We start from the raw sequence: 449,926 nt of genomic DNA on the forward strand, positions 1-449,926 counted from the left end.
TTAAGGCGAGGAGGTCGCGTCGACCTTAATCAAGACGCTTCGGTGCGAGTGGATCCACGGCTTCATCGCCGACTTCTTCAACACTTTCGGTCTGTCTTTTTCGTTTGACGCAATTCCGGACGGAAAACCGTTCACACGTTTTCCTGGAATTGCTTGTCTTGTGACTCTAGGCGGCCAGGTCGCTCGGAAGCTTGCCGCCGTTCTCGGCCAGCTTTTTCATCAGTGCGTCGTGCAGCCACAGATTCATCGTTACAGTGTCGTTCATATCGCCGGTGTAGTTCAGCTCGTGGGCAAGCTCCTTGCGGGCGCCGAGGCTGCTGTCGATATTCAGAGCCTTCATCAGGTCGACGATCGAATTCTTCCAGTTGAGTTTCTGCCCCCTCGCGGCCACCGCCTTGTCGAGAATGGCAGCGATGTCCGGGGCAGAGGACGGCGCGGCCGGCGCGGCCGGAGCCCGGGTTGCAGCCGGGGCGGATCGGGTAGGCGCCGTCGGCTGGGTGGCCGTGCTCGAAGCAGGCGCGGGAGACGGTTGCGCCGGCGGCGCTTCGCCCGCAACCGCGTTTCCGAAAATCGCACCTTTGATACTGTCGAAAATGCCCATTGCTATCTCCTGTATTGGCTCGACGGTGTGTTGCCCTGACGGTCGGTGAGGCGACCGTTGCCGAATGCCGCATTGAGCGCTCTGGTTGTACCGGACCACGAACGCAACGCAGGGGCAACTCAAAACTGACTAAAAGGTAAAGGCTTGGTTTGCATTGGGGTATCGGCTCAGTGATCCGGCCCGAGAGTAGAATAGGTCGGATCGCGGCCCGACAAATCGTCACGCGCAATGCACGAAGGGAACGGTCAGCAGCCAGTTTTGCTGACGCAGACCAGAAAAATCATCTAGATTCCTGTTCGCAATTCGCTGAGAGGAACGAAGCCATGACAGCAGTCGTCGCATCCGACAGGCTCGAACGTTCGCTGGTTTGGGCAGAGGACGATCCGTCGGTCAAATGGTCCGGCGCTTTCGCGGTTTACGGCGGGCACGGCACCACCCAGTCCTCGGTCATTGTCTACGAGATCGAGCCCGGCAAGCGGCTCGGCTGGCACAGCGACGCCACCGAAGAGACGCAATACATCATCGCCGGCACCGGCGAGCTACACATTGAGGGCGGCACCACCCACCCGGTCGGGCCGGGCAGCGTCCTGGTACTTCCGACGCCGGTCAGGCACGACCTCGTCAACACCGGCACCGAAACCCTGCGCGCCGTCGCTTTCTTTGCGGCGGCGATGTTCACGCAGACATTCGACAACGTCATGCTGCCGCCGAAATCCCATGTCCTCGGAACGCCCAATCGTGCGGGCTGAATGCGTGCCGGCGAGAATCACCAGGCCTGCGGATTGCGAACTCGGAGCTGAGGTGAGCGCGCGCGCGGCCGGCAAGCGGTTTGGCGTCGTTACGCGCTCGCGTCATGGGCGGACCGGCTGATGGCGCCCGTCAAGGTCGACCCCGCCAAGGTGCGCGAGTTCAGGGATGCCGAAAGCTTCCATGCCTGGCTTGGCGAGCATCACGACAGCGAGGACGAAGTCTGGATCAAGATCCATAAGCTCGATTCGGGACTGCCGTCGATCACGCCGAAGCAAGCCATCGACGCGGCGTTGTGCTGGGGCTGGATCGATGCAGTGCGCAAGGCCTTGGACGGCAAAAGCTACCTGCAGCGCTACACCCCGCGCGGCAGGAAGAGCACCTGGAGCCAGATCAATGTCGACAATGTCGCCCGGCTGATCGAGGAGGGCCGGATGACCGAGCACGGGCTGAGGCAGGTCGATGCGGCCAAGGCCGACGGCCGCTGGGCGCGCGCCTACAAGAGCGGCAAGGAGATGAAGATCCCCGACGACCTCCAGGCGGCAATAGACGCCGAGCCCACGGCGAAAGAGATGCTGGCAAAGCTCAGCGGGCAAAACCGCTTCGCACTCGCCTTCCGCATCCACAACATGAAAACCGAAGCCGGACGCAAGAAGAAGATCGCGGCGTTCGTGGAGATGCTGAAGCGCGGCGAGACGATCTATCCGCAGGGCAGAAAGTAACATTTGACGAGGCGTGCCGGCGCGCTGCGTCTTGTGCTTGTCCCTGTCGGCGAGCCCCGAATGCGGCCGGATCGCTGCTCAGGCCCACCTTCGATCCAGGCGATGTCGCCGACGATTTGTTTTCGACGAGCGTCGCCCGGCACTTCGACACCAGCTCTCATTCGTTTAGTTGATGCAGGAAAAAGTCTCGTTCTCACAGTCGGCATGGTATATTAGCAGGCGCTGTTATGAGGTTTTTGCCCGTTCAGGAGCCGACTGGCACGTGGGCCGTGTTTGATGCGACCGTGGATGTGCCTGCGGATTTTGCTGGCAGTTGCCTTATCGGCTTGCCGCGGGAGCGGGCGGAGTGGCTCGCAGCAAGAGCCAATCAAGATGCTGCAAAAGGCACTTCGATTTGCCGGTTGTCAGCTGCCGGATCGGCACAAGCCGCGGTTCTTAGACTTAGACCGATAGGAGAGATTTCGATGATGCAAGAAAGGGTAATGGCGGCTGCGTTGGCAGCCAGGAATCAGGAAGCGGATATTCGTGGTGTCTTCGATATCACCAACAAAACCGATGCGCCAATTGGCCCCCGCCGATTGGGCGAGGCTATCCACTTTGTCGCCAATGCACCTATCGTTGGCTATGATGTTCACGCCGCCGTCATCAGATATGGCCCAGTCGGAACCCCCAGCCTCAGAGCAACAGATTGCGCACAGCTGTGGGAGAAGTTCGGCGAGGCCTTGCTGCAACACTGACGGGCAGATCTTTGGCGCGTATGGCACCACCATCGTGCAGGACACTTCCCTGGCGAGAACGACATGCAAGCCTGGCCGGTAATGTTGCAATTAAATTAGCGTGAGTGCATATTTTTTGCTGGCTGGACTCGCAACCGGCCAGGCCCGGCGGCCGGCCGCCAACGGGCTGTCAGGCCGGCGACAAATGGCTCCGCAGGCCCGACGGTCCCTTGGCAAGATCGCCGGAACCACAGCATGATGCGGCGGCAAAACGGGTTTGGGAGAATGATATGCCTAAGGTTTCGGAACTCTTTTTCAAGACAGCCATCATCTTTCTTATTCTGGGAATTGCAGCTGGCCTGCAGATGGCAATTTCAGGCGATCACGGCGCGTTTCCGGCTCACGCGCACATCAACCTGCTGGGGTGGGTCACCAGTGCAATATTCGGCGGCTATTATGCGCTGAACCCGGCGAAGGCTGCCCGCAGGAGCGCGATGATCCACTATGGCGTCTACAATCTCGGCCTGGTCGTGATGCTGCCGGCGCTTTACCTGATGCTGCAGGGAAATCCGGCGCTCGAGCCGATCGTCGCCACCGGCTCAATGATTGTCGCTGCCGCCGTGCTGATCTTTGCCTTCGTGGTTTTTTCCGCCGAAACAGAGCGCTCGGTCTCGGGAATACAAGCGGTCCCGCGCTAGACGGGGCGGCGACGGTGCCGAGTCGACCAAGCCCGTGCTTCTGGTGAAGCGCGGGCCGATCGGTTGTAGGCTGATCTGAGGTAAGAGTGCGGCGAAGATGAAAGCCGCTCGCGCCCCCCTCTGCCTGCCTCAAGATACTGCATCGCAGCGGCAGTCGCCGTCCAGTGTCCCTTCAGACTCGGCGAGCCGGTGAGATTTAACTGGCGGAGAGAGCGGGATTCGAACCCGCGTTACGGTTTCCCGTAAACACACTTTCCAGGCGTGCGCCTTCAACCACTCGGCCACCTCTCCATCCTTTAGCATTTTCGCCGCGGCCGGTTTTGCCGCGCGGGTTGGGGAGATGCCTCTCCCTTGGGGATTCCGGCCGGAATTCCGGCCGTGGGCGCCGTCAACCAGCGGATACCCTTTCCCCGCACCTGAGCCGTCAAAGCAACAGGCGCGGGGCTCATCTAGTCGATCCGGTGCCGAATGCCAAGACATAACGGCAGTCTATTCGCTTTGCCGGATACGGATGCTCAGCCCATGCCGCTGGGGCACCCGTTGGGAGCCTATCGAAAGGAGCGGCGGAGGTGTGCTTGCCGTCCCCGGCGCGCCACCGGTCCCGGCGAACCCGGCTGCCGCAGGTTCAACTTCGCGTGTCGCGATTGCGGATAAAGCACGCAGATCCTATTTAACAGTCCACACGACATTCTGATAAACTCCTGGGGAGGAAGGGTCCGGGTGTTCCGATTTATCTTCCGTCTTGCCGCAATGATCGCGCTTTCGGTTTCGGTCATCATGGCCGTGCTCGATGCGACCCGCTCGGTGGCGGCTTCGGCGCTGGTGATGACTCCGCTCAACACCAGCTGGCTCGCGGTTTCGCCGGATACGCGCAGCGCCTTCGAAAGCTTCGTCCGCGACAAGGTCAACCCGCTGCTGTGGGACGGTGCCATCGCCTGGGTGCTCAGCCAGCCCGGCTTTGCCGTGTTCGCGGTGCTGGCGTTCATTCTTTATGCCATCGGTTACAGGCGGCAGCGCCCCAGCGGGCGGTTCGCCGCAACCTGACATTTCCAGCCTGACCCGGTGATCCCGTACCAGGAAGGCTCAACCAAGAAGAAAAGGAAGCCACACATGTTTCTCAGCGACATGCTGAACAAGAAGCTCAACCTGCCGAAACCCTCCGAGGCGTTGCCCGGCCGCGACCGGCCGATCCCGACGGCATCGAAGCACTTTGTCTCGAACAGGCCGCTCAAGGGTCCTTATCCCGAAGGGATGGAAACGGCGATGTTCGGGCTGGGCTGCTTCTGGGGCGCCGAGCGCCTGTTCTGGCAAGTCGAGGGCGTATGGGTCACGGCGGCCGGCTATGCCGGCGGCGTCACGCCCAACCCGACCTATCAGGAAACCTGCACGGGCCTGACAGGCCATGCCGAAGTCGTGCTCGTCGTCTACGATCCCAAGATCGTGTCCTATGCCGAGCTCTTGAAGCTGTTCTGGGAAAGCCACGACCCGACGCAAGGCATGCGCCAGGGCAATGATGTCGGCACCACCTACCGTTCGGCGATCTATACGTTCAACGACGCGCAGTACCAGGCGGCGCTCGCCTCGCGCGATGCCTACGAGGCTTCGCTGCGCGGTGCCGGACGCGGCAAGATCACCACCGAGATCGCGCCGGCGCCGGAATTCTACTTCGCCGAGGAAGACCACCAGCAATATCTGGCGAAGAACCCTTACGGCTATTGCGGCCTGCAGGGAACCGGCGTCACCTGCGCCATTCCGGCCGCCGTCTCCGCCTGATTTTATGCCCCTGACGCAAGGAATATGCTGTGGCGCCGCGATGCGGCGCCATGCTTTTCCAAAGGGTCAAAATTCCACGTGAATTTTGTTTCGGGCCGTGCCAGATTGACCCGAAGCGGGAGGAAGACACTCCTGCCCGACACCGTATGCCTGCCGGAGAACCGGGCCGGCATGCGGTGCATAATGGACAAATAACCGACAGGGGTGTGGATCACATGAAACGTATCGTTCTCGGCCTCATGGCCGCAGCTGCAATGGTTCTTCCGGCCTTCGCCGCGGACATTCAACCCGCGATCCTCTATGATCTCGGCGGCAAGTTTGACAAGTCGTTCAACGAGGCATCCTTCCACGGCGCTGAAAAGTTCAAGACCGAGACCGGCATCCCCTATGTGGAATTCGAGGTCAGCAACGCCACCCAGCGCGAGCAGGCGCTGCGCCGTTTCGCCGAGGACGGCCGCAACCCGATCGTCATGGCGGGCTTCTCGTGGGCTGACGCGCTTGACAAGATCGCCACCGAGTTCCCCGACACCAAATTCGCCATCATCGACATGGTCGTCGACAAGCCCAATGTCCGCTCCCTGGTCTATAAGGAGCAGGAAGGCTCGTATCTCGTCGGCGTGATGGCGGCGATGGCTTCCAAGACCAAGAAGGTCGGCTTCGTCGGCGGCATGGATATTCCGCTGATCCGCAGGTTCGGCTGCGGCTATGTCGGCGGCGCCAAGGCGGCCGGGGCCACCGACGTCATCCAGAACATGACCGGCGATACGCCGGCAGCCTGGAACGATCCGGCCAAGGGCGGCGAAATCGCCAAGACGCAGATCGACCAGGGCGCCGACGTAATCTACGCAGCGGCAGGCGGCACCGGTGTCGGTGTGCTGCAGGCAGCGGCCGACGCCGGCAAGCTCGGCATCGGCGTCGATTCCAACCAGAACGGCCTGCAGCCCGGCAAGGTGCTGACCTCGATGGTCAAGCGCGTCGACGTTGCCGTCTACAACACTTTCATGGATGCCAAGAACGACAAGTTCACGGCAGGCGTCAATGACCTCGGCCTCAAGGAAGGCGGCGTCGACTACGCCATGGACGACAACAACAAGGCGCTTGTCGACGATGCGATGAAAGCGGCGGTCGAAAAAGCCAAGGCCGACATCATCGCCGGCACCATCAAGGTGCACGACTACATGTCGGACAATGCCTGCCCGTATTGATCGATTGCTGTTATTGATCGACTGGCACTGCTGAACTGACGAGTCGCCGGGTGAAAGCGCGGCGGTTTTGTCTTGTCGGCCTGCTCACCAGTGCGGCGGCTTGGTCACCGGCACGTCGGGCGCGGCCTGTTCCTCCAGCGCCAGGAAGCGCTCGGCCAGCGCGTCCAGCTTGCGCTGCATGCGCTCGATCACCTTCCACTGCTCGGCGATCTGGCCGGACAGTTCCTCGATGATCTTCTCCTGCTCGGCGGCGCGGATTTCCAGCGTCGTCAGCCGGTCCTCGGGCATGGTCATTTGAAATCCTCGATCAGGCGATTGTGCAGGCTGCGGCCACGTTGGAAATTGACAAGCATGGCGGGATTTGTCGAGAGTGAACCCTGCTCCGGCCAATTGGTAGGGACCCAATTGGCACAGACTGGGCGTCATGCTAGGCGTTTGACCAAGCGGTAAAAAAATAACAGTGGGAACAGGCTGCATGGCGCAAGCCGCAATCGAGCTGATCGGCATCGACAAGAGCTTTGGCGCCGTGCGCGCCAACCGCGACATCAATCTGGAGATTATGCGCGGCACCATCCATGGCATCGTCGGCGAAAACGGCGCCGGCAAGTCGACGCTGATGTCGATCCTCTATGGTTTCTACCAAGCCGATTCCGGCGAGATCCGTGTCGGCGGCCTGCCGGCATCGATCAAGACACCGAATGATGCGATCGCGCTCGGCATCGGCATGGTGCATCAGCATTTCATGCTGGTCGACAATTTCTCGGTGCTGGAAAACGTCATTCTCGGCGCCGAAAGCGATGCGCTGCTGAAGAAGAGCATTGCCAAGGCGCGTTCCGAGCTGGAGCGGCTCGAGCGCGAATACGGGCTCGAAGTCGATCCCGACGCCATCATCGAGGAGTTGCCGGTCGGCCTGCAGCAACGCGTCGAAATCCTCAAGGCGCTCTATCGCGGCGCCGAGATCCTGATCCTCGATGAGCCGACAGGCGTGCTGACGCCGGCCGAGGCCGACCACCTGTTCCGCATCCTCAGGCAGCTGAAGGAGCAGGGCAAGACGATCGTGCTGATCACCCACAAGCTGCGCGAGATCATGGCGATCACCGACACGGTGTCGGTGATGCGCCAGGGCACGATGGTGGCGACACGCGAAACCAGGAAGACCACGGTCGAGGAGCTGGCCGAGCTGATGGTCGGCCGGCGCGTGCTGCTGCGCGTCGAAAAGGGCGAGGCGAAGGCCGGCGGCGTCAAGCTTGCGGTCAAGAACCTGACGGTCAAGGATTCCCGCGGCGTCACCATGGTCGACGACGTCTCCTTCGACGTCCATGCCGGCGAGATCGTCGGCATTGCCGGCGTCGCCGGCAACGGGCAGTCCGAATTGCTCGAGGCGATTTCCGGCATCAGGCATGCCGTTTCGGGCTCGGTCATGCTCGACGGCAAGCCGATCGACCTCACCGGCGCCGCCGACCCTGGCGAGTTGCGCGAGCGCGGCCTTGCCCATGTGCCGGAGGACCGCCATCATGTCGGGCTCGTGCTGGCCTTCGAGGAGAACGAGAATTCGATCCTCGGTTATCAGGACGACGCGCGCTATCTGAAGGGGCCGTTCCTCGACATCGATGCCATCCGTAACGATGCCAGGGACAAGATCGTCAAATATGACATCCGCCCGGCGGACTGCCGCCTCAAGACCGCCAATTTCTCCGGCGGCAACCAGCAGAAGATCGTGCTGGCGCGGGAAATGGAACAAGATCCCGGCGTGTTGATCGTCGGCCAGCCGACACGCGGCGTCGATGTCGGCGCCATCGAATTCATCCACAAGCGCCTCATCGCCATGCGCGACCAAGGCAAGGCGGTGCTGGTGGTTTCGGTCGAGCTCGACGAGATCCGCTCGCTGTCCGACCGCATCCTGGTGATGTTTGCCGGCCGCATCGTCGGCGAACGCGGCCCCGACGCGACCGAGGGCGAGCTCGGCCTGCTGATGGCCGGCGTCGAGCAGCGCGAGGCGGCGGAATGAGCACTCCCTATGCCAAGCTGCCGGCCTGGGCCGACTACGTGCTGATCCCGCTGATCAACCTGTTCGTCGCCTTCGTCGTTGCCGGCTTCGTCGTCATATTGGTTGGCGAGAACCCACTGCGCGCAGCCGTCGTCCTGGTCGAGGGTGCCTTCGGCCGCGGCCAAGGCATCGCGTTCACGCTTTTCTATGCCACCACCTTCATCTTCAGCGGGCTTTCGGTGGCGGTTGCGGCGCATTGCGGCCTGTTCAACATCGGTGGCGAGGGCCAGGGCTATATCGCCGGTCTCGGCATCGGCATTGTTTGTCTGGCCTTCGACAGCTTCCTGCCTTGGTGGCTGACCTTCCCGATCGCCATTATCGCCGCCGCGGCGATGGGCGCGCTGTGGGCGCTGATCCCGGCCTATCTGCAGGCCAAGCGCGGCTCGCATATCGTCATCACCACCATCATGTTCAACTTCATCGCTGCCAGCGTCATGGTCTATGCGCTGGTGGGGATGCTGAAGCCGCCCGGCTCGATGGCGCCGCAGACGCGCACCTTCCTCGAAGGCGCGCAATTGCCGAAGCTCAACTGGGTCATCGAATTGTTCGGCGCCAAAATCCGTTCGGCGCCATTCAACGTCAGTTCCCTGCTGGCGCTAGCCATGGCCTTTCTGGTGTGGGTGCTGATCTGGCGCACGAAGCTCGGCTACGAGATGCGCACCTATGGCCACAGCCCGAAAGCGGCGCGTTATGCCGGCATTTCGGAGATCCGCATCATCATCATTGCGATGATGATCTCGGGCGCGCTGGCCGGCATGATGGCGCTCAACCCGACGATGGGCGACCAGCACAATGTCGCGCTCGAATTCGTTTCGGGCGCCGGTTTCGTCGGCATCGCGGTGGCACTGATGGGACGCCTGCACCCGGTCGGCATCGTGCTGGCGGCGATCCTGTTCGGCATGCTCTACCAGGGCGGCGCCGAGCTCGCCTTCGAGATGCCGGTGATCAGCCGCGACATGATCGTCATCATCCAGGGCCTCGTGATCCTGTTCGCCGGCGCGCTCGAGCATATGTTCCGGCCCTACGTCCAGGCGTTGTTCGCCTCGCTCAGCCCGAAATCGGTCGGCATGGAAGCGGTCAAGGGGAAGGGCGCCTGAGATGGATTTCTTCAACGCCATCGTACAGGTCCTGGACTCGACCATCCGCCTGTCTGTGCCCTTGCTGCTCGCCTGCCTCGCCGGCCTCTATTCGGAGCGGGCCGGCGTCTTCGACATCGGGCTCGAGGGCAAGATGCTTGTCGGCGCGTTCGCCGGTGCGGCCGCCGCCTCGGTCTTCCACTCGGCCTATCTCGGCCTCGGCATGGCCATCCTCATCTCGGTCGCCTTCGCGCTGATCCACGGCTTTGCCTCGATCACCCATCGCGGCAACCAGATCGTCTCCGGCGTCGCGATCAATTTCATTGCCGCCGGATCGACGATCATGCTCGGCCAGGCCTGGTTCCAGCAAGGCGGGCGCACGCCGGCGCTGGCTGCCGGCGAGCGCTTCGAGGCAATCATCTGGCCGGGCGCGGAGGCGCTCAGGAGCGTTCCGATTCTCGGGCCGATCTATTCGGAACTCATCTCCGGCCATTCCGTGCTGGTCTATCTCGCCTTCCTGGCCGTGCCGTTCACCTGGTGGGTGCTGTTTCGCACCCGCTTCGGCTTGCGCCTGCGCGCCGTCGGCGAGAACCCGGCCGCGGTCGACACCGCCGGGATATCAGTCGCCTGGCTGCGCTATCGGGCGCTGATCTGCACCGGCGTGCTCACCGGCATTGCCGGAGCCTATCTGTCGATGGTGCAGAATGGCGGCTTCGTGAAGGACATGACCGCCGGCAAGGGCTATATCGCGCTGGCCGCGCTGATCTTCGCCAAATGGAAACCGGTCAACGCCATGTTCGCCTGCCTGCTGTTCGGCTTCCTCGACGCCGCGTCGATCCGCCTGCAAGGCACGCCGCTGCCGCTGATCGGCAAGGTGCCGGTGCAATTCATGCAGGCGCTGCCCTATGTGCTGACCGTCATCCTGCTCGCCGGCTTCATCGGCAAGGCAATCCCGCCGCGCGCCGGCGGCGTGCCTTATGTCAAGGAACGCTGATCTGTTATGGCTCATGATCTGTTCGAAGCGGCGAAAGCCGCCATGGCCAAGGCCTATGCGCCCTATTCGAAATTTCCGGTCGGCGCGGCGTTGCGCACCGAGGACGGCCGTGTCTTTGCCGGCGCCAATGTCGAGATCGCGTCCTATCCGGAGGGCTGGTGCGCCGAAACCACCGCACTTGCCAACTACATCATGGGCGGCGGCGGCAAGATCACGGAAGTCGCCGTGATCGCCGAACGCGTGGCAAAATGCTCGCCCTGCGGCGGCTGCCGGCAGCGGCTGGCGGAATTCTGCCGGCCGGAGACGAAGTTCTATCTCTGCGATGATAGCGGCGTGGTCGAGACCGTGACCATGGGCGAGTTGCTGCCATACGGGTTTGAAGGCGATGTGCTGAAATGAAGGAAGCGCTCGATCACCTCGTCGAAAGGCTGGACGGGCTGGCGCCGACTACCGCCTTGGTGCTGGGGTCAGGGCTTGGCGGGCTTGTCGACCAGGTCGAGGATGCGGTGCGAATCTCCTACGCCGACTTGCCGGGGTTTCCCCGAAGCGGAGTCAGCGGCCATGCCGGCGAGGTGGTGGCGGGGCTCTTTGCCGGCACGCCGGTGCTGATGCTGTCCGGCCGGGCGCATTATTACGAGCACGGCAACGCGGCGGCGATGCGGCCGGCACTCGAGGTGCTCGCCGGCCTCGGCATCTCCAGGCTGATCCTCACCAACGCCGCCGGTTCGGTCGATCCCGGGATGGGCCCGGGCTCGGTGATGCTGATCACCGATCACATCAATTTCTCGGGCTCCAACCCGCTGATCGGCGAACCGAGCGACCGCCGTTTCGTCGGCCTGACCGAAGCCTATGACGCCGGTCTCCGCTCCGCCATCGAGCAGGCGGCGAAGGCCACCGGTACCAAGCTGCACAAGGGCGTCTATATGTGGTTCTCCGGCCCATGCTTCGAGACGCCCGCCGAGATCCGCATGGCGCGCGTCATGGGCGCCAACGCGGTCGGAATGTCGACGGTGCCGGAGGTCATTCTCGCCCGCTTCCTTGGGCTGCGCGTCGCCGCCTGTTCGGTCGTGACCAACCTTGCTGCCGGCCTGACCGGAGCCGAGCTGTCGCACCAGGAGACCAAGGACATGGCGCCGGTTGGCGGTGCGCGGCTGGCGACCATTCTGCAGCGTGTTTTTCAGGACGGGCTTCCGGAGCACAGGGTCGACGCCTGATGCTTCCCCAGGAAATCATCCGCCGCAAGCGCGACGGCCAGAAGCTCTCGGCTGAGGAGACAGCGTTCTTTATCGAGGGTCTGACCGCCGGCACAGTCACCGACGCGCAGGTCGGCGCCTTTGCCATGGCGGTGTTCTTCAACGGCATGAGCCGCGACGAGGCGGTGGCGCTGACTATGGCGATGCGCGATTCCGGCGATGTGCTCGACTGGTCGGATCTGCCCGGCCCGGTCACCGACAAGCATTCGACCGGCGGCGTCGGCGACAATGTCTCCTTGATGCTGGCGCCGATCGTCGCTGCCTGCGGCGCCTATGTGCCGATGATTTCCGGCAGGGGTCTGGGCCATACCGGCGGCACGCTGGACAAGATGGATGCCATCCCCGGCTATATCAGCCAGCCGGATGTTGCGCGCTTCCGCAAGACGGTGCTCGAAACCGGCTGCGCCATCATCGGCCAGACCGCCGATCTCGCACCCGCCGACGCCAGGCTCTACGCCATCCGCGATGTGACGGGAACGGTCGAATCGGTGCCGCTGATCACTGCTTCGATCCTGTCGAAGAAGCTGGCCGCCGGCCTCAATTCGCTGGTGCTTGACGTCAAGGTCGGCAACGGGGCCTTCATGGAGAAATCGCGCGACGCAACCGCACTGGCCAACAGCCTGGTCGACGTCGCCAATGGCGCCGGCCTTAAGGCCTCGGCGCTGGTCACCGGCATGAACGAGCCCCTGGCGTCCGCCGCCGGCAATGCGGTCGAGGTGCGCAACGCCGTCGATTTTCTCACCGGCCGCTTTCGCGACCGGCGGCTGGAGGACGTGACGCTGGCGCTGGCCGCCGAGATGCTGCAATCGGCAGGCCTGGTGTCGTCCAACCAGGACGGCCTGCGCCGCGCCGCCGAGACGCTGGCCGGCGGCCGCGCCGCTTCCATCTTCGCGCGCATGGTGGCGGCACTGGGCGGTCCCGTCGACTTTGTCGACAATCCGGAAAAATATCTGCCGAAAGCGGCAACGGAATTCGCGGTCAAGGCGAGCGCGAACGGCTTTGTCACCGGCATCGCGACCCGCGAGATCGGGCTTGCCGTGGTCGGGCTTGGCGGCGGGCGGACGCGGCCCGACGACAGGATCGATCACGCCGTTGGCATCACCAGGCTGTTGCCGGTCGGCGCTGAAGTGCGGGCCGGCGAAGCGCTGGCGCTGGTCCATGCCCGCAATACCGGGGATGCCGAAGCGGCCGCGGCCGCCGTGCTTTCGGCGTATACCATCGGCACTTCCAAACCGGCCACGGAGAAAACCGTCATCCGGCGGATCCTGCCCCGCGGGTAGAGCCATTCCGACGGTATCGGATGGGTTCTATCTTTCTTTGGACCACGATCTTGTCCGAAGACTGGTCCCCAACTTTTCGCAGGCGCGGACCTGCGGTTCGGGATCACGTTCTACTGAACCAGCAGCAGCTTGCCGCCTTCGACCTGGTATTTTTCGAGCCGCTGCAGAAAGCTCATGCCGATCAGGTTGGTGTGCAGCGCCCTGTCGTCGAGCACGACGGCCTCGACGCCCTCGACGGTGATCTTGCCGATCTGCAGGCGATCAATCGTCACCACGGCGGCCTTGATCGCACCATTGGCGGTGTTGACCTGATGGCTGAAGTCCGTCGAATTGAGCGAGATGCCGATCCTGCGCGCGGTCGAGGTGTTGATGGCGACGAGCGTCGCACCGGTGTCGATCATGCCGTCGACCTGGCGACCGTTCAACTTGAAGAGCGACATGAAATGCCCGCGCGCGTCCGCGGTGACGACGACCTTGCGGCCGAGCGGCTGCGGCGTTGCCGGCCTGTCCGGGACGGCGGCGAGATTCAGGTCGGTTTGTGTGTCGGCCGGCCTGGCTCCGATGGCGGATTTCAACAGCCGCTCGATTACCTGTGAATTGGACTGATACACGATCGGCAGCGATGCCGACGTTCCGGCAAACACGCCAAGGATGAGAAGCTTGCGCAGCATGGACCGGCCTTTGTGGTTGCCGATCCTTAGTCCGACATGGTGTCTGCCGCTTTAACGAATGCGGAAACCAGCCGTTTGCGTAAACAATCGGTAAACGGATCTATTTGGTGCCGTACATGCGGTCGCCGGCATCGCCGAGACCCGGCATGATGTAGCCCTTTTCGTTGAGTTGGCGGTCGATGGAAGCGGTGAAGACCGGAACATCGGGATGCGCCTGGGTAAACCGCTCGAGGCCCTCTGGTGCCGCCAGCAGGCAGAGGAAGCGGATGTTGGTGGCACCGCGGCCTTTCAGCTTGTCGATCGCCGCGATCGCCGAATTGGCGGTCGCCAGCATCGGATCGACGACGATCACCAGCCGGTCGGCGAGGTCGCCCGGCGCCTTGAAGAAATACTCGACCGCTTCCAGCGTCTCATGGTCGCGATAGAGGCCGATATGGGCGACACGCGCCGCAGGCACCAGATCGAGCAGGCCTTCGAGCAAGCCGTTGCCGGCGCGCAGCACCGAGGCGAAGACCAGTTTTTTGCCCTCCAGCGTCGGCGCCTCCATCGTCTCGATCGGCGTCTCGATCGTCGTCGTCGTCAGTTCCAGGTTGCGGGTGACCTCGTAGCCGAGCAGCAGCGAGATCTCGCGCAGCAGCCGCCGGAAGCCGGCCGTCGAGGTTTCCTTCTTGCGCATGATGGTCAGCTTGTGCTGGACAAGCGGATGGTCGACGACGGTGACGCCCTTCATGGTGTTCTCCAACTGCGCAAGTGAATGGTGAATGGTGAATAGTGAATAGTGAACTGGTTTGCGAGTCCTTGGTTGCGCGGACAAACTCGCGGCTGACGGACCGAAGCGCCGGGTGAACCATTCACCATTCACCTGCCCTTGGCGCCGAGCCTGCCCAGCAGCGCCGCCCTGGTCTTCCTGTCGACGAAGGCTGCCTCGATGGCCGTCCTGGTGACGGCGGTGAGCGCCTTGTCGTCCATCGCAAAATGCTCGGCAGCGATGTCGTATTCGCGTTTCAGCGAGGTCCAGAAATAGGGCGGGTCATCGGAGTTGAGCGTCACCTTGCAGCCCGCTGCCCGCAAGGCGGGGAAGGGATGGTCGGCGAAGCTGTCGAAGATTTTCAGGGCGATGTTGGAGCCAGGGCAGCATTCGAGCACGACGCCTTCGTCGGCGATGCGCCGCACAAGCTCGGGGTTCTCGATGGCGCGCACGCCATGGCCGATGCGAGACGGGCGGATGTGGTCGAGTGCCGCCTCGACGCTCTCCCAGCCCATCAATTCGCCGGCATGGACGGTGATGCCGAGGCCGGCCTCGCGGGCGATCTCGAAGGCCCTGACATAATCTTCCAGGTCGCCTATCCGCTCGTCGCCGGCGACGCCGAAACCGGTCACCAGCGGATGCCCGCAGCGCGCGGCGAAACGCGCCGCCCGCTCGATCGATTCGACACCGAAATTGCGCACGCCGGTGACGATCATGCGGCCTTCGATGCCGGTCTTCGCCTTGGCGCGGGCCATGCCTTCGCCGAGCGCGTCGGTATAGGCCTTTGGCGACAGCCCGGCCTTGTTGGCATGGTCGGGCGAGGTGAAAACCTCGGAATAGATGGCGCCGTCGCGGGCGAGGCTGGTCAGGTAATGGTCGGCCAGCCGCGCATAGTCTTCTTCGGTGCGGAACAGGTCCGACGAGAAGTCGTAGGCGGCGAGGAAAGAGGTGAAGTCGTGCCAGACGAAGGAGCCGTCCTGGATGTAGGGCGAGGCATCCTTGCCGTATTTCTCAGCCTGGCGGAGGACGAGTTCAGGCGCCGCTGCCCCTTCGATGTGGCAGTGCAGTTCTGCTTTCAAAGGCATTCAATTATCCCGTCAGGCTTTTTCTTATGACGCAAGTTCCTGTCGGAAAACCGTGTGACACTTTTCCGGAACCTGCTTCGAAGCGCGGCCGAACACCGCGCCTTAAACAATAGCGCCCGCACCATCGATCGGCTATGGTCCCGCCGATTTTATGGCGGATCAAAACGATGTCGGTTGAAAGAACCACTGCTGCGGGCGGCATGGAAACCTCCTATGGTTTCAAGCGGGTAGGGCCAGGCGACAAGCAGTCCCTGGTCAATGATGTTTTCCACAAGGTGGCGAACCGCTACGACCTGATGAACGACCTGATGTCGGCCGGCTTGCATCGGTTGTGGAAGGACGCCATGGTCGCCTGGCTCAATCCACCGAAGCGGCCGGGCTGGAGCGTTCTCGACGTTGCCGGCGGCACCGGCGACGTCGCCTTCCGCATCGTCGAGGCGAGCGGCAGGCACGCTCATGCAACGGTTCTCGATATCAACGGCTCGATGCTCGCCGTCGGCCGCGACCGGGCCGAGAAAAAAGGCCTGTCGGCAAATACCGATTTCGTCGAAGCCAATGCCGAGGAACTGCCTTTTGCCGACGCTACTTTCGACGCCTACACCATCGCTTTCGGCATCCGCAACGTGCCGCGCATCGATGTGGCGCTTGCCGAAGCCTATCGCGTGCTGAAGCCTGGCGGGCGCTTTCTCTGCCTTGAATTCTCCGAGGTCGAGATGCCGCTGCTCGACAAGGTCTATGAAGCATGGTCGTTCAACGCCATTCCGCGGATCGGCAAGGTGGTGACCGGCGATGACGAGCCCTATTCCTATCTGGTCGAATCGATCCGCAAGTTTCCCAATCAGCAGAATTTCGCGGCGATGATTTCGCGCGCAGGCTTCGAGCGCGCCTCGTTCCGCAATTATTCCGGCGGCATCGCCGCGCTTCATTCGGGCTGGAAGCTTTGAGGCTGGCCCGCATTTTCCGACGTGCCTTGCGCCAGTTCAGGAAACCGGCAGGGCAAAGCCAGCCATGAGCAGCATCGGCGCTGGTTTCAGGCTCGTGCGGGCCGGCTGGGTGCTTGTGCGCGAGGGCGTCATCGCGGCTTTGCCCGGTGACGAGCTCTTCGGCTTGCCGAAATTCGGCTGGCGCATGGCCCGGCTATTCACCCGCCGTCGGGCGCTTGCCTATGAGCGCGGCGACAGGCTGGCCAAGGCGGTCGTGCGGCTCGGCCCATCCTACGTCAAGCTCGGCCAGTTCCTGGCGACACGGCCGGATGTCGTCGGCAACGATATCGCGCTTGATCTTGCCATGCTGCAGGACAAGATGCAGACCTTTCCCAAGGCCGAGGCCATAGCGGCGATAGAAGCATCGCTCGGACGCAAGGTCGGTGAGCTCTATGCCAGTTTTGGCGAGGCCGTCGCCGCCGCCTCGATCGCCCAGGTCCATACCGCTGAAACCCTGCAGGACGGCGTCGTTAGGCGAGTGGCGGTGAAGGTCATCCGGCCGGGCGTGCGCCGCCGCTTCTTTCGCGATCTCGAAAGCTATTTCCTCGCCGCCCGGCTGCAGGAAAAGTACATCCCGTCGTCGCGCCGGCTACGGCCGGTCGAGGTGACGGAGACGCTGGCCCAGACTACCAAGATCGAAATGGATTTGAGGCTGGAGGCAGCGGCTTTTTCGGAGCTCGGCGAGAATACCAAGGACGATCCGGGCTTCCGTGTGCCGTCGGTCGACTGGGAGCGCACCGGTCGTGACGTGCTGACCATGGAATGGGTCGACGGCATCAAGATGAACGATATTGCCGGCCTGACCGCCGCCGGCCACGACCTGAAAGCGATTGCCGCCAACCTCGTTCAGTCGTTTCTGCGCCATACGCTGCGTGACGGTTTCTTCCACGCCGACATGCACCCGGGCAACCTGTTTATAGAAGCCGACGGCACCATCGTCGCCGTCGATCTCGGCATTGCCGGCCGGCTCGGCAAAAAGGAGCGCCGCTTCCTCGCCGAAATCCTCTATGGCTTCATCACGCGCGATTACCAGCGCGTCGCCGAGGTGCATTTCGAGGCCGGCTACGTGCCGCGCCAGCACAATGTCGCCGCCTTCGCCCAGGCGATCCGGGCGATCGGCGAACCGATCCACGGCCAGCCTGCCGAGACCATCTCGATGGCCAAGCTGCTGACGCTGCTGTTCGAAGTGACCGACCTCTTCGACATGGCGACGCGGTCCGAGCTGGTGCTGCTGCAGAAGACCATGGTCGTCGTCGAAGGCGTCGCCCGCACCCTCGACCCGGCCTTCAACATGTGGAAGACGTCGGAGCCGGTGGTGAGCGGCTGGATTGCCCGCAACCTCGGCCCGCGCGCCCTGCTGGCCGATGCGCGCGACGGTGCCAACGCGCTGCTGGCGCTGGCCCGCCAGGCACCGGACCTCGCCGCCCGCACCGAGCGGCTGTCGCGTGAGATCGACCTGATGGCCGAACACGGCCTGCGCTTCGACGAAAGGACCGCACGCGCGATCGGCAAGGCCGAGGCGCGCTACACCCGCTCCGGCCGGCTGGCGCTGTGGGTGATCGCATTGACGCTCGTGTATATCGCCTGGCGTATTTTCTAGCGCTTGTTGCAAAGTGATTGCATTGCTATCATTGCACTCGGCAATTCCGGGCAAGGTGCAATCAGATGGCCAGCATCACGATCCGCAACCTTGATGACGAGGTCAAGGACCTGCTGCGCCGACTGGCGGCGGAGAATGGCCGGTCGATGGAAGACCAGGCGCGGGTGATGATCCGCGCAGCGGTCGAAGGTCAGTTCGGTTCGGCCGGTCGCATCGACCAGATCGAGAAAACACTGCGCGAACTGACGAGTTCGCAGAGTCCAGCAGCGCCGGTGGTCGCCGTCTCCAGCCCGCGAGGCATCCTCTCCGGCAAGCGCATCCTGCTGATCATCGGCGGCGGCATCGCCGCCTACAAGGCGCTCGACCTGATCCGCCGGCTGCGCGAGCGCGGCGCGGCAGTGCGGGTGGTGATGACCGCGGCGGCGCAGGAGTTCGTCACTACGCTGTCGGCCGGGGCGCTGTCGGCCGACCATGTTTTCACCGAATTGTTCGACCGGCAGGACGAGCACGACATCGGCCATATCAGGCTGTCGCGCGAGGCCGACCTTTTGGTCGTGGCGCCGGCCACCGCCGACCTGATGGCAAAGCTCGCCAATGGCCATGCCAACGACCTTGCCTCGACCTTGCTCATCGCCACCGACAAGCGAGTTTTGATGGCGCCGGCGATGAACCCGAAAATGTGGGCGCATCCGGCGGCCCGCCGCAACCGCGCGACGCTGAGCAAGGACGGCGTCGCATTCGTCGGCCCGGCGAAGGGCGAGATGGCCGAGAGCAACGAGGTGGGCGAGGGCCGCATGGCCGAGCCGCTGGAGATCGTCGCCGCGATCGAGGCGCTGCTCGACAGCCGGCCAAAGCCGCTGGCGGGCAGGAAGATCATTGTCACCTCCGGGCCGACGCATGAACCGATCGACCCGGTCCGCTACATCGCCAACCGGTCGTCGGGCAAGCAGGGCCACGCCATTGCGGCGGCGCTGGCCAGGCTCGGTGCCGACGTGCGTCTCGTCTCCGGCCCGGTCGGCATTGCCGATCCGGCCGGCGTCGCCACGCTGCACGTCGAAACGGCCGTCGAGATGAAGGACGCCGTCGAGCAACTGCTGCCGGCCGACGCGGCAGTGTTCGTCGCGGCTGTCGCCGACTGGCGCACTCAAAGTTCGGCCGGGGAAAAGATCAAGAAGGTGGCGGGCGAGGGGCCACCGGCGCTGCAGATGGTGGAAAATCCCGATATTCTCGCCGGTGTCGGGCATCACAAAAAGCGGCCGATGCTGGTGGTCGGTTTCGCCGCCGAGACGCAGGACCTGGTCAGGAATGCCCAGGCCAAGCTTGCAAAAAAGGGCGCCGATCTTATCGTTGCCAATGATGTCTCCCATGAAGATGGTTCCCCGGGCGTGATGGGCGGCGACCGCAACAAGGTGCGGATCGTCTCGAAGGCCGGCGTCGAGGAATGGCCGGAGATGAGCAAGGACGAGGTGGCGACGCGGCTCGCGGCGCTGATCGCCGACCGGATGAAGACGGTCGTTGTCTAGTCAATCTCCCCCACGGAGATTGACAGCTTCGCCGGCTTCGTGTCGGTCGCCCCCGAAATCCGCAAGGCGGAAAGGCATCCCAGGATTCCGAGCGGGATAAACGCCAGGAACAGCCAGGCGGCGACACTTGCCGCGGCCTCACGGTTCAGGCCTTCGGAAAAGCCGCTGGCGTTGGCGACGATGCCGGTCAGTGCCGCACCCACGGCATAACCGATGCGCTGCATGGTCGGCACAGCGGCCGAGGCGATCGTCTGCTCGCCTTCCTTGGCCGATGCCACGATGACACGCGTGACGAACGGCCAGGCGATGCCGAAACCGCCGCCTTGCAGCAAGGCACAAAGCAGGATCAACGGGATAGAGCCGGCCGGCACCGTATAGGCGAAACCGGCGACGCCCGTGGCGATCATCAGCGCCCCGCCGACGATGATCAGCCGCTCGCGTTCCGGCGGCGCATTGGCGACGAGGATCGACAGGATCGACCAGGCGATCGATTCGGCGGCGATGATGTAGCCGGTGGTCAGGATCGGAATGCCGTGCAGGCTGGTCAGAAGCAGCGGACCGTAGACGGTAAAGGAGCAGGTCGCCACCGAGAACGCGGCGACCATGGTCATGCCCGCGCCAACCGGCGAGCGCCATGAGAACAGCCGCGACGGGAACAGGCGCGAGCGCGGCTTCAGTGCGTCGATGTAGATAAACAGCGCCAGGCCGACCAGGCCGAGGGTGAGCAGCAGCGACGAGCGCAGCAGGGCGATGTCGACGCCGGCGGTGGCAATCAGCACGACGCTGACGGCGAGGCAGCCAAGTGCCGCAAAGGGAAAGGGCGGCGCCGAGCCGCCCGTCGCCTGCGGCCTTGTTGCTTCCGGTGTGTCGAGCACGATGAAGCTTGCCAGCGCCATCGCCGTGCCGCCGAGGGTGAAGACGCCGAAGGCCCAGCGCCAGGACAGCAATTCGGTCATGACCGCGCCGAGCACGGGGCCGCTGAAGGCGGCGACGCCCCAGATCGCCGACATGACGCCGAAAAGCTGCGGCCAGATCGCGCGGGCAAACAGCCGCTCGACCGAGACGAAGGCCAGCGACACCAGCGCGCCGCCACCGAGCCCCTCGATCAGGCGGCCGCAGAGGAACAGCGGCATCGAAGGCGCGGTGGCGCAGACCAGCGCGCCGGCGGCATAGAGCATTGCGGCGACCATCATGTTTGTACGCAGCGCGACATAGCTCACCAGCCGTCCGGCGGCCGCACCGGCAACGATGGCGCCAAGCTCGTAGATCGCCAGCGACCAGCCGACCAGTTGCACGCCGGCGAGTTCGCCGACCATGGCCGGCATGACCGTTGCCACCATGGTTTCGTTGGTGGCGTGCAGCAGGATGCCGAGGCTGATGAAGCAGAAGCGCGCCAGGTCGCCGCTCGCCCACAGCGCGCGCCAGTCGACCCTGTTTGTGCTTGTCTTGGTCATCCGGTCCCCCAGGCTTTGCTGGTCTGAAGTATTGGAGCGTTCTTCACGTCCAAATGAGTACATGCCGCAGTATGGGAGGACTTCTAGAACCTCAACCGTAGTTGAGATCAAGCGGTCTTGATCGCCGTTGACGTGGCGGATTTCAAAATTGTGCGATGGGGGACGATCACGAGGCGTTGAGATTCTGGTCAGACCGAAGACAAGCAATATTGGATCGCCGCAATCTTCGGTCACGGTAACGGCATGAACACAGTTGCCATGCCGTGATCTTCGAGCGCCGCAACTTTGAACATCAGGGCGGCCCGTCCTCTGCGGAGTGGGCCTGCCGGAATCTATGAGCCTTCGGCAGCCATTCGCAGGCCGACACCTACGCTCCCCGCCGCTCGGGAGCCATGCTGCGCCGTTATTTGAACGAGTGGATCAGGTCGAGCGAGGTGACGGCGACCGCCAGGTTGACGCCGGTCTGTGCCTGGACACTGAGCGGCTGCAGCGAAAAGGCGCTGTCGAGGCCGCCGACCAGGAGATTGGCGCCGCCACCGGTGACCACGCTGGCCTCGGCGTTCACGCCATAGTAGCTGCCGGCAAGGTCGCCTTCATCGTGGTTGCGGGTCGCCGCCAGAACCGCCCATACCAGCTGGCCCTGATGCGTCCGGCCGACATCGACGCCGAGCTTGGAAATCACACCGGTATAGACTTCAGAGGGGCCGCCACGATGCGGACGAAAGACACAGGAAACACCCTTGTTGGAAGTGACGAGATAGGCCGTGCCGCCGTCGATGGTGCAGTCGAGCACGCCGAGCTGGAGTTTGCTGGCGCTGGCGGGAGCGGCAACGACGGTCGTGGCGAGAACAGCGGCACAAGCGAGTTTCTTGATCATGGCAGGGTCCTTTCGAAATTGCCTTGTACAAACGGCTGAGCACGCCGAGCGTTCCGCCGAAAACTTGGCGCCAGCAAGGCGAAGCTAAACGCAGGGTTGTCGGAGTGCGGAAACGGAGGCCCGATTAACCGGCCGCTCAGCCGGCACTGGTGCGGGCCAGGCCGTCCTTGGCCGGCTGGTAGGTCGGATTGAGGTGCACGGCCTCGCGGTAGGATTTCGCGGCCCTGACCTTGTCGCCGCGCCGCTCGTAGATCAACGCCTGGTTGGACCAGGCCTCAGCATTCTTGCCGTCGAGCTTGATCGCCATGTTGAAGTCGGCGAAGGCATTGTCCTCGTCGTTCATGGCAAGGTAGGAGAGGCCGCGCCCGTTGTAAGGCTCGGAGGCGTCGGGCGCCAACGAAATGGCGGTCGAGAAATCCTCGATGGCAAAGGCGTGCTGGCCCTGACTCTGGTAGATCAGGCCGCGATTGTGATAGGCGCGCGCATCGGTCGTGTCGAGCTGGATGGCTTTCTGGAAATCGTTGAAGGCTTCCTGGACCCGGCCCGCCCTGCGGTAGAGATTGCCGCGGCCGATATAGGCGGCGTCATAGTTGGAATTGATCTGGATCGAGCGATTGTAGTCGGCGAGCGCGCTCGCCTGATCGCCGAGGAAGCGCTGGATGAGCGCACGGTTCGAATAGGCCTGGTAAAAATTCGGATTGAGCTGGATGGCGGTGTTGAAGTCCTTCAGCGCCGCCTGGTACTGGCCGCCGCGGCCATAGGCCGAGCCGCGCACATTGTAGGCTTCCGGATCCTGGGGGTTGCGCTGGATCACCGCCGACAGCGAGGAGATGTTCTCGCTCGAGCCTTGCGCCTTGTCGATGTTGTTGAACTCGCCGGTCGGAACACTCTGGCAGCTGGCAAGCGCCATCCCGGAAAGCAGGGCTGCCGTCAGGGCGAGGCCGCGCCACGCGGTTCTGCGCTCTACGGTGATTGCGTCCATGTCTGCCCTGTCCTTACTGCGCCGTCTGGTCCGTTCCCCCTCCGAACCGGCATCTCCCCCAACCGGTCCTCTCGGACCGGGTCGAACTCACAACAAAAAGGTGGCGGCGATTCCGCATCGCGCCACCTTGGATATCCTTGGAAAAGGACGAAAAATTGACGTCAGAACCGCGGCGGACGCGGAGCACCGGCACCGGCAGCACCGGCCGCGACCGGACGCGGCGTCATCGGCAGCAGGCCTTCGCGCTGGGCGCGCTTGCGGGCCAGCTTGCGGGCACGGCGCACGGCTTCCGCCTTTTCACGGGCGCGCTTCTCGGAGGGCTTTTCGTAATGTCCGCGCATCTTCATTTCGCGGAAGATGCCTTCGCGCTGCATCTTTTTCTTGAGCGCGCGAAGCGCCTGATCAACATTGTTGTCGCGGACGAGTACCTGCACGTGCAATCCTGTCTTTCGGGTTTGAAATCAACAGGCAAGCGGCCATAGCCGCAAGCCTCCGCGGCGCGTTACACCACGAATTGGGGCGGCTGATAGCAGAATCAAGGGGCTCTGTCCACAGCCGATTGAGAGGCGGTGCCGTCCGGGCGGGCACGACAGTCCCACATGGCGGCTTGATTTTTTCAATCTGTGAACTATAGTTCACGAGTGACCATCGTTGAGCAAACCGCCGAGTTCCGGGACTGGCTCAAGGGTCTAAACGATATGCGGGCGGCCGAGCGGATTGCGATCCGCGTGGCACGTATCCAGTCCGGACTGATGGGAGACGTGAAGTTCTTCGATGGCATCGGCGAGCTTCGGATAGACTACGGTCCCGGTTACCGACTGTACTTCGTCAAGCGCGGCAGCGCGCTCGTTATCCTGCTCTGCGGCGGCGACAAGTCCTCGCAGAAGCGCGATATCAGGAAGGCCATTGAAATGGCCAAGGAGATCTGAAATGCCCCACGAGACCTTGCCTTTTGATCCTGCCGAACATCTCGGCCGCGCGGAGGCCCAGGCCGAACTTCTTGCCGACGCCTTTGCCACGGGCGATACCGGCTATATCGCGAATGCTCTCGGCATAGTTGCCCGCGCGCGTGGCATGTCCAAGGTGGCGAAAGATGCCGGCGTCACCCGGGAGGCCCTGTACAAGGCACTGAGCCCCGATGGCGACCCGCGCCTCTCGACATTGCTTGGCGTGGTGAAGGCCTTAGGGGTGAAACTCACCGCCGAAAAGACCGAAGCCTGAGGCCGCCGAATCCCGAAACGAAAAAACCCGCCTCGGCGGCGGGTCGCTGGTGTGAATCAGCACCGTAGGGAAATTAATAGCATAGCTGCCGGCACAAAGCAAGAACAAAATTCGCCTTGGGCCAGATAGGCGCCGCTACGCCGTGGCCAGGTGGAGCTGCTCGAAACCCTCGAAGAACTCGCCGTAGTCGCAGGTTATTTCCTCGCCGGCGGCGATGTCGCGGGTCGCGGTGGCCCCGCCATATTGCGAAAAGTCGGTGTTCGGCTTGTCGGCGTGGTTCATGAAGCGGCCATTGTCGACCTCATACACCATGAAGCCCGGCCGGTCCGGACTGGGATAGGCATATCTGTCGAGCAATTCCTTGAGGTGCGGCGGCGCCGTCTCGTATCTTTCCATCGGGATCAGCCGGTCGAAGTCCGGATCGAGCCGCCAGATCTGCGCCCCTTTCCGGATCGGCTCGGCGGCGAACACGCCGACGCCTTCGATTGCGCTTGCAGCGATATAGGTCCTGATCAGCAGCATGTTTCCAACCCGTTTTCGAGGAGAAGACGGAATCGTCAAATCGCCGGGAAAAGCAAGACCGGTTTTTCCGGCATTGCGGCTGGCGGCCGACATTGCGGCTGGCGGGCCGACGCCAACCGCGAAACGCTTCACGTGCGGGTGATCGAGACACCGCCGTCGGCGAACAGTGCCGTGCCGGTGGTGAAGCTCGATGCATCGGAAGCCAGGTAAAGCGCCGAGCGGGCGATCTCCTCTGGCTCGGCGACGCGCTTCAAGGCATGCAGGTTTTCGACGAACGCCCGCGATTCAGGTGTGTTGAATGTCGCCGAAGGCGTGTCGGTGCCGCCCGGCAGCAGCGCGTTGACCCGGACGCCCTTGGCGCCAAATTCGGCGGCCAGCACCTGCGTCAATCCGATCAGTCCGGCCTTGCTCGCGGCATAGCTGGTCATGCCGGGCATGCCGACCGTGTAGCCGACGAAGGTTGAGGTGAAGATCAGCGAGCCGCCGCCGCGTTCGACCATCGCCGGCACCTGGTATTTCGCGCCGAGAAAGGCGCTGGTCAGATTGGTATCGAGTGTCTCGCGCCAGCCCTCCAGCGACAGCTCAGAAACCGGCCCCATCCTGCCGACGGAGCCGGCATTGTTGAAGGCGATGTCGAGCCCGCCGAATTTCTCGACCGCCAGGTCGACCAGGACTTTCGCGTAGGCCTCGTCACGGACATCGCCGGCAAGAGCGATAGCCGTGCCGTCGGCGTCTTCGATTTCGGCAACCAGCGCATCGAGTTCCGCCTGGCGGCGGGCGGCGACGACGAGCCTGGCGCCTTCCTCGGCAAAGAGCTTTGCCGTGGCGCGGCCGATGCCGGAACTGGCGCCGGTGACGATGGCGACCTTGTTGGTGAGTGTGAACATTTTCTGCATCCTTTTTTCGCGCCGGTTCTGGCCGGCAATTGGATGCTTGGTCGCAAATCGGGGCGGTGCGGACCACCCGATACCTGCGAGGTGGTGTCGGCCTGGACTATTGCCTAAGCAGCCAGCCGAGCCGATCGAGCGAAAATGCGTAGCTGACGGCGATCAGAAGGGCGACGGCAATGCCGGCTGTCGTGTAACCGGCCAGGTGGAATCCGGCAGCGCCGCCGAACAGGACGGCGAGTTCGAGCACCAGCCGCAAACCGCCCGGCACCGGAACCGGCGCCCGCCCCGACCGGCTCGGATCGTTCGGCACCGCGAACGTACCCCAGAGCGCGGCGGCAACGAACGGCAATGCCGCGGCAAGGGTCCAGCGCCACATGCCCGCTGAGAGGCTCCAGCCCGCCATGCCGAGGCCGAGCAAAGCGGCGAGTTCCAGCATGAAGCGCAATGTCAGATTCCACCAGACGTTAGCCACCGCCATAATCCTCCGATCGCCAGGCGACGGATAGTGATGGATGGCAATTGCATCAACCAGCCCGCATGCGGCTTTTTCACCACGGCGCAAAACGGCAAGCGCCGTCGCAAACAGTGCAAGGCTGGCAGCGCCGTTTCGCTAGTGATACAGCTCGCGCGCCGGGGTCGACCGATCCGCCCGGCCGCCATTTGCGAGGCCTGCGACGTTGAAGAAATACTCGGTATTCGCCATCGCCCGCGAGGCCATGCGCGGTCACAAGGGCTGGGAGGAGCAATGGTCCTCGCCGGAGCCGAAGAAGGAGTACGACGTCATCATCGTCGGCGCCGGCGGCCACGGCCTGGCCACCGCCTATTATCTCGCCACCGTGCACGGCATCACCAACGTCGCGGTATTGGAAAAAGGCTGGCTGGGCGGCGGCAATACCGGGCGCAACACCACCATCATCCGCTCGAACTATCTCTACGACGAGAGCGCCGGCATCTACGACCATGCGCTGAAGCTGTGGGACGGGCTCAGCCAGGAGCTCAACTACAACGTCATGTATTCGCCGCGCGGCGTCATGATGCTCGCCCATAACATCCATGACATCCAGGTCCTGAAGCGGCACGTCCATGCCAACCGGCTGAACGGCATCGACAATGAATGGCTGACGCCGGAGCAGGCCAAGGAATTCTGCCCGCCGCTCAACATTTCGCGCAATGCGCGCTATCCGGTGATGGGCGCCTCCCTGCAGCGCCGCGGCGGCACGGCGCGGCACGATGCCGTCGCCTGGGGCTATGCGCGCGGCGCCTCGGCGCGCGGCGTCCACATCATCCAGAATTGCGAGGTCACCGGCGTCAAACGGGCGCCGAACGGCGCGGTCACCGGTGTCGAGACGACGCGCGGCTTCATCGGTGCCAGGAAGGTCGGCGTGGTTGCCGCCGGGCACTCATCGGTGATCATGAACATGGCTGGCGTGCGCATGCCGCTGGAAAGCTATCCGCTGCAGGCGCTGGTGTCGGAGCCGGTCAAGCCGGTGGTGCCTTGCGTGGTGATGTCGAACACCGTGCATGCCTATATCTCGCAGTCCGACAAGGGCGAACTGGTCATCGGCGCCGGCACCGACCAATATGTCTCCTATTCGCAGACCGGCGGGCTGCACATTTTGCAGCATACGCTGGACGCCATCTGCGAGATGTTCCCGATCTTCACGCGCATGAAGATGCTGCGCTCATGGGGCGGCATCGTCGATGTAACGCCGGACCGTTCGCCGATCCTGGCCAAGACGCCGGTGCCCGGCCTCTATGTCAATTGCGGCTGGGGCACAGGCGGCTTCAAGGCGACGCCGGGTTCGGGCCATGTCTTTGCCCATACGATCGCCAGAGACGATCCGCACCCGATCAACGCGCCCTTCACCATCGAGCGCTTCCGCACCGGCCGCCTCATCGACGAGGCGGCGGCGGCAGCGGTGGCGCACTGAAGCCGAAATGACGCGCAAGACTCACACCATGCTTTTCGGCTTGGCCCTCGTGGGCGTCACGGTGCTCTTCATGCTGTTGGTGGTCAGGGAGATTTTGGTTCGAATAGTCGGGTATGAGGCTAACGGGGTCGATCCCGTCATGTTGGCCATGTTTGTAGTTGTGGGCGTACTTACTTTTTTCTGCGTGTGGGCGTTTGCCATACCGAAAATACTCAAAAACGCGTTTCTGAATATCGGTTCCCCAAGAACCTTCTCTGGACCACGAACGCAAGCTGATGTCGATCGAGCCAAAGTGAATTTGCGCGCGGTAGGATTGCTCGTCGAAGACCGCCCTGCCGAAGAAAATGTTGTGACCAATCGTGGCAGACATGACGGCTCTGCACATGATGGGTCGACCAAATCCAAGAAAGTCGATTGATGCTTCTCATCCGCTGCCCCTATTGCGAGGAAGAGCGTCCGGAGCTCGAATTCCGCAACGCCGGCGAGGCGCATATCGCGCGTTCCCCAAACATCGCCAGCGAGAGCGACGACGATTTTGAAAAGTTCTTTTTCATCCGTTCCAATCCCAAGGGGATCATCTATGAGCGCTGGCGGCACATGCATGGCTGCGCGCGGTTCTTCAACGCCGTGCGCGACACCGTCAGCGACAGGTTCCTGATGACCTACAAGGCCGGCGAGCCGAAGCCCGTAAAGCTGCCGGGAGCCGCCAAATGAGCGCCACGTTCCGCATTGCCGGCGCCGGGCGGCTCAAACAGGCAAAGATAGCTGGCTTCAGCTTCGACGGCCGCCCCTATACCGGCATCGAGGGCGATACGTTGGCCTCGGCGCTGCTTGCAAACGGCGTCCATCTCGTCGGCCGCTCGTTCAAGTACCACCGGCCGCGCGGCTTGCTGTCGGCCGGCGCCGAAGAGCCGAACGCGCTGGTCGAGATCAAGCGCGACGCGGCACGCAAGACGCCGAACGTGCGTGCCACGGTGCAGGAGCTCTATGACGGATTGACCGCACAGTCGCAGAACCGCTGGCCGTCGCTCGCTTTCGACGTCGGTGCCGTCAGCAGTATTGCCTCGCCGATGCTTTCGGCCGGCTTCTACTACAAGACCTTCATGTGGCCGAAGGCTGCGTGGAAAAACCTCTACGAACCCAAGATCCGCGCCGCCGCCGGTCTTGGCGTCGCTCCTGACCAGCCGGATCCCGACCACTATTCGGCGCGCTTCGCCCATTGCGAGGTGCTGGTGCTTGGCGGCGGTGCCGCGGGCATCGCCGCGGCATTGGCCGCGGCCGAGACCGGCGCGCGCGTCATCCTTGCCGACGAGCAGGCGGAATTCGGCGGCAGCCTGCGCTTCGAGAGCGGCGCGAAGATCGAAGGCCAAGACGGTTTTTCCTGGGCGCAATCGGCTCTCGCCAAGTTGAGCGCGATGGACAATGTCCGCGTGCTGCCGCGTACCACGGCCTTCGGCTATTACGCGCAGAATTTCGTCGGGCTGGTCGAGCGCGTCAGCGACCATCTGCAGAACCCCGGCCGCGACCTGCCGCGCGAGCGGCTGTGGCAGGTTCGCGCTAAACGCGTGGTACTGGCGACCGGCGCCATCGAGCGCCACATGGTGTTTGCCGACAACGACCGGCCGGGCATCATGCTGGCGTCGGCGGCGCGCACCTATCTCAACCATTACGGCGTCGCCGTCGGCAGGAATATCGGCGTCTATACGGCGAACGATTCCGCCTATGCGGCGGCGATCGACCTGAAAAAGGCCGGCATCAACGTGGCGGCGATCGTCGACCTGCGCGACAACCCGACCGGGCCGGCGATCGACGAGGCGAGGGCGCTCGGCATCGAGGTCAATTTCGGCCGCGCGGTGATCCGCGCCGGCGGCAAATTGCGGGTGTCGTCGATGACCGTGCAGCCGAAGAATGGCGGCGGCGAGCGCACCATCCCGGTTGACGCGATTCTGATGTCGGCCGGCTGGACGCCATCGGTGCATCTGTTCTCGCAATCGCGCGGCAAGGTCGCCTTCAATGACGAGACCAAGCGCTTCGTGCCCGGAATTTATGCGCAGGACTGCGTCTCGGTCGGCGCCTGCAACGGTACCGACGGGCTGTCGGCGACGATCGACGAGGCCTATGCAGCGGGCGCCAAGGCGGCCAAGGACGCCGGCAGCAGGCCGGCCAAGGGCTCCAAGCCGAAGGTCGACGCCGGCGAGAGCTGGTCGCGCGGCATGCTGGGTGCAGCACCCGGTGCCGGATCGGATACGACGGTCAAGGCCTTTGTCGACTTCCAGAACGACGTCACCGCCAAGGACATCCGCCAGGCAGTGCATGAGGGCATGCGCTCGATCGAGCACGTCAAGCGCTTCACCACCAATGGCATGGCGACCGACCAGGGCAAGACCTCCAACATGCACGGCCTGGCGATTGCCGCCGAGACGTTGGGCAAGCCGATCCCGCAGGTCGGGCTGACGACGTTCCGCGCGCCCTATACGCCGGTGACATTCGGCTCGATCGTCGGCCACGCGCGGGGTCCCCTGTTCGACCCGACCCGCAAGACGGCGATCCATCCCTGGGCCGAGCGCCAGGGCGCTGTATTCGAGGATGTCGGCCAGTGGAAGCGCGCCTGGTATTTCCCGAAGCCGGGCGAGGACATACATGCCGCCGTCGACCGCGAATGCGTGACGGTGCGCAAGACGGCCGGCCTGTTTGACGCCTCGACGCTGGGCAAGATCGAGGTGGTCGGGCCGGATGCGGCCAAATTCATGGAACTGCTCTACACCAATCCATGGGAGAAGCTCGAGCCCGGCCGCTGCCGGTACGGCATCATGCTGCGCGAGGACGGCTTCATCTATGACGACGGTGTCGTCGGCAGGCTTGCACCCGACCGTTTCCATGTGACGACGACGACGGGCGGCGCGCCGCGGGTCATGAACCATATGGAAGACTATCTCCAGACCGAGTTCCCGCATCTCAACGTCTGGCTGACCTCGATCACCGAGCAGTGGGCGGTGATTGCCGTGCAGGGACCGAAGTCTCGCGACATCATTGCGCCGCTGGTCGAGGGCATCGACATGTCGGATGAGGCGCTGCCGCATATGTCGGTGCGCGAAGGCAGGATCTGCGGCGTGCCGACAAGGCTGTTTCGCATGTCGTTCAGCGGTGAGCGCGGCTTCGAGGTCAACGTGCCGGCCGATTATGGCGAGGCGGTCTGGGAAGCGCTATGGGCCGAGGGCCAGAAGCACGGAGCCTGTGCCTACGGCACCGAGTCGATGCATGTGCTGCGCGCCGAAAAGGGCTACATCATCGTCGGCCAGGATACCGACGGGACGGTGACGCCGAACGATGCCGGGCTCGACTGGGCCGTCGGCAAGAAGAAGACCGATTTCGTCGGCATTCGCGGCATGGCGCGGCCGGACCTGGTCGCCAAGGGCCGCAAGCAGCTTGTCGGCCTGAAGACCAGGGATCCCAAGGTGGTGCTGGAGGAGGGCGCGCAGATCGTCGCGGACCCGAAGCAGGCAATCCCGATGAAGATGATTGGCCATGTCACCTCGAGCTATTGGTCGCAAAATTGCGGCCGCTCGATCGCGCTGGGGCTGGTCGCCGGCGGCCGCGATCGCACGGGCGAGACGCTCTATGTGCCGATGCCGGACGGGATGATCGAGGTGGAGGTCACCGGCATGGTGTTCTTCGACGAGAAGGGGGAGCGCCTCAATGGCTAAAGCCGCTTTGAAAACCGACGCCGCCGGACCCTCAGTCGAACGCCGTCCAGCTCTCGCCGGCCAGTCGCTTTCCGCCGCCGGCGTTACACTTGCCGTGCTGCCGCCGGCCGAGCGCATATCGCTGCGCGCGCCGGAAGCCTCGATTGCGGCACTTTCGAAAGCGCTCGGCGTCGTCCTGCCGCAAAGGCCGAAAACCTCGGCGGCAAAGGCCGGACGCACGGCCTTGTGGCTCGGGCCGGACGAATGGCTGGTCATCGACGAGAGCGGAAAAGATCCGCTCGCCGACTGCGCCAGCATTTCCGTACTGCATTCGGCGGTCGGCATCTCGCACCGCAACGTCGCCATATCGGTTACCGGTCCGGCTGCCGCGGCGACGATCAATGCCGGCTGCCCGCAGGATCTGTCGCTCGACGTCTTTCCGGTCGGGGCGGCGTCGCGTACCATTCTCGGCAAGGTCGAAATCGTGCTGTTGCGCACGGCGGCCGACGCGTTCCGCGTCGAATGCTGGCGTTCCTTTTGCGATTATGTCTTTACTTTTCTGTCGGAGGCGGCGCGCGACGCGGCAGCATAGGCATGTTCGCCGCGCCCGCCCGTTCTGCGACAGCGAGCCGAGGGAGAACGCAAATGCCGCCGAACTCCGCGCCGAAGTCGCCGGTCAAGACGCCGGCCGTGCGCTCTTTCGAAGACGAGCAGCGCACTGGGACGGATATCGAAGAGGAACTCGAGGAAGGCCTCGAGGATACATTCCCGGCCAGCGATCCGGTATCGATCACCGGAACGGCCATTCCCGGCGCACCGGCAAGACCCGGCAAGCCCAAAAGCGTGGTGGGACAGAAGCGCAAGAAGTGATCTGCGCGGGGTGACAAAAAGCAGGGCTGAGGCAGCACGATGGGCGGCCGGTAATTGCTGCCGCCCTTTCGGTTCATCACCGCGTGTTGTCGCCCGTCGGCTCAGAAGCTGCTTGGCACGATCCACGGGTCGATGCCGATGCCGAGCCTCGGGCCCTTGCTGCCGGCCTTGTGGGCCGCGGCGTCCGCCTTTTCAAGCGATCCGGTCGGCGCGCAATCGAGCTTCACATCAGCCTTGGTGTCGATGCAGGCCGCTTCTTGCTTGCCTGTCTGACTGCTGCCGGCAAATGCGGCGCTAGAGAGCGCCAGCAGGGCGGCGAGCGTGAGGATTGCCTTCTTCATCGTCGGTCTCCGGTTCAGCTATTGAATTCTCGTACTTGTACGGTATTGCGTACAGATACGCCCTGGACTCCCGATGTTCAAGCAGAATCGTACGCGTACGGAGAATTGCCGAACGCTCGGCGCTGTGGCGCGGATCGTTCGGAGAAGATCCTGCAGATCGGGAGGAGCGCCGCTCTTCAGCAGTTGACGGGCGGCGTGAGCGGCGCAATCTCGTGCGCGGCGATGGCTTCGAGCATGATGTCGCCGATCCGTGTGATGAACGTCGTCTGGTCGCCGAACGGGTAGAACGGGAAGGTGATCAGCAGCGAGATGGCGCCGTGGCCGACCGCCCACAGCATGGTGGCGATGGCGCGTGGATCGCCTTTGAGCCTGCCGGCGGCAACGCAGGCTTCGACCCTCTCGATCAGCACTTTCATCGCCGGGTTGCCGCCTTCCATCTCGGCAAAGGTCTTGCCGGTCGGCGGCTTGACTTTTTCGGTCATGAACACGGTGCGGTACTCGTTGGGATTTTCCAGCCCGAAGGCGGCGTATTCGACAAGCACCGCCTTGAGCGCCTCGATCGGGTCGTCGGCCGTATGATTTGCGATGCGCCTGGCCAGGGTCTCGAAGGCATCCTCGGCCAGCGCGAACAGGATGTCCTGCTTGTCGGCGAAATAGGAATAGACCGACATCGGCGCATAGCCGACGCGCTTGGCGAGCTTGCGGATGGTGAGGCCGTCATAGCCTTCTTCCTGGACAAGCTTGTGCGCGGCGTCGACAAGTTCGGAACGCAGTTCGGCCTTTTGTTTTTCGCGGCGCTCCTGGACGCTTAGCTGCAACTTTCTACTGCCTTATGACTGATGCTGGATGCAGCATATATACGCTGTACGGCGTCGGGCAAGGGCGGTGTGAAGCAGAGGCTTGACCTCACAAAACGATGTAACCAGGCAATAAAGCCGGCAACATCGGACTGTTACAGACAAAGACTAATTCGCGGCTCTGCAAAAATTTCGTTTCGGGAGGCCGTTATGACCGGAACTGAGCTTTCGTCCGGCGTGCCGGACGTGGACCCGCTTTCTCATCGCGCCAGGATGGCGCTCAGGCGCGTCGTCATGGTCGCATGGCTGGCGATCGCGCTCGGCTTCGCCATGGAAGCTCTCATTCTGACCGTCAGATTTGCGGCAGGTGCCTACCCGGCGACGACGCAGGTTCTGATCGAACTGGCGCAAGGCGTGACCTGGTCGTTCTTCGTCTGCGCGGGCGTCAGCCTCGGCACGGCGCTCACCAAGGTGCGAGCCTCGCTCGGTGGCCTGATCGGTGCGATTTCGGCGCCACTGGCGATGGGCATCGCCAAAGGGACGCAAAAGGTTATGGTCAGCGCGCTGGACGCGGCGGCAAAGCCGGCCATCCTGTCGCTCACGACGCTCGGTGTGCTGCGGGCTATCGAATACGGGCTGCTCGGCTGGGCACTGGCGTCGCTGGCATCGAAGGAAGAACCGCGTCCGCTCCATTTCGCGCTGGCAGGCGCCCTGATAGGCGCGGTATTCGGCGGCGGCATCACGGTGCTGACCATCGAGACGGCCGCGGCGAACGACGCTGCTCTCGCAATGCCACAGGCGATCGCAACCGGCCTCAACGAGATCGTGTTCCCAATCGGTTGTTCACTGGTCGTCTACATTGCGCTGCAGGTCAGCCGTCACATGAAGTACGTCGCGGCCGAAGCCAAATAGATTTGGCACAGATAGATTTGGGCTTCTCCGCCCGACGAGAGTCAGACCGCTTCCGGCTGGCGTTCGATCAGCGTCAGCGTCAGCCAGCGCGCGGTCAGCGCCGGTTTTTTCGAGCCCTCGATCTCGATCGTCACGTCGTGCGCCGTCTGCACCCACCCCGACGGCCTGACCTTGACGTCGGCCAGCACGAAACGGGTGCGGATGCGCGAGCCGGTCTTCACCGGCGCCAGGAAGCGCAGCGAATCGAAGCCATGATTGACGCCCATCTTGCTGTTTTCCAGCGGCGGCATGGTTTCGAAGGTCATCGCCGACAACAGCGAAAGCGACAGGAAGCCATGCGCGATGGTGCCGCCGAACGGCGTTTCGCGGCTGGCGCGTTCCGGATCGCAATGGATGAACTGATGGTCGTCGGTGGCATCGGCGAACTGGTCGATCATGCGCTGGGTGACGACCCGCCATGGCGACACGCCGACTTCCTTGCCGACGTTGGCCAGAAGCACATCGAGACTGATCGGTTCCACGCTGATGTCCTCCATCTTCACCCCCGGCATTTCACTCGCCGGATGGCGTGCGTCTCATTCCTTGAACAATGTCAGCCCGTGTTGCACCGACTGCCCGCCATCGATCGGCAGGATGGCGCCGGTGACATAGCTGCCGGCCCGGCTGCACAAATAGAGCGTTGCGCCAGCAATGTCATCCGGTGCGCCGATGCGGCCGATCGGAACGTGGTTGCCGATATGTCTTGCCTGGTCTTCGGTGCCGGTGGCGAAGGCCGTCATCCGGCTCTGGAAAGGGCCAGGCGCAAAGGCGTTGACGGTGATGCGGCGGGCGGCGAACTCGATCGCCAGGATGCGCGTCAGGTGGTGAACCGCGGCCTTCGAGGCCGAGTAGGAGTAGGCATCTTCGGCCAACGGCTGCGTGCCCATCACCGATCCGAGGTTGATCACCCGGGCCGGGTCGGCATCGCTGGCGGCGGCGTCGAGCAGAGGCAGCAATTCGCGCGTCAGGTGGAAAACCGCGGTGACGTTGACGCCGAACACCTTGGCCCAGGCATGGTAGGGAAAGCTTTCCAGCGGCGCGCCCCAGGAGATGCCGGCATTGTTGACCAGGATATGCAGCCGCTCGGTCCGCGCCCTGACCTCGGCCACAAGCGCCGCAATGCCGGCCTCGCTGGAGACGTCGCCGGCAAAACCTTCCGCCCGGCCGGATGCGCCAAGTCCGTTCAACTCGCCGGCAACCATGGCGCAGTCCTCGCCCTTGCGCGAGGCAATCATCACCGAGGCGCCGGCCATGACCAGAGCGGTCGCCGCCATGCGGCCGATGCCGGTCGCGGCGCCGGTGACCAGCGCTGTCTTGCCGGCGACTGAGAACAGCTCGTCCAGATAGCTCATCGTACCCTCCGCGCAGTTCACCGCGCTTTGGTTCAAGGAAGCGGCTTCACGTCGACAAGGCTAGCCGAACTTCGATCATGCTTGCCATGGGTAAAGTAGCTGGGGTGGGGCACGTTTAGCGGCTGGATGGTTAAGCCCGAAATGCAAGGTGGTCATTCGGACGTGACATGGGTCGGATGAATGATGCGGCCGTGCCCGTTAGCGAGCACCTTGGTAAGCGGTTCATTTCGCGCGTGAACCAGTCGTCATTACTCCTCCGCCCAAGCCGCAGGCGGGTCTTGAGGAGTTGGGAGGTGGCCGAGCAGTGGGGCGGGACTGACATTCGTATTCGTGGACAGGGACTATGCTTTCGGCGGGAAAGCCATGGGTAAGAAACAACGCACCGTCCTGCTGGCAGCGGTTGTTGCGACTGTCTTTGGCGTCCTTTTGCTGATCCTGATCCTGCAGATGATCAGTTTTTTAGTGGACTAGAGCGAAGCGAAAGGCGTGCCCTTCCGGAGGAGCTCTACCGCAGGCTTTCCAGTTCGCGGATGCGTTTGGCGCCGTCGGCTTCGAGTTGCCTTGTGACCGCGCCGATCAGGGCTTCGGCAACGACGAAAAGCGCGGCGGATGAGTCCCAGGCCGAAGGCACGGCGGTGCGCCCGGCGATGACATGGCGGGCGAAGCGGGCGATCGGCGACAGCCACTGGTCGGTAAACAGCACGATCTGCACGCCACGCTGGTTGGCCGTCTCGGCGAAACGGACCAGGCTGTCCTGGTAGCGCCTGATGTCGAAGATCACCAGCACGTCGCGCTTGCCCATGTCGATCAGTCGGTCGCGCCAGACGCTTTCCTGCCCGCCGAGGTGAAAAACGTTGGGCTGGATGATGGCGAGGTGGGCGGCCATGTAGCGCGCCAGCGGGTCGGTGAAGCGGCCGCCGATCAGGAATGTCTTGCCGCGCCGGTCGGCTAGCTTGGCGACGATGTCGGCAAGCTGCTTGTCCGAGAGGTGCCGGAATGTCTCGCGCATGTTGTCGAGGGTCGCCTCCAGCATCGGCGACACGGCGCTGCTGCCCTGGGAGGGGGGATTGAGCGTGCGCGAAGCCGGCGACTGCAATTGCGCCGCCAGTTCGTCTTGCAGCGCCGACTGGAATTCCGGATAGTTCTGGAAGCCGAGCCGGGCGACGAAACGCAGGATCGTGGGCGATGATACGCCGGCCGTAGCCGAGAATTCGGCGACCGTCTTCAGCCCGATCAGCGGATAGCTGGCGATCAGCGCTTGCGCTGCGCGCCGCTCGCCGGCCGGCATGGTGCCGATGCGGTCGGAGATCAGTTCGGCAATGCTCGAAACCATGCTTTTTCCCCACCCTGGCCGTGCCGTTAGCGCATTATCGAAATCGCGTTTGACAAAGCCGGCCAAACTGTATGAAATCATCCGCAGGGACGCAATGAGGCAAAATACGTAACATACGATACAGCGCTCCCCGGGGACAGCAGACAATGGAGACAGCACGGCCCGCCAGCCTTGCATCGCCTGAAACCGTAAGGGTGACGAACCCCGGCGGATCAAGCCCTTTCGTGCTGACCTGCGACCACGCCTCCAATTTCCTGCCACCGGAATTCGGAACGCTCGGCCTTGCCGCCGAGGAACTTTCCCGCCACATCGCCTGGGATCCCGGCGCCTTGCCGGTGGCGCGCCGGATGGCCGAGGTGCTTGATGCGACGCTGGTCGAGACCTGCGTCTCGCGGCTCGTCATCGACTGCAACCGGCCGATCGACGCGCCGGACCTGATAGTGACGGTCAGCGCCAGCGAAAAAACCGTGATCCCGGCCAACCAGGGGCTTTCCGCCGACCAGCGGCAGGCGCGCATCGCTCTGGCGTGGCGGCCGTTTCACGAGAGGATCGCTGCAATCATCGACGAACGCCAGGCGGCCGGGCGAGAAACCAGACTGGTCTCGATCCATTCCTTCACGCCGGTATACAAGGGCAAGAGCCGGCCCTGGCACATAGGCATCATCCATGACGAGGATGGTCGGTTGGCGGCGCCGCTGATCGCGGCGCTGAAGCGGCTCGCCGGCGTCACGGTCGGCGTCAATGAACCCTATTCGCCGGCCGACCGCGTCTATTTCACACTGGAACGCCATGCCCGCTCGCGCGGGCTGGCCTGCGCAATGATTGAAATCCGCAACGACGAGATCGCCGGCGCAGCCGGGCAGCGGAAATGGGCGGATCTGCTCGCAGGTATTTTTCTCAATCTGGAGCCCGAAGCGGCCAAGGCCTCCAGACCAAGCGCAGTCGGAAAGTCAGTTCAATCGGCCAGCTAAGAAACCAAAAGGGGACTTTAAAATGGTAGCACCGGGTTACAGCGAAGTTGACAAGAAGGAGGACCTGAAAGTTCTCCACGGAATGGGCTATGCTCAGGAACTGTCGCGAAGCATGAGCCGCTTCTCGAATTTCGCGATCTCGTTCTCGATCATCTGCATCCTCTCAGGCGGCATCAATTCCTTCGCGCAGGCGACGTCGTCCATCGGTGGCGCCGGCGCTGGCATCGGCTGGATCGTCGGGTGCATGGTTTCGGGATTTTTCGCGCTCGCCATGGCCCAGATCGCCTCTGCATTTCCGACCGCCGGCGGCCTCTATCACTGGGCATCCATCCTAGGGAACCGTTTCACTGGCTGGCTCACCGCATGGCTCAATCTGCTCGGCCTGATCACCGTGCTCGGCGCCATCAACATCGGTACTGCTTTCTTCTTCGTTGGAACGTTCGGGAGCTGGTTCGGCATTACCGGTACTCCGGGCGAGATTGTCGGATTTGTCGCCGTCATCACCGCGATCCAGGCGCTCTGTAATCACTTCGGCATCAAGCTGACCGCCATGCTGACTGACGCTTCCGGCTTCCTGATCCTTGGCGCAACAGCTGTGCTGATCATTGCCTGCCTAGTGTTTGCGCCCGCAATCGACATCACGCGGCTGTGGACCTTCACCAACTATTCGGGTGATGCCGGCGGCGGTGTCTTCCCACAGTCGGATTCCATGAGCTACCTGTTCCTGCTCTGCCTGCTGCTGCCGGTCTACACCATCACCGGATATGATGCGTCGGCGCATACTTCGGAAGAAACGCTGAAGGCAGCGCATTCCGTTCCGCGGGCGATCATTTCGTCCGTGCTCTGGTCGTCGCTGATCGGCTGGGCGATGGTCTGCGCGATCGTTCTGGCAATTCCGGACCTGGCGGAAGGCGCCAAGCAGGGTTGGAGCGTATTCTTCTCGACAATGGATGCAATCCTACCGGGCTGGCTGAAAGAACTGCTCTATCTGGCAATCCTGATCTCGCAGTTCCTCTGCGGCCTCGCCACGGTGACCTCGGCCTCGCGCATGCTGTTTGCGTTCTCTCGCGACGGCGGCATGCCGGTCGGTTCGGCCGGGCTCGCCAAAGTCAGCCCAACCTGGCGCACGCCGGTCAATGCCATCTGGACCGCTGCGATCCTCGAGATCATCTATGTCTTTCTTGCCCAGTTCATTTCGATCGGCGGCACCAACATCTACACCATCGTTGTCAATTCGACGCTGGTGTTCCTGTTCCTGTCCTTCACCATTCCGATCGCGCTCGGCATGACGGCTTTCGGAACGGCGAAATGGCCGAATCCCGGCCCATGGAATCTCGGCGCCGGCCTGTTCAAGCTGTTTTGCATCCTGTCGATCATCGGCATGGCGATCATCTTCTACATCGCCATCCAGCCGCCGAACGACAAGGTGCTCTATATCACCCTGGGCTTCATCGTGCTGACCGCGGTGCTTTGGTTCGGTTTCGAGAACCGCCGCTTCCAGGGTCCGCCCATCGGCGACCAGATCGCAAAGCGTCAGGCGGCGATCAAGGCAGCCGAGCTAGCCATAGGCGAAGCCGGCGCCTGACCCCCTCTCATGACCATGGCCGGCATTCGCGCCGGCCGTGGTTTTCGTTTCCTTTTCAAAGTGACAAGCCCGAAACGACAAGCGCTGGAGTGCCAAAGGAATGGCCGGAAATTTCTCGTTCGATCAGTTGAAGCAAGCGGTCTCCAGCGGCGAGGTCGACACGGTGCTGGCCTGCATCGTCGATATGCAGGGGCGGCTCGCGGGAAAGCGTTTCCTGGCCCGTTATTTCGTCGATTCCGCGCATGACGAGACGCATGGCTGTAACTATCTCTTGGCGGCAGACATCGATATGGAACCGGTGCCCGGCTACAAGGCGGCGAGCTGGTCGAAGGGTTATGGCGATTTCGTCATGAAGCCGGACCTTGCGACGCTGCGGCTCGTTCCGTGGCTGGAGAAGACGGCGCTGGTGATCTGCGACGTGCTCGACCACCATACCCATGACGACCTGGCGCATTCGCCGCGCGCCATGCTGAAGAAGCAGGTCAAGCGGCTGCAGGATCGCGGCTATATCGGCTATTTCGCTTCCGAGCTCGAATTCTATCTGTTCAGCGAAACCTACGATTCCGCCCGCAAGAAGCACTGGCAGGGCCTCGAGACGGCATCGCCCTACATCGGCGACTACCAGATCGGCATCACCACCAAGGAAGAAGGCGTCATGCGCCGGCTGCGCAACGAGATGGAGGCGGCCGGCATCCCGATCGAGAATTCGAAGGGCGAGTGGGGGCCAGGCCAGGAAGAGATCAATGTCCGCTACGCCGAGGCGCTCGACATGGCCGACCGCCACGTCATCCTGAAGAACGGCGCCAAGGAAATCGCCGAGTCCGAAGGCAAGGCGATCTCGTTCATGGCCAAGTACAATTACGGGCTCGCCGGCAATTCCAGCCACATCCATAATTCGCTGTGGAGCGCCGACGGCAAGACGCCGTTGTTCTACGACAAAAATGCCGAGTGGACGCTGTCGACACTCGGCCAGCAATGGGCGGCCGGCCAGCTCAAATATGCCAAGGAATTCACCTGGTTCCTGGCGCCCTACATCAATTCCTACAAGCGCTTCCAGGCCGGCACGTTTGCGCCGACCAAGATCATGTGGAGCGAGGACAACCGCACCGCCGGCTTCCGTCTTTGCGGCGAGGGCACCAAAGGCATCCGCATGGAATGCCGCATCGGCGGCGCCGATTTGAACCCCTATCTGGCTTTCGCCGCGCTGATCGCGGCCGGGCTTGCCGGCATCGATGAAAAGCTTGAGCTGCAGAAGCCCTTCGTCGGTGATGCCTACCAGGCCTCGCAGCTGCCTGAAATTCCAAAGACATTGCGCGACGCCACCGCGACGCTGGCGGAATCGAAAATGCTGAGGCAGGCGCTCGGCGACGATGTGCTGGAACATTACGTCCACACGGCACACTGGGAACAGTTCGAGTACGACCGCCGGATTACGGACTGGGAACTGCACAGGGGGTTCGAGCGGTATTGAATAATCTGGCAACGTTGGCGCCGCTCCTCACCCTCAGCCTCTCCCGTGAAGAACGGGGGAGAAGGGGCCCGGCGCTGAGCTTGTCCCTTCTCCCCGTCAGTATACGGGAAAAGGTGCCGGCAGGCGGATGAGGGGCGGCGCTAACCAACGACATTATTGTAGAATGCGAGGACCCAAGGCATGACCGAAACGGTCAAGATAAAATCCCCCGTCGACGGTTCGATCTATGCCGAACGGCCTCTTGCCACCGACCAGGCGATCGGTGCCGCGGTCGAACGTGCCAAGGCGGCGCAGGAGAAGTGGGCTGAGACGCCGGTCATCGAGCGCGGCAAATACATGCTTGCCATGCTGGAAGCGCTGGTCGCCATGACCGACGAGATCGTGCCGGAGATCGCCTGGCAGATGGGCCGGCCGGTGCGCTATGGCGGCGAGTTCGGCGGCGTCAGGGAACGCGTCAGCTACATGGTCGAGATCGCCGAGGCGGCCCTGAAGCCGGTCATGGCCTCCAATCCGAAGGACGGCTTTCGCCGCTATGTGAAGAAGGTGCCACTCGGCGTGGTCATGGTGATCGCGCCGTGGAACTATCCCTATCTCACCGCCGTCAACACCATCGTGCCGGCGCTGATGGCGGGCAGCGCTGTCATCCTCAAGCATGCGGCACAGACATTGTTGGTCGGCGAGCGGTTTCAGCAGGCGTTTGATAAGGCCGGCCTGCCCAAGGGCCTGTTCCAGAACCTCGTCCTGAACCACGCGCAGACTGAAAGGCTGCTCGGCTCCGGCAAGATCGACCATGTCAACTTCACCGGCTCGGTCGCCGGCGGCCGCGCCATCGAGAAGGCGGCGGCGGGCACCTTCATGACGCTCGGCCTCGAACTCGGCGGCAAGGATCCGGCCTATGTGCTGCCGGACGCAAAGATGGACCATGCCGTTGCCAATCTGGTCGACGGCGCCTTCTACAATTCCGGCCAGTGCTGCTGCGGCATCGAGCGCGTGTATGTCCACGAGAAGGTCTACGACGAATTCGTCGAGGGCTTCATTGCCGAGACCAGGAACTACGTCGTCGGCAATCCGCTCGACCAGGCGACCACCATGGGGCCGATGGCGCAGGCGCGCTTCGCCGACCTGATCCGCGAGCAGAAGGCCGAGGCGTTGCGCAAGGGCGCCAGGGCGCACATCGATATGAAGGTGGCCAACGACAGGCAAGGTTCCCCCTATCTGACGCCGGAAGTGCTGACCCAGGTCGACCACCAGATGAGCGTCATGCGCGAGGAAAGCTTTGGCCCGATCGTCGGCATCATGAAGGTGCGCAACGACGAGGAGGCGATCGCGCTGATGAACGACAGCCCCTATGGGCTGACGGCCTCGATCTGGACGCACGACATTGAGCATGCGGCGGCGATCGGCGATCGTGTCGAGACCGGCACCGTGTTCATGAACCGCTGCGACTATCTCGACCCGGCGCTGGTCTGGACCGGCGTCAAGGACACCGGCAAGGGCGCGGCACTGTCGGCCATCGGCTACGACAATCTGACCAGGCCGAAATCATACCATCTGCGCGAGGTGATCTAAGGTGGCGATCGACAGGCATGCGATCGCTGTTGAGGGGGAGTAATGGCGGATACACAACAATCGGCGCTGCCAGATCGTGAGGGTCCCGAGGGTATCGGCGGGTGGCTTGTCCTGCCGATGCTCGGGTTGATGCTCACGCCGATACTGGGGTTGGTACAACTGCACAATACCGACTATCTCGGCTTCGACTGGCAGGCCTTCAGTTTTTCTCAAGGTGCGCTGCTCGTTGCCGAACTGGTGACAGCAGGCGTTCTAAGCCTTACAGCCCCGGTCCTGTTATTGTTCTTCATGTTCAAGCGCTGGGAGATATTCCCGGGCTGGTACATGATTTGGGCAGTCGCGATGCCGGTATATGTCATCCTCGACCCATGGGCTGCGCATCTGGTTTTTCGCGAGAGCTTTCCAACCTTGGCTGATGCGTTCGACAGCGAAACGATGCGCGGAATTTACCGTTCCGTCTGGGCCGCAGCCATCTGGATTCCGTACATGATGCGGTCAGACCGTGTGGCCAATACCTTTGTGAATTGACGACATCCGAGAGCACGAAAGCAGTCAAGAAGGTCGAAATGACAAAACTCGTTTCCAAATGGAATTACCCGACGACCGTCCGCTTCGGCGCCGGACGCATCAAGGAGCTGCCGGAGGTGCTGGCGGCGACCGGCATCAAGCGGCCGCTGTTCGTCACCGATCCGGGACTGGCCAGGCTGCCGGTGGTGGCCTCGACCCTGAAGATCCTCGACGACGCCAAGGTGCCCTATGGCGTATTTTCCGAGGTCAAGCCGAACCCGGTGGATTCCAACCTGACCGCCGGCATTGCCGTGTTCAAGAAGGGCAAGCATGACGGCGTCATTGCCTTTGGCGGCGGCTCGGCGCTCGACCTCGGCAAGCTGATCGCCTTCCAGGCCGGGCAGACCCGGCCGGTCTGGGATTTCGAGGATGTCGGCGACTGGTGGACACGCGCCGATGCCGATGCGATCGCGCCGATCATCGCCGTGCCGACCACCGCCGGCACCGGCTCGGAAGTCGGCCGCGCCGGCGTCATCACCAATGAAGCGACCCATACCAAGAAGGTCATCTTCCATCCAAAGCTCTTGCCGGCGATCGTCATTGCCGATCCGGAGCTGTCGGTCGGGATGCCGGGCTTCATCACCGCCGGCACCGGCATGGATGCGCTCGCTCACTGTCTCGAAGCCTATTGCGCGCCGGGCTATCACCCGATGGCCGACGGCATCGCCGTGGAAGGCATAAGGCTGGTCTTCGAAAACCTGCCGAAAGCCTATGCCAACGGCAAGGATCTGGTCGCCCGCGCCAACATGATGAGCGCCGCTGCCATGGGAGCGGCCGCCTTCCAGAAAGGGCTTGGAGCGATTCATTCGCTGTCGCATCCGATCGGCGCGCTCTACGATAGCCACCACGGCATGACCAACGCCGTGTTCATGCCCTACGTGCTGGCCTTCAATCGCGAGGCGATCGAGCCGCGCATCGCCCGGCTTGCCGCCTATTGCGGCATCAAGGGCGGCTTCGACGGTTTTGCCAAGGCGATCATCAAGCTGCGCAAGGAGCTCAAGGTGCCGCATGCGCTGCCCGGCCTGATCAAGGGGCTCGACATGGACAAGAAGCGCAAGGGCCTGATTGCCGACATGGCGGTGGTCGATCCGACCGCCGGCGGCAACCCGGTCAAGCTGACCAAGAAGGCGGCGCTGACGCTGCTCGAAAACGCCATCGCCGGCACCGTCTGAGACAATTTTCGCATCGGAAATCGACTTGGGAAAGAGGCAAAGGAAAGGGGGAAAGATGAAAGGCAAGATCGAAACTAGTTAGCCGGAAAAAGAATCGCGAAGCGATTGCTACAGCCGGTTAAAAAGAGTTTACTTTTTCATACTGCGGGGCATCGCTTTCACAAAGCTTTCATCTGGCTGTCACACGAAAACGATACCGCATCGCAGGCGTCCAACGGCGTCAGTTCAACGGAGAGAACACATGTTCAAATTCACGGGAAAACTGCTTTCCCTTTCGGCCGTCGCCCTGATGGCGACCTCTGCCATCTCGTCGGCCCAGTCCATGGATGAACTGGTCGCCGCAGCCAAGGCTGAAGGCCAGCTCACCACCATCGCGCTGCCGCATGACTGGTGCGGCTACGGCGCGGTCATCGACGGCTTCAAGGCAAAATATCCGGGGATCACCGTCAACGAGCTCAACCCCGATGCCGGCTCCGGCGACGAGGTCGAGGCGATCAAGGCCAACAAGGACAACAAGGGCCCGCAAGCGCCCGACGTCATCGACGTCGGCCTGAGCTTCGGCCCGACCGCCAAGAAGGATGGCCTGATCCAGGCTTATAAAGTATCAACCTGGGACTCGATCCCGGACAGCGCCAAGGATGCCGAAGGCTTTTGGACCGGCGACTATTACGGCGTGCTTTCGTTTCTGGTGAACAAGGACCTGGTCAAGGAAGCGCCGGCCGACTGGGCCGACTTGCTGAAGCCGGAATTCGCCAATACCGTGGCGCTCGCCGGCGACCCGCGTGCTTCGAACCAGGCCATCCAGGCAGTCTATGCCGCCGGCCTTTCCGGCGGTGCGGCTGCCGGCGAAGCCGCCGGCACGGCTGGTCTCGACTTCTTCAAGAAGCTCAACGCCGCCGGCAATTTCGTGCCGGTCATCGGCAAGCCCGCGACGCTTGCTCAAGGCCAGACGCCAATCCTGGTGACCTGGGATTATAACGCGCTTGCCGGCCGTGATACGCTGAAGGGCAATCCGCCGGTCGACGTCGTCGTGCCGAAGACCGGTGTCGTCGCCGGCGTCTATGTTCAGGCGATCAGCGCCTATGCGCCGCACCCGAATGCTGCCAAGCTGTGGCTGGAATATCTCTATTCCGACGAAGGCCAGATCGGCTGGCTGAAGGGCTATTGTCACCCGATCCGCTTCAACGACCTCGCCAAGAATGGCAAGCTCCCGGCTGACGTGATGGCCAAGCTGCCGCCGGCCGAGTCCTATGCAGCCGCGGTGTTCCCGACGCTCGACGAGCAGGGCAAGGCCAAGGAAGCCATCACCAAGAACTGGGATGCCGTCGTCGGCGCCAACGTCAAGTAAGACTTGAGATCAGCCGGGCGGCTTAGATCGCCGCCCGGCATACCTCCAGGACGGTAGCCGCGCATGACCGATATCTCGTTGTCCGATCACGCTGTTGCCGGGAAGACCGCGCCTCCTGCCGACGCCCGCAGCATGAGACTGCCGACGCAATGGCTTGGCGTTGCGCCTTTCTTCATCTTCGCCATCATGTTCCTGATCCTGCCGACGCTCTATCTGATGCTGGGCGCATTCCGGAACGATGCCGGCGAATTCACTTTCGAAAACATAGCGGCCTTGGCGCAGCCGTCGATCGTTGCCGCCTACTGGATCTCAATCAAGGTCAGCCTCGCCTCGTCGCTGATCGGTGCTTTCGCGGGACTTGCCATTGCCATCGCCATCGTGCGCGGCGGGCTGCCGGAGTGGATACGCTCGGCGACACTGACCTTTTCCGGCGTGGCCTCCAATTTTGCCGGCGTGCCGCTGGCCTTCGCCTTTCTCGCGACGCTCGGCCGGCTCGGGCTCGCCACGGTGCTGCTCAACGTCTTGGTCGGCTTCAACATTTATGCCCATGGTTTCAACATCCTGTCGTTCTGGGGCCTGACGCTGACCTATGTCTATTTCCAGATCCCGCTGATGGTGGTGATCATCGTGCCGGCGATCGATGGGCTGAAGAAGGAATGGGGCGAAGCGGCGGCAACGCTTGGCGCGACCCAGGCGCAGTTCTGGCGCATGGTCGTCATTCCGGTGATCTGGCCAAGTTTCCTCGGCACCGTCATCCTCTTGTTCGCCAACGCCTTCGGTGCCATCGCCACCGCTTACGCACTGACCGGCTCCTCGCTTAACATCGTCCCTATCCTGCTCTACGCGCAGATCCGCGGTGACGTGCTGCACAATGCCCATCTCGGCTACGCCATCGCCTTCGGCATGATCGTCATCACTGGGCTGGCCAATGTCTTCTACATCTGGTTCCGGACGCGCTCTGAGAGGTGGCTCAAATGAAGTCCGGCAGATTCTGGGCCTGGATCGTCTTCGCGCTGGGCGCGGCCTATTTCTTCATTCCGCTGATCGCGACCGTGGAATTCTCCATGCGCATGCGGCGCGGCGCGTATTCCTTCGATGCCTATCAGGTCGTGCTCGGCGATCCCCGCTTCCAGGCGACCTTCATCTATTCGGTGGTCGCAGCCATCTTCACCATCGTCCTTGGCGTGCTGGTGGTGGTGCCGGCGGCGTACTGGATTCGTCTGCGGCTGCCGCAGATCAGGCCCGTCGTCGAGTTCATCACGCTGCTGCCGCTGGTCATTCCGGCCATCGTTATCGTCTTCGGCTACATCAGAATGTACGGGTCGAACTCACCGCTGCCGTTCCTGGCCAGCGAGACAGGAGCCAATGCCTTGCTGGTCATCGGTTATGCGACACTGGCGCTGCCCTATATGTATCGTGCCGTCGACACCGGGCTTCGCACAATCGACGTACGGACACTGACCGAGGCGGCGCAGATCCTCGGCGCCGGCTGGGGCACGATCATCACTCGGGTCATCCTACCCAACGTGCTGATCGCGGTGCTGTCGGGCGCCTTCCTGACCTTCGCCATCGTCATCGGCGAATTCACCATGGCCAGCCTGCTCAACCGGCCTGCTTTCGGACCCTATCTGCAGAACGTCGGCGCCAATCGCGCCTATGAGCCGGCGGCGCTTGCCATCATCGCCTTTGCCATTACCTGGGGCTGCATGTCGCTGATCCAGATCCTGTCGCGCTTCGCGCCGCGATCGGCGAACCGTCCGAACTGACCCGAAGGAAAAGCCATGGCCGAGCCATTCCTCTCAATCCAGCATGTGCAGAAATCCTTCGGCGCCGCCATTGTGGTGCAGGATTTCAACCTCGACGTCGAGCCGGGCGAATTCGTCTCCTTTCTCGGACCGTCGGGCTGCGGCAAGACGACGGTGCTGCGCATGGTCGCCGGTTTCGAAGAGCCATCCGCCGGCAAGATCGTCGTGGCCGGCAAGGACGTCACCCGGCTCAAGCCCAACCAGCGCAATATCGGCATGGTGTTCCAGGCCTATGCGCTGTTTCCGAACCTCACCGTGGCGCAGAATATCGGCTTCGGGCTGAAGGTCGCCGGTATGCCGAAGGCCGATGCCGACAGGCGCGTTGCCGAGATGCTCGACATCATCAAGCTGCCGCAGATGGGCGACCGCTATCCCTACCAACTGTCCGGCGGCCAGCAGCAGCGCATCGCGCTGGCGCGGGCGATTGCGCCCAAGCCGAAACTGCTGCTGCTCGACGAGCCGCTGTCGGCGCTCGATGCCAAGGTGCGCGTGTCGCTGCGCGAGGAAATCCGCTCGATCCAGAAGAAGCTCGGCATCACCACCATCTTCGTCACCCACGACCAGGAAGAGGCGCTGTCGATCTCCGACCGCATCGCCGTCATGTATGGCGGCAAGGCCGAGCAGGTCGGCACGCCGTTCGAGATCTACAACCGGCCGGCAACCAAATTCGTCGCCAATTTCGTCGGCACGCTGAACGTGCTCGAAGGCACGGTCACCGACGCCGCTTCGGGCAAGGTGCGCGTCAACTCGCAAGAGGTCTCGCTCAAGGGCAAGCTCAACGGCTCGAAATCCGGCGACACGCTGTCGCTGGCGTTGCGGCCCGAGGCGATCTCGCTCGGCCGACACCCCGGTCGCGATTCCAGCCTTTGGGGCGAAATTGCCGAGGTGCATTTCCTCGGCTCGGTCATCCGGGTTCGCGTCGGCATCGGCGGCAGCACGGTCTCGCTCGACACGTTCAACAGTCCGGCCACACCGCCGCCGGCCGTCGGCGAAAAGGCCGAGATTTCGTTCTCGTCGGGCGACATGCTGGTGCTGCATTAGGAGAAGAGTGAATGGTGAATAGTGAATAGTCAGAATGCGCTTTACGCGCCGAAATTCCTCTGCACGCAGCCATTCACCATTCACGAGCAGCCAAAGCCGTCGCCGTTTTTGCAGTGCCAATCGCCCGGCTTCACCGCTACGATACGGCATGGCGCTTTTTGAACTCACCCTTGTCCTGCTTCTCATCGCGGTCGCCCTGACCGCGCTGTCGCGGCGTCTGCAGATTCCCTATCCGTCATTGCTGGCGCTGGCCGGCGCCGGCATCGCCTTCCTGCCGTTTGCCCCGACCATCGAGATCGACCCGGAGCTGGCGCTCGCTCTGTTCATCGCGCCGGTTCTGCTCGACGCGGCCTATGACACGTCGCTGCGCGATCTCAACCGCTACAAGGTTTCGCTCATCCTGCTGGCGCTTGGCGCCGTCATCTTCACCACCGTGACGGTCGCGCTGGTCGGCTGGACGATGGCAGGCCTGCCCATTGCCGCGGCCATAGCGCTCGGCGCGATCGTAGCGCCGCCCGATGCGGTGGCGGCGGCGGCCGTGCTCGGACAGTTCAAGGTGCCGCACCGCATCACCGCCATCCTGGAAGGCGAGAGCCTGCTCAACGACGCCACGGCGCTGCTGATCTACAGGATGTCGGTTTCCGCAGCCGCCGGCACCATCCTGTTGAGCAGTGCCGTACCAATGATCCTGCTGTCGACGGTCGGCAGCCTTGCCGCAGGCTATGTGCTCGGCCGGTTGTCTCTCGCCATACTCGGCCGCATCGACGACCCGGCGAGCGGCACCGTGGTGCAATTCGCCTCAACCTTCGGCGTCTGGATCCTGGCCGACAGGATAGGGCTTTCCGCCATCATCACGATCGTCGTCTATGCCATGACGATCGCACGTACATCGCCGCGCCGCATGCCGGCAAGGAATCGTGTCAGCTCCTACTCGGTCTGGGAGACGGCGGTGTTCGTGCTCAACGTGCTGGCCTTCGTTCTGATGGGCCTGCAAGCGCGGTCCATCGTCGGCCGACTTGCCGAGCAAGGACAAAGCGAGGCGTTCGTCTTTGCCCTAGCTGTGCTGGCCGTCGTCATCGTATCGCGGCTCGTCTGGGTTCTGGGCTGCGGCGCGATCCTCAGAGCGCTGGCACGTCTGGGCGACGAAGACAGGCGGAAGGATGCACCGACATTCCGCGGCGGCGTGCTCATCGGCTGGTGCGGCATGCGCGGCCTGGTGACGCTTGCGGCAGCCTTCGCCTTGCCGGCCGACTTTCCGGGCCGTGATCCGATCGTGCTCGCCGCTTTCACGGTCGTGCTCGGCACATTGGTACTGCAAGGCGTCAGCCTGAAACCGTTGCTGCTTCTGCTCAATCTCGACCTCGACCGGACGGTCGACCGGGAGGTGGCGCAGGCGCGCGTCGCCATCATGCAGGCGGCGCTGGACGTGCTCAGCGGCAAGACATCGAGCGCGGCCGGGGCGGTGCGAGAGCAATATGCCGCCCAGCGCGCCATCGCCGAAAACCCGGAGGATGCCCAGGCGGCGACCGAGTATGACAGATTGCGTCTCTACGCCATCAAGAGCCAGCGCGATGCGCTGGAGCGTTTGCGCATCGACGGAACGATCGGCGACGAAGCCTACCACCGCCTTGAGGAAGAAATCGACTGGTCGGAACTGGCAGCATCCCCGCCCGGTCGGTTCCAGCCGCTGACCACTTAGCATCTGGCCCAAGCTCCCTCCGCCCGGCTGCACATTGCAAGGCTGTCAGCGAACGGCTACTGCCAGCAGGAAACTGAGCCGGATAAGCAATGAAGCTGGTCAGCTATAACATCCAGTACGGCTTCGGCAGCGATGGCCGCTACGACCTGGCGCGTTGCGCCAAGGTCGTGGCCGGCGCCGACATCATCGCCTTGCAGGAGGTGGAACGGCACTGGTTGCGCAGCAACGAGGACGACCAGCCGGAACTTCTTTCGCAATTGCTGCCCGACTACCATTGGGTCTACGGGCCGGCCTTCGACATGGATGCCAGCCACCGGCGTGTAGGCCGCATCGTCAACCGGCGGCGGCAATTCGGCACCATGGTTCTGTCGAAGCTTCCGATCGTCTGGTCGCGGCTGCATACGCTGCCGCTCAGGCGCACGCTGCGGCCGCTCAACACCCGCAATGCCGCACTCGAATGCATGATCCGCACCCCTGCCGGTCCGGTGCGGGTGCTGTCGTTGCATCTGGCGCATATCGCGGCCGAGGAGCGGCTGGAGCAGATCGACTATTTGCTCGCCGAGCATCGCCGCGCGCCGTCCGAGGGCGGCCCATGGAGCGGCGCCGACGACGAGCCGGCGCGCAACTGGAGCAATGGCGAACAGGAGCCAGAAAACCCCGTAGCGGCGATCTGGTTGGGCGACTTCAACATGGAGCCGGATAGCGCCGAGTACCGGCGCATTGTCGGCAGCGCGCCCTATCATCGCGGTGCCGCCTATCTCGACGGTTTTGTCGATGCCGCCGCCGTCGCAATGGAACCGACAGCGGATTTCCACACCCATGTGAAGACTATCGATGGCAGGCTGGCAAAGCGCCGGCTCGACCATTGCTTCGTCGGCGGCATGTTTGCCGGGCGCGTGCGCTCGGTCAGCGCCGATATCGGCCAAATCGCTTCCGACCATTTTCCGCTCTGGGTCGATATCGACCTGGAGACGCCGATCGTCATCGGGACGGGCGGCGGATGAACCGCCGATGAGCCTGTTTGTCTTTTTCGCGGTGCTCGCCGCCGCTTCCATGCATGCGATCTGGAACGCGCTGGTCAAGGTCCATCTCGACCGTTTCCTGTCGATCACACTGATGACGCTCGGCATGGGTGCCGCTGCGCTGGTGACGTTGCCTTTCGTCGAGGTGCCGAAGCCGGAAGTGTGGCCATACATCCTCGCCTCGGTTGTCTTCCACATGGGCTACAGGACGTTCCTGATCGGCGCCTACAAGGCCGGCGATTTCGCCCAGACCTATCCGCTGGCGCGCGGCACCGCGCCATTGCTGGCCGCTTTGGGGGGCGTTGTGGTGGTTGCCGAGATGCCGGCGCCGCTCGCCATTCTCGGCATCCTCTTGTTGTCGGCGGGCACGCTGGTGCTGTCGTTTCGCGGCGGCGCGCATCTGGAGAAATTAAACCTGCGCGCCGTCGGCTTCGCGCTGGGCACATCGATCTTCATCGCCAGCTACACGCTGTCGGACGGCAGCGGCGCGCGGCTGGCCGCCACCGCGTCGAGTTATGCCGCCTGGCTGTTCGTCTGCGATGCGCTGTGGGCGCTGGTGCTATGCGTCGTCTTTCGCGGACCACAGGCGCTGCCGGTGCTGGCGCGCGACTGGAAGGCCGGAATCTATACCGGCGTGCTCAGCGGCGGCGCCTACTGGATCGTGATGTGGGCGATGACCAAGGCGCCGATCGCCTCGGTGGCGTCGCTGCGCGAAACATCGATCCTGTTCGCCATGATGATCTCGGTGTTCGCGCTCGGCGAGAAGATGACGGCATGGCGAGGTGCCGCGGTGCTTAGCATCGTTGCCGGCGTCGTTGCGCTGAGAATGGGATAGTCACGCGATCTGCAGATCAAACACCATCAGCCCATCGGTGCCGCCTTCGAGCGCCGCGACCAGTTTTGCGCCGGCTCGCTGATGCGCTTCATGCTCCAGATAGGCATCGCGTGCCGCAGCATCGCGAAGTCGATGGTGAAGCCGTGCGTGAAGCCGCGGGCGAAGGGTTCCGGGCTGGTATTGGCGCTGAATTCGACCTTGCCCATGCCGTCGATCACCGCCCGCAACGCTTCGAGATCGGCATGGATTGCTGCGCGCTCGGCGTCGGCGGCATCGTTGCGAAATCTGACGAAGACACAGTGCCTGATCATTCTTTGTCCCTCATGCCGCTCGGTTGGTGGAAAACACCGCCGGCGGCAGCGGCTCGCGGCCAAGGATCAGATCGGCGCCTTTTTCGCCAACCATGATCGTGGGGGCATTGGTGTTGGAGGAGGGGATGCGCGGCATCACCGAGGCGTCGCAGACGCGCAGGCCCTCGATACCGCGCAGCCTGAGATCTGGCGTTACCACGCTCATCGCATCGTGGCCCATGCGGCAGGTGCCGACCGGGTGGTGGTCGGTCTTGGAACTGCGGCAGGCGTAGTCGAACAGCTCGTCGCCGCTCTGCAGGTCGGGTCCCGGCAGTACCTCGCGCAGTACATAGGGCTGCAGCGCTTTCTGCCGCATGATCTCGCGCGCCAGCCTCAGCCCCTTGATCGACATGTCGCGGTCATAGGGATCGGACCAATAGTTCGGATCGATCAGCGGGCGGTCGGCCGGGTCGGCACTGTTCAGCCGCACGGTGCCGCGCGAGCGCGGGCGCAGGAAGGCCGAGTTCAGTGTCACGCCCGGATTGTTCAGCTTCTCGACGCCGGCCTCGATGCCGGAGCCGAGGCCGAGATGCAACTGGATATCGGGAGAGGCGGCGGTCGGATCGGCGTACCAGAAGCCGCCGGTCTCGAACAGGCTGGAGGCTACCGGGCCTTTCTTCAGGAGCAGATACTGCAGCCCGGCCCACGCCGTCCAGTGCAGCTTGGCGTAGTTGTCGTAGGTGTGATCGCCGGTGCATTCGGCGATGACGAACAGGTCGAGATGATCCTGCAGGTTGGAGCCGACGCCGGGCAGATCGTGCACCGGTGTCACGCCGACCGCCTTCAGATGGTCGGCCGGGCCGATGCCCGACTGCAGCAAAAGCTTCGGCGAGCCGATGGCGCCGGACGAGACGATCACCTCGCGCTCGGCGCGCAGGATCGTTGGCTGGCCGCCCGGCCTGTCGACGATCTCGACGCCGACGGCGCGGCCCTTGTCGACGACGATGCGCGTCACCAGAACGCCGGTCCTGACGGTGAGATTCTTTCGCTCGCGGATCGGCCGGAGATAGGCGACAGAGGCGGAGGAGCGCTTCGCGTCCTTCTGCGTCAGCTGATAATAACCGACGCCCTCCTGGGCTACCCCGTTGAAGTCGGGATTGAAGGGGATGCCCATCTCCTGTCCGGCACGGAAATAGGCCTCGCAGATCGGCAGCGGCGCGATCGGGTTCGATACGCCGAGCGGGCCTTGGTCGCCGTGGAAATCGTTGGCATAACGCTGGTTGTTCTCCGCGCGCTTGAAATAGGGCAGCACGTCGCGATAGCCCCAGCCGGCAAGGCCTTCTTCCTTCTCCCAGGCGTCGTAGTCGCGGGCGTTACCGCGCGTGTAGATCTGGGCGTTGATCGAAGAGCCGCCACCGATCACCTTGGCCTGCGTGTATCGGAAGACACGGTCCTGCATGTGCTTTTGCGGCACCGTCGACCAGCCCCAGGCGGCGATGCCCTTGGTCATCTTGGCGAAACCGGCCGGCATGTGGATCAACGGATGCCAGTCCTTGCCGCCGGCTTCGAGCAGCAGCACCTGATGCGACGGATCTTCGCTCAGCCGGTTGGCGAGTACGCACCCGGCCGGGCCGGCGCCGACGATTATGTAGTCGGTCATGGCGTCACCTGTTCATAGCCTCGGCACCGACAGCGCGCCGTCGATATTGATGACCGAGCCGGTCGAAAAGCCGAACTTGCCGCCGGCGAGCGCCGCCACGGCGGCACCGATATCTTCGCTCTCGCCCCAGCGCATCGCCGGCACCAGCCCGCCGTCGATCAGCCCGTCATATTTGGCGGTCACACCGGCGGTCATGTCGGTGCGGATGATGCCCGGGCGCACCTCGAACACGGCGATATTTTCGGCGGCGAGCCGCAGTGCCAGGTTCTTCACCCACATCGAAAGCCCAGCCTTGGAGATGCAGTAATCGGAACGTTCCGGCGAGGCCATGGCGGCGCTGACCGAAGTGATGGTGATGATCGATCTCGCACCATCGCTTGGCAGGCCGAGCATCGCTTTGGCGACGGCCTGGCTGAGGAATACGGTGCCGCGCAGATTGATGCCGAGCACCCGGTCGAAATTTTCCGGCTTGAGCTCGAGCAGATCGCCGCGCAGGACAGTGCCGATGCCGGCATTGTTGACCAGGCAGTCGATGCGGCCGAAGGCGCTTGTCGCGGCATCAATCAGCGCTGCGTGGCCGTCGAGGTCGGCGATGTCGCAGCTGACATAGGCGAATTTCGCGCCGCGCCCGGTGATGTCGGCGGCGAGCCCGTCTGCGGCTTCGTCAGCAAGGTCGGCGACCAGAATATCGAAGCCGGCGCTGGCCAGCGCCTCGGCACAGGCAAGGCCGATGCCGCGCGCGCCGCCGGTGACGATCGCTGCCGGGCGGCTCATGTTGCAAGCTCCGTCTTGCGGATATGATCGGCGACGCGCAGCGCCTGTGCGGCGATCGACAGCGCCGGATTGACGGCGGCCGAATTCGGCAGGAAGCCGGCATCGACGACGAATAAATTGCTGTGGTCGAAGGAGCGGCAGAACGGATCGAGCGGCGAGGTCGCTGGATCGTTGCCCATCTTCACAGTGCCGCATTGGTGCGAGGGCGTGCGCTTGTCAAACGGACGCGACAGGACGATCGGATAGCCGCAGGCGCGGAAATTCTCGCGCATCACCTTGGTCAGTCCGTCGAGCGACTGCATGTTGGAGCGCCGCCACTGCATGACGATGTCCTTGCCGTCGATCATGATGCGGCTCTCGGGATCGGGCAGGTCCTCGCACATCAGATACCAGTCGACGGCGCGGCCGGCCATGAAATCGAGCGCGAATTTGGGCGCGCGCCTGACATTGGCCTTGAGGATGTTGCCGTCGATCTTGCCGAGGAGCTGGACATTGCCGAGCGGCTTGCCGCCCTTGCCGTCGGACAGATAATAATCGTTCAGCATCAGCGTCTTCTGGTAGACGGATTTGTTCCGGCGGCGTGGATCGATCGCCAGCATGGCGCTCGAATTGTGGTTCATGAAGTTGCGGCCGACCTGGTCGGAGCGGTTGGCCAGGCCTTTGCCGCCGCCTCTGCCCTGAGGGGTGGGCGAGCGCAGCAGGATGGCGGCGGAATTGACTGCGCCGGCCGATAGGATGACCAGCTTCGGCGCGACTTTCTTCAGCGCACCGTTCTGGCCGTAATGGACGGTCTCGATCGTCCTGGCGTCCGGCGATGCCTCGAGATATTCGACATGGGCGCCGGTCTCAAGCCGGATATTCTGATCGGCAAGGGCTGCTGCCAACGGCCCGGATTGCGCGTCGATCTTGCCGGTCCCGGTGTTGGGAAACGCGTCCCACGGCGTGCTGCCATCTTTCAGCCAGGCTTCGATGTCGACGCCGAGCGGCAGCGATGCCGGATGCAGGCCTAGGCTCTTCAACTCGGCGCGCGCACGCGCGATCGGCGGCTCGTCTGGTACCGGCCCGAAAGGGTAGGGCGTAGAGTGGAACGGCTCGGTCGGGTCTTCGCCGAGTGCACCGCGCACGCGAAAAAGCTGCTCGGCCCTGGAATACCAGGGTTCGAATTCCTCATAGGAAAACGGCCAGGCCGGCGAGATGCCGCCATAGTGCTCCATCTCCGAAAAGTCTTCCCTGCGGTAGCGGATCAGCACAGCGCCGTAGAATTTCGAATTGCCGCCGACATAGTAGTAATTGCCCGGGTTGAAAGGCGCTCCGCCGGCCTCGAGCCACATCTCCTTCGGCCGATAATGACCATCGACGAAGATCGCGCGGGTGTCGCGTGTGTGCGGCGTTGCCGGCAGGGCTTCGCCGCGCTCCAGCATCAGGATCGAGGCGCCACTGCCGGCAAGGCCGGAGGCGATCGTGGCGCCGCCTATGCCGGAGCCGATGATGACGATGTCGGGATTTGTCATGGCCGTTAGACGATGCGTTTCTCGGTCGCCGGATCGAAGAACACCGCCTTGGTCAGGTTGAAGGCGAGCGGCGTGACCGTGCCGGGCTGGATTTTGGCATCGGCGCGCAGCCGCGCCACCACCGCCTTGCCGCCGAGATTGGTGACCGCGAACGTATCCGAGCCGGCCGGCTCGATGACCTCGATGTGACAGTCGGCGCGGGCGATGTTCGAGGCGTTGCGTTCGGCACCCTCGGGATCGGTCAGTGCTTCCGGGCGGACGCCGAAGATGATCGGTTTTCCCTGGAATGCCGACAGGCCGGCCGGCGCATTGCCCAGCGGCAGCGAGATCGGCTGGCGCGCCTCGCGCTCCATGACGACGGAGAAGCCGCTGCCGTTGCTGCCGATCGTCGCCGGGATCAGGTTCATCGCCGGCGAGCCCATGAAGTCGGCAACAAACAGGTTGACCGGATTGTTATAGATTTCGGCTGGCGTGCCGAACTGCTGCACCTCGCCGTCGCGCATCACCGCGATCTTGGTGGCCAGCGTCATCGCCTCGATCTGGTCGTGGGTGACGTAGACGATGGTGGTGCCGGTGGTGGCATGCAGGCGCTTGATCTCGATGCGCATGTCGACACGCAGCTTGGCATCGAGATTGGACAAAGGCTCGTCGAACAGGAACAGCTTTGGATCACGCACCAGCGCCCGGCCCATGGCAACGCGCTGGCGCTGGCCGCCGGAGAGCTGGCTTGGCTTGCGCTTCAGCAGATGGCCGATCTGCAGGACCTTCGCCACCTTGTCGATTGCCTTCTGGCGCTCGCCGGCCGGCACGCCGCGCATCTCCATGCCGAAGGCGATATTGCCGGCAACCGTCATGTTCGGATAGAGCGCGTAGCTCTGGAAGACCATGGCGATGTCGCGCTTGGAGGGGTGGAGATCGTTGATCGTGCGTCCGTCGACGCGGATTTCCCCTTCGGTGATGGTTTCCAGGCCGGCAATAGTGTTGAGCAGCGTGGACTTGCCGCAACCGGAAGGCCCGACCAGCACGAGGAAGCCGCCCTTTTCCAGGTCGAGGTCGATGCCTTTCAGGATCTCGACCGCTCCGAAACGCTTCTTCAGCCCGTCAATTTCCAGAAAAGCCATGCGATTATCCTTTGACGGCGCCGGCCATCAGGCCGCGCACGAAATAGCGGCCGGCGAGCACGTAGACGAGGAGCGTCGGCAGCGCGGCGATCATCGCCGCCGCCATGTTGACGTTGTATTCGACGACGCCGGTCGAGGTGTTGACGACATTGTTCAGCGCCACCGTCATCGGCATCACGTCGCCTGAGCCGGCATAGGCGGAAGCGAAGAGGAAGTCGTTCCAGATGTTGGTGAACTGGTAGATCACCGTCACCACGATGATCGGCAGCGAGTTGGGCAGCATTATGCGCCGGAAGATCTGGAAGAAGCTGGCGCCGTCGATCTGCGCCGCCTTCACCAGCTCGTTCGGAAACGCTTCGTAATAATTGCGGAAGAACAGGGTGGTGAAGCCGATGCCGTAGACGACGTGAACGAACACCAGGTTCACGGTCGGATTGCCGAAGCCGAAGGTGAGGCCGGTCGCGTTCTGCAGCTTGACGCCGAACCGGCCGAGGCTGCCGAGGATCGTTGCCATCGGCAAGAGGACGGACTGGAACGGAATGAAGCAGGCAAACAGCATCAGCCCGAACACCAGCGTCGCCCCGCGAAAGCGCCACTTCGTCAGCACATAGCCGTTGAGCGCGCCGAGCAGGGTCGAGATGATGACGGCCGGAACCACCATCTTGATCGAGTTCCAGAAATAACCCTTCATGCCGACGCAGGTGAGACCCGAGCAAACCTCGCTCCACGCCCTTATCCAAGGTGCGAAGGTCGGCTCCTGCGGCAGCGCCAGCATGTTGCCGTTCTGGATTTCGTCCATGGTCTTGAACGAGGTCACAAGCATGACGAACAGCGGCATCAGATAGAACAGCGCGAACAGCGCCAGCAGCCCGTAGATGACAATGCGGTTGACCGTCCTGGCGCTGATACCGCCAGTGCTCTGGCGAGTAGGAGTGGCCACGGCGCTCATCGCGGCTTCTCCCGAAGCTCGGAATAGAGATAGGGAACGATGATCGCGGTGATGGTCATCAGCATGATCACGGCGCTGGCCGAGCCGACGGCCATCTCGTTGCGCTTGAAGGTGTACTCATACATGAAGTTGGACGGCAGCCAGGCCGAACCGCCCGGCCCGCCGCTGGTCAGCGCGACCACCAGATCGTAGGATTTGATGGCGAGATGCGCGAGGACGATCAAGGCGGACAGGAAGATCGGCCGCAGCAGCGGGATGACGATGCGACGGTAGAGCTGGAAGGTGGTGGCGCCGTCGATCTGCGCCGCCTTCAGGATCTCGCCGTCGATGCCGCGCAGGCCGGCCAGGAACATCGCCATGATGAAGCCCGACGCCTGCCAGACGCCGGCGATGACCACCGTGTAGATGACGAAATCCTTGTTCTTGATCCAGTCGAAATGGAAGCTCGTCCAGCCCCATTGGTGCAGTGTCTGCTCGAGGCCGAGGCCGGGGTCCAGAAACCATTTCCAGGCAACGCCGGTGACGATGAACGACAGTGCCATCGGGTAGAGGTAGATCGGCCGCAGCACACCTTCGCCGCGGATCTTCTGGTCGAGCAGGATCGCCAGGAACAGGCCGAGCGCCAGGCAGATGGAAATGTAGAGGAAGCCGAAAATCCCCATATTGGTGATCGACGTGTACCAGGAGGACGGCGGATCGCTTTCGAAAGTCCAGCGCCATAGCCGCTGATAGGCGCGTGGCCCGGTGATCGCATAGGAGGGAAAGGTCTTGGAATTGGTGAAGGACAGATAGATCGTCCACAGGATGAAGCCGTAGACGAAGACGATTGTGGCGGCGAAGCTCGGCGCCAGCACGAGCTTCGGCAGCGCATTCTGAAGGCGCGAGCGCACCGTGGCGCCCGGACGGGCATCGTGCTCCGGCGTCAGCGTGATACTGGTTTCAGCAACTGTGCTCATCTGTCCATTCCGTATGGCGGGTCCGGAATTCTGCTGTCTCGGGCTCTGCGGCACGAAAGCGTGCCGGTCGGCGCAACCGCAAAACCTCGCCGCAGGGGATCTCCCCGGCTTGCGCCGGGGAGATCATTCACATGGGCGGGTGCCTTACTTGGCGTCTTCGATCGCGCTGACCAGTTGGGTCACGGCCTCGTCCGAGGTCTTGATCTGGCCGTGCACGAATTTCGAGACGACATCCTTGTAGGCGTTGGCAACCGCGGGAGGCGCGCCATAGCCCTGCGCCAGCGAACCGAACAGCGTGCCGCCTTCATTGGCGGCCTTCAGGTCGGCCATGCCCTTCTTGCCGCAAGCGTCGAAGTCGGTGTCCGGCACGTCGGTGCGGGCCGGGACAGAGCCCTTGACGACGTTGAAGGCCGACTGGAAGCTCTTCGACAGCGTGGCGGTGGCCAGGGCGATCTGGGCGGCCTTGCGGTCCTCCGGAACGTTGAACATGCCGAACATGTCGGAGTTGTAGACGACGCTGCCGTCGGTGCCCGGGAAGCGGTAGCACAGGAAGTCGGTGCCCGGGACCTTCTTGGCGGCGTTGAATTCGCCCTTGGCCCAGTCACCCATCACCTGCACCAGCGCATCGCCCTTGATGACCATGGCGGTGGCGAGGTTCCAGTCCCGGCCCGAGAAGTTCGGGTCGACATAGGTGACGAGCTTGGCGAGATTGTCGAACGACTTCTTCATCGTGTCGGACTTCAGCGACTCCTCGTCGAGGTCGTTGAAGGCCTTCTTGTAGAACTCAGGCCCGCCGGTCGACAGCACGACTGAGTCGAACATTGTCGCTTCCTGCCAGTTCTGGCCGCCCAGCGCGAGCGGGATGACGCCCGCCGCCTTGGCTTTGTCCAGCAACGCAATGAAGTCGTCGAAGGTCTTGGGCTCGGTGCCGCCGATCTTGTCCATCACCGCCTTGTTGATCCATAGCCAGTTGACCGAGTGGACATTGACCGGAGCCGCGACCCACTTGCCGTCATAGACGGAGAATTTCTGCAGGGCCGCGGGAACGGACTTGTCCCAGCCTTCCTTTATCGCCGTCTCGGTCAGGTCGCCCATAACGCCGGCTGCGGCGTAATCGAGCACGGTATAGCCAAGCATCTGCGAGGCGGTCGGGTAGTTGCCCGCTGCCACCATCGCCTTCAGCGCGGTCATGGCAGCGTCGCCGCCGCCGCCGGCCACCGGCACGTCCTTCCAGGCAAAGCCTTCCTTGGCCAGATCCTGCTTGAGCACGTTCAGAGCGGCAGCTTCGCCGCCCGACGTCCACCAATGCAGCATCTGGACTTCCTTGACGTCCTCGGCATGGGCCGCGAACGCAACGCCCGATGCGAGAGCCGTCCCGATAAGCAGTTTGCGCAACATGTACTTCCTCCCTTGTTGAACTTACACGACCGGCGGATGCCCGCCGGGTTCTTCCCAACTCAGCCGACCCACCATCCGGTGCGCTGGCCGCGATGAAACTGGATTGTCTTTTCCTCGGTATAATCCTCGACGGCGCGCTTGCCGAGTTCGCGTCCGAGACCGGACTGCTTGTAGCCGCCGAAAGGCAGCTCGGGGTAACCCTCCATGAACGTGTTCACCCAAACGGTTCCCGAACGCACATTCCGCGCCACCGACATGCAGGTATCGATGCTGGCGCTCCACACGCCCGCCGACAGACCATAGGGCGTGTTGTTGGCGATGTGCAACGCCCTTTCAATCGATTCAAAAGTCAGCACCGAGAGCACCGGACCGAACACTTCCTCGCGTGCAATGGCCATGTCTTCGGTGACATCGCGAACGATGGTCGGATCAAGATACTGGCCGGCGCTCGAAGCAAGCTGATTGCCGCCGCTACAGATCCGGCCGCCGCCGTTTTCCGCTGCCGTCACGTAGCCGGTGACCTTGGCCATATGGTCGGCGGAGATCATCGCGCCAACCTTGGTGCGGTCGTCGAGCGGGTCGCCGACAACCACCTTGGCGGTGAGGGCATTGACGGCGCCGAGGAACTCGTCGGCGATCGCCTCATGGACGATCAGCCGGCTGCCGGCATTGCAGCATTCGCCGGCATTGAAAAAGCCGCCGAACACCGCTGCGTCGGCGGCGGCCTCGAGGTCGGCATCGGGAAAGACGATCTGGCCGTTCTTGCCGCCGAGCTCCATCGCGACTTTCTTCAGCGAGTTGGCGGCAGACGCCATGGTCATCTTGCCGACGCGGGTGGAGCCGGTGAACGACACCATCTCGACCAGCGGATGGCTGACCATCGGTGCGCCGACATCGGCGCCCAACCCGGCAAGGATGTTGACGACGCCATCCGGCAGGCCGGCCTGCATCAGGATCTCGCCGAGCACAAAGGTCGAGGCCGAGGTCATCTCGCTCGGCTTGACCACCGCCGTGCAGCCGGCGGCGAGCGCGAAGGGCAGCTTCTGGCTGACGATAAGGAACGGGAAATTCCACGGCGTGATGATGGAGACGACGCCGATCGGTTCGCGCAACACGACGCCGAGCATGGCATCGCCGAGATTGGCGTAGCTTTCGCCGTGAAGCGTGCGGGCAAGTGCCGCGGCATAACGCCAGATATCGACGGCGCCGCCGATCTCGCCGCGCGCCTGCGCAATCGGCTTGCCGGATTCCAGTGCGTCGAGCCGGGCAATCTCGTCCAGCCGCGCCTCGATCAGGTCAGCAGCCTTGAGCAGGATCGCGGCGCGCTCGGCGGCCTTCATGCGCGGCCACGGGCCGGTCTCGAAGGCCCTGTGCGCGGCCTGTACCGCAGCCTCCACGTCCGCCGGGCCGGCTTGTGCATAGCGCGAGACGGTGAAGCCGTGGCCAGGGCTGCTGCGCTCCAGCGTGCGGCCGTCCTGGGCGTCGACGAACCTGCCGCCGATCAGCAGCCGGTAGCTTTTCGGCGCTGCGGCTGCCTCGGCGGGCATGGCGATGTTGAGAGGTGCGTTCATGTGCGTTTCAGGTCCTAAGATCTTGAGAACGCCGGTTTCTGCTTGGCGTTGAAAGCATCGACGCCGGTCCTGAGATCGCTTGTCAGCGCGATGAAGCCGCTGGCCAGCGCTTCGGTCGCGGCAGCACTCTCTTCGCCCTCCGCGATGGCAATCATCAGCTTGGCGGCTTCGGTCGCGAGCGGGCCGCGCTCGGCGATCTTGCCGGCCCAGGCCTTGGCTTCAGCGAACGCCTTACCGGTCTCGACCACCCGGTCGACAATCCCCAGAGCAAGAGCCTCGGTAGCCAGAAACACTTCGCCGCCGAGCGCCATCCGCCGCACTGCCTGCGCGCCGAAGCGGCGCACGGCGCGCTGGGTGCCGGACCAGCCGGGAACGACGCCGATCGAGGTTTCGGGGAACCCCAGCTTCACCTGTGTTTCCGCCACGCGGAAGTCTGCAGCGGCCGCCAGTTCCAGCCCGCCGCCCAGCGCATGGCCGGCAAGCACGGCGATGGTCGGCTGCCGCAGCCGCGCCAGTCGGTCGAAGACGCGATGGCCGTAGCGCACCCATTGCACCTGGAAATCGGCGGCGCTCATTTCCGCCCAAGCCTCGACATCGCCGCCGGCGCAAAAGCCCTTGCCTTCGCCGCAGATCAGCACGACGCGGACGCCGGTTGCTGTCTCGGCCTCGTCGAGTGCCGCTTCCAGCGCCCGCAGCATCGGAATATCGAGCGCGTTGAATTTCTCCGGCCGGCGCAGTGTGACAATGCCGATGGGGCCGTCGGTTTCAAAGATTACCAGACGCTCAGCCATGTGCGCCTCCAAGCGATGCGCCGCCATTGAGCGACAGGCCGATCGGCCGGTCCCGGTAGAGCGCATCCGGTGTAATTTTCAGCTCGTTGGCGACGGCGAGCGGGATCTCGGCCTGCGCCAGCACATCGCGCTCAAGGTCGATGCCCGGCGCCAGCTCGGTCACCATCAGCCCTGCCGGTGTCAGCTTCATCACGCAGCGCTCGGTGACATAGGTGATATCCTGTCCCTGCGCGACGGCACGCTTGCCCGAGAAGGAGATATGCTCGACCTCGCCGACGACTTTCTTGACCTTGCCCTCCTGGTCGATGCGGATGCCGCCACCGGCAAGCGACAACTTGGCGCCGGCATTGAAGAAACCGGAAAAGACGATCTTCTTCGCTCGCGCGGTGATGTCGACGAAGCCGCCGGCGCCGGCGGTGACATGCGGCCGCGCCGAAAGCTTCGAGACATTGACCGAGCCGTGCCGGTCGATCTGCAGGAAGGACAGCAGCGAGGCGTCGAAGCCGCCGGCCTGGAAATAGATGAACTGGTGCGGCGAGGGCATGAAGGCGTCGGCATTCGACGAGCAGCCGAACTTGAAGTCGAGCAGCGGCACGCCGCCGACCGCGCCCTGTTCTATGACCCAGGTGACCTTGCCGTGCTGGCCTTCCTCGATAAGGATGCGCGGCACGTTGGCCGAGATGCCAAAGCCGATATTGACCGCCATGCCGTCGGCAAGCTCCATGGCGACGCGGCGCGCAATGACCTTCTGGACGTTCATCTCGGCGTTGCGAAAGCTCGACAGCGGCCGGAAGATCTCGCCGGAGATGGCCGGATCGTAGGGCGTCAGCGTCGTCTGCAACTGGTCGGGCGCCACCACGATATGATCGACCAGCACGCCGGGCACGCGCACATCGTGCGGCTTCAGCGTGCCGTTCTCGACGACGCGCTTGACCTGCGCGATGACGATGCCGCCATTGTTGCGGGCGGCCAGCGCCTGTTCGAGGCCGCCGAGATAGGCACCCTCATGCTCATAGGTAAGGTTGCCGCGCTCGTCCGCCGTGGTGGCGCGGATGATCGCGACCTGCGGTACGATCGAGCGGAAATAGAGCCATTCCTCGCCGTCGAACTGCTGCACCGAAACGATCGGCTCGCTGGCGGCAGCATTCATGGCGCAACCCTGATGGCGCGGGTCGGCAAAGGTATCGAGCCCGACCTTGGTCAGCACGCCGGGGCGCTTGGCGGCGGCCTCGCGATGCATGTCGAACAGGATGCCGGACGGCACGTTATAGGCGGCGACCGTATTGTCGCCGATCATCTTCCAGATCTGCGGCGGTTCCGACGATGACGGCCCGGACGGATAGGAGCCGCACAAAGTGCGCTTCAACAGGCCGGGCTTGGCTAGATGGTCGATGCCCTTGATGCCGTACATGTCACCGGCGGCGATCGGGTGCAGCGTCGTGATGTCCCTGGGATGGCCTTCGGCGTCGAAGCGCTCGCCGATCGCGGCAAGCACCGCATCCGGGCAGCCGAGGCCGCTCGACGACGACACGGAAACGACCACGCCATCCCTGATCAGGCCGGCAGCCTCAGCAGCTGAAACGAGCTTGCTCACGCGGCGCTCCCGAGCTTCGGGTCGATGGCAACGGCGTTTCCGGACCTGGCCGATTGCAATGCCGCTTCGGCTGATGTCAGCGACCAGACGCCGTCCTCGCCGGTGGCGGACGGCTGGCCCTCGCCGCGGATCGCCGCGTGGAATTGGCGCAGCGAACGGGCATAGAGGTCTTCGCGGTCGAAGCTCAATTCCTCCTCACCCTGTGCCGTGCGAAGCAACACAGAGCCGAGCGGCTTCTGCGTCATCACGTCCTTGGCGATCAGCGAGCCTTCGCTGCCATGCACCTCGAAGCCGCTGCCGGCGAATTTGGTGGTAAAGCCCTCGTGCGACTGGGCGATGACGCCCGATGCGAAGCGCCAGAGGCACATGGCGCCGTCTTCCAGCCCGCCGGCGGCCATGCCGGCCGATTGCGTGAATGCCGAGATCTCGACCGGATCGTCGCCGAGCACGAAGCGCAGCGTGTCGGCATCGTGGACGGTGATGTCGAGCACCACGCCGCCGCCGGCGTCCGGCCTGGTGATGCGCCAGCCCTGCAGGTTTTCCGGCAGATAGACGGAGTGGAAGACGCGCGCGGCGATCGGCCTGCCGATGCGGCCGCCAGCGATCGCTTCGCGCATCGCCCGATGCGAGCCGGCATTGCGCAGATGGTGATTGGTGCCGAGCACGACGCCGGCGGCCCTGGCCGCCGCGACCATCTTGCGCGCGTCGGCGCTGGTCAGCGCCAGTGGTTTTTCGCAAAGCACATGCTTTCCCGCCTCGATGGCGGCGAGTGCCTGTTCGAGATGCAATTCGTTGGTGGTCGAGATGTAGACGGCGTCGATGTCGGAGCCGAGCAATTCATCAATCGTCGCGACCGCCGCCGGAATGCGGTTTTCCAGAGCATAGGCGGTAGCCCGCTCCGGGCTGGAGCTCATCACTGCGGCGATCTCGCCGTCCGGCTGCGCGCGGATGGCGCCGATCATGAACTGTCTTGCGATCGTGCTGGCGCCGATCAGCCCCCAACTGACGGTCATGCCGCGTCTCCCATTCCTGCGCAGCCATGCTCCTTGCGATCGGGGCCGCAGCTTTCCCTGACCACGAGGTTGACGGCGCCGATATGATCCTCGGCGCGCGTGGTGCGCGATTGGATCATCTTCAGCACGACATGGGCGGCGCGCTCGCCGAGGCCGGCGGTGTTCACCGCGACGCTGGTCAGCGCCGGCATATAGTGCTCGGCCTCGGCGACGTCGTCGAAGCCGACGACGGCAAAGTCCGCGCCGGGTTCCAGGCCGCGCTTGCGCAGCGCCAGCAAGACGCCGAAGGCGACCGCATCGTTGAAGCAAAGGGCCGCGGTCGGCGGCGCGGCCATGGCAAGTGCGGTTTCCAGGCAGGCAATACCGCCCTTGCGGCTGGTTTCGCCCTCGAAGACCAGCCTGTCGGCCGGATCGATGCCGAGCGCTTCACAGGCCTCGCGAAAGCCCCCCAGGCGTTCGTGATAGACGACAAGGTCGGACGAGCCGCCGAAGAAGGCCAGCCGGCTGTGGCCCTTGCCGATCAGATGGGCGGTGGCAAGATAAGCGCCGCGATGATTGTCGGGCGTGATCACCGGGATACGGCTTTCGGGGAGGCGGCGCATGACGAAGACGACCGGAACGCCTGCGGTCTCAAGGCGGCGGAACGCGCCAGGCGTGGTGCCGCGCGCCGGCGACACGACGAGCCCGGCGACACCCTGCTCCATCAGCGATTTCAGAACCTCTTCCTGGCGCACCGGGTTTTCGGCCGTATTGGCGATGAAAGGCACGACGCCGGCCGACTGGAAGACGCGCTCCATGCCGACCGCGAGCTCGGCGAAAAACGGATTGGTGAGATCGTTGATGACCATGCCGATGACGTTGGAATGGGCCTTGCGCAGATTGGCGGCGCCGCGGTTGTAGACATAGCCGACGTCCTCGATCGCCTTGCGCACCTTGAGCGCGGTTTCGGGCCGGATCAGCCCGCTGCCTTGCAGCACCAGCGATACCGTCGATTTGGACACGCCCGCCTCACGGGCGATGTCGAGTATCGTTGCCTTGGCCCGGCTGGCCATCCAGATCTGTCCTCCCGGTGGTTTCTCGTGCGATTTTATTGGAACGATCTAATCCATGCGGCGCATTTAAGTCAATCGCGTTTTTGCGAAGCCGGGAAAAATGCGGCTCCGCGGCGCAATCCTCCGGCAAGCAGGGCTTTCGGCTACTGCGATGCAGCAATTTTCGCTGCACGAGGCAGGGGGCAAAATATCTTGATTTGTTGGAACGTTCCATTTAATAGGCATTGGTAAGGGAGAGAGCCATGGACATCACCTTGCCCGGGGAAGGCGCCGGCCGTGTCCGCTACCGGCTTGTCGGCCAGCCGGTGCAGCCTGTGGCCAGTGCTCGCTTCTCGCGCATCGCCTACGCCGCCGCCCATGTCGTTGCCGATCCCCTCGCCATGACCGATCCGTGGTCGAGGCCCGCGGTCGACTGGGACAAGACGATGGCGTTTCGCCATCACCTCTGGCGGCTTGGCTTCCGTGTCGCCGAAGCGATGGACACCTCTCAGCGCGGCATGGGTTTCGACTGGGCGAATGCCAAGGAATTGATCCGCCGCTCGATCAACGAGGCGCGCAGCGTCGAAGGCGCCGATCTTGCGTCGGGCGCCGGCACCGACCATCTGGCGCCGGGGGGCGCCAGCAGGCTAGACGATGTCATCGCGGCCTATGAAGAACAGCTCGGCTTCATCGAAGGGCTTGGCGGCAAGGCGATCATGATGGCCAGCCGGGCGCTGGCGGCGGTCGCCAAAGGCCCCGACGACTATATCGGCGTCTACGACCGCATCCTGTCCCAGGCCTCCGGCAAGGTCATCCTGCACTGGCTGGGCGACATGTTCGACCCGGCGCTGAAAGGCTACTGGGGCAGCAGCGACCTCGAAACTGCGCTGGAGACGGTGGTCGCGATCATCGAATGCCATGCCGGCAAGGTCGAAGGCATAAAGATATCGCTGCTCGATGCCGGCAAGGAGATTGCGCTCAGGGATCGGCTGCCCGAGGGCGTGCTGATGTTCACCGGCGACGATTTCAATTACCCCGAGCTGATCGCCGGCGACGGCAACAGACATTCGCACGCGCTGCTCGGCATTTTCGATGCCATCGCGCCGGTCGCCAATGCGGCGCTGGCAAAGCTGGCCGACGGCGACCGCGCGGGCTACGACGCGCTGATGGCCCCGACAGTGCCGCTGTCGCGCAAGATCTTCGAGGCGCCGACCGAATACTACAAGGCCGGCATCGTCTTCATGGCATGGCTGAACGGCCATCAGGAGCATTTTTCGATGGTCGGCGGCATGCAATCGGCGCGCGGCGTCCGTCACTATGCCGATGTCTTTCGCCTTGCCGACCAGGCAGGGTTGCTGGCCGACCCCGGGCTTGCCATTGCCAGAATGACAAGCCTGTGCGCGGTAGCGGGCGTCTGATCGCGAGCGCTACAGCGTCCGATCCAAAGGTTGCTTCGGGTGGCTTTGCGATTTGCCTTGTCTGGGCAAATCTGTATGCGGTATGCGTCCGGCAACAGAGAAGCCGATCCGGCGCTCCGCCGGCCAACTGGCATAGCTGCCGTTCTGCATTGGGGTAAGCTGATGACCTTCGACCTTCAGGGTAAGCGCGTTTTCGTGGCCGGACATCGCGGCATGGTCGGCTCGGCCATCCTGCGCAGATTGGCCGACGAGGATTGCGAGGTCCTGACCGCCTCGCGCGCCGAGCTCGATCTTCTCGACCAGGCCGGCGTGCGGCGTTGGATGTCAGACCGCAAGCCGGATGCAGTGGTGATGGCGGCGGCCAAGGTTGGCGGTATCCTGGCCAACAACAGGCTTCCGGTCGATTTTCTGCAGGACAATCTCGTCATGCAGAACAATGTCATCGACAGCGCCTTCCGCAACGAGGTGCAGAAGCTGCTGTTTCTCGGTTCATCCTGCATCTATCCCAAATTCGCGGCGCAGCCGATCTCCGAGGACGCGTTGCTGACAGGGCCGCTCGAACCCACCAACGAATGGTATGCGATCGCCAAGATCGCCGGGCTGAAACTGTGCCAGGCCTATCGGCGCCAGTACGGCGTCGACTACATCTCGGCGATGCCGACCAATCTCTACGGCCCGGGCGACAATTTCGACCTCAATTCCAGCCATGTCGTGCCCGCTCTGATGCGCAAGGCGCACGAGGCCAGGCGCGCCGGCCGCAAGAGCCTGGAGGTGTGGGGATCAGGCACGCCGATGCGCGAATTCCTGCATGTCGACGACGCCGCCGACGCGCTGGTCTGGTTGCTGAAGAATTATTCGGGCGAGAGCCACATCAATGTCGGCTCGGGGGAAGACATCACCATTGCCGATCTTGCCCGCACCATCGTGTCGGTCGCCGGCGCCGATGCCGCAATAACATTCGATGCGACGAAGCCGGACGGCACGCCGCGCAAGCTGATGGACGTGTCGCGTCTGTTCGCCACCGGCTGGCGCCCGCGTTACTCGCTGCGCAGCGGGTTGGAACAGACCTATGCCTGGTTTCTGGAGCACGTCGAGACCGGCGATCTGCGCCTCGGTGCGGCCTGAGGCCGGTATTGGCCGGGAACATCAGTCGACGAAAAATACCGACGGCCAATTGAGGGATTATTTGGATGGTGGGCGTGACAGGGATTGAACCTGTGACCCCTGCAATGTCAATGCAGTGCTCTCCCGCTGAGCTACACGCCCATCCGAAGCCGCGCATACACCATTTTTGGTTCGGCACGTCAATAGCGGGAAAAGGGAAAGAACGCCTGGCTTGCGGCGTCGGTCAAGACGCGACAAAAAGCGCGTCAGGCGGCCTGCAGCATCTTTTCGACCTCGTTGACGAGGTCGCGCAGGTGGAACGGCTTCGATAGCACCTTGGCGTCTTTCGGCGCCTTGGAATCAGGGTTCAGCGCGACGGCGGCGAAGCCGGTGATGAACATCACCTTGAGGTCGGGATCGATCTCCGTGGCGCGACGGGCGAGCTCGATGCCATCCATCTCGGGCATGACGATGTCGGTCAAAAGCAGCGAAAAAGGTTCCTCGCGCAGCCGCTCATAGGCGCTGGCGCCATTGTCGAAATCGCTGACCTGATAACCGGCGCGCTCCAGCGCCTTGACGAGGAACCGGCGCATGTCGTCGTCGTCTTCCGCCAGCAGAATGCGTGCCATGTTGTCCCGTCCGAATCACCCAACCGACAATGCCGTGCGGCAAGCCCGTTAACCATGCTGTATATGAGGAGGTGACGGTAAACATCAAGTGAACGTTGGCCGCACAATCCTGATTTGGCTGGCGCTTCGGCGGCTGGACATGCGGGCGGCGAGGTGGCACTTTCCCATCATGATGCATTGGTATTCCCGGGTTCGTTCAAATTGAAAACGGCAGCCGAGGATTTTTCGGTCGTTCCACCCTTCGAAATCCGATCGGGCGCCGAACAGCGCGTTCCCTTCCTCTTCAACTCGCCGCATAGCGGCCGCTACTATCCGGACCGGTTCATGGCTATGGCCAAGCTGGACCGCAACGCCATCCGCCGCTCCGAGGACTGCTATGTCGAGGAATTGTTCGGCGGTGCCGTCGCGCTCGGAGCGCCGATGCTGGCGGCAAACTTCCCGCGCGCCTATCTCGACGTCAATCGGGAGCCGTGGGAACTCGACCCGCGCATGTTCGCCGAACCGGTGCCGTCATTCTGCAACATCCGCTCGGCGCGGGTGGCCGGCGGGCTCGGCACCGTGCCCAAGCTGGTCGGCGAGGGGCTCGACATCTATTCCGGCCGCTTGCCGCTGGCGGAAGCCGTGGCGCGCATCGAAGCGGTCTACAAGCCCTATCACGAGACGCTGAAACGGCTTTTGACCAGAACCCATGCGCGCTTCGGCTACGCCGTGCTGATTGACTGCCACTCGATGCCGGCAAGCATAAGGGTCGGCGACAGCGGATTGCGGCCGGATTTCATCGTCGGCGACCGTTTCGGCATCTCGGCCGCGGCGGCGTTGACCGAGACGGCGATCGGCCTGCTCACCGGCATGGGCTACAGCGTCGCCCACAACAAGCCCTATGCCGGAGGCTTCATTACCGAGCACTATGGCCGCCCCGTGCGCCATCTGCATGCGCTGCAGATCGAGGTCAATCGCGGGCTCTACATGAATGAGCGGACGTTCCAGAGATCGGCTGGTTTCGACGCACTGGCCGACGATCTGGCGCGGTTTTCGGCCGAACTGATGGCGATGCCCGATCACAATTTCATGGATCTGCCGCTGGCCGCCGAATAGCCGCGGAATCGCGGTACTCGCCGCTCATGCGGCAGCGTAAAAAAAGACCGCATCGTTTGCACGACACGGTCGAAGTCTAGGGAGGAAACGCCCAAGGAGGGCATGGACAGGAACCCCTGTCCGAGAACAAACGTATTGTGCGCTGCACAAATGTCAAGGCGCGTTCCGGCTTTTTTAATTCACTGTGAAGTGGAAACTGCATTTCCATGACGACGGCGTTGCATTCGAGCAACAGTTGGCACCATGCGAAAGGCTCCGAACGCCCTTGTTTCGGCATAAATCCGTAGGCAAACGGGTATCTCCAAACATGCTGGAGCGGGAGAATCAGTTGGACATCAGCATCGAGTTCATGCGGCGCATTGCGCGTGCCGCCGCAGCGGAGACCTTGCCGCGCTTCCGCAGCCAGGGCGCGGTCACCAACAAGGAGCGCGGCAGCTTCGACCCGGTCACCGAGGCCGACCGCGAGGCCGAGCGCGCCATCCGGGCGCTGATATCAGCGCAATACCCCGATCACGGCATTCTCGGCGAGGAACATGGCAGCGAAAACATCTCCAGCCGGCATGTCTGGGTGATCGATCCGATCGATGGAACGCGCGCCTTCATTTCCGGCCTGCCGGTATGGGGCACGCTGGTCGGGCTGACGGTCGACGGCGATGCCGTCGCCGGCATGATGTCGCAGCCCTTCACCGGCGAGTTGTTCTACGCCAATGCCTCCGGCTCGCATTATGAAGGTCCCGGTGGCCCCCGAAAACTCGCTACGCGCAAGACGACGAATCTCGCCGAGGCGACGCTGTTCACCACCACGCCGGCGCTGTTCAAGGGAGACGCGCGCCTGCGCTACGACCTGTTCGAGCAACAGGTCCAGCTCGCCCGTTACGGCACCGACTGCTATGCCTTCGCGATGGTGGCGGCGGGCAGCGTCGATATCGTTGCCGATCCCGGATTGAAACCGTACGACATCGTCGCGCTGATCCCGATCATCGAGAAGGCAGGCGGCGTTGTCACCACCTTCGAAGGCGGGCCGGCGGAAAACGGCGGCGACATCCTGGCGGCGGCGACACCGGAGCTGCACGCAGCCGCGATGGCGGCGCTGTGCGGCTGAGCATCCGGTGCACCCACGCGTCTGTTTTGCGCAAATCCGACGGAAACCGCGGTACGGTCCTAAAGCAAAGCGCGCCGCGTTTGAGTGAACTCATGTGACGCGCTTGTTTTATGCATGTTATCGCAAAACCGCTGCGCGACATGCATTAGCTGTCGGCAGGCCAAGCGTCCGAGAGACGCAGGCCCCACAAAATGAGCACGAAAGAGATGAGGCCGGTCGGCGCGGACGAATACGCCACACCTTTGATCACAGCTTCCTGAAAGGCACTTCCGTGGAAGGCTCCGGCCGCCAACGGCATAGTCTCGTTGCCGGCCGCCCAGGCGCTGGCGATCACGTAAGCGGCCAGGATCGCCAAAGCCGAATAGATCAGCAGCCAGAAAGCAATCCGCGACGTCGCCGCGCCGAGATTGAGCCTAGACCATGTGAGGCCTAGAGCCAGCAAGAGAACGCCCTCCAGGGCGCTGAGCGTGTGCGCGGACAGTCCGAGCCGCGGTGCGGCGAGATACGGTATTGCAAACCCTTCGAATGACGAAAACAGCAGCAGCGCGACGCCAATCTGCAGTAGCCGATGCCCCTGACGTGACAGCGTGTTCGATGCGTTCATGGTCCTTTTTCTCCCGGCGAATGGCCTCCATTCTCTTTGGCAGCAACCTAGCGCTCGATGCCTTAACGGGAATAAGGGGGCACGCTGCGTCGGACAAGCGACCCGTGCGGGCTTTGTTGGCGGGCGCCGGCGAAGCGGTCAAACAGCGTCGCCGGTTCCGGGGATGAAGGCATCGAATGCCGCAAGCAACTGCTCGCGATAGAGGTCGGCTTCCTGGAGGATCTCATGGCGGGCGCCGTCGATCATCACTAGCGAGCCGACGCGCAGACGTCTCGCATAGGCTTCGACTGCCCTGGTCGAGACGACCTGGTCGGCGCCGGCGGCGATCATCAGCAAGGGCACCTGGATCTTGGCCATGAAATCCGGGTCGCTGACGATCAAGGATGCCTCGGTGGCCGCCTTCAGCCAGCGGATCGTCGGTCCGCCGAGCGCCAGCTGCGGATAGGTTTCGTAGATCAGCGTGTTGCGCCGATAGCGTTCCGGGTCGCTGGTCAGCTTGTTTATGGCGAAGGGCACCGATTCCTTGGGCCGCGGCCCCCACGCGGCATAGAGCCGGCCAAGGCCGAGAAGGCAGAACAGCGAACAGAGGCGGCGGACGGTTTTTACCGAAACCGGCAGGTCCGGCACGGTGAAGAACGGTGCGATCAGCACCATGCGGCGCACGCGGTTCGCCATCGAGGGCGCGGCGAGCAGCGCAATCACCGCGCCGGCCGAGTGGGCCAGTATGTAGTAGGGCCCTCGGCAATCGGGCAGCACGATCTCCTCGAAGAACTGCTCCAGATCGCCGGTGTAGTCGAAGAAGCTCCGGACGAAGCCGCGCTGTCGGTCGCCGATCAGCCGGTCGGAAGCGCCCTGTCCGCGCCAGTCGAGGGTTGCCACGCCAAAGCCCCGGTCGGCAAGGTTGCGAATGGTCTCGAAATACTTCTCGATGCACTCGTTGCGGCCGGTCAGAACGACGACGGTGCCCTTCATCGGGCGGGCAACCGCGGCAAACAGCCCATAGCGGATCTTCTTGCCGTCGCGCGTGGTGAAGAAGCCGCCGGCCGCGTTTTCCGGCAGCGGATTGCCCGGAGTTTCCTGGAAGAGAGGGGGCTGGTGGAGAAGATCGGTCATGCGGTTTTTGGTTGGTGTCGGTGCCGGCGTGGGCGCAAGTCAGGCATAAACGCCCATGCGCCAAAAGCAAAGGAATTTGGGACGCCGGGGAGCTCGACCGCCAGGCAGCGAACAAGTAAGGCCGGAAGCAGCCTTGGCGTGCTTCCGGCCTCTGTCGACCGGGAGGAAGGGACGTTACACCCGGTTCGGCCTCGTCGTGTCGCCTTTTTCGCGACCTGTTCGTTATCTCGAGAACAGTTTTAATGCCGCCTGGCTGAACGCTCGCCGAAGCCACGGTTCATCTGCCGTTCATCGGCATCGGGACGTGGGCCGGGGACCGGTCCCGTTCGGACGCGGGAAAATCTTGAAATGCCGTCGCCGGCTTCCCAAATTTGTCATGCGGTCGCCAATGTCGGGGCCGCTGGCCCATCCGGAACGCCGTCACGGGTTTCGCACCGGCCATACGCAACCTTGTTGCTCAACAGGAGAACACACCATGCGTCACGTTGATTTTTCCCCGCTCTACCGTTCGACCGTCGGTTTTGACCGGTTGTTCACCATGCTCGATTCGCTTGCGCAGCCGGAAGGCCAGACGTATCCGCCTTACAACATCGAGCGCACGGGCGAGGATGCCTATCGCATCTCGATGGCTGTGGCCGGCTTCTCGGAAGATGAGATTTCGATCGAAGCTCACCGCAATGTGCTGACCGTCAAGGGTGAGCGCAAGGAGGAAGGCAATGGCGAAGGCTCCGAACTGCTCTATCGCGGTATCGCCAGCCGAGCCTTCGAGCGCCGCTTCCAGCTTGCCGATCACGTCGAGGTTGTCGGCGCCGCGCTGAAGAACGGCCTGCTCTTCGTCGACCTCAAGCGCAACATCCCCGAAGAGCTGAAGCCGCGCAAGATCGCGATCACCTCGGCTCCGGCCAAGGCCAAGCAGATCGAGGCCAAGACTGCCGCCTAAGCCAGGCAGCTAAACTCCGGGACGCCAACTCCCCGGGAAGAAAGGGCGGTGCAGCAATGCGCCGCTCTTTTTGCTGGTGGGCAAGGCTTGCTATCCGGCGAGCAGGTAGCCGAAACGGTCGACCTCGTCGGGCGTGGTCGCGAAGCTGGTGACAAAGCGATAGAGCGCTTCGTCTTCGCCGATGTAGCCGTCGTAGCCGAGCGGCCTGTGCCAGTCGTGGAAGGCCGCCCCTGCCGCTTGCATTCTTTCGGCCTCGGCCTTTTTCATGACCGCGAAGACCTCGTTCGCCTGCGGCAGCCAGGCCAGCCGGGCGGAAGGGGAATCTTCTATCGCCGCGGCAAGCCGTGCCGCCATCGCATTGGCGTGCCGTGCTGTGTCGAGCCACAGCCCACCCCTGAAATAAGCATCGAATTGCGCGGCGATGAAGCGCGATTTCGAGAACAGCTGGGCCGCGCGCTTACGCAAAAAGGCCAATTCCTTGGCTCGCTCGAGGTCGAACAGCACGATCGCCTCGGCGCACCAACAGCCATTCTTGGTGCCGCCGAAGGAGAGGATGTCAACGCCATGCTTCCAGGTCATTTCGGCCGGCGTCGTTTCCAGCGCGACGAGCGCATTGGCAAAGCGGGCCCCATCCATGTGCAGCGGCAGTCCATGCTGCTTTGCGATCGCCGAAATCCTGGCGATTTCGTTCAGTGTGTAGACGGTGCCGACTTCGGTCGACTGGGTGATCGAAACGGCAACCGGCCGCCCGGAATGGACGTTTTCGGGTGCGAAACGGTCCACCGCCCGTTCCAGATTGCCGGCATCGATCCTGCCGAGTGCGCCTTCGACTGTACAAAGCCGCGAACCGCCGGTGAAATATTCCGGTGCACCGCATTCGTCCTCGATGATGTGCGATTCGCGATGGCAGAAGGAAATGCCGCCTGGCTTGTTATAGGTAGTCAGCGACAGCGAATTGGCAGCGGTGCCGGTGGCGACGAAAAACACCGCGACTTCGCATTCGAAGATCTCATTGAAGCGCTGGTAAACGGTCTTGTCGAGGGCACCGTCGCCATAGGCGGTGGAGAAGCCGTCGGCATGGGCCGACAGGCCGGCAGCGATACGGGGATGGGCGCCTGCCCAATTGTCGGAAGCGAAAATCATGCGTCTGCCTATGCTGGGGAAATCGGTGCGAGCTTGGCCGCTTTCGCATGCCGGTCGCAAGGGGCAGATACCGAAAATCCGCTAAAGCCAGTGAAACGCATGAGCGTAGATGCAGCGACGGAAGGTTACGCTGACACGGCGTTCCGCGCAATTTTCTGTCGCGAAAGCTTCAAGAAATTTGTGAATCGGTCTTGTGTGCATCCAAAATTTCTGTCATAAAAATTTAGGACAGTAGTGCTGTCTTATTTTGTCGCACAAAACTGGCCGCATTGGCATATGATTGCGCCTCTGCGGCCATTGCCGCGAGCGACAGCTAGACAGTCTGGCTCCGGCCTGTACGAATACCATATGCGAACCATGCGGAAAGCCGCACGGTCGGCAAGAATTTCGCAAGACGTGCCGCAGATTGAAAGGGGAGCCACGCGCTTCCCGACGGAAACCAGCGCCCGAAGGGGACGGAACGGAGGACAGGACGATGACGGACATGACGCCATCTGCGACGAAGGCCGCGCAGACGACAGCGGCAGCCGTCAAAAATCCGTCCCTGACCAATATTCGGCGAACCAGCACCGGCTATGCTGCGCACGGCCTCTATGATCCGCGCAACGAGCATGATGCCTGCGGCGTCGGCTTCATCGTCAACATGAAGGGCGTGAAGTCGCACCAGATCGTCGAGGACGGCCTTGCCGTGCTCGAAAACCTGACGCATCGCGGCGCGGTCGGCGCCGATCCGCTGATGGGTGACGGCGCCGGCGTGCTGGTGCAGCTGCCGGACCGCTTCTTCCGCGAGGAGATGGCCAAGCAAGGGGTCGAACTGCCGAAGCCCGGCCACTACGCCGTCGGCCACGTGTTCATGCCGCGCGACCCGGAGCTGCAGGCGCATATCGAAGGCATCATCGCCGAGGTGGCGCAGCTCGAGGGCCAGCCGCTGCTCGGCTTTCGCGACGTGCCGGTCGACAATTCGTCGCTGTCGAAGGCGCCCGACATAGCCGCTTCCGAGCCGGTGCACCGGCAGGTGTTCCTGGGCCGCGGCGCCGAGATCGAGAACGACGACGATTACGAGCGGCGGCTCTACATCCTGCGCAAGGTCATTTCCGGCCGTATCCACGAAGAGACCAAAGGCGTCGACAACGGCTTCTATGTCGTCTCGATGTCGTCGCGGACCATCGTCTACAAGGGCATGTTCCTGGCCTATCAGGTCGGCGCCTACTACAAGGACCTCACCGACCCGCGTTTCGAGACGGCGCTGATCCTTGTCCACCAGCGCTTCTCGACCAACACGTTCCCGTCGTGGAAGCTGGCGCATCCCTACCGCATGGTCGCCCACAATGGCGAGATCAACACGCTGCGCGGCAACGTCAACTGGATGGCGGCGCGGCAGGCTTCGGTCGATTCCGAACTGTTCGGCAACGACATCTCGAAGCTGTGGCCGATCTCCTACGAAGGGCAGTCGGACACCGCCTGCTTCGACAATGCGCTCGAATTCCTGACGCAGGGCGGCTATTCGCTCGCCCACGCCATGATGATGCTGATCCCGGAAGCCTGGGCCGGCAACAAGCTGATGGGTCAGGACCGCAAGGCCTTCTACGAGTATCACGCAGCGCTGATGGAGCCGTGGGACGGGCCAGCGGCGGTTGCCTTCACCGACGGCCGCCAGATCGGTGCTACGCTCGACCGCAACGGGCTGCGGCCGGCGCGCTACATCGTCACCGATGACGACCGCGTCATCATGGCCTCGGAAGCCGGCGTGCTGCCGGTGCCGGAGGAAAGGATCGTCAAGAAGTGGCGGCTGCAGCCCGGCCGCATGCTGCTGATCGACCTGGACAAGGGCCGCATCGTTTCCGACGAGGAGATCAAGTCGGAGATCGCGACCAGGCATCCCTACAAGAGCTGGCTCGCCAACACACAGCTCATCCTCGAGGATCTGAACCCGGTCGAGCCGCGCGCCCTGCGCAGGGATGTCTCACTGCTCGACCGCCAGCAGGCGTTTGGCTACACCCAGGAGGACACCAAGCTGTTGATGTCGCCGATGGCGACCACCGGCCAGGAAGCCGTCGGCTCGATGGGTACCGACACGCCGATTTCGGCAATGTCGGACAGATCGAAGCTGCTCTACACCTATTTCAAGCAGAATTTCGCACAGGTCACCAATCCGCCGATCGACCCGATCCGCGAGGAGTTGGTGATGAGCCTGGTGTCCTTCATCGGGCCGCGGCCCAACATCTTCGATCTTGTCGGCAATTCGCGCCGCAAGCGGCTCGAAGTGCGCCAACCGATCCTGACGAACGGCGATCTGGAGAAGCTGCGCTCCGTCGGCCACACCGAAGACCGTTTCGACACCAAGACGATCGACATCACTTACGGTTCGAATGAAGGCGCGGCCGGCATGCAGGGCGCCATCGACCGGCTATGCGAGCGCGCCGAGGCGGCGGTCGCCGGCGGCTACAACATCATCATCCTTTCGGACCGTCAGCTCGGCCCGGACCGCATCGCCATTCCGGCACTGCTGGCAACGGCGGCCGTGCACCATCATTTGATCCGCAAGGGATTGCGCACCTCGGTTGGGCTCGTCGTGGAATCCGGCGAGCCGCGCGAGGTGCATCATTTCTGCTGTCTCGCCGGCTACGGCGCCGAGGCGATCAATCCCTATCTCGCTTTCGACACGCTGCTCGACATGCACAAGCGTGGCGAATTGCCAGCGGAGGTCGATGCCTACGAGGTCGTCTCCCGCTACATCAAGTCGATCGGCAAGGGCATCCTCAAGGTGATGTCCAAGATGGGCATCTCGACCTACCAGTCCTATTGCGGCGCGCAGATCTTCGACGCCATCGGGCTCAAGTCGGATTTCGTGCAGAAGTACTTCACCGGCACGGCGACGCTGATCGAAGGCGTCGGGCTGGACGAGATCGCCGCCGAAACCGTCAGCCGCCACACCGACGGCTTCGGCAACGACCCGGTGCTGCGCAACAGCCTCGAGGTCGGCGGCGAATACATGTTCCGCATGCGCGGCGAGGCCCATATCTGGTCGCCCGACGCAGTGGCGACCTTGCAGCACGCCGTGCGCCAAGGCTCGTGGGAGACGTTCAAGGACTATTCCGCCCAGATCGACAGCGAGACGGCGCAGGCGCAGACCATTCGCGGCCTGTTCAAGATCAAGCTTGCGCAAGAGACCGGGCGCAAGAAGGTCAAGCTCGACGAGGTGATGCCGGCGGCCGATATCGTCAAGCGCTTCTCGACCGGGGCGATGTCCTTCGGCTCGATCTCAAGGGAAGCGCACACGACGCTGGCGCGCGCCATGAACGCCATCGGCGGCAAGTCGAACACCGGCGAGGGCGGCGAAGAGGCCGATCGCTATCTGCCACTGCCGGGCGGCGGCAAGAACCCCGAACGCTCGGCGATCAAGCAGGTCGCCTCGGGACGCTTTGGCGTCACGGCGGAGTATCTTGTCAATTCCGACATGATGCAGATCAAGGTCGCGCAAGGGGCGAAGCCAGGCGAGGGCGGCCAGCTGCCGGGTCACAAGGTCGATGCGACCATAGCAAAGGTCAGGCACTCGACGCCGGGCGTCGGCCTGATCTCGCCGCCGCCGCATCACGACATCTATTCGATCGAGGATCTGGCGCAGCTCATCTACGACCTGAAGAACGTCAATCCGGCGGCCGACGTATCGGTCAAGCTGGTCTCGGAAGTCGGCGTCGGCACGGTTGCGGCCGGCGTCGCCAAGGCGCGTGCCGACCACATCACCATATCAGGCTATGACGGCGGCACCGGTGCCTCGCCGCTGACCTCGCTCAAGCATGCCGGCAGCCCGTGGGAGATGGGCCTTGCCGAGACGCACCAGACGCTCGTGCTCAACGGCCTCAGGTCGCGCGTCGCGCTGCAGGTCGATGGCGGCCTGCGCACCGGGCGTGACGTCATTATCGGCGCACTGCTCGGCGCCGACGAGTTCGGCTTTTCGACTGCGCCGTTGATCGCGGCCGGCTGCATCATGATGCGCAAGTGCCATCTCAACACCTGCCCCGTCGGCGTCGCGACACAGGACCCGGTGCTGCGCAAGCGCTTCAAGGGCACGCCCGAGCACGTCATCAACTTCTTCTTCTATGTGGCGGAAGAGGTGCGGGCGCTGCTTGCCGAGATGGGCTACACCCATCTCGACCAGATCATCGGCGACACCGACCTTCTGGAAAAGCGCGAGCTGATCCAGCACTGGAAGGCACGCGGGCTCGACTTCAGCAAGATGTTCTACAAGCCCGATGCGCCGCACGAGGCGGTGCACTGGACCGAGCGGCAGAAGCATCCGATCGACGACGTGCTCGACCGCAAGCTGATCGAACTCGCAAAGCCGGCGCTCGAAGCCAGGCAGCCGGTCAGTATCGAACTGCCGATCCGCAACGTCGACCGTTCGACCGGCGCCATGCTGTCGGGCGAGGTGGCAAAGCGCTTCAAGCACAAGGGCCTGCGCGAGGACACGATCTCGGTCAAGCTCACCGGCACGGCCGGCCAGTCCTTTGGCGCCTTCCTGGCGCGCGGTGTCTCGTTCGAACTGGTGGGCGCCGCCAACGACTATGTCGGCAAGGGCCTGTCGGGTGGCCGCATTGTCATCCGCCCGCCGGAGAACACGAAAATCGTTGCTGCCGAATCCATTATTGTCGGCAATACCGTGCTCTACGGCGCAACCGAGGGCGAGGCCTATTTCTGCGGCGTTGCCGGCGAGCGTTTTGCCGTGCGCAATTCGGGTGTCGCCGCCGTCGTTGAAGGCGTCGGCGACCATGGTTGCGAATACATGACTGGCGGTATCGTCGTCGTCATCGGCCAGACCGGCCGCAACTTCGCCGCCGGCATGTCGGGCGGCGTCGCCTATGTGCTCGACGAGGCGGGTGATTTCGCCGAACGCTGCAACATGGCGATGGTCGAGCTGGAGCCGGTTCCGGAAGAGGACGACCTGATGGAAAAGCTGCTCCACCATGGCGGCGATCTCGACCATAAGGGCCGTGTCGACGTATCCGGCGATATGACCAGCCATGACGAGGAGCGGCTCTACCAGCTGATCTCCAACCACGTCCACTACACCGGCTCGGTACGAGGTCGCGAAATCCTCGACGACTGGGCGACTTTCCGGCCGAAATTCCGGAAGATCATGCCGGTCGAATACCGCCGCGCGCTGATCGAGATGGAGCGGATGCGCATGAACGTGGCGGCGGAATAGATTTGGAAATTGCCGGGAGGCCATGCGTCCCGACAACCATCTTCATCAACAATCCTGACCTCGGACTGAAGGTTGCCACAGCTGCCTTATGAGGTTAACGGGTGCGTCGCTAGGCGTGCCTTCCGGACAGCAGGGACTGGACTATGGGCAAGGTAACAGGGTTTCTCGAGATCGACCGGCAGGTGCACAAGTACCAGCCGGCTTCCGACCGCATCCGGCATTTCCGCGAGTTCACGCTGCCGATGTCGGACAAGGAGGTCGAGAAACAGGCCGCGCGGTGCATGGATTGCGGCATTCCTTATTGCCATGGACCGACCGGCTGCCCGATCCACAACCAGATCCCGGACTGGAACGACCTCGTCTACAATGGCGACTGGGAAAACGCGATCCGCAACCTGCATTCGACCAACAATTTTCCGGAATTTACCGGCCGCATCTGCCCCGCACCTTGCGAGGAAGCCTGCACGCTGAACCTCGAGGATATTCCGGTCGCCATCAAGACCATCGAGCAGGCCATTGCCGACAAAGCCTATGAAACCGGCCATATCCGGCCCTATCCGCCGGAACGGAAGACCGGCAAGCGCGTCGCGATCATCGGCTCGGGGCCGGCAGGCATGGCGGCTGCCCAGCAACTCGGCCGCGCCGGCCATGACGTTCACGTCTATGAGCGCGAGAGCCGGCCGGGCGGGCTGATGCGCTACGGCATCCCCGATTTCAAGATCGAGAAGCATTATATCGACCGGCGCATCGAGCAGATGCAGGGCGAAGGTGTCAGCTTCCATTGCGGCGTCAATGTCGGCGTCGACAAGCCGGTCGCCGAACTGCTCGCCGAATATGACGCCGTGCTCTATTGCGGCGGCTCCGAAACGCCGCGCCCGGCCAACATCCCGGGCGACGATCTCGACGGCGTGCACGACGCCATGCCGTATCTGGTGCAGCAGAACAAGCGTATCGGCGGCGAGCCGATCCAGTCGGTGGCATGGCCGTCGCGCCCGATCGTCGCCGGCGGCCAGCACGTCGTCGTCGTCGGCGGCGGCGACACTGCCTCAGACTGCGTCGGCACCGCCTTCCGCCAGGGCGCGGTGCGCGTCACCCAGCTCGACATCCGGCCGCAGCCGCCGGAAAAGGAGGACAAGCTGTCGGTCTGGCCCTACTGGGCGACCAAGATGCGCACGTCATCGTCGCAGGCCGAAGGCGCCGAGCGCGAATTCCAGGTGGCGACGCTTGAATTCATCGGCGAAGACGGCCAGCTGACCGGGGTCAAATGCTGCGAGGTCGACGAAAAGCGCAAGCCGATCGCGGGCACGGAATTCGTCATCCGCGCCGATCTCGCGTTCATCGCCATCGGCTTTGCCGGGCCAGCCGCTCGCGGGCCGATCTCGGAACTCGACGGGCAGATGAAGATCGTCACCGACAGCCGCCGTTCGAAGAATGTCGAGGCCAATGACCGGGACTACAGGACCAGCGTCGAAAGGCTCTATGCGGCGGGCGACGTGCGGCGCGGCCAGTCGCTGGTCGTCTGGGCGATCCGCGAGGGCCGCCAGGCGGCGCGCGCCATCGACGAGGCGCTGATGGGATCGAGCGTGCTGCCGCGCTGAGCCCGTTCCGAAGAGGTTCTGTTTACTGGCGGATCGCCGTCGTCGTATCGGATGCGGCCGCCGTCGCAGGCTGTGTCTTGGGCGGCCAGGAGAAATCGTCGGCGCGGCCCGGTGAGGCGTCGGGCGCCTTGCCCTCGACGATCAGCCTTTCGCCCGGCAAATTCTTGTCAGCTTTTGCCGGCGGGGCGGCGCCGAGAAGTTCCGAGCCGCCGTCCAGCGCCGGATCGCTGAGCAGCATCGGCACGGTGCGATCGACAGCTATCGGTGCCGCGGCAGGTGCCGGCGCCTCGACGGGAGCGCCGGCCGGGGCAGAAGCCGTCACCACGCTTCCCGGCGCGGCCAGCCCCAGGATTTTCATCAGCGGCTTTTCGGTATAGAAGGCGAGCTTGCGCTTGCCGGCCTTCGACATGTTGATGCCGTCGTCGGAGCGCAGGCGCACCGATTGGCCGTTGATGTCCGGTCCGCTGGTGATGAAGGCGCCGTTCTCGTCGACGAACCCGTCCCAGACGTCGACGAATTCGCCGCCGTGGCTTTCGGCGGACGAGCGGAAGATGTCGTTGAAGGCCAGCATGTCGGAGGTCATTTTCGAGACCCGGAAGGCCGGCATGCCGACCCACAGATACGGCACCTTGGTTGCGGCGATGGCCTTGCCGAACGCATCGGTCCGGCGCTCGTATTCCTTGGTCCAGTTTTCGGATCGCGGCTGCTCGCGTACATCGCCGACGCGCATCTGCTGCCGGTCGTTGGATCCGAGCATGACGACGACGGCTGCCGGTTTTTCGGCAGCGATCAGCGACTTGACCTGTTCTGGCCAGTTGTAGACATCGTCACGCACGAAGCCGGACGATCCGTTGGCACGGACGACGATCCTGACGCCAGTGTTTTCGGCAAAGGCGGCGTCGAGCCCCTCAGCCAGCCCAGACGCCATGAAATCGCCGACCACCAGAACGACGCGTGCATCCGGCGCCTTCTCGACTACTGGGGTTGTCGGCTCGGCCGGCGGCGGCCGGCTAACTGACCGGGGCTTTCTCAGCTTGGGCCTGGGCTTTGTTCTCTGGAATTCTCTCTGGAATTCGGGCGGCGGCTGCTCAAACCGCTCGCTTCTGCGCGGAAACAACAGGTCGCGCAGCGACCAGCCACGACTTTCCGGCTCCTGCGCCATGGCCGCGGTATGAAAGGCACTGGCGCCGCCGACCGCCAGAACGGCGATCGCCAGAACGAGGATCGGCACGCGACGAACGATTAACCGGATGCGCGCAGCCGAAACCAATCACCCTCTCCATCCCGCAACCGGCTCTAGTTCTGCCTGAGCCATTTGAGCACTTCCTTGCTCGGATACCCGTCCTGGGTCAAGCCAACCTTTGCTTGGAAGGCCATGATGGCGGTTTTCGATCCGTCACCGATCTTGCCGTCGAACTTGCCGTCGTAATAGCCGTGCTCGGAAAGTCGCTTCTGAAGCTCCTGCCTTTCCTCGAAGGAGAGCTTGGTAAACGGTCGCTTCCAGTCCTGCACAAGCCCGCCATAGCCGGCAATTTCGTCGGCAAGAAGGCCCACGGCGAGCGCATATTTGTCGGCATTGTTGTAACGCTTGATGACCGAGAAATTCTTGATCATCAGGAAAGCCGGCCCGCCGCTGCCGCCGGGCAGCTTCAACGTCGCTTTGTCCGCACCGTTCTTGAACGGCTTGCCGTTGGCACGGCTGACCCCCAGCGCCTGCCATTGCGACAGCGACTTCGAGCCTCCGGGCAGCTTCTTGCCGTCCGGAAGGCTGACCTCATAACCCCAGGTCTTGCCTGCCTGCCAGCCGTTCTTCCTCAGCAAATTGGCGGCTGTCGCCAGTGCGTCGGGAATCGAATTCCAGATGTCGCGCTTGCCGTTGCCGTCCATATCGACCGCATAGGACTGGTAGCTGGTGGGGATGAACTGGGTATGGCCCATCGCGCCGGCCCATGAGCCGCTGAGATGGCTTTCGTCGATGTCGCCGGTCTGCAGGATCTTCAGCGCCGCGATCAGCTGGGTGCGGGCAAATTTCGCTCGCTTCGGATCGGCATAACCAAGCGTCGCCAGCGAGCGCACGACATTGCGCATGATATCATCGCGCTTGAGAGTTTCGCCGTAGTTCGATTCCATAGACCAGATGGCCAGCAGGATGTAGCGGTCGACGCCGTATCTTGCCTCGATCCTGTCCAGCCAAGGCTTCCATTTCCTTGCCATCTGCTGGCCGACGGCGACCGACTGGTCATGGACGCGGTTGTCGAAATAATCCCAGGCGGGTGCGGTGAATTCGGGTTGAGTACGGGCCTTTTCCAGTACCACCGGGTCAGCATCGTTGATGCCCTTGAATGCCTGGTCGTAGACGGAGCCGGAAACGCCGCTCGCCACGGCGGTAGCACGGAAGCTGGCGACCCATTGGCGGAAGCCGGCATCGGCAAAAGCCGGCCCGCTGGGCATGAGCAAAGCAAGCGAGAGGCTGGCGGCCGTCAGGACGCTGGTGAAGCGCCTTGCGGCGTTGCGAACGGACATCTTTTCCTCCTTCTTCATCTCAGGAAGACTATTCATCGCCGAACCCGGTTAGCATTTGGTTTACCATAGGTGCCGTGCGGGATAAAAAGATGCGTCAATGCTTTACCAGCTGAGATTTATGACCCGCCGTTCAGTAATCCTCGATTTCGGCATGAAAATGTCTCGAATCGGGATTGCCGAACAGGCATGCAAATGGATAATTGGCACATGAAGAGAGTTCGCAAGGCAGTGTTCCCGGTTGCCGGTCTCGGCACGCGCTTTCTCCCTGCTACCAAGGCCATTCCCAAGGAAATGCTGACGGTCGTCGACAGGCCGGTCATCCAGTATGTGGTCGATGAGGCGCGCGATGCCGGGATCGAGCATTTCATCTTCGTGACCGGCCGCAACAAGGCGGTCATCGAGGATCACTTCGATGTCCAGTTCGAGCTCTACGACACGCTTGCGCAGCGCGGCAAGGACGACCAGCTCGCCCGCCTGCAGCGGCTGCAACCGGCGCCGGGGCAGACCAGCTTCACCCGCCAGCAGGTACCGCTCGGCCTTGGCCACGCCGTCTGGTGCGCGCGCGAGCTCGTCGGCGACGAGCCCTTTGCGCTGCTATTGCCCGACATGATCATGCAGTCGGAAAAAAGCTGCATGAAGGACATGGTCGAGCTTTACGCCGAGACCGGCAACAACATCGTCGCCGTGCAGGAATGCGATCCGGCCGAGGCGCACAAATACGGCATTGTCGGCCGCGGCGAGGACGCGCATCACGGTTTCCGCATCACCGGCATGGTGGAAAAGCCGAAGACCGGCACGGAGCCGTCGAACCTCTACATCAACGGGCGCTATATCCTGCAGCCGGAGATATTCAAGATACTCGAAGGTCAGGAAAAAGGCGCCGGCAACGAGATCCAGCTCACCGATGCAATGCTGAAGCTGCAGAAGCAACAGCCCTTCTACGGCTACCACTACCGCGGGCGGACGTTCGACTGCGGCTCGCCCGAAGGCTTCGTCGAGGCCAACGTTGCCTTCGCACTGTGGCGCAGAGACATGAATGCGAGCATGGCCGGTGTCATTCGCACGCTTCTCGACGAACTCGCGCCGTCAGAACGCCGCGGCATAGCCTTGTAGTTTCAACACCGGTTGCCGCGCTGATCGGCTAAAGCGCGCCGCGTTCGACCGGCCTCATGCGACGCGCTTAGGTTCTTGTTTTAGGCAAGTCGTTATCGCAAAACCGCTGCACACTTTTGCGCGACATGCATTTAGCGCTGCAACTTCAAGCCGACGAAGATACTGTTGGCCGTGTAGTCGCGCCCAATCAGGTTGCTGGTCAGTTTTTCAGTCCTGGCGCGGGTGGTGAGCCCGGTGTAGCGGTTCAGCCACCACGTCAGCCCAGCCTCGGCGCTCAGCGTCAAATCATGATCGTCGGAGCCGGTATAGTCGCGCCATTCGAGGCCGAGAGCGGCATTTCCGGTCAGGTTGGCGCGGATCTGCCGCTCGCCGGTGAGGCTGCCGGAATAGAGCATATCGCCGCTTTCGCCCGCATTCGTCGTGTTCTCGGCGGTCGTCTGTGCGGTGAGCCCGATCGTGGTGCCGCGTTCCGGCGACCATTTGAGATCGGCATTGACCGTCGCGCCCGAAATAGCCGGCAGGGCATCGTCGTCGATAGCTTCGCGCAGCCAGCCGACCGAGAACTCGCCGGTAAGCTTCTCGCGGAGATCGAGCTCGACGCCGGCCCGTGCGCCAAGCCTGGTCGAGGAGCGCTGGAAGCCGTTTGGATCGACGCGCAAATCATAAGCGCGCCGGCCGATCTCGATTTCGGTGAACGGGGTGATGGCAGGCGAGATCTCGTAACCGGTACGCAAAATGGCCGTGTAGAGCGTCGAGTCGCGGCCCTTCTGCGACAGCGATCCGCCCGACGAAAGCTTGGCGTCGCCAAAGATGTCGTGCTCGACCGCGCCGGTCAGCGCGAAGCGCATCTTGCCGGCATCCTTCTCGACGGCGAGACTGCCGTTCACGGTCTGGCGCACCGGCTGGCCAACCGCGCCGACGACCGCGTCCGGCGCCGAGGCCGATTCGGGCACGGCCTCATAGCCCAGCTTGGCGATGGCGCGCAGATCATTGTCGAGATCGATGTTGAGTGTGCCGTTGACGCGGCCTTGCGCCTCGTGAATGTCATAGCCGGACAAGGTTTCGCGGAAGATGCCATAGCCCTCAACCGTCGCCGAATTCTCCCGCCAGTCGGAGACGGCGTTGAAGCGCAGAGTCGTTTCCGACAGCAAGGCCGGCTTGCCGAGGCTGCTCGAATCGGCGTTTGTCGAAGACGTCAGGCCTTGCTCGAGCGTCGGCCGGATTACGAAAGAGCCGAGCTTGATGCCGGTGGCGGCGAACGGGTCGTCCTCGTTCTTTTTGTTCTGGCCTTCGATGGCTTCGGTGCGCTCGGCGCCGGGGTCGAGCCTGAGCCTCTCGGCGGAATCGATGGTGACGGCACGGCGGTTGACCGTATCCTGCTCGTCTATAGCGGCGGTATCGGTGTCATCGGTCGCCGCCGCGGCTGCAGTCGCGGCTCTCTTGCGCTTCTGGCTGTCAGCGGTCTCGTCTTCGGCGTTGGCCGCATTGGCGGCGCGTGGCGTCGCGCTTGGCCGCCGTCGGGGTGGCGGAGCAGGGTTGTCGGGAAATGGGTCGCCGCTGGCCACTGGTTGATCGAAAGTGCCGCCGGTTGTGGCCGCCTCGCCCGTGCCGTCGTCAGGCAACGCCCCTTGGCTGGCCGGGCGATAGGTAGGCAGCGGCGTATTGTCGTTGGCGGTTGCAGCAGCCTGCGCGGCTTGGGTTCCGGCTATGCTCGATTGCCTGATCTTGTACTGCTGTTCGTCCAGGATTGTCGATTCCGAAACCTCGCCGCGCAGCTCGGTTTCCTGGGCGCAAAGCAGTGCCGGCCGCGACAACGCAAAGACACTGGTTGCCAGCAGCAAAGCGCAGACCGCCTTGCCCTTTCGTCCCATTTTGTTTTGAGGCTGAAACCCGGACATCGGCACCACTGCTTGCGCGGCGCACGCGCGCCATACTTACGAAACCGTAAATGGGGATGGTTAACGGAGCGTTGAGGCATGGCCCGTCAGGAGGTTCGGCACGGCAATTCCGTTGGACAGGCGCGCGCCGAAGCGCTAATCGCATCGTCCATGGACGTGAAATCCCCAGACAAGAAGCGGCATGACGGGCAGGCCGCGATTGCCTCGGCGCTGAGAACCGTGGCGACGGAGCAGGCCGGCGTCGCGGCACTGGCAGACGCTCTCGAAAACGGGCTGGCCGAGCCGTTCGCACGAGCCGTCGGCATGGTGTCGCAGATCGATGGCCGCGTCATCGTCACCGGGGTTGGCAAAAGCGGCCATATCGGCTCGAAGATCGCCGCAACGCTCGCCTCGACCGGCACGCCGGCCTTTTTCGTCCACCCTGCCGAAGCCAATCACGGCGACCTTGGCATGATCGCCAGAAACGACGCCATAATCGCGCTTTCGTGGTCGGGCGAAAGCCTTGAGCTCAAGGGCATCATCGCCTATTCGAGGCGCTTCTCGATCCCGCTGGTCGCGGTCACCGCGGGTGAAAAATCGGCTCTGGCGCGCGCGGCCGACGTTGTGCTTCTGCTGCCGCGAGCACCGGAAGCCTGCCCGCACGGGCTTGCGCCGACGACCTCGACACTATTGCAAATGGTAATGGGCGATGCGCTGGCCATCGCGCTGCTCGAGGCACGCGGCTTCACCCCGGACCATTTCCGCACGTTCCATCCCGGCGGCCAGCTCGGAGCCAACCTGACGCAGATCCGCGAGATCATGCATGTCGGCGACAGGCTGCCGCTGGTGTCGTCAGGTACCGGCATGCGCGAGGCAATCCTCGAATTGTCGCGCAAGGGGTTTGGCTGCGTGGCCGTGACTGCCGCGGACGGCAAGCTGATCGGCATCATCACCGATGGCGACATCAGGCGCCATATCGGCAGCGATCTCCTTGCAATGAGCGTCGATCAGGTGATGACCAGAGAGCCGAAAATGGCTTCGCCCGACACCCTTGTTGCGACGGCGCTGCAGACAATCAACGACTCGGCCATCACCAGCCTGATGGTGGTCGAAGGCAGGCGGCCGATCGGGCTCGTCCATCTGCACGACCTGCTGCGCATCGGTGCTGCCTAGCGGGCTTCTAGACCGCCTCGACCGTCAGTTCCAGGTCGGTATCAGCGGCGCCCGTCACGCGCACTTGCGTGCCGGCCGGCATGTCAGGACCGGAGACGCGCCACAACGTGTCGCCCAGCTTTATGCGGCCGCGCCCGTCCTTGATCGGCTCGGCAAGGGTCGCCGTCCGGCCGACCATCTGTGCGCCGCGACGGTTGAGCAGGGGCTGGTCGGTTTCATCATGGCGTCCGCCCACCAGCCGCTTGCCGACATAGGCCGAGACCAGCGACAGCGCGAGGAAGGCGAGGACCTGGACTTGCCAGGTCCAGAAACCGGCATCCCAGATGAGCAGTGAGACGACGCCTATCAACAGCGCGGCAATGCCGATCCACAGCATGAAAATGCCCGGCGCGATGACCTCCATTACCAGCAGGACGAAGCCGAGGACCATCCAGCTCCACGGGCCGAGTTCGGAAACAATGCGGCCGAGCATGGCTGTGGCCTCAGCTTTCGCTCGGGCGAACGACCGGCGGGCGGGCGGCCTGTCGTGCGGCACCGGCGGTGCCTTCGCTTCGGAAAACTTCCTTGGCGATTTCGCCAATACCGCCGAGCGTGCCGATCAGCGATGAGGCCTCCATCGGCATCAGCACGAGCTTGCTGTTTGCCGCTGAGCCGATCCTGGTCAGCGCTTCGGTGTATTTCAGCGCGACGAAGTAGTTGAGCGCCTGCACGTCGCCTTTGGAAATCGCCTCCGACACCACCTGCGTGGCGCGTGCTTCAGCCTCGGCCGAGCGCTCGCGCGCCTCGGCATCGCGGAAGGCGGCTTCCTTGCGGCCTTCGGCCTCCAGGATCTGCGATTGCTTGAGGCCTTCGGCGGCGAGGATCTGCGCGCGCTTATTGCGCTCGGCCATCATCTGTCGGCCCATCGATTCGACGAGATTGGCCGGCGGGTTGATGTCCTTGATCTCGACACGAGTGATCTTGATGCCCCAGGGATGCGCCGCCTCGTCAACGACGCGCAGCAGGCGCTCGTTGATGGCGTCGCGGTTCGACAAAAGTTCGTCAAGGTCCATCGAGCCCATCACGGTGCGGATGTTGGTCATCGTGAGATTGAGAATCGCATTCTGCAGGCCGGAGACCTGGTAGGCGGCCTGCGCCGCGTTGAGCACCTGATAGAAGGCGATGCCATCGACGGCAACGGTGGCATTGTCGCGGGTGATGATCTCCTGCGTCGGAACGTCGAGCACTTGCTCCATCATGTTCATCTTGGCGCCGACACGGTCGACGAAAGGCACGATCAGGTTGAGGCCTGGGTTCAATGTCTTGGTGTAACGGCCAAAACGTTCGACGGTATAATTATAGCCTTGCGGAATTGTTCGGATGCCCTTGATAAGCACCAGCACGACAAGGGCGACAAGAACAAGAAGCGCGATATCAAAACCACTGAAACCCATTTGGCTCTCCCCTCAAAGGCCGGCCATGTTGGATATTCCACGCGACCGATTCCACCAAACACTTAAGTGTGTTTCAGCAATGTTACAATCAGGTGATCACGGATTGCGGGTGCATAGACGGGTGATCTGTTCAGGCCCAGCCGGACAGCTCGCGCCGCACCATCGCCTCGATCACCGCCATGCCCTCGGCACTGTCGTTGAGGCAAGGGATGTGTGCGAACTTTTCGCCGCCGGCATGATGGAAGGTCTCGGACGCTTCCCTGCCGATCTCGTCCAGCGTCTCGATGCAGTCGACGGAAAATCCTGGATTGACGACGGCGACCGATTTCACGCGTTCGCGCCCTAGTCTTTCGACCGTCTTGTCGGTGTAGGGTTGCAGCCACTCCTGCGCGCCGAAGCGCGACTGGAAGGTGGTAATCAGCTTGTTTTCATCCCAGCCGAGCTTTTCGCGCAGCAGTCGGGTCGTCTCGAGGCAATGGGCCTGGTAGGGGTCGCCCTTGTCGGAATAGGGTTTCGGAATGCCGTGATAGGAAGCAATGACAATTTCCGGTTCGAATCCGAGGCTCGCCAGATGCTTTTCGATCGAACGGGCGAGCGCCTCGATATAGGCCGGCTCGTTGTAATAGGGTGGCACGCTGCGAATGGCCGGGGCGCGGCGCATCTTCATCAGCGCGCGAAACAGCTGGTCGTTGGCAGTCGCAGTCGTCGTCGCCGAATATTGCGGATAGAGCGGGAAAGACAGGATGCGGTCGCAGCCTTGCTCGACCAGTCTCTCGGCCACGCTCTCGGTCGAAGGGTTGCCGTAGCGCATCGCCCAGTCGACGACGACATTGGGTAGCTCGCCGAGCGCGAGCCCGAGCTTCTCGGCCTGGGCGCGGGTGTAGGTTCGCAACGGCGACTCGTTGCGCTCCCGGTTCCATATCCTGGCATAGTTGGCCCCTGATTTCTTCGGCCGGGTGGTGAGAACCACGCCGTAGAGGATCGGATACCAGATCGCCTTGTTGAGCTCGATGACGCGCGGATCGGACAGGAACTCCCGGAGGTAGCGCCACATCGGCTTGAAGCCGGTGCCGTCCGGGGTGCCGAGATTGATCAGCATGACGCCGACCTTGCCGGTCCTGACCAGAGGGCGCCCTGCCGACGGCGAGGCGGCAGTCTTCTCGGCTTTGATTTCAGCAGGGTTGGCAAGCGTCATGAGGTTCTCCAACACCGCGAACCAACGGTGCCGCGGCGAAAGTAGCGATGCCGCGCCGGTTTTCAAATGCTGCGTCTGGCCGCACCTTATCCCAGAAATGCAACACCCGCCCGGTCTGCCGGGCGGGTGCATTGCGTTCCTGCGGCCGGATTACTTCGAGGCCGCCGGGATCGTCAAGGTTGCGCCGACCGGAAGGCGGCGTGGCTCGTAGGCTTTGTTGGCATCGGAGATTATTTTCCATTTGGTGCCGTCGCGATAAGCCTTCACCGCGAGATCCCAATAGGTATCGCCGGCGACGATTACATGGCTGCTTTCGGCCGGTGCCGGCTCGGCCGGAGCAGGGGTCGCCGGAGCCGGTGTGGCCGGAGCCGCAGGTGCCGCCGGCTGGGCCGGCTCGGCGGGTGCGGGTGCCGGCGCTGTTTCAGCCGGGACGGCCGGCGGCGTCTTGGAAATGTCGCCGGAGCCGGCCGGCATTTCGGGCATTGCCGGCTCAACGGGCTTTGCCGGCGCAGCCTCAGCAGGTTTTGGCGGTTCGGCAGGGTTGGCAGGTTCTGCGGCCGGGGCCACGGTCGCGGCGATCTCGGTGATGCGGCCGTCGAGCTTCGGCGTATAGGGCCGGTGCGCGCCTAGGTAGTCGGCGACGACCTGTTCCAGCCCCGGGCCGTAATCATAGGCGTTCTTGGCCTTCTCGGCGAACACCTTGTAGCCGTCGCCGCCCTGGCGGACATAGTTGTTGGTGGCGACCAGGTAATCCTTGTCCGGCTTAATTGGCGTCCAGGCGCCGCCTTCCATGACCTCGACCGATTTGACGCGTCCGTTAGGCGGCGCCGATTTGTCGAACGCATATTTCAGGCCGGCAACCTGCGGGAAGCGCCCGGCGCCGTCCTCGACCTGGCTGAGGCCGCTTTCGAGGCCGGCAAGCAAATCCTTGCCGGAGATCTGGAAGGTCGCCAGCGTGTTCTGAAACGGCAGGACGGTGAGAACCTCGCCCATGGTGACGGTGCCCTGGTCGATGGAGGCGCGCAAGCCGCCGCCATTCGAGATGACGATCTCGACACCTTGGCCCTTGACCCGGTCGAGGACGGCGTCGGAGACCAGATTGCCCATCTCGCATTCGCGGGCGCGGCAGTTTTCGCGACTGCCGTCGATCGCCTTGGTGGTCTCGGCGACTTCCTTGTTCTTCAAGGCCTCGATCGGCGCGCCGAGTTCCTTGATGCGGGCAAGCACGGCGGGGTCGGGCGTGATCGATTTGTCGAGATGGATGGGATCGCCGCTGGCCTCCTTGACGACGCCGTTGTCGTCGAACACGACCTTGAACTCGCCGAGATATTTCGAATAGGACGCCGCCTGGACGACCGGCACTTTGTAGCCGTCCGGATTGTCGACCATCGTCGGATAAGGGCCTTCCGCCTTGGGGTCGGTGTTGGACAGCAGCGAATGGCTGTGGCCGCCGACCACCACGTCGACGCCCGGGATCTTGGCGATCACGTCGCGCTCGCGCTTGTAGCCGATATGGGTCACCGCGATGATCTTGTTGACGCCCTCTCGCTTCAGTTTCTCGACCTCAGCGGTGATCGACTTGACGTCGTCTTCGATGGCAATATTCGGGCCAGGGGTGGCAAGCTCCGGCGTGTCGTTGGTGACCGCGCCGACGATCCCGATCTTCTGGCCGCCGACCTCGACCACGATCGACGGCTTGACGCGGTCGCCGAGCTTGGATTGCGCATTGGCCTTCACATTGGCGCCGAGCACCGGAAACTGGATCATGTCGAGAAACGGCGCCAGCGCCGACTCGCCATCGTCGAACTCATGGTTGCCGAGAGCCTCGGCATCGAATTTCATCTGGTTGAGGAATTCGCCTTCGGTCTTGCCTTTGTAGGTCGTGTAGAAGAGCGAGCCCTGGAAATTGTCGCCGGCGCTGAGCAGCAGCACGTTCTGGCCTTCCAGCTTCTTGCGCTCCTGCGCGATCGCGGTGACCAGGCGGGCGGCGCCGCCGACGCATTCGCCCTTGGTCTCCTCCTCGGCCGAGCAGGTCGATTCGTACTTGTTGTTGCTCTCGATGCGGCTATGCCAGTCGTTGATGTGCAGGATGTTGAGCGTATAGTCGGCAAAGGATACCCCTGCCGACAGGCCAAGCGCCGATGCCGACAGCGCGGCGATGGCAGCAATCTTCTTCATTCTCGTCTCCCGGATAACTTGAGTACAGCGCCGCGCGTCATTTGGGACGCGCAAAGGACGCTGTACCAATTTTTATTTTGCGCATGATCCTTTCCGAAAATCGACTCCGATTTTCGGGGTCATGCGCAGAGGCGTTTAACGCTCTTGTTTGACTGGGATGTAACAGCCCTCTTGGGCTATGTTCACATCGCGTTTCAGTCGATGCAAGCGGAAATCGGCATCAGCTTTGCCGGCGCAAGAAGACGGCGGCTTGAAGCCGCCATCTTTTGCAAAGTCAATTCGGAATCGGATTTCAGGTGCGCCTGGTCAGCACAAAATTCTGCCCGCTCGCGCTGGTGCAATTGAGCTGGCTGGTGGAGACCATCAGGCAGTTGAAGCTGATTGGCGTCTGGCGGATCAGCGAAGTGCCATGGATCTCGACCGAGGTGCCGCCGGTCATGGTGTAGCTGCCATCGGCAAGCTTCTGGCCGGTGTCGGTTGCGACGGTCGCGAAGCTGCCGCCCTTGAAGGTGGACAAGCCCGTGCCCTGCGCGTCGATCCAGGAGCCTTCAACCCCCTTGGCCGTGATCACCGGCGGCTCGCCTGGGCCGGTTGTCGTGCAGGCCGCCAACGCGACCGTAGCGGCCGCGGCAATGCCAGCCGAAAGCAGTCTTTGCGCAATCGTCATCTTCAAGATCCTCTCCTCTCGCATCGGCCCGAAAATCGATCCGATTTTCGGAAAGCACGATGCGCACATTCAAAGTGCTAGAGCGTACTTTGTGCGTCCAAATGGACGCACGTGGCTCTAGGCCGCCCCTCTTCAATCGCCCGATTTCCGGGCGATTGCAAGCTGGCCGAGTGTCGAGGCAACGCTGCTATCGAACGAGGATGTTGCGGAATTGCCACGGGTCTTTGGTATCGAGATCCTCGGGAAACAGACCAGGCCGATTGTCGAGCGGTGTCCAGTCGGTATAATAGCTCCTGACCGGCCCGAGATAGGGGCCCTGCACGTCGAGGCAGCGCTTGTAATCCATCTCGTCGGCCTCGACGATGCCGGCCTCGGGATTTTCCAGCGCCCAGACCATGCCGGCCAGCACCGCCGACGTGACCTGCATGCCGGTGGCGTTCTGATAGGGCGCCAGCTTGCGCGCCTCGGCCAGCGACAGCTGCGAGCCGTACCAGTAGGCGTTCTTGGCGTGGCCGTAGAGCAGCACGCCGAGTTCGTCGACGCCATCGACCAGTTCATTTTCGTCGAGCACGTGATGCACGGGCTGAGCCTTGCCGGCGACACCGAACATCTCGTGCAGCGACAGCACTGCGTCGTTGCAGGGATGATAGGCGTAATGGCAGGTCGGCCGGTATTGCACCTTGCCCTTCTTGCCGCGCAGCGTGAAAAAATCGGCAATCGAGATCGCTTCGTTGTGTGTCACCAGGAAACCGTATTGCGGGCCGGGCGTCGGACACCACGTGCGCACGCGTGTATTGGCGCCGGGCTGCTCCAGATAGATCGCGGCCTTCGAACCGTTCTTGTGGCTTTTGGCGTTCTTCGGCATCCACGCCTCATGCGTGCCCCAGCCGAGCTCGGCCGGCTGCAGCCCTTCCGAAATGAAGCCTTCGACCGACCAGGTGTTCCAGAACACGTTCATCGGCTTGGGCTTCTTGGTGCGCTGGGTGTCGCGCTCGGCGATATGGATGCCCTTGACGCCGGCCTTCTTCATCAGCCTGGCCCAGCCTTCGCGATCGTGCTGCGCGGGTTCCGAGAAGTCGAGGCCAAGATCTGTGGCGAGATTGACCAGTGCCTGCTTGACGAACCACGAGACCATGCCCGGATTGGCGCCGCAGCACGAGATCGCCGTGGTGCCGCCCGGGTTCTTCGCGATTTCAGTACGTACGGTCTCGCGCAGCGCATAGTTGGTGCGTGAGGCGTTGTCGGCCTTCTCGTCGAAATAAAAGCCGAGCCAGGGTTCGACCACCGTGTCGATATAGAGGACGCCAAGCTTGCGGCAGAGCTTCATCAGCTCAAGCGAGGAAGTGTCGACCGACAGGTTGACGCAAAAGCCCTGGCCGCCGCCATTGGTCAAAAGTGGTGTCAGCAGCTTCTTGTAGTTCTTTTTGGTCACCGCATCCTGCATGAAAGTGATGCCGCGCTCGTCGAGCAATTTACGGTCGGTGTCGCGCGGGTCGATGACCGTCATGCGCGACTTGTCGAATTTGAAATGGCGCTCGATCAGCGGCAGCGTTCCCCGTCCGATCGAGCCGAAGCCGATCATCACTACAGGGCCGGTGATCTCACCGTAAACGGGCCAGTTTTCATTCGCCATTTATCGATTACTCCCTCAAAAAACGCTTCGGAACAGCGGCTTGGCCGCGGCGCGACAAACCATAGATCATTGTCACAATAAAGCGAAAAGCGGACGGCCGGCCTCACGCCGCGCCATCCCGGCTACGGCTCGACTAGTCTTGCGAATGCAGGCTTGAAGAGGTCACGTGCCTCGGAGACCGGCAGTTCCAGCAGATCGTCGGCGCAGGCCTGGATGGCATGCGGCAGGGTCTGGAGCCCGAAAACCAGAACCTGCTTGTCGCCCTCACGCCAGAGGCTGACCGCTAGATATTCGCCGATGAGATCGTCAATGCCGCATTCGGCTTCGTGATCGATATCGGTCTGATCGATCGGTTTCTTGCGCCGCTGCTTGACGAAGGAGGCCAGGGAAGGACCGGGCTTGCCATCCACCGTATCCGAGAAAATGTCCTGAAGGCCAAGCAGGACGCCGCGCCGCACATCCATGATGTAGGCGTCCGAATAGTTGGTCGGATGCGCTCCGCCGCAGAAGATGCTGCCGGACTCCCGCCAGCTCATCAGCCGCGGAGTCAGCGACGTCACTTCGAATGTGCTGTCCTCATAGCCGCCGAGCGTGCCGCCGTTCATACCGTCAATTGGCCCGCCTTCGTTGAAACCGGCATATTGCGCCGCCACGCAGCCCAGTGCGCCGATGTTTGCGCGCCAGTGCCTCTCTTGCAGCAGAGCATTCGCGGCCTCGATCGGAACGTCGCCGGACAGTTCGACAATGCGCGGCGTGGCAAACCTGGTGCGGGGGTCGACGACATAGCGGTAGGTTGCGTCCGGCCAACCAGTCGTCTTGCCGTTATCGAGCTGAGTGTCCATCCGCAGATAGTCATAAGGGGACGTTTCCATAGTGAGCGGCGTGTCATTGGCGAAGAACTTCATGAAGCTGAAATCGTAGAGATCGAGCGGGGTGCTGGGCTCGTTCCCGGTCACTTGCCGACTTGCGACCCGTTCCAATCTGAGCGGCAGCGCCTTCTTTCCGTTCCAGCTGCCTTCAAGGGTCTTGCCGTTACTGGATGAGGCCAGGCGCCACACGGCGGCAATCGGCGCGGCCTTTCCGTCATCGCAATTGTCGGTGCCGCATGCCTCCTCCTCGGCCAGTTCGAACTTGCTGCCCCTTTGAGACCGGGCCTGCAGCGGGATGTCAACGCCCTTCGAGCGGTAGAAATAGCGGCCGGCCAGCGGGCCGCCGGGCGCCGCGGGGTCGCCGGTGAATTCGACGACGATATCGGCCTTTCCAAGCTTGCCGGCATAAGTCACCGGCTCCGCCTCGGCTGCTGTCGACAGTACCAGGATCGCGGCCATGAACGTGACCGGCCTGCTAAGATGCTGGATCATTGTTCCCCCCAGCGATCATTTTCAGTGTTCCCACCAGCCGGTCACGGTCGGCGGTCATCCCCTTGTAGTCGAGTTGTGCCTCGTCCAGCGCCAGAAGTTGTTCGGCCAAGGACGCCGCGAGCGCCGCGCGGTCGGGGTGGCGTTCCAGCACGGCGAGCGGGTCGAGATGGATGCGGATGGTGAAGAGTACGTCGCCCGAAACGGGGAGCTTTCTCAGCGTCTGCCGCTCGACGCGGATAAAGGCATGGGCGTCGATGTCGCCATCCGGGAATCTCGACGGGCGACTGCTGGCGCGGTCGATGCGTTCGAGGTTGGAGAGCGGATGGTAGAGCGCGTCGCCCGCCTGGATCGACCAGTTGTAGCGCTCGACGGCTTGGCCCTGGAGGCCGTCGAACATGCGGTTGATGAGATCGGCCGGGCGTGTGCCCGGGCCGAAACCCGGTACCGGCGCGTGGATCTGCTGCAGCGGCTTGCCGAATTTTTCGATCAGCGACCATGACGACGGGAAGCAGAGCGAGCCGGCCGCCAGACGCCAGCCGCTCTCGTCGCGACGCATCAGGATCAAATCCTCCTGGACGAGCAACGAGGCCGCGACAAGCGGCGCATCGCTGAAAGAAGCTGAGGTGCCTGAGCCCTCGAGATTGTCGATGCCGCCGATCACCTCGATCGCATTGTCGGTACGCCTGTGGGTCTCAGGAAAGTTCGCCGCCAGATGCGCACCGAGCAGATCGAGCACTTCGCGCTGAGCGTCGCGCGTTGTTTGCTCCTCGACAAAAACCTTGCCGGGAATTTCCGCATAAAGCCGGCGTTTCTCGGCAAGATAGGGCAGCAGATATTCGTCGACCTCGATCCAGCTATCGAGATTGAGCGGCTTCAGCCCGATGGTGAACAGTTTCGACGAGCCGTCATAGGGTGTGTGGGTCGGCGGGCGGAAGCTCATGCCTCTTTGTAGGCTTCCAGTGCGGCGGCGGCCATTCTCGCCGTGAATTCGGTGATTTCGTAATCGGCGGCACCTGCCTTGGCGAAGGGATCGTCCGCCAGTCTGGCTTCGAGCACTTCGCGTGGACCACGCGCGATGATGATGCCGCCGGTCCTTGGCCGCTTTGGCCCGGAGGCGACAAAGATACCTTGCGCATAGCAGGCCTTCAGCCACTCGACATGCGCTTGCTGCAGGCGGTCGATCTCGGTCAGCGGCACCTTGTAGTTCAGCGAAACCACGAACATTGTTGTCTCCAGATGCTTCAGCCCAGCCGCGCCGGGATCAATCCGCGCAGCGAGTTGCCGACGAACAGCGCCTTGGCCGATTTCAGTTCGTTCCACGTGTAGACCGCTTCACCGGCGCGGCCTTGATCCAGCAGTTCGCCGCGCAGGACGCCAGGCAGCAGGCCGCAATCGAGCCGCGGCGTGGCCAGCACGCCGTCGCCGAAATCGGCAAAGACATTGGTGATCGTGCCCTCGCAGATTTCGCCGCGCTCATTGGCGAGCAGCACCTCGTCGGCGCGCCCGGCGAGATATTCGGCGCGCGCGCGCGTATAGGTTTGTCGGCGGCTGGTCTTGTGGCGCAGCAGCATATCGCTCGAATCAAGCCGCACGCGCGCCAGCTGCAGGGTCCAGACCTTGTCTGCGGCGAGCGGCTCGTAGGGCTGCACCGACACCGCCATTTCGCCCTTGCGCGACAGGACGAGGCGGGTGCGCAACGCGATCTGTTGGTGGCCGACCGCATTCATCAGCGCTTCGCCGACCCTTGTCGGATCGCAGGCGAAACCGAGTTCGCTTGCCGAGCCGTAAAGCCGCGCGAGATGGCGGTCGAAACGGAGGAAACCCGAGCCGGGTTCCCAGCGCATTGTTTCGATCAGTTCGAAATCGGCAGTGTTCCCGTCGCGAAACGGGCTTTCAGCAGACACTCCTGGTACTCCTCTTCGGCTGTCGAATCGAAGACGACGCCACCGCCGACATTGTAGACCGCCTCGCCATTGGCAAAGAGCGAGATGGTGCGGATCGCCACCGAAAAGCGCATCCGGCCGCCGGGCGCGATCCAGCCTATGGCGCCGCAATAGACATCGCGCGGGCCACTTTCCAGCTCGCGCAGGATCTCCATGGCGCGGATCTTCGGTGCGCCGGTAATCGAGCCGCAGGGGAACAGCGCGGCGAAAATCTGATGGATGGCGAGGCCGGGCAAGAGTTTCGCCCGCACGCGGCTCACCATCTGGTGGACGGTCGGGTAGCTCTCGATGCGGAAAAGCTCCGGCACATCGAGCGTGCCAACCTCGCTGATCAGTGAGATGTCGTTGCGCAGGAGATCGACGATCATCCGGTTCTCGGCCTGGTTCTTCTCGTCGTTGCGCAAGAACGCTTTCAGGCGATCGTCCTCGGCTTTTGTTGCGCCGCGCGGCGCGGTGCCCTTCATCGGATGCGTCTCGATCATGCCTTCCGCGTCCACCTCGAAGAACAGTTCGGGCGAACGCGACAAGACGATCGGATCGCCGAGCGCGACCAGCGCCCCATACTTCACCGGCTGGCGTTCGGTCAGCGCGTTGAAGGCGACCAGCGGGTCGCCCGACCACTGCGCATGGACCGGAAAGGTCAGATTGCCCTGGTAGCAGTCGCCCTTGCGGATGTGGTCATGCAGCCTGGCAAAGCGTTTGGCGTAGTCGTCCGAAGACCAGGCTGCCTTGGCGTCGAAGATTGGGCCGTTGCTGGCCGGCGGATCGCCTGGCGCGACCGTCTGCTCGACCGGCGCATCGAACACGCCGAGGCAAAAAAGCGGGGCGCGGCGGCCGGCCGGCAGCAGCGGAACGAGCTTGGGTTCGAGCAGGTAACCGGCCTCGTAGGAGAAATAACCGGCCAGCCATTTGCCGCCGTCATGTGCAGCCTGCGCGGCTTCCAGCGCCGGCAAAAAATCCGCCTCGCCATGCGCTGCGATTAACTCGGCCGGCCGGTCGAAAACGAGCTGCCGCGCGGTCTCGTCGTTCCTGAAAATTGCAAAGGGCAGGGGCAGGGACATAAGGCTCGGATGCTGCGGTCACCAGCGATCGATCTATATGGGGGCTCGACCGTGCGCAATCGAGGGAACGGCGTCTCAAGACGCAAAGGCGCGGCGGGCAAAAACAAAAGCGGCGCCCGAGAGCGCCGCCTTGTTCCCGATGCCGCCTTGCGATGGATCAGGTGTTGCTGGCTTCTCCCGCGGTCGGGAAGCGGCGCGCAAATTCCTTTTCGTCGCCGGCGGCAAGCAGTTTCGCCTGCTCGATCCAGCGTTCACGTTCGATGCGGCCGTCGAAATTCAACGTCGCCTCGATCCGCTTGACATCGTCGGGTGTCCAGGCGGCGATCTGGGCATAGGTCGTGACCCCAAGCCCCTTGAGCAGCCGCTCGTTAGTCGGGCCGATGCCGATCAGGCGACGCAGATCGTTGGCTTTGCCTGGGGCAGTGGCTGTTGCCTTGCCGGTCGCGGCTTTCTTTGCCGCCGGCGCAGCCTTGGTTGCCGCCGGCGCGGTCGTCGGCGCGGCGCTCGCTTTCGATGCAGGCGGTTTCGGCGTTGCCGTTTTCGCGGCACTTGCGCGTGGCGCGGTCGCGGCCTTCGCCGTTGCAGATTTCTTCGGCGCCGGTTTGGCCGGTGCGGATGTCGACATCAGGGTTGACGGCGCCTGCATCGCCGCCTTGGTCGCACCGGCCTTGGCGGCTGGCGCCTTAGCTGTTGCCGCCTTCGCGGTTGGCGCCTGGGTGGTTTTCGCCTCGCCCAGCCGGCGTTCGAGATCGGCGCGGGCGCGGCCGCATGCATCCAACTCACCGGTCAGACGGTCGCTATCGGCCCGCAATCTGTCGCGTTCGCTGCGCGTGCGGTCTAGATCGCCGCGCAAACTGTCGAGTTCGCCACGCAGGCGTCCCCAAATGAACCAGCCAACCAACACACCTACCAGGAACGCCAGGAGCATGTAGAAAAAAGTGCCCATTGTCTTTCTCTCTCCAGTCCGATCCGTCCGCCCTGGCCTGTAGAGCCATGACCTCGGCGAAGGACCATTCGATGGTGGTTCCGCAATTTGCAGAACAGCCGGCTTCGATCGAGCTGTCGGCGACCGGTTTGCCCCTGGCCAACAACCGTTGTCGCATCCGCCGACACGCCATGGCCGGTCGGGATTTTCCGACCGGATCCATTCGTGCCCGGCTGAGCTTGAGGGCGGACGCTATCATACAGCTTACGGGAATCTAACGGAAAACTTCCATGGAAAGTTATTTAAGAACAAATAACCAAGACAAGAATAGACCATCGCCAATATGCGTTGCTGCTAAACTGTTCTGGAAAACCCGGTCATCCGGTGTTGCGCATCGCCCAGTGTTGCGCATCACTTGTCCAGTGTTTCCAGCTCGTCGATCAGTCCGTTGATCACGCCAAGCCCGATCTGCCAGAAGGCAGGGTCGGCCGCGTCGAGGCCGAACGGCGCTAGAAGCTCGGAATGATGCTTGGTGCCGCCGGCGCGCAGCATGGCAAAATATTTCTCCTGAAAGCCGCGCTCGGCGTTCTGGTAGACCGCGTAGAGCGAGTTCACCAGGCAATCGCCGAATGCGTAGGCATAGACGTAGAAAGGCGAGTGGATGAAGTGCGGGATATAGGTCCAGAAAACCTCGTACCCTTCGCGCAGCTTGATCGCCGGCCCGAGGCTTTCCGCCTGCACTTCCAACCAGAACTGGCCGAGCTTGTCGGAGGTCAGTTCGCCGCTCCTGCGCTCGGCATGCACCTTACGCTCGAACTCGTAGAAGGCGATCTGGCGCACGACCGTGTTGATCATGTCCTCGACCTTCTGGGCGAGCATGGCCTTGCGTTCGCGCTTGTCGGTGGTCTGCTCGAGCAGCGAGCGGAAGGTCAGCATTTCGCCAAACACCGATGCGGTTTCGGCCAGCGTCAGCGGCGTCGATGCCATCAGGGCGCCCTGGCCGCCGGCCAGCACCTGGTGCACGCCGTGGCCGAGCTCGTGCGCCAGCGTCATCACGTCGCGCGGCTTGCCCATGTAGTTGAGCAGCACATAGGGATGCGCCGAAGGCACGGTCGGATGGGCGAAGGCGCCAGGCGACTTGCCGGGTCTCACCGGTGCATCGATCCAGTTGCGGTCGAAGAAAGTTCTGGCGATCTCCGCCATGTCGGGCGAAAAGCGCTGGTAGGCGGAAAGCACGGTGTTCTTGGCCTCGTCCCAGCCGATGACCGCCTGTGGGGTCTCGGGCAATGGCGCATTGCGGTCCCAGTGGTTCATCACCTCCATGCCGAGCCAGCGCGCCTTCATCGCGTAATAGCGATGCGACAGGCGTGGATAGGCGTCGCGAACCGCGGCGGCGAGCGCATCCACCACGCTGCGTTCGACGCGATTGGCGAGATGGCGGGAATCGGCAATGTCCTCGAAGCCGCGCCAGCGGTCGGAGATCTCCTTGTCCTTGGCCAGCGTGTTGGTGACCAGCGTAAAGACGCGCAAATTCTTGCGGAAGGTCGTGGCCAGCGCCTCGGACGCCCGGCGGCGCACCTCGCTGTCTGCGTCCTGGAGGCGATTGAGCGCCGGCTCCAGCGTCAGCTCCTCGCCGTCGACGTCGAAGCGCAAATCGGTCATCGTCTCGTCGAACAGGCGGTTCCAGGCCCCGCGCCCGGTGATCGATTTTTCATGGAAGAGCTGCTCTATGCGGTCTTCGAGCTGATAGGGCTTATCCTTGCGCAGATCGAGCACCCAGGGCCGGTAATGGGCGAAGGCCGGATCGGCGGCGAGTGCGGTTTCGATCGCACCATCGTCAATGAGATTCAGCTCGAGCGCGAAAAACAGCAGGTGCGCGCTGGCATCGGTCATCTTTTCCTGGATGTCGCCATAGAGCTTGGCGCGCTGCGGATCCGACGTGTTGCCGGCATAGACAAGCCCGGCATAGGAGACGATGCGGCCGATCAGCTCCTCCAGCACTTCATAGACCTGAAGCGCCTCGCCAAGCCTGCCGGCGCCGCCACGCCCGGCCTCGGCGGCGAGCGTGCCTTTCCAACGGCTCTCGAAGGCGATGGCATCGGCGGCGGCCTTGGCGATGTCGCGCTTCAACTCGGGCGCCTCCATGCCCGAATAGAGATCGGCTAGATTCCATTCCGGCAGGTCGCCAAGCTCCGCCACGCCCTGACCGGGCGCCGCCGCCAGCTTTCGAGCAAAAACCATGCGCATTGCCGATCCTTCCAGACACAAAAATTCGAGGAAACGAGAAGCCGGTCAAATCCTAAGGAATTCATTCACCGGGTTTTTTGAAAGCTTATTTAGAACCCTGTGCCAAGATGATCCATAGGGCGCATTCTCGGGCGGGCACGGTCGGATCAGTCATGGCAGCTTCCATACTCATAGTCGATGACGATCCCGTGCAGCGCAGGCTGCTCGAGGCGGCGGTGACGAAATTCGGCCACACCGCGATCGTCGCCGATGGCGGCGAGGCCGGTCTCGATCTCGTCGACGGACCCAATGCGCGCGACGTGTCGGTGATCATCCTCGACCTGATGATGCCGGGCCTCGATGGCATCGGCGTGCTGAAGGCGATGCGCGAGCGTGGCATCCACATTCCCGTCATCGTGCAGACCGCACAGGGCGGCATCGAAACCGTCGTTTCGGCAATGCGTCACGGCGCCTTCGACTTCGTCGTCAAGCCGGCCTCTCCCGACAGGCTGCAGGCGTCGATCGGCAACGCCCTCAAGGTCGAAGCGCTCGAAGGCGAAGTGAAGCGCTCGTCACGGCAGCGCGGCGGCCATCTGACGTTCAAGGACATGATCACCCACAGTCCGGCGATGGATCGGGTGATCCGGCTCGGCAGCAAGGCGGCGGCGTCCAACATTCCGATCCTGATCGAAGGTGAATCCGGCGTCGGCAAGGAACTGGTGGCGCGCGCCATCCAGGGCAGCGGCGACCGCCGCTCGAAACCCTTCGTCACCGTCAATTGCGGCGCCATCCCCGACAATCTGGTCGAATCGATCCTGTTCGGGCACGAGAAGGGCTCGTTCACCGGCGCCACCGAAAAACATACCGGCAAGTTCGTCGAAGCGCACACCGGCACGCTGTTCCTTGACGAGATCGGCGACCTGCCGCTCGACGTGCAGGTCAAGCTGTTGCGCGCCGTACAGGACGGCGAGGTCGATCCGGTTGGCGGCCGCTCGACCGTCAGGGTCGACATCAGGCTGATCTCGGCAACCCATCGCAACCTGCTGCAGCAGGTCAAGGACGGCAAGTTCCGCGAGGACCTGTTCTACCGGCTGAACGTCTATCCGATCTTCGTGCCGCCATTACGCGACCGTCGCGGCGACATCCCCTATCTGGTCGAGCACTTCATGGAGAAGGTGGCGCCCGCCGATCCGCGCCACCGCCTGCGGGGCATCTCGGCTGCGGCGCTTGCCATGCTGCAGGCCTATGACTGGCCGGGCAACATAAGGCAGCTCGAAAATGCCGTCTTCCGGGCTTCGGTGCTTGCCGACGGCGACATGCTGACCGAAGAAGAGTTCCCGCAGATCCGGGCGCAAGTCGAGGGCACGGTCAATCTCGATTCGGGTATCGCCTTGCCAGCTCCAGGGTGGCCAGCTTCAGGGGGGCCAACTCCAGGGTGGCCAGCTTCCGGAGTGGCTTCGGGCAGCCAGCCGCGCGACAACATATCGGCCGCTGGCGGCATCGCAGCCGCCGACGCCGATGCACCAGCCAAGCCTCGTTTCGGCACGCTGCGGGCGCTCGACGAGCGCGGCAATGTGCGTGCGCTGGCCGACGTCGAACTCGAAATGATCAAGCTCGCCATCGATCACTATAACGGCCAGATGAGCGAAGTCGCCCGCCGCCTCGGCATCGGCCGGTCGACGCTCTACCGCAAGCTCAAGGAATACGGCATCGACCCGGAAACCGGCCGCGTCGAACGGCTCGCTTCCTGAGTCACAGGGCCAAGCCGGTTCTCATCCGGACATCATTCCACGCAACTGCGCCTCGAAATGATGTGTTCGCCACAGTGTTCACGTATTAAGGCGGACGGTAACAGATCGTGTTTCGAGCTGGCGCCAAAACATGATCTAAACCAGCGGTTTACCAAGATATCCTGCGCAATATTTTTGGCGGGATATCGCCACCGTGTTACCGCATTTCGGCTTCAATAAGCGATGATTAACCATTAGGATCGATATTCGGATGCACACACCACGCATCCGTTTGGTCAAATCCGGGGACAAAACGGCAGCCTGCAAGGCCTTTTGATTTGAACAGAATCGAACGACACGAAAACGGGCGGCATTATCACATGAGCGTCTGGCCGAGATGGCTGGCAGCGGTGATTGTTGCCGTCGGGTTCCTTGCAGCGGCGGCAACCGGCGCCAGCGCCGAGACACGTTCGCTGAAGCTCTATCATCTCCACACGCATGAAAAGGCGGAGATCGTCTACAAGCGCAACGGCCGCTACGACCAGGCGGGCTTGCGAAAGATCAACATCATCCTGCGCGACTGGCGTCGCAACGAGCCGACCAAGATGGATCCGCGCCTGCTGGACCTGGTCTGGGAGGCCTATCGGGAGAGCGGCGCCACCGACTACATACAGGTCGTCTGCGGCTATCGTTCGCCGGCCACGAATTCGATGCTGCGCAGCCGCAGCAGGGGCGTCGCCGAAAAAAGCCAGCACATGCTCGGCAGGGCGATGGATTTCTATATTCCCGGCGTGCCGCTGAAGAAGCTGCGCGACGTCGGCCTCAGGATGCAGGGCGGCGGCGTCGGCTACTATCCCAGCTCCGGCTCGCCCTTCGTGCATATGGATGTCGGCAATGTACGCCACTGGCCCGGCATCAGCCGCCAGGAACTGGCGCGCGTGTTCCCCAACGGCAAGACGCTGCATGTGCCGAGCGACGGCAAGCCGCTGCCTGGCTATCAACAGGCGCTCGCCTCCTACAAAGCCCGCAAGGGGGCCGGCGCGCCGGCCATCGAACTCGCCAGCGCAAGCGGCGGTGCCAAAAAATCCCGTGGGTTCTTGGCAGCCCTCTTCGGCGGTGGCGACGACGAGGCGGACGACAGCGCCGACGTGGCGATGGCCGAGCCGGCGCCAAAGCCCCGTAACGTGAAGCCGGCGCCGTCCGCCAAGAGCAGCAACCTGCCTGGCATTGCCATCGTCGCGCCTCAGGATGCCAAGCGCGCTCAGATTCCGGAAGTCGCTGATGCTCCGGCGCCTGCGCCTGAACCGGAGGATGACACGCCGGAGACGATCATCGCGGCATTGCCGGCGCGCAGCATTCCGCTGCCGGATTTTGCTCCGCGCCCGAAGACGGACGTCGGCGCCCAGCCGCCTGAGAACGTTCCGTTCGGCGTGGCGGATGCGGCTGGATCGACTGAACAGGCGGTGGCGACCGCGCAAGCGCCGGCAAGCGCGGCGCCGGCAAATGTTCCGTTCGGCATAGCAGACCCGTCTGCTGCGGCCGGCCCGGTGCAGGTCGCGGCAAACAACGTTCCCGTGCCGAGCTGGCGGCCCGATCATTCGCTGCCGGCCGATCTTTCGCCTGCTAGTCTTGCGCCGCAGGACAAGCAAGTGTTGCTGGCGCTGGCGAGTGCGGCCGAGCGGAGCAACACCGCCACCGACGCATTCTCGGTGTTGCCGTCGGCGCGGCCCGACAGTTCCCAGCCCGACGAGGTCAAGGCCGTTCTGGAAAGGGTCAGCGCGACCGACGAATACAAGGTCGCGTCGCTTTCCGAGCAAGCATCGGTGTTCGAGGAACCGGCGAGCGACGACGGGGCATCGAGCGACGGGGCATCGCCGCGCGAGGCCATCGTTGCCCGCCCGGCCGGCTCCGATCCGGCCGCCGTCATCGGTGCAGGCGTGAAGACCACACGCAAGGAACCCAGGGCCACCGCCCGCGACCTGAAGCCCGGCCCCAAGCCGGTGGTGGTCGCCGCCGCGCCGCAGGCCGCCCGGTGGGCGCTGCACAGCGGTGAGTATGTCGCAACCGTTTCAGATGCGACAACGGCGCCGCGCTACGCCTACGACTTCGTCCGTACGGCACCGAGCGAGGTCTATACGATAGGCTTCCAGCCGGGCAACGAGATGGCCGACGCAAACCGGTTCACCGGCAAAGCCGTCAAGTTCATGTCGGTGGCCCGCTTCAAGACCGAGTAGGCCGCGCTGGGCAAATATCGTAAAGGCTGCGCTGGCACCCCGCGCGGCCTCCACCGCCGGCACTGGCTTCCTTCATCCAGGGATGCTAACCAGCGGTCGGCATTCTCCCGCTTCGTCTAATGGTAGGACAGCGCCCTTTGAAGGCGTGAATCGTGGTTCGAGCCCATGAGCGGGAACCAGCCCGGCGAACCAGATCGGCGGCGGCTTTTGATGCAGAAGATGCTAGCGCCCGAGCTTGCTTGCCGCGCGCGCCAAGGCTTCGATCTCGTCCCATTTGCCGGCCTTGACCAGATCGTCCGGCGCCACCCAGGAACCGCCGACGCAGATGACGTTGGGCAGGCTGAGGTAGTCGGCGGCATTCTTGCCGGTGATACCGCCGGTCGGGCAGAATTTCACGTCGGCAAGCGGCGAGGCGAAAGCCTTGAGCGAAGCGATGCCGCCCGACTGTTCGGCCGGGAAGAATTTCAGAAAGCGCAGGCCGGCTTCGCGGGCGGCCATGACCTCTCCCGGCGTGATGGCGCCGGGCAGCAACGGCACGTCGCTGTCCTTGGCTGCCGCGAGAAGCTCGCGGGTGATGCCGGGGCTGACGATGAACTTCGAACCGGCGGCCGCCGCCTCGCCGAACTGCCGGGCGTCCAGGATGGTGCCGGCGCCGACGACGGCGTCTTCAACCTCGCCCGCCACCCGGCGGATCGCCTCCAGCGCGTCGGCGGTGCGCAGCGTGATCTCGATCGCCGGCAGGCCGCCGCGGGCCAGCGCCCGGGCCAGCGGCACCGCGTCGGCGGGATTGGCGATCTTCAGCACCGGTATGACCGGCTGGCCGTTGAGGAGCGACAGGAGCTTTTCGGTCGTGCTGGGCATTCGTCGTCTCTCCTCTGTTGATCAAGTCGACCGGTTAGCAGAAGGCGGTTTTTCTGTCCACGAAACGCGGCGTGTCGCGATGTCACGCGTGGTGTTCGAAACCTCCGCGATCAGACCGCACCCGGCTCTGCCTTGATCCGGCTGCCGTGAGCGTTTAGTGGCTTGGTGATGACACTGCCCAGCCAAGCCTTCCGCGTTGCCGCGCTTTACCGCTTCGCCCGGCTCGACACCTTCGAGGCGCTGCGCGCGCCGCTCGCCGCCTTCTGCTGCGCACGCGGCATCAAAGGCACGCTGCTGTTGGCGCATGAGGGCATCAACGGCACGGTCGCCGGCAGTGAAGCGGCAATCGCCGCGCTCATCGATCATCTCGAATCCATCGACGGTCTCGCCGGCCTCGAGATCAAATACAGCAGCGCCGCAACGATGCCGTTCCACCGCATGAAGGTGCGGTTGAAGCGCGAGATCGTCACCATGGGCGTGGACAATATCGATCCGGCGGCAGGTGCAGGCACCTATGTCGCGCCGGCCGACTGGAATGCACTGATCTCGGATACGGGTACCATCGTCATCGACACGCGCAACGCCTACGAGGTGTCGCTCGGCACCTTCAAGGGCGCTGTCGATCCCGCCACCAACAGCTTCCGCGAATTCCCGGCCTGGGTCGAGCAGCATCGGCACGAGCTAGACGGGCGCAAGGTCGCCATGTTCTGCACCGGCGGCATACGCTGCGAGAAGGCGACGGCCTATGTGAAGTCGCTCGGTTTGGAGGATGTGTTCCACCTCAAAGGCGGCATTCTGAAATATCTCGAGGATGTGCCCGCCGAACAGAGCCTCTGGCAAGGCGAATGCTTCGTCTTCGACGAGCGCGTTTCGGTATCGCACGGGCTGGTCGAAGGCGAGGCCGAACTCTGCCGCGCCTGCCGGCATCCGCTAGCCGCGGAAGACCGGCTGTCGCCGCAATATGCCACCGGCGTTTCATGCCCGCATTGCTTCGATGCCCGCTCGGACGAAGATCGCGCCCGCTACGCCGAGCGCCAGCACCAGGTCGAGCTGGCGCAAGCACGCGGCGACCGCCACATCGGAAGTTAGCTTCACGTTAAGCAACTTCACGTCAAGCAATAGAGAAACGATCGATGACCCACAGCCATGTCCCGTCGCTCTGCCGGCGCGCGACCTCGGTGGTGATGGTGCCGTCGGGAAGCCGGGTCGAGGTCAGCGCCAGGTCGCCATTGACGACAGCCGGGCGCTGATCTCCGGACTGAAATTTTCGGCCGGTTGCGGTGATCTCCGCGAACAGCGCCCGGATGGCTTCGCGGCCGAACGTCAGGTGTCCGCCACCGCTGTCGATGACTGCATGTGGCTCGAAAAGCGCGGCCATGCCGTCAATGTCTCCGACCCATTGCCGCGAAATCAGCAGGCGCTCCAGCTCCTGGGGATCGCGTGCCGGCTGGCGGTCTGTCTCATCGGTCATGCCAGGCTCCTCTCAAGCGACATGCCGCGACATTACCGAAGTCGAAGCTGGTTTCGACACGTCCGATGTCCACAGCGCCGCGCGTTTTTTGACGCGGAAGGAGGCTGCAGCACTGTAATTTCCGCGTGAGATCCAAGCAGATGTCGGTGCGAGGTCATGCGTGGCAGCGGGCAAAAGGACGCGCCGCGTCATTGTAATGTCAAACTGCGGGACCTAGGTCTTCGACGTGCAAACCCTGCCCGCGCACCTTCGGCCGGGCCAATTCTGGAGGCATAGATGTTCGATCCCAAAAAGCTCCTCGACGATCTGCTCGGCTCGCAAATTCCTGGCACCGGATCGACCGTCCGCGACAAGGCGGGGCAGGCGGTGCAGATGGCCAAGGACAATCCGCTTGCCGCCGGCGCGCTGGCCGCGGTGCTGCTCGGAACCGGCCCCGGCCGTCAGGTCACCGGTGCGGCGGTGAAGCTTGGTGGGTTGGCTGCGATCGGCGGCCTCGCCTACAAGGCCTACCAGAACTACAAGAACGGCAACGCGCCGGCCGAGACGCAAGCTGCAGGCGAACCGGAATTGCTGCCGCCGCCGGCCGATACCGCCTTCCATCCGTCGCAAGCGCCGCAGGGCGAAGACGAATTCACGCTGACGCTGGTCAGGGCGATGATCTCGGCGGCGAAGGCCGACGGTCACGTCGATGACGAAGAGCGGCAGAAGATCGCCGGCAAGCTCAGCCTCGCCGGCGTCGGCGCCGAAGCGGAGAAATTCCTGATGTCGGAACTGGAGGCGCCGCTCGATCTGGATGTGCTGATCGCCGGGGCCAAGACCGATGCGCAAAAGCTGGAACTCTACACCGCCTCGCGTCTTGCCATCGATCCGGACACGCGGGCCGAACGCGGCTATCTCGACCTGCTTGCCGGCCGTCTCGGCCTGCCGGATGCGCTGGTCGACCATGTCGAGGCGACGGTGACGGCGGCGAAGGTGCCGGCAGCGGGCAGCACGGCCAAGCCGGTCGCAGGCTCGCGCTGGTAGCTCGAAGAGGAAGCCTCGGAGCTCGGCGCCGTTGGCGTTAGCTTCTCGTTAATCCGGTGAGCGCATGATTTCAGTCAGTCGGATCGGTTTTCCTCCTCCCATGCCCGGTTCGGATCAGGGGCGGTCGCCAACGGCCGCCCTTTTTGTGAGCACAGGCTTTGGGCCGGCTTGCCATGGTTCCCGTCATTTGCGATGCCTCATCCCTTTCAGGGAGTACAGCCATGACCGACTATAAAACCGCCATCGTCACCGGCGCCGGCACGGGCATCGGCAAAAGCGTCGCCACGGCGCTGCTCAAGGCCGGCTGGAATACGGTCTTCTGCGGTCGCCGCAAGCCGGTGCTGGAGGATGCGATCGCCGCGGCCGGGCCGACGCAGGCCAAGGCATTGGCCTTCGCCTGCGACATCAGCAAGGCCGATCAGGTCGACGATCTGTTCGAGACGGTGGCTGCGGCTTTCGGGCGCGTCGACCTGCTCTTCAACAATGCCGGCACGAGCTACAAATCGACATTGATCGACGACATCCCGGTCGACGTGTGGAACGACATCGTCGGGGTCAATCTCACCGGCTCGTTCCTGTGTGCTCGCGCCGCGTTCGGCGCCATGCGCAGGCAGCAGCCGATGGGCGGCCGCATCATCAACAACGGCTCGGTATCGGCCTATGCGCCACGGCCGGGCTCGGTGCCCTATACGGCGACCAAGCACGCCATCACCGGGCTGACCAGGACGCTGGCGCTGGACGGCAGGCCCTTCGACATTGCTTGCGGCCAGATCGACATCGGCAACGCGCTGACCGACATGGCGCAGGCGATGACGGTCGGCGTGCCGCAAGCCAACGGCACCATTGCCGCCGAAGCGGTGATGGATGTCGAGCGCGTCGCCGATGCCGTCCTCCATATGGCCAGCCTGCCGCTCGACGCGAACGTGCTGTTCATGACCGTGATGGCGACGAAGATGCCGTTTGTCGGGCGAGGGTAGGCAACCGGTCCAGGTTGTATACATGTCGTTGTCCCAAAACCGCTGCGCACTTTGGGCGACATGCACTAGACTAGGCCGTAAACTCATAAATGCGGAATGACCGGGATAGGTGGAAAGCGGGCTTGGGATTTGTGGAAAGCGGTCATGGCACATGTCATGCTTGAATTGCAGTCATAGAGAATGGTTCATGCATGAATTGGGAACAGATAGCATCGGATTTCGCTTGGGACGGCTCCTGGCGAGACATCTACGTTCTGAACACGTCTGAGGCAGATTGGCAGGTCGTCTGGGACATCCTCCTCGAATGGACCCCGCCTGCTAGTTTCAGTGTCTCCGGCAAGATCGAGTCGATGCCATTGGGCGTCGAAGCGGCCCTGGAAAGCGAAACAGGCAGCTTACTGTCTTTTTACGTCGGGCCAATCCAGCTTGCATGTCACTTCTTCAGCCCTGTCGAAATTGAGTTCGACTTCGATCCAAGGCAAGTCAGCGGAAAAACCGAGGTTGAGAAGCTTGACCGCTTTATGCGATTGCTCGGTGACGCTACTGGGAAGCAGATAATTCTCACGCAGGAAAATGATCAAGAGGCTATCATCGCCCGCTACTCTCCCGATCTTGAGAGTGTGGTCTGGACGTCACTTTCATAGCCAAATGTCTGCCTCCGCAGCGGACTTGATCAAAGATTTGCCTGAAGGTGCGATGCTGCTCGCCGACAAGGGCTACGATGCCAACGCATTGCGCACTGCCATCACCGACCAGAACACTTGGGCCAATATCCCCCAAAGCCTATCGCAAGGCCCCGATCTGCTTCAGCCCTTCCTATACAAAGCCCGTAACCTGATCGAGCGCTTCTTCAACAAAGCCAAACAGTTCCGTCGCATCGCGACGCGTTACGACAAGCTGGCTGAGAACTTTCTTGCCGCCCTAAAACTCGTCGCAATCCGCATCTGGCCACGTTGAGTCTACGTCCTAGGGCCGGGTGACCGGAAGCGGCACGCCGGGTAAATATAGCGAAATCGGGCGGATTTCGTAGACGGCGGTCGGATTGACGCGGCGAAGGTCGCGCGCAATGTCGATGGCGGCGTCACGGTTGGCGCAGTCGACGACATAGAGCCCCAGCAATTGTTCCTTGGTCTCGGCGAAGGGGCCGTCGATAACCATTCCGGTGCCTGGCCCGCGCAAGGTGCAGGCGTCTTGTGTCGCGCCGAGCCGGGCCGCCGGCCCAAGGGTGCCTTGCCGGTAGAGCCGATCGTTGATCTGGAGAAGATCGGTCATCAGCGCCGCATCCTGCTCAGGCGTCAGTGCCGTGATCGCTTCTTCCTCGTGATAGGCAAGAATGGCATAGAACATCTGGCGTCTCCTTTCGTCGTCCTCACTTCGCCAGGAACGCCTCGATCCGCTCCAGCGCGCGCAGGATGTTCTCTTCGGAATTCGCGTAGGACAGCCTGACATAGCCTTCGCCGAGAATGCCGAAATCGGGGCCGCCGATCAGCGCCACGCCGGCATCCTCGAGCAGCGCCGAGGCGAGCTTCTTGGCCTTCCAGCCGGTCTTGGAAACATTGGGGAAGGCATAGAAGGCGCCTTTCGGCGTAATGCAGGAAACGCCGGGCAAGGCATTCAACCCCTCGACCACGACCTTCCTGCGGCGGTCGAAGGCGCGCATCATCTTGTCGACGTCGTCCTGCGGGCCGTCGATGGCGGCTATGCCGGCATACTGGCTCGGCGCGTTGACGCAGGACCAGCAATTGACCGCCAGCTTGCGCACCTTGTCGTAGAGATGCGCGCCCTTGTCGCCATTCGGCCAGATCGACCAGCCCATGCGCCAACCGGTCATCGCCCAGGTCTTCGACCAGCCGTTGAGCACGATCAGCCGGTCGCGGATTTCGGGGAAGGCGAGCAGCGAGCAGTGCGTCTCGCCGTCATAGGTCATCACGTCGTAGATCTCGTCGGAGAGGATGGCGACGTCCGGGTGCGCTTGCAGCCCCCTGACCAGCTTTTCGATCTCGGCGCGCGGCGTGACGCCGCCGGTCGGATTGGCCGGCGAGTTGAGGATCAGCAGCCTGGTCTTCGGCGTGATCAGCGCCAAGGTCTCCGCAGCCGAAAAGGCAAAGCCGTTCTCCTCGCGCATCGGCACCGCGATGGGGGCAGCACCGGTGAACTCGATCATCGAGCGGTAGATCGGAAAGCCGGGATCGGGATAGAGGATTTCGGCGCCCGGCTCGCCGAACATCAGGATCGCCGCGAACATGGTCGGCTTGCCGCCGGGCAGGATCATCACCGCTTCCGGCGAGACTTCGACGCCGGTAGTGGCCAGCGTGCGGCGGACCACCGCTTCGCGCGTCGCCAGCAGGCCGTTGGCCGGCGTATAGCCGTGATGGCCGTCGCGCAGCGCCTTGATCGCGGCCTCGACGATGTGCTGCGGCGTCTTGAAGTCGGGCTGGCCGATGCCGAGATTGACAATGTCGCGGCCCTGATGGGCAAGTGCCGTGGCTCGCGCCAGCACTGCGAACGCATTTTCCTCGCCGAGGCGGTCGAAGGCCGAAATCGTGTGGAGCATTTTTCCTGTCCGTGTGGTTCTTTCAGCGAGCGTGCGTTTTTGTGAGCGTCCGCCCGCAAAAGTCAAACGGATTGGAGTTTTCTGTGTCGGAAAATCTCAAGAATTGGCAACCGCGCCCGCGGCCCGAACGCAAGGTGCTGGAGGGGCGAACTGTCAGGCTGGAGCCGCTTAACGCCGAAAAACACGGTGACGGTTTGTTCGAGGCCTCGTCGGTGGCCGATGCCGGCGATCGCTTCGCCTGGCTGCCAGACTACCCGCCGGAGAGCCGTGCCGCCTTCCAGCCGTGGCTGGACAAGGCAGAAGCCAGCGAGGACCCGCTGTTCTTCACGGTCATCGACAAGGCCAGCGGCAAGGTTGCCGGGCGCCAGACGCTGATGCGCATCGACGCCGCCTACGGCGTCATCGAGATCGGCAACATATATTGGGGTCCGCTGATCTCGCGAAAGCCGGCGGCGACGGAAGCGCAGTTCCTGTTCATGAAGTACGTCTTCGACGAGCTTGGCTACCGCCGCTACGAATGGAAATGCAACAACCGCAACGAGCCGTCGAAGCGCGCGGCGGAACGTTTCGGCTTCAAGTTCGAGGGCATTTTCCGTCAGCATCTTGTGGTCAAGGGCGAAAACCGCGATACCGCGTGGTATTCGATCATCGACAGGGAATGGCCAGATCTGCGCAGAGCCTATGAGGCGTGGCTCGATCCGGCTAATTTCGACAGCGATGGCCAGCAAAGGCGGCGGCTCGAGGATTTTCGCGCTGAGTTCGGCGCCTGACCATGATCCCGAAAAGTGGACGCCGGTTTTCGGATAAGATCATGGTCAAACAAGAAGACAGAGCCTCCATCCCGAGTCTGCCGGGATGGATCAGGCTCTAGCAGGGGCTATAGATGGCGCATACCCACGACCACGCTTCGCAGGGCCACGACCACAGTCACGGTGCCGGGCATGTGCACGGCTCGACCGACAAGAAGCGCGTGCTGATCGCGGCCTGCCTGACCGCCGGCTTCATGGTCGTCGAAACGCTTGGCGGTCTCTTGACGGGATCGCTGGCGCTGCTGGCGGATGCCGGCCACATGCTTGCCGATTGCATTGCGCTCGGCCTTGCCTGGTATGCCTTCCATCTCGCGGGCCGGCCGGCAACCGTGCGCCTCACCTATGGTTTCGGCCGGGTCAAGACACTGGTCGCCTATACCAACGGCATCGCCATCTTCGCCATTGCGCTGTGGATCGTCTACGAGGCCTGGGGGCGTTTGCTGACGCCTGAGCCCGTGCTCGGCGGGCCGATGCTGGTCGTTGCCATCGCCGGCCTTGCGATCAATATCGGCTCTTTCTTCGTGCTGCATGGCGGCGACCGCGGCAGCCTGAACATGCGCGGCGCCATCCTGCATGTGCTCGGCGACCTGCTCGGCTCGGCCGCGGCGATCGTGGCGGCGCTGGTGATCCTGGCGACGGGCTGGACGCCCATCGATCCGATCCTGTCGGTGCTTGTCGCGCTGCTGATCCTGTCCACGGCCTGGTCGCTGATGCGCGAAGCCGCCCACGTCCTGCTCGAAGGCGTGCCGGCAAGCCTCGACCGCGACCTGATCGCCAGGGACATCGAGGCGACAATCAAGGGCGTGCGCGAGGTGCATCACATGCATGTCTGGTCGCTCGACGGCTCCAGCAACATGGCGACATTGCATGCCTGCCTCAATGACGGCGTCGACGCGCATATGGCGGTAAGCGCGATCAAGAAGCGGCTTGCGGCGGAACATGGCATAGCCCATGCCACGGTCGAACCGGAATTCGGCCAATGTGCGGACAGACATGAGCATGATGACGAGCACGAGCATGCGCATGACACGGCACCGCACCGCGGCCATTATCACTGACTTCGGGAGTTCCTGGCATTGGCAACGATCGACATGAACTCTCGCCGCCCTGGCGCCGCGTGATGGACCACGACACCCGCAATGCGGCGATCGGCGCCGCCTGGGTTTTGCTGCTGTTCGGCATCGCAGCCTATTATCTTCCAACAGTGATGCTGGCGGTCGGCAAGGTCTCGACGGTGCTTGCCGGTGTCGTCGCGGCGATCTTCATGGTGGCAATCTTCGTCGTGTTCTGGCTGCGTAGCCGCAGCCAGCGCAAAAAGGGAAAGTGACATGCGCATTCTGATTACCGGCGCGGCAGGCATGGTCGGCCGCAAACTCATCGCCAGGTTGGCCAAGGACGGGACGCTCGGCGGCCGCAAGATCGCCGCGCTCGATCTTCACGATATCGTGCCGCCGCAAGCGCCGGTGCTCGAAGATGTCAGCATTACCCTCCACACCGGCGACCTTGCCGCACCGGGAGCGACCGCAAATCTGGTCGCGCCGCGCCCCGACGTGATCTTCCATCTCGCCGGCGTGGTTTCGGGCGAGGCGGAGGCCAATTTCGATCTCGGCTATCGCGTCAATCTCGACGGCACCAGGGCGCTGTTCGATGCCATCCGCTTGGCTGCCTATACGCCACGCGTCGTCTTCACCTCGTCGATCGCCGTGTTCGGCGCACCGTTTCCCGACATCATTCCGGACGAGTTCCACCCGACGCCGCTGACCTCCTACGGCACGCAGAAGCTGATCGGCGAGGCGCTGCTTGCCGACTATACGCGCCGCGGTCTCTTCGACGGCATCGGCATCAGGCTGCCGACCATCTGCGTCAGGCCGGGAAAGCCGAACAAGGCGGCCTCAGGGTTCTTCTCCGGTATCATCCGCGAGCCGCTGAGCGGTCATGAAGCGATCCTGCCGGTGCCGCGCTCAGTCGTCCACACACACGCCAGCCCGCGTTCGGCGGTGAATTTCCTGATCCATGCGGCTCGGATCGACGGTGCCGCCGTCGGACCGCGCCGCAACCTGACGATGCCGGGCGTCGCCGTCAGCGTCGGCGAACAGATCGAAGCGCTGGAACGTGTCGCCGGCGCCAAGGCGGTGAAACTGATCCGCGAGGAGCCCGACGAGACGATCTGGGCGATCGTCAAGGGCTGGCCGACGCGCTTCGAGGCGCGGCGCTCGAGGGAGCTTGGCTTTGCCGCCGAAACGAGCTTCGACGAGATCATCCGCGTCCATATCGAAGACGAGTTGGGGGGCAATATCCCTAGTTAGAGCGCCCCGATCGGACGCAACGAGGTCAGGCGCCAGTCAGGCTGGCCGAAAGCAGCAGCAGGCCGAACAGGAAGACGAAGGCGGCGCCGCCGATCTCGACGAAGGAATGGATGCGGTTGCCCATGCGGCCGTCGCCGGCGAAATACACCGCCCAGTTCTTCGCGGTCACCGCAAGAGTCGCCAGAGCCGAGACGGTGATTGCGGTGCCGAGGGCCATGGCCAGCACCGACAGGATGCCGCCGAACCATAGCCCGTTCAGCAAGGCGAAGCTCAGCACGATCAGCGCGCCGGAGCAGGGGCGGATGCCGACGGCAGCGACAGCCGACCAGGCCGTGCGCCAATCGAAGCGATCGCCGGAAAGCAGCGCCGGGTCGGGGGCATGCGAGTGTCCGCAGGTCTCGCAGACCTCGCCCGCCGTATGGCTGTGGTGATCGTGCGCAGCATGGGCGTGGTCGTGGGCGCCGTGATCGTGATGGTCATGCGCATGATCGTGGTGGTCATGCGCATCAAGCGCGTGGGAATGTGCCGCATGGGCATGCACGGAATGTGAATGGCCGGCATGGGCAGCCGAGAGGCTGTAGCCCGGATTTGCGCCGAACAGGCGAAGGATGGCTGGGCCGGCCTTGCGCCACAGCAGCCAGGCGCCGAACAGAGTGACGAAGACATAGCTCATGATTTCGAGGAACCATGCGGCGTCCGTCATCGAGACAGCAGTGCCGCGCAGCAAGAAATAGGCGGCCAGCATCACCACTATGGCGGTCAGCGCCTGCAGCAGGGCCGAGACGAAGGACAGCATGATGCCGCGCCGGAGCGCCACTTCATTGGCCACCATGTAGGAAGAGATCACCGCCTTGCCGTGACCGGGGCCGGCGGCGTGGAAAATGCCATAGGCAAAGGACAGGCCGATGAGCAGCCACAACTTGCTGCCGTCCTGGCGCATCGCCTTCATCGCGCCGGCAAGCGCATGATAGAATTCCTGCTGGCGCAGATTGATCCACATCAGGATGTGGGCGAACGGGCCGGTGGCGGTTGGAGCCATGCCGTCATTGGTGCCGATGCCGAGTGAACTCTGGGCGTGGGCGGAGCCGAGAAAGTGCGTCATCACAAAGGCGGCGGCCAGAAGACCGAATGCCAAACGCAGGGACGGTTTGGTCACTGGATCTATCCTTCCGGCTGACAGGTCAGTTCAAGCTTGGTGGCAAAGATCTTGCTCATGTCGGTGCCTGTCGGATCGTTGAAGAAGGCCTCGGTCAGGGTCTTCTGGTTCTGGGCGATCGCCTCGTCCGGGTTCGGGCGGACAACCTTGCTGGTGCAGGTCGGCGGCAACCCATCGACCTGCAGATTGGCATCCTCGGTGAAATCGATCGCGGTGTAGAAGGTCGGGTCGTAGACGCCGATATCTATCTTGCCGCTCAGTTTGATCGGTACCTTCGGTTCAGATTCAAACAGGATGATCAACTGGTCATTGTCGAAATTGGCCATCAAATGCGGCGGCGGGGTCATTGCCACGTCCTTGCCGTCGACGGTGACGAGCTGGAAATAGTTGAATTCGGCAAGCGAGGCATGGACGGTGTCGGCGACATCCTTCAGCTCCTTGTCGTCGAGTTTCAGGTCGGAATTCTTGTCGAACTCCATCATCACCGTGCTCGAAAACAAATCGTCGAAGCGCCAGACATGGCGCAATGCCTTCACAGTTTGGTGATCCGGGCCGAGGACCACTTCGAGGCGGGCCTCGGCGAAGACGTGGGGATGCACCTCAGCCGGTCCGACGGCGGCAAACGTCGCGGTCAAGGCCGAAGCCAGCATGATTGCTTGCCGTTTCAGGTGCATTCTCGGTCGCGATTCAATCGGCTTCGGTGAATTGCCGACAGTTACCAGAAAGCGGGCGAAAATGGGACCGCGACGCGGCTGAAAGCTCATGCGTTGTCCAGCGTCTTGAACCACTGCACCAGGAAGTCGACGAAAACGCGAACTTTTGCAGGCAGATAGCGCCGGTGCGGATAGACGGCAAAAATGCCGCCGCCGGGCAGAATGCGGTCATCCAGCGCAGTCAGCAGCTTGCCGCTTTCGATGTCGGGCGCGGCGATGAAATCCGGCAGGACGGAAAATCCCAATCCAGCCACGGCAGCGGCCCTTGCCGCCATCGGGCTGTTGACCTCGATCGGGCCGGAAACCGAAACGCTCACCGTATCGCCGCTGTCGCCTTTGAACGGCCAGTTGGTGAGCCAGCGCCCATTGGTGTCGATGATGCAAGGCACGCGGGCAAGGTCTTGCGGCCTGACCGGCATGCCGTGCCTGGCGATCAGTTCAGGAGACGCGCAAAGCCGTACCGAAAATGGCGCCAGACGCCTGGCGATCAACGAGGAATTTTCCAGCCGCGAAATGCGCACCGCCAGATCGAAGCCCTCCTCGACCAGATCGACGAAACGGTCGTCGAGATGGATGTCGAGCACGATGTCGGGGTGCTGCTTGGCGAAGTCGATCAGCGACTGGCCGATCGGCGCGTCGGCAAAGGTGCGCGGCGCCGACAGCTTGATCCTGCCGCGCACGTCGCCGGAGGATTCGCGCACCGCATCGGCAAGGCTGTCGACCTCGCGCACGATCTCCGAGGCGCGCCGGTAATAGGTGTGGCCGGCCTCGGTCAGGGAAAACTGCCTGGTGGTGCGGTTGAGCAGCAGCGCGCCGAGCTCGTCCTCCAGCTCGCGCACATATTTCGACAATAGCGCCTTCGAGCGGCCGATCTTGCGCGCCGCCGCCGAAAATCCTTCGGCCTCGACCACGTCGATGAAGGCGCGCATGCGGGTCAGCGTATCCATGTCATGCGCCTCCTTGGTGGGCCGAAAGGATGCGGGCGGCCAGCGCAATCAACTGCCGGTCGCTGTTCTTCGGACCGAGCAGCGAAAGGCCGAACGGCGCCCCGCCGGTCTTGCCGAGCGGCAGCGTGATTTGCGGAAAGCCGGACAGGCCGGAAAGGCAGAGCAGTCTCAGCGCCCGCTCGCGATAGGTCTGCAAATCGTCGAATGACGCAGCCTTGAGCGGCGCGGCACCAGGAGCGGTCGGAAGCACAAGAACGCCGTCGTCGCCAAGCAGGCCGGCCAGTTCGAGGCGAAACGAAACGCGACGTTCCGTTTCACATTGCGCGGTTGCCGCGTCGATTGTCGCGCCGTGCTCGAAACGCTCCTTGACACCGGGTCCCAGCATGCGGTCGCCGCCGGCGATCCAGGCGCCGTGACTTTGCCAGGCTTCATAGCCTTGCAGCTTGCGGAAGCACCAATAGAGATCGTCGGTCGAATGCGACAGCGGGCCGACGCTGCGCGGTGCGCCCAGCACCGAAGCGACACTGCGGAGCATGGCGCGATATTCGTCGGCCTCGTGCGGGCCGAGCACGAGGCCGTCCAGCGCAGCGAGAGTGACGGGGCGTCTCAGTTCATGGGAATGCGGATCGTCGCCGAGCAGCACCGTGCCGACCTTTTCGTAGATGACGATGTCGCTTGCGAACCAACCGAATGTGTCCAGCGAAGGCGCCAGCGGCATGGCGCCGTCGAGCGGGATACGGCCATGCGTCGTCCTGAGGCCGATCAGGCCGCAGAAGCTTGCCGGCGCTCGGATCGAGCCGCCGGTGTCCGATCCGGTTGCAATGTCGGCCAGCCCGCCGGCGACTGCCGCGGCAGAACCGGAGGACGAGCCGCCGGTGACGCGGTCGGGTGCTGCCGGGTTGATGGGCGACGGGAAATGCGCGTTCAGCCCCAGCAGGGAAAATGCGAGCTCGTCGGTCTGCGTCTTGCCGACGAAGCGGGCGCCCGAATCAAGCAGCGCCTGGACGGCCGGCGCGGTCGCCATGGCCGGTGAAGCGTCCCGGTATTTCTGCGGATTGCCGCAGCCGGTGCGGTAGCCGGCGACGTCGAAGATGTCCTTTACGGCAAGCCGCAAGCCGGCAAGCGGGCCGGATTTCGCATTGGCTACAGGGACTTGATCAAGGTCGAGAAAAGCGTTCAGCGGGCCGCGAGTGCCTGTCATGCGTTCGATATCCGGATGTGCTTGCCGCAGCATTGTTCTTCTGGTTGCCGCAGCATTGTTCGATGCCACAAATTTTACAACCTGCGATACGATTTTTATTGATTGTGAAATCTTTCGATCTTATATCGCGCTTGCCCAAAGTCGCACGTGCCTGTGGGTGTCCGCCGATCCTCGAATGGTGAGGGTAATCGGTAAGGTAACTGGAGCCAACCCCTCCAGTCGGTTTAGCGGCCAACCGCCAACCGAGGACACCTTGAAGCAACGACGGTGCGGGCCTTTCTGGTGTTCTGCCGGTCGTCCAAAGACCGGGGTTACTGAAGAGGCACACCTTCATTGCCGGCAGTGCGGACGGGTCTCCCATCCAAGCCAAGGCAGACAAAGCGAACCGAGGCCGGGCAAGGCCAAGGTTCACCGCCGCGAGACGGCGCTTCATGGTTCCGGGGTCTCCACCGGCTGGTTCCATGGATTTCCGTCCCGCCTTTGTCCACCGCGTGTTCGCGAGGCCGAGAGCCCGCGTCCGCAAGCCTTTGTGCGCGCCGCAAGGCGCTGATGGAGAGACCCGATGGCTACCCAGCGCATCCTTGACTTTCTCGCCACCCGACGTCCGAACGGTCCGTGCCTCGTCGTCGACCTCGATGTCGTGCGCGACAATTTCCGCGCCTTCGAGAAGGCGCTTCCCGATTCCAAGATCTACTATGCGGTGAAAGCAAATCCGGCGCCGGAAATCCTGCGCCTGCTTGCTGCGATGGGCTCGTCCTTCGACACCGCTTCCGTTGCCGAAGTCGAGATGGCGATGGACGCCGGTGCGCCGGCGGACCGCATCTCCTTCGGCAACACCATCAAGAAGGAGCGCGACATCCAGCGCGCCTACCAGCTCGGCATCAAGCTGTTTGCGGTGGACTGCGTCGAGGAAGTCGAGAAGATCGCCCGCGTCGCTCCCGGCGCCCGCGTGTTCTGCCGCGTCCTGACCGACGGCGAGGGCGCCGAATGGCCGCTGTCGCGCAAGTTCGGCTGTGTGCCGGCGATGGCGGTCGACGTCCTGCGCCATGCCAGGGCGCTCGGTCTCGACGCCCATGGCGTGTCGTTCCATGTCGGCTCGCAGCAGACCGACCTGACCGCCTGGGACCGCGCGCTCAGCGACGCCAAGAAGGTGTTCGCGACGCTGGCCGACGAAGGCATCGTGCTGAAGATGGTCAATATGGGCGGCGGCTTCCCGACCCGCTATCTCAGGGATGTGCCGGTGGCGCAGGCCTACGGCCAGGCGATCTTCTCGGCGCTCAGGAAGCATTTCGGCAACGCGATCCCCGAGACGATCATCGAGCCGGGCCGCGGCATGGTCGGCAATGCCGGCGTCATCAAGTCGGAAGTCGTGCTGATCTCGAAGAAAGCCGACAACGACAATGTGCGCTGGGTGTTCCTCGACATCGGCAAGTTCGGCGGTCTCGCCGAGACCATGGACGAGGCGATCCGCTACCCGATCGTCACCGCGCATGACGGCAGCGAGACCGCGCCTTGCGTGCTCGCCGGCCCGACCTGCGATTCGGCCGACGTGATGTACGAAAAGACGCCGTACCCGCTGCCCCTGTCGCTGACCATCGGCGACGAGGTGCTGATCGAGGGCACCGGCGCCTACACGACGACCTACGCCTCGGTCGCCTTCAACGGCTTCGAGCCTCTCCGATCCTACGTGATCTGAGGGCTCGCAAGAGTTGCTCAGATCATCCCCGGTGGGCGCCTGTCGCCCGCCCGGGCTCGCCTGTGGAACAATCCGCTTGTGAAGGATCGCGGAAATGAACATTGCAGATCTCATCGTTGAAGGCGTGGGAATCTCCCCCCTCGAGGGGGAGATGGCCGCGAAGCGGCCAGAGGGGGTCGGTTCGACTGGACTCGGCCTCCTGCCGCAGATGGAGGCCGGCGCTTCACGCGCGACAACCCCCTCTGTCGCCTTCGGCGACATCTCCCCCTCGAGGGGGGAGATTGCGGTCGTCGCCGAAACCGCCGCCGACGTCCCGGCGCGCGAGGCTTTGCTCGATCGCGCCATGGGGCCGAAGCGCCGGAAGAAGTCGTCGGAAAAGCTGCGGCGCGGCCGCCGGCCTTCGGAGGGCCTGGCCTTTGTCGCGCGCGATGCGTCGGGCACTGTTGCCGGCACCGTGCGGCTGTGGGACGTGGTGCTGGGCGAGGGCGGCACGGCAGCGCTGCTGCTCGGCCCGCTTGCGGTCGACCCGGCGCTGAAAAATGCCGGCATCGGCTCGGCGCTGATGCGCCATGCGGTCACTGAGGCCGCGCGGCTTGGCCATGCGGCGATCCTGCTGGTCGGCGACGCGCCCTATTACGAGCGCTTCGGGTTTTCGGCCGCAAAGACCGGCTCGCTGGCCATGCCGGGGCCTTACGAGCGGCACCGCCTGCTGGCGCGGGAACTGGTTGTCGGCGCGCTCGACGGCGCGCAAGGCACTCTGAAGGCGGCAGGGCGCAAGCTGAAGGCACAGAGGCTGCCGCTCGCTGCGTGACGGATCAGAAACAAGCCGCCCGCCATCGTGCGGTGGCTTGTTTCATCTCAAGCGATCAGCCGATCAACTGGCTCAGCGCCATGGCGACGCTCATGTCGCCTTCGACCTTTATCTTGCCGGACATGAAGGCCATGGTCGGGTTGAGGTCGCCTGATATCAGCGAGTCCAGATCGTCGAGCGACAGCTTTATGGTGCAATCGGCCGGCGCATCGGTGGTCGAGACATCGGCGCCGTCGATGACGATGACGCCGTCGCTGCCGGTGTCGAATTTCACCGAGCGATCGAACCCGGCACTCGCCACGCGCGACCTGATGTTGTCGGCAATCTCCTGAACGCTCATGGCGGTTCTCCTCGTCTGCTTGCGTTTGTCGCTCGCCGCTTGCCTGGTTTTACAGCCACGGCCGCCGGCGCATATAGCTTCGGGTTGACGTTTACGTCAACGCAGTTCCCCGAGGTGAAGATGGGCTTTATCGCCGCAGCATCACGCGGGCATGGTTGCCGGTGCTGTCCTTCGCCAAATTCAGGGATGCGGTGCTGGTGCCGAGCATGAACGTGCAATCGGCGGCCGAGACCTTCCAGCGTGCTGGCGCCGAGGAATTGGCGGTGGTCGAGGATTTCACCGATCGCAAGGTGGTCGGGCTGCTGACCGAAGGCCACCTGATGCGGCGCTATGCCGAGGAACTCGACAAGGCGCGGCGGGATCTGTCGGGCGAGGGGTAGCCGCGTCCTGTCCGGATAGCGATGCGACACACATGTCGGCTGCTGCGTAAGGAGGGCTCACGTCAACGGCCCGCTAATCGCCGGCTCCGAAATCCGATTGCGCGAACTGTCTTCTTCCTTGTGGAAGAGTGTCTTGAAGAAAAAAGCGTCGGGAACCGCCTTGATTACTTTTGCGATCACGGCGGTCGCGAGCACGGCAAACGCTAGGCGACCGAGAAGCACGCTCGTAACATCAGCGCCAAGCGTGACGACGGCCAACGTATCCTCAATGAGGCTATGGGCAAAACCCATGAACACGCAGGCAAGGAATATCTGACGCGGCTCCGCGCTAGGCGTGCGCGCCTCGCGGATCAGCAGTCCTGCGCCATAGGAAATCCCGAGAAACAGGCCGACAGCGGCGAAAGGTACCGTCGGCTTTTCGATGCCGGCGAGCCGAAAGAGCGGTGCAAGCCCTCTGTTCATCCACTCCAAAATGCCCGACATCTTTAGAAGCTCGATCACCCAGCTCAGCGCAAGCAGAACAACGAGCATGATGCCCAGGGTTTTGAGCGTACCTAGGAAAAAGCCGCCCCAGTCGGTGCTTTCATTCGTCGGCATCCACGCCGGCTTCACCGGTCCTGACAGCCATCCGGTCACGGCGAATATCTGATGCAGAAGGACAGCAAAGACCAAACCCCCGCCAATACGAAGCGCCGCGGTGACCAGGAAGCTCGGCCCGGCCCTCTGAATGATGCGTTGCTCGATCGGAATGGCATGTGCAAACAGCAAGAGAGCCGAAAGAACCGTCATGTCGGCAGTGCTGAGCGCCGAAACCGGAACCAAGGTGAATACGATCACAAGCGCGCCCCAGATCCCGACCAGCAATCCCGTCAGCCAGGCAAAGGCGAGTTCAGGTGGCAACCCCACCTGCAACATGAGCGCGGAGAAGAACGGAGAAATCGCCTGGATGACGCCAAGGTCCTGCAGCAGCCGCGTGGCAATCGCAACCGGAACGATCACGCGAACCAGTTCCCAATAGATTTCAAGCGTCTCCAATGTCCTGCGATAGAAGGCGGCGCAAATTGCCATCATGCTGCTCCATCATTCCTGGAGCCGTCTGAGTAGCGTGAGACGCTTCGCATTTGTGGTCAAAGTTTGCGATTCCGTGCAATAAAATTGCAACGCACCGACGCTGAGCGCGACCAACATGGACAAGATCGACAGAAGGCTTCTCAACCTGCTCCAGGATGATGCCTCACGAACTAACGCCAAACTGGCGGGGTTAATCGGGCTTTCCCCTTCGAGCTGCCTGCGCCGCATACGACGACTGAAGAAAAGCGGTGTCATCAGCCGCGTTGTCGCGCTTCTCGCACCGGCAAAGGCTGGCCGGGGCTTGAAGGCGATCGTCACCGTCGAACTGGAGCGTCATGGTGAGCAGTATATGCGGGACTTTCTCGAGTTGGCCGCCCAGGAACCGGCCGTCACTCAGGCCTACAGTGTAAGCGGCGAAACCGACGCCGTCCTCATGCTCCGCCTGACGGATATGGAAGAGTTCGATGCACTGTGCGAGCGACTGTTCCGAGACCGAAGCAACGTCGCGCGATACCACACGATGTTCGTGATCCGAACGGCCAAAGAAGTGACCGCAATTCCACTGTAGTGTTCGGGTTACGATAGACCTGCTGGGCCGCGAATTCATAAACGAGCATTGGCCGCACGGAGCGCGGCTTGAGCTCGAGCCCAACTCACCCCCCAGCCAATCGCGGCAGCAGGAAAATCTCCGCCCCTTCCGGCAGTTCCTTCGACCAGGTGTCGCGATAGATCGTCCCGTCGATGGCGACGGCGATGCCGCGATCGATGTATGGCTCGAGGCCGGGATACTGTTCAGCCAGTTTCCTGAACAGCTCCCGAATATCCTTCGCCTCGATTTCGACCTTGCTCTTGCCTCCGGCGATCGCGCCGAGCGACCCCCAGAGCGTTACTTCGACCATCAGCCTCCCCGTTCCGCCTCGATCGCCGCCAGGATGCGCGGCGGCGACATCGGGATATGGGTCATGCGCACGCCCGCGGCGTTCGACACCGCATTGGCGATCGCCGCCAGCGGCGGCACGATCGAGGTCTCGCCGACGCCGCGCACCCCGTAGGGATGGTTGGGATTGGGGATCTCGAGGATCTGCGTGTCGATCATCGGCAGGTCCGAGCAGACCGGGATCCGGTAATCGAGGAAGCCAGGGTTCTGCAGCCGCCCGTCCTTGCCGTAGATATACTCCTCGTTGAGCGCCCAGCCGATGCCTTGTGCGGCACCGCCCTGGTATTGCCCCTCGACATAGGTCGGATGCACCGCCTTGCCGGCGTCCTGAACGACGGTATAGCGCAGCACCCTGGTGGAGCCGGTCTCGGGATCGACCTCGATATCGCAGATATGGGTGGCGAAGGAGACGCCGGCGCCGTCGGCGACGAGCTCGCTATGGCCTGCAATCGGTCCCCCCGTCTTCCCTGACGCGGCTGCGATCTCCTTCAGCGACAATGCTGCAAGGTTGCCGTATTTCTCGCCCTTGGCAATCGCGTGACCTTTTTCCCAGACCACGTCGTCGACGGGTATGTCCCACATCTGCGCGGCGCGTTCCCGCAACACCTTGATGGCGTTGCGGGCGGCCGAGATCGTCGCCATGGAGGAGGAGAAGGTGCCGCGGCTGCCGTCCGTCATGTCGTTGTAGCCGAGGCTGGAGGTATCGGCGACCACCGCCTTGACCTGCTCATAGGGAATGCCGAGCTCCTCCGCCGCGACCAGCGAAAGCGACGCGCGGGAACCACCCACATCGACCGTGCCGACGGCAAGCGAGACCGAGCCGTCCATGCCGATGTTGAGGTCGGTGCAGGTCTGGCCACCGAAATTGAACCAGAAGCCGCAGGCCATTCCGCGGCCCTGGTTCTTGCCGAGCGGCGCCTTCATGTGCGGATGGCTCTTCACCGCCTCCAGCGTCGGCCCGATGCCGATCGGGCCGTATACCGGTCCATAGGACGATCTGGTGCCTTCCTGCGCCGCGTTTCTGATCCGGAACTCGACCGGGTCCATGCCGATCTCCTTGGCCAGCTCGTCGACCGCACTTTCCACCGCAAACGCCGCCATCGGAGCCGACGGCGCGCGATAGGCCGCGGTCTTGGGCCGGTTGACCAGCACTTCGTAGCCGACCGTCCTGACGTTCTCGAGCTTGTAGCAGGCAAAGGCCGTCATGGCGCCGATCTCGGCCCACGTGCCGGCATAGGGGCCGCAGCTATAGCGCAGCGTCGCCTCGGCCGCCGTGATCGTGCCGTCCTTGCGGGCGCCGATCCGAACGTCGATCGAGGTGGCGCTGGTCGGGCCGGAGGCGCGGAACACCTCGTCGCGCGTCATGACCAGCTTGACCGGCCGCCCGGCCTTGCGTGACAGCGCCAGTGCCACCGGCTCGGCCCAGACATGGGTCTTGCCGCCGAAACCGCCGCCGATCTCCGAGGAGGTGACGCGCAGCTTCGAGGCTTCCATGCCAAGCAGTTGGGCGCAGTGTTGGCGGTAGACAAAATGGCCTTGCGTACAGACCCACAGGTCGGCGGTGCCGTCGGAGCTGACATTGGCCACGCAGGCATGCGGCTCGATATAACCCTGGTGCGTCTGCTCGGTCTTGAAGGAGCGTTCGACAACGAAGTCGGCCTGGCCGAAACCTACGTGGATGTCGCCATGGCCGTACTGGGTGCGCTTGGTGACATTGGAAGGCTTGAGGGGCTTTTGCTCGAGGCCCTCGGTGAAGATGGCGTCGTTGACCAGAGGTGCGGAGTGCTTCATCGCCTCGTCGACGTCGGTGACATGCGGCAGCACCTCGTAGTCGACCTCGATCAGCTTCAGTGCCTGCCTCGCCGTGCGGGCATCGACCGCAGCCACCGCGGCCACGGCATGGCCGTCATAGAGCGCTTTCTTGCGCGCCATGCAGTTGTCGAGGATGTCGTACATGGCGGCATCGCCGTCGGTGAGGTCGGGCAGGTCGGCCGCGGTGATCACGGCCTTGACGCCGGCGAGCTTCTCCGCCTTCGACGTGTCGATCTTCCTGATCGTGGCATGCGCATGGGGGCTTCTGAGAACGCGCCCGACCAGTTGCCCGGCCATGTTGAAGTCGGCGCCATAGCGTGCGCGGCCCGTCACCTTGTCGACGCCGTCGGGACGGATGGGACGCGTGCCGACAGAGGTGAAATTGCGTCCGGAGTAACGCGGATCGAAATTCATCGTCATGCTCCCTTCATCACGCTGGCGGCGTCCTGAACGGCACGCACGATCTTGTCATAGCCGGTGCAGCGGCAGAGGTTCCCGGCGAGGCCGAAGCGGATCTCCTCCTCGGTCGGATCGGGGTTCTTGGCCAAAAGGTCCTTCGCCGCTATCAAAAAGCCCGGCGTGCAGACGCCGCATTGAAGTGCGGCGTGCTCCAGGAATTTCTGCTGCAGCGGATGCAGCCTGTCGCCATGCGCCATGCCCTCGATGGTCTCGACGCGCCGGCCCTCGGCCTCCGCGCCGAGCACCAGGCACGAGCACACCAGCCGATCGTCGAGGATGATGCTGCAGGCCCCGCAGTCGCCGGTGCCGCAGCCTTCCTTGGCGCCCGTCAGCCCCAGGCGGTCGCGCAGGACATCAAGCAGCGTCTCGTCCGGCTGGCAAAGGAACTCGACATTGTCGCCGTTGATTGTCGTTGATACTGCCACACCAGCCATCATTTGCCTCCTGCGCGTGCATAGGCGGTCGTGGCGGCCCGCTTGGCCAGCACACCCGCGACTTTCCGTCTGAATTCGATGGTGCCGCGCTTGTCGTCGATCGGGCGGCAGGCACCCGAGCAGACCTTGGCGAGCCTCTCCAGCGTGGCTTCGTCCAGCTTGGAGCCGATGAGAACCTCGGCGGCCTCCTCGACCAGAATTACCGTCGGCGCCACGGCGCCCAACGCCAGACGGGCGGATTTGACGCGACCCTGCTCATCGAGCGTCAAGTTCACGCCGGCGCTTACCACCGCTATGTCCATCTCCGTGCGCGGAATGAAACGCAGATAGGCATCGCCCGAACGCGGCAGACGGCTGTCGAGCAGGATTGCCTCGATGATCTCGCCCTTGGCCAACGACGTCTTGCCCGGCCCAGTCGGCACCGCTTGCACGGCAATCGTGCGCCTGGTTCCCGGGCCGACGACCACAGCCTTGGCGCCAGCGGCCACCAGCGCCGGCACGCTGTCGGCGGCCGGCGAGGCGTTGCACAGATTGCCGGCGATGGTGCAGCGTCCCTGCACCTGCTTCGAGCCGATCAGCTTGGCCGCTTCGACGACGCCGGGCCATGCCTTCTGCAGGGCCGTGTTCTCGCCCAGCACGGCGCAGGGGACCGCCGCGCCGATGCTGAAGCCCTCGGCTGTTTCCCTGATCTCGCCAAGCCCGTCGATCGCCTTGATGTCGACGATCAGGTCGGGTTCGATAAAGCCGCCTTTCATTCGCACCAAGAGGTCGCTGCCTCCGGCGAGGATGGCGGCCGTGCCGGCTGAACCGGCCAACAGGCCGGCGGCGTCTTCAATTGAAAGCGGACGTATGTAACGCATCGTCTCCCCTTAGTGGTCATAGTCACACCAACTGATATAACCGTCTCTCCACAATGGCCATCCTGTTCGTGCATTCGCGGATTGGGCCAGGCGCCGCAATTTCATTTTGCTCGTCCAACTGGACGCACCGCCAGCCACTAATGCTCGATCGGTCCCTTCGGCATGACGAGCGCCGTCCCTGCTGTCGTCGGGCGCTCGATCATGCGGCGGACGCGCGGTGGCTCGTTGCCGCTGTGCAGCGCCCTTATGCGCTCGCCGATGACGGCGTCGGCGTAGGTCGCGCGCCGATTGTGGCGGATATATTCGACCCAGGTCGGCGTGTGGTAGTGCTCGATCCATATCGACGGATTTTCGAGATCGCGCGCCAAGGTCCAGTTGCGGGCGCCGTCACGGCGGCGGATGCGGCCGCGCTCGGCCATGGTGGCGAGGAATTCCGGTACGTCCTCGTTGCGGATGACATATTCGATCATGATGGCGATGGGACCGCTGCGCGGCTTGAGATCAAGCGCCAGATGCGGCTCCTGAAAACGGTTGAGCGGATCGAGGTTGAGCACGGCCTGCTGCGGCAGCGGCAGCAGCAGGCCGATGGCGCCTCCCGCCAGCATGGCGACGCTGGCCGCCATCAGGGCGACTTCGGCGCCATGCGCGTCGGCAACGACACCCCAGACCCAGCTGCCGAGCGCGATGCCGCCGAAGGTCGCGGTCTGATAGACCGAAAGCACGCGGCCGACCACCCAGCGCGGCGTCGACATCTGCACGGTGACGTTGAAATGCGACAGCGCCGTCACCCAGCAGGCGCCGCCGAGCAGCAGGCCGAGCGACGTCTGCCAGGCATGATCGCTGACGGCGGCGTTGAAGGCGCAGACGGCGAAGCCGGCGAATGCCATGCGTACCATGGTCTCGCTGGACAGCAGCTGCCGCAGCCTGACGCTGGTCAGCGCGCCGCCGACGGCGCCGATGCCGAAAGCCCCTAACATGATGCCGTAGCTCAGCGCATCGCCCTTGACGACGTCACGCGCGACCAGCGGAAGCAGTGCCAGGACCGCGCCGGCGCTGAAGCCGAAAGCCGAGCTCCTGACCAGCACCTTGCCGATATTGGGCGACATGGCGACATAGCGCAGGCCGGCACCCATGGCGGCGCCCAGCGTCTCGCGGGGCAAGGTCGATGCCGGCAGTTCCGGCTTCCAGCGGGCCAGCACGACGATGAGGCCGACATAGCTCAGCGTGTTGACGGCGAAGGCCGCGGCAGCGCCTGCCGCGACAACGATGATGCCACCGATCGCCGGGCCGACGCTGCGCGTCAGGTTGAAGCCCATCGAGTTGAGCGCGATGGCCGCCGGCACCTTGGTGCGAGGCACCATGTCGCCGACCGAAGCCTGCCAGGACGGACTGTTGAGCGCGGTGCCGCTGTCGATCAGGAAGGTGAAGGCGAGCAGCGTCCACGGCGTCATCAGGTCGAGATAGGTGAAGACGGTCAGAAGAGCCGAGACGACGAGCATGAAGATCTGGGCGATCAGCATGACTTTGCGCCGGTTGAAGCTGTCGGCGATGGCGCCGGCCAGCAGCGCGAAGAGCATGATCGGCAAGGTGGTCGAGGCCTGGACCAATGCCACCTGGTAGGACGAGGTGGCGATCGTGGTCATCATCCAGGCGGCGCCGACGCCCTGGATGAGGCCGCCGAAATTGGAGACGAGGCTGGCGGACCACACCGCCCGGAAGATGCCGTGCCGGAACGGCGCCAGCGCCGAGGCGCTTTCGCTTTCCGGTGTGTCGTCGTTCATAAATGCCTTCCCGGGCTCAAATGCGTTTGTTCTTCCGATCAATCGGCCCCGCAAGCCGTGGGTTCAAAAAATAGAACATCATTTCGCAAAGGGCGAACGCATTCTGGAAAAACATCATGGTCCAACAACAAGATAGCGAGCGGGTCAGCGCGTGCCGCCGCAGGCTGAACGATCGGTCAGGCAGGCGGTACCGCGAGCGCTGCCATGTGATTGGCAGGCACCGGCGGCACTTCTAGCGGTCCTCGAAGCCGGTCAGCACGCCGATGGCGTTGATGCCGATCTCCTCAACGGCGTAGCCGCCTTCCATGACGAACAGCGTCGGCAGGCCGAGCCTGGCGATGCGGCGGCCGATCCTGGGATAGTCGCCCGTTTTCAGCTTGAACTGGCTGATCGGATCCTTCTCGAACGTGTCGACGCCGAGTGAAACCACGACGACGTCAGGAGCATAAGCCGAAAGCCTCGTGCAAGCGTCCTCGAGTGAGGCGTTCCACACCTCCCAGCCGGTGCCGAAGGGCATCGGATAATTGTCGTTGAAGCCTTCGCCGTCGCCCTCGCCGCGCTCGTCGGCATGGCCGAGGAAGAAGGGATATTCGGTCATCGGATCGCCATGCAGGTTCAGCACCTGAACGTCACCGCGGCGATAGAATATCTCCTGGGTGCCGTTGCCGTGGTGATAATCGACGTCGAGGATCGAAACGCGCCCGGCGCCATGGTCGCGGAACCATTGCGCGGCGACGGCGGCGTTGTTGATGAAGCAATAGCCGCCCATGAAGGCCGCCCCCGCATGGTGCCCTGGCGGGCGGCACAGCGCGAAGGCGGAAGGCTCACCGGCCTTGACCAGCGCGGCGGCGGTCAACGCGACGTCATAGGACGACTTGATCGCATCCCATGTGCCTTTGACGAACGTCGCGCCACCGTCGAAGGAGTAGAAGCCGAGCAGCGCATCGATGCCTTTCGGGCGCACGTCGCCGCGCAGGCCGCGCGTCGGCCAGGTGAAGGGAATGGCCGAACCGCTGCGGCCCGATGCTTCCCAGAGCGGCCACACGGTCGGCAGGAAATCGATGTAGTCGCTGGCATGCACCTTCCTGGCGGCGGCGAGGTCGTGGCTTTCCGGCGGCAGGATCGGACCGAGCTTCTCGCTCTCCACCCGCGCCCTGATGAACTCGGCGCGCGAGGGCTTTTCAAAGGCCGGCACGATGGCGCCGGCGATCAATTCGACATTGCCGGAATGGCCGGCATGGAAAGGCGAAAAAACAGTCTTCATGAAATTGTTCCGTGGTGAGACGCGGCGACCCTAACCGTCCTGCACTGCCTTTCACAAGGCGCTGGGCCAACCAGCCATGGCTTGCTGGCCCGGCAGCCGGTCGTCTAGCCTGCCGGCAGCGCAACCGACCTGCGGGTAATCATGAGTTCAAATGCCGACCTGATCGTCACCAATGCCCGTGTGCTGACCATGGACGAAGGCAATCCGACAGCCGAAGCGGTGGCGATAAAGGACGGCAACATCCTGGCGGTTGGCGATCGCCGGACGATCGAGACGCTGAAAGGGCCGGCCACGAAGATCATCGATGCGCAAGGCGGTTCGGTGGTGCCGGGCTTCATCGAAGCGCATATGCACCTTTTCGGCGGCGCCGCCGAACTGGACAATCTGCACCTTCAGGGCGTGCATGGCTTCGACGCGCTGAGCGACGCGATCCGCGCCTACGCTGCGGCACGGCCGAACGCCAAATTGCTGCTTGGGGCCGGCGTCGACTATACCATCCTTTCCAAGGAAGAGCCGGTCACCCGCCATCATCTCGACCGCATCATCGCCGACCGGCCGTTCGCCATGTCGGCTTCCGATCACCACACGATGTGGGCCAACACCAAGGCGCTGAAGCTGGCCGGCATCCTGCACGGCAAGCAACTCGGCCCCGGCAACGAGATCGTCATGGGCGCCGACGGCCTCGCGGCCGGCGAATTGCGTGAGGGCGAGGCGTTTGGGCCGATCCTCGAGCTTTCCGGGCAGAACCGCGTGCGGCTCGGCCTTGCGACAGGCGGCGAGCCCGAACCGTACCCTTCCGCAGCCGAAGTCGCGGCCGATCGCGACCTGATGCATCGCGGTCTGGAATGGTGCGCCCGCCACGGCATCACCTCGATCCAGAACATGGACGGCAATCTCTACCAGCTCGAACTGCTTGCCGGTTTGGAGCAGGAAGGGCGGCTGCTCTGCCGCACCAAGATACCTTTTCATTTCAAGAACTTCATGACGCTCGACAAGCTGGAAAAGGCATCGAGCATGGCCAACTCCTATCGATCGGAATGGCTGTCGTCCGGCATGGTCAAGATGTTTTACGACGGCGTGCTGGAAGGCTGGACCGCGGTCATGGTCGACGACTATGCCGACCGGCCGGGCTGGCGCGGTGAGCCGCTGTTCACGCCAGAGCATTTCGCCGAGGTGGCAGTGGAGGCCGACCGGCGCGGCCTGCAGATCGCCGTGCATTCGATAGGCGACGGCGCTGTGCGCGCGGTCCTCGACGGTTACGAGGCGGCGCGGCGGAAGAACGGCAGGCGCGACAGCCGGCACCGGGTCGAGCACATCGAGGTCACCACTGCCGCCGACGTGCCGCGCTTTGCCGAACTCGGCGTCATCGCCTCGATGCAGCCGCCGCACCCGCCCGGCGCCATGGACTTCCCGCTGGAGCCGACGCTCTCGCGCATCGGCCGCGAAAGATGGCCGCTCAGCTATGCCTGGCGGACGCTGAAGCAGGCGGGCGCGCATGTCGTTTTCGCTTCCGACTGGCCGGTGTCGCGGGTCGACCCGATCCTGGGCATTCAGGCGGCGGTGCTGCGCAAACCTTGGGCAGAGGGCGATCCCGACCAGAGCTTCTCGCTGCTGGAAGCGCTTGCGGGCTATACGGTCGAAGGCGCCTATGCCGAATTCATGGAACACCGTAAGGGCCGGCTGAAACCAGGCTATCTGGCCGATCTGGTGGTGCTGTCGGCCGATATCGAGGCAACTGAACCGGCTTCCTTGCACAAGGTGCGTCCGGTCAGCACCATCTGCGGCGGCAAGATCACTTACCGGGGTTGATGATGGCGCTGACTATGGCATGGGGCTTGCGTTCTGAACCGAGATCCAGATGCATGGTTGCCAAGCCGACCGGCATATGCTGACAATCGAATGGGAACTGGATCCGCCATCAAGAGCGGACATGAAAATGGGGTAATGCGTGCCGGATCAACCGGGTAAGAGTGCAATCGAGGTCCGCAGCGTCCGCAAGGTGTTCGGTACCGGGGACGCACAAGTCGCCGCTCTCGACACGGTTTCGGTGTCGATCCGCGAGAACGAGTTCTTCACGCTGCTGGGGCCGTCGGGCTGCGGAAAGACGACGCTGCTCAGGCTGATCGCCGGCTTCGATTTTCCCAGCGAAGGCGAAATCCTGCTGCACGGCCACGACATCGCGCCGCTGCCGCCGTTCAAGCGGCCGGTCAACACCGTCTTCCAGTCCTATGCGCTGTTCCCGCACATGACAGTGGCCGAGAATATCGGCTTCGGCCTGGAGATGCTGGGCAAGCCGAAAGCCGAAATCAAGGCACGCGTCGCCGAGATGCTGAAGCTGGTCAAGATGGAGGCGCTGAGCGGCCGCCGCACCAGCCAGATCTCCGGCGGCCAGCAGCAGCGCGTCGCACTGGCCCGCGCGCTGGCGCCGCAGCCGAAAGTGCTGTTGCTCGACGAGCCGCTGTCGGCACTCGACTACAAGCTGCGCAAGGAAATGCAGATCGAACTGAAACGGCTGCAGCACCAGACCGGCATCACCTTCATCTTCGTCACCCATGACCAGGAAGAAGCGCTGACCATGTCCGACCGCATCGCCGTGATGTCGGCCGGCAAGATCCTGCAGGTCGGCACGCCCTGGGACATCTATGACAAGCCGGCCGAGCGCTTCGTCGCCGACTTCATCGGCGAAACCAATTTCCTGACCGCGGCCATCACCGGCATCGGCAACGGCAAGGCGCGCGCGACACTAAAATCCGGCGCGACGATCGACGCGACGGTGGCTGAGGGCTTCCAGCCGAAGGAGAATGCGACGCTGGTGGTCAGGCCGGAACACGCCAAGCTGACCGGCGGCAAGGGCGATCTTTCCGGAACCGTCGAAAACATCGTCTATTTCGGCACCGACACGCATATTCATGTCCAACTGGACAGCGGCGAAGCCTTCACCGTGCGCCAGCAGAACACGCGCAGCGCAGGCTGCGGTTTCGAGCGGGGCGACAAGGTCGGCGTCTCGATCGGCAACGACGCCGCGCAAGTGCTGAGGGATTGATGGCGAGCGCGGAAGAAGTCGCCAAGGCGGCCGAACGGCGCGACATCCGCGACCGCTGGCTGCTGTCGGCGCCGGCCCTGCTGATCATCTTCCTTGCAGCAACCGGTCCCTTGCTGATCGTGCTGGTTTATTCGTTTTTGACGCCCGGCCCTTATGGCGACGTGAAGTGGCAATTCTCGCCCGAGGCCTGGACATCGGTGTTCATGGAACGCGACATCTTCGACGACACGCTTTCCATTGCTGCCGCCCATGTCACTATCTTCTGGCGCTCGATCAAGCTTGCCATCGTAACCACGATCGCTACTTTGGCGCTTGGTTTTCCTACTGCCTATTTCATGGCGACGCGCAGCGAGAAGACGCGCGATCTCTGGCTGTTCCTGATCACCATACCGTTCTGGACCAACTTGCTGATCCGCACCTTCGCGGTGCTGCAGATCATCCGCAACGAAGGTCTGATCAACACGGTGCTGCTCAAGCTCGGCATCATCTCGGCGCCGATCCAGATATTGTTCACCGATACGGCGATCCTGATCGGCATGGCCTATGTCTATCTGCCGCTGATGGTGCTGCCGATCTACGCCAGCATGGAAAAACTCGATTTCCGGCTGGTCGAAGCCGGCTACGATCTTTATGCGACACGCTTCCAGGTGCTCAGGCGTATCATTTTCCCGCTGGTCAAGCCGGGCGTCATCGCCGGCTCCATCCTGGTGTTCATTCCGGCGCTCGGCGCCTATGTCACACCGGTCCTATTGGGCGGCGGTAAGACCATGATGCTTTCCAACCTGATCGAGCTGCAGTTCGGGCAAGGCCGCAACTGGCCGCTCGGCTCGGCGCTGTCGATCGCCGTCATGGTCATCGTCATGGTGGCGCTGCTCGCCTATGTGCGTAACACCGGCCGGTCGGAGATGCGTCATGGCTAGCAGCTTCGCAATCAAGCATCAGCCGGGATTCACCGCGATCGCCGCGACCTGCTTCGTCGTGCTCTATCTGCCCATCGTCGTGCTGGTCGTCTATGCCTTCAACGCCGCGACCTCGACGTCGGAATGGGGCGGCTTCTCGCTCAAATGGTTCCAGTCGGCGTGGCAGAACACGCAAGTCATCGACGCCACCGTGCGCTCCTTCCAGATCGGCGCCATCGCGGCGATCCTGGCCACGATCTTCGCCACCATGGCGGCGCTCGCCACCACGCGCACGCCGCCCTATCCCGGCCTGACCTTCAAATATGCCGCCATCAACCAACCTCTGATGGTGCCGGAGATCGTCACCGGCGTGGCGCTGCTGATCTTTTTCTCGCGCATCAAGATATTCACCGGCTATTCCGGACTCGGCTACCTGATCGCGGCGCATACGGCCTTTTGCATTCCGTTCGCCTACCTGCCGATCCGGGCGCGGCTGGAGAACATGGACCTGACGCTGGAACGGGCCGCCGCCGATCTCTATGCGACGCCGTGGAAGACGTTCCGCCGCATCACCCTGCCGCTGCTTTGGCCCGGCATCCTGGCCGGATTGATGCTGGCCTTCGTAATCTCGCTCGACGATGTCGTCATCACCGAGTTCGTGAAATCGGGCGGCCAGGACACGCTGCCGACCTACATGCTTGGCCAGATACGTCGAGGGATAACGCCGGAGATCAACGCGATATCGACCGTGTTCCTGCTCTTGTCGGTCGCCATCGTGACGTTGTTTTTCTTCATCAGCAGGAAACGGGACTGAAAATCGAAAATGGGAGCTAAAACATGAACTGGAAGACATCAGCGACCGCCGTCGGGTTGGCGCTGCTCGCCTCGACAAGCGGCGCTTTCGCGGACGGCGTTTTGAACATCTACAATTGGGGTAATTACACCAGCCCCGACGTGATCAAGAAGTTCGAGCAGAAATACAACATCAAGGTGACCATCACCGATTACGATTCGAACGATACGGCGCTGGCCAAGGTTCGCCAGGGCGGCACCGGCTTCGACATCGCGGTGCCTTCGCAAACCTTCGTGCCGATCTGGATCAAGGAAGGCCTCGTTCAGGAGACCGATCCCGGCAAGATGGAGAACTTCAAGAACGTGGCGCCGGAATGGGCCAATCCCGATTTCGATCCCGGCCGCAAATATTCCGTGCCATGGGCCTGGGGCACGGTGGGTATCGTGGTGAACACCGATGTCTACAAGGGGCCGTCGGACAGTTGGGGCATCATCTTCAACACACCCGACGAACTGAAGGGCAAGGTCAACGTCGTGCCGGAAATGAACGACGTCATGTTCGCGGCGACCAAATATGTCGGCGCCGCGCAATGCACCAGCGACAAGGAAACGCTGAAGAAGGTGCGTGACACGCTGGTTGCTGCCAAGCCGAACTGGATCGCAATGGAATACAATACCATCGAGAAAATGGGCGCCGGCGATTTCAAGGCGACCAGTGACTGGAACGGCTCAGCCCTGCGCCAGCGGCTGGCGAACCCCAAGATCCACTATTTCTATCCCAAGGAAGGTTTTGGCCTCTGGAGCGACAACGTCATGGTCCTGAAGGAAGCCAAGAATGTCGAGAACGCCAAGCTGTTCCAGAACTTCATCATGGATCCGGAAAACGCCGCCGGCCTATCCGCCTTCCACCGCTACGCCAACGGCATTGCCGGTTCCGACAAGTACATGCCGGCCGATATGAAGGATGCGCCGGAAGTCATCATCCCGGAAGACGTCAAGGCGCATGGCGAGCTGCAAAAATTGTGTTCCCCGGAGGTGCAGGACATCTACAGCAAGATCTGGACCGAACTGCAGAAGTAACCCGGCCCAACCCGGCGGCAATGCCGCCGGGTTTTTCCGGCGATCGGCCGTGCACGCCATCGCCGCGGCGCTCGCCTAAAACATAAAAAGAATTTGGAAGGAAGCGCCAATGGCCGGCAAGACCGCGTTCGAGACCCGATACGGCTTTGCCCGAAACCAAGTGCTGCTCGGCAATTGGCGGGAAAGCCCGTTCAACCGGTGGTCGTTCCAGAATGTCGGCGAGCTGGTGCCGAGCGCTGCCGTGGCGGCACAGCCGGGCAGCAGCGAGGCGCCGGCGCAGGATTTCGGCGGGCTACTTGGCGAAAAGGTCGCTCTTGCAGGCGGCGCGGAGACGGTCGCGGCGTTTCTCGCGCGCTCCGATACCGACGCGCTGACGATCATGAAACGCGGCAAATTCGTCGGCGACTGGTTCGCGCCGCATATGGAGTTTGGGGCGCGCCACATCGTCTTTTCGATCAGCAAGTCGCTGACCGCCATTGTTGCCGGCATATTGGAAGGCGAGGGGATTTTCGATCCGCAGGCACCGGTAAGCCGCTATCTGCCCGAAGCCGCCGGCTCGGCCTATGGCGATGCGCGTGTGCGGCACGTGCTCGACATGAGTGTCAGCCTCGATTTCGAAGAGGCCTATCTCGATCCGGAAAGCGCCTTCGCCCGCTACCGCCGCGCCATGCTGTGGAATCCAGGCGGGGGCATCGAGAGCCTGGCCACTTTCCTCATGACGCTGCAGGGTCTGGCCGAGCCGCATGGCCGGACGTTCCGCTACCGTTCGCCCAATTCCGACCTGCTCGGCATCCTGCTCGAACGTGCGTCTGGCCGGCGTTTCGACGATCTGATGCGCGAAAAATTATGGGAGCCGCTCGGCGCCGTCGGCGACGCCTCGGTGACAGTCGACATGGAAGGCACGGCGCGCACCGCTGGCGGCATTTCGGTGACGCCGCGCGACCTTGCACGCGTCGGCGAGATGATGCGGCAAGGCGGCGTGGCCAATGGCCGCCGCGTCGTGCCGGAAGCCTGGATGCGCGACACGACCGAAACTGGCGGCGACGCCGAGGCCTGGCGGCGCGGCACGATGGCGTTCCTGTTTCCGCGTGGCCGCTATCGCAACAAATGGTACCAGACGGGCGCGGCAAGCGGCGCCTTCTGCGGCATCGGCATCCACGGCCAGTGGCTTTACGTCAATCCGAAGGCCGAAATGGTAATCGCAAAGATGTCGTCGCAGCCGGTACCGGTCGACGATCCGCTCGATCTGGATATGATTTCCTTCTTCGAGGCGCTGAGCCGGATGGTCTGATCCATCCAGGCAGCCCGACCTTTCCTGTGGACCTCTCGCCGGGTTGAAAATGGCGCAGTTGGCGCGGCAGTGCTCTGCGCCTATGGTCGCCGCTCGTTTCGACTAGCGACAGGTACGACATGGCAGCCGATATCAAGCGCATCGCAACCATCATAGCCGCCGAGATCGCCGCGCGGCCCGAACAGGCTGCGGCGGCGATCGGCTTGCTCGACGACGGCGCGACCGTGCCGTTCGTGGCGCGCTACCGCAAGGAGGTCACCGGCGGCCTCGACGACACGCAGCTGCGCGACCTCGCCGAGCGGCTCGCCTATCTGCGCGAACTCGACGCGCGCCGCGACACCATCCTTGGTTCGATCCGCGAGCAGGGCAAGCTGACCGAGGAGCTCGAGGCAAAGATCGCTGCGGCCGGCACCAAGGCCGAACTCGAAGACATCTACCTGCCTTACAAGCCGAAGCGCCGGACCAAGGCCGAGATCGCACGCGAGCGCGGGCTCGGGCCTCTGGCGGAAGCTATTCTCGCCGACCGTACGGCTGTACCCGCCGAGCTGGCGCTGGCCTACATCAGCGAAGACGTGGCCGACGCCAAGGCAGCGCTCGAGGGAGCGCGCGACATCCTGTCCGAACAGTTCGCCGAGAATGCCGATCTGGTCGGCAGATTGCGAACCTACATGAAGGAACGCGCCTTTCTGCGCTCGCGCGTCGTCGACGGCAAGCAGGAGGCCGGCGCGAAATTTTCCGACTATTTCGACCATGTCGAGCGCTGGGCCAACGTGCCGAGCCATCGCGCGCTGGCCATGTTGCGCGGCCGCAACGAGGAGGTTCTGTCGCTCGACATCGAAGTCGATGCCGATGACGCCTCTCCGGTGAAACCGGTTGAGCGGATGATCGCCGACGCCTACGCCATCGGCCGCCAGTTGCCGGGAGACCGCTGGCTGATGGACGTCGCCGGCTGGACCTGGCGCATAAAGCTGTCGCTGCACCTGACGCTCGATCTGATGCGCGATCTGCGCGAGCGGGCCGAAGAAGGAGCCATCCATGTCTTCGCCCGCAATCTCAAGGATTTGCTGCTTGCCGCCCCTGCCGGCTCACGGCCGACGATGGGGCTCGATCCGGGCATTCGCACCGGCGTCAAGGTGGCGGTGGTGGACGGCACCGGCAAGCTGCTGGCGACGACAACGGTCTATCCGTTCCCGCCGAAGAACGACGTGCGCGGCACGCAGGCCGAACTGGCCAAGCTCATCCGGCTGCACAAGGTCGAGCTGATCTCGATCGGCAACGGCACCGGCAGCCGCGAGACTGAAAGGCTGGTGGCCGACATGCTGGCTGATATGCCCGCCGGGTCCGGGCCGAAGCCGCTCAAGGTGATCGTCAGCGAAGCCGGTGCCTCGGTCTATTCCGCCTCGGCAGCGGCGGCAGCTGAATTTCCAGGCCTCGACGTGTCGCTGCGCGGGGCGGTGTCCATCGCGCGGCGCCTGCAGGATCCGCTCGCCGAACTGGTCAAGATCGAGCCCAAGTCGATCGGCGTCGGCCAGTACCAGCACGACGTCGATCAGTACCGCCTCGGCCGCTCGCTGGAAGCGGTGGTCGAGGATGCGGTCAACGCCGTCGGCGTCGATCTCAACACGGCGTCCGCACCGCTTCTGGCGCGGGTTTCGGGTCTCGGCGCATCGCTGGCCGAGGCGATCGTTGCGCATCGCGATGCCTCCGGCCCGTTCGCCAGCCGCCGCGAACTGTTGAAGGTGTCCCGCCTTGGACCCCGCGCGTTCGAGCAATGCGCCGGCTTCCTGCGCATTCCAAACGGCAGCGAACCCCTCGATGCCTCGGCCGTGCATCCGGAAGCCTATGGCGTTGCCAAGAAGATCGTCGCGGCCTGCGGGCGCGACGTCCGCTCGCTGATGGGCGACAGCGCCGCACTCAAGGCGCTCGATCCGCGCGTCTTCGTCGATGAGCGCTTCGGCGTGCCGACGGTGCGCGACATCCTGGCGGAGCTGGAAAAGCCCGGCCGCGATCCGCGCCCCGGCTTCAAGACCGCGACCTTTGCCGACGGCATCGACGACATCAAGGATCTGAAGCCCGGCATGCAGCTTGAAGGCACCGTCACCAATGTCGCGGCCTTCGGCGCCTTCGTCGATATCGGCGTGCACCAGGACGGATTGGTGCACGTCTCGCAACTGGCCGATCGGTTCATCAAGGACGCGCATGAGGTGGTCAAGGCCGGCGACGTGGTCAAGGTGCGTGTCGTCGACGTCGATATCAAGCGCAAGCGCATCGGCCTGTCGATGCGCAAGGATGGTGACGGTGGCGCACCGAAGCCGCGCGACAATGGCGGCAGGCCGGTTCCGCGCGCGCCGGCGCCCCAACGCCAGCCGGAGCCGCCGGCGCAGCAGGGCGCGTTCGGCGCCGCGTTGGCCGATGCGTTGAAGCGGAAATAATTTTCGCGAGCCGGCTGTGGCAGGTCAGACGGCGGCGCTCGACATTGATGATCCATCACCAATGCTCATGGATCGGCGAAGCTATTTCGTTTGATTTTTTCAGGACGGGAGCCGATAAGCCGCGCGTTTCAAGATTTCTGTTTCGATGCATGTCGTTATCCCAAGCTGCGGAACACCCTCGGGTCAGGCCCGCGGCAAGCTTTGGGCGACATGCATGAGTTTGGGAGACCGAGAGCCATGGCCGCCGACAAGAACGCATTCGTCTGGGATGATCCTTTCCTGATCGAGGACCAGCTTTCGGAGGACGAGCGCATGGTGCGCGATGGCGCCGCGGCGTTTGCCGCCGACAAGCTCGCTCCGAAGATCGAGGAAGCCTATCTCGAGGAGAAGACCGACGCCGGGATCTTTCGCGAGATGGGCGAGGCCGGACTGCTCGGCATCACCATCCCCGAGGAATATGGCGGGCTCGGCGCCAACTACGTCACCTACGGGCTGGTCGCGCGGGAAGTGGAACGGATCGACTCGGGCTATCGCTCGATGATGAGCGTGCAGTCGTCGCTGGTGATGTATCCGATCCATGCCTATGGCTCGGAAGAGCAGCGCAGGAAATACCTGCCGAAGCTGGCGTCGGGCGAATGGATCGGCTGCTTCGGCCTGACCGAGCCGGATGCCGGCTCCGATCCGGGCGGCATGAAGACGCGGGCCGAGAAGACCGCGAGCGGCTACAGGATCTCCGGCTCGAAAATGTGGATTTCCAACGCGCCGATCGCAGACGTGTTCGTCGTCTGGGCAAAGTTGTCCGACGAAAGTGGGCGCGCGCATGGCAACGAGATTCGCGGCTTTGTCCTGGAAAAGGGCATGAACGGGCTGTCGGCGCCGAAGATCGGCGGCAAGCTGTCGCTGCGAGCCTCGATCACCGGCGAAGTGGTGATGGAAGGCGTCGAGGTCGGCGAGGACGCGCTGCTGCCCAATGTCTCGGGTCTCAAAGGGCCGTTTGGCTGCCTCAACCGGGCACGCTACGGAATTTCCTGGGGCGCCATGGGCGCGGCTGAGGATTGCTGGCACCGCGCCCGCCAGTATGGCCTCGACCGCAAGCAGTTCGGCAAGCCGCTGGCCGGTACGCAGCTTTTCCAGAAGAAGCTCGCCGACATGCAGACCGAGATCGCGCTCGGCCTGCAGGGCAGCCTGCGCGTCGGGCGGCTGATGGACGAAGGCAAGATGGCGCCGGAGATGATCTCGCTCGTCAAGCGCAACAATTGCGGCAAGGCGCTCGACATCGCCCGCCAGGCCCGCGACATGCATGGCGGCAATGGCATCCAGATCGGCTACCACGTCATGCGCCACGCCCAGAACCTGGAAACCGTCAACACCTATGAGGGCACGCATGACGTGCATGCGCTGATCCTCGGACGGGCGCAGACCGGGTTGCAGGCGTTCTTTTAGCATTGGCAGGTGTCCTCCGCTGCCAGGGCGCCACTGCCTGGCATCTCCCCTCGCAAGGGCGGGAGATCGGCAATTTTCGCCAATGGCGCCACATTTTGTTCTTGCTTTGTGCCGGCAGCTATGCTACTAATTTGGATGTGGTACTAATTCGCACCGACGACCCGCTCACCGAGGCGGGTTTTTCTTTTCAGCTCTTTTCGACCAAGCATCGCGCGTGCTGCTGACATCAATGTCGGCGGGAAGCGCCCGGTGTTGACCCGCCGGCCTTCGGCTCTGCACCGTTGCAACGTCTTGCCGCCACGCCCCGGAATTCCAGGGTCGGCGCTCCGTTTCGTGAAGCTGTGAAAGCTGCTTAATTTAGGTGCAGCGCAACATCTCTGCTTGGAGAATGGTCAGCATTCGTGTCAGGGTTCAGCGAACTCCTTTTGAAACGCCGACTTCAGGGGCACCATGGCAATTCTGGCAGCCGTCTATCACCTGACCCATTACAAATACGACCGGCCGGTCGTATTAGGCCCGCAAGTCATAAGGTTGCAGCCTGCGCCGCATTCCCGCACCAAGGTGCTCAGCCATTCGCTGAAGGTCGGGCCGGCAAATCACTTCGTCAATCTGCAGCAGGACCCCTACGGCAATTTCCTGGCCCGCTTCGTCTTTCCCGAGCCGGTGACGGAGTTGAAGATCGAGGTCGATCTCGTTGCCGACATGACGGTCTACAATCCGTTCGATTTCTTCGTCGAACCGTCGGCCGAGACGTTTCCATTCGAATACCCCGAAGAGATCCGGGACGATCTGACCATCTACCGAACGCCGGAACCGGCGGGGCCGCTGTTGGAGGCATTCCTGAAAACCATCGCGCGCCACCCGACCAACACCGTCAATTTTGTCGTCGACCTCAATGCGCGGCTGCAGCGCGAGATCGCCTATATCGTGCGCATGGAAACCGGCGTCTTCTCGCCCGAGGAAACGCTGGCCGCCGGCAAGGGGTCGTGCCGCGATTCGAGCTGGCTCCTGGTGCAGATACTGAGGAACCTCGGCATCGCCGCGCGTTTCGTCTCCGGCTACCTGATCCAGCTCAAACCCGACCTCGTTGCGCTCGACGGGCCGCCCGGCACTGCGACCGATTTCACCGACCTCCATGCCTGGTGCGAGGTGTATCTGCCGGGCGCCGGCTGGATCGGCTTCGACCCGACCTCCGGCCTGCTCACCGGCGAAAGCCATGTGCCGCTCGCGGCAACGCCCCATTTCCGCAATGCCGCGCCGATCTCCGGCATGGCGAGCTTCGCCAATGTCGAATTCGGCTTCGACATGCGGGTAGACCGCATCGCCGAGCGTCCGCGCATTACCAAGCCGTTCTCCGACGAGAGCTGGCAGGCGCTGGACGCGCTGGGGGTCCAGGTCGATGCTGCGCTCCAGGCCGGCGATGTGCGGCTGACCATGGGCGGCGAGCCGACCTTCGTCTCGATCGACGATTTCGAGGCTGCAGAGTGGAACACCGCCGCCGTCGGGCCGACCAAGCGGGAAAAGGCCGATGCCCTGATCCGCCGGCTACGCGAACGCTTCGCGCCGGGCGGCTTCCTGCATTACGGGCAAGGCAAGTGGTACCCCGGCGAAAGCCTGCCACGCTGGACCTTCTCGCTCTACTGGCGCACCGACGGCGAGCCGGTGTGGAGCGACCCGTCGCTGATCGCGCATGAAAAGAGCGAGGCGGATGTCGGACCGAAGCAGGCCGAAGGCCTGCTGACGGCGATCGCCGACGAACTCGGCATCGACAAGACGATGGTCAGCGAAGCCTATGAGGATCCCGCCGAATGGCTGCTCAAGGAAGGCAAGCTGCCGGACAACGTCGATCCTTCCAATTCGAAGCTGGAGGACCCCGAGGAGCGCAGCCGCATGGCGCGGGTGTTCGAACGCGGGCTGACCAAGCCGTCGGGCTATGTGCTGCCTGTCCAGCGCTGGAACAGCCAGGCGTCCGGACCGCGCTGGCGCTCGGAGAAGTGGAAGACGCGGCGCGGCAGGCTGTTCCTGGTGCCCGGCGATTCGCCGGTCGGCTACCGCCTGCCGCTCGGCACGCTGCCCTATGTGCCGCCGGCGCAGTTCCCCTACATAGTCCCGGTCGATCCATCGCTGCCGCGCGGACCATTGCCGGCGCGCGAGGCGATCTTGCCCGGTTCTGCTTCTCCGGCCGAACTGGAGGGCGCCGACGAGATGGCACGACGCCAGCAGGCGGTATCCTTTACGGCCGTTACCGGCCAGCAGGACCGCGTCGAACAGGAGATCACCGAGATCGGCGGCGCCGTGCGCACGGCGCTTTCGGTCGAGCCGCGCGACGGACGGCTTTGTGTGTTCATGCCGCCGGTCGAGGCGCTGGAGGATTATCTCGAACTGGTGGCGGCGGCTGAGAACGCGGCAAGGGCGATCGGCCTGCCGGTGCATATAGAAGGCTACGGCCCGCCGCACGATCCGCGCCTCAATGTCATCCGTGTCGCACCCGATCCCGGCGTCATCGAGGTCAATATCCACCCCGCTGCGAATTGGCAGGATTGCGTGGCGACGACCACGGCGATCTACGAAGAGGCGCGGCAGACGCGGCTTGGCGCCGACAAGTTCATGATCGACGGCCGCCACACCGGCACCGGCGGCGGCAACCACGTCGTCGTCGGCGGCGCAACGCCCAATGACAGTCCGTTCCTGCGCCGCCCCGACCTGTTGAAGAGCCTGGTGCTGCAATGGCAGCGGCATCCGTCGCTGTCCTATCTGTTCTCCGGCCTGTTCATCGGCCCGACCAGCCAGGCGCCGCGCTTCGACGAGGCGCGCCACGATTCGCTTTACGAACTCGAAATCGCGATGGCGCAGGTGCCGCATCCGGACAAGGGCGCGGCACCCCTGCCGTGGCTGGTCGACCGGCTGTTCCGCAATCTTCTGACAGACGTGACCGGCAATACCCATCGCTCGGAAATCTGCATCGACAAGCTGTTTTCGCCGGACGGGCCGACCGGCCGGCTCGGGCTGGTCGAATTCCGCGGCTTCGAGATGCCGCCCAACGCGCGCATGAGCCTGGCGCAGCAATTGCTGGTGCGCGCCATCATCGCCCGGGCCTGGAAGAACCCGCTCGACGGCCGCTTCGTGCGCTGGGGCACTTCGCTGCACGACCGTTTCATGCTGCCGCATTATGTATGGGCGGATTTTCTCGATGTGCTGGACGACCTCAAGCTGAACGGCTTTGCGTTCCGTCCGGAATGGTTCGATGCCCAGCTCGAATTCCGCTTCCCGTTCTGCGGCGACGTCCAGCATGCCGGCGTCAAGCTGGAGCTCAGGCAGGCGCTCGAGCCGTGGCACGTGATGGGCGAGCAAGGCGCGATCGGCGGCACCGTACGGTTTGTCGATTCCTCCGTCGAAAGGCTGCAGGTGAAGACCGAGGGGCTCAACCCGGAGCGTCACGCCGTCGTCTGCAACGGCCGCGTCGTGCCGATGAAGGTGACCGACAACCGCGAGATCGCGGTGGCCGGCGTGCGCTTCAAGGCCTGGCAGCCGGCGTCCGGCCTGCATCCGGCGCTGCCGGTCAACACCCCGCTGGTCTTCGACATCTATGACCGCTGGTCGGGCCGCGCAGTCGGCGGCTGCGTCTACCATGTCGCACATCCCGGCGGGCGCAGCTATGACACCTTCCCGGTCAATGGCAACGAAGCGGAGGCGCGGCGGCTCGCTCGCTTCGAGCCGCGTGGCCATACGCCGTCCAGCTATGTGCTGCGCAACGAAGAAGCCTCTGAAGATTTCCCGATGACCCTTGACCTTCGGCGGCCGCAAAGACTCTGATCAGCCATGGCGAAGGGGAATCACAAAAGGCTGCGCAGCAAGCCGCAGACCCACAGTCTGCTGGAGCACTACCAGCCGATCGACGGCGTCGTCGACGAGATGGTCGATGCGTCGGGCAATCCGCGGCCGGCCTGGCGGCACTTCATCGAGTCGCTGGAGGACCTGGGGCCGGAAAAGCTTGCCCAGCGCTTCGCCCGCGCCGACCAGTACCTGCGCGACGCCGGCGTCTACTACCGCGTCTATGACAAGGCCGGCGCCAACGAGCGGGAATGGCCGCTGGCGCATGTGCCGCTGCTGATCGAGGAGCAGGAATGGGCTGACATCAGCGCCGGCCTGGTCCAGCGCGCCGATCTGTTCGAGGAGACCATCGCCGACATTTACGGGCCGAACCGGCTGGTCGAGAAAGGCATTCTGCCGGCCGGATTGATCGCGGCCAGCCCGGAATATTTGCGGCCGGTCGTCGGCACCAGGCCGGCCAGCGGCCATTTCCTGCATTTCTGCGCCTTCGAGCTCGGTCGTGGCCCGGACGGCCGCTGGTGGGTGCTTGGCGACCGCACACAGGCGCCGTCGGGCGCCGGCTTTGCGCTGGAAAACCGCGTCGCCACCACGAGGGCGCTGTCCGACATCTACGGCGAGATGCATGTGCACCGCCTGGCCGGCTTCTTCCGTCGCTTCCGCGACGCGCTGATCGGCATGGCCAAGCAAGCCGGCGGCCGTGTCGCCATCCTGACGCCGGGACCGCTAAACGAAACCTATTACGAACATGCCTATATCGCCCGCTATCTCGGCATCATGCTGCTCGAGGGCGAGGACCTGACCGTCTCGGGCGGCAGGCTGATGGTGCGCACGGTTTCGGGGCTGATGCCGGTGAGCGTCTTGTGGCGGCGGCTCGACGCCGCCTTCGCCGATCCGCTCGAATTGCGGCCGGACTCGCAGATCGGCACGCCGGGGCTGGTCGAAGCGGTTCGGCAAGGGGCGGTTTCGGCCGTCAATGCACTGGGCTCCGGCCTGATGGAGACACGCGCGCTGCTCGCCTTCCTGCCCAAGATTTCGCGCGCCCTGCGCAACGAGGAACTGCTGCTGCCTACCGTCGCGACGTGGTGGTGCGGGCAGGAGACGGAGCGCGAACATGTGCTCGCCAATATCGATAGCATGGTGATCGGCCCGGCGCTGTCGACGCGGCTTGCCTTCGAGGACGACGGCTCGACCAAGCTCGGGTCGGCGCTGTCGGTCGAGGAACGGGCCGAACTGGTCGCCAGGATCGAACGGGACGGCGGCGACTTCGTCGGCCAGGAAGCGGTGACGCTGTCGACCACGCCTGTCTATGTCGGCGGTTGGCTGGAGCCGCGGCCGGCAAGCCTGCGCGTCTATCTGGCGCGGACGCCGGAAGGCTGGACGGTGATGCCGGGCGGGTTTGCCCGTGTCGGCTTTTCGCTCGACCCGACGGCCATCGCCATGCAGCGCGGCGGCCAGGCGGCGGATGTCTGGGTGGTCAGCGACAGGCCGGTCGAGCGCGAGACACTGCTGCCGCAGGAGCACGACAGCTTCACCCGAACCCTGCCGGGCAGCCTGCCCAGCCGCGCGGCTGAGAACCTGACATGGCTCGGCCGCTATATCGAGCGATCGGAAGACACGGTGCGCATCCTGCGCGCCTACCATGTGCGGCTGGCCGAGACATCCGATCCCGAGATGCCGCTGCTCGCCGATATCAGCGACTATCTCGCGCCGTTCGGCATCGACGTCGAGACGGCAATCCCATTGGGGCTCATCGGCACGCTGGACAGCGCCGTTTACAGCGCCGGGCAGATCCGCGACCGCTTCTCGCCCGATGGCTGGCTGGCATTGAAGGATCTATCGAAGACCATCCATCAATTTGCCGCGACAGTGGCGCCGGGCGACGACGCGACAAGGGCAATGACGGTCATCCTGCGCAAGCTGGCCGGGTTTTCCGGCCTGCTGCACGAGAACATGTACCGCTTTGCCGGCTGGCGTTTCCTGGAAATCGGCCGCAGGCTCGAACGCGGCATCCAGATCGCCCGCACGCTCGCCCGGCTGACCGGAGCCCAGGCGCCGGAAGGCGCGCTCGACATGATGCTGGAGATCGGCGACAGCGTCATGACCCACCGTCGGCAGTATCCGGTGCAGGCGGGGCGGCGCACGGTGGTCGACCTTTTGGCGCTCGATCCGCTCAACCCGCGCTCAATCCTTTTCCAGCTCGAACGGCTGAAGGCCGAAATCGCGCTGCTGCCCGCTGTCGGCGCTGAAGGCCATATGTCGCCGGCGGCCAAGGAAATCCTGCAGCTCAACACGTCGATCGCCATCAAGGAGCCCTCGGACATGACGGCCAAGGCCCTCGGCGATCTCGCCAATGAAATCGGCGGGCTCTACAACAGCCTCGCCAAAGGCTATTTCGGGTAGAGACAGCATGCTCTACGACATCAGGCTTCACCTGCGTTACGACTATGATGCGGCGGCCGGCGGTGGCCGCCATCAGGTGCGCGTGCTGCCGCCGACCATCCCTGGCGTGCAGCGCGTCATTGCCGCTTCACTGTCTTTTGTGCCGGCGCCCAGCGAACGTTCCGACTTTTCCGACTTTTTCGGCAACAGTGTCACCTCGATCGCCTTTCGTGACGCGCATGATGCGCTCGACATCAGGATGAGCGCGCGTGTTTCAGTGTCGCGGCCCGAACCCGGGCTCGACGTATCGCCGGACATACGCCGGCTGAGGGAAGAACTCGGCGCAGTGCACTCGCTGGCGCCGGCTTCGCCGCATCACTTTCTGGCCGCCAGCGATCATGCCGGCATCGACGCGGCAATCACTGCCTATGCGAAAGGCAGTGCCGGCAGTTCGACAGTCGGCACGGCCATGGCTCTGTGCAACCGCATTCACCGCGATTTCACCTATGACGGCGAGGCGACCACCGTGCAGACGCGGGCCAGCGACGCCTTTGGCCTGAAGCGCGGCGTCTGCCAGGATTTTTCCCACATCATGATCGCCGGCCTGCGCGGCCTCGGTATTCCCGCGGGCTATGTCAGCGGGTTCCTGCGCACCATCCCGCCGCGCGGGAAGCCGCGGCTCGAAGGTGCCGACGCCATGCACGCCTGGGTCAAGGTGTGGTGCGGGCGCGATGCCGGCTGGCAGGAATTCGATCCGACCAATGGCATGCGGGCAAGCAACGACCATATCACGGTCGGCTACGGCCGCGATTACTCCGATGTGGCGCCGATCGTCGGCGTGCTGAAAACCACCGGCGGGCAGGTCGGGGAGCAAGCGGTCGACGTCATTCCGGTCGTGCTCGAAGAGGCGTGACGACGCACGTCTTCGTTGCACGGCGACGTCGATAGGCTGTTCTGGAACCAAGAGATCAAGAGGCGTTGGAACCCGCAGCCGGCAAGCGGCTTATCTACGGAAATTCCGTGGAGAGGACATGCTGGACAAATCCGGGTCGTCGTCTGGCCAATCGGCTGTGAGGAAAGCTGCACCAAAAAACGGGGTGCCGCAGAACGGAGCGCTGGAGAACGGCGCGCAAGCCTCGGCCGTTCGGGCCTCGCTCAACTATGTCACCGACACTGAACCCGGTATTCGCCGGCTGCGTTCGGGCAAGGGGTTCTCGTACAAAGGACCCGACGGGCGGACTGTCGACGGGGAGGCGCTGGCACGCATCAAGGCGCTCGCCATTCCACCGGCCTGGACCGATGTGTGGATCTCGCCGGATGCCGACGGTCACATCCAGGCGACCGGTCGGGACCAGCGCGGCCGCAAACAATACCGCTATCACCCGCACTGGGCGGAGGAGCGTGACGGCGTCAAATATTCGAGCCTGATTGCCTTCGCCGAAAGCCTGCCCGAACTGCGGCGGCAGATCGACGTCGATTTGCGCCGTCACGGCCTGCCGCTGGAACGCGTCGTGGCGGCTATCGTCTGGCTGCTCGACAACACGATGATCCGTGTCGGCAATGCCGCCTATGCCCGCGACAACAAGAGTTTTGGGCTGACCACGCTGCGCGACCGCCATGTCGACATCAAGGGCTCGAGCCTGCGTTTTGCCTTCATCGGTAAATCCGGCAAGGAATGGAGATTGAAGCTTGTCGATCGCCGGATTGCCAAGGTCGTGCGTGGAGCGCAGGACCTGCCGGGCCAAAAACTGTTCCAGTATCTCGACGAGGACGGAAACAGGCATCCGGTGCGCTCAGACGACGTCAACCGCTATATCAGGGAGAACGCCGGAGCGGAGTTCAGCTCCAAGCACTTCAGAACCTGGGGTGGCACCATCCATGCGGCGTCGCTGTTTGCGCAAACCGAACGTCCGGAAAGCCAGGCGCAGCAAAAGCGGGTGATGAACAATATCATCGACAAGGTTGCCGAGCGGCTCGGCAATACGCGCGCGGTTTGTCGCCAATGCTACATCCATCCGGAAGTGTTCCGCGCCTGGCCCGAAGGACGGCTGCTGGACGAAATGGCGGATGCCAACCAAGGCAAGCGCTCGATCGCCGGGCTCGACGACGAGGAGGCCTTGGTCTTGAGATGGCTGAAGGCGAGGGAATGACGCCGGGACCCAGCTCTTAACCGAAATGTGAAAACCAAGCAGATAGGGGTGCCGAATCCGTTTGCAGCATTGGTGTGCTGGGCGATCTTCTTGCCGAAAATATCCTCGTGCGGCATTCTGCGCACCCGATTGTAGCAAAATGTCCCATTTTGCGGCGTCGCAAAATTCAATCGCAAAACTGTCGCTTTAATGGGATTTTCGCGACAAAGGAATGACGCAGCAGGGTGGCCATCATACCCTGACCGGCACGGAAACTTACGGCATGGCGAAGCTCGTTTTTGGAATGAATCTCTCCCTCGACGGTTATGTCGACCATCAGGAATTTGGACCTGATCCTGCTCTCTTTCGTCATTGGATCGACCACGTCCGCGACCTGACAGGCAGCATTTACGGTCGACGCATGTATGAAGTCATGCGCTATTGGGACGACAACCATCCTGAGTGGACCCCGGAGCAACGCGACTTCGCGATGGCGTGGCGAAGCCTGCCGAAATGGGTCGTGTCCCGCTCGTTGAAGTCGATCGGCCCTAACGCAACGCTTGTCATGGATGACGTCGAGGTGGTGATACGCGGGCTGAAGACCCGGCTTGCAGGAGAGATCTCCGCCTCCGGACCGGAGTTGGCGCAAAGCCTGACTGACCTCGGTCTGATCGACGAATACCGTCTCTACTTTCACCCTGTGGTGCTTGGTCACGGCAAGCCCTTCTTCACCGGTCGTCGGCCGCCGCTCCGCCTTGTGGCCAGCGATCGGATCGGCGGGGAGGTCATCAGGTTGACTTACGTTCCTGCCTGACCACGGATTGCGCCGACCGTCATGGCCGCTTCGAGGTCGAAAACCGCTGCCTTCGTGTCGCGAAAATCCTGACTTTTGCACTATTTGCATCCAGATCTGGGTGCGGCAAGGTGACAAGTAGTCCTTGATGCAGCCCGAAGAAAAGAGGCTTGCGGCGACTATACAAATTTTTGTATAGTCGCCGCATGAAAATGCTCAAGTTCCGGGGCAGCGCCCTCAATGATCTGCGCGCTTTCCCGAACTCGGCACGGCGCGAAGCGGGCTACCAGCTCGACAAGGTACAGAATGAGCAACCTCCAACCGACTGGAAGCCAATGGCGACAATCGGGAAGGGTGTGCAGGAGATCAGGATTCGGGACGAAGCCGGCGCCTTCCGGCTGATCTACGTCGCCAAAGTCGCCGATGCGGTCTACGTGCTGCATTGCTTTCAGAAGAAAACGCAGAAGACCAGCAAAATGGATCTGGACCTGGCTGCGAAACGCTACGGCGATCTGATGAAGGAGTTAGGCCAATGAGCAACGAGACTTTTGCAAGCGTGTGGGACGCCATCGAAGACACCCCCGCCGAAGCAGAGAACATGAAGCTCCGCTCCACACTGATGATGGCGCTGGAACAGCATATCCGGGCAAAGGGCTGGACGCAGGTCGAAGCCGCGCGCCGTCTCGGCGTGACGCAGCCCCGCGTGTCCGATCTCCTGCGCGGTAAGATCAACCTGTTCGCCCTCGACACCCTCGTCAACATGGTGGTCGCGGCCGGACTGCATGTTGAAATGCGCGTTCTGGAATATGCCTAATCGGCATTTGCCGGTTATTTTGTCGCTTCAATCGGGAATTTCGCGATACGGCAAGATCGCGGAAGGTTGGAAAACGGCCGATCGGCTTCGGGTGGGGGTGTCAAAAGCCCCCGTTTTCCAAGGCACGGAAAACTTCCGCCTCGGGAATGGTGCTTGAAGCGGCGGTTGCCCAAACGACGCATGTTCTCCCCTGCTGCCCATAGACGGCAATTCGACTTCCGGGACCGCTTCCGCTGTGACCGATGGGATGGGCGAGCGAGTTCGTTGCCCGCAGCATCAGCCCCAATCCGTATGCTGGATCGGGATGGAGTTCAGAGCGGAATTGCGGGAGCGGCCTGTGTTCGAGCATTCTGGACAGCGCGTTCCCGTCGACCAAATTGTCGGCGAGTAGATGGCGAAGAAGTCGGGCCGCATCCATCGCCGTGCCGACCACCAATCCGTGATAGACCCAGGCCGGATGATAGCCGATCGCATCGCCCATCTGCACGTCTGCTAAATCAGCCGGAGTGAGGGCGAGCCGGGCCGTGGCGAGTTCGGCAGGGATGAATACGAGGTTGGAAAGAGCCTCGGAAAGAGGGACATTCGTTGCCTCCTCGATCAATCGGGCGACCTCCTGGTAGCCGATGTTCGAATAAGCCCACCCTTGACCGGGTTCGTATCGCAGCCGATCCGCTTCGACTGCATTCAACAGGTCATCAACAGACCACGGCGGACGACCCGCTTCAACATCGGCGTGGTAGGCCGGAAGGGAACCGTAGTCTGGTAACCCCGCCTCGTGCTGTAGGAGTTGGGCAGGTGTGAAAGATTTCCCCTCGACAGCTTCGTCGAGGTTGATCTTGCCGCGTTCCGACAGGCGCAACAGAGCAACGGAGAGCGCCGTCTTCGTAAAGCTCCACCATGGAATCGAATCCGTAACGCCCGTTGCGTCTGTTTCGCCATCGTCACGAATGAACACTTTTGCTTCCATGCCGCATCATAGGCAGCCTGGGATGACGACGCGAGAACCGTCCGCTCTTTGGAGAGAATCCGACGTTCATCAACTTCTCGACTGCATCGATTCCGGTGTCGCGAAACTCCTAAGTTTTGCGACAAAATCGATCGCGTTGAATTTTCAGGGAAGTTCCTGCCGCAAAGTCAGTCGCAAAAATTCGAAGTTATGCGACCGACTTTTGCAGCAGAAAGCATTCCACATTTCAGTTAGGGGCTGGGACGCCGGACGGAGCGTATTTTTTTGTCGACGCCATGTCGGCATCGGTCCTAGTGTTTCGTCCTTTGAAAGAGAAAAGGACGACCCATGCTCTACGCGATCCTCTGCTATGCCTCCGAAGACGTCGTCTGCTCCTGGAGCAAGGAGCAGGACGACGCCGTCATGGAAAAACTTCTGGGTGTGCAGGAAAAATATGCCCAGGCGGGCCGGCTTGGCCCGGTGGCGCGGCTCTTGCCGACGACCGCGGCGACGACGCTGAGGAAGGTCAAGGGCGAATCGATCGTCATCGACGGCCCGTTTGCCGAAACCAAGGAACAGTTCCTCGGCTTTTACACGCTCGAATGCGCCGACCTCGATGAGGCCGTCGACTTCGCGCGCGAGCTTTCCGAGGTCAACCCGAGCGGCGGCTCCTACGAAATCCGGCCGGTCTCGCTCTTCAATCCCGCCAAGGTTTCCGCATGACCGAACTCGCCTGGATCAGCACGGCAATCAGCACCGCTCGCCCGCAGGCGATGGGGGCATTGCTGCGCTACTTCCGCGACCTCGACGCGGCGGAGGAAGCATTCCAGGACGCCTGCCTGAGGGCACTGAACAACTGGCCGAAAAACGGTCCGCCGCGCGATCCGGCAGCCTGGCTGATCTTCGTCGGCCGCAACAGCGGCATCGATGCGGTGCGCAAGCGCGCCAAGCAGGCGCCGCTGCCGGAGGAGGACCAGATCTCCGATCTGGAGGATGCCGAGAGCGACGTCGCCGAGCGGCTGGACGGGGCGCATTACCGCGACGATATTTTGCGGCTGCTGTTTATCTGCTGCCATCCCGACCTGCCGGCCACACAGCAGATCGCGGTGGCGTTACGCATCGTCTCCGGCCTGACGGTCAAGCAGATCGCCCGCGCCTTCCTGGTCGGTGAAAGCGCCATGGAGCAGCGTATCACGCGCGCCAAGGCGCGTATCGCCGACGCCGGGGTGCCGTTCGAGACGCCGGGAGCGGTCGAGCGCTCCGAACGGCTCGCCGCCGTCGCCGCCATGGTCTACTTGATCTTCAACGAAGGCTATTCCAGCAACAGCGGCGAGGCTTCGGCGCGTGCGCCGCTTTGCGAAGAGGCGATCCGGCTGGCCCGGCTGCTGCTCAGGCTGTTCCAGACCGAGCCGGAGATCATGGGGCTGACGGCGCTGTTGCTGCTGCAGCATGCACGCTCGCCGGCTCGCTTCGACGAGAACGGCGAGATCGTGCTGCTCGAAGACCAGGACCGCAGCCTGTGGAGCCGCAAGATGATTGATGAAGGCCTGGCGCTGGTCGATAAGGCGTTGCGCCATCGCAAGCCCGGTCCCTACCAGGTGCAAGCGGCGATAGCCGCACTGCATGCGCGGGCGGAAAAGCCCGAGGATACGGACTGGAACGAGATCGACCTGCTCTACGGCCTGCTCGAGCAGATGCAGCCGTCGCCGGTGGTGACGCTCAACCGCGCCGTCGCGGTCTCCAAGGTGCGTGGACCGGAAGCCGCACTCGCCATGATCGAGCCGCTGGAGGGAAGGCTTTCCGGCTATTTCCATTTCTTCGGCCTCAAGGGCGGACTGCTGATGCAGCTTGGCCGCGGCGAGGAGGCGCGCGTCGCTTTCGACCGCGCCATCGCGCTTGCCAATACGGCCGCCGAGGCAGCGCATATCCGCATGCATATCGACCGGCTGATGAAAGAAAGCGCCGTGCGGGAAACCGCCAAGACGGCACACTGATTCGCTCTATCTGGCTGGTTCAACAGTCGGACGCCGGCTTGGACCATGCCGGGGTGGCGATTTCTCCCTGAAACGCGTAATGCCACGCCATGACAGCGCCTGGTGTGCCGACCGGCAGGGAGTGGGTATGGCGCAAGGCTTGGACCGACGCCATATGAGCGACGGAATCTGAAAGGGATGAAAATGACGATTGCGAAGGAAACGGCCGGGCTTCTGGCGAAACTGGGCGTTGCCGAGCGCGCGCTTACGGGCGGCGATCTTATCGTGCGCAGCCCGGTGACCGGCGAGCAGATCGCCGCGCTGAAGACCATCTCGCCGGCCGATGCGGCAACGACCATCGACAATGCCCACAGAGCTTTCCTGGCGTGGCGGCAGGTGCCAGCTCCCAAGCGTGGCGAACTGGTGCGGCTGCTCGGCGAGGAATTGCGCACACACAAGGCCGAGCTTGGCCGGTTGGTATCGATCGAAGTCGGCAAGATCCCATCCGAAGGTCTTGGCGAAGTGCAGGAGATGATCGACATCTGCGATTTCGCCGTCGGTCTTTCCCGGCAATTGTACGGCCTGACCATCGCCACCGAGCGTCCCGGCCATCGCATGATGGAGACCTGGCATCCGCTCGGCGTCGTAGGCGTCATCTCGGCCTTCAACTTTCCGGTCGCGGTGTGGTCGTGGAACGCAGCACTTGCGCTGGTCTGCGGCGACGCGGTGGTGTGGAAGCCGTCGGAGAAGACACCGCTGACGGCGCTCGCCTGTGAGGCGATTTTTGCACGCGCGGTAAAGCGTTTCGGTGCTGACGCGCCGCAGGGACTGGCGCCCGTGCTGATCGGCGATCGCGCCGTCGGCGAGATCCTGGTCGATCATCCCAGGGTGCCGCTGGTCTCGGCCACCGGCTCGACGCGCATGGGCAGGGATGTCGGCCCACGGCTGGCGAAGCGCTTTGCCCGTGCCGTGCTGGAGCTCGGCGGCAACAATGCCGGCATCGTCTGCCCGACGGCCGATCTGGACATGGCGCTCCGCGCTATCGCCTTCGGCGCCATGGGCACGGCCGGCCAGCGCTGCACGACGCTCAGGCGCCTGTTCGTGCATGAGAGCGTCTATGACCAGCTCGTTCCGCGCCTGAAGAAGGCTTATGAGAGCGTCTCGGTCGGCAATCCGCTGGAGACAAGCGCTCTGGTTGGCCCGCTGATCGACAAGGCTGCCTACGAGAATATGCAGAAGGCGCTGGAGGAGGCGGCTTCGCATGGCGGTAAGATAACCGGCGGAATGCGGGTCGAGAACGGTCACCCCGACGCCTACTATGTGCGTCCGGCGCTGGTCGAAATGCCGCGGCAGGTTTCGCCCGTGACGGAGGAAACCTTCGCGCCCATCCTCTATGTGATGAAATATTCGGACTTCGACACCGTGCTAGAAGAACACAATGCGGTGGGAGCGGGGCTGTCATCCTCGATCTTTACCCGCGACCTGCAGGAATCCGAGCGCTTTCTTAGCGTCGACGGATCGGACTGCGGTATCGCCAACGTCAATATAGGCACGTCAGGGGCCGAGATCGGCGGTGCCTTCGGTGGCGAGAAGGAAACCGGCGGCGGCCGCGAGAGCGGCTCCGATGCCTGGAAGGCCTATATGCGGCGCGCCACCAATACGGTGAATTATTCCAAGGCGCTGCCGCTTGCGCAGGGCGTGTCGTTCGACATCGATTGAAATGCCGGACCTCCGTCGCGGCGGCGCCAAGGCTGCCACGACGGCGGTCGGCTCGCGGTTCAGCTGGCTTGCGAAGTTACAACACAGTTATCGAAGGCTGCATCGATGATGGCGAGCTTGACCGCCTGGGCGGTCATGTATTCCTGATAGAACTCGCTCGACACCCACATGACCGAGTGACCGCGCTGGCCCAACCAGCCGACGCTGCCGAGTTCTTCGGCATCGCCCAATTTGCGTGACAGGTGGGTCCGGGAAAGCTTGAGCCAGTTCGCGAAATCTCCGATTGAGACGACACCGGTCGGGATTCGGTCCAGGTCGGCATGATCGGGGTCGACGCCGGACATCAGCCAATCCATGACGATGCCGCCATGGTCGAGCCAGGTGAACAAGGAAAAGGTCTGTCTCGGCTCGCGCACGGCATGCGACGAAAGCAGGCCGTCGGCCACCAGCGGCTGCAGTTTGGCGAGCATGTCCGGTTGTGCGACGAATGCAGCCAGTCGAAATCCGCTGTCCAGGCTGTCCAGCGTTCTGAGATGAGCCATGACCCAGCCGGCAACCGTCTCCAGAGTGCCCGCGGTCGGCTCAAAGGGGCGGATGCGCCCATATTTGATCGGCAGATGCCGGATGAAGCCGTAATGCAGCATCTCCTTCAGGAAGGCGTCGGCGGTGTTGCGGCTGGCCACCGAATGCCGGCAGATGTCGTCCATGAACCGTGCGGACGTAAGTCCCTTGCGATGATCGTCCGGCTCTCGATTGAAATACATGGCAAGGCCGATATGGGCCATCAGCCAACGTTGTTGGGTGGCGAATATGGAGGCCAGCCGCGGGTTCGCTTCATAGGTCTGGAGAAGCGTCCGCGACTGAGCCTGGACATGGCGACGCAGCGCCGGATGGCGGGCAATGTCTTCAGAAACCAGCGCCATCCCCGCCGAGCCCAACCAGATTTGCAACTGGAAATACGATCACAATTTCAGCCTTCGCGGGTCGTGTCCAGAGCCGGCGCATCAGGATACGAGCCGAATCCCGCCGGCTGGTGGCTGAATTCCGCCACTTGATCGCCGAGGCTGATCTCGCGAAGCGCTGATCTCGCTGCAGAAGGCCAGCCTGCTCGAACCCGCCAATGATGGCCCCGCCCCGTCCAGCCCGTGCTCCCGCCGATGGCGACGCGGAACCAACACAAGCTTTGCTCGTTGAAGAACGCTGATTTGGACTGAGACTGTGAGGAACTACAAAATGGAGAATGGCCTTTTCGCCACGCCGCCTGCAGCGTTCCGGAAAACAGAGCCGGTTTGGCTACGGGCGCTGAAAGGGCTGTTGCGCCGGGTGCGCAGCGCCTCCGACAGCTCCGGAACCATGTTGAAGCCAATCCTTTCCGGACCTGAGGATGATAGCGGGCCTACTCCGCCTCGACGGGCTTGAGGCTGATTGCACTGCGATCCTGACGCCAAAAATAACCGGTCGCATATCTTTTCATCACTGCCGCGGCGGCGACAGCCATGACCGCTTCGAAGGCCTGCGACGGCGATGTGTTCGCCTGATGCAGCGGCGGGAGCGGCAGTACGGCGTAACGGCGGGAACCATCGGGCGTGCTTGGCTATTAGATACAGGCGGCTGCTGGTCTGCCGGGCCAGGAGCCATTGCTATGATCATTAATCCCCCACCGGAAAGCGCCATCCCGGCATCCGTTCCGTCGGTCGATCCAAAAGCCGCCCCGACGCCTCGCAATGCCGAAGCGGAGGTCTTTTATATCGAGGCGATCCGCGAGCTTGTTACGACCGGCATCCCCTTTCTCGTCGCCGGCACCTATGCCGTAAGCGCCTATACCGGGATCACCCGCCTGACCAAGGATCTCGATATTTTCTGCAAGGCCGGCGACTGCCCGCGCATCCTCGCCCATTTCAAGCGGATCGGTTACGCCGTCGTGGTCGAGGACGACCGGTGGCTCGGCAAAGTGTTCAAGGGCATGCATTTTTTCGACGTCATTTTCGCCTCGATGAACGGCACAATGCCCGTCGACGACCTGTGGCTGGAGCACGCCCGCCAGGGCGAATTGCTGGGCAGCCAAGTGCGGATCATCGGCCCAACCGAGCTTATCTGGTCCAAAAGCTTCATCCAGGACCGCCGCCGCCACGATGGCGCCGACGTCGCGCACACCATCCTCAAGGCCCACGACCAGATCGATTGGCAAAGGCTGCTTTCCTACATGGAAGTCCATTGGGAAGTCTTGCTGATGCATCTCTTGAACTTCCGATGGATCTATCCGACGGAGCGAGACCGTGTGCCGGCGTGGCTGCTCGACGAATTGCTCGACCGGCTGGCCAAACAGCGCGAACTGCCGCCTTCCCGGATGCGGATCTGCCGCGGGCGCATGCTTTCACGAACCGACTATGAGATCGACGTCAAGGAATGGGGCTTTGCCGACGTCGGCGGTGAAGGAGAATATAGCGATGGCTGACGAACTCAAACCTGCTTCGGCAAAGGCGGAAAACGGCGGCACACTCAAGATCGCCGCCATCGGCGATCTGCATGTCGGCAAGGAGGACCAGGCGTCGTACCGCGATCTTTTCGGCGAGATGTCGCGCGAAGCCCAGGTTCTCGTGCTGACCGGCGACCTTACCAATCTCGGCAAGCCTCGGGAGGCCGAAATCCTTGCCGAGGAACTGCGTGCCTGCACGATCCCCGTCGTCGCCGTACTTGGCAACCACGACTATGAGTCAGGCGCCGTCGAGCAGGTCACCGACATTCTGCGCCAGGCGGGCGTTCATCTGCTCGATGGCGAGGCGACGGAGATTCACGAGGTCGGGTTCGTCGGGGTCAAGGGTTTCGTTGGCGGTTTTGGATCGCGCATGCTCGGCTCCTTCGGCGAACCGGCCATCAAGTCGATGGTGGCTGAAAGCGTGAACGAAGCGATGCGGCTTGAAAACGCGATGCGGCAGGTCCGCGCCAAACGCACGCTTGTCGTTCTGCACTACGCGCCTGTCGTCGAGACGGTCGAAGGCGAGCCGCTGGAGATCTTCCCGTTTCTCGGTTCGTCACGCCTGGCCGAAACAATAGACCGGTTCCAGGTCAGTGCGGTGGTGCATGGTCATGCGCATCGCGGCGCCTACGAGGGCCGTACGCCGGGCGGGGCGTCGGTCTATAACGTTGCCATGCATGTCGCCAAACCGACTGGCCGCCCCTACGCCATGCTCGAAATCTGACAGGCAGCGCCACTGGCGGAAGCAATCGCCCGTGCACGCTGCAGAACGATCATGGCAATTGCCGGGTAACAGCCATCCGCTTCGGTGGAATGTCGTTTTCATCCGGGTTGGGAACGGGATCCTCGTCGGGGAGCCTGTCGGGGTCCGGCTCACGCACGGGCTTGGGATCGGGGATGGGAGGCGGTGGCACCGGGGTCGGTGTTGGCTCGGGTGTGGGAATAGTGGCCATCGTAATCATCTCCTCTTGGCGCAGAACAACGCAACGGGTCGGCTGGTTCCCGGCTTGCCCGTTTTTGGAACTACACCGTCGCGCCTGCGGGTCAGCCCATCTCCGGATTCGGCTGGCTGCCGCCTGACTTGCTTGACCGCAGCAGCAGCGCCAGCGGAACGAGCAGGGCGGTTGCCACCGCGCAGTAGCGGAAGACATCGACATAGGCGAGCAGCGTGGCCTGGCGAGCGATCAACTGGCCAAGCCAGGCGATCGCCTGCTGCTTCGCCTCGACCATTGGCGAACCCTGGGCGACGAAATGCTCGGTCGCCTGCCGAAGCGCCTGCTGATAGGCGGGCGACGACTGCACGGTGTGGCCGACCAGATTCGTTTGATGGATCTGGGAGCTTTGCGCAATGACGGTGTTGGACAGCGAGACGCCGATGCTGCCGCCGATATTGCGTGCAACGTTGATCAGCGCAGATGCCTGGTTGGTCTTCTGCGGGGGCAGGCCGACATAGGCCGCGGTCGAGATGGGAATGAACAGGAACGGCAGCCCGACCATCAGGAAAACACGGGCAAAGGCAAAGAAGCGGAAGCTGGCGTCCGGAGTAAGCGAGGTCATATGCCAAAGGGCCACTGCGACCACCGACATGCCCGTCATGATCAGGTATCTGGGCTGCACGATGCTGCCTACAAATCCGGACACCGGCATCAAGATCAACATGGCGATGCCGCCCGGCATCATCGAAAGGCCCGAGAGCGTCGCGGTGTAGGCAAATGTCGTCTGCTGCAGCTGCGGCACGATCTGGGTGGTGCTGAACAGGATAGCACCGACCGCCATCATGACCAGGAACGCCGTGCCGAACTGGCGCGTGAATAATAGGCGCATGTCGACGACCGGATCGCTGCGACTGAGTTCCCATGGGATAAGCAGCAGGAACGCGATCGCGGAAATCACTGCGAAAGTGGTGATGAAATCCGAGGCGAACCAATCGTAGCGCTGGCCCCGGTCGAGAAAAATCTCCAGGCACCCCAATGCCGTCGCTACCAGGACGAACCCGATCCCGTCGATCTTCAGGCCGCCTTTCAGCCGTTCCTTGCGTTCGCGTTCGAGTACGTCCGGTTCGACCAACAGCCATTGCACCAGGGCCAGCGACAGGATGCCGAACGGCACGTTGATGAAGAAGATCCAGTGCCAGGAGAAATGGTCGGTCAGCCAGCCGCCGATCGTCGGCCCGACCGTCGGTGCAACGATGACGGCAATGCCGTAAAGCGCGAAGGCCTGCGAGCGCTTTTCTGGCGGAAAGGTATCGGCAAGGATCGATTGCTCGCTTGGCGCCATGCCGCCGCCGCCGAGTCCCTGAAGGACCCTGAACAGGATGAGCAGTTCCAGGTTGGGCGCCAGTCCGCACAGCAGCGACGCGACGGTGAAGGTCGCAACGCAGAGCATGTAGTAGCGCTTGCGGCCGATGATGCTTGCCAGCCAGCCGCTGACCGGGATGATCACCGAGTTGGCAACGAGATAGGTGGTAATCACCCAGGTGCTTTCGTCCATTCCGGCCGCCAGGCTGCCGGCGATGTTGCGCAGGGCGACATTGGCGATCGAGGTGTCGAGCACCAGCATGAAAGTGGCGATGGAGACGACGACGGCGATAAGCCAGGGATTGTGCGTCCCGGCGGCGGATCGGCTTTCACCCTGATTTCTGGCGGTTTCGCCGCTCATCGCACCTTGACCGTCGGCACCACCGACAGGCCCGGCCCGAGAAGCACATCCGGCGGCTTGTCGAAGACGATCTTGACCGGCACGCGCTGTACCACCTTGACGAAATTGCCGGTGGCATTTTCGGCCGGCAGGAGGCTGAAGGCGGTGCCGCTGCCGGCCTGGATACTGTCGACGCGACCATGGAAGGACTTGTCCGGGTAGGCGTCGATGTCGATGTCGACCGGCTGTCCCTGCCGCATCAGATCGAGCTGCGTCTCCTTGAAATTGGCCTTCACCCAGACCTCGTCGGGAACGAACATCATCAATACCTGGCCAGGTTGGGCGTAGGTGCCGTTAGCCGCAGAAATGCTCGTTGCCCGCCCGGCTGCGGGTGCTGTGATAGTCGTGCGTGACAGCGTCGTGCGGGCTTGCTCCTGGCTGGCCTTGGCCTGCTCGAGCTGCGCCTCGGCGCTCCTGGCCTGTGCCTGCAAGACCGAAACCTGGCTTTTTGCGGAGGCGACATTGGCCTCGGCGCTGTCCAGCGCGGCCTGGTCCTGACGCAACGTCGATGCCGCCTGCTGCGCCTGCTGCTGCGTTGCTGTGCCCCTGGCCAGGAGTTCGCGATTGCGTTGATCCTCGGCCTTGGCGAAATCCAGCGCTGCCTTGGCCTGTGCAACCTGCCTCTGGGCAGCGTTTACCTTCGCGTTTTGAGCCTCGATCTGGGCGGCGACATTGACGATTTCGGCCTCGGCCGCGGCAACGCCGGCGTCGGCTTGCTTCAGGTTTGCCTGATAGTCGCTGTCGTCGATACGCAGGAGGACATCGCCCGCCTGTACATGCTGATTGTCGGTAACCGCCAGTTCGGTAAGGCGGCCGGCTATTTGCGCACCGATCGTCACTGTGCGCGCATCTATGAAGGCGTCGTCGGTCGATTCGTACTGGCGAGCGTTCAGCCACCAGATCGCGATGCCTGCCGCGACGAGCAACAGCGCAAGCGCGATGGCTGCGGCCGCATAGGGATGGCGCCTGGGAAAGCCGAGCAGACCGGCCTTTCGTTGCGAGGCGTTCCCGTCGGGTTTTTCCTGCCGGGGCTCTGCCGATCGCTCACGAGATTCTCGAACCGGGGCCGGTTGCTCCCGGGTTTCATTTACAGGCTCGACGTCTTGCTCGACGCGTTGAGGCTTCGTGTCCAACGGAATTGCTTTCAAGATTGATATTGCAGCCGCCGAAGCGGACGCAAAGCCAAACGGCAAGCTTCCGCAAAAGTTCCTGTCCGGAAACGGGTTCGGTTAACGGGTCGACATCGAACACAGGCGGGGGCGCGTCGGAATTCGAGCGCCGCTTCACCGGGCAGGTGATCCGTACGCCTCATGTTGCGGCGGTCCGGCCTTGTCAGCGCTCCATGGCGCGATAATTGCTCATATAGGCGTGGGCGAATTCACCTGTCGACAGGAGCCGACCATGAAACATCAAACACTCGACCAACTGCAGGCCGTCGCGGAAGTTGAGTCCTTCGCGGCGTATCCGGCGATGACTCGAACCCAGCGGATTGAACGTTGGGCGGAACTTCTCGAACAAAACCCGACGCGATGCCTTGGGGCGCTTCCAGGCACCGAATATATGAACAGGGAAGCGCGCGACAGATCGCGTGGCGCTGGGACGCCGCTCACTGTCGCCTTCGAGGATCCGGTTCTGCGTGCCATGGGCCTCAGCGATGATACCTATGGTGAGGCAAAGCGCTTCTTCGAACTGAGCGACCGGCAGTTGCACCAAATCGTCTGCCATTGCCATGTCGGCGCTACGATGCAAGCGAGATGGGCCGCTGCCAGGGTGCGCGGGATAGTTCGCGGCAACAGATTTGTTGCCTGGATGAAGGGCTTGATCGTGCATTGAGGCGGTACGAGGAACGGCGGAACACGCGTTCTTTCCGCGCCGTGGAGAGCGCTTCCGAACTTGGAAGGGCTCGTGCGCCGTCGGGCCGCGCAGATTGTGAAACTCCTTGACGCTTGGCTGCGCCTTGTCGCGGCCATGCGTCCGTCTTTGATGTGAGAATTTGAGCTGGCCCGCCACAGGTGAGAGCCTTCGTCTGACCGGTGGTCGAGCGCCGTCCAGGCCTGCCTGCGCGGCTACTAACGACGAATGATCCTGCGATCGGGGAAGATCCTGCGACCTGGCTAAACTAGCGATCGATTTCTCCGAACACGATGTCGAGCGAGCCGATGATCGCGGCAACATCGGCGATCATATGGCCTCGGGACAGGAAATCCATCGCTTGCAGGTGGGCGAAGGAAGGTGCGCGGATCTTGCATCGGTAGGGAACGTTGCCCCCGTCCGACACGAGGTAGACGCCGAATTCACCCTTCGGCGCCTCGACGGCGGCATAGACTTCACCGCTCGGCACGCGAATGCCTTCGGTATAAAGTTTGAAGTGGTGGATCGTCGCTTCCATCGAGCGCTTCATCGTGGCACGCGGCGGCGGCGTGATCTTGTGGCTCGGAATCGCGACCGGTCCCTGGCCTTCTGGTGAGCGCAACTTTTCCAGACATTGCCGCATGATCCGGACCGACTGGCGCATTTCCTCCATGCGGACGAGATAGCGGTCGTAGCAGTCGCCATGCTTGCCGACTGGGATATCGAAATCCATCTCCGAATAGCATTCGTATGGCTGCGCCTTGCGCAGGTCCCAGGACGCGCCCGATCCGCGCACCATCACGCCGGAAAAGCCCCAGGCCCAGGCATCGTCGAGGCCGATCACCCCGACATCGACATTGCGCTGCTTGAAGATGCGGTTCTCGGTCAACAGCTCTTCGAGATTGTCGCAGACCTTGAGGAACGGATCACAGAACTTCCAGATGTCGTCTAGGAGTTCCGGCGGCAGATCCTGATGCACGCCGCCGACCCTGAAATAATTCGCGTGCATGCGGGCGCCGGACGCGCGCTCATAAAAGACCATCAGCTTCTCGCGCTCGGCGAAACCCCAGAGCGGCGGCGTCAGCGCGCCGATGTCCATGGCTTGCGTGGTGACGTTGAGGAGGTGCGATAACAGCCGGCCTATTTCGCAGAAAAGCACGCGGATGAGCTGTCCGCGTTTCGGAACCGATATTTCGAGGAGCTTCTCGGCGGCGAGACAGAATGCATGCTCCTGGTTCATCGGCGCGACGTAGTCGAGCCGGTCGAAATAGGGCAAGGCCTGCAGGTAGTTCTTGTACTCGATGAGCTTTTCGGTGCCGCGATGCAGCAGGCCGATATGGGGATCGGCGCGTTCCACGATCTCGCCGTCGAGTTCGAGCACCAGCCGCAGGACGCCGTGAGCGGAGGGATGTTGTGGCCCGAAATTGATGGTGAAGTTGCGAACTGCAGCCTCGGCCATGACAGTCCTCCGCGATCAAGCGGGCTTTGGTTCCGTGCCGGAGCCGGCTTGTCCGCTTTCAGCCGCTCACGTCGTCGTCTGGATGATCAGCGTCAGGGTGCCGTCGCCGTCGATATTAGCTGCGACGACCTGCGTGGAATTAAGCCCGTTCGCCGCCAACGCCGATGCCGCCTGCGGCGATGCGTCGATCGAACTTTGCAGGATGCGCAAATCCTCGGCGCTGGTCTGGGTGACGACGGCCTCCGCCTGTGCCTTGATTTCAGGAGGCAGATCCTCCATCGCCACGATTGTCACAGCGGTGAAATTCTGGGCGGAGAAGGCTTGGTCAGGTGTAGCCTGGTCGGGAGTGGTCCCTTCGGGCGTGGCTTGCTCTGGCAGGGTTTGCGGGGCCGTCGGCGGGACAGGGGCAAGCTCTGGTGCCACGGATTGCGCATAGACCGGCGAGGCAAGGGCCAGCGCCGAAAGTGTGGCAATTGTCGTCGATAGGCGCATGGCCGTTCCTTCCGTTTGCTCAGCGGACGATCAATTCGGTGACGACAAAACCATCGTGTCGAAATATGGTTCCGTGACGAGGTGATGTCTTGCCGAAAGCCGTGATTGTCGCGGAAAGCAGGGCGCGAAATCCGGCGTTGCCTGTCTCAGGCAGCGGTGTGGCTGCGATCGGTCTGCGGCCAGCGCTGCAACGCCTCACGGCCCTGAGCGGTCAGTTCGTAGATCCCGCGATCGGTGCGCGCGAACCAGCGATACACATTGTGCAGCAGAATCTTGGGCGCGTTCGGCAGCTTGGGCTTCAAGTCACGCGGCCGCTTTGGGCCGTCGGCGAGTGCTGCGGCGCATGCCAGTGCCTGCTGGCGATAGGCGGTCATGATCGGCGCACGCGAGCCGCCGCCGGCGACAGGATCTCCCTGCCGACGCCGATGTTCGTCGATCAGCTTCGAGCGGCGCCGGGGGTCCCGACGCGGAGCCAATGCCGTCGGGCTGAGCAGCACCTGAACCTCGCCGTTCGGTCGCACGCCAAGCAGGCCAAAGCCGAGCCGACGGCAGAGATTGCGGTATCTCACATCGCTCTCACGGCCCTTGCCACGGGCCGACATGCATGCCGCTAGCCAGACCTCGTCGCTCGCCGCCATACGGTCGACGCCCTGGAGCACCAGTTCGAGGTTGAACTTCAGCTTCAGCTCGCAGATGACGACGATCGGCGGAGAGTCGGCACTCAGCGCCAGCAGATCGCAGCCGCCGATCTCGCCCTTGACCATAAATCCCAGGCCTTCCAGGAAGGTCTTGACCGGGCTGTAGAGTGAAGTTTCGAGCATGGGCCTTTGTCGGCTGCGAATCATCCCGCCGATCGGCGGTTCAGCGCGATGATCGCTCCTTGCCGTTGAACAGGAGGTAAACGACGGTCGAGCAAGTGGTCAGAGCCGTGCCATGGCCGCTTGCCAATTTGGTATGCTGGTATAATGTGTACCTAAGGTAGCATGCTCCGCGTAGCTGCGCTGTGCTGGACATCCGGGCGCCCGAGACATCGTCCATGGCATCGTCATTTGAGCGGCGGCTCCCCTGCGTTCTCTAATCCGCCAACCGGCGGCAATGTGCATACAAGTCAATGGGATGACGATCGGCAGGGCCATCGTTGGAATTCAGGAGTAACGGACACATGACAACGATTGCGCTGTTTGGTGCGGGCGGCAAAATGGGTTACCGTCTGTCGACCAATTTTCGCGGATCTCCCTATACGATACGCCATGTCGAGGTCAGCGACGCCGGCCGCGAGCGGCTTAAGTCGGGCCTCGGCATCGATGCCGTCAGCGCCGATGAGGCGCTTGATGGCGCCGATGTGGTGATCCTGGCGGTGCCGGACACGCATATCGGCAAGGTCGCGGCGAACATCGAGAGCAAGCTTGCATCAGGCACGATGGTCGTCGTGCTCGACGCCGCGGCACCTTTCGCCGGGCATTTGCCGAAGCGGCCGGACCTGACGTATTTCGTCACCCACCCGTGCCATCCGCCGATTTTCAACGACGAGACCGACATGGCGGCGAAGAAGGACTATTTCGGCGGCGTCAAGGCCAAGCAACACATGGTCAGCGCCTTGATGCAGGGACCCGAGGAGGATTTCGCCAAGGGTGAGGCGATCGCCAAGATCATCTGGGCCCCGGTCATGCGCTCGCATCGCGTCACCGTCGATCAGATGGCGCTGCTCGAGCCCGGCCTTTCGGAAACGGTATGCGCTTCGCTGCTCGTCGTCATGAAGGAGGCCGTTGACGAGGTGGTGGCGCGCGGGGTCGACAAGCAGGCGGCGCTCGATTTCCTGCTTGGTCATATGAACGTGCTTGGCGCCGTCATCTTCGGCGAGACCAAAGGCGTGTTCTCCGACGCCTGCAACAAGGCGATAGAGTTCGGCAAGCCGGTGCTGATGCGCGACGACTGGAAGCGGGTGTTCGAGCCGGAGGAGATTGCCGCGAGCATTCAGCGCATCACTTGAGGGCAGCGACGCGTTCTCCGGAACATGTCACCTGAAATTGTCATTGACTCATTATACCAGTTGGCTTAGCTGTTCGATGGATCGGACCGTCAAGCTTCGCAGCAGGAATCAGGCGCTGGATGAGTGGAGGATAGGGGGAGCGATCCGTCGAAGTGAAGCCGGCCAAGGGCTTGTGAATATGACGCGACCCGCCGCCTACGACTAACCAAATCGAATGCATATAGCCTTGGGGACAAGGCACAGATTTTCAACGGGAGGAATACATGAAACTGACACGCAGAATGACGCTTGCGGCTTTTGCCGGCATGCTGGCGCTTGGCACCGCCGCACCCGCCTATGCGGCGGATTTGATCGCCATCATCACGCCCTCGCATGACAATCCGTTCTTCAAGGCGGAAGCTGTCGGCGCGGAGGCGAAGGCCAAGGAACTCGGCTACGAGGCGTTGGTGCTCGTCCATGACGACGACGCCAACAAGCAATCCGAATTGATCGACACGGCGATTGGCCGCGGCGCCAAGGCGATCATCCTCGACAATGCCGGCGCCGACGCCACCGTCGCCGCGGTGCAGAAGGCCAAGGACGCAGGCGTTCCTTCCTTCCTGATCGATCGCGAGATCAATGCCACCGGCGTTGCCGTCGCGCAGATCGTCTCCAACAATTATCAGGGCGCCCAGCTCGGCGCGCAGGAATTCGTCAAGCTGATGGGCGAGAAGGGTAATTTCGTCGAGCTCGTCGGCAAGGAATCCGACACCAATGCCGGCATCCGCTCCAAGGGTTACCACGACGTCATCGACGACTATCCGGACCTGAAGATGGTGGCGCAGCAGTCGGCCAATTGGAGCCAGACCGAGGCCTATTCAAAGATGGAATCGATCCTCCAGGCCAATCCCGATATCAAGGGCGTGATCTCCGGCAACGACACGATGGCGATGGGCGCTCATGCGGCACTTGCCGCTGCCGGCCGCAAGGACGTCATCGTCGTCGGCTTCGACGGGTCGAACGACGTGCGCGACTCGATCACCTCCGGCGGCATCAAGGCGACAGTCCTGCAGCCGGCCTTCGCGCAGGCGCAGATGGCGGTCGAGCAGGCCAACGACTTCATCAAGAACAAGAAGTCTCCGGCCGAGGAAAAGCAATTGATGGATTGCGTCCTGGTCAATGGCGACAATGCCGCCAAGCTGGAGACGTTCGCGCTCACCAACTGAGCCGGCGTAACATCAAGCAGCAAGGGACGAGCCTCCGGTTCGTCCCTTGCTTCCATTTCGCCCTTGCCTCCATTTCTCTGGGTGCTCCTGACCGCCATGCCGAACGAGCCGACATGTTCAACACGCTGACCCGGCCGATCCTTGTCGCGTTGTTCCTCGCAGCAATAGGCAGCCTGACCGCCTGCAAGATCCTGCCGACGCCGTCGGCGGAAAACGGCGGCACTGGCTCCGCATTCGATCCCGACAAGATGGTCGAGGACATCTGGGCGGCGAAAGTCATACCCTATCTGCAGCAGAAGGCCGGGCCGTTTGCCGAGGTTCACACCTTGGCCAAGACCGATCCCGCCGCTGCCGGCGCCAAATACGGCAACCCGAAGAAGCAGGCGAATTCGCCATGGACCTTCGCCGTTCGGATCGAGGGCAAGGTCGTGGCAGCCAACACACAGTCACGCGCGGCGACGATGGACGTCGATGCCGACGGCGACGGCAAGGCGGACGCGCGGGTGCAGATCGGACCCGCAATGCGCGGAACCGCGCTGCGCGACAGCCTCGACTTCATCCAGTTCAACGATTTCACCAACCAGATCGACTTCGCCCAGTTCGGCAAGGCTTTCAACGCCTATGCCGACAAGACCGTGCTTTCCAAGCTGCCGCGCGAGGCACTCGAGGGCCGCAGCGTCGAGGTACTTGGCGCCTATACGCCGGGCAGTGGCCAGGACCTGCCGCTGGTGACGCCGGCGGAGGCAAAGATCGGGCCGAAGTCATGAGCGGCGATCAAGATGTCATCCTGAAGCTGGAGGACGTCTCGAAAGTCTATTCCGGCACCGTCGCGGTCAAGCGGGCGAATTTCGAGGTGCGCAAAGGCGCGGTCAACGTGCTGGTCGGCGAAAACGGAGCCGGCAAATCGACGCTGATGAAGATCATCGCCGGCGTCGAGCAACCGACGCTCGGGCGCATCCTGCTGGACGGCGAGGAGGTTTCATTCTCGTCTTCCGGTGATGCCGTGAGCCGCGGCATCGGCATGGTTTTCCAGGAGCTGAATCTGTTCGGCAATCTGACTGTCGCCGAAAATATTTTCGCCACCCGCGAGATCACCAACCGCTTCCGCAAGATCGACCGCAAGGAGCAGGAGCGCCGTGCGGCGGAGTTCCTTGAACGCCTGGAAGCCGGCATCCGGCCCGACATGCTGGTCGAGGATCTGCGCATCGGCCAGCAGCAGTTGGTCGAGATCGCCAAGGCGGTTTCGCTCGATGCGCGCATCCTGATCATGGATGAACCGACCTCGGCGCTCAGCGCGGCGGAAGTCGAGATACTGTTCAAGGTGATTGCCGACCTCAAGGCACGCGGCGTGGCAATCGTCTACATCTCGCACCGGCTCGAGGAACTGATCCGCATCGGCGACACCATCACGGTGCTGCGCGACGGCCGCATCACCGGCCAGGCGGAGATGAAAGACGTCGACACCCAGTGGATCGTGCGGCAGATGATCGGCTCGGATGCCAAGGACTTCGCCAAGGCCGACGGCCATGTGCCGGGCGAGGAAATATTCCGCGCCGAGGACATCTGCCTGCCGCGCGTCACCGGCGGGCTTGCGGTCGATCACGTCTCGCTGTCGCTGCGCGCCGGCGAAATTCTCGGCATCTATGGCCTGATGGGCGCCGGACGCAGCGAGCTGTTCGACTGCATCATGGGCCGCCACGGCCATTCGACGGGCACGATATTCATTGCCGGCAAAAAAGTGCACGAGCGCGACACGACGCGGCGCATCCGGCGCGGCCTGGCGCTGATCCCCGAAGACCGCCAGCGCGAAGGGCTGGTGTCGATCCTCTCCGTCGCCAGCAATCTGACGCTGGCCAGCCTGTCGCGGTTCGTGCGCCTGTTCCACATTCGTGGTGCCGCCGAACGACAGGCGGTGGCCCGGACGGTGCGCGAACTGGCGATCAAGGTCGCCGATCCGGCGCAGGAAGTCTCGTCGCTGTCAGGCGGCAACCAGCAGAAGGTGGTGATCGGCAAGGCGCTGCTCACCGGGCCGAAGGTGCTGTTGATGGACGAGCCCAGCCGCGGCATCGACGTCGGCGCCAAGGCCGACGTGTTCCGCACCATGCGCAAGCTGTCGCGCGACGGCCTGGGGATTCTGTTTGCCACCTCCGATCTCGACGAAGTGATGGCGTTGTCCGACCGCATCGCGGTGATGAGCAATGGAAAACTGACCGGCATGTTCGACCGCGCCGAGGCGACGGAGGCCGCACTCGTCGCTGCCTCCGCCTTCGGCCACGGACCGGTCCCGCACGGAGAGCAAGACGCATGACTGACATCCCAGCCAAGGCGGCGGTCAACTCCATGTCGGGCGGCTCGGTCCTGCTGACGCTGATGAAGGCGAGGACGTTCATCGCGCTGATCGCCGTGCTGTTATTCTTCTCGATAGCCGCCCCCAATTTCCTATCGGCCGCCAATCTTATCCTGATGTCGAAGCATGTGGCGCTGAACGCATTCCTCGCAATGGGCATGACCTTCGTCATCATCACCGGCGGCATCGACCTGTCGGTCGGCTCGATCGTCGGCCTGTGCGGCATGGTGGCCGGCTATCTCGTGCTCAACGGCATCGACCTGCAGGTCGGCTACACCATCTATTTCAACGTCTTCGAGATCGCGCTGATCACGCTTGCCGTCGGCATATTGATCGGCGCCGTCAACGGCTTGCTGATCACCAGGCTCAACGTTGCGCCGTTCATCGCCACGCTCGGCGTGCTCTATGTCGCGCGCGGCCTGGCGCTGCTGTCGTCCGACGGCCGTACTTTCCCCAATCTCGTCGGCAAGCCGGAGCTCGGCACCACCGGATTCGGCTTTCTCGGCGCCGGCCGGTTGCTCGGCCTGCCGGTCGCGCTCTGGATTTTGCTCGTCGTTGCGCTAGGGGCGGCCTATCTCGCCAAATACACCCCGCTCGGCCGCCACATCTTCGCGGTTGGTGGCAATGAACGGGCGGCGCGGATTTCGGGCGTCCGCGTCAATATGGTGAAGATGTTCGTCTACATGTTCTCCGGCTTCTGCGCGGCGATCGTCGGGCTGATCATCTCGTCCGAACTAATGGCCTCGCATCCGGCAACCGGAGAGAGCTTCGAGCTGAACGCCATTGCCGCGGCGGTGCTCGGCGGCACCTCGATGTCGGGCGGTCGCGGCACGATCGGCGGCACCATTGTCGGCGCCTTCGTAATCGGCATCCTTTCGGACGGGCTGGTGATGATGGGAGTGAGTTCGTTCTGGCAGATGGTGATCAAGGGCCTCGTCATCATCGTCGCCGTCGTCGTCGACCAGGCACAGCGCCGGCTGCAGAGCCGTGTCACGCTGATGCAGATGGCAAAGGCCGGCTGACATGGCGGAACTGCGTGGAGCGCTGATCGGCTGCGGCTTCTTTGCCATCAACCAGATGCATGCCTGGCGCGACATAGAGGGCGCCTCGATCACCGCCATCTGCGACCGCGATCCGGACCGGCTACGGATCATTGGCGACCAGTTCGGGGTCGCACGGCGCTATACCGACGCGGCAGCGCTGTTTGCCGGCGAAAGGCTGGATTTCGTCGACATCGCCACCACGGCACCAAGCCACAGAATGCTCGTGGAGATGGCGGCGCAGCACGGCGTTCCGGCAATCTGCCAAAAACCGTTTGCGCCGACGCTTGCCGACGCCAAGGCGATGGTAAAGGCCTGTGCTGACGCCGGCGTGCCGCTGATGGTGCATGAGAATTTTCGCTGGCAGTCGCCGATCCAGGCGGTGCGTACCGTGCTCGACAGCGGCGAAATCGGCACCCCCTTTTTCGGACGGATCTCGTTCCGCTCTGCCTATGACGTGTTTTCCGGCCAGCCTTATCTGGCGACGGGAAAGCGCTTCATCATCGAGGATCTGGGTATCCACATCCTCGACATAGCCCGCTTCCTGCTGGGCGACGTCTCGACCGTCACTGCGCGAACGGCGCGCATCAATCCCGGCATTGCCGGGGAGGACGTTGCGACGATGCTGATGGACCACACGGGCGGAGCCACTTCCGTGGTCGACTGCAGCTACGCCAGCAGGCTCGCGACAGAGCCGTTCCCCGAGACGCTGATCGAGATCGACGGCAGCGACGGCACGATCCGGCTGGCGCAGGGCTACCGCCTCACCGTCACCGGCAGGAGCGGGACAGCTGTGAGCGACGTCTCGCCGCCGCTGCTGGCCTGGGCATCACGGCCGTGGCACAACATCCAGGAAAGCGTCGTCGCCATTCAAAAGCATTGGGTCGACTGCCTGACCAAGGGAACCGAGCCCGCGACCTCGGGCGCGGACAACCTCAAGACATTAGCGCTGGTCGAGGCTGCGTACGCTGGCGCCGCAACCCGGGAGCCGGTGCAACTCGACGCCTTGCCGAAATGACAGCCGACGCCTTCCTCCTCTACGGCACACGTGCCGTTGAAGCCGAACCGGTCAGGCTGCGCGCCGGCGCGCTGACGGCGGACTTCGTCAACGGCAATCTGCGCACCATCCGGCATGGCGGCACCGAGGTTCTGCGCGCCGTCGCCTTCATCGTCAGGGATCGCGACTGGGGCACCTACGAGCCGGCGCTCACCGATTTAATCATCGACCAGGGCGATGACGCTTTCTTCGTCAGCTATTCGGCAGGTTGTTTCGGACCAGAGGGAAGCCGGCTCGACTTCCGTGCGACCATCAAGGGCTCGGCCGATGGCCAGCTGATCTTCGACGTGAGCGCTCTTCCCGACAACGATTTCGAGACCAATCGCTGCGGCTTCTGCATCCTGCATCCAATTGCCGGGCTGGCCGGCAGCCCGGTCACGGTCGAGCATACCGATGGCAGCGTGGTCGCGACGCGGCTTCCGGAGCTGATCGATCCCTGGCAGCCTTTCAAGGATCTGCGGGCGATCACCTATGAGGTCCGGCCGGGCGTCACCGCCGAATGCCGGATGCAAGGCGACATTTTCGAGATGGAGGACCAGCGCAACTGGTCGGATGCCTCCTACAAGACCTATGTCCGGCCGCTCGCGCTGCCATGGCCCTATGTGCTGCCTGCCGGCAAGACCTTCCGCCAGACCACTAGTTTGCGGATAGAGGGTCGCGGGAAAGTGCCGGCCGCTGCGGCAATCGCGGAACCAATTCGCGTCACGCTCGGCCAAGCCGGACCGGCGCTGCCGGATGTTGGCGTGATCATCTACCCGGATGAGGTCGAGGCGGCGCTGGGCAAGCTGCCGATGCTGTCCGAGCTTGGTCCGCAGCAATTGATGTTCCACTACGACCCGACGCGTGGCCATGGGCTCGACGCCTTGCGATCCTACGCCCGGCTCGCCGCCGCCTATCCGGTCCGGACAACGCTCGAATGTGTCATTGCCGGCGACCGCGATCTAGACGTCGAGCTTTCAGGCATCGCCGACATGGTGCGCCAGGCCGGGCTCAAGCTTTCGGCCATTGCCGTCTCGCCCTCGGTCGACCGGCAGTCGACGCCGCCGGGCAGCGCATGGCCGCAATGCCCACCGCTCGAAGACGTCTATGCCGCGGCGCGGCGCTCCTTTCCCGACAGCCGCCTCGGCGGCGGCATGTTCAGCTATTTCACCGAACTCAATCGCAAGCGTGTGCCGGCCGACCCGCTCGATTTCGTCACGCATTGCACCTGCCCGATCGTGCACGCCGCCGACGATCTCAGCGTCATGCAATCGCTGGAGGCATTGCCTTTCATCGCGGCGTCAGTACGAACGATCTTCGGAACAATACCTTATCGGATCGGGCCGTCGACCATTGCCATGCGCCAGAACCCTTATGGCGGCGCGACCAAGGCTAATCCCGACAGTCAGCGCATTGCCATGGCCGACCGCGACCCTCGCCATGCCGGGCTGTTCGGGGCCGCATGGACGATCGGCTATGCGGCGCGCGTCGCGCCGGCCGGGCTCGAAATGCTGACGCTCTGCAGCTTCACCGGACCACTCGGCGTGCTGGCCTCGTCGGGCGAACCTGTCAAAGAAGGTACACTCCGGCCGATTTTCCACGCGGTGAAAGGACTTTGCGATCTGGCCGGCCATGCGCATGTGGCGGCGACAACGACCGATGAGACGCGGGTGCTGGCACTGGCCGGCCACTCCCAGACAGGCAAGATCATCGTCTGGCTGGCGAACCTTACTCCGGACGACCTTCCAGTCGATGTTTCCGGGCTCGGTTCCGATCAGGGTTTTCTGAATATCTGGGATGGACGAACGTCACGCCAGATTCAGCGCGACGCGTCGGGCCGAGACCGTCTTGTGATGACGCCCTACGCAATCGTCCGGATTGGCTGAAGTCACGCCGGGGTTCATGAATCGCCGCAGTTCCGCAGCGGTTGCCCGTAGCCGCAGCACTTCCGCTGCCGACTTGTCACCGGACTTGCTTTCGAAACTCGCCTGGTGCCATTCCAGTTGTCTTGGAAAAAAGACGGCTGAACGAAGCGACGTCCTGATATCCCACCCGATAGCAGATTTCTGAGACGCTCAGTTTCGTTTCCTCAAGCATGGACCTTGCCAACTCCAGCCGCCTTTCCTGGATCCATTTTCCCGGCGTTGTCTGGAGCTCGTCGAAAAACCTGCGAGACAGGGTTCGCGAAGACATTGCCAATTCGGTTGCAAGAAATTTCAAATCGATTTCTGACATCTTGTCTTTCGAGAGCTCGCGCAGCTTGTTCTCGAATGGGCTGGCGTCGTTCGAAATTTTGTCGAGAGGAAATTCGTAGGGACTCTGGAATTTGCGCGGCGGAGGAAGAACCAGAAGTTTTCGAATGATCCGCTCTTCCTTCTCGAAGCCCAGATCGATCAGCAAAGCCCTGGCGAGTTCGAGTCCGGAAAACCCGCCTCCACATGTGTAAAGGCGGTCCTGGCGAATGAGCAGGCGGGAAGCGTCCCATCGCACTTGCGGAAACCGGCGGCTTGCCTCGTTCTTCAGCCACCAGGATATCGTTGCGCGCTTGCCGTCCAACAATCCCGAAGTGGCGAGCAGATAACACGCGCCGCAATGTGCTGCGATGATTGCGTCCTGCTGCTGCGCGAGCGCGATCAGCGGTTTTGAATGCTCACTCTCCTCGTCGAGCGAGCGCAGAAGCTCCGGAATCTCGACACCCGGCATGGCAATGAGAATCAGGACATCCATTTTCCGGGATGGTTGAGCCTTTGTCGGGAAGGAAATTCCGGTGCTCGATGCCGACGGCGCGCTCCTTGAAACGAACTCACAGGAGAGAACCTGCGAACGGCAGACGTCATTCACAAGCTGAAACATTTCCACGAGCGTCGAGACGACGGCCGAATAGAAATTCGACGGCAGCCAGATCACAACGTGGAGGCCCCTGTCAGCCATTGCGGTACTCCAGTGTCGTTCTCGGGTGGCAAGCCTAGCATAGTCTTTGCAAGAATTGCCAGTCCCAGAACAAGCGCGGCGCCTCCAGGAGGGCCTATGCGGGCTTGCTGACGAAAGCGGGCCGCGGAAATCCATGGCTGGGAAGATGCAAATGCCGAAATCGTTGAATGAAAACACGCGGCACATACATCGGATTCAGACGCAACAGAAAACTGCGTCGGTCCGGGCTCAGGCCGAGAGCAAGGTGCCGGCCGCTGCGGTCGGGACCTTGCTCTTGATTTTCAGCTGCCGGAGTTCATCACGTAAAGCGCACGCGAGCGTTCGAGGTGCTTGATCATCGCCTTCTCGGCGCCATCCGCATCCTCGGCCTCGATGCGTCCGATGATCTCTTCGTGCTCGGTCAGCGTGAACTTTTCCTTGCCGGTCCAGATCAGCATTTCGGTGTGGTATTCCTTTAGCCAGCCAAGCATTGCCTCGCTGACGGCGACATAGATCGGGTTGCCGGATATTGCCGCGATCTGGGTGTGGAATTTCATGTCGGCGGATATAAAGGCTTCCGAGTCGCCACGATGGCTGCGCTGCTCGGCAACCGTTGCGCGCAACCGCTGCACGTCCTCGGCGGTTGCCTTCTCTGCGGCTTCCCTGACCATGCCGCGCTCGAAGAAGATACGCGCGTTCTTGAGGTGCTCCAGCGTGTCCTTCGACGACGACAGGATGATCTTGGCGGCGCCGTCGACCTGTTTGATGATCGACTTGGCGGTCAGCTGCAGCACTTTCGCCCGCTCGCCATGCGAGATCGCGACGAGGCCCATATTGCTCAACGCCTGCATTGCCTCGCGGATCGCCGGCCTGCCGACCTCGAAGCGCTCCATCAATTCGCGCTCCGACGGCATGTCGTCACCCGGCAGCAATTCGCCGCTGGTGATCAGGCGCTTCAGTCTCAAGAATACTTCGTCGGAAAGCTTGCGCCGGACGATCGGCTCCGAACGGTTCATCGTCGCGAATCACTCCTTTGACCGGCCCCTATCTAGCATTTCCGCCGTGAATTCCGGAACGCCTGCTGCCGGCTCGCCCTTACCGCCAAGCCGGATGGGGCTTGCAAAACTTATGTACTCATTATACCAGATTTCAAGGGCCAAGGAACCTTTTTCGAACCACCCGGCAGGCCGCGCGAATATGATTGTTCTCACCTATCGCATCGAAACGCCGGGCAATATCGAGGCGCTGGCGGCCAAGATCGCAAGCGACCAGTCGACCGGAACCTTCGTCGCGCTGGCCGGCGAGACCGAAGAGCTCAAGGCCAGGGTCGCAGCGCGAGTCCTGGCGATACGGCATCTGCCGGATGCGGATCGGCCGTCTCTTCCCGAAACCGGTCCCGAAGCGCGCAACGGCCCGGTCAAGCGCGCCGACGTCGACATCGCCTTTCCGCTGGACGCCATCGGCACCGACCTGTCGGCGCTGATGACCATCGTCATCGGCGGCACCTTTTCGATCAAGGGCCTGTCCGGCATTCGTGTCGTCGACATGAGGCTACCCGAGGAGTACCGGGGCGCGCATCCGGGCCCGCAATTCGGCGTCACGGGCAGCCGCAGGCTGACCGGTGTCGTGGATCGTCCGATCATCGGGACCATCGTCAAGCCGGCGCTGGGACTCCGCCCGTACGAGACGGCCGCAATGGTGCAAGAGCTGATTGCGGCCGGCGTCGACTTCATCAAGGACGACGAGAAGCTGATGAGCCCGGCCTATTCGCCGCTGTCGGAGCGGGTGAGGGCAATCATGCCGTTGATCCTCGACCACGAGCAGAAGACCGGTAAGAAGGTCATGTATGCCTTCGGCATTTCACATGCCGATCCCGACGAGATGATGCGAAACCACGATCTGGTGGCAAAGGCCGGCGGCAATTGCGCGGTGGTCAATATCAATTCGATCGGTTTCGGCGGCATGGCTTACCTTCGAAAACGCTCCAGCCTTGTGCTCCATGCCCACCGCAATGGCTGGGACATTCTCACCCGTCATCCCGGCCTTGGCATGGATTTCAAGGTCTGGCAGCAGTTCTGGCGCCTGCTCGGCGTCGACCAGTTCCAGATCAACGGCATCGCCTCAAAATACTGGGAACCCGACTGGTCCTTCGTCGAATCCTTCAAGGCGGTGACCACGCCGATCTTTTCGCCGGCCGATTGCGCATTGCCGGTCGCCGGCTCCGGCCAGTGGGGCGGGCAGGCGCCTGAAACCTTCCAGCGAACCGGCCGGACGGTCGATCTTCTCTATCTCTGCGGCGGTGGCATCGTCAGCCACCCGGACGGGCCGGGCGCCGGCGTGCGCGCCGTGCAGCAGGCCTGGCAGGCGGCGGTCCAGGACATTTCGTTGGCGGATTATGCCTTGAGCCATGTCGAGCTGGCGCGGTCGATCGAGAAGTTCGGCGGCGGCGAGGCGGCCTGACGCCATGCAAAACCTGCTTCTGAGTTACTATGGCGACGACCTGACCGGCTCGACCGACGTTATGGAGGCGCTCGAGCTCGGCGGCGTGCCGACCGTCCTGTTCATGCGCCAGCCGGACGAGGCGCTGCTTTCGCAATTTGCGCATTGCCGCGCCCTTGGGCTGGCCGGCACCAGCCGCAGCGAGACGCCGCAGTGGATGGACACGCATCTGCGAGATGCCTTCGCCTGGCTGAAGACCGTCAACGCCGAGATCTGCCACTACAAGGTCTGCTCGACCTTCGATTCCAGCCCGGCAATCGGCAGCATCGGCCGGGCGATCGAAATCGGCCGCTCGGTTTTCCGGCAAGAGGGCGTGCCGCTGGTGGTCGGCGCGCCGCAGCTGAAGCGCTACACCGCCTTCGGTCATCTGTTCGCGGCCTATCGCGAAAAATATTTCCGCATCGACCGCCATCCCGTGATGAGCCGCCATCCGACCACGCCGATGGACGAATCCGACCTGCTGATCCATCTGTCGCGCCAGACCAGCCTCGCCTCGGGCCTGGTCGACCTGGCGACGCTGCAGTCTGCGTCGCGGTCGAAAGCATTCGACCGGCTTGTGGAGAATGGCTCAGGTATTGTGCTTGTCGATGTCGATAGCCTGGAAACCCAGGCACTTGCCGGCAAGGAGATTTGGCGCGCTCGCAAGCCGGGCGGTTATTTCGTCGTCGGCTCTTCAGGCATCGAATATGCCTTGCTGGTCGAATGGGCAGCGAACCGGATCGTGGATACCAAATCCGCCTTTTCGCCGCCGGGCGCTGCCGACAGGATCGCCGTGGTCTCGGGGAGCTGCTCGCCGACGACGGAACGACAGATCCGTTATGCTCTGGCCGACGGCTTCGACGGGATCGAGCTCGACCCAGTCGAACTGGTTTCTGAGGCTTCGAACGACGCGATTGCGCGCGCGGTGGCAACCGGCCGCTCCAGCCTACGGGCCGGGCGCAGCGTCATCCTCTACACCGCGCTCGGGCCTGCGGCCGACCGCGGTGCAGAAATCGATCTCCGGGAAGGCGCCCGCCATAAGCTCGGCCACGGCCTTGGCGAGGTTCTCCGCGAACTGACGCTTCAAGAGAAGCTACTGCGCGTGGTCATCGCCGGCGGCGACACGTCGAGCCATGCACTTGGCCAGATGGGCGTAGACGCGCTGACTGTGCGAATGCCGCTGCCGGCATCGCCGGGCTCGCCACTTTGTGTGGCGCATTCAAGCATTAAGGCGATCGATGGGCTGGAAATTGCCCTCAAGGGTGGGCAGGTCGGAACCGACCGCTATTTCTCCGCTATTCGCGATGGGGTCGGCGGTTGAGAGCGGGGAATGTCAGGTCAAATCGGTGATGCTCGATCGGGATCGAGGATACTAGCCGGCAAACCAGAAATCTCAGGCGTTCAGATCAGCGGCAATGCCACTCATCACGCTATCTGCCCATTGTCCTGCCTGGATGATACTGACGGGCGTAGGCGACACAGGCGTCTACCGTGCTGACACAGAGCGCATCGCGGTTGTTCGGCAGGTTGTTGTCGCCGGCGTAGGCAACCTCGGCAACATGACCGTCAACCATTCGAATTTGCGTGTTGCAATAGCCGCCGGGGGCGACGTTGACGGAACCCCCCAGCGCCGGGACGGGGCCAATGGCCACGGTCGGAACGACAATGTTGAGATTGCCGCGTTGAACGACGCGCTGATAGGTCCAGATCTGGCCGGATTTGCCGACATCGGCAGTGGCGGTAGGAAAGCCGGCGCACATTCGAACGTCCGCCTCGCTAAGGCCGACCATCTCCCTGCGGGCTGCCGCCGCCGTGGCGTCTTCCTTCGCAGTGCTCGACGTGTCGTCGGGCATGACGCAGGAAGACAGGATGGCGGCGCTTGCCGATAGAAGGAGAAGGGCAAGCTTTCGGGTGTGGAAAGATGTCATACCAACTTCGGATTGCACGGGAGCCCCGAATGCCAACCTAGGAAGTGGGCCAATCGAGTCAACCGGCAGAAAATTCACGAAGTCGTTGGTCCGCCATTCCGCCGCACGCATCTGCTGGAAGAGGTTAGGCTGCCGCCGTGACCCTCGCGCCCTATCTTCCGCCTGGGCATCGGATTTCCAAATTCGACCCCTTCTTGTCAGATGTACTGGCGCACGGTGCTGTGACTTTGGTTCGGCCGACGGTGTGCTAGTTTCCAGCCAATTGCTCCGGAGACGTCATGCCTATCAAGCTGCAAGAAATCGCCCTCGCGCTTCTGCTGTTGGTTGCCGGAACTGGGTTCGGTCATGCGGAGACGGCCCAGCGGCCGCCGCCCACAGGCGGGGTTCTCTCGCTCCTGCCACCGCCGCAGACTTCCGATCATTCGATCGTCATTGCCGGACGCACGCTCGATTACGAGGCCAACGCCGGCACGCTGTCATTGCCGTCCGGCAAAGGCGATATCACCGCCGAGATTTTCTATGTCGCCTATGCTCTGCACGCAGGGAAAGAAACGGGACCGGATCCGCGTCGCCCGATCACCTTCGTGTTCAATGGCGGTCCGGGAGCAGCTTCCGCCTATCTCCATCTCGGCGCGCTCGGTCCGCGGGTTCTGGCGACAGCGGCCGATGGAAGTTTCCTGCCGTCGCCGCAGAGGCTGTTCGATAACCCCGACACCTGGCTCGACATGACCGACCTGGTCTTTGTGGACCCTGTCGGAACCGGTTACAGCCGTGAAGCGCCCGGCACGGAAGCACACAGCTTCTGGGGCGTCAGCCAGGACGCCGCGTCGATAGGCGCGTTTATCCGACTCTATCTGGCGCAGACGAACCGTACGGCATCGCCTGTCTTTCTGGCTGGCGAAAGCTATGGCGGCTTTCGAGCAGCATTGCTCGCCAGGAAGCTTCAGGAAGACATCGGCATCAGCCCGAGTGGTGTCGTGCTGATTTCGCCGGCGCTCGAATTCACGCTGGTGCGCCCGGACGAGTTCCAGCCGCTCCACTGGGCGCTGGAACTGCCGTCGCTGGCGGCAGTGCGCCTACACAGCGAAGGCGTTTCCGGCCCGGCCCTGCAGGAGCGGCTGGCGGAAGTCGAACGCTATGCGCTCGGCGATTATCTGGCCGCGCTGGCCGGTGGGCTGGAGCAGGGTGGACGCCTGGCGAGCCAGCGTGTCGCCGCAATCACCGGTCTGCCGCTCGATCTCGTCCAGCGGCACTTTGCACGCATTCCCATAGGGCTGTTCGCCAAGGAGTTTGCACGGGCAAAGGGCAATGTTCTCAGCGCCTATGACGGCAACATCGCGACTGCGGACGTGGCGCCAGAGAGCCTGGGAGTCGAGGGTCCCGATCCGGTGCTCGACCGAAGCGTGCCGGCGCTCACCTCCGCTTTCGTCGGCTATGTGCGTGATGAATTGAACTTCCGCACGGATATCAGCTATCGGCTTCTCAACCGTGAAGTCAGCGGCAATTGGGACTATGGGACGAGCGCGACGCGTCAGGGCTATGCGGGTGTCATGGACGACCTTCAACAAGCGCGCGTGCTAAACCCCAGCCTCGGCGTGCTGATCGTCAACGGCTACAGCGACCTGGTGACGCCGTACATGGGCTCGCGCTACCTGCTTGGTCAAATTCCTTCGCTTGCCGGCGCAAAGCCCATTCGCACCGAGGTGCTGGAGGGCGGGCACATGATGTATCTGAGGCCGGATGGACGGGCGGCACTGAAGCAGGCCGCGTCCGAGCTTTACCGAACGACGCAATGAGACGGTTTGCCCAAAAAAGCGCCGGATACGCTGTTCGCCCTCTCATCAGGCCCTAGTTCCATCCCGATTGATCGGTTACACACCTAGGATGGCGTCTTTCAGCGACGTTCGACAACGGATTAGCCGGCTCTCCAGAATCGCGCCACTGGTGCGGCGTGCTGCCGAGCGGGCCATTCGGAACACCAAGCCACACAGGCTGACAAGCCTTGTTGACCGTTGGAATGCGCTGTCGCTGGCAACGCAGTTCCTGCTCGCGGGCGGTCTATTTTCCCTGTCAGCCATGGTGGTGGTGGGGATTTCCGTCACGAACCATATAGAAACCGTGGTCACGCAGAATTCGGCTTCCGCGACGGCTCTTTACGTGGACAGCGTTATCGCGCCGCTGCTTCCGGATATGCGCAAGAGCGAAGTGCTCGACGAGAGCGTCGCCCACGCGCTCGATGAAACGCTGGGACAAGGGGCACTCGGCACAAGGCTCGAATCCTTCAAGCTCTGGCGTCGCGACGGAACCATCCTGTATTCGACCGACAAGACATTGATCGGCAAGCGCTTTGAACCCAGCGACAATCTCCGGGCGGCATTCGCAGGCCAAATGGTCTCGGAGTTCGACAAGCTGGACGATTCGGACAGCGAGGCCGAAAGGGCCAGCGGCTTGCATCTCCTCGAGATCTACAATCCGGTGCTGCAGCCATGGTCGGGGGAAGTGGTGGCCGTTTCAGAATTCTACGAGGTCGCCACTGATTTTGAAAGAAACCTGCATCAGGCACTCATTCGAACCTGGCTGGACGTTGCCGCCGTCACAGCGGCCTTCTTTCTCGGGCTGTCGGCAATCGTGTTCCGTGGCAGCCGCATGATCAGTTCGCAGAGCCGCTCGTTGAAGCAGCGCATCGCCGAGCTTTCCGATCTGCTTGCGCAAAACAGACTGTTGAGGCTGCGGGTGCAGCGTGCCTCGCAGCGTGCCACCGCACTTAACGAACGCTATCTCAGGCGCATCGGTGCGGACTTGCACGATGGCCCGGCGCAATTGGTTGCTCTCGCGGCGCTGGGGATCGACAGCCCCGTCATTGCCGATCCCGCTACGCCGCAATCGAAGCGTGCACAGGAATTGCTGGCCATCAAAGCACATCTGGACGATGCCATGCGCGAGATCAGGAGCATCAGCAAGGGCCTTGTCCTGCCGCATATCGAGCATGCCGAACTGGGTGAAATTCTCCAGCTTGCCGTACGGGCGCACGAAGAACGAACCGGCGTCAAAGTGAGATTATCGATGACCGGCGGCCATGCGCCGTTGTCGCCGGCGGCCAAGATCTGCATCTTCCGCTTCGTCCAGGAGGCGCTGAACAATGGATTCCGTCATGCCGGAGGTGAAGGTCAGTCGGTCGAGAAACATTTCGACGGCGAGCGCGTTTGTATCGAAGTGGCCGACGCCGGCGCCGGCTTTGACCCGCAAATCGTGCGTCCCGAGAGGCTGGGACTCGTAGGGCTGCGCGAGCGGGTGGAAAGCCTCGGGGGCCAGTTTACCGTAACTTCCTCACAGAGTGGCACAGTCGTAAGAATGGCCCTCAACATCGTTGAAATGGGGCAGACATGACAGCAGCCATCAAGCTCGCCATCGTCGACGACCACCCGCTGTTCAGGGAAGGCGTTGTGCGCACGCTCGATCAGATCGGCGGGTTCGAGATCGTCGGTGAAGGAAGCAGCAGAGACGATGCCCTGCGGATAATCGAAGACCAGCGGCCCGACATTCTGCTGATGGACATCTCGGTTCCTGGAGGTGGCCTTGGCGTGATCGGACCGGCCCTTGAGCGGCATCCGGCACTGAAAATTGTGATGCTGACCGTTTCGGAAGAAAACCAGCACGTGATGACCGCGTTGCAGAGCGGGGCAAGGGGCTATGTTCTGAAGGGGGTCGGGTCGAGGACGTTGGCTGCGATCCTGCGCACGGTAGCGTCGGGCGAACGATATGTCTGTCCACAATTGTCGGCGCGCCTGTTGGCCGATCTCTCGGCTCAATCAAAAGAGCCGGCGAAAGCTGACGGACTTGCCGACCTCACCAGCCGCGAAAGGGAGATCCTGACGCTGGTTGCCGCGGGACTGAGCAACAAGCGGATCGGGCTTCGGCTGAACCTCCATGAAAAGACGATAAAGCACCACATGACGCGAATCCTGGCCAAGCTCAACGTCAGCAACAGGACCGAAGCTGCCATGACCTTGCGCGACGCGACTGAGCGCCGCCATCCGCCTGTTCGCGATCATGCTTGAGCCGAAATTGCCGCACTGCGCGGCCATGTGAACTGGCCCTCAGTTGATCATTCCAAGCAACCTGTCCCGATCGGAACGCGTCGCCAGGCGCCGAATGATGATGCGGCCCTCGGCATCCCGCATTTCATATTGGTCGCTGTCGATGCGTTCGCTGAGTCCGTTCGAATGCACCACGCCAATGCTCGGGCCGCTCACCTCGACCCGGTCTCCTGTGGATGCGTTGACAAAGAGTTTTGGCTTGCTATCGGGGTTTACCGCAGGGGCGGGATCAGGGAGATTGTCGTCCTGCGACTTTGCTTTGCCCTTGCCGGCACCAGCGTTCGAGTTCGAATTGCCGGAGTTTCCACCCGAATTGCCCGAATTGCCGTTCCCGTTCCCGTTCCCGCCATTGCCGTTGCCGTTCCCGCCATCTTTGGCCCAGGCAGCCTGCGGGCCGAGCGGCTGCGATGATCCATCGAACACGACGCGATAGGGGCTTACGACGAGAATGAAGGTCAAGACGACTACAGAAATGCCGACACGACGTCCTCGTGAAGATCCGGTCCTTCGTTTCCGGGTCGTCATCAATGAACTTGTCAGTCGCATGTCGGAACTCCCCTTAATCATACGGCTCTGTCGTACTGCCTCCTGTTCGAAATTCGTGTGATGCTTAAAACAATGGTTTGCGTCCGGAACGTCAAGACCCACCAGTCCCACGATGGTAACTGGTGGGCCTCGCTAGCGCAGGAAGGGACTATTTACTGCGCAAGTCTTTTGCCTTCCTTTGGTTGCGTCTCTCCGCGGTAGCGCCGACTTCCACCGTCAGCCAACAATAAATCCAATGGCCGCGACCCCGAAGCACAGGCCAAATAACGGAAAAAGCAGCCAACGTGCCTGGTGAATGCTCGGGTCCATGGCGGCCTCCTGTAACAGTCGGCATCGCAACGGGGCTCCTCGGAACTCAGTTCCTGAAACTCTCGCATTCGGGCTTTTGCGATAGCAGCCTCGGACCAAAGTTTGGCTGTGCGGGTCCTTGGTCGATAGGCCTACAGACTGAAGTCCCTATGTCAGGAGCCTGCCCTGCATTCGGCGACCTTTGTGTCCAACCGGCAGCTGCGATCCACCGCCCCTTCGAATGCTTTGCGTTTCTGGCTCTATGGCAGCAACGCCGTTGGTCTACTGCCGCATCGTTGAAACGCCACCAATACAGACCCATATGCGAATTGCGTCGGATGTCTCCTCCCATTGCGTCCGGCGCGTTCCCCTCTGGAGGTTATAGACCTTCACACTTGGCCGGGCTTAACAACCCGGCCTTTTCTTTTGGCATTTGTGTAATCCGCCTGATGGCCCTAGTTTGCGAGACATCGGTAAAATCGATTTGCAAATGCATTCAAGTGCCCATAACCTGTTCACCATGAGCACGATTTCCAAAGTTGCCACGCGAGCGGGTGTGTCGCGCACGACCGTGTCGCATGTCATCAACCATGCGGACCGGGTATCGAAATCGCTGCGTGAGCGCGTACAAGCGGCGATCGACGAACTCGGCTACACCCCGAACCCGCAGGCGCAGAGCCTGCGCACCGGCCGTACCAACATCATCGCGATGCTGATCCCGGACATCCGCAACCCGTTCTATCCGGAGCTGGTGAAAACGGCGCAGTCGACGCTCGAAGTGGTCGGCCTCGACATGCTGATCTTCAACACCGACGTGCCGGGCGGACATTCACAGGATCACGGCCGCGAGTATTTGCGCCAGATCGGGCGCAAGCGGGTCGACGGCGTCATCGTTGCCGACTTCGCGCTGCACGGCATGCACAGCGAATTGCTCAGCCTCGATCTGCCCGCCGTCTTCATCGGCCATCTGCCGAACCATGCTGTCGACAGCGTCCAGCTGGACGATTTCGGCGGCGGCTATCTGATGGGCGAGTATCTGGCGAAGAGGGGCCATCGCCGCATCGCCCATGTCACCGGGCCATCCTTTTTCAAGGAGGCGATGGCGCGTGCCGCCGGTTTCGAAAAAGGGCTCGCCGACAATGGCGTGCCAATCTCCGCCGATCTGCGGTTTGAGGGAAGCTATCTTGCCCCGTCAGGGCGGGAAGCGGTCACCTGGCTCAGGGAGAAGCACGGCGGACACCTGCCGTCGGCGATGTTCTTCGCCAATTATCTGATGGCCTCCGGTGCGCTGACCGAATTCTACGACCATGGGATCAATATCCCTCAGGATATCGCCATCGCAGTCTTCGATGACCTGCCTCAACTGGAATATGTCAGGCCGAAGCTGACCTGTGTCGGCAACAGTCCGACAATGCTTGCCAAGCGCGCCACGGAAATGCTGCTCGAACGGCTGGGCGGCAAAGTCGAGGGCGCGCCGCGCACCGAAGTGATCCCATGCGCGTTGAGCCCATTCGACAGCGCGTGACGCCAGATGCCGGCAAAGGGAACGGAGGTCCCTTCGCCAACGTTCGACCGAACAACATCCAAGGGAGGAATTGATGACTGACAAAACGACCCGCGACCGGCCATTGGCCAGCCTGAATCGCCGTCGGCTGATCCAGGGCGGCGCCACTTTCGCTGCCGCCGGCCTCACAGGCTTCCCGTTCATCAACAGGATGGCCGTGCGCGCTCAGGAAGCGCCGCTGAAATTCTGGCAGTTCTATGCGCCTGGCGGAGACGTGAAGCCGCAGGTCCAGTGGTTCGAGAAGCTGGTGGCCGACTGGAACGACGGCCACGACCAGAAGGTCGAGCTCGAATATGTCGTCAACAGCGAGTACATCTCCGGTTCCAAGCTGGCAACGGCCTTCGCGTCGGGCGAGGGTCCTGACATCTTCCTCATCAGCCCAGGCGATTTCCTGCGTTATTACAATGGCGGCGTGCTTGCCGACCTGACGCCGCATATCGAGGATGCCGCCAAAGCCGATTTCCCGGAAAGCGTCATCGCCAACCGCATGGTGGACGGCAAGATCTACGGTGTGCCGATGGAAGTCGAGCCGATGGCCTTCTACTATTCGGTCAAAGCGTTCGAGGATGCAAAGCTCAACGAGAACGACGTGCCGAAGACCTGGGACGAGCTGTTGGCGGTCGCCAAAAAGCTGACGACGCCCAGCCGCTACGGCGTGCTGTTCGAAACGACTCCCGGCTATTACCAGAACTTCACCTGGTATCCGTTCCTGTGGCAGGGCGGTGGCGAATTCCAGGGCAAGGACGGCAAGAGCGCCTTCGATTCGCCGGCCACCGTCCAGGCGCTGAAACTCTGGCAGGATGCCATCAATACCGGCGTGGCGCCGCGTCAAGTGGTCGGCGGTGGTTTCGACATAGTCGCCAATCTCGGGGCAGGGCTGTGCGCCATGCAGAACTGCGGCATCTGGGGCATTTCGGCGATGGACAACAACGCCAAGGACGTGCCCTACGGCATCTTCAAATTGCCGACACCGGCCAATGGCAAATACGTCACCGTCGGCGGGGGCTGGGCCTTTGTCGCCAATGCCGGAGGCAAGAACCCGGATGCTTCCGCCCAGTTCTGCGCCTGGGCGCTGGCCTCAATGGATACGGCATCGATCGACCGGGTCGTCAACTGGTGCACTGTCGCCAAGAGCGACATGCCGCCGCGCAACAGCGCGCTGAAGGCCGGCGCCGATGTCTTCAGCACCGGCAAGTTCGGCACCTTCGCCAAGGAGATCCATCCGGGGACGCGCGCCGAGCCGCGGGTTCCGCCGGAGGCCTACAAGATCATCTCCGACGCCATCCAGTCGGCACAGCTTGGCGGGGTTGATGCCCAGCAGGCGGCGACGACGGCCAGTCAGCAACTCGATGCGTTCCTCGCTTCCTATTCCGGCGCGCCGATCCTTTAGGCCCTTTCCAGCATGGATCAGATGAAACCGCCAGCCGCGGGCGCGAATTCCGCCCGCGGCCTCACCGCCAAGCAAAGGGAGCGCTGCGCCGCATGGCTGTTCGTCCTGCCCGATGCGGTTGGCCTGCTGGTGTTCGTCGGCGTGCCGATGCTGCTGTCGCTCGCCGTCGGGTTCTTCGAGGTCAACGGCTTCGGCGGCTACAGGTTCGTCGGGTTCGGCAATTACAGGCGCATGTGGGGCGACCCGCTGTTCTGGTCGTCCGTGAAGGTGACGGTAGCTTATGCCGTCATGCTGGTGCCGGCGCTCTACGTCGCCGGACTGGGACTGGCGCTTCTGGTGCAGAAGACCAACCGCTTCAACGCGGTCATGCGCTCGATGTTCTTTGCGCCGCAGATGGTCAGCCTGGTCGTGGTGGCGCTCGTGTGGCAGCTCATGCTGGTCGAAAAGGTCGGCATCGTCAGCCGGCTGGCGCCGCTCGTCGGCCTCGGCGGAATTTCGCTGCTCGGCGATCCAAATCTGGCGCTGTTCACGCTGGTGCTGGTCAGCGTCTGGTTCCTGATGGGTTTCTACATGCTGATCTTCCTCGGCGGGCTCCAGGACATCCCGGCAGAGTACTACGAAGCCGCAAAGATCGACGGTGCCGGGCCGGTGACAAGCTTCTGGTACATTACTTTGCCCCTGCTCAAGCCGACCAGCTTCTTCGTCCTCCTGGTCTCGCTCGTCGCGGCTGTCGCCGGCGGCCAGGTCTTCGACCTGATCTATGTGATGACCAAAGGCGGTCCGGTCAATTCGACCTCGGTGCTGATCATCTACATCTACAAGCAGGCATTCCAGTTCGGCGCGTTCGGCTATGCATCGGCAATGGCATCGCTGCTGGTGCTGGCGCTGATGCTGGTCACGGTCTTCTTCTTCGTGCTGACGCGCGGCGGACGTTTCGAGCATGACTGACGGCCGAACTCCTTCCGGCCGTTCGCAGATACGAGCGGCGAGACTTGCCTGGATGCTGGCAACCGCCGCACTTGGCCTGATGACGGTATTCCCGCTTGTCTGGATGCTGGTCATCTCGCTCAAGCCGGCGAGCGACGTCTTCACGCCGAGCCTCATTCCGGAACGCCCGACGCTCGGCAATTTCCTCTATGTGCTGACCGAGGTGCCGTTCCTGCGCTATCTCTTCAATTCGTTCTTCGTGTCGGCGACGGTGACGGTCGCCGCGCTGTTCTTTCATTCGATGGCCGGCTATTCGCTCGCACGGCTGCGTTTTCCGGGCCGCGACACGCTGTTCCTCGCCATGTTCTCGACCTTTCTGGTGTCGCTGCCGGTAATCATCGTGCCGCTGTTCATCCTGACGCGGATGCTGCACATGCTGGACAGCTATGCCGGGCTGATCATTCCGGCGATCTTCAACGCGTTCGGCATCTTTCTGCTCAGGCAATACTACCTGTCGCTGCCCAGGGAACTGGAAGAAGCGGCGATCATGGATGGTGCCGGCTACTGGCGCATCTATTGGAGCATCATCCTGCCGCTCAGCCGGCCGATCCTGTCGGCACTGGCGATCCTGTTCTTCCTCGCCAACTGGAATGCTTTCCTGTGGCCGTTGACGATCACATCGGACCTCGATCTCTGGGTGGTGCAGGTAGCCATTGCGAACTTCAAGAGCCAGTACGCCGCCGCCTGGAACTACGTCATGGCCGCCTCGACCATCGTCGCCGTGCCGATGCTGGTCCTTTTCGTGATCTTCCAGCGCCAGATCATGGAATCCATCAAGACAAGCGGCCTGAAATAACCGCTGAAGCAAGAGGAGAAACACATGGATAATGCCGGCCTGTCGCCGCTTCGCGGGCTCGCCAAATTGCGCGACGCCAAAACCCGCCGGTTCTCAAGCTACGACCGCACCGGCGGCAATGACGACCGGCTGCACATTGAACCCGGCCAGACGGTGGTGATTGCCGAACATGACGGTGCCGGCATCGTCACGCATATCTGGGCGACGCTCGCCTGCAAGAGCGAGGACTTCCTGCGCAAGATCGTGCTGCGCGCGTACTGGGATGGCGAGGAACATCCGAGCATCGAAACGCCGATCGGCGATTTCTTCGGCATGGGGCATGCCCGCACCCGCAATTTTGCCAGCCTGCCGGTCCAGGCAAGCCCCGAGGACGGCAAGGCCTTCAACTGCTATTTTCCGATGCCGTTTGCCAGCCACATGCGCTTCACCGTCGCCAATGAAGCTGAGGACGACCTGCTTTTCTATTACTATGTCGATCTCGAACTGCATGAGGAACTCGAGGAAGGCCTGGGCCGCTTCCACGCCCAATACAGTCAGCAGCGACCTGACGGCATAGACGAGACGGGGTTGGCCAACGAGCAGGTCCTGTTTGGCGGGGAAAACACCGACGGGAACGGCAACTACACCATCCTGGAGGCGGAAGGTCATGGCCACTATGTCGGCGTACTCTATTCCGTCTATTCGCGGCGGCGTTCCGCACTATGGGACTGGTATGGCGAGGGCGACGACATGATCTTCGTCGATGGCGAGCCGGGCATTTCCGTGCCGGATACAGTGCGCAAGCCCGATCCGCGCGTCGGACCGAAGGCCGAACTGATCGACGATCGCGGCGAGACCGGCCCCGGCGCCAACGATGCCTGGCCGCCGACGCTGCACGGCACCGGCACGGAAGATTATTTCAATACGGCATGGTGCCCGACACAGGACTACAGCGCGCCCTATCACGGCATCATCGCCGCCGGCGGGCCGAACTGGACCGAGCCGGTTACGCTCTATCGCTGGCACATAGAGGACCCGGTCATCTTCCACAAACGCATCCGGGTGACCATCGAGCACGGTCACGCCAATCGCCGCTCGGACGACATTTCGTCGGTCGCCTTCTGGTATCAGGCCGAACCGCACAAACCGTTCGAAGCGCTTGTCGATGTCGAGGACCGCATCCCCACCTATCGCGCGCCTTATCACAATTGGAATGCCGCCTTCGACGAGAAGAGGCGTTAGGCCGGGATGCGTTCGAATTGAACCGTGCATCCCGCGCTATCTGTGTCGGGGCACGACCCTGCCGCAGCGTGCCGCCTCAGCTGCGAGGTGGAAGTTGCTGGACAGACCAGGTGTTGCCGTCGGGATCCTCAAAGAAGACAAATCTGCCCCAGGGAAAATCCTTGATATCGCTGACCTCGATACCTTGAGCGGCCAGGTACCGGTGAGCCTCATCGATATCGGGCACGACGAGTTGCAGGCCCCTTATGGATCCCGGGGGGCTGTCGACGAGGCCCTTGCCCATGGCAATCGAACAGGCCGAACCGGGCGGCGTCAATTGCACGAAACGTATCTCGTCGCTTACGGTGTGGTCGTGATCGAGATGAAAGCCGACCTTCCCAACATAAAAGGCGATTGCTCTATCGACGTCCGATACGGGGACCGGGACCAGCTCCAGCTTCCAATCCATGACAGCCCTTTCGCAGCTTGATCGCCAAGTGGTGCCGAACACCGTGGGCGCCATCCCGCCATCTTCCCAATGCCATTGTCGGCGCGGGCCGCTCAGTCAGTCAAGAGATACCCGGGCTCGGGCAACGTGAGGACTGGTCTCATTGCTGAGACGGCGTTCGGAACCGATGAGCACAAGCTCAGTTAGGCGGAGGACAACCACCTTTCGGATCAGCAAGGCCGACTTTAATGATCGGAACGCAGGCGCCGAATACAACTGTGGGAAGGTTGAACGGGCGTCGTTGACGCGCGAAGGGATTGCTTGGAAGCGACGCTCGCCGAAGCTGGCGAGATCGTCGGACGGCGAAGCCGAAGCGCAATTATGCCGTGAATGCCTACGATTCGGCCTGCCTTCTCCTTGCCGCGATCAAAGACGCCAGCACTGTATCCAAGGGGACATCCGAGCCGGCGCGACGTTCTGGCGGCGGTGCACAATATCCGTTTCAAGGGAATCGCTTATCGCGAGCCCGTTCGGTGGGATGAAAAGGGTGACAATCTGGCCGCTGTGACTGCACTCAACGGGGTGGAAAACGGCCGCTTCCGACAGATCGCCGAAATCCAGCAGATGCAGAGTTGTCGAGCAGACCTGACGCCGACAGGCTCTCCGACCGAACCGGTTTCCGCCGCTTTGCCAGGACGATTTTCACAGGACCACGAAACAATAATCTCCGGTCGCCGTTTCGCCCGCAGAACCTTTCGAGGAGGCGACGATGAGCGCAACCGGCTTGGACGTTTTTGACAAAACGCTGCAAATAACAAACATTTGGCTTGACGAAATCATGGCGGATCTTGGTCCGGATCGACACGTCGCCTGGCATACATTGGGCGCCGTTCTGCGAACCCTTCGCGACAGGCTGCAGATCGGACTGGCGGCCAAATTGGGAGCGGAACTGCCGCTGCTCGTGCGCGGCGCCTACTATGATCGCTATCGGCCCGCCGACATGCCCGACAAGACACGCTCGCTCGAGAAATTCCTGCAACACATCGCCGATGAATTGAAATCGACCCGTCCTGTCGATCCCGAGGATGCGGCACGCTCTGTGCTGCGTGTGCTTGCACGGCATATCGACCTTGGCCAGTCGGCAAAGGTGCGGGATGCGCTGCCAAAGGAAATCCAGGTCCTCTGGCCTGAAAGCGTGGGCGTCAAATAGCGGCGATCCTGCTCATGCGGACGCGCGACGGACCAACTGCCACGAAACGCTGAAAAGGGTAGGTATTGCGCCCGGTGTTGCCGAGATCAATGAGATCAGATGATCGGCAAGATGGTCGTAGTGGGCAGTTTCGGGGCCGATTGTCGTCAATGCCGGATGACTGAATTCGCCCTCGTCGATATTGCCGCAGCCGATGACTGCAATGTCGCCGGGCACGGAGAGGCCGGCCTCCTCGAATGCGTGCAGGGCGGTCACGGCGGCAAGATCGGATTCGACGAAAAGCGCGGTCGGCCGATCCGCGCGGGCGGCCAGCGCCGTAGCATTGGCAAACGCAGCCTTGCGCGCCTCTGCACCGCCGATCACCAGGTCGTCTCGCAGCGGAAGGCCGCGTGCTTGCAGGAAGCTGCGATAGGCGGCGAGACGGCTCCCGTCCACCGCTTGCTCATGCACCATATAGGCGATGCAGCGATGGCCGGCTCGGTAGAGGTAGTCGAGTGCCTCGAAAACGGCCCTGCCGGTATGCTGGCGCACAACCGAGAAGCCTGCCGGCTCGATGGTCGGATGGAAGATCACCGCTGGCCGGCCCGCGGCCGCCAGGCGCGCGGCCAAGACCATCACCTCGGGCTCGGAGAGATGCTGCCAGTCGGCGATAATGCCGTCTGCCAGCCCGCTCTCGATTTCCCTTACGATCCGGTCGGTTCGTTCGAAGGTGTCTCCCGCGGTGATAATTGTCGAAAATCCCCTCAGAGCCGCTCCAGATTGGATATCCTGCGCGATCCGGTCGCTGAACGGCACGCCGAGACGAGGCAGTACAAGGCAGATTCGCTCGGCCTGCTGGCGGCGCAGCTGCCGCGCGGTGCGGTTTTGCACATAGTTGAGCTCAGCGACGGCCTCGAGGATGCGCTGCCGCGCCTCCTTGCCGACGAACTTCAGGCGCGTGCTGTCGCCGCTGAGCAGGTACGACACGGCAGCGGTCGATACATTGGCGCGCCGGGCGACATCGGCCATGGTCGGCGCCTTTCTGCGATCGGGACTTCTCTCGTGCATTGTTGGATCCGCTGCGCGACGTGACATGATCAGCTGTCGCTCAGCCGGATCTCATTCCAGCTTCCATGCCCGGCGGCAAGGATCTCGGGCCTTGCCTCGCCGGCCTCCTCCATCAGGGCAACGATGCGGCCTCGCAGCCATGCACGCGTCGCTGCGTGATCGGGCGAAGCTATGAGATTGGTTAGTTCGTTTGGATCGGCATCGAGGTCGTAGAGCCTCGCCTCGACATAGAAATCGCTGCCGGAATCCCGCCAGCCGTCTTTTCCCGGTGCCTCGACCTCATATTTCCACCGTCTGGTGCGCAAGGCGCGGCCGACATGGTGCTCGCTGATTTGAATGAATATCTCGTCGCGCGGCGGCCGTTCGCCCTGCAGCGTGTCGAGCAGCGAGACGCCCTGGATCGAATTGGGCACTTTCAGGCCGGCCGCGGCGAGCAGGGTCGGCGCGAGATCGACGAGGCTGACCAGGCCTTCATATGTGCCGATGCGCTGGAAGCCGGGGCCGTGGAATAGCGTCGGCACGCGGATCGACGCCTCATGACAGGAACGCTTGTATTCGTTGTTGCGGGTCTTGAAGTGACATCCGTGGTCGGAGGTGAAGAGGATGATCGTGTCGTCAAGCCGGCCAAGGCTGTAGAGCGCCTCGATCAGCCGTCCAAACGCCTCGTCGAGGCGTGCGACCATGCCCAGATAGCCGGGGAAATGTTCCGCTGTCGTGCCGCCAAGTGCGGCGAGATCGCCGGGAATGGCGAGCTTCTTGCGGATCCTGTCCTCGTATCCGAGCGGGGCAGGGTAGTTGTCCGTCTGGTTCTGGTGATGCGGCTCGAGGAAGGACAGGAATAGAAAGAACGGCTCGTCTTCCCTCGATGCGACATAGCGGATTGCAGCGTCGGTTAGGGCATCGACGCGGTATCCCGGCAGCTTCACCGCCTTGCCGTCATTGTCGTGGACGACGGTGTCGAAGGGGCCGGAAGTGAACTCCAGGATGTTGGAGGCCAGCCAGTAGCGATAGCCGCCGCGTTGTTCCTGGGTGACCGGCTCGGCGGACCCCAGGTGCCACTTGCCGATGTAGGCGGTGTCATAACCTGCCGCGGTGAAATGATGCGCGAGCGTACGCTCGCTCTTCGGCAGCGGGATGTCGTTGCGGTAGCAGCCGGTGATGGTCGGGTACCGCCCCGTCTGGAACACGGAGCGGGCGGGTCCGCAAACGGGCTGGCAGGTAAACGAATTCGCCACGAACGTGCCGGTCCCGGCGAGGCGGTCGAAATTTGGCGTAAGCTCGAGCGGATTGCCATGGACACCAACGGTGTCCCAACGCTGCTGGTCGGTGAAGAAGACGATCACATTCGGTCGGCGGGACGTCATAGAGTGCAATGCCTTCGAATGGTCATTTCATGCCTGCCAGCATCACGCTGCGGACGAAGTAGCGCTGCGTGAAGAGGAACAGCAGCAGGCTCGGGATGAAGAGAATGATCCCGCCCGTCGCCGTCAGGTTCCACCGGGTGAAGAATTCCTGGTTGAAAAGCGTCAGTCCCGTCGTGATCGGCCGCATTTCGGTGGTGTTGACGGCGACCAGCGGCCAGAGGAATTCGTTCCACTGGAACACGAAGGTGAGGAGGGCCAGCGTCGCCAGTGCCGGACGGACCTGCGGCAGCACGATGCGCCAGTAAAGGCCGAGTTCCGAGCAGCCGTCCATCCGTGCAGCGTCAAGCAACTCGTCGGGAATTGGACGGATGAACTGCCGCATCAGGAAGATTCCGTAGGCGCTCATGGCGAATGGAAGGATAAGGCCCTGATAGGTGTTGAGCCATCCCATCCGCGCGGTGAGCACATAGAGCGGGATCATGCGGATGAAGAATGGGATCATCAAAGTCGACAGCACCGCGACAAACATGACGCGCTTACCGGCGAATTCCATCTTCGCGAAGACGTAGCCGATCAACGGATCGAAGATCAGATGGAGGAAGGTAATCCCGCCGGCGATGATGAAGCTGTTGAGCGTGAAACGCGCGAACGGCGCCTTCTGCCAGATGTCGATGTAATTCGTGAATTGCCACGTCTCGGGGATCAGAATCGGAATGCCGCTGAAGACGTCGGCATCGCTCTGCAGCGACAGCGAAAGCATGTAGAGGAACGGAAAGATCGACAGCGCCACGCAGAAGAGCAGCAGTAGGTAGGACGGGAGCGTTTTTGCCAATGTCATGCCAACCTCAATAGGTGGTTTCGCGGTTGAGCAGGCGGAACTGAACGAAGGTGATGGCCAGGATCAGCAGGAACATCAGGAAAGACAGCGCCGAGGCGTAGCCGATGTTGAGCTCGAAGAAGGCTGCCTCGAACACGTGCAGGCTGAAGAACCGCGTCGCGTCGGCCGGTCCGCCCTTGGTTATCAGGTAGGCCGGCGCCAGCTCCTGCAGTTGGCTGATCGTGCTGACGACCGCGATGAACAGCGTCGTCGGCGTCAACAACGGCCAGGTCAGATAGCGGAATTGCTGCGTCGGCGTGGCGCCGTCGATGGATGCGGCATCATAGAAGTCGGACGGGATCGACTGCAACGCGGAGAGGTAGATCAGCATGGCATAGCCGACATCCTTCCAGACCGTGATGGCGATGAGGGTCGGCAGCGCGGTCGAGGTGTCGCCGAGCCAATTCTGGGTCGGCAGCCCAAGCTCGGCAAGAAAGCTGTTCAAGATGCCAGTGTAGGGATCGAGAATTGCCTGCCACATCAACGCGACGATCACGAAGGAGGTGATGTAGGGAAAGAAGATGATTGCGCGGATCAGAGTGCGCCCCGGGATCGGCCGGTTGAGCACGACCGCCAGTCCGAGGCCAATGGCGATGCTGGCCGCGGTGACGCCTATCGCGAAGGCCAGCGTCACGAAGAGCGACTGCCGAACGCGCGCGTCGCCGAGCGCAGCAACGTAGTTGTCCAATCCGGCGAATCGGCTCTCGCCGATCAGCGGCTGGCCGCTGTACAGGCTCGCCCAAAACTCTAGTCCGATCGGATAGAAGAAATAGACCGAGAAATAGAGGATTGCTGGCGACAGCAGCAGGTAAGCGAGAAGCGTTTGCCGGGTGCGCCGGCTGAAGCGGCCAGTTCGCCGGGTCGGCATCGCGCCGACGCGAATGTCCGTATCGGCCGTATTGGTGCTGCCGCTGACGATCATCGGCTAGTTGTTGGCCAGGATGACGTTGGCCTCGGCCGCGAATTTCGGCATGATCTCGGCTGCTGGCTTCTGATTGTAGATGATATCCTCGAGCGCACTTTGCAGAAGCTTCTCGATTCGCGCGTGCTTGCCGGTGAGGCGCAGCTCGGCGGTGACGTCTTGCGCGTAAGGCAGGCATTTGCTGAAGCTGCCGATGACCGGATCGGCCTGAACCTCGGCGTTTTCGGCCCAGGATTTGCGCGGCATCGTCATGCCCGCTTCCTTGGTAGCCGCTAGTTCCGTGTCGAGCGCGACGAGCCGCTTCAACAACTCCCAGGCCTCCTTCGGGTGCTTGGCGTCCTTAGGGATCATCACGCTGACGCCGCCCGCGAACGTCGCCTGCACCTTGTGCTTGAGTGATGGCGCAACCGCCCAGTTGAGCTTCGGGTTGCCCGAGCGGATCGGCTTCACGTCCCACGGACCGGTTATGATCATTGCGACCCGGTTGGCCGTGAACAGCTTTTGCGGACCCTCATAGTCAGCACCCGCCGCCGGCTTGGTCGCTGCTTTTTCCTTGTGGATCAGGTCGGCGAGGAACTGGATCGCTTCGATCGCCTCAGGACTGTCGAGATTGACCTTGTTTGTCTTGGGATCGTAATAGCTTACGCCGTTCTGCAGCAGCCACGACGAATAATATCCGATGCTCGGGTTGGGAGCGAAGCCGAAGCGGGCGCCGGTCGTCGTCGCCTTGGCAACCTTCAGGAACTCCTCCCAGGTCGCAGGCGGCGCGTCGAAGCCCGCCTGCTTAAGCATATCGACGTTGTACACGAGGGTGGCGCAGGTGAGGTGGATCTGGACGCCATAGTACTGGTCGCCGAGTTTGTTGCGCTCGACGGAATAGGCTTGCCAGTCGTCGGGATAGCCGATCGCCTTGCCGTCTTGTTCGATGAAGTCGTTCAGCGGCCGCAGCAGATTCCGCTGGCCGAATTCCTGCACCCAGCCGCCGGGTTCGGCGACGAGATCGGGCGCGCTCTTCGCCGCAAAATCCGCCACCAGCTTGGTGCGCATATCCGGCCACTGGAATTTCTCCCACTGCACCGACCATCCGGGATGATCGGCCTCGAACTTTGCTATTGCATCGGCATAAGCTTGATAGGCGTGGCCGGCGTTCCAATAGAGCGTCAAGGTCTCGGCATGGGCCGCAGTCACGGTCGTCAGGGCCACGCCCAAAACCATGCCGTGCAGGAATCCGACTGACTTGTAGCGGCTCATCTTGGTCTCCTCCCTGGTTTGCCCCGCCTTCCTCACAATGGATGGCGTCATATTATTCGATTAATATACCCGCCATACCGCAGTTTTTGTCAAGCTCCGACTGTAATGCAGTGCATAGTTCTGGCCGAACTCGGGCGGAGCTATCTACAGCGCGCGATGGCGAAGTTGCTTCCGGTACCCGGTATGGACGATGGCGGCCTAACCTGGAAAGATCGTGAAACCGCCATCGACGCGGATTACCTGCCCGTTGATGAAGCGCGCGCGCGGACCGGCGAGGAAGGCCACCGCTTCGGCGATCTCTTCAGGCTCCGCATACCGGTTCAGCGATTTCTTGCTCGAATCCATGCGCTGCGGATCGACCACGCGGCTCGCCTGGAACCGTGCCGTCTTGGTGGCGCCGGGGCTCACCGCATTGACGCGTACGCCATCGTCGATCAGTTCCTTGGCGAGGCAGCGCGTATAATGGACGACAGCCGCCTTGAGCGTCGAGTAGACCACCTCGGGCGAACATCCGATATGCGCTGCCGCCGAGGCGATGTTGATCACCGAGCCTGAGCCACGCTTGACCATCGGCGGAACGAATGCCTGGCAGACCAGCATCGTGCCGATGAGGTTGTTCTCGGTTAGAACCTTGATGTCTTCGTAGTCGATGTCCAGTGCGTTGTTGGGATTGGGCTTTATGCCCTTGGCGCCGATGTCGCCGCCGGCGCAGTTTACCAAGACGTGCACATCGCCGAGCTCCGCCTCGATCTTCTTCTTCATTTCCGCGACAGCTTGCTTGTCGCCGATGTTGCCGGTGACCGCGGTGATGCGCGTCCCGTGCTTCTCCAAGCCCCTGGCAGAGTCGCCGAGGTCCGCGAATTCGCCATATTGGGATGGCCGGGCCCAATCGAGGTCGTGGACCGCGACGTTTGCGCCAAGTTCGGCCAAGCGGTCGGCCATCACGCGGCCGAGGCCGCGTCCCGAGCCGGTGACGAAGGCGGTCAGGCCGCTGAGTTCTCGGGCAGTCATGCTGATTTCTCCATTGCAATGAAATCGAATTTCATCATGTTGGCGGCGCTGCGCCGGATCATGTCGAGCTCGTACGAAACGAGCGCACCGTCATCATCGCGCTCCCATGGCGTGCGGTAGTCGGCGTCGTCCGCAAGGCGGTTCAGGCGCGCAGCACTCAGGCAGGCCGCGAATTCGCGGGCGGTCTTCGGCGCATATCCGTTCCACCAGTCGTCGGTGAGACAGCGAACGTGACGGGCCTCCAGCGCGCCGGGCTCAAGCACCGCCGTCACCGTGTCGTGGTGCTCGCCAAGGATGGCTGCCAGTTCGGCGAAAGGCACGGCGCCGTCGCCGATCGCGCAGCGGACCAGGCGGTAGCCCTCATCCGTGAACTGGACGCGATAGTCCTTGAGGTGAACGTGGCGGACATGGGGCGCGATCCGGCGCGTGAAGGCAAGCGGCGCCTCGCCGACAGGAAAGGTGTTGCCGGTGTCGTAGGTGATGCCGACACCCGGCCCGCCAAGTTCGCAGAACGCAACCAGTTCGTCGCTGCCGAAGTCCTGATGGTTCTCGATGCCGAGCACGCGTCCCTCGGCCGCCGCACGCGGCCCCCATTCCGTCAAGGCAGCGCGAATCATTGCGTTGAACTCGCTCCATTTCGGACCCCACGCATTGCGGTCGCCGCACAGGACAGGCGTCAGTGCGATACGGATCGTCGTCGCCTCGAGCAGGCGCGCAGCCCGGAAGGCGGTGTCCAGCGGACCTGCCACCAGCAGTCCGCCGCTCACCACCGGGACGATGTCCAGCGCGGCAAGACGCCTGCGCAGCGCGACGATTTCGGCGTCAGTCAAGTCGGTCAACCAGGGTTCGTAGATCTCGAGCGTGCGTGCGCCCAGTTCCTGCCCCAGCGTGATGAAGCCTTCCAGCCCCGCGCCGTGCGGATTGTGCCGCGGCGTGCCGCGGCCCTGCAGTCCGAGATGATAGGTCAGTCCGTAGGGGTTGAGGCCGAGACGAAGCATCAGCTTGGCGGTTCCAATGGAGAGCGGAGAGGCGTCACTAGCGCAGACCAGCATCGACGGTAATGGACTGTTTGGTGATCATGCGGCTGTCGTCGGCTGCCAGGAAGAGCACCGTGCGTGCAATCTCCTCGCCCAGCAGGACGCGGCGGATCAATTGCCGCTGCACCGTCTGGTCGACTGCCTCCTGCGTCTTGAACCACAGCTCACGCTGCCGCTCGGTCATGACGGCGCCGGGTTCGATCGCATTGACGCGGATGTTATCCGGTCCGAACGACCGCGCCAACGCACGCGTCAGCGCCACCACGGCCCCCTTGGCGGTGGCATAGGCCACCATCTGGTCCGCTCCGAACCGCCAGGCAATGGAGGAGAAGTTTATGATCGAGCCGAAGCCGAGTTCCTTCATATGCGGATGCACTGCCTGCGCGGCGAAGAAGTGATGCCTCAGATTGACATCGAAGCTGCGGTCCCAATAGTCGGCCGTTATCGCGTCGACGGGATGGCGCTGATCATTGGCTGCGTTATTCACCAGGACGGCGACCGGACCAAGCCGCGCGCGCACGCCTGCTACCGACGCCTTTAGCGCATCGACGTCGGTCACATCGCAATGGAGATATAACGGAGCCTGCCCGGCGGCACCAGCGAGCTCGCGCACCAACGCCTCCGCTGGTTCGTCCTGCACATCGAGAAAGGCTATCCGGGCGCCGTTCGCCACGAAGGCGCGGACCATATCGGCGCCAATACCGGAGGCGCCGCCGGAGATCAGCACGACCCGATCGGTCAAGCTCGGATAAGTCGCGAATTGTACGGACATCAAACTACAGAAGCGCCTTGGTTGTTGGATCGAACAGACAGGCGCGCGACATGTCGATGCCGAGCGTTATCGTCTCGCCCATGACGGGAGCGTCATCCGGCTCGAAACGGCCGGTGATCTCCAGGTCACCCAGCCTGAGCACGGCAAGCGTCTCGGCCCCGGTAGGCTCGACCAATTCGACCGGCGCCTGCATGGACGCTACAGCAGGTTTGCGCGACTTCAGATCGGTCGTGAAACGGTAGATGTGTTCCGGCCGGATACCGAGCACGACGTCCTTTGGCGCGCCGGCGGGCATCGGCGCGGCAAGGGCGAGGCTGACGTCGCTGCCGTCAGCGGCGCGTACCGAGATGCTGGTCGAGCCCGTAAGCCGGGCGGGAATGAAATTCATCGCCGGCGATCCCATGAAACCGGCAACGAACATGTTGGTCGGCCGGTCGTAGATCCGTTTCGGCGTGTCGAACTGCTGTACCGAGCCCTGGTTCATCACCGCAATGCGGGATGCAAGCGTCATCGCCTCGACCTGATCGTGGGTGACATACACCGTGGTCTTGCCGACGCGATGGTGAAGCTTCTTGATTTCGGTACGCATGTCGACGCGCAGCTTGGCGTCGAGGTTGGACAAGGGCTCGTCGAACAGAAACAGCTTCGGGTCGCGCACGAGGGCACGCCCCATCGCAACGCGCTGCCGCTGGCCTCCCGAGAGCTGGCCGGGCTTGCGTTTAAGCAGCTGTTCGATCTGCAGGAGTGCGGTAACCCGCTGGACAGCTTCCGCCTGCGCCGCTTTTGGCACGCCGCGGCTCTCCATGCCGAAGGTGATGTTCTGGCGCACCGTCATGGTGGGATAGAGGGCGTATGACTGGAACACCATCGCAATATCGCGGTCCTTGGGTTGCACCGAATTCACCAGCCGGTCGCCGATCCATATCTCGCCCGACGTGACGGTTTCCAGTCCGGCGATCATGGCGAGCAAGGTTGATTTGCCGCAACCCGACGGGCCGACAAGGGCGACGAATTCTCCGGTCTTAGCCTCGAGATCGATGCCGGCAAGAATCTCGAGCGAGCCGTAGCTCTTGTGAAGGTTGCGGATCATCAACGCGGACATGGGCGACGCCTCATTTTATGGCGCCCTGGGTGAGGCCGCGCACGAAGTATTTTCCACCGAACAGATAGATCAGCAGCGGAGGCAACGCGCCGATCAGCACGGCTGCGCTCATCACATCGTAAGCACGCGCGGTCGTGCCGCCGGCCGTGAGCGCGACCAGTGCCGCTGTGATCGGCTGCTGCTGGCCCGATGTGAAGACGACACCGAACAGATACTCGTTCCAGATGCCGGTGAACTGCCAGATGACGGTGACGATCAGGATGGGCGGCGACAGGGGCAGGATGATCTTGCGGAAGATCCGCCAGAACCCGGCGCCGTCGATGCGTGCCGCCTTGATCAGGTCGTCCGGTATGCTGACGTAGAAATTGCGGCAGAACAGGGTGGTGAACGAGATGCCCTGGACGACGTGGATCAGCACCAGCCCATATGTGGAATTGGTCAGGCCGAGCTTGCCGAGCAGGAACGCCCACGGCATCAGCGAAATCTGGCCGGGCATGAATACGCCGAGCAGCATCAGATTGAAGATCAGTTCAGAGCCCCTGAAGCGCCATTTGGAGAGGATGTAGCCGTTCATGGCGCCGAGAATGGTCGAGATGATGGTGGCGGGGATCGTCATCGCCAGGGAGTTGAAGAAATTGCGCTTCATTCCCTCGCAGGTACCGCTGACGCAGTAGGATCCCCAGGCCTGCGCCCACGCATCGAACCGGAAGCTGCGCGGTACGGAGATGAGGCCGTTGCGGGCAATCTCCGACTGCTCGCGCAATGAGTTGAAGATCACTACCAGCAGCGGCACGAGATAGACGACCGCGAAAAGCGTCAGCACGGCATAGACAAGGAAGCGGCTCCAGAAATGCCGGCGCGTGGCAGCGGCTTCTTCCGGATCAAAACGGGCATTAGGAGCAATTTCAGCCATTGCGGCCCTCCGCTCGCCGGCGCCAGACGATCCACAAGGAATACGGCACCAGCACAACCGCGACCGCAGCGAGCATCATCATCGCGGCGGCGGCACCTTCGCCGATTTGGCCGCGCTGGAACATCAGGTCGTAGACATAGATGGCGGGGAAGGTGGTGGACACACCTGGGCCGCCTCGCGTCAACGCCGCCACTAGGTCGAAGGTCTTGATGGCGAATTGTATCTGAATGACCGCCACCGCCAGGAATATCGGAGCGATGGTTGGCAGGATGACCCTCCGATAGGTCCGGAATACCGACGCGCCGTCGATTTGCGCGGCTTTGACGAGATCCGGATCGACCGACCGCAGACCGGCCAGGAAAAGTGCCATTGCGAAGCCGGACGACTGCCAGATACCGGTTATGATCACCGCATAGATCGCAGTGTTGCGGTTGGCCGTCAGGGCGAAGCTGAAGTCGGTCCAGCCAAGCCCGCGAACGAAGGCCTGGATACCGTCGACAGGATTATAGAGCCAACTCCACACCGTACCGGTGACGATGAAGGACACCGCCAACGGATAGAGGAAGATGGTGCGCCAAACCGCCTCGCCGCGGACGCGCTGGTCGATCGCGATCGCGAGCAGCAGGCCAACGGCCATCGAGCCAACGATATAGAAGCCGCTGAACAGGAAGAGATTGGTATAGGCGATGTTCCAGCGCCGGTTTGCCCAGAGCGAAGCGTAATTGTCCAGGCCGACGAACCCATAGGTCGGCAACAGCGACGAATTGGACAGCGAGATGTAGAGCGTCCAGAGCGTGAAGACGAAAACATAGATGAAACTCGCCGCTATCGACGGCGCCAGCACCAGAATGGGCACCATCGTGCCCAGGCGCTCGCGCCACGGACGGGCCGCGGCAGCTGCGGCTGGTACAATCAGATCATGGGTGGACATCGGGCTGCTCCGGCGAGGTCTGGCCGGCAGCTTCGCCCCCGGCCATCATCGGCAGCGTCACTTCTGCGCTTCGGCCGCATCCGCCATCGCATTGGCCGCGTCCTTCGCACTCATATCCGGCGTTGCTACAAACTCCGTGATGCTATCCATTATTGCGCCGCGGACCTTTTGCGGAACCGTCATGTTGTGCGCCATCGAACGCACGAGCGTGCCGGCGGCGATCGAGGCTTGCAAATCCTTTTGCGAGAGTTGCTGGCAGGGATTGAAGCCGTTCGAAAGATCGACATCGAGGCGCGCCGGAATGGACCCTTTGGTCTGATTGAAAATGGTCTGGAATTCGGGCGACAGGATGATGCTGGCAAGCAGCTTCTGTCCCTCGATATAGTCCGGGTCCTTCTGCTTGAAGAACACGACCGAATCTGAATTCAGGATGAAGCCCGGCTTGCCCCAATCGGTCGGCGCCTGGGCGCAGACATAGTCGGTGCCCTCCTTGAAGCCGCCGGCCGTCAGCAGGCCGATCGTCCAGTCGCCCATGATGTGAAAGGCGGCCTCGCCGCGGCCGACCAGATGCGACATGATATCCCAGTCACGCCCGTTCATGCCGGGGTCCATGTACTTCGAGGTCATGGTGCGGAACTGCTCGAAGGCCTTGACCATGCCGTCGCTGCGCATGGCGTCGACGTCGCCCTCGACGAAGGCTTTCTTGTAGAGATCGAGGTCCTGACCGTACACGACCACTTCGAAGACGGTCGAGTCGGTCCAGTCGGCGGTCGAGTGCGAAATGCAGATCTTGCCGCTGGCCACGATCTTGTCGCAGGCGGCGTTGAATTCCGCCCATGTCTTCGGCATCTCGGTGACGCCCGCGTCCTTCATGACCTTCGGCGATGCCCACAGCCAGTTGATGCGGTGGATGTTCATCGGCGCGGCCACCCAATTCCCGGTCGGCTTCATCACCGGCAGCAATTCGGGAGCGACGACCTTCTCCCAATTTTCCGCTTTCGCCAGGTCGTCGAGATTGGCTGTCATGCCCGTCTCGTTCCATTCGGCGATCTCGGGGCCCTTTAGCTGCACAGCGGGAGGTGCGTTGCCGGCGATCACGTCAGCACGCAGTTTGGCCAGGGTATTGGCCGTATGGCCTGCGATGGAGGTCTGCTGCCAGATGCCACCCTTGGCGGTAAACATCTCGCCGAGCTTGGCGATAGCCTGGGCGTCCGATCCGGTGGCCCATTGATGCAAGAGGTTGGTCTTCGGCTCCGCGAGGGCTGTTCCGGTAATCAAGGTGAAGGCGGTAGCGGCCGCAAAGGCCGTCCTCAGGTATTTCATCGTTTCACTCCCCTATATGATGCACGGTTCGTATCGACCGCTTGTGGCCCGCGATTTGAGGTCGTGGCCGGCGAGATGCAGTAATCTCCGTTCTTTCCAAGATGACATATCTGGGCTATCAGTCAACGTGCTTTGTGCCCATCATGAACAAACCTTCGCTTAGAAATTGGCTAATCGACAGGCCGTCCGCGTCGCCGGAGAGCCTGATCGTCCGATGCCTGCGCGAGCGCGGCGTGCTTTCTGCGTCGCAAATTACCCGCATTACCGGTTTGGCGCGGTCGACGGTTTCAACCGCGCTCAATGGCTTGAGAAAGTCGGGGATGGTAATCGAATCCCCGGCCCATCATGACGCGGCGAGGGGTATTGGCAGGCCTGCCACGACATTGACGCTCAATCCCGCTGCGGGCACCTGCGTCGGCATCCATCTGGGCCTCGACGAGATGCGGTGTGTCGTCGCTGACGTCTCGCATTCTTTCGTTGCCGAACAAACCATCCCCATGGGTCTGGACTACCAGCCGCAACAAGCGGCCCAGCTCGCCAAGTCAGTAATTGCCCGATGCTATGAAGAGAACGGTCTGCCGATGGCGGGGCTCCTGGGGGTTGGGGTCTCCGTCTCGGGCCCAGTCAGCCGCGAAGGAGTGGTGCTGCGCGCGAGTATCGTTCCGACCTGGGCCGGGGTCAACATCCGCGATGTGTTCGGGCCGGTCCTCGAACAGCCGATCTTCGCCGACAATGAGAGCAACTGCTCGGCCATTGCGGAGCTGATGTGGGGTGCGGCCGTCGGCCAGGACGACTTCGTGCTGTTCAAGGTCGATCTGGGCGTCGGCGGGGCCATTGTCCAGCACGGTCGGCTGGTGAGCGGCATCGCCGGCGGCGCCGGCGAATTCGGGCACATCAGCATCGATCCCGGCGGCGACCTTTGCCGGTGCGGCAATCGAGGATGCCTGGAGCTCTATGCCAGCTTTGCCCGACCGCTCGAGCAGATTTCGCGCATCGTGCGGCGGCCGGTCACGATGGACGACGTGATCATGATGGCCGAGCAGGGCGACGTGAGGGCGCTGCGGATGATCGAGGACACCGCCGAGTTCGCCGGCCGTGGCCTTGGCCTGATCGGTTCGGTTCTCAATCCGCCGCTCATCATCATCGGCGGCCGCATGGCCTTGGCGGGCGACATTCTCCTGGCGCCACTGATCGCATCATATGAACGCCACACGCTCATCAAGTCCCGCGATGTGGCGCCTGCGCTGCGCACGCGGATAATCGTTGGCAAGCACACGGAGAACGACGCATTGCTCGGCGCGGTCGGCCTCGTGCTGCGTCACAACAGCCGACTTCAGTGACCCGGCTTGCTTCGGGTGGCGCTCTGATTTTGCGAGCTGCTCGCCGAAGCAGCGGAACTGATGTTTGCCTACGCGACACGCACCGTGCGCTGCCTCGGCTTGATCGCGGTGGCGAGCAGCAGGCCGGCGATGATGAAGGCGGCGCCGGCGAGATCGTAGTCGTGCAAGCTTTCGCCAAGGACCAGATAAGCGAGAACGGCGACGAAGGCGGTCTGGAGATAGAGCAGCATGCTGGCGCGCCCCGCACCAAGCGTCTCGACGCTACGGTTGTAGAGATAGTACATCAGAGCGCCGCCGGGGCCGGCAACATAGGCGAGAGCCAGAAGGCCGTTCGCATGCAGCGCCGAACGATCCCCGGAAAACAGTTCCCAGAGATAGAAGGGCAGTGCGGCCAGCGCGCCGGCTCCCAGCAGCAGGACCACCATCGGCAGAAGCTCGATAGCGAATTTGGCGCGACGCAGCAGCACGGTGTAGAGGCCCCAACAAAACGCGCTGCCGACGATCCACAACTCGCCGGGATTGAACTGCAGCTGCATCAGCGCGGCAAGGTCGCCGCGCGCCACGATCACCACCATCCCAGCCAGAGCGACCAGCGCTCCAAGCGCTTTCCAGACACCGAGGGGCTCGCCGAGCACGAAGCGGGCAAGCACCATGGTCATGATCGGCGACAGCGCCATGATGATGCCGGCGGTCGTCGCGTTGGTATAGTTGAGGCCCGTGTAGATCATGCCCTGACACAAGGTTAGTCCGATAGTGCCGATGACCAGCACCTCGATCACCCGGGATTGGATCAGCACGAGCATCGCCCCGTGATGACGATGGACGATAGGCAGCAGGATCGCGCACGCGAGCGTCAGCCGCCAGAAGCAGAGCGCCCAAGGCGGCATCTCGGGGGCAACCCACTTGGCGGCGATATAGACGCCGGCCGACAGGAGCCAGCAGAGCGTCGCGAGGGAATAGGCGAGCGGAAGTGATGCGCCGGGTGTCGCCTTCGCTACACTTGGATGTGCTATCGGCAGCGATTGGATATCCGTCTCCTCCCACCGCAGACTTTAGCAGATTGGCAGCGTCTTGCTAAGCAGCAACAACAGCTGTTTCACCAGCTGGCGCAATCGGTGGGTCATTGTGGGTCCCGCCGTTCACGGTCTCCTTCCATTCGAACGCATGTTGGCCCATGAGCAACTCGATACCGAAAAGCGCAAGCCGTATCGATTTCGCGCGACACGAATGTGAGATTCATATCGCGCGACAGATATTCGCGCGGTTGCCACAATCTTCTCGCGCCATATTTCTACCGAGAGCAGATCTGTCGCGAATTCCTGGTTCCTAGGATCACGAGCGCCGCTGTTTCGAAGCAATTGGAAGAATAAGCCACTGACTTCCGTTTACACAAAGAGCGCGACACAGATCCATGCGGAGGACGTCCGATGCATGCCGGCTTCCGAGGAAGCGTACTCGTAGCGGTGTTGGGCACCGTCATGGCAAGCTGCGCTGGCATTCCGGCGCAAAAAACCGGGGCAATAACCGGCTATGGCCCCAACCCCACTTTACCGAAACCAAGACCGACGCTGATCCCGACTGTTAACATCGCCGAGGCGAAAGGCTGGCAGAAAGAAGGTATGCCGACCCCGGCGAAGGGGCTGACGGTGAACGCCTTCGCCATCGGCCTCGACCATCCGCGCTGGCTACATGTGCTTCCGAACGGCGACGTGCTGGTTGCTGAAACCAATGCCCCTGCCAAGCATGATGAAGGCTTCAGTCTTAGAAAGGTCTTCATGGACCTGGCTATGAAGCGGGCTGGCGCCGCGACCAAAAGCGCCAACCGCATCACGCTCCTGCGCGACACCGATGGCGACGGCATTGCGGATGTGCGCACGACGTTCGCGGAAGGCCTCAATTCGCCCTTCGGCATGACGCTGTCCAAAGGCAAACTCTTTGTCGCGAATACCGACGCGCTCGTCGCTTTCCCCTACTCCAATGGCCAGACCCGAGTCAGCACGTCGCCGGAAAAGATCATCGACTTGCCGGCCGGGGACCTCAACCATCATTGGACCAAGGACGTGATCGCAACTCCGGATGGACGCAAGCTCTATGTCACCGTTGGGTCCAACAGCAACGTTGGAGAAAACGGCATAGCCGCGGAGAAGAACCGCGCCGCTGTCCTTGAAGTGGATCGGTCTACCCGCCGCACTCGGGTCTTCTCCTCGGGCCTGCGCAACCCGAACGGGCTCTCCTGGAATCCTGAGACTGGCCAGCTTTGGGTCGCTGTGAACGAGCGTGACGAGATCGGCGACGACCTTGTGCCGGATTATATGACCTCGGTTCGTGACGGCGCTTTCTACGGTTGGCCCTACAGCTACTACGGACAGAACGTCGACGAACGCGTCAAGCCGCAGCGCCCCGATCTCGTGGCGGCAGCGATCAAGCCCGATTACGCCCTGGGCTCTCATACGGCCTCGCTCGGACTGACCTTCTCCAAAGGCGCGCAACTCGGTCCGGCCTACGGCAACGGCGCCTTCGTCGGCCAGCACGGCTCGTGGAACAGGAGTGTGCGCAGCGGTTACAAGGTCATCTTCGTGCCGTTCCATGGTGGCAAACCGAGCGGTCCTCCGGAAGATGTGCTCACTGGCTTCATCGGGCGTAATGACGAGGCGATGGGCAGGCCGGTCGGCGTCGCTATCGATCAGACTGGCGCACTGCTCGTCGCCGACGACGTCGGTAATGTCATCTGGCGGGTCCGCCGGGCGAATGGCCGTTGAGCGCAGGTGGCCTTTCTGATTCCGATCTCACCAGCCTTCGGCTACATTCCCGGAGGCGGATATCCTAAACACTTAGCTAGCAGCACGCCCGAAGATAGTCGTGTCAAACATGCTTGCGCCCGCCTGCCTCGCGGAACCAGCTGTCAGGATAGGGATACCACCAGCCCTGAATCTCCGGTCTGTGGTCGATGATGACCATCTTCGAGCGGCGGAATGCATCCAGACCCTGGCGGCCGAGCTCGCGGCCGAGGCCCGAAGCCTTCCAGCCCCCGAACGGCAACGCGTCATTGTCTATCAGCGGATTGTTGACCCAGACCATGCCGGCCTCGAGCCGCTCCGCGGCCTCATGCGCTTCGGCTAGATCGGTGGTGAAGACCGAGGCGCCGAGACCGAAGGGGCTGTCGTTGGCAAGCTCTATCGCCTGGTTGAAATCCTTGACCCGGCAGATTGCGGCGACCGGCCCGAAACACTCTTCGCGCACGATTGCCATATCGGCGGTGATGCCGGTCAGGATGGTCGGCTCGTAGAACCAGCCTACATTATGTGCCGGCGGAATGCGTCCGCCGGTGACCGCTTTGGCACCGCTGCGGATCGCATCGTCGACCAGCCGGATGACCTTCGCACGCGCGGCCTCGCTGACCAGCGGTCCGATCTCGGTTTTGTCGAGGCCGTTGCCGATACGCAGCGCGCGCGTTTTCTCGGCAAACAGATCGACGAAGCGGTCGTGAACGGCATCAACCACGAAGAACCGTTCGGCCGAAGTGCAGACCTGGCCAGTGAGATGGAAGGCAGCCGTGACGCTGCCGGCAGCCGCCACGTCCAGTGGGGCGTGTTGGCTGATGATCAGGGGATCGCTGCCGCCGGCCTCGATAACGCAAGGCTTCATGCGCTCTGCACATGCGATGGCGACAGCCTTGCCGGCGGCGACCGAACCGGTGAAAGCAGCCGCATGCGTGCGGTCCGAGGCGATCAGCGCCTGCGCCGTTGCTGCTCCGCCTGGCATGCAGGAAACCAGGCCCTCCGGCAGGGAGCGGAACACGGTCATGTAATCCAGCGTCGACAATGTTGTCGCTTCGGCGGGCTTGATCACGCAGGCATTGCCGGCGGCAAGCGAGGCGGCGACGGTCCAGCACATCAACAGGATCGGAAAATTGTAAGGCATGATGTGCACCGACGTGCCGTAGGGCTCGTAGCGGGCATACTGGAACGAACCGGCCTGCGTCGTGCCGGCGATCTTGCCGGCGTCGTCACGCGCCATTTCGGCGTAATAGCGGAAGATCGGCGCGCAATTGGCGATCTCGCCGATCGCCTCCGGATAGGGTTTGCCCATCTCGCGCACCATCAGCTCGGCGCAGTGCGTGAAGTCGGCCGCCTCGATGGCGTTGGCGACGGCGTGCAGATGCCGGGCACGGCTCTTGGCGTCGAGCTTTTTCCAGGCCGTTTGCGCCTTGGTCGCTGCGGTGAGCACGGCGTCGATCTCGCCGTCGCTGGCTGCGGTGATCGCGCCGACGGTTTCGAGCGTCGCCGGATCGATCACCGGTTTTGCCGCACCGGTCATTGGCCGATAATCCGGATTGACGAAGAAGGTCGGCCGGTCAGGTGAAAAGTCCATTCTGTCCTCCCGTGTGCACGGAACCATTTTGAGAATTCACCCTGCCGAGACAGGCGGCGTGGTTTTCGAGAAACGAAGCGGAGCGGACATTAAAGTCCGTGAGCATCGGAAGCGGAGAAAACGGCGTCAGGTGTCCGGTAGGGTAGAATTGTCGAGAAGGTTCAGCGGATCATGTAGACTTTCTTGATGGTCTCGTGGACGGTGCAGACGCCTTTCCAGTCCTGGGGAAAGAACGCTGCGGTGTCCGGTTCGATCTCGATCACCTCGCCGGATTCGTGGACATAGGTGCAGCGTCCCTCGAGGAAATGGCAGAACTCGTCGCGGGTGACGTGGCAGTGCCATTTGCCCGGCGTGCAGACCCACAGTCCGCATTCGGAGCGGCCCTCCGGCCCCTTGTGCAGCAGCTTGCCGGAAGTGCGGGATTCGCCGTCGATCAGGGTGGGGATGACGCCCCAGTCGACCAGGTCGGTGAGGGCGAGCGGCGATTTCATGATCGGTGTCGGCATGTCGGGAGCTCCAGTGGCCGGCTTTAGGCCAGCATGTAAACGTTGCGGATGGTCTCGTGGACGGTGCATTCGCCGGTCCAACCGGCCGGGAACATGACAACCGTGGCGGCGGATACCTCGATCACCTCGCCGTCGACCGATCTGTAGGTCGCACGGCCGGCAACGAAATGGCACAATTCGTCGCGCGGAATCGCCAGCCGCCAGCGACCGGGCGTGCAGACCCAGATGCCGGATTCCGGCTGGTTGTTCCGCCCTTTGTGCACCAGCCTGCCGGTGGAGTGCGAAGCGCCTTCCAGCGCGTCGGGCTGGGTGCCCCAGTCGACGAGGTCGGTGCGGGTCGAGGCTTGGTGGAGGTGTGGGGCAGAGATCACAGCAATTTCTCCAGCAAAGCAGCCGCTTTCTCCGGGCCGTTCTGCGACTGCATCTGGGCCGACGTCTTGGCCAGCTTGGCCCTGATTGCCGGGTCGGTCAGGCAGGTTTCGATCCTGGCGATGAGCTCGGCGTCGCTCCAGTCGTAGCGCGGCATGCCGAAGCCGTGGCCGGTCTCCTCGACCCGCGTCGCATTGTCGTGGCCGTCCCAGACGTAGGGCATGATGATCGCCGGCTTGCCGAAATACAGGCACTCGGTGAACGAATTGTTGCCGCCATGATGGATCACCGCATCGACCTGCGGGATGACCGATGGCTGCGGGAACCAGCTCTCGACGATGACGTTTTCGGGCACTTGCGCGTACTGCTCCTTGTAGCCGCCGACATTGACCAGCGCCCGGTAGCCCGTCTTGCCCAACATTGCGACGATGCGCTTCAGCAGATCGACATCGCCGGCGCCAAGGCTGCCGAAGGAAACATAGAGCAGCGGCCCGTCATTATTCTTCGCAAAAACCGGCACGGTGTAGGGCTTCTCCTGCCGCACGCAGCCTTCCAGATATTGGAATTTTGCCGGGTCAAGCGGATAGCGGCGCTTGAACTTCGCCGCCTCGGGATAGAGCAGCAGATTGAGGTACGGCGAGGCCTCGAAAAACTGGCCGATCGGATACGGCGCTTCGTTGTTCGCTTTCAAAAACGCATTGAAGTCGTCATGGATCGGCTTGATGACGGCGTTGAAACGGTCGCGGTAACGCCGATGGCAGGCGTGGTCGTTCTCGCCGCAGCCGGACAGATGTGGCGGGATGTCCTCGTCCTCGATCTCGTTTTCCGAGCAGGAGATGACGCGCACCCAGGGCTTGCCATACTGCTTGATCGCCGGGAACAGGATGACGTTGTCGACGCAGATGACGTCAGGCTTGATCGTCGCAAGCACGCCAGGCAGATCCTTCTCAGCCCATTTGGCGCTATCGACGATCGCCGTCCAGCAATCCTTCACGTAATTGTCGACCTGGTCGTAGGGCGATTTGCGGAAGTTCGGGATGTGGCCATTGATGAAGTCTTCCCAGAACTTGGCCATCTGTTCCGGCGGCATCGGCTCGGACAGGTTCACCGGATGAGCCTCGAAGCCGTAGCCCTTGTAGACGTCGACGAAACCGGGGTCCGACAGGAACACCGCTCTGTGGCCGCGCGCCTCGATCGCCTGGGCTATGCCGACGGAATTGAGCGCGGGGCCATAGGCGGCCTCCGGAAAGAACGCGATCGTCTTCTGCGCCATGAGAGGTTCTCCTTCGATCAATCCGCGAAAATTCTGACGTCAGCCGCATCCCAGCCGAGCTCGACTGTATCGCCCGACGAGACCGGGCGGCGGTCGGCGGCGTCGGCGGTGACGCGCACCAGGAACGGCTTTGGCGACAGGGCGGTGCGGACGTGCAGCTGCAGATCGAGTCCCTGATAGGCCAGCGCCTCGACCGCGCCGAAGATACGGTTGGCCGTTTCTGCCGACGGGAACAGCCGGATGCGTTCGGGCCGCACTGAAGCTACCGCCGCAGCGCCGGGCGAAATTGTTGCGGGAACATCGCCGGCGATCCGCACGCCGTTGCTTGCCAGCACGCCGTCGCCGGCGGCTTTGCCCGGCACGAAATTCATGACGCCGATGAAGTCGGCGACGAAACGGTCCCCCGGATGCTCGTAGACCGCATGGGGTGTATCGCATTGCAGCAGCTTGCCGTCCCTGAGCACTGCCATACGGTCGGCCATGACGAGCGATTCCTCCTGATCATGGGTGACGATGACGAAGGTGATGCCGACCTCGTGCTGCAGCCGCTTCAGCTCCAGTTGCATGGCCCCGCGCAATTTCTTGTCGAGCGCGCCAAGCGGTTCGTCGAGCAGAAGCAGCCGTGGTCGCTTGACCAGCGCTCGGGCAAGCGCGACGCGCTGTTTCTGGCCGCCGGACAATTGCTCCGGCTTGCGGTCGGCGAAGGCAACGAGTTCGGTCGTCGCCAAAATGGCGTCGACACGGGAGCGGATTTCCTTTGCAGGCAAGCGTTCCATTTCGAGGCCGTAGGAAACATTGGCCCTGACGCTCATATGCGGAAACAGCGCATAGGACTGGAACATCAGATTGACCGGCCGCTTATTGGGCGGGGTCCTGGCGATGTCGCGGCCGTCGAGCAGGATGCGCCCGTCATTGGGCGTCTCAAAGCCGGCCAACATGCGCAGCAGCGTTGTCTTGCCGCAGCCCGAAGGTCCAAGCAAGGCGAAGAACTCGTTCTCGCGGATATCCAGCGAAATGCCGTCGACCGCCGTCACCCGGCCGAACTTCTTCGACACGTTGTCGATCGCCAGCAGCGTGCGGGGCTCGTTCATTGGCCGATCACCCCACGGTTGAACCGCTGCGACAGGGTCAGCGCGGTGATTGAGACCGCCATGACGATAGTCGCCAAGGCATTGATCTCCGGCGTGATGCCGAAGCGAATCATCGAATAGATCTGCATCGGCAGCGTGGTCGAGGCGCGGCCGGCGCCGGCGGTGAAGAAGGCGATGATGAATTCGTCGACCGAAAGGGTGAAGGCGAGCAGCGCGCCGGCGACAACGGCAGGCAGGATCACCGGCAACGTCACCCGCCGAAATGTCGTGAGGGCGGAAGCACCGAGATCGGCAGAGGCCTCGACGATCGACCAGTCGAAGCTTTTCAGCCGCGCGCGCACCACGGAGCAGACGAAGGCGAGATTGAAGACGACATGGGCGAGGATGATGGTGTGCAGGCCCAAGGTGAGATCAAGCATCGAGAAGAAGCTGAGCAGCGCGATCGCCAGCACGATGTCGGGAATGATCATCGGCGCAAAGATCAGCGCCTCGAGACCTTTGCCGTATTGCCGGCGTATTTCGACGCCGATCGCCAGCAGCGTGCCGAGCAGCGTGGCGATGGCGGTCGAGACAAGCGCAACGATCAATGTGTTGAGCGCGGCAGAAAGGATTGCGGCGTTTCCGATTAGCGAGACATACCATTTCAGCGAAAAGCCCGACCAGACGGTCGGCAGCCCGCCTTGGTTGAACGACAGCGCCACCAGCACGGCGATCGGGATGTAGAGGAAGGCCAGGACCAGTGAAAGCACGAGCCAGAGCGCGCGCCTCGTGGCGAGGGAGCGCTCAGCCATCGGCGCCTCCTCTCGCTTCGGCGGCACGGCCCGAGGCGCGATCAGCAGCCAGGGCCTGCGCCGTCAGCACCAGCAGCATGATGGCGATCAGCACCATTGCCAGTGCCGCACCGAAGGGCCAGTCATTGGCGGTCAGGAACTGCTCGTAGACGACATTGCCGATCATCTGGAAGCGCCCACCGCCGAGCAGAGCAGGGGTCACGAAATTGCCGATCGACAGCACGAAGACGAAAACAGCACCGGCGGCGATACCCGGCACGGTCAGTGGCAGGATGACCCGGCGAAATGTGGTCACGGCCGACGCGCCGAGATCGCGCGAGGCCTCTGCGAGCTCCGGATTGAGCCGCGACAGCGGCGCGTAGCAGGCCAGGATGACGAAGGGCAGATAGTTGTAGACCAGACCGGCGATGACGGCGCCTTCGGTATAAAGCATCGACGGCGGCTCGCCGGTGTAGCCGAACCAGCGCAGCAGTTGTGTGATCAGCCCTTCGCGGTTGAGCAGCACGATCCAGGCATAGGTACGGATCAGGTAGTTGGACCAGAAGGGCAAGACGGCAAAGAACAGAAACACCGGCTGCAGTTGCCGGGGTGCTGCCGCGATCGCATAGGCGGCGGCATAACCGATCACCACCGCGACCAGGGTTGCCGTGCCGGCAATGCGCGCCGAATTGAGGAAGATGCCGGCATAGAGCGGGTCGAACACCTGCCCGAAATTCTCCAGCGTGAAAGTGTAATCGATGCCGCCATAGATACCGCGCCGGAAGAAGGCGAGCGCCAGCACCAGCGCGCATGGCATGACCATCAAGGCGGTGAGCCAGGCCAGCGCCGGCGTCATCAGCAAGGATGAGCGAAGTCTTGTTTGGGACAAGATTGCGGTACCGCATTCAATGGTCGGCGGCGAAAACCCCGCCGTCGACCGGGATCTCTGATTTTGATGTCGGTTATTGCGCGGCCTTGATTTCGCTGACGATCTTCGAGTAATCGCGTTGGACATCGCCGACATCGCGCAACTGCTCGAACTTGACCAACTCTGCCACCGGCATGCTCATATTGGGAAATTTGGCGAGAAAATCCGCCGGCAGGCTTTCCATAGCCGGCTTGTTCGGTACCTTGTAGTCGATGTTCTGGGCCGCCCAGGCGTGGTTCTTGGCGTCCAGCATGAAGTTGATGAACTGGAAGGCGGCGTCCTTGTTGGCCGATGCCTTCATCACGACCATCGTATCGACCCAGAGATCCGAGCCTTCTTTCGGTATGGTGTATTTAATTTGTGGATTCTCGGCGATCCCGTAATTGCACCAGCCATCCCAGGCCTGAACCATCAGCGCCTCGCCCGAGACCAGCTTTGAATAAAAGGTCGTGTCGTCATAGGCCAGCAAGGTCTTCTTGGCCGAGATCAGCAGGTCCTTGACTTCGCCGAGCTTTGCCCGATCGGTCTCGTTCACCGAATAGCCCTTGGCGAGTTGGCCGGCGGCAAGCAGCCAGCGGTCGGTCGCCAGCATCGTCGTCTTGCCCTTGAGCGCATCGGACGGGGCGAGAAGGTCGTTCCAGCTCACCGGCTCCGCCTTCACCAGATCCGAACGGTAGCAAAGGCCGGTGGTGCCCCAAGTGTAGGGCACGGAAAAATTGTTGCCGGCGTCGTGCGGCAGCTTCGCCGCCTCGGGATAGAGATTGGCGAGGTTAGGGATCTTGGCATGGTCGATCGCCTCGATCAGGCCGAGCTTGTTCAGCACTTCGGCGAAGGGCGAGGAGACGAAGACCACGTCATAGCCCTTGCCGCCGGACGCGACGAGCTTGCCCATGATCTCCTCGTTAGTGGCGTGAACCACGACTTCACCGGAGACACCGGTCGCCGCCTTGAAAGCTTTCATGGCATCCGGCGCCATGTAGCCGTCCCAGTTGGAGATAACGAGGTCGGAGGCAGCCGCCGGCGCTGACAGCGCCAGGCCAAGGCCAAGTGCGATCAAGGACTTCCTTAACGGACGGTGCCGCAGGTGCGTGGTGGTCATGACAGACTCCCATTCTGGTTGATCATCGAACTAGTCGTCGGACCAGCGCCTGCAGCCGTAGCCGCTTTGATCCTGTTCCCCGGTCTTTTTATTGCCGATTGATCTCACAGTACTATTGCAGAAAAAAGTACGTCAATCCATAATTTGTCAAACTACGGTGAATCCCGGCCGATCGCATCCGCAAGGGCAATCGGCCAAACCTCAGCCGCCAAATCCTTCACGAGAATTGCCATGCAAGTTGCAGCTCGACGTCCCCGCACCAACCATCTCGACCTTGCACAGCGCATTCTCGATGTGGCCCGGAAACGCGGCTTTGAACCCGGCGCTCATCTCCCGGAGCAGCAGATCGCTTCGCTCTGCAGCGTATCCCGAACTCCGGTGCGGGCCGCGCTGCGTCTGCTCACTGAAAAAGGCGTGGTTCAATGGGAGGCTGAGTCCGGCTATCGCTTGGCGGTAGACCTCACGAGCCAGGCGACCGTCGCCGCCGACCTGCCGAGCGCCGAGGAGGATGAACTTGCCGACATGATCCTGCGAGACCGCTCGGCGCGCCGGCTGGACCAGACGGTCACCGTCGGAGCGCTGATGCGACGGTATAATGCCGAGCGCAGGACGGTACTAAAATCGCTGAAGAAACTGGCCGAGGAAAATCTTCTGGACCGCGCGCCGGGGCAGTCCTGGCTTTTCAGGAGAGCGCCGGACGATCTTGGCGCACAAGGGGAGAGCTATGAATTCCGGCTGTTGCTGGAACCCGCCGCCCTTCTGGCGCCTGGGTTCCGACTGGATGGGACGCGCGCGGCAGCCTTGCGACAGGGTATGGAAATGCTGCTGGCTCTGCCCGACGCGGCATTCGATTCCAGAGAGTTCCAACGGCTGGACATCGATTTTCACGGGATGATCGCCGGTGGCTCCGCCAACCGCTTCGTCGCCGAGGCGTTGGCCGATCATCTCAGGCTGCGCCGGCTGCCGGGAACGTATGCCGGCGTCAATGTCTTCCGGCTGAAGCAATCATTGCGCGAGCATCTGACCATACTCGACCATCTGGAGAGCCAGCAGTACGAGGTTGCAGCCGATCTGCTTCGGGTCCATCTGCGACTTTCCCGCAGCCAGCGACCGCAGGCGGCCAGTCGCGGGGCGCCCGCGCTGTTCGGCATGATCAGCCGGCCGGAATAACGAGGATCATGCGCAAAGGCAGCCCGACCATCGCACTGTTTCCGGAAGCGAGCTTCGGCGCTGCGCTGAATTGCGTTGGCATAGCGCAGGCCCTGCGCGCTCGTGGCGCCCGTCCGGTGTTCATCTGCCATGCCGGCTTTTCTGGCGTGTTCGCCGACTATGGGTTTCAGGAATACCAGTTGCCGACCGACGATCCGTTGACCGACAGCGAACGCCAGAGCTACTGGCAAGCCTTCGTGCGCCGTCATCTGCCGCATTTCAGGCTGAGCCCCATCGATCAGCTAGAAACCTACGTTGCCCCGACCTGGCAAGCAATCGTAGACACTGCGGTCAACGCCGAGGCGCCGCTGCGCCAATTGCTGGCGCGGCTGAAGCCGGACGCCGTGGTGCTCGACAACGTCGTCATGTTCCCGGCATTGGCGACCGCCGGCTGCCCGTGGGTGCGCGTCGTCTCCTGCGCCGAAACCGAGCTTCCCGATGCCAATGTGCCACCCTATCTGTCCGGTCTCGCCGCCGACGACCCGAGCCGCGCGGCGTTCGAGGCGCGCTACCTGGCAGCGGTCGCTCCGGCCCATGACCGCTTCAATCGGCTTCGGACCGACGCCGGTCTTGCGCCCTTGCCGACGGGTCTTTTTCTGGAACCTTCGCCCGCCCTCAATCTGCTGCTGACCCCAACGATTGTGCGAAGGCAGCGCGCCGAGCCGCTCGACCCTGCCAGCTTCGTCTATCTCGAAGGCTGCGTTCGCTCGGAAGGGCCGTTCGACGTGCCGGTCTTTCCGCGCAATGGCGGACCGCTGGTTTATGTCAGTTTCGGTAGTCTTGGCGCCATGGATGTCGGCCTGATCCAGCGCATGCTCGCCGTTTTCGACAGGCTGCAGGCCCGCTTCATTGTCAATGCCGGAGGTCTGCGCGACAGCTATCGCGCCGTTCCGGACAATGTCTATCTCGATGCTTGGTTTCCACAGCCTTCGGTCGTGGCGAAATGCGACCTCTTCATTCATCATGGTGGCAACAACAGCTTTTGCGAAGCACTGCGTTTCGGCGTGCCGTCGCTGGTCATGCCTTATTGCTGGGACGGGCATGACAATGCGCAACGTGCCGAAGAAACCGGCGTCGGGCGCCACATCAGCCGCGATGGCTGGACGGAAGACGAATTGGAGCGAAGCATTCTCGGCCTGATGGCCGATGCTGCAATGCGCGCACGCCTCCGGGAGAATGCAGTGCATATGGCGCTGACACCCGGAACCGACGTGGCTGCCGAAGCCATTCTCGCTCTCGCAAGGACCCGACCTGATGCTTGACACCACAACAACGGATGCCTCGACCATGAACGGCACCAACGACCCGAAAGACTGGTTGGCCGCTCACGCTGTCAGCGAGGTCGAGTGCCTGGTGCCCGACATGAACGGCGTGCTGCGCGGCAAGGCCCTGCCAGCGGCCAAGTTCCTCAAGGCGATCGAGGACCGAGCACTCTATCTGCCGAGCAGCGCGTTCCTGGTCAGCATCGACGGCCGCTATTCCGGTTCCGTCGACGAGGGGTTCGCCTACCAGGACCCCGACATGCGGATGGTGCCGGATGTCGCAACACTCTGTCTGGCGCCCGGTGGCGGGCCAGGCAAGGCCTATGTCTTCGCCGATGCGTTCCACATGGACGACCGGCCGTGGATGGCTTCGCCGCGGCACGTGTTGCAGGCCGTGCTCGATCTATATCGCCAGCGCGGCTGGCGGGCGGTGGTGGCGCCGGAGCTTGAATTTTATCTCACCGCGCCCAATCCCGATCCCGACTGGCCGGTGACGGCGCCGGTCGGGCGCAATGGCCGCTCCGAAAGCGTGCAGCATCCCTATGACATGGCGGCACTGGAGCAATTCGAGCCGGTGATCCGGCGCCTCTATGACTATGCTGCGGCAGCCGGACTGCCGCTCGACACGCTCATCCATGAATCGGGCACGGCCCAACTGGAGATCAATTTCCTGCATGGCGACGCGCTGCCGCTGGCAGACAAGGTGTTGCTGTTCAAGCGAATGACGCGCCAGGCTGCGCAGGAAGGTGGCATGCAGGCGACCTTCATGGCCAAACCGATAGCCGCACAAGCCGGCAGCTCAATGCATCTCCACATGTCTGTCGTCGACGAGGCCAGCAACACGCTGTTTGCCGGGCGTGACGGCGCCGACACCGAGATGTTCGGGCATTTCATCGGCGGCCTGCAGAAATACATTCCCGAGGTGATGCCGCTGTTTGCGCCGAACGTGAATTCGTTCCGCCGCATCCGGCCGAACCACAGTGCACCCGCCAACATCGAGTGGTCGCACGACAACCGCTCCTGCGGTCTGCGTGTGCCGGCCGGCGGGCGCACCGCGCGGCGCGTGGAAAATCGGCTGCCCGGCGCCGATGCCAACCCCTATCTGGCGATAGCCGGCTCGCTGCTTTGCGGTTATCTCGGCGTCGAGGAGAAGATCGCTCGTTCGACGGAAGCGCCGGGCAATGCCTATCGCAGCAGGAGCACGCTGCCCAAAACCATGGAAGAGGCGCTCGACCGCTTCGCTGCGTGCGATCCGGTTCGGGCGGTGCTCGGCGAGGATTTCTTCCAGACCTATTTGCGCGTCAAGAGCGTTGAGCTCGACCTGTTCCAGAGCGTCGTCACCTCTTGGGAACGCGACCATCTGCTGCTCAAGGTGTGATGATGGGCTTCAATTCTGGGGGCTTCAACTCCGGCCTGGATATCGGCAAATCCTACTATGTCGCGACGGCCAATCCGGCTCCGGACCATCCGGCGCTGCAGGGCGACGTCGACGCCGATCTGGTGGTGGTCGGCGGCGGTTGTACCGGCCTCTCCGCAGCCTTTCATGCAGCCGAACTCGGCCTGAAGGTGGTGCTGCTCGAAGGCGGCAAGATCGGCTGGGGGGCGTCGGGGCGCAATGGCGGCCAGATGATCCCCGGCCTGCGCAAGGGCGCCAAGGGGCTGGTCAAGCTATATGGGCCGGAACGGGGGAGGGCGCTGTTCGATCTCGCCTTCGAGGCGCGGGCCCTCGTGCTCGGTCTGATCGAGCGCCATGCCATCGATTGCGACCTCAGGCTCACCGGCCATCTGGCCGGTGCGGTCAACGGTTCCGACCTGCGCGACCTCGAAGAAGAGGCCGAGTGCCTTTCTACGGTGATGAACTTTCATGATGTCGAGATGCTGTCGGCAGCGCAGGCGCGCGGAATGGTGAACACACCTTATCACGGCGCGATGTACGAGAAGCTCGGTGGCCATATGCATCCGCTGAACTACACGCTCGGTCTTGCTCGCGCCGCGGCTGCGGCGGGCGTCACCATCCACGAGAATTCGGTGGCGCTGCGGCTGGAGCGGGAACCTTCCCCCCGGGTTTCGACGGCCAAAGGCTCGGTCCGGGCCAGGCATGTCGTACTGGCCGGCGATGCGCTGCTCCACGGGCTTGAGCCGTGCGTCAACAGCCGCATCATGCCGGTCGGCAACTACATCATCGCCACCGAGCCGCTGGGCGACACGACCGACGTCGTCCCAAGCAATGTGGCCGTCTCCGACACGCGCTTCGTCGTCAATTACTACCGGCTGTCGGCGGATGGACGCCTGCTGTTCGGCGGCGGCGAGCGCTATACGCCGTCGCCGCCCGCCGACATTGCCGGCTTCGTGCGGCCGCACATGGAAAAGACCTTTCCGCAATTGCGCGGCCGCCGCATCGATCACGCCTGGGGCGGGCTGGTCTCGGTGACGACATCGCGCCTGCCGCATGTCGGTCGCTATGGCGACGTCTATTTTGCGCATGGCTATTCGGGCAAGGGGGTGATCCTGTCGACGTTGTCGGGCAAGCTGCTCGCTGAGGCGATCACCGCGGATGCTTCGCGGCTCGATCTGTTTTCGACCCTAAGCCCGCTGCCGTTCCCCGGCGGTACGGCGCTGCGCGGCCCGCTCTATGTGCTCGGCATGCTTTGGTACGCAATGCGTGACCGCATCAAACATTGAGCGCAGGCATGCGCAATGAGGCCGAGCGCCGCCACCAAGCGATTAACGGCTGATTTCGTGGCGGCGTCCGACTTGATCGATGCTTGAATATGGTCCGCAGGCAATGGTCGCGAGTCGGTTCGTGCCCTGCTCCCGAAGCCTGAGCGCCGATAGACCTGCCTGCTATTTCCTCAGCTAATAGATCGATATGATTGCAGGATTAACTGTTTCATAGCCCAGGCGCGGCTCCGATTTGTCTTTCGAAATCGCGCTGGAGACAGTTCCGGTTGAACTGCAATCCAATTTTGTTTCCCTGTTTTTCTTGATCGTGCTGCCCGACAGGTCGGCGCCGGCCGACGTTACTTCTGTACTGACCACTCTCTTTTTCTCGTGCGCAACGGCGGCGGTGGATACGGCCATCACAATTGCCGCGCAAACAATCGTCAATCTCATTGTTTCCCCCTTAGAGCACCGCAAAAATGTGGTCGACTGCCTTGAGACGCCGGCGAAGGCGTATTCGCGCCTGGCCGGCCCATGCAGCTTCCGACTGCACAAGATTGTAACTACATTAGCTGCAGCGCAAGTAACCATTTCGGACTAGGGAACGGGTTCCCCTTCGATCGAAAGCGCTGGGCTGCCGGCGAAAAAGCAGGCGTTTTAGACTAGCCGTTCTCGCCGCCGAGCGCCTTCCAATTTTGGGACCGAGGTTGGCTGATGCCCTTAAACTCACGGCTACGCATTGGTTGGATCTATGCAGCGACAAGGCCAACCTTGGCAAAGCCTCTACATAGTCACCTTCGGGCAGCACCAGTCTTGGAATTCACGCCCTCAAGCAAGGCGAGCAGGCCTTTCAGAATTTCGATTGGCGGCGGCGGACAACCTGGAATGTGCAGATCGACAGGCAAGGCCTCGGACACTCCGCGCACCACCGCATAGCTGCCGGCGAAACAGCCGCCATTGCCTGCGCAATCTCCCAGTGCGACCACCCATTTTGGGTTGGGTGTTGCGTCGTAGGTCCGCTTCAATGCCTCGCGCATGTTTTTTGTGACCGGCCCGGTGACGAGCAGTACATCGGCATGGCGCGGCGATGCGACGAACCGGATCCCAAAACGCTCGATGTCATAGAAGGCGTTGTTCAGCGCGTGCATCTCAAGTTCGCAGCCGTTGCAGGAACCAGCATCGACCGCCCGGATCGACAGGCTTCGCCCCAATCGTTTGTGAGCAGCCCCATCGAGCGCGCGTGCGAGTTCGTCGACTGCCGTGCTGCTTGCCAACGGCGGACGCTCGGTGAGAGGGGGGCGTATCAGGCTTTCAAAAAGAAGCTTGCGCATGACAGCGTGCCTTCAGAGATCATGGCCCGAATAAGAGCAGTTGAACGATTTGTTGCACAGCGGAAAGTCGGCAACGATGTTTCCTTCGATCGCCGCTTCAAGGAGCGGCCATTGAAACCATGACGGATCACGGAGGTGACAGCGCTCGACCAAGCCGCCCTTGCCAATGCGCAGCCAGGCCAGAATGTCGCCGCGGAAACCTTCGACGAGCGCCATGCCTTCATGCGATCGGTTTGTCTGCGCGAAATCGACGCGGATCGGCCCGTCTGGCAGCTGTCGCAGGACTTGTTCGATCAGGGACAGGCTCTGTTCGACCTCGTGGATACGAATCCATACACGGGCGTTCACATCGCCTTCCTGGAGAAGAGGTACATCGAAGGCGAGTTCGCCATAGGGTGGATAAGCGAGATTGCGTCGGGCATCGAAGTCCCGACCGGAGGCCCGGCCAACGTAGCCTCCGGCGCGATATTGACGAGCGAGTTCCACCTTCAGCCGGCCAGTTGCGACAGTCCGATCCTGCAGCGACGCCGTGTTGTCGTAGAGCTCGACCAGCGCGGGAAACCGCTGCCTGATCTCTGCGATCAGGGACCTGAGCGCTGTCGTGCCCTCATCGCTCAGGAAGCTTGCCACGCCTCCGGGCACGATGCAGTCGCGCATCAAACGATGACCGAAGGCAGCATCGCTTGCCCGCAATACGCGCTCACGCAGCACCCCACAGTGGGCATGCATAAGCGCGAAGGCGGCATCATTGCAGATAGCGCCTATGTCGCCCAGATGATTGGCCAGGCGCTCCAACTCGGCCATGAGCGCTCGCAGCCAGACCGCGCGTGGGGGAACCTGGACACCCAGCGCCGCCTCGACCGCGCGGGCAAAAGCGAGGGAGTATGCCACGGTACTGTCGCCAGAGGTTCTGCCCGCCAATTTGGCTGCACGGTCGATATCTGACCCCGCCATCAGGCCTTCTATACCCTTGTGCGCGTATCCGAGGCGCTGCTCCAGCCGGACGACCGTTTCACCGCTTGCCGTGAACCGGAAATGGCCCGGCTCGATGATGCCGGCATGCACGGGCCCGACCGGGATCTGATGCAGGCTCTCCCCCTCGGCAGGCAGGAAACTGTACGGGAAGGCAGTCGCAGCAGACGTCCGGACGCGGGTACTCAACGGATAGCTGACACCCCAATGGCCATGATCAAGCCACCGTCTCGTATCAGGCGCGCCTTGTGGCAGGAGCCCGAACAGGTCAGCAGCCGTACGTTCGAGCCGCAATGCGGGCGGATGCAGCCGGCCGACCGATGGGTAGCGGCCACTGGGGCATTCCAGGCTGACAACGCCGATGTCCCCGGCGCTTTCATCGAGAAGTGCCATGTGGACGGCGCCTGGCTCACCCCATAGGCCGAGCAAGCTCCAGTGGCCCTCGGCCAGTTGCTCGACGGCAAAGCCCCATTTTTTCGGAGTCACCACGGCGCGCGACCACGGGAAATGATTTTCGACACGTTGGCCAGCAAGGATGAGGTCGATCAGCGCAGGCATGCTCTTTTCTCTCCTCTGCTCACCCCAGGATACTTGCGACGTGCTGGAACCATGTGACCAGCGGTGGCGGCAGATAGATGCCGGCGGCAAACACCAACGCCAAGTGGGAATACATCGGAATGTAGGACGCCTCGGCGGGTGCAGTGCTGCCGCGCGGTTCGCCGAAAGCGACGCCGGTCAGTCGAAGCAGCAGGGCGCCGAAAGCGAGCAGAATCCCGAAAACCAACGGCATCGCCAAAAGAGGGTGTCTTGCAAATGTCGAACTCACGACCAGGAATTCGCTCATGAAGATACCGAGCGGAGGGAGGCCGGCAATGGCAACGACGCCGATGACGAGCGCCCAGCCAAGGGCAGGATGTGTTTCCGTCAGTCCCCGGATTTCGGCGATGTTCTGTGTCCCCTTGACCTGGGCAATGTGGCCGACCGTGAAAAAGATCGCCGACTTGGTCAGGCTGTGCATGACCATGTGCAGCAGCCCGGCAAAATTGGCGAGCGGGCCTCCTATGCCGAAGGCGAACACGATGATGCCCATGTGCTCGATCGAGGAGTACGCGAACAGGCGTTTGATGTCGCGGCGGCGGTAGAGCATGAAGGCCGCGAAGACAAGCGACGTCAGTCCCATCGTGATCATCAATGACCCAGGTGCGATCGCTTCCGGGCTTGCCGCGAGCAACAGCTTGAAGCGCAGCACGGCATAGAGTGCGACGTTTAACAGCAAGCCCGACAGCACTGCCGAAATCGGCGTTGGACCCTCAGCATGCGCGTCTGGCAGCCAGGCATGTAAGGGCGCAAGGCCGACCTTCGTCCCGTAGCCGAGCAGCAGAAAGATGAAGGCGACATTGAGCAGAGCCGGATCGAAGCGCGCGGCGTGAGCGATGAGCACCGTCCAGACCATCGCATTCGTCCCCTCGCCAACAACCGGCTGTGCAGCCATGTAGACGAGGATGGTGCCGAACAGTGCGAGCGCGATGCCGACGCTGCCCAGAATGAAATATTTCCAGGCGGCCTCCAGCGCTTCGTGCGTGCGGTAGATGCCGACCATGAGCACGGTGGTCAGCGTGGCAAGCTCCACCGCCACCCACATCAAGCCAATATTGTTCGACACGAACGCCAGGTTCATGCCGAACATCATGACCTGATACATTGCGTGATAGAACCGCAAGTTCGGGACTGTCAGCCGCCCGCTCTCCAGTTCGTGGGCAATGTAGGAAGCGCTGAAGACGCTGGTGGTGAAGCCGACGAATGTGTTGAGCACGATGAAGACGATATTGAGATCGTCGACGAGCAGATACTGCCCAGGCTGCGGGCGGTCGGTGACAAGAAGCGACAGTGCGGCGAGCACGGTCAGCAAGCTCGCAGCGATATTGACGCCCGCCGATATCCGGTATTTCGGCAGCGCCGCCAGAAGTGCGGCCGCGAAGATCGGTATCAGCAAAATGGCGGCCACCGCATCGAGGGAAAACGCGGTCAACGGTGTTCTCCCCTGTAGTCGTCGAGCGCGCCGACATCCACTGAGTCGAACCTCTCGCGGATGCGGAACAGGAAGACTCCGATGACGATGAAGGCGATAAGGATCGAGAAGGCGACACTGATCTCGACAACCAGAGGCATGCCCTTGGCCCCCGTGGCGGCGAGGACCAGACCGTTCTCGAGCGACATGAATCCGACAACTTGGCTGACGGCGTTGCGGCGGGTGACCATCACCAGCAGCCCCAGCAAAATGATGGACAGCGCGAAAGCCAGGTCCTCGCGGGCGAGGGGATCAGCCTCGGGAGTGACGCGCAGCATCAGGACCATGGACAGGGTCACCAGGCCTATCCCCGCAAGCATCGTCGTACCGATGCCGACGGCGGTCTCGACGTCACGATGGATGCCGAGCCGCTGAATGATGCGATGAAGCCCGACAGGAATGACGATCGCCTTGAAGACGAGGGCGATCGCCGCCGTGACGTAGAGATGATGCGCGTCCTGAATGTATGCCTGCCAAGCTACGGACAGGGCCAGCACGATTGCATGAAGCGCAAAAACGTTGATCAGAGCAAAGAGGCGATCCTGATACAGCATCATGAAACTGACCAGCACCAGGCCGCCGGCGAGCAGGTGAGCGATGTCGAAGGTGAGGCCGTTCATCAGAGGCTCCGTGAGACGAACAGCAGGAGCGTGCCGAGCAGGGCCAGCATCAGCGCTGCCCCGAGGAAATCCGGGACGCGGAAGACGCGCATCTTGGCGATGGCAGTCTCAAACACGGCGAGGAGAACGCCACAGACGGCAAGCTTGCCGACATAGGCGACGACACCCGGAGCAAGGGATTCCAGTCCTGCCCCGGCGCTCGCCAGTCCCCAAGGTAGGAAGACGCAGGAAATCAGCGACACATAGAGCAGAAGCTTGAGGAAGGCGGCAAACTCGATCATCGCCAGATGGCGACCGGAATATTCCAGCACCATCGCCTCATGAACCATGGTGAGTTCCAGATGGGTCGATGGGTTGTCCACGGGTATGCGGGCGTTTTCGGCGATCGCCACCATCACGAGGGCGATGAGCGACATCCCGAGCGACACCCGCAAGCCAACCTCCGGTGACCCCATGAAGGCGGCGACCGTTGAGAGTTGCGTAGCACCCGCGACGAGCGCCAGGCTGAACACGATGAGCAGCATGGCGGGTTCGGCCAGCGAAGCGATCATCACCTCGCGGCTCGAGCCGATGCCGCCGAAGCTCGTGCCGACGTCCATGCCTGCCAGCGCCAGGAAGAACCGGGCGCTTCCCAGCAGTGCGACGATGGCTATGAGATCGGCGGTCCAACTGAATGTGAGGCCGGCGGCGAATGTCGGGATGAGCGCCGCGCCGACCCAGGTGGTGGCAAAGATCAGATAGGGCGTCACGCGAAACAGCCAGGATGCGTTGTCCGCCAGAACGACTTCCTTGCGCATCAGCCGCAAGAGATCGCGGTAAGGTTGGATCAGGGAAGGACCCTGGCGGCGCAAGAGCCGTGCCTTCACCTTGCGCACGAATCCGGTCAGGAGCGGCGCCAGAAAAAGCACCAGCGCCATCTGCGCGCCTTGAACGGCCAACTCGCGAATCACGGCCATAGTGCGAGCACCAGGAGCAGGACAATGAGAAAGAGAAAGACGAGGGTCAGGTAGCGCCTGATCGTCAGGAACTGCAGATGGTTGAGGTGGTCGGTCGCAAAGTCGAGGGCACGGCCGATAGGCAGGTACAGCGTCTCCCAGATCACATCATGCATTTCGACATTCAGACGAGCCGGACCGGTCTCGCCAGGTGCCGGCATTTCGACGGTTTCCCTTGCACGGAATACGAACGTGCCGAAGACGCGGCGGATAGGCTGCGCGAAGCTGACGGCCGTGTACTGCGAGCTCGGGACCACATCCGGGAAGCCACAACCCCAGGCGGGACCCCGACGGAGTGCATGGGATGCAAAGCGATGGATCACATATGCCGCAGCGGATGCGGAAAAGGCGATGAACAGGAACACCAACAAGCCGTTGTAGGAACTGCGGCTCGCTGCAATCGGCACGATAGAAAGCCAGGGCTGGGCCATCTGCACAGGCATCCGGCTGCCGATCAGTGGCAGTGTCACCGATGAGAGGCCGTCTATCACAAGACCGGGCAGAATGCCGGCCAGGAGACAAAGGGCAGCAAGAATGAACATTGCCGCCAGCGAGTAGCGGTCGACCTCATGCGGCAGTTCCACCGCGGCCGAGCGTGGCCGGCCGAGGAATGTAATCCCGAACGCCTTTACGAAGCAGGCCGCGGCCAGTGCCGCCGACAGCGCCAGCAGACCGCCAACGGCGGGCACCATGACCTTCAGTCCCCATTGTGGCAGATCGGGGCTCTGCAATATGGCCTGAAAGGCCAGCCATTCGGAGACGAAGCCGTTGAAGGGTGGAAGTGCCGAGATCGCGACGCAACCGACGAGAAAGGCAAAACTTGTAAAGGGCATGCGGTGGATGAGACCGCCCAGCTTCTCCATGTCCCGCTCTCCGGTCGCCGTCAGCACGGCGCCCGCGCCGAAAAACAGCAGGCTCTTGAAAAAGGAATGATTGAGGACGTGGAACAGCGCGGCGGTGAGGGCCAGCGCTGCAGCCGATGGCATGGCGTTCGCCTTGAAAGCGAGCGCGAGACCAAGGCTTACGAAGATGACGCCGATGTTTTCAATGGTGCTATAGGCAAGCAGTCGCTTCAGGTCCTTTTCCATCAGCGCGTAGAGGATGCCGAGAACCGCCGTCAGGCCGCCAAGGAAAAGCACGGCAACACCCGACCACCATGCCGGCTCACCGAGCAGATCGAAAATAACGCGTATGAAGCCATAGACTGCGACCTTGGTCATCACGCCGCTCATGAGAGCCGAGACGTGGCTTGGCGCGGCCGGATGAGCGAGTGGCAGCCAGACGTGCAGCGGGACGAGTCCAGCCTTGGAGCCGGCGCCCAGCAGCATGAGAACCAGGACGAAAGCAGCGGCGAACGGGGTGGGATCGGCGGCTCGCATCGCGTCGAATGTGTAGGTTCCATCGGATCCGGCGAGCAGGCCGAACGCAAGCAGCAGCGCGAGTGTGCCGAAGCTCGCCATCACGAGATAGATGTAGCCCGCCCGCGCATTGTCCTGCTTGCGATGGTGCGCCATGACGAGCGCCCAGGAGGCGAGCGACATGAATTCCCAGGAAAGCAGGAAAGTGAAGGCGTCGTCGGCCACCACGACAAGGTTCATTCCGGCTAGGAAAGCCGGGAAGAACGGCAGCACCCGATGCGGCGCAGACTCATGCCTGCCGTAGCCGAGGCCATAAAGACTGGCCATGGAGCCGCCGAAGTTGACGACGATGAGGAAGAAAGTCGACAGCGCATCCAAACGGAAATGAGCGCCAATCCATGGCAATCCAAGAGGCAACACCACAGTCGACGGGGTGACGGGATTGTCGGCGATGCGGCTCGCGAGAACCATGAGCACGGCCGCCGATATACCTAGCGTCAAGCCGTAGATCAGGCGTGTTCCCGAGTCGGATCTGCGGCTTTCCGCAATCGCAAGCACCGCAGTCCCCAGGAGCGCAGCGACGCCCCACAGGAGGACCGCGGCCCCCGAAATCACGCCACGCTCCTCACGGGGAGTTTGGCATCCGTATCGACTCCGCCAAGGATTTTGGCGGGGTCAAAATCCGCTTTCAGTCGCACGCCGCGCCCGCCGATTTGGCTGGAGGCGCCTTCAGCGATCAATTCCACGCCGGCGAGGTCAAGTGCCCCGATCAGCTTCATGAGAGAATCGACGTTACCCCGAATAATCGACTCGCTGGCTTCCATGCGTTGAATTGTCGGCACGGAAAGACCGGACAATTCGGCAAGCCTGCGCTGGTCGATGCCAAGGAGCGCCCTCGCGGCACGCAACTGTGGAGCAGTTATCACGGTCGCATCCCCCTTTTTGATCAGCTTTGAGATATTATCTCTACGTCTTGCAGCATATATTAAAATGCGGCGCATTCAATTAGTGATGCGTGACGCATCTGTCTTGAGGCTGTAGAAAACCGGGCGATACGCCCTGCCTCGAACCAAAGCCATGCGGCCATTCCCGTCACGGCCAGTCTTGTCGCCAGCCATCTCGGATTTGCGCGTGATGGGGCTGGCAATGGGCCCTTATCTCGGCCGGCCACTCGATTGGAGCCGCCGCGGGCGCGTCGGCTATCTCTTCGACCTCACTCTACGCTATGAGTGGGTATGGCTGAGTTCGCTTGCTCTTGTCGTTGGGCCGATCTCATCGTGTTCGTGCTTCAGGATCGGCCAAAACAGATAGCTGCCGAAATCCAGGAACAGCGCCTTCGCGAATGTGCTGCCAAATCTGGCATGCGGCAAAGCTCTGCAGCGCTACTGCCAAAGCCGCCTCATGCGAACGGAGACGTCCTCCAGGACTGGCATGGAGGCCAGCACGAGGAGAATGGCCGCCAGAAACAACGTCGCCGCGAAGCCGACATGCTTGAAACCCACAGCGCCGACGACGCCGCCGAGAAAGAACAATGCTGGTCGTCACGCTCTCGCTTTATGCCATCCAGAACGCGCTGCTCAGCCGCAGCGGCGCCGGTCTGCGCTAGGAGGCCCGGATGTCCTCCCCGCGATCAACCACCACCAGCCGGCTTGGCCGCTTCGGCCTCGGGCTGACGGCCATGATGGTGCTGGCTTTCCTCATGGCGCCGCTGATCATCATCGTGCTGTTCTCGTTCAAGAGCAGCGGCGATTTCACCTTTCCCATCACCGGCTGGTCGCTGAAATGGTACCGCGAGTTCTTCTCGATGCAGACCTGGATGGATGCCCTGCGCAACAGCCTGGTTCTGGCTGTCTCGACGACACTTTTGGCGACGCCGCTAGGCACCATGGCCGCGCTCGGCCTCGCGGCGCCTAATCTGCCAGGTCGGCGCACGATCTCCGCCTTGCTGCTGGTGCCGATGATCGCGCCGGTGGTCATCGTCGGCGTCGGCATGTATTTCGTCTTCTCGATGGCCGGCCTGACCGCGACCCTTCCCGGCCTCATCCTCGGCCATACCTCGCTCGCCGTTCCCTTCGTCGTGGTGACCGTCTCGGCCGTTCTCACCGGTCTCGACAGGCGGCTGCTCTGGGCGGCCGCCAGCATGGGGGCACCGCCCTTCCTCACTTTCCGCAAAGTCACGCTTCCGGTCATTCTGCCGGGCATCGCGTCGGGCGCGCTGTTTGCCTTCGCCACCTCGCTCGACGAAGTCGTGGTGACGATGTTCCTCGCCGGTCCCGGACAACGCACCTTGCCGCGCGAGATGTTCACCATCGCGCGCGACACGCTGACGCCGACCATCGCGGCTGCTGCCACAGTGCTGATCGCCGCCTCGATCGTTTTGCTGATTGCGTCCACAGCGCTCGGCCGCTCGAATCGATAGCGCCGGCCGTCCCGACAAGGAACGCCTCGGCGCTTGTGGCCACGGGTTTGTCGATCAAACGCATGTTGCCCAAAACTGCACAGCGGCTCGGGACAGCGGCTCGGATTAAAACAGGAGCGCACAGCGCGTCAGCGGATCGTGGTCTATCGCGTAATAAAGCCTTAGGAACGCGGCCAGCGATGGAAGTCGAGATAGTCCTGATCGTGCAGCAAAGCGCTGGCATCGAACGGATGTTCGCGCGGCACCCGGATTTCGGCGCCGATACTTTGAAGGCTGGCAAGGAGTGCCGACACCCTTTCGGGCTCTTCCGGGTTCTGTTTCAGCGCGCCGCCGGCAAGTCGGGTCAGCGGGCTATGGAGGAATTGCCGCTAGCGGGCAAAGGTGATGCGGATCGCTCCATAGGGTCCGAAATCGGCAGCGATAGTGTCACTGTGGCGACACTCCACGGGCCGGATGAACGAGCCCGACAGCACGACCTGTCCGGCGGATATCTGCATGCCGTACTGATGCAGCCGGTTGGCCAGCCAGGCGATGCCCTTCGCCGGATGATCGAGCACCCCGGCGCCGAGCCCGGTCTCTTCGACCTCGCCATTGCGCGACAGGATGGCGCCGATCCAGCGCAGGTCGGCCTCGCGCGGTCCGGCACGACGGCCGCCGACGACGACGCCGGCATTGGCGGCATTGTCGGAGATGGTGTCGAAGAACGTCCGTATCCTGCCGCTCTCCTTGTTGACGCGCTCGATACGGGTGTCGAGGATCTCCAGCGCCGGCGTGATGTAGTCGGTGGCGTCGAGCACGTCGTCGATCGACACGTCCGGACCGGCCAGCGACGCCTTCATGACGAAGGCGATCTCGGCCTCAATGCGCGGCTGGATGAAGCGGCCGGCTGGAACAGTGCCGCCGTCATCGAAGAACATGTCGTCGAACAGCACACCGGAATCCGGAATGTCGATGGCGAGCGCCGACTGCATCGCCTTGGAGGTCAGGCCGATCTTCCAGCCTTTGATCGTCAGGCCCCAGGCCACTTTTCGTTTCACCAGCGCCGCCTGGACGAGATAGGCGTCATCCATCGTCGCCCCGGGGAAATCAAGGCTGAGCAGCCTGATCTGGCGACGGTCGCGCTCGGCCTCGAACAGCCTCGCGGCCGCGTCTTCGACCTGTTCCGGCGTCATCATCGGCCGGTCCCTTCGTCGACGACGCCGTTGCTGAGCAAGCCAATGCCGTCGGCCTCGACCTCGATCACGTCGCCTGGCTTCAGCCAGATTGGCGGGTCGAACCGGGCGCCAGCGCCGGTCGGCGTGCCGGTGACGATGACGTCGCCCGGCGCCAGCGTGGTGAAGGTCGAGATGTAGTTGATGATCTTGCGGAAGGAAAAGATCATGCGGCCGGTGCGGTCCTGCTGGCGAACCTCGCCATTGACGCGCGTGGTCAGCGCGATGTCAGCGATCTGTGCCTCGTCGGTGAACGGCACAAGCCAGGGGCCGATAGAGCCGGTCCGGTCGAAGTTCTTGCCCTGCGTGACGTTGAACTTGGCATGCCGCACCCAGTCGCGGATGGTCCCTTCGTTGCAGAGCGAAAGTGCTGCGATATGGCCCAGCGCATCCGCCTCGGCGATCCTGCGGCCGCCCTTGCCGATGACGATGACGATCTCGCCCTCATAATCGAGCTGCGGCGATTCCGACGGCCGCACCAGGGGCGTGCCATGGCCGACGAAGGAGCGCGGGAAGCGGATGAACAGCGACGGGTTCGAGGGTGCGGCCTGTCCGTCCTTGTACTCCTCGTTGCGGTCCGGATAGTTGACGCCGACGCAGATGATCTTTTCGGGCGAGGGGACGGGTATCTCGTAGGCGATGGCATCGAGCGGGAAATCGGCGGCGAAAGCGTCCGCCTCTTCCGCCAGCCGTCGCAGTGCGCCGGCCTCTATCACCTCGCGCAAACTCGGCCACTGTGCGTGTCGCGCCGACAGGTCGACGCCGCCCTTGTCGGTGATTGCGCCGTAGCGCGTTTTGCCGCCAACGGTGAAGGTGGCGAGACGTGCCGCGCTCATTTGTTTCCCCTGCAGTTAGCCGACGTCACGGCGCGACGATCGGCGAGGCCGCCAGATCGGACTTGCGCGGCTCGACGCCGGCAAAGGTGCTGCCTTCCTCGAACCAGCTCTTCGGCGCCGGTGCGCCCCACAGCGTCTGGCGCTGCGGGTCCTTGAGGTCCCATTTGATCGGCTCTAGGTCGGGATCTACCGTCTGGTAGTCCGAGCAATAGATCTCGATGCGGTGATTGTCGGGATCACGGATATAGAGGAAGAAGGCGTTGGAGATGCCGTGCCGGCCGGGGCCGCGCTCGATGTTCGGCAGCCAGCCGGTGGTGGCCATCAGGTCGAGCAGATCGATGATGTTGAGCGGTGTCGGCACCCAGAAGGCGACGTGGTGCAGGCGTGGGCCAATGCCGTTGGTGAAGGCGATGTCGTGGACACCGCCCTTGCGGTGCGTCCATGCCGCCCAAAGTCTTCCGGTCGCGGCATCCTCCGTGTACTCGGTCACGCGGAAGCCGAGCTCGTTGTAGAACGCCACCGATTCATCGACATTGGGCGAGAAGCAGTTGAAGTGGTCGATGCGCAGCGGCTTGACGCCCTTATACAGCGCATACTTCTGATGGATCGGCGGCAGCCGCTCCATTCTGGAATAGAATTCGAGCGGAATGCCGTGCGGGTCGCGGGTGCGGAAGGTACGCGACTGGTAGGGCCGCTCGACCCATTTCACAGGCAGACCCCTGGCTTTGAAGAAGTGCTCGGCCTTGTCGAGATCGTCGTCGGAAAACAGCTTGAAGCCGAGGTCGCGGGCTTCCGGCGCGGCACCTTTCCTGAGCACGATGCAATGGTGGCCGCGCTCTTCCATGGCGCGCAGATAGATGGCGTCCTTGGTCTCGTCGGTCACCTGCAGGCCGAGCGTGTCGACATAGAACGCGCGCGACTTACCGAGGTCCGTAACAGCCAGCTCGACGTGGCTGAGCCGCACGATGTTGAATGCCGGGTAGAGATTGGGTGTGGGCAAGGGCATCGTTGGGGTCTCCGGTCAGCCGCCGAGCTTCTGGATGGAATGCGGCGCCGTGGCGAACGCGATGTTCTTGGTTTCCATGTAGAAATCGAACGAACAGTCGCCGCCGTCGCGGCCGATGCCTGAGTTCTTGGCGCCGCCGAACGGCGTCGGCAGGTGGCGCACATTCTCCGAATTGACCCAGATCATGCCGGCGTCGAGCGCGTCGGTGAAGCGGAAGGCGCGGGTGACGTCCGAGGTCCAGAGATAGCCGGTCAGGCCGTATTGCGTGTCGTTGGCCAGCGCCAGCGCCTCGGCCTCGTCCTTGAACGAGATGGCGGTCAGCACGGGTCCGAATATCTCTTCCTGGGCGATGCGCATCTTGTTGGTGGCGCCGACGAACAGCGTCGGGCTGACATAGCAGCCGCCGCCCGGACCGGCGAACTTGCCGCCGCCGGCGGCGACGACAGCGCCTTCCGACTTGCCGATCTCGATATAGGACAGCACCTTTTCCTCATGCACCGGATGGATCAGTGGGCCAACCACGGTTTCGGGGTCGAGCGGATGGCCTATCCTGATGCGCTTGGCCTTCTCCGCCACCAGCGCGGTGAACTTGTCGTAGATGCTTTCCTCGACCAGCAGGCGTGAGGACGAGGTGCAGCGCTCGCCGTTCAGCGAATAGATCATGAAGACGGCAGCGTCGGCGGCCCGCTCCAGGTCGGCATCGGCAAAGACGATGACCGGGTTCTTGCCGCCGAGCTCGAAATGCACGCGCTTCAGCGTGTCGGCACCCTGCTTCATGATCATCGAGCCGGTGCGGCTTTCGCCGACGAAGCCGATCGCCTTGATGTCGGGGTGTTCGGTCAGCGCTCTGCCGGCGTCCTCGCCAAAGCCGTTGACGAGGTTCCACACGCCCTTCGGCAGGCCGGCCTCCTCGGCGATCTCGACCAATAGCCGTGCCGTCAGCGGCGAGAACTCGGCTGGCTTGTGGACGATCGTACAGCCGGCGGCGAGCGCCGGCGCGATCTTCCAGGTCGACAGCATGAAAGGTGTGTTCCACGGCGTGATCACGCCGACCGGGCCGACCGGCATGCGCGTCGTCATGTTGACCTGGTTCGGTGCGCGGATCGCGTGGCCGTCGCGGGCCTCCGGCGCGCGGTCGGCGTAGAAGCGGAAGTTCTCCGCGCCGCGCAGCGCTGCCTTGGCCATGAACTTCAATGACTGGCCGGTGTCCATGCATTCGACGAAAGCGATTTCCTCGGCCCGCGCGACGATGGCGTCGGCTATTTTGTGCAACTGCTTCTTGCGGGCGTCGCCTGATATCGCCGCCCAGTCGCGGAAGGCAGCCTTCGCCGCTTTGGCGGCGCGGTCGATGTCGGCGGCCTTGCCGCGTGCCACCTTGGCGATCGGCTTCAGGTCGATTGGCGACAGCGTCTCGTATGTCGAGCCGTCGGCGGCCGGCACGGCTTCGCCGCCGATCTGGTTGAGCACGCCAGCGCTTCTGAAGCGCTCGAGATAGGCCTCGGCCTTTCTCAGATTGTCGTCCAATGCCGCCATGATATGGGTTCCTGTCACTTGCCGCGCAGGCGCGGGTGGATGGCATTCTTCTTCCAGCTTAGTTCGGCATCGATCTCGCGGATCTCCAGCGACAGCGCGAAATGCGGCGTCGTGAACAGAGATGCGAGATGATCCGAAACAGTAGTGAAGATCGCCTCGCCGGTGCGTTTCTTTTCCTCGGCGCTGCGGCCCTTGCCGATGCGGAAGTTCATGTCGATGAACCCGTTCTCCGGGAGGCGATCGGCGATCGCGTATGCCTCGGCGCGGAAAGCGCGTACCCTCACCGCGCCATGTTCGAACAGGCCGGTTTCGAGGATGGTGCGAGCGACCAGCGTGCAAAGCGCGCTGATGTCGACCTTGGCGTCGAGATTCGCCGAATATTCGATCGCCATATGTGGCAAGGTTTCCTCCACCTTTTAATTAACATGTGAATTACATCTTGACGGCGGAATGTCAAGTGTCGTTCTCTATGCAGGTACAGCTCCCGATGGTGGGATTGCCGCCCCCGGCGAAATCGCGGATATAGCTGCGATCCGAGTCTCATTGTGTGGTGCGAGTCGTACCGGAATTGGAATTTTTTGGAGACCTGACCTTGCTACCGCCCAGCACCCGCCGCTCCCTGCCCATGGCTCTGCTTCGCGCCCGCGAAGTGATCATGGCGCATTTCCGGCCGATGCTTGCCCGCCACGACATCACTGAGCAGCAGTGGCGCGTGCTGCGTGTGCTTACCGAAGCCGGGCCGCTCGAGGCAACCGAACTTGCCCATCGCGCCTCGATCCTTCCGCCCAGCCTGACCCGCATCATCAAGGCGATGGAGGAACGGCAGTTCATCACCCGCAACAAGGTCAAGGATGACGGTCGCCGGGCGCTGCTCGCAATCAGCCCGGCCGGGCTGGCGCTGATCGAGGATTTGTCGCCCGAGCGCATCGCCATCTACGATGCGATCGAGCAGCGCTACGGCGCCGAACAGCATGAGCACCTGCTCGACCTGCTCGAAAACCTGATCCAGTCGGAATCATCCGAAAACCAGACTTGACAGCCTCTACCCGCCAAAACTGCCGAGTGCACTCGGCTGCATGTAGTTGCGGCCGACATAGAGCAGCGCCGCCTCGTCGCTGCCGTGGCGGATGTCGACGACGCGGCCGAACATCACATTGTGCGTGCCAACCTTGTTCACGTCGCCGATCTCGCAATCGAAGCTGACGATGGCGTCGAGCAGCGCCGGCATGCCGGACGGCATGGTCTGCCATCTTGCCGCATTGTAGCGCTCGCTCATGTCGCGGATCGTGCCGGCGAACTTTGCCGCCAGATGGGTGTGTAACTGCGTCAGCACGTTGACGCAGAAACGCTGGTTGGCGAGGAACAGGCCGGTCTGCGCCGAGCGCTCGTTCATGCACACAAGCAGCGTCGGCGGATCGTCGGAAACGCTGCACATGGCGGTCGCAGTGAAGCCGCCGCGGCCGGCCGGACCATCAGTCGTGACGATGTTGACCGGCGCACAGACCCGCGCCATCGCCTCACGGAACTCCAGCCTTGCAACTTGTGGCTCCATGGCCGGGACCTCAGCTTGCGCCAGCCGGCAGCGGCGGCAGCCAGGTGTCGCCGGTCCAGCCCATTTCGTCGTAGTCGGCCATGCAGGTGTCGACCAGTTCCTCCATCGCCCTCAGGCGCCCGCCGCGCTCAGCGCCCTTCAGCACCTGCAGCCGCACCTCTTCCGGCGCACCGGCATAGTTGAGCTCATAGAGCGCGTGGCGGCCGCCGAACTCGGTGCCGGTCGCATCCCACAGCAGCTTCATGATCTTGATGCGTTCGACATGGCCCATGTCGTTGGAGCCGCGCACGTACTGGGCAAGGTACTTGTCGATCTCCGGATTGTCGAAATCCTTTGCCGAGGACGGCAGGTAGATCAGCCCCGAAGCGATGACTCGGCGCACCGTATCGATAACGCGCGGATAGGCCTCCGACATGAAAGTGCGATAGGCGAGCGCCGCCTCGAGATTGGGCAGCACGGCGCCGTTCGCCCATGGGATCGGTTTGTGCGCCATGGCGTTGGAAAAGCTCCAGAACATGTGGCGCAGCGCAATTACTTCGCCGAGCGCCGCCTGGTTGCCGCGGAAGGCATCCCCGCCCGTCGCGCGCAGCGCCTTCGCCAGCAGGCCTGCGAGGAAGTCGAGCTTGACGGCGAAGCGCGTGCAGCCCTGAAAACAATAGCCGTGCATGAAGCCCGACGCCGGGTGGAAGGAGAGGATCTTCTGCGCATCGCGCAGCACCAGCACGTCCTCCCAGGGGATGAAGACATTGTCCAGCACCAGGATCGCATCGTTCTCGTCGAAACGAGACGACAGCGGATAGTCGAAGGGATGGCCGACCGTGTTGGCCGTCTGCTCGTAAGAGACGCGGCAGAACATCTTTATCCCCGGCGCGTTCATAGGCACGATGAACATCACCGACAATGACGGGTCCTCGGTGACCGTCGCCGAGCTCTGCGCCAGGAAATTGTAATGGGTGAGCGCTGACGACGTCGCCACCACCTTGGCGCCGGACACCCAGATGCCGGCGTCGTTCTCCTTCGTGATGTGCACGAACACGTCCTTCACCTGCTCGGCCGGCTTGTGGCGGTCGATCGGCGGGTTGACGATGGCATGGTTCATGAACAGGGCCGCTTCCTGGGCGCGTTTGTGCCAGGCGAGTGCATTGTCCCTGAACGGGCCGTACCACTCGGCATTGGCGCCGAGCGTGTTCATAAGTGCTGCCTTGTAATCGGGCGTGCGCCCCATCCAGCCGTAGGACATGCGCGACCAGTCGGCGATGGCGGTCTGCTGTGCGGCGAGATCCGCGGCGGAATGGGCGACGCGGAAATATTTGTGCGTGTAGCCGCCAGAACCGGTGTCGGTCGGCGAGGTCAGCACCGCCTGCCGCGCCGGATCGTGCAAGGCATTGTAGAGGCGGGCCAGCGAGCGCGCCGAGTTGCGCATCGCCGGATGGGTGGTGACGTCGGCAATCCGCTCGCCATTGATATAGACCTCGCGCCCGTCGCGCAGGCTCTGCAAATATTCGGCACCGGTAAACGGCCGTTTCGTGTCGGCCCGGAAATCTTCCGATCGCATCATGATCCTCCTTTAACGCGTCAACTGTAGCGATCGTCGTGACAAAGGTTTATGGACGAAAGTATAGAACCACTTGGAGTTTTTCGCCGTGATGAGCCAGACTGCCATTCCCGAATTCTTCGTCTACGGCGAACCGGCGCGTGCGCTCGACGTCGGATTCCTGCATGTCGAGACTGTTCTTGCACGTGCCTCCGTGCATCGCGGCCAGGTTCTCGCGCACAAGCACCCGCAAATGGCGCAGATCACCTTCTGGACCGGCGGCAGCGGCATTTATCGGATCGAAGACGAGACCTGGAGTTTTTCGGCGCCGACGGTGAGCTTCATGCCGAGCGGCGTGGTCCACGGATTCAGCATCGAGACGGGCGCCGACGCCATCGTTGTCTCGGTCGCCGATGCTGCCCTTGCGGCGATCGCTGAGCAGTCCGCGCTGCCGCTCGACCAGCCGGTCTTCGTCACCGGACGCGGTGAAACGGCCCTCTGGGAAAGGTTGGGTGATACGGTTACGATGATCCAGGCGGAATATGCCGACAGGTTGCCCGGTATGGAGAAAATCCTGCCGCCGCTGATCGCCGTGGCATTGTCGGGCATCGCCCGCCTCGATGCGCAGTCGCATGCTGTCGCGGTGCCGGCGACGGTGGCGCTGGGCGGCCGGCTGCGGCGTCTGATCGACCGGCACTTTCGCGACGACTGGCCGGTCGAGCGCTATGCCGCTGCGCTCGGCACCACGCGCCATCTGCTCGACAAGGCAGCGCGGCAGGTGCTCGGCGCGGGCGTACGCCAGGCGGTTGGTGAGCGGCGGCTGGTCGAGGCCAAGCGCCTGCTGCTGTTCACCGTGCGCCCGGTCGAGGACATCGCCTATGAGACCGGGTTCAACGACCCGGCTTATTTCTCGCGCTTCTTCCGCGCCGCCGTCGGCCTCTCGCCGGCGGCGTGGCGACGCCTGCGGCTCGGTCAGGACTGAGCGTCACCGTCGCTCAGGCGGCTGCCGTCAGTCCGGCGTCGAGAGCCTCGGCGATCTTTGCCACATCGGCGGACGAGATCACCAGCGGCGGCGACAGGATGATGGTGTTGCCGGAGACGCGCAGCATGACGCCGGCCTTGTAGGCGGCCTCTGCGGCGGCATTCATCGTCTTCTTGTCGGCCGGCTTCTTGGCGGCACGGTCGGAAACCAGTTCGAGCGCCGCCATCAGCCCTTGGTAGCGCACATCGCCAACCAAAGCGTGCTTCGCCTTCAGCGCCTCCAGCGCCTTGCCGAGCTCGACACCGCGCGCCGCCGCATTCTCGTTGACGGCAAGCCGCTTGGTCTCGGCGAGTGTGGCCAGCCCCGCCGCGCAGCCGACCGGATGGCCGGAATAGGTGTAGCCGTGCCCGATCGAGCCGAAGCTGGTCTTGTCGGCCTCGAAGACGTCGGCAACCTTGGCGCTGATCAGCGTGGCGCCGAGCGGGAAGTAGCCTGAGGTGATCGCCTTGGCGATGGTCATGAAATCCGGCTTCACTCCGGAGAGCCGCGAGCCCGACCAGGCGCCGGTGCGACCGAAGCCGGTCACCACCTCGTCGGCGATGAGCAGGATGTCGTGACGGTCGCAGATCGCCCGCACCATCGGCATGAAGCTCTCATGCGGAACGATCACACCGCCGGCGCCGAGCACTGGCTCCATGATGAAGGCGGCGATCGTGTCGGCGCCCTGGAAGGCGATCTCGTCTTCGATCGCCCGCGCGCAGAGTTTCGCCAGCTTCGCCGGATCGGTCTCGTCGAACGGATTGCGGTAGGTCCATGGCGCCGGTGTATGGAAGACGCCGGGCAAAAGCGGCTCGTAGTTGCGCCGGAAATTGGCATTGCCGTTGACCGAGGCGCCGCCGAAATGCGTTCCGTGATAGCCCTTCTTCAGCGCCAGGAACTTCGTCCGGTCGCCCTGGCCCCTGATCTTCCAGTATTGCCGCGACAGCCGCAGTGCCGTCTCGACCGAGTCCGAGCCGCCGGAGGTGAAGAAGGTCCGTACCATGCCCTCGGGAGCGAACCAGTCGCACAGCTCATAGGCAAGCTCGATCGACGGTCCGGTCGAGGTGCCGCGAAAGCCGGAATAATAGGGCAGGGCGTCGAGTTGTGCTGCGATCGCCTTCTTGATCGGATCGCAGCTGTAGCCGAGGTTGACGTTCCACAGGCCCCCGACTGCATCGAGGACGGTGCGGCCTTCGGCATCGGTGACCGAGACGCCTTCGCCCTTCATGATGATCTTTGGCGGCGTCGCGCGCATCTCGGCCGGATGCGCCATCGGATGCCAGATCGGCTTGGCGTTGTTCTCGGTGAGGAAGTTGATGTCGCGCATCGGTGGGAACTCCGTTTCTTGAATTCTTAGGCCGCAACGCCGAAATGGCCGAGCGCCGCTGCATAGCCTTGCCCCGGTTGGGCGACGTCGAAATGCACGGCCAGCATGCCGGCGGCGACCGCGCCGTCGACGTTACGCTTCTGGTCGTCGACGAAGACGCAAGCCGCGGGCGGCAAGTGCAGTGCTTCGCTCACCATCGCATAAGCGCGCGGATCGGGTTTCAGGATGTGCGTGTAGGTGGCGTCGATGATGGTCTCGAACAGCGACAGCAGCGGCAGGCGCTCGCGAAAGCTGTTGCCGTAGAACAAGTCGAGCTCGTTGGAGAGGATGGCGAGCCGGATGCCAGCTTCATGCGCCGCACGGATCGCTCGTTCCGCCTCTGGCCGCACCACCGCTTGCGGGTCGGCGCCGCGCGCCCGCTGCACGAAAGTCGACATGTCGTCCCAGTCCTCGCCGACGAGACGGCCGACTTCACGCGTGCGCGTCTTCCAGTAGTCGCGCTCGCTGATCTCGTCGGCTTGCATGGAACGCCACAGCGGGTCGGATGCCGGATCGAACGGCCCGCGCCAGCCGAGCATGCCGGGCGTCAAGTCCAATGCGCGTTCGGTCAACGCGTGCGTTTCGAACAGCGTGCGGGTGACGACGCCGCCGAAATCAAGCACCAGCGCCTTTGGCGATGGCCCGCTCATGCAGCTTGAGTTCCTTCCGGCGCGCCCAGCGGCACAATGCCTTCGGCGACCCAGCGGTCGAAGATCTCCAGTGCCTTGGCGCTGAAGGCGGCGTCGTTGATGTGCCCTGATATCTCGTGCAACTCGGCATTGCCGGGCACGCTCGAGCGCATCTCCTCGACAAAGGCCGACAGCGCCTCCGGTTCGTGCAGCGGCTCGCCCTCCTGGTCCCATTGCTGGATGCCGCCTGCCGGCAGGATGAAGGCGGTCGGCCCGGTTGCGGCGGCGAGCTTCTCGCCGATGGCGCGCGCGATCTCCTTGCGGGTTTCGCCGTCTGGTGTCACCGAGGCGAGCAGGCGGTTGTGCGCATGGTACGGCCGTTCGAAGAAACGGGCAGGCACTGCTTGCCAGGTCGGAAAATCCACCATGTCGACGGCGCCAGGTGCCACGATCTGAGGGATGCCTTGCCGACCAGCATTTTCCAGCCGGTCGGAGCCCGAATTCACCACCGAGCCGGTCAGCTGGTTGGCGAGTTCCTGAAGGCTGAAATCCATCACCGCGACGAAGCCGCGTTGCGCGGCGATCGCCTCAAGCGCCCGGCCGCCCATGCCGGTGGTGTGGAAGACGATGACTTCATAGCCGCGCTTCTCCAGCTCCGGCTTCAGCGTCACCATATAGTGCAGGCAGCTTTTTCCCAGCGAACTCATGCCTATCCTGGGCCGCGTCGCGTCCGGCTTAACGACGGCGCGCGCGGCACCCACCACCGCTCCGCAGGCCTGCGACAGCACCGCCTTGCAGGCACTGTTGAGGCCATAGAGACCGCCCGCCCACAGGATCATCATCAGGTCTGTGGCGATCCGTTCTGGTGGCAGCAGATGTGAATAGGCAATGGTCGAGATGACGAATTTCGGCACGCCGAGCGGCAGCGCCAGCGCGACGTCAAGCGCAAGGTCGGTGCCCATCGAGCCACCGAGCGCGATGAAACCGTGGATTTCGCCCTTGTCGCAGAGTGCGCGGGCAAGCCGCGAGGCGCCGAGCGCCATCAGCGTCATCGCCGAATTCTCGTCGCCGCTGGCGATGATCGCCTCGATGGTCGTGTCGGCAGCTTGAGCCACCGCATGCTTGTCATGCGCCGGCTGGTAGGGCGGATCGCCGAGCACGCTCACATCCATCATCACGGCGACACCGCCGACCGCCTCGATGCGCTCGCGCATGAAGAGCAATTCGTCGGCCTTGGTGTCACCGGTGCCTATAACCAGGATTCGGCGTGTCTCCTCCACAGTCAATCTCCTTGCAGGGGTATTTGTTGTCATGCTCGCTTGCGGCCCGGCTGGCCCTGCCGTCCGAAAAGCCGCTCGCTGATAACGCGCGCAGCCGCCGCCACACTGGCGCCATAGCGCTCGATCTCGCCCTTCTGGACCCGCACCTTAGGCGCCGCGACGGCGATGATGCCAATGGCAAAACCGTCGGCGCCGAGGATCGGCGCCGCGACGCTGAGCACGCCCTCCTCGAAGCCTTGCGAGCCGGTCGAGTGCCCGCGCGCGCGGGCGGCGGCGACATGCTCGGCAAGTGTTTTCGCGTCGCCTATTGTGTGGGGCGTGAAGGCCGGCAGCGGTCCGGCCAGAACAGCGTCTCGGATACGCTCTTCCGTGAACGCCAGGAACGCAATGCCAGAAGCCGTCGCATGCATCGGCAGCACCTCGCCGAGTTGCACGCTGACGCGATTGGCCCTGGTCGATTCGACGACATGGACTGTGATCAGGCCGCGCTTCGAATATTCCGACAGGTGCACCGTCTCATCGGTTTCCGCCGCCAGCGCCTCGACCACCGGCACCGCCATGCGCAGGAAGGGGAACTGGGCTTCGCGCATCAGCGCCAGCCGCGCGACACCGGCGCCCAGCCGGTAAAGACGCGTGGCTTCATCCTGCTCGACCAGCCCATGCGCGATCAGGGAGACCAGCAGCCGGCGCGTTGTTGCCTTGTCATAGCCGGCGCGCCGGGCGAGGTCAGCCAACGCCGTCTCGGGCTCGCCGTGACCGAGCATTTCCAGCAGCGTGATGGCCTTGCCCACCGTGCCCATGCGTGCCTGATCCTCCATCTGATACTTAACGTGCGAATTAACTTGACAGGAAGCCGGTTCCTTTGCAAGTCTATATTCGAAATGTCGTTGCAAATAATGAAACGACAAGGCGGCCCGAAACAGGGCCTCGACATTTCAGGGACACTTGGCTTCCGCAGCGCGGATTAGGAGGGAAAGATGACGACAATTGAAGCCGGCGAAGCGAACCGGCTGAGGAAGAACAGCCTTGGCGTTGGCGCCATCACCTTCATGGTGATCTCGGCAGCGGCGCCTCTGACGGCCGTGGCTGGCGGCACGCCGCTCGGCATGCTGATGGGCAATGGCGCGGGCTTTGCCGGCACCTATCTGATCGTGACGCTGCTGCTGCTGTTGTTCGCGGTCGGCTATGTCGCCATGTCGCGCCATGTCGGCAATGCAGGCGCCTTCTATGCGTATGCGGCGCGCGGGCTCGGCGGTCTCGCCGGCGGCGCCACGGCGCTGATCGCAATCCTGTCCTACAATGCCATGCAGATCGGCGTCATGGGCCTTCTCGGTGCCGCGACCGCCGGGCTGTTCGCCGGCTGGGGCATCAACTTGCCCTGGTGGGCGTGGAGTTTCGTCGCCATCGCCATCGTCGCCGTGCTCGGCTACAGGCAGGTCGACCTGTCGGCCAAGATCCTGACCGTTCTGGTGCTTGCCGAATACGTCGTGGTGCTGATCCTCGACATGGCGATCGTCAAGACCGGAGGCGATAGTGGACTGTCAGCGGCGCCGTTCAGTTGGAGCCAGATCACCAGCGGCGCGCCGGCGATCGCCATCCTGTTCTGCTTTGCCGCGTTCATCGGCTTCGAGGCAACGACGATCTATGCCGAGGAGGCGCGCGACCCCAAGGTCACCATTCCGCGGGCGACATATTTCTCCGTCATCCTGATCGGCGTCTTCTACATGGTCACCGCATGGCTGATGGCGGTCGGTGCCGGCGTTGACAAGCTGCTGCCGGCGCTGCAGGGGCTTCAGGATCCGACCACGTTCCTGTTCGGCCTGTCCGACCGCTACGCCGGAACGATGCTCTCGCACGCCATGAGCATCCTGTTCGTGTCGAGCCTGTTTGCCGGCGTACTGGCGTTCCACAATGCGGTCGCCCGCTACATCTATGTTTCCGGCCGCGAGAAGCTCCTGCCGCGGACCATCGGCGTGACCCATTCGACGCACCAGAGCCCGCATGTCGCCTCGGTCATCCAGAGCGTGCTTGCCGCTGTCGTCGTCGGGCTCTTCGCCGTGCTTGGCCTTGACCCGGTGCTGGCGCTGTTTTCGTGGCTGACCAACGTTGCCACTCTCGGCGTCATCGTGATGATGGCGGTGGCCTCGCTCGCCGTCGTGATGTTCTTCCGTGCCAACCCGTCCAGTCAGGAGAACGCGGTGAAGACCACAATCCTGCCGGGGCTGACCTTCATCGCCTTCGTCATCATCATCTACCTGATCGTCATCAATTTCGGCGGCCTGTCCGGTGCTGGCGGGTTCCTCGGCGTGTTCCTGCCGGCGCTGGTGCTGATCGCGGCCGTGGTTGGCCTTGTGCTGGCGAGCGCGTTGAAGAGCCGGGATCCGGTGGCCTTCGCCGAGCTTGGACAGCCTTTGAAGGACTGAGATCAAGCGGGGCGGCGCATGACGCCGCCCCCTTCTTCACCCTAGGGGAGTAGCGGCGTTGAGCTTTGCCGAGAGCATCACCGTTGAGGCGCTGGAAGCCGATCCGTATCCGATCTATGCTGAACTGAGGCGCAACGCGCCGGTCGCTTTCGTGCCGGCGGTCAACCTCTGGTTCGTCACCCGCTGGAAGGATGTCGAAACGGTCGCGAAGTCGCCCGACATCTTCTCCGCGGTTGTCGGGACATCCCCGGTCGAACGCTCCTTCGGCAAGCCGACCATCCTGACCACCGACGGAGACGTCCACAAGGATCTGCGCCAGGGCGTCGACCCGAAATACCGGCCGCGCACCGTCGCTTCCTATGCCGGGGATCTCGTGCGCTCGATCGCCGGACCCTATCTCGACCGGATCGCCGAGCAGGGTGCGGCGGAACTGATGGCCGAGTATTTCGAGCCGGTGTCGACGCTCAGCCTGGCGCGCTCGCTCGGGCTGGCCGACATCGACATGCCGACCTTGCGGCGCTGGTTCTATGGCCTTGCCCAGGGCGCCATCAATTTCGAGAACGATCCGAAGCGCCAGGAAATCGCCGATGCGATCAGCGCCGAGGTTGGCGCCGCCATCCTGCCGACGCTGGAGAGGCTTGTCCACGCGCCTGACGACTCCGCCCTGTCGCACATACTGCATGACGGCATGCCGCAGGGTGCGACCCGCGCCATCGACTTCGTGATGCCGAGCATCAAGGTCATCCTGCTCGGCGGCATGCAGGAGCCCGGCCATGGCGCCGGCTCCATACTTGCCGGCCTGCTTTCGCACCCCGAGCAGATGCGGCAGGTGCTGGACGATCTGGAAACCTTGGTGCCGAAGGCGGTCGACGAGGGTCTGCGATGGGTCGCGCCGATCGGCACGCAGACGCGCCAGACGACGCGCGCGGTCGAGCTCGGCGGCGTGACCATCCCGGCGGGCGCGCCAGTCGCCGCGCTCGTCTCCTCGGCCAGCCGCGACGAAATCCGGTTCTCCGATCCCGACCGTTTCGACATCCTTCGTGATGAAGGCAACCACGCTGCCTTCGGCTTTGGCCATCACTTCTGTTCGGGTCGGTTTTTTGCGCGCGAGCAGATGTGCCTCGCGGTAAGGCTTCTGCTGGAACGGTTTCCGGATCTGCGGCTGGTGCCAGGCAAGGAACCGGTGTTCCGGGGCTGGGAATTTCGCGCGCCAACCACCCTGCATGTCGCCTTCGGAGCCGGTACCCAATGATCAACCAGAACACCATCGATATGCTGCGCAAGGCCGAGGTCGGCGTGCGAAACCTCTTCATCGATGGTGCGCAGACCGCAGGTGCAAGTGGCGCCACGCTGCCCGTGATCTCGCCGATCGATGGCCGCCCGTTCGCCAGCATCGCCGACGCCAACGCCGTCGATGTCGATCGCGCCGTGGCGTCGGCGCGCAAGGCGTTTGAGAAGGGCTCGTGGTCGCGCGCCGCCCCCGCCTTCCGCAAGAAGATTCTGACGAAGTTAGCCGAGCTGGTCGAAAAGCATGTCGATGAACTGGCGGTGCTTGGCGTCCGCGACAACGGCACCGAGATCGGCATGGCCTATAAGGCCGAGCCGTTATCGGCCGCGGGCACCATCCGCTACTACGCGGAGGCTATCGACAAGGTCTATGGCGAGATCGCGCCGACGGCCGAGAATGTGCTCGGGCTGATCCACAAGGAGCCGCTCGGCGTTGTCGGCGTCATCGTACCCTGGAATTTCCCATTGATGATCGGCGCCTGGAAGATCGCGCCGGCGCTGGCTGCCGGCAATTCCATCGTCGTCAAGCCGCCCGAGGTCGCTTCGCTGACGCTTCTGCGGCTGGCTGAGCTCGCTGCCGAAGCCGGGCTTCCCGCCGGTGTGTTTAACGTCGTTACCGGCCGTGGCGCGGTTGCCGGCGAGGCGCTCGGCCTGCACATGGATGTCGACGCCATAGCCTTCACCGGCTCGGGGCCGGTCGGCCGGCATCTGCTTGAGTATGCGGCGCGTTCCAATCTGAAGCGCGTCTTCCTCGAACTCGGCGGCAAGTCGCCCAACATCGTCTTTGCCGACGCCCCGGACCTGAAACAGGCCGCAGTCGTCTCGGCCAACGGCATTTTTCGCAATTCCGGCCAAGTCTGCGTTGCCGGCTCGCGCCTGCTCGTCCAGGCGTCAATCTATGACCGCTTCATGGACGAGCTCCTCGCAGCGACCACGCGGCTGAAGATCGGCGATCCGCTCAATCTGACGAGCGACGTCGGTGCGGTATCAAGCGCCGAGCAGCTGGACAAGAATCTCGGCTTCGTCGAACGGGCGACAGCTGAAGGCGCCCGTCTGGTCACCGGCGGCGGACGGATCCTGGCCGAAACCGGCGGCAGCTACATGGCGCCGACGATCTTCGAGAACGTGACGCAAGAGATGCAACTCGCCCGCGAGGAGGTGTTTGGGCCGGTGCTCGGCGTGATGCGCTTCGAGACCGAGGAAGAGGCGGTGCGGCTTGCCAATTCGACGGTCTATGGCCTTGCCTCGGCGGTGTGGACCGCCAACCTCTCCACGGCGCATCGCATGGTGCGCAACATCAATGCCGGCGTCGTCCACGTCAACACCTATGGCGGCGCCGACATCACCGTGCCGCTCGGCGGCGTCAAGCAGTCCGGCTTCGGTCGCGACAAGTCGATGCATGCGCCGGACAAATACACCGATCTCAAAACAGCCTGGATTTCTCTCGGCTGACCGTTTCTCGCTAAGCGCTGCCGAGGATGAAATCGGCACAGCGGTCGGCGATCATGATCACCGGCGCGTTGGTGTTGCCACTGATGAGCCTGGGCATGACCGAGGCATCGCAAATCCGCAGGCGCGGCACGCCGCGGACGCGCAACCGCGGATCGACCACGGCACTGTCGTCATTGCCCATCCGGCAGGTTCCTGATGGGTGGTAGACCGTCTTGGCGTGTTCGAGGATGTGGCCGACGATCGCCTGGTCAGGAAGATCCGCGGCCGCGCCCGGCGAAAGCTCCTCCGCCACCATGGCCTGCAGCGCCGGCTGGCGCAGGATGGTGCGGGCGATCTTCATGCCGGCCAGCAGCAAGGCGAGATCGTCCGGATCGGACAGGAAGCCGGTGGTGAAGCGGATCGGATCGGCAGCATCGCGCGAGCGCAGCCTGACCGTGCCGCGCGACTTCGGCCTGAGCACACAAGGATTGATCTCCATGCCGTGCCGCTCGATCGAGCCGTGTTCGGCGCTCTCGATCATCACCGGCAGGACGTGGAACTGGATATCGGGACGGCCATCGCCATCGGCGTCGAAGAAGCCGCCGCTCTCGACCACATTCGAGGTGAGCAGGCCGGTGCGGAACATGAGGTACTGCAGGCCGTGGCGCAGCGCCCGCAGGCCACGGTCCTCACCAAGCAGCGAGATCGGCTGGCGCGTCAGCGCATAGACGGGAGCCGCGACGTGATCCTGCAGGTCGCGGCCGACCGCGGGCATGTCGCGGATGACGGGAATGCCCAGCGCGGTCAGATGTTCGGCTGGCCCCAGTCCCGACAGCATCATCAGCTTCGGCGTCGCCAGCGCGCCTGATGTGAGGATCACTTCGGCTTCCGCCGTCGCTGTATGGGTCTGTCCGTCCGATGTGGTGTAGGCGAGGCCGCTTGCCGCACCGTTTTCCAATGTCACGCCGGTGACAAGCGCATCGGTGACGACGGTGAGGTTGGCATTGCCTGCCAACGGCTTCAGGAACACCTTTGCCGCCGATTGTCTTTCGCCATTCGCGGTCGTCGTCTGGTAAAAGCCGACGCCTTCCTGCCTGTCCCCGTTGAAGTCGTCATTGAAGGGATAGCCGGCCTGTTGCGCGGCCCTGACATAGGCCAGAGACAGCGGATGGCGATGGCGGGGATCGGAGACGGGCAGCGGTCCGGTGGTGCCGTGGCGATCGCCGGCCAGCCGCTCGTTGCGCTCCAGCCGCCTGAACACCGGCAGCACCTCGTCCCAGCCCCAGCCGGGACAGCCAAGGTCGCGCCAGTCATCATAGTCCTGCGGCTGGCCCCTGACATAGAGCATGGCATTGATCGACGACCCGCCGCCCAGCGTGCGGCCCTGCGGCACCGGTAGCCGGCGGCCGCCGACGCTGGGTTCGGGATCGGATTCGTAGATCCAGCTGCGCGCCGTGCCGATCACCTTGGCGAAGGTGGCGGGCATGTCGATGAAGCGCGAATTGTCGGCCGGCCCGGCTTCGACGATCAACACGCGCTGGCCGGTATTGACCAAGCGGTTGGCCAGCGTGCAGCCGGCCGAGCCGGCGCCGGCGATGATGTAGTCGTACGCAGCGTTCATGGCGTCAGGCGTAGCGCATGATGACGGTCTTGGTCTCGAGATAGCCGTCGATCGCCGCGCGGCCGTGTTCGCGGCCGATGCCGGACTGCTTGAAGCCGCCGAAGGGTGCCGCAGGGTCCAGCGTGTTATGCGAATTGACCCACACCGTGCCGGCCTTGAGGCCGTGGACGGCGGTCATCGCCTTGCCCATGTCGCGGGTCCAGATCGAGGCCGACAGGCCATAGCGCGTGTCGTTGGCGATATGGATCGCCTCGTCGAGATCGGCGACCGGCATCGCCGCTACCACCGGACCGAACACCTCCTCACGCGCGATCTCCATGTCGGGCCTGATATTGTGCAGGATGGTCGGCGCGACATAATGGCCCCTGGCCGGTACCGACCGCGCGCCGCTGACGCGTTCGCCGCCGGCCGCCAGGCTGCGCTCGACAAAGCCCTCGACGCTCCTTCGATGCTTGGCCGAGACCAGTGGGTTGATCTGGGCTTCGGCATCGCGGCCGGCGCCCAGTGTCATGCCATCGGCGATCTCGGCCAGCCGCGCCAGCGTGCGGTCATAGATAGACTTTTCGATCAGCAGCCGCGAGGCCGAGGTGCAGACCTGGCCCTGGTTGAAAAACATGCCGAGCCCGGCGACCAGGGGCTCAATGCCCTCTTCCATGTCGGCAAGCAGGATCATCGGCGATTTCGACCCGAGCTCCAGCGTGAAGCGGGCGACATGGTCGACGGCCGCGTGGCCGACGCGTTTTCCCACTTCCGTCGAACCGGTGAAGGTCAATTTGTCGATGCCGGGATGACGGATCAGCGCCTCGCCGGTGCCGCTGCCGCTGCCGGTCACGATGTTGATGACGCCGGGCGGGAAGCCTGACGCCTTGATCAGTTCTGCGAGCCTGAGCAGGCCGAGCGGCGTCTCCTGCGGCGGCTTCAACACCACGGTGCAGCCGCAGGCGAGCGCCGGCGCGATCTTCCACATGCCGATCAGCAACGGGAAATTCCACGGCACGATGGCGCCGACGACGCCGACCGGTTCCATTATGGTCATCGCTTGATGCCTGGCGCCAGGCGGCACCGGAATGGACACCTGGAAGGTCGAGCCCTCGATCTTGGTCGCCCACCCGGCATAATAGCGCAGCCAGTCGACGCTGCCGCCGGCGCTAAGCATGCGGGCGACACCTAGCGACTTGCCGTTCTCGATGCTTTCGATCTCGGCCAAGAGATCGGCATCGGCCTCGATGGCGTCGGCGAGCTTCAGCATCAGGTTCTGGCGGTCGACCGGCCGCATTGAGGCCCACGGGCCTTCAAGGGCTGCACGCGCAGCACGCACCGCCTGGTCGACCAGTTCGGGACCGCTCTCGGGCACATGCGCGACGATCTCGCCGGAGGCGGAATCATCGACAGCGAGGCCATTTCCCGCCAAGCCGTCAACAAAGCGTCCATTGATGAAGGGCCGGTGCGGACGCGCCAGGAAAGCGGCGGCAGCAGTGCTGATCGGCGGCACGGTTCTCTCGTTCACGCCATCCTCCTCGATTGCTGGTGAACACGTTGCATCAGGGTTATGGAGCGTGTCGGCTGGCTTCAAGCGGCTGATGGTGCCAGTGCACGCTCAGTCAAAACAAAGTTCCCGCTTGGACAAGACGCCCCGCAGTCGACTGGCCTAGACCAAAGTCGCATCGAGCAGCGTGTTTTGCGCAGGCTTCCCGGTTGTCAAAGAGGTGTCGACGATTGAGTGCGTTGCTGGGCAATCCGATGGTCACCACTGCTGCGCTGCCACTCGCGCTCGGCACGGTGATGGCGCTGTTGGCAAGGGTCGCACTGCCGGGATCAGTGCTTTCTCTGCTGTGGGCCGCTTTGATTTTGTTCTTCTATTGGGACACGCTCGGGCCGCCTGTGGTGCCGCCGGTCGCCGCCAGCCAGAAGCTGATCTATCTCGCCTCTGGCGGCATCGTCGTGGGCCTGTTGCCCGAACGCCTGTTGAGCGCTGCCGTTGCGGGCAAGCTTGTCGCCGCCGCGCTTGCGGTAGCCTTGCTGTGGCTTGGCTGGCGCCGCCTGGCCGGCGGTTCACTCGACCTGCAGATGGTCGCCGCCCTCATCGCCGGCCTGTTGGCGATCGTCGGCGCCGCGATGCTGCTGTCGGCGCGGTCCTCGCCATCGTCGTCCGCCGAAGCGCCGTTCCTGGTGCCGGCGGCGATGCTCGCTTTTTGCCTGGCCGGCGCCATCATCTCGGTGCTTGGCGCCTCGATCGTCACCGGGCAATTGCTGGGATCGCTTGCCGCGCTCGCCGGCGGCTGGTGTCTTGTCCAGTACATCACAGTGCTGCGCGGAGGCTCCGCCGTTGCCTGGAGCAAGGGCACTGAACTGCTGCTTATCTACGCCGCAGCCACCGTGCAGATCCAGGTCGCGCTGCTGGCGCCGAAGGCTAATCCGGTCGCGCTGGTGCTTTCATCCTTGCCGCTGATCGTGGCCATGCTGATGCCCGGTCCGCTGCGGGGCCTTGTTCCCGGCGTCCGGCCGTTGCGGCCGCCGATTGCCGGTCTGCTGATCGCCACACCGGCGATATTGGCCATCCTGACGGCGATCCTATGGGCGCCGCATGGAGCCGCCCTCGGCTTTTCCTGAGCCAAGGAACGACAACCAACAATGGGGAGAGTTACCTGACGATGAGAAGACTGACGGCCGCGTTAGCCTTTGCCTCGGTGTGCGCATTCGCATCGGCAGCACATGCCGACACTTACGAGATCGACGGCCAGCACGCCTGGATCACCTTCACCATAAAGCACGGCATCTACGGCATCGCGCATGGCCAGTTCGATGCGGTGAAGGGCGCCATCGTGATGGACAAGGCCGATCCATCGAAAAGCAGCGTCAAGGCCGAGATCGATGTCGGCTCGGTGCACACCGCCTATGACCAGCGCGACAGCGATTTGAAAGGCCCCGACTTCTTCAACGCCGCCGAATTCCCGGCGATCTCCTTCGAAAGCACCAAGGTAGAGAAGGTCAGCGACAAGACCGGCAAGGTCACCGGCAATCTCACCATCAGCGGTGTGTCCAAAGAGATCACCCTCGACGTGACGCTGATCAACGAGGCGCCGGCGCCGTGGGATGCGACGCTGACCAAGGCGGCGTTCAGCGCCACAGGCAAGGTCAGTACGGCCGACTTCCCGATGGCCAAGGCCGCGGCCGGCTTCGGCCTTGGCCCGGATGTCGACATCGTCATGGATTTGGAAGCGGTGAAAAAGTAATCCGGCGAGCGAGTGCCGCGCGCAAGGTCGCGCGGCACTTCATCGGACAGGGCGCAAAGTGCGCACTCAGTCAAAACAAAGTTCTCGCTCGGACAAGACGCAGATTGGCCGGTGCCGCATTATTCCCAGCGAAGATCGGCACATAGCCGGCGCGCTTACCAATCGGGATGGAACAATGCGATTTTCGGGAAAGACGGCTTTCATTACCGGCGGCGGCACCGGGATCGGCGCGGCGGTGGCCAGGCGCATGGCGGCCGACGGCGCCAAGGTGGTCCTGATGGGCCGGCGGCGCGAGCCGCTGGAAGCTGTGACCAAGGATATTGGCGGTCTGGTGGTGCAGGGCGATGCCGCCGATCCGAAGGCGGTGCGTGCGGCGCTTGCCGAAGTGCATGAAAAAATCGGACCGGTCGACATCCTCGTCGCCAATGCCGGCGGCCATGGTGTCGGCCCGACGATTTCGATGAGCGACGAAACCTGGAGCCTGGCGACGCGCACCAATCTCGACACCGCTTTCGTCTGCGCCCGCGAATGCCTGCCGGACCTGATCGCGCGGAAGGGCAACATCGTCGTCGTTGCCTCGATCGCCGGCCTGTTTGCCGGCCCGGACGCCGCCGGCTACGTCACCATGAAGCATGCCTGCATCGGCTTCGGCAAATCGCTGGCGCGCGACTATGGCCGCAAGGGCGTGCGCACCAACATCATCTGCCCGGGTTGGGTCTCGACCGACATGGCCGACGAACAGATGGCGGTGATCGTCGAGAAGCACGGACTTGGCTCGATCGACGATGCCTACCGGCTGGTGACCAGGGACGTCCCGCTCGGCCGGCCGGCGACACCGGAAGAGGTTTCCAACGTCGTCTGCTTCGTCGCTTCGAGCGAGGCGGCCATGATGAACGGTTCGATCCTGACCGTCGATGGCGGCGCCACCGTCGTCGACCTGCCGACATTAGCTTTTGTCGATTGATTGGGAGAGTGCGATGAACGACCAGAACAGGCCGGCGGACTGGAAGCATTTCGACGATTTCGCCGCCGGCATCGCCACCAACCGGCTGGCGACGACATCAGCGTTGCGCGGCCAGACCTTCAAGATCACGCTCGACACGGGGCGCACAATCGACCTTGCCTTCACGTCGCCCGACACGGTGGCGTGGAGCGAGGGCAGCGAGGCCGGCGCGGACTGGTACGAGGCGCTCGAAGTCGCCGCCAACGTGTTCTTCATCAACATGACTTTCGCCGCCCGGCCGACCGAGGATGAGGCCTACATCGTCAACACCAGCACGCGCCGCGTGCTGTCGGTGCGCGAACGGGTGCGTGAAGCAGGCGAAGCGCCCGGCGAGCCGCGCGTCGCGCAGACCTGGTCGGCCGGCGTGCTCGGGGATCCCAGCAACGCGCCGACCGGTATCAAGCCGGCGCCGACCCGGGACCTGATCGGGCTCACCGCGCACTACACATACAGCCCCAACCACGTCTACGAGCACATCTATCTGAGCTCCGAGCGCTATGCCTGGCAGAACCTCGTCGGCATCCAGCGTGGCCATGGCGACGTCGACCTGGCGACCACCTGGAAGTTTGCCGACAACCAATATGTGTTCGGCTTCCGCGAGTTCATCATCCCGGTCGCCTCGCTGTTCTTCTACAATTGGGACGTCATGCGCTCGACCGGGAAATTCCTCGGCGTGACCAGCCTGGGCAAGGTCGAGAACAAGCCGGCCGGCGCTCACATCGAGAAGAAATCCAGAACCGTCTACGACGAAGGCAAGGCGCCGGTCTGACCGCGCGGGAGAACGCGATGAACAAGAACTACGAAGCGATCAAGGCCCATTACGCCGGTTCCGATGCCAAGGACCTATCTGCGATGATGGCGCCAATCACCAGCCGCACCGCCTGGACCGAAATGGCGGGCTTCCCCTATGCCGGCACCTATGTCGGCCCCGACGCCATCATAGCGGGGGTCTTCAAGCGCATCGGCGAGGAGTGGGACGGCTACACGCTGAAGCTCGAAAGACTGGTCGACGGCGGCGCCACCATCGTCGGCATCGGCACCTATTCGGGCACCTACAGGAAGACCGGCAAGCAAATGTCGGCGCGCGTCGTCCATGTCTGGGAGATGGACGACGGTAAAGCCGTGAGTTTCGAGCAGTTCACCGATACCAGGCTGGTCGCGGCAGCGACGGTCTGAGGCATGCGGGCGGGCGCCGATGCGTCCGGCCGATGAAACAACCTGGGAGGATGCAATGGGAAACAATCTGAAGGCAATGCTGGCGGGCCTGGTGCTGTCGACCGCACTTGCGGCCGGCGGCACAGGGGTCGCGAATGCCGCCGGCGACGAGATCGTCATCGGCGCTCCGATCTCCTTGACCGGGCCGCTGGCCGGCGACGGCAAGGAGCAGAAATGGGCCTATGAGCAAGCGGTGGCCGACATCAACAAGGCCGGCGGCATCATGCTCAAGTCGGCCGGCAAGAAGCTGCCGGTGCGCCTCGTCGTCGCCGACGACGAAAGCTCGGAAGGCAAGGTCGCCTCGGCGCTGGAAAACCTCATCAAGGTGCAGAAGGTCGACGCGCTGCTATCGACCCATTCCGGGCCGATGAACATCGCCGGTGCCATCGTCGCCGAGAAATACAAGAAGTTCTACATGATCACGACGGCGTTCCCGTTCGAGTGGCAGCCGTTGAAGCTCAAATACTCGGCCCTCTTCTTCTTCCACCCGGGGCCGGGCGCCGAGGTGCCATTCGAGATCTGGAACAAGCTGCCGGCCAATGAGAAGCCGAAGAACCCGGCACTTGTCACCGAGGATTCGCCCGACGGCAAGGGCTTTGGCGGCGCCTTCGAGGCGGCGGCCAAGAAATATGGCTACTCTTTCGCGGTCGACGATCCCTGGGCGATCGGGGCCACCGACTATTCGGCGCTGATCACCAAGCTCAAGGCCGCCAATGTCGACGCCATGCTGGTGTTCGGCTCGCCGGCCGACACGGTGACGCTGCTGCGCCAGATGAAGGAGCTCGGCTTCTCCGTGCCTTATCTGCATGGCTGGAAGGGCACCTGGACGGGCGAGTTCCACGAAGCGCTCGGAGCGGATTCGGACTACATCATGACCGACGGTTTCTGGTCGTCGAGCTATCCCTATCGCGGCGCCAAGGAACTCGGCGATCGCTACGAGGCCGAATTCAAGAAGGACTCCGTCACAGTCGGCGCCTTCTACGCTAATGCGCAGGTGCTGGCGCAGGCGATCGAAAAGGCGGGAACCACCGATGCCGCCGCGCTGCATGACGCGGTCTTCAACCAGGAATTCAAGGACACCGTCGTCGGCGATCTCAAATTCGACCAGACCGGCTTTGCGCTGATCCCCAGCGTTGCCACGCAATGGTGGCAAGGCAAGCACCAGCTGATCTTCCCGAATGGCAACTGGACCTACAAGCCGGCGCCGGCCTGGGACAAGCGCTGAGCGGCGAGGGCACGGGCTCCGACGTTGCCGCCTGCCCTTCTCCCCGTCCTACTCGGGGAGAAGGCCGGCAGGGCGATGAGGGCGGCGCTGACCTCGATAGATTGCGCGGATAGCTTCCCCTCGAGAAACGGAAACACACGATGCAGCCTGACGAAACCTTGCTTCGCCTCGAGGCGATCCAGAAGCGGTTCGGCGGGCTTGTCGTGCTCAACAACATCGACATCGCCGTCGGAGCCAATGAGCTGATCGGGCTGATCGGTCCCTACGGCGCCGGCAAGTCGACACTGTTCAACGTAATTACCGCGCTCTACACCCCAACCCAGGGCCGTATCCGCTTCCGTGGCGAGGACATCACCGGCACGGCCCCGCATCGCATCTGCCGGCTCGGCATTGCCCGCACCTTCCAGCTGGTGCGCACGTTCCTGACCATGACGGCCTTCGAGAACATCATGGTCGGTGCCGTCTATGGCTCGGGCGGCCGCGTCAAGCATGCGACGGCAGCCGCCGAGGAGGCACTTGAACTGGTCGGGTTGACCGCCAAGCGCGATGTCCGCACCGCGCATATGACGTTGTCCGACCGGCGGCTGCTGGAGATCGCGCGAGCTGTTGCCTCCAGCCCGGGGCTGCTGTTGCTGGACGAACCGATGGCGGGGCTGAACCCGACCGAGATCCAGCGCACGGTCGATGTCATCCGCCGCGTGCGCACAGACAAGGGGGTCTCGATCCTGTGGGTAGAGCACAAGGTCGATGCCATCATGAAGGTATGCAGCCGGGTGATCGTGCTGGACCATGGCGAGAAGATCGCCGACGGCACGCCGCGCGAGATCGTCGCCAACCGCAAAGTGATAGAGGCCTATCTTGGCGAACCGGCTGCTTGACGTCACCAATCTGGAAGTCGCCTATGGCGACGTCGGAGCGCTGTGGGGCGTGTCGATCCACGTCGACGCCGGCAGCATCGTCGCCATTGTCGGCGCCAACGGCGCGGGCAAGACGACGCTGCTGAAGACCATCTCCGGTCTGCTGAAGCCGAAGCGCGGCGAGATCTTCCTCTCCGGCGCGCCGCTGGCCGGCAAGGCGCCGGAGGAGATCGCGGCGATGGGCATCGCGCATGTACCGGAAGGGCGCGGCCTGTTCCGGCAGATGACCGTGCTGGAAAACCTCGAGCTCGGCGCCTTCCAACCCAAGGTGCGGAAGCGCTTCAAGCAGTCGCTGGAGAAAGCCTACACGCTGTTTCCGCGGCTAAAGGAGCGGGCAGGGCAGAAGGCCGGTTCGCTCTCCGGCGGCGAGCAGCAGATGCTGGCGATCGCGCGCGCCACCATGTCGGACCCGTCGCTGCTCATCCTCGATGAGCCGTCGCTGGGGCTCAGCCCGATCGTGGTGCAGCAGATGTTCGCGCTGATCGAGACCTTGCACAAGCAGGGCGTCACCATCCTCCTGGTCGAGCAGAACATCCATCAGGCACTGAAGGTCGCCGACTATGCCTTCGTGCTGAAAACCGGCGAGCTTGCCATGCAAGGCACCGGTGCCGAGCTCATCGCCGATCCCGAAATCCAGAAGGCCTATATGGGCGTCTTGGAGGTGCAATGATGCAGAACATTCCGCCTCCGGAAATCCTGCTGCAGCTGTCGCTCAACGGCGCGCTGGGCGGCGCCATGTACGGCGTTGCGGCGGTGGGCCTCAGCCTCATCTTCGGCACCATGCGGCTGATCTTTCTGGCGCAGGGCGCGATGATCATCCTGTCCGCCTATTTCGTACGGGCGCTGTTCTACGGCGTCGGCATCGACCCTTTCGCGTCGCTGCTGATCGTCGTGCCCGTCGGGCTCGTCGTCGGCTGGCTGGTCTACCAAGGCCTGTTTCGCCGCGCGGCGGCAGCGGAGGACCGCAACATCTCACTCTTGATCGCGGTCGGTCTGATGTTCCTGATCCAGAACCTGATGACGGTTATCTGGGGCGGCAACACCGCGGCCATCGTCACCTCCTACACGGCGAGCGGCATCGAGATTTTGGGCGTGCGCACCTCCTTCACCCGCTCGATGGGCTTCGTGATTGCGCTCGCCGGTACCGGCCTGGTGGTGCTATTCCTGCGCAAGACATTGGTTGGTAAGGCGGTGCGCGCGGCCTCCGAGGACATGGAGGCGGCGACGCTGATGGGCATCAGCCCGCACCGCGTCAACGCCGTCGCCTTCGCGATCGGCATCGGACTCGCCGGAGCGGCCGGCGTCGCGGTGGCGACGACTTTCCCGTTCAACCCGTTCGCCGGCTTCATCTTCAGCCTCAAGGCGCTGGTGGCGCTGGCGCTGGGCGGGATCGGCAATGTCGCGGGCGCACTTGCCGGCGGCATCATCCTCGGCCTGATCGAAGCCTATGTGCAGTACTTCATCTCGGGCGGCTGGACCAACGCTATCGCCTACGGCGTGTTCCTGGCGGTGCTGATGTTCAAGCCGGAAGGCCTGTTCAGCCGGCCCTACAAGAAGGCTTGAGCGTCATGATGATGAAAGCCTTGCCGGAACAATTCTGGATTGGGATCGCAATTGCCGTGGTCGCTGCCCTCGCGCTGGTGCCGCTCCTGCCCGGCGCGATCGATTCTTATGCCTTCTCGTTCCTGTTCTTCGTTTTCATCTACGCCACTATGGCGCAAGGCTGGAACCTCGTTGCCGGCTTCGGCGGCCAGATCAGCCTCGGCAACCATGCCTTCTTCGGGCTCGGCGCCTACACCACCGCCATTCTGTGGAGCGGCAATTATCTCTGGGGCACGTTCTATGACGCCTATCCGCGGATCTACTATTTCGACCCGGTGACGATGATGCTGGGTGGGCTGGTCGCGGCCGTCGCCGCCATCATCATCGGCCTGCCGCTGCTGTCAAAGCTGCGCGGCGACTATTTCGCGCTCGGCACGCTCGGCTTCGGCGAGATCATCAAGGTGATGTTCATCAATGGCGGTGATTTCACCGGCGGCGCCTTCGGCGTCGTGGCGCCCGCCGGCACCTTCGATACGCTCTTGCCGCACTATCTGGTCGGGCTCGGCCTGATGGTGGGCACGGCGCTTGCCATCCGCTTGCTGATGCGCTCGCGCTACGGCCTGGCGCTGATCGCCGTGCGCGACGACGAGATGGCGGCTTCGGCCAACGGCATCGACACGCTGAGGGTCAAGGTCGCCGCCTTTGCTGGCAGCGCCTTCATCGCCGGCGTCGCCGGCAGCCTCTACACCTACTACATCTTCCATGTCGGCCCTGACTCCGTCTTCGACCTCGACTGGATGCTTTTGCCGCTGATGATGACGGTGGTCGGCGGCACCGGCACCCTGCTCGGCCCGATCCTCGGCGCCTTCGTCATGTACGCGGTGTTCGACCTGGCGCGCATCGTGGTGCCGGATTACCACCCGGTGATTTCGGGGCTGACCATCATCTTGGCGATGCTGTTCTTGCCGAAGGGGCTGATGCGGAGTTTTGCGGGCAGGGCGCGGACGGCTTGAGGTCTGGGTACAGCCCCTGTTGAAGCGTCAGCGCTGCAAGTCGGGAGTGAGAGCCCTCGAAAAATTATGAAAGGTGAGGATACAATGTGCCTCATATGGGCGCAAAACAATTTGCTGTATCCGATAAAGGTACGGCTAACAGCACCTTCCTAATGCACCACCATACGCACTCGCTCCCGCAAATCTCTCGGCGCCACGTCATACTTGCTTCTGAACGCCCGCGAAAAATGTGCGCTCGAATTGAACCCGCAGGCAAACGCGATTTCCGAGATGGAGGCTGAGGCGCGGGCGGGCGACAGCAGCTCCTCCTTGCTGCGCTCCAGCCGTCTATCCCACACGAACCGCTCCAGTGTGGTGCCTTCGCCTTCGAAGGCGCGGTGCAGATAGCGGCGGGAGCAGCCCATGTGGCGGGCTATGTCCTCGGCCGACAGGTTTGAGCGCGCCAGGTTGGCGTCGATATAGGCGACGATGCGTTCGCGCAGCGCTTCCAGCGGCGAGCGGTGGAAGTCCGGCGCCGTCGGCTTTGCCTGGATCAGTCCGTTGACGAGTTGTATCAAGCTTTCTCCGACACGGCGGCAGCCGGCCTCGTCGAGCTTGTGCGCGGTGCCGATCGCCATCTGCATCAGACCGGAAACGATATGGGTGAGGCTGTCGTCGTTGCCGGGCAACGGCACCGGCGCCGAGAGCCGCGCCAGCGTCCCGTCGCCGAAGGTAGAGCGCGGCACCTGCAGGATGAGCTGGTCGACATCCGACAAGTTTTGCAGCGAATAGCTGCGCATTGGATCATAGATGATCGCAGCGCGTGGGCCGAGATCGACCGCGACCTCCTGCTGCTCGAAGCGGCTGTGACCGCTGAGCTGCATCAGGATCTTGATCGCGTCGGGATCGAAGCTGCGCCAGAAGGTACGGTCGCTGACGACCAGATGCGACTTGGCCTTGATCTCGGAGAGCCGGCAGGAGCCGAGATGCACGGAAACGAGCTTCGGCAGCGACGGCGCCTCGCCGCGTGAGAAACGCTGGGTGATCGGGCCGAACAGCATCCGCGACGCAGATAGGAAAGCCTCGCCGTCGGCGACGCTCACGTGGTGGGCGATCATAGTCTCCTCCACATTCTCGTTGTTCCCGTCTTGTCGCGGGATTGTGACGCAGCGGCAGCGCCACGTCATCCTTAACATGATAAGCATCTTTGCCGCAACGGCGGAGGTGCTTCACGCCGCGCCGGACGAAGTCGGCCGGCATCCTGGTGTCCGCGTTACTGAAGGGCCCCATGCCGCTGCCGTGCGGAAAGGCCCGATCTTGCGGTCGAGCCGTTTCAAAGGCCGGTACCCGGTCGCCGTCGGCGAGATAGCCGTGCACGTCGGCGCGATAGCCGGTCCGCTCGGTGGCCAAGCACTGGAAGACACATTCATCAGGGCGTCCATGCCGGCACAGGGAAGGCGTTCCGCCTCGGTCTATTCGACTTCGGACGCGCGAGCACGGCGAGCAGATCGCCGCCGTTCTCCTCGGAGGACCCTTCATAGGTCCTCCGGATCAGATCGAATTGGCGCTCATCTCAGCCCCACTTCATCTCGCCCTTCGCGACCTTCGAGCCGATGTCGAGGGCGACGCCCATGCCGAGGCCTGGGAAGCGGGCCTCCATCGCGCTCTTCAGCGCCGCGGCGTCCGCGGCCTTGGCGAGTTCCTGCTCGAAGGCCAGAAGATAGGTCTTGGTGTATTCGACAGCGGAGATGTCGACCGGCGACTCAGGCGTCATGTGCCCCGGCACGACGACGGTCGGTTTGCGCGCTGCGATCTTGTCGAGATTGGCAATCCAGACCGCGCGTGATTCCCTGGTCGGGGTGTCGGCGGTCCAAACATGAACGCCGGCGAAGACCAGGACGCCGCCAAACACCGCGTTCAGCGAGGGCGCCCAGAGATAGCGGCGATTAGCGAGGCCCTCGGCGGCGACGAACTCCACCGTCTCACCATCCACAGTCAGTGACGGACCGTCAAACGCATCGGGCAGGACGATGTCGGCCAGCGTCTGCGGACCGTTCTCCTTCAGTTGGGGTCCCCATACATCGAGCTTCTTCTTGACCGACGCCTTGATCGCGGCAACCGTGTCCGAGGCGGCGACGACCTTGGCCTCGGGGAATGCCTCACGCACCGGCTTCAGGCCGAAATAGTAGTCCGGGTCCGACTGGCTGACATAGATCGTGGTCAGTTTCTTGCCGCTGGCCTTGATCTCTCCGGCCAGCGCGCGGCCGTCCGGATAGGTGAAGCCGCCGTCGATCAGCAGCGCCTCGGTGGCACCGGAAAGCAGGACGGGGGCGCGGAAAAAACCGTTTGGGCCGGCCGGGAAATGCTTCCAGGCAAGTCCGGTTCCAGCCGCACGGCCGATATCGTCAGGGGCGAAGACGGCAGCGGCGCTGATGGCAAATGTGGTTTTCATGACTTGTCTCCTCGTAAGCATGTGGGTGTCCTCTCGGATTGGATGGCGCTGAAGAAATCGGGGTGCGCGCGATATTGAGATCGAGTCGGCCGGGTCCAGCCGCCGGATAAATTCAGGAAGCTCAGATAGGGCCGAGTGATCGTGGTGTGGACGATACCGTTCTCGCAGTCCCCGACATGGACCCACGGTCGTCCCGGCAACCTCGGTCCAGACCATGAACACCCCTGGCCGAACTTCCAGCGCCCGGTCGCGGACGGCCTCCGCCTTGGCGAACTTGGCCGCCTCCGGAGGCAAGCGCATGAAGGTGCCTCGGCATCGAACTGCAGATGGAAGGCGAGGTCGCCGAAGCGAGCCTCGTAGACGTGGCCCATTGCGGGAAAAGCCTCGATCGTCACTCTGCTTTTCCTCCTGCGCGGACCCGGTTGCCCGACGCACAGAAGGATGGACCGTTTCGATTGGACGATAAATATCGATGAATTGGATTCAATGTGAGGTATAAGCGCACAATCGGAGCAGGCGAGCATGGAAGCGATCAACCTCAACAGACTGGCGTACTTCGCGGCCGTGGTGGACATGGGCTCGTTCACTCGCGCGGCCGATCGGCTAGGCGTCAACAAGACAGTCGTCAGCCAACAGGTTGCGCGGCTTGAAGCGGAATTGAAGACAAGCCTGCTGCTGCGCACGACGCGCAGGGTCGAGCCGACCGAGGCAGGCCGGCAGCTTCACGCGCGATGCGTGATGATCCTGAGCGAGGCAGAAGAGGCCTTCGCCGAACTTGCCCAGACCAATGCTCAGCCGTTGGGCGTACTGCGGATCACCGCGTCCAACGATTACGGCGCGATCACCGTCGCGCCACTGGCAGCCGAGTTCTGTCGAATCTATCCGGCATGCCGGGTCGATCTCATCCTCTCGGACGCCAGGATGGATCTGGTCGCCAACCAGATCGACCTCTCGATTCGCGTAGGTTGGCTTACCGACTCCAGCCTGCAGGCGCGCCGGATCAGCTCATTCCGGCAATTTCTGGTCGCCGCGCCCGACATAGCCGGAGACTTGTCCCCGAGCGAGCCCGAGGAACTGTCCGGCCTCCCCTTTGTCGCGAATGTCGCGCTGAAGGAGCCGCTGGTGTGGCGGTTTACCCGGGGGGATCATGAACTGCGGACAGTCCGCATGAAGCCCGGCATGACGATCAACAGCACCCCGGCCGTGCTGGAGGCAACCCTAGCGGGCGCCGGTATGTCGATCCTTCCCGATTTTCTTGTCGGCGATCATATGGCGGCTGGCCGGCTGGTGCCGATTCTGCCTGCCTGGACGCTGCCTACCGGCGGCATCCACGCCGTGTATCCGGCCGGCCGGTTCCGCCCGCCCAAGGTTGCACGGTTCGTCGAGATGCTTTCTCAGAACGGCAGGCAGCGGCCTCGAAACCTCTTCCGCAACGGCTGATGTCTGCTCGCGGGCGTCGTCTCGCCACCGTGTACAGCGAAGTCGCCCCGAGTTCCTCTTTCGAGAAAGTCCGTCCAACGCCCTGAGCGTGTTCCGACCAGCCGGTCGAACCGATCGGAAACTGATCTTTGGGCAGCAGAAATCTGACCGCCGGCTATATGAGCCGCTCGCGGCATTGCGCGAGCGTCTTCGCTCTGCGGATATCCGGGCGGAGGGCAGCCGCTCGTTCCGCCCGATTTTGCGAGATTATGGCGCAAGGGCATGCCCGATGCATCCGTCGCGGAGATGCAAGGCTAAGGTTCGCCGGTGAGACGCGCCGTGATCAACCGTGCTGCCTTGATTGCTGCCCTGCCCTGTGTGGCTGCGGTCGCGTCGTCGACGCGTGAGACGGGCGAAGCCACCGCCAAGGTGCCGATCGGCTGGCCGTCAGCGCCGAGGATCGCCGCGGCGATGCTGTGCACGCCTTCCTCATAGCCCTGTGCGCTGCGAGAGTAACCGCGCGTGGCGGCAAGCCGTATCGCCTCCACAACCTTGTCCGGCCGCGTCACCGTATGCCGGGTGAACACCTGCAGCGGCTTTTTGAAATAGGCGCCGACCACATCCGGGCTTGAAGCGGCCAGGAAGGCGACGCCGGACGCTGTGCCGTGCAGCGGCAGCACCTGGCCAACATCGACATTGACGCGGTTGGCCTTGGTGGAAAGCTCAACATGGACGGTCAGCAGCGCCCCGGCGCTGAATTCCGACAGATGCACGGTCTCGCCGGTTTCAAGCGAAAGCTCTCGCACCACAGGCGCCGCGACGCGGACGAAGGGGAAATGTGCGTCGCGAATGCGGGCCAGCCGCGACAGGCCGGCGCCCAGCCGGTAGCGGCGACTCTTCGGCTCCTGCTCGATCAGCCGGTGGTTGGAAAGCGCTACCAGCAGGCGCCTTACGGTGGCTTTGTCGAGACCGGCCTTGCGGGCGAGGTCGGAGAGGCCGATCTCCGGTTCGCCGAGCGTGAACAGCTCCAGCAACGAAACCGCCTTGCCGACTGTGCTCATTATCGATTCTCCGAGATACTTCGCATGTGAATTAACTTGACAGCAGCCGACCGACCTTGCAGTCTATAACATACAAAATGCTGGTTCAAATAGTGAACCAGATTGGAACGCGCGCGCGCCCCAAAATAATCGCGCAGCAGGGAGAGTTAAGCGCTGTGATGGCTGCCAGCAGAAGCGATTCGCATTCAACGACCATTGGTGAGCTGCTCGACCGCGAGCAGGCGCGCTTCAGTGACACGCATCCGCGCTCAGCGGCGGCCTGGGAAGAGGGCAAGCAGCGTTTCCTCTATGGCGGACCCTCGCACTGGATGCGGCGCTGGGCCGGCGGCTTCCCGGTTTATGCCGCGTCGGCCAGCGGCGCCCATATAAGAGACATCGACGGTCACGACTATGTCGACTTCGCCCTTGGCGACACTGGCGGCATGTGCGGCCACGCGCCGGAGGCGGTGACTTGCGCCGCACTGCGCCAGTTGCAGAACGGCACAACGATGATGCTGCCCACGGAGGACAGCCTGTGGGTTGGCACTGAGCTGCATCGTCGCTTCGGACTGCCCTATTGGACGCTGACCACCTCGGCCACCGACGCCAATCGCGGCGCCATCCGCATCGCCCGCATGATCACCGGCCGCGACAAGGTGCTGGTTTTCTCCGGCTGCTATCACGGCGGCGTCGAGGAAGCGCATGTCGAGATCCGCGACGGCCGTGTCGGCCTGCGCAACATGATCCATCCCAACGGTGTCGACCATTCGGCCGTATCGAGGGTGGTCGAGTTCAACGATGTCGCTGCGCTCGAAACGGCACTCTCGGCTGGCGACGTCGCCTGCATGCTGACCGAGCCGCTGATGACCAATTTCGGCATGATCCCGGTCGCCGACGGCTTTCATGACGCCCTGCGCGAGATCACCCGCCGCACCGGCACGGTCTTGATCATTGACGAGACGCATACGATCTCCAGCGGACCCGGCGGTTATTCGTCCGAGCATGGGCTGGAGCCGGACATTCTGGTCGCCGGGAAGGCCATCGCCGGCGGCATTCCGGCCGGCATCTTCGGCGTCTCGCAGGCGATCGCCGAGCGGTTGTGGGCCATCGTGCCGATGGTCAATCCGCGCGTGCGCCAGTCGGCGCATCTCGGCATCGGCGGCACGCTGGCCGGCAACGCACTCACCGTAGCCACGATGCGCGCTGTGCTGGAAGAGGTGCTCACGCCCGCCAACTTCGAAATCATGATCGGCAGAGCCTCGCGGCTGGCGGAGATGGCACGTGGCATCATAAACGCCAATAAGTTGCCGTGGCATGTGACGCAGATCGGCGCCCGCGCCGAGATCATGTTCATGCCCGATCCGCCGCGGAACGGCGCCGACGTCATCGCCGGCCGGCGCGGAGATCTCGAGACGCTGCTGCACGCCTTCTACATGAACGAGGGCATATTGGTGACGCCCTTCCACACCATGTTCCTGATGTGTCCGGCGACGACCGAGGCCGATGTCGACCGCCACGCCGAGGTCTTCACCCGTTTCATAGATCTTGTGCGTGGCGCCGGAGTCGTCTGAGCGATGGCGAAACCATTCGATCTCAGCGGCAAGGTGGCGCTGGTGACCGGCGGCGGACGCGGCATCGGTGCTGCGATCGTCACCCGCTTCGCCGAGGCCGGTGCTAGTGTCGTCATCGCCAATCGAACGTTCGATATGGCAAAAGCGCTGGCCGCCGAATTGTCCGCCCGCAAGCTGGATGTGCGTGCGGTTCCGCTTGCTGGGCTCGACCGCGCCAGGCTGCACGCACTGGTCGGCGACATTGTACGTCAGGCGAGCCGGCTCGACATCGTCGTCCACAATGCCGGCGGCTGTCCCTGGGCCTCGATTGAGGATCTTGACGAGGACAAGCTCGATGAAGCGCTGGCGCTTAACCTCAAGCCTTGCTTCTGGCTGGCGCAGGCAGCAGTTCCGGTGATGCGCAAGAACGGCTTCGGCCGCATCCTTGTCACCTCTTCAGTGTCGGCGCGCTTGGCGATGGCCGGCGGCGCGCATTACTCGGCCGCCAAGGCCGGCGTCAACGCCTTCATTCGGGGTGCCGCCTTCGAATTCGCGCGCGACGGCATTACCGTCAACGGTGTCGAGCCGGGCTTCATAACCAAGCCGGGTAGGGGCACGATGAGCGCGCCGGAAGTCGCCGGGCGCCTCGGCCAACACATACCCGTTGGCCATCTCGGCGAGGCGGACGACATTGCCTATGCCATGCTCTATCTCGCCTCGGAGCAGGCCAAATACACTACCGGCCAGACGATCGTCGTCGACGGCGGCTCAACGTTGCCGGAAACCGGCTTCGCCGTCGAGCGCCATTGGGGGCTGACATGAGCCGATGCCTCGAAGGCCGCAAGGCGCTGATCACCGGTGCTGCCACCGGAATGGGCCGCGCCACTGCCGAATTGTTCGGCCGGCACGGCGCCGAAGTCATCGCCTTCGGCCTCGGCGGTGAGGGACTGGACGGCGCCGTCAAGGCGAGCGGCGGTGCCGCCGTGCTCGGCGACATCACCAGCGCAGGCGATGTCGCACGTGCTATCGACGCCTGCGGCGGGTGTCTTGATATCGTCGTAAACGCCGCCGGAGTGATGATCCTCGACGAGCCGGAGAGCCTGAGCGATGAGACCTGGGCGCGCAGCTTTGCGGTCAATGTGACGGGCGCCATGATGGTCTGCCGCGCCGCACTGCCGCTCATGAAAAAGCACGGCGGCGCGATCGTCAACATCGCCTCCGTCGGCGCCTTCAACGCCAGCGGCCAAAATGCCGCCTATTCGGCCAGCAAGGCAGCACTCGTCTCCTACACCCGCTCGCTCGCCTTTGCACATGGCCCCGACGGCATCCGCGCCAACGCGTTGGCGCCTGGCTGGGTGCGGACGCCGATGAGCGTCTACGAAATGGAAGTGGCGGCAGCGGCCAACGGCTCGACGCCCGACGAGGAGTTCACCGCGCTCACCGGCCGTATTGCGCTCAGGCGTGTCGCCGAACCGTCTGAGATCGCCAACTGCTGTCTGTTCCTGGCTTCCGATGCCGCCTCCTTCGTCACCGGTGCTGTGCTCGTCGCCGACGGCGGCGGCCGTGCACCAACGCAAAACAGGGCAGTGTGATGCGACCTGACCAGTGAGGCTTGTCACAGGCGAATGGCCAGGATACCGGCGCTCTGATAAGCGGCGCCACTTGTCTCACGCTGCTGCCTCTACCGACATTCAGATAGGGAAGACCGCGTTGATTTGCCCCGCCGCGCTTTTGGCTGCAATTCAGGCAGCCACGATGGCGCCAACGGTCGAACAGGCCAGGACTTGCTTTACACCCGCGTTCATAAACACCCAGAACGCGCGGCGATGGCAGGAATGGTCGATATGGTCGCGCGGATTGCCGTGCGAATACATGCACAACGCGCGTTTCGCTTTGCCTTCCGCGGTAATCGAGGCATCTGAACAGAAAGCATATCCGACAATATTGCCGCGGACTGCCTTCCGGACGCCCACATAGGTGAACAAGTACGCTCCCGTGGTGAACCCGACCCAAAGCGCTTCTCCCACTGGCGAAGAGACTGCACCATCAAGGTCCGGTGTCAAACACCCAGTTTCGAACCGGCTCTCAGGCCGCCTGCTGCCTGAGCCGCATGTTCTCGCGGTACAGGCTGATGTGGTCCTTGAAAATACCGCCGACATAATCCTGGAAGGTCGGCAGCGTCGCGATGTCGATGGCGGCGCCCTTGGCAAACCAGGCGATGATCTCGTCGGATTCCGTCATATACTGTCCCGGCGTTAGCTCGACAGTTGGAAAGCCGACCTTGGGCAGGTGCGCGGCGAGCTTCTCTGTGATCTGGCACTTCTCTTTGCTGCCCTGTTCGACCAGCCGGATGTCGACCTGGTCGAGCAGTCTCGCCTCAAGCAGGAACACGCGAACCTTCATGCAGAACGGGCAGCCATGGAGCAGGTAGACGATGGGCTTGAACACGGTATTGGTCATGGCAAATGCCTTTTGCCGGATGCACTGCGGGTTGGCCGTGGGGCGGCTATGCGCGCTCGAATATGCCGCCGCATGACCCCGTTCGGCCGCCGGCGTTGCAAGCGCACCGGCAGGCCGATATTCAGACATGCGGAATGATCAAGCCAAAACAGCGATTTCCGCTGCGAAGTCGCGATAGGAGCGCAGCGGGCGACCCAGCATGCCGGTCAATCGATCAACATCCCCTGCCTCAGGGACCATGCCAACCACAAGGAAGCGCTCGGCCATGAGACGCATGTCGAGCGCCATCCAGCTCGGTGCGTAATTTCGGAGGTTTTGCTCGAACCCAGCGGTATCGTCGCCGCCATAGTGGATCGTCCGCCCAAGAACATTCGACCAGATGGCGGCGACATCGGCACCGGTCAGCGTGTCGGGACCAACGACATTGATCCGCTTGAGAGGAAGCGGCTCGCTTGCCTGCTCACGGCGAACCAGCTCGATGGCTGCGATCTCACCGAGATCGCGCGCGTCGACCATCGCGATGCCTTTGTCACCGATCGGCATCGGATAGACACCGTGACCGAGGACCACGTCCTTCACCGAATAGTCGTTGTTGATGAAGTATGCAGGCCGCAGGATGGTGGCGTTGAAGCCCAGCTGCTCCAGCATGCGTTCGACACTGAACTTACCGGCGAAATGCGGCACGTTCACGTAGATGTCGCTGTGAAGCACGGACAGATAGACGATCCGCTTGATCCCGGCCTCATGGGCCAGATTGAGGGCGATCAGCGCCTGGGTAAACTCGTCGGGCACCACGGCGTTGAGCAAGAACAGGGTGGACACGCCCGAGAAGGCCGTGCGCAGCGCATCGACGTCAAGCAGATCGCCTTCGGCGAGGGCAACGGCGGCTGGTAAATTGGCCTTCGAGGGATCGCGGACGAGCGCGCGCACATTAGCGCCGCGCTTGATGAGCTGATCGACGACATTGCGGCCGACGGTTCCGGTTGCACCGGTGACGAGGATAGTCATGTGGTCACTCCTGCTTTTATCAGATCGTTAGCGCTATTTAGGAGTCCACAAACGCACCGGAAGCTGCCATTTGTAGACACCCTGTCTCACTGGTGGAACACATGGACCTGCTCGCCCTAGCCGACTTCAATCTGGTTGCACGTCATGGTGGATTCGGGCGAGCCGCGCGCGCCACAGGGCGCCCCAAGGCGACGCTCTCGCGGCGCGCCGCAGAACTGGAGAATAGCTTGGGCCTACGCTTGTTCGAGCGCGGGGCGCGTACCCTGAAGCTCACGCAGGAGGGAAAGGACCTGCATGAGCGAACCAGTCGCTTGCTGACGGAAGTGGAGGAGACGGCCGCAGCGATTGCGTCGGGAGACCGGGAACCGCGTGGAAATTTGCGGATCAGTGCACCGTTGCTCTTCTCTCAACTTGCGATGGGTAAGCTGGCGGCAGGCTTCTCGCTCAAATATCCCGACGTTATCCTTGAAGTCACGACCGAAGACCGTGCAGTCGACATGGTCGAAGAAGGGTATGACCTGGCCATTCGCGTCAATCCGCGTTCCGATGAAAGCCTGGTGGGACGGGTCTTCATGCGTGATCGGCTTGTGATCGTGGCGAGCCCGCAAGTGGCGAGACCGCGAGACGGAGACGCCGCTCCCGCTGTCGTGCGGAGCTCGGACAGAGGACTCTCGTTGTGGAATATCAAACCGGACACGGGGCCGACGACGATCGCGTTCACCCCGGTGCTCAGCCTGTCGTCGATCATCATGGTTCGCGATGCGGTCGTCATGGGCGTGGGTGCGGCACGGTTGCCGGTATCGCTCGTGAGTCATGATCTGGCCGCCGGCACGTTGGTGCATTGGGGGGACGTGGATGGTCCCGATACGGCACTGTGGACGCTCTACCCGTCGCGGCGCCTGTTGAATGCCCGCGTTTCCGCCTTTCTCGACCATCTGAGAGGAGCGTTCCCAAAAGGAACTCCCGACGAATTGGCAGCGTTCATTCGGATTTGAAGCCGCCACGGTTACCTTCTGTCGGCCAACGCCATCACCCACGTCGCGGGCCAGCTTGATCCAATAACGCAAGCGACGACCGCCAGAAGGTGGCTGCTGCAGTCCGATGAACTACAGCAGCCGACGCATCAGCCCGCAAGCCGCGGATAGTCCGTGTAGCCGGCCGCGCCACCGCCATAGAAGGTGGATGGATCGGGCTCGTTGACGGGCGCGCCCAACCGCAGACGCTCGACGAAGTCGGGATTGGCCAAAGCCCAACGGCCGATCGAGGTCATGTCTGCCTGGCCCGAGACGATGTCCTGGTCCAGGGCTTCGCGTGTGCGGCCAAGCCGCAGCACCATCAGGGTCGTGGGCCACGCACGGCGGATGTCGGCGAGGAACTCGTCGCCCCCGCCATACATCAGATGGAGATAGGCCAGCTTCAGTGGTGCCAGCGCGGCGACCAGTTCGCGATAGAGCGCAGGACTCTCCGGACCTTCATCAAGCCCGCCCAAAGGCAGGCCTGGCGAAAGGCGGATAGCGGTGCGATCGGCGCCGATCTCATCGGCGACAGCCTGCGCCACTTCGACGGCGAACCGAATGCGGTTAGCGATCGGCCCGCCATAGGCGTCGGTCCGGTGATTGGCGTTCGGCGCAAAGAACTGATGGACGATATAGCCGTTGGCGCCGTGAATCTCGACGCCGTCGGCGCCGGCATCGATAGCCAGCCGCGCGGCCCGCCGGAAGTCCTGCACCGTGGCGGCGACTTCCTCGGTCGTCAGCGCGCGCGGCTCGGGGATGGGCTGCATGCCGCTCGCAGTGAACATCTGCTCACCGGGCGCGACGGCCGATGGGGCGACGGGCTGACGGTGATGCGGCGTGTTGTCCGGGTGCGACATGCGGCCGACATGCATGAGCTGCAGGAAGATCTTCGCGCCTTTTGCGTGAACCGCATCGGTGACCTTGCGCCAGCCGGCGACATGTTCGGGTGCGTGGATCCCCGGCGTCGCGAAATAGCCCTGGCCATCGGCCGAGGGTTGCACACCCTCGGTTATCAGCAGGCCAAGGGAGGCGCGCTGGGCGTAGTATTCAGCGGCGTGCTCGCCCGGTACGCCGTTGAACTCGGCACGGCTGCGAGTCATCGGGGCCAAGGCCAGGCGGTGGGGCAGGTCCATTTGGCCCACGCGGACCGGACTCCAGATAGTCGTCATGATAAACTCCTTGAAAGTTGAAAACTTGGTGATCAGCGGGTGAAATCAGCGACGATCTTGCCGGGTGCGTGGCCGGTGCGATTGCGCTCGATTGCGGAAGCCAAATCATCGAAGCCCACCACGTCGGCGATCGTCGATCGCAGGGCGCCGACGGCGACCTGCTGGGCGATCGCGGTCAGGCGCGCGGTGTCGGGCTTGTTCGATAAGAAGACGCCGCGGCGGCCTGGCGGCGTGCGCGATGCGAGGTCTGTGGCGGCGATGCTTACGAGAAGGCCATCGGGCGACAGGAGCGCCCAGGAGCGGTCCACGACCTCACCGCCGACGAGGTCGACGACGAAATCGACGTCGCGCGCAAGCAGCTCGAAGTTCTGCTGCCGATAGTCGATCACTTCGTCCGCGCCGAGGGCCAGGACATGCGGCAGGCTCATGGTCGAGGCGGTGGCATAGACGGTCGCTCCGGCCGCCTTGGCGAACTGGACGGCAAAGCCGCCCACGCCTCCGGCCGCGCCATGGATCAGCACCCGCCGTCCGGAGAGGTCGAAATCCGCGGCCTGAATGACATGCCAGGCTGTCATCGCCGCGACCGGAATGGCCGCCGCCTCCACGTCGGACAGTGATGCCGGCGTCAGGACGAGCTTTTCGGCGTTGATGACCAGATGGTCGGTGTAGGCTCCGACGCCACCGAGGGCGGCCATAACCCGATCCCTGGGCTTCACGCCTATGACGCCGCGGCCGGTCCGAAGAACGACGCCGGCCATTTCGATGCCAAGCGTCGCGGGCAGGGTCAGCTTGAAGCGCTCGCGGAGGTAGCCTTCACGGATTTTCCAGTCGATGCCGTTTACCGCGGCGGCCTTGACCGACACCAAGACCTCGCCCCAACCTGGCTCGGGCGCGGATACGCTATCGACTGTCAGGGATTCGGGGCCGCCATAGGCTTGAAGACGTAAGGCTCGGCCGGGGGCAAGAGGTTCGAATGTGGAAGCGCCGCGCTTGAGATCAGCGAATTGGATCATGTGGTTCTCCTTCTCGGCAGAAGGTATGCATTCGAAATCCGCGCCATAAGTCATCGAAATGAGACGGTCCGTCTCGCTGGAGAGACATTTGATAGACCTTCCGAGTGCATATTTGTCGCCTCGTCCGTCCGGCGCTTCTCAGAGCGGCCAGTCGGAAAAGCGGTCGAGCTGAGGCGACCCTGTCGCGACGCGTGATCGGGCTTGAGGAAAGCCTGGGCGTGGGACTATTCGAACGAGGTGACCAAGCTGCTATTCAAGGTCGGTCAGAGACAGTGTCGGGCCGCTGGCTTGGCCGCGTCGAGTTCAGATAGGATCGAGGCGCGCCGATAACCTCGTCAATCCGGGCTTCGCGCAGAGTATCGATCGACGCAGGCGGCCGAGGGAGACTGCTCGTGACGCGGGTTATGGCGCCATTGTCCGTCCTTTCGGAAGGATACTTGGCCCGTCGTGTTTTGGGCCGCAAGCGGTCTGCCAGCTCCTGGCGTCCAATAGGCCGTCGGGCGCCCGTCCTCAGCCGGCGTGATATTCGAGCATGATGTCGATCAGCGCTCTGACTTTGCGTGGCGGGAAGTCGCCGGGAGGACGCACCACATAAAGCCCTGCCGCGACCACCGTGTGGTCGGCAAGCAGGGGGATGAGCGCACTGGAGGCAATGTGGGGCTCGATCAGGAAATCCGGCAGAGCCGCCACGCCGAGTCCGGCCAGCGCCGCCGAAAGGAGCGCTTCGCCGTTATCCGCCTTGAAACGACCGTGAGGATGGACCGCGATCGTTTTGCCTCCCTCGACGAACCGCCATGCTTCGGTCCCCTGCAACAGGCACTCGTGATCCGCCAGTTGGCCAAGCGTTTGCGGTGCCCCATGCCCGGCGATATAGGCGGGGCTGGCGACAAGCATCCCGGATATGGGCCGAATGCGTCTGGCGATCAGGCTCGAGTCAGGCAGAAATCCCGCCCTGATTCCCGCGTCGAAGCCCTCGGAAATCAGATCCACGAAACGATCGCTGTAGGCTGCATGAACATGCAGCAAGGGATGGCGTCGAGCGAGTTCGGCAAGAACCGGAGCGACAAGCCTCGGCCCGCCAGACAGGGGCGCGGCGATACGCAGAAGCCCGCGCACCGCGCCATCGGGTGCTAGCGCATCCTGTGCCGCCTCGAACTCGCCGAGGATGCGAGTGGCGTGGTCGCGGAACGTCGCGCCGGCCTCCGTCAAGGCGGCGCCGCGAGTCGTGCGAGAGAGCAACTGGCTTCCGAGCGTTTCCTCCAGCCGAGCCAGTCGGCGGCTGACGACGGATTTTGCGACGCCCAGCCGCCGCGCGGCAGGCGATATGCCTCGCCCCTCCGCGATTTCCACGAAAGTCCTGACGTCCTCAATCTCCATCGTGTTCCGCTTTCAGCAACAATCAATCGCAAAACCGGAGGCTACCTTAAGCCGACAAGGAACGCCATCCTTCGTGGGTCAGTTCATCCGGCATAGCCGTGCCGGACCAACCCCATGGAGAAATAGATGAGCGTGCAAGACGTGTGGAAATACGAAGAATCTGCGCTGGTGCTGATCGACTACCAGCCGGAAATGTTCAGCCAGATCCGATCCGAAACGCCGGCCAACCTGGTCGAGCTCAACGTGCGGCTACTAATCAGGGCTGCACGGGCTTTCGACATGCCCATTATTCTCTCGACGGTCGGTGCAAACATGGGTGTCAACGGCCCCACGGTTCCGGCGATCCTCGCCGAACTGCCCGGCATCGAAGTGATCGATCGCTCGACAATGAACTCGTGGGAAGATCCGGCCTTTCGCGCCGCGGTCGAGAAGACCGGCCGCAAACGGCTGATCATCGGCGCCCTCTGGACCGAGATCTGCCTTGCCTTCCCGGTCATCGATGCGCTCAAGGACGGCCATGACGTGGCTTTCCCGGTCGACGCCGTCGGCGGTCGGTCGCAGCTTGCCCACAGCACGGCGATCCAGCGGCTCACTCATGCCGGGGCGGTCCCCAGTACGGCCTTGGCCGTCGTTACCGAACTCTTCCGCGACTGGGCGGGGCCGGTGGCCGACAAGGCCCGCGCGCTGGTGTACTGGTATTACGAGGAGCTTGCGAAGCTGCAGGATCCGGCCGCAAAGGCCGCCTGAAGCGCCAGGCCGAGCACGGTTGGAGCGGCGGGGAAGCCTCTGACAGGGCCGATTTTTCCCGCCTGTTCCACCAGCAGCACCGACGAGCCCCGCATGGTCGGCTCTCCCGCCGCCAATTTCCCTATTTTCGAAAAGGACGATCAAAATGAAAACTCAAACCGGCGCCGTTCGCGGCCCCATCAATCGTTGGAGCCTGGCGCTGTGGGTCGCACAGGCGCTCCTGGCTCTCCTCTATCTGGCAGCCGGTGGCGCGAAACTGACACAGCCCATCGACGCGCTCGCCGCGAGCATGAGCTTCGTCACCCATGTACCGGAAGCCGTCACACGGCTGATCGGCACTCTCGAAGTGCTGGGCGCTGTCGGTCTCATCCTGCCGGCCGCGACGCGGATCAAGCCCTGGCTGACGCCGCTGGCGGCTGTCGGGCTTTCACTCGTACAGGTGGGGGCGGTAATCACGCATGCGCTGCTCGGCGAGACGGCGAAGATGCTGCCCATCAACCTGACGCTGCTCTTCCTGTCCCTGTTCATTGCTTGGGCCCGACTGCGGAAAGCGAGAATCCCGGCTCGCTGAGCATGGCGAGCCAGAAGAAGGGTGGGCCGGCCTAGCGCTTGCGGATCACGACGCACCCTTTGACGCCGCATATCTACCGACATCGAGCCCCTGGAGCTTCAAAATGCAATTCGGAATCTTCTCTGTCAGCGACGTAACGCGCAACCCGATCACAGGCGTCACGCCGAGCGAGGCGGAGCGGATCGATGCGATCGTCAAGATCGCGAAACGGGCGGACGAGGTCGGGCTCGATGTGTTCGCCATCGGCGAGCACCACAACCCGCCCTTCTTCTCAAGCTCGCCGACGACTCTGCTCGCCCATATCGCCGCACAGACGCAGCGCATCATCCTCAGCACCGCCGTGACGCTCATCACGACCAATGACCCGGTGAAGATCGCGGAAGACTACGCGATGCTGCAGCATCTCTCGAAGGGGCGGATGGACCTGATGCTCGGCCGCGGGAACACAGTGCCGGTCTATCCCTGGTTTGGGCAGGACATGCGTGATGGCGTCGCACTGGCGCTCGAGAACTACAATCTGCTCCACAAGCTGTGGCGCGAGGACGTTGTCGATTGGCAAGGCAAATTCCGGACCCCGCTGCAAGGCTTCACGTCGATCCCGCGGCCGCTCGATGACGTTCCTCCTTTCGTCTGGCATGGCTCGATCCGCACTCCGGAGATCGCCGAGCAGGCAGCTTTTTACGGGAACGGCTATTTCGCCAACAACATCCTTGCGCCCAACTTGCACTTCCTGCCGCTGGTGAACTTCTACCGCGAGCGGTTCGAGCATTACGGACACGGCACCGAGGAGCAGGCCGTCGTCGGGCTTGGTGGCTATGCCTTCATCGCGAAGCGCTCGCAGGACGCATACGCCCGATTCCGGCCCTATTTCGAAGGCAACCCCATCTATGGAAAGACCTATCGGCTGGAAGAATATTCGCGCGATACGCCGCTCAGTGTCGGCAGCCCGCAGGAGGTCATCGACAGGACGCTGACCTTCCGGGAAGCCTTCGGTGACTATCAGCGGCAGCTCTGGGTTCTCGACGCCATGGGGCTGCCGCTTGAGATGGCTCTCGAGCAGGTCGAACTCTTGGGCACTGAGGTGGTGCCCGTGCTCCGCAAGGAGATGGCGGCGCGACGCTCGCCGGGCGCCGCCGGAGCCCCGACGCACCAGAGCCTGGTGCAGGCCAAGTATAGAGACCAGCCGCCGCGCCAGCCGCGCCCGAATGCCAATCGCGGAGACAACCTGACGGATGTCCGGCCGTATCACGATACTGACGAAAGCGTCACAGCCCGCCCTCGCTAGTCGTGGAGCAGGCCGCGCGGTTCGGCAATATCACACCCGCGGAGCGGTAGCCCTCTGGCGGTGCCTCCAAGGAAAGGATTCGAGAGATGACGAAGACCATCGAGAACAGGGGGAAGCCCATACGGCTCGTCGTGGTGAACGCAGGCGTAAATGATCCCTCCACAACGCGGATGCTGGCCGACCGCATCGCACAGAAGAGCATCGAACGTATCACTGGTACGGGAAAGACCGCCGTCCTTAGCGTCATCGACCTGGCTCCGCTTGCAGTCGATATTGCGCGTGCCGTGGTGGCCGGATTTCCCGAGGCCAAGGTGCAGTCCGTAATCGAAACGCTTGCCGGCGCGGATGCCGTCGTTGCCGCCACGCCAGTCTACAAGGCCGGTGTCAGCGGGCTGTTCAAGTCGTTCATCGATATCCTCGACAACGACTTGCTCATTGCCAAACCGGTGATCCTCGCCGCGACGGCCGGCACCGCTCGCCATGCGATGGTCGCGGACGCGCAGATGCGCCCGCTTTTCGCGTTTCTGCGCACTTTTCCCGTGCCGACGTCGATCTTTGCTGCCCCGGAAGATTGGGGGTCGCCGGAGCTCGGCGGTCGCATCGATCGAGCTGCTACCGAGCTCACCCAGTTCCTGTTGAGTGGCACCAGCCGATCCATCGCGGACGCGGCATGGAAAGGCTATCAACACCAGTTCGCAGGCAATGCGGCGCGCGCGGAGCGCAGCGCTGCCGATGTCAATTTCGACACCGATCTGATGAAGCTGGCCGCAGGAGGGACGGCTGTAGAGCGGATGATCGTCAGAGGCTGAGGGAGCTGAATTTCCTTGCCCAATCCTTTGGCCTAGTTACCGCTTGCGGCCGCATCTGCATGCACAGGAAGAAGATCAACGTCTCGACCGTGCTCGCCGGTCAGAGGCTGGGAATCAAGGAGGTCGACGACGGCATTTGGCTCGTCAGCTTCATGCATTACGATCTCGGGTATATCGACTTGGAACAGAGGACCTTGCAGACCATCGACAACCCGTTCGGCACGAGGTTGTCACCCATGTCTTAGGTACAATCTGTTACCTATGTCTCCGGGTTGGACAAAGGTAGTTATGGTAGCGGGAGACCGCTACAAACGTTCCCCACAGTGAACAGACAGGGAAGAAACGCGTGGGGATCGATGGTAGCGGGTGACCGCTACGGCCGTAACCCACACTCGGAACGCGTCCCCTTCACGTATCGTGCTGCGTTCTAATCACCCTTTAGATCGATTCTGCGTCCCTCCCAGCCGTTAACAATATCGCGGCCATAAGTCCTTTTGTCTCCGACGCTGGACGGCTACGGTGTCGAACAGGCGGAAGGCTTCCATGACACTTAGGCTACTCGTCGACACCTGCGTATGGCTCGACCTCGCAAAAGACTATAGGCAGCAGCCCGTCATCAGCGCGCTTGAGGAACTCGTCGAAGCCGACCAAATCGAACTGCTGGTGCCTGAGATCGTCCTAAACGAATTCGAGCGGAACAAAGGCCGTGTCGCCACTGACGCGCAGCGCAGCCTACAGTCGCACTTCAGCCTCGTCCGCGATGCCGTCAGCCGTTTCGGCGACGAGGCATCCAAGGCCGCTACCCTGAAGGCGCTGAACGAAGTCGACCACACGGCGGTGTTTAAGGGCGAGGCCGTGAACGAGTCCATTAGTCGTATCGAGACGCTCCTGAAGTCGGTTCCCGCGCTGCCCACGACCGATGCCGTCAAGCAACGCGTTACCGATCGCGCGCTCGCCAAGCTGGCACCATTTCACCGTTCACGAAACAGCGCCGGAGACGCGGTGATTATCGAGACCTATGCCCAGCAGGTCGTCGACAACGCAAGCGAGGACATCCGTTTGGCGTTCGTAACTCACAACAGTAAGGATTTTAGCGAGGACCCGGGCGACCAGCGCAAGCCGCATATCGACCTGCTGATGATGTTCGGCACCTCCGGTTCAACCTACTCCGTTTCGCTGATCGATATGATCAAGGAAGTCGACGCAGACCTTCTGGCGAACCACGACTTCGAGTTCAACGGGTTCTCACAGCCGCGACGGCTTTCCGAAATCCTGGAGGCGGAGAATCTGTTGTTCCGGCAGGTCTGGTATAATCGCCACTGGAATCTTCGCACGGAGATCGAAAGCGGCGAACATCACGTTGTCGCCGAGAGGGACTATTCCCGCAAGCCCTATCGCCAAGACCAGACGCTCGACACCATCTGGGCCGGCGCGCTGGCCGCCGCCAAGCGCACGGAGGAAGAGATCGGCATCGAAAATTTGGGGCCATGGACGGATTTCGAGTGGGGGATGCTCAACGGCAAGCTGTCAGCGCTCAGATGGGTAATGGGCGACGATTGGGACATGCTGGATACGTAAGGGGGACGACACATGGAAGACTGGCAGTTAGTCGTGCTGACGGCACTGGTGACGACGATAGGCACAGGACTGGTGACCTACATCGGGCACCGGATGACGGTGTCGCGGGATACTCAAGAAGAGCGCGATAGGCACGCCACATACGTTGCGACGCGAGTTGTCTGCATGTTGGACCCTTTCGTGCTGCGCTGCGTCGAAGTGGTCAACGACGTGGGGCTGTATGTGGAAGGTGAACTGACGCCACAGGTCGAAACGCCGACATTAGAGTTTCCGGAAGAACTCGACTGGAAGACCGTGGACGCGGCCCTCATGTATCGCATCCTCACGCTGCCCAACGAGATAGCGGCGGCCGACAGCACCATCTCAGCCTATGCGGAATTCTCGGGTCCGCCAAATTGGGACGAAGTGTGGAGCGAGAGGAAGTTCCAATATGGCCGTGTCGGCCTCTACGCCCTCGACCTCGCCGCCGCGCTCCGGGACCGCTATGGCTTAGCCCCGAATGACTATTCGCGCTGGGACCCGCGAGACCTTCTGGACGCGGCCTATACCGCCGAAGACAAACGGCGAAAAGAGACCGTCGTGAGTGTGAGGAAGATGATCGAGAAATCCCTCAAAAAGAATGCGGCGAAGTCGAAGCACAAGGAGGGTGAAACGGAGTGGAGCTATCAACAAGGAAGATGTTGCCCTTCCCAAGAGTCCAATCAGCGCCGGCTACGATAGTACGGTTGTACGCGGGTGCCGTCCTTGCGGGTGTAGCCGCTCACATGGGTTGTGCGTGGGTTACCGGTGATTGCGCTTATTGCGCCGTAGCCAGTGGCACCCTGCCGTTGCCGCTGTTCAGTCAGTGCTCCAGCTTGACCTTCCCAGAACAGTGCCCCGTCAATGCGCTGATTCAGCCCTTCGCCGTAATAGATGATGGAGGGCCATTTCTTGTCGGCACGCGCTTCGTCGGCGCGGCAAATGCCGACAGTTGCGGCAAGGAGAAGGGAGGCAAGCGCGATTGACCTGACCATTGTCTGGACCTGCACAACAGAATGAGGTCTCAGCATATGCGCCGGGCTTTAATATCGCGGTAAGCTGTATTGTTAACCGCTGGTTTCAAAGTAACTGACGCTTTGATCAATCGACCACGTGAGCCGTTGTCAGAAATCTCTAGGGGCCGATAGCCCTTCCCTGCTATACTGTGGCCATTCTTGATACAGCCGGAAGGCAGTCAGGATCGCACGAAAAGCGCCAATGCGCCATTGATCGTGCCCAGCGAATGGCTGGGCCATTCGCGCAGCGACGGGGTCGCTTCCTTTCCACATTGAAACATCAACCGCCCCACGGCTCCCTTGCGCGTGCCGTTGCGGGCATGAACAAGGACGTTCTAATGCATATGGATCAAATCGTGATCGAGACCGACGCCGCCACCCTGGCACTGCCACTAAGCCGCGTCGCTTCTGCCGCCGAAACCGCACTCCAAGCTCGCGGAATTGACAGGGTGCTTAAGGTCACACTCACCTCGCTCCGCATCCTCGAGTCCGCCTTTACTGCCAATTTCACTATCGAGCACGTTGCATACGAGTGGCAGGATAAGCCGGGCCAGTCTGTCACCGTGAGTCTGACGAGGCCGACGCTGCACGCCGTCTTCAAAGCGCTGACACCGGGCGTGATCGCTACGGCTGTGGAGAGGCAGTCACAAGTCGCAGCCGATATTGCGAAAATGGCTGTGGTCGAGATATCGAAAGCCGCTGTCCCCACTTATCGGCGTGAGGGAGCCTTCCAATGATCCGGCAGGAATGGAATCCGACGCGGCATGCGCACAAGGCCAGACTTCGGCACGCAATGCCGTTGAATGATACGGTCGCAAAAGCATCTGAAATTCTCAAAGACGGCTATCTTCGCGTCTTGTGCGGAGGCATCGGCCTCGCTGAGGATGGCTGTACGGTCGTGTTGGAAGTGCGTCATCGGGTCGGCGGCTTCGGCGATTTCGAGCTAAGCGCGACAGGTGCCACACTTGCCGAGTGCATTCAGAAGCTTCAAGACCCGCAGGTGCTGGTAGATGCTGTCCGACGGCAACGGGACCTTGAAAGTCAGGTTCTCGAAATGCAGATGAACGCGCCGGAGCCCGTCCAATGCGAGACGTGATGCAAGCACGGTTCGGCACAATTCCGCGGCAAGCGGTCATGCGCCGATGAGTAGATATCGCAGAATGCGAGCGAGTAATCTTAAGAGTTACAACCCGCATTCTGCGATGCGCTTATTATTTCAGTATCGATAGGATTATTTTCGGTTTTCATTCGAGCCGTTTCTAACTCTTTCTTTGACATCGGCACAAAACTCTGTCATACACAAACTGTGAAAATGCTGGTCGAACGGCGCGACGGGACTGGTCCCACCTGATCGTCGCGCCGGTTTTCACCTAGGCGCGGGGCGTCGAGTTTCGACTCCAACCGCCGATGTTTTCGACTGGCCATTTTCACTCCTCCGAAAACTGCGGCTTACCTAGCAACGCGTTCCGCGCGGTGAACGATTGCGCGCGCCTTCGGAGTAGTTCTATGTCTGAGTCTGATACGGCCACCACCACGCCTAGCGATTTCCTCGCCAACATCTATCCTGCAAACGCCGACCAGATCGTGCTCCGGCATGATGTCGATCTTGTCGATGGCGAGCCCGCGCCGGGTACTTTCGAGCCGTTCGACGTTACCGATGCCGATGGCATCAACGCCTTTGTCGAAGCCAGCCCCACCGACGTTATCGCCTATCCCCTTGGTGATCGCTCCTATGGCCCCGCCTGCCTGCCGTTCTGGTTCGCGGTGGGAGACAAGACGCCGGAGTCGATCCTTGCACCCGGCGCAATCCTAACCAGCGTTTCTCACCGGGTGCTGGTCTACCTGGTGGACGGCGACAAGGAGGAAGTGGACCGGCTTATCGACACGTTGAACCCGCTCTATCCCGACGAACTCAATCCAGATGTGCCTCTGGCAGGTCGTTCGTGGTCGTTGGACACGTCTTCGAATTTCCGGCGCTGCACAATCGATGAAATGCGCAGGGCACTGTTCAAGCCGGAGTTGGGCGCAGAGGAGCCGGAAAGCGAGGAGTCCCTTCGCGCGCGTCTGATTGACAAACTCCAGAACGGCAATCCGAATCCCATGCAGACAGGTGCGCTCAAATATGCCGGACGCGGCTTCTACCCAATTCCTGTGAATGGGATCGTGAAGAACAAGAAGTCAAAGGAACGCGAATGCCTGTGTCAGGAAGGCAAACGTTGGTATGCCGAAAAGAACCGAAAGCCGGTGCAGGCGTGCCACTCGCCGGGCAAGCATCCAATGGTTGATGGCTGGGAAGATCACAATTCCAGTCGCGACCCGGATGTCCTCATGCATCTATTTGATCCGAAATTTGCGAAGAAGCGCACCGGAGTCGACGAAGGTCTCAATATCGGCTTCGTGACCGGACCTGACACCGGATTGGTCGTGCTGGACATCGACGGGGAGGAAGGTCTCGCCAATCTGGCAAAGCTCATCGAAGAGCATGAACCTCTGCCGGAGACGATCAAAGTCATCACAGGCAGTGGCGGACGGCACTACTATTTTCGTGCACCGGCACACGTGACGATCCTAAACTCAGCAAACACAATTGCTAAGAAGATCGATTTTCGTGGTGAGCACGGCTTTGTCGTGGCTCCGCCATCCAAGCACATCAAGGGCGGCTCCTATAAGTGGGAGAAAAGATACTCGCCGGACGATCTGCTACTTGCCGAAATGCCAGACTGGCTGATCAAGCTCGCGGTCGAGGGTGGTGAAAAGGAAGCCGCTGGGAAGCCCGGCAAGGGCAAGACCGCAACTCGGAAGGGGGCGCGGAGCGCCGGCTCTGGGAGCACATCCGGAGGATGGCAGGGCTACCTTGCCAATGTCGGTGACCATGTAGGCGGTAGCGGCTTCGACGGACCAATCGGACAGGCTATGTGCGCCTATTTCCGCAAGCATGGACCGGATGCAGACGAAAGCGAATTTCTTGAAGCGCTGGGCGAGACTGTCGCGAACGCTGACAAGTCCGCAAAGGACAACCGCGCTAGGTATCTTCCGGGCGACCGTTACATCTCAGATCAGCTTGAAAAGGCAAGGCAGTCAATCCGGGATACGCCGGCTCGCAAGATAGGATTCTTCCTCGACGATGAGCGCAACGTGTGTGTCGCCGAAGGGGAAGACCGATGGGATATCTGCGATCATGGCGGAATGCCGTGGTTCCACCTCGGCGTAAAGGCCAAGGGCGGCGATACCGACTCCGATACCGAAGAAACTGAGAAAGGAAAGACCGTCTGGCACCCTGTCTGTGCCGCCGTAAAAATCCTTCGTGTCGCACAGGACGTGAAGGGAGGTAAAAAGACCATCGTCGTCCAGTTCGAGACCGAGCATCACGAGGTGAAACAGTTCACTTACACGGGGGCCATGGCGTTCGACAGTGCGGGGATGCTGAGCATCCTTGGCGACATCGATTTCCCGACGAATCCGTGGCAAACCCCCGCCGTCTTGAAACTGTTCCAGTCGTTCACCTTTCCCAATGACGCGGTCGTCGTCGGTGAGCCGGGGTGGAAGGACGAAAACTATCTCCACTTCGACGGCACCTATGTCGCGTCACCGGCACAGGCCGGTGATGCCGCATCGCCAGCAAAGGAGCTTATGCTGAGCGCCCCGCCGTCTGGTGGGCAGGCTGGCACGCTTGAAGATTGGAAGGATGGAGTCGGCCGCGCCTTCGCGAAACAGTACGATCACCTCGAAACATTTGCCTTGGGTCTGTTCACCGGAGGCGCTGGTTACATCGCGTCATTCATCGGCACACAGGAAACGCCGTTGATCAACTTTGGTGGTGTCACCCGCATAAGCAAGACGACTGCCTGCATGTTTGGTTCCAGCGTCGCCGGCTCGCCGGTCAAGAAGAAGGGCACGCTAAGAAAATGCAACGGCACCGCCAACGCTATGGAGAGGGAGGCTGTTCAATACTCGGGGGGGACCATCTACGGCGATGAAGCCAAGCTTATGCCCCCGGAGCAGTTTGGCGATTTCGAGTGGCGGGTCTCAGAGGGTAGCGAAAAAGGCCGACTTGGCGGCGGTAAGGACAACCTTCTGCGCCCAACAGCTAATATCACCGGCATGATGGTGACCACTGTCGAAATTGGTGCCATCCCCTACGCGGAATCGAAGGGCCATAAACAACCGGATGGCTTGCGGTCGCGTCTGGTCGAAGTCAGCTTCGACGGCATCATCAAGCTGGAAGGTGAGGCGAAGGAATCGATTTTCGGGACGGTTGAGCGCAGTGCAGATGGGAAGAAGCGCGTTCTCGTTCCTGGTGCCAAGCAGATCATCCAAGCCAACTACGGCCATGCGTGGCGTCCTATCGTGGAACACCTCCAGAAGATCGGCACGGCTCGTGCGGCCGGTGAGGTGGAGTACTACGCCCAACTGATCGATCCGAAAGCGGAAGGCGTCCAGCAGTCGCAGGCGAAGATCATGGCGCTGGTCTGGTATTCAGGGATGATCATGCTGGAGCTTGGGTTCCTGCCGGATCACGTGACCGATAAGGACGTTGAAAAGATCATTCGCTGGGCTTGGGCGCGCCGCTCTGAAGATTCCCTTCTGTCGCCTTTCAACAAGTCTATGGTCGCTCTCGGTAGCAATTCAATGTTGATGCGCGGCAACGCCATCGTGGACGTAATCAACTATGATGACCGCTTCACCGGCGATCGGCTCGGGTACTTCTGGGAGGTGCAGGCGGGGGACCTGACGGGAACGAATCCGGCAAAGGGGGTCAAGAAAGGTGAGAAATGGCTGTGTGTCCCCACGAAGGAAGGTCGGTTGACGAAGCTTTGCGAATCCACGGGCAAGACAGCTAAGGGCCTTGTTAAGGAAATGGTGCACCTCGGCTTACTCGCGTTGGAGGGTGAAAAACGTCCTCGCCCGGATTTCAGCCGACTGCCAGGGGTGGGATCACTTCCGCATTATCGCGTCAACCTTGCGAAGCTGGACGAGTATCTTGCAACGTTGCGCGCCGATGAGGGTGAAGGCGAAACCGAAGATTAAAACCCGTCTCTGTGATTCCGCCATTTTACGACACGACTCCGCCATTTTTTCGACCGTTGGCGGACATTTGGCGGACTCCCGCAAAGCCATACAGCGGATGGCTTTGCGGGAGTGGGAAGAGGGGGATTCCGCCATTCCGCCAATTTTGGGGAATGGGTGTCTACCTAAGAGAGTATCATTCAGAGAGTGGAAACGCGTTGCGGTCCTGTCGCGACTTGCGGCCGGAGGTGTGGAAAACTCTCAGGTGGATACCCATTCTAAAAAATTGGCGGAATGGCGGAATCTATGTTTTTTCTAGTCCTAAACCCATATGGCGCAAGGCTTTGAGGATTCCGCCAATAGCGCCGCCATTTCTGAAAAAGTGGCGGAATCCGGCTGAAATTGGCGGCGGCTCTGCGCTCGACCTTAAAACCACAAAGGCATGCGGCCTCGGTGCGCGAGCACATGACGCCGTCTGCACTCATCCTTAAAATCCAGAACACCAACAGACGTGCTGCCGGCCGCACGCAAGCACCACGGCGACACAGGTTCGCTCTGAGGGTTGAGTCCAGACTGCACTCAACCCTCTCAAACCGTCTGCCATACGAGCAGATCGCGGGGCCGACCCAGCATTTGAGAAGGTGCTTCGGGTCGAGTACAGAGTGATACTGTGAGGCGAAAAGGAAACGTCCAAAAGGAAATTCCAAAGATGGACGCATCACGGGCAATGCCTATTTGGAAATTGATCGCCCGAGGCGATGACGGCCGCAAGGTGATGTCGGATGTGTCGCGGGACGAACCCAGATACGTCTATCAAATGCTCCGTTGGCAATACGCGAAGCAGATTTTCGAAACTGGGATTCTGCGGCTTAGGCCCGTTCGGGCTTGGCAAGACCCTTTTGAAAAATGGTGGTGTGATAAGTTGTTCAACGGTCCCGGCCCCTTGGCTGGAATTCAAGCTTACGGCTCTTGCTGGACAACTGGCGCGTATGACGAACCACGTTGGCGGATGGCCGGATTTGGTAACAACACCCCGATCGTTAGAATTCGAACTCGAATGAGCGTGATGTTGAATGCCGCCGGGCATTTGATAGATAACAATGCTGGTTCTTTGTTTCTTGGTTTGGTGCTGTATCGGGGAGAAGACTATCTCCGTAAGTTGGCTCAATCCGTGGGTTCACAGAAGCAAGTGACCCGGGTGGCCGCAACCATGCTGCTTCACAAACGGTATCAGTTCAAGTTCGAGGACGAGGTTCGCCTTCTGTGGTTGGACAAGCAACCCCCGGGCGAATGGGTGTTCATTAAGGTCGATCCGAATACACTTATCGATCAAGTTATGATCACTCCGCACGCGACTGATGCGGAGCGTCAAATGATCGAGGACGAATTCAAATCCATTGGCGTACCATGCAAATCGTCGCTCATCTTGCGTGAGCCGCGATAGTCTCAGCTAGAGATTTAGGCCCGCATGGAAAGCGGGACTAAGTACGTAGCTGAGATTACCTTTGGCCTTCACTATAAGCACTTTGAGCAACTTCATCTCATAATTTACGTCGAAAATGAAATTTGCAGATTCGCCATCAGATTTTACGCCAATGAATCCATAATAAAGCAGAAACTCGATGGCGTCTTCTGCTCTGTCTTCTCTAATGCCTGCGGCAGTGCAAATTTCTTGAAGCTTCTCGTGAGTAAAAATATTACCTTCACCGATAAAATGGTAGAGGAGATTGGCATCTTCTCCTAAAATATCGGTAAGTTCTTGATCGGCTTCCGTAATGAGGTCGAGTGAATAGCTACGCATGCCCTTTCGTATGTCGTGCTCTTCTATTTTGTCGTGCTCCAGGCCGACGGCGAAGCCGCGACAATGCGTTACAAGTTTGATGAGGTTACGTGGCCGCATTAATGAGCGTTCAATCAAATAGTTCGACGTTTCTTCACCCAGATAGTGTGTGACGCAAACGCTGGCCCAGACCTTTTCGAAGGGAGTGTTTGGTGGAAGGACCCCGTGCACGAGCCGCTTGCGCAACATTTCCCTGAGGAGATCAGGATCGTGCCAATCAAGGACGGCTCGGGTTTCCTTCCCATAGTCAGCCGACGCTTCTACAAGGAGTTGATAGACATCGTTCCGCACGAACACCACGCAGTGAAAGTCGTGGTCATCTGCTTGCATCTGATGTTGAACTTTGCGAGCAGCATCAATCAGACATCTAAGGATGGTCACGTCCTCGTCGGTAAGCCCGTGTGCTGACCAGCCCTTGTCAAGATTGTCGAAGAGGACCCAAATCGCTTCCTTAAACTCCAGGTATCGTGAGAGCGCCTCGCGTACGTCGCGGATATTATGCTTGTGCACCAACTCGGTGACCTGCGCAGATGTGAGTCTTTGCTCACGCTCGTTTCCAAAACGCTGTTTGAAGGAGTCGACAAGTGAACGAGAAAGACTAAGGAGTCGCTCTGAAAAATCGCCCTCTCCAGCTTCACCGGATTCGTACACCTCTTGGAGCTTCCGATAAGGCTCGTAGAGCCGCGCGTCGCGAAGATACTTGGTCTTATCCTTTTCGAGTAACTTATAACATATTTCCAAGTACAAGACGTACTCGAAGAGGGCCGTTATTAAGTGTGTACGTGCGCCTTCTGCAAGGTAGTCAAGTACGTCTTCCTTCAGCCGAATGAGCTGGTAGCCCTCTGGTTTTAGATCGACAACGATATTTCGAACGTTCGCCCGTTTCTCGTTCCTTAACTGTGAGAAAAGCGCCGTCTTGCCGGCACCTTTCCTTCCCACAACCAAGTTTATTTCGCCCCGCGATGCGCGGCCATATTGATCAGTCCTCAAATAATATTGGCCGAGAGTTTGAAATTCATTTTCGGCCACGGCGTCCCCGATTGAAAGTTCTGAGAGGAAATTTCCTTTCGGAAGCGGCAACGGATCGTCGGCTTGAAGGCGCTCCGTCACGTCGAGTGCAAATTCCGCGATATGCCCGGTAATGTCATTTGGCTGGGAATAAGTCTTGACCATGTCCCGCACGTCGAGTGGTGCTGGCCCGTCAGGCGGTTGCAGGATCAGGGTGATCTTTCCCAGGGCGAACGCCATGCCTGCGACGAACGCGGCGCGGATATTGTGAACGTCAGCGTCGACGAAGTGCGCTGGCAACAGCGGTACAATGACACCAAGACTTGCAGACACGTCGTCAACAGCCTTGATAGCCGAGAGCCGGGATTCTTCTTGTGGGATGAAGCTTTTGAACCCGAGGCGAGCCCTTTTCACCCGACCCACGATTGCCAACATCGCGGCGTTAGATTCGGGTGTGTTTAAGACGTACACTGGTGCCTTGGTGTTGATCGCTTGCTTGATAGGTAGTGGCCGGTCGGCATTCGCAGTGCGGAGCAAGACGGCTAAGCTTTGACCTTCCGTGTACGTTTCAAAGCCAAGCGTATCAAAAATACCTATGCGTGTGATAAGCGACGACTGCCTCTGAATATTGCGATCGCGAACAAGGTGAACACGCTTCCCCAGCCCGACCGCGTATCCAATCTCGAAGGTCACGTTGAAGTTCATCACGGTGATGTCCGCGATCAACATGTCGGCCGCCGCGATACTCTCAAAGATAGGATCGGTCAGTGGTCGACCCGAGATGTCGTTTTCTTCCCAGAGGGTAAGCTCTAGTTCTCTACGAGAGCCGGCTAAAAAGGTCTTAGCGTCATGAACCGCGCGTACAGCGTCGGGCTCGCTCCATGGATATGCAAAGAAAGCGCGAACCAAAATGTGCCCCTACCTTTACGACAGAATTTCCTAGTTTCGGCTCTTCCGCAAGCAGCGACCGTAAATGCGTTCTACCTCATCCCCGAGCGGCAGCCTCGGTCCCAAAATAGAGCACGGCTTTTGGCGCACGTTTTCCTGCCAACGATCTTGACGCCCGCTCATAAGCCATTCGTCGAAATGCACTGCGGTTGTATAGGTGAACGTTTATGTATACGGGCAATTCAAAGTGGCCGTTTAGATACACCCGTCGCGCCTAGACTGGCCGTTCTTACGCGTGGCCATTTCTTACTATCGGCCATTTTGGTGCGCCGTCTCGGTCAGGCCAGCGCCAGTGCCTTTACCTTGCTTCTCAAGCTTATGTCCCTTGGCCTCGGCTGCCTGAAAATATATTAACCAAACCAGAAACATCTAGCCTATTCAATAATCTACAATCACAACGAGCGTTGCACTTTGCAGATTCGATGGTATTCTATTCATCGAAGGAAGGAGTAACGGTCAATGACTAAGTATGTTTTGTATTGTCGCGTCAGCCGGAAAAGTCAGGGAGACTCTGGCCTTGGTCTTGAAGCGCAGGAGCGTGACATCGAATTATTTCTTTCGACATACGCTCAAGACCCCGAAGTTATTGCTGAGTTCCGCGAGATTCAGAGCGGCGCTGACGATGATCGGCCGGAGCTTGCCAAAGCGCTGGCGCTGGTCCGCAGCACCCCGGATTGTGAGCTTTTGGTTGCAAAATTGGATCGTCTATCGAGACGCGTGAGCTTCATTGCCAAGCTTTTGGAGGACAAGCGCGCTCGGGTCCGGGTCGCGTCGATGCCGCACGCCGACAACTTTCAGCTGCACATCTACTCCGCGTTGGCCGAGCAGGAGAGAATCTTTACCTCGCATCGCACGATTGCAGCACTCTCTGCCGCCAAGGCGCGAGGCGTGAAGCTTGGTGGCGTCCGGCCGCAGACGGTCGCGCGCAATGATGCGGTGAAGGCCTCTGCCGACGCGCACGCAGCCAAGCTGATCGGCGTCGTCCTGCCCATGCGCGAGGCAGGCAAGACCTTTGCCGAGATCGCACAGGCATTGCAGACGATGAACGTCCCCACGGCGCGCGGCGGTCGCTGGAATGATGTCACCGTGTCGCGAATCATGCGGCGCGCGGCATAGGTGACGACGTGATACGCCTGGTCACAGAAATTCTCGCACTAGCCTTCTGGCTTGGGGTGCTCTGGTTGCTGGGGCAGATCGGATAGCGCATCACCACTCGACTATCGTTGCCAAGGGCCGGGGGATCGTCTTCGGCCCCTTTTCCATTGGGCCTGCTATCGCCCAAGCACTGCGCCAGCGCCGACCACACACGCTGCTATCCCTTGCGACGCGAACGGCGATGGCAGCCTGCCGACGCGGGTCAAAATATTCCCGCGCCCTTCTAGAAATGACCTCTATGGAACCAACCCATACGTTACCCTCAGGGTGGCGAAGGGCCGCCTACAGCGCGGAGCTACGGCTCCTACATTTTGGCTAGGGGATTTGATGGGAACTGAGTCACTCCGGTAATTGCCAGTCTGCACTCAACCGCAGCGTCAGAATCGTTTCCGTAACTCGGCCAAATCATCTTTGATCCTGAGCAATTCGAACTTTGCAGGATAAACAAGCTGGGCGATATGCAGCACCCAAATGCCGACTTGCGCCGTGGTCTTCAACCCAAGGTCCAGTGGAAGCCCGTCGCCGTGTAGATAAATCGTATCGAAATGGACGTTTTCGCCTTCCTTCCTGATATGGGTGCTCATTGAGAAACCCTGCTCATTCGGATGCGCGCCAAAGTCGATCAGCCTTTCGTAAAGCATGCCAAAATGCTGCGCCAGCTTGGTCGATGTTGCTGCGATATGCTTCCTGATCTTGCTTTCGGTGAACTCATTGCGGACCACCTTTTTCGCGGCTTCGCTGTCTCCTCGATCTAACCACCTTTTCCAACGGGCGTTATCGTCGCCGATGTAGAAGCCATACGAGCCATGTTCCAGGCAGAGCCGTAGCAGCCCCTGTGTCTCGTACAGTTGGCAGGCCATCGCCGCTCCAGTCGCCGCGCGGTATGCGGAATGCGCCCGGAGAAAGAACCCCATTGGTGCAGGCGGGCGAGGGTTAATGGCTCCCTCCAGGAATTTCTTGAAGAGGGCATCGATCTTGATCAGGTCCGCCACGGCAGGGCGCTTGTTGTCGAACGTGGCGTACTGGTTGCCACGATATTCATCAAGGTATTCGGTAAGGGCGTCGTCGCCCCAGCCACTCGGCACCTTTACTGTTGCTCTGGACATTCGTGCAAATACCTCCCCCGTTGAGCGTATCGACCCACGCTGCGAAGTTTGCCGGATGTGGGACACGAGCGATAGTCTGGTGCAAGGGCAAGAGATCGCACACAAGCAGGCAGGGACTCACGCCGCTCCCGGGGACCCAAGCCCATGCGGTGCAACGAATTGAGCAGCTTATATGGTTGAGTGCAGAGAATAAATATGAGTCAGTAGATGATTCAGCTCAAAAGTGAGACGCTGCAGGATTTCCTTGACTTCTGGCCATATCATGCTAGTATTCGAGTCACCTAGGAAGTTGCGCGGGGCGCTATATTCCTTTCCCCACAATTTAGAAAGTTAAACCCATGGCAAAGATGGGCGTGAACGCCAGTTTCGAGCCGATTCAACTCGCCTACCTCAACGCAAAGGCGACAACCGGTTGCCGTTCTGTCAGTTCCTACCTCCGAGAACTGGTCCAGCGCGATATGGAAGTCGACTTCGCGGCGCGTGATCGCGCGCAAACGCAAGGGGCTGCACAGTGAACAATTATCTCGACAATGGTTGCCGGCCCGGTGAACGGGCAGACGAAAGCCGCTTGGCTGTGTCGCTACCGAACCGGCTCCGGAACTTGATCCGCGACGAAGCCAAGCGCCGTGCCACCAGCGAAGCCGCGATTATCCGCGAGCATCTGGATTTCGCCTTCGCAGCCAAGGCTCGCGCGGCTGCAATCGAACTGGAGATTCAAAGTCGTGATTAATGAGAACGAGAACGCCGCGCAGGCTCGCATCAGCCTTGGCCGCGACATCAACACATTGGACCCGCAAACACGCATGGCTTGGGCTGACGCGGCCGACCTTGAAGAATCCGAGGCAGAGTCAGTCCCCGTTGAAGAGCATAACCGCGTCCAAGCCGAGTATCTGAAAAACATCGGCAAGGCTTCGCTGGATGCCCTCAACGAAGCTGAATTCGACATGTATGAGTTCATGAAGCGCTTCGATAAAAACCCGGTTGATTCGGGGTCGAAGCCATCTCCAGCATCGCGACCACCGGCAACTGTCGCCGCACTGCTGCCGAGCAAGCCGGGCACGCTGAATACTTCAAAGCTATACGCGGCGAATATCTCGCCGGAGCACCGGCTCGACGTAGCGCGCGCCGCCGAATTCCTGGCCACCAGTCCGGTAGTCAATCCCGGCTGTGGCTTCAGCCAGAAGGACATCGATTATGCGCGCCTTTTGACTAAGTCATATGTCGATTGAGGCGCATCATGATTGGCCTTTGAGGCCGTCTCCGAAGCCGAAGCCGCCACGATCTCGACCGCTCCCAAGCACCCGACCGGCGATCGCGCCAAGGGGTAATCAGATTTGCCCGGACTGTGAAACAAGGGTCCAGTCGGGGTGAACAGGCGGCCCGGTCACCCCTTCTGACGGGCTGCCGACCTATCGAACCCCAAACCGTTCGCGGGGAGGGTAGCCGCCGCCATGTTGGTCCCACGGGCATGGCGTCGGCGCACTGATCGAGACTTCATATCAGGCGGTCTCGCACTTGGCCGGCTTCTCGTGTCCCATCGCGAAGTCGGCCTTTTTCTTTCTCGGCATCCGCCACAGAAAAAATGCAAAAGCGGAAACGTGCAGCAACGCGTTGATTGCGTTTGCTGTTTTTGACCGTTTCCGCTTTTGTGCCACTAAGCGACTGTTTTAAAAGCATTTTTCTGTTTGACGCATGCTGCGCACTTCGCTAAGCGCATCCGTTGCAATGGGTATTCATGTTTCCACGTCTTACCGTCTCCCGCTGGCATTCCTGCCAGCGAGGCAGTTGCGCGCGAAGACCAAAGCCGACCAAGAATTGGTCCGCCCACCGCGAGTGGTGAAACTGCCTGTTGCGCATAAGTCCTTGGATAAGGTCGTTAAGCACACGATCAATTTTCCAGAGGGCTTCGAAAGGAATCTGATGGTTTCCCTTGCCAAGCGTGCCGCGCGTGAGGACTATGAACGGTCTTTGCGCGAGGGGTGACTATGGCACGCGCCGCGATCTATGCCCGCTATTCCACTGACCTCCAATCTGAACGCTCCATTGCCGATCAGGTGACGCTCTGTCGCGCCTACGCGGTTCGCGAAGGCTACGATGTTGTGAAGGAGTATTCTGACGCCGCCAAGTCCGGCGCGTCGATGCACAATCGCGAGGGCGTACGCGACTTGATGGCTGACGCGCTAATGGGCGAGTTCGACACGGTGATTGTGGAAGAGCTCGACCGCCTGTCGCGTGATATGGAGGACCTCGCCGGAACGTTCAAACGCCTTTCATTTCTTGGCATCGCCCTAGTGGGTGTTCATGGCGGCAAGGCGGACACCATTGCGATCGGCCTTCGCGGGCTCACCGGGCAATTGTTTCGTGAGGACACCGCACGCAAGGTTCGGCGCGGCCTCGCCGGTCGTGTAGAACAGGGATTTTCTGGAGGTGGACAAGCCTACGGCTATCGGCCTGACCGTTTGAATAAGGGAAAGATGCTGATCGTGGAGGAGGAGGCGGAGGTCATCCGACGTGTCTTCCGTGAGTTCGCTGATGACACATCAACTCGGCATATCGCACATGGTCTGAACAAGGATCACATTGCGCCGCCACGGGGTCAGCGCTGGAATGCTTCGACCATTGTTGGATCAGCGCAGCGCGGCAACGGCATCCTGCACAACAGCCTCTATGTCGGAGAGCTTATCTGGAACCGGACGACGATGATCAAAGACCCCGACACGGGAAAGCGTGTCAGTCGGCCGAATCCGGAAAGCGAATGGAAGCGCGCGAAAGTGCCCGAATTGCGTATTGTGTCGGATGAGCTTTGGGGGATCGCCCAAGGCGCGCGCCGTGAGCGTGTGACGCCAGCAGTCGCATCGAAAATGCGCAAGGCGAAGCACTTGCTAACAGGTCTCCTAAAGTGCGGCGCGTGTGGTGCTGGGATGTCTGCGGCCGGGAAGGACAAGAGCGGGAGGACGCGGCTCCGCTGTACTACTGCGCATGAAAGTGGGACCTGTCCTGCCCCCAAGACCTTCTATCTCGATACGGTTGAGCAACTTGTCGTCGGGAGCCTCGTAGCAAAGCTCCGGTCGCCGGAGAACCTGTCCACCTATATCGCCGCGTATCAGGAAGAACGGCAACGTCTGATTGGTGGCAGGGTCGCCAACAGAATCAAGCTGGAGCGCGACCTAGAGGTTGTCCAGCGCGAGGTTTCGCGTGTGGTCAGGCATATCGCCGAAGGCGTTCTGGAGGGCGAGGAAGCCGACAAGGAAATACGTCCGCTACGAGAGCGCCGGAAGGCTATTGAGGTCGAACTGGCGGTCCAGCCGGAGCCGGAGAAAACCGTGTCGTTTCTGCCGGCGGCGCAACAGCGGTTTGAGCGTGCCATGCGCGATTTGCACGAAGCATTCAGGACTGGAGGAGTCGCTGGAATCGCTCAGAGCGCGAGCTTCATCCGCGAGATTATTTCGACCGCGACGCTGTTCCGCAAAGGAGACGGAACGGGCGTCGAAGTGGAAGTCAAAGGCCATCTGAATGGCCTACTTACCACGCGGCCCGCCGACGAACGTAGGAATAGATTCGTCAGTGGGATCGATGGTAGCGGGAGAGGGACTTGAACCCCCGACCCCAGGATTATGATTCCCGTGCTCTAACCAACTGAGCTACCCCGCCAGGGCGGCGAAGGCCCGAAATCCAGCTTAAATCGGCAGGCATATCGGCGCGTTCGCCAAGGTCGCGCGGATATAAGGTTGCGAGGCCAAGCCTGTCAAGCATCGAAGTGGCTGCCGCGCCGGCATATTGCTTGCGCCGAAAGCTTTGCCGGGCAGACATTTGGGCGCACAGGCCGGGGTTGAGTTCAGCGAGGCACGTCGCTATGTCTCGGCCACGAAAGTCATGGTCATGAATTGATGAAACCGCGCATTGCAGTCCTCGGTTGCGGATACTGGGGCAGCAACCACATCCGCACCCTAAAGGCGCTCGGCGCGCTGCATGCGGTTTCGGACGTCAAACCCGCGCGCGCGGAGGGTTTTGCCAGCGAGCAGGATTGCCTGGCGATAGAGCCGGAGGCGCTGTTTGCCCGCGACGATGTCGACGCCATCGTCATGGCGCTGCCGCCGCAGTTCCATGCCGACATGGCGGTGCGCGCCGTGCTCGGCGGCAAGGACGTGCTGGTGGAGAAGCCGATCGCGCTGACGGTGGCCGATGCCGAACGCTCGGTGCAGGCGGCCGCCGATAATGGCCGTGTCTTCATGGTCGGCCACGTGCTGCGCTTTCATCCCGCCTTCGAGACGCTGAAGGCGCTGATCGACAATGGCGAACTCGGCGAAGTCCGCTACATCCATTCGCATCGGCTCGGCCTCGGCAAGTTCCACACCGAAAACGACGCGCTATGGGATCTGGCGCCGCACGATCTGTCGATGATCCTGGCCATCACCGGCACCGAACCGGTCGAAGTGCGCGGCGAAGGCGCCGCTCTTCTCGACAATCTCAGCGACTTTGCGCATCTGCACATGCGCTTTCCCAACGGCCTGCGCGGCCATCTGTTCGCCTCGCGGCTCAATCCTTACCGCGAACGGCGGCTGACCGTTGTCGGCACCAAGGCGATGGCGGTGTTCGACGATGTCGAGCCGTGGGAGCGCAAGCTTGCCGTCTATCGCCACGCGGTGTGGCAGGACAGCGGCCAATGGGCGTTCACCGCCAACGAGCCGTCCTATGTCGCGGTCGGTGAGGGCATGCCGCTGACGCGCGAGCTGGAGCATTTCATCCACTGCATCGAGACGCGGGCCGAACCGCGCACCAGCGGCGAGGAGGCCATCCGCGTGCTGCGCATCCTGACCGCCGGCACCGTCGCCCATACAAGGCCCTAAGAGAAAACGCCGTCTATTCGGCGGGTACCCGCGCCGGCTGGACGGCAAGCCGCGTCAGCATCGCCTCGGCCTCCGCGCCGCGCTCGGAGCGCTCGATGAAGCCGCCGCCGAACACGCGCGCCTCGTTGCCATCGTCGGAATAGAGCACGCAAGCCTGACCGGGCGCGATGCCGGATTCGCCGTCGACCAGTTCCACCGAAGTGACACCGGCGCGGTGATGCAGCACGGCCGGGCGCGGCGGCCGCGTCGAGCGCACCTTGGCGAAAAGCTCAAGCCCGGCCGCCGGGATAGCGGTCAGCGGGCCATCGCCCAGCCAGTTCATGTTGCGCAAGAAGATCTTGTGGGTCTCCAGCGCCTCGCGCGGGCCGACGACGACGCGGGCCCGGTCGGCGTCGAGATGAACGACGTAGAGCGGCTCGCCCGAGGCGATGCCGATGCCGCGGCGCTGACCGACGGTGTAGCGCAAAATGCCCTCGTGGCGGCCAAGCACGCGCCCGTCTATATGGACGATGTCGCCCGGATTGGCGGCAGCCGGCTTCAGCTTGGCGATGATGTCGGAATACTTGCCCTGCGGCACGAAGCAGATGTCCTGGCTGTCCTGCTTGGCCGCGACCGTCAGTCCCATCTCCTCGGCGATGGCGCGAACCTCAGGCTTCGACAGGCCGCCGAGCGGAAAACGCAGATAGTCGATCTGCGCCTGGGTGGTGGCGAACAGGAAGTAGCTCTGGTCGCGGTCGGCGTCGACCGGCCGGTAAAGCGCGCGGTGGGCGCCATTGGCGCCGGAACGGATGTAGTGGCCGGTCGCCAGCGCGTCGGCGCCGAGTTCCTTGGCGGTCGCAAGAAGGTCGGCGAATTTCACCGTCTGATTGCAGGAAACGCAAGGGATCGGGGTTTCGCCGGCGACATAGCTCTCGGCGAACGGGTCGATCACCGCCTTGCGGAAGCGCTCCTCGTAATCGAGGACGTAATGCGGGATGGCGAGCGTCTCGGAGACGCGGCGGGCATCGTCGATGTCCTGGCCGGCGCAGCATGAGCCGGCCCGGTGCGTTGCCGCGCCGTGGTCATAAAGCTGCAGCGTGACACCGACGACGTCGTAGCCCTCGCGCTTCAGGAGGCCGGCAACGACCGACGAATCGACACCGCCCGACATGGCGACGACGACGCGGGTGTTTTTGGGGCGTCCGGGAAGATCGAGGCTGTTCATGGTTCTTTCGTTCTGCGCGGCGCTTCAATGCCAATGGCCGGAATATAGGTCAAGCGTCTCGGCTGCGCCAGCTTTGCCGGGCCGGCTCATTTTTCCTGCCGGGTTCAATGCGCTTGCCGGCAGATGTTTCAAATGCCGATGAAAAGGCTAACGCCGCGTTCATGATCCTTACCTAACCATTAGGGTCTGCTTAGGCAAATTTTAAAGCTGTGGCGGTAATGTGGTGGGGATTGGGTCTTTGAGTTTTTTGTAGAGAGTACGATGACCGATCTAATTAGACCGCGAGTCAAATATGTTATCGGGCCGGACGGCAGCCCACTTACCATCGCCGATCTGCCGCCGACGAACACACGTCGCTGGGTTATCCGGCGCAAGGCGGAAGTGGTGGCGGCGGTGCGTGGCGGGCTTTTGAGCCTCGAAGAGGCATGCCAGCGCTACAAGCTCACCACCGAGGAATTCCTGTCCTGGCAAGCGTCGATCGACGAATACGGCCTTGCCGGCCTGCGCACCACGCGCATCCAGCAATACCGGCATTAGGCCGATAAGGGCGCTGATCAGCGCCCTTACGTCTGCGAGGGGCGACGATCTGCAATTTCAGACCGTCAGCACCACCTTGCCGATCGGCCTGGTGGCGAGAAAGGCATGGGCGGCACCGGCCTGTTCGAGGGGAAACGCCTTTGCCACGTGGACGGCCAGCTTTTTCGCGTCGATCAATTTGCCGAGCTCCACCAGAGCGGCACGGTCGGGCACTACGGACATGCGCTCGACGTGGATGCCTCGCGTCCTGGCCTTTGCCTTGGTGGCATCGCTGACATCGAGCAGCGACACCAGAACGCCGCCGGCAGTGAGCACTTTCAGTGATTGCTCCGCATGCACGCCGCCGAACGGGTCCAGAACCAGATCGATGTCGCGGGCCTTCGCGGTGAAATCATCCCTTGTGTAGTCGATCACCTCGTCGGCGCCGAGCGAGCGGACGAAATCGAGCTTTTCCGGGCTGGCGGTCGCGACGACGTAAGCGCTGTGCGCCTTGGCGATCTGCACCGCCAGGTGGCCGACGCCGCCGGCTCCGGCGTGGATCAGCACGCGCTTGCCAGAATCGAGCCGGCCATGGCGGACAAGGCCTTGCCAGGCCGTCAGGCCGGCCAGCGGCAGCGCGGCGGCTTGCGCGTGATCTATGCCTTCAGGTTTCGGCGCAAGCTCATCAGCCGGGACAGCGGCGAGTTCGGCGTAGGCTGCCGCCTGTTTGGGAAAGCGCGGCATGCCGAACACGGCATCGCCGACCTTGAGGCCGGAGACGCCGGAGCCCAGCGCCTCGACAGTCCCCGAAACATCCCAGCCAAGGACAAAAGGCGGCTCGCCAAGCAGCGGATAGTGGCCGCCGCGCACCGCACCATCGACCGGATTGATGCCGGCCGCTTCGATGCGGACGAGCACTTCGCCGGCTTCGGGTGATGGCGCGGGGCGATCGGCAATGACGAGGACATCGGGTCCGCCGAAGGAATTCTGGATAATGGCACGCATGGAAGGCTCTCCTGCTGGTTTTGATGTGCCACTATCATTTGGATAGTTATTTTCTCTTGTCTAGTATGTACCTTTTTGATATATATGCACCCCATGGATAGTGAAGATGTTTCCCCTTTTGGCTATGACGCCTTTCGGCGGTCGTGCCCGTCACACGCCGTGCTCGAGACACTCGCCAGCAAATGGGTCTACCTGGTGATCTGTGCGCTGCGCCGGGGCCGGCTCCGCAACGGCGAATTGGCGCGCAAGCTCGAAGGCATCACGCCGAAAATGCTGACGCAGACGCTGCGTATCCTGGAACGCGACGGGCTTGTGCGGCGCGAGGTTTTCCCGGTCATTCCGCCGCGGGTCGAATATGAGCTGACCGAACTTGGCCAGAACCTGGCAGGACTGCTCAATCAGATCAGAGCCTGGTCGGAGCAGCATGTGCCCGACATCAAAAATGCGCGCGCACGGGCGGCGGAACAGCAAGAAGATCTGGATGCCTGAGGCGGGCACAGTTCGGTGCGCAGCAATAGCGCGCAAGCGCGACGCGCGTTAAAGTCTTGTTTTCACCCGATCATGGCGCTGCGGCCGCCGGCTTCTGTGTCGCGCGCCTTGGTGTCGCGCGATTCCAGCATCTCGGCCTTGGAAAGCTCCGCTTCGGCTTCGCTCAGCAATGATTCGGCGACATTTCGCTGCTGGGCGAGGTCGCTTTGCGAATTTCTAAGGTTGTCGCGGCGCAGACGTGCCGCCTTGGCGAAGGTCGGATAAGCAAAGTGATTGATGTCGGTGATGCCGGCCTTCTTCTCTTCGGCAGCAATCTGAAGTTCCAGCTCGACGGCCATGCGCTCGAATTCGGCGATCATCATGTCGAGCTGCAGCAGCTGCCGCCGCTTCTCGCTCACCTGAAATTGCTGCAGCCGAACGAGGTTTTCACGTGACTTCATGATTCGGTACTCCCGGAAACGCACACCTGCACATATCGTCCAATTCACCCGGCAAGGCCCAGGCTTGACCCGTTTCCACCGGCTTTCCCCGAACTATGGGAAACAAACTCCTAAAGTTTTTTGCCGGCGGTAACCATTCGTTTACGGGCATTGTTAATCATACGGCTCAGGACTTAAGGGCGGGTAAAAATTCTGCTTCTCGTCGGGAAACCCGGCCAACGAGTCCGAAGAGTCACTTAGTCTGGCTTATTAATGTGCTGCGTTAACGGTTTGGGTCTGTGATTCGTTATTGGATTCAACAAGGTGTAGAAAGGGGTTAAAAAATCTGATACCGTCATGGACGGGGAATTAGATTTTATTAACCATTCGATGGCAGCCTCTGCTCAGGCAATCACTGCTCCGGTCCTGGACGGGTCGTGAAATGGTCCGGCAGCAGAAAAGGGGAATGAAATGCGCGTTCTGCTGATAGAAGACGACAGTGCAACCGCACAAAGCATCGAGCTGATGCTGAAATCGGAAAGTTTCAATGTCTATACGACCGACCTTGGCGAAGAGGGCGTCGATCTAGGCAAGCTTTACGATTACGACATCATTCTCCTCGACCTCAATCTCCCCGACATGTCGGGCTATGAAGTTTTGAGAACACTTCGCCTGTCCAAGGTGAAGACGCCGATCCTCATCCTCTCCGGCATGGCCGGCATCGAGGACAAGGTGCGCGGCCTCGGCTTCGGCGCCGACGATTACATGACCAAGCCCTTTCACAAGGACGAACTGGTCGCCCGCATCCATGCCATCGTGCGGCGTTCCAAGGGCCACGCCCAGTCGGTCATCACCACCGGCGACCTGGTGGTCAATCTCGATGCCAAGACCGTTGAGGTCGGTGGCCAGCGCGTGCATCTGACCGGCAAGGAATATCAGATGCTGGAACTGCTCTCGCTGCGCAAGGGCACCACGCTGACCAAGGAAATGTTCCTCAACCATCTCTATGGCGGCATGGATGAGCCGGAGCTGAAGATCATCGACGTCTTCATCTGCAAGCTGCGCAAGAAGCTTGACGCCGCGTCTGGCGGGCAGAATTACATCGAGACCGTCTGGGGCCGCGGCTATGTGCTGCGTGAACCCGAAGATATCCGCGTCAGCGCCTGAACTAGGGGCGTGATCCCAAGGTGGGCGCCGATTTTTTCGGAAAAGAACCCGGCAAAACAACAAGATAGAGCCGATCCGATTTTCGTCGGAATGGAACAGCTCTGATCAGGCGGCAATCTTCAAGGCGCGGAAGCACTCGAGCAGTTGCGGCCGGTTGAACGGCTTCAGCAGGTAGCCCTGGGCGCCGGCTCGTTTTGCCCGCATGATCGCCCCGACATCGACCTCGACCAGCGAAATCAAAACCTGCGGCAATACCGGGCTTTCCATGGCGCGCAGGCGGCGGATGAGGTCCTGCGCCTGCATGTCCGGCAAGGCGCCGTCGACGACGATGATATCAGGCATGTCGGCCGCGCACATCTCGATCGCCTCGTGGCCGCTGGCGGCTTCGATCACCATCATGCCGGAACCGCCCAGGATACGCCTTGCGACCTTCCTGATGACGCTCGAATTGTCGACGAACATGCAGCGTTTCATTCCGGGACCCTCTTTGCCATGCGGCGAACCGGCAGCGTCGTGGCATCTGCCGGGGAACATAGGCCGATCTGGTAAAGAAGCCGAAAAGCCGTTAGGTAAAATTTTCCTGAAGGTGTTTTAAGTGAAATCTTCTTTCGCAATGCTTCACGCAATCAATCCGCAAGCCCGCCCACAGATGTTAGGACAACGCCGCAAATATGACTTGAGAAAAATACTTTCCCCGCTCTTTAGGAGAACTTCAGGCTGCGGAAAGGACGATCTCGTCGGCGGTCGCATGGATCGAAATCGTCATGTTGGCTTCGCGGGCCAGGAGCAGCGTGTAATAGGGCTGCACCGAATGCGCGTCGATCGGCTCTTCCGGCCTGTGGCCGGAATGCAATTCCAGGAATTTGGGCGGCACGCGGAGCATCGGGCCGCTCGCCGCGAGCGCAAAGCGCGGCTCGGTCTCGAGGTTCTCCAGCGTGACCACCAGCCTGCCACCGCGCGGAATGGCGGCGTTAGCGACGAGGATGAGATTGAGCAGCAGCTTGACCTTGTTCTTGGGCAACAGTGCGCGGGTTCCGTTCCAGATCAGTTCCGGCTTCTCGTTCTTCAGGAAGGCGATGGCCACGGCCTCGGCGTCCCCGGTGTCGATCAGCATGCCGGCGGAACCGGCGGCACCGAAGGCGATGCGGGCGAATTGCAAGCGGGCGGAGGCGTTTTTGGCGCTTTGGCGGATCAGCTTCATGGCGTCTTCGTCGGCGCCGCCTTCGTCGAGCAGCTCAAGCCCGTTGTTTATGGCACCGACCGGCGAAATGATGTCGTGGCAGACCCGGCTGCACAGCAGCGCTGCCAGATCGGGTGCGGAAAGGGTGAAAAGCTCGGCCATCGGCAAAAATCCCTGCAAATTTCACAACACAATGACCGGGCGATCATGATCACGCCTGTCCACACGAATCACGCTCTCTCCCAAGCATTCTGAATACACAGCGCTTGTGCGTGCAGCAACAAATCCGAAATCATGATTGTCGAAAATGGCGTGTTCACGCAGCAGGGTGCTGCGCGGGCGATGTGAAAACAGCCTTCGAACCGCCATCTTCATGTGGGAGTTTAATGGTTGAAAAAGGATTACGGCATAGTTTGCCCCTAACAGTCATCCTTAACGGCCGCCAAAGAGCCGTACGGGTGCGAGGCGTCGGCGAAAGTGCTCCCTGACGGAGATTGGAAGCATGGTTTCCCGATTCTACGACCGGACTTTTTTCCGTGTCATCTCAATGACGATCGCGCTCATCGGCCTTGTCGCCTTTTCGGCATCGGCCGCGCGGGCGCAGGAATACACCGCGCAGGAGATCGTCGATTCCGGTCATAAATTCTTCGGCGCGACGTCGGGCGGGCTCGCCACCGTCGTCGAGAAGATTTTCGCCACCTATGGCCTGCCGAACGGCTATCTGCTCGGCGAAGAGGGGTCCGGGGCGCTGATCGGTGGCCTGACCTATGGCGAAGGCACGCTCTACACCAAGAATGCCGGCGACCACAAAGTGTTCTGGCAAGGCCCTTCGCTCGGCTGGGATTTCGGCGGCGAGGGCTCGCGCGTCATGATGCTGGTCTACAATCTCGACGATGTGAGCAGCCTCTATAATCGTTTTGGCGGCGTCGCCGGCTCCGCCTATGTCGTCGCCGGCGTCGGCTTCAACGTGCTGAAGAACAACAATGTGCTGCTCGTGCCGATCCGTACCGGCGTCGGCGCTCGTCTCGGCGTCAATCTCGGCTACCTCAAGCTCACCCAGCGCGCGACCTGGAATCCGTTCTGACCTGCATGATGGCGCCACTGCGATTGGAGCTGTGATCCCACGGTCTGAGCTTTGCCGCAGCATACTCTTGCCGTGGCGCCGGATTTCCGTCATGCGAAGATGGCAAAGTCGACCTTTGGCGGTTGCCATGCACAACGGATAGTCATCTTGGTCCAGTCGATCCTGTTCTTTGTTCTCGGGTTTCTCTGCGCCGGCTTTCTGGCGCTGATGATTGCTCCGGCCGTGTGGCGGCGGGCGGTGGCGCTGACGCGCAAGCGCGTCGAGGGCTCGATGCCGTTGACGCTGGCCGAGATCCAGGCGGACAAGGATCGCATTCGCGCCGAGTTCGCGGTTTCGGTGCGCCGGCTTGAAATGACCGTCAAGTCATTGCGCGAGAAAGCCGCCGAACAGCTGGTCGAGATCGGCCGCGACCGCGAAGCCCTGAAGGAATTGGCGGCCGAGCGACAGGACAAGAACCGGGTCGTCGCCGATCTTACAGCCAGCGGCGAGGAGCTTCGCAAGCGCGATGAGCAACTGCAGCAGCTGTCGGAACGGCTTGCGGAGACCGAGCGCGCCCTCGAAAAGCGCGGGCTCGAACTGCGGAAACTGGAGCACATGTATGACGACGCCAGTTTTTCATCCAGCAGCCGGCAGATCGAGCTGGTGGCGCGCGAATCCGAGCTGCAGAAGTTGGCAAGCGACATTTCGCTGCTGCGCGGCCAGCGCAAGGAGGCGGACAGGCGCAGCCAGGAATTGGCAGCCGAAAGCAAGGTTTTGCGGGACGCGCTGAAGGCCGAGAAGAAAAGAACCGGCGACCTGGAAAAGAAGGTCGAACGCCTGCTCGCCTCGCTGGCCGATCGCGAGGACAGGCTCGAGCGCCGCGAGAAGGAACTGGTGCGCCTTCGCGAAAAGCCGAAAGGCGCTGAAAGGGCGCCTGCGGTGGGTCTTGCCGGCGTGCCAGGCAGTCAGGTCAATGTGGCCGCCAACGGCGACATCGAACAGACAACCGCCAAGCTCGACGCCGACCGCGAGCGGCTGGAGGCCAGGCTGACGTCGCTGGCACGCGAGAACAGGCGGCTGAAGACAGATCTTGCTGCCGTCGAAACGTCGAAATCGCGGACCGGAGACGATACCGGCAGCGCCAGCGCGGCATTGCGCGAAGAGATGAACGATCTGGCGGCGCAAGTCGTGGCCTTGACGGCAAAGCTCGACGGGCCGGATTCGCCGATCGCCCGGGCGCTTGCAGCGCCTGAGGATACGCGGCCGGGGAGCGGCGGACGCAGCCTTGCCGATCGGGTGCGGGCGCTGCAGAAGGCCGCTTCGACCGACTAAGATTCCACAAGCGCGAGCGGGACGCCCCGGCTCTAAAAGCACGTCGCATTCGACCGGCCTCATCGGACGCGCTTTAAGTTCTTGTTTGATGCATGTCGTTATCGCAAAACCGCTGCACACTTTTGCGCGACATGCATTAGGCTCCGGAAAAATGATGCAGCGCGATGGCTGATGCGGCGGCGACGTTCAGGCTGTCGAAGCCCTGCGCCATACCGATCCGCAGCGTCTGCAGGCGGGCAAGCAGGCTTTCCGGCAGGCCTTCGCCCTCGGTGCCGAGATAGAGCGCCAGCCGCTCGTTTCTCTTGGCATCGCGAATGTCGATCTGCCCGCGCGGCGACAAGGCGAATTGGCTGAAGCCTTGCCGGTCGAGCATTGCGGTGCAGCCGGCGGTATCGGCAAAGCAGGCGAAGGGGACTTTCAAGGCCGCGCCCACCGAGACGCGGATTGCCTTGCGGTACAGCGGATCGCAGCAGGTCGGATCGAGAAGCGCGGCATCCGCGCCAAAGGCGGCGGCATTGCGGAAGATCGATCCCATATTGTCATGATTGGCGATGCCGACCAGCACCACGATCAGCGCGCGGGCGGGCAGTGCGCCGAGCAAAGCTTCAGCGGAGACGGCCGCGCCCTTGCGGCCGATCGCCAATATGCCGCGATGCATGTGGAATCCGGCAATCCTGTCCATGACTTCGCCGGATGCGACATAGATCGGAAGCCCGGCAGGCGCCTTGCGCAGGACGTCATCGAGGCCGGCCAGCCGGTTCTCGAGCACCAGCACCGATTCTGCCTCGAAGCGACGGGCGGCAAGCAGCGTGTCGAGCACCACCTTGCCTTCGGCGACGAAACGGCCCTGCCGGCCGGCAAGATCGCGTTCCCGGATGTCGAGATAGGCGGCGACGCGAGGATCCTGCGGGTCGTCTATGCGGATCGGATTCATGGCTTCCTCGGCGGATCTTGGCGTCGGCCGCGAATCGGGATTCGGCTTCGGAAGGCATGATGCCGGATCCGAAGCTCTGACCGTATCTCAGCGTCCAAATGGATGCACGCCGTTCTAACGGTCAAATCCAATCACAAGGCGCCGGGCCGAGACGCCTTGCCTGGCCTCCTGGCGGCATGGAGATATTGATTCCCGCGGCACGGCACTTCGGCCAAGCCGCTTCAATGCAGAATTTCGATGCGGCGAAGGAACCCCACGGGGCCATGCCGCGTCATAGAGGCGGGCTCCTGCTGCGGTCCTGGGACGACATCGATGATCAGGCTCCTCCTCGTCTTTGCCGCCACACTTGCCCTCGCATGCGGCGTGGCCCGCGCGGCCAAGCTCGATCCAGCCACCGTCAATCAGTCCCAATTCACTATCGGCGAACCGAAGGGTGTCGATCCGATGCTGCTGAAGGCGCAGATCCTTCTGGATCGCGCCCGCTTCTCGCCGGGCCTCATCGACGGTCGCCTTTCCCGGAACTTCGCCAAAGCCGTCGCCGCGTTTCAGGCGGCAAACGGACTTCCGCCCGATGGCAAGCTCAGTCCACAAACCTGGAGCAAACTCATCGCAACCTCCGCCAAGCCGGTGCTGGTGACCTATGAGGTGATGCGCAAGGATGTGCGCGGACCTTTCACCAGGCGTATTCCGGCTCGCTTGGAGAGGATGGCCCGCTTGCGGCGGCTCGGCTACCGCAATGCAGTGGAGAGGTTGGCCGAGCGCTTCCACGTCAGCGACCAATTGCTGCGAATGCTCAATCCGGGCACCAGCCTCAGGAAACCAGGCAGGACCTTGGTGGTGCCTGATGTCGGCAGAGGCGACCCTCCCGCCGGCGTCGCCACCGTCGAGGTCGACAAGGGCGCTCGCCTGGTGCGTGTGCTCGACCGTGCCGGCAAATGGCTGGCGGTCTACCCCGCCTCGATTGGGAGCGAGGAGAAGCCGGCGCCAAGCGGCATGGCGGAGGTCAGGCGCGTGGTGCACAACCCTACCTATCATTACGATCCGGACTTCGCTTTCAAGGGAGTCAAGACCAAGCGGCCCTTCACCATCGCTGCCGGGCCGAACAACCCCGTGGGATCGGTCTGGATCGATCTCTCCATCGAAAGCTACGGCATCCACGGCACGCCCGAACCGGGCAAGATCGGCACGACCTTTTCGCATGGCTGCATCCGGTTGACCAATTGGGATGCCGAAGACCTTGCCTCCATGGTGCAGCCGGGCACGAAGGTCGAGTTCAAGGACGAGATTGCGCAGGCCGCCGACGAGCGCGTTCAGTAGCAAAGCGGACTTGGCAGCAAAGCGGACTTGGCAGCAAAGCGGACTTGGCAGCAAAGCGGATTTGGCGGGGCATTCTCCGCCTCGGCCGCTCAGGTCCCGGCGCGACGCAGCCGGTGCGCCATCTGCGACAGTTCACCTTCGCCGAAAATGCCGTCCAGCATGTGCAGCAATTCGCGCACCGCCGCGGACTTGCAGGAATAATAGATCATTTGCCGGTCGCGGCGGGTCTCGACAAGGTCGGAAGCCCTGAGCTTGGCCAGATGCTGTGACAGGGCGGATTGGCTGAGCGATACCTTCTCGGCTATGGCGCCGACCGACATCTCGCCCTCGGCCAGATAGCTCATGATCAACAAACGTTTTTCGTTGCCCATCAGCGTCAGAAACGCAGCCGCGGTTCCGGCGTTGGCGACTAGTTTGTTCGAGACCATAGATCCCCCATGCCTTCTTGCTCATCCGCCGCTATGGGGGCAATAGCGTCGGATTCCATAGACTTTCCCTATAGATGCACGCCAGCGATTCAGCGTCACTCGCAAAGGTAGAACATTTCGCTCAAATCTCAAGGCTTGCTTTCCACGCAAGCCGATTAACTGTGCGGCTGTGATTAATTTGCCGATCGGGCAGCCTTGGCCATGTCAACCAGGACAGGCCTGAGGTCGCGCGCCGCTCTCAGCGGCTCGGGGAAGAAAACCCGACAGACATTGTCGCCCGATATGAGATCCATCCCGTCGGCGTCGAACCCGGTGACGATCCAGCCGTCACTCTCGGCCCCGCCGAAATGACTTGCGTAGAGGGCAATCGCATCGAGATGGTCGGCGTTCATGTGGTCGAGCGCCGATTGCTCGCCGGCGGCAAGCTCTTCGACGATCGCTCCCGTCGCGACCAGATCGGTGCGGTCGAGCAGATAGGCCTTGCCGAAGCCTCCGTTCAGGCTGGCGCGCTCCGGTTCGAGCCGGAAAATCGAGAAGTCGCCGAGCCCGGCATAGAGTTTTGCCTTGGGGTTGCGGTTGAGGTAGCGCCGCTCGGCACGGGCGTGTTCGTTCGCTCCGCGTTCGAGCCGCACGGCGCGGCAGACGAGCGTCAATCGCGGATGCGCCAGCGGATCGCCCTTGCCGGGTTCGCCGACGAGCAACGAGCAGCGCGGGTCGGCAAGGATGGCGCCGGTATGGGTGGACAGCATCGATACCAGGATCAATGGCGTGCCGTCGATGTCTGTGGCGACGCCGACCCGGCTGGCCAGCGGCGAACCGGTTCCTGGTTCGAGCACTGCCAACGCACCGAAACGGGCGCTGCGGATCAGCGTCTTTGCCAGCCTGATCGCCTCGGTATCGGTCGCGCGGATCACGTCTTTCCTAGGTTCGTCCAAGGCATCACCGTCGCATTTATTTCGGCGCCATGCGGATGGCGCCGTCGAGGCGAATTGTCTCGCCGTTGAGCATCTGGTTCTCGATGATGTGCAAGGCAAGTGCCGCGTATTCCGAAGGCTCGCCCAAACGGGAAGGGAAGGGCACAGCGGCGCCGAGCGAATCCTGCACCTCCTGCGGCATGCCGGCCATCATCGGCGTCCTGAAGATGCCGGGTGCGATGGTGCAGACGCGAATGCCGGAGCGGGCGAGATCGCGCGCCACCGGCAGCGTCATGCCGACGACGCCGGCCTTGGACGCGGAATAGGCGGCCTGGCCGATCTGGCCGTCATGGGCCGCGACCGACGCGGTGTTGACGATGACACCGCGCTCGCCGCCCTGCAGCGGCTCGAGCCTGGCGGTCCGGTCGGCGACCAGGCGGATCATGTTGAAGGTGCCGATCAGATTGACCTCGATCACCTTGCGGTATTGATCGAGCGGATGCGGTCCGTCCTTGCCGATCGTCTTCATGCCGACAACGATGCCGGCGCAATTGACCAGGATGCGCGGTGCGCCGAGCGTCTCTGCCGCTTCCGCGACTGCGGCGGCACCGCTCTCGGCGTCGCTCACATCACATCGGACGGCGATGCCGCCGATGTCAGCCGCCACCTTGGCCGCACGCTCGATACCGAGATCGAGGACGGCAACCCTGGCGCCGCCGGCGGCAAGAGCGCGCGCCGTCGCCTCGCCAAGGCCGGAGCCGCCACCGGTGACGATCGCAATCTGGCCGTTCGGGTTCATCTCGACGTCCTCCTCCGTGTCCAGACTATGCCGCCAAGCCACCGTGCGACAGCGCCGGCACGGTCATGCCATCGCGGCGATGTGCGCGGCAATCCTTGCCTGGTCGGCGTGGCAAACCTCGCCCGCCAGCCTCGCCAACGCGCCCGGCACGATCTCGTGCGCCAAAAGCCGGTCGGGGTCGACCGGACGCGGCATCGAGATCTGCCCCCGCGGCAGCCTCCTGAAGCCGAGCGGGCCGTAGTAGGGTTCGTCGCCGACCAGCATCACCGCCGGCGCGCCGGCGTTGGCGGCGGCTTCCAGCGCGATTGCCACCAGCCGGCGGCCGATGCCGAAATTTTTGAAGGCCGGCCGCACAGCGAGCGGCCCGAGCATCAGCGCGCGGCCAGCGCCGGCGGCGATGCGCGTCATCCGTACCGAGGCGACGACGATTGTGCCATCGACGGCCACGAAGGACAAAGCCCGTTCATGCGGGCCACCTTGGCGGATCTTGTAGGCGGCGAGCACGAAACGACCTGGCCCGAAGGCCTCGTCATTGATGGCTTCGATTTCAGGATCGTGCGCCGGAGTTTCCGGCAGGTATTTCACGTCGGCCAGGTATTTCAAGTCGGCAAGGCTCATGGTCTTTGCGTTCCGGTATGCGAGGAAAGGTTTGCTGCAAGCGGCAGCGTTCGCCAGTCAGCGCTTCATCAAGCGCGGGCGCTCTTTCGTCGTCGGTCGAACCGGATCACGGCAAAGTCGAACATGCGGATGTCCGCTAGCACCAATTTTCAGCCGCCGCAATCGGCCCGCGCAGCCGACGCGCACTCGACGACGCAGCCGTTGACGATCTGTTCAGCATCGGGGATTTCCGCAGCGCCGCTTGGTGCCCTACATCGCGTAGGAACGCGAAAGGATATTGCATGGGATTGCTAGTCGAAGGCCAATGGCAGGACCGCTGGCACGATACCGGGGAGAGCGGCGGCAGGTTCGTGCGGGCGCAGTCGCAGTGGCGCGACTGGGTGACCCGCGACGGCACGCCGGCCGAAGGGCGAAAACGCGGCTTCAAGGCCGAGCCCGGCCGCTATCACCTCTATGTCTCGCTCGCCTGCCCGTGGGCGCATCGGACGCTGATCTTTCGCGTGCTCAAAAAACTCGAGGACGTGATTTCCGTCTCGGTCGTCCATCATTTCATGGGCGCCGACGGCTGGACGTTCCTGGCCGAGGACGGCGCCACCGGCGACACGCTCTACGGCCTCGATTTCCTGCACCAGATCTACACCAGGGCCGATCCCGGCTATTCGGGCCGAGTCACCGTTCCGGTGCTGTGGGACAAACGCGAGCAGACCATCGTTTCCAACGAATCCTCCGAGATCATCCGCATGCTCAATTCGGCCTTCGACGAATGGGGCGATGCCAGGCTCGATTTTTATCCGCAACCGTTGCGCGGCGAGATCGATGCGATCAATGCGCTGGTCTATCCCGCGGTCAACAACGGCGTCTACCGTGCCGGCTTCGCCACCACGCAGGCAGCCTACGAGGAGGCATTCGGCGAATTGTTCTCGGCGCTCGACATGCTGGAGGACCGTCTGTCAAGGCAGCGCTATCTCGTCGGCGGCCGCATCACCGAGGCGGACTGGCGGCTGTTCACGACACTGGTGCGCTTCGACCCGGTCTATGTCGGCCATTTCAAGTGCAATCTGCGCCGCATCGCCGACTATCCGAACCTGTCGAATTACCTGCGCGATCTCTACCAGGTGCCGGGCGTCGCCGGCACGGTGAATTTGCACCACATCAAGGCGCATTATTACGGCAGCCACGAGACCATCAACCCGACGCGCATCGTGCCGGTCGGGCCGGAGCTGGACTACGGCGCGCCGCATGACCGGGACAGGTTCAGGAATGCGGCGTGAAATCAGCGATCTAGCGGAAGGTCTCGGAGTCCATCTTTGCCCTTCTAACGAGTTCAGCTTTCAATATGGTATTTCCAAATCGATTGGAGTAGCCGAGCGACGTTGCAAGGAACGCAACGATGCCGCTGATCATGACGATCACGACCGACATCTGGGGCGGGATTGCGCGTAACAATCCCGACGGCAGAAGCACAGCCATTCCCAAAATCATTTCTATCAGGGTTGAGAAGCCGACCATTTTCCAGAATTCAGTGCGAGTAAAAAGCTGAGCATGTCGCTTTATAAAAACGAAATATGTCACGAATGCCGCAACTAATTGTATTGTGAATTGGATGAATCTTCCAACTTTTGCTAACATGTATGGATCTATCCCAAGAACTATTGTCGAAATTAACGCTATAACGGAAAATGTTATCCCATTAATTCCCGTGTAAAGTGATACATAGAGCGCGATTCTAAATCTATCGTTTTGGCTGTGTTGCATTTTTTCTCCTCATCGCTCAGCATTTATCTCTCTGAGAACAATGAATGCTGCCGGTCTATACCGACGCAGCCAAAGCTGTTGAAGAGATGATCTACCAGTAAGGCGATGCCGAATTCCCCCCAAAAACTTCGGCAATCCGCCGCAGCGTCGCCGGTGTCGTGCCCTGGGGCAAGCGGTCGAGCGGGAAGAAGCCGGCTTCGGCGATCTCGCGGTCGGGCAGCTTGGGCGCTGGCTGGTTGAACTCCTCGACCAGATAGAGGCCGACATGGTCGCGGCGGCTGGCGCGGCGGTTGAAATGCAGCGACTTCAGCACCGGCGGTCCGGTCAGCGCGATGTTGCCTTCCTCGAAGACTTCGCGTGTCAGCGCTTCGATCATCGTTTCGCCCAACTCGACGCCACCGCCCGGAAGGTGCCAGCCCGGGACATAGGTGTGGCGGATGAGGAAGACGGAATTGGAGGGGCGGTCGTGGATCAAGCCGCGCACGCCGAGCGTCATCGGCCGCCGCAGTACGAAATACAGGTGAAACAGCCTCGCCCTGAAGCCCGGCCAGCCGGTCTGACGCAGGGCTTGCTCCGGATCCGGCGTCGTCATCGTCCGCGAAACCGTGAGTGGAAAGCCGCGCGCGGCTCGCCTATGAAGAAAAGATGTTCAGGCTCGCGCATATTTCCGATGTCCATCTGGGGCCGCTTCCCGATGTAACCTATCGCGATCTCGCCTCCAAGCGCGTGGTCGGTTACGTCAATTGGCAGCGCAACCGCCGCCGCTACATGCATGATGCAGTCATCGACACCATCGTCGCCGACATGAAGGCCAGCGGGCCGGACCATCTCGCCATCACCGGCGACCTAGTCAATCTGGCGCTCGACGGCGAGGTCGAGATGGCCAAGCACTGGCTGGAGACGCTGGGCTCGCCCAATGACGTGTCGGTCGTGCCGGGAAACCATGACGCCTATGTGCCGGGCGCCTTCGACAAGACCTGCCGGTCCTGGGCGGCGTGGATGACCGGCGACGGCGTCAACACGCCGGTCGACCGCAACACTTTTCCCTATTTGCGCGTACGCGGCAATGTTGCGCTGGTCGGCGTCTCGACGGCGCGCGCCACGGCTCCGTTCATGGCCAACGGCTTCTTTCTGGAAGGCCAGGCGGAAAGGCTGCGCGGCATCCTCGACGCCACAGGCAAGAGCGGCCTGTTCCGGGTGATCATGATCCACCATCCGCCGGTGCGCGGCGCCGTTTCGCAGAACAAGCGGCTGTTCGGCATCTCGCGCTTCCACAAGGTTCTTCACCGGCATGGTGCCGAGCTTGTGCTGCACGGCCATTCGCATGTGCCGTCGCTGTTCTTCATCGGCGCCCGCAAGATCAAAATTCCGGTGGTCGGGGTCGCCGCGGCGGGGCAGGCGCCCGGCAGTTCGCATGCGCCGGCGCAATACAATCTGCTCGACATCGACGGTGAAAAGGACAATTGGCGGATCAGGCTGACGCGCCGCGGCCTGACCGGGCCGGCATTGCCGCCCAGCGACCTGCAGACAATGGAGCTTGGCGTGAGGGCCGAGGCGTCGATGGCCAGAGCAATTCCAGGAAAAGTGTGAAGCGGTTTTCGGTCCGGAGTTGCGTCAAAGCATAGAGATAGAGCGGTTCAGCGTCTCCGTGAAACGCTGAACCGCTCTAGAAGCTGATTTTCATTGCAACGATGCGGTCCCAGAACAGTACGAGCGAAATCGCCAGGCCGACCAGCGCGCCGGCGGCGATCAGGCCGAGGCCCGAGAAGAACGCCGACCAGCCGTTGCTGCGCGCAGCGACATGCAGCGGCGGCTCAGCCTCCGCCACCAGGGCGCGTTTCAGGCCGGCGACGGCCTGCTCGATGCCGCCTTCCATCATTCTCTGGCGTTCGACGACGCGCTCGGCGACATAGCGCGTCACCTGGTCGGCAACGACCTTCATCTCGGTCGATTCGGCGAGCACGACGCGGCCGATGCGCGTGTCCTTGAGAAAGCGGTAGGTGCGACGGTCGCGTCCCATGGCGACATGGCTGACGGCGTCGATCCACAGCCGTGGCTGCAGGCCGGACGAGACGGCGAAGTCGAAACTGTCCATGTCGGTGGGTACGTCGCCGAAGACCGACGCGAGTTCGGCGGCAAGCAGATCGAGCCGCATGCGATGCGCTTCGCGCATCTCGACGACGACGTCGTCGCGGTCGGCGAAGGCGTTTTTGACGTCGCGAATGGCATCGGACAGTTTTCGCGACTGATCGATCTGGGTGATGTTCTCGCCTGCGTCCTTCATCGGCGTTGCCTCGCGGGGTTTGGTTAACACCGAATTAACACAGCCGCCGGCAAATTGCACTTGCGAGATCGAGGAGCGGACAAGGGTTCGCTGGATGAGCACCAGCGCCGCCGCCGTGCCTGCGCGAAGACCGATCAGCTCGCCGCAGCGGCGAATCCCGGACGAAGCCGCCTGCTGCGGCGTCGCATATTCCGACGGACGGCCTCGACGACCAGGCCGGGCGCTTCCTCGACCAGCATATGGCCGGCTTCCAGCACGTGGTGCAGATGAAAATGCTTCGGCACGCCCTCCGCCTGGCTGACGGGCAGCATCGCGTCGTCGGTTCCCCAAACCACCATGATTGGCATATTCAGCGTTTCAAGCCGCTCGTTCGGGATGACGCCTTGCCGATCATCCCTGGTCATGGCGGCTGCGAGCTCGACAAGTGTACGCAACTGGCCGGGCCGCTGGCGCATCTCGCTGACGAGTTCGACCCTATGCTGCGGCAGCCGGCTTTGCGGTCCCGACATGGCGGCAAGACAGGCGCGGATTTCATCCATGCCGGCAGCGGCGGCGTAGCGACGCAGCAGCGGACCATTGATCTCAGGACCGAAACCGCCCGGCGCCAGCAGCGTCAGCGACGCCATTCTTTCGGGCTCGCTCAATGCCATCAGGGCGGCCACCGCGCCGCCCATCGAATGACCGACGAGATGGGCCCGCTTTATCCCGCGAGCGGAAAGATCCGCAAGGACGGCACTGGCTGCAATCCTGGCCGGACCGCCGCCCGGAAAATCGAGCGACAGCCCATGTCCCGGCAGATCATAGGCCAGGGTCCGCGCGCCGGGCGCCAGAGACTCGGCCACATCGCGCCAGTCGTCGTGGCAGCCACCGAAACCATGCAGGAAGGCAATCGTTGTCGGGCCGGTGCCCCGTTCGGCGGCGTAAAGGGAAGGGATCATGCAAACTTTATGGCTTGGTGCCGGAATCAATCAGGATGCCGGGGCGGTCTTATGCGGGGATCAGTCTTTTGCGGGGGTCAGACTTATGTGGAGATCAGCCTATGCGGGATCAGACCTATGGGGCATCAGATTGGCCGGTTCAAATTGTGTCTGAATTGCGCTTTGGCCGTCCGGATGGCCAGTAAAATCTTCGCGATCACCTGACGTCGTGCACGCGCCGGGAGACGTCAGCTGGCGCCGCCAAGCCCGGCGGCACGCAGGGCCTCCACCAGCCGGTTGGTCAGATCGGCGGGATATCTTCGCTCGACGAAGATTGTGCGCGGATCGGCTGCGAATTTCGGAAATTTGGTGGTCAGTTCCTGCAGCAGCCTGCTCGCCAGCTTCTCGCGGCCGGCAGCCTTGGCGCCGATCAGCCGCGCCGCCAGATAATGCGATTTCATTTCAGTCGTTCGCAAGCCGTCGCTGGCAAGCGTGGCCCTGTTCATGTCGCCCATCATGAACTCTCCGGCGAACAGCCCGTAATCCCACCATGTCGGATGGGCGCTGGCGATGTCCACCGCGTGAGCAAGGATCGGGGCGCCCTCGCTGTACTTGCCGGCGAAAACCAGCCCGTAGCCGTAGGCGGCGGCCATTGCGAGATCGTAGGGATTGAGCTCATAGGCCTTGCGCATCCAGCGGATCGATTCCGCGGAATCGCCCATGCGCGAATTGAGGTAACCAAGGGCGCGGTGCGCGTAGGGGCTGGTCGGGCCCATCTGGATGGCGCGATGGGCAAACGTCATGGCTTTGTCGATCGTCGCGTCGGCGGGGTAGGGATAGTGGTCGGTGACCGCTTCGAGATGCAAGGACGCGAGTTCCGAATAGACGAGCGACGACTTCGCCTCCCGGTTGGCAAGATCTTCGAGGCAGCGGTAGGCGGCTTCATGCGTCTGGGCATTCTGGTCGAGATAATATTTGCCGTTGAGCACCAGACACGCCGTCAGCCCGGTCTGGATGCCGCTCTGCTCGATGTAGTTGTAGATCGTGCCCGAGGCGGGAAGAGCCGAGGTCAAAATGCCGGAGATCTGGTCCTCGATGGCGGTGTTCGCGCTGTCGCCGGCGGTCAGGTTGCGTGAGAGCAGCACGCGGCCGGTCGCCACGCTTTGCAGCTCGAGCATGATGTCGCCGCTACGCGGCCCGGGCAGGACATCGAATACGAAGCTGGCGGCGTCGGTTACTGGATCGGGCGGGCTGTCGGCATCACGGCCGATGAAATTGATGGTATCGAAGCCGCTGAGGCCGGCGCGCAGCGATGCGGCGACACGGCGAGCCAGGTCGCTGTCGGCCTTGATGGCGATGTAGACCTGGGGGAGGTTTTCAACCGGAGGCGCTGCAATGCTGCCGGTCGCCACCGCGGTCTCGACCGCCGTGTCGCCGCCGGTCAGCAACACCACGCTACCCTGGCGAAGGATCAGCACACCCAGCATGAGGATGACCAGCGCGATCGCCAGCCAGAAGAACTGCAAATGGCGTTGCAGCGAAGGAGCAGCAGGGGCGACGGCTGGAACGCTCAGCAATGCAGCCGGATGTGCCCGGTTGCGGGCATCTTCCGGCGATCCGGGCGGGGCGTTTGTCGCCTCCTCTGTCGCCGGCTGCGGCTTGCTCTCTGCCTTAGCCTCTGCCGGCAAGCGAATGGCGTTGAGTTCGTACGACGGAACATAGCCGCCACGCGGAATGGCGATGCGGACCGGTTCGGCAACGCCCTCATTGGCGAAATACTGCTGCAGAAGCTCGCGCAGCCTGCCGGCCTGCACCCGCACCACCGCATCGGTCGACGGATCGAAATCGCCGTCCTTGCCGAACACGTCCATCGCGATGGAGAAGCCCTTGAGCCTATCGGCTTCGCCTGCCTGCTCGCGCTCGACCAGGTAGCGGAGCAGCTTGCGCGCGCGCTCGGATCGTCCGAACGTTTCGCTGGCAAGCAATCGCTCCAACGTTTCGCGCACTGCGGGGGCGGCAGGCGTGGTATGCTGCAAGTGTCGATCCCTTCGAATTCGGCACAGGTTGAGGTACAATCATATCGCGCTGGCGGCGCCTTACAAGCATGTGCTTATGGTGCGATAGCGTACCCACCGGATAAAATTTCCGGTGGGCTGATGCGCGGGCCTGGCAGTCCCGGCTAGCCGCCCTTTCGGCCGACGATGCGGTTGGCCGCCGAAACCACGGCTTCGAGCGAGGCGGCGACGATGTTGGTGTTGATGCCGGCGCCGAACAGCTTGCCGCCCGGATGTTCCATCTCGACATAGGAAATGGCCGAGGCATTCGAGCCGCGCTGCATGGAATGCTCGGAATAATCGAGCACCGACATCGGCACCCCGACATGGCGCGACAGCGCATCGACGAAGCCGTCGATCGGGCCGGTGCCGGTGCCTGATATGGTCACCTCCTTGCCCCTGTCGAGGATCACCGCTTCAACCACGCGCCGGCCCTTGACCTCGGTGTCGGGATAGGTGTGGTGGTCGAGGAACTTCAGCCGCGCGCCGGGCTGGTCGACATAGGTGTCGAGAAAGCGCTCGTAGATGCGCCTGGCCGGCACCTCCTTGCCTTCGGCGTCGGTGATCGCCTGGATGGCCTGGCTGAACTCGATCTGCAGGTTGCGCGGCAGGTTGAGGCCGTAATCCGCATGCAGCACATAGGCGATGCCGCCCTTACCGGACTGCGAGTTGATGCGGATGATGGCTTCGTAGCTGCGGCCGACATCGGCCGGGTCGATCGGCAGATAGGGCACCTCCCAGTGCGGCGTGTTGGCCTTGCGCAGCGCCTTCATGCCCTTGTTGATAGCGTCCTGGTGCGAGCCGGAAAAGGCGGTGTAGACGAGCTCGCCGACATAGGGATGGCGCTCGGGGATCTTCAGCTGGTTGGAGTATTCGTAGACGTCCTTCATGCGGTTGATGTCGGAGCAGTCGAGCCCGGGATCGACGCCTTGCGTGTACATGTTGAGCGCCAGCGTGACGATGTCGACATTGCCGGTGCGCTCGCCATTGCCGAACAGGGTGCCTTCGACGCGGTCGGCGCCCGCCATCAGGCCGAGTTCGGTGGTGGCGATGCCGGTGCCGCGGTCATTGTGCGGATGCAGCGAGATCAACAGGTTCTCGCGGTTGTCGAGGTTGCGGCACATCCATTCGATGCGGTCGGCATAGATGTTGGGCGTCGACATCTCGACCGTGGAGGGCAGGTTGATGATCAGCTTGTTCTCCGCCGTCGGCTTGACGATCTCGGTGACGGCGTTGCAGATCTCCAGTGCCACTTCGAGCTCGGTGCCGGTAAAGCTCTCCGGCGAATATTCGAAACGGTAGCCGCCGCCGGCTTTGGCCGCCATGTCGGTGATCATCTTGGCCGCGTCGGTGGCGATGCGCTTGATGCCGGCGACGTCCTTCTCGAAGACGACGCGGCGCTGCAGCTCGCTGGTCGAGTTGTAGAAATGGACGATCGGATTGGTGGCGCCCTTCAGCGCCTCGAAAGTGCGGGTGATCAGTTCGGGCCGGCACTGCACCAGCACCTGCAGCGAGACGTCGGCGGGCACGTTGCCTTGTTCGATGCACCAGCGGGCGAAGTCGAAGTCGGTCTGCGAGGCCGACGGGAAGCCGATCTCGATCTCCTTGAACCCCATGTCGAGCAGCAGGGCGAACATGCGCGCCTTGCGTTCCTGGCCCATCGGATCGATCAGCGCCTGGTTGCCGTCGCGCAGGTCGACCGAGCACCAGATCGGCGCCTTGTCGATCACTTTCGAGGGCCAGGTGCGATCGGCAAGACCGACGGTCGGATAGGGCTGGTACTTCCGGGCAGCATCCGGCATGCCCCTCGCGGGGCTGGCGGTTTCCTCTACATTCAGACGGATATCTTCTCGTGCGTTCATCGTCTTTTCTCCCTGCGGCTCGCGGATCCAGCTTCAGGCGGATTGGTGGCGAGCGGCGCCTTTATCAGAATTTCGTTCGCTTGATGTGACGTGCCAATTTGTGACTGGCCAAGGAGCGTGCGCGTGAGCGGCGAATTCGACCGCCGGGCGCTCCTTCAGCGAACCCGGCGATCGCCGATAAGGCCGAGAAGCAGCAGGGTGGAGGCGAGCGCGCGAACGGTCTGGCCGGCAATGCCGGTCGGACGGGACGCAAAAGAGGTGGCGCGCGGGCTCATGGCGGATTTCATACAGGAGCGGGCAAAGCGAGGCAAGTGGGGGCATGGGAGATGGGTGAAGCTGCCGATCCAGCCTCTCAAGACCTGGGTTCCTCGCCGTCGCGAAACGGGGGAGAGGAACCCAAGCTGCAATGAAGGCGCGGCGCCGACATCAAGCGATTTTTCCTGATTACAGCAACTTTGTTCTTGCTTTGTGCCGGCAGCTATGCTACTAATTTGGGTATGGTGCTGACTGGCGCCGAGGACCCGCTGTCGTGGCGGGTTTTTTATTTCACGGTTTTGGCGTCACCTTTCGCGGGCCCAGCCGCTCACCTGATCCAGTTGCTCTTCCCCGAGCCCGGCAAATGCGCCAGAGTCGATTGTCGGCGGGGTGCGATGGCTTGCCGCCGGGAGGGATCGTCCATGAACTTCGTGTTCTTCTCGCCGCATTTTCCAGCCAATGGCGCCGATTTCTGCGACCGGCTGAAGAAGGCCGGCGCCACCGTGCTCGGCATTGGCGACGCGCCGTTCGATGCGCTGGACGGCAAATTGAAGGCAGCCCTTTCGGAATATTACCGCATCGACGACATGGAGGAGTACGAGCCGGTGTTCCGGGCGATCGGCCATTTCATCCACAAATGGGGCCGCGTCGACCGGTTCGAATCGCTCAACGAGCATTGGCTGGAGCTGGAAGCCAATATCCGCACCGACTTCAACATCTTCGGCACCAAGCTCGACTTCGTGAAGAATTTGAAACGCAAGAGCCGCATGCGGGCGTTCTTCCGCAAGAGCGGCGTCGAAACCATCCCGCAACGCAAGTGCTCCGACCGCGCCGGCGCCATGACCTTCATCCGCCGTGTCGGCTATCCCGTGGTGGTGAAGCCGGATTCGGGCTCCGGCGCCTCGAACACTTTCAAAATCTCCAACGCCGGCGAACTCGACAGCTTCTTCAGGGACAAGCCGGAAGGCGTCAGCTTCGTCATGGAGCAATTCATCGAAGGGCTGGTGGTGACCTATGACGGGCTGGTCAACCGCGACGGCGAGGTGGTGCTGGCCGCCAGCCACCGCTACGACCAGAGCGTCATGGAGGTGGTCAACCGCGACCGCCATATGAGCTATGTCTGTTTTCCCGAGATCAGCCGGGCGGTCGAGGAGGCCGGCAGGAAAATCCTCAAGGCGTTCGACGTGCGCGAGCGCTTCTTCCACATCGAGCTGTTCGAAACCAGGGACGACCGGGTCATCGCGCTGGAGGTCAACATGCGGCCGCCTGGCGCCTGGATGACCGATGCCATCAATTACACCTTCGATATCGATGTCTATGCCGCATGGGCCGACATGGTGGTCAAGGACGCCGCCGGCGGCCCTTACAGGGGCAAGTATTTCACCGCCTATGCCAGCCGCAAGCGGCACCTCAACTATGTGCACAGCCACGCCGACGTGCTGGCCGCCCATGGCGGCATGATCGTCCATCATCACGCCATCGAGGAGGTTTTCAGCCGCGCCATGGGAAACTACGCCTATCAGCTGCGCTCCACCGACCCGAAGGCGCTGCGCCGGGCGGTCGACTACATCCATGCGGAAAAGGCGTGAGCGATGGACGTTTCCTACTACAAGGGTTTTGGCCGCAACCTCGGCCGCGACATGGAATACAAGCGCTACGGCCATGCCGGCCGACCCGTGGTTGTGTTCCCGACTTCGCAAGGGCGGTTCTACCAGTTCGAGGATTCCGGCGCGGTTTCGGCTCTCGCCGAGTTCGTCGACACCGGTCGCATCCAGTTGTTCACGCTGGACGGCATCGATGCGGAATCCTTCTTCGACCACCATGCCGAGCCGGCCCATCGCATCGCCCGGCATGAAGCGTATTTCCGCTATGTGCGCGAAGAGGCGCTGCCGGAACTCCTGTCTGCCGCGGCCGAGGCCAATGGCGGGCGTACGCTGAAGCCGCTGTTTTGCGGCTGCTCGATGGGCGGCTACCATTCGTCGAATTTCGTCTTCCGCTTTCCGGAACTGGCCAGCGGCGTCATCGCGCTGTCGGGGGTTTACTCCACCCACGATTTCTTCGGCAGCGCGCTCGACGGACAGATTTTCTTCAACTCGCCGCTCGACTACCTGCCGGGTATCGTCGATCCGGGGCTGCTTGTCAGGCTGAAGGCGCTGCGGCTGATCTTCTGCTGCGGGCAGGGTGCCTGGGAGGAACGGATGCTTGCCGATACGCAGGCGCTGGAACAGATCCTGCGTGACAAGTCGATTCCGGCCTGGGTCGACTACTGGGGCGGCGATGCCGCCCATGACTGGCCGTGGTGGCACAAGCAACTGGTCTATTTCTTCGCTCGCTGGCTGGACGACGATCTGATGCACCGGCTGGATTAGGCCACCTGGAGGAAGGAAATGACCACGCCCGATGCCATCCGCCGCTTTGTCGAAGCCACCAACGCCGGCGACACCAAGGCTTTCCTCGAGACGTTCACGCCCGATGCCTTCCTGAGCGACTGGGGCCGGTCGTTCAAGGGCCGCGAGCAGATTGCGCGCTGGAACCAGTCGGACAATATCGGCGTGCAGTCCAAACTTAGCATCATTCGTATCGAACCGGCGGGCGAGACCTATCACGTCCGCATTGCCGTCACAGGCAACGGCTTCAACGGCGAGGGCGACATGGCATTCACCGTGGACGGCAACCGCATCTCCAGCCTGGTGATCAGCTGAAGGATATTTTGAGGGCCCTTTAGGCCACCTCGCCGCCACGGCCGCCGTTGCTCGCGCGGGACTCATTGGCTTGATGCCAAAAACATGACTATGTTTATCATCTTTTAGTGGAAACGCCAGGCCGGCTGTGGCATGCCGCAAAGGCGCCGACGTCCAGGGCGATCTCGAATTCAACGGCATCGAAAGGCTTAGCGATGGAGCAATTGAGTGCGCAAACCCGGATCAGCGGTGCCGCCATCCGGTCGGTGATGGACAGGCTGCGCGCCGAGCATGGCGAATCCGAGATCGATACCGGCCTTGCCGATCATTGGGAATTTCGCACGCATTACGGCTCGTTGAAAGCGACGCTCGGTGACGACAACGTGCTGATCCGCGTCGCGGCCGAGGATGAAACCTGCCTGTCCTACATGAAGATGGCGGTCGCCGGCCATTTCTCGCAACATCTCGGCACGACCAGGGGCATCGCTTGGCAGGGCGACGGCAGCGATGCTGGCACGCCGGTGTTCTTCCGCGAGATCACGGTGCTGTCCTCGACGCGGATTTCTCCGCATATGCAGCGCGTCCGCTTCACCGGCAACGATCTCGGCCGCTTTGGCCGTGGCGGCCTGCATGTGCGGCTGCTGCTGCCGCCGCGCGGCAGGCTGCCGGTGTGGCCGTCGATGGGCGCCGACGGCCTGATGGTCTGGCCGTCGGGCGAGGACGCGCTCGTCGTGCGGGTCTACACGATCCGGGCGCTGGACGCCGCAAGCGGCTGGCTGGATGTCGATTTCGTCCTCCACCCTGGTATGGATACGCCGGCGGCCGCTTTCGCCGAAAAGGCAGTTGCCGGCGAGATCATCGGCATGATCGGACCGGGCGGAGGTGGCGTGCCCGAGGCGCAAAACCTGCTGCTGCTCGGCGACGACACCGCGCTTCCGGCGATCGGCAGGATCCTGGAGCAGCTTTCGCCGTCAACCCGCGCCGAAGCGTTCATCGAGGTCGATGGTCCCGACGATCGGATGCCGCTGGCCGCGGGCGAGGCCGTTGCCGTCACCTGGCTCTATCGGCATGGGCGCGAGGCCGGCACGGCCAGCCTGTTGCCGGTGGTGCTGCGGCAGCGGAACCGCACCGCGCTTGCCGACAATCTCTATGTCTGGGCCGGATGCGAGTTCGGCGATTTCCGCGAGATCCGCAGGATCGTCCGCAAGGAATGGGGTGTGCCGCGCGACCGGCATCTGGTCACCGCCTACTGGCGCCGCGGGGCGCAAGCGGCGGACGGTGGCGAAGAATAGTGCGCGACGATGCTCCGCGGTCACCGGCGGTCGGATACGATGATGATCGCCGGCACCGCCAGCAGCGCGACGAGGCCGGCGCCGGCGAAGAACGCGCCATAGCCGAAATACTGCGCTGCGTAGCCGGCCGCGATCCCGCCGGCCATGCTCATCAGTGCGTCCATGCACTGGAACAGCGTGAAGTCGACGCCCGCCTGTCTTGGATCTGACCAGCGCATGAACTGCGCGTAAAGCGCGACGAAACCGAGAGCCATGAAGCCGGACGAGCTGAGCACCGCGATGGCCATCAAAGCGGTGGTCGAGAAGCCACCAAGAAGATCGAAGACCGAAAAGAAGAACAGCGATCCGGCCTGCAGGAAAAGCGCCAGGACGAGCACGTTGCGCGGGCCGAACCATTTGACGAGAGCGCCGCCGGCGAGTGCGGCAGCCAGGCCGACGAACATGCTGCCGACGCCGTTGACAAGTCCGACCATCGAGAGGTCGAGCCCGGCGTCGATCAGGAATGGTCCGAGCATGGCGAGTGCCGCCTTCTGGGCCAGGACATAGATGGCCGACGCTGCCAGGCCGCGCCGAATTTCGGGACGCTTCAACGCGTCGAGGAGGCTGGGAACATGCTCGCGCGTCTCCTCGCGCGCGCGGCTGGCCGCGCCGAGCAGGAAGGGCAGACCGAGCGGCAGGAGCAGCAAGGCCATCGCCCAAACGGCGATGCGCCAGCCAAAAGTGTCGACCAGAAGCAGAAACAGGCCGGCGCCGATGGCCGAGCCGAGATAGGCGCCGCCGACCTGCGCGGCATTGCCCCAGCCGTGGTTTTCCCTGGCCAGGCTCTGCACGGCGAAACCATCGCAGGCAATGTCGACCGTCGAGGCGGCGAAGGCGACGACGGTCAGGCAGGCTAGGACCGGCCACCAGGCCTCCGGGCCGAGCGCGCCGACGGCCCACAGCCCGGCGATGGACGCAAGTCCACCGGCGGCGACGATCGTGCCGGTGCGGTTCTTGCCGACCGGCGGCAGCCGATAGCGCTCGACGGCCGGCGCCCATAGAAACTTGAGCGCCCATGGCAGCGCGATCAGCGAAACCAGGCCGATCCGGTCGAGCGGCAGGCCCTGGTCGCGCATCACCGCCGGCAGCCCCGCCCAGGTGATGCCGCCGATCACACTCTGCGCGACGTAGAGCCCGCCGATCGCCAGGACGATCGCGACAGGCGTCGATGCCCGGCTGGAAACGGCGATCGACATCAGAAGCGGTAGCGCAGGCTGGCGAACAGCGAGCGGCCCTCGTCGCGGTAGCAATAGCCGGCCGAGCAGATGGGTTTTTGAGTGTCGAACAGGTTCTTGGCGTTGACCTGCAGCTTCACGCCCTCGAGCTTGGGGTTGCGGTAGCCGAAATCGTAGGAGAGCGAGGCGTCGACGAAGGCGCGCGCGTCGTTCTTGAAGGTGTTGGTGTCGTCGCCATAGCTCGAGCCGGCAACGCGAACGCCGCTGCCCAGCCCGAGCCCCTGCAGCGTGCCGTCCTCGAACTGGTACTGCCCCCAGAGCGACAGGATGTGATTTGGCGTCGCCGACAGTTCCTTGCCTGCGGTTCCCGTGGCGCCGCGTTCGATTTTCACGCGCAGATAGGTGTAGGAGGCGAGTATGCTGAGGCCGTTGTCGAGCGAGGCGCTGGCTTCCAGTTCGACGCCGCGCGAGTTCAGGTCGAGCTGGCGCTGCTTGTTGATCCCGGTCGAGGCGTCGAAGACGACGCCATCCTTCTGGTCGATGTCGAACAGAGCGGCGCTGACGGCGGCGTTGTAATCGGCAAACTCGTATTTGACGCCGATTTCCTTTTGCGTCGCGATGGTCGGACGGGCGACGCGACCGATCGGGCTGCTGACATCGTCATAGACGAAGCCGATATTGGGCGAGAACGACGTCGAATAGTTGACATAGGGCGTGATGCCCCATTCGGTCTGGTAGGACAGGCCGAGCCGGCCGGAAAGGGCACTGTCGTCCTGCTTGGACCTGGTGAAGTCGGCGGCGGTCGAGGTGGTGTCGGCCCAGTCGTAGCGACCGCTGGCGAACAGGGTGAAATCGTTCCACTCCATCTGGTCATGCAGATAAGCGCCGAGCTGGTTCATCTCCTGCCCGCCAGAGTAAGGAACCGGAGCGGCCTTGATGTCACCGACGGAAACGTAGGAGATACCGCTGCCGGCGTCATAATTCGACCAGGCGTAGTCGATGCCGGCTACCGCCGTGTGCCTGACCTGGCCGGTATCGAATTCGAACTGCGCCATGTTGTCGACGACGAAGTTCTTCATGGTCTCGGTGTAGTGACCCCAATAGCGTTTCAGATCCACGCCGTCCGGGTAATGACCGCTATATTCGATGTCGCTGTCGACGGCGCTGTAGCGAAGGTTCTGCCGGACCGTCAGCACGTCGTTGAAACGGTGCTCGAACTCGTAGCCGATGCGGCCCTGGGTCTGGTCGAAGTCGTTCCAGGCGGGATCGCCCTCGTAGAGGTTCGTCAGAGCGCCGCCTGAATTGTAGAAGGCAGCGGTGCCGCCGGTGACGGATTTCGAATATTCGCCGAGGATGGTCAGCCTGGTATCCTCGTCCGGCTTGAAGGTGACGGCCGGCGCCAGATAGATCTTGTCGTCGGGATAACCGGGCAGGTCGGTGTCGCTGGTGCGGCCGAGGCTGGTGAAGCGGTAGAGAATGCTGCCGTCGTCGTTCACCGGGCCGGAAGCGTCGAGTGCGGCCTGGAAGCGATTGTGTTCGCCGAGCAGCATTTCGATTTCGCGGAACTGTTCTTCCTTGGGGCGCTTGGTGACCAGATTGACGATGCCGCCCGGACCGCTGATGCCGTAAAGCGAGGAGGCCGGACCCTTCAGTATGGTGACGCCCTCGATGCCGTAGGGCTCGGTCTTGAACCAGGCCGAGGGGCCGTTGTACTGGCGCAGCCCGTCGCGGAACATACCGTTGTAAAAGGCCTGGAAGCCGCGCAGGAAGAAGGCATCATAGCGGGTGTCGAAGCCGAAGCTGTTCGGATTGGCGCTCGCGACATAGCCGAGCGATTCATTCAGCGTGCGTGGCTTCTGGTCCTCGATCTGCTTTTGCGTCACAACCGAAACGGCTTGCGGAATCCTAGCGATCGGCGTGTCGGTTTTGGTGCCGATGCGGTCCTTCTTGGCGACATAGCCGTCCTGCACGAGGATCTCGTCGCTCTCGGCATCGACCTCGATCTTGTTGAGAACGGTGACGCCGCCCTGGTCCTGGGCGTGAGCCGGCCCGGACAGGCCGAGCAGGGCCATGCTGCCCGGCAGTGATATCCCCAGGAGCCATGTCATCGTCCGTTTCCGCATCAACTCGTCTCCACTCTTCCGTACATTGACGGAAGGGGCTCTCAAATCTGAGTATTTGAGTCAAGTTATTTTTTGAGCTCGTGCGGGTGCTGGCCCGATACGGTCGGCGACAGCAAAGTGCGACCGGTTTCAGGAAAACCGGCTGCAATCAGGGAGAGGCAAGCTGCTATGGTTTGAGGCTTCTCGCCACCAGCCGCGCCACGCTTGGGCCGACCAGAAGCACGATCAGGAAGCGTGCCGATTGCAGCGCCATGACGAAGGAGATGTCGACATGCTGCGCGGCGGCGGCGATGATGGCGACGCTGTCCATGCCGCCGGGGCTGGTTGCCAGATAGGCGGTCAGCGGATCGATGCCGAGCAGGCGGCTGATCAGGAAGGCGAGGCCGCCGCAAAAGACGATCAGGGCAATGATCGAGCCGACGATCTGCGGCAGCGCGCGGGCCGCGTGGCGCAAAATGGCCCTGGTGAAATTCAGGCCGATGCTCCAGCCGATCATCGTATAGCTCAAGGCAAGCAGCCAGGGTGGCAACTGCATGGTCACGCCGAGCCCGAGATGGATCACGGTGCCGAAAATGAAGGTGCCGAGGAAAAACGGCGACGGCAGCCGGAAAAGCTTTCCGGCGAGGCCGCCGACCAGCGCCACGCCGAATGTTGCGGCCAAGCCTTGCGGGTCGACCGGTGGGAACCAGACGATGGCCGGCACCTCGATGCCTGAGGTGTCGACCCAAAGCTTGGCCACCAGGGCTGCCGTCATCGAGACGCAGATGACGCGCAGATACAGCATGAAGGCGACGAGGCGCTGGTCGGCGCCGAAGGCACCGGCCATCAGCACCATGGCGGTGGCGGCGCCCGGCGACGAGCCCCAGACCGCGGTGGTGCCGGGCAGGATGCGCCAGCGGCTGATCAGCCAGCCGAGCAGGCTGGATGCCGCGACCGTCGCCATCACGACGCCAAGGAACAGCGGCCATTCCCTGTAGAAGACGGGAAAGATATCGGCCGAGATGGAACTGGCGACCAGGCAGCCGACGACCGCCTGGGCTGAGCCGAATAGAACCCGCGGCACGCGCACCGTGGCGCCGTTGGTGCCGGCAGCTATGGCCGCCAGCATCGGTCCGATCAAGAGCGCGGCGGGCAGGGCGGCGAGCTCCAGCGCGCCGGCAAACAGCACCGAGACCACCACCAGGACGGGCCACTGCCAGGCCTTGTGGATCCGCGCCAGGTGCTCGATGGCCGGCGGGTTCGGGGAGGAATCCATAGATGGGCTCTTAGACCGGTCGCGAAAAAATGCGAACCCTTTTTGCGCGGAAAAGGGCTTGGGTGGTAATGGCACCAACCATCCGCAGCGATCCTTCGCGCCCCCTCTGGCCTGCCGGCCAGAGGAGGCGCTGTCCCATAGGCCTCTCCCTCTATCCCGCCTTCACCGCCGGCAAGCCGAACCCGCCAACAGGATGCGTCTCCACCTGGAACTCGAAGCCGGCGATGATCGGCCGTGCCTTGGCGATTGCCGCCTGGACTTCGGGCAGCTGCAGCGAAGCCTTGTGGCTTTCGGCGTCGGTCCACACTTCGGTCACCCAGATCGCGTCGGCATCGGCCGGGTCGGTGGCGATGATGTAGTTCAGGCAGCCGGGCATGGCGCCGGTGCTGGCGAGCAGGATATCCATCATTGCGTCACGCTGGCCGCGCATCGCCCGCATCTTGCCGATCAGTCCGTACATTCGCTTTGCTCCGTTGAGATGACGCAACCAGGAGTATGCAGTTCGCCGTCTACGGCATCAACTGCCCGCCATTCACCTCGATCACCTGGCCGGTGATGTAGCCGCTCAACAGATCGGAGGAGAGGAACAGATAGGCGCCAACGCAGTCCTCGGCGGTGCCGGCGCGGCCCTGCGGGATGGTGGCGATCATGCCCTTCATCTGGTCGTCGGTCGAGTAGCGCTCGTGGAAAGGTGTCGCGATCGTGCCGGGCGCCACCGCGTTGACGCGGATGTTGAAACCGATCAGCTCCTTGGCCATGCCGCGCGTGACGTTGGAGACGAAGGCCTTGGCCGAGCCGTACAGGCCGGCGCCGCCGCCGGCGCCGTTGCGCGCGGCGATCGAGGAGGTGTTGACGATGAAGCCACCCTGCCGCTTCAGCCATGGGATTGCCTTGCGCGAAGCTGTCAGCACGGAACGCGCGTTGAGGTCCATCACCGCGTCGTAATGCGCCTCGGTCTGCTCGGCATAGGCCACGCGGCCGAGCATGCCGCCGGCATTGTTGACGAGGCCGTCGAGCCGGCCGAAATGTTGCGCACTGTCCTCGACGACGCGCTCGACATCGGCGGGAATCGAGAAATCGCCCTGGGCGAGGAACACGTCGCCGCCGCCGTTGCGAATGGTCGCGGCCAGGTTTTCGGCAGCCGCGCGGCTCGAATTGTAATGCAGTGCGACGCGGCATTTCTGCGCGGCGTAGGCGAGTGCGAGCGCCGCGCCGATGCCGGTCGAGGCGCCGGTGACCAGGACCGCCTTTCCGGCAAGGTCGGGGATGACGAGAGAGGGGCTGACAAGGGTGGTGGTGGCTGGCACGTCTATTCCTCCGGGGACTCTGCCTGCTCTTCGTAGGCCCTCGCAGTCCTCGCGTTCAAGTCCGTAAAAGTTTAGGGCGGTTCACCGTTTCACGGAAACGGCGAACCGCTCCCTCTTTGTCTTGACGCAATTCCGGACGGCAAACCGTTTCACACTTTTCCTGGAATTGCCCTATGGCCTGAGATAGGCGTAGCCCTGGCGTTGCAATTCGGCGAGCTTGACGACGCCGCCCCTGTCGGCTGCATGGAAGCCGTCGAGCAGGTCGGCCAGGCCGATATCCATGCCGTGCATGGTGTTGGCGCAAGCGTGCGGGCTGAGCCCATCCTGGACAAGGCCGGCGAACCGCCCGGAAATGGCGGCCGATATACCCTTCGACTTGAAGGCGGCAAGTGCCGGGCCGTGCACGACAAGCGCGATGTCGACTTTGCCGTCGGTGCCTTCGAAGTGGTTCTTGATGTTGCCGAGCACGAAATTGACCTTGTCGAGATCGCTGAGGTGATAGGCGACCTTTTGCCTTTCCTCTTCGACGGCCTTGACTTCAATGGCTGCCGCCTTGGTGGGGCGCAGCCCGAAAAGCCCGGCGGCTCCGGCAAGACCGACGCGGAAAATATCGCGGCGTCGCATGGCTTCATCTCCCATTTGGCCGGCCGGCGCAATTTGCGTGGCCTCGACCTCGATCCTAGCATAAATTGAAGCCACGTCTTGTCGGGGCAGGGGGAGCCAGCATGATATCAAGGACCGTGATGGGCGCCGGAGTTGGGGTTGCCTTGCTTGCCGCCGTCGCCGGTGCTGCTTTCGCGGACGACACGCTCAAACTCACCGAGCTCAGCCCCGACGGCAAGGACGCGTGCTTCGGCCGCGTCTACGACGCCGCGCATCTCAAGTCGCATCCGCAGCAGAAGGTGGCGCGCATCTTTTTCTATTACGGCCGCGATCCGGTCAGCCGGCCAAACGAGGAGCCAAGCGCCGGCATCGACTCCTCCTACAATGGCTTCATGGCGACGACGGTGCGCGGCGCCAAGGCGCCTGAATGGCTTGGCGGCTGGTGCAGTCATGAGTCGGAGGACGGCAAGGCCGGCCCGATCCGTTGCGGCATGGACTGCGACCGCACCATGGCTTCGCTGAAGGTCGACGACAAAGGCCGGCTGATCGTCTCGGACGTGCAGCCCGACCTCTATCTCGACGCGGGATCGGAAGACGAGCTCGGCAAGGCGGAGTACGAAAGGCAGGCGCTGGGCAAGGACGACAACGGCTTCAGGCTCGATCCGATGCCGGCCGCCACCTGCAAGGCGGAGTTCGCGCGCATCGACCCGATCGATCCGGCACTTGGCCCGCCATTGCGCGAGCGGCTGAAGCCGGACCAGGCCTTCTGCTACGGACGCGACTACGACGCCGAGCATCTCGGCTCGCATGCCGACCAACTGACCCAGTCGATCAGGGTGTTCCGCGGACCGGTCGAGCTGGCGTCTTTCGCCAAGGAGGGCGATCCGGCCAATTGGCCAAGCGGCGCCGATATCGCCGTTTCGGTTACCACGCGGCAGAAATCGGCCAAGGTCACGCAGGTCTATAACTGTCAGGGCGAGGGCGACCAGTGGCGCTGCGCGGCGAGCGCGAAGACGGGTGCTGCGTCCTGTGACATCGCGCAAAGGGAGGTCTTCCTTCGCCGCGGCGCCAACGGCACGATGATGCTGGCCAACCCGAACAGCGGCCTGCCGATCATCGATCTGTGCTCGAAAGCGGCGGAAGGCGACACCAGCTCCGACGACAAGGTCTACCGGCTGGAGCCGATGCAGCAGGCTGCCTGCGGGCTGTAGCAGTTCAGAGACGCGATGCCGGCGGGACAGAGGGGGGTGCTGTCCCGCCGACCTCAAGGTTTTGGATGGCGGCGTCCCGCTATCGCCTCACGCGAACGGCACGGCTGTCGTGCCTTTGGGCAGTTTCGCTTCATCGTCGGGTTCGACATGGATGATGACCCGCACGGAAGGGATTTCGGCCTGCAGCGCGTCTTCGATGCGGTCGCAGATGACGTGGCTGGCGCCGACCGACATGTCGGCGTCGACGACCAGGTGGAACTCGATGAAGGTGGCGCGGCCGGCGATGCGCGTCTTCAGGTCGTGGACCTCGAGCGCGCCCTTGCAATTGGCCGAGATGATGTCGCGTATGCGGATATGTTCCTGGGTGTCAACGGCGCGGTCCATCAGCCCGTTCATCGACGAGCCGATGACGTGCCAGCCCTGCCACAGGATGTTCAGCGCCACGATCACCGCAAGAGCCGGATCGAGAACCTGCCAGCCGGTCAGCACGGCGCCGACCAGGCCGATGAACACACCGAGCGAGGTCGCCACGTCGGTCATGATGTGCCTGCCGTCGGCAACGAGAGCCGGCGATTTTTCGCTTCGGCCGGTGCGGATCAGCGTCAAGGCCCAGACGGCGTTGATGACCGTTGCGACGCCATTGACGGCAAGGCCGGTCCATGGCTGTTCCAGCAGGGCGGGATGCTGCCAGGACCACCAGACCTCGTTGAGGATCAGCAAGGCGGCAAGCACGATCAGCACGCCTTCGAGGACGGCCGAGAAATACTCGGCCTTGTGGTGGCCGAACGGATGGTCCTGGTCGGCTGGCTTGTAGCTGACCTGGATCGCCCAATAGGCGGCGGCAGAGGCAATGACGTTGACGATCGATTCCAGCGCGTCCGAATAAAGCGCGACCGAACCGGTGACGTACCAGGCCACCAGCTTCAGGCCGAGCACGACGCAGGCGACGACGATCGACCAGAAGGCGAGGCTGGCGACCTTCTGCCTGGCGGCGGCTTTGATTTCCGCCGCGGTCACTGGGGAAAAGATCCCAACACTGAGCCCTCGAATTAAGCGGCCTTTTCCTTGGCCTTGCGCGGCAGGTGCGCGACGATGTTCTCGATGATGCGCATGCCGGCATTGTGGCCGAGCGTCATGATCGACTCCGGGTGGAACTGCACTGCGGCGATCGGCTCCTTGCGGTGCTCGAAGGCCATGATGATGCCGTCCTCGGTCTCGGCGGTGACGACAAAACCATCGGGCAGCCGCACCGGATCTGCAAAGATCGAATGATAGCGGCCGACCGTCACCTCCTTGGGCAGGCCGGAGAAGATGATGCCCGGCTTCGACACGCGGATGCGCGACGGCTTGCCATGCACCGGGATGTGCAGTTGGCGCAGCTCGCCGCCATAGGCCTCGGCCAGCGCCTGCAGCCCGAGGCAGACGCCGAAGATCGGCAGGTCGCGCGCACGGGCCCGCTTGATGGTGGCGGCGCAGTCGAAGTCCTTCGGCGTGCCGGGGCCGGGCGAGAGCACGACCAGGTTTGGCTTCAGCCGGTCGAAGATCTCGTCCGGCACTGGTGTGCGCACCGTCGAGACATTGGCGCCGGTCTGGCGGAAATAGTTGGCGAGCGTATGGACGAAACTGTCCTCGTGGTCGACCAGCAGGATGTTGACGCCGTCGCCGACACGCGCGGTGCTGCGTTCGGTGCTGGCGGCATTGCCTGATTTGGCGTCGCGGATGGCGGAGAGCATGGCGGATGCCTTCAGTTCGGTTTCGGCTTCTTCTTCCTCGGGAATGCTGTCGAAGAGCAGCGTGGCGCCGGCGCGCACCTCGGCGATGCCGTCCTTGATGCGAATGGTGCGAAGCGTCAGGCCGGTGTTCATGTCACCGTTGAAATTGACCATGCCGATCGCCCCGCCATACCAGGCGCGCGGGCTCTTCTCGTTCTGCTCAATGAAGCGCATGGCCCATAATTTCGGCGCGCCGGTGACGGTGACCGCCCAGGCATGCGACAGAAAGGCGTCGAAGGCGTCCATGCCTTCGCGCAGCCGCCCCTCGATGTGGTCGACGGTGTGGATCAGGCGGGAGTACATTTCGATCTGGCGGCGGCCGATGACGCGCACCGAGCCCGGCTCGCAGACCCTCGACTTGTCGTTGCGGTCGACGTCCGAGCACATGGTGAGTTCGGATTCGTCCTTCTTCGAATTGAGCAGCTTCAGGATCTGCTCGCTGTCGGAGATGGCGTCGTCACCGCGCTTGATGGTACCGGAGATCGGGCAGGTCTCGACGCGGCGGCCGTTGACGCGCACGAACATTTCCGGCGAGGCGCCGATCAGATATTCGCCCTCGCCGAGATTGATGAAGAAGGAATAGGGCGAAGGGTTGATGCTCTTCAGCTTGCGGGAAATCTCGGAGGGCTGGGTTTCGCAGCGTTCGTAGAACATCTGCCCCGGCACCACTTCGAACAGGTCGCCGCGCTCGAAGCTCTTCATCGCCTTGCGTACCAGCTTGGCATATTCGCCGGGCTCGTGGTCGCCGCGCGGCGGGATGCGGTCAGCGGTCCTGAACGGCTCGACGATTTCGTCGCGCGGCAGGCCTTCGGTCGAGAAGCCATCGCCGGAATAGTCGTAGCGGTCGGTCCAGGCCTTGGTCGAATAGTGGTCGACGACGAGGATCTCGTCGGGCAGGAACAGCACGAGATCGCGCTGGCTTGGCTTGCGCTCGAGCTTGTAGTCGACCGGATCGAACTGGAAGGCGAGGTCATAGCCGAAGGCGCCATAGAGGCCGAGATTGGCGTCTTCCTCGGTCTTGAACAAAGCCGTGATGGCGCGCAGCACGGTGAAGACGGAGGGTACGCGGCTGCGTTCCTCCTCGGTGAAGACACGGCCGGGCTTGGCGACCTCGAGGCGGATGAGTTTCTGCGTTGTCTCCGCGATCGTTACGTCGTCAAGACCGGCAAGCGCCTTGCCGATCACCGGCAAAAGCACCTGGCCACGGCTGTTCAAGGCCTCGATGCGCATGGCGCGGCCGTGTGCCGAGATCACCAGCGGCGGATCGATGATGGCGGTGTCCCAGCGCGTATAGCGGCCGGGATATTCGTAATTCGAGGAAAACACGGCGCCGCGGCGCGAATTCAGGCCATCGACATAGCCGTCGATCGCCCCCTCGTAAGGCCGGTCATGGCGCTGGCGGGTAATCGCCACGCCACCCGCCGTGACGAAGCGCTCGGCGCCATTCTCCAGAATTTTCGTCGTCATTGCCGTCTCCATCAGCGTCTTTGGGGCAACGGACCCGGGAATGGCTTGAAAAAACAAATGGCCGCCCGGACATTCCGCTGCGGCCACCCTCTATTGTCACGCGAACGCGTTCGAACAGGCCGCTGTCAGCGAGCCCACCACCAAATGGTCTTGATCGAGCGCATGTTCATGGCGAAATCCATAGCCGCGAAAAGCGGTATGCGCAACAGGTTTGAAAGTCTGTGGGGTGGCTGCCGCTTTCGCAACCCAGCACATGGCCAAGACCGGCAGTCCTGCCTAGACTCTGCGTTGCCCTGGCGCATGTGCCGCCGCGCCAGAGGCTTGCCGAACTCGGCGTCGCCCGCGTGAGCCATGGTCCGGTGCCGTACCGGCAGATGGCCGAATGGCTGGAGGCCAAGGCGCGACAGGCGATTTCGGGGTAGCCTGGCGGGGTGCGTCAGTCCTCCAGCGTTCCCGACCTTGCATCGGCGCTCGTCCCGTCGCCGACCAGCTTCAAGAGGTCTTCGCCGGCGCGGATGATGCGGCGGGAACGCCGCGTCAGGATGAGGCCCGCCTGCGGCGCCAACACTTCCGTGCGGCCGTCGGGCTCGCCGGGCGCGTGGACGATGGTGGCAAGGCGCGCACCCTTGGTGACGCGGTCGCCCGGCTTCACGTCGTACAGGATCGCGCCCGAGCGGGGCGCCGGCATCATCTCGATGTTTTCGAGCGGCGCGACGAGCCCAACGAAGCTGCCAGGCGCGGGCAGCGCCTGATCCTGGATTACGCCGCGCGCCACCAGCAGCCGGTAGAGCCCTTCGGCATCGGCGCCGGCGAGGGCGCCGTCGACATCGAGTATGCCGCGATATTCGACGGTGATGGCGACGCGCCGGTGGAGGCGCGCCACGTCGGCCGGGACGTTCTGATACGGCATGATCGAAGCGCCTTCGAAGGTGCCGTCGGGGTCTTCGTCCCACAGCATCACCGCATCGACGCCCATGGCCGCTGCACAATCCGCCATGGCCGGCCACAGGCTGGTGTGGACGTAGAGATAGGCGAGGCCTTCATCGTCGCAATGCAGGTCGAGCACGATGTCGTGGCCGATGGAGAGCTGCAGCAGCCGCGTCTTCAGCCGCTGGTCGACCGTGCCGTGCGCCGGCAGCAGCGTGAGGTCGGGCGCGGCGAGCCGCGGAAAGCCACGGTTGAAATTGGTGCGCGTGCCCAGATGGAAGCGGCCCTGATGGTCGCCATAGAGATATTGCGCGCGGCCGATCGGATTGGCCCAGGGCACGATGGTCATGTTGCCGGTGACGCGGCCTTCGGCTTCCGCCTTGCTGAGCATCGGCATCAGCGTGTCGATGGCGACGACGCCCGGCAATTCGCCGGCATGAAGTGCGGCCTGCAGATAGGCGGAAGGCGCCGTCTTGTCCGTTCCGGCGAAGCGGAAGACGGGGAATTCGTAGGAAACGCCTTCGCTGTCGCCGGCGACGCGTTCGATGGACTTCTGCATGGGATGCCTCCGGGAGAAGAGGCGGAACACATGCCCTTTTGCCGGTGGGCTGTCGATTGGTCCAGTCGCTGCCGCTATGGGCGCAAGATTCTACCCGGCCGTCACACCAGCGGCTTGAGTTCCTGGGCGATGGTCGGCAGAAGCTCCGAGACGTTCGGGTGGATGTGCACGGCGCGCGCTAGCGTGCTGACCGGCGCCTTGGCATACATCAGGTCGAGCACGCAGTGCACCGCCTCGTCGCCGCCCGGGCCGAGCACCGAACAGCCGAGGATCTCCCTGGTGTCGGCATCGACCAGGATCTTCATGAAGCCTTGCGTCTCACCTTTTTCGACTGCACGGCTGACGCGGGTCATTGGCCGCTGGCCGACCAGGGCGCGGCGGCCGGATTTCCTTACCGCGGCTTCGGTCATGCCGCAGCGGCCGAGTGGTGGGTCGATATAGAGCGCATAGGCCTCGATGCGGTCGCTGACCTTGCGCGGATCGTTGTCGAGCAGGTTGGCGGCGACGATCTCGTAATCGTTGTACGAGGTGTGGGTGAAGGCGCCCTTGCCGTTGCAGTCGCCCATCGCCCAGATGCCGGGCACGCTGGTGCGCAACTGGTCGTCGACGACGATGAAGCCGCGTTTGTCGACCTCGACGCCGGCTTTGTCGAGGCCGAGATCGTCGGTGTTTGGCGTGCGGCCGAGCGCCAGCAGCACATGCGAGCCGACCGCAGCCGCCTTGCCTGGCGAGAAGGTCACGGCGATTTCGTTGCCTCGCCTGGCGAAGCGGATGTCGTCGGCGCCGAGATGGATGGCAATGGCTTCGTTTTCGAGGATCGACAAAATGGCGTCCGAGACATCCTCGTCCTCGCGACCGATCAGACGCGGGCTTTTTTCGATGACCGTGACTTCGGAACCGAAGCGGCGGAACATCTGCGCGAATTCGAGCGAGACATAGCTGCCGCCGACGACGATGAGATGGCGCGGCAGCACGTCGAGATCCATCATCGAGGAATTGGTCAGGTAAGAGATGCCGTCGATGCCGGGCAGGTCGGGCACCGAGGCGCGCCCGCCGGTGTTGAGGAATATCTTTTCGGCGCTCAGCAGATCGTCGCCGACGCCCACCGTGTTGGCGCTTACGAAGCGCGCATGGCCGCGATAGAGCGTGCATTTGTCCATGCCGGCAATCCAGTCTTCGAGATTGCCGCGGGCGTCGTTCGAGACCTTGTCCTTGCGCGCCTTGATCGCCTTGTAGTTTACGCCGACGGGACCGGATAGCGTCACCCCGTAATCCGCGGCGGAGCGGGCGAGATGCGCGGCATAGGCGCTTGCCACCATCGTTTTGGTCGGCGTGCAGCCGGTGTTGACGCAAGTGCCGCCGACCAGCTTTCGCTCGATCAGCGCCACGCTCATGCCGGCCGCATTCAGCCTGCCGGCGAGCGGTGGGCCGGCCTGCCCGGCACCGACGATGATGGCGTCGAATGTCTTTGCCGTCATGCCGCCGCCGCCACGATCAGAAGCCCGCCGACGATCGCCACCGCGTCCTCGATGAAGGCGGCGGGCGGGTCCTTGCCGAAGGCGGTGGCCAGGCGCTTGCGCGCCTCGGCGCCGCCCAGCGTGCCGATCACCGCGCCGATGGCGCCGGCGATCAGGCCGCCGATGGTGGCACCGCCGGTCGCGCCGATCACCGCGCCGGTGAAAGCGCCCAAGACGATGCGCGTGCCGAATTGCTGCGGCACCTTGCGGCTCGGCGCCGAGGGCAGCTGGTCGGTGACCAGTTCGGCGATGGCCAGGATGGTGAAGATGCCGACGGCGATCCAGTGGCCCATGAAGCTCGCCCACGTGTCCGCGACCGGCAACCAGCCAAGCCAGGCGCCCCAGGCGACGGCGGCGGGCGCGGTTATGGCGCGAAGCCCGGCAACGATGCCAATCAGGAGTGCAAAAATGTACAGCATGATTGATCCCCTCGATGGCCGGCTTGCGACAGGTCCGAGAGAGCAAGCTACCATAGGTCCGGTATTTGACCAGAGGTGGTGTCGCCGCTGGCGCTTCCGTATTTTCACCACTTGTGCTTTGGCAAAGTTGAAACTGGAGTTGCAGCCATGGCCGGAAGCGAACGCATGAAAATGGCGGCGGGCGAGTGGTATTGCTGCCTCGATCCGGAACTGGAGGCGTTGCGCATCACGGCGCGAGACGCGGTGTTCGAGCACAACAGCCTGCCGCCCCGGCAGCGTCGCGACATCGGGCCTGGATTGCGGACGCTGCTCGGCGCTGCGGGCGAGGGCGCCCGGATCGAGGCGCAGTTCCACTGCGCTTATGGCTTCAACATCTTTCTCGGCGACCGCGTTTTTCTCAATGCCGGCTGCATCATTCTCGATACGGCGCCAGTGCGCATCGGTAAGGGAACGCTGCTCGGCCCCAATGTGCAGATCTATTGCGCCGAGCACCACAAGGAGGCTGCCGGGCGACGGGCAGGGCTGGAGATCGCCAGGCCGGTCGAGATCGGCGACAATGCCTGGATCGGCGGCAGTGCCATCATCCTCGGCGGGGTCAGGATCGGCGATGGCGCTATCGTCGGCGCCGGTGCTGTGGTGACGCGCGACGTGGCGGCGAACACCACGGTGGTCGGCAATCCGGCACGCGTAGTCAGCAACAGCTGAGCACCGTGCTTCTGTCGCCGGTCACGTCCTCGTTCTGATGGACATGGGCGGCTGTTTCACTTGGCCGGAGGTGGATGCAGCCGTGTGTCGAGCGCAAACGCCTCCTGGGTCTTCATGGCGTATGCCCCTCTGGCGAGGCTCGCGTCGAAGATCAGGTTCCAGCTACGCTGCGATACCGCGCTAGGAATCACCACGAACCGGTGCCGTTGCAGAAGATCGTCGCCAAACGCCTGTTGCCCGGAGCTCGGAATGCCCGGGCGCAACCAGTTGGGGTTGGGCACGGCGGCGGGGTCGACGATATGCACATCCGCGACATCGCTGACGATCGCTGCCGTCATGACATGCGCTATCGTGTCGAGCGCCCTGAAGCCCTTATGAACCGCAACCTCGAGCATCGCAGTCGACGGATCGATCGAGCAGTAGACGGCGCGCACGCCCTTGCTGTTCCAGCGTCCGCCCACCCTGTATGCGCCCTCGCCACTATCCCATGTAGGCGCAAACGCGGCTTGATCGAGGCGCCATCCGATGAGGTCGGAGCCACCAAGCGCCGCCGGCAGCGGCGTCATGCATAAACGCCATATTCAAGCCGTTCCAGATAGTCTTCTACAAGCTCGATCCCCACCGGCGTCGCCAGAAGGTCGATTGGACGACGCTGGTCGAGCCCAATCGCCGGGCGCTCCAGCCATTGCTCTGCCTCCGCCTGCGAACCGAACACGTCGGTCGCTTTCGACAGGATCTCCGCGAACTTCCAGGTTCGTCCGCTCTGGTCCTGACTGAGAGGCTTGGACGGAGCATCCTTGCGGCGCTGGTAGGTGCGCAGGCTCATGCCGATGGCCTTCTCCAGCGAATCGGTCTTCTGGATGAAGACGAGTTGCCCGATAAGATGGTCCAGCGCTGAAGCCGGCAGGCCGTGCAGAAGCAACTCGTGGGCATCCAAAGCGCTGCTGAGGCGCCTTGCCAGAATGCGGCTGCCGCCTAGCAATTTCGCCACCTTCTGAAGTTCATTGTTTTTTGCTGCTGGCGCAGCCTTTTCCAATGCCATCGCCACGGCGAGCCCTCTTCGCGTCATCTGTCGCTTTAATATATGACAGATGACGCAAAGCCTTTCAAGCACGACAGGATCGAGAGCAGGGCAATCGCTTCGAGAGAAAAGATAGCCTACTCGGGCCAGATGGCAGTCCAACGTCGGCCTGAAGCGATTGCCCTGGAATCGAGCGCGAGCCGAATTTCACCTCGGCATATGCGCCACGCGCTCCTCCTGAGCACTCTTGGAGAATTCGCGCCGGTACTGCGCCGGCGAGGTTCTGAGGCGCGCTGCGAAGTGCTGGCGCAGCGAGGTAGCGCTGCCGAAGCCGGCCTCGAAGGCAACCGTGTCCATCGATTTTTCCGTTGCTTCCAGCAGCCGCTGCGCCAGCTGAACGCGCTGGTCGGTCAGCCAGTCGCCGAAACTGGTGCCGATCGTTTTCTGGAAACGGCGCGTGAACGTCCGGCGGGTGAGGCCAGCGAGACCGGCAACGCTGTCCAGACTGTGCGGATCACCCAGGGTTTTGCGCACCGTTTCGAGAGCCTGGGTAAAGCGGTCCGCATTGCCGGTCCTGGCGATGGGACGTTCGATGAATTGCGCCTGCCCGCCCTGCCTATGCGGAGAAAGCACGATCTGCCGGGCAAGGCGAAGTGCCGCCTCGGCGCCGTAACGAGCCCGTACGACGTGCAGGCAGCAGTCGAGCCCGGCGGCGACGCCGGCGGATGTCACGACATCGCCATTGTCGATGTAGAGCACTTCCGATTCGACGAGAATGTCGGGATAGAGTTCCTGCAGCTGATCCGCGTAGGCCCAGTGCGTCGCCGCTCGCCGCCCCGAAAGCAGTCCGGTCGCCGCAACAGCGAACGTTCCCAAGCACAGTCCGACGATCAGCGCGCCGCGCTCGTGCGCGCCAAGCAACGCGTCGATCAATGCGGCTGGAGGCGAGCTCCCGAGATCCGTCCAGCTTGGCACGATGACGATGTCGGCGTCATTGAGCGCGGAAAGCCCGTGCGGGACGCTGATGGTCAGCCCGGCATCGGTGCGGATCGGCCCGTCCTCAATCGCGCAGACCCGGAAGTCGAAGCGCGGCAGGCCGAGCTCCGTGCGATCCGCGCCGAACACGAGACACGGCACGGAGAGATGAAACGGGCTGATGCCATCGAAGGCGATGGCGGCAACGGCAGGATCGGTCATGGGAGCTCCGGCAACGGGTGAGGCCGATTGTCCCAATTCTTTCGAATAATGTCAATCGGGACACTTTTTGCAATCCGGTGCCGAGCTTATCGTCCACCCGTCAATGTCCAACGGGAAAGGAAAACCCCATGTCGCAACCAGCCAAAGGCAAAGCTCCACGCCGCGCCCTCATCGTCATCGATGTTCAAAACGACTATGACGGCGGCAACCTCGCCATCCAGCATCCGCCCTTCCGCGACAGCGTCGTCAATGTCGCGCGTGCGATGGATGCGGCCACCGAGGCAGGCGTCAAGGTGGTGGTCATCAAACAGTTGGCGCCGGAAACCTCACCGGTCTTCGCCAAGGGCAGCCATGGCGCCGAGTTGCACCCGGAAATCGCCAGGCGAAACCGCGACCACTACATCGAAAAGAACTTGCCCAGCGCCTTCACCGGCACGGACCTCGAGGAGTGGCTGCGCGCCAACTCTATCGATACGATCACAGTCATCGGCTACATGACTCACAATTGCGACCTGTCGACGGTCATCCACGCCGTGCATATGGGTTTTGAGGTCGAGTTCCTGTCGGACGCAACGGGGTCGTTGCCGTACGCCAACAGCGCCGGCTACGCTTCGGGGGAGGAAATCCATCGCGTCGTGACGATCGTATTGCAGTCGCGCTTCGCGGCCGTTCTCAAAACCGCCGAGTGGATCGATTGTCTGAAGACCGGCGTGGTACCCCAGCACGACACACCCTATGCCTCCAACCAGCGCGCGCTGGCGCGAAGCGCGGCTTAGGGACGAGCTCGTCGCGAAGTCGCCAAAAGGGCGCCGCAGCGTTGCGGCGCCCTTTGCCGTTCAAGCGTTGATTATCCCTAAAACAGGCCTTCGATCTGGCCCATTTCGTTCAGGAAGATCTTTTCCGAGGATGGCGCTTTGGGCAGGCCGGGCATGGTCATCACCTCGCCGCAGATGATGACGACGAAGCCGGCGCCGGCAGACAGTCTGACCTCGCGCACCGGTACGGTGTGGCCGGTCGGCGCGCCGCGCAGATTCGGATCGGTGGAGAAGGAATATTGCGTCTTGGCCATGCAGACCGGCAAATGACCATAGCCGGCGTGCTCCCAGGCGTGGAGCTGGTCGCGCACCGATTTGTCGGCGATCGCTTCGGAACCGCGATAGATGCGCTGGACGATGGTGTTGATCTTCTCGAACAGCGGCATGGCGTCGGGATACAGCGGGGCAAATTGCGACGCGCCGGATTCGGCCAACGCCACGACTCTTTTGGCCAGTTCCTCGATACCGGCCGATCCCTGGGCCCAGTGCTTGCACAGGATCGCCTCTTCGCCCATCGAGGCGACGTAGTCCTTCATCGCCTGGATCTCGGCCTCTGTGTCGGAGTAGAAATGGTTGATGGCGACCACAGCCGGCACACCGAACTGGCGGATGTTCTCGATGTGGCGGCCGAGATTCGCACATCCCTTCTTGACCGCCTCGACGTTCTCCTTGCCGAGGTCCTCCTTCTTGACGCCGCCATTCATCTTCATGGCGCGAACCGTGGCGACGATGACCGCCGCGGCGGGCCTCAGGCCGGCCTTGCGGCATTTGATGTCGAAGAACTTTTCGGCACCGAGATCGGCGCCGAAACCGGCTTCGGTGACGACGTAGTCGGCAAGCTTCAGCGCCGTCGTCGTGGCAACGACGGAGTTACAGCCATGCGCGATGTTGGCGAAGGGGCCGCCATGCACGAAGGCCGGGTTGTTCTCCAGCGTCTGCACGAGATTGGGCTGCATGGCGTCCTTCAAGAGTACGGCCATCGCACCGTCGGCCTTGAGGTCGCGGGCATAGACGGCCGACTTGTCGCGACGATAGGCGACGATGATGTCGCCGAGGCGCTTTTCCAGGTCCTTCAGGTCGGTCGACAGGCACAGGATGGCCATGACTTCCGAGGCGACTGTGATGTCGAAACCGGCCTCGCGCGGGAAACCGTTGGCGACGCCGCCGAGCGAACAGATGATCTCGCGCAGCGACCGGTCGTTCATGTCCATGACGCGGCGCCAGACGACACGGCGGGTGTCGATGCCGAGCTCGTTGCCCCAGTAGATGTGGTTGTCGATCAGCGCCGACAGCAGATTATGGGCGGTGGTGATGGCGTGGAAATCGCCGGTGAAGTGGAGGTTCATGTCCTCCATCGGCACAACCTGTGCGTAGCCACCGCCGGCGGCACCGCCCTTGACGCCGAAATTCGGTCCGAGTGAAGCCTCACGGATGCAGACGATGGCCTTCTTGCCGAGGCGGTTGAGGCCATCGCCCAAGCCCACCGTCGTCGTCGTCTTGCCTTCGCCGGCCGGTGTCGGGTTGATGGCGGTGACGAGGATCAGCTTGCCATCCTTGTTGCCCTTCACCGACCTGATGAACTCGGCCGAGATCTTCGCCTTGTCGTGGCCGTAGGGCAGAAGATGTTCGCTCGGAATGCCGATCTTCTGGCCGATCTCCTGGATCTGCTTCTTCCTGGCGCCGCGCGCGATCTCGATGTCGGACTTCACTTCGGCCATGGACGACTTCCCTCTGAATTGGACGGATTTGACTAGTGTGTCGCACGAATAGCCCGGCATTGCAGGCGCGGACATGTTCTACCCCTGTCGCTGCCGCGGCGTCAACTTTCATGCAACTATGTTTCCTGCGAAGAAAATACCTCTGCGGCCGGCTGCCCTGCTACAGGTTCTTTTCGCGCCGGTTTGCCGCGCCGTATAGAAGCCAGAGCAGGCGCGGTTCCGCCGTCTCAAAACAGCCGCGCAATACGCGAAAAGCGACAGAAGCAACGGCGCAAATTCACCAGCGCCGGCTGTGCGAGACGATCCGCTACTGCGTCAGCACGTTGCTGATCTCGACCATGTTCGAGCGCACCCTGAGTATGTAAAAACCCATCGTCGTCAGATGTGTCGGCAACAGCCAGCCGTCCTCGCGGCCATTGGCGATGATGAAGGGCTGGATGCGCAGCGCCGAGACGAACTGCGCGTCCATCGTATCCCACAGGTTCTGCAGGTGCTTTTCCTTGATGACGTCCTCGAAGTCGGCCTGTGCGCCCTTCATCAGCCCGTAATAGGCATAGAGCTGGCCATAGGCGAACCAGAAGCGGTCGTCGGCGCGAGTGTCGAACCAGCCATTATTGTGGTTTTCGGCACGCTCCTTGAGGATCGCCGAGGTCGAACCGATGTCGGACGAGATGCGGTCGATATACTGCTTGAGATTGTCAGCGCGGGCATCGAACGTCGCCTGGCAGGCTGCGAGGCGGGCGTTGAAGGAACGCAGCTTGCGCACCGCGTCACGATAGTAGCTCGGCGTCGGCGTCTTGGGGCCGAACGGGTTCAAGCCGAAATACCAGGTTTCCTCGTCGAACTGCAGATTGCCGCGGGCATCCTGCAGGTCGGCGTCGATCTGCGAGGTGGTGCGGACGCGGCCGAGATTATCGGCAAGCTCGGTCGCCGTGCGCCGCACCGCCTGGTTGATGCCGCGCTGGAACGAAGCCTTGTTGTCCATGAACGGCGTGTGATCCCAGTCGATGCCGAACAGGCCGAGCTTGTAAAGAATCATCGACGACACCCAGGCATTCTGGTTGACGTTGAAGTCGGTCAGGTCGGCCGCAACCTGGGCAATGGCTGAATTTCCGCAGGTCTTGGCCGTGTCGGTGCCGGCGCCGGCGGAAACCTGTTCACCGGCGGAGCTGTTGCGTTTTTCGAACGTGTATTTGTCGACGTAATTCGGGTCGAAATTGTTCCACCACTGGGTGGCGTAGAAGAAGTTGACATAGAGACCGATCAGCACGAGCACAGCCAGGCCGAGCACCGCCTTCAGGATCCAGCCGCGTTGCGTGTACCAGCGCCCCGCCCACAGGAACGGCCACAGGATCGCGCCGATGAGCAGGCCGATGCCGCGGCCAATCCACTGGAAAATCCGGGTGAAGAAACTCACGATCGGATCAAGCATGGCGATGTCACCCCTCAGTCAGTCAAGCCGTAGAGGCGCGTGCGAAACGCCACCTTGTCCTTCAGATATGTGGTTTTCAGAACGTCCACAACATGCGATCGCCAGGCGTCGCTGAAGCCCTCATAGTCCCTGTAGAAGCCCGGCTTGTTGAAGACGTAACGCGAAACGAAGTCCTGCGGCACGAAGTCCGAGATCAGCTGGTTGGTCAGCCAGGCGTCGGCATGGTCCGGCTTGGCGCGGATGACCAGGAAGCGCTGCTGCGGGAACACGTCCTCGATCTTGAGATGGCCGAGCTGGGCGATCTCGCGCTTGGCGGCGTTGAGGAAGGGAAAATTGCCGTCCCTGGTGATCAGATCGGTATGGCCGTGGATCCAGGTCTGCAGCCAGACCTTGTCGACGTCGGTCAGATTGCGGTCGGGATCGGCGTCGCGGATCAGCGCGCGCACCACCATTTCGGCGCGATGCTCGAGATAACCGGAGGTTTCGATCCATGAGGCGCGCGGCAGCTCGATGCGGCCGGTCGAGGCGAGGAACTTGAACACCTTGTCGGCATCGTGGATCGAAAGGTAACTCACCTGCCACGGCCGCGAGCGGCGGAAACCGGGCGCTGCCGGGTCGCTGATCACCGTCGTCACGTCGGGATCGACGAACACATAGAGCCCGCCGAAATGGCTGGTCCAATAGGCATTGTGACGGAAGATCACCTGGTCCGGCACCAGCGCATTCTCGCGGATGTCGCCGCAGACCTTCGTCAGCTCGACCATGTGGGCCAGCATGGCGTTGTCGCGCCAGGCATCCGGCTCCTGCTTCAGCCGGTCGACCAGCTTGCCGAGCTCGGCGGCCTTGCCGAGCACATCCTCGGCCGACAGCACCTTGAACTCGACCTGGTTGATCGACAGCAGGTCCTCGATGTCGTCGACCTTGGGGACCGAATCCTCGATCTCGCCGTAGATGACGTCCTTGATCGTCAGCGCATCGATGGCGCGCTGGTTCTTGGACATGAACTCGTACATCAGCAGCGAGGTGTTGGAGAACGCCGTGTGCACCACCGGCAGGTCGATCTGCGACGGCGTCAGGATGATGAAGCGGCGGTTGACCTCGTTCGGATCGAGGTAGCTGTAGTCGCCGCATTCCTCGGCGACCTGCGGCGAGAAGCCAGTGCGGTCGATCTCGAAGCTTTTCAACTTGGTCGGCTTCAAGCCGAACGCGACCATCGCCTTGTTGTAGCGCTGGATCAGGTGCGGCTCGTCGATCGTCAGCAGCCGGCCGTAGATCAGCTCGTTGTCGCGCAACAGATCGGGTTTCTTGGCCATTATTCCTTCTCCGCGTTCACGGGGAGACGGTGCCCGAAGGGCGGATGAGGGGCGCGAACGCTCCTTCTCCCGTTGTGGGAGAAGGTGGCCGAGCGAAGCTCGGTCGGATGAGGGGTGTTCCAGCTTGACGAATACCCCTCATCCGTCGCCTTCGACGCCACCTTCTCCCACAAGGGGAGAAGGTGGCGTCGGCGCATCTCACGCATTCCACAGCCCCTTTTTCTTCAACCCCTCGATCTCGCGGACGGCACGCTCCCGCAGACGGGTGTCGCGGATCATCTTGGTCACCGCCGCATCATCGGACTTGTCGGAATAGCGGAATTCGGAATCCGCGTAGCGGTTGATCTCCTGCATGACCATGTCCATCGAGAATGGCCCGCGCAGCTCCTCGATCATGGCTTTCTTGTCGTCGTAACCCTTGTGCATGAAGGCTTCTGGCTTTTCGAACCACTCGTCGGGCAATTCGATGTCCATGGCGCGCATCTTGATGGCATCGGTGACGTTCTTGATGGCGCGGCCGGTAAAGCGCGGCTCGGCATCCTTGATCAAGTGCAGATAGGTGCCGATGTCGGCCATCGTCTTTGGCGCGCCATTCTCCTTCATGTAGCGCTCATAGACCTTCATCAGCCCGTCTTCCTGCGGCTTTTCATGCTCCTCGTAGGCTTCCATCACCGCGCGCTGGATTTCCTGGGCAGCGTAGAGCTTGTGCTCGCCGAGCGGGATCTTGTGGTTCTTGCCGGCGAGCAGAACGAAGATGTCGATGTAGTCGTCGCGGCTCTGCGGGCCATCGACCAGCCAGCGCGCGCCGGCGCGCTGGCGCAATGCGTCGTCGACGTTCTCGGGATAGTTGGAAAACATGCCGAAAGAGCAATTGCCGCGCACCACGGTCGCCGCACCTCCAAAGGCGTCCATCAGGATGCCGGTGATTTCCTGCTGGCCGGCCGAGGCGCGGTCGTCGGACCGGCGTGCCGCCACCTGGTCGATATCGTCGATGGTGCCGAAGCCGATGACGCGCGGGTTCAGCACATTGTTGATGAACTGTCGGCAGTTCTGGCCCGACTTGCCCTGGTAGGAGGAGATCTGGTCGACGCCGAAATTCTCGTAAGCGAAGGGATAGCCGGCGACCTGGCAATAACCATTGAGAAGACCGGCGATCATCTGGATCAAGGTTGTCTTGCCGGTGCCGGGCGCGCCATCGCCGATAAAGGTGAACAGGAAGCCGCCGAGCTCGACGAACGGGTTCAGCTCGCGCTCGAAGTCGTAGGCCATCAGCATCTTGGCAAGCTTGACTGACTGGTATTTGGCGATGTGGTTGCCGACGACCTCTTCCGGTTTTTTGAAGGTCATCACCAGCGGCTTTGCCCGCTTACCCGGCGCGACGTCGAAGCCGTCAAGGGTAAAATCGTCGACGTCGATGCGGATATGCGCGTTCTCGAACGGACCGATGCCGTCGAAGCGGCCCTTTCGCGCCAGCAGCCCGTCGATGGCGACGCGGGCAAAGGCGCGGGCGCGGGTCATCAGGTCGGCATCGTCCTTCGAACCTGCTATCGCCCTGTCGAGCCCGGCCACGATCGACTTCACCGCATCCTGGGGCGTGTCGAACAGAAAGTCCGGCTCGGGCGTGTCGTTCGGCGCCTCGCCGTCGCTGTCGATCAGCTGGAACAAATAGGAGGCAAGGCTGAAGGCGGAGATGTAGGCAGAGGCCGACAGCAGCTTCTTGAAGGTGGCAGCTTCATCGCCTTCGAGCGGCGAGCGGGCGTTTTTCGCCTGCAGACTTTCGAGGTCCGAGCCCTCGGCGAAGACATCCGATATGGCCAGCGCTATCGCTGTGCCGCGCCGGGCGCGAAACAACAGCGTGTGCTGCGGGATGGTCAGCAACTGGTCGTCGGAATGGACGGCGGCGACGGTTTTGGAGAGCTCGACCTCGCGCGTGCGGCGCACCGAGCCGACCGAGACGGTAGAGACGAAGCGGCGGTTGGTGCCGGCAAGCGCGGTGCCGGACTCGCGCGATGGGTCCTCCAGCACGACGATGCGAGTGATGAAACTTTGCGCAGTGGCACGGTGCTTTTCAATTGCCGCTTCCGGGATGGTGGTCAGGCCGGTGTCCATGGAGGATGCTCCGCGATTTGACGATCAGACGTCGCTGATGACCTGCCCTTTGGACAGGATGTGGACCTTGTAGCCCGAAAAGATCTTCTGCGCCTCGCCGGCGGCATAGAGCGCCTGATAGGCCTCGTGCGGAATCAGCGCATGGTTCTCATAGCTCGACACGCCTTGCCGCGCGGCCTCGAGATCGTCGGTATTGATGAAGAATTCCTGCGTCGTCTTTTCGCTCGAAAACAGCCCCTTGCGGCCTGGCTTTTCGGCCTTGGAAAAGACCTCCTGGATGGTCCAGGTCAGCAGCCAGGCGTTTTCCGGCTTGCGCACCTTGGCCAGCACTTCGCTCACCGTCGAATTGTTGTCGGTAATCCCTGCAGAATAGAACGGGCCGAGCACGACGCGACGCAGTTGCTTGGGATGCAGCGGCTCGAAATCCTTGTCGAGGTTGACCGCGATGGTCGCCGGCGACAGCGCGTAGGCGGAATTCTTCTCGGTGAAATCGTCGAAACGGTGGGCAAGCTCGGGATTGAGCAAGCCGTCGACCGGCAGCGGAATGTCGACCCTCTCATTAAGTTTGCCGCTGGAGTCGACAAGCTGCCGGATCATGTCGTCCGAGGAATCCTCAACCGTCACCATATAGACAAGCGGCAGGTTGGCGCTGCCGTCGAAGCACGCCCAGTGGACCAGATAATAGGGCCGCAGCGTCTTCGGATTGACCGACACCTTGACCGTCTGGGCCAGCGTGAACGGGCCGAAGGTGGTCTCGCTCTTGACGTCCTCGAGGTAAAGCCGCTCGGCCATCGACTTCTGCAGCGCTTCGGGAAATTCCTTGTGGCGCAGGATGAAGTCGGCCATTTCCTCGCGCAGTTCGCTGGCCGAAGGGATGACGGCGAGTCGCGCATCGGCCTGGAGCCGGTCGTTTTCCAGTTCGAGCAGGTTCTGGAAGACCGGGAAACCGCTTTCGGCGCGCGAGATGCGGAACGTCTCGGTGAAGCCCAGCCGGTTGCGCCAGCACGAGAACGATTTGTCGAGCCGCGCAATATATTCGGCGACGACCTTGGCGACGATGCCGTGCCGGTAGAGCGGCGAGCGATCGTCGCGCATGAACACTTCGAGGCCGCCAAGTGCCGCCGCGATCGCCGAGAAATAACGCGCCGCAGCTTCGTTTTCGGGGGTCATGCTGCCAGCCCTTGGGAGCAGTGCACGTGCAGCAATTACGACTGCACGTAATTTGCCGAATTGTGCTTCTTCATCACATCGTCGAAGCGGCGGGCGAAGGCATCGTCGGCGAGCTTCTTGCGGCGCTGGATGTCGGCGGTGGCGACCATGTTTTTCTCGTGCATTTCAAGCAGATCGCCGATGTGCTTTTGCGAGGCGGCACCAATGCCGGCCATGGTCTCTTCGGCGGTCTTGTCGACCTGGCTGCCCAGCGTGTTGATCTTGTGGGCGACATCCTGTTGGGCGGCGGTCTTCAGCGAATCTTCCAGCGCCTTGTAGAGAACGATGCGCTGCTCGGTATCGATGGTCAGCTTGTTGATCAGCGTCGATTGCGCCGCGATCTGGTTGTTGAGGGAATCGACGAAGGTCTGGAACATCGAGGTGTAGCGCTCCAGCGTCTGGCTTTCGGCCAGCAATTCCTGCTCCTTGGCCTGCTTCTCGTTGTATTCCGTGGCTAGTTTCGAGCGTTCGCCTTCCAGCTGGGTGCGCTCCTTCTGGCTGGTCGAGGCGGCGATCTTGTTCTCGATGTCGAGCAGCATCGGGTTGAGTTCTTCGATGCGCTTCTGCACAGTCTCGAGATTGGACATGGTGGTCTTGCGGCGCTCGATCACCTGCGACAGGCTGGCCTCGGAGGTCTTGTAGCGCGTGTCGAGAACCTGCTTCTGCGCCTTGAGGATGCCGACGATGGTGTCGGATTTCGCCAGCAGCTCCTGCAGATTGCCGGCCAGCGACATGTTGCGGACGCGGTCGGTGCGCAGGCGCTGCTTGCGCTGGCTGGAGAAGACACCGACGAAATTTTCCCAGCCGGTGTAGTTCTTCATGCTCTCGAATTCGGCGCCGAAGACGTTGGTGGCGTCCTCGAGGCCGATAATCAGGTCGGCGATATTGCCTTCCATCACCTTCTGCTGCTTCAGCACGTCCTCGATGCGGGCATTCTCGATGTCGAAATTGGCGTCGCCGATCTTCTTGTCGGCGGTGGCGAGCGTGTCGAGCACAGTACCGGACTGCTCGATCTTGTTGCGCATGTCCTCAACGACCTGCTTGGTCTTGGCAATCTCGGCGTCGAAATTCTGCAATGTCGCCATTGGGGCCTCCCGCTTCGGCATCGGTTTCGTTTCGCAAACCGCCGCGAATATATGTGCCGGGTTTGGCGAATGAAAGACGGAAGACATGGGATTACAGGAAAACAAAAGAATTTCAGGAGGCCGACCGCAGGATAGTCAGGCAATGATTACGGTGTAACTGCCGTCCAATCAGACACCGCTTCAACCGCGGCTGGACTTTAGGTCGGGAGCGACGCTCAGGGCTTGGGATCGGCCTTGAGGTAGGCGATGACATTGGCGATGTCGTCGTCGCTGGTCAGGCCGGAGAAGGCCATTTTGTTGCCGGGGACCTTCTGCCGCGGCGCGCGCAGGTATTCGGCGAGGTTTGCTTCGTCCCAGACCAGGCCGGCGGCCTTCATCCCCTGCGAGTAGCGGCTGAGATAACTGTCCGCGGTGCCGGCGGTGCGGCCGACGACACCCAGCAGATGCGGGCCGACCTTGTCGTGGTCGCTCGTGGCCTCATGACAGGCCATGCATCTGTTGAAGACTTTCTTGCCGAGAGCGGCATCGCCGTCGGCATGCGCGGCAAGAGCGCCGGCGATGAGGAAAGCAGTTGCAGATGAGATGGCTCGAAGCATGGGAACTCCCCGACGGCTCTGGCTGTGAGGTTCTGAAATAGCAAGCAGGCCTTAAACAAGCGCCGCACGATGGCGCGATTGGCGAACGAATGTCGGCCGGGAGGTCGGATGAAGGCAATAGCGCTGGTCAGGTTCTGGTGAAGCCGATGAAATCGTCGGGCACGGCGCGGCCCATTTCCTCTTCCCAATGGCGGCGGCAGAGCGAGACATAGACATCCTTGTCGATCGCCACCTGTTCGCCCTGTTTCGCCACCTTGCCGTCGGCGCCGAGGCGCACCACCATCGTCGCCTTGCGGCCGCAACGGCAGATGGTGCGCACCTCGCGCAGGTCGTCGGCGATTGCCAGCAGGGTGCGCGATCCGGAAAACAGCTTGCCCTGGAAATCGGTGCGCAGGCCGTAGCACATGACCGGGATGTTCAGCCGGTCGGCGATGCGGGCGAGTTGCCAGACTTGCTCCTCTTCGAGGAACTGCGCCTCATCGATGAAGACGCAATGGACCGTGGCGTGGTCGTGATGCTCGGCGACCCGGGCGAACAGGTCGTCGCCGTCGCGGAACATCTCGGCTTCCGTCTCCAGGCCGATGCGCGACGAGATCAGCCCGGTATCGCCCTTGCGGTAGTGGCCGGCGATGAACAGCATCGTCGTCATGCCGCGCTCGCGGTAATTGTACGAGGCCTGCAACAGCATCGTCGTCTTGCCGGCATTCATCGTCGCATAATGGAAGTACAGCTTGGCCATGCCGTCCTTTTAAGCCGAGTTGCAACAAAGCGGGGAGGGGGAGCGCCTACATTCCACCGGGAAAAGACGACTTCCATCCGGAAAGCGGCGGGCGTGTCGCTGATCGGCCAGCCTGCGCCGTTGTTCGTGATTGCCTTAGTGCTTGAAACCGCAGCAGAATGATGTTTGGCTGACGGAACAAAGGCGGAGATAAAACCGTCGCGTCGCTTCACCGAGAACTGAAATGGGAGAATTTTCATGTCGCGTATGAGTTCATTCGTCGCCGGCCTCGGCCTGGCGGCTTTTCTATCCACGACTGGGGCCTTCGCCGGCGATCCGGAAAGCTGCAAGACGGTGCGGCTGTCCGATGTCGGCTGGACCGACATCCAGGCGACCACCGGCGTCGCTTCGGTGCTGCTCACGGCGCTCGGCTACGAGCCGCAGGTGATCCAGCTTTCGGTGCCGGTGACCTATGCGTCGCTGAAGAACAAAGACCTCGACGTGTTCCTCGGAAACTGGATGCCGTCGATGACCAACGACATCAAGGACTATGCCGCCGAAGGCTCGGTCGAGACCGTCAGCGAAAATCTCAGCGGTGCCGGCTACGGCATCGTCGTTCCGACCTATGTCGCCGATGCCGGTGTCAAGACGCTGACCGATCTCGGCAAGTTCAAGGACAAGTTCGACGGCAAGATCTACGGCATCGAGGCCGGCAATGACGGCAACCGCATCATCCTCGACATGATCAAGGATCCGAAGACCAATCTTGAAGGCTTCGAACTGGTCGAATCTTCCGAGGCCGGCATGCTCACCCAGGCCGAGCAGTCGATGAAGAACAATGAATGGATCGCCTTCCTCGGCTGGACGCCGCATCCGGTGATGGGCGCCATGAAGATCACCTATCTCGAGGGGATGGGAGATAGCGGCTTTGGTGCTGCCACCGTGCATACCAACGTACGCAAGGGCTACATGAGCGAATGCCCGAACGCCGGCAAGTTCATCGCCAATCTGAAGTTCAACCTCGACATGGAAGGCGAGATGATGGACGCGATCCTGAAGGGCGGCGATGCCAATACGGTCGCGACCGACTGGCTGAAGAAGCACCCGGACGCGGTCGCTCCCTGGATCGCCGGCGTCACCACCTTCGACGGCGGCGATGCGGCGGCTGCGGTGAAAACGGCGCTCGGAAGCTGACCCGACCATCTGGCATGACGAGACAAAGGGCAGCCACGGTAGAAATGGCTGCCCTTTTTCATATCCTGTGACAAGATGACCGTCCGGCGAAGGACGGCGCCGGCAGAAGAGGGGCTAGATGGATCCGATCTCCAAATTCCTGGTCAGTTACAAGATTCCCATCGGGGCATGGGGGAAGGCGTTTTTCGGCTTTCTCACCGACAATTTCGACACCATCTTCAGGGCCTTTTCCAACAGCCTCAACTTCCTGCTCGACGGCATCGTCGACGGGCTGCTGTTGCTGCCGCCGGTTCTGCTGATCGCGCTGATCGCTCTGCTCGCCTATTTCCTGCAGCGCTCGAAAGGCCTGGCTTTGGCGGTATTCATCGGATTGCTGTTCATCCTCAACCAGAACCTGTGGAAGCAGACGGTGGAGACGCTGGTGCTGGTGGTCGCCGCCGCCGCCGTGTCGATGGCCATCGGCGTGCCGCTCGGCATCTGGGCCGCGCACAAGCCGAAGGTGTATCGCGTCATGCTGCCGGTGCTCGACCTGATGCAGACATTGCCGACCTTCGTCTACCTGATCCCGGTGCTGACCCTGTTCGGCCTCGGCAACGCGCCCGGCCTGATCGTCACCATCATCTTCGTCATCCCGACCTCGGTTCGGCTCACCCATCTCGGCGTCACCTCGGTGCCGAAATCGATCGTCGAGGCGGGCGAGGCATTCGGCGCCACCAAGCGCCAGCTGCTGTGGAAGGTCGAGCTGCCTTCAGCGCTGCCGACCATCATGGCTGGGCTGACCCAGTCGATCATGCTGTCGCTGTCGATGGTGGTGTTCGCCGCCCTGATCGGCGCCGGCGGCCTCGGTACGGAAATCAACCGGGCGCTCGGTTCGCGCAGGATCGACCTCGGGCTTGAGGCAGGGCTCGCCATCGTCGTGCTCGCCATCGTGCTCGACCGGATGACGCGCATCGGCGTGGGAGGCAAGAAATGACCGTCGCCGTCGATTTCAGGAATGTCGACATCGTCTTCGGCGCCGACCAGGCAGGCTCGCTGGCGCTGATCGACAGTGGTGCCACCCGAGCCGAGATCCTCGAAAAAACCGGCAACGTACTGGGCTGCGCCGGCGCCAGCCTCACCGTGAACGAGGGCGAGATCTCGGTGCTGATGGGGCTTTCCGGCTCCGGCAAATCGACGCTGCTCAGAGCCGTCAACCGGCTGAACGTCGTCTCGCGCGGCCAGGTGCTGGTCAAGGATGGCGACGGCACGGTCGACGTCGTCACCTGCGACGAGGCGACGCTTCGGCGGCTGCGGCAGAAACAGGTGGCGATGGTGTTCCAGCAGTTCGGCCTGCTGCCGTGGCGCACGGTGGAGGAGAATGTCGGCCTTGGCCTCGAGCTCGCCGGCGTACCCGAAGCCGAGCGCAAGGAGCGGGTGAACAGGCAACTGAAGCTGGTTCATCTCGACCAGTGGTCGAAGAAATATGCGCATGAGCTGTCCGGCGGCATGCAGCAGCGCGTCGGCCTGGCGCGCGCCTTTGCCACCGAGGCGCCGATCCTGCTCATGGACGAGCCGTTCTCGGCGCTCGATCCGCTGATCCGGACCAAGCTGCAGGACGAGTTGCTGCAGCTCCAGGCCGAGCTGAAGAAGACCATCATCTTCGTCAGCCACGACCTCGAGGAGGCGCTGAAGATCGGCACCCATATCACCATCATGGAAGGCGGGCGCATCGTGCAAACAGGCGCGCCGGAAGACATCGTGCTGCGGCCCGCCAACGACTATGTCCGCGACTTCATCGCCAATGTGAACCCGCTCTCGGTGCTGACCGCGTGGAACGTCATGCGCGACCGACGCGACCTCGAATATGGCGAGAACGGCTGGGTGTGGCTCGACCGGCGCAGGACGACGCGTTTCAAGATCGACGAGCATGGGCTGGTGGCGGCGGCCGAGCGCGACGGCAAGCCGGCGGTCTGGGTGTCCTGCGCCGATGTCGAAGCCCAGCCGGAGGAGACGGCTCAGGTATTCTGGGCCAATCCCGGCACCTCGCTGAAGACCGTGATGCTGGCCATGCATCGCTCGCAGACCGCACCCGTCGCGCTATTCGACGAGCAGTCGCGCTTCGTCGGCGCCATCGGCGTCAGGGATGTGTTGAGCGCGGTGCTGCGAAGATAGTTTTTCTCCTTGGGGAGAGAACCAAGACCAAACGCCGAGTTCTGTCGCGCCCCCCTCTGTCCTGTCGGACATCTCTCCCACTTGGGGGGAGATCGGCGGCTTCGCGGACGGCTCTCACATTCCAACGTTTGTAATTGGCGATATCGGCGATGACGGCCAATCTCCCCACCTGTGGAGGAGGTGTCCAGCAGAACAGAGGGGGCGCGAAGGAACGCCGGCTTAGCCCGATACGCAAGCTAAACCGCCAGCGGCAGGCGCAGCTCCGTCATCAGGCCGCCATCGGGATGGTTGGACAGGCTGACTTCGCCGCCGGCGCTACGGGCGATGTTGCGGGCGATGGTCAAGCCGAGGCCGAGGCCGCCGGTCTGACGGTTGCGCGACTGTTCCAGGCGCACGAACGAGCCGAACACGGCGTCGAGCTCGGCTTGCGGGATGCCCGGACCCTCGTCATGGATCGCCAGCGTGATTGTCTTGCCTGATTGACGCAGGCTGAGACGCGCCCTCTTGCCATAGGTCACCGCGTTCTGGACGAGGTTGGTGACACAGCGCCGTAGCGCGACCGGCTGCGCGACGCAGATCAGGCCGCGCGAGCGCGCGTCCTCATTGTCGAAGGAGACCTCGTCGAAGCCGTCGGCGATCGATTCTACCAGCGACCAGAAATCGATCCTCTCGCTCTTCTCCTCGGTCACCTCGAAAGTGGCGAAGTCGATGACCGAGCTGGCAATGCCTTCGATGTCGGCGAGGTCGTGCGCCAGTGCGGCGCGCACGGACGAATTCCTCAGCAGTTCGAGGCGCAGCCGCATCCTGGTCAACGGCGTGCGCAGGTCGTGCGCCAGTGCGGCGGCAAGATGCTCGCGGTCCTCGACGTAGGCGCGCAGTCTTGCCTGCATGGCATTGACCGCCTTTGCCGCGGTACGCACCTCGCGGCTGCCGCTCTCGGCGATCGGCGGGCTCTTCAGGTCCTCGCCGATCCGCTTCACCGCGGTCTCCATCATCCGGTAGGGCGCCGTCAGCCGGCGCAGCGACCAGATCGAGGAAGCCACCACCAGCCCGGCGATCAAGGCATAGAGTGGCAGGCTATCGAAGCTCAGTATCGGCCCGGCCGGCGTGTTCGGCTCGGTGAAGTTCAGCCATTGGCCGTCGGCAAAGCGAAGCGAAGCGGTCAGCTTGTCGCTCTGGGCGAAATCGGCCGCCAGCACCAGCAGGTCGCGCTCGACCTGGCCAATATCGGGACCGGCGACCGTCCCGCCGGGAGCGTCGGCTTCGTGCGTTGCCGGGTCGCGGCGGACCCGCGCGTCGGTGATGCCGAACTTCGATAGCCGGCCGACCAATATGTCCTCCAATTCGGCCAGCTCGTCGTCGCCGGCTATCGAGGAAGTAACGGCGGGCGTGTTGGAAACGGTGAGCGCATAAGTGGCGTTGAACAGGCCGGACGCCGTCGCCTTGCGCTGTTCGGGGGTGGCGTCATGCATCAGCTGTACCAGCGAGAAGGCGCGGTCGTTCAGCCGGTAGAGATCGACGACGTCATTGGCGGCGGCACGGTCGCGCGAAACGATGTAGAGGGTCGCGATCTGGCTGATCAGCAGGCCGGCTATGACGATGAGCAGCACCCAGACCGGCAGTGTTTGCGGCAGAATACGTCTCATTCGGCGGTCGTCTCAGGCAGGAACTGGTAGCCGCCGCTGCGCACAGTCAAGATCAGCTTCGGCGTTTTCGGGTCATCCTCCATCTTGCGCCGCAGCCGGCTGACCAGAATGTCCACGCTGCGGTCGAAACTGTAGCCGCTGTCGCCGCCGGACAGCTCGATCAGCTGCTCGCGGCTCAGTACGCGTTGCGCGCTCTTGACGAAGGTCTGCAGTAGATTGAATTCGGCCATCGTCAGCTCGATCCTGACGTCGCCGGGCGCCATCAGCCGGCGGCGCGAACAGTCCATCGTCCAGCCGGCGAAATGGTATATCTGCCGCGAGGCCGCGCGTCGCGGTTCGGCGGCGCCATTGCGTCTCAAGACGGCACGAATGCGTGCGAGCAGCTCGCGCGGATCGAAGGGTTTCGGCACGTAGTCGTCGGCACCCATCTCCAGCCCAACCACGCGGTCGGTAGTTTCGGTAACCGCGGTCAGCATGATGATCGGCGTCGAATAATTGGCGCGCAACTCGCGGCAGAGCTCCAGCCCGCTCTTGCCGGGCAGCATGACGTCCAGGACGATCAGGTCGACCTGGGCGCGGCGCAGGATGGTCTCCATCTCGGTGCCGTCGGCGGCGACCGATGTATGCAGCCCTCGCTTCTGGAAAAATTCCTGAAGCAGGTCGCGAATGCCCTTGTCGTCGTCGACGATCAGTATGTGGGGGTCGGATTTCACAGGGAACCTGTCATTTGTGGATCGCCCAAGCGCTGCTTCGGCTGTCAGCCAGACGATAGAATTCAGGCCATAAGTTGGCCAGTGGAGATCGGCGGCCCGATCCGGGCTGCCCAGAAACAATCCAGAAACAAAATTCTACAATCCGGAAAAACTGCCGAAAAAAATCAAAGGCATAAGTGGTGCCGTGGCGGTCAGGTCATCGGCTGCGACACGCGTTACGGGATTACGGACAGACCAATGCAAAGGTTCTCGATCAGTCTGATGGGTGCGTTGCTTTCCATTTCGCTCGTCACGGTCGCGGTCGAACATGCCGATGCAAAACTGGCCGATGCGAAGGTGGCCAATGCAAAGGCGGCCGATGCAAAGGTGGCGACCACCCGCAGCGAGCGTTGCATCGATCTGAACCGCCAGTTTGACGAAGCCCTCGAAACCCATGCCGCGGCAACGCAGGTCACCGCGGCGAAAGCACTTCAAAGAAAGGGAAACCGGTTCTGCGCCAACAAGAAACAGGCACAGGGAATCCGGATGCTCGCGAACGCTTTGAAGCTGCTTGGAGTGACACCGATCGATCCCGTTCAGTGACACTCAATCCGATCTGCACAAAAAGGAAGTGAAGCCATGAAAAAGTCCCTCCTCTCCGCCCTCGGTCTCGCCATCGCGCTGGCCGTCTCGATGCCGGTTCTCGGCGCCAGCAGCGCCAATGCCGCGACCACCACCCCGGCTGCGACGACAACGACGACCGCTGCGCCGGCCAAGGCCGTGAAGAAGGTCGCTGCCAAGAAGACCGTCAAGAAGCACAAGAAGCACGCGGTCAAGGCAGCTCCGAAGGCCTGATCAAGCGACATCTTTCTACCCTATGAGAAGACCGCTCCAGTTGCGATTTGCCTGGAGCGGTCGTCTTTTTTGTTGCGTGCATACAATAGGGCCAGTCCCGGCCCACACCGCCCAGGTGAACGCCAGCCGGCAGTTCCCACATAGGCACGGATTTGTGAACTGCGCTCGCCGGCAAGCCGATCGCGCGCGGTTGAATGGACGACCGCTTTTGCCCATGTCAAAATGACCGCAAAGCTGTCGTACGCAATTGCCGGTCCAATGCCTGAAATCACGACAAAACCCCGTACCGGCACGAAGCCGAAGGTCGAACGGCCGAAGCTCTACAAGGTCATCCTGGTCAATGACGATTTCACGCCGCGCGAGTTCGTCGTGACGGTGCTGAAGTCCGAGTTCAAGCTCAGCGAAGACCAGGCGCATAGGATAATGATCACCGCGCACCGGCGCGGCGTCTGCGTTGTCGCCGTCTTCACCAGGGATGTCGCCGAGACCAAGGCGGCGCGGGCAACCGATGCCGGCAAGGCCAAGGGCTACCCGCTGATGTTCACGACGGAGCCGGAGGAGTAGGGCGGTTCGCTTTCTTCCTTCTCCTCTTGTGGGAGAAGGTGGCCGAGCGAAGCTCGGTCGGATGAGGGGTGTTCCAGCTTGGCAAGGACGGCACTCCGTCCAGCACCCCTCAACCGTCTTGGCGCTGCGCGCCAATCCACCTTCTCCCACAAGGGGAGAAGGATAAACCGCGTTACCGCCCTTCGCGGTACCACATCGAGCCCATCGCCAGAAGCAGCAGGCCGAGGCCGAGGAAGCCGCCGAACAGCGGCACGCGCGAGACGGCCTTGAGTACGCTGTCGTCGGTGGTGCGCAGGCCGATCCAGTCATCGCCGGAGGCAGCGCCCGAGGAACGGACCGGGACTACGGATGGCAGCGTGACGGTGCTGGTGAGAGTGCCAAGTGCTGAGGCCGGCGCCAGCCGGCGAACACTGCCGCCGGTTGCCTCAGCCGGTGGTTTCAGCCGGTTCTCGGTGGAGACGACGTCGGTGAATTCCGGGGCGTTGACCGGCCCGACATGGGCCAATGCCGTCAGGTCGCCATTGCCGACCTGATAGAGACCGATTTCGTTGGTCTCGACGCTGCCGAGGAAGACGCCTGGTTCGGATTTCTCGAGCCTGACGATCAGTGCCTTGCCGGACGGCGTGATGACTTGTGCCGGGCCGGGGTCGTCGCTCATCGTCTGACGGCGGATTTCAAGCACCATGCCGCGGCCGTCGGCGGTCAGCCGCTCTTCCTCGAGTTCGGGCTCCTTCATCAGCCAGTGGGCGATACGCCGGTAGAGCTGGACATGGGGGCCGCCGCCCTCGAAGCCGCGCGCCCACAGCCAGCCCTGGTCGGACAGAAGCATGCCGACGCGGCCTTCGCCCTTGCGATCGAGCAGCAGCAGCGGCCGGTTGTCGGCACCCTTCATCACCACCTCGCCCTCGGGGTTCTCGACGCCGATGGTGCGGAACCAGCGGCTCCAGTGCGGCGGCTCGGTCGCGGAGCCGTCGAGCCCACGCGTTACCGGATGACGCTGGCCGGTATCGGTGAGACGTGGGTAGAAGGCCTTGTCGATGACCTCGCCGGTCGGCATTGCCGGCAGTGCCGACATCAGCGGCGTGCGGGCGATCGAGCTTTCGCCGGCATATTCGGGGCCTGCCGCGATCAGCAGCGCGCCGCCCTTTTCGACATACTCGGAGATGTAGTCGTAATAGAGGATCGGCAGCACGTCGCGGTGCTGATAGCGGTCGAATATGATCAGGTCGAAATCCTTGATCTTCTCGACGAACAGCTCGCGCGTCGGGAAGGCGATCAGCGACAATTCGTTGATCGGCGTGCCATCCTGCTTTTCCGGCGGGCGCAGGATGGTGAAGTGCACGAGGTCGACCGAAGCGTCGGATTTCAGCAAATTGCGCCAGGTGCGCTCGCCGGCATGCGGTTCGCCGGAAACAAGCAGCACGCGCAGATTTTCGCGGATGCCGTCGATCAGCGCGATGGCGCGGTTGTTGGTGTCGGTGAGTTCGCCCGGCTCGTGGTTGATGGCGAGTTCGACGATGTTGCGCCCGGCGCTGGGAATGGTCACCTGCAGCGGCATCGCCTGGCCGATGTTGGCGTGCTCGACCGATACCTGCTCGCCGTTGACCGATACGCGGACATCGACCGGGCCGGTTTCGTTGTTGGTGGCGATGACGCGATAGGTCATGTCGAGCGGCTTGCCAACGAGGCCGAAGCGCGGCGCATTCTCGAAGCGGATGCGGCGGTCCTTCTCATGCTCGTTGCCGGTAATCAGCGCGTGCAGCGGGGCATTGAAATCGGGTGCGCCGGGCGGCGCGTCATGCACCTCGCCATCGGTGATCATGATGGCGCCGCCGATGCGCGATGGCGGCACGTCGCGGAAAGCATTTTCGAGCGAGGAAAACAACCGCGTCTCGGTGCGCTCGTCAGCGGCTTCGGACTTGCCGGCTTCGACGACACGGACGTCGAACTGCTTGAAGCGGCCGAGACGCTGCTGAAGCCCGGCCAACGCCGCGTCAGTCTGCTTGGTGCGGTCGCCGATATCCTGGCTCTGACTGCGATCGACGACGACGGCGACAATGCTTTTCAGCGGCTCACGTTCTTCGTCGAGGAACACCGGATTGAGCAGCGCCGCCGCCAGGGCAATCAGGGCTGCCAGGCGGAAGACCGCGCCGCGCTGGCGAAACCAAAGGCCGACCAGCGCCAGCAGCAGCAGCGGCACCAGAACCACTGCGAGCAGTGGCCAGGTGATGAGCGGTTCGAAGGAGAGCGACCAGTTCATAGTCTACTGCCCCAGCCGTTCGAGCAGCACCGGGACGTGCACCTGATCGGATTTGTAGTTGCCGGTCAGCATGTACATCATGATGTTGACGCCGGCACGCAGCGCATAGATGCGCTGCATCGGATCCGAAGGCACCGTCGGCAATAGCGGGTCGCCATTCTCGTCGACGGCCCAAGCGCCGGCGAAATCATTGGCGGTGATCATGATCGGCGAAACGCCGTCGCCGGTGCGCACCGGGCGGTTCTCGGTGTTGCTGGCTTCGAGCGATGCCTCGACCCAAAGCGGGCTGCCGGCAAAACGGCCGGGAAACTCCGGAAGAATGTAGAAGGATTTGGTCAGCACGTGATCCGACGGCACCGGTTCAAGCGGTGGCACGTTGAGGTTGCCGAGGATGTCGCGCAGCCGCTCCGTCGCCGGGCTGGTCGAATCCGCACCAATGCCATTGGCGAACTGGTCGCGGGTGTCGAACAAGACCGTTCCGCCCTGCTGCATGTAGGCGTCGATGCGGGCGATGGCGGCCTCGCTGGGCATCGGGGCCGAGGGATCGATCGGCCAGTAGATCAGCGGATAGAAGGAAAGTTCGTCCTTCGAGATGTCGACGCCGGCCGGTGCTCCGGGTTCGAGCGCGGTTTTTTCGATAAGAAAGCGGGTCAGGCCTTCGAGCCCGGCGCGGCTGATCGAATCGACACCCGGCTCGCCGGTCAGCACATAGGCGATCCGGGTCTTTGAAATGTCCCCGATCGCCTCCGTATCTCCCGGTTTGGCGTCGTCGGCGCGCGCGACGTCCGCGTGGCCAATCAAAGCGCCGAGCGCAATCAGCAGGACGGCTGCCGTGGCCGCAGCGCCGGCACGGCGCGGCCGGCGCGACAACAGGCCGCCCATCCAGAATACGGCAAGCGTGTCGAGCACCATCAGCACCAGAGCGGCCGTGACAAGCGGACCTTTGAGGTTGTGCTGCTCGTCGAAGGCATACTGGATGGTGGTGACCGGTACCGTGATTTCAGGCCGGGTCAGCGGCGTGAATGCGCTGTCGCCACCGAGCAGATTGTGAGCGAACACTCCCGTCTCCGAGCCGTAGAGGCCGGGCGGGTTTTCCAGCGTCACCGGCAGCGGGCCGGCGCCGGGCACCAGCGGCCTGGCATCCGGCGTCGGCGGCACCAGCGTGCCGTCGGCGGCGATCATACGATAGGGTGCCAGCGACGTGGCGGCGGCCTCGGCATTGGCGACAGCCGCGCCCTGGTTGCGCGACAATTGCACGATGCGCCGTAGCATCTCGACGAAGCTGCCGGAGATCGGCAGGTTGGACCACGTCGCCTCGGGGGTGACGTGGAACAGTACGAGGGTGCCCTTGTCCTTCTTCATCCCGGTCACCAGCGGCGTACCGTCGGCAAGCGTGGCCCAGGTGCGCTCGACAATGTCGGGCGTCGGCTCGGCCAGCACCTGCCTGGTAACGGTGACCTCGGTCGGCGGCGCGAGGTCGGCGAAGGGACCGGTTTTCGGGAATTCGGTGACCGGCTGCGGCGCCGTCCATGACAGCGCGCCGCCAAGCGATCGCTCGCCGGTGCGCAGCCGGACCGGCAGCAGGTCGTCGTCATTGCCGGCAGCGGCCAGCCGCGAACCGGCAAAACGCACCAGCGTGCCGCCCTTGTCGACCCAGTCGACCAGCCTTTGCCGCGCCTGTTCCGGAATGGTGCCGACATCGGCCATGACGATCATCGCCGGCTTCTGGTCGAGCAGTTGCGGGATGGCGTCGGCGAGATCGACGCTCGACGGCTCGACGAGATCGGCGAAGGGCTGCAGGGCGCGCCGAATGTAGTAGAGCGGCGACAGCAGCGGTTGCGCCTGATCAGCCTCGGACTGCGACAGCAGCCCGACGCGGCGGCGTTTTGAGCTCTCATCGAGCACGCGGACGGCACCGGCCTGGCGCTCGCCATCGAGCGCGATGTAGGCGAAGTCGTTGCGCAGTTCGAACGGCACCGCCATCGTGCCGGTTGCGGTGGTTCCGCCCGGGGCAAAGGTCAGCGTCGCGTCGGCAATGCGGCGCCCCTTGTCATCGAACGCGCCGGCCGTCACCTGTGCAGGTGCCGGATCGCCCGGTGCGCGGATGGCGGTCAGGGCGAAGCCGTCGACCTGGTTGTCGGCGCCGGTCAGGCCGGTCAGCGACAGCCGGTCGGAGACGGCCCAGACAACACGTGCCGCGTTCTTTGACAACAACGTGTTGAAGGCGGCTTCGTCGCCTTGCGCCGCCAAGCCATCGGCGAGCACTGCGACGCTTGCGCTCGGCAGCGACTCCAGGGCTGACGCGACGCGGGCGTAGACGGCGGGGCGGTCGGTCGGGATCGGCCGCGGCTTTGCCGCGCGCAGCCGGTCGAGCGCGGCAGCGGCATCGAAGGGACCGATCTCGGCATTCGGCTTCTCGGCGGTGAAAGCGATGAGCACCGGCACGCCGTTCGAATTGGCATCGGCGATCAGCCGCTCGGCGGTGGCGACCCGCTTGCCCCAGTCGGCGGCACTTGCCCAGTCATTGTCGATCACCAGCGCCAGGGCAGCGCCCTCGGCCGGCAGCTTTTCGCGCGGATTGAAGACCGGTTCGGCAAGTGCTGCCACGACAAGCGCGGCCATCAGCAGCCTAAGCAGCGTCAGCCACCAAGGGCTTTGCTGCGGCGTTTCTTCGCGCCTCAGCACGCGGGCGAGAATCCTGAGCGGCGGAAACACCTCGGTTTGCGGCCTTGGCGGGGTCAGCCGCAGAAGCCACCAGATCACCGGCAGCGCCAGCAGGCCCCACAGCACCATCGGCGCCCCGAAGGAGAGCGGCAGCCAACTCATGCGCGGGCCCTCCCGGCAAAGCTGCCTTCGCCGGTCATCGCCATGTGGATGCGCACCAGCGCCTCGGAGGCAAGACGGTCGGTATGATTGACGGTAAAGCTCCAGCCAAGCCGTTTGCACCACGCGGCCAATTCCTGGCGGCGGGCGGCATAAAGCAGGCGATATTCCTCGCCCAGCATTTCGGCGCGGCCGGCGGTCAGCTTGTCGCCGGTCTCAGGATCGGTGAATTCGGTGCGCCCGGCATAGGGGAAGCTTTCCTCGGCCGGATCGGCGACCTCGACCAGATGGGCGCGCACGCCGTGGCGGGCGAGCACGTCCAGCCACGCCATGGTGTCCTCGACCGGGTCGAGGAAATCGCTGACGAGGACGATGTCGCAGAACCGGCGAATGCCGGATAGGTCGGGCTTTGCCGGCAGGTCGGCGGCGTGCATCAGTTGCGCCGCGATGCGCTCGGCGCCATTGCGGGCGGTGAACGGGTCGGTCAGGCCCGGCCAGGCAATGCGCTCGCCGCTGCGCGACAAAAGCTCGGCCATGGCCAGCGCCAGCACCAGGGCGCGCGATTCCTTGGGAACGCTGGCTCCGGTCGATTTGTAGAGCATGGAAGGCGAGGGATCGGCCCAAAGCCACACCGTGTGGGCGGCCTCCCATTCACGGTCGCGGACATAGGTGTGGTCGTCGCGAGCGGAACGGCGCCAGTCAATGCGCGAGGAATCGCCTTCGACATAGGGCCGGAACTGCCAGAAATTCTCGCCGATACCGCGCTTGCGGCGGCCATGCCAGCCGGCAATTACCGTGTTGACGATGCGGCGCGCCTCGACCAGCAGGTCCGGCACCAACGAAGCCCGCAACCGGCCTCTGGCGAGCGCATCGCGCGTCGCTGCCGGTGCCTGCGCTTCACCGATGCGCGCCATCAAATCCCTTTCGCGAGCTTCGCCACAACATCGCGAACCGTGGTGCCCTCGGCGCGGGCGGCGAAGGTCAGCGCCATGCGGTGCTGCAGCACCGGCTCGGCGAGCGCGCGGACGTCGTCGACCGACGGCGCCAGCCGGCCATCGTAGAGGGCGCGGGCGCGGGTGCACAGCGTCAGCGCCTGACTGGCGCGCGGGCCTGGGCCCCAGGCGACGTGCTTGTCGGTATCGGCGTTGCCCTGGCCGGGGCGCGCTGAGCGCACCAGCTTGAGGATCGCCTCGACGACGCTTTCCGGCACCGGCATACGGCGGATGAGCGTCTGGATGTCCTTCAGCCGCGCCGGCTGCAGCACGTTTTCAGCCTTGGCATCCTCGATACCGGTGGTCTCCAGCAGGATGCGGCGCTCCGCCTCGATCTCGGGGTAGAGGATATCGACCTGCATCAGGAAGCGGTCGAGCTGCGCTTCCGGCAGCGGATAGGTGCCTTCCTGCTCCAGCGGGTTCTGCGTCGCCAGAACGTGGAACGGTGACGGCAGATCATGGCGCACGCCGGCAATGGTGACGTGGTATTCCTGCATCGACTGCAGCAGCGCCGACTGGGTGCGTGGCGAGGCGCGGTTGATCTCGTCTGCCATCAGCAGTTGCGCAAAGATCGGCCCGGAAATGAAGCGGAAGGAGCGCTTGCCGAATTCATCCTGCTCCATCACTTCCGAGCCGAGAATGTCGGATGGCATCAGGTCGGGCGTGAACTGGATGCGGCGCGAATCGAGGCCGAGCACGATGCCCAGCGTTTCGACCAGCTTGGTCTTGGCGAGGCCGGGCACGCCGACCAGCAGTGCATGGCCGCCGGCCAGCAATGCGACGAGCGTGCGCTCGACGACGCTTTCCTGGCCGAAAATGACCCGGCCGACGCCGTCACGGACCCTCGAAATGTCGGCCAGCGCTTTCTCGGCCTGCGCCACCATGTCCTTTTCGCTGATTGGGCTTTCCTTGATCATAACGCTCATGCAGCATCGATCCTTCTGTTGGAAACACCGCTTGGCACCTTGGTGCCGCAGAGAATGCCGCGATTCGGCTTCGCATGCGCCTGCAATGAACTTAAATCACAGACTTAGGCTGACAAGCGGAACAACAGTGACTATTTCGTGACCATGACGGAAGCCGCCGACCATCGTGAAGAGAGCCTGACGGCCGCGACCGAGGCGCGCGGGCTGGAAGCGCTGGTCTCGCGCGCGACGCGCGCTGGTAAGGGGCCGGCGCCGGTGGAACGCTGGAATCCGGCATTTTGCGGCGATCTCGACATGGAAATCAAGCAGGACGGCACCTGGTTCTATCTGGGAACGCCGATCGGCCGGATGCCGCTGGTGCAGCTTTTTTCCTCAGTGCTGCGCAAGGACGCGGACGGCAGGACTTACCTGGTGACGCCGGTGGAAAAGGTCGGCATCCGCGTCGCCGACGCGCCCTTCATTGCCGTCGAGATGGACGTGTCGGGCGTCGGCGACGGACAAATCATCACCTTTCGCACCAATGTCGGCGACGTGGTCGAGGCTGGGGCGGGACACCCGCTGCGCTTCGTCGATGAGGACGAGACAGGTGGCCTGAAGCCTTATGTGCTGGTGCGCGGGCGGCTGGAGGCGCTGGTGGCACGGCCGGTGATGTACGAGCTGGTCGAGCACGGCGAAGAGATCGACATCGGTGGCAAGAGGATGTTTGCCGTCCGTTCCAAAGGCGAGGTCTATCCAATCATGCCGGCTGAGAAACTGAAACGGCTGAGCGCATGATGGACCGCCTATGATGGATCAGGTGATGCCGTTGCCGTTTTCCGTTGCCGGGTTTCGCCAGCGCGTCGCGGCGCAGCCGCTGGCGCATGCCGGCGACGATTTTGGCGACCACCGCTTCAATCCGGGCCATCCCAGGCTGAAGCTGGCCAAGGCGCTGCGCGATGCCGCCGTGCTGATCCCGGTGGTCGATCATGGCCATGAAGCCACGGTCCTTTTGACCAGGCGGGCGGAAAAGCTGCGCAACCATTCGGGGCAGGTGGCTTTCCCCGGTGGTACCATCGATCAAACCGATGCGAGCCCGGAAGCGGCGGCGTTGCGCGAGACATTCGAGGAGATCGGTCTCGATAGGGATTACATCGAGATCGTCGGCCGTCTGCCGGACTACGTTTCCGGCAGCGGCTATCGCATCGCCCCGGTGCTCGGGATTGTGCGGCCCGGTTTCAGCCTGACGCTGAATTCCGACGAAGTCGATGCCGTCTTCGAGGTGCCGCTGGGCTTTCTGATGGACCCCGCCAACCACACCAGAGACAGTCGCATGTGGAACGACCTCGAATGGTTCTATTACGAGATGCCCTATGGCGACCAGCGCATCTGGGGCGTCACCGCGGGCATCATCCGTACGCTTTATGAAAGGCTCTATTCGTGAGCGATCCAGTGTCGATCGCGGACAAGGCCGGGTGGCTCGGCGAACGCCACCTGCAGCGCCTGCTCGCCGCGCTGACTGATGGCGGCGAGGAGGCGCGTGTCGCCGGCGGTGCGGTGCGCAACGCGCTCATCGGCCAGCCGGTCGCCGACATCGACATCGCCACCACCACGGTGCCCGAGGAAACCATCCGGCGCGCCGAGGCGGCAGGCTTCAAGACGGTACCGACCGGCATCGAGCATGGCACAGTCACCGCGGTCGGCCACGGCAAGGCCTATGAGGTCACCACGCTGCGTGCCGATATCGAAACCGACGGCCGGCGCGCCAAAGTGTCGTTCGGCCGCGACTGGAAAGCCGACGCTGAGCGGCGTGATTTCACCATCAATGCACTCTATGCCGAGGCCGATGGAACGGTCGTCGATCTGGTCGGCGGTATCGCCGATATCGAAGCGCGGAGGCTGCGATTCATCGGCGATCCGGAAGCCCGTATCCGCGAGGATTATCTGCGCATCCTGCGTTTCTTCCGTTTCTTCGCATGGTATGGCGACGGTAGGCCGGATGCCGAAGGGTTGAAGGCTTGTGCTCGGCTGAAGCAGGGGCTCGACCAGCTTTCGGTCGAGCGCGTCTGGTGGGAATTGAAGAAATTGCTGTCGGCGCCAGATCCGTCGCGGGCGCTGCTGTGGATGCGCCAGGCCGGCGTTCTGACCGCCGTTTTGCCGGAAAGCGAGAAATGGGGCATCGATGCCATCCACGGGCTGACCAAGACCGAGAAGGACCTGGCCTGGGCGCCGGACCCGCTGCTCAGGCTGGAATCCATCGTGCCGCCGGATGCCGCGCGCATGAAAACGCTTGCCGAGAGATTGAGGCTTTCCGTGAGCGAAGCAAGCCGGCTGCGGAATTGGGCGATCACGGCTGCCGTCGATCCGAAAACGACTGAAGGAGAGTTGGCGAAAAGGCTTTATTTTGGCGACCGCCAAGGCTTTGTCGACCGGTTGCGGCTGTTGCTCGCTTCCGCTCGATCCCGCGCGGTCGAAGACAATGACGCACTGCTCGAAGCCGGCGGCTTCTCGCGCCTGCTTGCCTTCGCTGCAAAATGGCAAAATCCTGTTTTTCCGGTCAAGGGCGCCGATCTGACGACGCTTGGCGCATCACCGGGGCCGAAGCTTGGTGCAACGTTGAAGAATCTCGAAAAGGAATGGGTCGAGTCCGGTTTTGCGCTTGATCGCGGCGCGCTGCTCAAGCGCGCCGCGGAGGCACTCGAATCCTGACCGTCACGCTGCGTCGCGGACCTTTTCGATGCGCGAGCGGATCGCCTCGATCATCGTCTCGCGGATCACCGTCTCGCCGTGCGTCTCGCGCAGATGCTCGACGGCACGGCGCATGACCTCAGCCTCCTCCTCGGCGCGTGTGTGCCACTCGCAGCCGGGTACGAGCGACCCGCAATGGAATTCCTTCATCGGCTTCTCCTCATCTCCTCCTTGGAGCGCCGCGCAGCGCACTGACACGGAAGCTCCAGACCTTTGATTGCGCGATCCGGAAACCGCGTACGGTATCCGGGCTACACGCTGGCCAGCTAAGCATAACACGATCGAACGGTTTTGGTTGCCTTAGAGTGCCGTGCGTCCAAGCCGACACGCGGCCCTCTGATGATCGGGTTGCGAAAAGGCGGAGCATCGCTGCTCCGCCCTCTTACGCCACCCAGGAGTAAGACCTCGTCTTGCTCCAGCGGGCAGGACATCACTTCACGATCTTGACTGCCTCGGCAATTTTATCCTTGCCGCTCATATCCCACGTGACGCGGACCTTTTCGCCGACCTTCAGGCCAGGATCCTTGAAGGTCTGGGGCAACGTAAAGGTGGCTCCGTTATCCAGAACTAGGCTCATCGCCGTTCCATCAAAGCTTTTGATCGTGCCGGTGGTGTGTTTGACCGCAGCGAATGCGGCAGTACCAGAGGCGAGGACGGCAGCGGCGGCTGCGGTCATAATAAGCTTGCGCATGGCATGCTCTCCTGGAAAATGCGGGCACCGCTTGGGAAAGGTGCCCCATTCAATCATGGGCCGTCCGGTCACGTCGGGTCGCGGCTCTCGGGAGTAAAGAACCGCCGGCGTTTCCCGGCCCGACGCGACAAATAACCCAATCTTTACAATGGTATATTAGACGAAAAAGATATTTTCTGGCGCGCCTTGCGCCACATTCGCCGTCAAATTCTGGGGATTTGGACCCGATTGCGGCTCACGTTGTGCTCACCGAGATTTTACGGCCATTTCGCTTCTGGCGGCAGGCTGGACAGGATCGAGGCGACATTGCCGCCGGTCTTCAGCCCGAAGATGGTGCCGCGATCGTGAAGCAAGTTGAATTCGACATAACGGCCGCGGCGGATGAGCTGCTCGTCACGGTCGCCATCGGTCCAGTTGTCATTGAAGTTGGCGCGCACCAGATGTCCGTAGACGACGAGAAAAGATCGCCCGACGTCCTGGACGAAGTTGAAATCGGCGTCCCAGCCGCCTTTGTCCTCATCCGAATGCAGCCAGTCGAAGAAGATACCGCCGGTACCGCGTGGCTCGTCGCGGTGCGGCAGGTAGAAGTACTCGTCGCACCAGGCTTTGAATTTCACGTAGTCGGCGATCGCCGCGTTCTTCTCGCAGGCAAATTGCATCGCTCTGTGGAAGGCGATCGTGTCGGGGTCGTCCTGGCTGCGGCGGCGGTCGAGCACCGGTGTCAGGTCGGCGCCGCCGCCGAACCACTGGCGCGAGGTGACGACCATGCGCGTGTTCATATGCACGGCCGGCACGTTGGGGTTCCACGGATGGGCGATCAGCGAAATGCCGCTTGCCCAGAAGGAGGGGTCCTCTTCGGCGCCCGGCATCTGCTTCCTGAATTCGGGCGAGAACTCGCCGTGGACGGTCGAGGTGTGGACGCCGACCTTCTCGAAGACGCGGCCGTGCATCATCGACATGATACCGCCGCCGCCCTTGCCGGCATCGCGTTGCCACGGCGTCTTTTCGAAGCGGCCGGGCGACCAGCTAGCCTGCGGCCCCTGCAGGTCCTGCTCGATCTGCTCGAAGCTGGCACAGATGCGCTCGCACAACGTCTCGAACCACAGCCGTGCCTTCGTCTTCTTCTGTTCGATGTCGGCTGGCAGCCCCGCCGGTATCTCGGGTCGTTGCAAATCCTGTCTCCGGTTGCGGGCGCGCCCGACAAATGACTCGTCTTTTCCGGCCGCGATCCCTAATCTCTTGGGTGCAAGGGTCAAGTGTGAATGGAGTTCTTTCGTGCGCACCCCGGCAAGACCGCCGCTGGATGGCCTGAAGAAGAGGCTCGACCGTTCGCGCGCCGAGAACGCGCGCATGCCGCGCGACGGCTTCCTGCGCGAGACGTTCGTGCTGCCGCGCTCCGATGCTCGTCTCAAGGCGAAGGAATGGTTCGAGCGCTTTCCCAAGCAGGCCTATTGGACCGAGATCGAAAGCTGGTTCGAGCGGCCGGGCGACGTCATCGAATTCACCATCAGGCGGCTGCCGGCGGCCGATTAACGCTCCGGTCTCGAGGCTGAACGTATCAGGGCTAGTTCATCTGCCCTGAACGATCTTGATAAACACGCTTCTGTCGCCCGTTCCAAGATGCGCTCTTTTCATCTCGGCATACGTCAGGCGCCCATTCGCGAAGGCCCGCACGGTTCTTCCGCACCAGACACGTGGCGCCGCGGCTGCGCTGACATTCATGATCTTGCCAGCTTCCTGCTTCGAACTGAGAGGCGATTGCTCCGAATGCCTGATGCATTCCGTAAGCACTTTCTTATACATGGCAGGACTGCCCTGAACCAAAGTCCTTGCCGTATTCCATTCACCTTCGCTCGGCATGCATCCAGCCAACACAATGGCGCCAAGCAACGCGGCGTAAGTCTTGTATGCAAATTTCAATTCTGCCCCCCAAGGTTAGTTGCAGGGGCGTATCAAGCACGGGCACATGAACTTCACAAGACTGTATAGTGACTAACGGACAGGATAAGTTCGCTGAACCCGTCCAGACCGTCATGGCTTCAACGCACGACCAGCCTGCGGGCGCCCGCGCCGTCCCTTGCCAGCCTGTCGTTCTTATTCCGCAGCGGACATTTGTCGATCGACATGCAGCCGCAGCCGATGCAGTCGCTCAGCCCGTCGCGCAGCTTCTTGAGCTGACTAATTTTCTGGTCGAGGTCATCGCGCCAAGCCGTCGAAAGCAGGTTCCAATCCTCGCGCGTCGGCGTCCGGCCTTCAGGCAATGATCGAAGGGCTGTGCCGATCTCGGCCAGCGAAATACCGACCTCCTGAGCTACCTTGATGATCGCCACCCGTCGCAGCACGTCGCGGCCATAACGCCGCTGGTTGCCTGATGTGCGGTGGCTGCGGATCAGCCCGCGTGCTTCGTAGAAATGCAGCGCCGACACCGCCACGCCGCTGCGCATCGCCACCTGGCCGACTGTTAATTCCGTTGCCGCAGCCATCTCCGATTTTCCGCTTGACCTCAAGTTAAGTTTAGCTTGTAGCGAAGAAGCCTCGAAAATGCAAACGGCAGGAGAAGGCGATGGGCGTCTGGATGAGAATGACCGGAGAGGACGCAGTGTTGCGTGAGGACGACGCCTTGGTCGCTGCGGCCGGCGATCGCGTACACATCCTAGCGGAGCTGCCGGATCGCCTCGGCCGCCACCATCGCAACGGAAAGCGCGACGTTGATGCTGCGCGCGCCGGGCTGCATCGGGATGATCAGTCGCGCATCCGCCGCCTCGTGAACGGCGTCCGGCACGCCTGCGGATTCACGGCCGAACAAGAGAATGTCGTCGCCGGCAAAGGCGAAATCCGTGTAGGCGGCAGCTGCTTTGGTCGACAGCAGCACCAGCCGCCGCTTGGCAAGCTTGCGCCAGTCCTCGAAGGCGTGCCAGTCGACATGGCGGGTGAGCGCCGCCATTTCGAGGTAGTCCATGCCGGCGCGTTTCAGCGCCCGGTCACCGAGCGGGAAGCCCGCCGGTTCGATGATGTCGACGCCGAGACCGAGGCAAGCGGCGAAGCGCAGGATTGTCCCGGTGTTGCCGGCGATATCAGGCTGGTAGAGCGCGATACGGAGACGGTCGTTCATTTCCGCGTCTTTCTAATAAGTGGCAGATCAGCCACAGAGCTCTCGCGGTTTTGGAAATTCCTGGACTGGCGGGTGGTCATTTTCTGCGAAGTCGGTTATACGGCCAGCATTGTCAACCCGAACCGATGGAGGGGTAATTCATGATGGCCATGCACATCCACCACCCCTCTCGTGGGCTTACCAGCCCGACGGCGGTTTCGGTACGACGATTCTCCTGACCTTCTAGACTTCAATCGCACCGATTCCCGCCGAAACCTTTTTCGGCCTTTGAAGGAATCCTGCGATGTTTTTCAAGCTGTGGAAGGGGCTGAACGCCCCACCTGAACACGCTTCGACCGATGCCACCTTTGCCGCGCCGCGCGTGCCCGCGGCCTGGGTTGGTTCACCCTTCTACCTGCATCTTCAACTGGAGGACGGACCGATGTTCGATCCCTGTAGAATACCCGGCTCAAGAAGCCTGCACGAGCGGAAGACTGCGACCTGGGCGCTTTTGATCGGCGAGACCTACTCGTCGGCGGTTCACGCCGAGACCCGCCGGCGTCCGCATCGCGGTATGCTGCCGGACGTCGATTTCTCGCGCGCCGTTCCGGACTATAGCCGGCCGTCGCTGGTGCGCCGGATCATCAGGCTGATCCGGCCTGGTGCAAAAACCAGCGCGAAAATCCGGATCGTCAAAACGTCGTCAGCATCGTCAAACGAGACTGTCGGCGAAAGGCCCGCGACAACCTATATAGCGCGAAGCAGGACCGGCGAGGCGGACGATTCCGTATCGCCGGTCCTTGACGCCATGCGGTCTGGGCACCCCGTCCGTTCGCGTGCCGCGTGAGCGGAAACAGGTATTGTGAGCATCTCTATGTTTAGCTGGTTTGAAAAAAGGCTCGATCCGTTCCCTGCCAAGGAGCCGGTCGAGCCGCCGCGGACACTGATCGCCTTCTGCGTGCATTATACGCGCGGCGCGTGGCCCTACATCGCTCTCGATGCGGTACTGGTGACGGCCATCGCCCTTGCCGAGGTGTGGATGTTCGGCTTCATGGGCCGGATCGTCGACTGGCTGTCCGGACAGAATCGCGAGACGTTCCTGCAGACCGAAGGCTTGAAGCTGGCCGGGATGGCCTTCATCGTGGTTTTCGCGCTGCCGGCGACGGTCTGGTTCCATTCACTGCTCAACCAGCAGACGCTGATGGGTAATTATCCGATGCGTATCCGCTGGCAGGTGCATCGTTACCTGCTCAAGCAGTCGATGAGCTTCTATCAGGACGAGTTTGCCGGGCGCATCGCGACCAAGCTGATGCAGACCGCGCTCGCGGTGCGCGAGTGCGTCATCAAGCTCATCGATGTGCTCAACTATATCGTCGTCTATTTTCTCGGCATGCTGTTCATCGTCGGCTCGGCAGACTGGCGGCTGGCTGCGCCGCTTGCCGTCTGGCTTGCCGGATATGTCCTGCTGTTGCGCTATTTCATCCCGCGGCTGGGCAAGGTCGGCGAGGAGCAGGCCAATGCGCGCTCAACCATGACCGGCCGTGTCGTCGACAGCTACTCCAACATCCAGACGGTCAAGCTGTTCTCGCATGCGCGGCGCGAGGCATCCTTCGCCAAGGACGGTATGGCCGGCTTTCTCGATACAGTCTACCGGTCGATGCGGTTGGTGACGCAGCTCTACGGCCTGCTCTACGTCCTGAATTCGCTGCTGTTGTTTTCGGTCACCGCAATCTCGCTATGGCTGTGGCTCGGCCAAGCCGTGACGATCGGCGCCGTCGCCCTGGTCATCGGCCTCGTGCTTCGGCTCTGGGGCATGTCGCAATGGATCATGTGGGAGATGTCCACGCTGTTCGAGAATATCGGCACGGTGCAGGACGGCATCGCCTCGATCTCGCTGCCGCGCCTCGTCGAAGACCGGCCTGGCGCCAAGGATATTGCCGTGACCAAGGGGGAGATCCGTTTTGAGGACATCCGCTTCCACTATGGCAAGCAGAAAGGCGTGATCGAAAGCCTATCGCTGACGGTGAAGCCTGGCGAGAAGGTCGGCATCGTCGGCCGTTCGGGTGCCGGCAAGTCGACGCTGGTCAATCTTCTGTTGCGCTTCTATGACCTCGAAAGCGGCAAGGTCCTGATCGACGGCCAGGACATTGCGGCGGTGACGCAGGACTCGCTGCGCGCCCAGATCGGCATGGTCACGCAGGACACCTCGCTGCTGCATCGCTCGGTGCGCGAGAATATCCTCTATGGCCGGCCGGACGCCAGCGACCAGATGCTGATCGAGGCGGCGCGGCGCGCCGAGGCGCTGGATTTCATCGCCGGATTGTCGGATTCTAACGGTCGAAAGGGTTTCGACGCGCATGTCGGTGATCGCGGCGTCAAATTGTCCGGCGGCCAGCGGCAACGCATCGCCATAGCCCGTGTCATGCTGAAGGACGCACCAATCCTTATCCTCGACGAAGCGACCTCCGCCCTCGATTCCGAGGCCGAGGCGGCCATCCAGGAGAACCTCTACAGACTGATGCAAGGCAAGACCGTCATCGCCATTGCGCACCGGCTGTCGACGATCGCCGCCATGGACCGGCTCGTCGTTATGGACAAGGGCCACGTCATCGAGGAAGGTTCGCATGAGGAACTGGTTGCCAGCGGCGGGCTCTACGCCCAGCTCTGGCAACGCCAGTCGGGCGGCTTCCTGCTCGACGACGGCCCCTCCGCCAACGATGCAGCCGCCAACGATGCAATCGCCAAGGGTGAAGCCGCCGAATGATGACTGCCATCTACCGCTGGTTCGAGAACTGGGTCTATCCATTCCGCGAGCCTGCGGACCTTCGCCCACCTGCCGGCGTCAGGGGTTTCCTCTGGCATTATGTCGGGCAGGCGAAGATCGCCTTCTTCGCCATGCTGGTGATCGGCGGCATCGCGCCGCTGGTCGAAGCCGGACTGTTCTATTTCGTCGGGCGGCTGGTCGACATCCTCGACCAGCTTCCCGGTGAACGCAGCTGGCACGCGCTGTGGACTGCCGCCGGCCCGGAACTTGTCTTCATGATCGCGGTGGTGCTGGTCATCCGCACCATTGTCGTCGGCCTGTCGGCGCTGGTCGACGAGCAGACGATCACGCCGGGTTTCTATAATCTGGTGCGCTGGCAGGCGCATCGCCATGTCTCGCGCCAATCCTACGCCTTCTTCCAGAACGACTTTGCCGGGCGTATCGCGACCAAGGTCTGGCAGGCGGGACAGGCGACCGGCGATCTGATGGAAAGCTTCATCGAGGTGGTCTGGTTCATGGTCGTCTATACGGTGACGACGCTGGCGCTGGTCGCCGGGCTCGATCTCCGGCTGGCGGTGCTGGTGGTGATCTGGATTACCGCCTTCGGCTTTCTGGCCAGGCGCTATTTGCCGGCAATCCGCAAACATGCCGAAGCCACCGCCGAAGCCGGCTCGATGATCACCGGCCGCCTTGTCGATTCCTATTCGAACGTGCAGACGTTGAAACTGTTCTCGGCCGATGGCGACGACCGCTACATCAGGAACGGCTTCGACATCTATCTCGACGCGCTGCGCCCGTTCACCCGCAGGCTGACCGGCGTGCGCATGGCGCTGACGATGCTGTCGGGCATTATGATCACGGCGATCGCCTGCTTTGCCGTTTATCTCTGGGTCGAGGGTTCGATCACAGTCGGCGCCGTGGCTTTCACGCTGTCTTTGGTGCTGCGGCTGAACATGCTGCTCGGCCGGCTGATGATGCAGCTCAACGGCATCTTGCGGAACCTCGGCGTGCTGGAGAATTCCAAGGCGCTGATCTCACAGCCGCTCGGCCTGACCGATGCGCCGGACGCGAAAGAGCTTGTCGTCGGCGGCGGGCGCATCAACGTCAGCAATGTGGAGTTCCACTACGGCAAGGGGTCAGGCGTGCTCAACGGCATCGACCTCATCGTGCGGCCGGGCGAAAAGGTCGGCCTGGTCGGCCCGTCCGGCGCCGGCAAGACGACCTTGGTCAATCTGATCCTGCGCCTCTACGACCTCGAGAGCGGCAAGATCACCATTGACGGGCAGGACGTCTCCAGGGTCACGCAGAATTCGCTGCGCGCCAATATCGGCGTCGTCAGCCAGGATACGGCACTTTTCCACCGCTCGCTGCGCGATAACATCAAGCTCGGCATGCCGGAAGCGACCGACGCCGAGGTGGTCGCGGCAGCGAAGAAGGCCGAGGCGCACGAGTTCATCCTCGGTCTGCGCGACAATCGCGATCGTATCGGCTACGAGGCCTATGTCGGCGAGCGCGGCGTCAAGCTCTCCGGTGGCCAGCGCCAGCGCGTGGCGATCGCCCGCGTCTTCCTCAAGGATGCACCGATCCTGGTGCTCGATGAGGCGACCTCGGCGCTCGATTCCGACATCGAGGCGGCGATCCAGGAAAATCTGGCAAGGCTGATGGAAGGCAAGACGGTCATCGCCATCGCGCATCGGCTGTCGACCATTGCGGCACTCGACCGGCTGGTGGTGCTCGACGAGGGCCGCATCGTCGAGCAAGGCACGCATGACGAGCTGGTCGGGCTCGACGGGCTCTATGCCAGGCTGTGGAAGCGGCAGTCCGGCGGTTTCCTGTTCAACGAGGAGAGCGCGCTGGCCGAGACCCGGCCGGCGGAGTAGTTTCTAAAGACCGGAGTAGACCATGGCGGTGAGAATGCCATCGAATTTCGGACGGTCCGGCGCGCAGGAGAGCGCGTTGGACCTGCTTGGCCATGAAATCCTCGGCGAGAAGGCGGCCGCGCTCGGCCGCGCCGGCCGGCGCGTCGAGGAAACATTGACGAGGCTGCGCGAGAATTGCGACGATGTCGACCGCGCCCGGCTGCTCAGGGATGCAGCCGAAGCGGTGCACGGGTATTTCATCCAGCGCGAACTCTGCGGCCTGCGCAAGCACGACGCGGTGATCCGGGAATACAACATTCCCAAGGCCGTGCTGGCCAGGCTCGGCGCCAGCGCATGATCCGAACCGGAACTGGTTTGGGAAGCGTTATTCCAGCCACTCGGTGATGAAGCTGCCGTTCTCGTGTATGTCGGTGGTTTCCAGCGGGCCTGGCCCGAGATTGGTGAATTTGTGCGGCGTGTTCGGCGGTACGACCAGGATCTGGCCGGCGGTGGCCTCGATCTGCCGGTCGCCGATGGTGAACAGGCCGGTGCCGGTCCGGATGATAAAAATCTCGCAATAGGGATGGCTGTGCAGCCTGGGGCCGCCGCCGATGTCAGGCAGGTAGTTGAAGATCAGGCAGCTGCGGGAGCCGTAAGCTCCGCCTTGCAGCTCGCCCTGCCAGTGGTCGGGCCAGCGGTCGGGCGCTTCGGCCCATTTGCCGCGGTCTATGACATGCGCCATAGGCCGAGGATAAACTGGGCGAGCGCCAGATGTCGAGGCGAACGCAGCCATTTGGTTTTGCTGCTGTTTTCCAATCGTTCCGCCGTGCGAATTACGCCCCCGCGACAATCTGCCCTTGTGCCTTCACCCGTCTGGACAAAAACAGGCTTCACGCATAAACCCAAGTCCCAAATGCCGGAGGAATTCGCTAGCCTGTTCGCCATGCGCTGTCGGGCCGGCGCGATTGAGCGGGGAACAAGGCTCGGCCGCCGGCACGGAAGAGGCGAAAGGATCAGGCACCCGTGAGCGCAACCGACACCCAGGATCCCAACCGTCGTGATTTTCTCTACGTCGCCACCGGCATGGCGGCAGTGGTCGGCGCGGGCGCCGTTGCCTGGCCATTCATCGACCAGATGCGACCGGATGCCTCGACGCTGGCGCTCGCCTCGGTCGAGGTCGACGTCTCCTCGCTGACGCCGGGAATGTCGCTCGTCGTGAAGTGGCGCGGCAAGCCGGTTGTCGTGCGCAACCGCACCGAAAAAGAGATGAGGGACGCCGAGGCGGTCAATCTCGCCGAACTCAAGGATCCAATTGCCCGCAATGCCAACCTGCCGGCCGACGCGCCGGCAACCGACGCCAACCGGACCACGCCGGGCAAGGAAGCCTGGATGGTGATGGTCCAGGTCTGCACCCATCTCGGCTGCATCCCGCTCGGCCAGGAAGGCGATTTCGGCGGCTGGTTCTGCCCATGCCACGGTTCGCAATACGATACGGCCGGCCGCATCCGAAAGGGACCGGCGCCGGAGAACATGGCGGTGCCGGTGTTTCAATTCGTTTCCGACACCAAGATCCGTATCGGCTGAGGCAAGGGATATTTCGATGAGCGAGGGACACTCGACCTATACGCCCAAGACCGGTATCGGACGCTGGTTCGATTCCCGCATGCCGCTCCCGCGGCTGGTCTATGACAGCTTCATCGCCTATCCGGTGCCGCGCAACCTGAACTATGCCTGGACCTTCGGCGGCATCCTTGCGCTTATGTTGGCGGCGCAGATCCTGACCGGTATCGTGCTGGCCATGCACTATGCGGCCGACAGCACTCTCGCCTTCGATTCGGTCGAAAAGATCATGCGCGACGTGAATTCGGGCTGGCTGCTGCGCTACCTGCATTCGAACGGCGCGTCGTTCTTCTTCGTCGCCGTCTACATCCATATCTTCCGCGGGCTCTACTACGGCTCCTACAAGGCGCCGCGCGAGCTGCTGTGGATCCTCGGCTGTATCATCTACCTGCTGATGATGGCGACCGGATTCATGGGCTACGTGCTACCCTGGGGCCAGATGAGCTTCTGGGGCGCCACCGTCATCACCGGTTTCTTCACCGCCATCCCGTTGGTCGGCGACTGGATCCAGCAGCTTTTGCTCGGCGGCTTCGCGGTCGACAATCCGACGCTGAACCGCTTCTTTGCGCTGCATTACCTGCTGCCGTTCATGATCGCCGGCGTTGTCGTGCTGCACATCTGGGCGCTTCACGTCGTCGGCCAGAACAATCCGACCGGCATCGAGGTCAAATCGAAGACCGACACGCTCGCCTTCACGCCTTACGCGACCATCAAGGATGGGTTCGGCATGATCGTGTTCCTGTTCGTCTTCGCCTATTTCGTCTTTTATCTGCCGAACTATCTCGGCCATCCGGACAATTACACCGTTGCCAACCCCCTGAAGACGCCGGCCCACATTGTGCCGGAATGGTACTTCCTGCCGTTCTACGCGATCCTGCGCGCTATCACCTTCAATATCGGGCCCATCAACTCCAAGCTCGGCGGCGTGCTCTGCATGTTCGGCGCGATTGTCATGCTGTTCCTGGTGCCGTGGCTCGACACCTCGAAGGTGCGCTCGGCAGTCTACCGGCCCTGGTACAAGCTGTTCTTCTGGCTGTTCGTGGCCGACTCCATCCTGCTCGGCTGGCTGGGCTCGCAGCCGGCCGAGGGCAGCTATGTATTCATGGCGCAGATGGCGACGCTGTTCTACTTCGCCTTCTTCCTGGTAGCGCTGCCGGTGCTCGGGCTGATCGAAAAGCCGCGGCGGCTGCCGAACTCGATCACCGAGGCGGTGCTCGAGAAGAACAAGGGCGGCGGTGGACATCCTGCCGGCGCCACGACCGCGCCGGAAACCAAGGGCTGAGCATGATTCCGAAAAGTGGAAACCGGTACTCGGACAAGGTCATGCTCGAGACGGTGACGGCGCGTCAGAGAATCTCAAGGGGATTTGGCATGAAGAAGATTCTCTCCTCGCTGGCGCTGCTTGGCCTTGTGGCCGCGGGCATGGGTGCCGCAAGCACTGGAGCCAGCGCCCAGGAAGAGGCGCACAATGAGGCGGCGCCGACGCATTTCCCGATACACGAACCGAAGGAAATGGATTGGAGCTTCGCCGGGCCATTCGGCACCTACGACAAGGCCCAGCTGCAGCGCGGGCTGAAGGTCTACAAGGAAGTCTGCTCGGCCTGCCATTCGATGAATTTGGTGGCGTTCCGTACACTGGAGGGCCTTGGCTATTCGGATGCGCAGATCAAGACGCTGGCGGCCGAATATACGATCCATGACGGACCGAACGATGCCGGCGACATGTTCGATCGTCCCGGCAAGCCGTCCGACCATTTCCCGGCGCCGTTCCCCAATGTGGAAGCGGCGGCGGCGGCAAATGGCGGCGCAGCACCGCCCGACATGTCGCTGCTGGCAAAGGCGCGCGGGGTCGAACGCGGCTTCCCGCGCTTCGTCTTCGATATCTTTACCCAGTATGCCCAGGGCGGCCCCGACTACATCCACTCGCTGCTGACCGGCTACGACCAGCAGCCGCCGGCGGGCATGGTCATACCAGAAGGCACGTACTACAATCCGTACTTCCTGTCCGGCGTGTCGCTGAAGATGCCGAAGCCGCTCTCTGACGGCCAGGTAACCTATGATGACGGCGCGCCGCAGACGGTCGACCAGTATTCGCGTGACGTGTCGGCCTTCCTGATGTGGGCGGCCGAGCCACACCTCGAGGACCGCAAGAAGACCGGCTTTCGCGTACTGGTCTTCCTGCTGCTGTTCGGCGCACTGGTCTACCTGACCAAACGCAAGGTGTGGGCCGGCGTGGCGCACTGAGCCCTGCGATCTACGAGAATGCGAGGGCGTCGAAAGACGCCCCTCTCATTGCAGGCATGTCGATTCATCGCTGCCGGCGCAGAGTGGCCCCCTTTGCCGGACAATTTTCTGTCAGGCGTCACATGGCGGTAGCCGGACTTAGCTGCACCGGGTTACGATTGGCCCATTCCCTTCACGTCTTCAGCCGAATCTGAAAGGCCCGGAGAGCCGCTTGATGAAATCCTCGCTCGAAGAGACGCTGCTTGCCGCGATCCGCACCATTCCGGATTATCCCAAGCCGGGCATCCTGTTTCGCGACATCACCACGCTGCTCGGCAATGCGCGGGCCTTCCGCCGCGCCATCGACGAACTGGTGCATCCCTATGCCGGCCTCAAGATCGACAAGATCGCCGGCATCGAGGCGCGCGGCTTCATCCTCGGCGGCGCCATCGCCCACCAGCTCTCGGCCGGCTTCGTGCCGATCCGCAAGAAGGGCAAGTTGCCTTCCGAGACGGTGCGCGTCGCCTACAGCCTGGAATACGGGCTGGACGAGATGGAGATGCACAAAGACGGTGTTTCTCCAGGCGAGAAGGTAATCCTCGTCGACGATTTGATCGCCACCGGCGGCACGGCCGAGGCGGCCGTCAAGCTATTGCGGCAGATCGGCGCCGACATCCTCGCCGCCTGCTTCGTCATCGACCTGCCGGACCTTGGCGGCCGCGAGAGGTTAGAGGCGCTCGGCGTACCGGTGAGGACGCTGATCGGGTTTGAGGGGCATTGAGCGTTTCTTCCTTCTCCCCTTCTTGTGGAGTAGGGAAGAACTCCGCTCACTCCACCTTCACCAGCACGGCACTTTCGAATTCGATGACCTTGTCGCCGGTCGAATCGAAGGCCTCCGAGCGGAGCGTCAGCAGCCGCCAGCCCGGTCGCGAGGCGATAGGGCGATGGGCCAGCGCGGTGCGGGTGAAAGTCACGGTTTCCCCGGCATAGACAGGTTTGGGCCATTTGAGGTTCTTGAAGCCGGGCGAGGGGCCGAATTTCGGCACCGGCCCGGGACCGGGCCAGCGGGCGACCTCTGCCTCTATGCCAGCCTGGAGGTTCAATTTCATCCAGGTGGCGGCGGTGTGCCAGCCCGAGGCGCAGAGCCCGCCGAATATGCTGTTCCTCGCCGCCTCTTCGTCGATATGGAATATCTGCGGGTCGTATTTGCGGGCGAACGCCTTGATCGCCTCCGGTTCGAATCGATGTGAACCGAGCGTGACGGTGATACCGATGCAGAAGAATTCGTCGAGGCTCACGCACTGCCCTCGCGGGTGAGGAACATGACGGTGTTTTCGAGCTCGAAAACACCTTCGCCGCGCTGGTTGAACAACTCGCTGCGCATGGTCACCAGGCCAAGGCGGGGTTTCGATCTGGACAGTCGCTTGGCAAGGACGGTGGTGCTGCCGGTCAACAGGTCGCCGGCCAGGACCGGCCGTTTCCATTTGACCTGGTCGACGCCCGGCGCGCCCTGGGAGGTCGAGTCGAGCAGGAAGGCATCGCACAGCATGCGCATGAACACGGCGCAGGTGTGCCAGCCTGAAGCCGCCAGCCCGCCGAGGATGCTGGCCTTGCCCGCGGCCTCGTCGAGATGCATCGGCTGGGCATCGAACTCGTTGGCGAATTCTATGATTTCGGCGGCGCTTACCAACTTGGTGCCGAGGTCGAGCGAAGCGCCCTCGACAAAATCCTCATAAGCCCAGGTCTTTGCGGTCATGGTCTGGAAATCCTGTTCAGGATTGTACGATCGCTACGGGTCCGGGTCCCGGATGCAGGCAGGGCGGCATTTGGTCAAGCAATTTCTATTGCGCCAGCCCGTTGCGACCAAGCCGCAGCGCGGTATTGACGACCCTATAGCCAGCCGCGGCGGCGGAAATACCAGAAAGGCAGGATTGCCGAAAGCACCATCATGCCGATGGCGAAGGGATAGCCAAAGTGCCATTTGAGCTCAGGGATGATGTCGAAATTCATGCCGTAGATCGAAGCGACAAGCGTCGGCGGCAGGAAGATGACAGCGGCGACGGAGAAGATCTTGATGATGGCGTTCTGCTCGATCGAGATCATGCCGAGCGTCGCGTCGAGCAGGAAGCTGATCTTCTGCGACAGGAACGTGGCGTGGTCGGCGAGCGACAGCACGTCGCGCGACAAGGTCTTGATGCGAGCGCGGGTATCCTTGCTCATCCTGCTTTGCGTGGAGGCATGGGCGAGAAAGCCGGCAAGGCGCTGCAGCGAAATCAGGCTGTCGCGGATCGAGGAGGCGAGGTCCTCCTTGCGGCCAATGCCTTTCAACAGCTCCTGGAAGTCGCGGTTGCGCTTGGAAACCTTGGTCGAGCGTGCCTCGAAGATGTCGCGCGAGATCGCCTCCACGTCGCGGCCGGCGCGCTCCAGAATGTCGGCGAGGCGGTCGACGATCGCCTCCAGCAGTCCGATCAGGATGGTGTCGCCGCTGGTGCAGCCGGTCGCCACCTTCTCGGCGCGCAGCGGAAAGGTCTTGAACGCCTTCGGCTCGTGGTAACGCACGGTGATCAGCCTGCTTCCGGCGAGCACGAAGGTGACCGGCGACATCAAGGGATCGTTCACCTCGGTCTGCGCAGGCAGAATGGCGGTCATGAAGTAGGCGCCGTCCTCGACGTAGAGACGGCTCGAGATCTCGATCTCTTCCATCTCTTCGCGGGTCGGAACGGCGATGCCGAGCCAGGTCTCTATTGTCGTCTCTTCTTCCTTTGTCGGGTTGAAGAGGTCGACCCAGACGACAGTGTCGCTGTTTTGCACGAGATCGTCGACCAGGCGCAGGCGGTCATTGTCGACGACGAAGGCCTTGATCATCGTCGGTCTCCCTTGCTGGAGCCAAAAGGATGGCTTCGAGTGGGCGCGTCGTTTCGGATTGCACTGGACGGGTGCTTTCGACGAATGCACGAGCCCGGTGCAGACGCCCCTTAGACCTGGCACCAAGGGCAGTCAAGCCGAGCGGAAAGGCGCAAGTCCTGCCTGCACGAAGCTGTGATCGGGCCGGGGCTGCAATGGCGCAGGCAACCGTTATGAAGCCGAGCGACGCTTGGCCTTATTCATCTTTTACCCGCAGTAAACGATCTAGACACCCGTTTAATTCTCAGCTTGGATATACGCTGGGATTGGGGATATCGAAAATTGGCAAAACATGTCTTTGGCGGGCCCGATACATCGAAAAAACTTCGATGTTTGCAGGAGTATTTACAGTCATTTTCTATTGCACTCCGAAATCAGCAGTTCGCCTGCATCTACATTGATGCGTTTGCTGGATCTGGCACCCGCACTGAGGTGCGCCCTGGTTTGCCCTTGTTTGGACCAGATTTTGCCGAACCGGAGGAAGTCACGACACCAGGATCGGCGCGGATCGCGATCGAGATCGATCCACCAATGCACTCGGTTGTTCTGATCGAGCAAGACGCCTCTCGATTCTCTGAACTCCAGACATTGGTTGGTGAGTACCCAGATCGCAAGATTATCCCGCGAAATGGTGATGCCAATAAACTCGTCCAACGCTTATGTGCGAATACCCCCTGGCGAGGCACTAAAACTATTGGACGCGGAATACGGGGGGTCATCTTTCTGGACCCCTACGGTATGGAGGTGTCTTGGGCTACGGTGGAGGCAATTGCGAAGACCCAGGCGCTGGATTGCTGGTACTTCTTTCCGCTGTCAGGCCTATACAGGAATGCCCCTCACGATCCGAAGAAACTCGATCTTGGCAAGCAAGCAAGTCTAGATCGCGTTTTAGGTGCGACCGACTGGCGTTCCCGTTGGTACAATCACGACGTTACGCGGGAAGACATTTTCGAAACGCAAGGACAGGCTGTGCGCAGGGCCGATGTAAATGCAATCGAGGCCTATGTGAAAGAGCGCCTCGAAACAGTCTTTAAGGGTGCTGTCCTCAACCCAGTCCGTCTGCACCACAAGAATGGTGCGCCGCTGGCGTCCCTCTTCTTTGCGGTATCGAACACCAGCTCGGCAGCCGTGAAACTGGCGACAGACATGGCATCTCACATTCTCAATTCTGGCAGGCCATCCCACAAGCGCTCACGATAGGTTCGACCCATCGCTTTCTTGTTCTTCCCGCCCCATTGTTTGAAAAAGAACGCTGCATCAGCATCAGTGCATTGGTCGAATATCTCATCGATCCACTTCGGATCCATCGGACGTGCATTGGGACCGCTCTCTCCACCGACTATCGCCCAATGAATGCCTTCCAGGCTTGCACCCGCCACAGAGCCTATCAGTGGCTCATAGGAGACAAACCTTATGGTCGCTGGAACGGCTCGAAGTTCATCCAATCTGTGAAGTACGCGACTATCCTCCACGCTTGTTCCAAGCCACACATTCGGCAATACCTTAAAGCCATCCTTTGACAGGATTTCCGCCATCCTGTCTGGCCGCTTGGTGAGGATTTGGTAGGTGTGGCGTGAGGTCGCGCCCATAACGCGCCAAACCTCATGGATGAAGTCCGCCGGCACATCGGCATGGAAAAGGTCGGACATCGAATTGACGAAAACACGGCGTGGCTTCTTCCACAAAGCGGGGATGTCAAGAGAAGCGCGATCAACCCTTATCTTGCCCGTCCACTTCGCCCGTCCACCGCTTTTCCGTGTCAGTCCGACGTACTTCTCGACGCCCATCGCCTCGAGGCGCGCTGCCATGCGCATGGCGTAGCAGTTGGTGCAACCTGCCGTGAGGATCGTGCACCCTGCAACGGGATTCCACGTTGCGTCAGTCCATTCGATTGATGTCTCGGCCATTTCCGCTCTTCTCTTCGTCCATTTAAGACTGCCTGAAGATTGTAAATACCCCAATAAGTCTACCGTAGGAATTTTTTCATATCAAGTGGCGCCAGGTCAGGTGTTGAACTTGAACAGCATGATGTCGCCGTCCTGGACGACATACTCTTTGCCTTCGTCGCGCGCCTTGCCGGCCTCCTTGGCCGCGACTTCGCCGCCTAGCCTGACGAAGTCCTCATAGGCGATGGTCTGGGCGCGGATGAAGCCGCGCTCGAAATCGGTGTGGATGACGCCTGCCGCCTGCGGCGCCTTGGCGCCCTTGTGCACGGTCCAGGCGCGTGTCTCCTTGGGGCCAACGGTAAAGTAGGTGATGAGCTGGAGCAGCTCGTAGCCGGCGCGGATGACCTTGTTCAGGCCGGGTTCGTCCAGACCGAGCGTTGCCAGGAATTCCATTTCCTCTTCGTCCGAGAGCTGGGCGACCTCGGCCTCGATCGCCGCGGAAATCACAACGGTGCGGGCACCTTGCGCGGCGGCCATCTTCTCGACCGCCCTGGTATGCGCGTTGCCGGTGGCGGCATCGGCTTCCGCGACGTTGCAGACGTAAAGCACCGGGTGTGAGGTCAAGAGATTCAGCCCCTGCAGGATGCGCAGATCCTCAGCCGAGATGCCGTTGAGCAGGATGCGGGCGGGCTTGCCCGCCTGCAGCAGTTCAAGCGCCGCTTCCATCATCGGAAGTGCGGTCGCTGCTTCCTTGTCCTTGCCGGCGGCACGCTTGCGGATCTGCACGATGCGGCGCTCAAGGCTGTCGAGGTCGGCAAGCATCAATTCGGTTTCGACGGTCTCGGCATCAGCGACAGGATCGATGCGGCCCTCGACATGGGTGACGTCGTCATCCTCGAAGCAGCGCAGCACATGGACGATGGCGTCGACCTCACGGATGTTGGCGAGGAATTGGTTGCCAAGCCCTTCGCCTTTGGAGGCGCCACGCACCAGGCCGGCAATGTCGACGAACGAGATGCGGGTCGGGATGATCTCCTTCGACTTGCCGATCGCGGCGATCTTCTGCAGGCGCGGATCGGGCACCGCCACCTCGCCGGTATTCGGTTCGATGGTGCAGAACGGATAATTGGCGGCCTGCGCCGCCGCCGTCCTGGTCAACGCATTGAAGAGCGTCGACTTGCCGACATTGGGCAAGCCAACGATGCCGCATTTGAAACCCATTTTTGTCTGGTCCTATCGGGAAATCGAAATTTGATCAGGGCTATGGGCGAAAGCGCCGATGATCGTCAAGGCGCAATTCAATTCAGACGCTGCGCGATGTCATCGGTGCCTATCGCCAACGAACGAACGCCGGACCTGCTCAGTATTTGCAGAAGATGCCAGAACGCGTCGACCTCAGCGGTTCCGAAATCGATGGTCAGTTGCCCCTCGAGCAATTGCGCACTGTGAATGACGTTTCCGACGGTCTCCGATGTTTCACGCTCGCTATCGATATCGAACCAGCCGCGAAACCATTCGTCGAAGAGATCGCCGTCGAGCTCATTTATAGGGAATTTAAAATGAACCTCATCCCACCTGAAAGGTGAGATGAGGACATCCATTCCACCCATCCCGGCGTGAATATCCGGAGAGAATTTCACATAGGAATCGCAGTTGATGAATTGCGGATTTGGCTGTCCGTCATTGCCGACGAAATCAACCGCGATGAGATTTCGATAGAAGGAATCGACGTTCGAAAACTTGATCTCGGTTGCATGCGACCCTTGGCCGTTGCGAGCAAGTTCGCCGGCAGCGGCGACGAAATAATCAACATACTTCTGTCTGATGAGACGGACCAGTTCCTGAACGTCATCCATATCCATGGCTCAGTCCTTGCCGCCAAAAAGCTTCTTCAGCATAGCCGCCATCGGGCCGGTTTCGGGCAGCTTGGCCGCCGGCTGTTGCGGCCGCGCCTGGCGGACGTGGCTTTGTGCTCTTGGCGCCTTGGGCGGCGGGCGATCGTCGTCGCCCGTCGGCGTGAGCTTGTCGCGCAGCGCCAGCGTCACACGGTTCATGAAGGAATTGTCGTCGCCCTTGGCAAGCAATCCGGCACCATCGGCGATTGCGTCGAGCAGCACGTCCAGCCATTCGCGATCGGCCTTGGCGAAATCGCCGAGCACATGGCCATGCACCATTTCCTTGACGCCGGGGTGGCCGACGCCGATGCGCACACGGCGAAAATCCTTGCCGACGTGCTGGTCGAGGGAGCGGATGCCGTTGTGGCCGCCGGAACCGCCACCGACCTTGACCCGCACCTTGCCGGCGGCAAGGTCGATCTCGTCATAAAAGACAGTCAGCGCCGAAGGGCCGAGCTTGTAGAAGCGCAAGGCTTCGCCGACCGCCTGGCCGGACAGGTTCATGAAGGTCTGCGGCTTGATCAGGATCACCTTTTCGCCGGCAAGCGTGCCTTCGGCAATCAGACCCTGGAATTTCTTCGACCAAGGCGAAAAGGAATGGCGGCGGGCGATCGCGTCCGCCGCCATGAAGCCGACATTGTGCCGGTTGTTGGCGTATTTCGCGCCCGGATTGCCGAGGCCTGCAAAGACAAGCATCGTCGCCTCCGGGCGGGAAGGGGTTACTTCTCTTCGGCGGCAGGAGCCGCTTCGGGCGCAGCCGCTTCAGTCGTCTCTTCCGCAGCCTCCGGCTTCATCGCCGAGGAGCCGGCAATGGTCGCGATGGTGAAGTCGCGGTCGGAGATCACCGGCTTGACGCCGGCCGGCAAGGTGACGGCCGAAATGTGGATCGAATCGCCGATATCGGTACCGGTGAGATCGACGGTGATGAAATCCGGGATCGCATTGGCCGGGCAGTGGAACTCGACCTCGTGGCGCACGATGTTGAGCACGCCGCCGCGTTTGATGCCGGGCGACTTGTCTTCATTGATGAAGTGCACGGGCACATCGACGTTGACTTCGGTATCCTTGCCGATGCGCAGGAAATCGACATGGACAGGGAAATCCTTGACCGGGTCGAGCTGAAAATCCTTGGGCAGAACCTGGATCTTGTTGCCGTCGACATCGATCGTGGCGACCGTGGTCAGAAACCCGCCGCCATGGATCTTGTAGTAGATGTCCTTGTAGGTCAGCGCAATCGCCAGGGGAGGCTGCTTGTCGCCGTAAATCACTGCAGGCACTTTACCGTTGCGGCGAACTGCACGGGCGGACCCCTTACCGACCTGTTCGCGCGCTTCGGCCTTGAGCTCGTAAGTATCGTGGCTCATGGCATTTCCTTTCGCGTTGTTCTGGAGCGTTCGCGGCCGGCAACGTGCCGGGGCCGTAAACGTCGAAAGCCGACATAGCTAACGCATGACCTGGTCCGAAAACCGGAATCCACTTTTCGGGATCATGCGGGAAGGCGGCCTTCCGCCGCGTTGCCTCCAAGGGTGTCTACGCGGGTGGCGGCTCTATAGCGGAAGGCGGCGCGAGGTGCAAGCGGGCGGCCCATCAGGCCGGAAGTAGCAATGCCGAAAGCGATGCTGCAACGTACAGCCCAACCCCGAAAGACAGATGGGCCATAAGGCTGCGCAGGCGCGCAGTGCGCGGGTTGGGAACTTTCGAAGCCGCGATGCCGATCCCAAAAGCCGGTTGCATCACGAAGAACGGGCGACGATGGTGCAGACGCCGACCAACAGGGCCGGAAGCACTGTCGGGTGCCGTGCCCAGTCGAGGCCCCACACTCCAATCAGCGCTGCGGCAAATACGATGCCGGTCGCGTAATGCGCACTCCATCCAATGGCGGTATCCAATGGCGGTTTCGCCGCGAACGCGGGCAGCTTGTGCGATATTCGCATGTGCAAAACGTCCATGTGGAAAGTGCCCGATCCGGCGGCCGACCCAGGCGTAATCAAGCGGTGGAATCGCGAACATTCGCTTCAGAAACCATCCCCAGAGGTCCATCAGGGCTGTCGCGCCGATTCCAACGACGGCCGCACGAACAACGAACTCCAACATTTTGGCATCTCTTGTTTCACCCGTTGTCGCCTATTGTCGTGGAGTCCAGTGCGTTCTTTCGCCCGACGCCTTGGCAATCCTCAGGGCACGAGGCTGGGCCCCGCGCCGGTTCGAAGGCGGCTTCCCCGACTGGGTGGCTGCAGGCCTGGGGGTAGAGGCCGTGAATTACGAAAGCGGTTAACGGCCGCCAAAATCGGTGTCGCCGCCCAAGCCCGAACACAAATGGAAAGGGGAACCGCGGCGGGTGGAAAGGGGAACCGCGGCGGGGCAATGCCCACGGCGGGTGGACGGCGCGCGCCGGCAGCATGGAAGGGAGCCGATGAACACCTATTCGGAAACAAGCGGTGGAAGCGGCGTTGCGGAAAGAGGAGGTTTCCAGCGAGTGGCGAGAACGGTGCGATAAAGAGTTTCGCTCTACCTTCTATGGCTTCCGCTCGACCAGCATGTAGCCGATCCCACGAACTGTCTGAATGCTGGCCGATGCATCCGGCCCGAGCTTCGCACGCAGATAGCGAATGTATACCTCCACGATCTTCGTCCCGGGTTCGAAGCTGTATGACCAGACATTGTTGAGGATGCGCTCGCGGCTAACCACTTTCCCCGCGTTGAGCATGAGAAAATGCAGAAGGTCGAATTCACGTCGGGTAAGGCTGATTTCCCGGTCGCCGTCCGCAAAACGACGAGCGCTCGTGTCGAGATTGAGGCGGCTCACTCGAAGCAATTGTCGATCCACTGCACCCTGACGGCGTCGGCGCAGCGCGTCAATCCTGGCCACCAGTTCATCAAACGCAAACGGTTTCGTCAGGTAATCGTCGGCACCGCCCTTGAGCCCATCTACGCGATCCTGAATTGTCTCCTTCGCGGTCAGCATCAGGATGAGAACCGGCCACTGCTCCAATCGCACGATCCGGCACAGCTCAAGGCCGTCCAGGTAGGGAAGCAGACGGTCCAGGATCACGAGATCGAATGGATCCGTACGAATAATGGCTAGTCCCTCGCGACCGTCCTCCGCGACACTCACGTGGAAGCCTTCGGCCTCCAACCCCCGGCGGAGAAAGTCGGAGACACGCCGGTCGTCTTCAACGATCAGGATTCGAATCATGGGTGCGATGTACCAGCGGCAGTCTGATTCTGAGGAGGGTTCCCGAAGGCTCAATTCCTTCAAGGCCGATTGTGCCATTGTGCCCGTCTATAATCTCCTTGGCGATCGCGAGGCCAACACCAAGGCCGTCGGCTGCGGACCTCCCGCCGACACGCCCGCGATAATATCGGTCAAACACGAACGGGAGATCGTTGGCATCGATCCCTGAACCGTTGTCGCGGATGGCGATCTCAAGCATTCCATGACGCTCAGCCATCTCGACTGCTATTGTCTGATACGGCTTTGAGTACTTTATGGCGTTGTCGAAGCCGATCAGCAGCGCTTGCTTTAGGCGCTGGGCGTCACCCCGAATGAGGCAATGGTCTGGGTTGAGCGACAGGTCAACGGATATCTGCTTGGGACCTGCGAGTACGGAAGCCTCCTGAACGGCCGCCTTCACAACCTCACCGGTATCGATGTTGCGCAAGGAGAACCTGAAATTTTCAGCTTCGGAGCGGGCGAATGCCAGAAGGTCCCCCAGGTTGCGAGCCATATCTTCAGCGCAATTGCGGATTCGGCTCAGAGCTTCGCGGTAAGATCGAACACGCGGTTGGCCGCGGAGGGCAACGTCGGCCTCTCCGCGGAGAATCGTCAACGGCGTGCGGAGTTCGTGGCTTGCCTCCGCAAAAAATTGTGTGCGTCGGCTATCGATCGCTCTCAGTTGCTCATTGGCTTTCCGCAGTTCACGGGTGCGCAACTGAACCTCCGCCTCCAAGCGGTCCTGTACCGAAATCAGAGCAGCACGTTCGATCTCGAGAGCCTCGGCCATGCTGTTGAAACTTCGCGAGAGGGAAGCGAACTCGTCGCGTCCGGTCGCGGAAACGCGATGGTCGAGCTTGCCTGCAGCGATGGCTTTGGCGCTTTCGTTCAGTTCACGCACAGGTGTGGCGATTGATCGTCGCAGGACCAGGCCGAACCCCAGACTGCCCAGCATGAGCAACGCAGCGAAGCCGCCGGTCAGCAGCAGCAGCCGCCATTGTGCGCCACGGACGCCGGCGAGTTCCTCTCCAACCTCCCTGCGCTCATCGTGCAAAGCGGCTTCAATCATTTCTTCAAGATCGTTCTCTAATCGGTGCTCCACATCGTTGCGGAAGGCGTCTACGATGCCCTTTGGATCCCCCTTTGTTCGCTGGCTGAACAGTCGCTGGGCGGCCCGATCGATCGCCTCAAACAGCGCCTTGACGCGACCGACGAATCTGAGTTCGGCCTCCTCCTGGCGTCTATCGCTCCAATATCCGAGAGCACCGAGTTCCTCGCGAGTGGCGCCCTCCAGCTTGTAGAATCCGGATTTCACTGCTTCTCGTGCCGCTTCGAAATCCGGCATTTGCTCGGGCCCAAGCAGCAAGACTTCAGCGAGTTGCTCGGTGTAATTGTTGGCTTGCCCATTGAGTTCGGCGAGCGCCTCGAACCGCCCGTGGACGCTGTCGATTCGGCGGACGAATTCCTCTGTCAGCTGGAGTGTTGCGAATGCCAGTCCTGAAATCAGTCCGACAAGGGCGAGAATGACGATTTGAAATAGGAAGATGCGGCCTCGAACGGTCATGCGGTAATCCTGCCGGCGATCGGATAATGCCTCTCACCAAATTCTAACCGGAGCCCTCGCAAGCGTCTAATCGGAACCTCCTAAGTTCGAGCGGAGGGTGTGCGACGCCCTCATCGCCACGTTGGCGGCGAACTAGACGAGGTTTCGGTTGGCACAAGTAGATTTTCGGACCGACAGTGACGCCACCCTTCGGGAAAGGACACCGCCGGTGCTCTGGCCGATATGGCGAGCCGCACTGATCGGAACCTGTGTATCCCTGTGTGTGGCCATCATTGAATTCGGCCTCTCCGCGCTCCCGTCCGACGCCCGGCGAGCGCTCGAGATCCTGCTTGTCGCGATCATCGGGTGGACCCTGACGCCGTTCGACGACACCTTCGTTGCGATCGCCGCCGGGCTGGCAATGGCGCTGCTGGTCAACCGTGATCCAGGCGCGCTGTTTCATGCGCTCGGCGATGAGTTGATCTGGCTATTGCTTGCCTCCTTCATGTTGGCGGCCACCTTCAAGGCGAGTGGGGTCGCAGATCGCGTTCTCGGCCTCGTGACGGGGCGCATGCGATCGGTTCGCGCAATCGCCTATTCCTTGACGGCCGTCATGATCGCCACAGCCTTCGTCATTCCGTCGACCTCAGGTCGCGCAGCTTTGATGATCCCCGCCTTTCAGGCGATCGCGGGACGCTGTGGAAGCGCCCGGTTGCGAAGGGCCTTCGCGCTGCTGTTCCCCACTGTTATCCTGCTCTCGGCCATTGCATCGCCCGTCGGCGCCGGTGCCCATCTGCTGGCGATCGAAATGGTCGGCCGCCTCTCGGGTGTGAAAGTAAGCTATCTGGAATGGATCGCTTTCGGCCTGCCGTTTGCGGCCGTAAGCACCTTCCTTTCGGTCGAATGCCTGCTCCGGCTTTTCCTGTCGCCGGTCGAACGGCGGATGACCCTTTTGCAGCCAACGACGGTGACTAGTGGCGGTGCCGGATTGGCACGGCAGCCGATACTCTGGATCGCCGGCGGGGTTGTCACCGCGTGGCTGACCGAACCTGTCCACGGACTTGATGCCACCGTTGTCGCTCTTGGCGGCGCTCTCTTGGCCACACTTCCTAGAGTAGGCTCCGTGGCGTTTGGCGATGCAATCAAGAGTGCGGAGTGGAAGCTGCTCTTGTTTCTGGCGGCGACGATCTGCTTGGCAGACGGCCTGACGGCATCAGGCCTCAATCGGTGGTTGATCGAGACGACTGTCGATCCGCTGCGCGGCACCGGCTTGGGTCCGTTGGCGCTTATCTCCTTATTAGCCTTGCTTGGGCTTTTCAGTCATCTCGTGATCCACAGTCGCACGGCGCGTGTCTCGGTGCTGCTGCCCCCGGCGCTGATGCTCGCATCGACAGCGCGGCTCGACCCTCTCCTGGCAATGTTTGTCCTCGTCTCGGCGACCGGCTTTTGCCAAACCCTCGCGATCTGCGCGAAACCGGTGGCGCTTTTCGCGGGGGTCGACGAGGAAGGCTACGGCCCGAAAGACCTCGCCTTGCTCAGCTCAATCCTGCTGCCGATGCAGTTCATCCTCATCGTCGTGTTCGCGGTCACCGTGTGGCCAGCCACCGGAGCCCTGCTCAACACGCTCCATCTGCAACTTGTTGGAGAGCCGTAGAATGTCGAAAAAGAAAGGATTGACGAAACGAAGACGGCTTCGAGTATTGGTCGCACCCTCCGGCTTTAAGGAGAGCCTCGGCGTTCGTGATGTCATCGCTGCATTGGCGCGCGGCGTTCGCAATGCCGTTCCGACAGCAAAGATCCTGGGCCTTCCAATGGTGGATGGCGGCGAGGATTTTACGCGGACCCTTGTTGAATTGTCTGATGGCGAGCTGCATTCCGTCACAGTGACGGGACCGGTGGGACAACCCGTGGCGGCCAATGTCGGTTTTCTCGGGCGAAGAAAGAAACGGACTGCAGTTCTGGAAATCGCGGCGGCTGCCGGGCTCCGGCTCGTCCCCACTGACATGCGTGACCCGACCCGCACTACAAGTTATGGGGTTGGTGAGTTGATTCGTTTTGCGCTCGATCTTGGCGCGGAAAGAATTCTGATCGGCTGCGGTGACTCGGGTGTCAACGATGCAGGAACCGGCATGGCCCAAGCATTAGGCGTGCGTCTGCTCGACGGCGGCGGCCGTCCCATTTCGGGGAGCGGCTCGGCCCTCTCATCGCTAGCTCGTGTCGATCTTTCCAGTCGTGATCATCGCCTTTCGAATGTTCGTATCGACGTCGCGGTAAATCCCTACAACATGCTGCTCGGCGAGAGAGGCGTCGCCCGGGTGTTCGGCCCGCAAAAGGGTGCAACACCTGACCAGGTGGTTTTGCTCGAGCAGGGCATGGAAAATGTCGCTCACGTCGTTCGCCGCGACCTCGGCGTCGACGTGACGTCGCTTGTCGGCGGAGGAGCTTCCGGGGGACTCGGCGCCGGACTTCACGCCTTTGCTGGGGCCCGGCTGCATCCGCGCTTCGACCTGATCCTGCGGTATATGGATCTCGATCATCGGCTGTCAAACGCCGACATCGTCATGACAGCCGAGGGTGGCCTGGATGGTCAGACGAGCTTTGGAAAGATACCAGCCGAGATTGCCCGGCGCGCGAAACGTCACAATCTGCCTGTCATCGCCTTGGCCGGAACGATCGGAGCAGGTGCAGAGGCGACCCACGACATCGGCATCGATGCCTTCTTCAGCATTCTGTGCCGACCGTGTTCCCTCGAAGACGCGATCCGTGACGCCGACACGCTGCTGGCGAACGCTGCCGAGCAGGCATTCCGGCTGATGCGGGCGACGCGTGCTTTCAAGTTCAGATGACGGAGCGTGTCAGCCAATGGCCGCGATGTCGCTACGCGGCGGCCCTGACCGGCTCGAAGTCTATGTCGAGAACCGAATTTCGCGCTGCCCGGTGGGCGGGGAAGCCGAAGTCCAACCCAAACTTCACCCGATCGTGGTCCCCGCCTTGAGCTTCCTCGCCTCCTTCATGTTGGGAAGAAAAACCGTCAGCAGCCCGAGTAGCGGCAAATACGAGCAGACCTGGAAGACGAAATCGATGCCTTTCATGTCGGCGACGACGCCAAGCACGGCGGCCGCGATGCCACCCATGCCGAAGGCGAAGCCGAAAAAGATGCCGGCGATCATGCCGACGCGGCCGGGCACCAGTTCCTGGGCAAAGACGACGATGTTCGAGAAGGCCGAGGACAGGATCAGGCCGATCAGCACGGTGAGAACCATCGTCCACTCGAAATTGGCATAGGGCAGGGCCAGCGTGAAGGGCAGCACGCCGACGATCGAGAACCAGATCATCGCCTTCTGCCCGTAGCGGTCGCCGAACGGGCCGCCGAGCAGGATGCCAAGGGCCGAGGCGCCGAGGAACAGGAACAGCATGACTTGCGACATCTGCACCGAAACGCCGAATTTATGGATGGCATAGAAGGTGTAGTAGCTGGACAGGCTGGCGATGTAGGCGTTCTTGGTCAATACTAGCAAGGTCAGCACCGCCAGCGCGCCCAGGACCTTGCGGCGCGGGAAAGGCGAAACGAAGCCTGCCGCCTTGCGGGTGCCCTGTGCGGCGCGCAGGCGGCTGTACCAGCCGCCAACCTGCCACAGCACGATGATGCCGATCAGCGAGCCGCCGGCAAACCAGGCGATGCTGGTCTGGCCGAAGGGCACGACGATGAAGGCTGCCAGCAGCGGCCCCATCGCCTGGCCGAAATTGCCGCCGACTTGGAACAGCGACTGCGCAAGACCGAACCGGCCACCGGAGGCGAAGCGGGCGATGCGTGAGGATTCCGGGTGGAAGATCGCTGAGCCGATGCCGATCAGCGAGGCGCCGATGAGGAGCAGCGAGTAATGTCCGGCATAGGCCAGCACGACCAGCCCGATCAGCGAAGAAGCCATGCCGTAGGGCAGCGAATAAGGCATCGGCCGCTTGTCGGTAATCATGCCGATCACCGGCTGCAGCAAGGATGCCGTCACCTGGAAGGTAAAAGTCAAAAGGCCGATCTGCCAGAAATCGAGACCGTAATTGTCCTTCAGCAGCGGATAGATCGCCGACAGCAGCGACTGCATGATATCGTTGATGCAATGGCAGAAGCTCACCGCCAGGATGACGGTGAAGGCCGTCGCCTGAGCTGAAATGTGGCTGGCCGCTGCCGGCTTGGCGTCGGCGGTTGCTGTGGTATCGGTCAAGGCAGGCTCCGTGGTCTTTTTGGCGGGCGCTCCCGCAGGCGGTCTTATAGGGCGCAGCCTTATACGTTGCTTGTCACGCGACTTCTTTCGTGGTTTGGTCCAATAGTTTCGCAAGTGGGCCATAGCTGATGCCGCATGGCAGGGAAATGTTCAGAGCGGGCGACACCGATCTCGGGCTGTTGCATGAGCGTCGCTGGCAATGGCTGGAGCAGGCCGTAGGGCCGGCAGTGGCGCTGCCGACCGAATATCCGGACGGCTACCATGTGCCACCGCACCATCATAGCCGCAGCCAGTTGCTGCACGCGCTGGTCGGTGTCGTGCTGGTGAAGACGCGGCATGGGCGCTGGATGGTGCCTCCGGACCACGCGATGTGGATCCCCGCCGGCACCGAACATTCCGTCGAGATGCTGGGCGACGTCAGCATGCGGTCCGTCTATGTGATGCCGGAGGCCATCCCTGGCCTGCCGGACGGGTTGCGTGTCGTCGGCATCACCGACCTGATGCACAGCCTGATCGTGGAATCGGAAAAGCTGCCGCAAGGCGCCGAGCTGAAGGGGCGGGGCGGACTGATCATGAAGCTCCTGCTGCACGAAATCCCGAACCTGCCGGAACGGCCGCTCGGCCTTCCGTTCCCGTCCGATGCAAGGTTGGCGACGCTGTGCCGGCGCTTCGTGTCGGCACCGTCACCGCATGCGACGATCGACGAGTGGGCTGCTATCGTCGGCATGAGCCGCCGCTCTTTCACCCGCGCGTTCCACCGCCAGACCGGATTGTCGCTGTCGACCTGGCGTCAGCAGGCCTGTCTGTTCGCGGCGCTGCCACGGCTGGCCGACGGCGAGCCGATCACGAGGGTGGCGCTCGATCTCGGCTATGACAGCGTGCCGGCGTTCATCACCATGTTCAAGCGCATGCTGGGAGCCTCGCCACGCGGTTACATGCGGGGCGCCCGTGATGCTGGCGAAGGTGTGCGACGAACAAGTGGTCCGGCTCGGCCTGAGGCGCAGCCCTGAAGGGCGTCGCGTTCGACCGGCCTCATGCGACGCGCTTTGGGTTCTTGTTGTATGCATGTCGTTATCGCAAAACCGCTGCACAGTTTTGCGCGACACGCATTAATCGAACAGGCTCGACACCGATTCCTCGGTCGCCGTGCGCGAGATCGCCTCGCCCATCAGTTCGGCGATGGAGATGACGCGGATATTGGCGGCGTCCAGCACTGCCTGGGTCGGCTGGATGGAATCGGTGATGACCAGTTCCTGCAGTTTCGAGGCGCCGATGCGGGCGATGGCGCCGCCGGACAAAACGCCATGGGTAGTATAGGCGGTCACACTGGTGGCGCCATCGGCAAGCAGCGCATCGGCCGCATTGCACAGCGTGCCGCCCGAATCGATGATGTCGTCGATCAACAGGCAATCCTTGCCGCGCACGTCACCGATGACGTTCATGACTTCCGATTCGCCCGGGCGCTCGCGGCGCTTGTCGACGATGGCAAGCTGGGCGTCGATGCGCTTGGCGAGCGCGCGGGCGCGGACCACGCCGCCGACATCCGGCGACACCACCATGACATTGGCAAGCTGCTTGTATTTCGCCTTTACGTCGCGGGCCATGACCGGCACGGAAAACAGATTGTCGGTCGGGATGTCGAAGAAGCCTTGAATCTGGCCGGCATGGAGATCCAGGGTCAGCACCCGGTTGACGCCCGCCCTGGTGATCATGTTGGCGACCAGCTTGGCCGAGATCGGTGTGCGGCCCGAGGCACGGCGATCCTGCCTGGCATAGCCGAAATAAGGAATAACCGCAGTGATGCGCTTGGCCGAAGAGCGCATGAAGGCGTCGATCATGATGAGCAGTTCCATCAAATGATCGTTGGTCGGGAACGAGGTGGACTGCAGGATGAAGACGTCCTCGCCGCGCACATTCTCCTGGATCTCGACGAAGATTTCCTGGTCGGCGAAGCGCCTGACGCTGGCCTTGCCCAGCGGAATGTTGAGGTAGCGGGCGACTGATTCGGCCAGCACCCTGTTGGAATTGCCCGCGAAGAGCTTCATGCACCGTTCCTGGCGAAGGATTGAGAGACTCCGATAGCACTCCAGCCTCTTAGTCGGGCTTTTAGCGGCCCGCGCCGGTATTGCAAGCGTCGTGAATGGGAATCCGCCGGCTAATCTCAATAAACGCTTACGGCTTGACGATGCGGCGATAGGTCCACTTCGACGCCGACGGAATCGGCATAGCTCTATCTTTCAGTCTGAGTATGATCTTTTCCGAAAACCGGATTTCACTTTGGGAATTATGCTCCAGGTCAGCCGGCGCCGCCGCCAAGCCAGGTGGCGAACTGGTCGATTGTCTGGTCGGCAATTGCCTGCATGGTCGCAGGCGCGACCGCCGTCCAGCCTTCGCCGCCGCCAACAGACGGCGCCTTCTGCTGGCCGTTGAGGCGATGCAGCCGGTTGCCGGCCGGGTCATAGATGTCCCAGACATAGATGACGGTAGTGTCCTTGCCTTCCGTCATGGTCGAGAAATAGCCCTTGAGCACATGTGTTGGGGTCTGGTCGGTGCTGCCGGCCAAGGTGATGCCGCGCTGCCTGGCGCGTGTCTGAAGCTCGGCGGTCAGCGGTGTCGCGGCTTCTACCGAGGCGCCGACGATCGGCGCCACCTGCAGCCGGGTCCGCGCAATGGCAGCCGCGCTTTTGGCGGGCGGCACGGCTGCTGCAGCGGAAGGCTGCGCCGTATCTGCAGTTTGCGCGGTGCCGGCAGGCTGAGCCGGAGTTGCGGGGGGCGTCGCGGCACCTCCGGCTCCGGAGAGGGATTGCGTCGATTGCGGGGCAATGGCCGAGGGTTCGAGAACGTCCTTCGCATTGGTGCAGGCCGCCAGTGCCAGCGCCACGAGCAATGACACGGTCGTCACATGCGATCGTCTCATTAGCCTGAAAACTCCTTGGCGACGAACGCCCCTCACACTCTCTCCATTATGGATTCACTGCACGATCAAGTCGAGATCATGGCGGGACAGCGGCCTCGGCTGGGATTCGGTGGTCAGATAGGTGCGGCCAAGCGTCATCGCGGTTTCGGTTTCGGAGTCCATGATGATCATATGGGCGAACAGCGTCATGTTCGGCGCAATCGGTTCGGGATTACCCTGATAGAACATCGGCATATCCATCCAGGACGGGGTGAAGCGGGCGCCGAGCGAATAGCCGCAGGCATTGAGCCGGTGCTTGGTCAAGTTGTGGGCTTCGAGGGTGCGGGCATGGGCGTCGAACACGTCGCCGAACGTATTACCGGGCGTCATCGCCTTCTCGACTGCAAGTAGCGCGGCGCGGGCGGCATCGAACAATTCCTGGTGGCGTTTCGATACCTTGCCGGTCAACACCGTGCGCATCATTGCTGCATGGTAGTGGTGGAAGACACCGGCCCATTCGAGCGTCAGCTGGTCGTTCTTGGTGAGCTTGCGGCGACCGGCCTTGTAGCGGCAAAGCAGGGCGTCGACTCCGGAGCCGATGATGAACTCGTTGGCCGGATAATCGCCGCCGCCGGCAAAGATCGCACCTTGCATGGCGGCGAGGATCAGCGCCTCATCGCCACCCTGCTTGATCAGCGGCAGTGCTGCGTCCAGCGCGTCGTCGGCCAGATTTGCGGCTTTTTCCGCCTTGGCGATTTCTGCCGGGCTCTTGAATAGCCGTAGCCGGCTGACAATGCCGGAGGCATCCGCGATCTGCCCGAAGGTCTGCAACTGCTCGTCGAGGCGCCGGCCATTATAGGCGGTCAGGCCGTGGGTGTCGTATTCGACGCCGATCCGGGCGCCGAGCAGGTCAAGCTCGTTGAGCAGATTGCGCAGATCTACCGCCGGATTGGCGCCGTTGCGGTCCGTCCACAAAACGATGTTGTCGATGATCGAGGTGTGGCGCGCCTGGCGCAAGTCGGCCGAACGCGTCAGCAGCACCATCGAGCCGTCGGCCTTGACCACCAGGCACTGGAAAAAGCAGAAGCCGAAGGTGTCGTAGCCGGTTAGCCAATACATGCTTTCCTGGGCAAACAGCAGGACGGCGTCGAGCTTCTTTTCGGCGATCTCGATCATCAGTCGATCGCGCCGCGCATCGAATTCCGAGCGTTCGAAATGCAGCGCCATCAGTCAGCCTCCAAAACGATTGCCGAAACCTGCCGCCCGTAGTCGGGCTCGTTGCGATGCGTGCTGCGCCGATAGGAGTAGAAAAGCTCTTCCTCGGCATAGGTGCAGCGGCCAAGTCCTTCGGCATTGACGCCAGCCTTGGTCAGCCGGTCGACCGTGTAGCGGTTGAGATCGAACATCGCGTGTCCGGCATTTGCGGAGGGCGCGAAATAGCGGGCACTGCCGGCATCGGCGTCGACGAAACGGGTGACAAATTCCGGTCCGACTTCGTAATTCCGTGGGCCGATCGAAGGACCGAGCACTGCGACGATGCGGTCGCGCCGGGCGCCGAGGCTTTCCATTGCCGCGATGGTGTTTTCCAGCACTCCGGTGAAAGCGCCTTTCCAGCCGGCATGGGCGGCGCCGATAATGCGCGCCTCGGCGTCGGCGAAGAGGACCGGTCCGCAGTCGGCGGTCGAGGCACCGACGGCAATGCCCGGCCGGTCGGTGACAATGGCATCGGCCTTGGGCCGCTCGCCGGCAAAAGGCTCCCTGGCAATGACGACGTCCGGCGAATGAACCTGGTGAGCGGTTAGCAGATGGTTTGCAGGCACGCCCATCCATTCGGCGACCCGGCGACGATTCTCGCGCACCAGCGTCTGGTCGTCGTTCGACCCGGTGCCGATGTTGAGGCCCCGGTAGATGCCGCTGGAAATGCCGCCGACTCGCGTGAAGTAGCCGTGGCGGATGCCTTGCGCCGTTTCCAGCAAGGGCGACCGAACGGGATCCGGTTTGGTCTGATTCAGCATGGCGGCTTTGTTGTCCGTATAGGCGATTTCGTCAAGCGAGTTGAAGGGGCGCAGTTGAAGGCTGGTCAGTTGAAGGCTGGCGCAGTTGATGTCGGCCGCTAGTCGGAGACGGGAGAGTGGGAGAGGCGGCAGCGAAAAGTCAATCCATGCTTGGAAACGGCGGAACGGCAATGCCGGCGGGGAGGACGGCAAGCACCTTGAAGAGTTCGCCCATGGCCAGCGGGCCGGCGAGGCGCTCGACGTCGGCCGCGATCTTTTCGCGAGCTGCCTCATCGGCATTGGCGCCGAGCCGGCCAGCTCGTTCGAGAAGCCCCATCTTGAGCAGGAATTCACCTTGCGTTGAGAGGTGGGCATCGAGGCTGTGTGCCCGAACGGTTGCCGCGAGGGCAGCGAAATCGACATGGGCTGTGAGATCGGCCCGCCCCGGATTGGCCAGCACGTCCTCATGACGGTGCTTGCGCAAGGCCTGCAAGGTGTCGCCGATCCCGGGCTGGAGGTGACCGTAGTCGAGAAACAGGCCGGCGCCGCCAAATCCGGCAAGTCGCCCGGCGATGGCCGCCATCAGGGCGGCGCGGGCTGGCGCCACCTCGACGATCGCACCTTCCGGCGCATTCTCGGCACCCTCCGGCAGCAGCATCGGGTCGAGCGAGCCGGCGCCGACGAAAAAGCGCAGCCGGTTCGCATCGTCGAGACCGATCATCCGCTCGCGCCAGCCGGCTCCGGCGCGGACGAACTGGCGGATGGGCACCGCGTCAAACAGCTCATTACCAACAATCAGAAGCGGCGCCTGCGGTAGTGTGTCCACGGCCTCATGCCAGGCGACGGTGGCCGACGTCCCGGCAAGCGTTCGTTTCTGGACCTCGGTCAACCGCGGACTGGTCTCGATCAAGGCGAACGATGCGCTGGCGGTAAGCGTCGGATCGAGCCGCGAAAGCGTGCGCAGCATATCTCTCATCAGCGTGCCGCGGCCGGGGCCTATTTCGGCGATGGCGACCGGCGTCGGCCGGTCGATCGCCAGCCACGCCTGGTAGAGCCAGATGGCGACCAGTTCGCCGAACATCTGGCTGACCTCCGGCGCGGTGACGAAGTCGCCGGCGGCGCCGAACGGCTCACGTGTCGTATAATAGCCGTCCTGCGGATCGAACAGGCAGAGCGCCATGTATTCGCTGATGGGGATCGGTCCCACCGCACCGATCAGCTCGGCGATGCGGGTCTCCAGCCGCGTCATGCCGGCTGCGGTTTTGTCACCGGCTTGGCTGTAGCCATCGCCCAGATGCCGGCCAGCACCATCGGCAGTGACAGCACCATTCCCATGGTCAGCCAGCTCGTGCCAAGGAGGTAGCCAAGCTGCTGGTCGGGCTCGCGAAAGAATTCGACGAAGATGCGCGAGGCGCCATAGCCGGCGATGAAGGCGCCGCCGACGAAGCGCGGCGTCTTCAGCTTGAGCCGCGAATGGGTGAGGAAGCGCAGGATAAGGAACAACACCAGCCCTTCGAGCAGCGCCTCGTAGATCTGGCTCGGATGGCGTGCAAATGGACCGCCATTGGGGAATTCGAATGCCCATGGAACGTCGGTCGGCCGGCCCCATAGTTCGGAATTGATGAAGTTTGCCAGGCGAACGAGGCCAAGCCCCACCGGCACGCCGGCGGCAACCACGTCGAACAGCGACCATGTGCGGATGCCGCGAGACCGGGAAAACAGCGTCATTGCGACAATGACGCCGATCAGACCGCCATGAAACGACATGCCGCCCTGCCAGACGGCGACGATATCGAGCGGATTGGCGATGTAGCGCGGCAGGTCGTAGAACAGCACGTAGCCGGTGCGTCCGCCGAGCACCACACCGATGGCTGCCCAGACGATGAAGTCGTCGAGGTCGACGGGCTTCATCGGCAGGGTGCCGTCGGGCCACAGTTTTGGGTTGGTGACGAGGCGCTTGGCATACCACCAGGCGAACAGAATGCCGACGATGTAGCCGACGCCGTACCAATGCACCGTCAGCGGTCCGATCCGGACGATGACCGGGTCGATGTTGGGAAAGGGCAGGGCGGCCAGCGGCAGCAAATATTCGCTCAACAGGGTCTCCGGGTTCCCAATCAGGTTCGGGCGCGGACCATGCGGCAGGCTTTTGGCGGGGTCAAGGCAAGCATATGCTTGCATTCCGAATCGCGCGCCACTACGTCAATTCGACCAAGCGAGGATTTGCCATGGCGACCGGACCGAACCGCATTCTCGATGAATTCGCCAAGCTGATGACCGATGCAGCCGGTGCCGCGCAAGGCGTGCGGCGCGAGGTGGAGACCGCCTTCAGGGGCCAGGCCGAGCGCATACTCAACTCCATGGACGTGGTGCAGCGCGAGGAATTCGAGGCCGCTCGCGACATGGCGGCGAAGGCCAGGGAAGAAAACACCCGCCTCGCCGCTCGCATCGAGGCGCTCGAGGCCAGGCTTGCCGAATTGACCGGTCAACCAGCGCCTGCGGCTGCGTCAAAGCCGCGTGCAAAAAAATAACAAGAAATAAATCGTTAAACTTTTCCACAAAGCCGGATCGCAAAAAGCGCTTTGTCGTGAATCGCTTACCGGTACTGCGTGAATCTTTGTGACAGCGCCTTTCCACATGCGAATGACGCAGTGCGAAAAATTTGGCTGGTCACGCGACTCCCGATCAATAGACTGAATTTGTTGCATGATTCGGAGCAGGGTCATGCGCCGGGCGGTGGGGTCCGGTCCGGGGTCTTTGCGTTGACGAAGTCCTGGCCGTCCGAGTTCTAGGCAGAATTGTTCGAGTGTGCCTCTCCCGCGGAGCGTGTGGTGGCGCTCCCAGAACGACAGGAAGCATTTCATGGAACTTCTCGAACTCGAATTCTCCCGCGAAATCCATCCGGTGGATGTTATCGAGCAGGTGGCGCACAATAACGATTGGTCCTTCGAGCGGGCCGGCGACGACGAGATCTCGATCTCGGTTGCCGGAAGCTGGACCGACTACCACGTTTCATTCTCCTGGATGGAGGACTACGAGGCGCTGCACCTGGCCTGCGCCTTCGACATCAAGGTCCCGGAGGCGCGCGCGCTCGAGGTGATGCGGCTGCTTTCGCTGATCAACGAGCAGATGCTGTTTGGCCATTTCGATCTCTGGGAGCAGGAAGGCGCCATCATGTTCCGCCAGTCGCTGCTGCTGGCCGGTGGGGTCGAGCCGTCGAGCCAGCAGGTCGAGGTGCTGCTGTCGTCGGCGCTGGAGGCCTGCGAATGCTATTTCCAGGCGTTCCAGTTCGTCGTCTGGTCAGGCACTTCGGCCAAGGATGCGTTGGCCGGCGTGCTGTTCGAAACCTACGGAAACGCCTGATCGTCGATGAGTTCGAGCAACGCGCGAAAACCCGAGATCAGCTTTGCCGATTTCGACCGCATCGACATCCGCGCCGGCACGATCGTCGAGGCCGAGCCTTTTCCCGAGGCGCGCAAGCCGGCGATCAAATTGAAAATCAACTTCGGTCCCGTGATCGGGGTGAAGAAATCCTCGGCCCAGATCACGAAATATTATACGCCCGAAACCCTAATCGGCCGGCAGGTGTTCGCTGTGGTCAATTTCCCGCCGCGTCAGATCGGGCCATTCATGTCGGAAGTGCTGACGCTCGGCTTTCCTGACGAGGAGGGCGCCGTCGTCCTTGGCGCGATCGAGCGCAAGGTGCCGGACGGCGGCAGGTTGTTCTAGCTGCGCTGTTGTTCACGCAGCCAGTTTACGCGTGGTACCCAGCGCCTCTTCGACCGTTTCCATGAACATTTCCGCGCAGGCCTTCCAGCTGTAGCGCATCGCGCGTTGCCGCGCCTCGGCGCGGTCGACGTGAAGGGCGGCGAGCGCTGCTTGCCGCAGGTCGTCCGACACCGCGCCGCCGATGCCGTCACCCACAATATCGATCGGTCCGGTGACTGGATAGGCTGCGACCGGCGTGCCGCTGGCCAGCGCCTCGATGATGACGTTGCCGAACGTGTCGGTGCGGCTGGGGAAGACGAAGGCATCGGCCGAAGCGTAGATCTCGGCCAGTTCGTCGTTCGGACGATGGCCAAGGAAATGGGCATCGGGATATCTGGCCTTCAGCTTCGCCAATTCCGGCCCTTCGCCTACGATCACCTTGCTGCCCGGCAGGTCGAGGTCGAGGAAGGCCGGCAGGTTCTTTTCGATCGCGACGCGGCCGACGCAGAGGAAGATCGGTCCGGGAAATCCCAGGTCCTTTCGTTTGTCCGGCCGAAAATGATCGGTGTCGACGCCGCGCGTCCACGGCCGGAGCTTGGTGAAGCCGCGCGCCGCAAGATCGTCGGCAAGCGACTGGGTGGCAACCAGCGTGCCCTGTCCTGAATTGTGGAAATCACGCAGCCAGCGATAGGCCCATGCTTCAGGCACCGGCAGGCGCGCGCTCAGATATTCCGGAAAACGTGTGTGATAGCTGGTCGTGAACGGGCGGCCGGCGTTGCGGCAGTAGCGCCGGGCCATAATGCCGAGCGGTCCTTCGGTGACGATATGGATGTGGTCCACCTTGCGTGCCTCGATCAGCTGCGCCACGCGGTGCGGCGTCGTCAGCGCCAGCCTGATATCGGGATAGGTCGGCAGAGGCAGGGTGCGAAAGATATTCGGCGTCAGGAAGTCCGTCTCGATATCGAAGGATTTCAGGGTCTCCGAGAGACGCTCCAGCGTGTGGACGACGCCGTTGACTTGCGGGCGCCAGGCGTCGGTGACCATCAGGATGCGCATGGCGGTCCCTTGGCGGCAAGCTTGATTGCCTCGCCGCGACGCCTGAGCGGCGACCACGCCGCAGCTCGGGCGTCGCACCAGCGCACCCGGGCAGGCGCGGGGTCGAAATGAGGCCGCAGGGCCGAATCAATCAGGATCGCGCGCTTCATTGGCGCTCTTAACCATGGTTTCATGACGGGCCGATGAAGGCCGGGTGTCGCTGCCGTCAAGCGGGGACCTTGATCACCGCCCGAAGGCCGCCGAGCGGGCTGCGTTCGAGGACAATGTCGCCGCCATGGCTGCGGGCAATGTCGCGTGCGATGGAGAGGCCAAGGCCGGTGCCGCTGGCGTCGAGGTTGCGGGCCTCGTCCAGCCGCACGAACGGCTTGAATACATCCTCTCGCTTTTCGGGCGGAATTCCCGGGCCGTCATCGTCGATGGTGACGAGCAGCGAACCGCGCCCATGATTGGCATTGATCTCCACCGTCTTGGCATAGCGGAATGCATTGCCGACGACATTGGACAGCAGCCGGGCAAAGGCATTGGGGCGCACGTGCACATGCGGATCGCCGACAAGCACGGTCGACAGCTTGCGCTTGCGCAGCGCGGCTTCCTCGCGAAGCTTGTCGAAGAAGGCTTCGAGATCGAACTGACCGGTGTCTTCCGAAGCTTCGCCGCGTGCAAAGGCAAGATAGCCTTCCAGCATCGACTGCATGTCGTCGATGTCCTGGTCGAGTGCCTGGGTATCGGCCGCCTTGGTCCCGGCAAGCGCCAATTGCAGTTTGAAGCGGGTGAGGATGGTCCTCAGATCGTGGCTGACGCCGCTCAGCATGGCGGTGCGCTGCTCGAGCTGGCGTTCGATGCGTTCGCGCATCTGGATGAAGGCAAAGCCGGCGCGGCGGACTTCCTCCGCGCCGCGCGGGCGAAAATCGCGCGGCATCGGCCGGCCCTTGCCGAAGCTCTCGGCCGCCTCGGCCAGCGTCAGAATCGGCCGGATCTGGTTGCGCAGGAAGGGAATGGCTATCATCAGCAGCACCAGCGAGGTGCCGACCATCCAGATCAGGAAAATATGGGTGTTCGATGCATAGGCCTGGCTGCGGCGCACGAAGACGCGCAGCACCTTGTTCTCGAGCTGGACGCGGACCTCGACGATATTGGAATTGCCGACCGTATCGATCCAGAACGGACGGTTGATCTGGCGGGTGATCTCGGACGAAAGGATCTCGTCGAGGATCGAGAAGAACGGCTTTGGCCCGGGAGGCGGCAGCGGGTCGGGCGGTAGGAGGTCGACCTTCAGCTGCATGCGATCCTGGGCGATGCGGATGACGTTGGCGTAGTCGGCGTCGTGAGGATAGGTCTCTATCAGGTCGATGATGGCGGCGATGTCGCGCACCGTGGCCTGCGACAGGCGTTGCGTCACGGTCTGCCAGTGGCGCTCCATGAAGACAAAGGCGACGACCGACTGCAGCATGATCATTGGCGCGATGACGATGATCAGCGAGCGGGCATAGAGCCGCTTCGGCATGTAAAGCGACACCAGGCGCCAGAAACGGTTCCAGGCGCGCGGCACGGCCTTGAGCGCCCGCGTCGCGCGAGCGCTCAAGCCGCCATCTCCCGGCCGTTCGAGTTGCGTGGTCGCCATTCGTCCTTTCGCTCACCGGGACCCGGCAAAGGGCCGCTGTCGGCGGCATTCTATTCCACGCTGAGCCGATACCCAATACCGCGCACGGTCTGCAGCCAGACCGGATTGGACGGATCGCGTTCGATCTTGCGGCGCAGCCGGTTGATCTGGACGTCGATCGTGCGCTCGCCGACCTCGGATTCATCGCCGACAAGCTCATGCCGCGGTATCGTTTCGCCGGCACGCGCAGCGAAGATCGCCAGGATTTCCTGCTCGCGGTCGGTCAGCTTGAGCGCCTCGCCGCCGCGCTTCAGCTCACGCCTGGCGATCTGGAACGTATAGGGGCCAAAGACCAGCTGTTCGACCTTGGGCGTCGTCGCGGGGCCGCCGCGGCGCAGGATATTGTTGATGCGCAGGATCAGCTCGCGCGGGTCGAACGGTTTAGGCAGATAGTCGTCGGCACCGGCCTCGAGCCCGGTGATCCGGCTGTCGGTTTCGGACAGTGCGGTGAGCATCAGGATCGGCACGTTTTTCTCGGCCCGCAGCGCCTTGGTGAGATCGACGCCGCTTTCACCCGGCATCATGACGTCGAGCACGATCAGATCGAAGTCGAGGCCGGCGAGCTTGCGCCTCGCCTCGCCGGAATTTCCGGCGACGGTGACGCGAAAACCGTTTTCGGTCAGATACTGTTTCAGAAGATTGCGGATACGGGTGTCGTCGTCGACCACCAGCAGATGCGGCGCGTCGTCTTCCGGTGCTGTCGGATGATCAACCCTCTCAATGGTCTCCATGGTTTTTCCCTGACATCTTTGCGGGCACAATGTCGATCTGCGCCCTTAGTTCCGGATTTACCATCGCTTCAAGGAACCGTTCGATAACGGCGCGTTCGGTGGCTCCGGAATCTTCCAATGCAGCATGGATGCGGCGCGACTGTGGCCGCGCCAGTGCCAGCGCCAGAGCACGGCCCTTGGCCGTCGGATAAAGCTCGCGCTGGCGGCGGTCGCGGGGGCCCTGCAATTGCACGATATGGTCGGTGTCGATCAGTTGCTTGAGCACGCGCGCCAGGCTCTGCTTGGTGATCTTGAGCACATCGAGGAGCTCGGCGACCGTCAGGCCGGGCCGGCGATTGACAAAATGCAACACCCGATGATGGGCGCGGCCAAAACCGTAATCGGCCAGGATCTGGTCCGGATCGGAGGTAAAGTCGCGATAGGCGAAGAAGAACAACTCGATGATGGCGAAATCGATGCCGTCCTCGTCGGTGATCGCTGTCCTGATCGGCTCTGCGGCTGCGTGGCTCGTCATCTTTTCTCCGTGTGAAGCAGGAAATTATGTCAGCACTATTGACGTATTTTCCGCGCGATGGTAATTTTTGGCAAGCTTTTCGGCGGATTGCGAACGAAAAGGCAAGCGAAGCCGTTTTTTCCGGAACTTCCTGAGTTTGCCAGACCTTAAATATCCGCCTACGCTTTGAGACAATGGCCGCCCGCAGCGGCCGAGGCGAAACACGCAACGACACAATGATGTGCGGGCTGCCGCCCGCGGGAGGTTACCATGGCATCCGTTCCCTTCGACCAACTGGACGGCTTTATCTGGATGAACGGCGAATTCGTCAAATGGGCCGACGCCAAGATCCACGTCTTGACCCACGGGCTGCACTACGCCAGCGCGGTATTCGAGGGCGAGCGCGCTTATGGGGGCGAAATTTTCAAGCTGACCGACCACACCGAACGCCTGCATGAATCGGCGCGCCTGCTTGGCTTCAAGATACCCTACTCGGTCGCCGAGATCGACGACGCCTGCCGCACGCTGTTGAAGAAGCAAGGTTTCCAGGACGCCTATGTCCGGCCGATCGCGTGGCGCGGCAGCGAACAGATGGGCGTTTCCGCACAGAACAGTCGGATCAACTGCGCCATCGCCATCTGGCAGTGGCCAAGCTATTTCGACCCGGCGCAGAAGCTCAAGGGGATCCGCCTCGACATGGCCGAATGGCGCCGCCCCGACCCGCGCACCGCACCGTCGAAATCGAAGGCGGCCGGCCTCTACATGATCTGCACCATGTCCAAGCATGCCGCCGAGGCCAAGGGCTATGCCGACGCCATGATGCTCGACTGGCGTGGCCAGGTGGCGGAAGCGACAGGCGCCAACATCTTCTTCGTCAAGGACGGCAAGATCCATACGCCCAAGCCTGATTGCTTCCTCGACGGCATCACCCGCCGCACGGTTATCGGCCTTGCCAAGGACCGCGGTTTGGAGGTGATCGAGCGCGCCATCATGCCGGATGAGCTTGAAGGCTTCCAGCAGTGCTTCCTCACCGGGACGGCAGCCGAGGTGACGCCTGTTTCGGAGATCGGTCCATACCGATTCGAGGTCGGCGAAATCGCCAAGACGCTGATGAATGACTATTCTGCGGCCGTTCAGCCCAAGCACGCAATCGCTGCAGAATAACGAAAGTCACAGCTTTTTTAACTAGTAAGGGCGGTTTTCGGGCCGCCCCTTTTATTTAAGCGCTTCTGCATTTGACTTTCACACAATTCGGCGTCTCATGATGGGGTCGGCCCGGGAGGCTGGCAGCTATGGAGGGACTGGAAATATGGATATGAACACGCTTCTTCCGATCATTATTCAGGTGATTACGGGTATCATCGGTGGTCAGGCGGTTGGCGCGGCTATCAAGACTGCGGCGATGGGGCAGCTTACCAAAATCCTGGGCGGCGCTGTCGGCGGCGTCGGCGGTGCGGCCATCCTCAACAGTCTGCTGGGTGGCTCGGTCGATCCGGCAGCCGCCGCCACGGCGGCAGGGGCCGGCAGCGCGTTGAACATTTCAAATATCGTTGGCGGTGCCGGCGGCGGCGCCATCCTGACCGGCATCATCGGTGCGGTCATGAACGCGATGAAGAAATAAGCTTTGACGTTTCAGGTTTTCAAATGGGCGGCTTCGGCCGCCCATTTCGTTTGCCGTTTGTGGGAGCGGTGGACGCCGTTCGCGTGTGTCTCTACATCAGAGCCTGGTTCAAGGTTGGAGCACTCCTGACGCGTTCGAGGGGACGCGCAGCGCTCCGACAGCGTGAAAGGACGAATATGGGTCAGCTCAACGCCGGCATCGTGCCGGTCACGCCGTTCCAGCAGAACTGCACCATCCTCTTCGACATGGACGACAGGCAAGGCGTTGTCGTCGATCCGGGCGGCGACATCGACAAGGTGCTGGCGGCGCTCGAGGACAATGCGATCACTGCCGGCGCGATCTGGATCACGCATGGCCATATCGATCATGCCGGCGGGGCCATGGAGTTGAAGGAGGCGCTCGGTATCGAGATCATCGGCCCGCATGCCGCCGACCGGCCGCTGCTCGCCAATCTCGAGAACCAGGCGAAGCGCTACGGCATCACCGATCCCGTGCGCAACTGTGTCCCCGACCGGTTCCTTGCCGAAGGCGAGACCGTTTCGTTCGGCTCGCACGTGTTTGAGGTGCTCCATTGTCCGGGCCACGCACCCGGCCACGTCGTCTACTATAACCGGGCTGCGAAGTTCGCCCATGTCGGCGACGTGCTGTTCCGCGGTTCGGTCGGCCGCACCGATCTGCCGGGCGGCAACCACGCCGCGCTGATCGCCTCGATCAAGGAGAAGCTTTTGCCGTTGGGCGACAACATCGGCTTTATCTGCGGCCATGGTCCCGGCGGCCGTTTTGGTGAGGAGCGGCGGAGCAATCCTTTTCTGGTCTGAAACCGCTTGCCGGAAACAAAAAGCGCGGCCTGTGCGACCGCGCTTTTTTCCGACGGGAAACTGCCTCCGCTAATTGGCGGTGCAGAAATGCTGTTCGCCGTCATAGCCGGTGAACGTGCCGGTACGGGCGTTGAAGCTCCGGTAGCGGTCCGAGCAGTATTCGTACCAGCCGCGGGTCCACGGCTCCGCATAGCTTTCGGCATAGGCCACGCGCGGCTGCACGTAATAACGGCGCACCGGGGCAGGCCTGTAGTATTCATCATCATAGGCCGGGTCGTAATAGCGGGGCTGCGGGCTGGCGAGCGCACCGCCGATCAGGGCACCGGCCGCAAGGCCGAGCACACCGGCCGCAACGGCGTCGCCGTGGCCGTGGTGGCGGCGGTGATGGCGCCATTCGTCGGCATTGGCCGCGGGCAAGGTCGCAAGCGTGGTCGCAACGACCGCGGCGGACAGGATGGCAGTCTTGAAAATTCGGTTCATGTCGGTCTCCTTCGTGCCGGCCCGGGTCGTTTTCGGGGATGCGGTCCGGCTTTAACGAAGATTAATATGCGACCGTGGCTGAACGGGGGCTGAACGAAATTTGACCAGGCGGTTCATCTAACTGGGCGGTTCAAGCGTGCGGCAAACACCGCAGGCCAGACCGGCCCACGTCCATTCTGCCCGGGGTGGTTCAGCCGATCGACAGGTTGACGGCTTTCGGACCCTTGCCGCGCTTGTCCGGCTCGGTGTCGAATGTCACTTTCTGCCCATCCTCGAGACCGGGAAGACCCGACGCCTGCACGGCCGAAATATGGACGAAGACATCCTTTGCCCCGTCGTCCGGCGTGATGAAGCCGAAGCCCTTGGCGTGATTGAAGAATTTGACGGTGCCGGTCTGCGGCATGGGAAGCTCCTTTGATCCCACAAGTCCAGTCTCGGGCCGGCAAATGCCCGGACGGAAATTTGTCCTTTATTTTAGTGCCATCGGCAAGAGAAAGTTTTGCGGGTGCCGGCAAGCATCCCCGGAACACAAAAGGCGCGACGAAAACCGCCGCGCCTTCATAAAACTCACGTCACACCAAAGCCTTGCAGCATCCTCACACCCCGAAAGGACGCGCGGCACGCCGCAGTTCAGGCGGCGCGGAGATTGACCGCTTTCGGACCCTTGCCCATACGGTCGGGCTCGACATCGAAGGTGACCTTCTGACCGTCGACGAGCGTGCGCAGCCCGGAAGCCTCGATCGCCGAGATGTGGACGAACACATCCTTGGCGCCGCCATCGGGCGTGATGAAGCCGAAGCCTTTGGTAGCGTTGAAGAATTTAACGGTGCCGGTCTGGGCCATTGGGGAAACTCCTTCACCCGTGTCAGTCTTGGTGGTTCCGCCCGCCGCCTGGCGCCGTGGGCAAGTCCCGGTGGTTGCTTCGGCAGTCATGCATTGGCGCATGGTAAAACCCCCCGCCGAAAACGGGGCTGTCAGAGATTCACAGTATCGGGGAAAGGTCGTCCAAAACGTTCCGCTCTCCGGGTCGCAAATGCCCGAACACAAAATTTATCGCACGGAAACGTGATGCTTGCAAGACACAGCCGCGGGCGACCCCAACAGGCGCATCCCGACGCATCGCACCGATAGTCCCGGTTCTCTGCGCGGTCATCGGCCAGACTTCACCCAGGCATGGTCCAGCAAGCGGGGCAGGTGCTGTCTTGGCTTGCGCCGGCATACCGCCCTGGCTCGCCAGTTGCAAACAGGGGTTGCATCTGGCGGCGGAATGACGAGGATCGGCCTGACCCAGGCACCATTTGTGCAGGCAGGAGTTTCGAGGGAGGGAACATTCATGCGGTTTCTTGCGGCAATCTTTCCGCGGCAGGTTTTTTCCATCCTGTTCCTGTCGGCAATTCTCGCAGCCTGCACCGTCGTGGTGGATGATGAGGGGCCGGGGCCGCGCCCGCCACGGCCGGGGCCGCAATTCTGCACCAGGCAATATGACCCGGTCTGCGCCCGGCGCGGCGGCGACCGCCAGACCTTCGCCAATGCCTGCCTTGCCGAACGGGCCGGATACCGCATCATTCGCGAGGGCGAGTGCCGCGGCGGTGGTGGTGGCGGTGAGGAGCAGACATTCTGCACCCGCGAATACCGCCCCGTCTGTGCCCGTCGCCATGGCGAACTGCGCACATTCCCCAACGAATGCGAAGCCCGCGCGGCGGACTATCGCGTCGTCGATGACGGGCCCTGCTAGCGCACCGACCTACAGCCTGGCCGGATAAGCACCATCTGGGGGCCGGCGTACAGCTCAGCGCCGTTCCCTTGAAGATGCGCAGGCGACGCGGATCTGCGGCATCATCAGCATGTGAAGCAGCGTTGCGGCGCGTCGGCTCAGTTGGCCGGGTTGTCGACCGGTTCGAGATTGTCTTCCGTGGTGACCCGCTCATAGGTCTCCTGATCGCTGCGGATGCGATATTGCGGCGAGCCGTCCTTGACCGGCAGCCGGCTCTTGATCTGGAACAGCTCCGCGGTCTTTTGGGCAAGGCCGGTGCGGCTCTTCATGCGGACGGTCTGGCCGACGGTGAAGATATGCGCCGGCGTGTCCGTGCGCCGCGCATTCTGCTGGAAGCGGATCATGTGACATTCTCCTGGTCGTGCCGAAGCGCTGCGTCGAGCTCGGCATGGTCAATGGCGACAAGCTGGCTGGTCGCGCTTTTCACTGTCCTTGCCGGCAGATGGATGAAAGTGGCGACGCGGCGCCAGGCAGGCCAGGACATGCCGTCGATCAGTTCTTCGTCGTGGTCGATGTCATAGTCGCCGGCCGGCTGCATGCCATCCAGCCCGCCAAGCACAAAAGGTGCCGCGAAATGCGCTATGGAATGGGTGGTGCGAGCAGACATTCTTGTGCGCCTCGAAGTTCTCGCTTGTGCCTTGAAGTTCTCGTGCCTTGAAGTTTCTTTCCGGCCTGCCCCGGAAGCGGAGCCTGCATTGCGGTACCAGGTGTCGGCGATTTGGATAAGTTTGGCGGGCCGAGAATCCCTGACACCGCGGGGCCAAGCATGACCCAAACGGTTTCATACCTCTAGTCTGAAAATACGACTTATTCAAGAAGTTTTCGGCCTCTTACCCCTACCAACGTCAAATTACTTTTCTATAGTTATCCGCAGAACGATGATACGGTCCCGGTGCACCTCAAAAATTGTTTGAAGAACTTCCGAAAAAATTCCTCCGGCATTTGTATTTATCTAGCAATGGAAGGAAGAGAGTCATGAACTCCGCAAGAACACCGGATGTCCCGACAGTTGCAGTCAGTCCTGTCGCAAAGCCGATAAAGGTCTTGTCGCCGCGTCTCACGATAAGAAGCGACGAGGCGGCAAGGCGAAGGATTGCCGACACCGACGGCACGGCGCGGCGGGCGCGCCAGCTTGCCGAAAGCAACCGCCTGATTTGACGCGCAAGCCATGACGCTCAATTTTCCCAATCCCAGCCGCTCCTATGACGCGGCGGCCAAGCGCATTCGTTTCGTCGGCCATGACGGCATGCTCGAAGTCCCGTTCTTTGTCGAGGTCGCGGCACTTTCGGCGGCAAACCCGGCTGCAAGCGGAGCCGAGGCCGAATTTCTCAGCGCCTTCGACGCCAAGCGTTCGTCGATCCACGAGATTGCGCGCCAAGCCTACTCGCACGGCCGCAGGAACATGTATGTGCTGACGCCGGCCGACTTCCGCTAGCTCGGTGGGTTCCGAGGTTCGCTCCCTTGCGACCGCCTCTGCTCTTGCACGCGCCGCAGCGATGGCCTAGATCGCGGCAGGCGGACAACACGGCAGGTTTCCCATCAACAGAGATCCGAGACAACCGGCAGGCGCACGTTACGGCTCAGGCGGACAGCCGCCGCTGGGGCTCGACCAGCACGTGCAGCAGGCGCTGCAGCTGCACCAGGCCGGGCGCCGGCAGGAAGCCGAGGCGCTTTACCGACAGGTGCTGGCGCAAAAGGCCAACCACCCGGCTGCTGCGCATTTCCTCGGGCTTCTGCTGCACCAGACCGGGCGCAGCGCCGAGGGGCTGGCGCTGATCGAACAATCGGTGCGTCTGCAACCGAACAATCCGGATTTCCTCAACAATCTCGGCACCGTGCTGCGCGACCTCGGCCGGGTCGCGGCCGCCGCCGATCTCTTCCGCAAGGTGGTGGCGATTCGGCCGGACCAGCTGGCGGCGCGTGACAATCTCGGCTCGTCGCTGAAGCAGCTCGGCCAATTCGAAGGCGCCGAGGATATTTATCGCGGCACGATCGGCCGCAACCCGTTCCATGTCCGCGCCCGCGTCGGGCTTGCCGAAACGCTGCAGGAAGCGGGCCGGCTGGATGAGGCACTGGCTGTTTTTCGCGAGGCGCTGACGATCCGGCCGAAGGATGCCGATCTTTTGCACGGCCTGGGTGTCGGGCTGATGGAAAAGGGCAATCTCGACGAGGCTGCGGATCTTTTCAGGCAGGCGCTGGCTGTGGACCCCGGCATGGCGAGGGCCTGGCTGATGCTTACCCAGGTCAAGCGCCAGAAGGACCGCGACGCCGAGCTTGCCCGCATGGAGGCGGAGCACGCCAAGGCGCCGCAAGGCAGCCTGGCGCGCATGCAGCTTTCCTTCGGTCTCGGCAAGGCCAATGACGACCTCAGGCAGTATGGCCGCGCCTTCGACTATTTCGCCGAAGGCAACGCGATCCGCCGCCAGGGCATCGACTACGACGCCGGCAAGACGCGCGGCGAGTTCGAGGCAATGAAGGCGGTGTTCGACAAGGCCTTTTTTGAAAGGCACAGGCCGAGCGGGATAGCCGACGACACGCCGATCTTCGTCGTCGGCATGCCGCGTTCCGGCACCACGCTGGTCGAGCAGATCATCGCCAGCCATCCGCAGGTCTATGGCGCCGGCGAGCTCAGCATATTGAAGACGGCGGTCGGCAAGCAGTTTCCGCTCAGCATGAAGGGCGGCTTTCCCTGGGGCATCGCCGACATGCCAGACAAGGCCTATGCCGAGGCCGGCCAGGCCTATCTCGACATGCTGCACGCCCGCTATCCGGGTTCTCGGCACGTCACCGACAAGATGCCCGGCAATTTCCTCTTGGTGGGCTTCATCCATTTGATGCTGCCGAAGGCCAAGATCATCCATTGCGCGCGCGATGCGGCGGCGACCTGCCTGTCGATCTACAAGGTGCACTTCCGCGGCGACAGCCATCGCTACGGCTACGATCTCGACGAGCTCGCCGATTTCCACAATCTGTACACCGACATCATGGCGCACTGGCAGGCCGTGCTGCCTGATGTCGTGCACGACGTTCGCTACGAGGATTTCGTCGCCGACCAGGAAGGCCAGTCGCGGGCGCTGATCGCCCATCTCGGCCTGCCGTGGGACGACGCCGTGCTGTCGTTCCACCAGACCGACCGGCCGGTGCGAACGGCGTCGGCTGCGCAAGTGCGCCAGCCGATGTATCAGGGCTCGGTCGACCTGTGGAAGCGCTATGGCGACCGGCTGAAGCCGCTGCACGACAAACTTGATCGAGGGGCGCCTACAGCTCGATGAAGGGCTGAAAACCGCCAAAGATCATGCGCTTGCCGTCGAATGGCATGGTCTCCCAGTCCGACTTGAGGCGCGGGTCGGCCATCACCTTGGCCATCACCGCGTCGCGGCTCTGGCGCGATTCGTAGACCACCCATGAGAAGATGACGACCTCGTCGTCCTTGGCCTGTACGGCGCGCGGGAACGAGGTGAGCTCGCCATAAGGGACGTCGTCGCCGACGCATTCGACGTAGGCAAGAGCACCGTGCTCCTTCCAGACGGCGCCGCCGGTTTCCGCCAGCTTCTTGTAAGCATCGAGCTTTGCTTTCGGTACGGCAAGTACGAAACCGTCGACATAGGACATCTGATTTCCTCCATGCGATCGTTTTCCTCTCCCTCTGGAGCGGGAGAGGTGATTTCAGACACAGCCTGTGTGGAATGCTAAGCTGCTTTCACCGGTGCGTTCATTGCCCATTCGACGCCGAACGGATCACGCATATTGCCCCAGCGATCACCCCAGAACATCACTTGCAACGGCACGACTTCCTCGCACCCCGCCTCGATGGCCCGCTGCCACCAGGCGTCGATATCGTCGCTGCCGAGATGGAGCTGCATGGTGTAGCCCTGCGGCTTCACAGCGGCCATTCCATGCTCGGGATAGAAGTCGGAAAGCATCAGGGTCGAACCGTTGATGTGGAGATGGATATGCATGGTACGGCCCTGTTCGTCCGGCGGATAGGCAAAGACCTGCTCGGCACCGAAGGCCTTTTGGTAAAATTCGGCGGCTTTGAAAGCGCCATCCAACTGAAGGTAGGGCGTCAATCCGCCAAGCACCTTGGCGGCGGGCTGGGTCTGCGGCTGGTCATTCATGTCATGCTCCTCTTTGCGTCTGGTTTGCCTTTGCGAACCACAGGACGAACGGAACGGCGACGATCCTACACGGCCGATGGTTTTTTGGATTTGAAATGGCGCCTGCCGCGACGGCCAACTGCCACCTTCAACCTTCGATGCGAATCCGCGGGCTGTTTTGCGCGTCGACGACGATTTCCGGCCAGCCAATATCTTTGCGCAGCTCGATCGGCAATGACAGGATGGCGCGTTCGCTGCGATAACGGGCGCGAGCCGCCGAGTAACGCGTTACGGCGTGACCTATGGATGACAGAATGGACATGATGCTTTCTCCTCGATTGGCGCCGGCATCACCGTGTCGGCAACCTAAGGACGTGGCATGCGATCATCATCCGACAGAGCGCCGGATTTTTTCCGCAATTTTTTAACCGCCGGCTTCGGCTACCTCCCGGAAGAAAGCTTCCGGGTCGTCGACCTCGGTCAGCCGCCGTTTCTCGATCAGCCAGAAGCGGTTGCCAACCGCGCGGATGAAGGAGCGGTCGTGCGAGGCAAGCAGGCAGCTCGCCTGATGTTCCAGCAATTCCGCTTCCAGCGCCTCCTGGCCATCAATATCGAGGTGGTTGGTCGGCTCGTCGAGCAAATAGAAGTTGGGATTGGCGAGCCTCAGCGCCAGCATCATCAGCCGCGCCTTTTGCCCACCGGACAGCACGCCGATCCTTCGCTCCTGCATGTCGATGCTGACGCCGGCGCCCGCGAGCAGCGAGCGGGCGCGCTGCTCGCCGACGTCGAATTTGCGCGAGAGCATCGCCAGCGGCGTGTCATCGCCGTCGATGCCGGACAGCGCCTGGTCGCTATGACCGAGCACGGTCGACGGTGTCACCTTCAGGCTTTGCGCCGCCGTTTCCGGCTCGACGATGGCGTTCCGGATCAGGCCGATCAGCCGTGATTTGCCGACGCCGTTACGGCCGAGCAGGACGATGCGGTCGCCTTGGCAGATGTGGCGCTTGCCGGTGCTGAACAGAACCGTGCCGTCAGGTGTTCCGACCACCAACTCGTCGAGCGTGATCAGCACCTTGGCATGGCTGCCGCGGTTGGCAAGCTTGATCGCGCCCGCCGACTTTTCGCGGTGTGCCGGCGCTGCCGCTTCTTCCAGGCGCTCTGCCCGCTGGTTGAGCTGCTTGGTCTTGACCGTCAAAAGGTCGCTGCCGGAATTGATGCCGATATTGTTGAGCTTGGCCGCTTGCCGGCGCAGCTGCTGCGCCACTTTCATGTCGCGCTGGAACTTGCGTTCGGTCGAGGCGTCGACCTCGTCCAGCGCAAGCCTCGCCCGCGAATAGGGCAGCGAAAACACCGGTGATTGTTCGGGACGCAGGAACAGCGTGCGGTTGGTCGTGGCATCGAGGAACGCCCTGTCATGGCTGGCGATCACCACCGGCACCTCGCGCGGCAGCGCGTTCAGCCAGGTCTCGAGCTGGCTGATCTTGCCGAGGTCGAGATGGTTGGTCGGCTCGTCGAGAAGCAGGACGTCGGGATCGGTGACCCAGACGCGGGCGATCAACGCCAGCCTTTGCCAGCCGCCGCTCAGCGCCTGCATTGGCCGCCCGCGCATCGGTTCTGGCACGTCAAGCGAGTCAAGAACCACATCGACGCGCCATTGTTCGCTTTCGACCTGTCCGGCCGGCAAGGCATCAGCGACCACCTGCTGGAAGCTGCGCCCGGCCAGCGCTGCCGGGACGACTTGCTCGACATAGCCGACGCGCAGGCCGCGCGTACGGGTGATGTCGCCTGATGTCGGCTCCATCTCGCCGGTCAGGCACTTCAGCAAAGTGGATTTGCCGCGCCCATTGGCGGCGACGATGCCGAGCCGGTCGCCGGTGCCGATGGTGAGGTCGAGGTTGGAAAACAGCGGCGCATTCAGGGTGACGCCGAGGGATTTGAGGCTGATCAGGGCCATTTTGATTTCTCTGGTCTTGCCGGAGCCCGGCTCAATGCACTTTGACGGTGCACGTGCCAGCCATTAGGCTCGGCATTGCGCACCACGAAGGGCAGACCAAAAAATCGAAGCGGGGAAAAACCCGGACCGTCCCTGGTCAGCCCTGCAAGCTAGCTCGCAGGGCAAAGACAGGGCCGCGCTGACGGTGGTGAGAAAATAACACGCAGCCCTCCTTTCAAGACGTTCGAGTTGTAGAAACTGGCTACACCAAGGCTAGGGCCGATGGCAAGTGGCTAGGCTCCCCCTTCTCCACTTGTGGGAGAAGGTGGCCGCGAAGCGGTCGGATGAGGGGTGCTCCAGCTTGGCACCGACGGCGATCCGTCCAGCACCCCTCAACCGTCTCGGCGCTGCGCGCCGATCCACCTTCTCCCCGAAGGGGAGAAGGGAAGCTCGCTAGCGTCCCGGGCGCCCCGTCTTGCCGGGGCGGCGCTTTTCACGGCGGGCGTCGGCCGGGTCTTCGTAGGAGCCGATACCACTGCGCTGGCGGACAATGGGTTTGGCGGAATCGTTGCGTTCCTTTGCGCCCCCCTCTGCCCTGCCGCGCATCTCCCCCACACGGGGGGAGATCGGCTGTGGTTTCGCTGGCACCTTTCCTTCGACCGGCTTTTCCGTCCGCCGCACGGTCATCTCGTCGAGCGAGTTCTTCTTGAATAGCGGCTTGGTCGGTTCGCCCGGGATGCCGAAGTCGGAGCCGTGCGCCTCTTCGGCCGACTGCTTCTTGAACAGCGAACGCGACACTGCGCCGGCCGGGGTCGGCATATCCGTGCCCGGCCCCATGGCGTCGAGCGAGGGCTTCGAAAACAGCGGCTTCTTCACCGGCACGGCGCCGTCGGCGCCCATCTCGTCGAGTGCCGGCTTGCGGAAGAGGTTGGGCCGGGCCGCCTCTTCGGCCGAACGTGCCTCGTCGAGCTTGCGGAAACGCTCCTGTTCCTCCGATGTACGGTGTTTGGCCACGCCCTTGTTGTGCTTGCCCTTTTCGCGGCCCGAGACCGGGCTTTCCATGTCGGCATATTTGGCCAGCGGATCGTCGGAGATGGACAGCTCCATCTCGCGCAGCCGCTTGATCTCGTCGCGGATACGGGCTGCCTTCTCGAAATCGAGATTGGCGGCGGCATCGCGCATCTGCTTGTCCAGGGCGTCGAGATGCGCTTTCAGATTGTTGCCCATCATCGCGCCGGCGCTGTCGGTGAACTGCGAGATATCGGCGCGGACATGATCTTTTTCGTAGACCGAGTCCAGGATGTCCGAAATGCGCGACTTGACCGATTCCGGGGTGATGCCGTTGGCCGCGTTCCACTCCATCTGCTTTTCGCGACGGCGGTTGGTCTCGGCCATTGCCCGCTCCATCGAGCCGGTGATCTGGTCGGCATAGAGGATGACCTTGCCGTCGACGTTTCTGGCGGCGCGGCCGATCGTCTGGATCAGCGATGTCTCGGAGCGCAGGAAACCTTCCTTGTCGGCATCGAGAATGGCGACGAAACCGCATTCGGGAATGTCGAGGCCTTCGCGCAACAGGTTGATGCCGACGAGCACGTCGAAGGCGCCGAGGCGCAGGTCGCGCAGGATCTCGATGCGCTCCAGCGTGTCGATGTCGGAGTGCATATAGCGCACGCGTATGCCTTGCTCATGCAGATATTCGGTCAAATCCTCGGCCATGCGCTTGGTCAGCACGGTCACCAGCGTGCGGTAGCCGGCCTTCGTGGTTTCGCGGATTTCGCCGACGACGTCGTCGACCTGCGTCTTGGCCGGGCGTACTTCGACCGGCGGGTCGATGAGGCCGGTCGGGCGGATGACCTGCTCGGCGAAGACGCCGCCGGACTGCTCCATCTCCCAGGCGCCGGGCGTCGCCGAAACCGCGACGGAGAGCGGGCGCATGGCGTCCCATTCCTCGAAGCGCAGCGGCCGGTTGTCCATGCAGGACGGGAGGCGGAAACCATACTCGGCCAGCGTCGCCTTGCGACGAAAGTCGCCGCGATACATGCCGCCGATCTGCGGTATGGTGACGTGACTTTCGTCGACGAAGACCAGCGCATTGTCGGGTATGTATTCGAACAAGGTTGGAGGCGGATCGCCCGGCTGGCGGCCGGTCAGATAGCGCGAATAGTTCTCGATGCCGGCGCAGGACCCGGTCGCCTCCAGCATCTCCAGGTCGAAGCGGGTGCGCTGCTCAAGCCGCTGCGCCTCAAGCAGGCGGCCAGCCTTTTCAAGCTCTTGCAGGCGATACTTCAGTTCTTCCTTGATCGACTTGATGGCTTGATTCAAGGTCGGCCGCGGCGTCACGTAGTGCGAATTGGCGTAGATCTTGACGCTCTTCAGCTCGCCGGTCTTCTGGCCGGTCAGCGGATCGAACTCGGTGATCGCCTCGATCTCGTCGCCGAACAGCGAGATGCGCCAGGCGCGGTCCTCGAGGTGGGCCGGGAAGATCTCGATCGTGTCGCCGCGCACCCGGAACGAGCCGCGGACGAAGTTGATGTCCTGGCGCTTGTATTGCTGGGCGACGAGGTCGGCGAGCAACGCGCGCTGGTCGAGCCGGTCGCCGATCTGCATCTGGAAGGTCATCGCCGTATAGGTCTCGACCGAGCCGATACCGTAGATGCAGGACACCGAGGCGACGATGATGACGTCGTCGCGCTCGAGCAGTGAGCGCGTCGCCGAATGGCGCATGCGGTCGATCTGCTCGTTGATCGAGGATTCCTTCTCGATGTAGGTGTCGGTCCGGGGCACATAGGCCTCAGGCTGGTAGTAGTCGTAGTAGCTGACGAAATACTCGACGGCGTTTTCCGGGAAGAATTTCTTGAACTCGGAGTAGAGCTGCGCGGCCAACGTCTTGTTGGGCGCCAGGATCAGAGCGGGGCGCTGCGTCTCCTCGATCACCTTGGCCATGGTGAAGGTCTTGCCCGAGCCGGTGACGCCGAGCAGCACCTGGGTACGGTCGTTGCTGGTGACCCCCTCGACGAGATCCTTGATCGCCGTCGGCTGGTCGCCGGCCGGCTCGAAATCCGAGACCATCCTGATGGCGATGCCGCCTTCGGATTTCTCAGGCCGGGCAGGGCGGTGCGGCGTCCACAGCACGCCGTCCTTGTGCAGCGGATTGCCGGATTCGATCAGCGCCGACAGCGCCGCGACGGTCGCGGTGACGCCGCCCGAGGCCATGGTCTCGGCCTCTTCCAGGGAGACATCGAGGCCGGCGACGGGATTGAGACCGGCCGCGGTACGCTCCCGCGCCGAAGCCGCGCCGCCCATCGAGGTGCCGCGTGCCGTACGGCCGGGAGAAGAGGAGCGCTCCGGGATTTTCTTGGCAGACTTGGCGCCTTCCCTCCCCCTCGAGGGGAGGGTGGCGGCGGAGCCGCCGGGTGGGGTCGGTGCGGCAGTGCTCGGCGACCCTTGATGCCGAGCGCTTCCTTTGCCGACCCCCTCTGTCGCCTTCGGCGACATCTCCCCCTCGAGGGGGGAGATTTGACGCCCTTCCTTCTCGGCTTCCTGCTCGATCTGCTCGGCCCAGTCGGCAATCGAGCCGGTCAGCGGCGCGCCGGTGAATTCGGCCTGCGGCGCTTCGGCAAAGCCATGCAGCGGCTCCGAGGCATCGAGGAAATCGGTCAGCGGACTGCGCCGCTTGTGCGGCGAAGCGCGCTCGTCATTCGCCGGCGGCGGCGTTTTCTTGTCGGAGAGTCTGGCCATGGCCCCGAATATGGGAGGTATCGGCCAAAATGGAAAGAGCGGAGTGGTGAAGGGTGCCGCGCGCAATTTGGCTGCTGACAGCAGGCTGTCAGGAGCAACGTCGAAGTGCGCCGCTCAATTAAACCAAAGCGCGAACGTCAGAAACCCGGCGCCGCCGAACTGGCGCTGGATCTGGTTGAACTCCTCGCTGGTGAGAGTCTTGCCGCGCTCGAGATAGGGCGCGATGGCCGGGCCGGTGATCGACAGCACCAGGTCGAAGGTTTTTGGCTCATCAAAGAAGCGCTTCATGTTGATGCCTTTGTCGGCGATGCGGAAATGCGGCAGCAAGGTGCGGCCTTCCAGAAGATCCTCGGCCATATCAAGGGCGGCGAGCCAGGCCTGTACCTGCTGCTCACCAACTTCGAGACCGGTCAGCGGGCTGGTGCCTTTCTGCTGCGGCCCCGGCAGCCATTCGCGGTCATTGTCGGTTTCGGCGCGGATGCCTTTCCAATCCTCGCGCGACAGCCGGATCATTTCCATGAGATGGCGGCGTGCCGCTTGCCGGCGCTCAGGCTCGACCACTTGCCAGTTAATGAGATGCACCAGGGAGATAAAGTCGGCTAGTCGCCATTCGGACGTCAGGATGCCGCCATTCGTGCCACCGTCCAGCGGCACGAGCGTATCCTGCAGCGGCAGTTTTGCGCGCGGGAACAGCATGTGGAAGGAGCCGTCGAACGTGTTTCTGAAATCATGCGCCAGCCAGAAGTCGGCCTGCGCCATCAGGAACTCGGCATAGCCCTGCAGCCAATAGCCGTCGGCGCGGTCGAAGCGGAAGATGAGGGCGGGTGCGGCCGCGTCTGGCGCACCGCCGCCGCGTGACAGAGACGCCATGATCGCCGCGGCGCTTTCGTCCGGCGCGATCGTGCCGTCCTCGTTGAGGTCGATGCCGAGGCGGGTGAGGTCGATGACCATGCCGATGTCCGCGTCGGCGGGTACCGAACCCAGCGTGGCCGCGGATTTCTCCAGCCTGTCGCGGAAGGCGACGAGAATGGCGCGGAATTGTTCGTAGGTCAGCGGCTCGGGATTGGCATTGTCCGGCACCGGCAGCCGCATCAGCGGCAGCATGAAGGATTGCGGGCTGTCGAAACCGTGGCGGTGCAGGCCGCCGGCCAGGATCTCCAGCGCGGTGAAGAATTCGCCGGCGCCGGCGGCGTAGGCGGCTGCCGGATCGCCTGGCGCGGCGGCTTCCAGAGCGGCAAGAGCGCTGTCGCGTTCGGCTACGATTTTTGCCTCGAACAGGGCCGCCGCTTCGGGAGCCGCGGCGCTGGGTGAAGCCAGCGGCAGGAGAAGAATGATGGCGCACGCCACCAGCCTGGAAAAACGCGTCATCGTGATCGCCCCTTTGTCGCTCCGCAGTGGATCATACACGCATTTGGTTCGCTGCGCCTGTGGCCTGCGGTTCACCCACAACAGTCGACGCTTCAATCAATCCGGCGGACGGTCTACACAAGGCAAACGATTGGGCGTCGCGTGTCGAACTATCCGCTTTCCTACAAACTGTCGTGGCTGCCGCGTTTTCTCCGGCCTTCGCTCAATGGCGACGCGCGCGGCTTTGCTCCGGCGGCCGCAGCCCTGCTCGAACCACTGCCGGCGCGGACGGTGCGGCTGGCTTTCGTCGGCGATATCTCGGCGGTGGCCAATCGCCGCGCGCCAGACTGCGATCCGGCGATTGCGGCACTGCTTGCCTCGGCCGATCTGGTGGTCGGCAATTGCGAAAGCCCGGTGGTGGAGCGGCCGAGCGCTGTTTGGGGCACCAGGCTCGGCACGCACCACGCGATGAGCGAGCGGTTCCTTGCCGAGGCGCTGGCCGCCGCCGGCATTTCGCGTGAAAAACTGGTGCTGTCGCTGGCCAACAACCATGTGCTCGACCAGGGTATTGCCGGCTTCGACGAGACCGTCGCCGCGCTGGAGCAATTAGGCATCCGCACGATCGGCAGTGCGGCTCCGGTCGAGCGGTTTGCGGTTGGTTCGCTGACCATAGGCCTTGCCGCCTTTACCTTGTGGCGCAATACCGACGAGGCTCAGTTGGCGGGCCGAGTCTCGATGCAAGCCGATCCGACGCAATGGCCGCACGCTGCCGCTTCGGGTGTCGACCTCCTCTGCGCGGTGCCGCATTGGGATTGGGAATTCCGGCATTTTCCACGTGCGAAGACGCGGGCAATGGCGCGACTTCTGGCCGAACATGGCGTCGGCCTGATCGCCGGGCATCATGCCCATGTCGTGCAGCCGATCGAGCGGATCGGCAAGACGCTCGTCGCCTATGGGCTCGGCGATTTCATCGGCACCGCCTTCGCGCGCCAGCCATGGCCCGGCCGCATCGGCGCCATTCTCGTCGTCGACATCAGCGACGATCCCGGCACGCGCGGGGCCATCGCCGCCTACCGGCTGCATGCCTTCATGCGGCTGCGCGCCGGCGATCACGAGCGGCTGATGCCGGTTGAAACGCTGGCGGGAAAATCCAGGCAAAGGGTTCTGGCCCGCCTCGATGCGATCTTCGGTGCCGGGCGCTGACAGCTGCGCTGACGCGGTCCACCAAACCGGCTATCATGCCCAACGCGGGCGGGCTTGTGGGGCGGGTGGGTGATGGAAACTGCGGATTTCATGCCGAGCGAAGCGGTGATCGCCGGCCTCAGGAAGGACATCGAGGCCTACGAGGCGCAAAGGGCTTCGGCCTATCGCCGGACGCACTGGCGGGTGCCACTTTTCATCGGATCGGTGGTTGTCTTCGTGGCGCTGGTGGCCTGGCTCTTCAACGGGGTTGCCGACCCCAACGAGCAGTGGTTCTCGACCCCGCATGTGTTCCTCTATATCGGCGGGTTCCTGGCGGCGATCCTGCTCTATCTCCAGGCGATCAGGCCGGCGCGCAAATTGCAGCAGACGTTCCGCAACAGTTTGCTGCCGATCGTCTTCGGCTTCATCCAGGACGTGCGCTATCAGCCTGGCGTAACGCCGAACTCCTTCGATCGGCTGCCGCGCGAGACGATTGGCGTGTTCAACCGTTCGTATTTCGAGGACGTCGTCTCCGGTCGGTATGAAGGCTTTGCGTTCGAGCTCTATGAGGTGACGCTGCTGGAGAGGAACGGCAAGACCACATCTCAGGCGTTCAAGGGCGTCATTATCGCGTTCGACACCATTGCGCCGTTCCCGGGAATCTTGGTGGCGGCGCGCCGTGCCAATATGGTGGTAGGTTTCTTCCGAGGCATGTTCGGCAGCAAGACGGAACAACTGTCATGCGGCGTACCCGAACTCGACGCCGCCTACGAGTTCCACACCGACAACATCGAAGCGGCGCGGCCGCTGGTGACCGGCCGGCTGGCGCAGGCGCTCGAATGGCTTGGCGAAACATGGCCGAAGGAACCGGCACGCGTCGCGCTCAACGGCAGCGACGGCTTTCTGCTGCTTCCGCAGACGAAGAACTTCTTCGAACTGCCGGACATCTCTGTGCCGCTCGACTATGCCAAGCATGTTGCGCCGATGATCGCCGACATGGCCACGATCCTGGCGACCGCGGCACTGGTCCGCAAGATCGGCGTGAAGGATGTAGAAGCCGGTTGAACTAGAATTCAGCCGTCAGCAATCGAAGCCATAGTTCTGGCGATAATAGTCGGCGTCTTCCTTCGACATTTTTTTGAAGAGAACGCAGACAGTGAAACTTCCCACCCGGCGGCCGTTCTTCATGTAGCCCCAGTCGGAAATATCGTCCCGGCTGAATTCGATCTCCTGGCCTGCCACGACGTTGTGCACGGTCTGCGGCTCGTTGTCCAAGGTTCCTGCAAATCCGGCCGCCGTCCGGTGGAAGGGAAAGACCCAGAAATGTTCAGTGGCGTCCCCGTCCCTGACCACGACTTTCAATTGGAAGTCGGCCGTTCCGGATGGCGGTGCGTCGGCCAATACCAGGAAGTCGTCGAGGCTGGCACGCGCCTGCTCGATAGCGGCCGCCATCTCCGGATCGTCGCCAGCTACGCTGACGACCTTGTCGTCGCCTTGACCAGGAGTCTGCGCGTCGGCTGATGCCGGAGCAAACGCAAGCAACAGGGCAAGCGCGATACGGGCTGCAAGCTTCATGATGCGACTGCTTTCGACATTTTCGCCAGACAAACCGGATCATCGTTCGCCGAACGTCTGATTGGCAACTGGTTTTTGTCTCCATCAGGCGCTATTCCTGGGGCAGTGGGGTGGGGCTATGGTCGAAGAACGCAAGGGGTTTCGCCTGTCGCGGCGGCTGCTGCTGGGTACGACCGTGGTCGGCGGCGCGATGCTCTGGGGCGGCACGACCGTGGCGCGGCTGGCGCGCGGTCCGTCGGGGCAGAAGAATTCCGGGCGCATCGCCGACATTGACGGAATCGACCTGGCGCAGAAGCCGCTGGAGGGCCCGCCAGCCTACGATCCGGCGCTGCCATGGCTGACCAAGGGCGGCAACATCAACGATGCCAGCGGCCTGTCGATGACACCGGTCTACGGCGTTATCGAAGTCAGCAAGGAAGACCACATCGCGAGCGCGCTGGCCTTTGCCCGCGCCAATGGCCTGAAGGTCTCGGTCGCGGCGGTGCGCCATTCGATGGGCGGCCACGCCTTCGACGACAACGCGCTGGTCCTCGACATGCGTAAATTCAACAAGGTCAGTATCGACCCGGCTGCAAAGACGATGACCTTGCAGCCGGGCGCGCGCTGGCACGACATCCAGAACCTTTTGCACCCGCGCTTCGCGGTGAAGGCGATGCAGTCGACCGACATCTTTTCGGTCGGCGGATCGCTGTCGGTCAACGCGCATGGCATGGACCACCAGGCCGGCTCGGTCGCCGGTTCGATCCGATCGATGCGGGTGATGCTGGCGGACGGTTCGGTGACGCCCTGCTCACCGGCCGAAAATACCGAGCTGTTCCGCCACGTCGTCGGCGGCTACGGCCTGTTCGGCGTGGTGCTGGAGGCGACACTCGACATCGTCGACAACGCCGTCTACCGGACCTCGCGCGAGATCATCAAATCGGACCATTTCCCGACGTTCTTCGCCGAGGTTCTGGCGCCAAACAGGGCGATCGGTCTGTTTTATGGGCATCTGTCGACTGCGCCGGGCAATTTCCTCGAGGATATGATCGTCTACCGCTATGACAAGGTCGCCGACCAGCCGCCGGCCGACCAGCCGGCAATCGGTGAACCGGGTTCGGTCGGGCTCAAGCGGGTGATCATTAACCTGGCGAAATGGGGCAGCCTGTTCCAGGAGCTGAAATGGTTCACCGAAAAGACGCTGGAGCCGCAATTCGAGAGCTGCACGGTGGCGCGGACGACGGCAATGGGCGAGGGCGAGGCCTGCCTCGTCACGCGCAACCATCCGATGCACGATTCAGTGCCCTATCTGTTCAACGATCTGCTCGATGAGACCGACATCCTGCACGAGTATTTCATCCCGCGGGCGGCCTATAACCCGTTCATCGCGGAAGCGCGCGAGATCCTGCGCAACCAGACCCTGCCGGTGCTCAACGCGTCGGTACGCATCGTCCACAAGGAGGATGTGGCGCTGAATTATGCGCCGGAGCCGGCCTATTCGCTGGTGCTCTACATCAATCAGCCGACAAACGCTGACGGCAATGCCAGGATGCGGGCGCTGACAAGGGCGCTGATCGACGTGACGATCAAGCATGGCGGGCGTTTTTTCCTGCCCTACCAGCTCCACTACACAGGCAAGGAGCTGCTTGCCTCCTATCCGGAACTGCCGTCCTTCCTGGCGAAGAAGCTGCAATACGATCCGGGCGAGCTGTTTTCGTCGATTTTTTATCGCGCCGTCAAGGCACTGATCGGCACGGCCTGAAGCGGCGGCTACAAACCGTCAGGCAGCTTCGCCGCCAGCCAGTTCGCCGAACGCCTGGCGATGCCGATCGTTGCCGATGCGGCGCGGCCGAGATCGGTCTTGACCACGGCGTAGCCGGCCTTCGTGCGGTAGACCACGGCGCGGCCGCCATCGACCGCCGCTTCATAGGCGACCGGCCGGACGGCTTCCGTTTCCGTCGCCGCGGCCTGCGTTCCGACCGCAGCACTGGGCCGATGGCTCAGTTCCGGTGGCAGCGGGTCTGTCGCGGCCGTACTGGCCGTCGTCAATTCAGGCTCGGAAGCGGTCGCAGCGAGCTGCGATGACGAAGACGAGTTCTGTGTCCGGCAGATGCCGGAGACCAGCGGATAGTCGAAATTGCGCTCGTGCAGCATCTGGCTTTTCATCGCCGCTTCGCATTCGGCGATGGTCGACCATTTGGCGGGCGTCTCGCCGATATATTCGCAAAGCCTGGCGTCGCAATCGCAGCCGACGATGGTCATGGCGACAAGGGCGGTCTTGATCACGGTCGTGTCCCTCCGAGTTGCCTGGCACATGTGCGCAAGACAACGTGTCTACGGCATCATCAATCGTTGCGGAACAAGGCGGGATTTGGCCGCGATTGTGGAATGAGCGTGACGGAGCATCACGCAACGTCCTGCCGAGGCCGACTGTGACCGAAAGGCCTCAGTAATCGTAGACATGCTCGAGCCTGGCGCCCGCCGTCATCAGCGCCGGCAGCACGATGTGCAGCTTGCGCACGGCGACGGTCAGGCCGGTGCGGCGCGTCGAAGGTTGCGCCGGAAGCGGGTAGCTGAACAAGGTGCGTGCACCTTCGGGAACATTGATCTCGTCATTGGAAAGCATGGTGACCATGATCTCGTCATTGCCGCCGATCTCGACGAAGGAGACGCCCTTGCCGATCAGGCGCGGGATCATGTCGGTGAACACCTGATAGCGTCTGGTGACGAAGATCGCGCCGTCGGCGCCGAGATCGCGCTCCAGCAAGGTGTCGGGTTCGTTGCGCGTCACCTCGCCGACCGGACCCTTGGCCCAGACATGAATATCGAGCAAGGCGGGATCGGTGGTGGCGGCGACCGCCGACTTGATCAGATCGGCATAGCCCTGCTTGATCGTGTCGGCGAGGCCGAAGGCGAGCTTGCGTTCGCTGGTGCGGACGGCGCTGTCGTCCGCTGCCGGCTGGACGGCAAACAGGCCGGCACGCTTTTCGGCATAGGGAAACTGGTACCACGGCACCTGGTCGAGAAAACCGGCATAATCGGCCGCCACCTTGGCCTGGTAGATGTCGACGGCGGTGCGCTTGCCGGCTGTCGCTTCGGTGACGCGGCCGATCGTATTTTCATAGGCCCACTGGATGGCGTGCTCGATCGTGTGGCTGGTGCCGATGACCACCAGCATCTGGTGGTTGTCGAGGTTGAACTTGTAGGTGGAGCTGGCGCGGATGACCATCGCATAGTCCTGCCAGAAGCGGCCGATATAGGAGAGATAGGGAAAACCGCTCGGCTGGTTCTTGTCGACGAAGCCGGCATATTCGCGGGCGGCGTAGACGATGGCCCATTCCGGATAGGTAAGAAAGGTCGATTCCTCCGGCCGCTGGTAGCCGGGGATCTCGGCACGGACCTTGTCGGCCAGCGCCTTTGGCGGGGCACCCTCGGCGACGCCCGGCAATGGCGTTGTGTCCAGCGACGGCGTCGTGAGAAAGCCGTAGGCCAGCCCGGCGATCGGGATCAACACGACAATGACGACGAGCCAGAGGATCGCCTTGATAATGCGCTTTAGCCAGCGGAACAGGAACATGGCCGGTCAGGCCGTGGCGAAATGGTCGTACACACGTTTCGACAGCCAGAACCCGACGTAGACGGCGAAGCCGCCGATGACGATGTGCGGCAGGTTGGCGAAGAAGCGGGCCGGGAATTCGATGTCGTTCAGGGAGCGGAAGCCGTTGATGAAGATGCCGCCATCGAGGCAGCCGGAACCGGTGACCAGGCCGAGCACGCCGTCGAACAGATAGACCGAGCCGAACAGCTTGAAATAGAACACCGCCTGGCGGTGCGAGATGAAGGCGGCGGCCAGCGCCCAGACGCCGGAGAAGGCGTGCAGCAAATCGTCGTACCATTGCAGCGAGAACAGGCCGAACAGATTGCCGCCGGCGTCGTTGAAAGCCGGCACATAGCCGATGGCAACAACGCCGAAGAACAGGAAAGCATAGGCAACAGCAAGCTTCTGGATGAGCGTCATGAAATGTCCCCCTGCCGTCAGCCCCTTTAAACGGCCCCCGACGACAAATGGATAGTAGCTGATTTTGGCGCAGCGTGAAGCGTCGCCGGCAAAATCGTCAGGCGGGGCCACAAAGACAGTCGGCGCCGGGATTTCTCCCAGCGCCTCCCTGTCAGATCAGGACACGGTCGCGGCAGCAACTCCCGAAAGATGTCGCGCCATGCCGGCCTTGATTTTGACGGTCCTGCCAGTCGCCACCCGAGGGCAGCGTCCGTTCCGGACCACGCCGGTCTCCACTCTTGCGAGCTTTGCCCAGCGCGCCATCGAAGGTTTTTGCCGTCCTTCATGGCAGCATCGGTCCGCCGTCGGCGTTCGCACGCTTTCCGCGGCCCCGTAGGTCTCGGCGTCCATCCCTCCAACAAGCAAGCCTGTTCTCGTTCAGGGCCGTACGGGCCTCAGGAAATCCGCCGTTCCGCTTTGCCTTTCGGCGTGGCGATCGGTAGCCGCCTGAGATGGGTTTTAACGTACGTCGGATAAGCGTTTGGCGGAACTGCCGCATGCCTGTGGATAGCGGGATTATCGGGGACTGACCCTGCCAAAATAGCGACTTTCCGATCTCTGCCGCCGCCGGTCGGGATTTGCCGCCTCGATGCCGAAGCCGCATTGTCGGGTAATCGACCCTTGCCCCGCAGGCCGGCGCGGGCTTCAATGCCGGCAAATGATTGGAAGGCGTGTTCGATGGCCTTGGGGAGGCAGGCTTGAAGGTCGCGGTGGTTCTCAATCCGATCGCCGGCGGCGGCAGGCTCAAGCGGCATTGGCCCGAGGTTGCGGCTTCGCTGAAAAGACATTTCGGTGATTTCGAGCTGCGTGAAACGCAGGCCGAGGGGGATGCCGAACGGCTGGCGCTCGACCTTGCCGCCATCGGCTTCGAGCTGGTGATCGCGGCCGGCGGCGACGGCACCGCCAGCGAAGTCGCCGACGGGCTGCTGAAGGCTTTCCGGGAAAGCGGCCGGACGGCCGAACTCGGGCTGCTGCCTTGCGGCACCGGCATCGACTTTGCCCGCGGGCTCGGCCTGTCGAACAATGTCGATCTGACGCTGAAGCGGATTGCCGAGGCAAAGCCGCGCAAGGTCGATGCCGGCTGCATCAGCTATGTCGACGACCATGGCGCACTGGCCAGCCGCCATTTCATCAACATCGCCAGCCTCGGGCTTTCCGGCGCTACCGACCGTGCCGTCAACGCCGACAGGCGCAAGGGCAAGGTTTCGGCCAAGGCACTGTTCTACTGGCGCACGGTCTGGGAATTCCTCCGCTATCGGTTCCAGGAGGTTGCGATCACCATTGACGACGGTGCCCCGGTTGAGGCGCGCATGGCATTGGTGGCGGTGGCCAACGGCAAATTCTTCGGCGGCGGCATGATGATCGCGCCCGACGCCGAGCTTAACGACGGCGAGTTCGACATCGTCATCCTGCGCGCCGCCGGCAAGCTGAAGCTGATCTGGGACATCCGCCTGCTCTATGGCGGGCGGCACCGCAACCATCCTGCGATCACCATCCTGCGCGGCAAGAAAGTGGTTGTCGAGCCGCTCGGCGATGTGCAAAAGAACGCCGCGCTGATCGACGTAGACGGCGAATCGCCGGGTCGCATACCAGCGACTTTCGAGATCCTGCCCGGCGCATTGACGCTGAGATATTGAATCAAGGTGTTGAGACTTTGAATCCGGTCGTTACCGCTTTGATTCCGGAGATACATTCAGCGCTTTGAAATTGCTGATATTCTGCCTGATGTCAGACACCCCGGTCGGGCCAGTTGGAACGGACATGAATGTTCTCGACCATTGAATACACCGACAGTCATTTTGACGGGGTTGATACGCTTTGGCGGGACGCATTCCCCGATGACAGCCCTTGGAACGCGGCTCATATTTCGATCCCCGAGAAGCTGAGATATCAGCCGAACCTCTTTTTGGTTGTGCTTGAATCTGGCCGGGTCGTCGGTTCGATCATGGCTGGATACGATGGCCACCGGGGCTGGATTTCCCGGATCGCCGTCCTGCAATCCCATCGCCACAAGGGGATCGGCGAGGCCCTCATCCACGAAGCCGAAAAACGGCTCGCCGCCCTTGGCTGCGTAAAGATCAACCTCCAAGTTGTCGCTTCCAACTCAGCGGGCCTCGGATTCTACCGCAAGTGCGGGTATGAGGTCGAGCAGCGCGTGAGCATGAGCAAACTGCTCTCCAAGGCCTGAGCTGGCATGGACGGTGACGGCAAAGCCGTTGTGGATCAGGTTGGCGGCGAGCTGGCCGCCGAGATGGCCAAGACCGACGAAGGCATAGCTCTGACGCGCGCTCACGGCATCAACGGCGTCTGCATCATCTGCAAATGCAGGTCCTTGCCGGTCCAGGGATGCGCCTCGCAGACGGCTTCGTCGAGCTCGACGCCGAGGCCCGGCTCCTTCGACGGGATGACGTTGCCGTCCTGCCATTCGATTTTCTTCTTCAGCAGCTTTTCGTGGAAGCCGTTCCACTGCTTCAGCGATTCCAGAATGAGGAAGTTGGGCAGCGTTACCGCAAGCTGGATGTTGGCGGCGCCGACGATCGGTCCGCAGTAGCAGTGCGGCGCGACCTGGATGTGGTAGGCTTCGGCCATGGCGGCGATCTTTTTGGTTTCGAGAATGCCGCCGGAGCGGCCAAGGTCGGGCTGAAGAATGGTCGCCGCACGGTTCTCGATGACGCGGGCGAACTCAAATTTGGTTGTTAGCCGCTCGCCGGTGGCAATCGGGATCGAGGTCGCGCGGGCGACCTGCGCCATGACCTCGGGCATGTCGGGCGGCACCGGCTCCTCGAACCACAGCGGATCATAGGGCTCGATGGCGCGGGCGAGGCGCAGCGCGCCCGATGCGGTGAACTGGCCGTGCGTACCGAACAGGATGTCGGCTCTTGTGCCGACCGCCTCGCGGATCGCCTTGACCATACGGGCGGAGAGGTCGATGTCGACGAGGCGCGGCTGGTGGCCGTCGAAGGCGGTGTAGGGGCCGGCTGGGTCGAGCTTGACCGCGTTAAAACCCTGCTCGACATATTCGAGCGCGCAGGCGGCGGCCAGATCGGGGTCGTTGTAGACGTTCTTGCCGCGGGCGTCCTCCGAATGGACGCTGCCGCTGTGCGGGTAGAGGTAGGTATAGGAACGCAGCGTTTCGTGCACCTGGCCGCCAAGCAGCTTGTAGACCGGCTTGCCGGCCTCCTTGCCGATAATGTCCCAGCAGGCGATTTCCAGCGCCGAGAAACAGCCCATGCCCGACACGTCGGGCCTCTGGGTGAAGCCGGATGAATAGGCGCGGCGGAAGAAGGTCTCGATATCGTGCGGGTCGCGGCCGATCAGATAACGCTCGGCCATGTCCTCGACCATTTTCGCCGTGACATGGGCCGAGAAGGTGGCGTTGTAGGCCTCGCCATAGCCGACGACGCCGCCATCGGTGGTGAGCTTGACGAAGATGAAATACTTGCCGCCGATGCCGGGCGGCGGATTGCCGACCACCCAGGTCTTGACGTCGGTGATTTTCATTTCTGATCCTCCAGAACCAGTTCGGCGCCCTTCCATCCGGTCATGATCGCGGCGGCGTTGGTGTTGCCGGTTATGTTGTCGGGAAAGATCGAGGCATCGATGACACGCAACGCCTGGATGCCGTGTACCTTGAGGCGCGGATCGACGACGGCGTGCGCCGCGTCCGGCCCCATGCGGCAGGTCGAGACCGGGTGATAGACGGTGCCCGAGCGCTTCCTGAAATCCTGAGTGAGATCCGCGTCGGAGGTGATCGAGGGACCGGGCAAAACCTCTTCCTCTATGATCTCGGCGATTGCCGGCATCGAGGCGATCTTCCGGACGAATTTCACCGCCGCCAGCATTTCAGCGACATCCGCCTCGGTCGAAAAGGCATTGGCGACGATTTTGGGATAATCGCGCGGATTGGCGGAGCGGATCATGATTTCGCCGCGGCTCGACGGACGGCAATTGGACAGCCCGATGGAAAAGCCCGGCCATGGATCGGGCGTCAGGATCGGCCGTTCGCCGCTCTTCGGAATGACGGTCGAAAACGCCTGGAAGTAGAGCTGCATGTTGGGCCGCGCCGCGGCCGGATCGGTGCGGAAGAAGCCGCCGGCATTGTTCATCGACAGCGACAGCGGGCCTGAGCGCAAAAACACGTATTGCATGCCGACCAGCAGCTTGCCCCACCACGGGCGCAGGATCTGGTTGAGCGTCGGCAGCCTGCCCTTGAACGTGTAGTTGATGCCGACATGGTCCTGCAGGTTTGCCCCGACATTCTCGTTGGCGTGAACGACGGGAATGCCGAGCGCACCAAGAAGCGCCGACGGGCCGACACCGGAAAGCTGTAGCAATTGGGGCGAATTGACCGAGCCGCCCGACAGGATGATCTCGCGGCCGGCGCGGGCGGTTTTCGTCGCGCCATTCTGGAGATATTCGATGCCGACGGCGCGTTTGCCCTCGAACAGGATTTTTGTCGCCAGGGCGTTGATCTCGACGCGGACATTTTTGCGCTTCATCGCCGGGCGCAGGAAGGCGCGCGCCGCCGACATGCGGCGGCCGTTCCTGGTGGTGATCTGGTAGATGCCGACGCCTTCCTGCGAGGCGCCGTTGAAATCCGGGTTGAGCGGCAGGCCGGCCTGGTTGGCGGCGGCGAGATAGCGCTTGGTGAGCGGATGGACGGAGGTCGAGCAGTCGGTGACATGCAGCGGCCCGCCGACGCCGCGCCATTGGTCGGCGCCGGCCTGGTTATCCTCCAGCGCCTTGAAGGCGGGCAGCAGGTCATCGAAGCCCCAGCCGGGATTGCCGGCCGCTGCCCAAGCGTCGAAATCCTCGCGCGCGCCCCTGATCCAGACCATGGCGTTGATCGAGCTCGAGCCGCCGAGCAGCTTGCCGCGCGGCCAGTGGTCGGCATTGCCGGCGAGGCCGGGATCCGGCTCGGCCTTGTAGTTCCAGTTGACCGCCGGGTCGAAGAAGGTCTTGCCGTAGCCGAGCGGCATCTGCACGTAGAAGCGACGGTCGCTGCCGCCGGCCTCGAGCACCAGCACCGAGAAGCGGCCGGAAGCCGACAGTCTTTCGGCCAGGACCGAGCCGGCCGAACCGGAGCCAACGATGATGAAGTCATAGGTCTGCATGGTGGATGGGCCGGCTCCGGAATTCAGCTCTAGCCTAGACTTGAGCGCGGCGCGGCGTCGCCGGGTCTTCCGGCATCCGATGTGAAAAAAGCGACTGGCAACTTCGTTTGAATTTCGACTTTCAGCGCCAAGAAGATTGATGAAGACCTAACTTGCCCACGCATCGAGTTGATTGAGGACAGCAATGGCTGGATAGGATTTCCGGTTGGGATAAGCACGCCTGTAATAGGCATTCCAATAGCTTGTGGCCTTGCTGCGCATTGCACGCATTACGTCTCGGTTCTGTCGGACAAAACTGGCATAGGCTGAAGCGTCCAGATCAGGTACTGCGGCGTAGATGTCTTCGGCGATTTCGACGACATATTCGCCCAACAGCAGAACGACGAAGGCGATGCTCCAACTTTCGTTCAGCGACAGGATCACCTTGGCTGATTTCTGCCGCAAAAAGCCATCTGTCGATCGTGTCAGCAGGCAATGCGACGGAAATGAAAAGCCAAGGTGATGCTCTCGCACGCTTGGCAGAAAATGTAACCGATAAGGAATATAGATGACCGCTCCATCAGAAAGGAGATGTCGGGACGTCGTTCGGTAAGTGTCGTCGACAAAGGGCGTCAGCTCCTCCTCTGCCATGGTGGTCAACATGCTGAATGGGAAAGGTGACTTCGCAGCGCCCGAGAACGGCTTGCGTCGTGTGAACCAATCCACGTTGTGCCTCTGACCAAAAGTTGAAAACGATCCGGCTTCATTTCGAAGTGCCTGAGCTTCCTCGCAAGCGATCCAAGCATTACAGGCGATGATCGGCAATCTGCTTGAAATCATAGCGCATGATCGGGCGGGCCGGCGTTCTGCGAGCGACGACCCTGAACCCGGCGCGCGCGAAGGTGGAGGCATATCCGCTGCCGGAAGCACTCGGCGATACGTCGGCCTCGAAAGGATAGGCTTCGAGTGCCGGAGCATTTGCGCGCCTTGCGACTTCCAGTGCTTCCGCAATCAGCTGGAATGTTACGCCCCGCCTGCGGTATCGTTTTCGCACGTAGAGGCAGGACAGGGACCAGACCGGCCTGTCGTCCACGCGCTTGAGCTGCCATAGCCGATCGAGCCAGGGCAGGGCATCTCGCAGCGTCACCCGGCACCAGCCGACAGCCGTATCGCCGTCGAAAGCGAGCAAACCCGGAGGCGGACCATGCTGGACGGCCTGCCGGAACGCTGCCTTGTTTTCCTCGCCGGGTCGCTTTCGATAAGAACTGCCGATCCGTCCGTACATACACCAACAGCGACTGCAGACGGCGCTGTCACCGAACAGGTCCTCGAGCGCCGGCCACAGATCGGGCGTTAATGGGCGAAAGCCAAGTTCCATGTCAGCCGTCATCCGCTATTGATATTGCCCAGTCTAGCCTGCACTGCGCGCTAGCGCATCATAGGTTGCGGTCCATGCGGGGATGTTCAAACCGGGGTTTCACTCAGCATCCCTGTCGTGCTCCATCTCAGCGCAGAAAACCAAGCACGGCCTCCATGAACTCGGTGGGGTACTCGACATTCGACAAGTGGACCGCGGGCAGGACAACCAGTTTCGCGCCGGGCACCATCGCCGCGATCAACTCGCTATGGCTGGCGGCTGTCACAGTGTCGTGCCGGCCGGCGATCACCAACGTTGGCCTGGAAATCAGCGCTACGGTTCGGCGAAGGTCCGCATCGCGAACCGCCGCGAACAGACCAGCCAAGCCTTGCCGGTCGATGGCCAGCAGCATGGCGCGAAATTCTTCGATGACGGGCTCGTTGGCCGCCAGCATACGCGCAGGAAACCAGTTGCCCAGGAACATCTCGGCGGTTTCGGACATATCCGGCGCCTGCAGCACGGCGGCAATCCGCTCGTCAAACTGCTTTGCCGGTCCGAGGTAGGACGAGGTGTTGCTCAGGATCAAGCGCTCGATCCGCTCGGGCGCGTGGATGCCGAGCCACTGCCCGACGAAGCCGCCCAACGACAGACCGAGGAAGTGTACGCGTTCAATGCCCAGGGTGTCGAGCAACTCGATCACGTCGCGGCCAAGCCGGTCGAGCGAATAAGCGCCGGCCGGAACGCTCGACCCTCCGTGGCCGCGAAAATCATAGCGCAGAACACGGAAATGGTTCGACAGCTCGCCGACCTGCATGTCCCACATCCGCAGCGTCGTGGCGATGGAATTCGACAGCATCAGCACGGGCTTCCCGGCGTCGCCGTCGATGCGGTAGGCGATGCGTGTGCCATCGCCGACGGTCACGAAATCCAGCTCATTCATGGTGAATACACCTTCCTTCTTGGAGCGTTGAATGTGGCAAAGCCTAGCTGCGGCGCGCTTTTGAGGATATTACAAAGATACGACTATCTCTGTAATGGAAGCTGACATGGCCGAATTCACCCTGCACGACCTGCAATGCTTCGATGCCGTGGTCCGCTGCGGCGGCTTTCAGCCTGCGGCGGCCATGCTGCATCGCTCGCACCCGGCGGTGTTCGCAGCCGTTGCAAAGCTGGAGCGGCAACTCGACCTCGTTCTCTTGGATCGCGGCGGCTATCGCGTGCGCCCCACCGAGGCAGGGCTGTCGTTCCATCGCAGGGCACAATCGCTGCTGCGCGAGCTCGAGGGCTTGCGGCTTCATGCTGCTCAGCTGTCAATGGGCGAAGAGAGCGAGATCCATGTGGTGATCGGCGACCTTTGCCCGCGTCCGCAGGCATTGGGCATGCTCGGACGGTTCTTCGCCCAGTGTCCGGGCACACGCCTGCACCTGCATTTCGAGGCGGTGGGCGGCCCGTGGGAGCGCCTCTTCGATGACGAAGCCGATTTGATCCTGCACTGGATCGACAAGAGCGATCCGCGGGTGGAATGGATCGATCTCTGCAAGGTGCACTTCGTCCCAGTAGTAGCGTCGGGCTTTCTGCCGGAACGGATCAAGCACCCCATCACGCCGGATCAGATGCACGCGTTCACCCAATGTGTCATGCGCGACACGGCCCGCCATTCACCGCAACAAGACTACTTCATGATCGAGGGCGCGCCGCAATGCATGGTGGCCGACCAGGGGATGAAGAAGGAAATCATCCTGCAGGGCCTCGGATGGGGCCACATGCCTCGCTTCCTGATCGAGGAAGAGCTGCGCGACGAACGCCTGCAATCCGTTGCCGGCCGTCATCTGCCAGGCCGCACCGAGGAGTTGGTGGTGGCGCGCCGCCGCGACCGGCCGCACGGGCCGATCTCGAACCGTCTGTGGGATCATATCGAGCAAGAGGCGCCGACGTTGCGCCGAGCACTCGAACGTCGGACACCTGTCCAGTAGGCGGCCAAGCCGGGGCTCAGCGAGGCCGTTCGGAGGCCAACCACCTGCTGCTCTTCACTGACGTAATCCACGCCTCCGCGCTGCAATTTGCGCATCCGGAATGGGCAATCGCCTTCGACGTGGACCAGAAGACCGCAATCGCCACACGCAAGAAGGTGCTCGACATGGTGTCGGCGGATGGCCTGCTCGTCGCAGGCATGCACCTGCGCTTTCCAGGCATCGGTCATGTTATCCGCGAGGGCAACGCCTATGCCTACGTCCCGCTCCGCACAGCATCTTTTCAACACTGTCGACCGATAGCCGAACTTCAGGCCGCGACCTGTCTAGTGGCGCGTTGACCTGTCCGTGCCATGACGATACGGGATCGGGACAATCGGCTTCGAGAGGATTGGCCAAATGGTGCATTACGCGGACGGGCGGCCGATCGGCGATCTGACGCTCAGGACGCTGGCCATGCCTTCCGACGCCAATGCGGCAGGCGACATTTTTGGCGGCTGGGTGATGGCGCAGATGGATCTCGCCTGCGGCATCCGCGCCGCCGAGCGCGCCAAGGGCCGCGTGGTGACGGCGGCGGTGAAGGAAATGTCCTTCGCCAAGCCGATGAAGATCGGCGACACGCTGTGCATCTATACGCATGTCGAACGCGTCGGCCGCACCTCGATGACGCTCAAGGTCGAGGCCTGGGCGCAGCGCTATCTCTCCGACCTGATGGAGAAGGTCACCCATGCCGACTTCGTCATGGTGGCGCTGGACGGCGAAGGCAAGCCGAAGGCGGTTCCGGCCGAAGGCTGACCCGGCCTGATTCCAGAAGACGGGTTTAAACAGCCGTCTCTCCCGCGCGGGGGATGCGGACAGCGATCCCGCGTGGTCTTTGGCTAACGGGTTCCCGCATGCGCGCCTGCAGCGCGACCGACGGGATCTTGGGAGGAAAGACAATGCGTCAACACATGCTGAACGCTGCCCTGGCGGGTGGCTTTGCAGCCTTGCTCTGCCTGTCGTCCGCAAGCGCTTTTGCCGAGGTCAAAAAAGGCGATCCAGGCGCCACCTGCACGTCGGAAAACCGCACCATCAACGGGCAGGCGGCCAAGTGCGAGATCTGCTCGGCGACGAAATGCGACACCAGCGGCACGACGGTGAGCAATTGCCGCAAGGAGACGACCACGACCTGCACGATTGGCGGCAGGGTGGTCAGTCCCAACCCGAAATGGAACCGGATCGAGAAGCTGCCGAAGACCAAGATGCAGTTACAGCAGTAGCGCTCATCCGGAGGCTTCCGGGCAGGTTCAAACCCTTGCAGCACAAGGGTTCAGCTGTGCATGGCGTCGAACTTCTCGCGCGCCGCCTTGACGCGCTCGGTGTTCTTGCGTGCCCATTCGCCGAGCGCATCGACCGGCACCAGCAGTTCGTAGCCAAGATCGGTCAATTCGTAGTCGACCCGCGGCGGGATGGTCGGGAACACGGTGCGTGTAACGAAGCCGTCGCGCTCGAGCCCGCGCAAGGTCGTGGTCAGCATCTTTTGCGAAATCCCGCCGACCGCGCTGCGCAACTCGTTGAAACGCAGCGGCCCGTTGCCAAGCTTGCCGACCACGAGCACCGTCCATTTGTCGCCGACGCGCTGCAGGATTTCCGAGATGGCGCGGCAGTCCTCGGTGCGGTGCGGGTGCCTTGGTAACAAAAAAGTGCCTCCTTGCACATTGAGCGGCCAGTTACTCATATAGCTCAGGTATCTAAACGATACCAGTATTCCTGTAAGGAGAGCCCCTCTATGTCAAAACCCAAAATTGCCATCGTCATTGGTTCGACCCGCGCCGCGCGCTTTGCCGACGTCCCGGCCGAATGGATTGCCAAGATCGCCAAGTCGCACGCCGATATCGACGTCGAAGTCGTCGACCTGCGCGATTTCCCGCTGCCGTTCTTCGATGAGGTCGCATCCTCCGCCTGGGCGCCGTCGCAGAACGAAGTGGCGCAGCGCTGGCAAAAGAAGGTCGCCGGATTCGACGGCTTCATCTTCACCGCCGCCGAATACAATCATGGCCCGACGGCCGTGCTGAAGAACGCCATCGACTACGCCGCCAACGAGTGGAACAAGAAGCCGGCCGGCTTCGTCGGCTATGGCAGCGTCGGTGGCGCGCGCGCGGTCGAGCAGCTGAGGCTGCATGCGGTCGAGTTGCAGATGGCGCCGGTGAAGTCCGCCGTACACATCTCCTGGGCCGATTTCCTTGCGGTCAAGCAAGGCGACAAGAAGCTCGACGAGTTCGAGCACCTCAACCAGGCGGCAACCGCGCTGGTCAACGACATTGCATGGTGGGCCAGGGTGCTGAAGACGGCGCGTCAGGCCGATGCCGTCGCCGAGGAAGTCAAGGCGGCCTGAGCACAGGTTCGAACAGTCCTCCCAAGGATTAATTCTTCCAACCATTGGGGCGGCGCATGCGCCGCCCCTTTTGTTTACACGGCATGGGCGTCCTGCGCTTGCCGTGGTCTGATGATGCAATCGGCAAGGCGGTCCATCTCATTCAGCTCGTCCGCGTGATGCTGGCCCCACTGGCAAAGTGCCAGCAGGATCGGCTCGAGGCTGAGGCCGAGCCGCGTCGCCGAATATTCGACGCGCGAAGGTATCTCGGCAAAGATCTCGCGGCGGACGAGGCCGTGCTCTTCCATTTCGCGAAGCTGCTGGATCAGCACTTTCTGGGTGATATCGGGCATCAGCGCCTGCAGCGCCGACAGCCGCCGGGGCGCGTCGAAGAGATGGTACAGGATGACCGCCTTCCAGCGCCCCGAAATCACTTTCAGCGCGCGCTCCGCCGGCAGCATCGGCAGTCTCTTGATCGGCTTGGCCATGGTCACCTCCCGGTCAGCAGCGGACAAATTGGTGTGTAGTCGAAGCCAGGCAGATAGTGGCAAACAGCGGCCGATGCCAACAGCGATCGGTGCATGCGATGAGAGCCATTCAACTGAGCCGCTTCGGCGGGCCCGACGTTCTCGACATAGTCACGGTGCCGAAGCCTGAGCCGCAAGCCGGCGAGGTCCTGGTCCGCGTTCATGCGGCCGGGGTGAATTTCTTCGAAGTGCTGATGCGCGCGGATCGCTATGCGGTGACGCCGCAACTGCCGATGATCCCTGGCGTCGAGGCCGCCGGGATCGTGGAGGCGCTTGGGCAGGGGGTGGACGCTTCCTTGCTCGGCACGCGCGTCGCCGCGCCGTTGTTCGCCTCGAGCCGCCCGTTTGGCGGCTATGCCGAGTATGTGACGATCCACGCAAGCCTGGCCGTGCCCTTGCCGGATTCGCTCTCGTTCGAAAACGCGACGGCATTGATGGTGCAAGGACTGACGGCATTGTATCTATCGCGGCAAAGCCCGCCGGCCGGCAGATCGGTGCTGGTCGCCGCTGCCGCGGGCGGCGTCGGTTCGTTGCTCGTCCAGCTTGCCAAGCGCGCCGGCGCAAGCCGTGTCATCGCGGCAGCCGGCAGCAAGGCCAAGCTCGACCTTACTTTGTCGCTGGGAGCCGATGCTGCCGTCGACTACAGCAACACGGATTGGCCGGTGCACGTCCGGGCAGCGACAGACGGCGCCGGCGTCGACATCATCTACGACATTGTCGGCGGCCCGCTGACGGCGGTTGCGCTGGAGGCTCTGGCACCTCGCGGAGAGTTGGTGTTTGCAGCACTTGGCAGATACGCGCTCGGCGCCCCGGAGATGGAGGCGATGATCGGCCGCAACCAGTCGCTGAAGGGTTTTGCCCTGCTGCCGTTGCTGTCTACGGACGGGCTCCGTGACGGCCTTTTGGAGCTTTTCGATCTGACCGCTGGTGGTCAGCTTGTGGTGACCAAAGGTGGCCGCTTCCCGCTCGACCAGGCCAGCCACGCACATCGCCTGCTTGACGAGCGCGGCGCGACCGGCAAGGTTGTCTTGATACCTTAGTAGGTGCTCGGCAAGGAGCCGAGGATCCGGGCTTGTGCCGTTCCGGCCGTCAGCGAACCCGGTAGAACGGATTAGGCAGCAGGAACAGCTTCTCCGCATGCCCGCCGAACAGGTCGGATGGCTGGTCACCGACATTGGCAATTATTGTGTAGCCGGCCTTTTCGATTTCGGCCCTTATGGGTGCCTTGAAATCTGCGGCGGAGCCGTATTTGGCCCCAGGCTGGACCATGTAAAGGTGCCCGTAGCCGGCATAGCCGGCCGACTGCAGGTTCTGTTCGGTTGCCTGACGCTGGTCCTCCGGACGTCCGGTGATGAAGAACACCGCGACTTTCGCCGTTCGTGCCTGCCGGAAAACCTCCAGCACCGGGTCGATCGCCGGATCCTTCGCAAGCTGATCCCAGGCGGCCCAGCCACAGGGACCGTCGATTGCAATGTCGCAGGCGCCGCCGATCGGGCGGCCGAAATTGTCACGTGTGATCACTTCCCAGTTGGCCAAAGCCGTCTCGTCGATATCGAGCACCAGTGCGGGGCGAGGCACCTCCATTGCGCGCTTGACGACCCAGTCGCCTGCCTGCTTCGCCACAGCGGCAAGGTCGCGATCATAGTCGCCGGAATCATGATAATTGGCAGCCGCCAGCATCGCATCGCCGACATTGGCCGGCTGGGACGGGCTTGTGAAAAGGAGCGAGTCGGAACGTGCCGGCGCAGGAACATTTGTGCCAATCATCAGCACGATTGCCCCGACACGCGCAATTCTATTCCAGCCAATCGCCCGCATCACGGGACTTTGCGGTCACGAGAAGTCGGCTGTCAAGCGAGGTCTTCCACAGGTCCTCGAGACCGCGACGCTGAATTGGACATTCCAGATGCCGAATGTCTCTATGGGTTGCTGCACGCTACACGATTTCCGCCGTCGCGGTCTTTCCCTCCGACAGGTGACGCACCGCCGGAACCGCCGGTCGAAATGCGTCACCCGAAAATCATGGCCGTCACGCGCTTTGCCGTGCCCTACGCCGCCTGAACGATCTCGACCAGTTCAACGTCGAACACGAGATCGCGTCCGGCCAACGGATGATTGCCGTCGAGCTTGACGCTGGTGTCGTCCACGCCGACGACTGTTACCGGCATCGGGCGCCCTTCCGGGGTTCTGACCTGCAATCGAGTGCCGATATCGACATTGATGTTGTCTGGTACGCGGGCGCGATCGACGGTCATGACCGCTTCGGGGCGGTGGGGGCCATAGGCGGCGTCGGCGGGAATGGTGACGGTGCTTTTCGCGCCCACCTCCATACCTTCGACATGGGTTTCGAGACCGGCGATCACTTGTCCTTCACCCAACGTGAATTGCAGCGGTTCGTTGCCGGAAGAATCGAACTGAGTGCCGTCAGCCAGGCGGCCATTGTAATTGATGCGCACGGTGTCGCCATTCTTGGCCTGTGTCATGATAGCCATCCTTTGAAAGTTTCGAGGGGCCGGCCAGAGCTCACGGTCCCGTCCTCGATCATCCACACACTTAGGTGCGCGGCGCGAAACGCTAAAACTAGGGACCTGGCTGCCGATGTAAACCCCGATTGAGCGACGCCGGCATGACCCGCCGGCGTTCGTCGCCTTCGGCAGCAGTGCACCGGACTAGCGGTCATGCCGGCTCAACCCATTCAGGCGGCGTGCAAATAGCGGCTAGATCAGGTTATGGCCGCCATCGATGCGGATCGTCTCGCCGGTCGTGAAGTCGCTTTCCATGAGGTAGAGGTAGGCGGCGGCGACGTCCGCAGCGGTCGGAATTTTTCTCGATGGCAACCGGGCAGCCATGTCGGCAAAGAAGCTGGATTTGGCTTCTCCAACAATGCCCCACATCGGTGTATCGACCCATCCGGGCGACACGACATTGACGCGCGTCGGGGCCAGTTCGAGCGCCAGGGCGCGGGCGAAGTAGCTGAATGAACCGGCAATCGCGGAGACGACCGAGCCTCCCGGCACCGGCGGCCGATCCTTATTTATTCCCGAGGTGAAGGTCATCGAGCCGCCGGCCTTCAGGGTGCGCACAGCATGCTTGGAGAGCATGACGGCGCTAATCAGCTTGTTATCGACGAAGCCTCGCACAGCCTTCATGTCTGTACTGCCGATCGGATCGCCGGGCGGCAGTGTTCCGGCGGTCGATACGAGGTGATCGAAGGGACCGACCTCGTCGAACAGGCGAGCGACGTCCGCTTCGTCGGTCATGTCGGCGACCACGCTGGTCACGCGGCCCGCATTGAGCGTCCGTTCGGCAGCCAGCAGTTTCTCGGGCGAGCGTCCGACGATCACGACCTTCGCTCCGCCGTTGAGAGCAGCTTCCGCGACGCCGAGACCGATGCCGGAACTACCGCCGACGACGATGACTTTCCTGTCCACGAGCGATGTCATGAGGGTTCTCCGTTCGTTGCGATTGCGGTGAGGGTCAGGCCTTGCCGGCATAGGCGGCTTCGAGGTCGGCGATGATGATCTTGCGCATCCCGTACATCGCCTGCCGGACGCGGTTGGCCTTTTCGCGATCCGGATCGGCACTGAGCCGCGGCAGGATTTCCGGGATGACCTGCCAGTAGACGCCGTATCTGTCGGTGAGCCAGCCGCAGGGTTGTGCCTTGCCGCCGCCGGCGGTGAGCGCCTCATAGTAGTAGTCGGTCTCGGCCTGGTCCCTGGTCTCGATGTA

At 62.7% G+C, this 449,926-nt stretch carries 437 protein-coding genes, 4 tRNA genes and 2 pseudogenes (1 of these 443 cut by a window edge); 209 read left to right on the forward strand and 234 right to left on the reverse strand.

Annotated elements, in window-relative coordinates; genetic code table 11:
- Positions 1-166: 166 nt before the first annotated feature.
- Complete coding sequence (locus NKH67_RS05495) at positions 167-601, reverse strand: DUF3597 domain-containing protein (RefSeq protein ID WP_352501937.1); 435 nt, start codon at positions 599-601, stop codon at positions 167-169.
- A gap of 323 nt (positions 602-924) precedes the next feature.
- Here NKH67_RS05495 and NKH67_RS05500 point away from each other — a divergent pair, with 323 nt between their 5' ends.
- The 4 genes from NKH67_RS05500 to NKH67_RS05515 all read left to right on the forward strand — a co-directional run bounded on the left by NKH67_RS05500 (position 925) and on the right by NKH67_RS05515 (position 3,484).
- Positions 925-1,350, forward strand: coding sequence for a cupin domain-containing protein (locus tag NKH67_RS05500; protein WP_352501936.1), 426 nt, complete (start codon positions 925-927; stop codon positions 1,348-1,350).
- Between the two features lie 120 nt (positions 1,351-1,470).
- The gene (locus tag NKH67_RS05505) at positions 1,471-2,070 is read left to right on the forward strand and encodes a YdeI/OmpD-associated family protein (protein ID WP_352501935.1); all 600 of its coding nucleotides are present in this window, start codon (positions 1,471-1,473) and stop codon (positions 2,068-2,070) included.
- A gap of 227 nt (positions 2,071-2,297) precedes the next feature.
- Positions 2,298-2,807 carry a hypothetical protein gene (locus NKH67_RS05510; protein WP_352777145.1) on the forward strand — a complete coding sequence of 170 codons (510 nt, stop codon included), beginning with the start codon at positions 2,298-2,300 and terminating at the stop codon, positions 2,805-2,807.
- Between the two features lie 269 nt (positions 2,808-3,076).
- Positions 3,077-3,484 (forward strand): hypothetical protein, encoded by a 408-nt coding sequence (locus NKH67_RS05515; protein ID WP_352501933.1) that lies wholly within the window; start codon positions 3,077-3,079, stop codon positions 3,482-3,484.
- 201 nt (positions 3,485-3,685) lie between these two features.
- Here NKH67_RS05515 and NKH67_RS05520 read toward each other — a convergent pair.
- A tRNA-Ser gene (locus NKH67_RS05520) sits at positions 3,686-3,775 on the reverse strand.
- Positions 3,776-4,204: 429 nt separating this feature from the next.
- Between NKH67_RS05520 and NKH67_RS05525 the strand changes: the two genes are divergently transcribed.
- From NKH67_RS05525 to NKH67_RS05535, 3 genes are all read left to right on the forward strand, one after another.
- Complete coding sequence (locus NKH67_RS05525) at positions 4,205-4,528, forward strand: hypothetical protein (RefSeq protein ID WP_352469464.1); 324 nt, start codon at positions 4,205-4,207, stop codon at positions 4,526-4,528.
- Positions 4,529-4,594: 66 nt separating this feature from the next.
- A complete protein-coding gene (gene msrA / locus NKH67_RS05530; RefSeq protein ID WP_352469465.1) occupies positions 4,595-5,257 on the forward strand; it encodes a peptide-methionine (S)-S-oxide reductase MsrA in 663 nt (220 codons plus the stop codon).
- A 215-nt stretch (positions 5,258-5,472) separates the two neighbouring features.
- On the forward strand, positions 5,473-6,462 hold the full coding sequence (locus tag NKH67_RS05535) for a BMP family lipoprotein (RefSeq protein ID WP_352469466.1): 990 nt from the start codon (positions 5,473-5,475) through the stop codon (positions 6,460-6,462).
- Between the two features lie 84 nt (positions 6,463-6,546).
- Here the strand turns inward: NKH67_RS05535 and NKH67_RS05540 are convergent, their stop codons facing one another.
- Entirely contained in the window at positions 6,547-6,756 is a 210-nt protein-coding gene (locus tag NKH67_RS05540; protein WP_352469468.1) for a SlyX family protein, read from the reverse strand.
- Between the two features lie 181 nt (positions 6,757-6,937).
- Between NKH67_RS05540 and NKH67_RS05545 the strand changes: the two genes are divergently transcribed.
- From NKH67_RS05545 to deoA, 6 genes are read left to right on the forward strand one after another with little or no spacing between them, the layout of a single operon-like run.
- Entirely contained in the window at positions 6,938-8,470 is a 1,533-nt protein-coding gene (locus NKH67_RS05545) for an ABC transporter ATP-binding protein (RefSeq protein WP_352501932.1), read from the forward strand.
- Positions 8,467-9,606 (forward strand): ABC transporter permease, encoded by a 1,140-nt coding sequence (locus NKH67_RS05550; RefSeq protein WP_352469470.1) that lies wholly within the window; start codon positions 8,467-8,469, stop codon positions 9,604-9,606. The genes NKH67_RS05545 and NKH67_RS05550 overlap by 4 nt, the downstream gene beginning before the upstream one ends.
- 1 nt (position 9,607) lies before the next feature.
- Positions 9,608-10,579 carry an ABC transporter permease gene (locus tag NKH67_RS05555; protein WP_352469471.1) on the forward strand — a complete coding sequence of 324 codons (972 nt, stop codon included), beginning with the start codon at positions 9,608-9,610 and terminating at the stop codon, positions 10,577-10,579.
- Positions 10,580-10,585: 6 nt separating this feature from the next.
- Complete coding sequence (cdd, locus tag NKH67_RS05560; protein ID WP_352469472.1) at positions 10,586-10,978, forward strand: cytidine deaminase; 393 nt, start codon at positions 10,586-10,588, stop codon at positions 10,976-10,978.
- Complete coding sequence (locus NKH67_RS05565; RefSeq protein WP_352469473.1) at positions 10,975-11,793, forward strand: purine-nucleoside phosphorylase; 819 nt, start codon at positions 10,975-10,977, stop codon at positions 11,791-11,793. The genes cdd and NKH67_RS05565 overlap by 4 nt, the downstream gene beginning before the upstream one ends.
- Entirely contained in the window at positions 11,793-13,112 is a 1,320-nt protein-coding gene (gene deoA, locus NKH67_RS05570) for a thymidine phosphorylase (protein ID WP_352469474.1), read from the forward strand. Before NKH67_RS05565 ends, deoA begins: the two co-directional genes overlap by 1 nt.
- 110 nt (positions 13,113-13,222) lie before the next feature.
- Here the strand turns inward: deoA and NKH67_RS05575 are convergent, their stop codons facing one another.
- The 3 genes from NKH67_RS05575 to NKH67_RS05585 all read right to left on the reverse strand — a co-directional run bounded on the left by NKH67_RS05575 (position 13,223) and on the right by NKH67_RS05585 (position 15,616).
- Positions 13,223-13,783, reverse strand: a complete 561-nt coding sequence (locus NKH67_RS05575; protein ID WP_352469475.1) for a TIGR02281 family clan AA aspartic protease — start codon at positions 13,781-13,783, stop codon at positions 13,223-13,225.
- A 100-nt stretch (positions 13,784-13,883) separates the two neighbouring features.
- Positions 13,884-14,513: a uracil phosphoribosyltransferase gene (gene upp / locus NKH67_RS05580; RefSeq protein WP_023675320.1), complete on the reverse strand. Its 630-nt coding sequence runs from the start codon at positions 14,511-14,513 to the stop codon at positions 13,884-13,886.
- 128 nt (positions 14,514-14,641) lie between these two features.
- The gene (locus NKH67_RS05585) at positions 14,642-15,616 is read right to left on the reverse strand and encodes an adenosine deaminase (protein ID WP_352469476.1); all 975 of its coding nucleotides are present in this window, start codon (positions 15,614-15,616) and stop codon (positions 14,642-14,644) included.
- A gap of 167 nt (positions 15,617-15,783) precedes the next feature.
- Here NKH67_RS05585 and ubiE point away from each other — a divergent pair, with 167 nt between their 5' ends.
- The 3 genes from ubiE (at position 15,784) to coaBC (ending at position 19,722) form a co-directional block, all read left to right on the forward strand.
- Positions 15,784-16,560 (forward strand): bifunctional demethylmenaquinone methyltransferase/2-methoxy-6-polyprenyl-1,4-benzoquinol methylase UbiE, encoded by a 777-nt coding sequence (gene ubiE / locus NKH67_RS05590; protein ID WP_352469477.1) that lies wholly within the window; start codon positions 15,784-15,786, stop codon positions 16,558-16,560.
- A gap of 64 nt (positions 16,561-16,624) precedes the next feature.
- Positions 16,625-18,199, forward strand: a complete 1,575-nt coding sequence (gene ubiB, locus NKH67_RS05595; protein ID WP_352469478.1) for a 2-polyprenylphenol 6-hydroxylase — start codon at positions 16,625-16,627, stop codon at positions 18,197-18,199.
- 65 nt (positions 18,200-18,264) lie between these two features.
- Positions 18,265-19,722, forward strand: a complete 1,458-nt coding sequence (gene coaBC, locus NKH67_RS05600; protein ID WP_352469479.1) for a bifunctional phosphopantothenoylcysteine decarboxylase/phosphopantothenate--cysteine ligase CoaBC — start codon at positions 18,265-18,267, stop codon at positions 19,720-19,722.
- Here the strand turns inward: coaBC and NKH67_RS05605 are convergent.
- The 4 genes from NKH67_RS05605 to rpsU all read right to left on the reverse strand — a co-directional run bounded on the left by NKH67_RS05605 (position 19,719) and on the right by rpsU (position 23,469).
- Positions 19,719-21,176, reverse strand: a complete 1,458-nt coding sequence (locus tag NKH67_RS05605; RefSeq protein ID WP_352469480.1) for an MFS transporter — start codon at positions 21,174-21,176, stop codon at positions 19,719-19,721. The genes coaBC and NKH67_RS05605 overlap by 4 nt on opposite strands.
- Positions 21,177-21,579: 403 nt before the next feature.
- Positions 21,580-22,053 (reverse strand): DUF992 domain-containing protein, encoded by a 474-nt coding sequence (locus NKH67_RS05610; protein WP_352469481.1) that lies wholly within the window; start codon positions 22,051-22,053, stop codon positions 21,580-21,582.
- Between the two features lie 136 nt (positions 22,054-22,189).
- Positions 22,190-23,035, reverse strand: coding sequence for a tetratricopeptide repeat protein (locus tag NKH67_RS05615; protein ID WP_352469482.1), 846 nt, complete (start codon positions 23,033-23,035; stop codon positions 22,190-22,192).
- A 161-nt stretch (positions 23,036-23,196) separates the two neighbouring features.
- Positions 23,197-23,469 (reverse strand): 30S ribosomal protein S21, encoded by a 273-nt coding sequence (gene rpsU / locus NKH67_RS05620; RefSeq protein ID WP_023675331.1) that lies wholly within the window; start codon positions 23,467-23,469, stop codon positions 23,197-23,199.
- Between the two features lie 207 nt (positions 23,470-23,676).
- On the opposite strand from rpsU, the gene NKH67_RS05625 reads away from it, so the two are divergent.
- A complete protein-coding gene (locus NKH67_RS05625) occupies positions 23,677-23,964 on the forward strand; it encodes a type II toxin-antitoxin system RelE/ParE family toxin (RefSeq protein WP_352448269.1) in 288 nt (95 codons plus the stop codon).
- Position 23,965: 1 nt separating this feature from the next.
- Entirely contained in the window at positions 23,966-24,256 is a 291-nt protein-coding gene (locus NKH67_RS05630) for an addiction module antidote protein (protein WP_352448268.1), read from the forward strand.
- Between the two features lie 135 nt (positions 24,257-24,391).
- Here NKH67_RS05630 and NKH67_RS05635 read toward each other — a convergent pair whose 3' ends face one another.
- The 3 genes from NKH67_RS05635 to NKH67_RS05645 form a co-directional block, all read right to left on the reverse strand.
- On the reverse strand, positions 24,392-24,778 hold the full coding sequence (locus tag NKH67_RS05635) for an SET domain-containing protein (protein WP_352454023.1): 387 nt from the start codon (positions 24,776-24,778) through the stop codon (positions 24,392-24,394).
- A gap of 128 nt (positions 24,779-24,906) precedes the next feature.
- The gene (locus tag NKH67_RS05640; RefSeq protein ID WP_352469483.1) at positions 24,907-25,665 is read right to left on the reverse strand and encodes an SDR family oxidoreductase; all 759 of its coding nucleotides are present in this window, start codon (positions 25,663-25,665) and stop codon (positions 24,907-24,909) included.
- 106 nt (positions 25,666-25,771) lie between these two features.
- Positions 25,772-26,140 carry a DUF2568 domain-containing protein gene (locus NKH67_RS05645; RefSeq protein WP_352469484.1) on the reverse strand — a complete coding sequence of 123 codons (369 nt, stop codon included), beginning with the start codon at positions 26,138-26,140 and terminating at the stop codon, positions 25,772-25,774.
- Between the two features lie 205 nt (positions 26,141-26,345).
- Here NKH67_RS05645 and NKH67_RS05650 point away from each other — a divergent pair, with 205 nt between their 5' ends.
- The 6 genes from NKH67_RS05650 to NKH67_RS05675 are packed head-to-tail and all read left to right on the forward strand — an operon-like array spanning position 26,346 to position 32,152.
- Positions 26,346-27,599, forward strand: a complete 1,254-nt coding sequence (locus NKH67_RS05650) for a sarcosine oxidase subunit beta (RefSeq protein ID WP_352469485.1) — start codon at positions 26,346-26,348, stop codon at positions 27,597-27,599.
- Positions 27,600-27,606: 7 nt separating this feature from the next.
- Positions 27,607-28,017, forward strand: a complete 411-nt coding sequence (locus tag NKH67_RS05655; RefSeq protein WP_352469486.1) for a hypothetical protein — start codon at positions 27,607-27,609, stop codon at positions 28,015-28,017.
- Entirely contained in the window at positions 28,017-28,313 is a 297-nt protein-coding gene (locus NKH67_RS05660; RefSeq protein ID WP_023675338.1) for a sarcosine oxidase subunit delta, read from the forward strand. The genes NKH67_RS05655 and NKH67_RS05660 overlap by 1 nt, the downstream gene beginning before the upstream one ends.
- Positions 28,310-31,303, forward strand: a complete 2,994-nt coding sequence (locus NKH67_RS05665; protein WP_352469487.1) for a sarcosine oxidase subunit alpha — start codon at positions 28,310-28,312, stop codon at positions 31,301-31,303. Before NKH67_RS05660 ends, NKH67_RS05665 begins: the two co-directional genes overlap by 4 nt.
- The gene (locus NKH67_RS05670; RefSeq protein ID WP_352469489.1) at positions 31,296-31,874 is read left to right on the forward strand and encodes a sarcosine oxidase subunit gamma; all 579 of its coding nucleotides are present in this window, start codon (positions 31,296-31,298) and stop codon (positions 31,872-31,874) included. The genes NKH67_RS05665 and NKH67_RS05670 overlap by 8 nt, the downstream gene beginning before the upstream one ends.
- Positions 31,875-31,927: 53 nt before the next feature.
- Positions 31,928-32,152, forward strand: a complete 225-nt coding sequence (locus NKH67_RS05675) for a hypothetical protein (protein ID WP_023675341.1) — start codon at positions 31,928-31,930, stop codon at positions 32,150-32,152.
- 101 nt (positions 32,153-32,253) lie between these two features.
- On the opposite strand, the gene NKH67_RS05680 is transcribed toward NKH67_RS05675, so the two are convergent.
- Together NKH67_RS05680 and NKH67_RS05685 are read right to left on the reverse strand one after the other, a co-directional pair.
- Complete coding sequence (locus NKH67_RS05680) at positions 32,254-32,493, reverse strand: DUF680 domain-containing protein (RefSeq protein ID WP_352469490.1); 240 nt, start codon at positions 32,491-32,493, stop codon at positions 32,254-32,256.
- A 176-nt stretch (positions 32,494-32,669) separates the two neighbouring features.
- On the reverse strand, positions 32,670-33,311 hold the full coding sequence (locus NKH67_RS05685; RefSeq protein WP_352469491.1) for a TetR/AcrR family transcriptional regulator: 642 nt from the start codon (positions 33,309-33,311) through the stop codon (positions 32,670-32,672).
- A 189-nt stretch (positions 33,312-33,500) separates the two neighbouring features.
- Here NKH67_RS05685 and NKH67_RS05690 point away from each other — a divergent pair, with 189 nt between their 5' ends.
- Positions 33,501-34,202 carry a hypothetical protein gene (locus tag NKH67_RS05690; RefSeq protein WP_352469493.1) on the forward strand — a complete coding sequence of 234 codons (702 nt, stop codon included), beginning with the start codon at positions 33,501-33,503 and terminating at the stop codon, positions 34,200-34,202.
- A 41-nt stretch (positions 34,203-34,243) separates the two neighbouring features.
- Here the strand turns inward: NKH67_RS05690 and NKH67_RS05695 are convergent, their stop codons facing one another.
- The 3 genes from NKH67_RS05695 to NKH67_RS05705 form a co-directional block, all read right to left on the reverse strand.
- Positions 34,244-34,738, reverse strand: a complete 495-nt coding sequence (locus NKH67_RS05695) for a MaoC family dehydratase (protein ID WP_031211357.1) — start codon at positions 34,736-34,738, stop codon at positions 34,244-34,246.
- A gap of 39 nt (positions 34,739-34,777) precedes the next feature.
- Entirely contained in the window at positions 34,778-35,593 is an 816-nt protein-coding gene (locus tag NKH67_RS05700) for an SDR family oxidoreductase (protein ID WP_352469494.1), read from the reverse strand.
- Positions 35,594-36,098: 505 nt separating this feature from the next.
- Positions 36,099-36,926 carry a MurR/RpiR family transcriptional regulator gene (locus NKH67_RS05705; RefSeq protein ID WP_352469495.1) on the reverse strand — a complete coding sequence of 276 codons (828 nt, stop codon included), beginning with the start codon at positions 36,924-36,926 and terminating at the stop codon, positions 36,099-36,101.
- Between the two features lie 146 nt (positions 36,927-37,072).
- On the opposite strand from NKH67_RS05705, the gene NKH67_RS05710 reads away from it, so the two are divergent.
- The 13 genes from NKH67_RS05710 to NKH67_RS05770 all read left to right on the forward strand — a co-directional run bounded on the left by NKH67_RS05710 (position 37,073) and on the right by NKH67_RS05770 (position 52,011).
- Positions 37,073-37,897: an N-formylglutamate amidohydrolase gene (locus NKH67_RS05710; RefSeq protein WP_352469496.1), complete on the forward strand. Its 825-nt coding sequence runs from the start codon at positions 37,073-37,075 to the stop codon at positions 37,895-37,897.
- 22 nt (positions 37,898-37,919) lie between these two features.
- A complete protein-coding gene (locus tag NKH67_RS05715; RefSeq protein ID WP_352469497.1) occupies positions 37,920-39,482 on the forward strand; it encodes an amino acid permease in 1,563 nt (520 codons plus the stop codon).
- A gap of 100 nt (positions 39,483-39,582) precedes the next feature.
- Positions 39,583-40,953, forward strand: a complete 1,371-nt coding sequence (locus NKH67_RS05720) for a glutamine synthetase family protein (RefSeq protein WP_352469498.1) — start codon at positions 39,583-39,585, stop codon at positions 40,951-40,953.
- 180 nt (positions 40,954-41,133) lie between these two features.
- Entirely contained in the window at positions 41,134-42,522 is a 1,389-nt protein-coding gene (locus NKH67_RS05725) for an aldehyde dehydrogenase family protein (protein ID WP_352469499.1), read from the forward strand.
- A 42-nt stretch (positions 42,523-42,564) separates the two neighbouring features.
- On the forward strand, positions 42,565-43,050 hold the full coding sequence (locus NKH67_RS05730; protein WP_352469500.1) for a DUF2569 domain-containing protein: 486 nt from the start codon (positions 42,565-42,567) through the stop codon (positions 43,048-43,050).
- Between the two features lie 38 nt (positions 43,051-43,088).
- The gene (locus NKH67_RS05735; RefSeq protein WP_352469501.1) at positions 43,089-44,261 is read left to right on the forward strand and encodes an iron-containing alcohol dehydrogenase; all 1,173 of its coding nucleotides are present in this window, start codon (positions 43,089-43,091) and stop codon (positions 44,259-44,261) included.
- 241 nt (positions 44,262-44,502) lie between these two features.
- The gene (locus tag NKH67_RS05740) at positions 44,503-45,609 is read left to right on the forward strand and encodes an ABC transporter substrate-binding protein (protein WP_352469502.1); all 1,107 of its coding nucleotides are present in this window, start codon (positions 44,503-44,505) and stop codon (positions 45,607-45,609) included.
- Positions 45,610-45,672: 63 nt separating this feature from the next.
- Positions 45,673-46,587 carry an ABC transporter permease gene (locus tag NKH67_RS05745; RefSeq protein ID WP_023675356.1) on the forward strand — a complete coding sequence of 305 codons (915 nt, stop codon included), beginning with the start codon at positions 45,673-45,675 and terminating at the stop codon, positions 46,585-46,587.
- The gene (locus tag NKH67_RS05750) at positions 46,584-47,375 is read left to right on the forward strand and encodes an ABC transporter permease (RefSeq protein WP_352454042.1); all 792 of its coding nucleotides are present in this window, start codon (positions 46,584-46,586) and stop codon (positions 47,373-47,375) included. Before NKH67_RS05745 ends, NKH67_RS05750 begins: the two co-directional genes overlap by 4 nt.
- 15 nt (positions 47,376-47,390) lie before the next feature.
- Positions 47,391-48,455, forward strand: a complete 1,065-nt coding sequence (locus tag NKH67_RS05755; protein WP_352469503.1) for an ABC transporter ATP-binding protein — start codon at positions 47,391-47,393, stop codon at positions 48,453-48,455.
- Positions 48,456-48,603: 148 nt separating this feature from the next.
- A complete protein-coding gene (locus NKH67_RS05760; protein WP_352469504.1) occupies positions 48,604-50,154 on the forward strand; it encodes a cation:proton antiporter in 1,551 nt (516 codons plus the stop codon).
- Positions 50,155-50,243: 89 nt separating this feature from the next.
- The gene (locus NKH67_RS05765; protein WP_352469505.1) at positions 50,244-51,158 is read left to right on the forward strand and encodes an endonuclease/exonuclease/phosphatase family protein; all 915 of its coding nucleotides are present in this window, start codon (positions 50,244-50,246) and stop codon (positions 51,156-51,158) included.
- A gap of 7 nt (positions 51,159-51,165) precedes the next feature.
- Positions 51,166-52,011, forward strand: a complete 846-nt coding sequence (locus NKH67_RS05770; RefSeq protein ID WP_023675361.1) for an EamA family transporter — start codon at positions 51,166-51,168, stop codon at positions 52,009-52,011.
- A gap of 26 nt (positions 52,012-52,037) precedes the next feature.
- On the opposite strand, the gene NKH67_RS05775 is transcribed toward NKH67_RS05770, so the two are convergent.
- From NKH67_RS05775 to NKH67_RS05835, 13 genes are all read right to left on the reverse strand, one after another.
- Positions 52,038-52,322: a Dabb family protein gene (locus NKH67_RS05775; RefSeq protein WP_502893723.1), complete on the reverse strand. Its 285-nt coding sequence runs from the start codon at positions 52,320-52,322 to the stop codon at positions 52,038-52,040.
- Positions 52,323-52,332: 10 nt separating this feature from the next.
- A complete protein-coding gene (locus NKH67_RS05780; RefSeq protein WP_352469506.1) occupies positions 52,333-53,961 on the reverse strand; it encodes a GMC family oxidoreductase in 1,629 nt (542 codons plus the stop codon).
- A 12-nt stretch (positions 53,962-53,973) separates the two neighbouring features.
- On the reverse strand, positions 53,974-54,735 hold the full coding sequence (locus NKH67_RS05785; protein ID WP_352469507.1) for a 3-ketoacyl-ACP reductase: 762 nt from the start codon (positions 54,733-54,735) through the stop codon (positions 53,974-53,976).
- Positions 54,732-56,246 (reverse strand): GMC oxidoreductase, encoded by a 1,515-nt coding sequence (locus tag NKH67_RS05790; RefSeq protein ID WP_352469508.1) that lies wholly within the window; start codon positions 56,244-56,246, stop codon positions 54,732-54,734. The genes NKH67_RS05785 and NKH67_RS05790 overlap by 4 nt, the downstream gene beginning before the upstream one ends.
- Before the next feature lie 5 nt (positions 56,247-56,251).
- A complete protein-coding gene (locus tag NKH67_RS05795) occupies positions 56,252-57,367 on the reverse strand; it encodes an ABC transporter ATP-binding protein (RefSeq protein ID WP_023675366.1) in 1,116 nt (371 codons plus the stop codon).
- A 4-nt stretch (positions 57,368-57,371) separates the two neighbouring features.
- Positions 57,372-58,316: a carbohydrate ABC transporter permease gene (locus tag NKH67_RS05800; RefSeq protein ID WP_352469509.1), complete on the reverse strand. Its 945-nt coding sequence runs from the start codon at positions 58,314-58,316 to the stop codon at positions 57,372-57,374.
- Positions 58,313-59,272: a carbohydrate ABC transporter permease gene (locus NKH67_RS05805; RefSeq protein WP_352469510.1), complete on the reverse strand. Its 960-nt coding sequence runs from the start codon at positions 59,270-59,272 to the stop codon at positions 58,313-58,315. The genes NKH67_RS05800 and NKH67_RS05805 overlap by 4 nt, the downstream gene beginning before the upstream one ends.
- A 144-nt stretch (positions 59,273-59,416) precedes the next feature.
- Positions 59,417-60,670 carry an ABC transporter substrate-binding protein gene (locus tag NKH67_RS05810; protein ID WP_031194023.1) on the reverse strand — a complete coding sequence of 418 codons (1,254 nt, stop codon included), beginning with the start codon at positions 60,668-60,670 and terminating at the stop codon, positions 59,417-59,419.
- Between the two features lie 59 nt (positions 60,671-60,729).
- Complete coding sequence (locus NKH67_RS05815) at positions 60,730-62,241, reverse strand: aldehyde dehydrogenase family protein (protein WP_352501929.1); 1,512 nt, start codon at positions 62,239-62,241, stop codon at positions 60,730-60,732.
- A gap of 14 nt (positions 62,242-62,255) precedes the next feature.
- The gene (locus NKH67_RS05820; protein ID WP_352469513.1) at positions 62,256-63,032 is read right to left on the reverse strand and encodes an enoyl-CoA hydratase/isomerase family protein; all 777 of its coding nucleotides are present in this window, start codon (positions 63,030-63,032) and stop codon (positions 62,256-62,258) included.
- Positions 63,025-64,626, reverse strand: a complete 1,602-nt coding sequence (locus NKH67_RS05825; protein WP_352469514.1) for an acyl CoA:acetate/3-ketoacid CoA transferase — start codon at positions 64,624-64,626, stop codon at positions 63,025-63,027. The genes NKH67_RS05820 and NKH67_RS05825 overlap by 8 nt, the downstream gene beginning before the upstream one ends.
- Positions 64,623-65,639 carry a Gfo/Idh/MocA family protein gene (locus NKH67_RS05830; RefSeq protein WP_352469515.1) on the reverse strand — a complete coding sequence of 339 codons (1,017 nt, stop codon included), beginning with the start codon at positions 65,637-65,639 and terminating at the stop codon, positions 64,623-64,625. Before NKH67_RS05830 ends, NKH67_RS05825 begins: the two co-directional genes overlap by 4 nt.
- Complete coding sequence (locus NKH67_RS05835; protein ID WP_352469516.1) at positions 65,636-66,691, reverse strand: LacI family DNA-binding transcriptional regulator; 1,056 nt, start codon at positions 66,689-66,691, stop codon at positions 65,636-65,638. The genes NKH67_RS05830 and NKH67_RS05835 overlap by 4 nt, the downstream gene beginning before the upstream one ends.
- 242 nt (positions 66,692-66,933) lie before the next feature.
- Here NKH67_RS05835 and NKH67_RS05840 point away from each other — a divergent pair, with 242 nt between their 5' ends.
- Entirely contained in the window at positions 66,934-68,088 is a 1,155-nt protein-coding gene (locus NKH67_RS05840; RefSeq protein WP_352469517.1) for a dihydrodipicolinate synthase family protein, read from the forward strand.
- Between the two features lie 162 nt (positions 68,089-68,250).
- Positions 68,251-69,213: a GDP-L-fucose synthase gene (gene fcl, locus NKH67_RS05845; protein ID WP_352469518.1), complete on the forward strand. Its 963-nt coding sequence runs from the start codon at positions 68,251-68,253 to the stop codon at positions 69,211-69,213.
- A 66-nt stretch (positions 69,214-69,279) separates the two neighbouring features.
- Here the strand turns inward: fcl and NKH67_RS05850 are convergent.
- Together NKH67_RS05850 and cpdR are read right to left on the reverse strand one after the other, a co-directional pair.
- Positions 69,280-69,354 (reverse strand) — tRNA-Val (locus NKH67_RS05850).
- Between the two features lie 104 nt (positions 69,355-69,458).
- The gene (cpdR, locus tag NKH67_RS05855) at positions 69,459-69,821 is read right to left on the reverse strand and encodes a cell cycle two-component system response regulator CpdR (protein ID WP_006199474.1); all 363 of its coding nucleotides are present in this window, start codon (positions 69,819-69,821) and stop codon (positions 69,459-69,461) included.
- A 153-nt stretch (positions 69,822-69,974) separates the two neighbouring features.
- Between cpdR and NKH67_RS05860 the strand changes: the two genes are divergently transcribed.
- Entirely contained in the window at positions 69,975-70,916 is a 942-nt protein-coding gene (locus NKH67_RS05860; protein ID WP_352448235.1) for an N-formylglutamate amidohydrolase, read from the forward strand.
- A 328-nt stretch (positions 70,917-71,244) separates the two neighbouring features.
- Positions 71,245-72,018 carry a histidinol-phosphatase gene (gene hisN, locus NKH67_RS05865; protein WP_352469519.1) on the forward strand — a complete coding sequence of 258 codons (774 nt, stop codon included), beginning with the start codon at positions 71,245-71,247 and terminating at the stop codon, positions 72,016-72,018.
- A 145-nt stretch (positions 72,019-72,163) separates the two neighbouring features.
- Here hisN and NKH67_RS05870 read toward each other — a convergent pair whose 3' ends face one another.
- Complete coding sequence (locus NKH67_RS05870) at positions 72,164-72,622, reverse strand: styrene oxide isomerase (RefSeq protein ID WP_352469520.1); 459 nt, start codon at positions 72,620-72,622, stop codon at positions 72,164-72,166.
- A 138-nt stretch (positions 72,623-72,760) separates the two neighbouring features.
- Complete coding sequence (locus NKH67_RS05875; RefSeq protein WP_352469521.1) at positions 72,761-73,735, reverse strand: alpha/beta fold hydrolase; 975 nt, start codon at positions 73,733-73,735, stop codon at positions 72,761-72,763.
- Positions 73,736-74,210: 475 nt separating this feature from the next.
- Between NKH67_RS05875 and NKH67_RS05880 the strand changes: the two genes are divergently transcribed.
- Positions 74,211-74,675, forward strand: a complete 465-nt coding sequence (locus NKH67_RS05880) for an Hsp20 family protein (protein ID WP_023675381.1) — start codon at positions 74,211-74,213, stop codon at positions 74,673-74,675.
- 90 nt (positions 74,676-74,765) lie between these two features.
- On the opposite strand, the gene NKH67_RS05885 is transcribed toward NKH67_RS05880, so the two are convergent.
- A complete protein-coding gene (locus tag NKH67_RS05885; protein ID WP_352501928.1) occupies positions 74,766-75,818 on the reverse strand; it encodes a threonine aldolase family protein in 1,053 nt (350 codons plus the stop codon).
- A 475-nt stretch (positions 75,819-76,293) separates the two neighbouring features.
- On the opposite strand from NKH67_RS05885, the gene gltB reads away from it, so the two are divergent.
- Positions 76,294-81,024, forward strand: a complete 4,731-nt coding sequence (gltB, locus tag NKH67_RS05890) for a glutamate synthase large subunit (protein ID WP_352469523.1) — start codon at positions 76,294-76,296, stop codon at positions 81,022-81,024.
- A gap of 143 nt (positions 81,025-81,167) precedes the next feature.
- A complete protein-coding gene (locus NKH67_RS05895; protein ID WP_352469525.1) occupies positions 81,168-82,622 on the forward strand; it encodes a glutamate synthase subunit beta in 1,455 nt (484 codons plus the stop codon).
- Positions 82,623-82,644: 22 nt separating this feature from the next.
- On the opposite strand, the gene NKH67_RS05900 is transcribed toward NKH67_RS05895, so the two are convergent.
- Together NKH67_RS05900 and NKH67_RS05905 are read right to left on the reverse strand one after the other, a co-directional pair.
- Positions 82,645-83,892, reverse strand: coding sequence for an SGNH/GDSL hydrolase family protein (locus tag NKH67_RS05900; protein WP_352469526.1), 1,248 nt, complete (start codon positions 83,890-83,892; stop codon positions 82,645-82,647).
- 26 nt (positions 83,893-83,918) lie between these two features.
- The gene (locus tag NKH67_RS05905) at positions 83,919-85,145 is read right to left on the reverse strand and encodes a lytic murein transglycosylase (RefSeq protein WP_352469527.1); all 1,227 of its coding nucleotides are present in this window, start codon (positions 85,143-85,145) and stop codon (positions 83,919-83,921) included.
- A 207-nt stretch (positions 85,146-85,352) separates the two neighbouring features.
- Here NKH67_RS05905 and galU point away from each other — a divergent pair, with 207 nt between their 5' ends.
- Entirely contained in the window at positions 85,353-86,258 is a 906-nt protein-coding gene (galU, locus tag NKH67_RS05910) for a UTP--glucose-1-phosphate uridylyltransferase GalU (RefSeq protein ID WP_352469528.1), read from the forward strand.
- 131 nt (positions 86,259-86,389) lie between these two features.
- Here galU and NKH67_RS05915 read toward each other — a convergent pair whose 3' ends face one another.
- On the reverse strand, positions 86,390-88,129 hold the full coding sequence (locus NKH67_RS05915) for an outer membrane beta-barrel protein (RefSeq protein ID WP_502893724.1): 1,740 nt from the start codon (positions 88,127-88,129) through the stop codon (positions 86,390-86,392).
- Positions 88,130-88,306: 177 nt separating this feature from the next.
- Between NKH67_RS05915 and NKH67_RS05920 the strand changes: the two genes are divergently transcribed.
- Positions 88,307-89,308, forward strand: coding sequence for a KpsF/GutQ family sugar-phosphate isomerase (locus tag NKH67_RS05920; RefSeq protein ID WP_352469810.1), 1,002 nt, complete (start codon positions 88,307-88,309; stop codon positions 89,306-89,308).
- A 7-nt stretch (positions 89,309-89,315) separates the two neighbouring features.
- Here the strand turns inward: NKH67_RS05920 and NKH67_RS05925 are convergent, their stop codons facing one another.
- The 13 genes from NKH67_RS05925 to NKH67_RS05985 all read right to left on the reverse strand — a co-directional run bounded on the left by NKH67_RS05925 (position 89,316) and on the right by NKH67_RS05985 (position 103,951).
- Complete coding sequence (locus NKH67_RS05925; protein WP_352469530.1) at positions 89,316-89,780, reverse strand: NfeD family protein; 465 nt, start codon at positions 89,778-89,780, stop codon at positions 89,316-89,318.
- Between the two features lie 10 nt (positions 89,781-89,790).
- Positions 89,791-90,741: an SPFH domain-containing protein gene (locus NKH67_RS05930; RefSeq protein WP_352469531.1), complete on the reverse strand. Its 951-nt coding sequence runs from the start codon at positions 90,739-90,741 to the stop codon at positions 89,791-89,793.
- Between the two features lie 130 nt (positions 90,742-90,871).
- Complete coding sequence (gene hemH, locus NKH67_RS05935) at positions 90,872-91,936, reverse strand: ferrochelatase (protein ID WP_352469532.1); 1,065 nt, start codon at positions 91,934-91,936, stop codon at positions 90,872-90,874.
- A gap of 150 nt (positions 91,937-92,086) precedes the next feature.
- Positions 92,087-94,114, reverse strand: coding sequence for a 5'-nucleotidase C-terminal domain-containing protein (locus NKH67_RS05940; protein ID WP_352469533.1), 2,028 nt, complete (start codon positions 94,112-94,114; stop codon positions 92,087-92,089).
- 292 nt (positions 94,115-94,406) lie between these two features.
- Positions 94,407-94,781, reverse strand: coding sequence for an outer membrane lipoprotein Omp10 (omp10, locus tag NKH67_RS05945; RefSeq protein WP_023720183.1), 375 nt, complete (start codon positions 94,779-94,781; stop codon positions 94,407-94,409).
- Positions 94,782-94,968: 187 nt separating this feature from the next.
- A complete protein-coding gene (locus tag NKH67_RS05950; protein ID WP_352448220.1) occupies positions 94,969-96,414 on the reverse strand; it encodes a homospermidine synthase in 1,446 nt (481 codons plus the stop codon).
- A 122-nt stretch (positions 96,415-96,536) separates the two neighbouring features.
- Positions 96,537-97,775: a hypothetical protein gene (locus NKH67_RS05955; protein WP_352469534.1), complete on the reverse strand. Its 1,239-nt coding sequence runs from the start codon at positions 97,773-97,775 to the stop codon at positions 96,537-96,539.
- Positions 97,759-98,715 (reverse strand): heme-dependent oxidative N-demethylase family protein, encoded by a 957-nt coding sequence (locus NKH67_RS05960; RefSeq protein ID WP_352469535.1) that lies wholly within the window; start codon positions 98,713-98,715, stop codon positions 97,759-97,761. The genes NKH67_RS05955 and NKH67_RS05960 overlap by 17 nt, the downstream gene beginning before the upstream one ends.
- On the reverse strand, positions 98,712-98,999 hold the full coding sequence (locus tag NKH67_RS05965; RefSeq protein ID WP_352469536.1) for a YciI family protein: 288 nt from the start codon (positions 98,997-98,999) through the stop codon (positions 98,712-98,714). The genes NKH67_RS05960 and NKH67_RS05965 overlap by 4 nt, the downstream gene beginning before the upstream one ends.
- 17 nt (positions 99,000-99,016) lie before the next feature.
- A complete protein-coding gene (locus NKH67_RS05970) occupies positions 99,017-99,679 on the reverse strand; it encodes an aminotransferase class IV family protein (protein ID WP_352469537.1) in 663 nt (220 codons plus the stop codon).
- A complete protein-coding gene (locus NKH67_RS05975) occupies positions 99,628-100,779 on the reverse strand; it encodes an aminodeoxychorismate synthase component I (protein ID WP_352469538.1) in 1,152 nt (383 codons plus the stop codon). The genes NKH67_RS05970 and NKH67_RS05975 overlap by 52 nt, the downstream gene beginning before the upstream one ends.
- A gap of 157 nt (positions 100,780-100,936) precedes the next feature.
- Positions 100,937-101,725 (reverse strand): helix-hairpin-helix domain-containing protein, encoded by a 789-nt coding sequence (locus NKH67_RS05980; protein ID WP_352469539.1) that lies wholly within the window; start codon positions 101,723-101,725, stop codon positions 100,937-100,939.
- Between the two features lie 390 nt (positions 101,726-102,115).
- Positions 102,116-103,951: a M3 family oligoendopeptidase gene (locus NKH67_RS05985; RefSeq protein ID WP_352469540.1), complete on the reverse strand. Its 1,836-nt coding sequence runs from the start codon at positions 103,949-103,951 to the stop codon at positions 102,116-102,118.
- Positions 103,952-104,103: 152 nt separating this feature from the next.
- Here NKH67_RS05985 and NKH67_RS05990 point away from each other — a divergent pair, with 152 nt between their 5' ends.
- The 3 genes from NKH67_RS05990 to NKH67_RS06000 all read left to right on the forward strand — a co-directional run bounded on the left by NKH67_RS05990 (position 104,104) and on the right by NKH67_RS06000 (position 108,073).
- Positions 104,104-105,681 carry a sigma-54-dependent transcriptional regulator gene (locus tag NKH67_RS05990; protein WP_352501926.1) on the forward strand — a complete coding sequence of 526 codons (1,578 nt, stop codon included), beginning with the start codon at positions 104,104-104,106 and terminating at the stop codon, positions 105,679-105,681.
- 359 nt (positions 105,682-106,040) lie between these two features.
- A complete protein-coding gene (gene mepK / locus NKH67_RS05995; protein WP_352469542.1) occupies positions 106,041-107,894 on the forward strand; it encodes a peptidoglycan L,D-endopeptidase MepK in 1,854 nt (617 codons plus the stop codon).
- Between the two features lie 105 nt (positions 107,895-107,999).
- Positions 108,000-108,073 (forward strand) — tRNA-Gln (locus NKH67_RS06000).
- A 43-nt stretch (positions 108,074-108,116) separates the two neighbouring features.
- On the opposite strand, the gene NKH67_RS06005 is transcribed toward NKH67_RS06000, so the two are convergent.
- On the reverse strand, positions 108,117-108,755 hold the full coding sequence (locus tag NKH67_RS06005) for a 2-dehydro-3-deoxy-phosphogluconate aldolase (protein WP_352469543.1): 639 nt from the start codon (positions 108,753-108,755) through the stop codon (positions 108,117-108,119).
- 168 nt (positions 108,756-108,923) lie between these two features.
- On the opposite strand from NKH67_RS06005, the gene trhO reads away from it, so the two are divergent.
- Entirely contained in the window at positions 108,924-109,844 is a 921-nt protein-coding gene (gene trhO, locus NKH67_RS06010; RefSeq protein WP_502893725.1) for an oxygen-dependent tRNA uridine(34) hydroxylase TrhO, read from the forward strand.
- A gap of 22 nt (positions 109,845-109,866) precedes the next feature.
- Here the strand turns inward: trhO and NKH67_RS06015 are convergent, their stop codons facing one another.
- Entirely contained in the window at positions 109,867-110,226 is a 360-nt protein-coding gene (locus NKH67_RS06015) for a YybH family protein (RefSeq protein WP_352469545.1), read from the reverse strand.
- 276 nt (positions 110,227-110,502) lie between these two features.
- Between NKH67_RS06015 and NKH67_RS06020 the strand changes: the two genes are divergently transcribed.
- The 4 genes from NKH67_RS06020 (at position 110,503) to NKH67_RS06035 (ending at position 113,183) form a co-directional block, all read left to right on the forward strand.
- Positions 110,503-111,249 (forward strand): tellurite resistance TerB family protein, encoded by a 747-nt coding sequence (locus NKH67_RS06020; RefSeq protein ID WP_352469546.1) that lies wholly within the window; start codon positions 110,503-110,505, stop codon positions 111,247-111,249.
- A gap of 221 nt (positions 111,250-111,470) precedes the next feature.
- Positions 111,471-112,226: an SDR family oxidoreductase gene (locus NKH67_RS06025; protein ID WP_352469547.1), complete on the forward strand. Its 756-nt coding sequence runs from the start codon at positions 111,471-111,473 to the stop codon at positions 112,224-112,226.
- Between the two features lie 191 nt (positions 112,227-112,417).
- Entirely contained in the window at positions 112,418-112,870 is a 453-nt protein-coding gene (locus NKH67_RS06030) for a hypothetical protein (protein ID WP_352469548.1), read from the forward strand.
- Positions 112,871-112,895: 25 nt separating this feature from the next.
- Positions 112,896-113,183, forward strand: coding sequence for a transposase (locus NKH67_RS06035; RefSeq protein ID WP_352469549.1), 288 nt, complete (start codon positions 112,896-112,898; stop codon positions 113,181-113,183).
- A 9-nt stretch (positions 113,184-113,192) separates the two neighbouring features.
- On the opposite strand, the gene NKH67_RS06040 is transcribed toward NKH67_RS06035, so the two are convergent.
- Both NKH67_RS06040 and NKH67_RS06045 read right to left on the reverse strand, forming a co-directional pair.
- Positions 113,193-113,573, reverse strand: coding sequence for a YciI family protein (locus tag NKH67_RS06040; RefSeq protein ID WP_254816974.1), 381 nt, complete (start codon positions 113,571-113,573; stop codon positions 113,193-113,195).
- Between the two features lie 22 nt (positions 113,574-113,595).
- The gene (locus NKH67_RS06045) at positions 113,596-114,780 is read right to left on the reverse strand and encodes a pyridoxal phosphate-dependent aminotransferase (protein ID WP_352469550.1); all 1,185 of its coding nucleotides are present in this window, start codon (positions 114,778-114,780) and stop codon (positions 113,596-113,598) included.
- An 83-nt stretch (positions 114,781-114,863) separates the two neighbouring features.
- On the opposite strand from NKH67_RS06045, the gene NKH67_RS06050 reads away from it, so the two are divergent.
- The 4 genes from NKH67_RS06050 (at position 114,864) to denD (ending at position 117,895) form a co-directional block, all read left to right on the forward strand.
- Positions 114,864-115,550 carry a GNAT family N-acetyltransferase gene (locus NKH67_RS06050; protein WP_352469551.1) on the forward strand — a complete coding sequence of 229 codons (687 nt, stop codon included), beginning with the start codon at positions 114,864-114,866 and terminating at the stop codon, positions 115,548-115,550.
- A 113-nt stretch (positions 115,551-115,663) separates the two neighbouring features.
- Positions 115,664-116,647, forward strand: a complete 984-nt coding sequence (locus NKH67_RS06055; protein ID WP_352469552.1) for a cation diffusion facilitator family transporter — start codon at positions 115,664-115,666, stop codon at positions 116,645-116,647.
- Between the two features lie 62 nt (positions 116,648-116,709).
- A complete protein-coding gene (locus NKH67_RS06060; RefSeq protein ID WP_352469553.1) occupies positions 116,710-116,916 on the forward strand; it encodes a hypothetical protein in 207 nt (68 codons plus the stop codon).
- A 1-nt stretch (position 116,917) separates the two neighbouring features.
- Positions 116,918-117,895 carry a D-erythronate dehydrogenase gene (gene denD, locus NKH67_RS06065; RefSeq protein WP_352469554.1) on the forward strand — a complete coding sequence of 326 codons (978 nt, stop codon included), beginning with the start codon at positions 116,918-116,920 and terminating at the stop codon, positions 117,893-117,895.
- A gap of 25 nt (positions 117,896-117,920) precedes the next feature.
- On the opposite strand, the gene NKH67_RS06070 is transcribed toward denD, so the two are convergent.
- From NKH67_RS06070 to NKH67_RS06085, 4 genes are all read right to left on the reverse strand, one after another.
- A complete protein-coding gene (locus NKH67_RS06070) occupies positions 117,921-119,060 on the reverse strand; it encodes a nickel/cobalt transporter (RefSeq protein ID WP_352469811.1) in 1,140 nt (379 codons plus the stop codon).
- Positions 119,057-119,725 carry a DUF1007 family protein gene (locus tag NKH67_RS06075; RefSeq protein WP_352469555.1) on the reverse strand — a complete coding sequence of 223 codons (669 nt, stop codon included), beginning with the start codon at positions 119,723-119,725 and terminating at the stop codon, positions 119,057-119,059. Before NKH67_RS06075 ends, NKH67_RS06070 begins: the two co-directional genes overlap by 4 nt.
- An 86-nt stretch (positions 119,726-119,811) precedes the next feature.
- Complete coding sequence (locus NKH67_RS06080; RefSeq protein ID WP_352469556.1) at positions 119,812-120,711, reverse strand: LysR family transcriptional regulator; 900 nt, start codon at positions 120,709-120,711, stop codon at positions 119,812-119,814.
- A 1-nt stretch (position 120,712) separates the two neighbouring features.
- Complete coding sequence (locus NKH67_RS06085) at positions 120,713-121,912, reverse strand: amidase (RefSeq protein ID WP_352469557.1); 1,200 nt, start codon at positions 121,910-121,912, stop codon at positions 120,713-120,715.
- 562 nt (positions 121,913-122,474) lie between these two features.
- On the opposite strand from NKH67_RS06085, the gene odc2 reads away from it, so the two are divergent.
- A complete protein-coding gene (gene odc2 / locus NKH67_RS06090) occupies positions 122,475-123,608 on the forward strand; it encodes an ornithine/lysine decarboxylase (RefSeq protein ID WP_352469558.1) in 1,134 nt (377 codons plus the stop codon).
- Between the two features lie 208 nt (positions 123,609-123,816).
- Positions 123,817-124,419: a GNAT family N-acetyltransferase gene (locus NKH67_RS06095; RefSeq protein ID WP_352469812.1), complete on the forward strand. Its 603-nt coding sequence runs from the start codon at positions 123,817-123,819 to the stop codon at positions 124,417-124,419.
- Positions 124,420-124,474: 55 nt separating this feature from the next.
- Here the strand turns inward: NKH67_RS06095 and NKH67_RS06100 are convergent, their stop codons facing one another.
- On the reverse strand, positions 124,475-124,759 hold the full coding sequence (locus NKH67_RS06100) for an SCP2 sterol-binding domain-containing protein (RefSeq protein ID WP_352448193.1): 285 nt from the start codon (positions 124,757-124,759) through the stop codon (positions 124,475-124,477).
- A 179-nt stretch (positions 124,760-124,938) separates the two neighbouring features.
- Between NKH67_RS06100 and NKH67_RS06105 the strand changes: the two are divergent.
- Positions 124,939-125,139: pseudogene (locus NKH67_RS06105) on the forward strand (chloride channel protein); the annotation flags it as partial.
- A 57-nt stretch (positions 125,140-125,196) separates the two neighbouring features.
- Here the strand turns inward: NKH67_RS06105 and NKH67_RS06110 are convergent.
- A complete protein-coding gene (locus NKH67_RS06110) occupies positions 125,197-126,003 on the reverse strand; it encodes a nucleoside recognition domain-containing protein (protein WP_353030396.1) in 807 nt (268 codons plus the stop codon).
- 322 nt (positions 126,004-126,325) lie between these two features.
- Between NKH67_RS06110 and NKH67_RS06115 the strand changes: the two genes are divergently transcribed.
- Positions 126,326-126,778 (forward strand): Lrp/AsnC family transcriptional regulator, encoded by a 453-nt coding sequence (locus NKH67_RS06115; RefSeq protein ID WP_352469560.1) that lies wholly within the window; start codon positions 126,326-126,328, stop codon positions 126,776-126,778.
- Positions 126,779-126,863: 85 nt separating this feature from the next.
- On the opposite strand, the gene NKH67_RS06120 is transcribed toward NKH67_RS06115, so the two are convergent.
- The 6 genes from NKH67_RS06120 to NKH67_RS06145 all read right to left on the reverse strand — a co-directional run bounded on the left by NKH67_RS06120 (position 126,864) and on the right by NKH67_RS06145 (position 133,757).
- Positions 126,864-127,109 (reverse strand): MoaD/ThiS family protein, encoded by a 246-nt coding sequence (locus NKH67_RS06120; protein ID WP_023675441.1) that lies wholly within the window; start codon positions 127,107-127,109, stop codon positions 126,864-126,866.
- Positions 127,109-129,373 carry a xanthine dehydrogenase family protein molybdopterin-binding subunit gene (locus NKH67_RS06125; RefSeq protein WP_352469813.1) on the reverse strand — a complete coding sequence of 755 codons (2,265 nt, stop codon included), beginning with the start codon at positions 129,371-129,373 and terminating at the stop codon, positions 127,109-127,111. Before NKH67_RS06125 ends, NKH67_RS06120 begins: the two co-directional genes overlap by 1 nt.
- Before the next feature lie 2 nt (positions 129,374-129,375).
- On the reverse strand, positions 129,376-129,852 hold the full coding sequence (locus NKH67_RS06130; protein WP_352448182.1) for a (2Fe-2S)-binding protein: 477 nt from the start codon (positions 129,850-129,852) through the stop codon (positions 129,376-129,378).
- On the reverse strand, positions 129,852-130,712 hold the full coding sequence (locus NKH67_RS06135) for an FAD binding domain-containing protein (RefSeq protein ID WP_352469561.1): 861 nt from the start codon (positions 130,710-130,712) through the stop codon (positions 129,852-129,854). The genes NKH67_RS06130 and NKH67_RS06135 overlap by 1 nt, the downstream gene beginning before the upstream one ends.
- A 137-nt stretch (positions 130,713-130,849) precedes the next feature.
- Positions 130,850-132,493, reverse strand: a complete 1,644-nt coding sequence (locus NKH67_RS06140) for an MFS transporter (protein WP_352501925.1) — start codon at positions 132,491-132,493, stop codon at positions 130,850-130,852.
- 232 nt (positions 132,494-132,725) lie between these two features.
- The gene (locus NKH67_RS06145; RefSeq protein WP_353030398.1) at positions 132,726-133,757 is read right to left on the reverse strand and encodes a histone deacetylase family protein; all 1,032 of its coding nucleotides are present in this window, start codon (positions 133,755-133,757) and stop codon (positions 132,726-132,728) included.
- Positions 133,758-133,898: 141 nt separating this feature from the next.
- On the opposite strand from NKH67_RS06145, the gene NKH67_RS06150 reads away from it, so the two are divergent.
- The 15 genes from NKH67_RS06150 to NKH67_RS06220 all read left to right on the forward strand — a co-directional run bounded on the left by NKH67_RS06150 (position 133,899) and on the right by NKH67_RS06220 (position 154,683).
- Positions 133,899-135,566, forward strand: coding sequence for an amidohydrolase (locus NKH67_RS06150; RefSeq protein WP_352469564.1), 1,668 nt, complete (start codon positions 133,899-133,901; stop codon positions 135,564-135,566).
- Positions 135,567-135,705: 139 nt separating this feature from the next.
- Complete coding sequence (locus tag NKH67_RS06155; RefSeq protein ID WP_352469565.1) at positions 135,706-136,800, forward strand: ABC transporter ATP-binding protein; 1,095 nt, start codon at positions 135,706-135,708, stop codon at positions 136,798-136,800.
- Entirely contained in the window at positions 136,800-137,720 is a 921-nt protein-coding gene (locus tag NKH67_RS06160; RefSeq protein ID WP_352469566.1) for an ABC transporter permease, read from the forward strand. The genes NKH67_RS06155 and NKH67_RS06160 overlap by 1 nt, the downstream gene beginning before the upstream one ends.
- On the forward strand, positions 137,713-138,513 hold the full coding sequence (locus NKH67_RS06165) for an ABC transporter permease (protein ID WP_352469567.1): 801 nt from the start codon (positions 137,713-137,715) through the stop codon (positions 138,511-138,513). The genes NKH67_RS06160 and NKH67_RS06165 overlap by 8 nt, the downstream gene beginning before the upstream one ends.
- A gap of 23 nt (positions 138,514-138,536) precedes the next feature.
- Positions 138,537-139,571 carry an ABC transporter substrate-binding protein gene (locus tag NKH67_RS06170; RefSeq protein ID WP_352469568.1) on the forward strand — a complete coding sequence of 345 codons (1,035 nt, stop codon included), beginning with the start codon at positions 138,537-138,539 and terminating at the stop codon, positions 139,569-139,571.
- Between the two features lie 109 nt (positions 139,572-139,680).
- On the forward strand, positions 139,681-140,862 hold the full coding sequence (locus tag NKH67_RS06175) for a serine hydrolase domain-containing protein (protein WP_352469569.1): 1,182 nt from the start codon (positions 139,681-139,683) through the stop codon (positions 140,860-140,862).
- A gap of 119 nt (positions 140,863-140,981) precedes the next feature.
- Positions 140,982-143,294 (forward strand): Tex family protein, encoded by a 2,313-nt coding sequence (locus NKH67_RS06180; protein ID WP_352501923.1) that lies wholly within the window; start codon positions 140,982-140,984, stop codon positions 143,292-143,294.
- A gap of 237 nt (positions 143,295-143,531) precedes the next feature.
- A complete protein-coding gene (locus tag NKH67_RS06185) occupies positions 143,532-144,737 on the forward strand; it encodes an acyl-CoA dehydrogenase (protein WP_352469571.1) in 1,206 nt (401 codons plus the stop codon).
- Between the two features lie 450 nt (positions 144,738-145,187).
- Entirely contained in the window at positions 145,188-148,550 is a 3,363-nt protein-coding gene (locus tag NKH67_RS06190; RefSeq protein WP_353030401.1) for a transglutaminase family protein, read from the forward strand.
- Between the two features lie 6 nt (positions 148,551-148,556).
- A complete protein-coding gene (locus NKH67_RS06195) occupies positions 148,557-150,968 on the forward strand; it encodes a circularly permuted type 2 ATP-grasp protein (protein ID WP_352469572.1) in 2,412 nt (803 codons plus the stop codon).
- A 7-nt stretch (positions 150,969-150,975) separates the two neighbouring features.
- Positions 150,976-151,860 (forward strand): transglutaminase family protein, encoded by an 885-nt coding sequence (locus NKH67_RS06200; protein ID WP_352469573.1) that lies wholly within the window; start codon positions 150,976-150,978, stop codon positions 151,858-151,860.
- Positions 151,861-151,978: 118 nt separating this feature from the next.
- Entirely contained in the window at positions 151,979-153,097 is a 1,119-nt protein-coding gene (locus tag NKH67_RS06205; protein WP_352469574.1) for a DNA topoisomerase IB, read from the forward strand.
- 262 nt (positions 153,098-153,359) lie between these two features.
- Positions 153,360-153,890: a dihydrofolate reductase family protein gene (locus tag NKH67_RS06210; protein ID WP_352469814.1), complete on the forward strand. Its 531-nt coding sequence runs from the start codon at positions 153,360-153,362 to the stop codon at positions 153,888-153,890.
- Between the two features lie 185 nt (positions 153,891-154,075).
- A complete protein-coding gene (locus NKH67_RS06215) occupies positions 154,076-154,405 on the forward strand; it encodes a type II toxin-antitoxin system RelE/ParE family toxin (protein ID WP_352469575.1) in 330 nt (109 codons plus the stop codon).
- Positions 154,402-154,683 (forward strand): helix-turn-helix domain-containing protein, encoded by a 282-nt coding sequence (locus NKH67_RS06220; protein ID WP_352469576.1) that lies wholly within the window; start codon positions 154,402-154,404, stop codon positions 154,681-154,683. The genes NKH67_RS06215 and NKH67_RS06220 overlap by 4 nt, the downstream gene beginning before the upstream one ends.
- Before the next feature lie 100 nt (positions 154,684-154,783).
- Here NKH67_RS06220 and NKH67_RS06225 read toward each other — a convergent pair whose 3' ends face one another.
- The gene (locus NKH67_RS06225) at positions 154,784-155,650 is read right to left on the reverse strand and encodes a serine hydrolase domain-containing protein (RefSeq protein WP_352469577.1); all 867 of its coding nucleotides are present in this window, start codon (positions 155,648-155,650) and stop codon (positions 154,784-154,786) included.
- Positions 155,651-155,977: 327 nt separating this feature from the next.
- Between NKH67_RS06225 and NKH67_RS06230 the strand changes: the two genes are divergently transcribed.
- The 3 genes from NKH67_RS06230 (at position 155,978) to amaB (ending at position 159,321) form a co-directional block, all read left to right on the forward strand.
- Positions 155,978-156,352, forward strand: a complete 375-nt coding sequence (locus tag NKH67_RS06230; protein WP_254817007.1) for a YciI family protein — start codon at positions 155,978-155,980, stop codon at positions 156,350-156,352.
- The gene (locus NKH67_RS06235) at positions 156,349-157,623 is read left to right on the forward strand and encodes an RNA polymerase sigma factor (RefSeq protein ID WP_352448164.1); all 1,275 of its coding nucleotides are present in this window, start codon (positions 156,349-156,351) and stop codon (positions 157,621-157,623) included. The genes NKH67_RS06230 and NKH67_RS06235 overlap by 4 nt, the downstream gene beginning before the upstream one ends.
- A gap of 183 nt (positions 157,624-157,806) precedes the next feature.
- The gene (amaB, locus tag NKH67_RS06240) at positions 157,807-159,321 is read left to right on the forward strand and encodes an L-piperidine-6-carboxylate dehydrogenase (RefSeq protein ID WP_352501921.1); all 1,515 of its coding nucleotides are present in this window, start codon (positions 157,807-157,809) and stop codon (positions 159,319-159,321) included.
- A 59-nt stretch (positions 159,322-159,380) separates the two neighbouring features.
- On the opposite strand, the gene NKH67_RS06245 is transcribed toward amaB, so the two are convergent.
- Positions 159,381-160,244 (reverse strand): hypothetical protein, encoded by an 864-nt coding sequence (locus tag NKH67_RS06245; protein WP_352469579.1) that lies wholly within the window; start codon positions 160,242-160,244, stop codon positions 159,381-159,383.
- A gap of 719 nt (positions 160,245-160,963) precedes the next feature.
- Here NKH67_RS06245 and NKH67_RS06250 point away from each other — a divergent pair.
- Positions 160,964-161,776 carry a nucleotidyltransferase family protein gene (locus NKH67_RS06250; protein WP_352469580.1) on the forward strand — a complete coding sequence of 271 codons (813 nt, stop codon included), beginning with the start codon at positions 160,964-160,966 and terminating at the stop codon, positions 161,774-161,776.
- Complete coding sequence (locus NKH67_RS06255; protein WP_352469581.1) at positions 161,769-162,521, forward strand: metallophosphoesterase family protein; 753 nt, start codon at positions 161,769-161,771, stop codon at positions 162,519-162,521. The genes NKH67_RS06250 and NKH67_RS06255 overlap by 8 nt, the downstream gene beginning before the upstream one ends.
- A 320-nt stretch (positions 162,522-162,841) precedes the next feature.
- Here the strand turns inward: NKH67_RS06255 and NKH67_RS06260 are convergent, their stop codons facing one another.
- Entirely contained in the window at positions 162,842-164,455 is a 1,614-nt protein-coding gene (locus NKH67_RS06260) for a DHA2 family efflux MFS transporter permease subunit (RefSeq protein ID WP_352469582.1), read from the reverse strand.
- The gene (locus NKH67_RS06265) at positions 164,452-165,627 is read right to left on the reverse strand and encodes an HlyD family secretion protein (RefSeq protein WP_352612832.1); all 1,176 of its coding nucleotides are present in this window, start codon (positions 165,625-165,627) and stop codon (positions 164,452-164,454) included. Before NKH67_RS06265 ends, NKH67_RS06260 begins: the two co-directional genes overlap by 4 nt.
- A gap of 268 nt (positions 165,628-165,895) precedes the next feature.
- Between NKH67_RS06265 and NKH67_RS06270 the strand changes: the two genes are divergently transcribed.
- Positions 165,896-166,327 (forward strand): hypothetical protein, encoded by a 432-nt coding sequence (locus NKH67_RS06270; protein ID WP_023675469.1) that lies wholly within the window; start codon positions 165,896-165,898, stop codon positions 166,325-166,327.
- Between the two features lie 286 nt (positions 166,328-166,613).
- On the opposite strand, the gene NKH67_RS06275 is transcribed toward NKH67_RS06270, so the two are convergent.
- The 3 genes from NKH67_RS06275 to NKH67_RS06285 all read right to left on the reverse strand — a co-directional run bounded on the left by NKH67_RS06275 (position 166,614) and on the right by NKH67_RS06285 (position 169,117).
- Positions 166,614-167,804: an NADH-quinone oxidoreductase subunit D gene (locus NKH67_RS06275; RefSeq protein ID WP_352501918.1), complete on the reverse strand. Its 1,191-nt coding sequence runs from the start codon at positions 167,802-167,804 to the stop codon at positions 166,614-166,616.
- 66 nt (positions 167,805-167,870) lie between these two features.
- Complete coding sequence (locus tag NKH67_RS06280; RefSeq protein WP_352469585.1) at positions 167,871-168,296, reverse strand: hypothetical protein; 426 nt, start codon at positions 168,294-168,296, stop codon at positions 167,871-167,873.
- 146 nt (positions 168,297-168,442) lie between these two features.
- The gene (locus NKH67_RS06285) at positions 168,443-169,117 is read right to left on the reverse strand and encodes a DUF2161 domain-containing phosphodiesterase (RefSeq protein ID WP_352469586.1); all 675 of its coding nucleotides are present in this window, start codon (positions 169,115-169,117) and stop codon (positions 168,443-168,445) included.
- A 341-nt stretch (positions 169,118-169,458) separates the two neighbouring features.
- Between NKH67_RS06285 and NKH67_RS06290 the strand changes: the two genes are divergently transcribed.
- From NKH67_RS06290 to apnL, 7 genes are all read left to right on the forward strand, one after another.
- Positions 169,459-170,286: a phosphogluconate dehydrogenase C-terminal domain-containing protein gene (locus NKH67_RS06290; RefSeq protein ID WP_352469587.1), complete on the forward strand. Its 828-nt coding sequence runs from the start codon at positions 169,459-169,461 to the stop codon at positions 170,284-170,286.
- 263 nt (positions 170,287-170,549) lie between these two features.
- Entirely contained in the window at positions 170,550-171,491 is a 942-nt protein-coding gene (locus NKH67_RS06295; protein WP_352469588.1) for a D-ribose ABC transporter substrate-binding protein, read from the forward strand.
- Positions 171,492-171,604: 113 nt separating this feature from the next.
- Positions 171,605-172,258 carry a DUF2291 family protein gene (locus tag NKH67_RS06300; RefSeq protein WP_352469589.1) on the forward strand — a complete coding sequence of 218 codons (654 nt, stop codon included), beginning with the start codon at positions 171,605-171,607 and terminating at the stop codon, positions 172,256-172,258.
- Positions 172,255-173,799 carry a sugar ABC transporter ATP-binding protein gene (locus NKH67_RS06305; RefSeq protein WP_352469590.1) on the forward strand — a complete coding sequence of 515 codons (1,545 nt, stop codon included), beginning with the start codon at positions 172,255-172,257 and terminating at the stop codon, positions 173,797-173,799. The genes NKH67_RS06300 and NKH67_RS06305 overlap by 4 nt, the downstream gene beginning before the upstream one ends.
- Positions 173,796-174,860 (forward strand): ABC transporter permease, encoded by a 1,065-nt coding sequence (locus NKH67_RS06310; RefSeq protein WP_023675478.1) that lies wholly within the window; start codon positions 173,796-173,798, stop codon positions 174,858-174,860. Before NKH67_RS06305 ends, NKH67_RS06310 begins: the two co-directional genes overlap by 4 nt.
- A gap of 1 nt (position 174,861) precedes the next feature.
- The gene (locus NKH67_RS06315; RefSeq protein WP_352469591.1) at positions 174,862-175,896 is read left to right on the forward strand and encodes a Gfo/Idh/MocA family protein; all 1,035 of its coding nucleotides are present in this window, start codon (positions 174,862-174,864) and stop codon (positions 175,894-175,896) included.
- Complete coding sequence (gene apnL / locus NKH67_RS06320; RefSeq protein ID WP_352469592.1) at positions 175,893-177,800, forward strand: D-apionate lactonase; 1,908 nt, start codon at positions 175,893-175,895, stop codon at positions 177,798-177,800. The genes NKH67_RS06315 and apnL overlap by 4 nt, the downstream gene beginning before the upstream one ends.
- Before the next feature lie 76 nt (positions 177,801-177,876).
- Here the strand turns inward: apnL and NKH67_RS06325 are convergent, their stop codons facing one another.
- Positions 177,877-178,845, reverse strand: a complete 969-nt coding sequence (locus NKH67_RS06325) for a GlxA family transcriptional regulator (RefSeq protein ID WP_352469593.1) — start codon at positions 178,843-178,845, stop codon at positions 177,877-177,879.
- A 281-nt stretch (positions 178,846-179,126) separates the two neighbouring features.
- Complete coding sequence (locus tag NKH67_RS06330; protein WP_352469594.1) at positions 179,127-179,840, reverse strand: transcriptional regulator NanR; 714 nt, start codon at positions 179,838-179,840, stop codon at positions 179,127-179,129.
- Between the two features lie 181 nt (positions 179,841-180,021).
- On the opposite strand from NKH67_RS06330, the gene oiaX reads away from it, so the two are divergent.
- Positions 180,022-181,284 (forward strand): 3-oxo-isoapionate-4-phosphate decarboxylase OiaX, encoded by a 1,263-nt coding sequence (oiaX, locus tag NKH67_RS06335; RefSeq protein WP_352469595.1) that lies wholly within the window; start codon positions 180,022-180,024, stop codon positions 181,282-181,284.
- A gap of 4 nt (positions 181,285-181,288) precedes the next feature.
- Positions 181,289-182,623, forward strand: a complete 1,335-nt coding sequence (locus NKH67_RS06340) for a four-carbon acid sugar kinase family protein (protein WP_352469596.1) — start codon at positions 181,289-181,291, stop codon at positions 182,621-182,623.
- 109 nt (positions 182,624-182,732) lie between these two features.
- Here the strand turns inward: NKH67_RS06340 and NKH67_RS06345 are convergent, their stop codons facing one another.
- Entirely contained in the window at positions 182,733-183,230 is a 498-nt protein-coding gene (locus NKH67_RS06345) for a hypothetical protein (RefSeq protein ID WP_352469597.1), read from the reverse strand.
- A gap of 278 nt (positions 183,231-183,508) precedes the next feature.
- Between NKH67_RS06345 and NKH67_RS06350 the strand changes: the two genes are divergently transcribed.
- The 3 genes from NKH67_RS06350 to NKH67_RS06360 all read left to right on the forward strand — a co-directional run bounded on the left by NKH67_RS06350 (position 183,509) and on the right by NKH67_RS06360 (position 187,288).
- Positions 183,509-185,026 (forward strand): S10 family peptidase, encoded by a 1,518-nt coding sequence (locus NKH67_RS06350; protein ID WP_353030407.1) that lies wholly within the window; start codon positions 183,509-183,511, stop codon positions 185,024-185,026.
- Positions 185,027-185,174: 148 nt separating this feature from the next.
- Positions 185,175-186,617 carry a sensor histidine kinase gene (locus NKH67_RS06355; RefSeq protein ID WP_352501917.1) on the forward strand — a complete coding sequence of 481 codons (1,443 nt, stop codon included), beginning with the start codon at positions 185,175-185,177 and terminating at the stop codon, positions 186,615-186,617.
- Positions 186,614-187,288, forward strand: a complete 675-nt coding sequence (locus tag NKH67_RS06360) for a LuxR C-terminal-related transcriptional regulator (RefSeq protein WP_352469600.1) — start codon at positions 186,614-186,616, stop codon at positions 187,286-187,288. The genes NKH67_RS06355 and NKH67_RS06360 overlap by 4 nt, the downstream gene beginning before the upstream one ends.
- A 39-nt stretch (positions 187,289-187,327) precedes the next feature.
- On the opposite strand, the gene NKH67_RS06365 is transcribed toward NKH67_RS06360, so the two are convergent.
- Positions 187,328-187,984, reverse strand: coding sequence for a hypothetical protein (locus tag NKH67_RS06365; protein ID WP_352612823.1), 657 nt, complete (start codon positions 187,982-187,984; stop codon positions 187,328-187,330).
- Between the two features lie 697 nt (positions 187,985-188,681).
- On the opposite strand from NKH67_RS06365, the gene NKH67_RS06370 reads away from it, so the two are divergent.
- The 5 genes from NKH67_RS06370 (at position 188,682) to NKH67_RS06390 (ending at position 194,119) form a co-directional block, all read left to right on the forward strand.
- Positions 188,682-189,686 (forward strand): LacI family DNA-binding transcriptional regulator, encoded by a 1,005-nt coding sequence (locus NKH67_RS06370; RefSeq protein ID WP_352469815.1) that lies wholly within the window; start codon positions 188,682-188,684, stop codon positions 189,684-189,686.
- A gap of 73 nt (positions 189,687-189,759) precedes the next feature.
- The gene (locus tag NKH67_RS06375; RefSeq protein ID WP_352469603.1) at positions 189,760-191,115 is read left to right on the forward strand and encodes an ABC transporter substrate-binding protein; all 1,356 of its coding nucleotides are present in this window, start codon (positions 189,760-189,762) and stop codon (positions 191,113-191,115) included.
- Between the two features lie 21 nt (positions 191,116-191,136).
- Positions 191,137-192,063 carry a carbohydrate ABC transporter permease gene (locus NKH67_RS06380; RefSeq protein WP_352448137.1) on the forward strand — a complete coding sequence of 309 codons (927 nt, stop codon included), beginning with the start codon at positions 191,137-191,139 and terminating at the stop codon, positions 192,061-192,063.
- Positions 192,056-192,898 (forward strand): carbohydrate ABC transporter permease, encoded by an 843-nt coding sequence (locus tag NKH67_RS06385; RefSeq protein WP_352469604.1) that lies wholly within the window; start codon positions 192,056-192,058, stop codon positions 192,896-192,898. The genes NKH67_RS06380 and NKH67_RS06385 overlap by 8 nt, the downstream gene beginning before the upstream one ends.
- Before the next feature lie 24 nt (positions 192,899-192,922).
- A complete protein-coding gene (locus NKH67_RS06390; RefSeq protein ID WP_352469606.1) occupies positions 192,923-194,119 on the forward strand; it encodes a glycoside hydrolase family 172 protein in 1,197 nt (398 codons plus the stop codon).
- A 76-nt stretch (positions 194,120-194,195) separates the two neighbouring features.
- On the opposite strand, the gene NKH67_RS06395 is transcribed toward NKH67_RS06390, so the two are convergent.
- The gene (locus tag NKH67_RS06395) at positions 194,196-194,621 is read right to left on the reverse strand and encodes a VOC family protein (RefSeq protein WP_352469607.1); all 426 of its coding nucleotides are present in this window, start codon (positions 194,619-194,621) and stop codon (positions 194,196-194,198) included.
- Between the two features lie 411 nt (positions 194,622-195,032).
- On the opposite strand from NKH67_RS06395, the gene NKH67_RS06400 reads away from it, so the two are divergent.
- A complete protein-coding gene (locus NKH67_RS06400; RefSeq protein WP_352469833.1) occupies positions 195,033-195,344 on the forward strand; it encodes a hypothetical protein in 312 nt (103 codons plus the stop codon).
- On the forward strand, positions 195,316-195,756 hold the full coding sequence (locus tag NKH67_RS06405) for a DUF2267 domain-containing protein (RefSeq protein ID WP_352448133.1): 441 nt from the start codon (positions 195,316-195,318) through the stop codon (positions 195,754-195,756). The genes NKH67_RS06400 and NKH67_RS06405 overlap by 29 nt, the downstream gene beginning before the upstream one ends.
- 12 nt (positions 195,757-195,768) lie before the next feature.
- On the opposite strand, the gene NKH67_RS06410 is transcribed toward NKH67_RS06405, so the two are convergent.
- From NKH67_RS06410 to NKH67_RS06465, 12 genes are all read right to left on the reverse strand, one after another.
- Positions 195,769-196,764 (reverse strand): LacI family DNA-binding transcriptional regulator, encoded by a 996-nt coding sequence (locus NKH67_RS06410; RefSeq protein ID WP_352469609.1) that lies wholly within the window; start codon positions 196,762-196,764, stop codon positions 195,769-195,771.
- A gap of 68 nt (positions 196,765-196,832) precedes the next feature.
- On the reverse strand, positions 196,833-198,167 hold the full coding sequence (locus tag NKH67_RS06415; RefSeq protein ID WP_352469610.1) for a sulfatase family protein: 1,335 nt from the start codon (positions 198,165-198,167) through the stop codon (positions 196,833-196,835).
- A gap of 22 nt (positions 198,168-198,189) precedes the next feature.
- Positions 198,190-199,005 carry a carbohydrate ABC transporter permease gene (locus tag NKH67_RS06420; RefSeq protein WP_352501916.1) on the reverse strand — a complete coding sequence of 272 codons (816 nt, stop codon included), beginning with the start codon at positions 199,003-199,005 and terminating at the stop codon, positions 198,190-198,192.
- Between the two features lie 7 nt (positions 199,006-199,012).
- Positions 199,013-199,966 carry a carbohydrate ABC transporter permease gene (locus tag NKH67_RS06425; protein ID WP_352469612.1) on the reverse strand — a complete coding sequence of 318 codons (954 nt, stop codon included), beginning with the start codon at positions 199,964-199,966 and terminating at the stop codon, positions 199,013-199,015.
- 3 nt (positions 199,967-199,969) lie between these two features.
- Entirely contained in the window at positions 199,970-201,217 is a 1,248-nt protein-coding gene (locus NKH67_RS06430) for an ABC transporter substrate-binding protein (protein WP_352469613.1), read from the reverse strand.
- Between the two features lie 198 nt (positions 201,218-201,415).
- Positions 201,416-202,228 carry an SDR family NAD(P)-dependent oxidoreductase gene (locus tag NKH67_RS06435; protein WP_352469614.1) on the reverse strand — a complete coding sequence of 271 codons (813 nt, stop codon included), beginning with the start codon at positions 202,226-202,228 and terminating at the stop codon, positions 201,416-201,418.
- Positions 202,225-203,226, reverse strand: a complete 1,002-nt coding sequence (locus NKH67_RS06440; RefSeq protein WP_352469616.1) for a sugar phosphate isomerase/epimerase family protein — start codon at positions 203,224-203,226, stop codon at positions 202,225-202,227. The genes NKH67_RS06435 and NKH67_RS06440 overlap by 4 nt, the downstream gene beginning before the upstream one ends.
- Positions 203,227-203,263: 37 nt before the next feature.
- Positions 203,264-204,037 carry an SDR family NAD(P)-dependent oxidoreductase gene (locus tag NKH67_RS06445; RefSeq protein WP_352469617.1) on the reverse strand — a complete coding sequence of 258 codons (774 nt, stop codon included), beginning with the start codon at positions 204,035-204,037 and terminating at the stop codon, positions 203,264-203,266.
- A gap of 4 nt (positions 204,038-204,041) precedes the next feature.
- Positions 204,042-205,139 (reverse strand): ABC transporter ATP-binding protein, encoded by a 1,098-nt coding sequence (locus NKH67_RS06450; protein WP_352448125.1) that lies wholly within the window; start codon positions 205,137-205,139, stop codon positions 204,042-204,044.
- Between the two features lie 10 nt (positions 205,140-205,149).
- Positions 205,150-206,052, reverse strand: coding sequence for a carbohydrate ABC transporter permease (locus NKH67_RS06455; RefSeq protein ID WP_292660005.1), 903 nt, complete (start codon positions 206,050-206,052; stop codon positions 205,150-205,152).
- The gene (locus tag NKH67_RS06460; protein WP_352466746.1) at positions 206,045-206,983 is read right to left on the reverse strand and encodes a carbohydrate ABC transporter permease; all 939 of its coding nucleotides are present in this window, start codon (positions 206,981-206,983) and stop codon (positions 206,045-206,047) included. Before NKH67_RS06460 ends, NKH67_RS06455 begins: the two co-directional genes overlap by 8 nt.
- Positions 206,984-207,040: 57 nt before the next feature.
- Positions 207,041-208,306 carry an ABC transporter substrate-binding protein gene (locus tag NKH67_RS06465; protein WP_352469618.1) on the reverse strand — a complete coding sequence of 422 codons (1,266 nt, stop codon included), beginning with the start codon at positions 208,304-208,306 and terminating at the stop codon, positions 207,041-207,043.
- A gap of 101 nt (positions 208,307-208,407) precedes the next feature.
- Between NKH67_RS06465 and NKH67_RS06470 the strand changes: the two genes are divergently transcribed.
- Positions 208,408-209,646, forward strand: a complete 1,239-nt coding sequence (locus NKH67_RS06470; RefSeq protein ID WP_352469619.1) for an ROK family transcriptional regulator — start codon at positions 208,408-208,410, stop codon at positions 209,644-209,646.
- A gap of 68 nt (positions 209,647-209,714) precedes the next feature.
- On the opposite strand, the gene NKH67_RS06475 is transcribed toward NKH67_RS06470, so the two are convergent.
- A complete protein-coding gene (locus tag NKH67_RS06475) occupies positions 209,715-210,674 on the reverse strand; it encodes a DMT family transporter (protein ID WP_352469816.1) in 960 nt (319 codons plus the stop codon).
- Positions 210,675-211,073: 399 nt separating this feature from the next.
- Here NKH67_RS06475 and NKH67_RS06480 point away from each other — a divergent pair, with 399 nt between their 5' ends.
- A complete protein-coding gene (locus NKH67_RS06480; RefSeq protein WP_352469620.1) occupies positions 211,074-212,405 on the forward strand; it encodes a PQQ-dependent sugar dehydrogenase in 1,332 nt (443 codons plus the stop codon).
- Positions 212,406-212,508: 103 nt separating this feature from the next.
- On the opposite strand, the gene NKH67_RS06485 is transcribed toward NKH67_RS06480, so the two are convergent.
- The 7 genes from NKH67_RS06485 to NKH67_RS06515 form a co-directional block, all read right to left on the reverse strand.
- The gene (locus NKH67_RS06485) at positions 212,509-214,017 is read right to left on the reverse strand and encodes an aldehyde dehydrogenase family protein (protein ID WP_352469621.1); all 1,509 of its coding nucleotides are present in this window, start codon (positions 214,015-214,017) and stop codon (positions 212,509-212,511) included.
- A 161-nt stretch (positions 214,018-214,178) separates the two neighbouring features.
- Positions 214,179-214,523, reverse strand: coding sequence for a cupin domain-containing protein (locus NKH67_RS06490; RefSeq protein ID WP_352469622.1), 345 nt, complete (start codon positions 214,521-214,523; stop codon positions 214,179-214,181).
- Positions 214,524-214,546: 23 nt separating this feature from the next.
- Positions 214,547-214,894: a cupin domain-containing protein gene (locus NKH67_RS06495; protein ID WP_352469623.1), complete on the reverse strand. Its 348-nt coding sequence runs from the start codon at positions 214,892-214,894 to the stop codon at positions 214,547-214,549.
- A complete protein-coding gene (locus NKH67_RS06500) occupies positions 214,891-216,165 on the reverse strand; it encodes a glycosyltransferase (protein WP_352469624.1) in 1,275 nt (424 codons plus the stop codon). Before NKH67_RS06500 ends, NKH67_RS06495 begins: the two co-directional genes overlap by 4 nt.
- 17 nt (positions 216,166-216,182) lie before the next feature.
- Positions 216,183-217,256, reverse strand: a complete 1,074-nt coding sequence (locus tag NKH67_RS06505) for an ABC transporter ATP-binding protein (protein WP_352452933.1) — start codon at positions 217,254-217,256, stop codon at positions 216,183-216,185.
- Positions 217,253-218,047: an ABC transporter permease gene (locus NKH67_RS06510; RefSeq protein WP_352452932.1), complete on the reverse strand. Its 795-nt coding sequence runs from the start codon at positions 218,045-218,047 to the stop codon at positions 217,253-217,255. Before NKH67_RS06510 ends, NKH67_RS06505 begins: the two co-directional genes overlap by 4 nt.
- Positions 218,040-218,882 (reverse strand): ABC transporter permease, encoded by an 843-nt coding sequence (locus NKH67_RS06515; RefSeq protein ID WP_352469817.1) that lies wholly within the window; start codon positions 218,880-218,882, stop codon positions 218,040-218,042. The genes NKH67_RS06510 and NKH67_RS06515 overlap by 8 nt, the downstream gene beginning before the upstream one ends.
- Here NKH67_RS06515 and NKH67_RS06520 point away from each other — a divergent pair.
- Positions 218,842-218,976, forward strand: a complete 135-nt coding sequence (locus tag NKH67_RS06520; protein ID WP_352469834.1) for a hypothetical protein — start codon at positions 218,842-218,844, stop codon at positions 218,974-218,976. The genes NKH67_RS06515 and NKH67_RS06520 overlap by 41 nt on opposite strands.
- A 12-nt stretch (positions 218,977-218,988) precedes the next feature.
- On the opposite strand, the gene NKH67_RS06525 is transcribed toward NKH67_RS06520, so the two are convergent.
- A complete protein-coding gene (locus NKH67_RS06525; RefSeq protein ID WP_352469625.1) occupies positions 218,989-220,053 on the reverse strand; it encodes a polyamine ABC transporter substrate-binding protein in 1,065 nt (354 codons plus the stop codon).
- Positions 220,054-220,284: 231 nt separating this feature from the next.
- On the opposite strand from NKH67_RS06525, the gene NKH67_RS06530 reads away from it, so the two are divergent.
- The 5 genes from NKH67_RS06530 to NKH67_RS06550 all read left to right on the forward strand — a co-directional run bounded on the left by NKH67_RS06530 (position 220,285) and on the right by NKH67_RS06550 (position 225,786).
- On the forward strand, positions 220,285-221,223 hold the full coding sequence (locus NKH67_RS06530; RefSeq protein WP_353030415.1) for a GntR family transcriptional regulator: 939 nt from the start codon (positions 220,285-220,287) through the stop codon (positions 221,221-221,223).
- A gap of 5 nt (positions 221,224-221,228) precedes the next feature.
- Positions 221,229-222,524 carry a nucleotide disphospho-sugar-binding domain-containing protein gene (locus NKH67_RS06535; RefSeq protein WP_352469818.1) on the forward strand — a complete coding sequence of 432 codons (1,296 nt, stop codon included), beginning with the start codon at positions 221,229-221,231 and terminating at the stop codon, positions 222,522-222,524.
- Positions 222,517-223,902 (forward strand): glutamine synthetase family protein, encoded by a 1,386-nt coding sequence (locus NKH67_RS06540; RefSeq protein WP_352469627.1) that lies wholly within the window; start codon positions 222,517-222,519, stop codon positions 223,900-223,902. The genes NKH67_RS06535 and NKH67_RS06540 overlap by 8 nt, the downstream gene beginning before the upstream one ends.
- Complete coding sequence (locus tag NKH67_RS06545) at positions 223,902-225,206, forward strand: NAD(P)/FAD-dependent oxidoreductase (protein ID WP_352503128.1); 1,305 nt, start codon at positions 223,902-223,904, stop codon at positions 225,204-225,206. Before NKH67_RS06540 ends, NKH67_RS06545 begins: the two co-directional genes overlap by 1 nt.
- A 232-nt stretch (positions 225,207-225,438) precedes the next feature.
- The gene (locus tag NKH67_RS06550; protein WP_352469629.1) at positions 225,439-225,786 is read left to right on the forward strand and encodes a hypothetical protein; all 348 of its coding nucleotides are present in this window, start codon (positions 225,439-225,441) and stop codon (positions 225,784-225,786) included.
- Positions 225,787-225,976: 190 nt separating this feature from the next.
- Here NKH67_RS06550 and NKH67_RS06555 read toward each other — a convergent pair whose 3' ends face one another.
- From NKH67_RS06555 to NKH67_RS06590, 8 genes are all read right to left on the reverse strand, one after another.
- The gene (locus NKH67_RS06555) at positions 225,977-226,516 is read right to left on the reverse strand and encodes an NADH-quinone oxidoreductase subunit B family protein (protein ID WP_352452927.1); all 540 of its coding nucleotides are present in this window, start codon (positions 226,514-226,516) and stop codon (positions 225,977-225,979) included.
- A gap of 12 nt (positions 226,517-226,528) precedes the next feature.
- Positions 226,529-228,046 (reverse strand): hydrogenase large subunit, encoded by a 1,518-nt coding sequence (locus NKH67_RS06560; RefSeq protein WP_353030418.1) that lies wholly within the window; start codon positions 228,044-228,046, stop codon positions 226,529-226,531.
- Between the two features lie 19 nt (positions 228,047-228,065).
- On the reverse strand, positions 228,066-229,517 hold the full coding sequence (locus tag NKH67_RS06565; protein WP_353030420.1) for a hydrogenase 4 subunit F: 1,452 nt from the start codon (positions 229,515-229,517) through the stop codon (positions 228,066-228,068).
- The gene (locus NKH67_RS06570) at positions 229,514-230,176 is read right to left on the reverse strand and encodes a hydrogenase-4 component E (RefSeq protein WP_023675519.1); all 663 of its coding nucleotides are present in this window, start codon (positions 230,174-230,176) and stop codon (positions 229,514-229,516) included. The genes NKH67_RS06565 and NKH67_RS06570 overlap by 4 nt, the downstream gene beginning before the upstream one ends.
- Positions 230,176-231,132, reverse strand: a complete 957-nt coding sequence (locus tag NKH67_RS06575) for a respiratory chain complex I subunit 1 family protein (protein WP_352469631.1) — start codon at positions 231,130-231,132, stop codon at positions 230,176-230,178. Before NKH67_RS06575 ends, NKH67_RS06570 begins: the two co-directional genes overlap by 1 nt.
- Positions 231,123-233,144, reverse strand: a complete 2,022-nt coding sequence (gene hyfB / locus NKH67_RS06580) for a hydrogenase 4 subunit B (RefSeq protein ID WP_502893726.1) — start codon at positions 233,142-233,144, stop codon at positions 231,123-231,125. Before hyfB ends, NKH67_RS06575 begins: the two co-directional genes overlap by 10 nt.
- Positions 233,141-233,455 carry a helix-turn-helix domain-containing protein gene (locus NKH67_RS06585; RefSeq protein WP_023675522.1) on the reverse strand — a complete coding sequence of 105 codons (315 nt, stop codon included), beginning with the start codon at positions 233,453-233,455 and terminating at the stop codon, positions 233,141-233,143. Before NKH67_RS06585 ends, hyfB begins: the two co-directional genes overlap by 4 nt.
- Before the next feature lie 456 nt (positions 233,456-233,911).
- On the reverse strand, positions 233,912-234,061 hold the full coding sequence (locus tag NKH67_RS06590) for a hypothetical protein (protein ID WP_352469632.1): 150 nt from the start codon (positions 234,059-234,061) through the stop codon (positions 233,912-233,914).
- 83 nt (positions 234,062-234,144) lie between these two features.
- On the opposite strand from NKH67_RS06590, the gene NKH67_RS06595 reads away from it, so the two are divergent.
- Complete coding sequence (locus tag NKH67_RS06595) at positions 234,145-234,948, forward strand: ABC transporter permease (protein WP_352612811.1); 804 nt, start codon at positions 234,145-234,147, stop codon at positions 234,946-234,948.
- Positions 234,949-235,109: 161 nt separating this feature from the next.
- Here NKH67_RS06595 and NKH67_RS06600 read toward each other — a convergent pair whose 3' ends face one another.
- From NKH67_RS06600 to NKH67_RS06625, 6 genes are all read right to left on the reverse strand, one after another.
- On the reverse strand, positions 235,110-235,241 hold the full coding sequence (locus NKH67_RS06600; protein ID WP_352469634.1) for a hypothetical protein: 132 nt from the start codon (positions 235,239-235,241) through the stop codon (positions 235,110-235,112).
- A 75-nt stretch (positions 235,242-235,316) separates the two neighbouring features.
- Positions 235,317-236,123: a 2-oxo-hept-4-ene-1,7-dioate hydratase gene (hpaH, locus tag NKH67_RS06605; protein ID WP_352503130.1), complete on the reverse strand. Its 807-nt coding sequence runs from the start codon at positions 236,121-236,123 to the stop codon at positions 235,317-235,319.
- The gene (locus NKH67_RS06610) at positions 236,120-236,995 is read right to left on the reverse strand and encodes a fumarylacetoacetate hydrolase family protein (RefSeq protein ID WP_352469636.1); all 876 of its coding nucleotides are present in this window, start codon (positions 236,993-236,995) and stop codon (positions 236,120-236,122) included. Before NKH67_RS06610 ends, hpaH begins: the two co-directional genes overlap by 4 nt.
- A gap of 25 nt (positions 236,996-237,020) precedes the next feature.
- Positions 237,021-238,001 (reverse strand): 3,4-dihydroxyphenylacetate 2,3-dioxygenase, encoded by a 981-nt coding sequence (gene hpaD, locus NKH67_RS06615; protein ID WP_352469637.1) that lies wholly within the window; start codon positions 237,999-238,001, stop codon positions 237,021-237,023.
- 15 nt (positions 238,002-238,016) lie between these two features.
- The gene (hpaE, locus tag NKH67_RS06620; RefSeq protein ID WP_353030423.1) at positions 238,017-239,534 is read right to left on the reverse strand and encodes a 5-carboxymethyl-2-hydroxymuconate semialdehyde dehydrogenase; all 1,518 of its coding nucleotides are present in this window, start codon (positions 239,532-239,534) and stop codon (positions 238,017-238,019) included.
- A 14-nt stretch (positions 239,535-239,548) separates the two neighbouring features.
- Positions 239,549-239,935 carry a 5-carboxymethyl-2-hydroxymuconate Delta-isomerase gene (locus tag NKH67_RS06625; RefSeq protein WP_352503132.1) on the reverse strand — a complete coding sequence of 129 codons (387 nt, stop codon included), beginning with the start codon at positions 239,933-239,935 and terminating at the stop codon, positions 239,549-239,551.
- 224 nt (positions 239,936-240,159) lie between these two features.
- On the opposite strand from NKH67_RS06625, the gene hpaR reads away from it, so the two are divergent.
- On the forward strand, positions 240,160-240,570 hold the full coding sequence (gene hpaR, locus NKH67_RS06630; RefSeq protein WP_352469820.1) for a homoprotocatechuate degradation operon regulator HpaR: 411 nt from the start codon (positions 240,160-240,162) through the stop codon (positions 240,568-240,570).
- Between the two features lie 6 nt (positions 240,571-240,576).
- Here hpaR and NKH67_RS06635 read toward each other — a convergent pair whose 3' ends face one another.
- Complete coding sequence (locus NKH67_RS06635; protein ID WP_352469640.1) at positions 240,577-241,086, reverse strand: flavin reductase; 510 nt, start codon at positions 241,084-241,086, stop codon at positions 240,577-240,579.
- A gap of 10 nt (positions 241,087-241,096) precedes the next feature.
- Entirely contained in the window at positions 241,097-242,641 is a 1,545-nt protein-coding gene (locus tag NKH67_RS06640) for a 4-hydroxyphenylacetate 3-hydroxylase N-terminal domain-containing protein (RefSeq protein WP_352469821.1), read from the reverse strand.
- Between the two features lie 91 nt (positions 242,642-242,732).
- Here NKH67_RS06640 and NKH67_RS06645 point away from each other — a divergent pair, with 91 nt between their 5' ends.
- Complete coding sequence (locus NKH67_RS06645; protein WP_352469641.1) at positions 242,733-243,602, forward strand: helix-turn-helix domain-containing protein; 870 nt, start codon at positions 242,733-242,735, stop codon at positions 243,600-243,602.
- 13 nt (positions 243,603-243,615) lie between these two features.
- On the opposite strand, the gene NKH67_RS06650 is transcribed toward NKH67_RS06645, so the two are convergent.
- The 4 genes from NKH67_RS06650 to NKH67_RS06665 are packed head-to-tail and all read right to left on the reverse strand — an operon-like array spanning position 243,616 to position 247,716.
- On the reverse strand, positions 243,616-244,968 hold the full coding sequence (locus tag NKH67_RS06650) for an aspartate aminotransferase family protein (protein ID WP_352503133.1): 1,353 nt from the start codon (positions 244,966-244,968) through the stop codon (positions 243,616-243,618).
- Between the two features lie 26 nt (positions 244,969-244,994).
- The gene (locus NKH67_RS06655) at positions 244,995-245,657 is read right to left on the reverse strand and encodes an HAD family hydrolase (RefSeq protein ID WP_352469643.1); all 663 of its coding nucleotides are present in this window, start codon (positions 245,655-245,657) and stop codon (positions 244,995-244,997) included.
- Positions 245,654-246,949, reverse strand: coding sequence for a Tm-1-like ATP-binding domain-containing protein (locus NKH67_RS06660; RefSeq protein WP_352469644.1), 1,296 nt, complete (start codon positions 246,947-246,949; stop codon positions 245,654-245,656). Before NKH67_RS06660 ends, NKH67_RS06655 begins: the two co-directional genes overlap by 4 nt.
- Entirely contained in the window at positions 246,946-247,716 is a 771-nt protein-coding gene (locus tag NKH67_RS06665; RefSeq protein WP_352469645.1) for an IclR family transcriptional regulator, read from the reverse strand. Before NKH67_RS06665 ends, NKH67_RS06660 begins: the two co-directional genes overlap by 4 nt.
- A 177-nt stretch (positions 247,717-247,893) precedes the next feature.
- Here NKH67_RS06665 and NKH67_RS06670 point away from each other — a divergent pair, with 177 nt between their 5' ends.
- Genes NKH67_RS06670 through NKH67_RS06680 form a run of 3 tightly spaced genes read left to right on the forward strand, consistent with a single transcriptional unit; the run spans position 247,894 to position 252,078 of the window.
- Complete coding sequence (locus NKH67_RS06670) at positions 247,894-249,339, forward strand: APC family permease (protein WP_352469646.1); 1,446 nt, start codon at positions 247,894-247,896, stop codon at positions 249,337-249,339.
- A gap of 58 nt (positions 249,340-249,397) precedes the next feature.
- Positions 249,398-250,591 carry a cytochrome P450 gene (locus tag NKH67_RS06675; protein ID WP_352469647.1) on the forward strand — a complete coding sequence of 398 codons (1,194 nt, stop codon included), beginning with the start codon at positions 249,398-249,400 and terminating at the stop codon, positions 250,589-250,591.
- Positions 250,588-252,078 (forward strand): aldehyde dehydrogenase, encoded by a 1,491-nt coding sequence (locus tag NKH67_RS06680; RefSeq protein WP_352469648.1) that lies wholly within the window; start codon positions 250,588-250,590, stop codon positions 252,076-252,078. Before NKH67_RS06675 ends, NKH67_RS06680 begins: the two co-directional genes overlap by 4 nt.
- Positions 252,079-252,088: 10 nt before the next feature.
- Here the strand turns inward: NKH67_RS06680 and NKH67_RS06685 are convergent, their stop codons facing one another.
- Together NKH67_RS06685 and NKH67_RS06690 are read right to left on the reverse strand one after the other, a co-directional pair.
- Positions 252,089-253,678, reverse strand: a complete 1,590-nt coding sequence (locus NKH67_RS06685; RefSeq protein WP_352469649.1) for a GMC family oxidoreductase — start codon at positions 253,676-253,678, stop codon at positions 252,089-252,091.
- 4 nt (positions 253,679-253,682) lie between these two features.
- On the reverse strand, positions 253,683-255,185 hold the full coding sequence (locus NKH67_RS06690; protein WP_352469650.1) for an aldehyde dehydrogenase family protein: 1,503 nt from the start codon (positions 255,183-255,185) through the stop codon (positions 253,683-253,685).
- 209 nt (positions 255,186-255,394) lie between these two features.
- On the opposite strand from NKH67_RS06690, the gene NKH67_RS06695 reads away from it, so the two are divergent.
- From NKH67_RS06695 to NKH67_RS06740, 10 genes are all read left to right on the forward strand, one after another.
- Positions 255,395-256,288: a hypothetical protein gene (locus NKH67_RS06695; RefSeq protein WP_352469651.1), complete on the forward strand. Its 894-nt coding sequence runs from the start codon at positions 255,395-255,397 to the stop codon at positions 256,286-256,288.
- 41 nt (positions 256,289-256,329) lie between these two features.
- Positions 256,330-256,911 carry a YceI family protein gene (locus tag NKH67_RS06700; RefSeq protein WP_352469652.1) on the forward strand — a complete coding sequence of 194 codons (582 nt, stop codon included), beginning with the start codon at positions 256,330-256,332 and terminating at the stop codon, positions 256,909-256,911.
- 175 nt (positions 256,912-257,086) lie between these two features.
- Positions 257,087-257,875: an SDR family NAD(P)-dependent oxidoreductase gene (locus NKH67_RS06705; protein ID WP_352469653.1), complete on the forward strand. Its 789-nt coding sequence runs from the start codon at positions 257,087-257,089 to the stop codon at positions 257,873-257,875.
- A 13-nt stretch (positions 257,876-257,888) separates the two neighbouring features.
- Positions 257,889-258,683, forward strand: coding sequence for a MoaF C-terminal domain-containing protein (locus NKH67_RS06710; RefSeq protein WP_352469654.1), 795 nt, complete (start codon positions 257,889-257,891; stop codon positions 258,681-258,683).
- 17 nt (positions 258,684-258,700) lie between these two features.
- The gene (locus NKH67_RS06715) at positions 258,701-259,090 is read left to right on the forward strand and encodes a nuclear transport factor 2 family protein (protein ID WP_352469655.1); all 390 of its coding nucleotides are present in this window, start codon (positions 258,701-258,703) and stop codon (positions 259,088-259,090) included.
- Positions 259,091-259,145: 55 nt separating this feature from the next.
- The gene (locus NKH67_RS06720) at positions 259,146-260,354 is read left to right on the forward strand and encodes an amino acid ABC transporter substrate-binding protein (protein ID WP_352469657.1); all 1,209 of its coding nucleotides are present in this window, start codon (positions 259,146-259,148) and stop codon (positions 260,352-260,354) included.
- A gap of 140 nt (positions 260,355-260,494) precedes the next feature.
- Positions 260,495-261,232: an ABC transporter ATP-binding protein gene (locus NKH67_RS06725; RefSeq protein ID WP_353030428.1), complete on the forward strand. Its 738-nt coding sequence runs from the start codon at positions 260,495-260,497 to the stop codon at positions 261,230-261,232.
- On the forward strand, positions 261,213-261,941 hold the full coding sequence (locus NKH67_RS06730) for an ABC transporter ATP-binding protein (RefSeq protein ID WP_502893727.1): 729 nt from the start codon (positions 261,213-261,215) through the stop codon (positions 261,939-261,941). The genes NKH67_RS06725 and NKH67_RS06730 overlap by 20 nt, the downstream gene beginning before the upstream one ends.
- Positions 261,938-262,834, forward strand: coding sequence for a branched-chain amino acid ABC transporter permease (locus tag NKH67_RS06735; RefSeq protein WP_352469658.1), 897 nt, complete (start codon positions 261,938-261,940; stop codon positions 262,832-262,834). The genes NKH67_RS06730 and NKH67_RS06735 overlap by 4 nt, the downstream gene beginning before the upstream one ends.
- A gap of 5 nt (positions 262,835-262,839) precedes the next feature.
- On the forward strand, positions 262,840-263,826 hold the full coding sequence (locus NKH67_RS06740) for a branched-chain amino acid ABC transporter permease (RefSeq protein ID WP_352469659.1): 987 nt from the start codon (positions 262,840-262,842) through the stop codon (positions 263,824-263,826).
- Between the two features lie 149 nt (positions 263,827-263,975).
- On the opposite strand, the gene NKH67_RS06745 is transcribed toward NKH67_RS06740, so the two are convergent.
- Both NKH67_RS06745 and NKH67_RS06750 read right to left on the reverse strand, forming a co-directional pair.
- Positions 263,976-264,923 carry a helix-turn-helix domain-containing protein gene (locus tag NKH67_RS06745; protein ID WP_352469660.1) on the reverse strand — a complete coding sequence of 316 codons (948 nt, stop codon included), beginning with the start codon at positions 264,921-264,923 and terminating at the stop codon, positions 263,976-263,978.
- A gap of 455 nt (positions 264,924-265,378) precedes the next feature.
- Entirely contained in the window at positions 265,379-266,278 is a 900-nt protein-coding gene (locus NKH67_RS06750) for an MBL fold metallo-hydrolase (RefSeq protein ID WP_352469661.1), read from the reverse strand.
- Between the two features lie 501 nt (positions 266,279-266,779).
- Between NKH67_RS06750 and NKH67_RS06755 the strand changes: the two genes are divergently transcribed.
- Positions 266,780-267,697 carry a LysR family transcriptional regulator gene (locus NKH67_RS06755; protein WP_352469662.1) on the forward strand — a complete coding sequence of 306 codons (918 nt, stop codon included), beginning with the start codon at positions 266,780-266,782 and terminating at the stop codon, positions 267,695-267,697.
- A 293-nt stretch (positions 267,698-267,990) separates the two neighbouring features.
- Here the strand turns inward: NKH67_RS06755 and NKH67_RS06760 are convergent, their stop codons facing one another.
- Positions 267,991-268,737: an IclR family transcriptional regulator gene (locus NKH67_RS06760; RefSeq protein WP_352469664.1), complete on the reverse strand. Its 747-nt coding sequence runs from the start codon at positions 268,735-268,737 to the stop codon at positions 267,991-267,993.
- 158 nt (positions 268,738-268,895) lie between these two features.
- On the opposite strand from NKH67_RS06760, the gene NKH67_RS06765 reads away from it, so the two are divergent.
- The 3 genes from NKH67_RS06765 to NKH67_RS06775 are packed head-to-tail and all read left to right on the forward strand — an operon-like array spanning position 268,896 to position 271,858.
- The gene (locus tag NKH67_RS06765; RefSeq protein WP_352503134.1) at positions 268,896-270,287 is read left to right on the forward strand and encodes a transaminase; all 1,392 of its coding nucleotides are present in this window, start codon (positions 268,896-268,898) and stop codon (positions 270,285-270,287) included.
- A gap of 3 nt (positions 270,288-270,290) precedes the next feature.
- Positions 270,291-271,088 carry an SDR family oxidoreductase gene (locus NKH67_RS06770; RefSeq protein ID WP_352469666.1) on the forward strand — a complete coding sequence of 266 codons (798 nt, stop codon included), beginning with the start codon at positions 270,291-270,293 and terminating at the stop codon, positions 271,086-271,088.
- Positions 271,085-271,858 carry an SDR family NAD(P)-dependent oxidoreductase gene (locus NKH67_RS06775; protein WP_352469667.1) on the forward strand — a complete coding sequence of 258 codons (774 nt, stop codon included), beginning with the start codon at positions 271,085-271,087 and terminating at the stop codon, positions 271,856-271,858. The genes NKH67_RS06770 and NKH67_RS06775 overlap by 4 nt, the downstream gene beginning before the upstream one ends.
- 150 nt (positions 271,859-272,008) lie before the next feature.
- Here NKH67_RS06775 and NKH67_RS06780 read toward each other — a convergent pair whose 3' ends face one another.
- The 3 genes from NKH67_RS06780 to NKH67_RS06790 form a co-directional block, all read right to left on the reverse strand.
- On the reverse strand, positions 272,009-272,251 hold the full coding sequence (locus NKH67_RS06780) for a hypothetical protein (protein WP_352469668.1): 243 nt from the start codon (positions 272,249-272,251) through the stop codon (positions 272,009-272,011).
- 100 nt (positions 272,252-272,351) lie between these two features.
- A complete protein-coding gene (locus tag NKH67_RS06785) occupies positions 272,352-272,726 on the reverse strand; it encodes a glutathione S-transferase N-terminal domain-containing protein (protein ID WP_352469669.1) in 375 nt (124 codons plus the stop codon).
- Between the two features lie 138 nt (positions 272,727-272,864).
- Positions 272,865-273,734: an NmrA/HSCARG family protein gene (locus NKH67_RS06790; protein ID WP_352469670.1), complete on the reverse strand. Its 870-nt coding sequence runs from the start codon at positions 273,732-273,734 to the stop codon at positions 272,865-272,867.
- A 101-nt stretch (positions 273,735-273,835) separates the two neighbouring features.
- Between NKH67_RS06790 and NKH67_RS06795 the strand changes: the two genes are divergently transcribed.
- Entirely contained in the window at positions 273,836-274,729 is an 894-nt protein-coding gene (locus NKH67_RS06795) for a LysR family transcriptional regulator (RefSeq protein WP_352469671.1), read from the forward strand.
- Between the two features lie 128 nt (positions 274,730-274,857).
- Here the strand turns inward: NKH67_RS06795 and NKH67_RS06800 are convergent, their stop codons facing one another.
- On the reverse strand, positions 274,858-275,919 hold the full coding sequence (locus NKH67_RS06800) for an alkene reductase (RefSeq protein ID WP_352469672.1): 1,062 nt from the start codon (positions 275,917-275,919) through the stop codon (positions 274,858-274,860).
- A 32-nt stretch (positions 275,920-275,951) separates the two neighbouring features.
- Positions 275,952-276,782 (reverse strand): NADP-dependent oxidoreductase, encoded by an 831-nt coding sequence (locus NKH67_RS06805; protein WP_352469673.1) that lies wholly within the window; start codon positions 276,780-276,782, stop codon positions 275,952-275,954.
- A 254-nt stretch (positions 276,783-277,036) separates the two neighbouring features.
- Between NKH67_RS06805 and NKH67_RS06810 the strand changes: the two genes are divergently transcribed.
- Entirely contained in the window at positions 277,037-277,243 is a 207-nt protein-coding gene (locus tag NKH67_RS06810; RefSeq protein ID WP_352469674.1) for a helix-turn-helix domain-containing protein, read from the forward strand.
- Between the two features lie 199 nt (positions 277,244-277,442).
- Here the strand turns inward: NKH67_RS06810 and NKH67_RS06815 are convergent, their stop codons facing one another.
- Complete coding sequence (locus tag NKH67_RS06815; RefSeq protein WP_352469675.1) at positions 277,443-278,309, reverse strand: LysR family transcriptional regulator; 867 nt, start codon at positions 278,307-278,309, stop codon at positions 277,443-277,445.
- A gap of 126 nt (positions 278,310-278,435) precedes the next feature.
- Between NKH67_RS06815 and NKH67_RS06820 the strand changes: the two genes are divergently transcribed.
- From NKH67_RS06820 to NKH67_RS06850, 7 genes and pseudogenes are all read left to right on the forward strand, one after another.
- Positions 278,436-279,056, forward strand: a complete 621-nt coding sequence (locus tag NKH67_RS06820; protein ID WP_352469676.1) for an isochorismatase family protein — start codon at positions 278,436-278,438, stop codon at positions 279,054-279,056.
- A 145-nt stretch (positions 279,057-279,201) separates the two neighbouring features.
- Positions 279,202-279,627, forward strand: a complete 426-nt coding sequence (locus tag NKH67_RS06825; RefSeq protein ID WP_352469677.1) for a DoxX family protein — start codon at positions 279,202-279,204, stop codon at positions 279,625-279,627.
- 103 nt (positions 279,628-279,730) lie between these two features.
- On the forward strand, positions 279,731-280,912 hold the full coding sequence (locus NKH67_RS06830; RefSeq protein ID WP_352503135.1) for a CE1758 family FMN-dependent luciferase-like monooxygenase: 1,182 nt from the start codon (positions 279,731-279,733) through the stop codon (positions 280,910-280,912).
- Positions 280,913-280,998: 86 nt separating this feature from the next.
- Positions 280,999-281,721 carry a CE1759 family FMN reductase gene (locus NKH67_RS06835; protein WP_352469679.1) on the forward strand — a complete coding sequence of 241 codons (723 nt, stop codon included), beginning with the start codon at positions 280,999-281,001 and terminating at the stop codon, positions 281,719-281,721.
- A 32-nt stretch (positions 281,722-281,753) separates the two neighbouring features.
- A pseudogene (locus tag NKH67_RS06840) lies at positions 281,754-281,966 on the forward strand (transposase); the annotation flags it as partial.
- Positions 281,967-282,240: 274 nt separating this feature from the next.
- Entirely contained in the window at positions 282,241-283,299 is a 1,059-nt protein-coding gene (locus NKH67_RS06845) for a PIN domain-containing protein (RefSeq protein ID WP_352503136.1), read from the forward strand.
- A gap of 12 nt (positions 283,300-283,311) precedes the next feature.
- A complete protein-coding gene (locus tag NKH67_RS06850; RefSeq protein ID WP_353030434.1) occupies positions 283,312-284,019 on the forward strand; it encodes a hypothetical protein in 708 nt (235 codons plus the stop codon).
- Here NKH67_RS06850 and NKH67_RS06855 read toward each other — a convergent pair.
- On the reverse strand, positions 284,001-284,312 hold the full coding sequence (locus tag NKH67_RS06855) for a hypothetical protein (protein WP_352503138.1): 312 nt from the start codon (positions 284,310-284,312) through the stop codon (positions 284,001-284,003). The genes NKH67_RS06850 and NKH67_RS06855 overlap by 19 nt on opposite strands.
- 341 nt (positions 284,313-284,653) lie before the next feature.
- On the opposite strand from NKH67_RS06855, the gene NKH67_RS06860 reads away from it, so the two are divergent.
- From NKH67_RS06860 to NKH67_RS06875, 4 genes are all read left to right on the forward strand, one after another.
- Positions 284,654-285,070, forward strand: coding sequence for a hypothetical protein (locus NKH67_RS06860; protein ID WP_352503139.1), 417 nt, complete (start codon positions 284,654-284,656; stop codon positions 285,068-285,070).
- Positions 285,067-285,429: a hypothetical protein gene (locus tag NKH67_RS06865; RefSeq protein WP_352503140.1), complete on the forward strand. Its 363-nt coding sequence runs from the start codon at positions 285,067-285,069 to the stop codon at positions 285,427-285,429. Before NKH67_RS06860 ends, NKH67_RS06865 begins: the two co-directional genes overlap by 4 nt.
- Positions 285,430-285,839: 410 nt before the next feature.
- Positions 285,840-289,361 (forward strand): bifunctional DNA primase/polymerase, encoded by a 3,522-nt coding sequence (locus NKH67_RS06870; protein WP_352503141.1) that lies wholly within the window; start codon positions 285,840-285,842, stop codon positions 289,359-289,361.
- 688 nt (positions 289,362-290,049) lie between these two features.
- On the forward strand, positions 290,050-290,784 hold the full coding sequence (locus NKH67_RS06875) for a hypothetical protein (protein WP_352503142.1): 735 nt from the start codon (positions 290,050-290,052) through the stop codon (positions 290,782-290,784).
- A gap of 6 nt (positions 290,785-290,790) precedes the next feature.
- Here the strand turns inward: NKH67_RS06875 and NKH67_RS06880 are convergent, their stop codons facing one another.
- Positions 290,791-293,097: a P-loop ATPase, Sll1717 family gene (locus NKH67_RS06880; protein WP_352503143.1), complete on the reverse strand. Its 2,307-nt coding sequence runs from the start codon at positions 293,095-293,097 to the stop codon at positions 290,791-290,793.
- A 498-nt stretch (positions 293,098-293,595) separates the two neighbouring features.
- Between NKH67_RS06880 and NKH67_RS06885 the strand changes: the two genes are divergently transcribed.
- Positions 293,596-294,252, forward strand: coding sequence for a recombinase family protein (locus tag NKH67_RS06885; RefSeq protein WP_352503144.1), 657 nt, complete (start codon positions 293,596-293,598; stop codon positions 294,250-294,252).
- Between the two features lie 416 nt (positions 294,253-294,668).
- Here the strand turns inward: NKH67_RS06885 and NKH67_RS06890 are convergent, their stop codons facing one another.
- Positions 294,669-295,397 (reverse strand): hypothetical protein, encoded by a 729-nt coding sequence (locus NKH67_RS06890; protein WP_352503145.1) that lies wholly within the window; start codon positions 295,395-295,397, stop codon positions 294,669-294,671.
- Between the two features lie 338 nt (positions 295,398-295,735).
- On the opposite strand from NKH67_RS06890, the gene NKH67_RS06895 reads away from it, so the two are divergent.
- The 4 genes from NKH67_RS06895 (at position 295,736) to NKH67_RS06910 (ending at position 298,993) form a co-directional block, all read left to right on the forward strand.
- Positions 295,736-295,912, forward strand: a complete 177-nt coding sequence (locus NKH67_RS06895) for a hypothetical protein (RefSeq protein WP_352503146.1) — start codon at positions 295,736-295,738, stop codon at positions 295,910-295,912.
- Entirely contained in the window at positions 295,909-296,127 is a 219-nt protein-coding gene (locus NKH67_RS06900; protein ID WP_352503147.1) for a hypothetical protein, read from the forward strand. The genes NKH67_RS06895 and NKH67_RS06900 overlap by 4 nt, the downstream gene beginning before the upstream one ends.
- Positions 296,120-296,626, forward strand: coding sequence for a hypothetical protein (locus NKH67_RS06905; protein WP_352503148.1), 507 nt, complete (start codon positions 296,120-296,122; stop codon positions 296,624-296,626). Before NKH67_RS06900 ends, NKH67_RS06905 begins: the two co-directional genes overlap by 8 nt.
- Before the next feature lie 756 nt (positions 296,627-297,382).
- Complete coding sequence (locus NKH67_RS06910) at positions 297,383-298,993, forward strand: recombinase family protein (RefSeq protein WP_352503149.1); 1,611 nt, start codon at positions 297,383-297,385, stop codon at positions 298,991-298,993.
- Here the strand turns inward: NKH67_RS06910 and NKH67_RS06915 are convergent.
- Positions 298,972-299,048, reverse strand: a tRNA-Met gene (locus tag NKH67_RS06915). The genes NKH67_RS06910 and NKH67_RS06915 overlap by 22 nt on opposite strands.
- A 236-nt stretch (positions 299,049-299,284) precedes the next feature.
- Here NKH67_RS06915 and NKH67_RS06920 point away from each other — a divergent pair.
- Positions 299,285-300,244 carry a Gfo/Idh/MocA family protein gene (locus NKH67_RS06920; protein ID WP_353030440.1) on the forward strand — a complete coding sequence of 320 codons (960 nt, stop codon included), beginning with the start codon at positions 299,285-299,287 and terminating at the stop codon, positions 300,242-300,244.
- Positions 300,245-300,257: 13 nt separating this feature from the next.
- Here the strand turns inward: NKH67_RS06920 and mnmA are convergent, their stop codons facing one another.
- A complete protein-coding gene (mnmA, locus tag NKH67_RS06925) occupies positions 300,258-301,448 on the reverse strand; it encodes a tRNA 2-thiouridine(34) synthase MnmA (RefSeq protein WP_352469681.1) in 1,191 nt (396 codons plus the stop codon).
- Positions 301,449-301,709: 261 nt separating this feature from the next.
- Here mnmA and sciP point away from each other — a divergent pair, with 261 nt between their 5' ends.
- Positions 301,710-301,985 carry a CtrA inhibitor SciP gene (gene sciP, locus NKH67_RS06930; RefSeq protein ID WP_023679563.1) on the forward strand — a complete coding sequence of 92 codons (276 nt, stop codon included), beginning with the start codon at positions 301,710-301,712 and terminating at the stop codon, positions 301,983-301,985.
- Between the two features lie 57 nt (positions 301,986-302,042).
- Here the strand turns inward: sciP and NKH67_RS06935 are convergent, their stop codons facing one another.
- The gene (locus NKH67_RS06935) at positions 302,043-302,969 is read right to left on the reverse strand and encodes an NADP-dependent oxidoreductase (RefSeq protein WP_352469682.1); all 927 of its coding nucleotides are present in this window, start codon (positions 302,967-302,969) and stop codon (positions 302,043-302,045) included.
- Positions 302,970-303,062: 93 nt separating this feature from the next.
- Here NKH67_RS06935 and NKH67_RS06940 point away from each other — a divergent pair, with 93 nt between their 5' ends.
- Positions 303,063-303,458, forward strand: a complete 396-nt coding sequence (locus NKH67_RS06940) for a winged helix-turn-helix transcriptional regulator (protein WP_352469683.1) — start codon at positions 303,063-303,065, stop codon at positions 303,456-303,458.
- A 62-nt stretch (positions 303,459-303,520) separates the two neighbouring features.
- Here NKH67_RS06940 and NKH67_RS06945 read toward each other — a convergent pair whose 3' ends face one another.
- Positions 303,521-303,898 (reverse strand): flagellar export protein FliJ, encoded by a 378-nt coding sequence (locus NKH67_RS06945; protein ID WP_352469684.1) that lies wholly within the window; start codon positions 303,896-303,898, stop codon positions 303,521-303,523.
- Between the two features lie 450 nt (positions 303,899-304,348).
- Here NKH67_RS06945 and ctrA point away from each other — a divergent pair, with 450 nt between their 5' ends.
- Positions 304,349-305,044 (forward strand): response regulator transcription factor CtrA, encoded by a 696-nt coding sequence (gene ctrA / locus NKH67_RS06950; RefSeq protein WP_006203583.1) that lies wholly within the window; start codon positions 304,349-304,351, stop codon positions 305,042-305,044.
- 105 nt (positions 305,045-305,149) lie between these two features.
- Here the strand turns inward: ctrA and NKH67_RS06955 are convergent, their stop codons facing one another.
- Positions 305,150-305,518 (reverse strand): response regulator, encoded by a 369-nt coding sequence (locus NKH67_RS06955; protein WP_352452918.1) that lies wholly within the window; start codon positions 305,516-305,518, stop codon positions 305,150-305,152.
- A gap of 238 nt (positions 305,519-305,756) precedes the next feature.
- Complete coding sequence (gene chpT / locus NKH67_RS06960) at positions 305,757-306,386, reverse strand: histidine phosphotransferase ChpT (protein ID WP_352452917.1); 630 nt, start codon at positions 306,384-306,386, stop codon at positions 305,757-305,759.
- Positions 306,387-306,726: 340 nt separating this feature from the next.
- Here chpT and NKH67_RS06965 point away from each other — a divergent pair, with 340 nt between their 5' ends.
- Complete coding sequence (locus NKH67_RS06965; protein WP_023679557.1) at positions 306,727-307,308, forward strand: DUF1134 domain-containing protein; 582 nt, start codon at positions 306,727-306,729, stop codon at positions 307,306-307,308.
- 147 nt (positions 307,309-307,455) lie between these two features.
- Positions 307,456-308,619 carry a coiled-coil domain-containing protein gene (locus tag NKH67_RS06970; protein ID WP_352469685.1) on the forward strand — a complete coding sequence of 388 codons (1,164 nt, stop codon included), beginning with the start codon at positions 307,456-307,458 and terminating at the stop codon, positions 308,617-308,619.
- 136 nt (positions 308,620-308,755) lie between these two features.
- Here the strand turns inward: NKH67_RS06970 and NKH67_RS06975 are convergent, their stop codons facing one another.
- Positions 308,756-309,553 (reverse strand): TrmH family RNA methyltransferase, encoded by a 798-nt coding sequence (locus NKH67_RS06975; RefSeq protein WP_352502237.1) that lies wholly within the window; start codon positions 309,551-309,553, stop codon positions 308,756-308,758.
- Between the two features lie 312 nt (positions 309,554-309,865).
- On the opposite strand from NKH67_RS06975, the gene NKH67_RS06980 reads away from it, so the two are divergent.
- The gene (locus NKH67_RS06980; protein ID WP_352469686.1) at positions 309,866-310,870 is read left to right on the forward strand and encodes a L,D-transpeptidase; all 1,005 of its coding nucleotides are present in this window, start codon (positions 309,866-309,868) and stop codon (positions 310,868-310,870) included.
- An 89-nt stretch (positions 310,871-310,959) separates the two neighbouring features.
- On the opposite strand, the gene NKH67_RS06985 is transcribed toward NKH67_RS06980, so the two are convergent.
- The 4 genes from NKH67_RS06985 to NKH67_RS07000 all read right to left on the reverse strand — a co-directional run bounded on the left by NKH67_RS06985 (position 310,960) and on the right by NKH67_RS07000 (position 313,629).
- Positions 310,960-311,298 carry an ArsR/SmtB family transcription factor gene (locus NKH67_RS06985; RefSeq protein ID WP_023679553.1) on the reverse strand — a complete coding sequence of 113 codons (339 nt, stop codon included), beginning with the start codon at positions 311,296-311,298 and terminating at the stop codon, positions 310,960-310,962.
- Positions 311,299-311,471: 173 nt separating this feature from the next.
- Complete coding sequence (locus NKH67_RS06990; protein ID WP_352469687.1) at positions 311,472-312,233, reverse strand: HugZ family pyridoxamine 5'-phosphate oxidase; 762 nt, start codon at positions 312,231-312,233, stop codon at positions 311,472-311,474.
- A 16-nt stretch (positions 312,234-312,249) separates the two neighbouring features.
- Entirely contained in the window at positions 312,250-313,011 is a 762-nt protein-coding gene (locus tag NKH67_RS06995; protein ID WP_352469688.1) for an SDR family NAD(P)-dependent oxidoreductase, read from the reverse strand.
- A 63-nt stretch (positions 313,012-313,074) separates the two neighbouring features.
- The gene (locus tag NKH67_RS07000; protein ID WP_352469689.1) at positions 313,075-313,629 is read right to left on the reverse strand and encodes a GNAT family N-acetyltransferase; all 555 of its coding nucleotides are present in this window, start codon (positions 313,627-313,629) and stop codon (positions 313,075-313,077) included.
- 281 nt (positions 313,630-313,910) lie between these two features.
- Here NKH67_RS07000 and NKH67_RS07005 point away from each other — a divergent pair, with 281 nt between their 5' ends.
- A complete protein-coding gene (locus NKH67_RS07005; protein WP_352469690.1) occupies positions 313,911-314,900 on the forward strand; it encodes a glutathione S-transferase family protein in 990 nt (329 codons plus the stop codon).
- 119 nt (positions 314,901-315,019) lie between these two features.
- Positions 315,020-315,169: a hypothetical protein gene (locus NKH67_RS07010; protein WP_352469691.1), complete on the forward strand. Its 150-nt coding sequence runs from the start codon at positions 315,020-315,022 to the stop codon at positions 315,167-315,169.
- A 306-nt stretch (positions 315,170-315,475) separates the two neighbouring features.
- Here the strand turns inward: NKH67_RS07010 and NKH67_RS07015 are convergent, their stop codons facing one another.
- Positions 315,476-315,976 carry an NUDIX domain-containing protein gene (locus tag NKH67_RS07015; protein ID WP_352469692.1) on the reverse strand — a complete coding sequence of 167 codons (501 nt, stop codon included), beginning with the start codon at positions 315,974-315,976 and terminating at the stop codon, positions 315,476-315,478.
- Positions 315,977-316,029: 53 nt separating this feature from the next.
- On the opposite strand from NKH67_RS07015, the gene NKH67_RS07020 reads away from it, so the two are divergent.
- Positions 316,030-316,974 (forward strand): metallophosphoesterase family protein, encoded by a 945-nt coding sequence (locus NKH67_RS07020; RefSeq protein WP_352469823.1) that lies wholly within the window; start codon positions 316,030-316,032, stop codon positions 316,972-316,974.
- A gap of 76 nt (positions 316,975-317,050) precedes the next feature.
- On the opposite strand, the gene NKH67_RS07025 is transcribed toward NKH67_RS07020, so the two are convergent.
- The 4 genes from NKH67_RS07025 to leuA form a co-directional block, all read right to left on the reverse strand.
- A complete protein-coding gene (locus tag NKH67_RS07025; protein WP_352469693.1) occupies positions 317,051-317,668 on the reverse strand; it encodes a hypothetical protein in 618 nt (205 codons plus the stop codon).
- Positions 317,669-317,802: 134 nt separating this feature from the next.
- Positions 317,803-318,606 (reverse strand): alpha/beta fold hydrolase, encoded by an 804-nt coding sequence (locus tag NKH67_RS07030; RefSeq protein ID WP_352502235.1) that lies wholly within the window; start codon positions 318,604-318,606, stop codon positions 317,803-317,805.
- Positions 318,607-318,833: 227 nt separating this feature from the next.
- Positions 318,834-320,621 carry a tetratricopeptide repeat protein gene (locus tag NKH67_RS07035; RefSeq protein ID WP_352469695.1) on the reverse strand — a complete coding sequence of 596 codons (1,788 nt, stop codon included), beginning with the start codon at positions 320,619-320,621 and terminating at the stop codon, positions 318,834-318,836.
- A 143-nt stretch (positions 320,622-320,764) separates the two neighbouring features.
- Positions 320,765-322,501, reverse strand: a complete 1,737-nt coding sequence (gene leuA, locus NKH67_RS07040; protein ID WP_352469696.1) for a 2-isopropylmalate synthase — start codon at positions 322,499-322,501, stop codon at positions 320,765-320,767.
- Positions 322,502-323,178: 677 nt separating this feature from the next.
- Between leuA and NKH67_RS07045 the strand changes: the two genes are divergently transcribed.
- From NKH67_RS07045 to NKH67_RS07060, 4 genes are all read left to right on the forward strand, one after another.
- Positions 323,179-324,345, forward strand: a complete 1,167-nt coding sequence (locus tag NKH67_RS07045; protein ID WP_023679540.1) for an ATP-grasp domain-containing protein — start codon at positions 323,179-323,181, stop codon at positions 324,343-324,345.
- 3 nt (positions 324,346-324,348) lie between these two features.
- Positions 324,349-325,125, forward strand: a complete 777-nt coding sequence (locus NKH67_RS07050) for an esterase family protein (RefSeq protein WP_352502233.1) — start codon at positions 324,349-324,351, stop codon at positions 325,123-325,125.
- 18 nt (positions 325,126-325,143) lie between these two features.
- The gene (locus NKH67_RS07055) at positions 325,144-325,458 is read left to right on the forward strand and encodes a nuclear transport factor 2 family protein (protein WP_352469698.1); all 315 of its coding nucleotides are present in this window, start codon (positions 325,144-325,146) and stop codon (positions 325,456-325,458) included.
- A 194-nt stretch (positions 325,459-325,652) separates the two neighbouring features.
- Positions 325,653-326,729 carry a siderophore-interacting protein gene (locus tag NKH67_RS07060; RefSeq protein ID WP_352469699.1) on the forward strand — a complete coding sequence of 359 codons (1,077 nt, stop codon included), beginning with the start codon at positions 325,653-325,655 and terminating at the stop codon, positions 326,727-326,729.
- A 20-nt stretch (positions 326,730-326,749) separates the two neighbouring features.
- Here NKH67_RS07060 and NKH67_RS07065 read toward each other — a convergent pair whose 3' ends face one another.
- The 6 genes from NKH67_RS07065 to NKH67_RS07090 all read right to left on the reverse strand — a co-directional run bounded on the left by NKH67_RS07065 (position 326,750) and on the right by NKH67_RS07090 (position 333,252).
- A complete protein-coding gene (locus NKH67_RS07065; protein ID WP_352469700.1) occupies positions 326,750-327,964 on the reverse strand; it encodes an MFS transporter in 1,215 nt (404 codons plus the stop codon).
- A complete protein-coding gene (locus NKH67_RS07070; protein WP_352469701.1) occupies positions 327,964-330,051 on the reverse strand; it encodes a TonB-dependent siderophore receptor in 2,088 nt (695 codons plus the stop codon). The genes NKH67_RS07065 and NKH67_RS07070 overlap by 1 nt, the downstream gene beginning before the upstream one ends.
- A 181-nt stretch (positions 330,052-330,232) precedes the next feature.
- Positions 330,233-331,321, reverse strand: a complete 1,089-nt coding sequence (locus tag NKH67_RS07075) for an AbrB family transcriptional regulator (protein ID WP_352469702.1) — start codon at positions 331,319-331,321, stop codon at positions 330,233-330,235.
- Positions 331,322-331,472: 151 nt separating this feature from the next.
- Complete coding sequence (locus NKH67_RS07080; protein ID WP_352450553.1) at positions 331,473-331,781, reverse strand: putative quinol monooxygenase; 309 nt, start codon at positions 331,779-331,781, stop codon at positions 331,473-331,475.
- Between the two features lie 49 nt (positions 331,782-331,830).
- The gene (locus tag NKH67_RS07085) at positions 331,831-332,628 is read right to left on the reverse strand and encodes an SDR family NAD(P)-dependent oxidoreductase (RefSeq protein WP_352450552.1); all 798 of its coding nucleotides are present in this window, start codon (positions 332,626-332,628) and stop codon (positions 331,831-331,833) included.
- Between the two features lie 171 nt (positions 332,629-332,799).
- On the reverse strand, positions 332,800-333,252 hold the full coding sequence (locus tag NKH67_RS07090; protein ID WP_352450551.1) for a DsrE family protein: 453 nt from the start codon (positions 333,250-333,252) through the stop codon (positions 332,800-332,802).
- A gap of 101 nt (positions 333,253-333,353) precedes the next feature.
- Between NKH67_RS07090 and NKH67_RS07095 the strand changes: the two genes are divergently transcribed.
- Entirely contained in the window at positions 333,354-334,442 is a 1,089-nt protein-coding gene (locus NKH67_RS07095; RefSeq protein WP_352469703.1) for a hypothetical protein, read from the forward strand.
- An 87-nt stretch (positions 334,443-334,529) separates the two neighbouring features.
- Here the strand turns inward: NKH67_RS07095 and NKH67_RS07100 are convergent, their stop codons facing one another.
- From NKH67_RS07100 to NKH67_RS07120, 5 genes are all read right to left on the reverse strand, one after another.
- Positions 334,530-335,459 (reverse strand): cation diffusion facilitator family transporter, encoded by a 930-nt coding sequence (locus tag NKH67_RS07100; protein ID WP_502893728.1) that lies wholly within the window; start codon positions 335,457-335,459, stop codon positions 334,530-334,532.
- A 32-nt stretch (positions 335,460-335,491) separates the two neighbouring features.
- Positions 335,492-337,681 carry an anthranilate synthase gene (locus NKH67_RS07105; RefSeq protein ID WP_352469704.1) on the reverse strand — a complete coding sequence of 730 codons (2,190 nt, stop codon included), beginning with the start codon at positions 337,679-337,681 and terminating at the stop codon, positions 335,492-335,494.
- Positions 337,682-338,117: 436 nt separating this feature from the next.
- A complete protein-coding gene (locus tag NKH67_RS07110; protein ID WP_352469705.1) occupies positions 338,118-339,167 on the reverse strand; it encodes a M14 family metallopeptidase in 1,050 nt (349 codons plus the stop codon).
- Between the two features lie 101 nt (positions 339,168-339,268).
- Entirely contained in the window at positions 339,269-340,645 is a 1,377-nt protein-coding gene (locus NKH67_RS07115) for an FAD-containing oxidoreductase (protein WP_352502232.1), read from the reverse strand.
- Positions 340,642-341,103, reverse strand: a complete 462-nt coding sequence (locus tag NKH67_RS07120) for a DUF4126 domain-containing protein (protein WP_352469707.1) — start codon at positions 341,101-341,103, stop codon at positions 340,642-340,644. The genes NKH67_RS07115 and NKH67_RS07120 overlap by 4 nt, the downstream gene beginning before the upstream one ends.
- A gap of 147 nt (positions 341,104-341,250) precedes the next feature.
- On the opposite strand from NKH67_RS07120, the gene NKH67_RS07125 reads away from it, so the two are divergent.
- On the forward strand, positions 341,251-341,808 hold the full coding sequence (locus tag NKH67_RS07125) for a sugar O-acetyltransferase (protein ID WP_352469708.1): 558 nt from the start codon (positions 341,251-341,253) through the stop codon (positions 341,806-341,808).
- A gap of 56 nt (positions 341,809-341,864) precedes the next feature.
- Here the strand turns inward: NKH67_RS07125 and NKH67_RS07130 are convergent, their stop codons facing one another.
- From NKH67_RS07130 to NKH67_RS07140, 3 genes are all read right to left on the reverse strand, one after another.
- Positions 341,865-342,374: an RES family NAD+ phosphorylase gene (locus NKH67_RS07130; protein WP_352469709.1), complete on the reverse strand. Its 510-nt coding sequence runs from the start codon at positions 342,372-342,374 to the stop codon at positions 341,865-341,867.
- Complete coding sequence (gene parS, locus NKH67_RS07135; protein ID WP_502893729.1) at positions 342,371-342,850, reverse strand: type II RES/Xre toxin-antitoxin system antitoxin; 480 nt, start codon at positions 342,848-342,850, stop codon at positions 342,371-342,373. Before parS ends, NKH67_RS07130 begins: the two co-directional genes overlap by 4 nt.
- Positions 342,851-343,036: 186 nt before the next feature.
- Entirely contained in the window at positions 343,037-344,026 is a 990-nt protein-coding gene (locus NKH67_RS07140; protein WP_352469711.1) for a helix-turn-helix domain-containing protein, read from the reverse strand.
- A gap of 128 nt (positions 344,027-344,154) precedes the next feature.
- Between NKH67_RS07140 and NKH67_RS07145 the strand changes: the two genes are divergently transcribed.
- Positions 344,155-344,802, forward strand: coding sequence for a cysteine hydrolase family protein (locus tag NKH67_RS07145; RefSeq protein ID WP_023679515.1), 648 nt, complete (start codon positions 344,155-344,157; stop codon positions 344,800-344,802).
- 77 nt (positions 344,803-344,879) lie between these two features.
- On the opposite strand, the gene NKH67_RS07150 is transcribed toward NKH67_RS07145, so the two are convergent.
- The 8 genes from NKH67_RS07150 to NKH67_RS07185 form a co-directional block, all read right to left on the reverse strand.
- Positions 344,880-346,559 carry a formate--tetrahydrofolate ligase gene (locus NKH67_RS07150; protein WP_352469712.1) on the reverse strand — a complete coding sequence of 560 codons (1,680 nt, stop codon included), beginning with the start codon at positions 346,557-346,559 and terminating at the stop codon, positions 344,880-344,882.
- A gap of 307 nt (positions 346,560-346,866) precedes the next feature.
- Entirely contained in the window at positions 346,867-347,991 is a 1,125-nt protein-coding gene (locus NKH67_RS07155; RefSeq protein ID WP_352450540.1) for a DUF2333 family protein, read from the reverse strand.
- A 14-nt stretch (positions 347,992-348,005) separates the two neighbouring features.
- The gene (locus NKH67_RS07160) at positions 348,006-349,304 is read right to left on the reverse strand and encodes a DUF6638 family protein (RefSeq protein ID WP_352469713.1); all 1,299 of its coding nucleotides are present in this window, start codon (positions 349,302-349,304) and stop codon (positions 348,006-348,008) included.
- 198 nt (positions 349,305-349,502) lie between these two features.
- Positions 349,503-351,413: an AAA family ATPase gene (locus NKH67_RS07165; RefSeq protein ID WP_352469714.1), complete on the reverse strand. Its 1,911-nt coding sequence runs from the start codon at positions 351,411-351,413 to the stop codon at positions 349,503-349,505.
- 24 nt (positions 351,414-351,437) lie between these two features.
- The gene (locus tag NKH67_RS07170) at positions 351,438-352,583 is read right to left on the reverse strand and encodes a hypothetical protein (RefSeq protein ID WP_352469715.1); all 1,146 of its coding nucleotides are present in this window, start codon (positions 352,581-352,583) and stop codon (positions 351,438-351,440) included.
- A gap of 35 nt (positions 352,584-352,618) precedes the next feature.
- Positions 352,619-353,707 (reverse strand): hypothetical protein, encoded by a 1,089-nt coding sequence (locus NKH67_RS07175; RefSeq protein ID WP_353030451.1) that lies wholly within the window; start codon positions 353,705-353,707, stop codon positions 352,619-352,621.
- A 215-nt stretch (positions 353,708-353,922) separates the two neighbouring features.
- Entirely contained in the window at positions 353,923-354,303 is a 381-nt protein-coding gene (locus NKH67_RS07180) for a c-type cytochrome (protein ID WP_352469717.1), read from the reverse strand.
- 127 nt (positions 354,304-354,430) lie between these two features.
- Entirely contained in the window at positions 354,431-355,042 is a 612-nt protein-coding gene (locus NKH67_RS07185) for a thymidine kinase (protein ID WP_352469718.1), read from the reverse strand.
- Between the two features lie 237 nt (positions 355,043-355,279).
- Here NKH67_RS07185 and NKH67_RS07190 point away from each other — a divergent pair, with 237 nt between their 5' ends.
- The 3 genes from NKH67_RS07190 (at position 355,280) to choV (ending at position 358,366) form a co-directional block, all read left to right on the forward strand.
- On the forward strand, positions 355,280-356,215 hold the full coding sequence (locus NKH67_RS07190; RefSeq protein WP_292660734.1) for a choline ABC transporter substrate-binding protein: 936 nt from the start codon (positions 355,280-355,282) through the stop codon (positions 356,213-356,215).
- Positions 356,216-356,333: 118 nt separating this feature from the next.
- Entirely contained in the window at positions 356,334-357,188 is an 855-nt protein-coding gene (gene choW / locus NKH67_RS07195; RefSeq protein WP_254819158.1) for a choline ABC transporter permease subunit, read from the forward strand.
- Positions 357,185-358,366, forward strand: a complete 1,182-nt coding sequence (gene choV / locus NKH67_RS07200) for a choline ABC transporter ATP-binding protein (RefSeq protein ID WP_352469719.1) — start codon at positions 357,185-357,187, stop codon at positions 358,364-358,366. Before choW ends, choV begins: the two co-directional genes overlap by 4 nt.
- A gap of 236 nt (positions 358,367-358,602) precedes the next feature.
- On the opposite strand, the gene NKH67_RS07205 is transcribed toward choV, so the two are convergent.
- Both NKH67_RS07205 and NKH67_RS07210 read right to left on the reverse strand, forming a co-directional pair.
- Positions 358,603-360,012 (reverse strand): ATP-binding protein, encoded by a 1,410-nt coding sequence (locus tag NKH67_RS07205; RefSeq protein WP_352469720.1) that lies wholly within the window; start codon positions 360,010-360,012, stop codon positions 358,603-358,605.
- Complete coding sequence (locus NKH67_RS07210) at positions 360,009-360,725, reverse strand: response regulator (RefSeq protein ID WP_352469721.1); 717 nt, start codon at positions 360,723-360,725, stop codon at positions 360,009-360,011. The genes NKH67_RS07205 and NKH67_RS07210 overlap by 4 nt, the downstream gene beginning before the upstream one ends.
- Positions 360,726-360,962: 237 nt before the next feature.
- On the opposite strand from NKH67_RS07210, the gene NKH67_RS07215 reads away from it, so the two are divergent.
- From NKH67_RS07215 to clpS, 3 genes are all read left to right on the forward strand, one after another.
- On the forward strand, positions 360,963-361,307 hold the full coding sequence (locus tag NKH67_RS07215) for a hypothetical protein (protein WP_352469825.1): 345 nt from the start codon (positions 360,963-360,965) through the stop codon (positions 361,305-361,307).
- A 36-nt stretch (positions 361,308-361,343) separates the two neighbouring features.
- Positions 361,344-361,559: a hypothetical protein gene (locus NKH67_RS07220; protein ID WP_352450529.1), complete on the forward strand. Its 216-nt coding sequence runs from the start codon at positions 361,344-361,346 to the stop codon at positions 361,557-361,559.
- Positions 361,560-361,817: 258 nt separating this feature from the next.
- Positions 361,818-362,123, forward strand: coding sequence for an ATP-dependent Clp protease adapter ClpS (clpS, locus tag NKH67_RS07225; protein WP_352469722.1), 306 nt, complete (start codon positions 361,818-361,820; stop codon positions 362,121-362,123).
- 172 nt (positions 362,124-362,295) lie between these two features.
- On the opposite strand, the gene NKH67_RS07230 is transcribed toward clpS, so the two are convergent.
- Genes NKH67_RS07230 through NKH67_RS07245 form a run of 4 tightly spaced genes read right to left on the reverse strand, consistent with a single transcriptional unit; the run spans position 362,296 to position 369,124 of the window.
- Positions 362,296-364,383, reverse strand: coding sequence for a hypothetical protein (locus NKH67_RS07230; protein ID WP_352469723.1), 2,088 nt, complete (start codon positions 364,381-364,383; stop codon positions 362,296-362,298).
- Positions 364,384-364,386: 3 nt separating this feature from the next.
- Entirely contained in the window at positions 364,387-367,209 is a 2,823-nt protein-coding gene (locus NKH67_RS07235; protein ID WP_352469724.1) for a DUF4159 domain-containing protein, read from the reverse strand.
- Positions 367,206-368,120 carry a DUF58 domain-containing protein gene (locus tag NKH67_RS07240; RefSeq protein ID WP_352450526.1) on the reverse strand — a complete coding sequence of 305 codons (915 nt, stop codon included), beginning with the start codon at positions 368,118-368,120 and terminating at the stop codon, positions 367,206-367,208. Before NKH67_RS07240 ends, NKH67_RS07235 begins: the two co-directional genes overlap by 4 nt.
- The gene (locus NKH67_RS07245) at positions 368,120-369,124 is read right to left on the reverse strand and encodes an AAA family ATPase (protein WP_352450525.1); all 1,005 of its coding nucleotides are present in this window, start codon (positions 369,122-369,124) and stop codon (positions 368,120-368,122) included. Before NKH67_RS07245 ends, NKH67_RS07240 begins: the two co-directional genes overlap by 1 nt.
- Positions 369,125-369,268: 144 nt before the next feature.
- Between NKH67_RS07245 and NKH67_RS07250 the strand changes: the two genes are divergently transcribed.
- From NKH67_RS07250 to NKH67_RS07260, 3 genes are read left to right on the forward strand one after another with little or no spacing between them, the layout of a single operon-like run.
- Positions 369,269-369,898: a DUF1285 domain-containing protein gene (locus tag NKH67_RS07250; RefSeq protein ID WP_352469826.1), complete on the forward strand. Its 630-nt coding sequence runs from the start codon at positions 369,269-369,271 to the stop codon at positions 369,896-369,898.
- A 13-nt stretch (positions 369,899-369,911) separates the two neighbouring features.
- Positions 369,912-370,544 carry a CoA pyrophosphatase gene (locus tag NKH67_RS07255; protein ID WP_352469827.1) on the forward strand — a complete coding sequence of 211 codons (633 nt, stop codon included), beginning with the start codon at positions 369,912-369,914 and terminating at the stop codon, positions 370,542-370,544.
- The gene (locus NKH67_RS07260) at positions 370,541-371,809 is read left to right on the forward strand and encodes a CCA tRNA nucleotidyltransferase (RefSeq protein ID WP_352469725.1); all 1,269 of its coding nucleotides are present in this window, start codon (positions 370,541-370,543) and stop codon (positions 371,807-371,809) included. Before NKH67_RS07255 ends, NKH67_RS07260 begins: the two co-directional genes overlap by 4 nt.
- Positions 371,810-371,812: 3 nt before the next feature.
- On the opposite strand, the gene NKH67_RS07265 is transcribed toward NKH67_RS07260, so the two are convergent.
- The 3 genes from NKH67_RS07265 to hemF form a co-directional block, all read right to left on the reverse strand.
- On the reverse strand, positions 371,813-371,998 hold the full coding sequence (locus tag NKH67_RS07265; protein ID WP_023679490.1) for a DUF1059 domain-containing protein: 186 nt from the start codon (positions 371,996-371,998) through the stop codon (positions 371,813-371,815).
- Positions 371,999-372,278: 280 nt separating this feature from the next.
- Positions 372,279-372,539 carry a DUF1344 domain-containing protein gene (locus NKH67_RS07270; protein WP_023679489.1) on the reverse strand — a complete coding sequence of 87 codons (261 nt, stop codon included), beginning with the start codon at positions 372,537-372,539 and terminating at the stop codon, positions 372,279-372,281.
- 257 nt (positions 372,540-372,796) lie between these two features.
- Positions 372,797-373,711 (reverse strand): oxygen-dependent coproporphyrinogen oxidase, encoded by a 915-nt coding sequence (gene hemF / locus NKH67_RS07275; protein ID WP_352469726.1) that lies wholly within the window; start codon positions 373,709-373,711, stop codon positions 372,797-372,799.
- Positions 373,712-373,814: 103 nt separating this feature from the next.
- Here hemF and NKH67_RS07280 point away from each other — a divergent pair, with 103 nt between their 5' ends.
- Positions 373,815-374,072, forward strand: coding sequence for a hypothetical protein (locus NKH67_RS07280; RefSeq protein WP_023679487.1), 258 nt, complete (start codon positions 373,815-373,817; stop codon positions 374,070-374,072).
- Between the two features lie 36 nt (positions 374,073-374,108).
- Here NKH67_RS07280 and NKH67_RS07285 read toward each other — a convergent pair whose 3' ends face one another.
- The 3 genes from NKH67_RS07285 to NKH67_RS07295 form a co-directional block, all read right to left on the reverse strand.
- Entirely contained in the window at positions 374,109-374,459 is a 351-nt protein-coding gene (locus NKH67_RS07285; protein ID WP_156937440.1) for a hypothetical protein, read from the reverse strand.
- A gap of 119 nt (positions 374,460-374,578) precedes the next feature.
- Complete coding sequence (soxR, locus tag NKH67_RS07290; RefSeq protein WP_023679485.1) at positions 374,579-375,022, reverse strand: redox-sensitive transcriptional activator SoxR; 444 nt, start codon at positions 375,020-375,022, stop codon at positions 374,579-374,581.
- Positions 375,023-375,192: 170 nt separating this feature from the next.
- Positions 375,193-375,651: a tRNA (cytidine(34)-2'-O)-methyltransferase gene (locus NKH67_RS07295; RefSeq protein ID WP_352450521.1), complete on the reverse strand. Its 459-nt coding sequence runs from the start codon at positions 375,649-375,651 to the stop codon at positions 375,193-375,195.
- Between the two features lie 283 nt (positions 375,652-375,934).
- On the opposite strand from NKH67_RS07295, the gene NKH67_RS07300 reads away from it, so the two are divergent.
- From NKH67_RS07300 to NKH67_RS07315, 4 genes are read left to right on the forward strand one after another with little or no spacing between them, the layout of a single operon-like run.
- Positions 375,935-376,477, forward strand: coding sequence for a hypothetical protein (locus NKH67_RS07300; RefSeq protein WP_352469727.1), 543 nt, complete (start codon positions 375,935-375,937; stop codon positions 376,475-376,477).
- A gap of 27 nt (positions 376,478-376,504) precedes the next feature.
- Positions 376,505-378,394, forward strand: coding sequence for an ABC transporter ATP-binding protein (locus NKH67_RS07305; protein WP_352469728.1), 1,890 nt, complete (start codon positions 376,505-376,507; stop codon positions 378,392-378,394).
- Positions 378,391-380,274, forward strand: a complete 1,884-nt coding sequence (locus tag NKH67_RS07310) for an ABC transporter ATP-binding protein (RefSeq protein WP_352469729.1) — start codon at positions 378,391-378,393, stop codon at positions 380,272-380,274. The genes NKH67_RS07305 and NKH67_RS07310 overlap by 4 nt, the downstream gene beginning before the upstream one ends.
- 22 nt (positions 380,275-380,296) lie before the next feature.
- Entirely contained in the window at positions 380,297-380,611 is a 315-nt protein-coding gene (locus NKH67_RS07315; RefSeq protein ID WP_352469730.1) for a DUF6665 family protein, read from the forward strand.
- 27 nt (positions 380,612-380,638) lie between these two features.
- On the opposite strand, the gene NKH67_RS07320 is transcribed toward NKH67_RS07315, so the two are convergent.
- Complete coding sequence (locus NKH67_RS07320) at positions 380,639-380,995, reverse strand: cupin domain-containing protein (protein ID WP_352469828.1); 357 nt, start codon at positions 380,993-380,995, stop codon at positions 380,639-380,641.
- A 281-nt stretch (positions 380,996-381,276) separates the two neighbouring features.
- On the opposite strand from NKH67_RS07320, the gene petA reads away from it, so the two are divergent.
- From petA to NKH67_RS07340, 4 genes are all read left to right on the forward strand, one after another.
- Positions 381,277-381,837, forward strand: a complete 561-nt coding sequence (gene petA / locus NKH67_RS07325; protein ID WP_352469731.1) for a ubiquinol-cytochrome c reductase iron-sulfur subunit — start codon at positions 381,277-381,279, stop codon at positions 381,835-381,837.
- 16 nt (positions 381,838-381,853) lie between these two features.
- The gene (locus NKH67_RS07330; RefSeq protein WP_352469732.1) at positions 381,854-383,155 is read left to right on the forward strand and encodes a cytochrome b; all 1,302 of its coding nucleotides are present in this window, start codon (positions 381,854-381,856) and stop codon (positions 383,153-383,155) included.
- A gap of 89 nt (positions 383,156-383,244) precedes the next feature.
- A complete protein-coding gene (locus NKH67_RS07335; protein ID WP_352469733.1) occupies positions 383,245-384,117 on the forward strand; it encodes a cytochrome c1 in 873 nt (290 codons plus the stop codon).
- Positions 384,118-384,331: 214 nt separating this feature from the next.
- The gene (locus NKH67_RS07340; protein ID WP_352469734.1) at positions 384,332-384,877 is read left to right on the forward strand and encodes an adenine phosphoribosyltransferase; all 546 of its coding nucleotides are present in this window, start codon (positions 384,332-384,334) and stop codon (positions 384,875-384,877) included.
- Between the two features lie 46 nt (positions 384,878-384,923).
- Here NKH67_RS07340 and NKH67_RS07345 read toward each other — a convergent pair whose 3' ends face one another.
- The 3 genes from NKH67_RS07345 to corA all read right to left on the reverse strand — a co-directional run bounded on the left by NKH67_RS07345 (position 384,924) and on the right by corA (position 386,961).
- The gene (locus tag NKH67_RS07345; RefSeq protein WP_352469735.1) at positions 384,924-385,394 is read right to left on the reverse strand and encodes a MaoC family dehydratase; all 471 of its coding nucleotides are present in this window, start codon (positions 385,392-385,394) and stop codon (positions 384,924-384,926) included.
- Complete coding sequence (locus NKH67_RS07350) at positions 385,391-385,852, reverse strand: MaoC family dehydratase (protein WP_352469736.1); 462 nt, start codon at positions 385,850-385,852, stop codon at positions 385,391-385,393. The genes NKH67_RS07345 and NKH67_RS07350 overlap by 4 nt, the downstream gene beginning before the upstream one ends.
- A 134-nt stretch (positions 385,853-385,986) precedes the next feature.
- Positions 385,987-386,961: a magnesium/cobalt transporter CorA gene (gene corA, locus NKH67_RS07355; protein ID WP_352469737.1), complete on the reverse strand. Its 975-nt coding sequence runs from the start codon at positions 386,959-386,961 to the stop codon at positions 385,987-385,989.
- Between the two features lie 321 nt (positions 386,962-387,282).
- On the opposite strand from corA, the gene NKH67_RS07360 reads away from it, so the two are divergent.
- Positions 387,283-388,200 (forward strand): three-Cys-motif partner protein TcmP, encoded by a 918-nt coding sequence (locus NKH67_RS07360; protein ID WP_352469738.1) that lies wholly within the window; start codon positions 387,283-387,285, stop codon positions 388,198-388,200.
- Here the strand turns inward: NKH67_RS07360 and NKH67_RS07365 are convergent.
- From NKH67_RS07365 to NKH67_RS07400, 8 genes are all read right to left on the reverse strand, one after another.
- Complete coding sequence (locus tag NKH67_RS07365; protein WP_352469739.1) at positions 388,155-388,907, reverse strand: DUF5131 family protein; 753 nt, start codon at positions 388,905-388,907, stop codon at positions 388,155-388,157. The genes NKH67_RS07360 and NKH67_RS07365 overlap by 46 nt on opposite strands.
- A 96-nt stretch (positions 388,908-389,003) precedes the next feature.
- The gene (gene ychF, locus NKH67_RS07370) at positions 389,004-390,107 is read right to left on the reverse strand and encodes a redox-regulated ATPase YchF (RefSeq protein ID WP_352469740.1); all 1,104 of its coding nucleotides are present in this window, start codon (positions 390,105-390,107) and stop codon (positions 389,004-389,006) included.
- Positions 390,108-390,184: 77 nt separating this feature from the next.
- Positions 390,185-390,748 carry a hypothetical protein gene (locus NKH67_RS07375; protein WP_352469741.1) on the reverse strand — a complete coding sequence of 188 codons (564 nt, stop codon included), beginning with the start codon at positions 390,746-390,748 and terminating at the stop codon, positions 390,185-390,187.
- A 3-nt stretch (positions 390,749-390,751) separates the two neighbouring features.
- Positions 390,752-391,477 carry an aminoacyl-tRNA hydrolase gene (pth, locus tag NKH67_RS07380; RefSeq protein ID WP_352469742.1) on the reverse strand — a complete coding sequence of 242 codons (726 nt, stop codon included), beginning with the start codon at positions 391,475-391,477 and terminating at the stop codon, positions 390,752-390,754.
- Positions 391,478-391,500: 23 nt separating this feature from the next.
- The gene (locus tag NKH67_RS07385; RefSeq protein ID WP_352469743.1) at positions 391,501-392,145 is read right to left on the reverse strand and encodes a 50S ribosomal protein L25/general stress protein Ctc; all 645 of its coding nucleotides are present in this window, start codon (positions 392,143-392,145) and stop codon (positions 391,501-391,503) included.
- 223 nt (positions 392,146-392,368) lie between these two features.
- The gene (locus NKH67_RS07390) at positions 392,369-392,875 is read right to left on the reverse strand and encodes a DUF2938 family protein (RefSeq protein ID WP_352469744.1); all 507 of its coding nucleotides are present in this window, start codon (positions 392,873-392,875) and stop codon (positions 392,369-392,371) included.
- Positions 392,876-393,296: 421 nt separating this feature from the next.
- A complete protein-coding gene (locus NKH67_RS07395) occupies positions 393,297-393,977 on the reverse strand; it encodes a response regulator transcription factor (protein ID WP_352450507.1) in 681 nt (226 codons plus the stop codon).
- Entirely contained in the window at positions 393,955-395,559 is a 1,605-nt protein-coding gene (locus tag NKH67_RS07400) for a sensor histidine kinase (protein ID WP_352469745.1), read from the reverse strand. The genes NKH67_RS07395 and NKH67_RS07400 overlap by 23 nt, the downstream gene beginning before the upstream one ends.
- A 262-nt stretch (positions 395,560-395,821) precedes the next feature.
- On the opposite strand from NKH67_RS07400, the gene NKH67_RS07405 reads away from it, so the two are divergent.
- Both NKH67_RS07405 and NKH67_RS07410 read left to right on the forward strand, forming a co-directional pair.
- Positions 395,822-397,192 (forward strand): SLC13 family permease, encoded by a 1,371-nt coding sequence (locus NKH67_RS07405; RefSeq protein WP_352819921.1) that lies wholly within the window; start codon positions 395,822-395,824, stop codon positions 397,190-397,192.
- 1 nt (position 397,193) lies between these two features.
- The gene (locus tag NKH67_RS07410) at positions 397,194-398,384 is read left to right on the forward strand and encodes a glycerate kinase family protein (protein WP_352469747.1); all 1,191 of its coding nucleotides are present in this window, start codon (positions 397,194-397,196) and stop codon (positions 398,382-398,384) included.
- A gap of 123 nt (positions 398,385-398,507) precedes the next feature.
- Here the strand turns inward: NKH67_RS07410 and NKH67_RS07415 are convergent, their stop codons facing one another.
- Positions 398,508-399,758, reverse strand: a complete 1,251-nt coding sequence (locus NKH67_RS07415) for an MFS transporter (RefSeq protein ID WP_352469748.1) — start codon at positions 399,756-399,758, stop codon at positions 398,508-398,510.
- Positions 399,759-399,886: 128 nt separating this feature from the next.
- Here NKH67_RS07415 and NKH67_RS07420 point away from each other — a divergent pair, with 128 nt between their 5' ends.
- Positions 399,887-400,768 carry an AraC family transcriptional regulator gene (locus NKH67_RS07420; protein ID WP_352469749.1) on the forward strand — a complete coding sequence of 294 codons (882 nt, stop codon included), beginning with the start codon at positions 399,887-399,889 and terminating at the stop codon, positions 400,766-400,768.
- 99 nt (positions 400,769-400,867) lie between these two features.
- Here NKH67_RS07420 and NKH67_RS07425 read toward each other — a convergent pair whose 3' ends face one another.
- From NKH67_RS07425 to lgt, 6 genes are all read right to left on the reverse strand, one after another.
- A complete protein-coding gene (locus tag NKH67_RS07425) occupies positions 400,868-401,803 on the reverse strand; it encodes a ribose-phosphate pyrophosphokinase (protein ID WP_023678427.1) in 936 nt (311 codons plus the stop codon).
- Between the two features lie 251 nt (positions 401,804-402,054).
- The gene (locus NKH67_RS07430; RefSeq protein ID WP_352469750.1) at positions 402,055-402,675 is read right to left on the reverse strand and encodes a hypothetical protein; all 621 of its coding nucleotides are present in this window, start codon (positions 402,673-402,675) and stop codon (positions 402,055-402,057) included.
- 54 nt (positions 402,676-402,729) lie between these two features.
- Positions 402,730-403,881, reverse strand: coding sequence for a M24 family metallopeptidase (locus NKH67_RS07435; protein ID WP_352469751.1), 1,152 nt, complete (start codon positions 403,879-403,881; stop codon positions 402,730-402,732).
- Positions 403,881-404,669, reverse strand: coding sequence for a peptidoglycan editing factor PgeF (gene pgeF / locus NKH67_RS07440; protein ID WP_352469752.1), 789 nt, complete (start codon positions 404,667-404,669; stop codon positions 403,881-403,883). Before pgeF ends, NKH67_RS07435 begins: the two co-directional genes overlap by 1 nt.
- Positions 404,670-404,808: 139 nt before the next feature.
- Entirely contained in the window at positions 404,809-405,897 is a 1,089-nt protein-coding gene (locus tag NKH67_RS07445) for a class I SAM-dependent methyltransferase (protein ID WP_352469753.1), read from the reverse strand.
- Entirely contained in the window at positions 405,894-406,745 is an 852-nt protein-coding gene (gene lgt, locus NKH67_RS07450) for a prolipoprotein diacylglyceryl transferase (RefSeq protein WP_352469754.1), read from the reverse strand. The genes NKH67_RS07445 and lgt overlap by 4 nt, the downstream gene beginning before the upstream one ends.
- A gap of 131 nt (positions 406,746-406,876) precedes the next feature.
- Here lgt and NKH67_RS07455 point away from each other — a divergent pair, with 131 nt between their 5' ends.
- The 3 genes from NKH67_RS07455 to NKH67_RS07465 all read left to right on the forward strand — a co-directional run bounded on the left by NKH67_RS07455 (position 406,877) and on the right by NKH67_RS07465 (position 408,377).
- Complete coding sequence (locus NKH67_RS07455; protein ID WP_352469829.1) at positions 406,877-407,179, forward strand: accessory factor UbiK family protein; 303 nt, start codon at positions 406,877-406,879, stop codon at positions 407,177-407,179.
- A 331-nt stretch (positions 407,180-407,510) separates the two neighbouring features.
- Positions 407,511-408,011 carry a type III secretion system chaperone family protein gene (locus tag NKH67_RS07460; RefSeq protein ID WP_023678420.1) on the forward strand — a complete coding sequence of 167 codons (501 nt, stop codon included), beginning with the start codon at positions 407,511-407,513 and terminating at the stop codon, positions 408,009-408,011.
- Positions 408,012-408,017: 6 nt separating this feature from the next.
- Positions 408,018-408,377 carry a tRNA-binding protein gene (locus NKH67_RS07465; protein ID WP_352469755.1) on the forward strand — a complete coding sequence of 120 codons (360 nt, stop codon included), beginning with the start codon at positions 408,018-408,020 and terminating at the stop codon, positions 408,375-408,377.
- 12 nt (positions 408,378-408,389) lie between these two features.
- On the opposite strand, the gene NKH67_RS07470 is transcribed toward NKH67_RS07465, so the two are convergent.
- The 4 genes from NKH67_RS07470 to NKH67_RS07485 all read right to left on the reverse strand — a co-directional run bounded on the left by NKH67_RS07470 (position 408,390) and on the right by NKH67_RS07485 (position 412,317).
- Positions 408,390-409,412 carry a glycosyltransferase family 4 protein gene (locus tag NKH67_RS07470; RefSeq protein ID WP_352450495.1) on the reverse strand — a complete coding sequence of 341 codons (1,023 nt, stop codon included), beginning with the start codon at positions 409,410-409,412 and terminating at the stop codon, positions 408,390-408,392.
- Positions 409,413-409,617: 205 nt separating this feature from the next.
- Entirely contained in the window at positions 409,618-411,033 is a 1,416-nt protein-coding gene (locus NKH67_RS07475) for an ATP-binding protein (RefSeq protein WP_352469756.1), read from the reverse strand.
- A gap of 50 nt (positions 411,034-411,083) precedes the next feature.
- Positions 411,084-411,803, reverse strand: a complete 720-nt coding sequence (locus tag NKH67_RS07480; RefSeq protein WP_023678415.1) for a response regulator — start codon at positions 411,801-411,803, stop codon at positions 411,084-411,086.
- The gene (locus NKH67_RS07485; RefSeq protein ID WP_352456926.1) at positions 411,790-412,317 is read right to left on the reverse strand and encodes a MarR family winged helix-turn-helix transcriptional regulator; all 528 of its coding nucleotides are present in this window, start codon (positions 412,315-412,317) and stop codon (positions 411,790-411,792) included. The genes NKH67_RS07480 and NKH67_RS07485 overlap by 14 nt, the downstream gene beginning before the upstream one ends.
- 249 nt (positions 412,318-412,566) lie before the next feature.
- Here NKH67_RS07485 and NKH67_RS07490 point away from each other — a divergent pair, with 249 nt between their 5' ends.
- From NKH67_RS07490 to NKH67_RS07500, 3 genes are all read left to right on the forward strand, one after another.
- Positions 412,567-413,460, forward strand: coding sequence for a branched-chain amino acid aminotransferase (locus NKH67_RS07490; RefSeq protein ID WP_352450493.1), 894 nt, complete (start codon positions 412,567-412,569; stop codon positions 413,458-413,460).
- Positions 413,461-413,605: 145 nt separating this feature from the next.
- Positions 413,606-413,917: a hypothetical protein gene (locus NKH67_RS07495; RefSeq protein WP_352450492.1), complete on the forward strand. Its 312-nt coding sequence runs from the start codon at positions 413,606-413,608 to the stop codon at positions 413,915-413,917.
- A gap of 176 nt (positions 413,918-414,093) precedes the next feature.
- A complete protein-coding gene (locus NKH67_RS07500) occupies positions 414,094-414,735 on the forward strand; it encodes an MBL fold metallo-hydrolase (RefSeq protein ID WP_352469757.1) in 642 nt (213 codons plus the stop codon).
- A gap of 69 nt (positions 414,736-414,804) precedes the next feature.
- Here the strand turns inward: NKH67_RS07500 and NKH67_RS07505 are convergent, their stop codons facing one another.
- The 3 genes from NKH67_RS07505 to NKH67_RS07515 form a co-directional block, all read right to left on the reverse strand.
- A complete protein-coding gene (locus tag NKH67_RS07505; RefSeq protein ID WP_023678410.1) occupies positions 414,805-415,215 on the reverse strand; it encodes a BA14K family protein in 411 nt (136 codons plus the stop codon).
- 190 nt (positions 415,216-415,405) lie between these two features.
- On the reverse strand, positions 415,406-415,618 hold the full coding sequence (locus NKH67_RS07510; RefSeq protein WP_006202521.1) for a cold-shock protein: 213 nt from the start codon (positions 415,616-415,618) through the stop codon (positions 415,406-415,408).
- Between the two features lie 227 nt (positions 415,619-415,845).
- Positions 415,846-416,058 carry a cold-shock protein gene (locus NKH67_RS07515; RefSeq protein ID WP_006202520.1) on the reverse strand — a complete coding sequence of 71 codons (213 nt, stop codon included), beginning with the start codon at positions 416,056-416,058 and terminating at the stop codon, positions 415,846-415,848.
- Between the two features lie 490 nt (positions 416,059-416,548).
- Here NKH67_RS07515 and NKH67_RS07520 point away from each other — a divergent pair, with 490 nt between their 5' ends.
- Positions 416,549-416,950, forward strand: a complete 402-nt coding sequence (locus NKH67_RS07520) for a Kazal-type serine protease inhibitor family protein (RefSeq protein ID WP_023678409.1) — start codon at positions 416,549-416,551, stop codon at positions 416,948-416,950.
- A 137-nt stretch (positions 416,951-417,087) separates the two neighbouring features.
- Here the strand turns inward: NKH67_RS07520 and NKH67_RS07525 are convergent, their stop codons facing one another.
- Complete coding sequence (locus NKH67_RS07525) at positions 417,088-417,333, reverse strand: hypothetical protein (protein ID WP_023678408.1); 246 nt, start codon at positions 417,331-417,333, stop codon at positions 417,088-417,090.
- Entirely contained in the window at positions 417,330-417,596 is a 267-nt protein-coding gene (locus tag NKH67_RS07530; protein ID WP_352469759.1) for a hypothetical protein, read from the reverse strand. The genes NKH67_RS07525 and NKH67_RS07530 overlap by 4 nt, the downstream gene beginning before the upstream one ends.
- Positions 417,597-417,964: 368 nt before the next feature.
- On the opposite strand from NKH67_RS07530, the gene NKH67_RS07535 reads away from it, so the two are divergent.
- The 3 genes from NKH67_RS07535 (at position 417,965) to NKH67_RS07545 (ending at position 420,261) form a co-directional block, all read left to right on the forward strand.
- Complete coding sequence (locus NKH67_RS07535; protein ID WP_023678406.1) at positions 417,965-418,147, forward strand: hypothetical protein; 183 nt, start codon at positions 417,965-417,967, stop codon at positions 418,145-418,147.
- Between the two features lie 10 nt (positions 418,148-418,157).
- Complete coding sequence (locus tag NKH67_RS07540) at positions 418,158-418,424, forward strand: DUF1488 family protein (RefSeq protein WP_023678405.1); 267 nt, start codon at positions 418,158-418,160, stop codon at positions 418,422-418,424.
- 181 nt (positions 418,425-418,605) lie between these two features.
- Entirely contained in the window at positions 418,606-420,261 is a 1,656-nt protein-coding gene (locus NKH67_RS07545) for a tetratricopeptide repeat-containing sulfotransferase family protein (RefSeq protein ID WP_352502230.1), read from the forward strand.
- Here NKH67_RS07545 and NKH67_RS07550 read toward each other — a convergent pair.
- The 6 genes from NKH67_RS07550 to NKH67_RS07575 form a co-directional block, all read right to left on the reverse strand.
- Entirely contained in the window at positions 420,248-420,601 is a 354-nt protein-coding gene (locus tag NKH67_RS07550; protein ID WP_023678403.1) for a DUF1428 domain-containing protein, read from the reverse strand. The two genes, NKH67_RS07545 and NKH67_RS07550, sit on opposite strands and share 14 nt — an antisense overlap.
- A gap of 77 nt (positions 420,602-420,678) precedes the next feature.
- Positions 420,679-421,107: a VOC family protein gene (locus tag NKH67_RS07555; RefSeq protein ID WP_352469762.1), complete on the reverse strand. Its 429-nt coding sequence runs from the start codon at positions 421,105-421,107 to the stop codon at positions 420,679-420,681.
- A gap of 127 nt (positions 421,108-421,234) precedes the next feature.
- The gene (locus NKH67_RS07560; protein WP_023719167.1) at positions 421,235-421,408 is read right to left on the reverse strand and encodes a hypothetical protein; all 174 of its coding nucleotides are present in this window, start codon (positions 421,406-421,408) and stop codon (positions 421,235-421,237) included.
- Positions 421,409-421,510: 102 nt separating this feature from the next.
- Positions 421,511-423,040, reverse strand: coding sequence for an ABC-F family ATP-binding cassette domain-containing protein (locus NKH67_RS07565; protein ID WP_352469763.1), 1,530 nt, complete (start codon positions 423,038-423,040; stop codon positions 421,511-421,513).
- Positions 423,041-423,472: 432 nt separating this feature from the next.
- The gene (uvrB, locus tag NKH67_RS07570) at positions 423,473-426,757 is read right to left on the reverse strand and encodes an excinuclease ABC subunit UvrB (RefSeq protein WP_352502229.1); all 3,285 of its coding nucleotides are present in this window, start codon (positions 426,755-426,757) and stop codon (positions 423,473-423,475) included.
- Positions 426,758-426,871: 114 nt separating this feature from the next.
- Positions 426,872-428,125, reverse strand: a complete 1,254-nt coding sequence (locus tag NKH67_RS07575) for a hypothetical protein (protein WP_352469765.1) — start codon at positions 428,123-428,125, stop codon at positions 426,872-426,874.
- Positions 428,126-428,266: 141 nt separating this feature from the next.
- Here NKH67_RS07575 and NKH67_RS07580 point away from each other — a divergent pair, with 141 nt between their 5' ends.
- Together NKH67_RS07580 and NKH67_RS07585 are read left to right on the forward strand one after the other, a co-directional pair.
- Positions 428,267-429,307, forward strand: a complete 1,041-nt coding sequence (locus NKH67_RS07580) for a CapA family protein (RefSeq protein ID WP_352469766.1) — start codon at positions 428,267-428,269, stop codon at positions 429,305-429,307.
- A 72-nt stretch (positions 429,308-429,379) separates the two neighbouring features.
- Entirely contained in the window at positions 429,380-430,351 is a 972-nt protein-coding gene (locus tag NKH67_RS07585) for a DUF3137 domain-containing protein (protein ID WP_352469767.1), read from the forward strand.
- Between the two features lie 15 nt (positions 430,352-430,366).
- Here NKH67_RS07585 and NKH67_RS07590 read toward each other — a convergent pair whose 3' ends face one another.
- Complete coding sequence (locus tag NKH67_RS07590) at positions 430,367-430,861, reverse strand: YegJ family protein (protein ID WP_352469768.1); 495 nt, start codon at positions 430,859-430,861, stop codon at positions 430,367-430,369.
- Between the two features lie 118 nt (positions 430,862-430,979).
- Here NKH67_RS07590 and NKH67_RS07595 point away from each other — a divergent pair, with 118 nt between their 5' ends.
- Positions 430,980-432,602, forward strand: coding sequence for an FAD-binding oxidoreductase (locus tag NKH67_RS07595; RefSeq protein WP_353030461.1), 1,623 nt, complete (start codon positions 430,980-430,982; stop codon positions 432,600-432,602).
- 8 nt (positions 432,603-432,610) lie between these two features.
- On the opposite strand, the gene NKH67_RS07600 is transcribed toward NKH67_RS07595, so the two are convergent.
- The 3 genes from NKH67_RS07600 to NKH67_RS07610 all read right to left on the reverse strand — a co-directional run bounded on the left by NKH67_RS07600 (position 432,611) and on the right by NKH67_RS07610 (position 434,858).
- Entirely contained in the window at positions 432,611-433,126 is a 516-nt protein-coding gene (locus NKH67_RS07600) for a hypothetical protein (protein ID WP_352502228.1), read from the reverse strand.
- Positions 433,127-433,286: 160 nt separating this feature from the next.
- Positions 433,287-434,417: a hypothetical protein gene (locus NKH67_RS07605; protein WP_353030463.1), complete on the reverse strand. Its 1,131-nt coding sequence runs from the start codon at positions 434,415-434,417 to the stop codon at positions 433,287-433,289.
- A gap of 6 nt (positions 434,418-434,423) precedes the next feature.
- On the reverse strand, positions 434,424-434,858 hold the full coding sequence (locus NKH67_RS07610) for a DUF4383 domain-containing protein (RefSeq protein ID WP_023719157.1): 435 nt from the start codon (positions 434,856-434,858) through the stop codon (positions 434,424-434,426).
- Between the two features lie 737 nt (positions 434,859-435,595).
- Here NKH67_RS07610 and NKH67_RS07615 point away from each other — a divergent pair.
- Both NKH67_RS07615 and NKH67_RS07620 read left to right on the forward strand, forming a co-directional pair.
- On the forward strand, positions 435,596-436,534 hold the full coding sequence (locus tag NKH67_RS07615; protein ID WP_352469773.1) for a diacylglycerol/lipid kinase family protein: 939 nt from the start codon (positions 435,596-435,598) through the stop codon (positions 436,532-436,534).
- A 128-nt stretch (positions 436,535-436,662) separates the two neighbouring features.
- The gene (locus NKH67_RS07620; protein WP_352469774.1) at positions 436,663-437,085 is read left to right on the forward strand and encodes a GNAT family acetyltransferase; all 423 of its coding nucleotides are present in this window, start codon (positions 436,663-436,665) and stop codon (positions 437,083-437,085) included.
- Positions 437,086-437,186: 101 nt separating this feature from the next.
- Here the strand turns inward: NKH67_RS07620 and NKH67_RS07625 are convergent, their stop codons facing one another.
- The 5 genes from NKH67_RS07625 to NKH67_RS07645 all read right to left on the reverse strand — a co-directional run bounded on the left by NKH67_RS07625 (position 437,187) and on the right by NKH67_RS07645 (position 442,287).
- A complete protein-coding gene (locus tag NKH67_RS07625; protein ID WP_352469775.1) occupies positions 437,187-438,398 on the reverse strand; it encodes a mandelate racemase/muconate lactonizing enzyme family protein in 1,212 nt (403 codons plus the stop codon).
- Positions 438,395-440,011: a GMC family oxidoreductase gene (locus NKH67_RS07630; protein ID WP_352469776.1), complete on the reverse strand. Its 1,617-nt coding sequence runs from the start codon at positions 440,009-440,011 to the stop codon at positions 438,395-438,397. Before NKH67_RS07630 ends, NKH67_RS07625 begins: the two co-directional genes overlap by 4 nt.
- Positions 440,012-440,158: 147 nt before the next feature.
- Positions 440,159-440,815 carry a hypothetical protein gene (locus NKH67_RS07635; protein WP_352469777.1) on the reverse strand — a complete coding sequence of 219 codons (657 nt, stop codon included), beginning with the start codon at positions 440,813-440,815 and terminating at the stop codon, positions 440,159-440,161.
- Positions 440,796-441,368, reverse strand: coding sequence for a GNAT family N-acetyltransferase (locus tag NKH67_RS07640; protein WP_198023584.1), 573 nt, complete (start codon positions 441,366-441,368; stop codon positions 440,796-440,798). Before NKH67_RS07640 ends, NKH67_RS07635 begins: the two co-directional genes overlap by 20 nt.
- A 127-nt stretch (positions 441,369-441,495) precedes the next feature.
- Positions 441,496-442,287, reverse strand: coding sequence for an alpha/beta fold hydrolase (locus NKH67_RS07645; protein ID WP_023678383.1), 792 nt, complete (start codon positions 442,285-442,287; stop codon positions 441,496-441,498).
- Between the two features lie 106 nt (positions 442,288-442,393).
- Between NKH67_RS07645 and NKH67_RS07650 the strand changes: the two genes are divergently transcribed.
- From NKH67_RS07650 to NKH67_RS07665, 4 genes are all read left to right on the forward strand, one after another.
- Positions 442,394-443,320 (forward strand): LysR family transcriptional regulator, encoded by a 927-nt coding sequence (locus NKH67_RS07650; protein WP_352469778.1) that lies wholly within the window; start codon positions 442,394-442,396, stop codon positions 443,318-443,320.
- Between the two features lie 119 nt (positions 443,321-443,439).
- Positions 443,440-443,658, forward strand: a complete 219-nt coding sequence (locus NKH67_RS07655; protein WP_352469779.1) for a hypothetical protein — start codon at positions 443,440-443,442, stop codon at positions 443,656-443,658.
- A 58-nt stretch (positions 443,659-443,716) separates the two neighbouring features.
- Positions 443,717-444,112 carry an acyl-CoA thioesterase gene (locus NKH67_RS07660; RefSeq protein WP_023678380.1) on the forward strand — a complete coding sequence of 132 codons (396 nt, stop codon included), beginning with the start codon at positions 443,717-443,719 and terminating at the stop codon, positions 444,110-444,112.
- 143 nt (positions 444,113-444,255) lie between these two features.
- On the forward strand, positions 444,256-444,576 hold the full coding sequence (locus NKH67_RS07665; protein ID WP_352469780.1) for a hypothetical protein: 321 nt from the start codon (positions 444,256-444,258) through the stop codon (positions 444,574-444,576).
- A 50-nt stretch (positions 444,577-444,626) separates the two neighbouring features.
- On the opposite strand, the gene NKH67_RS07670 is transcribed toward NKH67_RS07665, so the two are convergent.
- Positions 444,627-444,995 carry a winged helix-turn-helix transcriptional regulator gene (locus tag NKH67_RS07670; RefSeq protein ID WP_023678378.1) on the reverse strand — a complete coding sequence of 123 codons (369 nt, stop codon included), beginning with the start codon at positions 444,993-444,995 and terminating at the stop codon, positions 444,627-444,629.
- Between the two features lie 90 nt (positions 444,996-445,085).
- Between NKH67_RS07670 and NKH67_RS07675 the strand changes: the two genes are divergently transcribed.
- The gene (locus NKH67_RS07675) at positions 445,086-445,691 is read left to right on the forward strand and encodes an NADPH-dependent FMN reductase (RefSeq protein WP_352469781.1); all 606 of its coding nucleotides are present in this window, start codon (positions 445,086-445,088) and stop codon (positions 445,689-445,691) included.
- 74 nt (positions 445,692-445,765) lie between these two features.
- On the opposite strand, the gene NKH67_RS07680 is transcribed toward NKH67_RS07675, so the two are convergent.
- Entirely contained in the window at positions 445,766-446,158 is a 393-nt protein-coding gene (locus NKH67_RS07680; RefSeq protein ID WP_352450464.1) for a winged helix-turn-helix transcriptional regulator, read from the reverse strand.
- Between the two features lie 98 nt (positions 446,159-446,256).
- Here NKH67_RS07680 and NKH67_RS07685 point away from each other — a divergent pair, with 98 nt between their 5' ends.
- On the forward strand, positions 446,257-447,237 hold the full coding sequence (locus tag NKH67_RS07685) for a quinone oxidoreductase family protein (RefSeq protein ID WP_352469782.1): 981 nt from the start codon (positions 446,257-446,259) through the stop codon (positions 447,235-447,237).
- Positions 447,238-447,286: 49 nt separating this feature from the next.
- On the opposite strand, the gene NKH67_RS07690 is transcribed toward NKH67_RS07685, so the two are convergent.
- From NKH67_RS07690 to NKH67_RS07705, 4 genes are all read right to left on the reverse strand, one after another.
- On the reverse strand, positions 447,287-447,964 hold the full coding sequence (locus NKH67_RS07690) for an HAD family acid phosphatase (protein ID WP_352469783.1): 678 nt from the start codon (positions 447,962-447,964) through the stop codon (positions 447,287-447,289).
- Between the two features lie 281 nt (positions 447,965-448,245).
- Positions 448,246-448,680 carry an FKBP-type peptidyl-prolyl cis-trans isomerase gene (locus NKH67_RS07695; RefSeq protein ID WP_352469784.1) on the reverse strand — a complete coding sequence of 145 codons (435 nt, stop codon included), beginning with the start codon at positions 448,678-448,680 and terminating at the stop codon, positions 448,246-448,248.
- Positions 448,681-448,914: 234 nt separating this feature from the next.
- Complete coding sequence (locus NKH67_RS07700) at positions 448,915-449,640, reverse strand: SDR family oxidoreductase (protein WP_352469785.1); 726 nt, start codon at positions 449,638-449,640, stop codon at positions 448,915-448,917.
- A gap of 34 nt (positions 449,641-449,674) precedes the next feature.
- Positions 449,675-449,926 carry the 3' portion of a VOC family protein gene (locus NKH67_RS07705; protein ID WP_352450460.1) on the reverse strand. The gene runs 234 nt beyond the window's last position, so 252 of the gene's 486 nt are visible here — the last part of the coding sequence; the start codon falls outside the window, past its right edge; it ends in the stop codon at positions 449,675-449,677.

It is taken from the genome of Mesorhizobium sp. M0968, from assembly GCF_040319065.1.
Classification (GTDB): Bacteria; Pseudomonadota; Alphaproteobacteria; order Rhizobiales; family Rhizobiaceae; genus Mesorhizobium.

What these genes read in the sequence shown, in the direction of transcription:
- NKH67_RS05495 (WP_352501937.1), bottom strand. Translation starts at nt 601, where the DNA reads ATGGGCATTTTCGACAGTATCAAAGGTGCGATTTTCGGAAACGCGGTT.
- NKH67_RS05500 (WP_352501936.1), top strand. Translation starts at nt 925, where the DNA reads ATGACAGCAGTCGTCGCATCCGACAGGCTCGAACGTTCGCTGGTTTGG.
- NKH67_RS05505 (WP_352501935.1), top strand. Translation starts at nt 1,471, where the DNA reads ATGGCGCCCGTCAAGGTCGACCCCGCCAAGGTGCGCGAGTTCAGGGAT.
- NKH67_RS05510 (WP_352777145.1), top strand. Translation starts at nt 2,298, where the DNA reads ATGAGGTTTTTGCCCGTTCAGGAGCCGACTGGCACGTGGGCCGTGTTT.
- NKH67_RS05515 (WP_352501933.1), top strand. Translation starts at nt 3,077, where the DNA reads ATGCCTAAGGTTTCGGAACTCTTTTTCAAGACAGCCATCATCTTTCTT.
- msrA (WP_352469465.1), top strand. Translation starts at nt 4,595, where the DNA reads ATGTTTCTCAGCGACATGCTGAACAAGAAGCTCAACCTGCCGAAACCC.
- NKH67_RS05535 (WP_352469466.1), top strand. Translation starts at nt 5,473, where the DNA reads ATGAAACGTATCGTTCTCGGCCTCATGGCCGCAGCTGCAATGGTTCTT.
- NKH67_RS05540 (WP_352469468.1), bottom strand. Translation starts at nt 6,756, where the DNA reads ATGACCATGCCCGAGGACCGGCTGACGACGCTGGAAATCCGCGCCGCC.
- NKH67_RS05545 (WP_352501932.1), top strand. Translation starts at nt 6,938, where the DNA reads ATGGCGCAAGCCGCAATCGAGCTGATCGGCATCGACAAGAGCTTTGGC.
- NKH67_RS05550 (WP_352469470.1), top strand. Translation starts at nt 8,467, where the DNA reads ATGAGCACTCCCTATGCCAAGCTGCCGGCCTGGGCCGACTACGTGCTG.
- NKH67_RS05555 (WP_352469471.1), top strand. Translation starts at nt 9,608, where the DNA reads ATGGATTTCTTCAACGCCATCGTACAGGTCCTGGACTCGACCATCCGC.
- cdd (WP_352469472.1), top strand. Translation starts at nt 10,586, where the DNA reads ATGGCTCATGATCTGTTCGAAGCGGCGAAAGCCGCCATGGCCAAGGCC.
- NKH67_RS05565 (WP_352469473.1), top strand. Translation starts at nt 10,975, where the DNA reads ATGAAGGAAGCGCTCGATCACCTCGTCGAAAGGCTGGACGGGCTGGCG.
- deoA (WP_352469474.1), top strand. Translation starts at nt 11,793, where the DNA reads ATGCTTCCCCAGGAAATCATCCGCCGCAAGCGCGACGGCCAGAAGCTC.
- NKH67_RS05575 (WP_352469475.1), bottom strand. Translation starts at nt 13,783, where the DNA reads ATGCTGCGCAAGCTTCTCATCCTTGGCGTGTTTGCCGGAACGTCGGCA.
- upp (WP_023675320.1), bottom strand. Translation starts at nt 14,513, where the DNA reads ATGAAGGGCGTCACCGTCGTCGACCATCCGCTTGTCCAGCACAAGCTG.
- NKH67_RS05585 (WP_352469476.1), bottom strand. Translation starts at nt 15,616, where the DNA reads ATGCCTTTGAAAGCAGAACTGCACTGCCACATCGAAGGGGCAGCGGCG.
- ubiE (WP_352469477.1), top strand. Translation starts at nt 15,784, where the DNA reads ATGTCGGTTGAAAGAACCACTGCTGCGGGCGGCATGGAAACCTCCTAT.
- ubiB (WP_352469478.1), top strand. Translation starts at nt 16,625, where the DNA reads ATGAGCAGCATCGGCGCTGGTTTCAGGCTCGTGCGGGCCGGCTGGGTG.
- coaBC (WP_352469479.1), top strand. Translation starts at nt 18,265, where the DNA reads ATGGCCAGCATCACGATCCGCAACCTTGATGACGAGGTCAAGGACCTG.
- NKH67_RS05605 (WP_352469480.1), bottom strand. Translation starts at nt 21,176, where the DNA reads ATGACCAAGACAAGCACAAACAGGGTCGACTGGCGCGCGCTGTGGGCG.
- NKH67_RS05610 (WP_352469481.1), bottom strand. Translation starts at nt 22,053, where the DNA reads ATGATCAAGAAACTCGCTTGTGCCGCTGTTCTCGCCACGACCGTCGTT.
- NKH67_RS05615 (WP_352469482.1), bottom strand. Translation starts at nt 23,035, where the DNA reads ATGGACGCAATCACCGTAGAGCGCAGAACCGCGTGGCGCGGCCTCGCC.
- NKH67_RS05630 (WP_352448268.1), top strand. Translation starts at nt 23,966, where the DNA reads ATGCCCCACGAGACCTTGCCTTTTGATCCTGCCGAACATCTCGGCCGC.
- NKH67_RS05635 (WP_352454023.1), bottom strand. Translation starts at nt 24,778, where the DNA reads ATGCTGCTGATCAGGACCTATATCGCTGCAAGCGCAATCGAAGGCGTC.
- NKH67_RS05640 (WP_352469483.1), bottom strand. Translation starts at nt 25,665, where the DNA reads ATGTTCACACTCACCAACAAGGTCGCCATCGTCACCGGCGCCAGTTCC.
- NKH67_RS05655 (WP_352469486.1), top strand. Translation starts at nt 27,607, where the DNA reads ATGACGCGCAAGACTCACACCATGCTTTTCGGCTTGGCCCTCGTGGGC.
- NKH67_RS05660 (WP_023675338.1), top strand. Translation starts at nt 28,017, where the DNA reads ATGCTTCTCATCCGCTGCCCCTATTGCGAGGAAGAGCGTCCGGAGCTC.
- NKH67_RS05665 (WP_352469487.1), top strand. Translation starts at nt 28,310, where the DNA reads ATGAGCGCCACGTTCCGCATTGCCGGCGCCGGGCGGCTCAAACAGGCA.
- NKH67_RS05670 (WP_352469489.1), top strand. Translation starts at nt 31,296, where the DNA reads ATGGCTAAAGCCGCTTTGAAAACCGACGCCGCCGGACCCTCAGTCGAA.
- NKH67_RS05675 (WP_023675341.1), top strand. Translation starts at nt 31,928, where the DNA reads ATGCCGCCGAACTCCGCGCCGAAGTCGCCGGTCAAGACGCCGGCCGTG.
- NKH67_RS05680 (WP_352469490.1), bottom strand. Translation starts at nt 32,493, where the DNA reads ATGAAGAAGGCAATCCTCACGCTCGCCGCCCTGCTGGCGCTCTCTAGC.
- NKH67_RS05690 (WP_352469493.1), top strand. Translation starts at nt 33,501, where the DNA reads ATGACCGGAACTGAGCTTTCGTCCGGCGTGCCGGACGTGGACCCGCTT.
- NKH67_RS05695 (WP_031211357.1), bottom strand. Translation starts at nt 34,738, where the DNA reads ATGGAGGACATCAGCGTGGAACCGATCAGTCTCGATGTGCTTCTGGCC.
- NKH67_RS05700 (WP_352469494.1), bottom strand. Translation starts at nt 35,593, where the DNA reads ATGAGCTATCTGGACGAGCTGTTCTCAGTCGCCGGCAAGACAGCGCTG.
- NKH67_RS05705 (WP_352469495.1), bottom strand. Translation starts at nt 36,926, where the DNA reads ATGGTTTCGAGCATTGCCGAACTGATCTCCGACCGCATCGGCACCATG.
- NKH67_RS05710 (WP_352469496.1), top strand. Translation starts at nt 37,073, where the DNA reads ATGGAGACAGCACGGCCCGCCAGCCTTGCATCGCCTGAAACCGTAAGG.
- NKH67_RS05715 (WP_352469497.1), top strand. Translation starts at nt 37,920, where the DNA reads ATGGTAGCACCGGGTTACAGCGAAGTTGACAAGAAGGAGGACCTGAAA.
- NKH67_RS05720 (WP_352469498.1), top strand. Translation starts at nt 39,583, where the DNA reads ATGGCCGGAAATTTCTCGTTCGATCAGTTGAAGCAAGCGGTCTCCAGC.
- NKH67_RS05725 (WP_352469499.1), top strand. Translation starts at nt 41,134, where the DNA reads ATGACCGAAACGGTCAAGATAAAATCCCCCGTCGACGGTTCGATCTAT.
- NKH67_RS05730 (WP_352469500.1), top strand. Translation starts at nt 42,565, where the DNA reads ATGGCGGATACACAACAATCGGCGCTGCCAGATCGTGAGGGTCCCGAG.
- NKH67_RS05735 (WP_352469501.1), top strand. Translation starts at nt 43,089, where the DNA reads ATGACAAAACTCGTTTCCAAATGGAATTACCCGACGACCGTCCGCTTC.
- NKH67_RS05740 (WP_352469502.1), top strand. Translation starts at nt 44,503, where the DNA reads ATGTTCAAATTCACGGGAAAACTGCTTTCCCTTTCGGCCGTCGCCCTG.
- NKH67_RS05745 (WP_023675356.1), top strand. Translation starts at nt 45,673, where the DNA reads ATGACCGATATCTCGTTGTCCGATCACGCTGTTGCCGGGAAGACCGCG.
- NKH67_RS05750 (WP_352454042.1), top strand. Translation starts at nt 46,584, where the DNA reads ATGAAGTCCGGCAGATTCTGGGCCTGGATCGTCTTCGCGCTGGGCGCG.
- NKH67_RS05755 (WP_352469503.1), top strand. Translation starts at nt 47,391, where the DNA reads ATGGCCGAGCCATTCCTCTCAATCCAGCATGTGCAGAAATCCTTCGGC.
- NKH67_RS05760 (WP_352469504.1), top strand. Translation starts at nt 48,604, where the DNA reads ATGGCGCTTTTTGAACTCACCCTTGTCCTGCTTCTCATCGCGGTCGCC.
- NKH67_RS05765 (WP_352469505.1), top strand. Translation starts at nt 50,244, where the DNA reads ATGAAGCTGGTCAGCTATAACATCCAGTACGGCTTCGGCAGCGATGGC.
- NKH67_RS05770 (WP_023675361.1), top strand. Translation starts at nt 51,166, where the DNA reads ATGAGCCTGTTTGTCTTTTTCGCGGTGCTCGCCGCCGCTTCCATGCAT.
- NKH67_RS05775 (WP_502893723.1), bottom strand. Translation starts at nt 52,322, where the DNA reads ATGATCAGGCACTGTGTCTTCGTCAGATTTCGCAACGATGCCGCCGAC.
- NKH67_RS05780 (WP_352469506.1), bottom strand. Translation starts at nt 53,961, where the DNA reads ATGACCGACTACATAATCGTCGGCGCCGGCCCGGCCGGGTGCGTACTC.
- NKH67_RS05785 (WP_352469507.1), bottom strand. Translation starts at nt 54,735, where the DNA reads ATGAGCCGCCCGGCAGCGATCGTCACCGGCGGCGCGCGCGGCATCGGC.
- NKH67_RS05790 (WP_352469508.1), bottom strand. Translation starts at nt 56,246, where the DNA reads ATGACAAATCCCGACATCGTCATCATCGGCTCCGGCATAGGCGGCGCC.
- NKH67_RS05795 (WP_023675366.1), bottom strand. Translation starts at nt 57,367, where the DNA reads ATGGCTTTTCTGGAAATTGACGGGCTGAAGAAGCGTTTCGGAGCGGTC.
- NKH67_RS05800 (WP_352469509.1), bottom strand. Translation starts at nt 58,316, where the DNA reads ATGAGCGCCGTGGCCACTCCTACTCGCCAGAGCACTGGCGGTATCAGC.
- NKH67_RS05805 (WP_352469510.1), bottom strand. Translation starts at nt 59,272, where the DNA reads ATGAGCACAGTTGCTGAAACCAGTATCACGCTGACGCCGGAGCACGAT.
- NKH67_RS05810 (WP_031194023.1), bottom strand. Translation starts at nt 60,670, where the DNA reads ATGTTGCGCAAACTGCTTATCGGGACGGCTCTCGCATCGGGCGTTGCG.
- NKH67_RS05815 (WP_352501929.1), bottom strand. Translation starts at nt 62,241, where the DNA reads ATGAACGCACCTCTCAACATCGCCATGCCCGCCGAGGCAGCCGCAGCG.
- NKH67_RS05820 (WP_352469513.1), bottom strand. Translation starts at nt 63,032, where the DNA reads ATGGCTGAGCGTCTGGTAATCTTTGAAACCGACGGCCCCATCGGCATT.
- NKH67_RS05830 (WP_352469515.1), bottom strand. Translation starts at nt 65,639, where the DNA reads ATGACCGTCAGTTGGGGGCTGATCGGCGCCAGCACGATCGCAAGACAG.
- NKH67_RS05835 (WP_352469516.1), bottom strand. Translation starts at nt 66,691, where the DNA reads ATGGCCAGCCGGGCCAAGGCAACGATACTCGACATCGCCCGTGAGGCG.
- NKH67_RS05840 (WP_352469517.1), top strand. Translation starts at nt 66,934, where the DNA reads ATGGACATCACCTTGCCCGGGGAAGGCGCCGGCCGTGTCCGCTACCGG.
- fcl (WP_352469518.1), top strand. Translation starts at nt 68,251, where the DNA reads ATGACCTTCGACCTTCAGGGTAAGCGCGTTTTCGTGGCCGGACATCGC.
- cpdR (WP_006199474.1), bottom strand. Translation starts at nt 69,821, where the DNA reads ATGGCACGCATTCTGCTGGCGGAAGACGACGACGACATGCGCCGGTTC.
- NKH67_RS05870 (WP_352469520.1), bottom strand. Translation starts at nt 72,622, where the DNA reads ATGAACGCATCGAACACGCTGTCACGTCAGGGGCATCGGCTACTGCAG.
- NKH67_RS05875 (WP_352469521.1), bottom strand. Translation starts at nt 73,735, where the DNA reads ATGACCGATCTTCTCCACCAGCCCCCTCTCTTCCAGGAAACTCCGGGC.
- NKH67_RS05880 (WP_023675381.1), top strand. Translation starts at nt 74,211, where the DNA reads ATGCGTCACGTTGATTTTTCCCCGCTCTACCGTTCGACCGTCGGTTTT.
- NKH67_RS05885 (WP_352501928.1), bottom strand. Translation starts at nt 75,818, where the DNA reads ATGATTTTCGCTTCCGACAATTGGGCAGGCGCCCATCCCCGTATCGCT.
- gltB (WP_352469523.1), top strand. Translation starts at nt 76,294, where the DNA reads ATGACGGACATGACGCCATCTGCGACGAAGGCCGCGCAGACGACAGCG.
- NKH67_RS05895 (WP_352469525.1), top strand. Translation starts at nt 81,168, where the DNA reads ATGGGCAAGGTAACAGGGTTTCTCGAGATCGACCGGCAGGTGCACAAG.
- NKH67_RS05905 (WP_352469527.1), bottom strand. Translation starts at nt 85,145, where the DNA reads ATGTCCGTTCGCAACGCCGCAAGGCGCTTCACCAGCGTCCTGACGGCC.
- galU (WP_352469528.1), top strand. Translation starts at nt 85,353, where the DNA reads ATGAAGAGAGTTCGCAAGGCAGTGTTCCCGGTTGCCGGTCTCGGCACG.
- NKH67_RS05915 (WP_502893724.1), bottom strand. Translation starts at nt 88,129, where the DNA reads ATGGGACGAAAGGGCAAGGCGGTCTGCGCTTTGCTGCTGGCAACCAGT.
- NKH67_RS05920 (WP_352469810.1), top strand. Translation starts at nt 88,307, where the DNA reads ATGGACGTGAAATCCCCAGACAAGAAGCGGCATGACGGGCAGGCCGCG.
- NKH67_RS05925 (WP_352469530.1), bottom strand. Translation starts at nt 89,780, where the DNA reads ATGCTCGGCCGCATTGTTTCCGAACTCGGCCCGTGGAGCTGGATGGTC.
- NKH67_RS05930 (WP_352469531.1), bottom strand. Translation starts at nt 90,741, where the DNA reads ATGGGTTTCAGTGGTTTTGATATCGCGCTTCTTGTTCTTGTCGCCCTT.
- hemH (WP_352469532.1), bottom strand. Translation starts at nt 91,936, where the DNA reads ATGACGCTTGCCAACCCTGCTGAAATCAAAGCCGAGAAGACTGCCGCC.
- NKH67_RS05940 (WP_352469533.1), bottom strand. Translation starts at nt 94,114, where the DNA reads ATGAAGAAGATTGCTGCCATCGCCGCGCTGTCGGCATCGGCGCTTGGC.
- omp10 (WP_023720183.1), bottom strand. Translation starts at nt 94,781, where the DNA reads ATGACGATTGCGCAAAGACTGCTTTCGGCTGGCATTGCCGCGGCCGCT.
- NKH67_RS05950 (WP_352448220.1), bottom strand. Translation starts at nt 96,414, where the DNA reads ATGGCGAATGAAAACTGGCCCGTTTACGGTGAGATCACCGGCCCTGTA.
- NKH67_RS05955 (WP_352469534.1), bottom strand. Translation starts at nt 97,775, where the DNA reads ATGATCCAGCATCTTAGCAGGCCGGTCACGTTCATGGCCGCGATCCTG.
- NKH67_RS05960 (WP_352469535.1), bottom strand. Translation starts at nt 98,715, where the DNA reads ATGAGCTTCCGCCCGCCGACCCACACACCCTATGACGGCTCGTCGAAA.
- NKH67_RS05965 (WP_352469536.1), bottom strand. Translation starts at nt 98,999, where the DNA reads ATGTTCGTGGTTTCGCTGAACTACAAGGTGCCGCTGACCGAGATCGAC.
- NKH67_RS05975 (WP_352469538.1), bottom strand. Translation starts at nt 100,779, where the DNA reads ATGTCCCTGCCCCTGCCCTTTGCAATTTTCAGGAACGACGAGACCGCG.
- NKH67_RS05980 (WP_352469539.1), bottom strand. Translation starts at nt 101,725, where the DNA reads ATGGGCACTTTTTTCTACATGCTCCTGGCGTTCCTGGTAGGTGTGTTG.
- NKH67_RS05985 (WP_352469540.1), bottom strand. Translation starts at nt 103,951, where the DNA reads ATGCGCATGGTTTTTGCTCGAAAGCTGGCGGCGGCGCCCGGTCAGGGC.
- NKH67_RS05990 (WP_352501926.1), top strand. Translation starts at nt 104,104, where the DNA reads ATGGCAGCTTCCATACTCATAGTCGATGACGATCCCGTGCAGCGCAGG.
- mepK (WP_352469542.1), top strand. Translation starts at nt 106,041, where the DNA reads ATGAGCGTCTGGCCGAGATGGCTGGCAGCGGTGATTGTTGCCGTCGGG.
- NKH67_RS06005 (WP_352469543.1), bottom strand. Translation starts at nt 108,755, where the DNA reads ATGCCCAGCACGACCGAAAAGCTCCTGTCGCTCCTCAACGGCCAGCCG.
- trhO (WP_502893725.1), top strand. Translation starts at nt 108,924, where the DNA reads ATGACACTGCCCAGCCAAGCCTTCCGCGTTGCCGCGCTTTACCGCTTC.
- NKH67_RS06015 (WP_352469545.1), bottom strand. Translation starts at nt 110,226, where the DNA reads ATGACCGATGAGACAGACCGCCAGCCGGCACGCGATCCCCAGGAGCTG.
- NKH67_RS06020 (WP_352469546.1), top strand. Translation starts at nt 110,503, where the DNA reads ATGTTCGATCCCAAAAAGCTCCTCGACGATCTGCTCGGCTCGCAAATT.
- NKH67_RS06025 (WP_352469547.1), top strand. Translation starts at nt 111,471, where the DNA reads ATGACCGACTATAAAACCGCCATCGTCACCGGCGCCGGCACGGGCATC.
- NKH67_RS06030 (WP_352469548.1), top strand. Translation starts at nt 112,418, where the DNA reads ATGAATTGGGAACAGATAGCATCGGATTTCGCTTGGGACGGCTCCTGG.
- NKH67_RS06040 (WP_254816974.1), bottom strand. Translation starts at nt 113,573, where the DNA reads ATGTTCTATGCCATTCTTGCCTATCACGAGGAAGAAGCGATCACGGCA.
- NKH67_RS06045 (WP_352469550.1), bottom strand. Translation starts at nt 114,780, where the DNA reads ATGCTCCACACGATTTCGGCCTTCGACCGCCTCGGCGAGGAAAATGCG.
- NKH67_RS06055 (WP_352469552.1), top strand. Translation starts at nt 115,664, where the DNA reads ATGGCGCATACCCACGACCACGCTTCGCAGGGCCACGACCACAGTCAC.
- NKH67_RS06060 (WP_352469553.1), top strand. Translation starts at nt 116,710, where the DNA reads ATGGACCACGACACCCGCAATGCGGCGATCGGCGCCGCCTGGGTTTTG.
- denD (WP_352469554.1), top strand. Translation starts at nt 116,918, where the DNA reads ATGCGCATTCTGATTACCGGCGCGGCAGGCATGGTCGGCCGCAAACTC.
- NKH67_RS06075 (WP_352469555.1), bottom strand. Translation starts at nt 119,725, where the DNA reads ATGCACCTGAAACGGCAAGCAATCATGCTGGCTTCGGCCTTGACCGCG.
- NKH67_RS06080 (WP_352469556.1), bottom strand. Translation starts at nt 120,711, where the DNA reads ATGGATACGCTGACCCGCATGCGCGCCTTCATCGACGTGGTCGAGGCC.
- NKH67_RS06085 (WP_352469557.1), bottom strand. Translation starts at nt 121,912, where the DNA reads ATGACAGGCACTCGCGGCCCGCTGAACGCTTTTCTCGACCTTGATCAA.
- odc2 (WP_352469558.1), top strand. Translation starts at nt 122,475, where the DNA reads ATGGCTACCCAGCGCATCCTTGACTTTCTCGCCACCCGACGTCCGAAC.
- NKH67_RS06095 (WP_352469812.1), top strand. Translation starts at nt 123,817, where the DNA reads ATGGAGGCCGGCGCTTCACGCGCGACAACCCCCTCTGTCGCCTTCGGC.
- NKH67_RS06100 (WP_352448193.1), bottom strand. Translation starts at nt 124,759, where the DNA reads ATGAGCGTTCAGGAGATTGCCGACAACATCAGGTCGCGCGTGGCGAGT.
- NKH67_RS06115 (WP_352469560.1), top strand. Translation starts at nt 126,326, where the DNA reads ATGGACAAGATCGACAGAAGGCTTCTCAACCTGCTCCAGGATGATGCC.
- NKH67_RS06120 (WP_023675441.1), bottom strand. Translation starts at nt 127,109, where the DNA reads ATGGTCGAAGTAACGCTCTGGGGGTCGCTCGGCGCGATCGCCGGAGGC.
- NKH67_RS06125 (WP_352469813.1), bottom strand. Translation starts at nt 129,373, where the DNA reads ATGAATTTCGATCCGCGTTACTCCGGACGCAATTTCACCTCTGTCGGC.
- NKH67_RS06130 (WP_352448182.1), bottom strand. Translation starts at nt 129,852, where the DNA reads ATGGCTGGTGTGGCAGTATCAACGACAATCAACGGCGACAATGTCGAG.
- NKH67_RS06135 (WP_352469561.1), bottom strand. Translation starts at nt 130,712, where the DNA reads ATGCGTTACATACGTCCGCTTTCAATTGAAGACGCCGCCGGCCTGTTG.
- NKH67_RS06140 (WP_352501925.1), bottom strand. Translation starts at nt 132,493, where the DNA reads ATGAACGACGACACACCGGAAAGCGAAAGCGCCTCGGCGCTGGCGCCG.
- NKH67_RS06145 (WP_353030398.1), bottom strand. Translation starts at nt 133,757, where the DNA reads ATGAAGACTGTTTTTTCGCCTTTCCATGCCGGCCATTCCGGCAATGTC.
- NKH67_RS06150 (WP_352469564.1), top strand. Translation starts at nt 133,899, where the DNA reads ATGAGTTCAAATGCCGACCTGATCGTCACCAATGCCCGTGTGCTGACC.
- NKH67_RS06160 (WP_352469566.1), top strand. Translation starts at nt 136,800, where the DNA reads ATGGCGAGCGCGGAAGAAGTCGCCAAGGCGGCCGAACGGCGCGACATC.
- NKH67_RS06165 (WP_352469567.1), top strand. Translation starts at nt 137,713, where the DNA reads ATGGCTAGCAGCTTCGCAATCAAGCATCAGCCGGGATTCACCGCGATC.
- NKH67_RS06170 (WP_352469568.1), top strand. Translation starts at nt 138,537, where the DNA reads ATGAACTGGAAGACATCAGCGACCGCCGTCGGGTTGGCGCTGCTCGCC.
- NKH67_RS06175 (WP_352469569.1), top strand. Translation starts at nt 139,681, where the DNA reads ATGGCCGGCAAGACCGCGTTCGAGACCCGATACGGCTTTGCCCGAAAC.
- NKH67_RS06180 (WP_352501923.1), top strand. Translation starts at nt 140,982, where the DNA reads ATGGCAGCCGATATCAAGCGCATCGCAACCATCATAGCCGCCGAGATC.
- NKH67_RS06185 (WP_352469571.1), top strand. Translation starts at nt 143,532, where the DNA reads ATGGCCGCCGACAAGAACGCATTCGTCTGGGATGATCCTTTCCTGATC.
- NKH67_RS06190 (WP_353030401.1), top strand. Translation starts at nt 145,188, where the DNA reads ATGGCAATTCTGGCAGCCGTCTATCACCTGACCCATTACAAATACGAC.
- NKH67_RS06195 (WP_352469572.1), top strand. Translation starts at nt 148,557, where the DNA reads ATGGCGAAGGGGAATCACAAAAGGCTGCGCAGCAAGCCGCAGACCCAC.
- NKH67_RS06200 (WP_352469573.1), top strand. Translation starts at nt 150,976, where the DNA reads ATGCTCTACGACATCAGGCTTCACCTGCGTTACGACTATGATGCGGCG.
- NKH67_RS06205 (WP_352469574.1), top strand. Translation starts at nt 151,979, where the DNA reads ATGCTGGACAAATCCGGGTCGTCGTCTGGCCAATCGGCTGTGAGGAAA.
- NKH67_RS06210 (WP_352469814.1), top strand. Translation starts at nt 153,360, where the DNA reads ATGGCGAAGCTCGTTTTTGGAATGAATCTCTCCCTCGACGGTTATGTC.
- NKH67_RS06215 (WP_352469575.1), top strand. Translation starts at nt 154,076, where the DNA reads ATGAAAATGCTCAAGTTCCGGGGCAGCGCCCTCAATGATCTGCGCGCT.
- NKH67_RS06220 (WP_352469576.1), top strand. Translation starts at nt 154,402, where the DNA reads ATGAGCAACGAGACTTTTGCAAGCGTGTGGGACGCCATCGAAGACACC.
- NKH67_RS06225 (WP_352469577.1), bottom strand. Translation starts at nt 155,650, where the DNA reads ATGGAAGCAAAAGTGTTCATTCGTGACGATGGCGAAACAGACGCAACG.
- NKH67_RS06230 (WP_254817007.1), top strand. Translation starts at nt 155,978, where the DNA reads ATGCTCTACGCGATCCTCTGCTATGCCTCCGAAGACGTCGTCTGCTCC.
- NKH67_RS06235 (WP_352448164.1), top strand. Translation starts at nt 156,349, where the DNA reads ATGACCGAACTCGCCTGGATCAGCACGGCAATCAGCACCGCTCGCCCG.
- amaB (WP_352501921.1), top strand. Translation starts at nt 157,807, where the DNA reads ATGACGATTGCGAAGGAAACGGCCGGGCTTCTGGCGAAACTGGGCGTT.
- NKH67_RS06245 (WP_352469579.1), bottom strand. Translation starts at nt 160,244, where the DNA reads ATGGCGCTGGTTTCTGAAGACATTGCCCGCCATCCGGCGCTGCGTCGC.
- NKH67_RS06250 (WP_352469580.1), top strand. Translation starts at nt 160,964, where the DNA reads ATGATCATTAATCCCCCACCGGAAAGCGCCATCCCGGCATCCGTTCCG.
- NKH67_RS06255 (WP_352469581.1), top strand. Translation starts at nt 161,769, where the DNA reads ATGGCTGACGAACTCAAACCTGCTTCGGCAAAGGCGGAAAACGGCGGC.
- NKH67_RS06260 (WP_352469582.1), bottom strand. Translation starts at nt 164,455, where the DNA reads ATGAGCGGCGAAACCGCCAGAAATCAGGGTGAAAGCCGATCCGCCGCC.
- NKH67_RS06270 (WP_023675469.1), top strand. Translation starts at nt 165,896, where the DNA reads ATGAAACATCAAACACTCGACCAACTGCAGGCCGTCGCGGAAGTTGAG.
- NKH67_RS06275 (WP_352501918.1), bottom strand. Translation starts at nt 167,804, where the DNA reads ATGGCCGAGGCTGCAGTTCGCAACTTCACCATCAATTTCGGGCCACAA.
- NKH67_RS06280 (WP_352469585.1), bottom strand. Translation starts at nt 168,296, where the DNA reads ATGCGCCTATCGACGACAATTGCCACACTTTCGGCGCTGGCCCTTGCC.
- NKH67_RS06285 (WP_352469586.1), bottom strand. Translation starts at nt 169,117, where the DNA reads ATGCTCGAAACTTCACTCTACAGCCCGGTCAAGACCTTCCTGGAAGGC.
- NKH67_RS06290 (WP_352469587.1), top strand. Translation starts at nt 169,459, where the DNA reads ATGACAACGATTGCGCTGTTTGGTGCGGGCGGCAAAATGGGTTACCGT.
- NKH67_RS06295 (WP_352469588.1), top strand. Translation starts at nt 170,550, where the DNA reads ATGAAACTGACACGCAGAATGACGCTTGCGGCTTTTGCCGGCATGCTG.
- NKH67_RS06300 (WP_352469589.1), top strand. Translation starts at nt 171,605, where the DNA reads ATGTTCAACACGCTGACCCGGCCGATCCTTGTCGCGTTGTTCCTCGCA.
- NKH67_RS06305 (WP_352469590.1), top strand. Translation starts at nt 172,255, where the DNA reads ATGAGCGGCGATCAAGATGTCATCCTGAAGCTGGAGGACGTCTCGAAA.
- NKH67_RS06310 (WP_023675478.1), top strand. Translation starts at nt 173,796, where the DNA reads ATGACTGACATCCCAGCCAAGGCGGCGGTCAACTCCATGTCGGGCGGC.
- NKH67_RS06315 (WP_352469591.1), top strand. Translation starts at nt 174,862, where the DNA reads ATGGCGGAACTGCGTGGAGCGCTGATCGGCTGCGGCTTCTTTGCCATC.
- apnL (WP_352469592.1), top strand. Translation starts at nt 175,893, where the DNA reads ATGACAGCCGACGCCTTCCTCCTCTACGGCACACGTGCCGTTGAAGCC.
- NKH67_RS06325 (WP_352469593.1), bottom strand. Translation starts at nt 178,845, where the DNA reads ATGGCTGACAGGGGCCTCCACGTTGTGATCTGGCTGCCGTCGAATTTC.
- NKH67_RS06330 (WP_352469594.1), bottom strand. Translation starts at nt 179,840, where the DNA reads ATGAACCGTTCGGAGCCGATCGTCCGGCGCAAGCTTTCCGACGAAGTA.
- oiaX (WP_352469595.1), top strand. Translation starts at nt 180,022, where the DNA reads ATGATTGTTCTCACCTATCGCATCGAAACGCCGGGCAATATCGAGGCG.
- NKH67_RS06340 (WP_352469596.1), top strand. Translation starts at nt 181,289, where the DNA reads ATGCAAAACCTGCTTCTGAGTTACTATGGCGACGACCTGACCGGCTCG.
- NKH67_RS06345 (WP_352469597.1), bottom strand. Translation starts at nt 183,230, where the DNA reads ATGACATCTTTCCACACCCGAAAGCTTGCCCTTCTCCTTCTATCGGCA.
- NKH67_RS06350 (WP_353030407.1), top strand. Translation starts at nt 183,509, where the DNA reads ATGCCTATCAAGCTGCAAGAAATCGCCCTCGCGCTTCTGCTGTTGGTT.
- NKH67_RS06360 (WP_352469600.1), top strand. Translation starts at nt 186,614, where the DNA reads ATGACAGCAGCCATCAAGCTCGCCATCGTCGACGACCACCCGCTGTTC.
- NKH67_RS06370 (WP_352469815.1), top strand. Translation starts at nt 188,682, where the DNA reads ATGAGCACGATTTCCAAAGTTGCCACGCGAGCGGGTGTGTCGCGCACG.
- NKH67_RS06375 (WP_352469603.1), top strand. Translation starts at nt 189,760, where the DNA reads ATGACTGACAAAACGACCCGCGACCGGCCATTGGCCAGCCTGAATCGC.
- NKH67_RS06380 (WP_352448137.1), top strand. Translation starts at nt 191,137, where the DNA reads ATGAAACCGCCAGCCGCGGGCGCGAATTCCGCCCGCGGCCTCACCGCC.
- NKH67_RS06385 (WP_352469604.1), top strand. Translation starts at nt 192,056, where the DNA reads ATGACTGACGGCCGAACTCCTTCCGGCCGTTCGCAGATACGAGCGGCG.
- NKH67_RS06390 (WP_352469606.1), top strand. Translation starts at nt 192,923, where the DNA reads ATGGATAATGCCGGCCTGTCGCCGCTTCGCGGGCTCGCCAAATTGCGC.
- NKH67_RS06395 (WP_352469607.1), bottom strand. Translation starts at nt 194,621, where the DNA reads ATGGCGCCCACGGTGTTCGGCACCACTTGGCGATCAAGCTGCGAAAGG.
- NKH67_RS06405 (WP_352448133.1), top strand. Translation starts at nt 195,316, where the DNA reads ATGAGCGCAACCGGCTTGGACGTTTTTGACAAAACGCTGCAAATAACA.
- NKH67_RS06410 (WP_352469609.1), bottom strand. Translation starts at nt 196,764, where the DNA reads ATGGCCGATGTCGCCCGGCGCGCCAATGTATCGACCGCTGCCGTGTCG.
- NKH67_RS06415 (WP_352469610.1), bottom strand. Translation starts at nt 198,167, where the DNA reads ATGACGTCCCGCCGACCGAATGTGATCGTCTTCTTCACCGACCAGCAG.
- NKH67_RS06420 (WP_352501916.1), bottom strand. Translation starts at nt 199,005, where the DNA reads ATGACATTGGCAAAAACGCTCCCGTCCTACCTACTGCTGCTCTTCTGC.
- NKH67_RS06425 (WP_352469612.1), bottom strand. Translation starts at nt 199,966, where the DNA reads ATGATCGTCAGCGGCAGCACCAATACGGCCGATACGGACATTCGCGTC.
- NKH67_RS06430 (WP_352469613.1), bottom strand. Translation starts at nt 201,217, where the DNA reads ATGAGCCGCTACAAGTCAGTCGGATTCCTGCACGGCATGGTTTTGGGC.
- NKH67_RS06435 (WP_352469614.1), bottom strand. Translation starts at nt 202,228, where the DNA reads ATGACTGCCCGAGAACTCAGCGGCCTGACCGCCTTCGTCACCGGCTCG.
- NKH67_RS06440 (WP_352469616.1), bottom strand. Translation starts at nt 203,226, where the DNA reads ATGCTTCGTCTCGGCCTCAACCCCTACGGACTGACCTATCATCTCGGA.
- NKH67_RS06445 (WP_352469617.1), bottom strand. Translation starts at nt 204,037, where the DNA reads ATGTCCGTACAATTCGCGACTTATCCGAGCTTGACCGATCGGGTCGTG.
- NKH67_RS06450 (WP_352448125.1), bottom strand. Translation starts at nt 205,139, where the DNA reads ATGTCCGCGTTGATGATCCGCAACCTTCACAAGAGCTACGGCTCGCTC.
- NKH67_RS06455 (WP_292660005.1), bottom strand. Translation starts at nt 206,052, where the DNA reads ATGGCTGAAATTGCTCCTAATGCCCGTTTTGATCCGGAAGAAGCCGCT.
- NKH67_RS06460 (WP_352466746.1), bottom strand. Translation starts at nt 206,983, where the DNA reads ATGTCCACCCATGATCTGATTGTACCAGCCGCAGCTGCCGCGGCCCGT.
- NKH67_RS06465 (WP_352469618.1), bottom strand. Translation starts at nt 208,306, where the DNA reads ATGAAATACCTGAGGACGGCCTTTGCGGCCGCTACCGCCTTCACCTTG.
- NKH67_RS06470 (WP_352469619.1), top strand. Translation starts at nt 208,408, where the DNA reads ATGACATATCTGGGCTATCAGTCAACGTGCTTTGTGCCCATCATGAAC.
- NKH67_RS06480 (WP_352469620.1), top strand. Translation starts at nt 211,074, where the DNA reads ATGCATGCCGGCTTCCGAGGAAGCGTACTCGTAGCGGTGTTGGGCACC.
- NKH67_RS06485 (WP_352469621.1), bottom strand. Translation starts at nt 214,017, where the DNA reads ATGGACTTTTCACCTGACCGGCCGACCTTCTTCGTCAATCCGGATTAT.
- NKH67_RS06490 (WP_352469622.1), bottom strand. Translation starts at nt 214,523, where the DNA reads ATGCCGACACCGATCATGAAATCGCCGCTCGCCCTCACCGACCTGGTC.
- NKH67_RS06500 (WP_352469624.1), bottom strand. Translation starts at nt 216,165, where the DNA reads ATGGCGCAGAAGACGATCGCGTTCTTTCCGGAGGCCGCCTATGGCCCC.
- NKH67_RS06505 (WP_352452933.1), bottom strand. Translation starts at nt 217,256, where the DNA reads ATGAACGAGCCCCGCACGCTGCTGGCGATCGACAACGTGTCGAAGAAG.
- NKH67_RS06510 (WP_352452932.1), bottom strand. Translation starts at nt 218,047, where the DNA reads ATGGCTGAGCGCTCCCTCGCCACGAGGCGCGCGCTCTGGCTCGTGCTT.
- NKH67_RS06520 (WP_352469834.1), top strand. Translation starts at nt 218,842, where the DNA reads ATGACCATCAAGGCGGTGAGCCAGGCCAGCGCCGGCGTCATCAGCAAG.
- NKH67_RS06515 (WP_352469817.1), bottom strand. Translation starts at nt 218,882, where the DNA reads ATGACGCCGGCGCTGGCCTGGCTCACCGCCTTGATGGTCATGCCATGC.
- NKH67_RS06525 (WP_352469625.1), bottom strand. Translation starts at nt 220,053, where the DNA reads ATGACCACCACGCACCTGCGGCACCGTCCGTTAAGGAAGTCCTTGATC.
- NKH67_RS06530 (WP_353030415.1), top strand. Translation starts at nt 220,285, where the DNA reads ATGCAAGTTGCAGCTCGACGTCCCCGCACCAACCATCTCGACCTTGCA.
- NKH67_RS06540 (WP_352469627.1), top strand. Translation starts at nt 222,517, where the DNA reads ATGCTTGACACCACAACAACGGATGCCTCGACCATGAACGGCACCAAC.
- NKH67_RS06545 (WP_352503128.1), top strand. Translation starts at nt 223,902, where the DNA reads ATGATGGGCTTCAATTCTGGGGGCTTCAACTCCGGCCTGGATATCGGC.
- NKH67_RS06555 (WP_352452927.1), bottom strand. Translation starts at nt 226,516, where the DNA reads ATGCGCAAGCTTCTTTTTGAAAGCCTGATACGCCCCCCTCTCACCGAG.
- NKH67_RS06560 (WP_353030418.1), bottom strand. Translation starts at nt 228,046, where the DNA reads ATGCCTGCGCTGATCGACCTCATCCTTGCTGGCCAACGTGTCGAAAAT.
- NKH67_RS06570 (WP_023675519.1), bottom strand. Translation starts at nt 230,176, where the DNA reads ATGAACGGCCTCACCTTCGACATCGCTCACCTGCTCGCCGGCGGCCTG.
- NKH67_RS06575 (WP_352469631.1), bottom strand. Translation starts at nt 231,132, where the DNA reads ATGGCCGTGATTCGCGAGTTGGCCGTTCAAGGCGCGCAGATGGCGCTG.
- NKH67_RS06595 (WP_352612811.1), top strand. Translation starts at nt 234,145, where the DNA reads ATGTCCTCCCCGCGATCAACCACCACCAGCCGGCTTGGCCGCTTCGGC.
- hpaH (WP_352503130.1), bottom strand. Translation starts at nt 236,123, where the DNA reads ATGATGACGCCGGAACAGGTCGAAGACGCGGCCGCGAGGCTGTTCGAG.
- NKH67_RS06610 (WP_352469636.1), bottom strand. Translation starts at nt 236,995, where the DNA reads ATGAGCGCGGCACGTCTCGCCACCTTCACCGTTGGCGGCAAAACGCGC.
- hpaD (WP_352469637.1), bottom strand. Translation starts at nt 238,001, where the DNA reads ATGCCCTTGCCCACACCCAATCTCTACCCGGCATTCAACATCGTGCGG.
- hpaE (WP_353030423.1), bottom strand. Translation starts at nt 239,534, where the DNA reads ATGGCGGCATTGGACGACAATCTGAGAAAGGCCGAGGCCTATCTCGAG.
- hpaR (WP_352469820.1), top strand. Translation starts at nt 240,160, where the DNA reads ATGGCTCTGCTTCGCGCCCGCGAAGTGATCATGGCGCATTTCCGGCCG.
- NKH67_RS06635 (WP_352469640.1), bottom strand. Translation starts at nt 241,086, where the DNA reads ATGGAGCCACAAGTTGCAAGGCTGGAGTTCCGTGAGGCGATGGCGCGG.
- NKH67_RS06640 (WP_352469821.1), bottom strand. Translation starts at nt 242,641, where the DNA reads ATGCGATCGGAAGATTTCCGGGCCGACACGAAACGGCCGTTTACCGGT.
- NKH67_RS06645 (WP_352469641.1), top strand. Translation starts at nt 242,733, where the DNA reads ATGAGCCAGACTGCCATTCCCGAATTCTTCGTCTACGGCGAACCGGCG.
- NKH67_RS06650 (WP_352503133.1), bottom strand. Translation starts at nt 244,968, where the DNA reads ATGCGCGACATCAACTTCCTCACCGAGAACAACGCCAAGCCGATCTGG.
- NKH67_RS06655 (WP_352469643.1), bottom strand. Translation starts at nt 245,657, where the DNA reads ATGAGCGGGCCATCGCCAAAGGCGCTGGTGCTTGATTTCGGCGGCGTC.
- NKH67_RS06660 (WP_352469644.1), bottom strand. Translation starts at nt 246,949, where the DNA reads ATGACAACAAATACCCCTGCAAGGAGATTGACTGTGGAGGAGACACGC.
- NKH67_RS06665 (WP_352469645.1), bottom strand. Translation starts at nt 247,716, where the DNA reads ATGGGCACGGTGGGCAAGGCCATCACGCTGCTGGAAATGCTCGGTCAC.
- NKH67_RS06670 (WP_352469646.1), top strand. Translation starts at nt 247,894, where the DNA reads ATGACGACAATTGAAGCCGGCGAAGCGAACCGGCTGAGGAAGAACAGC.
- NKH67_RS06680 (WP_352469648.1), top strand. Translation starts at nt 250,588, where the DNA reads ATGATCAACCAGAACACCATCGATATGCTGCGCAAGGCCGAGGTCGGC.
- NKH67_RS06685 (WP_352469649.1), bottom strand. Translation starts at nt 253,678, where the DNA reads ATGAACGCTGCGTACGACTACATCATCGCCGGCGCCGGCTCGGCCGGC.
- NKH67_RS06700 (WP_352469652.1), top strand. Translation starts at nt 256,330, where the DNA reads ATGAGAAGACTGACGGCCGCGTTAGCCTTTGCCTCGGTGTGCGCATTC.
- NKH67_RS06705 (WP_352469653.1), top strand. Translation starts at nt 257,087, where the DNA reads ATGCGATTTTCGGGAAAGACGGCTTTCATTACCGGCGGCGGCACCGGG.
- NKH67_RS06710 (WP_352469654.1), top strand. Translation starts at nt 257,889, where the DNA reads ATGAACGACCAGAACAGGCCGGCGGACTGGAAGCATTTCGACGATTTC.
- NKH67_RS06715 (WP_352469655.1), top strand. Translation starts at nt 258,701, where the DNA reads ATGAACAAGAACTACGAAGCGATCAAGGCCCATTACGCCGGTTCCGAT.
- NKH67_RS06720 (WP_352469657.1), top strand. Translation starts at nt 259,146, where the DNA reads ATGGGAAACAATCTGAAGGCAATGCTGGCGGGCCTGGTGCTGTCGACC.
- NKH67_RS06725 (WP_353030428.1), top strand. Translation starts at nt 260,495, where the DNA reads ATGCAGCCTGACGAAACCTTGCTTCGCCTCGAGGCGATCCAGAAGCGG.
- NKH67_RS06735 (WP_352469658.1), top strand. Translation starts at nt 261,938, where the DNA reads ATGATGCAGAACATTCCGCCTCCGGAAATCCTGCTGCAGCTGTCGCTC.
- NKH67_RS06740 (WP_352469659.1), top strand. Translation starts at nt 262,840, where the DNA reads ATGATGATGAAAGCCTTGCCGGAACAATTCTGGATTGGGATCGCAATT.
- NKH67_RS06745 (WP_352469660.1), bottom strand. Translation starts at nt 264,923, where the DNA reads ATGATCGCCCACCACGTGAGCGTCGCCGACGGCGAGGCTTTCCTATCT.
- NKH67_RS06750 (WP_352469661.1), bottom strand. Translation starts at nt 266,278, where the DNA reads ATGCTTACGAGGAGACAAGTCATGAAAACCACATTTGCCATCAGCGCC.
- NKH67_RS06755 (WP_352469662.1), top strand. Translation starts at nt 266,780, where the DNA reads ATGGAAGCGATCAACCTCAACAGACTGGCGTACTTCGCGGCCGTGGTG.
- NKH67_RS06760 (WP_352469664.1), bottom strand. Translation starts at nt 268,737, where the DNA reads ATGAGCACAGTCGGCAAGGCGGTTTCGTTGCTGGAGCTGTTCACGCTC.
- NKH67_RS06765 (WP_352503134.1), top strand. Translation starts at nt 268,896, where the DNA reads ATGGCTGCCAGCAGAAGCGATTCGCATTCAACGACCATTGGTGAGCTG.
- NKH67_RS06770 (WP_352469666.1), top strand. Translation starts at nt 270,291, where the DNA reads ATGGCGAAACCATTCGATCTCAGCGGCAAGGTGGCGCTGGTGACCGGC.
- NKH67_RS06775 (WP_352469667.1), top strand. Translation starts at nt 271,085, where the DNA reads ATGAGCCGATGCCTCGAAGGCCGCAAGGCGCTGATCACCGGTGCTGCC.
- NKH67_RS06785 (WP_352469669.1), bottom strand. Translation starts at nt 272,726, where the DNA reads ATGACCAATACCGTGTTCAAGCCCATCGTCTACCTGCTCCATGGCTGC.
- NKH67_RS06790 (WP_352469670.1), bottom strand. Translation starts at nt 273,734, where the DNA reads ATGACTATCCTCGTCACCGGTGCAACCGGAACCGTCGGCCGCAATGTC.
- NKH67_RS06795 (WP_352469671.1), top strand. Translation starts at nt 273,836, where the DNA reads ATGGACCTGCTCGCCCTAGCCGACTTCAATCTGGTTGCACGTCATGGT.
- NKH67_RS06800 (WP_352469672.1), bottom strand. Translation starts at nt 275,919, where the DNA reads ATGACGACTATCTGGAGTCCGGTCCGCGTGGGCCAAATGGACCTGCCC.
- NKH67_RS06815 (WP_352469675.1), bottom strand. Translation starts at nt 278,309, where the DNA reads ATGGAGATTGAGGACGTCAGGACTTTCGTGGAAATCGCGGAGGGGCGA.
- NKH67_RS06820 (WP_352469676.1), top strand. Translation starts at nt 278,436, where the DNA reads ATGAGCGTGCAAGACGTGTGGAAATACGAAGAATCTGCGCTGGTGCTG.
- NKH67_RS06825 (WP_352469677.1), top strand. Translation starts at nt 279,202, where the DNA reads ATGAAAACTCAAACCGGCGCCGTTCGCGGCCCCATCAATCGTTGGAGC.
- NKH67_RS06830 (WP_352503135.1), top strand. Translation starts at nt 279,731, where the DNA reads ATGCAATTCGGAATCTTCTCTGTCAGCGACGTAACGCGCAACCCGATC.
- NKH67_RS06835 (WP_352469679.1), top strand. Translation starts at nt 280,999, where the DNA reads ATGACGAAGACCATCGAGAACAGGGGGAAGCCCATACGGCTCGTCGTG.
- NKH67_RS06850 (WP_353030434.1), top strand. Translation starts at nt 283,312, where the DNA reads ATGGAAGACTGGCAGTTAGTCGTGCTGACGGCACTGGTGACGACGATA.
- NKH67_RS06855 (WP_352503138.1), bottom strand. Translation starts at nt 284,312, where the DNA reads ATGGTCAGGTCAATCGCGCTTGCCTCCCTTCTCCTTGCCGCAACTGTC.
- NKH67_RS06860 (WP_352503139.1), top strand. Translation starts at nt 284,654, where the DNA reads ATGAACAAGGACGTTCTAATGCATATGGATCAAATCGTGATCGAGACC.
- NKH67_RS06865 (WP_352503140.1), top strand. Translation starts at nt 285,067, where the DNA reads ATGATCCGGCAGGAATGGAATCCGACGCGGCATGCGCACAAGGCCAGA.
- NKH67_RS06870 (WP_352503141.1), top strand. Translation starts at nt 285,840, where the DNA reads ATGTCTGAGTCTGATACGGCCACCACCACGCCTAGCGATTTCCTCGCC.
- NKH67_RS06875 (WP_352503142.1), top strand. Translation starts at nt 290,050, where the DNA reads ATGGACGCATCACGGGCAATGCCTATTTGGAAATTGATCGCCCGAGGC.
- NKH67_RS06885 (WP_352503144.1), top strand. Translation starts at nt 293,596, where the DNA reads ATGACTAAGTATGTTTTGTATTGTCGCGTCAGCCGGAAAAGTCAGGGA.
- NKH67_RS06890 (WP_352503145.1), bottom strand. Translation starts at nt 295,397, where the DNA reads ATGTCCAGAGCAACAGTAAAGGTGCCGAGTGGCTGGGGCGACGACGCC.
- NKH67_RS06895 (WP_352503146.1), top strand. Translation starts at nt 295,736, where the DNA reads ATGGCAAAGATGGGCGTGAACGCCAGTTTCGAGCCGATTCAACTCGCC.
- NKH67_RS06910 (WP_352503149.1), top strand. Translation starts at nt 297,383, where the DNA reads ATGGCACGCGCCGCGATCTATGCCCGCTATTCCACTGACCTCCAATCT.
- NKH67_RS06920 (WP_353030440.1), top strand. Translation starts at nt 299,285, where the DNA reads ATGAAACCGCGCATTGCAGTCCTCGGTTGCGGATACTGGGGCAGCAAC.
- mnmA (WP_352469681.1), bottom strand. Translation starts at nt 301,448, where the DNA reads ATGAACAGCCTCGATCTTCCCGGACGCCCCAAAAACACCCGCGTCGTC.
- sciP (WP_023679563.1), top strand. Translation starts at nt 301,710, where the DNA reads ATGACCGATCTAATTAGACCGCGAGTCAAATATGTTATCGGGCCGGAC.
- NKH67_RS06935 (WP_352469682.1), bottom strand. Translation starts at nt 302,969, where the DNA reads ATGCGTGCCATTATCCAGAATTCCTTCGGCGGACCCGATGTCCTCGTC.
- NKH67_RS06940 (WP_352469683.1), top strand. Translation starts at nt 303,063, where the DNA reads ATGGATAGTGAAGATGTTTCCCCTTTTGGCTATGACGCCTTTCGGCGG.
- NKH67_RS06945 (WP_352469684.1), bottom strand. Translation starts at nt 303,898, where the DNA reads ATGAAGTCACGTGAAAACCTCGTTCGGCTGCAGCAATTTCAGGTGAGC.
- ctrA (WP_006203583.1), top strand. Translation starts at nt 304,349, where the DNA reads ATGCGCGTTCTGCTGATAGAAGACGACAGTGCAACCGCACAAAGCATC.
- NKH67_RS06955 (WP_352452918.1), bottom strand. Translation starts at nt 305,518, where the DNA reads ATGAAACGCTGCATGTTCGTCGACAATTCGAGCGTCATCAGGAAGGTC.
- chpT (WP_352452917.1), bottom strand. Translation starts at nt 306,386, where the DNA reads ATGGCCGAGCTTTTCACCCTTTCCGCACCCGATCTGGCAGCGCTGCTG.
- NKH67_RS06965 (WP_023679557.1), top strand. Translation starts at nt 306,727, where the DNA reads ATGGTTTCCCGATTCTACGACCGGACTTTTTTCCGTGTCATCTCAATG.
- NKH67_RS06975 (WP_352502237.1), bottom strand. Translation starts at nt 309,553, where the DNA reads ATGAATCCGATCCGCATAGACGACCCGCAGGATCCTCGCGTCGCCGCC.
- NKH67_RS06980 (WP_352469686.1), top strand. Translation starts at nt 309,866, where the DNA reads ATGATCAGGCTCCTCCTCGTCTTTGCCGCCACACTTGCCCTCGCATGC.
- NKH67_RS06985 (WP_023679553.1), bottom strand. Translation starts at nt 311,298, where the DNA reads ATGGTCTCGAACAAACTAGTCGCCAACGCCGGAACCGCGGCTGCGTTT.
- NKH67_RS06995 (WP_352469688.1), bottom strand. Translation starts at nt 313,011, where the DNA reads ATGAACCCGAACGGCCAGATTGCGATCGTCACCGGTGGCGGCTCCGGC.
- NKH67_RS07000 (WP_352469689.1), bottom strand. Translation starts at nt 313,629, where the DNA reads ATGAGCCTTGCCGACTTGAAATACCTGGCCGACGTGAAATACCTGCCG.
- NKH67_RS07005 (WP_352469690.1), top strand. Translation starts at nt 313,911, where the DNA reads ATGGGATTGCTAGTCGAAGGCCAATGGCAGGACCGCTGGCACGATACC.
- NKH67_RS07010 (WP_352469691.1), top strand. Translation starts at nt 315,020, where the DNA reads ATGCCGCTGATCATGACGATCACGACCGACATCTGGGGCGGGATTGCG.
- NKH67_RS07015 (WP_352469692.1), bottom strand. Translation starts at nt 315,976, where the DNA reads ATGACGACGCCGGATCCGGAGCAAGCCCTGCGTCAGACCGGCTGGCCG.
- NKH67_RS07020 (WP_352469823.1), top strand. Translation starts at nt 316,030, where the DNA reads ATGTTCAGGCTCGCGCATATTTCCGATGTCCATCTGGGGCCGCTTCCC.
- NKH67_RS07025 (WP_352469693.1), bottom strand. Translation starts at nt 317,668, where the DNA reads ATGAAGGACGCAGGCGAGAACATCACCCAGATCGATCAGTCGCGAAAA.
- NKH67_RS07030 (WP_352502235.1), bottom strand. Translation starts at nt 318,606, where the DNA reads ATGATCCCTTCCCTTTACGCCGCCGAACGGGGCACCGGCCCGACAACG.
- leuA (WP_352469696.1), bottom strand. Translation starts at nt 322,501, where the DNA reads ATGAACGCACGAGAAGATATCCGTCTGAATGTAGAGGAAACCGCCAGC.
- NKH67_RS07045 (WP_023679540.1), top strand. Translation starts at nt 323,179, where the DNA reads ATGAACTTCGTGTTCTTCTCGCCGCATTTTCCAGCCAATGGCGCCGAT.
- NKH67_RS07050 (WP_352502233.1), top strand. Translation starts at nt 324,349, where the DNA reads ATGGACGTTTCCTACTACAAGGGTTTTGGCCGCAACCTCGGCCGCGAC.
- NKH67_RS07055 (WP_352469698.1), top strand. Translation starts at nt 325,144, where the DNA reads ATGACCACGCCCGATGCCATCCGCCGCTTTGTCGAAGCCACCAACGCC.
- NKH67_RS07060 (WP_352469699.1), top strand. Translation starts at nt 325,653, where the DNA reads ATGGAGCAATTGAGTGCGCAAACCCGGATCAGCGGTGCCGCCATCCGG.
- NKH67_RS07065 (WP_352469700.1), bottom strand. Translation starts at nt 327,964, where the DNA reads ATGTCGATCGCCGTTTCCAGCCGGGCATCGACGCCTGTCGCGATCGTC.
- NKH67_RS07070 (WP_352469701.1), bottom strand. Translation starts at nt 330,051, where the DNA reads ATGACATGGCTCCTGGGGATATCACTGCCGGGCAGCATGGCCCTGCTC.
- NKH67_RS07075 (WP_352469702.1), bottom strand. Translation starts at nt 331,321, where the DNA reads ATGGATTCCTCCCCGAACCCGCCGGCCATCGAGCACCTGGCGCGGATC.
- NKH67_RS07080 (WP_352450553.1), bottom strand. Translation starts at nt 331,781, where the DNA reads ATGTACGGACTGATCGGCAAGATGCGGGCGATGCGCGGCCAGCGTGAC.
- NKH67_RS07090 (WP_352450551.1), bottom strand. Translation starts at nt 333,252, where the DNA reads ATGCGACGCCGCGATATTTTCCGCGTCGGTCTTGCCGGAGCCGCCGGG.
- NKH67_RS07095 (WP_352469703.1), top strand. Translation starts at nt 333,354, where the DNA reads ATGATATCAAGGACCGTGATGGGCGCCGGAGTTGGGGTTGCCTTGCTT.
- NKH67_RS07105 (WP_352469704.1), bottom strand. Translation starts at nt 337,681, where the DNA reads ATGACGACGAAAATTCTGGAGAATGGCGCCGAGCGCTTCGTCACGGCG.
- NKH67_RS07110 (WP_352469705.1), bottom strand. Translation starts at nt 339,167, where the DNA reads ATGCAGAAGTCCATCGAACGCGTCGCCGGCGACAGCGAAGGCGTTTCC.
- NKH67_RS07115 (WP_352502232.1), bottom strand. Translation starts at nt 340,645, where the DNA reads ATGACGGCAAAGACATTCGACGCCATCATCGTCGGTGCCGGGCAGGCC.
- NKH67_RS07120 (WP_352469707.1), bottom strand. Translation starts at nt 341,103, where the DNA reads ATGCTGTACATTTTTGCACTCCTGATTGGCATCGTTGCCGGGCTTCGC.
- NKH67_RS07125 (WP_352469708.1), top strand. Translation starts at nt 341,251, where the DNA reads ATGGCCGGAAGCGAACGCATGAAAATGGCGGCGGGCGAGTGGTATTGC.
- NKH67_RS07130 (WP_352469709.1), bottom strand. Translation starts at nt 342,374, where the DNA reads ATGACGCCGCTGCCGGCGGCGCTTGGTGGCTCCGACCTCATCGGATGG.
- parS (WP_502893729.1), bottom strand. Translation starts at nt 342,850, where the DNA reads ATGGCATTGGAAAAGGCTGCGCCAGCAGCAAAAAACAATGAACTTCAG.
- NKH67_RS07140 (WP_352469711.1), bottom strand. Translation starts at nt 344,026, where the DNA reads ATGACCGATCCTGCCGTTGCCGCCATCGCCTTCGATGGCATCAGCCCG.
- NKH67_RS07145 (WP_023679515.1), top strand. Translation starts at nt 344,155, where the DNA reads ATGTCGCAACCAGCCAAAGGCAAAGCTCCACGCCGCGCCCTCATCGTC.
- NKH67_RS07150 (WP_352469712.1), bottom strand. Translation starts at nt 346,559, where the DNA reads ATGGCCGAAGTGAAGTCCGACATCGAGATCGCGCGCGGCGCCAGGAAG.
- NKH67_RS07155 (WP_352450540.1), bottom strand. Translation starts at nt 347,991, where the DNA reads ATGCTTGATCCGATCGTGAGTTTCTTCACCCGGATTTTCCAGTGGATT.
- NKH67_RS07160 (WP_352469713.1), bottom strand. Translation starts at nt 349,304, where the DNA reads ATGGCCAAGAAACCCGATCTGTTGCGCGACAACGAGCTGATCTACGGC.
- NKH67_RS07165 (WP_352469714.1), bottom strand. Translation starts at nt 351,413, where the DNA reads ATGGACACCGGCCTGACCACCATCCCGGAAGCGGCAATTGAAAAGCAC.
- NKH67_RS07170 (WP_352469715.1), bottom strand. Translation starts at nt 352,583, where the DNA reads ATGACCCCCGAAAACGAAGCTGCGGCGCGTTATTTCTCGGCGATCGCG.
- NKH67_RS07175 (WP_353030451.1), bottom strand. Translation starts at nt 353,707, where the DNA reads ATGGCGACATTGCAGAATTTCGACGCCGAGATTGCCAAGACCAAGCAG.
- NKH67_RS07180 (WP_352469717.1), bottom strand. Translation starts at nt 354,303, where the DNA reads ATGCTTCGAGCCATCTCATCTGCAACTGCTTTCCTCATCGCCGGCGCT.
- NKH67_RS07185 (WP_352469718.1), bottom strand. Translation starts at nt 355,042, where the DNA reads ATGGCCAAGCTGTACTTCCATTATGCGACGATGAATGCCGGCAAGACG.
- NKH67_RS07190 (WP_292660734.1), top strand. Translation starts at nt 355,280, where the DNA reads ATGTCGCGTATGAGTTCATTCGTCGCCGGCCTCGGCCTGGCGGCTTTT.
- choW (WP_254819158.1), top strand. Translation starts at nt 356,334, where the DNA reads ATGGATCCGATCTCCAAATTCCTGGTCAGTTACAAGATTCCCATCGGG.
- choV (WP_352469719.1), top strand. Translation starts at nt 357,185, where the DNA reads ATGACCGTCGCCGTCGATTTCAGGAATGTCGACATCGTCTTCGGCGCC.
- NKH67_RS07205 (WP_352469720.1), bottom strand. Translation starts at nt 360,012, where the DNA reads ATGAGACGTATTCTGCCGCAAACACTGCCGGTCTGGGTGCTGCTCATC.
- NKH67_RS07215 (WP_352469825.1), top strand. Translation starts at nt 360,963, where the DNA reads ATGCAAAGGTTCTCGATCAGTCTGATGGGTGCGTTGCTTTCCATTTCG.
- NKH67_RS07220 (WP_352450529.1), top strand. Translation starts at nt 361,344, where the DNA reads ATGAAAAAGTCCCTCCTCTCCGCCCTCGGTCTCGCCATCGCGCTGGCC.
- clpS (WP_352469722.1), top strand. Translation starts at nt 361,818, where the DNA reads ATGCCTGAAATCACGACAAAACCCCGTACCGGCACGAAGCCGAAGGTC.
- NKH67_RS07230 (WP_352469723.1), bottom strand. Translation starts at nt 364,383, where the DNA reads ATGAACTGGTCGCTCTCCTTCGAACCGCTCATCACCTGGCCACTGCTC.
- NKH67_RS07235 (WP_352469724.1), bottom strand. Translation starts at nt 367,209, where the DNA reads ATGAGTTGGCTGCCGCTCTCCTTCGGGGCGCCGATGGTGCTGTGGGGC.
- NKH67_RS07240 (WP_352450526.1), bottom strand. Translation starts at nt 368,120, where the DNA reads ATGGCGCGCATCGGTGAAGCGCAGGCACCGGCAGCGACGCGCGATGCG.
- NKH67_RS07245 (WP_352450525.1), bottom strand. Translation starts at nt 369,124, where the DNA reads ATGAGCGTTATGATCAAGGAAAGCCCAATCAGCGAAAAGGACATGGTG.
- NKH67_RS07250 (WP_352469826.1), top strand. Translation starts at nt 369,269, where the DNA reads ATGACGGAAGCCGCCGACCATCGTGAAGAGAGCCTGACGGCCGCGACC.
- NKH67_RS07255 (WP_352469827.1), top strand. Translation starts at nt 369,912, where the DNA reads ATGGATCAGGTGATGCCGTTGCCGTTTTCCGTTGCCGGGTTTCGCCAG.
- NKH67_RS07265 (WP_023679490.1), bottom strand. Translation starts at nt 371,998, where the DNA reads ATGAAGGAATTCCATTGCGGGTCGCTCGTACCCGGCTGCGAGTGGCAC.
- NKH67_RS07270 (WP_023679489.1), bottom strand. Translation starts at nt 372,539, where the DNA reads ATGCGCAAGCTTATTATGACCGCAGCCGCCGCTGCCGTCCTCGCCTCT.
- soxR (WP_023679485.1), bottom strand. Translation starts at nt 375,022, where the DNA reads ATGGCTGCGGCAACGGAATTAACAGTCGGCCAGGTGGCGATGCGCAGC.
- NKH67_RS07295 (WP_352450521.1), bottom strand. Translation starts at nt 375,651, where the DNA reads ATGAACGACCGTCTCCGTATCGCGCTCTACCAGCCTGATATCGCCGGC.
- NKH67_RS07300 (WP_352469727.1), top strand. Translation starts at nt 375,935, where the DNA reads ATGTTTTTCAAGCTGTGGAAGGGGCTGAACGCCCCACCTGAACACGCT.
- NKH67_RS07305 (WP_352469728.1), top strand. Translation starts at nt 376,505, where the DNA reads ATGTTTAGCTGGTTTGAAAAAAGGCTCGATCCGTTCCCTGCCAAGGAG.
- NKH67_RS07310 (WP_352469729.1), top strand. Translation starts at nt 378,391, where the DNA reads ATGATGACTGCCATCTACCGCTGGTTCGAGAACTGGGTCTATCCATTC.
- NKH67_RS07315 (WP_352469730.1), top strand. Translation starts at nt 380,297, where the DNA reads ATGGCGGTGAGAATGCCATCGAATTTCGGACGGTCCGGCGCGCAGGAG.
- NKH67_RS07320 (WP_352469828.1), bottom strand. Translation starts at nt 380,995, where the DNA reads ATGGCGCATGTCATAGACCGCGGCAAATGGGCCGAAGCGCCCGACCGC.
- NKH67_RS07330 (WP_352469732.1), top strand. Translation starts at nt 381,854, where the DNA reads ATGAGCGAGGGACACTCGACCTATACGCCCAAGACCGGTATCGGACGC.
- NKH67_RS07335 (WP_352469733.1), top strand. Translation starts at nt 383,245, where the DNA reads ATGAAGAAGATTCTCTCCTCGCTGGCGCTGCTTGGCCTTGTGGCCGCG.
- NKH67_RS07340 (WP_352469734.1), top strand. Translation starts at nt 384,332, where the DNA reads ATGAAATCCTCGCTCGAAGAGACGCTGCTTGCCGCGATCCGCACCATT.
- NKH67_RS07350 (WP_352469736.1), bottom strand. Translation starts at nt 385,852, where the DNA reads ATGACCGCAAAGACCTGGGCTTATGAGGATTTTGTCGAGGGCGCTTCG.
- corA (WP_352469737.1), bottom strand. Translation starts at nt 386,961, where the DNA reads ATGATCAAGGCCTTCGTCGTCGACAATGACCGCCTGCGCCTGGTCGAC.
- NKH67_RS07365 (WP_352469739.1), bottom strand. Translation starts at nt 388,907, where the DNA reads ATGGCCGAGACATCAATCGAATGGACTGACGCAACGTGGAATCCCGTT.
- ychF (WP_352469740.1), bottom strand. Translation starts at nt 390,107, where the DNA reads ATGGGTTTCAAATGCGGCATCGTTGGCTTGCCCAATGTCGGCAAGTCG.
- NKH67_RS07375 (WP_352469741.1), bottom strand. Translation starts at nt 390,748, where the DNA reads ATGGATATGGATGACGTTCAGGAACTGGTCCGTCTCATCAGACAGAAG.
- pth (WP_352469742.1), bottom strand. Translation starts at nt 391,477, where the DNA reads ATGCTTGTCTTTGCAGGCCTCGGCAATCCGGGCGCGAAATACGCCAAC.
- NKH67_RS07385 (WP_352469743.1), bottom strand. Translation starts at nt 392,145, where the DNA reads ATGAGCCACGATACTTACGAGCTCAAGGCCGAAGCGCGCGAACAGGTC.
- NKH67_RS07390 (WP_352469744.1), bottom strand. Translation starts at nt 392,875, where the DNA reads ATGTTGGAGTTCGTTGTTCGTGCGGCCGTCGTTGGAATCGGCGCGACA.
- NKH67_RS07395 (WP_352450507.1), bottom strand. Translation starts at nt 393,977, where the DNA reads ATGATTCGAATCCTGATCGTTGAAGACGACCGGCGTGTCTCCGACTTT.
- NKH67_RS07400 (WP_352469745.1), bottom strand. Translation starts at nt 395,559, where the DNA reads ATGACCGTTCGAGGCCGCATCTTCCTATTTCAAATCGTCATTCTCGCC.
- NKH67_RS07410 (WP_352469747.1), top strand. Translation starts at nt 397,194, where the DNA reads ATGTCGAAAAAGAAAGGATTGACGAAACGAAGACGGCTTCGAGTATTG.
- NKH67_RS07420 (WP_352469749.1), top strand. Translation starts at nt 399,887, where the DNA reads ATGCCGCATGGCAGGGAAATGTTCAGAGCGGGCGACACCGATCTCGGG.
- NKH67_RS07425 (WP_023678427.1), bottom strand. Translation starts at nt 401,803, where the DNA reads ATGAAGCTCTTCGCGGGCAATTCCAACAGGGTGCTGGCCGAATCAGTC.
- NKH67_RS07430 (WP_352469750.1), bottom strand. Translation starts at nt 402,675, where the DNA reads ATGAGACGATCGCATGTGACGACCGTGTCATTGCTCGTGGCGCTGGCA.
- NKH67_RS07435 (WP_352469751.1), bottom strand. Translation starts at nt 403,881, where the DNA reads ATGGCGCTGCATTTCGAACGCTCGGAATTCGATGCGCGGCGCGATCGA.
- pgeF (WP_352469752.1), bottom strand. Translation starts at nt 404,669, where the DNA reads ATGCTGAATCAGACCAAACCGGATCCCGTTCGGTCGCCCTTGCTGGAA.
- NKH67_RS07445 (WP_352469753.1), bottom strand. Translation starts at nt 405,897, where the DNA reads ATGACGCGGCTGGAGACCCGCATCGCCGAGCTGATCGGTGCGGTGGGA.
- NKH67_RS07455 (WP_352469829.1), top strand. Translation starts at nt 406,877, where the DNA reads ATGGCGACCGGACCGAACCGCATTCTCGATGAATTCGCCAAGCTGATG.
- NKH67_RS07460 (WP_023678420.1), top strand. Translation starts at nt 407,511, where the DNA reads ATGGAACTTCTCGAACTCGAATTCTCCCGCGAAATCCATCCGGTGGAT.
- NKH67_RS07465 (WP_352469755.1), top strand. Translation starts at nt 408,018, where the DNA reads ATGAGTTCGAGCAACGCGCGAAAACCCGAGATCAGCTTTGCCGATTTC.
- NKH67_RS07470 (WP_352450495.1), bottom strand. Translation starts at nt 409,412, where the DNA reads ATGCGCATCCTGATGGTCACCGACGCCTGGCGCCCGCAAGTCAACGGC.
- NKH67_RS07475 (WP_352469756.1), bottom strand. Translation starts at nt 411,033, where the DNA reads ATGGCGACCACGCAACTCGAACGGCCGGGAGATGGCGGCTTGAGCGCT.
- NKH67_RS07480 (WP_023678415.1), bottom strand. Translation starts at nt 411,803, where the DNA reads ATGGAGACCATTGAGAGGGTTGATCATCCGACAGCACCGGAAGACGAC.
- NKH67_RS07485 (WP_352456926.1), bottom strand. Translation starts at nt 412,317, where the DNA reads ATGACGAGCCACGCAGCCGCAGAGCCGATCAGGACAGCGATCACCGAC.
- NKH67_RS07490 (WP_352450493.1), top strand. Translation starts at nt 412,567, where the DNA reads ATGGCATCCGTTCCCTTCGACCAACTGGACGGCTTTATCTGGATGAAC.
- NKH67_RS07495 (WP_352450492.1), top strand. Translation starts at nt 413,606, where the DNA reads ATGGATATGAACACGCTTCTTCCGATCATTATTCAGGTGATTACGGGT.
- NKH67_RS07500 (WP_352469757.1), top strand. Translation starts at nt 414,094, where the DNA reads ATGGGTCAGCTCAACGCCGGCATCGTGCCGGTCACGCCGTTCCAGCAG.
- NKH67_RS07505 (WP_023678410.1), bottom strand. Translation starts at nt 415,215, where the DNA reads ATGAACCGAATTTTCAAGACTGCCATCCTGTCCGCCGCGGTCGTTGCG.
- NKH67_RS07510 (WP_006202521.1), bottom strand. Translation starts at nt 415,618, where the DNA reads ATGCCGCAGACCGGCACCGTCAAATTCTTCAATCACGCCAAGGGCTTC.
- NKH67_RS07515 (WP_006202520.1), bottom strand. Translation starts at nt 416,058, where the DNA reads ATGGCCCAGACCGGCACCGTTAAATTCTTCAACGCTACCAAAGGCTTC.
- NKH67_RS07520 (WP_023678409.1), top strand. Translation starts at nt 416,549, where the DNA reads ATGCGGTTTCTTGCGGCAATCTTTCCGCGGCAGGTTTTTTCCATCCTG.
- NKH67_RS07525 (WP_023678408.1), bottom strand. Translation starts at nt 417,333, where the DNA reads ATGATCCGCTTCCAGCAGAATGCGCGGCGCACGGACACGCCGGCGCAT.
- NKH67_RS07530 (WP_352469759.1), bottom strand. Translation starts at nt 417,596, where the DNA reads ATGTCTGCTCGCACCACCCATTCCATAGCGCATTTCGCGGCACCTTTT.
- NKH67_RS07535 (WP_023678406.1), top strand. Translation starts at nt 417,965, where the DNA reads ATGAACTCCGCAAGAACACCGGATGTCCCGACAGTTGCAGTCAGTCCT.
- NKH67_RS07540 (WP_023678405.1), top strand. Translation starts at nt 418,158, where the DNA reads ATGACGCTCAATTTTCCCAATCCCAGCCGCTCCTATGACGCGGCGGCC.
- NKH67_RS07550 (WP_023678403.1), bottom strand. Translation starts at nt 420,601, where the DNA reads ATGTCCTATGTCGACGGTTTCGTACTTGCCGTACCGAAAGCAAAGCTC.
- NKH67_RS07555 (WP_352469762.1), bottom strand. Translation starts at nt 421,107, where the DNA reads ATGAATGACCAGCCGCAGACCCAGCCCGCCGCCAAGGTGCTTGGCGGA.
- NKH67_RS07560 (WP_023719167.1), bottom strand. Translation starts at nt 421,408, where the DNA reads ATGTCCATTCTGTCATCCATAGGTCACGCCGTAACGCGTTACTCGGCG.
- NKH67_RS07565 (WP_352469763.1), bottom strand. Translation starts at nt 423,040, where the DNA reads ATGGCCCTGATCAGCCTCAAATCCCTCGGCGTCACCCTGAATGCGCCG.
- uvrB (WP_352502229.1), bottom strand. Translation starts at nt 426,757, where the DNA reads ATGGCCAGACTCTCCGACAAGAAAACGCCGCCGCCGGCGAATGACGAG.
- NKH67_RS07575 (WP_352469765.1), bottom strand. Translation starts at nt 428,125, where the DNA reads ATGACGCGTTTTTCCAGGCTGGTGGCGTGCGCCATCATTCTTCTCCTG.
- NKH67_RS07585 (WP_352469767.1), top strand. Translation starts at nt 429,380, where the DNA reads ATGGAAACTGCGGATTTCATGCCGAGCGAAGCGGTGATCGCCGGCCTC.
- NKH67_RS07590 (WP_352469768.1), bottom strand. Translation starts at nt 430,861, where the DNA reads ATGAAGCTTGCAGCCCGTATCGCGCTTGCCCTGTTGCTTGCGTTTGCT.
- NKH67_RS07595 (WP_353030461.1), top strand. Translation starts at nt 430,980, where the DNA reads ATGGTCGAAGAACGCAAGGGGTTTCGCCTGTCGCGGCGGCTGCTGCTG.
- NKH67_RS07605 (WP_353030463.1), bottom strand. Translation starts at nt 434,417, where the DNA reads ATGTTCCTGTTCCGCTGGCTAAAGCGCATTATCAAGGCGATCCTCTGG.
- NKH67_RS07610 (WP_023719157.1), bottom strand. Translation starts at nt 434,858, where the DNA reads ATGACGCTCATCCAGAAGCTTGCTGTTGCCTATGCTTTCCTGTTCTTC.
- NKH67_RS07620 (WP_352469774.1), top strand. Translation starts at nt 436,663, where the DNA reads ATGTTCTCGACCATTGAATACACCGACAGTCATTTTGACGGGGTTGAT.
- NKH67_RS07625 (WP_352469775.1), bottom strand. Translation starts at nt 438,398, where the DNA reads ATGAAAATCACCGACGTCAAGACCTGGGTGGTCGGCAATCCGCCGCCC.
- NKH67_RS07630 (WP_352469776.1), bottom strand. Translation starts at nt 440,011, where the DNA reads ATGCAGACCTATGACTTCATCATCGTTGGCTCCGGTTCGGCCGGCTCG.
- NKH67_RS07640 (WP_198023584.1), bottom strand. Translation starts at nt 441,368, where the DNA reads ATGGAACTTGGCTTTCGCCCATTAACGCCCGATCTGTGGCCGGCGCTC.
- NKH67_RS07645 (WP_023678383.1), bottom strand. Translation starts at nt 442,287, where the DNA reads ATGAATGAGCTGGATTTCGTGACCGTCGGCGATGGCACACGCATCGCC.
- NKH67_RS07650 (WP_352469778.1), top strand. Translation starts at nt 442,394, where the DNA reads ATGGCCGAATTCACCCTGCACGACCTGCAATGCTTCGATGCCGTGGTC.
- NKH67_RS07660 (WP_023678380.1), top strand. Translation starts at nt 443,717, where the DNA reads ATGGTGCATTACGCGGACGGGCGGCCGATCGGCGATCTGACGCTCAGG.
- NKH67_RS07665 (WP_352469780.1), top strand. Translation starts at nt 444,256, where the DNA reads ATGCGTCAACACATGCTGAACGCTGCCCTGGCGGGTGGCTTTGCAGCC.
- NKH67_RS07675 (WP_352469781.1), top strand. Translation starts at nt 445,086, where the DNA reads ATGTCAAAACCCAAAATTGCCATCGTCATTGGTTCGACCCGCGCCGCG.
- NKH67_RS07680 (WP_352450464.1), bottom strand. Translation starts at nt 446,158, where the DNA reads ATGGCCAAGCCGATCAAGAGACTGCCGATGCTGCCGGCGGAGCGCGCG.
- NKH67_RS07685 (WP_352469782.1), top strand. Translation starts at nt 446,257, where the DNA reads ATGAGAGCCATTCAACTGAGCCGCTTCGGCGGGCCCGACGTTCTCGAC.
- NKH67_RS07690 (WP_352469783.1), bottom strand. Translation starts at nt 447,964, where the DNA reads ATGATTGGCACAAATGTTCCTGCGCCGGCACGTTCCGACTCGCTCCTT.
- NKH67_RS07695 (WP_352469784.1), bottom strand. Translation starts at nt 448,680, where the DNA reads ATGACACAGGCCAAGAATGGCGACACCGTGCGCATCAATTACAATGGC.
- NKH67_RS07700 (WP_352469785.1), bottom strand. Translation starts at nt 449,640, where the DNA reads ATGACATCGCTCGTGGACAGGAAAGTCATCGTCGTCGGCGGTAGTTCC.